Here is a 352,105-nt window from a genome sequence, read left to right on the forward strand (position 1 = left end):
CTTGCATGTGAATGCCATGCGCGTGTATTCCAGTGACGATGTAGTCGGTGTTGAAGTGGGAGGTGCAGTAAAAAATATCCTGGCGATTGCGACTGGCGTGGCCGATGGCCTGGGCTTGGGTCTGAATGCACGGGCCGCCCTGATCACCCGTGGCCTGGCAGAAATCAGCCGTTTGGGCGTCGCTCTTGGTGGCCGCTCAGAAACCTTGATGGGGCTGACTGGCGTAGGTGATTTGATTTTGACCTGTACTGGTGATTTATCCCGTAACCGCAAGGTGGGCCTGGCGCTGGCCCAGGGTAAATCCCTTGATATCATCGTGCAGGAACTGGGTCATGTTGCTGAAGGCGTACGTTGTGCGCAGGCAGTACGGGCACTGGCAAAAAGCCTGGGAATACAAATGCCAATTACAGATGCGGTAGCGGGTGTTTTGTTTGACGGGATATCTTTGCAAGAGATGATCAGCCGCTTGCTGGCCAGGGATGCCAAGCAGGAAACCCATTAAGAGACACGTACTAATCCGGTTTTAGTACTTTCGGCGATACTCGGGAAAGCGCAAGACGCGCTGGATGACCGGATCGGGCACATGGTTTCTTCGCAAAAAGTGCATGGCTTTGTCCAGACCCAACAGCTCCAGATAATGGATGCCCAGATCGACCATAAAGCGTGTTAACACGTCACGCCTGCGTAAAGGCAGCTTGAGCTTGCGTTGCACCTTCCGGCGTCTGCACCCCGCCATGATGCCATCTCCCTAAGTCTGCTAAGTTTTGCCAAATTCGGACAACTCAGTGTAGAGCGACAAAGAACGGGATTGCGCAGTTTTGACATAGCTTAACAAAAAAGACCATGGCTATCACGGTCTTTGTCTGCCCCTTGCCACATTTTGGCTGACTCCATAGGGCACTGGTATTGCTATTATTTTAAATCTGTTGCTGCCGTAAAGATGGCGAGCAAGTTCTCCAGACCCAACTGGTCTACTGCGTCGAAGCGTTGCAAGCGCGGACTGTCGATATCAAACACGCCGTAAATCTCACCATCCTTGATTAAAGGGATGACTATTTCAGAGTTGGATGCTGAATCACAGGCGATGTGTCCCGGGAATGCATGCACGTCTTCCACCAGCACAGTGCGCCGTTCTGCGGCAGCCGTACCGCACACTCCGCGTTTGAATGGGATGCGGGTGCAGGCGACTTTGCCCTGGAAGGGGCCTAACAATAAATCATTGGGGAACTCTGCATCAGGCTTGCTTGCCGGTGCGCACAGGTAGAAACCTGCCCAGTTCAAATCACTGATGCTGCTATAGATGAAGGCAGAAAACTGGGCAGCATTGGTGATCAGATTACGTTCACCTTCCATTACGCTGGCCAACTGGCGCGCCAGCATAGGGTAATCGGGTTTGTCGCTGGCGGCGGCGGTATCAAACATAGGGTGTTCCTGAAGAGTTGTTAATTTTCTTCCCGACTGTCCGGGCTTTTGGCGGCAGTAGCAGGAGGAGATGGAGGCTTGGTATTTTTTCTCGCAGTCAGATAATCAGGCAAGACCTTTCTTGCCTGATTACCCTTGCCTTTGGCCGGGACTTGCGAAGGCTCAATGCGAAACTGCATGCGTTGTCGTGTTGCCAGCGCCTTGTTTGCCATGTCTAGCCCCGGATTTACAATTACAGCACGTAGCGTGACAGATCTTCATTCACCGACAAGGCTTCCAGACGTTCATTGACGTAGGCCGCATCGATAGTGACAGTCTTGCCGGTATTTTGGTGAGCATTGAAAGAAATCTCTTCCAGCAGCTTTTCCATGACGGTATACAAACGGCGGGCACCGATATTTTCTGTCGTTTCATTGACTGAGTAAGCGATACCGGCCAGTCTTTCCACGCCTTCCGGTGTGAAGTCTATCTGTACTTCTTCTGTTGCCAGCAAGGCCTGGTATTGACGTGTCAGGCAGGCATCGGTACCTGTTAAAATCCGTTCAAAATCAGCGATGGACAAAGACTCCAGTTCCACGCGGATAGGAAAACGGCCCTGCAACTCAGGTATCAGGTCAGACGGCTTGGCCAGATGGAAAGCACCGGAAGCAATGAAAAGGATATGGTCAGTCTTGACCATGCCATACTTGGTATTGACGGTCGTACCTTCTACCAGTGGCAGCAAATCTCGTTGTACACCGGCGCGTGACACTTCAGCACCGCCCGTTTCTGAACGTGAAGCGATCTTGTCAATTTCATCGAGGAAGACAATACCGTTTTGCTCTACATTACGTATCGCATCCTGCTTCAGTTCTTCTTCGTTGACAAGCTTGCCGGCTTCTTCTTCTATCAAGAACTTCATTGCTTCCTTGATTTTTAGCTTGCGCGATTTCTTGCGGCCATTGCCCATGCCTGAGAACATGGTCTTGATCTGCTCGGTCATTTCTTCCATGCCTGGCGGTGCCATGATTTCCATATGGGTCACGCCTTCGGCCACTTCGATTTCAACTTCCTTGTCATCCAGTGCGCCCTCACGCAGACGCTTGCGGAAAGTCTGGCGGGTGGTATTGTCGGGCGTTGCTGCTTCGGTTTCGCTAGGCTGGAAACCAAAATCGCGCGCAGGTGGCAGCAGGATGTCAAGTATACGGTCTTCTGCCGCATCTTCAGCACGGGCACGCACCTTGCGTGTAGCAGATTCACGGGTTTGCTTGATGCCAATATCAACGAGGTCGCGGATGATGGTATCGACGTCGCGGCCTACGTAACCAACTTCAGTGAACTTGGTCGCTTCTATTTTGATGAAGGGCGCATCAGCCAGCTTGGCCAGGCGACGCGCGATCTCGGTTTTACCTACGCCAGTTGGTCCTATCATCAGGATATTCTTGGGGGTGATTTCATGGCGCAGCGGTTCGTCCACCTGCTGACGGCGCCAGCGGTTGCGCAAGGCGATGGCAACGGCGCGCTTGGCCTTGGATTGGCCGACGACATGTTTATCGAGTTCAGAGACGATCTCTTGGGGTGTCATGTTCATTGCATATTCCAATTCATTCCAGTGTTTCTATGGTGTGCGACAAGTTGGTATAAATGCACAACTCACCAGCAATAGTCAGGGATTTCTTGACGATCTCGATGGGCGACAAATCAGTATTTTCAAACAGGGCAATCGCGGCGGATTGGGCAAAGGTGCCGCCGGAGCCGATCGCACCTATGCCCTGGTTGGGTTCCAGTACATCGCCATTACCGGTGATCACCAGCGTGCTGTCTTTGTCTGCCACCAGCAACATGGCTTCCAGGCGGCGCAACATGCGGTCGGTGCGCCAGTCCTTGGCCAGTTCTACTGATGCACGCATCAAATGGCCCTGGTGTTTTTCCAGCTTGGATTCAAAACGCTCTATCAGGGTGAACGCGTCTGCCGTGCCGCCAGCAAAACCGGCCAGCACCTTGTTGTGATATAGCTTGCGTACCTTGCGGGCCGTGCCCTTCATGACAATGTTGCCCAGTGTGACCTGACCGTCGCCACCCAGTGCGACCAGATTGCCGCGTCGCACCGTCAAAATGGTGGTGCCGTGAAATTGTTCCATATGAACCTCAAAAAATAGTGCCATTCCTGCACGCGAACATGGATCATGAACAGGCAGTATAAGCAGGCCAAATTGCCTGATTTGTAGAAAATGGGGTGTTTTTTCTGAATTGCAAGCGTGAGCAAACGACGTAACTATATGACCCCAGAAGGGGCGGGCAAAAGCCCACTTTGCTACAGTTTAGTGCTTGCGGGGGATGATGCTGGCGATGTTTTTCAGGCCCATGGCATTGAATAACATCATGACCAGATAATTGACGCCTTCAAAGCGTATATTCATACCAGCTTTGCTGGCGATAGGCGCGAGGCCATTCAACAATTGTGCAGAGGCACCGAATTCCACACGTTCCAGACGGGTGCAATCAAGGATCAGCGGGTTGTGCTGTTCTGCCTGCATGGCAATATTGGAAATCAGGAATTCTGTTTTGCCTTCGACCACTTTTGGCATCATGTAGCGGTCAGACGCTTCTTCCTGTGCCGGGGCTTCAGGCAAGGCGCTGGTAACATTGTTCTTAGGTGCTTCAAATGAAGGGGGGGACACTTCGAACGTAATACAGTAATCCATACTGACTTCTTCGAAGGCTTGCTCAAAATGCAATAATTGCAGGATTTCCAGCAACAACAGCCATGGCGCTTCGGTTTCGTCGCGGCGGCCTACCAGCAAGATATTGCGGATTTTATCTGCCAGATCTTTCGCGCCCACTAATAACAAGTCATGGCCGGATTTTTTCAAACCCTTGAGGGCGCGCAATAACAGGCCGCAGCCTATGGGATCAACTTCCTTGACGCGGGAAAAATCCAGGCGCAGGCTTTTGCTCTTACCTGCCGCTATCTGCAATTTCTCCAATGACTTGATGGTGCCGCTATCAAGCTTGGCCGGGAAGCTGACATTTGCCACCGTGGTGTCGCCTTGAACTTCAGCATCATTGTCGTTGCTGGTCTGGTTTTCTGGCCACAATGGTGGTGAGGTTTCAAACTTGTTCGCGTAATCGAGCGACAGGCTTTCAAATTTGTGCTGGTCATTTGTGATGCGGTACAGGTCAAACAGCATTTGCCAGCCAATTTCCGTGGCACCACCAAGCTCATGGTTATGCACGGCAGATGCCAGCATTTGCTCGGCAACTTCATTTTGGCCACTGGCAAACAGGATCGCTGCTTCTTCCAGTACCGGTACTGTTTCGCTATAGGCGAGGGCAGAGGCCGACATCTCCGAGTTTTGCCCTAACAGATAATCTGTCGGCATCATCATTGGTAATGTGGTCTGGAATTCTACCGGCGGCGCTTTTCTTTCCAGCGGCTGGGTGGGGGCACCCAAATCGGTTTTGGTGATGGTCGGCGGACGGGTCTTGACGATGTCACGCGACATTTCAAATTCTATGGCGTCAATTTTTCTCTCGGTAGCACGGGCGATATGGCGCTGAGCAATAATCGAATTGCTAAAAACCTCACTGTCCTGGAAACCGCCAATGACGGTATTACCATTCTTGGAGCGCGTCTTTCTCGAAGAAGATTTCTCGGTGGAGCGATCTTCTTGCTTGACACCTTTTTTACCGAAAAGAGAAAAAATCCCCACTTTGTTCCCAAATAAGAATAGAAGCGCTGACCACCCGGTAGCGAATTTGACGAGTGCTTAGTATATTCTGATTTCCGTTCCAATGGTTGACTGGGCTCAACTACTCCAGATAGTTTTTCTTGAAATGTTCTTTTAATTGCTATGCAAGATCGGTGAAAACCTTGCAAAAAAGCAGCTTTTTTGCAGGAAATGGGGGCGGATGCCGCCTCCCATACCTACAGCTTATGAATTAATAACCTAAACGTCAATTACATCTGCTTACATTTTTCTTGCAATTCTTAGCTGATTTTTTAACACTAAAAGCTGACACGCAGCCCAGCCATGACATTTCTGCCGGGCTGAGGCAGGGTTTCTTTCAGAACTGAAGTAGAAAGACGGATATCCTGATTCAATAAATTCTTCGCCATCAGGAACCAGGTCAGCTGCATGTTCTGGTAAGGATGGGTATAAGTCAGGCTGGTATCGACCTTGGTATAGGCCGGTGTAACAAAACCTTCAAAACTGGCCAATCTGTCCTGGCGTAGCGCATGCAAGACATCCACACCGGCACGCCAGGCACCTGAGCGGTAGCCGATGTCAAACCCGGTACGTGTGGCAGGTTGCAATGGCAGGCTGCCCTGATTGTCGAGGCTGCCGCGTGAGTAATCGGCAAAGGCACGGCCTGACCATCCTTCGCCCAGCAAGTTGTAACTGATCTCGGCTTCACCGCCACGTATGGTGGCAGACGCCTGCGACCAGTTGCGCAGCGTAAATTCTGCGTCCGCATCAGGAATACCAGCTTCATCTACCTTGATGCCATTGGTGTGGCCGTAGATGTAATTGTTGACCTTGTTCAGGAATGCATTGATTTTCCAGCGCAGCAGGCCATGCGTCTTTTGTACGCTGAGTTCCAGATTGCGCGAGGCTTCTTTTTTCATGTCGGCATTGCCAATGTCAAAAGTGGCAGTTGATTCATGTGGTCCGGCTGAATACAATTCTTCTGTCGCTGGTGCACGTTGCGCCCATGACAGGCTCAGGCCTGCGCCATAAGATTTGTCGAATTGCCACAGACCGCCGACAGAAGCCGAGAATAAATTAAATTCCCGCGCCTTCAGGCCCGTGCTGGCATCCGGCGTGCGCTTCACATTTTCAAAGCGCATACCTGTGCTGGCCATGACATCGGCAATCTGTTTTTGCTCGACAAAGAACAAGGCAACAGAATTGGACTTGGTACTTGGTACCGTATCGGCGCGGCCAGTGGCGGCAGACAAGGCAGAGAATTTCACCTGTTCGGTCTGCAGACCCCAGCTACCTTGCCAGCCCGCCCAGGATGGGTGGGACAACAAAATCCGGCTTTCCAGCATCTCGTTCTTGAAGTCGGTGACGGGCGTACCGTCCTCAGCTTTTTCTGTGTGCTTATAGTCGGTGGCGCTGAATTTGTATTTGAGCGTGTCGAAACCGTTCAATGGCGAATTGAGCAAACCATCAATGTCGAGGCGGTTTTGCTTCAAGTCGATGAAGGAACGTTCTGCCGTTGGTATGCCATAGTGATCATTCAGGGTTTGGACTGCGGCACCAACATAACCCCAGGACTGGATAAGCGACGCGCCCAACGCCAGCGACGATTCGCGGGTAAAGCTGGACGGCACGCGACCACTGCCTGAGCCCGGGTCGCTCAAAGAGATATTGCCTGGTATTTTATAGTTACCCGTTTCGCGGCTGGCACCGTCTGCATGCAGGCCGATGACGCCACTAGAACCATCCAGCGAGAATGACAAACTCTTTTCCGAATTGACACTGCCGAAGCGAACTTCACCTTCACCCGTCATTTTCTTGTTCAGGATAGTCGGTATGCGGTTGTCGATGACATTCACCAGCCCACCGATGGCACCACTGCCATACAGCAAGGCCGCAGGGCCACGCAAGACTTCTATTTGTTGGGCAGTTGCACTTTCACTGGCGACTGCATGATCATTCGACAGGCTTGATACGTCCGCCACACCCATGCCATTTTGCAGGATCTTGACACGCGGACCTTCCAGACCACGGATGATGGGGCGCGAGGCACCTGCACCAAAACCGGATGCCGATACGCCTAGCTCGGCTCCCAGGGTATCGCCCAATGAGGTACCGACCTTGGCTCTGAGTTCTGGTCCTGACAATATCTTGGCTGGAGTGAGCACTTGCATATTCTCGTCCGAACTGATCGGGTTGGAAGTGACGGTAACTGTATTGATGGTGCCAGATGCTGAGTTGCTGGCTGAGCTTGTCTGGGCATATGCCTGAGAGGCGGGTGTCAGTACAGGCGACAAAAGTGCCAGCACTGCGCTGGTGATCAGAGTGCGTTGAAAAACCATGTTATTTCCTGTTTGCAATGTAAACCAAAGGGTGGCGCGCAATGAGCGGCGACCTTCCTGATGCAAAAAATGCATCAGGAAAATTTGATAGCCAGAGCACCACGCAGGGTGTTCTGGCGCTGGTCAGGTAAACAGGGAAGGTGGGGCGCGGGAAGAGAAAGGAACTTGCAGCAGGGCATGCCAGCTCAGCATCGCAGGGCTGGGGCCGACGACCGCCTTGCCAGCCAGCAGTTTTATGGCATCTGGTATATGTTGCAGGAATTCAGCGGCACTGACAGCATCGTACAAGGCGCAGGAGTGCAGGGTATTGCCATTCTCATCCTGGCTGCCAGACTGGAAAAGGAAAGAGCCCAGTTGTGCAGTTTGCGGCAAGCTACCAGTAACTACCTGGCTGCTGGCACCACCCGCATGTGAGATGCGATGTGCCAGCCCCAGCCATTGCGTAAATAACAGCGCAGGCAGCAGAACACAAAGCAACCATCGTTTGCTGTTTTTCATGCTGATCTGGATGGGGCGTAACATCTTGGGATTACATTTCCAGTGAATACCGGGTCAAATTCAAATCAAAAAATTAATCAATATCTGTAGCAAAAAACCGACAATACACCCGCATTATGACAGCCGGATGGCATGGTCTTGCATGACTTGGAAACAATTATCTGATAAAAGTTCAATCGTATGCAACATGGTTGCATTCAATTCCAATAAAAAAGCGCGCAGTTGCCACCGCACGCTTTTGCAAATCAGAAGCGCTGGAGATTGATGCTAAAACTCAGTCACCGTACAGCTTTTGTTTCATTTCACGTCTTTGCTGTGCTTCCAGCGACAGGGTCGCTGTTGGACGCGCCAGCAGGCGTGGTACGCCAATTGGTTCACCTGTTTCTTCGCACCAGCCGTAATCGCCTTCATCAATACTATTGATGGATTGCTGTACTTTTTTCAGCAATTTGCGTTCACGATCGCGGGTGCGCAATTCAAGCGCATGTTCTTCCTCTATCGTGGCACGGTCTGCCGGATCTGGTACTAATACGGTTTCACGAAGATGCTCGGTGGTTTCGTCGGCGTTCTTCAATAAATCCTTCTCAAGCTGCTGCAAACGGGCCTTGAAAAATGCCAGTTGTGCAGCGTTCATATAGTCCTTCTCGCCCATCTTGAGGATTTCTTCCTCTGTGAGCAGAGCTTCAGGTGCGCTGACTGTAGCAGTCGATTTAGGTGATTTAGTTGCCACTTCGCTTACTTTCGATACGACGGGTTAATACATAGAACAAATCTGAAACAACCATTTGTCCCAGACAATTATCCTCCCCTTATTGATAAAGTAAATGACATTTGCATGAATGCCACTTGCACGACAGACAATGTCTGACTTCAATAGCCCGCTAGTTTATACCAAACAATGCTCCAAACCTTCAATAAATATGTCTTTGGGTAGATTTTTGCCAATAAATACCATCTTGCTTTCACGCAATTCATCCTCTCCCCACTTGGCACCAACATCAGTCCCCATAATTTGATGCACACCCTGGAAAATGACCTTGCGGTCCGCACCTTCCATCAGTAATACGCCTTTATAGCGCAACATGCGCGGGCCAAAGACTTGCACCAGGCCGCCCAGGAATTCATCGAGTTGCCCGGTATTGAAGGGGCGCGTACTCTTGAAGACAAAGGCGGCGATATCGTCAGAATGATGGGCGTGATGATGGTTATGTACCTGCGGGGCATGGTCACCGCGCTCGCCATGTTCTTTATGATGGTGATCTTCATGTGTGCAATCTGCATCGCAAGCCTCATGTTCGTGATCGTGCCCATGATCGTGTTCATGTTCATGTTCTGCTTCTTCCGAACGCAGGAAGTCAGGATCAAGATCAAGCTTGGCATTGAGGTTGAAGCCTTTCAGGTCCAGTACTTCGCTGATGGCGATCTTGCCAAAATCCACAGCGCTAATAGGTGCCCGTGGATTCATGCGCGCCAGACGGCCACGCAGAGTGCCAACTACTTCTGCATCGACCAGATCAGTTTTTGACAGCAGTATCTTGTCAGCAAAGCCAACCTGGCGCTGGGCTTCTTCATGCGCGTCGAGTTGTTGCATGCCATGGCGGGCATCAACCACCGTGACCACCGCATCAAGCATGTAATAGGTGCCGACCTCTTCATCGACAAAAAAAGTCTGTGCTACCGGGCCCGGGTTGGCCAGACCTGTGGTTTCGATGATGACGCGGTCAAAGCTGAGTTTGCCTTCATTTTTTTGCTGTATCAGTTTACTCAGGGCAACGATCAGGTCGCCGCGTACCGTGCAACAGACGCAGCCATTATTCATTTCCACAATTTGCTCATTGCTGTCTTGCACCAGGATTTCATTGTCGATGTTTTCCTGGCCAAATTCATTTTCGATGACTGCAATCTTGTGACCGTGATCTTCTTGCAGGATACGGTTCAGCAGCGTGGTTTTACCTGCACCCAAAAAGCCGGTCAGGATAGTGGTAGGGATTAATGCCATGATTTTCTCTAATAAACAGTAAGGTTTGTTTGGGCAGCAAGCCACAATGCTTTGGTGCGGCTTGTCGTCAGGCCGCTTATTTTGCGCAGTCGGCGCACCAGCCCTTGATGGTCAGCTCAATATCGTGACTTTTAAAACCGCGCCCTAATGTAGTCTGCAGCGTAGCCTGCAATTGCTCACGCAAGCCAGGCGGTTGTTTGGCATCATCCAGACAAAATACCCTGGCGCAGCGTGTGCATTTGAAATGTCCGTGCTGATGCTGGGCCGGATGATTCTTGTTGCCCGCAGTCTCACTGCCAGTGCTATAACGGAATATCCTGTCGTCACCAGAAATTTTATGTGCCAGTCCGGCATCGGTCAGGCAATCCAGTGCGCGGTACAAGGTAACTCTGTCCATTTCAGGCAAGGCATCCTGCACTTCCAGATGCGACAGGGCACGCTGGCTGGACAACAGTTCAGACAAGACATTCAGTCGCGCATCAGTCACGCGCACACCAGCTCCCGACAGCAGGATTGAGGCTGCGCCCTGATGATGCGCTGTTGTGGCCGGCTTGGCTCTGGTAGAGGGTGATTTCATAATAAGTCCATCGTTTGCTGGCAGGCACAAGATCATACTGTGCGCTGTCTGTATATGCCTATTATGCCTCAAAAATGCAATTGAGTTGCAAAAGCATTCGCGACATGATTTTTGGGTTTGCTGATAAAAAATCCTGCGTTTCACTTGCCTGTCATATTCACTTCTTATACTCCTGCCCGAACTTGCCCTTACTCGCGGCAAGGTTTTAGTTCGCAAATTCAGGCACGCAATTGGTGACCTTCAGTCTCCGGTTGGCTCATTTTGTCGCAATCAACTTTTGGAATTCGAATCATGTCAGATCAACCTCAAGCCGGTCGCCGTCAGGCACTTAAATTCCTTGCAGGCGCTCCTTTGCTGCCGCTGGGTGCATTTTCCACGGCCTCATTGCTGAGTGCATGTGGCGGTAGCTCGACAGCAGCAACTCCTGCGACGGTTACCCCAATTGCAGCGAATTTTGTCGGTGCAGAATTTACAGCGATGCCAGCGCCATCCCTGGCAAATGCTGCAGCAATGGCGACCACGACCGTGGGTTCTACATTAAGCGTCAATTTCTCTGACAATAGTGCCCAGGCATTTAAATTGGCTTATCAGCCTTTCTTTACGACAGGCGACATGGTCTCGAATGGCAGTGGCGGCACCATCCTGGCTGGTGGATATGTAGATATCAATAACAAGCCGATTATCGACAAGACAGTCGCTGGCAAAGAACGTCAATTTTACTCAGATTCTCCTGACGGCACTTCATTGCTGTCGGTAGCTAATCCTACTGTTACTGGCATCAAAGGCAAGGCTGTTTTCGCCGTCGTGCAATTTGAATATACGACCTGGGCACAGGATGAAAAGACCGATATGTACGGCAAACTGCCTTCGCCTATCGCTATCCTGACGTTGGACCAGGACCAAGCGACTGGTAAATTGAGTCTGGTGAAATACTACAATGTCGATACTTCCAAGGTTAACGGTCTTTGGATTACCTGCGGTGCCAGCCTTTCGCCATGGGGCACGCATCTGTCCAGTGAAGAATATGAGCCAGACGCTTTTACGATTTCCAGCAACACCCAGTTCAAGGCCTATAGCGCTAATCTGTTCGGTGATGAAAACAAGGCCAACCCTTACCACTATGGACATCTGCCGGAAGTGACAGTCAACCCTGACGGTACTGGTACGATCAAGAAGCATTACTGCATGGGTCGTATCTCTCACGAACTGATCCAGGTTATGCCTGACAACCGTACTGCACTGATGGGTGACGATGCAACCAATGGCGGCATCTTTATTTTCGTTGCAGACAAGGAAAAAGACTTGTCCTCCGGTTCGCTGTATGTAGCCAAGATCGGTTCCGGTTTTTCCATCGATCCAGCCGCTGCCGGCGCTGCACTGACCTGGATCAAGCTTGGTTCGGCCACCAGCACAGAAATCGAAGCTATGGCAAACACGTTGAAGCCTGCTGACATCATGGAAGTGGCATCAACTGATCCTAAGGATGCCAGCTTTACCAAGATTTTCTACAGTGGCAAAGTGCAATGGATCAAAATCAAGCCAGGTATGGAAAAAGCAGCGGCCTTCCTGGAAACACATCGTTACGCATCCATGGTTGGTGGCAGCATGGCCTTGACCAAGCTGGAAGGTACGACAGTCAATGCCAAGGACAAGATTGCTTATTCTGCCTTGCAAAACATGCAGGCATCCATGGTGCGTGGCAATGCTGCATGGAACGAAGCTTATGGTGTGACGATAGAAAAAGTCGTGACTGCCGGTGCTGTATTGGCCCACACTCTGACAGGTGGACAGAAAGACACGTCAGGTGCTGCCATCAGTAGTGAATGGGTGCCAACACAGACCAAAGCCTTGCTGGTTGGCGAAGATTATCTGGATGCTGCAGGCAAGCTGGCACCAGATGCCCTCGGTAATACTGCCAATCCTGACAAGGTCGCCAATCCTGATAACCTGAAGTTTTCAGAAAAATTGCGCACCTTGTTCATCGGTGAGGATAGCAGCCAGCATGTGAATAATTTCTTGTGGGCCTATAACGTCGACACGAAAAAACTGTCACGCCTGGCGTCCATGCCTTCTGGTGCAGAATCGACAGGGCTTTCCGTTGTCGATGACCTCAACGGCTGGACTTACATCACAAGTAATTTCCAGCATGCAGGTGACTGGCTGTCACCTCTGCACAGCAATGTGCAGTCTACTCTGGACCCATTGGTACGCGCAAATTACAAAAATCGTTTTGCAGCTGCCGTTGGTTATCTGACTGCTGATGTCACCAGCTTGAAACTGGCTAAAGCATAGGTAGCTACCTGGTGTTGAATTAATGAAAAAGCAGCGGGGTCGCTGCTTTTTCATTTCAGGAGGTACATTGCCAGCAAGCTTGTAATTGAGCCTGCAACTGAGTTTGTAACTGAATTTGTAACTGAGTATCACTACCCACTTTCCAGAAATATCCTGTGCTACATTAACAAGCTATTGTTGAAAACCTCATTTTCCAGGAGCCTCGGATATCATGTACCTCATGCACAATGCGCTGAAATCATCCCTGCTAATTCTGTCCCTGTGTTTGTTCACATCAATCAGTCCGCTGGCCTTTGCGGCAACAGATCCTGCTCATGAAAAGGTATTTACGACGGATGCGCCAAATGCCAAGGATCACCCTCTGACCGGGCGTTACCAGGGTTCCAGCATCATGTTGCAGACGCGCAAGGCATTCGATGAAATTTCTTTCCCGGCTGGCCCGGCAACTGAGCCGGACTACAGCAGCAATAAAAAATTCTCCAAAATGCTAAAAGCCGAGGGTACAGTGACCCGCACTGTCTATATGGTGCCCAAAGGGCGCTCTTCGCTGGAGGTGTTTCGCAATTTCACTGATAACCTGGCCAGCAAGGGCTTCAAGCCTGTATTTCAGTGCGATAGCGATAGCTGTGGCCCATCCTTCAAGAGCCTGAAATACAACTGGAATGACGTTCGTACTCATGTGCAGGGCGAGGGTTACGACGTTACCCGCAACCGTTTTGTACAGGCCGTATTTGATGGTGCCAAGGATATCCGTTATGCCTTGCTGCAAAAAGGCGCGGGCGCAGCGATGACTTATGTGGGTGTATATGCCGCACTCAATTCTGGTGGCACCATGGGTGATCTTACTGACAGCATGAGCGACCGCGTGTCCGTGCTGGTAGAAGTGCTGGAACCAAAAGCCATGGAACAGAATATTGTCACCGTCGATGCCGACGCCATCAGCAAGGAATTGGCAGCGAATGGCTCCGTCAGCTTTTATGGTCTGTATTTTGATACCGACAAAGCCATCATCAAACCAGAATCCAAACCACAATTGGATCAAATGGCGAAATACCTGAAAGCCAATACTGCTGCTGTCTATATCGTCGGTCATACCGATACCCAGGGTGTGCTGGACTACAATATGACGCTGTCTGGCAAGCGTGCCCAGGCTGTGGTTGATGCACTCAAAGGCTATGGTATTGCCGATGCGCGTCTGATCGCCAAAGGTGTAGGTCCACTGGCACCGCGTGCTTCCAATGCCGCAGATGCTGGCCGTGCCAAAAACAGGCGTGTGGAAATGGTCTTGCGCTAAGAACCTGCTTACGATCTTACTGCGCGTGCGCAATCAGAGTTAATGCAGGCCTCGAGCGTTGCTCTTCAACCCGCTGGCACGCGCTCGCTACAGATCGTAAACAGGTTCTAAACCAGCAGTGACTTATTTTTTTGCGCGTGGATGCGTCTGGTCATATACCTTGGCCAGATGCTGGAAATCCAGAGAAGTGTAAACCTGGGTCGCCGCAATAGAGCTGTGGCCCAGCATTTCCTGCACGGCGCGCAAGTCCCCCGAAGATTGCAAGACATGTGAGGCAAATGAATGCCGCAACATATGCGGATGCACATTGGCCGGTATGTCCAGGCTTTGGGCATGCGCCTTCAGGCGCAGTTGTATCAGGCGAACGGAAATGCGGGTGCCGCGTTCGGTTAAAAACAAGGGGTGTGGGTCAGCCTTGACCAGTGTCGCCCGTATCGCCAACCAGTCGTGTAATGCTTCCAGCGCGGGTTTGCCGACAGGGACGATGCGTTGCTTGCCGCCTTTACCGGTGACACGGACTTCTGCTTCCTGCATATCGACCCAGCCCGCCGAGCTATAGCCTGATTCTGTGACAGCCGCGATATCCAGGCTGGCCAGCTCAGATACCCGTAAACCACTGGAATACAAGAGTTCAAACATTGCACGGTTGGCGCGGGCAGTTGGCTGGTCGCCGCCTTTGTGGGCCACCAGGCGTACTGCATCATCAGCCCCCAAGGCTTTGGGCAAGGGCTTGCTTTTCTTGGGAGCGCGTACACCTTCGACCGGGTTGGCCGGCAGATTGCGTTCTTCTGTCAGCCATCGATAAAAGCCGCGCCAGCTCGACAATTTGCGGGCAATGCTGCGGGCGTTTTGTCCGCCTCCATGCATTTGTGCGGCAAAGCGGCGTATATGATGGGTGCTCAGGCTGGCCAGATCGGTTTGCCCGGCCTGGTCAGCCAGCTTGATGAGTTCGCGTAAATCCAGCAGATAACTGTCCAACGTGTGCTGTGACAATTGCCTCTGACTACGCAAGACTTCCAGATAGCTGGTGAGATACTGGTCTTGCGTATTCATGTAGGGCTTACTTAGATATCCACCAGGCAGCTCAGCGCAGCACTGCTGGTATCGGCAATCTTGCTGAGGAAATCCGTTGCCATGTCCTTGGTGTAGCGATCCGGATCGGGTGAACCGAGTACCAGCAAACCAAAAGTCGGCCCATTGCCAGACAGGCGCAAAGGCAGCATGGCCAATGATTCGACTGCCTGATCAGCTTCTATCCAGCCAGCAGCTTCAAAATCGTGGTTCTTCCCACAATAAGGCGTGGTCAGGCCCTTGGCAAACAATTGTGCATCATCGCTGGTGGCACTGGCAAACCAGGTATGGGCATAGTCATCTGCCACACCCCACAGGCGCAGGGTGGCATGTGGCAGGTTGAAGATATCCTGCAAACCCTGGGTCAGCACATGAGGCAGATCGACATCATTGCGGGCCAGCAGCAGGGCGCGGGTCCACGTTTGGAACTTTTGGCTGATGTCATGGTTTTCTTCTGCTATACGCAGCAAATCTGCCATTCGCAATTCCAGTCCACGATATTTTTCGCGGACGACTTCCATCTGCCTTTCCTGCAAGGAAATGGCACGCCCCATGACAGGGCTGGTCAGCTTGATGGAACCCAGCAATTCTGCATGTTCTTCAAAAAAATGCGGGTGCTGTATCAGGTAGGTGGCGATATCGGTGGAATTCATTATGTTTCTATTAAATTAATTTCGCCTTCAAAGACGGTCACTGCCGGACCGCTGAGGAATACTGGCTGGCCTGCGCCATCCCATGCGATGGAAAGTTCACCACCGCGCATGCTGACACGGACCGGACTATCCAGCAAGCCTCGGCGTATGCCGGTGACGGCGGCTGCGCAGGCACCCGTACCGCAAGCCAGGGTTTCACCGGCACCACGCTCAAACACACGCAGGCGTACATGCTGGCGACCTACAACTTCCATGAAACCGGCATTCACCCGGCGCGGGAAGCGCGGATGATGCTCTATCAGCGGGCCATCAACAGCCACCGGAAAGTCATCTACCGAGGCTACCACTTGCACCGCATGTGGGTTACCCATGGAGACGGCAGAAATCCAGACCTGCTTGCCATTGATTTCCAGCGGCCACAAATCATCATCACCCTGATGCATGGCGGCGAGGTCGTCGGCCAGAAACGGCACCTGGTTGGATTCCAGCACTGGCGCACCCATATTGACGGTGATGTTGCCATCTTCGCCCATGCGCGGCTCTATGACGCCGGACATGGTCTGCACGCGTATGCTGGATTTGCTGGTCAGGCCTTTTTCGATAACAAACTGCACAAAAGCGCGTGAACCATTGCCACATTGTTCAACTTCGCCGCCATCGGCGTTATAGATACGGTAGCGGAAGTCAACATCCTGGCTTTCAGGGCGCTCTACCACCAGGATCTGGTCTGCACCGATGCCAAATCGGCGGTCAGCGATCTGCCGCCACTGCGCAGGCGTGAAATTGATGTGCTGGTTAATGGCATCGATAACGACAAAATCATTACCGGCACCATGCATTTTGGTGAATTTGAGTTTCATGCTGTGATTATAGCCTCAGACGGCACGCGCCACATGCTTCTGCATCTTTAAGGCTTGCCACGACTTTTAATACCGGGTTTGACATTCGGGAGGTGCAACAAGACCGGGTTAATTCTGTAACAGCCTCTCACTCTACCTGATACACGCCGCAACCCAGTACCAGATTATCCTCCATTGCCTCTATATAAGAAGTTTTTGCCTCCGTCTTTTTCGATACCGGGTTGACGATAGTGTAATTGACCCAGCCGCCAGTTTGCGGCAGGGCAAAGGCATCCCGTACCAGCTTGCGGCCATCCAGGCCATCGACATGAAACAGGTTGACCTTGAGCTTGGCGGCATTGCCAGCAAATGCCAGGTATTGGCCATTGCGGTCAAAGGCAAACACATACATGTCGCGGTCGGCATACAGTTTGTCGGCATTGGCAGTAATGATTTGCAGCGCTGGCCTGCCTCTGGAATGGTACAAGGCAACTGCCTTTTTGACCAGCACATGGGCTTCATCCGCCGTCCCTTGCAATAATTTGAAGGCAGATGCCGCCCTGGTCAGGGCATGGGCCTTGTCCTCCAGACTCATAGAAGCATGTTTGGCCTGTTCTGCCATCTGCGCATTGCTTTGGGTGATTTCATCCAGATGGCGCAAGGCTTCCGAGATTTGTGACAGGCCATTGCTTTGCTCACTGGAGGCAACGGAAATCGCATTGATATTATTTGCCAAGTCGCGGATGCCACCGACGATGTCAGTCAGTGTCATGTTGACATTGCTGATCTGATTGACGCCCTGATCCACCCTTTGTACAGAGTCATCAATCAGGCGTCTGATCTGGCGGGCAGAATCGGCACTACGCTGCGCCAGGCTGCGTACTTCACTGGCGACAACGGCAAAACCACGGCCATGTTCACCCGCGCGTGAAGCTTCGACTGCGGCATTCAGGGCCAGGATATCGGTCTGAAAAGAAATGCCATCGATGAGGCTGACAATCTCCTGCACCTTGCGGGCACTCTGGTGTATTCCGTTCATGGAATCGACTGCAGCACGCATGTCGTCGCCTGTCGATTCGGTAATCAGGCGCAAATTCGCTGCCAGGTTATCAACCGCCCTGGCACTCTCGGCATTCTTTTTTACCGTGTCAGCCAGGTCATCGACACTGGCCGATGTCTGTTCCAGACTGGATGCCTGTTGCTCAGTCCTGACGGTCAGGTCACTGATGTTGGTGGCCAGGCCCTCGCCCAGTTGCGCCACCATGCTGGCATTGCTACGTACATTCGCTACCAATTTCGACAAATTGCTATTCATGGCTTCCAGTAAATTACCGGTTTTTGCCAGCTCATCCTTGCCGGTGATGCGTATATGGTTGGTCAGGTCACCAGTGGCAACAGAATGGGCCGCACGTCCTACCTGATTCAGTGCAGACATGAAGCCACGATAAAAGCCGAGCGCCAGATAACAACTCAGGATGACGATAAAAACTGTCGCCAGACCTAGCAGGTTTTGATAAAAATCCATCTGGCTTCTTCTGTCTTTCAATAGATCAGCCAGCTTGTCCTGCATCTGGGTTTGCAGTGCCAGTGCTTTTTCTATGGCTTGTGTGCCTTGCGCAAAGTAGGCATTGGCGTCGCCACTGATACTTTCTGCCAGCAGGTTTTTTCTGGCCAGCGCGGCGAAAGCCTGTGATGCCTCGAAAGCTGCCTGCTCTGCCGTGTTGACGTTCACGCCAGCGCGCTTCATTGCTTCATCCAGATCGGCAACACCATTCATGGCTGCCTGCAAGGCATCCAGCTGGGAGACTATGCCTGCTTTTTCCGGGAATTCCATAGCCCCGGTTTTGATATAGCTGGCACCCAGCCCGCGTAATAGCGCCAGATGCTCTATCCAGACTGGCATTTTACGCATGGAGATATCCAGCAAAAGAAAGTTGGCGCTTTGGGTATCTGTCAGCAAACCGGTTTTCTCGCTGAGCAAGGCAGAAAATTGCAGGCTCTGCCTGATCAGGCGGCTGTGCTGGGCGACATTGTCTTTGACATTGGCAGCAACCTGGCCCGCGGTCAGTTGCTGCAATTCTTCGGTACTGGCTTTCCATGGACTTTGCAGGGCCAGCTCTGCATTATTGAGCAAGAATTGATCAAGCTGGTTCAGACTGTTTTTTAACTCAGTTCTGGTTTTTGCCAAATCCTCATCCAGATTTTCGCCAGAGAGTGTGAGATTGACCTGGCCGCGATGTTTTTGGGTCTGGATCACCACCTTCATGAGCAAGGTATTTGCTTCCACTCCCAACAAACCCTTGTGGGCATTGAGCGTATCTGTCCGTATCTGGGTCAATGCCAGACTGGCAAAAAACAACAGAGGCAGCAACAAAAGCATGAAGATGCCCAACAGTTTTGTACTCAAACTGAGTTTGCCCATCAATACTGTACAGGGGTGCATGATCCTGTTTATCAGTGTAGCCTCGTTTCCAGACATGATTTTCCTTGTCTACAAAGTGCCTGTGCCAGAAGGTGATCCGGAGCGTGATCCAGACTGTCATCTATTGTCCCAGAATCCCACCCTCCTTACGATACAAATTAAATGCATAAAGAGCAAATACTTGCCTAGGAAAAATTAACCAGTACACTTTGCGAAAGTGTCAGTCATACTGTACTGGTCTTATTGTGCTGTACTGTCCATTGGGACGTACAATACAGCGTGTTAATGTGCGATCCGTATCATGGTAGTTTGAACTTGCTTGTCCTTCGCAAAGTCAAACTACATTAAGCTACATTAAAAAGTATATGATTCACTCACAAGGTGATTCTGTTTTGTTGCGCACACCATTGCCCAAACGATAAAAAGCACGGAGACCCCATGAACGCACCCTTAAAAGTCGAGCAAGCAGAGCAGCTCGCGCTGATCGACAACCATATTTCCCTGGACGATAAATTCACGCTGGAGCGCGGCCGCGCTTTCATGACTGGTACCCAGGCCCTGATACGTCTGATGATGTTGCAACGCCAGGCCGATGAAAAAGCAGGCCTCAATACTGCCGGTTATATCAGCGGCTATCGCGGCTCTCCCTTGGGTAATGTCGATCTGACCGCAGCCAAGGCGAAAAAACATCTGGGCAAGCATCATGTGAAATTTCACCCAGGCGTGAATGAAGATCTGGCCGCTACGTCTGTGTGGGGTACGCAACAGGTGAATATGTTCCCTGGTGCAAAATATGATGGTGTGTTTGCCATGTGGTATGGCAAGGGCCCTGGTGTAGATCGTTGTGGTGACGTGTTCAAGCATGCGAATCTGGCAGGTACATCCAAACATGGTGGTGTACTGGTCGTGGCGGGTGATGACCATGCCGCCAAGTCTTCCACAGCAGCGCATCAGAGTGAACATATCCTTAAAGCCTGCGGTATTCCCGTGTTGTATCCATCTACCGTGCAAGAGTATCTGGACTATGGCCTGCATGGCATCGCCATGTCACGGTATACCGGTCTGTGGGTGTCGATGAAATGCGTGACTGACATCGTGGAATCCGGCGCCGTCGTTGATATTGATCCGGATCGCGTAAAACCGGTTATTCCTGAAGATTTTGTCTTGCCTGCCGATGGCGTGAACATCCGCACACCAGACCCGGTGCTGGCGCAAGAAATCCGCATGAATAACTACAAATGGTATGCGGCGCTGGCTTATGCGCGTGCCAACAAGCTCAATAAAATCATCTGGGACAGCCCGGTTGCCAAGATAGGCATCATCACTGCCGGTAAATCCTACCTTGATACCCGTCAGGCACTGGCCGACCTGGGTATCGATGAACAAGTCGCCAAGGACATAGGCATACGTCTGTACAAGATAGGCCTGACCTGGCCACTGGAATCAGAAGGCGTGCGTGAATTTGCTACTGGTCTCGAAGAAATCCTGGTGGTGGAAGAAAAACGCCAGATCCTCGAATACGCTTTAAAAGAAGAACTGTATAACTGGGAAGACAAAGTCCGCCCGCGCGTGGTCGGCAAGTTCGATGACAGTGGTGAGTGGAGTAACCTGCATGGTTCCGGCCATGGTGAATGGCTGCTGCCAGCGACCTATGAACTCAGCCCAGCACAGATCGCCAGGGCAATTGCTTCGCGCATCAGCCGCTATTTCGCCGGTCACCCGGTAGAACAACGCGTTAAAGAACGTGTGGCCTATCTGGAAGCCAAGGAAGCCATGCTGAATGTGGTCTCCAAGCCTGATCCAAATAAGGACCGCGTTCCGCATTTCTGTTCTGGCTGCCCGCACAACACTTCCACCAAAGTACCAGAGGGCAGCCGTGCCCTGGCCGGTATTGGTTGCCATTACATGGTGACCTGGATGGACCGCGAAACCTCTACCTTTACCCACATGGGCGCAGAAGGCGTGACCTGGGTAGGTCAGGCACCGTTCACGACAGAAGACCATGTATTCTGTAATCTGGGTGACGGTACTTACTATCACTCGGGTTTGCTGGCGATACGCGCTGCGGTATCCGGTGAAGTCAATATCACTTATAAAATCCTGTTCAATGATGCGGTTGCCATGACCGGCGGCCAGGAATTTGATGGCCCGCTGGACCCTGGCATGATCTCGCGCCAGATCGCTGCGGAAGGCGTAGGCCCGATTATTGTCGTCACTGACGAACCAGAAAAATATGGCGCCAATTATCCATGGGCTGCCGGTGTGACGGTGCGCCACCGTAGCGAGCTTGATGCCGTGCAACGTGAACTCCGCGTGGCCAAGGGCGTCTCTGCGATGATTTACGACCAGACCTGCGCGTCTGAAAAACGCCGCCGCAGGAAAAAAATCGACAAAGACGGCAAACCTGGCTTCCCTGACCCTGCCAAACGTGCAGTCATCAATGAAGCTGTGTGTGAAGGCTGTGGCGATTGCTCCGTGCAATCCAACTGCCTGTCAGTCGAGCCGCTGGAAACCGAATTCGGTCGCAAGCGCCAGATCAACCAGTCTTCCTGCAACAAGGATTTCTCCTGCGTCACAGGTTTTTGCCCCAGCTTTGTCACCGTAGAAGGCGGCAAACTCAAGAAACCGGCAAAAACGAAAATTGAACCAGGCAATGCACTCGACGTGAATACACTGCCTTATCCAGCCCTGCCGGATACCAAGACACCTTTCGGTGTACTGGTTACCGGCGTCGGTGGTACCGGCGTCATTACCATAGGCCAGATCATGGCGATGGCGGCGCATTTGCAGGGCAAAGCCTGTTCCGTGCTTGACATGACAGGTCTGGCGCAAAAAGGTGGCGCGGTGATGTCACATGTGCGCCTGGCCGACCATGCCGACGACATACAGTCCACCCGTGTAGGCACAGGCATGGCTGATCTGGTGATAGGCTGTGACCTGATCGTAACGGCAGGCAAGGATGCGCTGTCACGCATGGGTGAAGGCCGTACCCATGCTGCCATCAATGCGAATGGCTCGCCAACCTCGACTTTCATCAAGAACCCGAACTGGCAATTCCCGGCAGAATCAGCAGAGAACGATATCCGTAAAGCTTGTGGCGCTGACCGTGTCGATCTGATTGATGCAGCGTCAATTGCGACTGCGCTGATGGGTGACAATATTGCGACGAATATGTTCATCCTCGGCTATTCCTGGCAAAAAGGCTGGGTACCGCTGGAAGAAGTTGCCCTGATGCGCGCGATTGAACTCAATGGCGTATCGATAGACTTCAACAAACAGGCATTCAACTGGGGCCGCCTGGCAGCGCATGATCTGCCAGCCGTACAGCGCCTGGTCACGCCTGCTCAAGTCATAGAACTGAAACGTGCACCAACACTGGATGACACCATCAACAAGCGCGTGGCTTTCCTGACCGATTACCAGGATGCCGCTTACGCCAGCCAGTACAGTGACTTTGTTGCCCAGGTCAAAGCCGCAGAAAGCAAACTCGTCGATGGCAACAAGCCTTTGCGCCTGACAGAAGCGGTAGCCAAATACCTGTTCAAACTGATGGCTTATAAAGATGAATATGAAGTCGCACGTTTGTACACTGACGGCAAATTCCAACAGAAAATTGCCGACATGTTTGAAGGTGACTACGCCATCAACTTCCACCTCGCACCGCCACTGCTGGCCAAGCGCGATGACAAGGGTCATTTGATCAAGCAGCAGTTTGGTCCATGGATGATGAAAGCTTTTGGTGTACTGGCCAAGTTCAAGTCCCTGCGTGGCGGTACCTTTGATATCTTTGGCTACACCGAAGAACGCAAGATGGAACGTGCCTTGCCAGTCGAGTACAAGCAGACCTTGAACACCTTACTGCCTTTGCTCAATGCAGATAATTTGTCCAAGGCAGTCGCAATCGCCAGCATCCCAGAAGACATACGCGGTTATGGTCATGTCAAGGAAAGGCATTTCAAGGCTGCCAAGGCCAAGGAAGCAACGCTGATTGCTGAATTCAATACGGCACAGTCTGCGCAGAAAGCTGCGTAATCGAGTTCTTATCAGTTCCTGAAACCGCCGTGTTTTGCATGGCGGTTTTTTTATGCTTACTCTGCGCTTAACGGATAAAGCCACAAGGCTTTAAAATAGCGGTTCTCTTTTAGCCTGGAACCCATCATGCAAGCACGTTCTTTCATCGCCATTGCTGCCGTCCTCATGTTCATAGGAGTTGCTGCCGGTGCCTTCGGTGCACATGGGCTGAAGCAAATGCTGAGTGCCGACATGCTGGCTATATGGCAAACAGCAGTGACCTACCAGATGGTGCATGGCCTGGGCATGCTGGGGCTGGGCATCATGTTGCAGCAACAGGACAATGCTTTGTTGCGCAAGGCGGCCTGGGCAATGTTGATAGGCGTGATGATTTTCAGTGGCAGCCTGTATGCACTGGCGCTGACTGGTGTACGCATACTGGGTGCGATGACACCTCTAGGTGGCGTGGCCTTCCTGGCGGGTTGGGCGATGCTGGCCTGGGCGGCAATCCGTCGCTAAGCCAAAGTCAATTCATCACTGGTTCGTCAGACCAGTTTATCTGCTCAAACAGAGCTTGCAGTTTCGTCGTGCGTACCGGATTGATCATCCGCATATAGGCCAGCTTGCCTGCAAGGTGAGCACGAAAATCTGCATGTCCTTCGCGGTTTTGTGATGCCGGATTGTGACGCAGGCAGTTGGTCAAAATGGCTTTCAGGGTATCGTAATCAGCGCGCTTGACATTGCAATGGCTGTTGACGACGATACCTGTAACTTGCTGTCTGGTTGAGGCCCGCATGATGCGGGTTTTTTTATAATTCAGTACAAAGCCTTCTTCTATTGCGATGGCAGCTACCAACGGGATAAAGCGCCGCAGGCCCTGCTCAAATTCTTCATCACCAGAAAATGTCAGGTCATCTGCATAACGGCTGTAACGCGCCTGCATGTTGTCTGTCAAGGCCTGCAGGCGCATATCGAGCCGGTGAGCACACAAATTGGCGAGGGCAGGGGAAGTTGGCGCACCTTGTGGCAGATGTGGACTGCGCAATAGATGAGCAGAGCTGACTGGAGCAAATGGGTAGCGGGTTTTGTCTTTGACGATAGCTGTGGGTGTGCGGTTGCTGCATAGCCGTGCCAGCGTGCCCGCCACTTTTTCTGGATAGCCCAGTTTGGCGAACAGGGCATGCAGACGTGAACCTGGGATGCTCGTAAAAAAATCTTTCAAATCGAGCCTGACCACGACACGTTTCCCCGTGTGTTGTGCCGCATGGCTGATGCTCGAACGACCTTGTTGAAATGCCTGTGCCGCAGCATGCGGCGGTACGCGGTTCAATAGCTGTTGCAGGATTTTGCTTTGTATATTGCGCAGGCGTGACTTGGGTATTTCCAGCAAACGCCAGCCGCCCTTTGCTTTTTCCAGCCAGCGGTAATGATAGTGTCCGAGTCGCGGTGAGGCTTGCGCATCCTGCCGCCATTGATCAGCAAACCAGGCCAGTTCATTGACAGTCAGGTTAAGGTGTCTGGCCAGATCAGCGGAGTTATTAAATTCGGGCAAAGCCAGGGCTTGCAGCCATACAGGTTTTTCAGGGGCGATCGCTGGCTGCAGGCAATATTGTTTGATTTGCGGTTTTTCTTTACCGCGCCAAGCATCGTCATAGCCATGATCATCCTGTATCAATGCAGCCATTTCATCACGGCTGTAGTGATAAAAATGCGGGCCGGCATGTTGTTCAATTTTTTGACATAGCGATGGTATCCACGGCCATTTCCTGCCCAATATCCAGCTCATGTTTTTCATCAGGGCGATATGGCTGCATTCACCTGCCAGTAAGGCGTCGGCGATGGCGACCTGTTTGGGAATGTCCATGAGTGAAGGCAGTGGCGTAGGATCGTCGGCAGCGGGGCGGCGGAGAGCCTGCAACCAGTCTCGTGTAGTGTGAGCCTGTCTGCATGGAATGCAGGGTGGCTCACGCGATGAAATACCAGGTAAATTTATCCCGCGGGGTAACCCCGCAGAGGCACTATGGACTTGCGTCTGAGCGCCAGCTTGCAGGGTCCGCCGCAATGCGAAGATAGAGCATGCAATCGTAGCTGTCAATCCACGAATTGCATCTAAACCGATTACTCGCTGTATTTTTCTACTGCTCTTTGATAAGCGGGACGCGCCGCAACCATATCGACAAAGCGCGTCAGGTTGGGGAAGGCTTCACGGCCAGCACCGCGCACGGCTGACTGTACGGCGAAAGACAATTGTATGTCTGCGCCCGTCAGGCTGTCGCCAACGAAGTAATCACGGCCTTCCAATTCCAGGTTCAGGTAGCTGAAATGGTTTGCCACTTCGCTGCTGATACGTGGATGCAGCGGTGCACCGGCGTCACCCAGGCGACCTACATACAGCTTCAGCAACAGCGGCAACATGGCTGAACCCTCGGCATAGTGCAGGAACTGCACGTAGCGGTTGTAGTCAGTCGTGCCCACGGCAGGGGCCAGGCGGCCATCGCCATAAGTACGTATCAGGTAGTCGATGATGGCACCGGATTCTATCAGGGTTTGGTCTTTGTCACGGATGACAGGGGCTTTACCCAGCGGGTGTATCTTTTGCAGCTCAGGCGGTGCCAGACGTGTCTTTGGATCACGGTCGTAAGAGATGACGGTGTAATCCAGCCCGAGTTCTTCGAGCAACCAGGTAATGCGGCGTGAGCGTGATTCTTTTAAGTGATGGACTTCTATCATGGCAGCCTCGCGGTGTGGGAAAATGAGAAAACCGGAAAATCCCATTATGCCCAGTTTTTACAAAGCCTGCGCCGACACTTTTTAATTCGCTAGAGTGCTTGCTCTAGACTTTCTTCAGAGAATCGTCGCCAGCGTCATATCCCTGACATAAGGCCGCCCTACTATCTCTCATTTTCCAGGGGAGTAGCCAGATGCAAAACGATCAGAAGAAAAATTCAAAAGCGCCAGCAAATATTGCCAGACGCGGCTTTGTCATCAAGATGTCTTCCGTTGCTGCTGTCATGGCATCTGGCGGTGTTTTGACTGCCTGCGGTGGCTCCTCTCCAGAGCTGAATGGCGAAATGGCTGCCTTTAATTATGGCGTTGCCAGCGGCGACCCTCTGGCAGACCGCGTGATCTTGTGGACGCATGCAAAGATATCGACAGATGCCAGCGTTGACCTGACCTGGCAAATGGCAGCGGATGCCAGTTTTTCCAGTGTGCTGTTCTCTGGCAGGACGACAGCAAGTGCGGCCACGGGCTTTACTGCCAAGGTCGATGCGACAGGTCTGGCTGCGAATACAGAATATTACTATCGCTTCGTCGCACCAAATAATAGCGTGTCAGCCGTAGGCCGCACCCGCACGCTGCCAGTTGGCAATGTCGATCAGGTCAAGCTGGCGGTGTTCTCTTGCAGTGATTATCCTGCCGGTTATTTCAATGCTTATGACAGCGCAATCTCTTCAGGTGCGCAGTTTGCCCTGCATCTGGGTGACTACATTTATGAATACAAGGACGGTGTTTACCCTCCAGTTGCTTCTCAAGTCGCAGGCCGTATTTCTACGCCTGCCAGCGAGATCGTCACCGTCGCTGATTACCGTGCCCGCCACGCCCTGCACAAGGCTGATCCTTACCTCAAAGCCCTGCATGCACGCATGCCGATGATCGCTATCTGGGATGATCATGAGTTTGCCAATAATGCCTGGATGGATAGCGCAGAAAATCATAATCCAGCAACGCAAGGTACATGGGCCGCACGCAAGGCAGCGGCCAGCCAGGTCTATCATGAATGGATGCCGATACGCTCGCCAGATACCGCCAATCTGCTGAAGATTTATCGCTCGTTTGATTTTGGCAATCTGCTGTCGTTGCACATGCTTGATACTCGCATGATAGGCCGTGAACAGGCACCAGACCGCATGCTGGATGCGCAAGGCCGTGATGTGGCTGATCCCAAGTTCCTGCCTTACGCCTTCAACAAAAACAAGCAATTGCTGGGCACTACCCAGCAAGCCTGGCTTGACACGCAAATGACGTCATCCAAAGCGACCTGGCAGGTACTGGGTAACCAGACTGTCATGGGCCGCGTGCAGTTGCCGGCATCGACACTGGTTTCCAATCTGAGCGCAGACTCAGTGACTGCTTACCTGACTGCCAAGGCAACGCCGGCAGCGGTACAGACACAGGCGCAAAAAGATTTGCTGGACCCGTTGAAAAATCCCAAAATTTCCTACAACTTCGATAACTGGGAAGGTTATCCAAACGCCCGCGATACCGTATTCAATTCAGCAGCGAAATTGAAAACAGCAGGCAAGAAGTTCCTGGTCTTGTCCGGTGACAGTCATAATGCCTGGTTCAATAAACTGACGCTGCCTGATGGTACCCAAGTAGGTGCAGAGTTTGCAGGCATGTCGGTGACTTCATCCGGCTTTGAAGGCGTGTTCCCGCCATCTGTAGTACCACCCGCCACACTGGCAGGCACCATCAAGGCACTGGTGGATGACATCAATTACATCGACACTTACCGTCGTGGCTATATGCTGATCACCGTCACGCCTAGCCAGGCCAAGGGCGAGTATGTGTATGTCAGTACTGTCACCAGTTCCAGCTACAGCACTAGCGTGGATACTTTTACTTATGCTGGCTAAGACAGCTCAGGCAGAAGCAAGGGGCCAGTGATTGCTGGCTCTCTGTTTTACTCTTCAGACCTGGTATTCCATCGCCAGCACTTCTTCACTGGAATCATTCTCTACCGCTATAAATCCTAACTGGCGGTACAAATGCAGCGCTCCTTCATTATCTCGGTAGACACGCAAGCTGAGTGCAGGCAAGCCAGTCTCCGCAACGGCATGCCGCATCAATTGTTCGCACAATAATCTGCCATAACCCAGACTGCGTGCTGCGGGCGAAACGATGATGCGGCCAAGGTGCGTACGGCGCTCATCCCGTTGCCAAAATTGGGCAAACCCAACCACATCCTCTTTCGCGTCAATCAGAACCAGGTCATGCGCCTGTGGCTTTGCCAGCAAGGCTGGTAAGTCAGCACTGGCGAATGGATAGGGCAACTGCGGGCCAGCCCAGCGGGCACAGGCCTGTGCATTGTTTATCCAGGTGGCGATAACTGCGTAGTCAGTTGACAGGGTGGCGCGTAATATGGGCGGCCTGGTTTCAGGGGGCATGGGTGTATTTTTTTAACAGCTACGATCAAATAAACGGTATTTTTTTTGCCATTTAACCGTGGACGAAGCGCAACGGCATAAAGATAATTCGCACGTAGTTTGTAATGATATGTCCGGCCATGATAAATGTGTTGATTAAGCAACTGAAAATTATCTATGCCAAACGCGCACGCTGGTAACAACGGACAAATCAATCCCGCTCAATTTCAAAAACTAAAAACTGTGGGACGCTGGGCGCTGAAAATTGTCCTGGCTATTTTATCGATTATTTTACTGTTGATCATAACTTTTGCCGCCATCAACTGGAAAGACGAAGCGCTGACACCAGAAGCGCAAGTCTTTCTGCGGGACCAGCAATACCAGGTGCCTGATGCGCAGAATGGGTTTTATATCATGGAAGCGATGCGTGCTCCGCTGGGTAGCGATCTGTTAAAAACCGGTATAGAGAATGTCAAGGCTGAACATGCCCTGTACCAGAAAGATAAAGCGGCTTATGAAAGCCTGCCTCATCCACAATTCAAAGGGGAATATGTCTCGTTTAGCTGGAACAATAACCGTTGCGAGAAAACCATACAAAACTGCGTGAAGCTGGATTTGGCGAAACGTGTTGAATTATCTCCACAAATCGCGGCCAATCAGGTATTGACAGAACGCTATACCCTGATGCGGACTATGGGTAATTATGAAGAGCATCTGATACCGTCTTTCGCCGCAAGAATACCTGCTTATATTAGTGTAACTCATGCAATAGATTTGCTGTTGACACAGGCAAGTTTTGATATCGCAGATGGCAAAGCAGATACCGGTTTGCAACTGTTGGAAAGCAATAACGCTTATCTCAGGCTGATACTGAAAAACAGTTCCAGCCTGATTTCTAAAATGGTGTTGCAGGCAGCGATACGCAAGCAGGCACGCACTGTCAGTGAACTGGTGGTGGTATATCCGGCGCTGCTGGAACAATATGCAGAACGCATCAGCAGCCTGGTGCGCCCTATGGCGGAGGAAGAAAAGACTTTGAAGCGCGCTTTCTTATATGAAGCACGCGTGCAGGCGAATTTCTCACAAAATCTGCTCGCTTCATTTGCGCTCATCAAAGATAATCCTGGCAACGCTCCATGGCCCCTGAATTTGCTGGGTGAGCAAACTTTTCAGCCCAATGCAACATCCAATATGGCGGCCAAGAACGGGTCATTGATCATCGCAGCCGCAGAAAATCCTTCCGTTGATGCCAGTTACACGAAAAATCGTTTAATAAGTCTGCATCAAGAGTTAAGCGGCAACGGGATTTCTTACTATCTCAATTCTGCCTATAACCCGGTCGGGAAAATACTGATGCAAATAGCTGTGCCTGATGATGCCCGCATTGGAAGTTATATCGACAAGAGCAGGGATACTGACGCCTATCTGCGCCTGGTCAGTTTGCAAGTCGATATCTTGCGCAAAAAAATTGCGAATGCAGATAGACCCGCTTATCTGGCCAGCGCACCGCCTGCATTGCGTAACCCCTATGATGGCTCAGCCATGTCATGGGATGGTAAAACAGGACAATTGAAATTTACTGGATATGAAAATTCCGGCAACAATCTGGATAGAGGCAAGCTAAATATTGTCGTTTTGGATTGAGTGCAGGAAATTCTTTACAAGCAATGTTAAAGTGGGTAAGTGATTGTTAACACAAACGCTGCTCACGATGTTTGAATTGGTATGTCTAGCTTAGTCCTCTCTATTGTTTTGTTTGCTGCCTTCCTGCATGCCGTCTGGAATGCGGTGATCAAGGTGGGTGCCAACAAATACTTTAATACGGTATTGGTGACTTCTGGTGCCGGTCTGGTTTGTGCATTGGTTTTGCCTTTTGTTAGTCAGCCAGCATTTGAAAGCTGGTTGTTCATGCTGGCTTCAGTCGCTTTGCAAGTGGTGTACTTCTATTTATTGGCAGCAGCCTACCGTCATGGCGACATGAGCCAGGCTTACCCTATCATGCGTGGCACAGCGCCCTTGCTGGTGGCACTGGTCAGTGGCAGTGTCATCGGCGAGGCTGTGCCCGCATTACGCTGGCTGGGGTTGGGTATGCTGGTGCTTGGCATACTCGGTTTAAGCCTCTCCGGTCAGACAAAGGCCGGAGACGAATCTCAGGCAATAGCTAGCCGTGGTTTCGCTTTGCTAAATGCCTGTTTCATCGCAGCCTACACGGTGGTGGACGGTATAGGCGTACGCAAGTCGGGTGCGCCTGCTGCGTATACCATGTGGATTTTTTTGCTGACTGCACTGGTGTTATTGACTGTCGTCATACTCAGGGGCAGGCAGGTATTTTTCGCTTATATCAGAGGGAAATATTTCCTGGGCATAGCCGGCGGTACAGCTTCAGTTGCCTCTTACGGACTGGCATTGTGGGCCATGACCCTGGCCCCGGTGGCCGCCATTGCTGCCTTGCGTGAAACTTCGATATTGTTTGCCACGGCGATTGCGGCCTGGGTCCTGCATGAGAAAATTTCTGCCAGACGACTCGCCGCGATCATGCTGGCAGTAGCTGGTGCAATTGTGATCCGGTATACGTAATAGTCCCTCCAGAGGCGGTGAGGCTCGGTTGCAGCATGTCTGCCATCATCAAAATATCTCTTTTCCACTATTCTTTAATCGCCTCAACACTGAATGACAAAGTCACTTCATCACTGACAAACGGGACATAGCGGCCCACACCATAATCGCTGCGCAGGATCTTGGTATTACCATTCGCACCGCAGGCACGTTTTAGATACAGGATCATGAAGCGGCATTCAAATTGCGTGATATCCACGGTCACCTTGCGGGTGACATCCTTGATGGTCAAATCACCTTCCACCTGCACCAACTGGTCTTCATTGAAGATCATCTTGTTCGACTGAAAAGAGATCTTTGGATATTTTTCAATATTAAAAAAATTGTCCGAACGCAGGATTTTGTTGAAGGTGTCTGAACCGGTATTGATGGAAGCCGCATCGATGGCAATTTGCAAGCTGCCAGTTTTGTTATCCATATCCAGTTCAATACTGCCGCTGTTTTTATCGAAACGGCCGCGCTGTAAGGACAAGCCCCAGTGCTTGTATTCAAAATTGCTGAAAGTGTGTTCCTGGTCGACCACGTATTTGTCAGCGCCATATGCAGCCATGCTGGCACAGGACACTATCAGCAACAGGTATTGTTTGAACATGGTCGTTCCAAAAAGGAAAAGGCGGTAACAACCATCATAAGCTGTTACCGCCAGACTTACCAGTTACGCTGAGCGTCTTAAGACTTGACGAACTTCAGCGTCATCCTGTCGCTTTCACCGATGGCTTCGTATTGCGCCTTGTCCTTATCCTTGTTGGCAAAGGTGGGTGGCAAAGCCCAGACACCGTTTTCATGATCAGCATTGTCTTTAGGGTTGGCATTGACTTCAGATTTCCCCGCCAGTTTAAAGCCCACGCTTTCAGCCAGTTTGATGACATAGCTTTCATGCACATAGCCAGTGCTGGCTTTTGCATCCTGGGTTTTGCTGGCTGGCAGACGATGTTCTACCACGCCAAATACACCACCTGGTTTCAGACTGTCATAGGCGCTCTGGAACAAGGCTTTCATGGCGGGTTCACCATTGTCTATCCAGTTATGGATGTTCCTGAAAGTCAGCACCATATCAACTGTCCCCTTGTCGGCATAATTAAGCTTGGCTGGTGGAGAGAAAACGCCCATCTGCACCTTGCCATATACTGCTGGTGTAGCATCCAGTTTTTGCTTGAAGCTGGCCGCACCCTTGCTGGCTGCAGGATCATTCAGGGCGACGATCATCTTGCCATTATCGCGCAGGTACTGTGCCAGGATTTCTGTATACCAGCCACCGCCTGGCGACAGTTCCACTACCGTCATCGTTGGTTTGATACCAAAGAAAGTCAGGGTTTCATACGGGTGACGGGCACTGTCACGTATCGCATTGGCAGGCGTTCGTTGTTGTCCGGCAATAGCCGCCTTCAAGGCATCGTCGGCCAGCGCTGCCTGGCTGCATGCCAAACCTGTGATCAGGCCCATGGCGAGCAAAAATTGTTTCATACAGAGTCTCCAGAGGAAAAGAGTTAAGACCGCCAGGCCGGACAAACGTTCCATAGCGAAGTAATTGTTCATCGTGCAGCGCATCATAAATGTTTTTGAGAAATTGCTTCGCCTTACTTGCGGAGCGTTGATTCATGCCCAATTTGCAAATCTGTCACGAAGATGCAAAAAAGAAAACAAAATGCAGGATATAATAATGCGCGCATTCCTCACCTGAGTTTTTATGAAAAAATCTTTCCTCCTGGTATTTTCTCTGTTGTTTCCTATTTTATCTTCAGCACAAACACCGGTATTTCGTTGTGAAGTTGATGGCCGGGTTGTCTGGTCAGACAACCCCTGCAAAAGCAAGGGCAAGGTAGTGACCATCAAGCCCCTGAAAACCCAACCTGCAAAAAACGATAGCGCGCCCAAACCCCAGCCCAAATAAGTCATCCCATTAAGTTATCCCATTAAGTTATTCCATTAAGTCATCCTTTTTACAGGTAGCCAGTGCAATTGCCTGGCAGATAGTTATCTTTTTCAGGAACTTAGCCTGTGCATCATAGTCTTAAGGCAACAATATTAAGGAAACTATGATGAAAACCCCGATTTCCCGCCGCTACGTCCTGGCTGCCTTGCTGGCATTGGTCAGTCTGCCTGCTGCTGCCGGCTGGTCAGATGGCTGGTTCAAAGGAAATACAGTAGAAGGTTCAGGCAATATCCAGAAACAAGACCGCGTCATCAGCGGCTTTTCTGGCATAGACCTGGCTTTGCCCGCCAGACTGGAATTACGCCAGGGCGACAAGGAAGGCGTGCAGATAGAGACTGACGACAACCTGCAGGCCCTGGTTGAAACCGTGGTAGAGAGCGGGCACTTGAAAATCCGCAGCGCAGAAAAAAATACCTATCCCAAAACCAGAACCATGAATATCGTGGTGTATTGCAAAAACCTGGACAAGATCGCCGTCAGTGGTTCTGGAAAAGTCTGGACCGGCAAGCTGGCCACCAAAGAATTGCAAGCCAAAATAGGTGGTTCAGGCGATATACAAATCAAGGACCTTCAGGCAGATAGCCTGAGCGTCACCATCGGCGGCAGTGGCAATTTCGTCGCTGCTGGCAATGTCAATGAAGTGGCTGGCACTATCGGCGGCTCCGGCGATATCAAGCTAGGCACACTGGAAGCGCGCAACATCAAGATAAAAATAGGCGGTTCAGGGGCGGCTCAGGTCTGGGCCAAGGACAGGCTGGATGTCAGCATAGGTGGCTCTGGCGATGTCAGCTATTACGGCGACCCAAAAATCAGTAAATCCATTGGTGGCTCTGGCAAAGTGACGCGCAAGGGTGATATGCCTGGTTAAGTTTTATCGCATCGTCAGATTGGGCAAGCATGATATGGATTGTCAGTGTTTGCCCGCAATTTCATCCTGTTTATGAAATGAGTTCTAACGCAAGGGCATGTAGATATTGCTCAATAAATCTGCGGGTGCTGTGTCGCGCGGGTTGTTAAGGTACTCTTCAAACGGTGGTGCGTCATCGATTTCTTGCCCGGATGCCGGCAGCCATACGCCAAAGAACCAGCGATACACTGGCTGCATGTCAGAGTAAGGCCCTTTGTAAGTCAGCACGGCATATTGACCACCGCGTAGTTCAGTCAAAGACAAAGGCGCTTGCAATGCCTGTTCAGGCAAAGGCTGTGGTGCACTGATGCAGGCTTTGGAGCGCAACTTGTCTTCATCTACCGTCATTGCGTCATCATAGTAAATCCCTATCCAGCGCGTGTCTTCCCTGAACAATTGTCGTGAGGCTGCGCAGCCATTCAGGATGTCGAAAGTCTTGCTGATGCCCATGTAGCTGCCAGTATTGTCTATACTCAGTAATTGCACAGGTGCGATGCTGGTGATGCTGACCGGAAAATGCAGGTCAGCACTGAGTGCATCCGGCAGCGGGATTTGCTGGTGGCTGCCTTCCTTGCGGTAACGTGCTGGAGGTTGCCCATAGACCGACGCAAAAATGCGGGTGAAGGATTGCAGGTTGGGATAGCCAGAAAATTCTGCGATTTTATCTATCGTCATATCGCTGCGCGCCAGCAGGGTGGCCGCTCTTTGCAGGCGCAGGCGCTTGACTGTCGCCACTACACTTTCTCCATGAATGGCGCGATAGATACGGTGCCAGTGATACGGCGACATGCAGGCAATGTCGGCCAGTTTGTTCAAATCCAGGTCTTCATCCAGATGCGCATGCAGGTAATTGGTGACGCGCGAAAGTCGGCGTTCATAACTGACTTGCAGGGCTGGATTGGTGGACAATACGGACATGCTGGCCTCAGGATAATAAAGTGGCGCTTATTTTATACCGATGTAGATGGCGGCTTGTGCAGGACCCTGATATTCTTCAAAGTCAGTCAGATAGCTGCGCTGGTATTCTGTCTCACCCGAAAAATAAGACCAGACCTTGCCCCATCCCTCTATGATGGCAGCAGGCATTTCGCCTTGGCATTCAAATACCATATAACGCCCGGCAGCGATGCTGACATTGGCCAGTTCTGCCGAAGCTGCCATCACGGCGACACCGGCAGTCACGTTGAACAAGCCATTCGCATCGCTTTCATAATTTGAATATACGCCATAGATTTTTCCATCACCGGTTTTTGCTGGCAAAGTTTCTGGTAAATTCTTGGCAAAGAATTGCCCCCACAAAGGGCCTATCTTTCCAGTGACATTATTGGTGTCATTGGCCTCATCAGCATTGCGGGTGCGCACTTGCAAACCGCTGATCTGGAAGTTTTCTATTTCTACGATTTTTGTTTGCATGGTTTCATCCTGTTCTTGGATTGTTGAGCTATCTTGTTTTTTGATGAGTTCCCGTATGATGGTCTTTCAGTTTCCTGATGCTGCCTTGTATATATCATTGAGATAATCAAGCAGGGACTTGCTCAGCAAGGTGCTCACCTTAACATGAAGGCATTTGACAAATCTTGCGGACTTATAGTTCAGTGATGACTGTGGTCCCAGGGATATACACCGCTGAGAGGGAAAGGAAAAAGTGATGGATGAAAATTTGACGATACGCTGCGCTACTGAAGCCGACATCGCCGCCATGCAGGCCTTGATCGCCAGGTCGGCAATACAGTTAAGCACGCCGTTTTATGCGCCAGAGCAGGCGCAAGCCTTGCTCACGCATGTGTTTGGTGTTGACACCCAGCTCATCCATGACCAGACTTATTTTGTCATTGAAGAGCAGGGTAGCATGCTGGCCTGCGGTGGCTGGAGCAAGCGCAAGACGCTGTTCGGTGGCGACCAGGCCAAGCATGGCGTAGATAAGTTGCTTGATCCGGCGACAGATGCAGCCCGCATACGTGCATTTTTTGTAGAACCAAAGGCAGCACGCCGCGGACTGGGCCGTATTTTGCTCGAGCATTGCAGCACCCAGGCGCAGGCGGCGGGATTTACTTCACTGGAGTTGGCAGCCACCATGCCCGGTGAACCGCTTTACCTGGCCTGCGGTTTTACTGTGTTTGAACGCTTTGATCTGGATTTGCCAGAGGGTGTAGTTGCACCATTAAGTCGCATGCGCAAACAGCTCCCTTAGAATGATTGCCAAAAGGAAATAAAGTCAATAAAGGGAGGGTAAAGGCAGAGATATATTATTAAATCACTATTGATTTTTAAGCGTACTCCCACACATGCTGCACTACACGCACAATGGACAGATAATACTGTGTTCTCCCAGAGACAAAAACCGGGTTTACAACTGCTCAATGCATGCAATCAAAGTGGCAATTTATGCCAGCCTGTTGTATCTTGTTGCACACATAGTTTTTTCTGAAGAGGTAATTCGCGTGAAAGGTATCCTGAAGTTTCTGGCTGCTGCCAAGCTGGTCGACCTGTCTGATGAAGAAAAAATGAAGCTGCACGGTGTTGACCCGGTAGAAGAACCGGTAGTAAGCGAATTCGCCACTGAAAATCCGCCGCCTCTGCCAGACACAAGCGATACTGGTACTTCTTTAGCTCCACCCAACGCCCCACCTATAGCATACGCGGCGGCTGACGTTGCCGAGGGCAAGTCTTTTGACGATATCTTCAAAAGCGCCCAAATACCAGATTCTCCTTTTCCGGCTGAACGCCTGCTCAGATTACTTGACGGTTTGCGCGCCATGGACGAAGCCACCCGCAAGGCAGCGGTGCACGCCATGGATGCGGCGGACGATAACTGGACTATCGATGATTCCATCATCGATGCCCAAAGAAAAATCGCTGCACTGGAAGACTATCAAAAAGCATTGGAATCGCAACTTGCTGCCAACCAGCAGCAAGTGATTACCGAAGTCGCTGATTTGAAAGAGGCAGAAGAAAGAGCTGTCACAGAAATCCGCAAGCAGATCGCCGAAATGGAAAGACTACTGGCACGCGAAATACAGAAAACTGCAGAACAGATCACCAATCTGGAAAGTGGTCAACAAGCCGCAATGGAAAGCTGTGAGCGCGAAGTAAAGCGCTTGCAGACAGAAGTAGAAAGATTGCGTGAAATCCCTGCGCAATTTTCACACTGAGTTCTGACCTATCCGGAATGAACTTACACTGAACTCACACTGACTAACAACACATCATCAAGGAATGACCATGGCTACAGCTAGCCCTCTTGCTAAAGGACTTATTGCAGTGATTATCCTCGGAGCCGCAGGCTCTGCGGCCTGGAATCTGGCACTCAAGGACTGGTGGGCCAACCGGGCTGATGCAAAATCCGGCGCGACAGTCTCTGCCAGCGCACCTGCAAGCGGCAAAGCCAATGGCGTGGCGCCTTCTGGCAAGCCTGCTCCTGCGCCAGTGTCTGGCAGCGGGCCACTCGGTTCTAGCGGCAATCCCTTGAAGGTCAGCATCGTTAGCTTCCATGGTTATGCGCCTGCGCTGGTTGCCAATGGTAATAGCCTGACTACCCAGCCCAATTCTGTGTATGCAGCCAAGGGCGTGAATATGCAGTTCGTCATCCAGGATGATATCCCGGCGCTGGCAACCGTGTTTGAATCCGGCGCTGCGCAATGTGCATGGCGTACTTCTGACTCATGGGCGCAGGAGCAACCTAATTTGCGCAATGCCGGTCTGGATGCGCGAGCCGTGATGGTTGTTGATAATACCCAGGGCGCTGATGCCGTCATCGCCAAAGACGGTAGCATACGCACGGTAGAAGACCTGGCTGGACATTCGGTCGCAGTACTGCAGTTCACCCCTTCGCATGGTATGTTGATCGATGCGATAGAAAATTCTTCCATGACGGCACGCAAGAAAGAAAGCGTCAAGTTTGTCTTCATCAATGCCGATGAAGGTACGGCTGGCGTGCGCGCTGCGCTGGAATCCGGCAACGTCGATGCTGCAGCGTTATGGGACCCTGACCTGTCGCTGGCCTTGCGCAATGTCAAAGGTGGTCATGTCGTGTATTCCACCAAGACCGCCACCAACCTGATTTTTGACATCATGGTGTGTGACAGCCGCGTACTGGCAAAAGAAGAGAATATCCCTGTCATCCAGAAATTTGTTGAAGGCTGGATGGAAGGCGTGACACAGGCCAGAGCAAAACCTGACAATGCAGTTGATGCCCTGGTCAATACCGAAGAATTCTTTAAACTGCTGGCCAAGCAGGAAGGCAAGCCTTTCATCAAGTCCCTGTTCAGTAATCTGGTATGGACAGGTCTGGAAGACAATGCCCGTATTCTGGGTCTGGTTGGTGGCACCAATCACTATGATCGTGTGTACCGTCGTTTTGATGCCATCTACCGTGCGGCGGGTGCATTGGCGAATCCAAAATCGCCAGTCGTTAATCCGCAAGAGAGTTTTGACTACCGCTTCATCAAGGCCATGCTGGCCAAGAATACGGCAGTGGAAACAGCCGCAGCCAAACCGCAATATCAGTTTACTGAAACTGCACAAAAGGCAGCCACCCAACAGGCAGCCAGCGTCACCAAGCCAGTCACCGTCGGTTTTGCTACCGGCAGTGCTGAGTTGACCAAGAAAGCCCAGCGCGTGGTGGATACAGAAATGGTGCCCTTCATAGAAAATAATGGCAGCGCTTATTTCGAAGTCAGCGGCAATAGTGACGGTGTCGGTGCGCGGGACTCCAACCTGCGCCTGTCGCAGGCCCGTGCTGCGGCGGTGGTGAAGTATCTGAATGAGCAATGGGAATTCCCTAAAGCACGTTTCAAAATCGTTGGTAACGGCCCTGACAAACCTTTGTGTAATGAAGCTAATCCGGCAGCAGATGGCCTGGCACTGGAGGATTGTCGTGGTCTGAACCGTACTACCCGCATCGGCGTTTTTGCACGTTAAGCATCATGACGACATTCTGGAATCCGTATTCCCCTATGGCAGCAGGCTTGCGACGCCAGTTGGGTATCGCATCTGTGGCCACGGTGCTGGTGTTGTGGGCTGCGCTTGCGGCATCAGGCGCGGTGAGTGCGACAAGATTGCCATCGCCGTGGGCGGTGGCACAAGCCATGCTCTACCTCTCATGGAATGAGGGTAACAGCATGTTGTTCAATGCCACCCTGTGGTCGGCGGGCCGGGTATTTGCGGCTGGCCTGCTGGTGATCGCTATCGGCATACCTGTCGGTGTCATGATGGGCGCAGCACCGCGTTTGAATGCCTTGCTGTCGCCACTGATTGACCCTTTCCGTTCAGCACCGGTAGTCGCCTTGTTGCCCATCCTGGTCATGTGGCTGGGTATAGGCGAGGTCATGAAGATCGCCTTCTTGTTTATCGGTGCCGTAGTGTATCTGGTGCCCATGGTGCGCGATGCCATACAGGCCGTACCACAAAGCTATTACATCAGCGCTCGTGACCTGGGTGCCACACCCTGGGAATGCATCACAAAAGCCGTGCTGCCCATGGCCATGCCGCGTATTGCTGACGCTGTTGTCGTCAGTATCTCGGTCATGTGGACGTATATTACGGTGGCTGAATACGTCAATGCCCGTGAAGGCCTGGGCCAACTGATACAGAATGCCCGCCGCTTCAGCGCCATGGACCAGGTATTTGCGGGCATCATCGTCATCATTGCGCTGGCACTGGTGACTTACCAGTTAATGCGTTTGTTGAAAAGAAAACTCTATCCTTGGGAAACCTCACAGTGAGCCAGGATACTATGACGAACACCATGACTGACAACGGCGCTACCAACACCATGACGACGACCACCGACATCAGCCTGCAACTCAATGAAATCGTGCAGGAATATGCCAATGCAGACGGCCCTGTCACCCGCGTCATTGATGGTATCAGTCTGTCTTTCGACAAGCCCACCATCAATATGCTGCTGGGTCCTTCCGGTTGCGGCAAAAGCACCTTGCTGCACATGATGGGGGGCGTGCGTCCTTTTGGCGTGCAGTCACCCACCTCCGGTTCTGTGCACATCAATGGCGAAGCATGTGATGGCCCGCATGATGATGCCGTCATGGTGTTCCAGCGCTACGCCAACCGGCCTGACCTGACCGTCTATGAAAATGTTGCTTTCCCGTTTCGCCTGGATTTGTGGAAGAAAAAATTCCCTGAAGCTGAATGGAAAAAACGTGTAGATGACATGCTGGAAGCAGTAGGGCTGACAGATAAAAAAAATCTCTCGTCTGCACAATTATCAGGCGGGCAAAATCAGCGGGTGGCTTTGGCGCGGGCACTGGTGTTGCGCCCACGTATCTTGCTCATGGATGAACCCTTCGGCGCATTGGATGCACAAACCCGTGAAGAAATGCAGCAACTGCTGATTACCCTGCACAAGACCAGCCCCTGCCTGATCGTCTTCGTCACGCATGACGTGACTGAGGCCTTGCTGCTGGGTGACCGTGTCATCGTGCTTTCTACCCAGCCTGCCAAGATCGCGGACGACTTTGAAATTACCGAGAGCCGCCCGCGTTCGGCCGTATGGCAGCGTTCTACCGAGGCAGTCACCATGCAGGAAAGAGTGCTGTCCCAATTACACAAATTCAGCGCCGGACGCGGTACCCTCAGAGTCACCATTTGAAATAACGAATTGAAATAACGAACGTGCAGATCAAACAAGTTTCATATGTGAAGGAAATGCTGTACAGCCAGGGCAATATCTTTGCCGTGCTGGGCACGGTTGCCGCCAGCGTATTGCTGTCCATACCCTATGGCTTCAATGCTGCGCTGATTCCGTTGATAGGCCTGGTGGCCGGGGAGACCATAGCCGCCATGTTCATACCGTACTCAGAAAATTTTCGGGCTACTGTCGACAAGAAATACAGGGAGCAAGAGAGAGCTGCTTCCAGACAGCACTTCCTGGAAGAAATCCACAAACGCGAAGGCATTGCTTTCAAAGTATTTGGCTCCATGGATGCCTATCAACGCATGTTGCAGCATGTCGCTTCCCTTTACCAATATGCCAGTGACAGCCGCACCAGTTTGTCCATGAACGATGTCGAAAAACTTGATGATGCGACCCTCGATTACCTGAGTATGTGGCTGGCCCTGACGGTCATAGAAGAGCGGGCCAATTCCGTCAATATGAAAGAAGTGGAAACACGCCTGGAGCGCATCGATCAGGATTTACAGGATATCAAACCAGGCATGGATCAGTTGCAATTGCAAAAGGCGCGCAATGATTATCTTTCCCTGATCACGCGCCAGCGCCGCATGCTCAGTCGCAAGGCGGCGATAGAGGCAGCCATCATTTCCATGCCCGACCAGATGGATGAAATTTACCAGACCATCATGACTGCACCAACGTCATCCGATGATGATTCCAAACTGGCAGAATCGATCGCCAAGCTGGGGTTGGAAGAAGACCTGGAAGCTGAACTCGAAGGGGCCTTGCGCGATACCATGCCGGTGATTTCGCAAGAGCTGGAAAACCGCAAGCAAAGCCGTGTTGCAACCGGTATAAAAGTACAGCCGCAGGCACAAAAAAATACGCAGTAAAAAATACGTAGTAAATACGGGAAAGCGAACATCATGGAATACAGCATCATCACGCAGGAAGATTTACAGGGGCTGGCAGACTTTGATCTGGCACAGTCAAGGGTAAAAAATGCGCTGAATCTCGCTGGTGAAGAGGGTGCGGTGGGCTTGTTGCGCTTCTTTGCCCGCTATACCAGCTGGAATGGTTTTTTCGGTTCTGGCGTGGCTTCACTATCCGGCAAGATAGGCCGCTCGCGTACCATGTTTGTCGATCAGACCGTGCCAGAACGCTTGCTCAACGACCGTAGTGTCTTTATCGCGAGCTTTTTCTTTGATGCCGCGCGTGACGAATTCGATGACCGCGATACTGAATACCGCGATACCCACCGCTGCCTGGCGCAGGCAACTCTGGCTGGCATATTGCTTTACGCACGTCAGCAGGGTTATGCAGCTTCCACTGCCGAGCTGAATAAAATGCTCAATGAACCCGCCTGGCTAAAGACCCTGAATGCCAAGGTCGCTCAGGGTTATGGCAATGGCAGTGAAGACAACAGGGATGCCATCATGGCAGCCATAGGCTATCATCTTGGGTCCGAAATCCTGGCTGACCGCGAGTTTTCGATGATCGATGAATACCTGCGCAAAGAACAAAAAGAAGTGACTCGTTTCCTGAAAAAATCCAAGCAGGAAATTGCGGGTCAAAGTCATCCATGCTATCAATGGTTGCAGATACATAGTGGCCATGGCGGTGCAGCCGAGGCTGACCATTTTGAATGGGCTACCAAAGGTGCTGAACTGGCCTTTACTTATAGTCCCAAAAAAGAACATGCAGCCATGCGTGCCAGCCTGGATCATGGCTTCCAGACTTTTGCCAGGCATCACAAAACTTTTTTCGAAGCGATAGTTCGATAACACGATCAACTCATGATCAACTCATGATCAATTTATAGTCAATTCACGCTCAGTTCACGCTTAGTTATTTACCTAAAAGAGGATCAATATGTCTGACAGCAATTTCATCGCCCGCTTATCCAATCTTTGGTCAGGCTTCGTCTCATTGTGGATTACCGATGTGGAAAAACGCCACCCGGAAATCGCCTATCAGAATTCCATCGATTCCATGATCAGCAAGTACACCAAGCTCAAGGCCGCCACTGCCGCCATCATACGCCGCCGCCAGGACGTGGAAGCGCGCCTGAAGTCTGAACAAACCGAACTGGCATCCATTACTGCTGATCTTGAAGGCGCTATTGCGACCAATCAGGATGATCTGGCAGTCGTGCTGATACAAAAGAAAAATGCCCTGGATGCCAGTGTCGCTGCTTTGCAGGATGATATGAAAGTCGCCCAGACCGATGCCGACGATGCCAAGGATTCACTGCTGCAAGTCAAAGGCGAGATCGACAAACTGAAGGCAGAAAAAGACCGCATGCTGGCGCAGATGCACAGCGCACAAGCACGGGTGTCGATACAGAACCAGCTCGAAGGCTTGTCTGTCGATGCCGAAGTCAAGGCGCTCAGCAATGTGCGTGACCATATCAAGAACACCGTGGCCGAAGCTAACCTGGGCCAGGAATTGCGTAGTTCAGACCTTGATGTGCGTCTGGCAAAACTCCGCCAGGGCAGTGGTGCAGTGACAGCCAAGCAGCAACTGGAAGACATGAAAAGAGCCAGGGCTGGCCAGGCAGAAGCGAACAATGCTGGCGGCAAGACCATGTAACTGGTTGTACATTTAGTGTCAACAGTGAATAATTCAAGCAAAGAGACAGAGCAGACATCCATGATCGAACCTGGCACTAGCAAGCGCATACTGCCCGCATGGGCAGAACAGCTGAGACAAAAATATCTGGCGGGCGAGGCTTCTGTCTTCGTCTTGTATGGCAATGTATTTGACCGCTATCTCGTCGATGGCATCGCCCATGGCATGTCTGAATTCTTGTCCCAGGTTCTGCTGAAGGAAAACAAAAACCGCATCATGGAAATCAGCCTTGACCGCGGTGTACGTTTCTTACAGGGCGCAATGACAGAAGAGAAAGAAGTTTTGTACGGCTATCTGGCTGACAAGGGTTTGCCGGGCATCTTTGAATCGGTAGAACGCCGCATGCGTGAACATGCGTCGAATGCCGTGATCTTTCCTTATGCAGGCACGATCTTTCCGAATGGCGACCCGCAAATGATGTCCCTGGAAGACCGCATTGCTTTTACCACCCTGCATCGCTGGTCACTCGATGATGCGCTGGCGCAAAAAGACAATGTCGTTATCCTGCTGTGTGAATCGCTGGCCGAGATCAATCAGGCGATCATGTCCAATCCCAAGGTGGCGGCAGTAGAAGTGCCTATCCCGCAAGAAGCGGAACGCGAAATAGCAGTCAGGCATTACGCCCCCAAGATGGAAGAGCAGCAAGTCAAATTGCTGGCCAAGCAAACTGCCGGTTTGCGCGTGATACAACTGAGCAGCATCGTCGCGGCTGAAGGCCCGCAAGGTTTGCGTGAAGCAGAACGCACCAAGCTCATCGCCAGCCTTTTGCAAGGGCAGGCCAATGCTGAAGACCGGGCGGCAAAATTATCTGCCATTACCGCAGGTATGACACCGGAAGAAATTGCCCACCTGATAGACCCGGGCAAGACCCTGGTTGTGGATATCGATGTCGATCCCTATTCCGAGATGATGGAAATAGTGCGCAAGCGCAAGCGCGAACTGATAGAAAAAGAATGCGCTGGCCTGATCGAGTTTATCGAACCCAAGCATGATCTCAGCGCTGTCGGTGGCAATGAGAACATCAAGACAGAATTGATGGAAATTGCCAAGGCCATCAAGTCCGGCGACAAGGCACGCTCACCCATGGGTTTGCTGGCAGTGGGTGCGATGGGCGCGGGCAAGACCTTTGTCATCAAGGCTTTCTTGAAAGAGGCTGGATTGTCGGGCGTGAGCCTGAAGAATTTCCGCTCGAAATGGGTGGGTTCGACGGAAGCCAATCTGGAGCGTGTGCTGAACGCAGTCAAGGCCATGGGCCCTATCGCCGTGGTCATTGATGAAGGTGACCGCAGCTTTGGCAAGCAGGGCGATGATTCTGACGGCGGCACCAGCTCACGCGTGATTGCCCGTCTCAAAGAGTTCATGTCTGATACCGAGAACCGTGGCAAGGTTTTGTTCATCCTCATGACCAATCGTCCTGACAAGCTCGATACCGATATCAAACGCCCAGGCCGCCTGGACAGGAAAATCCCTTTCTTTTATGCCGATACCGCGACTGAACGCGCTGACATCGTCAAAGCCATACTCAGCCGTTATGATGTCAAATGCTCGATAGACTGGGCCAATACTTTGCCAGTGTTTGATGTCTTGCGTGGTTATTCGAATGCGGATCTGGAAGCTGTGGCACTGCTGGCGCTGGAGTTTGCCAAGCGTGGTGATGGTGAAATTACTTCTGCAATTTTCGAGATGGCCGTGGCTGACTTCATGCCACCACAAGAAACCCAAATGATTGCCTTCATGGAAATGCTGGCCGTGTTTGAAACTTCACGTCGCTCCATGTTGCCGGACCGCTTCAAGAATATGACGCCGCAAGAAGTGCAGCAGCAATTGCAAGTCTTGCGCAGCGCTATTTAAATTCAATCTATATCCAGGAGAAAACCATGTTTCCATTTTTCGCACCGCAATCCCTGAGTGATAGTGCCATCACCGCCGCCAGCAAAATCATGTTGCAGGTAGCAAAAACAGACGGCATCCACCCTGCGGAAGTTGCCTTGATCAAGAGTTTTTATGACGGCAGCATCAGCACGGCTAGCCATGCATCCTTTGATGAGTTGCTAGCCGCTTCCGACGCCTACACACTGGCAGCAAGCGACTTTGTGACCGAGCAGGAGCGCGAAATGGTCGTCGCACTCAGCGTCATGACAGGTTTTGCCGATGGTACATTCAGCGATGCTGAAACCCAGGCCGTACGCGATATCGCCACCGCTTTGAATCTGGCGCCAGCGCGTTTTGATGAAATCAATGAAACCATCAAAGACCACATGCTGGCACAACTCTCACATCTGCCGGATGCGGGATCGGTGGCTGTGGTGGCAAAAGAACTGGGCTGAGAATCTTTTAATATTCAATGCCGGACGTCAGATTCTGTAGGTAAAGCCGCCTCCACTTCAAAGGGAGATTTGTGGAAATTTGCAAAGCATGCTTTGCGCCATACATCTCTGGGCCGCTTGCAGGTAGCGCAGCGTAATGGTTGGAATGGGGATGGGTTTCAGTGGTAATTTTATTGCCCTCAATCGACCAAAGCTCATCTCCTTGCACAACTTGACTGTCTGGATAGATGAGTTGCACCCGGAGTCCACCCTCGTAATTAACCTGTAGCCGTAAACGCAAAAAGCCCACCAGGGGTGGGCATTCCATTCATTCCGGCAAACTGACAATCACCTATGCTATCTGCATAGTGCCACTGTTTGGTGCATCACCCGTGCTATCTGCGCGGTGCAATGTGGGAGTGTTTGCCTGTTCCTGCTGGTCCGCTATAGTTCGGTCCACGACAGGAGGTACCACGAATGAGATCCTTCAACACTTCACTACACCATTTCCCGGTTCGCATATATACACATATACATGCAAATCCAGCCGGTGAGAATGAAGGCGCTTTGGAGTAGGCTGAGCTTACTCTGCGGTCTTGTTCACAGGATGCACTATGCATCCTTTAACGACAATACCATTTTCTCTCAATCCATGCTATCTGCGTGGTACCAAGAGCCGGTAAGTATCATTCTGCGCATCAGTATTTTGTACTAGACGAAAACACTGACAGATGAAGGGTGTCGCTATACGGTTGACTAATCCCCAGCAACCCATGCTATCTGCATGGTGCCACTGGCCGGTAATACTGAATTAGTCAAAAGCGCCGCGACCGGGCAAATTTGATTTGCCCAACAAGGTCAATAAAGACCTTGGTCTGATATTAGGACAGAACTTGGATGTTGCTGGCTTTGTCGCCTTTAGGACCGGCTGTGCGCTCGAAAGACACACGCTGGTTTTCGCTCAGGCTTTTGAAACCGCTGGACTGTATGTCCTGGAAGTGGGCGAACAAATCTGCACCACCTGCATCAGGAGCGATAAAGCCGAAGCCCTTAGCATCGTTGAACCATTTAACTATACCTGTTTGAGTACTCATGTTTTTTTCCTTTTGATAAAACCATGGGCAAAATCGCCCAAAATGGACTTGTAAGCAAGTGATAAAACCAGTGGAAAAAAGACAGAACAGCCAAAGAGATAAAGCTATGCGGAATTGGGACCAACAAATTAAGGACTTGATGCAAGTACAGGACGAAATATACACGTTTACTTTGAAAGTACCTAATTTTCATTAAAAATATGTTGAACGACGATGAGAAGCACAGAGCAGCGGATCTAATTACTTTGCCGCAACAGTCAGAAGAAAAAAGTATTTCCAGGCAAATGTGTCTGAGAAATTGATACTTCTTCATAGGAAAATAAATAGTAAAACGGTGCTATGTAACAATTGATTTTCTTGCTTGACAAGGTGCATAGTGAAACCGATTATCTAGCATGAAAGACAAGATATTTTTGCAGTTCCTAATACGAAAAATGATTTGTTGATCATTCTTTCGCGAGACCAACCGCACATTTTAGAGGTGCCACGCAATGAAACATTATTTTGAATATCAGGATTCCAAGTCTTACAAATTTTGGCAAGTTGAAATAGAAGCGAATACCTTGAATGTGAAGTACGGCAAGATAGGTACCGCAGGCCAGGAAAAAATCAGCAGCTTTGATACCCCAGAAAAAGCACAAAAAGAAATGGAAAAGCTGATGAGTGAAAAAACCAAGAAAGGCTATGTAGAAAAAACCGATGCAAGTGCAAAAAAAATAGCGCGCCGCATTGGAGTGAGCTATGACGAAGCAGAAGAAGGCAAGACATTGCTGGAAAAAGTGACAGCTTTTCTCGAAACGACACAGGCAACGGAAGTAGAGTCTCTGGTCATCGCCGCCTGGGAAGAACCGCATGAAACCAGTCCGCAAGAAGCACTGGACCTGCTGATTGCAAATCCAGCCAAATTGCCGCAGCTAAAAGAATTGTTTGTCGGTGACATGGACTCTGAAGAATGCGAGATATCCTGGATTATCCAGGCTGACTACACCCAATTATTTACTGCCTTTCCTGCACTTGAACGCTTGCATATTAAAGGATCTACCGATCTGACTTTGTCGACGTTACCTTTGAAGCATGAACACCTGAAAGCATTAACTATAGAATGTGGTGGCTTACCCAATAAAATCATTGAGACGATAGTTACAGCACAGTTACCTAATCTCGAATACTTGCAACTCTATATCGGTGTTGAAGATTATGGCTTTGACGGCAAGCTTGATGATCTGCGCCCTTTCATGCAAAAGGATTTGTTCCCAAAACTGACACATCTGGGCTTGGTAGATAGTGAAATTGCCAATGAGATTGCAACGGAAATAGCACAGGCATCCGTGCTGGAACAGCTGGAAACCTTGGACTTGTCCATGGGCACACTCAGTGATGATGGTGGGCGTGCTTTACTCGACAGCGACAAGATAGCAGGGCTTAAGAAACTGGATTTGCATTACCACTATCTATCAAACGACATGATCAAAGAATTCAAAAAAATGCCTATCCTGGTTGATGTCACTGACCAGCAAGATACAGAAGAAGAATGGCGTTATCCCGCGGTCACTGAATAAGACAGATGCAACAGAAATTCCGTTTTGTACTGGTAGGCAACCCTGAAAACAGGCGTGTGCTTTTTTTTCAGGAAGCATTGCAGCAAGCAGGGCAGGATGCTGCCCTGGTCATCCCTTATCTGAGTATCTTGAATGGTGGCTGCCAACTTGCTGACATATTCAGGGATGGCGACACTGTCAGGGTTGAGTCCCCCGGTGAAAACTTTGCCGTAGAAAAGAAAATACTCACCCTTGGTGGTTTGGAAAATGCCAGCGCACTGGAAGATGAACGCGGCAGGATATATCACCCTCGACTATGGTTCCAGGGTTTTTCCACATTGATGGAATCCATAGCGCAGCAAGCCGGAAATGTGAGCTGGTTCAATCACCCTGATGATATTGTCAGCATGTTTAACAAACCCTTGTGCAAGCAACTATTGCCAGCGCTTACGCTGCCCAGCTTGCCTGTCTTTTCCAGTTATGACGAATTTTTTGCTTACGCAGAAAAGCAGGCCTACAGCCGCTTCTTCATCAAGCTGAATTCCAGTTCATCTGCATCAGGCATCGTTGCCTATGAACATAATAAAAGAAATGGCAAAGAACAGGCTTACTCTACTGTCGAAATCGTGCATGGTCTAGATGGTGAACGTTATTACAATTCACTGAAAATAAAAAAATATACCGCGCGAGAAGAAATAAGAAATATGTTGAATTTTTTATTTACGCAAGGTGCTATGGTGGAAAACTGGATACCCAAGGCCAGGCATGAAGACAGCTCTTATGATCTGCGGGTAATGGGTATTGCTGGCCAACGGAGACATGTAATTGCCAGACTTAGTCGTGGGCCCATGACGAATCTGCATCTGGGTAACCAGCGCTGTGCAGTGGATGAACTGGAATTGCCCTCATCGACCTGGCTAGAGATTGATACCCTGGTAGAAAAAACCATGCAGGCTTTCCCGCGTTCACTATACGCCGGGCTGGATATTTTGTTACCCAGAAATGCTAAATCACCTGTGCTGCTGGAAGCCAATGCCTTTGGCGATTTGCTGCCTAACTTGCTGCACAATGGTGAGAATACCTATCTGGCAGAAATCAATGCAGTCCTGGAAAGACAGAGGCTGCTCCATGACTAGCAAAAAGAAATCCAGCCTGGTTTTTGATATCGATAATACCCTGATAGACAGGGATGCAGCCTTTCATGCTTACATGCTGGATTTCATCAGCAGGAATCAGGCAGCATTTGCCGAAGAAGACATGTCACAGGTACATGCAAAAATTGCAGAGCTTGACTGCCATGGCAGAAAAGACCGCAAGCTCTTTTGTCATGAATTATTATTGCGTTTCCCAAAACTTTCTTATACCGCAGAAAGCTTTTGGGAAGATCACATGTCACTGCCAGATTTCGTGAAGCCAGATAGCTTGCTTAATGCGATGCTGGAACGCTTATCTGTTGATGACCAGCTCATCATTATTTCCAACGGTTCTGCAAGCATGCAGCGTCGCAAACTGCATCGGGCAGGTCTTGAGGATTATTTTGAACATGTCTTTATTTCTGCTGAAGTCGGTTTTGCCAAGCCTGATCATCGCTTGTTTTTTCATGCCTTAAGTCACTGTCGACATAGCGGTGTAGTCATGATAGGCGATGACTACATCAATGATATGCAGCCAGCCATGTCCTTGCAGCTAAGTACAGTTTTCATCAATCCTGGCAATGAAGCGGTCGCTATCAAGCCAGACCATGAGTTATCGGGTATCCATGATCTCGAGGAGGTTTTGGCATGCATGACATGAACCAGATCGTTGGTAAGAGCAATGTCCTCTTCATTACTCTCGATACCCTGCGCCATGACATTGCTGAGCAAGAGTTTGCTGCGGGGCGCACGCCTTTTCTTGCCAGTATATTGCCATCAGGCTGGGAAGAACGCCATGCTCCCGGTTCTTTTACCTATGCATCGCATTGTGCTTTCTTTGCTGGTTTTCTTCCTACGCCAGCCAAACCCGGCGTGTATGAACGCCTGTTCTCATTGAAGTTCGCAGGCAGTGAAACTACGGGTACGAACAGCTACAGTTTTGATACGCCAGACATCGTCAGCGGCTTTTCTGAGATTGGCTACCGCACTATCTGCATAGGTGGAGTGGGGTTTTTCAAGAAGCAAAATCCACTGTCTTGTGTTTTGCCCGATCTGTTCCAGGAAAGTTACTGGCAACAAGAATTTGGCGTGACCGATCCTGACTCAACCAGACATCAAGTTGAATTTGCCATAGAGTTGTTGCAACAAAAACTTGATCAAAAAGTTTTTTTATTTATGAATTTATCTGCACTACATCAACCCAATTGTCATTACCTGCCTGATGCAGTTGGTGACAGTGTAGCCAGTCATGCTGCGGCATTGCGTTATATCGACAGTCAGTTGCCACCCTTGTTTCAGGCGCTTAATCAAATGCGCGATACCTTCGTGATTATCAGTTCTGACCACGGCACTACCTATGGTGAAGATGGTTATACAGGACATAGACTGGGACATGAAAAGGTCTGGACTATCCCTTATGCTAATTTTCATATGCGCAAAGGGAGTCTGGCATGACAGAGATAGCTCTTGCATTTCGCCGTTACCTGGAAGAGACCAATCGTTTTCAAAGTTATCTGTATTCATACCCGCATAAAACAGCGTACAGGACTTTTGAAGAAAAGATGGATTTAAAACAGTTATGGGCAACCGAGAAAAAGCATGCGCTGTACCTTTACACGCATATTCCTTTTTGCCGCATGAAATGTTCGTTCTGTAATTTGTTTACCGTGTCGCATCCCAAGGAAGACCTGGTCAGTCTGTATCTGAAAAAAATCCAGTTGGAGGCTGAAGTAGTAAGGGGTAGCCTGGGTGATTTCAATTTTGCCGGTTATGCCATTGGCGGTGGTACGCCCAGTCATCTGGATGTCAAGCAACTGGAACAATTATTCTCGGTGTACACCAATACGCTTGGTGTGGATCTGAAAAGCACGCCAGGTTCTTTCGAGATTTCACCTGACACCATCAATGATGAAAAGCTGACTTTTCTGTCGCAACATGGCGTACAGCGTCTCAGCATAGGCATACAAAGCTTTATCGAATCCGAGGCACGTTCGGTAGGGCGGGTACAGCCAGAGACCATGATGGAGCCACTGCTCGAAAAAATAAGCAGCTATCAATTCCCGATTTTTAATCTGGATTTGATTTATGGCATTCCTGGGCAAACGCCGGAAACTTGGCTGGCATCGCTGCAAAAAGCGGTGCAGTGTCAGCCAACTGAAATTTTCCTGTATCCCTTGTATGTGCGCCCGCTGACTTCGCTATTCAAGAAACATGGCAGCATACAAATTGCGCAGAGCGGGGACATACGCAGCATGCTTTACCGTATCGGTCGAGACTTCTTGCAGGCAAACGGCTATATGCAAGACTCCATGCGCCTGTTCCGCAAGCCGGTAGCTGGTTTGCGTGAGAGTTCAGAATATTCATGTCAGGAAGATGGCATGATAGGCTTGGGGACCAATGCAAGGTCTTACACGACAGATGTGCATTACTCGACGGAATATGCGGTCTCCAAACCGAATGTGGCAGCGATCATCGACAACTATGTAGCCAAAGAACGTGCTGACTTCATGGTGGCGAATTATGGGATACGTCTGTCAGAAGATGATAGGAAACGGCGTTATCTGATCAAGTCTTTGTTGAAGGCGCAAGGGATGGATGGTGCGCATTACCAAAGCATTTACGGGAAAGATGTCTATGCAGATTTTCCTGAATTGCAAACCCTGCTGGAAATGAATCTGGCGCAAGAGAACGCCGGACGCTTGCAGTTGCAGGGTGAGGGTATGGCTTATTCTGATCTTATTGGTCACTGGTTTATTTCGCCAGCAGTCAAACAAAAGATGCAGGAGTATGTCACCAAATGAGCCTGAAAGTCATATACCGTGGCCATCTGACAGATTGCAATTACAGTTGCGAATACTGCCCGTTTGCCAAAGAAAAAAACAGCCGCGAACTGCAGGCGCTGGATAAAAAAGACCTGGACAGATTCGTCGCCTGGGTAGAACAAAACAGCAGCGCAGACCAGCCCATGGAAGTGTTTATTACACCCTATGGTGAAGCCCTGGTGCGCAAATGGTATCAGGAGGCAGTGATACGTTTGTCGCATCTGCCGCATGTGAGCAAGGTCGCGGCGCAAACCAATCTGGCCTGGAATACACAATGGCTGTCGCGTTGCCATACCCAGACGACAGCTTTGTGGACTACCTATCATCCTGACTTTGTGACGGAGGAAAAATTCCTCAGTAAATGCAATGAACTAGCCGCATTACAAATACGCCATAGCGTAGGTGTAGTGGGGTTAAAGCAACATTTCCCGCAAATTACTTCTCTGCGTCAGCGCCTGCCACAGCATGTGTATATGTGGATCAATGCCTACAAGCGTGAAGTTGATTATTACTCGGAAGAAGAAATCGCTTTCCTGGAAGATATCGATTACCTCTTCAGGTTGAACCTGCCATGGTATGAAAGCATGGGTAAAGATTGCAAGGCGGGCAGTGAGGTGGTGTCTATCGAAGGTAATGGTGACCTGTTCCGCTGTCACTTCATCAAGACCCGTAAAGGCAATATCTTTACAGACCCGCTGGCCAGCATGCTCAAGAAAGAAACCTGTAGCAAAGCGACTTGCCACTGCCACATAGGCTATATCCATCTGGATGCCATGCAATCGCAAGAAGTGTACGGCAGCGGCTTGCTGGAAAGGATACCCGTGCGTTTTGCCTGATAAACGGCGATGAGATAAACGTTTTTTCCTTATATGTTTTTTTCATGCTTTAAGCTGAAAACAATCGTTTGTCGTCTATGCACAAGGAAGTAATATCGGTTCAACCAAAGTTCATTAGCATAGAAAGAGACCGCGCATGAGTACCGCATCATATTCCACATTGCATTCGACATTACTTTCCTCACCATCTTCATTGTTGCCAAAAAGGCGTAATGCATTACTGGTTACAGCATTGATGTCTGCCTTATCTGCGATGTCTGCACAGGCACAAGAAATTATCCCGCCACAATCAGACACCGTGATTGTGACTGGTACTCGCAGCATCAAACGTACTGTGTCTGATTCTGAAGCGCCGGTTGATATATTAACTTCCAAAGATTTGCAGTCCACAGGTTCTGGTGAGCTCGCTACGGTATTAAGCCGTTTGTTGCCTTCCTTGAATTTCCCTCGTCCTGCCGTGGCAGATGGCACTTCCGCCAGCCGCCCGGCACAATTGCGCGGCCTGTCGCCTGACCAGACCCTGGTGCTGGTGAATGGCAAGCGCTGGCATACTTCGGCTGTTGTGAATGTGAATGGTACAGCAGGGCGCGGTTCTTCACCGGCTGATTTGAATACCATCCCTATCAGTTCGATTGAAAAGATAGAAGTCTTGCGTGATGGTGCAGCAGCGCAATATGGTTCAGATGCGATTGCCGGTGTCATCAACATCATCCTCAAAAAAGGTGCAAATGGCGGTGAAGTGCAACTAAGTGGCGGTCAATACAGCAAGCGTGATGGTACTCAGGGAAGTGTTACGGCCAATTTTGGTACGGCACTGGGCGACAAGGGCTGGGCACGTTTTACCGCAGAACAGCGCAATCAGAATGAAACCAACCGCGCCGGTGCTGATTTACGTAATCCGCTAGAACCCTTGTATGGCAGGGTCAACCAGGTACAGGGTGACCCTAAGCTGCAACAGACCAATCTGGGTGCCAATGCCTCGCTGGCACTTGCGACAGACTTGGAATTGTATGGCTTTACCAATTACAGCCGCCGCAGTACCGATGCTGCTGCGACCTGGCGCACTGCCTACACCACAGGCACGACTTTGCGTACATCTCTGTACCCAAATGGCTTCCTGCCGAATGAAGCGGGGACAAATACGGATGTGTCCGTCGTCGGCGGCATCAAAGGCCGTACCGACGGCTGGCGTTGGGATGCCAGTGTCAATTATGGTTCCAGTGAATTCAGCCTTGATGTCAACAACACTGTCAACCTGAGTCTGGGTGCCACCAGCCCGACGAAGTTTTATGCTGGCAAGCTGAAAAATACCCAGACCCTGGCAAACTTTGATGCAGCCAAGGAATTTGAATTTGCCGGACTGGCAAACCCGCTGACGTTGGCTGTTGGTGCAGAATACCGTCGCGATCAATATGAAATCGGGGCGGGTGAAGCGAATTCTTATTTTGGCAGTGGTGCACAGGGTTTCTCTGGTTTCCAGCCTTCGAATGCAGGCAGTTTCAGCCGTCACAGCGCATCTATTTATGCGAGTATCGAAGCTGAATTGAGCAAACAACTGAGTGCTTCGCTGGCCTTAAGACATGAGAACTACAGCGATTTTGGCAGTGTCACTTCCGGTAAATTGTCGAGCCGTTTTGAATTCACCAAAGAATTTGCCTTGCGTGCTGCGGCATCGAATGGCTTCCGTGCTCCTTCACTGGCGCAGCAGAATTACACCATTTCCACAACTAACCTGATCACCATAAACGGTACATCGCAGCTGGTGGATACTGGCACTTTTGGTGTCGCCACGGCTGCTGCCAAAGCCTTGGGCGCTGTACCGCTGCAAGCAGAAAAATCACGTAACTATAGCTTGGGTGCAGTCGTGCAGCCAAGCAAGAATGCCACCCTGAGTATTGATGCTTATCAGATCGATATTGATAACCGTATTCTGTATTCTGGCAATCTGGTCTTGCCTGCGGCTTTGCAAAGTGTACTGGCGCAGCAGGGTGTACTGGTGGGTGCAGCGCGTTATTTCACCAATGCGCTGGATACCAAAACCCGTGGTGTTGATGTTGTCGGCTCTTACCAGATCCCGTTGTCTGGCACAGACAAGCTGGGCTTTACCTTGGCTTACAATCACAACGACACGACAGTTAAAAATGTCGCCGCCAATCCAGCGATTCTGACGCAAAACAATCTCTTGCTGATAGACAGGCAAACCATTAACCGCGCGACAGAGGCAACACCAAAAGACAAATTCAGCATCGCTGCTGACTATGCCTTTGCTAACTGGAATATCCACGGCCTGGCAACCCGCTACGGTAGTTTTGTCTCGCCACAAAATAACGTCACTCTGGATCAGACTTATAGCGCCAACGTCGTACTTGACCTGGCGGCCAGCGTCAAACTGGGTAAATGGACTATCAGCGCCGGTGTCGATAACCTGACAGACAAATATCCTGATCTGGTGACATCGGCAGGCAACTTGAATTCTGGCGGAACTCTGCCTTACAGCACGTTTTCACCTTATGGTTTCAATGGCCGTTACTACTATGCGAAGGCTGCTTACGCCTGGTAATGATGTGATTTGACCTTGCTTTTTGTTAAGGGCTGCTTTATGCAGCCCTTTTTTATGCAGCTCTTTTTATTTGCCAGTTTGCTTAAGATCGTTAAATTAATTTTGGCTTAAACAGGAAGTTCGACCAGATTCGCCTGGTACACAAACCTGATTCAATCTGACACAGTGTCAGGGAATTTGCCCACATACCTGGCACGCGGCCGGATGAGCTGGCCGGTTTCTACCTGTTCCATGGCATGGGCTATCCAGCCTGCCGTGCGGCCCAGTGCAAACAGGATTTGCGCTGCCCCCAATGGCAATTGGCAGGCAATTTCCACGGCGACCAGACCATAGTCTATGTTCAGCTTTTGTCCTGTCAGTTCTTTTGCCATGTCGGCCACGGCAAACAAGCCTGCGTGCTTATTCCTGTCCAGCATGTTCATCAGGAGTGCACTACGCGGGTCGCCATCAGGGTAGAGTGGATGACCAAAGCCTGGCAGTCTTTGTGAAAAATGGTGGCTGGCATCATGGCTGCGCAGGCGTTTTGTCAAAAAGCTCGAGATGTCACTTGGTGGTGTGACCATTGCAGCACGCAACATGCGGCTGACGCGCAGGCTCTCACCGCCGTGTTTGGGGCCGGAGAGTGCCGCCAGCCCTGCCACTAATGCCATACCCATGTTCGCACCCGCAGACGCGACGCAGCGTACGGTAAAAGTTGATACATTCAATTCATGATCTGCACTGACGACCAGCGCCGCGCGTATAAGCGCTACCTGCTTTGCATTTAATTGCCATGCTACCGCAAGTTTTTGGTGAAAAGGCTGGTAGTCAGGTGCTATACCCAATAGTGCCGCTGCCGTCAGGTGCATCCATAGCATGGCTTTTTGGTGAATATGGATGTCTTGCATTTCCTCAACGGTTGTAGCCAGTATGGGTAATATGCTGATCGCCCTTTCGTAAGGTGGAAGATGCGCCGTCAAGTCCAACATTTTTGGCCATAGCGTAATCAAAGCAGTCAGACAAGTTGCGGGGAGAGCGGGGCTGATCTCGCTATTCCATAAAATCGATGCAATCTGTTCCAGTGTATGTGTAGCTGCGAGTTCAGCTACCGCGTGACCACGGTAATACAGTTTGCCATTCGCCACCTGCGTGATCCTGGATTCAAGGACAGGCACGCCCCAGTCTATTGCTGATTCCGCTGCCCCGCCTGCGCGCTTACTATCGCTGGTGCGTGCCAGCAGGCGTAATACTTCTTCCTTCACATACCGTTTGGCTCTCTGCCCTTCGAAATGGTGAGATTGCAGCAAGCCACGGCTGACGTAGGAATACAAGGTAGGCAGGCTGATGCCGAGCAGTTCGGCAGCTTGTCTGGCAGCGAGGGTGTTATCCATGATTAATTTATATTGATAGTCAGAATCAAGATTGACCACAGGGTGATGCAGATTCTAGACTGCAAACATACAAGATCAGATGAGCGCATTGTGCGCTAGTTTGCATTTTTTTGGGAGAGCATGATGTCGGCTGAAACTTTATTGGCGTCTTTATGGCAAATGGGAGGTGGCCAGCCTGAGGCTTTGCAGCAACTGACATTCAGTAGCGACAGCGCACAACTGCCATCTACTTTCCCGGTGGGTGATGCGGCCTCTGCCAGCATTGCAGTGCAAGCCCTGATGGCTGCGCAGTTATGGCAGGATCGTGGTGGGGCTGAACAAAAGATCACGGTGGACAGGCGTCATGCCCTGGCCATGTTCAAGAGTGACCGCTATCTCAGTATCAATGGCAAACCTGCCGATGACCCCTGGAGCAAGATAGCTGGTTATTACCAGGCGGGTGATGGTCGCTGGATACAATTGCATACCAACTTCCCGCATCACCGTGATGGCGTGTTGGCGATCTTGCAATGTGCAGAAGAGCGCACTGCAGTCGCCAAAGCCATCGCTGGATGGCAGGCGGCAGAGCTGGAGCAGGTACTCGCCGATGCAGACATGTGTGCCGCCATGATACGCACAGAGCAGGAATGGCATGCGCATCGGCAGGCACAGGCGATTGCTGAATTGCCCCTGCTTGAAATCAGGAAGATCGCTGACGGCCCTGTCATTCCATTGAGCCGGAATGATAGACAGCGCCCCTTGCGTCCATTAAGTGGCGTGCGTGTGCTGGACTTATCCAGAGTGATTGCGGCACCCGTAGGTGCACGTACCTTGGCACAGCATGGTGCCGATGTGTTGGCTGTCGGTGCCGCGCACCTGCCCAATATCATGCCGCTGGTGGTCGACACTGGCCGCGGCAAACGTTCAACACAACTGGATTTACGTGATGCTGAGGGAAGGAAGCAATTGCATGAACTGATATGTGGTGCTGATGTCTTCATGCAAGCATACCGCCCCGGCGCTATCGCTGAGCTTGGATTTTCGGTAGAAGAACTGTGTGCATTGAATCCCGGCCTGATACACGTCAGCCTGTCCGCTTATGGACATGTCGGCCCTTGGGCATACCGCCGTGGCTTTGACAGCCTGGTACAATCTGCCAGTGGCATTGCGGATACAGAGGGCAGAGCGGCAGGCAATGCTGCGCCAGGCAAGTTGCCTTTCCAGGCACTGGATCATGCAACAGGTTATCTGTTGGCGTATGCGACCATGCTGGCCCTGCAAAAACGTTCAATAGAGGGTGGTAGCTGGCAGGTCAGGGTATCGCTGGCGCAAACTGGCCGCTGGCTGCAAGCCATGTCCAGACGTGGTTTGCATGAAGATGCTGCAGAATTGCGGCCCGATGAAATTGCCAGTTTTTTGCAAAGGTCAAGCTCAGGTTTTGGCGAGATGCAGGCGATTGCGCCGGTAGAAAAAATGAGTCTTACGCCGGCTCGCCTGGATTTGCCTGCACCAATACTTGGTCAGCATGCGCCAATATGGTTGCCAAGAGGCTAGGTTTAAACCCCATTCTGCTGCAGCCAGTCATGCAATGTGGCGATGAGTTCTGGTGCTTTTTCCAGTGGCGACATATGGCCGCAATCTTCGATGATATGCAGTATGGCGTTTGGCAATCCGTGCGCCAGTTTCTCTGATTCTGCAAGGCTGCGCATCTGGTCGTTTCTGCTGGCGACGACCAGGGCAGGGCAAGTAATCTCAGGCAATTCATGATGACCATCTGCACGAGCTATGGACAGTTGCTGCAAAAAGACCTGCTTGCCAAGCGTCAGTGACATTGCCTGCAAATGTGCCAGTATGACAGCATCATCCTGGCGTTGCGGATGCAGGGCGCGGCGCAGGGCAGTCATGGTCTGGCCCTTGTACGGATAGTGTTCCAGTAGTTTGATTTGCTGACGGTTTTTGTTGTCTTCATCTGCTGTGCTGACGCGTGCTGAAGTGTTCAGCAAGACAAGACCATGTAAGACTTTGTTTTGCTGATGCGCCAGCCATGCCATATGGCGTGCCACGTAGCCACCCAGAGAAAAACCGACAATGATGCCATTGTCCGGCAACACCGGAAGCAGGCGTGCAGCCATATCCTCTATGCTGTTTCCCTCATTCAGATCAGCGAAACGCACTTGTCCCAATTGCTCCAGCCGGGGCAACATGAATTTCCATAAACTGGCATCGCACATGAAGCCGGGGATGAGCAGGAACTGCCGTGCTGGTCTTATATCAGGTAGCGTGGATTCTGACATGTAGCTACTATTTCTTTTTGATGTTTTGCAAAAGATTACTCACTTGTTGGCTCACCGGTATGTCGTGCTGGCGCAGTAACTGTACATGCAAGACCAGGTTTTCCAGCACCAGCTTTGCCGCGACTGCCAGCAAAGTGACTTGCCTGTCTTCATTACTGAAGTTTTCCATGGCATCGGCCATGTCGCACAGATGCTGCGCAGTGATGGCGCGCAGCTCATCTTCTTCAAAGGGCAGGTCCGCAAAATCTATCGGGTCTTCCTTTTCCACTTCCCTCATTAAATCCTGTAATTGCTCTGGTGTGATGGACATGCGCACTCTCTCCAAAAATAGCGAGCCGGACTTTATGCCATTTCTCTATCCTCATTCTAGCTTGCTTTTGGGGGCGCTGAATACTGGCCTTATTTTCTGATTTTATTTTTTGATCGATAGTCCAAAGACTGCCAGCCCACCCAGTGCCAGCAATGCACCGAGCCAGCCGGTTGAGGTCCAGCCATATCCCATCGTGATGACCATGCCACCCAGCCATGCGCCGAGTGCGTTTGCGACGTTGAATGAAGAGTGATTCAAAGCTGCAGCCAGGGTCTGCGCTTCACCTGCCACATCCATCAAGCGTATCTGCAAGGCTGGGCCGACAGCGACCAGGGTACCGAGCAAAAATACCCAGATGATTGCTGATATTGTGTAGGTCATCGCGAAAGAAACGCCACCCAGCACAAGCGCATTCCACAGCAGCAGGCCAGCGATAGAGCGTAGCAGATTTTTGTCGGCCAGCCGCGCGCCCAGTATGCTGCCAACCACCATGCCAATGCCAAACAGTGACAGGGTCAAAGGGATGATGCCAGGAGACAGTTTCGTGACTTCAGTAAGTATTGGTTTGATATAACTGAATACGGCAAACATGCCACCAAATCCCACCGCACCTACGCCCAGTGTGAGCCAGACCTGTTTGTTGGCCAGCGCACCCAGCTCATTCCTTGGATTTGCGTTTTTTGTTGCGGCCACACCTAGTACGGCGAAATACACAGCCACACTGCTGAGTACAGCCAGGGCGGCGACAAAAATATAGGCAGCACGCCAGCCCCATGCCTGCCCCAGCCACGTTGCGACAGGTACGCCAAGCAGGGTAGAACTGGTCAGGCCCAAAATGACCAGCCCTACTGCCGTGGCACGCTTTTGTGGTGCCACCATATTGGCTGCGACCAGTGTGGCAACACCAAAGTAAGCACCGTGTGGCAGGCCAGCGATAAAGCGCACAATATTCAGTGACAGGAAATCTGTTGTCAGTGTTCCGGCAAAATTACCGGCTGCGAACAGCAAGATGAGCGCGATCAGCAAAGTTCTGCGCGGCCAACTTGCTGTCAGCACGGCAAACATGGGCGCGCCGATGACCACACCAAAGGCATAGGCACTGACGACATGGCCAGTCTCTGGTATGGAGACTGCCAGGTCTTTAGCCACTTCCGGCAGTAAGCCCATCATGGCAAATTCGCCGGTACCTATGGCAAATGCACCCAGACCCAATGCAGTGACGGCATATAAAAATCTGCGTTGCGTATTTTCAGTTGCACGGGCATTCACTGATGCTGGTGTCGTCGATATGGTATTGGGCATGATGGACAATCAGGGGAAGATTAATTGGCGACGGTGAAGCGTTTTTGTATATGCTTCGGTGTTTCCAGTTCATCCACGATGGCGACCGCCAGATCCTGTACAGAAATGCCTGCCGGTGCATCGGCAATGCCGGGTAGCAGATTGTCGGCACCTACGCGGTATTTGCCACTGCGTTCGCCGGGTGCCAGACCGATAGGCGGTGACAGGAAGCTCCATTCCAGCAAGTCTTCTTTCTTGATGAGATCCAGGGCTTCCCTGGCTGCCAGTGCGCCTTGTTTGTATTGAGCAGGGAATCCTGGTGTATCAACCAGTTGCACGCCAGGTGCCACGAACAGGCTGCCTGCGCCACCCACCACCAGCAGGCGTTTGACACCTGCCTGTTTGATGCCGGTAAAGATGGCTTGCGTGCCCTGCAAGAACAGGTCATGGATTTGCGCTTCGCCCCAGCCTGGGTTGTAGGCGCTGACCACGGCATCTTGCCCCGTTACCGCCTGTGCGACCTGCGCCGCATCGAGTACATCTGCCGTTACCACGGTAAGACCGGCTTGCGCGGCCACTTTGGATGGGGTGCGTGCCAACAGGGTGACTTTATGTCCGCGGCGCAGCAATTCTGCCAAAACGGGTGTGCCAACAAAACCGGTGCCGCCAATTAATGCGATTTTCATTTGAAACTCCTTTGTGTGTATGCTTAGTTTGTGATGCATAGTTTGAATGCTTAATGATTTCTTGAATAGATAACAAAAATCACTAATACTGTGAAGCTGTGCTAACAAATTGATGGTTTATCAGGAGGGGAGATGGAACAGTACAAACGCATGGCCCTGTTTGCCGAAGTGGTTACCGCAGGCTCGCTGACCAGTGCCGCCCGCAAGCTGGGCATGACGCCTTCTGCTGTCAGCCAGCATTTGCGGGCATTGGAATCCGACCTGGGCTTATCGCTACTACATCGCTCGACTCGCAAGCTGACGCTGACAGAGGCAGGGGCGCGTTACTTTGAGGGTTGTGCTGCCATGGTGGCCGCTGCCCGTTCTGCCGAGCAGGCGCTGGCCCGCCACAGGGATGAGCCGCAGGGTGAATTGCGCGTCGCCGCACCGATAGGCTTTGGCGGCATGCTGGCGCAAGCGCTGGCACCACTGCAAAAATATCCAAAGCTGAGTTTGTGCCTGCTGGTGGATGATGCCGTGGTTGATCTCATTGATGAACGTATAGATATCGCGCTGCGGGTAGGTAATTTGCCTGATTCCAGTCTGGTGGCACGCAAGCTGGGCAGCATGTCTGCCCAGTTATGCGCAGCGCCTGCCTATCTGAATGAGCATGGCTGGCCGCAGCATCCTGAGGACCTGGAGCAACATGTCTGGCTCGGTGGCGCGGTTACCCGTCATTTGCAGTTGTCAGGCCCAGACAAAGCCAAAATCGAAATGAAGCTGCCAGTCAGGATCAGGGCGACTCAAGTCACGGCCTTGCATGCGCTATGCGTGGCAGGCTGGGGGATCAGCATTGCGGTCAGTGAAGATGACCACCAGGCTCTGGCGAATGGCAGCCTGGTACCAGTTTTGCCAGACTGGAAATTGCCTGACCTGATCTTGCATGCGATTACGCCACGCCGTGATGAACAGCCAGCCAAAGTACGCCATGCCTTGTCCTTGTTGGCAGAGCACGTCGCCAGATACGCAATGTGAGGAAACAGGCGTGCGTGCTTCAGCCAAATGGATAGCGGGCCAGCAATTCAAAATCTGCCCCTGGCTCAGCTTCCATGAAGAGGGTAATACCATCAATGATCAGAGGTTCTGATAAATTGAAATGCCGGACTGCGGCATCATGCAGACTGTCTGCAACTGCCCCCGCATCCAGCCTGTCAGTCAGCGTCATATGGAAACGGAATTCTTCTGCTGTGTATGGATAGCCCCATTCCAGCAGCAATTCGTTTTGACGGAGACTTAAGGGTACTTTCTGGCGGCGCATCAGTTCAGCTTCGCTCATGGCTGCACGGAAATGATCGAACTGCCTGACGCAGTTAAAGGCAAATTCGTTCAGCACAGCCTGGACAGCGCTTGGGAGCAAGGCCAGGAATTTGCCCATCCATTGCACCTGCGGTGCATGTATCTGGATATTGTTTCGGTGTGCGCAAAATTCTTGCAAGGCCTGACGCAAGTCAGTCTCGGTCAGGCCATCCGCAAGCCGGAAAGGTGCTTTCAGCGTGGCATGAAAACCATAGCGACGCGCATCGCGGGTGAGCTGTTGCTGCAAGCCAGCATCCAGACCGGCGATGGCGGGCTGTGGCAGCAACTGGCCGCTGGCTGCATCGCGCCCCAGCCAGTTACTCCCTTGCTGCCACCAGATACCTTCGGGTGCAAAATACAGGGCGTAGCGTGTCATGCCATTTTCTTGCCCTGGGTCAGTCAGCAACCTGATCGGTAGGGAAGCGTAGAGAATCCCTGAGCAGGAAGCCCATGGACATATTCATGTTTATATTTTTCGGTGGTATCGGTTTGGTAAACCATTTTTCATAGATGCGGTAGATTTCATTCTCATGGATGAGTCTCAGCATTTCGCTATCGACGATCTTCTTGAAGCCGGGATCATCCTTGCGCATCATGATGGAGTAGGGTTCTATCGACAAAGGGTCGCCAACGATGGCGAAGGATGCTGGCGCCTTGGATTCTGCGCGCAGGCTGTAGAGCAATACATCATCCATAGGGAAGGCGTCAGCCTTGCCTTCTTCAACCATCTTGAAAGAATCCTGGTCGCTATTGCCTTCCACCAGTTTGATGTTCAGTGAGCTGGTGTCATTCCTGTCATTCAGCAATTTGACGGTGGTGGTGCTCTTGGTGGTGACAACGGTACGGTTGCGTAATTGCGGCCAGTTCTTGATGCCGCTATCGGCTTTCACCAGTGCGCGTACGCTGGAAAAGAAATGTGGAATGGTGAATGCCACTTTCTTGCGTCGCTCTGCATTATTGGTGGTGCTGCCGCATTCCAGGTCTATCTTGTCTTCCAGCAGGGCGGTGAAGCGGGTGGTGGAATCGACAGAGTAAAACTGTATCTTCATGGCTGGCATTTTGAGCTCTTTTTTGATGGCATCTGCCACCTTCAGGCACAGATCTACCGAATAACCGAGAGGCTGCTTGTTTTCATCCGTATATGAAAATGGTGCAGTTTCACGGATACCTATCACCAGGGTCTGGGTTTTGCGTATTTTGCCTATCGTATCGCCTGCTTGTGCCAGCAGGGGCAGGGTCAGGCACATCATGGCAGTCATGCCACCAATTGCTTTTCGCATCATATTTTCCACCCGTGATTTTGTGATTAACATCGTGAGATCAGGCCTTTTGCTAGTCGACTCTACCAGCCATGGTACAAGACAATGTATGAAATTGAAGCGCATCAGCTAAACAAGATTTAGTAAAAAAGGTAAAATTATATTGCGTGATCGTGATGTTTAAGCTAACAAGATGTTTTCCTGATATGCGTTACTGACAAGCTTGCTTGTGTGTTTTGCCTTGCTGGCTCATTGGCAAAATCATGCTAAGGTAGCGATATCCATACAGTTTTTCATCACCATGAATTTTCCATCTGACTCCAGCTCAAATCTTCAAACGTTGTTAACAATACGCAACGCCCGCATCGTCAGTGCCGACAGTGTGTTTACTGGTTCCATGGTCGTCAGCCAGGGCAAGATCAACGAACTGGCTGGTGGTGATGTTGGTTTGGCAGGTGAAGACTGGCAAGGGGATTATTTATTACCTGGCCTGGTGGAAGTGCATACCGACAACATGGAAAAACACCTCATGCCACGTCCCAAGGTGCACTGGCCCGTCATGCCAGCGATACTTGCGCACGACGCGCAAATCGCTGCAGCTGGCATTACTACCGTGCTCGATGCAATAGCAGTCGGTGATATCGACCCCGACAGTGTGCGCATGCAAACCTTGAAGCCTTGTGCAGATGGCCTGCGTACTGCCAAGCAGGCGGGTTTATTGCGTGCCGAACATTTCCTGCATATGCGACTGGAACTGGCAGAGCCGGATTTGCTACACCTTTTCTCTCCCTTTCTGAAGGACGAAAGACTCAAGCTCGTCTCGCTGATGGACCATACCCCCGGCCAGCGGCAGTGGACAGACTTGGCGCATTACCGCGTCTATGTCACAGGCAAGCGTGGCTGGAGCGAGCAAAAGGTCGACAAGATGCTGGGCATCTTGCTGGAACGCCAGCAACGCCATGTGGCCGAAAACCGCCAGCTCGTCATACAACTATGCCAGCAACATGCACATCCCATCCCGCTGGCTTCGCATGATGATACGACAGCAGAGCATGTACATGAAGGCGTGGCTGACGGCGTCAGTATTTCAGAATTTCCGACCAGCCTGCTGGCGGCGCAGATGGCGCGGCAGCAAGGTTTGGCTATTGTCATGGGCGCACCCAACCGTGTGCGTGGCGGCTCGCATTCAGGCAATGTATCGGCTGGTGAATTGGCCAGGCATGATTTGCTGGATATTTTGTCTTCCGACTATGTGCCCGCCAGCCTGTTGCAGGCCGCCTTCATGCTGCAGGAAGATGGTTATGACCTGCCCAAGGCAATCGCCACCGTCAGCAAGACACCTGCCCGGGCATTGGGTCTGCATGACAGGGGTGAAATTGCAGCGGGGCTGAAGGCAGACTTTATCCGTGTGCGCATGCTGGATAACTTGCCCGTCGTCATCGCAGCATGGCGTGACGGCAGGCAAATAGCCTGAGTTATTGCTGCAGCACTGCCTGTATTGCACTGAGTGCTTCCAGCGCACCCATGGCCAGACCTACATCCTGGGCATACTGCACTTGCGGCTCGCGCAGGTTGATGCGCAGCAGGCGGCAGCCAAAATGGGCTTGCATGCGCTGGCTGAAATTACGTACGCTGGGTACGGCCGTGCCTGCCCCGATTTCTATGATCAGAGGCCGTTTGACCTTGCTCAGCCAGTTTGATTGCCGCTCAGCCTGTTGCTGCTGTCTTTGTGCATTCCAGTCGGCATCGTCAAACATCAGGATATTCGGCCTGGCCATGCCGCCACAATGCGGACAGACCGGTGCAGTATTCATCAGCTGGCAATTGACTTCATCGACTTCTGGCATAAACTGATCTGCTTGCCAGATGCTGTCACGGCAAGGTAACAGACATTGCAGGTAGTGGATGGAACCATGGCATTCATGGATCAGCGCCGTATCCAGGCCCGCTTGCTGGAAATGCCCATCTACATTGCTGGTATACACACTCAGTCCATGGGTTTTGCTGCTGCCCCATTGCTTGAGTAGGTCAAAGCCCATATGAGGACGGATCTGGCGGTAGAGTGACAGCCTGTGTCCATAAAATCCCCAGGCTTGTCGGGGGCGGCGGCGAAAAGCTGCCGGGTTGGCGATTTCATAAAAGGGGATGGCTTGCTGGCCCAGCGCCGGATAGGCTTTCCAGAAGCCTTCGCTGCCACGAAAATCGGGCAGGCCAGAATCGACACCCATGCCTGCACCTGCCGCAATCACCAGGCTGTCTGCCTGGGTGATGAGCTCTGCTGCCTGGTGTATCAGATGAGCTGGATGCATGATGAAGCGCTTAAGTGAGTTTTCGATAGGTCTTAAAAGGATAAATAAACCTGGCCTGCCTGCGTAATGTGCCATTTCTCTTAATTTCAGGCAAGTCTGTCTGAAAATTGTAAGCAAGCATGAAAATCTGATACTTAACAGGCCAAGTTGATGCAAACTGTTGCAAACAGACAATTATTTTGGAGACTCAGGTATGCGAATTACTTCTGCACTCATAGCCGGACTTTTTCTCACACTGGCCCTGCCTGTGACTTCACATGCCGAGGAGGCGCCGATACGCATAGGCATCATAGGTCCGTTTACCGGCAAGTCTTCTACCGATATGGGCGAAAGCATACGCGGCGGTGCCAGGGTATTTCTGCAAGACATCAATCAGATAGGTGGCGTCATGGGGCGGCGTATAGAACTGGTCGAGCGTGATGACCAGGCCAAGCCTGACATTGGTGCTGCCATGGCAAAAGAACTGATAGACAAGGAAAAGGTCGTCGCTGTTGTCGGTTATGCCAATACCGGCGTGGTCTTGCAAGCCGCCAGGGTTTTCCAGGAAAGTAAAAAACCGCTCATCATCAGTGCCGCCACCGGTGCCGCAGTGACCAAGCAATTCATGCCACCTGCGATCCCTGACAGTTATGTATTTCGCCTCGCTGGTAGCGACAATCTGCAGCCATCAGTGATACTGGCAGATGTCATCGACAAGCGCAAGATGACGCAAATTGCCATCCTGCATGACGACAGCCCATACGGTAGCTATGGCAAGGAAAACCTGCTGGCTGAATTGCAGAACCGTAAAATCACGCCTGTCGCGGTCGAGAGCTTCAAGGTTGGTGACCAGGATATGACGACTCAGTTGAGCAAGGCCAAGCAGGCCGGTGCGCAAGTCGTGATCCTGTATTGCCTGAGTTCTGAAGCCGCCATGGTCGCCAATGGCATGGGCAAGGTCAAACTCAATGTGCCACTGACAGGCTCCTGGACCCTGTCGCAGCGCAGCTTTGTGGAGCTTGCTGCGAACAATGCCGAAGGCGCACGCATGCCGGTTACCTTCATAGAAAATGATGCAAGCAGCCGCAGTAATGAATTCGTGCTCAACTACCTCCGCATAAATAATGTTAAATCCATCCCGTCTGCCGTGTCTGCCGCGCAGACTTATGATGCACTGAGAATGCTGACCCTGGCACTGATGCAGGCGAATTCTACTGATGGTGACAAGATCAAATTGGCGCTCGAAGACATGAAGTACGACACTACTTCTACCGTCATCTCACGTTATAAAAAACCGTTCTCGAAAAATGATCATGAAGCAGTTGCCCGTAACATGCTTTTCATAGGAGAAATCCGGCGTGGCAAGGTGACTTATGCGTATAAGGAAGACGCCAATAACAGCCTGATCTTGCGCACCAAATAGGCCAGCGCCCTTCCTTAAAATGTATCAACTTGATTTACCGCACCCCTCTTGCACTGCTAGCGGGGCTGTCGCTGTTCATGGAAAATTTCTTTGTAATTTAATTGCCTTTGGGAAATTAAAACGTAACCAAATTTAACTACGGTTACATGGTCATTCAGCTATGCTGTTAACTTTAAGGCATGCTTGCTGTACGCACTACAAGGCCCTGCCACTGAACTTGCTCAAGCCGCATTTTCCAGTGACTGCCGCTTGCCTTTTACTTTGTACAGTTTGATCCTGAAAAGGATACGCTTTCCAGAAAAGACAAGAAAGGTCACCATGAGCAAAGAACAGATACGTCAGGTATTAAAAGAGCATGGCAAATTTTCCGCCGATATCGATAGCCTGGCAGATGATGCTGACCTGTATGAAGCGGGTATGACTTCACATGCCAGCGTGAATGTCATGCTGGCACTGGAAGATGCTTTTGATCTGGAATTCCCCGACCGCATGCTCAAACGCAGCGTGTTTGAAAGCATCAATGCCATCGATGCAGCGGTACAAGAATTGACGGCATGATATGGATACCCCGGCCACTCCCATGATATTGGCGGCCAGGCTGGTCGCCAAAGAATTTGCCGCCCCTCATGCTCATGCCGTAGATCAGGAAGCACGCTTCCCCATCGAAGCCGTGACTGCTCTCAAGCGTGAGAAATTGCTGAGTGCCTACGTGCCTGCAGAGTTGGGTGGTGCGGGTGTTGGCCTGACTGAACTGGTACAGATCGTTGAAACCCTGGCGCGCGAATGTGCCGCCACCGCCATGATTTATGCCATGCACCAGATCCAGGTGATCAGCATAGTCCGCCATGCAATGGACAACCCCTGGTACCAGAATTATTTGCGCGAACTGGTGCAGCACCAGTATCTGATTGCTTCTGTAACTTCAGAAGTCGGTGTTGGAGGCGAAATGCGCCGCAGTCATTGTGCGGTGGAGGTGGATGGTCAGCGCTTCAAGCTGGTCAAGGATGCGACCACGATTTCTTACGGTGCCCAGGCGGATGATTTACTGGTGACTGCAAGACGCAATCCTGATGCTGCCCACAGTGATCAGTCATTAATTCTGGTACGCAAGGCAGATTACACGCTGGAACAAAAAGGTGGCTGGGACACCATGGGCATGCGTGGCACCTGTAGCCCACCCTTCCTCATGAGCTCTGTTGGCGATGTGGCGCAGATTATCGATGCCCCCTTTGGTGACATGTCAGCACAAACCGTGGTGCCGGTATCGCATCTGCTCTGGGGTGGTTGCTGGATGGGTTGTGCAGCAGCCGCCGTCAATAAAGCCAGGGCCTTTGTGCGTGGTCAGGCCCGTGCCAATCCGGGCACTGTGCCGCCGACAGCATTGCGCCTGGCCGAGCTGGTCAGCATGATGCAAAGCCTGCGCACGTCCGTGCAAGCCTGCCTGACTGAATATGAAGCGCTGGCTGTGGCAGATGATGCTGCAGTTGGTGTGCTGACATCGATGGGATATTCGCTGAAAATGAATAACCTCAAGATAGACGCCACTCAGGCACTGCCCAACATCGTGGCCAAGGCCTTATCCATCTGCGGCATACTCGGCTACAAGAACGATAGTAAATTCAGCATGAGCCGCCACCTGCGCGATGCCCATTCAGCCGCCATCATGGTCGGCAATGACCGCATATTGGCCACCAATGCCAATTTGCTGCTGGTACTTAAAGACGACTAGGAAAGGTTTTTCATGTCTATTGATTTCTCTCCTGAAGGCCTGACCGATGACATGGTCGCTGCCGGGCACATCATCCCCGTAGGCGTACAAGGTATTTTTGGCCGTGGTCCGGTGTTTGAAGATGTGCTGCGCCGTTTTGATGACTATGTCAGCCGGGTGGCAGTGAACGATGGCGCTGTGAAAATGTCTTTTCCCCCCTGCCTCGACCGCAAGGTGCTGGAGCGCAGCGAATACCTGGATTCTTTCCCGCAACTGGCGGGCACGATTTTCAGTTTCACCGGCAATGAAGCCCAGCATAAAGAACTCATGGAAAACGTCCACGAAGGCCGGCCGTGGACGCATCTGCAAACCATGACCGCAGTGTGTTTGACGCCTGCTGCCTGCTACCCGGTGTATCCCAGTTTCACAGGTACCGTTCCTGCCGAGGGGCGCCTGGTGGATATGCAAAACTGGGTGTTCAGGAATGAGCCCTCGCCAGAACCTACCCGCATGCAGTCTTTCCGCGTGCGTGAATTTGTCCGCGTTGGCACACCTGACATGGTAGTGGAGTGGCGGGATATCTGGTTGCAGCGCGGGCTGGATATTTTAAAGTCCCTGGGTTTGCCTGCGCATTCAGATGTCGCCTCTGATCCTTTTTTTGGCCGTGGTGGCCGCATGCTGGCGGCCAACCAGCGTGAACAGCAATTAAAGTTTGAAGTATTGGTGCCAGTGATCTCCGAAGCTAAACCGACGGCGGTATGTTCCTTCAATTATCACCAGGATCATTTCGGCAAACTGTTTGAGATTTATCAGCAAAATGGCGAGCTGGCCCACACAGCCTGCCTCGGCTTTGGCCTGGAGCGCATCGTCATGGCCTTGTTCAAGACGCATGGCATGCAGCCTGAGAACTGGCCTCAGACTGCGCGCGATATATTGTGGTCATGATGTGGTCATGAGCCTGCACGCTTTACATCCGATTATTGCCAGCGCCTATCAGCCACATGCCCTGCATGGTGCTGACCGTGCCTGGGCAGAAACCAATTGCTATATCGATGTCTGGATAGAGGTCTTGCATGCGCAGGAATTGAACCCGCTGGCCTGCCTGCCCATGGTGTTTGCCAATGATTTTGATGGTGACCAGTGGACGTTTTACAAACCACCGCACGAAGACCTGTTTGCCCTTTATGGCATTGATGTGCAGGAGCTCAATGTCTGGCGCGGCTTGTTCAGCAATGCTACAGTCCAGCTAGGCCGTGGCCGCCTGGTGCTGACTGAGACGGACTCCTTTCATTTGCCCGATACTGCCGGCACAGACTACCGCACGAATCACGTCAAGACCACGATAGCGATACAGGAAATTGACTTGGCGCAGCATAAGCTCGGTTATTTTCATAACAGCAGCTATCATGAATTGCAGGGCGAGGATTTCATTGAAACCTTCAGAATAGGCAAGCCGCATGATCCTGCTTTTATGCCGCTGTTTGCCGAGTTCGTGCGCCTTGATCATGTACAGAAAAAAACAGATGCAGAACTGGCCGCAATTTCTCTGTCACTTTTGCGCAAATATCTGGCCAGACGCCCGCGCAATAACCCTGTCAGCCTGTTCCTGCCGGTATTTGTTCGCGATGTAGAGCAATTGAAAGAACAGGGTATGGCTGCCTATCATGCCTATGCGTTTGCATGTCTGCGTCAACTCGGTGCAGGCTTTAGTCTGGGCGCACATTATTTGCGCTGGCTGCAACAACACCAGCCCTTGCAGTTTGATGCCGCAGCCATGGAATTTGATGCCATTTCTGAAATCACAAAGACCTTATTGTTGAAAACCGCCAGAGCCGTCATGGGCAAAAAAGCCGTTGATCTTGCCCCGCTGGTAGAGCAACTGGCGGTGCATTGGCAACAGGGCATGGCAACGCTGGATAGCAGCCTGGCTGGCGGGTGAATGCATACATGACAGACGAAATACTCATTCCGATTTCTGCTGGCTGGCATGCTGTACAAGTTGCTGCCGGTACTCCGATGTCGCCATCCATATTGCATTCTGCATTGCCTGCGAAAATGTCGGTTCAAATACCGGCGCAGGTGCCAGGTACTATCGCCAGCGCACTACGTGTTGCAGGGCAATTTGACTACGGCAAAGACAATTTCGATGAGGTTGATGTCTGGTATTTTTGTGAACTTGATTTGCCTGGCAATGCTGCCTTCCTGCATTTTGATGGCCTCGCTACGCATGTTGAAGTTTACTGGAATGATGATCTCATTTTGCGTAGCGAGAATATGTTCATCGCCCACAGCCTTGATCTGGCTACGCTTGCCATCAGTGGCAAAGGTCGTTTGAGCTTGCGCTTCCTGGCCATGAATACCCAACTGGCACAACGCCGCCCGCGCCCGCGCTGGAAAACCCGGTTGGTCGAACAACAGCAATTGCGCTGGGTGCGTACCAGCCTGCTGGGGCGTATGCCGGGCTGGTCACCACCGGTAGCGCCAGTCGGTCCGTACCGGCCCATTCTGCTGGAATTGCAAAGTCCTGCACGCATCACAGGTAAAAATATCAGCAGCAAGATTGATGGCACTGATGCTGTGCTGGATATTGAATTGACTGTGCAGATCCAGCAGGCCGTGCCTTCCTGTGCCATCAACATTGGTGAACACGAATTTATCCTGGATTGTGAGCATCTGGATAAAAATCTGTACCGCGTCCACGGTCAATGCAAGATAGATGAAGTCAAAAAATGGTGGCCGCATACACATGGTGATGCGGCACTGTATCCATTGGAACTGCATGTTTCATGTACCAGTGACAAGCAAATTAATAAGCAAATCATTGATCTTGGCCGCACTGGTTTTCGCCAGATAGAGGTAGATCAGCGCGATGGCGATTTCAATCTGCATGTGAATAATGTTCCTGTGTTTTGTCGTGGCGCCTGCTGGACGCCTGTCGACATCATCTCCCTGCAAAATGGGAGCAATGATTTACGCCACATGCTGACACTGGCGCGCGATGCGGGTATGAATATGCTGCGCGTGACCGGCACCATGGTGTATGAGACCGCAGAGTTTTATCAGCTATGTGATGAACTAGGCATTCTGGTCTGGCAAGACTGCATGTTTGCGAACATGGATTATCCTGTCATCGACGAAGCTTTTGCTGTCAGCATTACGACGGAAGTGCAGCAATTCCTGCAACGTACGCAAAGCTCACCTTGCATTGCCGTGGTTTGTGGCAATAGCGAAGTGGAGCAACAGGCTGCCATGCTGGGCCAGCCGGCAGAACTTTGGCGTAATGCATTTTTTGCAGAGACCCTGCCTGCGCTGTGTGAGCAATACAGGCCTGATGTGCAGTACTGGCCATCCAGCCCCAGTGGTGGTGTTATGCCCTTCCAGCTTGATACTGGCGTTGCCCATTACTTTGGTGTCGGTGCCTATCTGCGGCCACTCGATGATGCGCGCCGCAGCGTGATACGCTTTACCTCGGAATGCCTGGGATTCTCGAATATGCCCGACGACGATCTGATTGACGGCATGCTCAACAATGGCGAGACACCAGGCTTGCATCCGGCCTGGAAACTGGGCGTACCGCGCGACAATGGCACAGGCTGGGATTTTGAAGACGTGCGCGATCATTACATGGCAGAGCTGTATAAAGTAAATCCAGCTAGCCTGCGCTATGCTGAGCGTGAACGCTATTTGTCACTGGCTCGTACCACGACCGGTGAAGTCATGGCGAAAACCATCGCTGAATGGCGTCGCAGTGGTTCTACCTGCCATGGTGCACTGATCTGGTTTTGGCGTGACCTGAGACCAGGTGCAGGCTGGGGTGTCATTGATGCCCATGGCAAACCCAAGGCGGCCTATTATTATCTGAAGCGCGCCATGGCAGCGTTGACCGTTCTCATCACTGACGAAGGCTTGAATGGGCTGGCTTTGCACGTCATCAATGACGGGCAGCAGGTGTTCGAGGGAGCGCTGGAACTGAATCTCTACCGCCATGCGGAAAGCCGTGTGGCCCATGGCCGTATTGCCGTGCAGGTGGCGGCACACAGTGTAAGCAAAGTACAGGACTATGTTTTATTGCCGCATTTTGTCGACACCAGTTATGCCTATCGCTTCGGGCCTGCCGGGCATGATGTGGTGGAGGCTGTTTTGTATGACCGGGAGCAGATCATCGCCAATGACTTCCACTTCCCGCAGGGGCATCAATTTGCCATGCAGGCCGATGTGGGTTTGCGTGCCCATTGTAGTTTGGATGTGGACGGTAATCATACCCTGCATCTGAGTACGCAAAAGCTAGCACAGGCAGTGTGCATACAAATCCCGGGCATGCTCCCAGAAGATAATTATTTTCATATGGCGCCTGGCAACAGCAGGCAAGTGCGTCTGGCTGTCATTGACGGCAAATCCCCCAAACCGGGGCATGTGCAGGCACAAAATGCGCTGGCTAGTGTCAGGGTGGCTATGGAAAACACGACAGCTAGTGCAGTAAATGGTGTGGTAACTACTACAGTAACTGCTACAGCAACTACTGTAGTAAATTAGCGGGGCAGATTTGGTAACGCAACAGTATCCCAGCAAAGATATTTTATATACACCACTAGCCTTTTGGTTTGGTGATGCAGCTACTCCCATGCTGGGCTGGTACCATCCCGCCCGCATACGCGATGCTGGTGGCAGCCGTCGCTGTGGTGTGGTGCTTTGCCCGCCATTCGGGCATGAGTATATGGTGTCTTATCTGGCGTACAAGCACCTGGCTACGCATCTGGCAAAAGCTGGTTTTGATGTCTGCTTTTTTGACTATAACAATACCGGTGATGCGGCTGATGCAGTGGGTGACCGTATAGAGCTGTGGCAAAACAATATACGCCAGGCCGCGCAACAATTGCGCCAGATGGCGGGTATAGAACATATTGCTCTGTTTGGTTTGCGCCTGGGCGGCTTGCTGGCAGCGACTGTCGCAGCCAGTGTTGATGCCAAGGCGCTCATGCTGATGGCACCGGTCATCTCGGGTCGCGCCTATGCGCGTGAAATGTTGGTATTGCGCAGCATGAGCTCGCTGCAAAAAGACGTGGAAACTGAGCAGACCATAGATCCCAATCATGTGGTGACGGATGATGAACTGACTGGTTATGAATTCAGCGCAGCCACCCGCAGCAGCCTGGGCAAGCTGGACTTGAGCAAGCTGCCAGCGCCAGCCATGCCAGTCTTTTTGCAGCAACGTGATGATATTACAGGTCAGGAGGCCAAGCTGGTACAGGCCTGGCACCATCATGACCATGCCCTGCAATTGTCAGCATTACCGGGCTATGCTGCGATGATGCGCGAAGACGCGCACGACACTGAAGTGCCACATGCGATCTGGCAGGAGATGCAGGCCTGGCTGGCGCGTTACTTTTCCTTGCACGACGTCGGCAGCAGGGATGCCCCAGCGACCAATGATATCGCCAGCCTGCGGATTGCCAATACCATCGTCGAAGAGGAACTGGTCGAGTTTGAAGGCATGACAGGCATAGTCAGCCACCAGACCGGGGCAGATGCGTTTGCCTTGCCAGCCGTGATCCTGTGTAATATCGGCGCCAATCACAGGGTTGGCAATCACCGCCTGTATGTCACACTGGCGCGTAGCCTGGCCGGCCAGGGCTTTTATGTACTGCGTTTTGACAAGTCTGGTATAGGTTACAGCAGGACTACTCCGGACGACCAGGAAAACGACGTCCATGCCGCATCCAGTGTCGATGATCTCAGTAGCGCCATGTATTTTATGCAGGGCAAATACCATAGCCCGTCTTTTGTGCTGACAGGTTTATGCTCCGGTGCCTATATGGCTTATCTGAGTGGACTCAGGGATGAACGTGTCAGCGGTCTGGTGCTCATGAACCAGCTGACCTATCGCTGGCGTGCGGGCGATACCATAGATGCACGCAAGAAAGCTACCATCAAATCTACCCATTATTATGTGCATGCCATGGCCAGGGGTGATACCTGGAAACGCGTACTTAAAGGGCAAGTGGATTTTCGCCAGATCACTGGTAATTTATTGCGCCGCGTAGGCAAGCGTTTGCACACACAATGGCAATCCCTGGGCACCCGTCTGATGCACAGTAATCTCTTTCTTGGTCAGGTGGCGCGTAATTTCAAGAACCTCGAAGCCCGTGGTGCGGAGCTGCTGCTAATTTATGAGGCCAGTGATACGGCAGTTGATGTCATGACCGAACAATGTGGCAGGCATGCAAAATTGCTGGGGCAGAGTGAGCGTATCAGTCTGAAATTCTTTAGCGGGGCTGATCATACCTTCACGCCACGCTGGTCACAACTGGCCCTGGTCGATTTCATCAGCGGGCATTTGCTGCACCGCTTCAGTTGCCGCCCGCAAGCACGGGTTGCTGCCATGCCTGCATCTGCTTCCCCGCATCAGCATGTTGATGCCATTACTGAGTTGGACAATAATGCTAAGCCTGTTTCTGCAGACGTGGCAGAATAAAACGCCAGACCACGATCAGTTCAAATATTTCGACGACGATCAGGGCAACGATTGCCCCTTGTGCCCCCATGCGCGGGATACTGAAGGCGGTGATCAGTAACACCATGCTGAGCGTCACGCTGCCGAGGAAAAACATTTGCTTGTAAGCGCCGCCACTGGATAACCAGGATGTGCCCACCCAGCGTGCTGCATTAATGGCGAAATATGCACCCCACATCATGACCAGGGGATCAAGCCCGCTGTACTTGGCGCTAATGACATGGGTTTCCAGCCAGGGTAATCCGGTCAGGAGCAGGGCAACATAGGCCAGTACCACCAGTTCTATACCGGCGATGGAAAACAGGGTCAGACGCTTTAGGCCATGCCAGTCTTTTTCTGCCATCAGGCGGCTGGCTTCCGGCCTGGCTACCCGCGACCAGGCTGCCACTGCCAGCGGTATGGGCATCAGCATCAGGCGTGATGCATTCAGGTCGGCAATCGCCGCCACCCCCAGCCAGGCACCGGACAGATACACATAGCTGTAATTGGATAGCCAGCCGACGATGACGCCAGACACTGCCCAGCGCCCATGGCCTGAGATGGTCTCCTGATGGTCATTGATGGCCTGACGGATTTCTTCTTCTGCATGGGCTTCGACATCGGTAGAGGTATGTGCCAGAAAGTGTTGGCGGCTGGCCAGCGTGCACAGGAAGGAAGAGGCAGCCAGTAGCGCAAACACCGTGACCAGGTCAAAATGCTTGCTGAAATAGAGGGAAGCCAGGCCTATGCCGACCAGGCCCACATATAAAATATCTTGCCGCAACACAGAAATAATGTCGGATTGAATAAAGCCCACAGTACGGCCATATTCACGTATGCCATTGCCAAACAGGTAAGTGGCAAATACCACGCCCAGCAGCCAGCTTTTGTTGCTGTAATGGGTTGCCGCCGGGACGAATTCCACAATCACAAAGGCCAGTGAGCCTATCGCCAGGGTCCAGAACACCTGTTTATACCAGTAGTGACGCAACAGGGATTTACGAGTGTCACCGTGGACCGATGGTGCAACTGTAGTCAGCGGGCCGGCTATCCAGGAATCGACAATCAGGCCAACCAGCAAACCACCGGCGTACAATTGCCCATACAGGCCATAGTCGTCCTTGGCCACCAGATTCATGAGCAAAATGCCAATGACGAAATTCAAGGCGCTGAGCATGCCCTGATCAATGACAGACAATATGGAAGAAGAAAGAAATTTTTTATAAAAACTCATGAGCTTGCACGAGAGAGTCCTGGCTTATGATGCGGGATTGCAATGCGTGAGCTGACCTCAGCATATTTTGCAACAGAAACATAACATCAAGACTAGTTGATACACAAAGTATTTCATTCTTTTACAATGGCTTAACCTTTATTTTCCCTCATTTATGAATAATTTAACCACTAAAGACAGGGCACTGGTGTTGTTCAGTGGCGGCCAGGATTCTGCTACCTGCCTTGCCTGGGCACTTTCCCGCTATGCCCATGTAGAAACCATAGGTTTTGATTATGGCCAGCGCCATGCCATAGAGCTCAGCGTCAGGCCTGTGCTGATAGAAAAAATGCGCCAGTTTTCACCTGAATGGCAAAGCCGCCTCGGTGAAGATCACATGATAGACCTGGGCTTGATTTCGCAGCTCTCTCATACGGCCATGACAGAAGATATCGCCATAGAAATGCAAGAGAATGGCTTGCCGAATACTTTCGTCCCTGGCCGTAACCTGATGTTCATGATGACGGCAGCCACGCTGGCTTATCGCCGTGGCTTGAATGTGCTGGTCGGCGGCATGTGTGAAACCGATTTTTCCGGTTACCCGGATTGCCGTGACGACACCATGAAAGCCCTGCAAGTGGCGCTGAACCTGGGTATGAATACCCGTCTCAAGCTGGAGACTCCGCTGATGTGGATCAACAAGGCGCAAACCTGGCAACTGGCAGAACAACTGGGCGGCTCCGCCCTGGTTGACCTGATACGTGAAGACACCCATACCTGTTACCTCGGCCAGCGCGGCGATATGCATCCCTGGGGGCATGGTTGTGGTACATGTCCGGCCTGTGCTTTGCGTGCCCGTGGTTATGAGTATTACCGCCGCAGTAATTTCGACCTGTAATTTTGACTTGTAAGCTTGCTGTTAACTTGCTGGCTTAGAATAGCTGCACACACCATGAATGAAATCCATCAATGCTGATTGCCATCATCACCGACCTGCATGCCAACCGCGAAGCCCTTGAGGCTTGCCTGGCGCATGCAGAAAAGTATAAAGTTAACCGTTATGCTTTTCTGGGTGATCTGGTCGGTTATGGCGCTGATCCCCGTTGGGTGCTCGACACCGTCATGGAGTATGTCAGGCAGGGCGCATGGGCACTGGTAGGCAACCATGATGCAGGCGTGTTGCCGGGTGATCGGCAGGGCATGAACCCGATTGCCAGAAAAGTGGTGGACTGGACGCGTGACCAACTGAATGCTGAACAACTGGATTTCATCGCCAAACTGCCTTACCGCATAGAGTGGGAAGACATCTTGTTCGTGCATGCCAATGCCTGGGCACCGGAGAAATGGGAATATATAGACGGTGTCATGGAAGCCACCCGCAGCATGCATGCGACCAAGGCCAGCATTACTTTTTGCGGGCATGTGCACATGCCTTCCCTGTTCCATATCAGCCTGACGGGCAAGACCGGTGAATTTACTCCAGCGCCTGAAGAGGGCATACCGCTGAGCAGGCAAAGGCGCTGGCTGGTTATCCCTGGCTCGGCAGGTCAGCCACGCGATGGCAATCCGGCAGCCTGTTATGCGACTTTCGATACCGAAAGCCAGGTGCTGACTTACTACCGCGTTCCTTACGACACTGAAAAAGCCTGCCAGAAAATCATTGCTGCAGGCTTGCCAGCAGCTCTGGGACACAGGCTCTTACATGGCAATTAGCGGGCACTGTCACGATGACTGAGCACGCGTATCAGCATCAGCGGCTGCAAAGCGGCATGGAATTCGATGGCTATCGCCTCGAAGAAAAATTGCATACCGGTGGCATGGCAGCCCTGTGGCGGGTTACGGATTTGCGTGATCGCCTTGTGTCCGCCCATGAGGAGCAACTGCCTCTGATCATGAAAGTGCCGCTGCTGTACGCAACCGACGACCCTACCGCCATCGTCGCTTTTGAAGTCGAGCAAATGATCATGCCCAAGCTCAAGGGGCGCCATGTGCCACGTTATTTTGGTGCAGGTGATTTTGATGCCCAGCCCTATATCGTCATGGAGCAAATCGCCGGCACATCCTTGCGCAGCCGCTTTGAACAAGCGCCCTTAGCGGTGGCAGAGGTGGTCGATATAGGCATCAAGGTCGCGCATGCCTTGCAGGATCTGCACAAGCAGCATGTTATTCATCTTGATATCAAACCCAGCAATATCATGTTCCGCCCTGAAGGTACGGCGGTGCTCATCGATTTTGGTCTGTCGCGGCATGACAGATTACCCGATCTGCTGGATGAAGAATTCCGCCTGCCTATGGGCACTGGTCCGTATATTTCACCCGAACAGGTATTGGGTGTGCGCAATGAACCGCGCAGTGATCTGTTTTCTCTAGGGGTGTTGCTATACCACCTGGCGACCGGGCAACGGCCTTTTGGGCATCCGACCTCCGTATCCGGTTTGAAGAAGCGCCTGTACCGTGACCCCATACCTCCGCGCAGTCACCGCAGTGATTTACCGCCCTGGTTGCAGGAAATTATCTTGCGTTGTCTGGAGGTAGAGCCGCAGGGCCGCTTTGATACCGCCGCCCAGCTGGCTTTTTTATTGCAAAATCCTGATCAGTTGCAATTGACAGCCCGGGCAGAAAAGCAGGCGCAGGATGGTTATTTGTCGGTACTCAAACGGCGCTTTCACGTTGCCGGGGCAGAGCCTGCTTTATCGCAGAGTGCCGCAGACCAAATATCCCGCGCCCCTTTCATCGTTGCCGCACTGGATTTGACCAGTGGTTCAGAAGCGCTGGCAGAAAGCCTGCGCAACATCACCAGACGTATGTTGCAAACCGAACCTGGCGCACGTCTGGCCTGCCTGACCATACGCAAGGTCAGCCGCATAGGCATGGACGAGAGCCTGATACAGCAGGGCGAAAACATCCACGTCAAACAACTGGTCGAACTCAAGCACTGGGCCAGGCCGCTGAACCTGAATCCGGACAAGATCACCTTCCATGTGCTGGAAGCATCTGACCCGGCAACTGCCATCGTGGATTATGCACGCAGCAACCAGGTTGATCACATCATCATCGGTTCACGCGGTAGCTCAGCCTTGCGCCGCTACCTGGGCAGTGTGTCTTCACAAGTGGTGGCCGAGGCAGAATGCACGGTGACCGTAGTTAAAGCCAGCGACAAGTGAAGATGAATGATGGTGGAATGCATGAACGTGGAATCAGTGGCGCTTATTTTTTCACGCTTTCCAGAACCTGATCAACAAAATCGCCATCAGCATCGCTGAACTTCAGCCGCACAGGGTACCATTCCAGGCTGGGTGCCAGCCATAAGTCCAGTTGCTGGTCTTTAGAGTCAGCAGGCGGTGCCTTGCTGACATGGATAGCGACCATGTCCCCCATAGGCGTTTTGATATTTTCTGAGCCCAGCACTTTAAAGGTCCAGGGATCTGCATCCCTGCGGCCCGCAACCAGCATCTTCCATTCTGAACCTGCCTTGAAAGCCTCACCAGCGGCGCGGGCGATGGCGATCAGTTGCCAACTGGCGCTGGTCCTGTCCTGCTCGCCGCCTTTCAATACATAGGTTTCAGTTGAGGCACTAAAGCGCAGGGTTTTGCTGTCACGCTCAAAGCTGGTGGTGGTCGCGGGTTTGCGAAAGCGTTTTTCCACAAATTTGTCAGGTGCCAGGCCATAGTCATCGATATTGCCCTGGCTGCTGGCATCCAGGATTTTACCCACCAGCATGGCATGGGTTTCTGTAATGATGTTGTACTTGCGGTCGGCAATTTGCCATTTGACCAAGGCTGAACCACTCAGTGGCAAACCGCTTTGTTTGGCCTTGATGCTGTATTGCAGCTCCACCGGGGGTGGCAGTTTTGTCGCATATTTGATGGTAGCGTCCTGGCCTTGCGCCATGGATTGACCACTAAGGCCCAATGTCAGCAACAGCGGGATGAACAAGCTCAATGGTGGGCGACTTGATTTACTAGTTGATATGCGCATGATTATCTTTCCATATTGACGACAGTGACAATTTTGGTAGCGGTCTGTGTCGTCACAGCGCCATTACTTTCGGTATTGCGTATTTGTACCGGGTACCAATTCTGGTCCGGAGAGAGCCAGATTTCGAGCTTGGAGTTGTAAGAACCAGGCAGTGGTGGCCGTACCACATGCCAGGCCATGATCTTGCCTGCCTTGGTGTCTACTTCTTCATAGGCCGTCACGACAAAGACAAAGGTCGAGACATCACGTTCCTCAGCCACTTGCAGCCGGATTTCGCGGCCAGGCTGGAATTTATCAGGATCGGCATAGCCAATACCTGCGAGTTGCATGATGAAACTGGCCTTATCCTGGGCACCATCTTTTATGTCTGCCGTTTTATTCGAAGAAGAAAAACTGACAGATTTCTTTTCATGATCAAAATGCGTTGCGGTCTCACTGCGGTTACGCCGTTTTTCTGAACTGGTCGCGGGTGTGATGCCATACACATCAATCAGGCCTTCACTGCGCATCTGGTAAAGGTTAACCGAAGTCAATAACAAGTCCAGCGAGGCTTGTATGCTCATCTTGTATTTGCCAGTCTTGAATTCCCAGTTAATCTCGCCATCACCATAAACCGGGCTGCGGTTAGGTTCAGTACGCACGATGCGCATGGTGATCGTGCCAGTCTGGGGGGCACGCACAGGATAGGTTTGTGGCCCCTCGGTATTGCTGCTGTCCTGGCCAGGTGTACCGCTGGCCTCCTCTGCCTTGACTTCAGGCTTGGTCTCGGTTGCTGGTACAGGCGTATTATCCTTGACTTCAACAGGTGCTACAGGAGCTGGTTCGGGGGCGGGGGCGGGGGCGGGTTCAGGCTCAGGGATGACCAGAGGCGTCACTGTCTTTTTCACCGCAGCGGGCGGTTTTGCTTCAGGCGCTGCTTGTGGGCCTGATTTCAGGGCGGGACTGACGGTTTTTTGCTCTGTCTGTTCTGGGATGTCCCTGAATTGTACTGCGATGGGGTTTTCCTGCAATCGTGGCTTGTCTGGCATCACGTTCCTGTCCTGGCCATACAAGACAAACAGGTGCAGCAATACTGCCAGCGTCAAAAACAGCATATTCTGGCGGGTCAACAACATGGTATTAAATTGAGGGGCGGTAGCATTCATCCTGCTAGTGTAAACGCAGTAGATAAATTTTGGATGACCTGAGGTATTTTGCCAGGGAGTAAAATGGCATTTTTTGCAGTAATCATGCTGGATATGCCTGGATTAATCTGATGCCGATGACAATAACAAGCTATTTGAAACAATATTCCCCCATGTTGCTGGCGCTGTGCCTGCTACAGAATGTCCGGGCGGCAACCCCGCAAAATCCTGGTAGTTCCAATTCCAGCCCCAGCCCCAGTTTCAGCCTCAGCCCGATACGCATAGGTATGATAGACGGACTCAGTGGCGCTTTCAGCAATGCTGGTGAGGCAGTGCAAAGGAATTTGCAGATCGCTATAGAAAGAATCAATGTCCGTGGTGGTGTGCACCTGCCTGACGGTGCCCATCCCCTGCAATTAAGCAGTTTTGATAACAAACAAGGGGTAGAAGACTCCCTGATTGCGCTTAAACATGTAAGCGACCAGCATATCCCCTTTGTCGTGCAAGGCAATAGCTCTGCCGTTGCCTTGGCACTGGTGGATGCCATCAACAAGCATAATCAGCGCGCTCCGGATAATCGCATACTCTTTCTTAACTATTCTGCAGTCGACCCGGCACTGACCAATGAAAAATGCAGTTACTGGCATTTCCGTTTCGATGCCCATGCCGATATGCGCATGCATGCGCTGACTGAAGTCATCAAGGCTGACAGCCGTGCCAAAAAGATTTACCTGATAGGCCAGGACTATAGCTTTGGCCGTCAGGTCAATAAATCAGCACGCACCATGCTGGCTGAAAAAAGACCGGATATCAGCATCGTCGGTGAAGATCTGCACCCCATAGGCAAGATCAAGGACTTTTCACCGTATATGGCGAAGATCAAGGCCAGCGGTGCCGATGCCGTTATTACCGGCAACTGGGGCAATGACCTGAGCCTGCTGGTCAAGGCTGCCAAAGATGCAGGCATGACGACCAAGTTCTATACCTTCTATGGCAATGGCCTGGGGGCACCTGCCGCATTGGGTGACGCTGGTCTTGGCAGGGTACGCGCCGTGGCTGAATGGCACCCTAACGCTGGTGGTGCGGACAGTGACAGGTTTTACCAGCAATTCCGCCAGCGTTATCCTGATCCGCGCGATGATTATGTACATTTGCGCATGCAAGTCATGATAGAAATGCTGGCCACCGCCATAGAAAAAGCAAAAACGACGGAAGCTGCGGCAGTCGCCCGTGCCATGGAAGGTGCGCAATACAAGAATACCTTCCATGATGCCATCATGCGGGCAGAAGACCATCAACTGATACAGCCGCTGTACGTCTCGGTCATGCAAAAGAAGGGCGAAAGTGACGTGCGTTTTGATAATGAAGGCAGCGGCTATGGTTTTAAAACCGAACGATATTTCGATGCGCGATTGACGGCTTTGCCCAGCTCATGCAAGATGGTCAAAATTAGATAAACTGCAACCCTGAAAAGATAAAGGAAGAATCGTATGAGTAATCCGTTTTCTGGTTCTGAAATTCCCGGCATGAATGCCATGGGCGATACCCTGTCTTTCGTCAAGAAACTCTGGGGCAATATGCAGGTACCTGGTATGGTTGCCCCGCCCATGTCGGTGGATGAACTGGACAAGAAAATTCAGGATTTGAAGACGGTGGAATCCTGGCTGACCGTTAACATGAATATGCTGCGCGGTACCATACAGGCGCTCGAAGTGCAGCGCGCGACGCTGGCTGCGCTGCAATCGATAGGTGAAAGCTTTGCCCAGCACGCGAAGCAGGCCGGTGCGATGGCGGAGCAGGCAACTTCAAGTTCAACGGCTAACAATTCGAGCAACAGCAACAGCAACAGCAACAGCAACAGCAACAGCAACAGCAACAGCAACAGCAACAGCAATAGCAATAGCAATAGCAATGCTGACTGGCCCATGCATCCACATGCTGCCAAGGCAAAAGCCACAGAAGCTGATCCCGATGAAGAAGTGGACGAAGATAGTGCAGACTTGCCGCTGGAAGCCAAAATAAGTCCTGTGCAGGCTGAAGTGCCATTGGCAGAGGATACTCAATCTGGTCGGTCAGCCAAAGCTTCAGTCGCTTCAGAAGCGACAGACACCAATGCACCTTTCGTCAACCCGGCCGCCTGGTGGGGGTTGCTGCAAGAGCAATTCAAGCAAGCGGTCAGCAAGGCAATGGACGGGCAGCAGGTGGAGGTGTCAGAAGCAACAGTCGCAGTGCCAGAAAAGAAGACAGCTATAAAGAAAACGACCAGCAAGCCATCTGCCAAGTCTGCGCCGGGGCCAACAGAGGCGAAATCAGAAAATAAAGCCAAGGCTGCCGTAACCGGCAAGACATTGACCAGGGCAGGCAGCGGGGCTGCCACCAAGCCAGCCGCCAAACCTGCCGCCAGGGCTGCAAAAACAAGCAAACAAAAATAAAATCACCAAGGTGCCGATGCTGAATGATCAGCACCGGCAGCTTAATGAAAAGGGCATTGTTTGATCTGTCCGGTCTAATTGGGGCGAGGGACTGACCCAGGTTTAAGCGGCAGAGCCAGAAATATCCTGGGCCCGGGCGCCTGTCGGCGATCAATAAAACGGGGAAGCGCAGTTGACCTTGTTGATTTGCTTGATTTCCACTACCTTCAAATTATTATCCATCATCCAGGCAGACAGGCGTTTGATGGTCGGATGGCCGGTTTTGTTGATGACGATCACTTTATCGGATTTGCCATAAACGCAATTGCTTTTAAATTCCAAACCCTCTTTGGCACCGATGGTGGGCAGTGGGATGTCTATCAACTGCAAAGGGAATTTTGCCAGCTCTGCTGCTGGCATTTCGTCATAGCGGATATTTGTGTCAATAATGAATGCAGCCCTGGAAAACTGCTCAAGAGCGGTGTCCGCTTTTGTTTCTATATGTTTGACGGCGACAAGTATGTGTTTGTTGCCAATATTATCTGCACTTATTCCAAACCAGTTGTCTTTGAGTTCCTTGCGCGACGGCAAGCCACCTGCTGCGGGGGCAGCAGGTGGAACGGCCGCCACAGGTGCAACTGCGGCAACGGGCGCGACGGCTTTCGTTACAGCAACTGGCGCAGGTGCGGCCTTGACGGGTGCTGCTGCAACTTCTTCACCCTGATATTTGTATTTGCCATCAAACGGCACGTCACCCCATGCGCTGGCGCAAGTTTCGACATGCAATTGCATGCCACCGGCGGCGCGTTTCAATGTCATATTGCAGCGGCCTTCGCTAAAGCTCCAGCCACCCGGCGCATCCGCCAGTTTTCCTTCGCCTGCACCGCTGCGTAAATTACCGGGTTTCCCTTTTTCTGCCACTTCCAGCGTGAATTTGCCGTCAGGCTTGACCGTCAACTGACGTTCAAAGCCATTATCACTGGCGTCATAGACACCGGCTTTGGGAAAAGGACTGTAGTCTGCAGCCATGGCAGGGGCTGCGATACATGCGAGACTGACTGCGAGCAGGCCGAGGGTTTTCAGGGAAGGTGTGCTTTTCATGTGGTCGCTGGATGAAGGTTATTGAAATTGGTCAAGCTATGCCTGTTCCCGAATATCGAGTCGTATCTGGGCGCATGATGCATTAAAGTAAATGGATGGTGCATGACAGGTGTAAGCGTGTCAATCAAGTAATTGTGTGTTTTATATTAAAGCGCAACAATGTGTAAGCAGATTTGCATCGTGGTCAGGATTTTGTTATTAAATTGGCGGTGAAAATATTGCCACATTGTGATAGCACTAAAACGCATTTTTACTCATTTTCTTTACTGAAACATCAGGAGAACCGGTAGTGGCCTTTTTCTACGAGAGAATCCCCGAAGCGGATATTGTGGCTTTTGACTTGCGCGAAATTGACAAGCAGTTTCCCATGGCGACAGCGTCCAGGTGGGTGATAGATCGCGAACGCAATATCTATCTGCGCTATATGACCTATGACCGTGAACAGCCATCACACAAAAATTTCAGCTATTTCTGGAACGGTAATCTGTATAGCTTGCGCCTGCGCAGCGAAGGACAGGACCTGACCGACAATAAGTGGAAAACCATCTGGAGCTGGCTGGGCATGCGTGAACCTGAAGCAAAAGCCAAGGCGGAGGTCGAAGCGAACCGTACTGCTTTCATGGCCGATCTCAAAGATGCCTTGCGGGCCTACCGCGATGGTTCCTTGTCGCCTGCCTATTCTGCCCACATTGCAGAATTCGACTTTTAGACGGAGGGCTTATGTCAGGTCTCAGTCATCAGCAAGCCATGGCGCTACTGCAAGATCATCCCGAAGAGTACCGCACGCCAGATTCATTGAAAGATCTCGCCAACCAGGTGTCCATCTATTCTGATGGACAAGTCACTTTGCTGTATGGTGGCATGGTGCACAAAGATATTTCCAGTAATGACCTGGTCGAACTCATGGTTGCCAATCAAGAGGATATACGGGCGATTAACAAGACACCGGTAGCAGCTTTTCTCCAATCGGAAGACTATCTGGAAGCCGTTGCCAGGGCGCATCACTGCAAGTCAGTCGATGAAGTCCTGAGCAAGAGAGATCATCCAGCCAACCAGTTCATGTTCGCCGCCACCGATGGCCGCTGGGCTGATGCTTCGGCACGTTTTGCTGCGGCCACCAAGGGCGAGGTCATGACACTCAGCGGTTACGCCGGCGCAGATCGTACCCTGGGTCTGGTAGAACTGCCCACCATATTGAAAAACCCTGAGGTTACCCATATCAATGGCAAACCCAAGGCAGTATTTGAGATGATCTATGAAAAAACCGGTTCACTGACCGAGGTATTCAAGGCCGTAGCTGCTTCTTCTCATGACTTGATGCGCAATGTGGAGGTCAAGGCATCTACCCATGTGAATGCCGATGGCAGCGAGAAAAAGATTGCTGAAAAAGTCGGCTCAAAGAGTTTGTTCGAAGGCTGTGTTTACCGTGGCACCAGCCTTGCCAAGGGCGAAGCAAATCTGTCAATTGCCACTGCAACTGATCCAAGATACCAGGTCAATATCAATGAGGGCAAAGTGCATCTGGATCATGCGGAACAAAAAAACAAGGCCGACAAAAAGTCCGGCGACGGTGCAGCAGGTTTGCTGCTTGTGGCCGATACACCTTCATCCAGGCTGGTCGCACTTCCTTCCAGCCCGGCACTGAAAAGGGAATCATTTTCCTGTAAAGTCTGAGCTGTGAACTCAACCAAGGAACGACGGATAGTTCGATGGTTTGTGTGACTATCCGTCGCAATTATGGTGTGGTTATGGCGTGGCTATGGCGTGGGATCCACACGCAGTGTTGCTTGCAATGTTATTTCAGGAACGCTGGCCAGTGCTTTTGACAGGGGACAATCACGTTTTGCGCCCGCCGCAATTTCCTGGAATTGCGCATCGTCTATGCCTGCGACTGTGGCTTCCATCGTCAGCGCAATACGGTCTATCACAAAGCCTTCGCCCTGTTTGGTGAGTCTGACACTGGCCTTGGTATCTACATCAGTCGTTTTCAAACCGGCTTTTTCGCAGGCAAATGAAAACGCCATGGTGAAACAGGCTGCATGGGCTGCACCCAGCAATTCTTCAGGGTTGCTGCCACGCCTGTCATCTTCAAAGCGGCTGGCAAAGCCATAGGGATAATCTTTCAAGGCCCCGGTTTCAGTGCTGATATTGCCGACCGCAGTTTTGCCCGAACCTTCCCAATGTACGCTTGCAGTTTTTTCGCTCATGGTCATTCCTTTTAAGTGATTGCTCAACATGGATCAGGACCAGGCACAATATTGTGCAAAAGCATGGCTTTCGCCTCAGTGTTTCCCGACCTGACTTAACAGAGATTATGCTTCTGTTTTAAACGCATCTGTTCGCTAACACACCGAGGGGTAACGAAAGGATTTGCTATCGTGATGCAATAGCTTTTGCAACGATTGTGGCTGGCTCGCTTGACCGCGTTTACTTCATCAGGAAACCATCATCATGATACAGATACGCTTAGGCCAGGTAAAACCGCAGCTCAGTCGCGAAGAATTTGGGCAACGTTATCGTGCCAGTTTTATTGATCCGGCTTTTCATGCAGAAGAGTCCGCCATAGCCAGGCTGGAAGAAATTGCCTGGCATGCTTATGATGAAGGGCGCAAAGCCCCTTACACGCAAAAAGCTGGCGCTGGCTATGCAGACCCTGAGTATGATCTGTCAGTGGAATGGCAGGCGACCAAAGACTGTCTGGAAGCCGCGCAGGCAAAGTGGAGTCAGGCATCGACACCATCGCGTGTCTTGCTGATCTGCGCTTCTGCACGCAATGACGGCACTTGTCCTGGTGAAATGTCCAAGAGTTTTCGTCTGTTGCAAATCGCCAAAGAAGAACTGGAACAAGCGAATATTCAGCCCGATGTACTAGACCTGAGTTTGCTGACCTCGGAGTATGGCAAGAATATTTTCCCGTGCAAGGGCTGCGCTTCCACTGCCATGCCCTTGTGTCACTGGCCTTGTAGCTGCTACCCCAATCATGCACTGAACCAGACTAATGACTGGATGGCAGAAATCTATGAACGCTGGACTGCCGCCCACGCCGTCATCATCATCACACCTGTCTACTGGTACCAAAGCCCCAGCCCTTTGAAGCTGATGATAGACCGCCTCGTCTGCGCGGATGGTGGCAACCCTGATCCGACTTCTACCTCAGGTAAAAAAGCCGCCAAGGCCAAGGAATTGGAAATGGCGGGCTGGAATTATCCTCAGCATCTGGCAGGTCGCGCTTATGGTTTGATTGTGCATGGTGATGTTGCTGGTGTTGATGACTCGCGCCGCGCACTCTCGGACTGGCTGGACTGGATGGGTTTTATCGATGCGGGTACACAGGCACGCCTGGGCCGTTACATAGGTTATTACGAGCCCTATGCGAATAGCCATGAAACGCTGGATGTAGATCTCGCCATTCAGCAGGAATCACGCAACGTGGCGATTGCAGTCGCCAAGGCTGTCACAGAATTGCGTGCTGGCCGTTTGCAGGCGGTGCAGGCTGATGTGAAACGACCACGCCCAAAATAGTAGGACTTACGCAAAACCGCCCCAGCTGCGTTGTAGCTCCTGCATTTAGCAAGATTCGGTACTAAAGTACTGTTTTCGTCGCTACGGTGTGGTCTGGGTTTCAGGTAACATGTTACCTCCCGACAAAACGCAGCCCCCTTGCAAGGGGGCTTTCTTTAGCAAGGCCTTGCTGGGACAATTTTGCATAAGCCCTAATAGAGACGGAAACTGTGCTTCTTCACTTCGCTTCAGTACCATCCTTCAAGATGCGTAATGCTTCTTTGGTCCACTGCACACGGCTTTCTTCAAAGGTAATGCCTGCTTTTAAAATCAGGTAGCGCAGTTGCTGTTCGTGCGACAGTCTGGCAGCGCTGAAGTCGCGGTTTTCTATCTCTTTGTAGGTCTGTAGTTCTTGTTCATGCATTTGCAAACGACGCTCAAATTCCTCCACCAGGCCGAGTGGGCCTATCGCAGCATCAGCGCGTAGTTTGACCATCATGTCATCGCGCAATCTCATCGGCGCACTGCTTTCACTGGCCCAGCGCCGTAATTCATCCCGGCCTGCGGGCAGGATATCGATAAGCTTTTTACCTGCGCGCCCACCTTCAACTTCGGTCGAGATGACCCAGCCCTGGCTTTCCATGCGCCCCAGTTCCCGGTAGATTTGCTGGTGTGTGGCATGCCAGAAATAGCCTATGGACTTGTCAAAACGTCGCGCAAGGTCATAGCCTGAGCATGGCTTTTCGGCAATCGAGGTCAGCAAGGCGTGGGGCAGGGACATGTTTTAGAGTAAATAGTCGATGTGGTTTTCAGACATTTTATATGCAACTGGTTGCATAAATAAAGCAGTTTCGGTATTCTCTTATGCACTCAGTTGCATACTCAGTTACGTATATGTATTTTCGGCATCTGCGGCTGATTGAACCCCTTTATCTTTAGGAATATGCCATGTCTTTTTATCCTCACCTGACAAAGCCACTCGATTTGGGTTTTACTATTTTGCCCAATCGCCTCTTAATGGGTTCCATGCATGTGGGGCTGGAAGAAGTCGACAATGGCTTTGAGCGCATGGCGGCATTTTATGCAGAGCGTGCCCGCGGCGGCGTTGGCCTGATCGTGACTGGCGGTATCGCCCCGAATGAAAGAGCGCGCCCCATGCATGGCGGTGCCATGCTCACGACTGAGGCAGAAGCAGAACACCACAAGATAGTCACCAAGGCCGTACATGATGCTGGTGGCAAGATCGCCATGCAGATTTTGCATTTTGGCCGTTACTCTTACCAGCCTACCCTGGTGGCACCCAGCGCCATCAAGGCACCGATCAATCCATTCAAACCGCATGCATTGACTACTGAAGAAGTGGAAGAAACCATTTCTGACTTCGTCCGCTGTGCCGCGCTGGCGCAATCAGCGGGCTATGATGGTGTTGAAGTCATGGGCTCAGAAGGTTATCTGCTCAATGAATTCATCGCCGCCTGCACCAACCAGCGTGAGGATGAATGGGGTGGCGCTTATGAAAACCGTATACGCTTTCCTATAGAAATCGTGCGTCGCATACGTGAAAAGGTCGGCACCAATTTCATCATCATTTACCGCCTGTCCATGCTGGATCTGGTCGATGGTGGTTCCACGCTGGAAGAAGTCACGCAACTGGCAAAAGCCATAGAAGCGGCTGGTGCGACGATTATCAATACCGGCATAGGCTGGCATGAGGCACGCATTCCTACCATAGCCACCAAGGTACCGCGCGCCGCTTTTGCCTGGGTAACCAAGAAGCTCAAAGGCCAGGTGAATATCCCGCTGATCGCGACTAACCGTATCAATACTCCCGAGATTGCCGAACAATTGCTGGCAGAAGACTATTGCGACATGGTCTCGATGGCGCGCCCATTGCTGGCAGACCCGTTGTTCATGCGCAAGGCAGAACAGGGCAGGGCAGATGAAATCAATACCTGCATAGGTTGCAACCAGGCTTGTCTGGATCATACTTTTGGCGGCAAGGTCACCTCCTGCCTCGTCAATCCACGCGCCTGCCATGAGACTGAACTGGTCGACGCACCTCTGGAAAAAGCCAAGCGCATCGCGGTAGTTGGTGCTGGCCCCGCCGGTTTGAGCTTTGCGACGACCGCAGCCCATCGTGGCCATGCTGTCACCCTGTTTGATGCCGGTTCTGAAATTGGCGGCCAGTTCAATATCGCCAAGCAAGTGCCGGGCAAGGAGGAGTTTTATGAAACCCTGCGTTATTTCGGCAAGCAAATCGAACTGACTGGGGTCACTCTGAAGCTTAATACCAAGGTTGATGCGTCAGACCTGTCAGACTTTGATGAAGTGGTACTGGCAACCGGCATTACTCCGCGCGTTCCGCCGATTGAAGGTGTTGATCATGCCAAAGTCCTGAGTTATCTCGATGTGTTGCGTGACAAGAAACCTGTGGGTAAATCTGTCGCCATCATAGGCGCGGGTGGCATAGGTTTTGACGTTGCCGAATACCTGAGCCATAGCGGCACCAGTCCTAGTCTTGATCCAGAAAAATTCTATGCAGAATGGGGTATCGATACCGACTATAAAAACGTCGGCGGCTTGCGCACTGCGCATGTGGAAAAATCGGAACGCCTGATTTTCCTCTTACAGCGCAAGACATCCAAGGTAGGTGATGGCCTCGGGAAAACTACGGGCTGGATACACCGCACAGGTCTCAAAAACCGTGAAGTGCAAATGATCGCCGGTGTCAGCTATGACAAGATAGATGATGCGGGTTTGCATGTCACCATCGGTGGCGAACAAAAGCTGCTGCCTGTCGATAATGTCATTCTGTGTGCAGGCCAGGAACCAAGGCGTGATCTGCAAGCCATGCTGGAAGCTGCAGGCAAGCCTGTACATCTGATCGGTGGTGCGGATGTGGCGGCAGAGCTGGATGCCAAACGTGCTATCAACCAGGGCACACGTCTGGCAGCCATAATTTAACAGTGGTATAGCAGATGGCGGTTTTTACTGCCATCTGCTACATTATTTAGTGAACAGTTTTTCGTATTCTGTCCTGTCCTGGTCCGAAATAAACGCATCCAGATACAACGACCATGAATTCTGGTTACGATCAGCCATGTTCTTGTTCAAACCAGGTATCAGTGCCAGTTTGGAGGGTGGCAAAGAGCGCTTGCGTATTGCATCAAACACGATATCGCTAAAATGTTCAGCAAAGCTGACCGGGCTGCCAATTTCTTTCAGCAAGCGGTCTATGATGGCTATTTTATCAATACGTTGCGTGTCGATAAAATAGCGCACCATTTTTGACAATGGTGTTTGCAGGCTGTTTTTCTCCAGCCGCAATTGTTGCCTGAGGATAATCTTTTTCGTATCCGTATTCAGGCGGTTCTCTATCAATTCAAGTACAGCGCCATTTGGCGCTGCCAATGCCACTTCCAGCATGGTCCAGCGTTCACTTTCATTGGCTGCGTACTCAGCAATATTGTCGTAGCTGATATGCGCCTTCAGTTCTTCATCCGAGATCAGGCTGCTGTCTTCTGTCATGACAAAATGGGTTTTGCCCAGGCTGTCGTGCATACTTTCGAGCAAGAGCGCTGTGATGGGCAAATTACCAAAGAAAACAGAAAATCCGAGTATGTCGCCATACAGCCTGATTTTGGAGCGGTCTGAAATCGCAAATGCCCGCAAGAAATCATTGCTGTCGCGCGGCAGGGCGCAACGGCTGAAGTACTGGCGAGGATAGCCCCTGGCCAGATAAGTCTCGACGATACGCAGACCATTTTCTGCCTGCAGGCATTCAGCAACGGTAGGAACTACGCCGTCATTGGCCTCTATGGCATAGCCATCGATAATAATTCGTGCACAGTGCTTTTTAATCTCTGTTTCAGAAAAGATGCTGGCATTCAGATGTTCAGAAAGCACGAATAGTGACCTTTTTAATGAAATGTCTGATCGTTGATAATTTGTAGGTATGCAGAAAGACTCCTCGCATTGTATGCGCAACCCGGGCTCGCTAACAATTAATCAGGTCGATGTATGTGGCTAAGTCGAGCCTAAGTTGGCGCAGCCGGGGGTTTCTTTGCCTGCTCGTCACGCCAGTCCAGATACTCGGGAAAAGTCATTTCACGCATAGCCACGCAGTTACGCAGGCCCTGGGTGACTACCATGTCAAAGTTTTCTGGATTGATTTTCGCTTGCGGATACACTTCGCAGCGGTATAGTATCGGCAAGCCATTGGGGCGCGGCTGATTAGGCGCCAGCATTTCATTGCCTATCATATTGGCCAATAAGGCGACAAGTATGGTGTTCATAATCCCGGATTCTCTGATGCAATACAGTCTGGAGTTCACAAAAAAAACCTGAAACCACGGTTTTTCGACCAGTTTTTGTCAGCTAATGATAACATTGCCTTTATCGTCAATGCTGATGAAATTTTACTTTCATTAGCTAATAAAAGGAAAGACAATTTCATGCGTCTGATCAACAAGTTCGTACTGGTAGCGGTATTGGTAGCGGGTGTTGCCTTGCTTGTTGAATTTTTGGGCAATAAAAATCAGCTTGATGCGGTTGGCAGTTCTCCTCTGAAAGAGACACCGGAATATGCTGCGATGGTGGAAAATGCAGAAAAATTGCCGAATGTGAAAATAATTCCTGGCACTTTCGTCAATGCAGTTGAATCCAGGCAGCAGGTGCTGGAATATAAAATGACTCTGGCCGAGAACCGCAGCTTTCAATTCAGTGTGTCTTCTTATACGGCAAAAAAAGACTGGGCAGCGACCAAGCCAGATGTCAGCAAGCAATTGTCTGGTGTTTACAGGGTCAAAGGCAATGTCATTTACTTCGAGAATTTGCAGGGACACACGGGCCTGATGTCGGACAAGGCACGCAGTGTGATCAGCGCCTGGACGCAGGATGGTATTGAGTTCAAGAATGAAAGCTCTGTCATGCGCATGCGCCTGCTTGCCCCGCCGGCCGTCACTAAATAATAATACCAAGTAACTATAATTAGCAGCAATACTAAAGCCATAGTTGGTGTACCTACCCGCTTGCAAGAATCAATGAATACCTCTGCCAGTCTGCAAAAGCCACCGTATCATCCACAAAGTCGGCAGCCAAATCAGCAACAAAATCAAGATATCCATCAACGTAAAGTTGGCCTGACTCACGAGCTACTGTCTTTCTTCTTTTTGCTGATCCCGTTTGCCGTTGCGAATGGCGTCGTCATCGCCAATGCAGCAGCACTGCCTTTGTATGGCGGCAAGATTATCTTGTTTGTATTGCCGGTTTCCTTTCTGTTTTTCCAGCTATGGAAGAAGCTTCTGGTACTTAGGCTGGTGACAGTCTTGCTGGCCATACTCGCCGGTGCAGAAGCTTATGTCGCCTATGCGTTTGGCGGCGTGTCCGGCTCTAGCCTTTATTCCATACTCACGACCAGCGATAGCAGCGAATCCTTTCATTATTTGCTTCAGCATTTACAGGCTGTCATGCTGTGGCTTTTGCTATGCGCAGTCAGCACAGCGCTGGCAATCAATTTTGCCCGGCGCAGCGCTTATCACCCTGGTAGCTTCATGATTCTTTGCCTGCTCTGCATCGCTGGATATGGCTGGTACATCGGTGCCATGAGTGCCAGTACTTACCTCAAAGAGAAAAATGCCAACCGCTATCCGACCATCAGCGAAGATGGTAAAGAAAAAATGTTTGGTGTTGGTAATCTGCCGCCTTTACTTTCTACCGTGAAGGATACCTATCCTTACGGTTTGCCCGTCAGGTTATGGATGTTCTGGCGTGAAGAAAAAGTCATGCGCGGCATGGAGCAGAAATTGAGCCACTTCCATTTTGGTGCAGCGGTCGCCGCTCCGGTAACTGCAGCAGCAAGTGCAGCGACGCAAGAGACCTATGTGCTGGTATTGGGCGAGACAGCCAGGTTTGACCGTTGGACGGTAAATGGCTATGAACGCGATACCTCTCCCAATCTGCTCAAAGCCAGACAGAACGGCGAACTGGTCAGCATGCGTGACATGATTACCCCACGCACATTTACGATGGGATCGATACCCATCTATTTGAGCGGGCGCGACATCATGCAGGAAGGTGCCAGGCAGAAATCCCTGATTTCGGCTTTCAAGGAAGCCGGTTTCAAGACTTATTTTTTATCGACGCAGGTGAAGAAAAGTTTTCTGAATAATGTCACGACGCTGTTCGCGGCAGAGGCGGATGTGCAGCAATATTTTGAATCAGACGAAACCCTGGGCCTGGTGTATGACGATGCCTTGCTGGGGCCGCTCAAGAATATCCTGCAAGAAAAACCAGCAAAGAAACTCATCGTCTTGCACACGATGGGCAGCCATGCAGTTTATTCTGCCAGGTACCCCAGAGCATTTGAAAAATATCCTGTCAGCAGTGCAGGCAAGGCAGGTGCGGAACAAATTGATGGCATGCAGGCGACATCGAACGCCTACGACAACAGCATACGATATACCGATCATGTGCTCGGTGAAATCATGCAGGCATTAGCTTTGTTGCCGGGTAATGCCGCCATGATCTATGGTTCGGACCATGGCGAATCATTACCCACCAAGGCTTGCAAATTCATAGGTCATGGCGTCCTGAATGAAGAAAATTTACGCGTGCCTTATTTTGTCTGGAGCAATCAGGCCTACCGTGAACAGCATGCCACGAAGTGGCAAAACCTCTTGAAGAATCAGGACAAGGCAAGTATGACCAGCGCCAATTTTGCCACTTTACTGGACATGGCTGGCATCGGTTTTGCAAACTTCCCTGCCGACCATAGCCTGGTCAGGGAATACCAGGCACGGTCAGTAAGAATGGTAATGACCATGCAGAACACAGAGCTGGACTTCAATACTGCCAGGAAAAAAGAGGGGGCCTGCGGCATGCTGCAAGTCAAAGATTAATCAGACTTCAGAAATTGGGTTTCCCCTGTCTTGATATTGCCATAGCCAGCATTGCATTAGTCAGCATTGCCAGTTGCAGGCTTCAGGCGCTTAAATCCATGCCTATTTGCGCCAGTTCTTTTGCACGGGCGGACGCAAACCACTCCTTTTGCGTGGCATCAAATTTTTCCAGAAAACCTTCTTCAGGCAAGTCACCTGGCCTGGGTGTCAGCTTCAGTATGGCTTCTTTCAACACGGCATTGCTGAGCAGGTTTTCGTTTTCAGCAAGCGCATGTCTTGCATGCCTGGTCTGAAAATTACGTGACTCGGCGATCAGTTTTCCATGGTCATATAACTTGAGCTCATAACGCTGCTGCGATTTCGAGATATGTGCCATCAGCCTTGAGCGTAATAAAAAGCCTTGCCTGTCGAGACTGGTAAAGCAGCCATCATTTAGCTGGTAGCGCGGGTGACGCCATAGTTCACCGCCATGGTTGCGGTTAGCGAATTCGATCTTGACGACGTTCTGCATATCCAGTGCCAAAGGCACGGTACTTCTGGCGGTTGCATATAGCAAGGGCACACCATCTTCATCGCGGCTCAGGTAGCCTTCAGGCAGCAGGCTGAATTGCTCTGAATGCGCCAGCCCGGTCAGGTCAGGCAAATCAGGGTCCGTAAAACCTTCTTCCATGCGGAGGCGAAAATTACAATCGCGCACGCTTTCGAGCTTGAGTATCAGCTCATCTGGCATGCTCAGTGTATAGCGTGTCTTTAGCACAGACTTGATCCACAGTTTCTCATCAGTGGCTGTCTCTATCTGTTCAGGCTGTATGGAGGCGATGGTATGCAGCGGGCGGATAATAATTTCACCCGTCTGCTTGCGCTGTATAGCCGCATCAACATAAGGCTCATAGACATTGAGTGCCTTTGCCAGTATTTTTTCTTCAAAGCTGCTCAGTTGCGGTTCTTCTTCCCTTTTTTCCAGAATCTTGGCGAGGATGGCACGTATTCTCTCTTTTTCAGCGGTAAGGTCGGCAAATGCATAACTGCCAAAGCGGGGTAATTCATTGAGGATGCTGTCTATTTTTGATTTAACCGTGTTCGGGGTATTCATTTTTTATTTTTCTGAGGAAATGCGTATTGATTACTTATTGATTGCTAATTGATTGTGCATAGCGTATCTGCCTGCTATATGGCATATAGCAGGCAAAGAAAGATGATACATGCTGTCCCTGGCATTTGCTGTACCAACAAATATAACAAAAGTGACTTATTTCCTTAACTGCAATACTGGCAATGCTTCGCCCTGAGGGATATTCGCCAGACCATGTTTGCAAGCCTTGATCGCACCATCCCTGAATTGATTTTCTCCATACTGACGGAAAGTTTCTACCTGTTGTTGTATGACAGCCTGCTCGGCCAGATATTGGTCACTGACTGTTTGCATGTAAATACGCCGGGTTTGCAGGCGTATATCGGCAGGCAATTCCGGGAAGCGGGTATCGAAAGCGTCGGCAACAGAACGGGCAAAGCTGCGCGTCTTGTAAACATCTACGTTTCTGAGCCGGTTGGACATGGATACCATGATGATGGAAGCCACGTCTTCACAGGCCATTTCCAGTTGCAACAGGTTCAGTGGCACCTTCATGTTGGGCGAGGCTATGCCATCGCTGGCTGCGGGCGCTGAGACTTTCCCGCAGGAGGCCAGCAAGACCGCGGCCGTCAGCGCACATATCAACTTCTTCATCAGGCTACGCCACACAGTCTTGCATACGACATGCCCACTTCATGATGGGTTTTGAGGTGACGCATCCATTCGTCTGTCTTGTGAACAACCTGAACACCATTCACTTTCAGCGTTGCCACCAGTTCCCGCCGCAATTCGGCAAGTTGCGCTGGAGAATTGCTCTGGAAGCCCGGCAATTCCACTTTCCAGGCGATAGTAGGAACCAGCCTGTGATGAACTTGTTTTTTTTGCACGTATTGGGTTTCCAGGCGCAAAAAGATAGTTTTTACGGCCGGATTTTTGTTCAGGGTCTGGAAAAACTCTTTTTTCCATGCGGGTAATACAGAATTTTCGGTTTCATTCTCGTATTTTTCCGCAATATTTGTTAAGCTCATCAAAATACCTTTAGAAAAATGAAGGTAAAAAAACTTTTCTCATCGAATGCTAGCAATTGTGCCCGGAAGTGTCAATTTTGATGCACCATGCAGAATCCTGAAAATTACTCAGATACGATGAAAAACTATTGCTGGGTATGTATTTTTTAAAATTCGGTTAAGTCAATGAATAAACTCGCTCTGTCTTTGTTAGCCACTTTGGTATTTGGAAACGCTTGTAATATTGCCTATGCTCAAGACAAGAAAAAAATTCCAATTCCAGAGATCAGGGAGCCGCTCGACGACAAGCGCTCGCAACGCTTGATTGTACTCGCGACTGACCTGATGTTCGTCAGACATTTTGCCAGTGACAGACAGATCAAGCTCAAGGAGCTGGAGATCAATGTCAGTCTGGAGCCATTTAATGAAAAGCAAAAAGAGCTTTTTGCTATCCGTAAAAAACAAATGGAAGAGTGCGTCAAAGAGGCGACAGTTGTACAGGGTAATTTTCTCACGGCCTATGACCAATTGAACGCGTCCAAATATGAGGTATCTGACTATAAGGCGATTTATACCTATGCCAAGAAGAACATTTTGGAGTTTCAGCGCAAGGATTTACTGCAGCCAGCTGAGCTGAAGTCTTATGAAGACAGCAGGCCGCAGGGCTTTATATTCCGCAGCATTTGCATTGATGACGGGGTAGCGCCGAAGCTGAAAGAAAAGACAGAATTTGTCTCCCCGAATGCATTGCCGAAAAAATGATGCAGGCCACGCTCTGCAAATGCTCTGTGAACCATCAGCAAATAACAGTAAATATAGGCAAATAGGCCATGATGTATCAATCATTCTTGCGCAAGAAATCACGTAGGCTGGCAACGACCCTGTTTTTCCTGGTCTTGTGCATGCTCAGTGCTATTGCTGTTTTCGCCTTGCTGGTAACAGCCCTCAATGCCACCGGTGCGGGTGCCATGGCGATACCAGGTGCTTTTGTCTGCGTCATTTTCTATGAGCTGGGGCGGTATTTTTTCTACCGTAGTTTTTTTATGCAGCAACTGGCCAGGTTTGCGGCCTGGAAACAAGTACTTGATGAAAGTAAAGAATGAGCGCTATGAGTACAATAAGCACATCGAGCACATCAGGCACAATGCGTGCCGACCCAACAATGAGCAAGCCAGCGGTACTGGCTGGCAGTGTCATGCAACTATTGTTCGCTGTCAGTGCCGTGATTTGTCTGTTATTTGGTATTGGCCTTACCCGCATGCTCAGTGTTTATTTTGAACAGCGTGTATTCAGCCTGATTATTTTTTGCGCATTACTTTTATTACCCCTGTGCTTCGCCTTGCGCTTGCCATCGCAGACGACCGGGCGGCTGCATTTGCTACTGGTGAGCGTATATTTTTTGACCGGGCTACTGGCCAATACCCTGTTTCCACAACTGAAGGCTTACCTGGCCTGGTTGTTCTATGGTTTTTGCCTGACCGTGTTTTTACTTGCCCTGGTAACGGCGGGGCAGGCTGTGCGTCAAGGCCTTGCCCGCCTGTTCCGGCGCAATCGCTAAATACGGACAGGAGCGAGCTTTGTTGCGCCTACCTATTCCCTTGGGCATTTGTGCACTTGCACTGATGTGGCCGGTCCTGGCAGCACCGGCTGGCGGAGCTAAGTCTCAGTCTCAGTCTGACTTCAGACCAAGAGCCAGCTTGCCAGGGCAGGTGCCCCAGCACCATAACGAATATGAGCTGACTATTTATCGCCTGCCTGCCGGTAGTGAAGTGGCCCGGCAGGTTTGTGGTGCCGCCCACAAGTGTGAAAAAAAAGTCAGTGGTCCTTATTCTTTCTATGCGTTTTCATCGCAATTTGATGAATTCGACAGTGATATTGCTAGGATGAATGTCAGCCGCTTACAGCAATATGCTGTGTCGGCGAATTACGAATTCATACTGGGGAAATATTTTTCCGTCGCCTTCAAGAAGAGTGGGACTATAGGTGAGCAGGTGCTGTTTGAAGACGTCAGCTTTGTTGTCAGACCCATGCAGCTCGATGCAGGAAAAATGGAGGTGGATGTGTTTGGCATGTTCAAGTACCACCTGTTGGGATCCGGGCAGAAAATCAGCCTGTCTGGTCGCAATATCAAATTCAAGTCATCCATCAGCGAGTCAAAAAACTTTTTCCTGATCGCCGAGGCACAGGCACAAAAAAATGAGCCAGTATATCTGGCAGTGATCAAGCAATGTAGTGAAATCATTGATCCTTCGTATGAAGTCAAAATGTTGGAGAGGGGCTTGTGAAAAATGTATACCTCCTGGTTTGTTTCGCAACTGCCGCGCAATCATGCTTTGCGGGTGGTTCCCTCAGTGAAGAGCTGGCTGCCGAGCGTGGCATCAAGCTGGTCAATGTGGATTTGCTGGGGAAATCCAAATCAGCAACAGTAAAACCGCAAATCATGAGTTGCGATGGCGCACCTGTCAGTAGCAAAACTACGGGTAGTGATGTGCTGCAAAACAAGGATGGAAAGATGGTTATTGGCAGCACTCAGCCCGCACCTGCACGAGAATTTGATGTAGAGAAAATGAAGGAATCACTGATGGATGTATCCAGGCAGGCTGCCAACAGCCGCTATCAGTCAGCCAAGACGCAGGGCGGAAAAAAGAAAACCTGTAATGTGAATCTGACTGAGTAATTTATCTTAGATAAGCTACCCCCAATCAGATCCTGCAAAATATATCACCTGGACTACATGCCATGCCATTGATAGATCAATTAGTCGAAGCTCTGCACAACTTGCACAAACCTCATGTGGAACGTGCCCTGCTGCTATACCAGTCCATACAGGCGCCAGCAGGCCTGGCCGCTGAATACTTTCAACATTTGCAGCAAAACAGCCCCGCCATGGCCGCAGATTTGCCTTCAGATGGCGGTGCAAAGCTGGCGGCAGCGCTGGAAGCCTTGTATGGCGTCATACAGGTATTGAACCGTTGTGCAAGCAATTTTCCTTTCGGGCGGGCTTTGCCGCTGCTGCCGTTCGTCGCGGAAGATAAAGCGGTCAGGGCCGTGCAGGAGACTCTGTTCGACAAGATGAAAGATGAATACTTTGCCCCAGCGGTATCGGATGATTCCAATGGCGAGGCCGTGTATTTGAATCGCCTTGCAATGATCAGGGAAATGCTGCAAGAGTAGCAGCCGACGTTGCCACAGTAGTGACCATGGTCATTGCCGGAGTGGCTGCGCAGGTGTCAATTGTTCCAGAAGGGCAGCTAGTGCCGCGCAACGTGCAATAAGTCTCGCGCAACCATGAGGGCTGGCGAAGATCCCTTCTGTATCCCACCATTATTCCTTAATGCATGGAATTGATGCCCGCCCGCTTCATGTAATTTTTCTGAAATATTTCCCTCCGTAAATGCCTTTTTGGGGTGTCAACAGACAGTATTTCACTGCCTTGTTACAAACAAGATGTTTTTTACCATCATTGTCTTAATAATTTAATTGTAAAGCTGGTAGAATTTGGAATAAATGTCGAAAAAACCTTATCTGGCCTTTGTTTTCATAAATTGACATGATAAGATAATTAAAGAATTCTAAATTTTTCCATGAAAAAAGACCCTGCAACATCCGTACAACCAGCGCCCAAGCCTGTAGTCAAAAAGACCAGGCGTTATGGCTATGAGTTTTATAGGGATAACTTCCGCCGCATGACTGTCCTGGCGATCGGCCTGGTCGGTCTGGATATTGTCCTGGTGGTGGGGATGTTCCTGGTATATAGCAGTTTCCCCCAGCGTGATTTGTATGCCACCACGCGCAATGGTTTATTGGTGAAATTAAGGCAATTTGACAGTGTCGGCCAGGTAAAGTCTGCCAAGGCCGCCAAGGCTGCGAATGCGCCAGCAGGCGCAGCTGCAAATGTTGAATCAGCGTATCCATAACGTGTAAGAGGATCAAGATGTCTGGCTCCATAGCTCAACAACAATTGCCAGCCAAGGCGGAAACCAAACCGCCTGTGCATGCTACTGATACGCCGCATGCAGGCGGCAATACCAGGGAAACCACCGGGCAGCCTGAATTGAACATGGCGCGCGCCGAGTTTTATCTCGACCGCTATCGCTTTATCCAGAAAATTGTGGCAGGCCTGCTGGTGCTGACTATCTTGCTGGCGTATGCCTTGTACGATGTTTACCGCAATCCCCCCAAGCCCTTATACATTGCAGCTGAGAATGACGGGCGCATTATTGAATTACGCCCCATCAGCCGTCCCACGATTTCCAAGAATGCCTTACTGACCTGGGCCGCAGAGTCAGTTACTTCGATTTTTACCTACGACTACGTGAACTACCGCAAGCAGTTCCAGGGTAATGTTGATTATTTCAGTGCTGAGGGCTGGCAGGCTTATATGGAGCAACTGGATAAGTCAGGCACGCTGCAGACCGTCAAGGAGAAATCCATGCTGGTTTCTGCCGTTGTTACCAGTAGCCCCGTCATCACTGGTGAAGCGCCAGTGAATGGTGTCTATATGTGGAAAGTGGAAATGCCGATCGATGTGACCTACACACCTTTCGGACAAAGCCCTATCAAGCAAAAACTGATCATCAAGATGAACCTGCGTGCCATTTCTCCACTGGAGAACCCGCGCGGTGTGGTGATTGATAGCTTCAGTACATTCGAGCGGTGATTTGAGGTCGTTGATGATGAATAAGAATAGAAATATCCGGCTTGCCTGCGCACTCTTCCTGAGTTTGCTTGGGAGTGAAGCTTTGGCAAGGCAGAATGGTGCCAATGCTCCAGCTGCCGCCAAAACGCAAACCAAGCCTGGCGAAATGGCCTTGCCCAGTGCTTTGCCGCCTGCGCCTGTAGATCCGGCGCAGCAGGCCAGCCCCGCCAGGCTGACTGCATCTGAGCTCAATGCGCGTTATAGCGATCCTGCCATGCTGCCTTCGCCAGATGGTTACGCAAGGCCTCGCGCGAAGCTCAAGATGCCACAGTTCCGCGATCCCAAAGAGCAGGCTTTTGATGAGTTGCTGGACGAAACCGTGACCTTCAGCCGTGATGAAATCAATCGTTATTACGACCGTATTGATGATTTCAAACGTTCGGTGCGCACGCCTGACGGGCAGATGCACAGAGCGGTGATTTCTTCTGTCATTGTGAACCTGCAGCCGGGCTCGGTGATACCGGTCATGCGCCTGAACGTCAATGAGAATTCGTCCTTGCTATTCACGGATTCAACCGGCAATCCCTGGCCTGTCGTCAAATTTGCGGCGCCTTCCAGGACCATGTTTGCAGTGGAATTTCATGCAAATAATAATCCGCATGAGATCGCGCTGGAGCCTATCAAAGATTACGCCTACGGCAATTTGAAAGTGTTCCTGGCAGGCATGAGCACACCAGTCTTTGTGCGTCTGGTCACTGGGCAAAAAGAGACCGATGTGCGTCTCGATGCCAGGATGCCTGTACGCGGCCCGAATGCTGCGGCCCTGATAGAAAAGCAAATGCCGCCTGAGGCTTCTTCCTCAATGTTTTCCATGTTGAATGGCGTGGTGCCGGAAAAAGCCCAGGAACTCAAGGTTGAAGGTGCAGATGCCCGAGCCTGGATGCTGGATGGAAAAATGTACTTGCGCCTGACCAACAAGACTTCAGTGCGCTCACCGTCATGGACAGGAACCATGTCCTCAATTGACGGTACCAATGTTTATGAGCTTCCTGCGCGCACGCCAGTTATCTATGCGGCGCAAGAAGGTAAGAGTGTTGAATTACGCGTGTCGGGGTTTTAAATGGCAGAAAAGAAAACAGGTGGAGTGGCTTTCCTGACGAATCCTAAATCCCGCATGATGGTCATTGGTGTTGCCGTTGTTCTGGTTGCAGGTATTGCGCTGGCTGTCAATGGACTGATCAAGAAAAACTCCATGGGCAAGGATCAGATCGAGCCTACCAGCACAGCAGCTTTGCCTGCAAATGCGAATAAAAAAACCGTCATTGACCCTAATAAAGTCGATGCACAGCAGTCCGACTTGCGCAAGGTCGCTAACGAAGACGCCGCTAAGCAGGCAGAGTCAAACGGGCAGACCTTTATTGCAACAATGCGCCCGGACGCCGCTCCTGCTTCTGTTGCAAATGCTGGCAATAGCGTAGATCCCAGCATGTATGCAGCCCGCAATGCAGACAATGGTTATGCCCGGTATGCAGCAGGCCCGCGCGAACCTAGCGAGCAGGATATCCGCGATGCAGAAGCTGCCCAACAGAAAAAAGTGGATGAATGGAAGCGCAAGCTGACTGCCGACAAAGCCAAGATCAATGAGGTATGGGAACCAGGCTCCAGGGTCTTCTACACGGCCTATGTGGGCAATGAGAGCGCTCAGGGCGAGAAGAAAGAAAAAGATGCCCATGAGCAGCCGGTCACCAAAGCTGACGCACAAAAGAAAGGCCAGGTCTTTGCCAGGGCCGGTGATATTTTTTATGGCAGCATCGATATAGGCATGAATACCGATGAGCCTAGTGCCATCACCGCCTACATCCTGAGTGGGCCGTTCAAGGGCGGCAAACTGCTTGGTGCTTTGTCAGGGCAGACTGCGCCTTACTCGGAAAAAGCCGTGATTCAATTTACTTCGCTGAATCATCCCAAGTTTGAGCGTTCCATCCCCGTCAAGATTTTTGCTGTCGATCGTGATACGAAACGTGCAGCGGTTGCCGATAATGTGGACAGGCATTTGCTGACCAAATTCGGTCTGGCTGCTATTGTTGATTTTGCCCAGGGTTATGCCGAGGGCAAGGCGCAAAATAATTCTTCGGTTATTTATGGGCAGAATGGTTCGCCTACCATTGTGACGCAATCTGAGCTTAACAATAAGCAATTAATCGCCCGTGGTGCGGCAAAAACCATGAACCGTGTTGCCAGCACGCTGGCACCATATACCAACAGGCCAAATACCCTGGAAGTGTATTCACAAACCGAGATAGGTTTGCTGGTCGCCGCAGACATCGTCTATGTCGAAGGTGTCAATGCTGACAATAGCGGGCCTGCACCGGGCGCGACGACGGCCAATGGGGCAAGGCAAGCCGCAGCACAGGCCGCAGTGGCAAATGCCTATGCACCTGCGCTTCCTATGCCGCCTGTCCAGCCACCAGCCATGTATGGTCAGCAGCAAGTGTATGTGCCGCAGCCTGCCTATCCTCAGCCAGCCTATGGTGGTCAGCCCGCAGTGTATGGGCAAATCCCTGTATATGGTCAACGCTAGTACCGTTGGTAAAACGCATTTTCATTTTGACCGCAAAGCCAAAAGTAAATTGAAGATAAGGAATAGATGATGGGTATGAATGACTGGGATGGCCTTTCAGGCGAGCATGATGAAAATGCCGAGGCAGCTTCCTCACCGGCTGGCAAGAAAGAGCCAGAAAACAAAGTAGTGCCTGTGTCTGCGGTAGCAGCAAAAAATAATAACAAGACCATGTACCTGGCCATGGGCGGTCTGATGCTGTTCGTCATGGGGGTATATGGTTACTACCAGTACATGCAATTCCAGGCCTCACAAAACGGTGAGCGTATGCGGCAGCAACAGGCATACAAAAATCAAAAAGAAGATGCTGAACGCAAGAAGCGTGAGTCTGAGGCGAAAGACAAGCCAGCTGTGGCTGGGGCAGTTCAACCAGCGGCAGAAGTTGCAGCAGCATCGGCCAGCCAACCCCAGAACGACGATTTGGCTGCATTGGCGCAACTCAAGAACCGTAATGGCAGCAACCCGGCTGCACCTGTTGCAACTGTAGCCGCGACTCCCGTCATGGCTACAGCGCCTGCAGTTGCGTCAGCCGTCCTGCCAGCGGCAGCGCCAGTACAGATAGCAAACACGATGGCACCAAGACCCGCTCTGCAAAGCGCCGCGGTCACCCAGTCTTATGCACCAGCTCAGGATGGGCAAAAGCGCGAACAATATGTCAGCATGCTGGAAGGGCGTGTGAATGACCTCGGCCTGACTAAACTGCGTCTGGAAGCTGAACTCTGCAAATACGAGCCAAGGCGTAATTTCTGCCATGCATCCAATAAATCTGGAGCCTTGCCGGAAGCGCAGCGTGAATCAGTTCAAGCGAATATCAGGTCAGGCCAACAGACTCAGTCTGTTCAGCCAGCTCAGCAAGGTCAGTCAAGCGGCGGTCGTGTCATGTTGTTTGACACCGCCAGGCCAGGAAGCGCTGTCGCAACAGAACTGCCCCGCACTTCCGCAAAAGCCAGTGTCGCACAGGCTCAAAACACGGGCGCCCGTACTCAGATAACGGATGCCACGCCCAAGACCCTGTCCTTGCAGGGCCTGACTATCTTGCGTGACAGAGTGCTTTACCGTGACCGTGATGGCCTGACCCATGAGGTTGAGGTCGGTAATGACATGGAAGGTCTGGGTCGTCTGGAGAGAATCGATTTCGAAAGAAAATCTTTCCAGGCTGGTGGACGCACTTATAACTGATGACGGCTATGGGGACTTTGATGTCAGCATCGCGCTTACGATTTCTTACCGGCATAGCTGCCGGCTTGCTGGCATCGCCGGCCTTTGCTCAAGGCCCAACGGCCTTGTCGATGTTGCTAAAGTTTGGCGAGAGCATTCCCGGATTATGGAACTTTGTACAGGCCATGGCCTTTGTGACGGCAATGTTCCTGTTCGGCTTTTCCATGTTCAAGCTAAAGCGTATCGGCGAAAGAAAATCCGATGAAGGGGCGATGTCAGTGGTCATGACATTGCTGGCCGCAACCGGCATGTTCTATCTGTCTTCTTCGATAGACACTTTCCTGGTATCCACTTTTGGCACTAGCACCATCATGACTTATACCACCTCCAGCATCCTGGATGCAGATGGTATCAAGGCGGCGCGGGTAGTGATCGGTTTCGTGAACCTGATAGGTCTGATTGCGTTTGTCCGTGGCTGGTATGCCCTCAAGATGCTAGGGTCTGGTGGCGGCCATAAGGAAGACACCGCCAAGCGCGCTATCGTATTACTGGTAGGGGGAACTTTTTGCCTGAATATCGTTGCACTTTCAGAAGTTTTGCAAAGAACATTGGGTATCAGCAACATTATCATCTCTCCTTGAAGCAGGCTTTTGCAGATTGTCTTAAAAAGGAAAATATTTTTACTTTTGTTTGTATAAAAACTTGAAAGCATTTTTGGTCTAAGGTATTCTTGTTGACGTTGTTACCGGATTTTGTTGCATCTATTTCTAAAGCTTAGGAGTGTTTCCATGATTAAACTTAACAAAAGTATGAAGAGCAAGCTTGGTCTTGCGTTGGGCGTGGCAGCAGGCATGGCCGTTTTGTTCGTGCCAGAACTGGCTTTTGCACAGACTGCACCTGCTGGTGACGCTAAGTCGATTGGTGACGTCGCAATGAATGCGTCGAAGAGTATTAATGGCGTACAGGTCATGATACAAGGTGCTTGCTACATGGCGGGCGTAGCACTGGCAGGCGGCTCCATGTTCAAATTCAAGGCGCATAAAGACAATCCTCAGCAAACGCCTCTGTCTACGCCTATCGTTATGCTGGCTGTTGCTGCAGGCTTGCTGTATTTACCATCCTTGATGTCCACCGCTGGTCAGTCTCTGTGGGGCGGTGCGCAAAAGAGTGATAAGGTTTCTTACGATTACAGCACCTACACTTCTTAATATTTTATGCCGTTTCTGTCGGAAGCTGGAGTAAGCAAAGCCGGGAAGCAAAACTAGTCATTTTCATGAAGCTGGGGCTGGTGTGCAAGGTGCATTGCATTCAGACCTTTTCTTGAGCAGAGACATGTTAAATGTCTGGCTTTGGCTAAATACAGCCTGGCTTAATGCGAGTTGGCATGGCTGGATTATTGATGTCATTGCAGGCGGAACGGCAGTGATTTGCAAAAGTCACAAAAAGCCTCGCAGGCCATGTCTGCGGGGCTTTGTTTTTCTGATATTCATCTCGTGTCCATGTAACGTGCATGTTGTACCGGGGTATAGGCAGAGAAACATCACTTGATGTTTCCAGATGATAGGGTTGGTGTACCGATTATCTGGAGTACCGCTATTTGATCGGGGAAACTATGTCGGTTGTAAATTCTGTTCTTGAAGGTGTTGATGAATTCGTCTATTGGGCCGGCTCCATGTTCAGGAGCTCTGCTTCTGTCTACTGTGAACTGGAAACCACAGACGATGAGAGCACCCTGGTCGCCAAAGATGGCTCTCTGATCAGTTTTATACGCATAGATGGGGCAAGGTTTCTGGTTGGCGTGGAAGAATTTGCTTCCATTCACCGTTCACTGATGCAGGGAATAGAAGCTTTCTTCGGCAATCCCGGGCATCATATGCAAATCGTCTTTGGCTGCGACAAAGATTTTGTCGTGCGTGACATCACTTATGCCCTCGATGGCTCCAGGGAAACAGCCAGGAACCTGCAAATGGATGTGCAGGACATGTTCGATGCAAAAGTGGCGCACATGTCGCAATATACCTCGCATGAAGAATGCTACCTGGTGTTGTGGACTCATGGATCATCCATGACTAAGGCCGAATCCGCTTCAGCGAACAAAGAAAAAGTCCAGTTCAACAAAGAACATAGTGTGCCCATCATGAAGCACAGCCAGTATCTGTTCGCCGCGATCCGTGAATTGCGCGACAGGCACAGTTCTTTCAAGCGTTCCGTCAAACTGGAGCTGGAGACGGCGGGTCTGGATTGTGAAATCCTTGATGCGCATAGTGCCTTGCGTGTAGCGCGCATGTCCTATGACGCTGATTACACCGACGAATTGTGGAAACCAAGATTGTTGGGTGATAAATTATCCCCCCGTGCTTTTGAAAATCCACATCCGCGCGATATTTCAGACATCCTGTATCCGCGCATAGAACATCAGATCATGCCGCGTGATGCTGAAGAATTGAATGGCAAGTGGTTGCGCATCGGTGACCGCATTATTGCGCCTGTGCATGTCTATCTTTTTCCCAAAGATATCAATACTTTCCAAAGGCTGTTTGCGCGCCTCAGGGAGGCGGATTTGCCGTGGCGTTATTCGATGATGATGGAAGGCGGAGGAGTGCGCGGATTCGGTATGAAATCCATGATCGCTGCGCTGATTTCGTTTGCCTCGTCAAATAACAAGCTCGCCAATAATGCGGTGCAGGCATTACAGAACTATCAGGACATGGAAGGCGGCACCGTTGTGAAAGTGTCGATGTCGTTTGCTACCTGGGCACCAGTCGGTGAAGAAAAACTCTTGCGCAGCCGTGAACAAAGGCTGGCGCGTGCCATCGAAGGCTGGGGTGGTATAGAGGTGTTCGACAAGAGTGGCGACCCGTTCGAAGGAGTTGCGTCCACTCTGGTCGGTTTTTCGACAAAGAATATGGGCACGCCAGCGATTGCTCCCTTGCCGGACATCGTCTATATGATGCCTTTGCAGCGCCCGGCATCGTCGTGGAAAGAGGGTGCAGTATTATTCCGCTCGCCGGATGGCAAACTGTGGCCTTATCAGCCTGGTTCCAGCAAGCAGACGACCTGGATTGATATCATTTTTGCGAAGCCAGGTTCCGGTAAGTCAGTCTTGTCGAATATGTTGAACTGGGCGATTTGCGTGATGCCCGGCCTCAAGCGCCTGCCGCGCATTTCCGTCATTGATATCGGCCCTTCATCAAGCGGTTTGATTTCCCTGGTCAAGGATGCCCTGCCGCCGAATCTCAAACATCTGGCCAATTATTTCCGTCTGCGCATGACGCCGGAATATGCAGTTAATCCTTTTGATACCCAGCTTGGCTATCACTACCCTATCCCGCAAGAGCGCGCATTCCTGGTGAACTTGTTGACGCTGTTGACCATGCCCATGGGTAAGACCGAGCCCTATGATGGTATGCCGGATATTTGCGGCATGGTGGTGGATGAAGCTTACCGCCTGTATTCACCAGAGAAAAGTCCCAAGCGTTACTCTGAACACCAGGATGAAAAAGTCGATGCCGCTGTCAGGTCACTGGGCCTGCATACCGATGAAATTACTACCTGGTGGGACATCACCGACGAATTGTTCAGGCACGGCATGGTGCATGAAGCCATCCTGGCCCAGCGCTTTGCCGTACCTAACATGAATGATCTGACATCGGTTGTGCAGGATCAGTCTTTCAGGGACGTATATACCAAACCAAAAACAGCAACTTCCGAAACCATCGTCGATGCGTTTTCGCGCATGATACAGTCCGTCTTGCGTGAGTATCCGGTACTGACATCAACCACCAGGTTCGATATCGGTGATACACGTATCGTCGCCATCGATCTGGATGAAGTGGCTAAATCAGGCGGTGCTGCGGCCGACCGCCGCACCGGTATCATGTACATGCTGGGCCAGTTCATCGGCACCCGCAACTTTTTCTTTAATGAAGAGAATTTGCAGGAATGCCGTTCTCTGTACAAGGCCTACCACAAAGGCCGCGTGGATGAAATCAAGGAAGATCCGAAACGCGTGGTCTTCGATGAGTTCCATAGGACAGAAAATTCGCCCGTGGTGCGTGACCAGGTGCTGGTTTATATGCGAGAGGGGCGTAAATGGGGTGTACAAGTTTGCCTGCTGTCGCAATCCATGAATGACTTTGATAAAGAAATGGTGGAGTTTGCGACGTCCATCTTTGTACTCGATGGTGGTGATGCTGCCCAGGTCAAGGAAATTGGCGACCGTTTTGGTTTGTCGAAAACCGCACGTCATGCGCTGGAGTCTGGCCGGGTTCACCCGCCGCGCTCGGGCGGTTCGACTTTCCTGGCAATTTTCTCGACCAAGAAACACAGGAACGAGCAATTGCTGACCAACACTGTCGGCCCCATGGAATTATGGGCATTCTCAACCACGCGTAAAGACACCATCCTCAGGGACAAGCTCTACCGCGCCATAGGATCTTCCAAAGCCAGAAGGGTATTGGCAGAAAATTTCCCTGACGGATCAGCTATGGATGAAATAGAGCGCAGGGAATTGGCCAGAAAATCCGCTACCGGCATGATAGGCGAGGATGATGATACCAATATCATTGAAGCCATGGCGGAGGAGTTACTGAAGTATTCCCATAAAAAAGACCACGAAGAGAAAAAGCGCGCAGCAGCACTGGTATAGGGTAGCTCAGGTATGAGGATCTGAACCGGAACGGACCGCAATCGCTGTCCGTTCCAGTGTGAACATGCTGATGAGCGTTGGTACAGCACGCATCATGCTTGTTGTTGCTAATGCTGGTAACGCCTGCTTACTCAGCTTGTTCAGCCATCTTTCGATGGCACTGTATGCCACCAGCAAATCCAGCAATGCTTTGCTCTCAATTTCCCTTAAGCAATGCATGCCTGCGCCCGTCTGAATGTTGTCGCCGCGGGTGATTGCGCGCTCTGTTGCAAGAAAATCAGAATCTGCTGCGCCTTGGAAAATACTCTGTTTCAGCGCTGTAATTTCAACAAAATCTGCAAATATTTTATGCTATCATTGTCTTAAAGTTTTCGTATTATTTTGATTTTCATTCTTAGAAATGGAAATAAACAGGTTTTTTCAATAGTTTGCCAGATTGATGCTGATGAAAATCCTGCACCGACAGGGCTTTAAACGATGCGCGTTTGATGCGCGCTTGCAACTCAGAGACTTCATCCATGAACCAGATCAAATTCGCTGTTAGCTTGTTAGTTGTTTCTGCAACCCTGGCTGGCTGCCAGACGAGAAACCCCAGGGTGGCAGAAGACCAGAAATCGCGTTTGTCAGAGACAGTGACATTGCAACAGCAATTGTTATCGACCGCAGACTCTATAGAGCGCAATTCGCAATTGCTGGCAGAGGCGAGCAATACCCGCGCTGCGGTTGAAAAAGCCCAGCTCTCGCCCGCACAACAAGTGAAGATGGATAAGGCGGCGAATACCAAAGAACCGTATGGCATGACGTCGAAAATCAGCTTTGTCTGGGAAGCTGGCCCGATACAGGAAGTGGCACGTCAGATGGCAATACGTTCTGGCTATGAATACATGCAACCTGAAGGCAGTGTGCCTGCCATACCTGTCATGGTGAAAATCAATGCCAGGGAGCAGTCCATCGCTTCCATTTTGCGCGATGCTGGTTTGCAGGCAGGTTCACGCGCGGACATCGTGGTTGATGAAGCAAGAAGAAAAGTGTTGGTTCGTTTCTTTGACTAATATTGATATGGGTCTTGTATGTTCAAATTAAGTCAAATTGCCGTTGCATCCCTGATTGTATTGTGCGCCACCACTGCTTTTGCTTACGATAGCAAAAGCGAGCCCGTCACACTGAATCTGAATGCCAGCAACACGGTCAGAGAGTCTGCTGCGCCGACCTTGGATGATTTTTCTGCAGAAAATATTGCCAAGGCCAAACGCAGTGAAGATGATCCATTCAAGGGGAGCGATATCCGCGACCTGCGTGTAGCAGCCGTGCGCGAAGCTGCCTATGCCTTGGGCATACGCAATGGTCTGGTTGCCAGGTCTATTCTGATCAAGGAATTCCTGTACCGTCACCGTTCTGAGATGGACAGGATATTCAACTTTGCACCATTGATGCTGGATTGCGGCAAGGAAGAAAAAAACCGCTATTCGCAAAAATTGATTGCTGAACGTCCAAATGAAAACTGTGTCATGCAGCCGCCAGTCATACTGGGTGCAAAAAATCTGTTGAGCGACAAAGATGGCCAGGGTGATGTGCTGCGTTATTCCAAGGCCAGCTTCCGCATCAAAAAGCAGGCACGCCTAATTACCACCATTCCTATCTGGGAAAATTACCTGGTGTTTGATGCAGGTACGCCGGGCAATGATGTACACCCCAGCCTGTTCCCTAAAAGTGATGAAGAAAAGCGTGTCTGGAACCAGGCGCTGGCAGAGGGCTGGGACAAAGGTGTCGATCAGGCGAATGCGATTTACCGTCAAAACCTGGCGATGCTGAATGAAGACTTTTCCGGCATGCAGCGCTATCAATATCTGTTGCTGCAAAACCTGGTGACCAAGCCCTTTGTCTCGCGCAATCGCCTTGGCGTCACTGGCAATGGCAAGACCGGCATATCGATTGATGATATTACGCTGACGATTACCGAGCGCCCTGAATTCAATCTGAATTCTAACGACTGGATGCTGTTCCCCAGCTTTTGATAGCGAGTTAATTATGTCAGCGCTTGTACAGCCCATTTCACTTGCTCCCAAGCCAGCAAAAAACCACGACGTCAATTTCGACCGCGAGGCGGTCGAAGCACGTTATGCGTTCAAGGATGTACCTAATACCTTTGAGCAAAACTCTTTTCGCAGATTATTGCAGCATTGTCTCGACATAGGCGTATCAGATATTTACCTGAAGACCGGTGACCCGGTCAAGGTCAGGGTAGGCAAGCCTATCTTCAAGCTTACCAAGCGCAGCCTGGAAACCAGTGAACTCAATACCATCGTCACTGAGGTCTATGGCACCAATGGTCCGTCCAAACTCGGTAGTGGCGAAGCAATTGACTATGCCTATGAATTGAAGCTCGAAGGGCAGCGTGGCGTATCCGTGCGTTTTCGTATGAATGCTACCGGCTGTCTTTCGCCTTCAGGGCCAGGCGTAGAAATCGTTATGCGTCCTTTGCAGGAAAATCCGCCAGAAATTTCTACCATGAAGTTGCCTCCCGAGCTGATGGAGCAACTGTTCCCCGAAATTGGCCTGGTGCTGGTGACGGGTGAAACCGGGTCAGGCAAGACGACCTTGCTGGCGGCGGTCATTCGCTACATTCTTGAGCAGCCTGAGTCGAATAAACGCATATTGACCGGTGAAGACCCTATCGAATTTGTTTTTGACAAGTGCAAGCGCTATTCATCGATGGTGGCGCAGCACGAGATAGGCCGTCATCTGAAGTCATTTTCAGAATTTATCCGCAATGCAGTGCGACGTGACCCGAATATCCTCATGGTCGGCGAAATGCGTGACCATGAAACCATTAATGCCGGGATTATGGCCGCGCAGGTGGGTAAGGCGGTGTATTCCACCCTGCATACCAATTCGGTAGGCCAGACCTGGAAGCGTATGGTGAATGTGTTCCCGCATGAAGAGCGGGTATCCAAGATGGTCGATCTGATCGATACCACCAAGGTGATTCTTACCCAGCGCTTGGTTGCTTCGACTGAGAAAAATGATGACGGTAACTTCAAACGCATCGCGTTGCGTGAGTATCTGGTATTTGACGATGACGTGAAAACCCGTCTGATAGAACAGGTAGGTGCTGACGTGAATATGCTGCCTTTCCTGACGCACTCCATCGTCAAGGAAAGAAAGCAGTTGCTGGTGGATGAGGCCAGGCGGTACTACCGTGAAGGCATGATTTCCGAGATCGAATACAAAAAATATGAAGTCAGTGCCAGCCAGGCAGAGCGTATGCTGGGCAGTGAATGAACCTGATAAGGAGTTGAGATGGCAAATAATATAGATGACGGCACTTCGAAAGTAATCTGGCGTGACTCAGCCAGGGAGTTACGCTTTCTGGGCATTAACTATGTTGCGGTATTCCCGCTCGTATTCTGGTTATTGCACGCCAATATGTTCACCTTTGTGGTGGCTATCACCGTGATTGTGGCATTGACGATACTGGAGCGTTTCAAGTATTCGCCCATGGTGGTATTTCGCCTGGTTCGTTGCTTTATCGGCGGTAAAGTCCGCTATGCAAAAAACTGGAACGAGATGAAACGTTACCGTAGTTAGTGGTGCTCACCAGCATCGCCTGCGCCGATCGACATCGTGGCGATAGCAAGGCGTTAGCACCAAATAAGAATTCAATTTTTTGTAGCGTCGCGCTACCGGAGTAATTACTGATGAAATATCCACGCAATTTATTGAGCATCCTGGTTTCCAGTATTTTTGCCACTGGATTTGCGGCCTACGCGCCTGTTGCCGTGGCAGGCTTTGAAGTTGTCAGCAATTCCAATACACCCTATGTCTATCAGATATCTGGTGCGCAGAGAAAAGTCGTTGATGTCCGTGAAGAGCGGGTAATAGGTGCTACCGCCAATACCTTGCACCATGGCCACATTGATATGGAGATGGTCATGATACCGGTGGCTGCCAACAAGGGCGTGGATATGCTCACAGGCTTGCGCGGCATCGTACCGGAAAGCCAGGGCTGGCGCGTGTTCGCGCTGAAAGGCGTGAATCTCAGGAATAAAATAGAGTGGAACAGCGCTCAGGCCTGGGTGATTGCGCTCGATGGTGTGCTACTCAAGCACAAGCTGATTGCCGATATCAACTGGGAAAGCCGTGAAATCACTTTGGCCCCTATGTCCAACCGCAGCTATGCATCACAGTTGCTCAGCCAGGGCAAGGACAAGAGCATATTGCGCCATGTAACAGTCAGGCAGCAATTTGAGACCCCAGAGCCTCTGATCGCCCTGCGCCTGCAACCGGCACAAGCTGCGATTACGGAAGCGCGCGCAGTACCAATTGCGAGTGTGGATGTGCCCGTGCGTGCACTGGGTGAAGTCGGTGACAATCGCGGCAATACCAATGTTGGTGTCAAAGTGTCTGATGATACGATAGACAGCATGATCAGCCAGCGCGTGGAGCAGGCGACCAGGGCAAAAATGGCGCAGCTTGAAGTTCTGGAGGCACAGTACCGCGAAAAGCTCGAACAGTTGAATGCCCGGAGCAAGCAGGTCAAGCCAGAACCTTCATCTGTCCCACAGGATGCGACTACCGTCAAGCCAGTGGCACAACCTATCAGCTTTGAAGAAGGTGATGTCAAACCTGCCTCTGCTGGCAGAATGATACGCGCTGACTACCGCTTCCCGCGGCCTGCTGCAGGCGGCTATAGGATGAGCAAGATGGATCTGTCTGCGGCAGTTGCAGGTGGGGATGAGATCAGGCCCACTATTACCAAGGCCAGGTTTGCTGTTGCAGAGGCGCAAGCTACTTCATCAGTAGTCGATAATAATGTCATCACAGAAGTAGCGACGACATCGGCAAATAGCAGTGTAGTCTCTTTCCCTGTGCAGGCGAATGTGGAAGTACAGGAAGCACCCCTCACCAAATGGGAAATTTCATTGAATGACAAAACCTTGCGCAACGCACTGTTACGCCTGGCATCAAAGAATGGTTACTCGCTGTCTTACCAGACCAAGGATCAGGATATCAAGATGGGTGGAACCTTCTTTGGTACTTTTGATGGTGCCTTGCGTGAAATTGAAATTGCCACCGGCAAGCGTATCCGTCAGGTGGAATCAAGGTTGCTGGGGCGCTTGATTATCGTTACCGACTAAGCAGGACATCGACCAACAAAAAAGCACCGCAAATGACAATAAAGCGGTGCTTTTTTTATGTGCATTTTTTATGCATTTCAGATGGCAGAGCGACGCGCAAAGCTACGCCATAAATTACTGCGAGAGGCTTCAATTTCCCTGCGCTCTTCATGCAATTGGGCGACCAGACCCCGTATGCCGTTCAAGTCGCTCAAAGCCAGTGCTTGCTGACGTATTTGCTGCACCAGTTGCAGGGATTCCAGGGTATCGAGTTCCAGGCCATCATTGACGAGTATGCTCAATACTTTTGCCGAGAATTCGTCGTCCCAGATTTCGGTGGCATTCCCTATGCGTTTAATGATAGTGGATGTGGCCGGGTCAAAAGACTCTTCCAGGCCAGCGCTCATATGCTCGATAAAGCACAATCTGTCCTTGACACCATCTGCCAGCGTGAACACGATTTTTTCACTACCCTTGTCCTTGATCAGGTAAAAGCACGCATTTTCAATTTCCATTTCTGATTCCTGTATTGGACTGTTTTGCTTCCTCTGTTTCCAGTGTCAAGTCATGATGGATGGGCGAGAGGGTATTCAGTATTTCCCTGGCTTTGACACCGATTTGCTGTATGTTCTTTTGTAGATGCTCTGAACGTTCCTGGCGTGAAATATCAAAGGCCAGCAAACCGGCGATATTGATACTCAATTTGCGGAAGGTCTCCAGTTCCTTGAGCAACATCTGATTCTCTGGTAATTGCAGTGACTCAGCCTTGATGTTTTTGGTATCAAGCCCTGTCAACCTGGCGGCCATATCGACGCGGGCAGCCTGGGTATTGAGGCTGGTCAATTGTTTTTGTATGAGGAAAAGATTGCAGCGTTCCACTGCCCCGGCATACTTGACGTCAAACGATTGCGGACTACAGGCCGCGTCTGAAGCCGAGAAATCAGGTTTGCCGCCTGATTGCAAAAGTTGGTTCAATTCTTCCAGCCGGTTCTTCGCCATTGTGCCTTCCTTCCTGATATCCATGCCCCGTTCTTTGTGCAACATGGATGAGATATCATCCTGTGCCAATGCCCTGATGGCATCGTCCCTGTAGCAGCCTGCGTGGCCATCGTCGTCACGCTTTTGTTCCAGCGTGTGTAGCAAAAGTGTGTAGCTCAAATTGCTTCTCCTTCTTCCCTTGCCTGGTGTGTTGCCGGTGCATTCGCTATCCATGCATCCAGGCTCAGTTCATAGGCCACAAATAAATCTGCCTGTTGAATAATTTTTGATGACCATGCGGCTGGAAATACCAGCCATACACCAAAGATCCGCAGTAAACTCATGCATTGCAAATCTATAAACCAGCCCTGTTTATTCTTGAGACTGGCACCGTATGCTTCATTGACTTGCGTAGTCAGGCGTAAATCCAGGCCACCGCCCAGCATGAAACTCCTGATCACGAAAGCAAAGAAGAGCAAGATGTAAAAGCCAGCCAGTATTTCAAAGCGATAAGCGATGTTTTTTACCATCAGCAATAAGACCGGCAGTGCCAACAATACTCCACCGAGTAAAAGATAGCTCAGCAATACCAGGCTGACCCGTGCTTTTGAAGCCATCAGATTCCCCAGTTAACCGCGATGGCAAGTAAAACCAGGGCACTGCAACTACACAGCTTGACACGCAGATTCCACACCACTTCGCGAAAGTTTTTCTCAGGTCCCTCGCCCTTCACATACACCCGGTAATGCTGGGTTACATGCGTGATCACGTAGATCATCAGTGGAATGATGGCCAGCGAGGCACGCCCCATCCTGCTGGCTTGTTCTATCAGGTGATATGCCATGGTCAGAGCAAAGGTGGCCCCGCTCAAGCCCAGCAGATAAGCCATCAGGTGGCGATCATAAATGCCGCCTGCCATCATGTAGCTATGGTCTTCATTGGTAATGGTGGAGACTTCCAGCATCGAGGTCAGCCTTACTGCATACACCATCACGCCAAACATATAGACCAGCACGATCTGCGTTGCAAACAGGGGTAGCATGGTGTCCAGCGTGCCGGCAACGGCAGGGATCAGATAAAACAACGGGAAGCTCAGTACATCGACCAGCCAGACCTGGCGCAATACCAGACCATACAACAGCGCGAGGACAGCCATGGCCATCACGAACCAGCTGCTATGTATGCCCTTGGTATATAAGCTGGACAGGATGGTGGCCGTGACAAATAGCACGACAGCCAGGCTCGCAATGACTTTCCAGTCAAAGCGCCGGGACAATCGTCTTTCGGTATCGGACAACAGGCGGACATTTTTTTTCAGACTGATGGCAGTGACAAGTAATTCTGAAGCGATGCCAGCCAGCAGAAAAGGAAAAAAGAACCAGAAAGAAATGGCGAGATAATTGGTCTCAAACAGTTTTCTTGCATAGAAAATACCCATCAGGGCGAAAAAGCCTGAAGCCCAATGCGGCCATCGGGCCAGTTTCCAATACTCCATTCGCGACCTCGTTTGTTCTTTTACATAGTTCAGCCAGGTGGCTCACCGGCGTGATGTATTGTGTGCCGGTGTCGGCATGGGCACGCTGAGTGCGCAATCCTGGCTGACAGTTGCGCATACAAAATACTCACATCAACTCACCCAAATGATTATATTCGTTTAATCATCAGAGTTTAACTCAATATAAATACAAAATAAATCGCTATTGGAAAAGAATGACAAACCAGAAAATGTATTACTATTTCATTTATTGATCAAATTTGTATTGACGCGCAATGCAATATTGAAACTACAGTGAAATTTGGACTCGCAGATGCAAAACAAAACTATGTGGAAGATTTTTCTTAAAATTACTGGAATTTTTCTGAGTGCAGGCCTGATGTTTGCCTGTACAGATACGGGTAAATCCAAAGAATTGGTGCAGGCTGCGATGGCAGCCCAGCCTGAAGATAAAAAGATTCTTGAATTCTTTATGTATACCTGCCCACATTGCCGCGCTGTTGAGCCCAGTGTCAATAGTTGGCAGGCCAAGCAATCTGTGCTGTTTCAGCAAGGCATTTATGCGTTTGAGCAGATACCGGCAGTTTTTTCTGCCAACTGGCGTAGTGACAGCAAGGTAGGTGAAAGAGAGGCCGCGATCTTTTACACACTGCGCAGAATGGGGCTGGAGCATCAGTTGCGTGCCAAACTGTTTATTGCCATCCAGGACAAGAGCCTGAATGCGGGAGACCCTGACTCCATCCAGAGTTTTTTGCAAAAAGAGGCTGTCCCGGTGGCAGAATTCGTCACGACCATCAAGAGTGCTGAAATAAAGGCAGACGTGAACCGTGCTGAAATGCTGACCAGGCAATACGGTATTTACTCCGTGCCCGTGTTCATTCTGTTCAACCGAGCCCTGATCCTGCCGCAAGAGTATGCCGACAACCAGGCGGTTGAAGCCGCCTTGCTGAGTCAGGTGAAAGAGTTTTATACCAAAAATGCCGGTAAGCCCTCAGCATTTTGAGCAGGTATCAGGTCTGGATGATGGAGGTAATCTTGCGCCTGCTGCGTTCCCGCAAAGAGCATTCACGCAATTGATCGGCCAGGTTTTCCAGGTCATCAATGCCATAGATGCTGATGACCGGCGAGCTGGCATCGGATGACCTGAGTCTGATACTGCTATAACCCGCCAGACGCATGCCCAGAGGTTTATAGACATCAAAATGTTCTATCGTGAACAGCTCCACGCTTTCCATCAATTTGGACAATACGCCGTGCTCTATCTTGATACGCTGGGTAGTGATCTGATAGGTGACTGAGATACTCTCCATCCAATAATAAATAAAGGCAATACCAAGGGTGCAGATCACGACCAGCCATTGCCAGGCGCTATAGATGATTGCCGGGTGTCCTGAATACAGAATATGTTCTGTCTCTGCCTCTTGATCGACCGCAGCCGTTTTGAGATTGGAATTGCAAAAGCGGCATTTTAAGGCGCCAACTTTAATCGTTTCGCGGCATACCGGGCATGGCATGCTCTCTTCATTGTATTGCTCGCTCATTCATATCCTTATTTATAGGGCGCAATTGCAGGGGAAGTAGTAGATGCAGCAGGCGAAAGCTTATTCTATTGCTTCAGGCCTATTCATGCCGGATGTGAATGCAAAAAAAAGCCATTTATTCTTCATCTTCAAAGGGAGTTGGCGCGCACGTATCCTTATATGTCGTTGGCATAGGTGTGGGCATAGCGGGAATATTGGTGCTTGGCAGCAATTCAGGTAGCGCCAACACGCAATTCTGCGTGGGTTGGGTGACCTGTCCATTCACCAAGGCGTCGCCATGCCGCAAATGCCACAAAGCGTGCAGGCTCATTTCCTTGGTGTCGCGTCGCCCGTCCGCATCCATGTCGAGTATGCTGCCTGGTGTGATATTCGGGTCCTTGAGATCGGGTGCTCGCTCCGTGTCGTCAGGTTTGACTAAGTTCGTACTTGCTCTTGCTTGGATGGAATTTTTCATTGTCTGCGGCGGGCTTGGTCTTGAGGGGCGCAGACTGCCTGTTCAGCATTTGCGCTGCGTTTTCTTGCTTGGGGCTGATTGTCGCTGTGCTTCAGCAATCAGCATTTACTTGGATTTATTGACTATTATTTAGTAATACTCTGCATATTTCAAGCAAGTTTTTAATTTCCATTTTTTCTTTTCCTTGCTATTGACTGATTATCTGTCTCTTACAGGCAGTAATAATTAGAATTGTTTGCAAATATATTATTCTTGATTTTGTTACTTTTATTTGTATAATCAATGGCTTGATATGATGTTGCTGTGCTGAATGACTGTCTGATGCAGGCAAAAATGCGCAAACTTCATGCAGCTACTGATGATTGATGAAGCGCTAACTGTTTTTGTTGCGGTGTTTTTTAATTGACTGATAAGGTTGAAACTGATGTGGCGGCATGAACTTGATATGGTTTCTTCCCTTGCCACTGAAAGTGCGCTTGCTGCACTCAGTGATGTGGGAAAGATCATTTCAAATAATGGCGGCATGCCAGACCCCTTGGTGTATTCAGGGTTGGCTTATGCGACAGATATGCTGCGGGTTGCCGGATTTGTTGCACCTACGGTATTTGCCAAAGAAATCCAGCACACATTTTCACAGGCCATATTAGGGACACGGGAAGTGCGGGCGTTCAAGCGCGCGATGACAATTCTGAGCTCGTACCTGAAGGATGCCATTCGCTTTGGTGCCGGGCCTACCCTGTATTTTTACGAAGAGGTGTTGTTGCTGTCGGATGTCTCAGGCCGTTTGCCACCTGCTTGCGGCAATTTCTTTGCCCCCTTTGTATTCTGGGATATTGAAGATGACCTGTACAAGAGCGTGCAGAGTCTCAGTCATGGTTTATCGCGTGAAGCCTACCAGGCTGCTTTGCTGGCTTTTTTGCGCAATAAGGATGTTGCAGGCCTCAAGGCCTTTGCCCAACTGTTTGTCAAAGTCGCAGAAGCGAATGAGAATACTTGCAGCTACTCGATGTGCAGAACCATGGCAGCTTTTTTTGCAGTGATCACCAGCAGCGATGCGTTTCTTAACCAGGATGAAATGCAATTGTTTTCCATCGTGGATGGTGTGTTTTTCAAACAGTCAGATACCGGGCATTTGCCTGAGCCTGCTTTCATATCGCGCCTTTTGCATGTGATTGCCAAGTCAACGGCAGATACATCCATGGTGCGCGAGACCCAGACTTATTTCAAGCTGGAAGGTTTGTTGTACGGGGCTGCACTCGGCCGACGCGAATCGATCCGCGCCTGAGGCTATCTTTTCTGCATGCAACGGATTCGGAATTCATTTTTGGCGCTAATACTTAGCTTTTTTAGGCGCTTTTTTAAGGGGGATGTATGGCATTGCCAATTCTGGCCAGCATGGCCGCAAAATATGTCGGTCAAAAAGTAATGGAAAAAGGGGTGGAGAAATTGGCAGAGTCTGTCATGTCCTCCGGGGTCTTGAAAGAAGGCTTGGGCAAACTCGACAAGGGCGGCAAGATGGATATGCCGTTTACGCCCTCAAAAATGTTGATGTCTTCAGTCACTGAACCACCAGTCAAATCACTGGCAAAAGATGCTGCGCTCTCGCTGAAATAAGTAGGGCTCTGGCGGGAACCATATTACTGTGGCCTGATGTTGTATCAGGGTAGCAGTCTGCTTGTAAGGAAAATGGGGAAGGCAGATAATCTGTTTTATCTAGAACTCATTTCATAAATAAGATGAGTGCGAACAAGACGATGTGGGATGCAATGCAAGGCCTGAGATGTGTACCCTGTGCAGCTAAGGCTCCTGCCTTAGTAAAGGGGAGGGCATACTACGCGCAGCAATGTGTCCAAATCGTCAGTTCCTGAAGGGTTTGCCTAATAGCGCGTGCTGGACTGCAGATGTTGGTCATTCGACTTGTTGTCAATGGCTTCCGCTATTGACTGCCGCGTCCATAGTCATACCATTGGCCAACCCACGTTATGGGGCAAACTTATCTCACCCCATTTATGAAATGAGTTCTGGATTAGTTGTGTGCGATCAATCCTGGGTCGCGCTCCATGCCACATTTATCTGCTAACCTGCCATGAAAATTTCGGATCTTGTTCTATTTGTCAGAATCTGGTTGTTGATGGCAACGCTTTGGTTCTTTGCCGCAGCTATTGAACGATTTACCTATCCCTTCCGATATGAGGGTGAGATCGCGGCTGCCGAGGTATTGAATCCGGTCGGTGATTGCAGAGGCTTGTCAGCAAAGACCAGGATTGCCTGGCGTCTGGCTGAAGATAAGAAAACGATAGAATATAAATGCCCTGCGTCGCGACCATGGCCATTTTATGCCACCAGTTCAAGCACAGAAATACCCAAGTCAATAGCGCAGGCCATTGCCGATAGCAAGAAGAGTGCAGCAAAGGTGAAAGAGGTCAAGCAATAGTAAATAGTAAGTGGCAGCAAGATAAATGCCGACATTTTCGCATTACATTGTTGGGGCGCTTCTGGCGGTGGCAGTGTGTTCAAGCTTTTGAGTGATTAACTCAAACAGTTCAGGCTCCACCTTGGTCCAGTTATCACCATTGAGTGTGCTGACAGCCGCATTTTCCTTTTCGCTGGCAGTCTGATAGGGGCCGATCACGCTGAATTGTGAATAGCCACCTGCTTCGCGGCGCAGTGTGAAAAAATCACCCTCTACGTCTTTGTAAGTACGTTCGGCAAATTTCTCATCGCCTTCACTGCCGTAACCAAAGTCGATGACTTCCAGTTTGGCTGGCATGATGCCGCTGTCAATATTACGTTGGTGAGTTGCCGTGTCTTCACGCTGTTCAATGAAATTGACTTGAAAGCTACCGCCCAGCATGGCACGCTTGGAAATTTCTGAGAGAGCATCGGTGATCAAAGACGCAGCATTGACGTTTTCCAATGCGACTTCATGAATATCTACACTGATCTGATGGGCGGATTTATCACCATCCACACCAGGATTGATCGTGATCGCAACATTGCCGAATTTTTCCAGCTTTTCGACTTCGGCGCGAATTTTATTATAGCGTTCGAAAATATCAGTACTGATCAGGCAGGCACCAGTGACTGTGACGGCGAGTTCGGGCTTGATTTCAAGTATGCCCTTTTCGCGCAAGATATTGGCGATTTCGACACGCGCATACATTTGAATTTGCTTGGGGTCCTCAAAGTAAAGTACCCCCGAAAGAACGCGGTCTTCTTCCGATTCAACATATTCAAAAATGCGGTCTAGTTGCTCTGGAGCGACAAATTCAGGATCAACTCCATTACGGCGAAGTACATCAAGAATATCTTCCTCCGTAAGATCGATAGTTGAGCCACTCATCTTTGTCCTCTTGCTTTCTTCAAGCAATTTTTTATTTTTAGCACGCGAGATATTACGAAATTAAAGTAGGAAAGTCAAACGCTGACCTTCCGGCTGCGGCACTACAGTATTTCAATTCCTGCCTCATTGCAGCCCGCAGTAACAGGTGATGTCAACACCTTGAACCACCTTGATTTCGTTGAGCAAATGCCTCTTATATCAAGCCTGATGAGTACAACATATTTCTTTGACATGTCGTGCGCAAATGAGGGCACTTTTCAGATTTTCAACTGGTAAAAGCACAAGTTTATTATTTCCAAATTGAATTCAGGAGCAAGCGCGATTGTCCATCAAAACGCTTGCTGAGCAGATTCGTTGACATTGCTAAATGTATAGGGCACGCTCGCGACTTTTTATAAGGCCTATTGTCGGGCATATGTGTGGACTTGGCATAAACCTTGTGATGGTCTTACAAAATGTAACACAATGACGTCTGATATTTGCCGCAAAGGCCATAACATGGCTCAAAAGTGCATCGAGCAATGCATGCTTGGCTACTTTTATCTACCTGTCAAAGTCAAAAATACAAATGCCCTGGATTGTGGCCAAAATGCGTGGCTGGATATTTAAAAAGTCACGTTGTTGTTAAGTGTATATGTGAGTCGCGGAACAGGGCTTAATTCAGAATATACTAGAACTCATTTCGCCAAAACGCATGAAAATGAGTTTCGGTTTGTAATCAATGTTTTTGTCGAGGAAGCCTGTAATTGAAATCAAGTAAAACCGTGCCAGAGAAAGTAGCGAAAGTGACAGCGCGACGCAAGTCACCTGCCAAAGAGGTAGTGGTGGATGAAGTGTTTCCTGAGCTAATGATAGTGGGGACCAATATCGCGAAAAATAAAAGTTACTACCTGGCACAAAAAGCGCTGATACAACGTGTAGCTCACGGCGTATACATACCCACTGACAAGATGGCAGATGGCAAGGCCATCCTGATGCGGCATGCGATACGCCTGGCCAGCCTGCATTTCAAGAATGCGACAGGCTTATGTTATTCGAGTGCATTCACATTGGAAGCAATCAAGTCTGAGTCCGGGCCGCCCCTGGTGTTTGTTGCAGGTGAGTATTCTTATGGCCTGGAGTTGGGTGAGGGCGACATCAAGCTGATGCTGGTGCAATCCCTTCATCCACCTTATGAAATGCTCAAGACCAATGGAGAACATGAATTTTATGAAGACAAAATATGTTCCGACCCTATCGGTGAATTTGTCGTCAAAGTACCGCGCCCCGAACTTTTGGTATTGCATAATTTCGAACGTGTCAAAGAGTGGTCAGAAAAAAAGATTGCCAGTGGGAACTTAAAGAAGTTTGTCAACTGGATAGTCGATTCCAGATATGGTGGTTCCATTCCTGCTTTCTCAGCAAATTTTGCTGAGCTGGCGATCAAATGCAATCGTTTGGAAGAGCATGATCACGCCGTCACGGCCTTGCTTGCAGAAGGTTTTCCCATGTCCGAAAGGTACTTGCGGAAAATCGTTTGACTTTTGATTTTCATTCGCCTAAACTTTGCCTCATATATGGGGGTGGTGCTGCTGCCTGCGCCACAAAATGCGAATTTAAAGTTGATGATTGCTTTGTGCTGCTTTTGCGTGGAATGCTGGCGCGATTGAATAGCTGGCAATCAACTGGACAGGGACGTTTTACAGATAGCCTGCCCGGTGTGGCAGGTTGTATGAAAAGATCCTGAGTCTGCATTCTTCCGGCTTGCTGCCAGTCTGATCTGGTCATGCAAAAAAAGCCGGTGCGCATACACCAATCACATATATCTGTATTGAACAGTAAAGCAGCCAATGGCTGCTTTTTTATTGACTTGCATAGAGTGTTTGTTGTGAACCTGGAATCGAATCTGCACGCTGGTGAAGTGGCTGTGGCTATAAAGCCTGCAGAAGAAATTGCCCTGCAAAAAGCAGTGCAACTCTGTGTGCAATATTTGCTGGATATGCAAATGGTGTTGGATGCAGGAGTGATTGCACCATTTTGTTTTCACAACTGCATGATTTTTTTATCGAGACCAGCTGGGCAATTGCAGGTAGATGTCGCCGTGTCTGAAGCAGTTGAGCTGGACTATGACATCAAATCCCTGCATTTGAACACCCGCTATGTCATGAATGAAATGATCGCCCGGGCAGTCAGCATGTATGGTTCGGATGGGCAGCAGGCATTTGCCATGTCTTTCCTGTTTCGCGATGGCTGCGGTCTGGTGAAGCTGGAGGAGGCTGGTGGCTACGCTGTGAATTTATTAGAACGCGCGCCGGTATCGCTGGATTATCAAGTCGGATTCGCTGTATAGAGGAGTGACAGGTGAAAGTTTTTTCTATGGTAGTAGTGATGGCAGCGCTCTCTGTATCGGGCTGTGCCACGCGGCAAACAACAGCGCAGTATCGTGAAGTTATTCCAGAAAACAATTTCAGGGGCATAGTCGACTTACCGGCAAAATCGCCTTCACCTTTCATGCGTAACATGAAGCTGGAACCTGCGCAGGCTGCTGATTATGCCAAAGCAGATCCCGTGACCATGAATTACACCTGGTTTTATGAACGTGGACACACCCTGGGGCAACATGTGGATGCGTGGGCGCATCGTTATGCTTTTCGCTTTGAATCCCGCATTCCGCTGGGCTGGGACCCGTATGTACAGTCTGACGGCAGCTTTGTTGGCAACCTGTATGCCGCCATGGAAGACCTGGCTTATTTTTCCGATGAAGGAAGAAATAGTTTCCACCAATATCAAGAGACCAAACGCTTGCGTACAAAAAGCGTGCAGATCACGGTTTTTGAAAAAGAGCGTTATATCCGTATAGAACTCAGAGATGCGATGGCCGAAGCTGCCGAAGCACAGCGTGATGAGCAAGAGCGTGCCGCGGCAGAAAAAGCGGCAGGCAAGACCGCTTTCGCTGACTACTTCCGTTCAGGTAAATAAAGTTCATGGTTTACGCAGCTACTTCTTTCTTTATCCTGGGCTTGTTGTTACTGGGAACGCGCATGTACATGCCTGCGGGTGATGGCAAGCCTCAGGTTTTGCAATATGCGGGTGTTGCGGCTTTGTTGCTGATCGCGCTTTCTTGCGCTTTGGCGGCCTATACCGGCATGGCTGGTAATGGCGTCAAAGGTGGGGAAACTGCGGCAACGGTAAGTGGTGATTTTGGTTTGTCCGGCAACGCCCGAGGCAATGCTGTAGCACCGGCTTTGGATATGTCCAAGCCTTTAAATACTCCCCAGGACCAGTCGGGTGTCGACACTGCGGTTGCGCCAGCGGCTAATGCGCAAAATTCTTTTGGCCAGAAAGAGGCGGGTAGTGGGCTTCCCTCCGTGTTTTCGATGGCACAGGCCAGTCAAATCTGTGCCGGGTTTTCTGAAGTCGCCATGGGCGCATTGCTGGCAGGATCACGCGGCGAGGCCTTTCCGCCTTATGAAGAAAAAGCCAGGCAGTTGAGCGAGCAGGTCATGCGCCTGCCCTTTGTGCGTGAGGCCGGTAGCAAACCCATGCAGTACATCAGCACTTTGTTTGGCACCCTGATTGAAGAGCAGTATTACATTTCTCCGCAAAACCGTGCAGTGCAGTTGGGTCTGATAGGCAAGGTTGATAAAAAACTGGCGCTGGATGCCATGAATCAAGTATGCGAATTGAAAATCCTGGAGATACGTGCCAAATGAATGCCGTAGCCATCAGCGCCGCAGTCAACATAAATGCCCTGCCTGTACTGCGTCAGACCATGGAGTCTCTGCTCGCACCGCAATACATTTTCTTTGCCAATAATGCCGATGGCCGTGTCCATGATGGCATCGTCTATGGTGATAGTGAAAATGACTGGGTATATGGTGAGGAGGGCTTGTTTCCAGCCATGTTGTACCTGGCAGAGCGGCACTATAAAGATACTTTTTTTGAAGGCGATTATGCTGTGGCGCCTGTACAGGGTACGCTGGCCCCGGGTTTTGGTATTGACTGGATTCCTGATCCCAGTTTCCAGAGCCGCACTGGCTATCGTGCACAGATTTCAGATGCAGGTTTGCAGGTTTCACCGTCGGTCATTTTATTGTTTGTGCATGACGCCATCGAACGCATGCACCAGTACAGTTACCGTAAGGTGAAAGACTGGCGTTTTGAGATAGATGATGGACGCCTGTTGGAAGAGCTGGAAGAAAAAAAAATCGTCAATGCCAACGGCTTGCTGGACTTATTCCAGATGGTGCTTACCCCCATGCCTGAGCCTGACAATACTTAATCGCTGCTGCTTGTGGAGTTCCAATGACGGAAAAAAAAGAAGCATCGCCACTCAGGCGCAAACTTGTTCCTTCTGGAGATGCGCAGAAAGCGGTCGGTATTACCCGTAGTGCGTTCAAACGCTTGTTTACCAGCGCGCGTTCGGAGAGGGAAGAAAGTTTTAATGAAGCCCAGGAGCGTCTGGGTTGGAGTGAGGATGATATTGCCGAATTCCTGGCTTACAGGAAAAAAGAAACGACTATTTACGCATTGCTGACAGCAGTCGCTTTCCTGTTTGCCTGCGGCTCTCCATATTCGCAAAATCCGCTGACGCATCTGGTGACTTCTCTGGCTGTCATGCTGATGATAGGCACGCGATGGCTGGTTGCCCATTTTCGCCTCACCCAGATACGGTACCGGGCGCTGTTTTCATTTGCTGAGTACCTGGGAATATTGTTTCCCTTCCTTTCTGAAAGTGTCAAGGATATCAGTGCGGGCTTGAGTGAAAAAACAGAAGAAGATGCAGGCAGACGTACCGAAGAGTCTTCCAAGATCATCGATCTGAACAAGAACCACAATAATCATTGAGGACAGGTTCGTGGATGCCTATATTGCGCCCGTGGATATCAGCTCGGAACCAGCCTTTTATTCCTGTATTAAAGGTGCCTCTGAGTATTACAAGGTGCCATCCATGGCATTGCTGGCAATATATGCGCAGGAACGTGGCTCGTCGGGACAGACCTCAGCAAATGCAAACCGCACTAAGGATTATGGCCGTTTCCAGATTAATGATGCGAGCTGGAGGGAGTACCTGGCGGAGCATCGCATTCCCTTGAACCGGGTGCTGAAAGATAACTGCCTGAACGCCTATGTAGGGGCGAATATTTTCAAGCTCAGATATCTCGCCTGCAAATCGGATGTGTGGTGTGCAATAGGTTTATATCATTCGGCGAATGAGCCTTACCGGTCAGTTTATGTAGGTAATGTGTATAAAAAATATCAGGCAATTCAACGAGACATAGAATTTTTGAACTGGTTCCGGTCACTGGCTGTGTACGATGCCAGCAAAGGCAGATGGGAATATTTAATCGCAGGAGCAGGGCATGCCGCCACCACAAGCAGGTAATTCCGGTAACGATACTTCCAACGAAGGCCTGTGGGCCATGTTGTTGTTTGCCGCAGGTGTGTTGATACTCTGGTTTGTTGGCAAGGGTTTTATTGTCGGCGCAGTTTTCCTGTTCCGTTCTTACGTGACCGGACCATTGATAGGCTTGTTCGATGCCGATGTGCGTGCGGCTATCGAATGGATGCGTAGCGTCCCTTATGGCAATGTGGAATACAGCGAGTTTGCTGCCAATGGCGAACTGATAGGAAAATACACGAAGATACCCGCCATGTTGTTGTGCATTGCCATGGGCGTCTATATTTTCTTCAAACATCCATCGCAAAAATTCAAACGCCGCTGGGACATGTTCAGCCTGGCAAAAAAAGAAGTGGCTTTGTGGCCTTGCATTACACCGGTGCTGGACGCCAATCTCCTGAAGGTGCCAGTCGATAGCGGCCGCTGGGCCTGGAGCACGACTCCCAAGGAGTGGGTGGAAAAAAACCAGTTATGGGAAATTTACCAGGAGACTTCGCCTGTCAGCGGCTTGGCCGTTGATAAACGCCGTCTCGACCGCGCCAGCGCAGAGGTTGCATTGATCAGGCAACTCGGTCCAAAGTTTGTATCGTTCAATGATTTGCCGCCGTATCTTAAAGCTTTGTTGGGTTCTTTCATGACCAAGATCAGTGGCGACAAAAAAACTGCGCTGAAGATATTGAATCAATTATCAGCATCCAGCACAGCAGCCGGTGTCGCCAGCAATGATCTGTCAGCCAAGCTGGCAATGGAGAAATTCGATACTGAACTAGGTCTGGCCTGCTTCGAGAAATATAAAAATACCGATGCCATTGTAAAAATTCTTTCGCGCCATGCCTATATGGCGACAGCCATGCTGGCCTTGCTGGACAAGGCGCGTACCAGTGGCGTGGTGGCCTCTGCCGAATTCTTATGGCTCAAGCCGGTCAACCGTACGCTGTTCTATATGTTCAACGCCTTGGGACGCAGAACCTGCTGGATGGAATCCGCCGGCATATTTGCCCATTACCAGGCGGAACTGCAGTCAGGTAGCAAAGTAATGCGGCCCTATGTCAAGACAGCACTGGATGGCCTGGAGTCTTATCTGGATGAATACCTCGATACCTACGGCAGCCAGCTGTGATGGCTTTTGAATTCAATATGATTTTATTTAGGAAAACGCAATGTTACAGAATCTGATCAATCGCTTTGAAAGCTATCAGGCTATCCAGGTCAACAAAAACTTTAATTCCCATGAATTGACTGTGCTTGGGAAAATTTTGCTCGAAGGTGCACGCGAAGTTGAAGTGGCCAATGTCATACGCTTTCCCTCCATAGAACAGGGTTTTTCGATATTTTCGATAGAAAGTGGCTCTACCCTGTCGCCGCAACCAGCGCTGGGAGTTGCCAGTGAATCCGATGCGACACCAGCTCCAGCGCCTGCGGCACAACCTGACCGCGTCCTGCCCAGACTGGCAAGTGGCCTGGTCAGTGATTTGAAGAATGATGCCTACCACCTCATCGTCAGGCAAGGTAATGGCCTGGAGCATGGCATGGTGCTGGCTTCTTTCACGAACATGCAAAGTGCCGGTCTTGCCTTGCGTAAACTGGCAAAACTGAATGCCAGGAAAACCCGGTTCTGGAAAATTCTCGGCGTCCTTATCGTCTTGTATTTGCTGCTGACCATTCCCATGATCAAGCGCCCACCGCAAAAATCCCTGGATGAAATCGCCTCCAGCATGGAAATGCGCAATCCGGAAGTCGCACGACAGATGGAAAACATCAACCGTAGCCGTACTGTCGGTAGTGAGCTCATGGCCCAGCCGCAGCAAACCATGCCGGCACAGCCAGATCCATCCTTGATGCTCGGTAGCCCTGGCGCAGCGATGGAGCCTGCACCAACTGCGCCAGCGCAAGGTACAGCAGCCAGGCCCGAACAGAGCCAGGGTAATTTCGGCTTTTAATGGCAGCCCTGGTGCAGGGATAAAACGGATTGGTGCATGACAGATGCACGGCTCCAGATGTGATTGACATCAGTTTTTGACATAATCGAGTATTGAGGGAAGTATGGCCCAACCACAACAGGCAGGTCTTGAGCCGGAAAATGAGGTCAAGGCCCATCACAGACGTCGTGATACGCGTCCGCAGTTACAAAGAATAAAAGAAGACATTCTTTTCAAGCCGGAAGCTGCCAGCATATTGATGTTTGTGATTGGCGCAGCCGCCATGATCTCGCCTACCTGGCATGAATACATTCTTGTGTTCGGCATCCTGCTGTTCCTGTACATACGCTCCAGCTTCAAGCATTACAGCCTGCCTTTCCGCATGCCCATGTCCACGGCCTATGATGCTTCTGCGAATGAGGGCAAAGGCCGCTCGGGCATTATCGATCCTGAAGAAATTAACCCTGCAACCGACAAGCCAACCTGGGCCAAAGGCATCTCGCATTTTGGCAACCGCAAAAAAGACGATGCTGAACTCTGGTTCAATAATGATGACCTGCGCACCCACATACTGATCTTTGGTTCTACCGGTAGCGGTAAAACTGTCGCCCTGGTATCCATGGCTTATAACGCCCTGATGCAGGGGTCAGGCTTTATCTTCGTCGATGGTAAAGGCGATGCCAGCCTGTTTGCCACGATCTTTTCCATGAGCCGTGCGATGGGCAGAGAGGATGATTTCCTCATCATCAATTTTGGTACCGGCTCACGCGATATTGAAGGCCCGCAACTGACAAAGTTATCAAATACCATCAATCCCTTTGCATTTGGTGCATCTGATGCACTGACACAATTGTTGGTCGGCTTGATGGGCGATTCTGGTGGCAGCGGCGATATGTGGAAGGGCCGTGCGATTTCCTTGCTGACTGGTTTGATGATTGCGCTGGTATCCCTGCGCGATGCAGGCCGTATCTTGCTGGACGTGGAAGTCATACGTGACTTCATGCAATTGAAGTACATCGTCGCCTTATCGAATGGCAAAAATCCTATCGATGGCACACCCATCAAATTGTCTGACCGTGCCCAGGCTGCCATCAAGGCTTACTTGAGTTCCCTGCCTGGCTTTGTAGAAAAGAAAGGCGCCGACCAGTCCGCCACGACGCTGGAACAGCATGGTTATCTGCAAATGCAATTTACCCGCGTGCTGGGGTCATTGTCAGATACGCTGGGCCATATCTTTAAAACCAATCTTGGTGAAGTGGATCTGTACGACGTTGTCGTCAATCGGCGTATTTTGGTCGTCTTGCTGCCCGCACTGGAAAAATCTCAGGACGAGCTGGCCAATTTGGGTAAAGTCGTCATCATGAGTTTGAAAAACATGATGGCTGCAACGCTTGGTGCGCAGATGGAAGGCAGCAAGATGGAAGTACTGGACAACCGACCTACCAATGCGCCGTCGCCGTTCGTGACGATACTTGATGAATATGGTGCCTATGCCGTGCCAGGTGTTGCCGTCATGCCTGCACAGGCGCGTAGCCTGGGTTTCAGCATGGTCTTCGCCAGCCAGGATATGCCAGGTTTTGAGAAAGCTTCCAAGGAAGATGCCGCCTCTATCGCGGCCAATTGCAATATCAAAATCTTCATGAAGCTCGAAGATGCCGAGCGCACCTATGAAATTTTCGAAAAATCAGTAGGCATGGCGGACGTCATGGTCATGGGCGGCATGCAGGCCAGCACCAACGGTATGTCCACCAACTACATGGACAATATGAACGCCACCATGGAACAGCGTTCACGCGGTTCCCTGCAAGACTTGAAAGAGCAAACGCCGGGTGAAGCACATATCCTGTTCAAGTCCAGAATTATCCGTGCCAGGATGTTCTCATGCGGGATGGTGGATGAACGTAATTTGCTGGGCAAATACAGGTTAAATCATTTTATCAAAGTCAAGCCGCCTGCCTATGGCGAAATGGCGGAATGGGACTTGTCGCCGGAAGCATTGAAAAAGAAAGCTGATGCAGCTAAGGCGCAAGCAGAGAAAGACCAGGCGGCTGCGAAAGAAGCGGTAGTTGCAGAAGCAGCTCCTGTCATCGCCAAGGCTACGCCCGCCGCTGACAGTGCATCCGCTGCCGTCCAGTCCACCAGCAATGCCGCTCCGGTAAAAACAGAAAGTCAGGCCGCGTCAGCAACACAGGAAACAGGTGTCAGGGAGCGCACCGCACGTACCCTGTTTGGCAAACGATCCGGCCAGAAAAAAGCGGCGGAACAGGAATTTGATGGTGCCGTGATCAGCATCTTTGGCCGCAGCAATGATAGTCTGGATGACGCCAGCAAGGCAGTGGTCGCCCCGTGGGCCGCAGATATACAGGCCAGCATGCACGAACAACTGGCACCTGCAAATGCGTATGAAACAGGCTGGCAAACGGCAACTACCCTGAGTGATTTGTATGCCATGGAAGAGAAATATGGCAAGGCCAGGCAGACACAGATACTGATAGACCAACAGCATACCCATGCTGCTCTGGTCGCTATGGACAGGCTTCTGGGTGTGGACGCGGCGAAGGCGCAAAATGATGCCAGGCATGTGATCGATGCCATTGTTGCCAATGCTTCTTATGCCTGCCAGCCTACGCCAGCGAAGCGCAGCGGCAAAAGCAGCCTGCTAGAAGCGTTCAGCAAGAAATACGCTGCCAGGTAATCATGCACATGCACAAGTCGCCAGCCAAACTGGAAACCAGTACAGCGCAATCACCCAGACGTGATTTCCTGGCGAAATCCTTTGCTGTTGCGGCGGGGCTGATCTTGCCTGCCACAGTGGGTGCCGCCAATGTGGCAGCTGGACAGTTATTCAGGCCGGATTACTATTATCCAGAGAAGCCTGGCGAAGGGGGCATTTTGCGCCGTATCTATCTGACGCGCGAAGCTTCGAAGTGGCATCCAGCGGAGCGCGCTGACTTCTTGCTCTGGGGTAAAGATGGCCGTATCGATGCCGAGGGCTACAAGCGCCTGTGCTGGTTTTTACGGGATGTCAGAAGCAGCAGGGTAGTTCAGGTGGATATGCGTCTGGCAGCGCTGATTACGGCGGTGCAGAGCCATTTCTGGTTTCACCAGGGCATACATGGTTATTATCACCTGACCTCTGGCTATCGCTCCTGGGTCACTAATGACCAGACCGAAGGCGCAGCAGCAGATTCTGGCCATGTGTATGCCGGCGCTGCAGATGGCTGGCTCGATGGTGTCAGTGTGGAAGATCTCGCCGGTGCTGCTCTCAGTCTCAGGGCTGGTGGCGTTGGCTTATATAAAAAACGCGGGTTTGTTCACACTGATGTAGTGGGAAAGCCGAATTTATGGAAGGCATGATGTAATGCAAAAGAAACACATGGTAAAAAGTATACTCATGGCGCTGGGCGTGTCGCTTTCTCTGTCTGCAATGGCAGCGACTGACTGGAAGAAAATCATGACGGCGCGTGGCAACAAGGTCGTCAAGGAATTTTCTTCACCTTCCGGGTTTCGCGGCCTGGTCGTAGAAGCTGCCGGTGCAGAGAAAACATTCTATGTGACTGAAAACGGTGATTATCTTTTTTCAGGCGAGCTGTTTGGTGAAGACGGCTTGCCCTTGTCACAGAAGAGTGTTGCGCCAAAGTCAGCGCCAGACTGGAACCGCATCATGCAGGGCAAGGGCAATAATATCGTCAAAGAATTCCGTTCCTCTTCCGGCTTCAAGGGCTTGGTGGTAGAGCGCAATGGCAGCAAGAAAATATTCTACATCACTGCCAATGGCAAATTCCTGGCGGCTGGCGAGGTATTTAACTCTTCTGGTGGTTCCATCACCAAAATCGAGCTGGCTGAACAGGCAGGCATCGCCCAGGCCGTGCCTGCTGCTGCCCCAGGATTGTCACCAACGCTGGCGAGCGAAGTCGATAAAACCGTCTCTGAGCAAAGCAAGATGCTGACCACCATTCGTGAGTTGGAAACTGTTCCTACCGAATTCAAGAACAAGGTCTTTGCCGCAGCAGAAAAATCTACCGCATGGGTAGAAGAGGGCAGTGGCAACAATATTGTGTATGTGATCTTTGACCCTATCTGCCCGCATTGCCATAAAACCTGGGAAATGCTGCGGCCCTATGTACAGCGCGGCCTCTTGCGGGTGCGCTGGATACCCGTCATTTCATTGAGCGGTAATAATATGCAAAGCCCCTCCGCGCAAATGGCCGCCTACTTCTTGTTGAACCGCGGTGAAACCGATATCGTCGAAAAGATGTTCAGGAAAACCATCAAGTCGGTCGCCCCGGACGACAGGATGGCGCGTTCCTTGTCACAAAATCTGTTGTTCTTACGCGATACCAAATTTAGAGGAACTCCTCTGCTGATTTATCAACGTGGCGGCGAACGTAACGCTTTCATTGTCCCGGAGCAACCTGAAGTTGATCAAATAGAACGCATGATCAGAAAAAATTGAAACCAAATGTTTCCTGACGCTGTCGTTGATGGAAATTTGAGGAGGTAATCCACCTACTTGAGTAGGTATTCAATGTCAAAATCAGTGAAAAACAGGTTGGCAGGGATATCATGCAACAAGCAGCGATTGCGGCCTGAGTTCTCTTGAAACGATGGTTAAAATTGCTGCTTCTTCATAGCAGTATTCCAAGCGCAATATCAGGCATCGCCGGAGAGGGCGGCGCATTGATCAAGTGGTATCGAGCCTTGTTATCTGAATATTTTATTTTTTGTCAAGGGTGCTTGCAAATAGAAACAAAAGCAAAACCAGTTTGAACCTCGTACTATAGGCTGAACATGGCCGCTAGGTTAAGATATACAGCTTAAACGCTTGCCAAGATTCATGAATAGTTATTATTAATCTACGGCAACTTCTGTCTTTTTAAGCTAAATTTAAACAAGCAAGTCGGCATTTTTCATCGTGTGGACATTCTTCTCTGCAACAATGAAAGCTGCAAGCAAAAAGACGGTGTGAGGTAGAAATGGTTTACTTTTGGATTTTGGTGGTCGTATTGCTTTGTCTTGTTGTATATGCCTTTGATCAGCAATCTGAACTTGATCCTGAGACGGTCGGGCCGCGCAAATTGTTCGTACGCATGGTGATCTGGTGCTTGCGTTCCTTGCGCCAGCTGGGTCGGAACATCGTACATGGATTCAAGACGGATGTAGCAGGTTGGCGCTCTGGTGCCCAGTTGAAGAAACGGACTCGGCAAAACCCGGAACATAAAGATTGATAAGTGCGTTTTAGTTTGGAGCATTCAGTGAACGAAATCATGAATGAGGACTTGAAATCTTCAGAACCCTTAGCCCAGCCACTGACCAGATGGGCGGACCTGACGATGCACACCTTGCGGATGGTGGTTGCCTATGATCCTGATACGCAAAGCAAGCGCTTGTGCCTGCTCGGCCCCTTGTCGCTGGCGCAGCGCCGTGTACTGGCCCGTGAAGATTTCTATGAAGAGCGCGGACTGCTGTTCAGGGACGAATTGAACTTTGGTCTGACGCAACTGACCGCTATATTTCCATATGTCCGCGCAGTCAACAAGCATGCCAGTGACATAGGCGTGCTTGCGGCTGAATTGCCTGCCCTGCAGCAGGAATTGAAAAAAATGGCGGCTCTGCGTCCGACGATCGTCACTACGGCCTCAAGCGCAGAAAATCTGTTGCAGGTGCCGTTGAGCCGACCAGTACTGTCAATAGAGCCTGTCCCGTTTTCCAGCCGCTTTTCCAGTGTCCGCAGCTATCTTGGTCATGCTGAATTCAACCGCCTCAAAAAAGCGGTTTTCATACGTGCCGGTTATCGTTGCGAAATCTGCCTGGAAAATGGCTTTGAACAAGGACATCAGCATCCCGTTGAGTGTCATGAAGTGTTTGAATATGATGAGCTCAAGGGCACGCAAAAAATCACGGCGCTGATGAGCCTGTGCCCACGTTGCCACTCGGTTAAAAATATAGAGCTCAGCCGGGCAAAAAGTGATGATGAGTTTGAAGCCGCCATGGCGCAATTAGCCAGGATTAATGGCTGGAGCAAGCCGCAGGCGCAGACGTATTACCAGCATGCCTTGCATGTGTGGAAAGAGCGGTCTAAGAAATCGTGGGAATTGAATCTGGATATGCTTGATGGAACAGGCTTGCAGTTTCCCGGGGAGGATAACCAGACGGTAAAGCGCCCAAAGCGTGGCCGTGAAATCGGGGCCAAACTACCTTTCCTGTCTCAATTGCCATTGAATAGCATGAAGCTGTTTTCAACGGCCGGTATGCCGGGTGAGGCTTGAACTAAAAGATAGTTGTGAATCGATATAATGAAAAAAATGGCCTGTCTGAAAAGACAGGCCATTTTTTTGACTCCAGCAATTAGTTGCATCATGTTGTCGATATAATTCAAACGGCGAACCATAGCTGAAAAAAACTGAACTCTGTTCCCTGATGCTTTGCAAGTTCAGGTTATTCGATTTGGTCACTGGGTTCGCGACACTACAGTTGATCAGGTCTCAAGTGCAGGCAAGATAGTGAAACTTGGTGCGTCATCCACACCGCCAGCTGGCGGCAGAATGGATGGCGCATTCATGATTAAAGATCAAGGCTATTTTTTCTTTGACGCCGCAACTACTTTACCGCGTTGCGAACCGATACCTGTTCCAATTTCGCTTGTTTTTGTACTTGCAGCTTCTGCACCTTGATGGATGCTGTTCGCAGTATTATGGGCCTGAGATCCAACTGAATCACTGCCACCTATCCAGCGCATGATATTGTCAGGGCCAGTATTGATGATACCAAACACGGTCATAATCATTTTGGTGGTTATGCCTGAATACAATATCAAGGTGCCCAGCAAAGTCATGATACCTACCATGGATCCTTCCGTCATATTCGAGATGGATTGGAAGAAACCCTGATTGATGAAATTCATGATGGGTTTGATCAGCAGCATGGCGGCGAACAGGAAAATCACCATCAAAGCCGGACGTATCAATATGGATAAGACGAACATATAGCCTGGCGAGCCACGGCCAGCAATATCATGTCCTTCCGGGTGCATGTGGGCAATCGCCCAGATCGGTGCAGCAATAACCGCTTCGACAAAAGAGATAAGCCACCAGGCAACGCCAGAAACCCAGAACACATAAGGAAGCATGGGCAGGATAATACCAAGAAACATGCCCATGCTCAGCATGAGTCCGCTCAGAGCGGCCAGGATGATGGACAAGGTGCTGGTCTCTTCCAGTTTCTTGTTCAAGAAAGCACCGGATCCTTCCACCAGCATAGCCTCCCCTGCAAGAATCGTGGTGTCTCCAATGGCCTTTAATTGTACGAGCGGGTCCATGCCATTTTTTCCGATTTCACCTACCATGGCAAATTTCAGGACGCCGGTCGAAATGCCATCGGTCAAGGCGTTCCAGGTCTTCCTGATATCCTTGTAATCAAATTTGGCTGGTGTATCGCTCTCTATCTTGGTGGCGAGGCTATTCGTGCCAATAATGGTTTGCTGCAAATTGTTCAGGAAAACTGAAAAAGCAGAGTTTTGACCGTCATTCTGCATGCCTGAAATATTGGGAATCGTATAGGCGGTGGATATTGCACCGTTGATGACATTTTGCGCTGCATTGTTCAGGTTGCCTATCTTCATGTAGAAAGAACCTGCGTGCAACCAGCCGCCATTTTTCATCTGCTCACCCATTTTCAACATCCACAATTGTTCAGGCGTACTCCCTTCGAAAAGGGTGGCCTTCATATTCTCCCTTATTTTTGTTATCAAGTCCTTTTCATATTGGAGCTGTATGTTTGCCAGCGTATTTTCATATATGCCCCCTGGCAGCATCAATTTCTTGGATGCATCGGTTGCCTGCAATAAATCAGTCGCCATATCTTTCAGGACCTGGCTGTTGAGCATATCGGTAATAATTTTCCCGTGCTCCTTGCGCATAATTTTTTCAAAATTATTCTTATGATCAGAATCGAAAAGTTCTACGCCATCGACCCCGGAAAAATTGAATGATGAAAACGGTTGGGCCGTTGTATCCGCGAGTATCTTGGTACAGCCTTCTTCTGTAGAAAACAGGTTGTCACAGCCAACCAGGTTGGTAGAGGCGTTTTTTAACTTGCTCCAAGTGCTGGAAGCACTCCATTGTATAGAGCCACAAAAACCGGCACTACCAGCATCTTGAGATCCGGCGGCGGCGTAAATTATCTTACCATCAGATGCCGATGGTGTAATTTCCATGCCGTACATATTGCCAGCCTCTCTGCATGCCACCATCAGGAACGCTTGTTTCGCGGTTTTGTTAGGGGCAAGAAACGGCTGTGTAATAAAAACCTGCTTGGCGATGGTGGAGTATGCCGTGGTCCAGATGCTGCTGCCCAGGCCGACTGCCTGTATGCCAGACCAGATCAGTACAACTTGCAAAAAGGAGTAGCCGGCAACTGTTGGCAACAACATGGCCATACCCGCTGCGGTGCGCAAGGGGACCATCATGGTGTCCCATTTCTTGCCCAGCCATTCGCCATCCTTGGCGGTATGGACCGCGCCACCTATGTAAGTGTAAGCCATGATTATCATACCGATGACCAGGACACCTGCATTCATCTTGCTTAACAGGTTTGAAAGAATATGATTGTCATTATCGGCAATGGTGCCTTCATAAATTCTCAGAACGACATCACCAAAGACAACCCGCAGTATTTGTACTGAATAGTCGTTTTGTTGGCCCTCGGGCACCCAGAAATTTCCCGCATGCGCTCCAGTAGCCACCAGGGCAGCGGCCAGGGCCAGCAAGATGTAGATATTGAGTTTTTTGCTTGTACGCATGGGTATCTCTTTAATGGCTGAATGCTGTTTGGTAAAGTCCGCTGCCTGCTGTCACTGTGTTGTGATTCAATCCGGTTTTGCTGACACTGATCAAATCGGTGTAATACGTTTCTTCTTGCGCGCCGTGCCGGTCGCCAGATCCGGTCGTCCGGTAGGCAGGGTGATGGCGGGTGTCAGATCCATGCCCTGGCTGAAGGCCCTCTCGTGATAGCGTTTTTCGTTTTCGTTGACTACTTTTTCACTTGGCTTCTTGTGCAGCTTCTTGCCTGGATTTCTGGGGTCATCATTCGCATCAAGTACTAATACCGGTTTTGCTGTCGGCACACCATTGAGTGTCAGATGCGGCTGGTTTAATGGAATGGCATTTGCATTGTTCGTATTTGGCTGGTTGTACAACTCCGCAGCCATATCTGCGGCATGCAGGGCGTGCGCCACCAGTACACCGCCTACCGGGCCCAGCATGATGTCGGCAACATGATGGGCTGCCTCTATCATTTTATGTTTTTGCAAATGATCGCCAAATTCATCCGTGGCCTCAGCATCGGATGTTGTTGAATTTGCATTTCTTAATGTTGACTTATTATCCAAATTTACCACCATTAAGTTTTTTACTTTCACTTTTTCAATTATTAATGATAACCTGATGGTAAAAACTCGACAAGTAAAATAATATTTTTAAAAAACTTATTACTTGTAAAGGTTTTTTGAAATAAAGTAAAAAGTACAAGGGTATTTTCTTTAAATAATTCTGTAGTTATAATGCGTCAGTGTTGTATTTTCTGGCATGGATAATATATGGTTGATTTAACAAGTGAAGGCTTGCAAACGTACTGGAGCGACGTGTCGCCCGGTGCGCCGTATATTATTGGCGCGATGGATGCGACCGAGGATTGGGTGCTGAGTAGCGAAGCACCCTTGGATGATGAGTTGGCTGCACTGGTGGCATCAATGCCAGCCATGCTGGCTCAGGCAGTGCAGTCTGGACAAAAGACCACCTTCATTAATGACTTGCTGGTTGTGCTGGCGTATCTGCATTCATCACGGGCCTTGCGCCTGGTGTATTGGTTGGAAACTGGGTTTCCTGAAATTGAATTTAATTTCCTGCATGAGGCGCAGAATCTGTACGAACGAGGTGGCGTGACAGCTATCGACCGGGTTGCTTTCAAGCTCATGATGGATAGATTGCGTTTCGCCAGAAAGACAGCCTTGTTGCAAACTGTATTTGCACCGGAACGGCTGGCTGCGGTAAAGGCTGCCATTGAACAGGGCGCGCGGGTGGCTTGATGAAATTGATTCCTGAAAAATTACTGCCGTTGATCTGGTTGGCAATGATGGCATTGCTGGCATTGTTGACGCTGATGCCAGGTATCAGTGCTGCTGATAGCATGTCCGGCATCGGTGACCTGACCATTACCACGCTGGATGCAGGCGCACAAAAAACCTTGGAACTGAGCGGCGCAGTGGGGGCAAATCAGACAGATCTGGCGGCGATTGATCCCTGTGCCACCAAAGCAAAAGATTCCCTGACAGAAGGGCAGCAACACATGGCGCGTGCCATGACATACAGTGATCCGGTCAAAAAACTGAATGACAGTGTGAATACCTGTCTTGACAATATACAGACAATTTCTGCGGTGTTTAACTTGCCAACCAGTTTCAGTTTCACGCAAATGTTTGAAACAATACTGAAACAGTTGATGGAAAAGTTGGTGAATGAAGTCATTATGAAAATATGCGCCGCCGCAACGGGAGCATGGAATTCTGCCGTTGGTAATGCGATAGATACGCTTAATTCAGGCATCAATCAATCCGGCATCAATACTTTTGGAAATGTCGTCGTTGTCGGGCCTGCACCGCCCGGACCTGCGCCTGTAGCACCTGCACCACCTAGTCCTCCTTCCGCCATACCAGGGTTTTAATCTGAGTGGAAAGTCTGCTGGCCGGGATAGAAATGACAGGAAAGTAACTGAATACAAGTAGAGTAAATAAGCGAATTAAATGGGCAGAATAAATAAAATGTATGCGCTTGAGTAGCTCAGACAATGATATGAAAGCAAGGAGCTTAGTGATGCGGGAAATTGTGAAAAATATGATGTGCCGTTTGTTGATAGTCTCTGTCGCCCTCATGCCAGCGATGGTCAGGGCAGACAGTGTCTCGACTGTTGGTGCCGTGGGCTCAGTAGATTCTAGTATTGTGATACTGGATGCGAATACGCAAAAAAACATGCGCGCGACAAATGCCCTGGGCACGAGCGAAACAAATGCCAGATCGCAAAAAAATTGTGGCAACCAGTTTGATACTGCGATCAATAATTCTGCAAAGAATGTGGCAACTGCCGCAGCGCCTGGTGATCCGGTCAAGCGCTTTAATGATTCCATTAATTCTTGCCTCGAAAATATTCAGTTGATTTCTGTTGCTTTCAATTTGCCAACCAGTTTCAGCTTCACTGCTGCTTTCGAAGCGATCCTGAACCAGTTGATTGACAAACTCATTAATGAAATCATCATGAAGATATGTGCTGCTGCCACTGGTGCATGGAATAGTGCTGTCAACAACGCAGTTAATACGGTTAATTCAGGTATTAATCAGTCTGGTGTGAATACCTTCGGCAATTTTGTTAATGTCGGCACTGCGCCGGCAAATCCTCCCCCGGTATACTCGCCGGCGCCGCCACCTGCTGCGCCTGCCCGGTCGCAATCGACTATCCCTGGCTTATGAGTGAAGGTTAAGCGATGAAAAATCTGAATAAAAAATTCGTGGCGATTGCAGTTTCATGTGCCCTTGCCGTGCCTGTCACATTAATTCCCTTGCGTGCTGACGCCTGTTGCGGCGATGGCGCATTGGCGGCAGCTGGCGCAATATCTGCTGGTGGAGAAGTGGCTGCTGCGGTTACGGCTGCTGCTGCTGCGATTATTGCGGCCATGACGGAAATCGTCGAACTGCAAATCTTGCCTGAAATCTGGGGGGCTGGTGCCAAGGTCAAGGCTGCAGTTGAAATGAATGGTGCCAGGGCCAAGGTACTGGCAGAAGGCAAGATCGCCGTTGATGGCGACATCAAGATCAATGAAGCTGCTGCCATCGCCTTGCTGAATATCAAAGACCCCATGCTGAACGGTCAGCGCAATTGTTATGATCTGGCGTCCTCGACCACCCTGGGTTCGGCGGTAGGTGGTGTTACGCCTGACTCCCAAAGTGTGCAGGAAAAGGTCAACTACTTCCGCAATGGTTCACCGGATATCCGCTCAGAGATGGCCAAACGCTATCAGGACGATATGATTTATATGGACAGCAGCGCAGAAGGCAAACGTTATTACCAGGCACCGGTCAATGTTTCCAAGACAGTTCTCGCCTCTGCTGATAAACCTCTGGATGATGCTGGTCTGATTGCGGCATCACGTTTTGCGGTCAATGTGGTGGGTGAACCACCGAATACCCCCAAAAATGTCGATGAAATCTCCAAGACTGCCGCTGGCAAGCAATGGCTGTCGGCCAATAATACCTATGCCGCGCGGGCATCCGTACCATTGGCGACGATGGAGAATGGCGCCCTGATGCGCAAGGTTGATCCCAGCCTGACACCTGATTCCATGGGGTTGGTTGCGCCTGGTATTACGGCCTTGTCCCCTTTGCAGGCAATGAAGCTGTTCGTCGAAAATCGTTTTGTGGATCAGTCCTGGTACCTTACCTTGTCTCAGTACAATACCAATGGCTTGTTGCGTGAATTGAACAAGATGATGGCTTTCAAAAGTTGGATGGATTATCAATCCTATGTACAACAGGAAAGGGTGGAGCAAAATCTGGCAACGCAAGTAGCGATCCTGAATGAAATTGCCGTGAGCATGAATCCGAATTACGCGAAGAATCGTGAAATGGCTCTGCGTGCCATTGGCACAAATCCTTAATCGCATGCTCAGAGCGATGACATTCATGCGAATTTATTTCAACAGGCAAAAGCCGCAGAAAAACACCGTCACCAGGAAAAGTGGTTTGCGGCGGTATGCGCCGGCTTACCTGAGTTTTTTGCTATTGTCTCTGTTCTTTATTTCCTTGTCGGCCAGGGCTGGTGTCTGTATTTATGAGGGCTACATCATTTGCGAGATCTGGTCGCCGGACATGTTGATTGCCATAGCGGAGGCATCAACAGGGATCCTCGCGGCGATTTCTGCCGCCGTTTCTGCTGTGACCCTCGCTGCTACTTCGCTGGTTAATTACCAGCTGTTGCCTGAGACCTGGGGTGCAGGCGCAAAAGTAGCTGCTGCTTTTGAACTCAGTGGGGCACGTAATAAGGTAGAGAAGGATGGCGAAGCCGCCATGTTGCAGGGTAAGTCGTTTCTGTACGGAACGCAGGTTGGCCTGCCCGGCAGTACTCCACGCGGCCCGGAAGAAGCAGCGGCTGCTACCCTGATCAAGGGAGTCGGTGCCAATATGCCTACCAAGGTCTGTAATGAACTGGTTTCGCAAACACAGGTCACCCCCCTGATTTCTTCTGGAACGGCGATAGCTGCCGATGCCATGAATACCCGCCTGATCAATAGCATGCGTACTTCAAGGATGGCAGATGCAGAGGCAAGTTATCTGCGCCATTCCACGACTTATTGCAGCATGTCTGATGTTTTTAATGGCATTTGCGAAGCCGCAGCAGCCGATCATTTACAAAATCTTGATGTCATGCCGCCAGGTTATACCAGGACTGGTGAGGCAAAGACTACCCAACTGTCAGAAGAAGAAAAGCGGGCGGCCATGGTATGGTCAGAGAATGTCATGGGTATGGGTAATTACCCAGCTACTGACTACAATGAGGACACCTATAATTCCGACGCAAGAAAGGCATTTTCAGGTAGTAATGACGTCATACAGGCGCGTATGAGTACCGTGGCTCACTCGTTTAATTCGCAAATTGCCCGCCGCAGTAAGGTAGTGGTGGCATTCAATGCGGATAACTCTGCACGGGCCGACGTGGCCAACCAGATTGCCGATGCCAATCCTAATCTTGACCCGTCTTCAACCACGACGGGTTCACCGGAGACGCAGGCACGCTGCGCTGCCAGTGCAGACTTTGCCAAATATGAAGCCATGGGCAAGGCAGATGTGAACGCCGCCATCAATAGTTCCTTTGCCAACGGTGACTCTGGTACTCCGTTGCTCAATTTTGGTATTTCCCGGTCTGCCTGGCATTACTATGCCTATGTAGAATCGACCAAGAATCCGCGCGCGGTGAGCCCGGCTCACTATTATGGCTTGTATCAGATGGGTGCCGGTGCACTGGCTGACGTTGGCATGAGCGGGCTTTTGCCAGAGCAGGTGTTTGATCCCTATCAGAATGGTATCGCGGCGAAAAAATACGCGATCGCCAACATAGCTGCTTTTAGCAGTACTTTCCCGCAGGGCGTGAAGGGGGTACCGCCTGTGTTTGTCCTGTACGGCATGCACAATATGGGCGCTGCCGGCTTCAAGCAGATTTACGACAATATTACGACAGGTGCGCCCTTATCTGCCGCCAGGAAAAAAGCCATACAGGGCAATATGAGCCCGCGTGTACCGCTGGAACAGATCAATGGCCAGATGTATTGGGAGTTCTGGCGCAAGAAATTTGGCATCAATGCTTGCTGATGCAGGCCATGATAAAAAGAAATAAAGAAATAGAGAATATCTGGTGAAACCATGAAAAAAAGTATGCTCGCCATTATCCTGGCTGCAGTGGCTGTAGCAGGTCATGCCGCAGATGCAGTCAGATTGGGGCAAGAATTGAAGTCAGCTGCAGGTGTCGAAAAAATCATTGCGCTTGCAGAGGGCGGCAAGGACACCTACTGGATTTCGACCTTTGTCCGTGACGGTAATTGCCCCGAGAAATCAGGCAAATGCAGCAATGATGCGATGACTGTGCGTGGCCCTGGCGGTGTGACCAGTGTCTCTGTTGAAGATGCCAGCGGGGCTGGCGGATACCTGTCACAGACAAAAAACCAGGTCGCCGTAGTTCTACTGCCCGCCAACAAAGGTGGTTATGTCTATGCCTCTGCGGAGGTGTATATATTCGGTGCAGACAAAAAGCCTCAAAGCGCACTCAAGACTGCAGAAGTGTTGTTGAATAATCTGGAAGGTGCTGCATGCCAGGGTAAGAAGCTTTGTGCCGACAGCAAGTTCGCTGTCAGTTTCCCGGGGGCAGTGACGTCAGATTATCCAGATGTGGTCTTGCATCAGACCGGGACCGCACTGAACCAGGCTGGCACGGCGCTGGAAAAACTGGACAGGAATTTTTCATTTACTTTTGATGCCAAGACCAGGCAATACATTGCTAAACGATGATGCGGGTGTTTTTTAATCATTGCTTGTTTGTCCTGCTGATTGGTTTAGCTGCTGGCATGGTGCAGGCGCAAACCACCCTTGGGAGTGAACCGGCAGAAGACAATCCCTGGTTTTCGTTTTACATGATAGAAAAATCGGCCAAGAATCAAGCCGAAGTGAGCAAGACATTCTCCTTGAAGGAGCCGGATGCTGTAAAGAAAATCGATACTTCGCTGGCTTATGCTTATCCCAAGCTGGCGGTGTTGCGTCCTGGTGGCATTATTGCTACGGAGCCAGATAAACGTTATGCGATGATTTACAGAAAGATGGCGTGGTATGCAGCAAATGACCAGGTAGTGTCGGCACAAATTTTATTTTATACCGCAGTCCGCCTTAAAATGGCTGACCAGAATAAAGGTGTAGCACTCGATTTACCCTATCTGACTTTGCATCATTTTATTTACAACAGTATCTGTGTCGATACGATGCATAACAGTGAATACGACAAGACGGTATGCAAGGCAGTGCAGACGGCGGCGACACGGGCGCAGGGTGAATTGCGCAATGAAAAACTCAGGCAATACCTGAACTGGGCGACTCTGGGACTGGGATTTGACGACAAGATCGCTTATGAAGCTGGCGTGTCGCTGATGGAGCGTGAGAATCCCACGCGCAATGAGAAAGACACGATCAAGTCCATACTAAAACCATTGTTGAAAAAAAATGCAGGCTAAATTCAAACTCCGACCCTTTCTGCTGGCAACGGCAGTATGTGCAAGCTTAATGACGCAGAGTCTGGCGTCGGCAAGTACCTGCCTGCAAACTGTCATCAAATCTGGATCTTTGGTTGTCAGCAGCCCTTTCGGCTGGCGCTTCGATGCCAATCCTAATGGCCGTGGCAAATGGCAATTTCACTATGGTACAGATTTCTCAAAAATAGCATTGACTGATCCCATGGTGATATCGCCGGTAGCTGGTATCTATCATTCCTACCCTGCTACTCCAGGTTGCGGCAATATGGTGGTGATTACACAGCCAGACGGTTTTGCAGCTAAATTTTGTCACCTGAGAAATTTTGAGCCTGATGCCAATGGCAAGGCAAGGCTGAATGGCTCTTCCATCAACATCGGCGACAAATTGGGGGTGCCCTCGAATACCGGCATCTTGCCTGCTCCCGAGCATATCCATCTGGAAGTGATTACCAAGGGCGATGCAAAGACGACCAATGCGTGGCGTATACCTCCTCCATTTTGCGGTGGCGTTTCATTTAGTTATCAGCATGCCGTCGATAAGCCAGAGAGAAAACCACCATTAAGCCTGGTGCGTCCTCCTGGTGTGGTCGATAAGGATGTCTATGATGGACTAACTCCCCATTTCGATAAAGAATTTTACGACAAATATATGGCACAGAATGCCACTACGGGCACGATACCCAGTTCATCCGTTGCGGTTGCCAATCCGGTCGCGGTTGTAGATGCTGGCAAAATTGCCAAGTCTGGTGAGAATGCTTCACAACAACCACCGTTGCCTGCGCCTGTGCTTGCTGAGGAAATGTCATTTTCTGAAATGATAGTCGGTGAAGCGAAAAAACGTTTTGGTTCAGAGCAATGGTATTCTGAACTCTCACTCAAGGGTGAACTGCCTTTGTACTATGAGCTTGCCGTCATGACCGCTTACCAGATTTATATGCAATACCAAAAACAGGAAGTGGCTGAAAATATAGTGCAATTGTCGGCTACCAGGACCGCATTGCTCAATGAAGTCGCTATCCAGATAAAAACCAAGAAATTGCGTGAACCTGCATTGCGCAGTATTTCACCTTAGCGCCAGATACTTTTTGTGAAGCCAGTATCAATGAATTTGAACTCGTATCCTCATCAGCCAGAGCAAAGAAAAAACTGCGCATATCAGGTGGCAGTCCTGTCTTTGTTGCTTGGCATGGCGCTGCCTGTTTGCCTTCAGGCCCGGCAAGTCAATGATCTGACACAGATGGATAGCCAGGGTGCGAGAGCCGGTACTGAACAGAAAAAACCAGAGAGTGGTTTAGGTAGCATGCCAAAATTACGCGCCGAGGACAGCAAAAAGTATCAGGCTGCCGTCGCCAGTATGAAGGGTAAGAATGGCGATGAGATACTGAAGGCCATGCAGGCGGCGAATGCCGAAAAACTGGCGAAAATGCCTCCTGAAAGACGTAAGCAGATTGAGGGTTATCAAAAAAAATACCAGTCCGAACTGAAAGCTGGTGACGCTAACCCTCAATACAACTCGCTCGATACGACGATGCAGAAACTGCAAATGCACTTGCTGGGACTGGATCGTGGTGATGGTAGACAAATGACTGTGCAGCAAAAAACATATTTCAAGCACAGGGAAGCGCAGATACTGCAAAAATACTTTGATCCGGCTCGTCTCGAAAAAAGCCGGCGCATGCAGGCTGAGTCAGCAGCCTACCTCAAAGCCAATCTGGACAGGCAGGCAGACTACGCCAAGAATTTTGAGTCAGCCGGACTCAAGACTGATCAGACCAGAGCAGCGCCATTGCCGGATGTCTTGAGGTCAAACTGGCTGGTGCGCAAGATGGCGACACAAGACCCGGCAGCAATGATGCCGAAGGCTTCTACTTTGCCAGAGGCAAATGCAGTCTTGGCCAAAGCACAGATGGATGACTTGTCGTTGCAACTGAGGTCAAACAAGAGCATGACAGTATCCCAGCGCTATGGTCCGAACGCCCACATCATCAGCGAGGCAGAGGGCAAGAGCAAGTTGCAAGAACTGGCACGCAATGGAAATGCAGTTGTGCCGGTTGCTCCTGTTTTGGCTACACCTTTGCCTGGCCTCAATGCACTAGATAAAAACAAAGCGCAGCCAGAAGAACCGGTGCGCAAAGCCTCACCCATCCCCGGCCTTTAATACTTCGCCCCCATGGGCGGCGCAAGTGCATCTATTTCCCTCGCAAGTCACTTTCCTGCTTACAACTGAGCAGCGATTTTTGCAGACTGCTGCCCGCCGACCCAGCGTGCAGTGCATTTTGCTACCCGCCCGGCCCGCTTTGACTTTCAATTTATGAAGGCATATGATAGCTTTTTAGAAAATCGGCAGTTTTGACTGCAAACCAGGCAGTTGATCACTGTTATAAGAAAGCTTTCATAGAAAATGACAAAACACGACATCGTCGAGCGTATTTACAGTAAATATCAAGGTGATTTGACCAGAAATGTAGTAAAAGACATCGTTAGCTTCGTTTTTGACGAGATAGTTCGCGAAATGGTAGAAGACGGCGAAGCCAAAATCAGCCGTTTTGGTACCTTCAAGGTGGCAGAAAGAAATGCCAAACAAGCCAGAAACCCGCGCACAGGTGAGCCTGTCATGATAGAAGACCGCAAGGTTCCCAAATTTAAGCCCAGCCGTTATCTGCAGAACAGAGTCAATAATTTGCCCGTGGAAGACATGAAGGAAGACGACGATTGAGCCAGGAACAGGTCTGGTGACACTCGCTGGCTGTACAAAACGGTTGCTGCGGCATCCGTTTTTTTTCGTCTTTCATACTGGAACCCGGCAAAATAGCATTGCCATAAAAAGCGGTCGTAGTCCGTCATTCAAGTGATGTTTCCACGTTCTTAATTCTCAAAACGTTTTTTACTTTTATTCGTATATTTATTTGTAAAATAAAAAGCATGGACGTATAATTATTGCCATCAAGTCTGTCATGAGTGCTTTTACTTTCCATGCTTCCGGCAATAAAAATCAAGTGAACCATGCATGGTGCGGACTTTCTGGATTTATAGGCAAGTCAGAGCGATGTTTATTTTTGTTTATTTGCGATGTGCACAGTAGTCTGGATTATTTTTGAAATTCTGATAATAATCTGCATGCAGCACTATCAATCAAAGCCATGCTGTAACGCGTTCTGGTCGCTTCAAGACATGCGTTCCATGCAAATCGGGTAAGACATGAAATTCTCGAAACGAAGATTTACAGGATTTTTGATGGCAATCGCCTTACAAACACAATTGGGATCCAGCGCAATGGCAAATGAAGAAGAATTGAAATTTACGACACACGATATTGATATCAAGGTGTTCAGTGCCAGTGATGTGTATATCGTCTATGCAGGCTCACCGCACAGACTCAGCTTTGGCAAGACATTCAGGGCAAAGACGCCAGAAGACGTCAGTCGTTTCAGGTGGGGTACCTCGGGTAGTTACCATGCCTTTTCAGGCCCGGTAGAAATGGAATGGCGCTCTCAGGATGGTACGCCGTTCAAATATTCACTTGATCTTGATGAGATATTCAAAGACAGAAAAATACTGCATACAGAAGAATTGTCCAAACTGTATAAATCCGAGCCTGTGTATGGTGGCAAACCAAACATCATCATTGAAGTGAACGACCGTACCGTGAATGTATATATGTTCGTGACGATGCGCCTGGAAAAAGATGAGCAGACGCGTGAGCACCGTGATCATCTGACACTGGCCTTTTCCAAGACCTTTTGACCTTGATTTCCTATGACCGATAAATCTGACGGCGTTGATGTTAAACAGGCTACTCCTGAGCAACTGGCCACCTATACCAAGGCAGAGGCACAGATCAATGCCTTCGAGGTTCCGCAACTCTATGATGCCAAGAACCCGGATGCACGCGTATTCGTCGCCTTGTTTGACGGTACAGGAAACGATGCCATCAAAGATCCAAAGCACATCACTAATGTGGGGCTGTTGAAAGAGCAGGTCGAAAACGCCAGGATGGACAACCCCAACATCGCCTTTTACTATAAGGAAGGGCCGGGTACTCAGGGTGGGCTGAAGGGAGTGATAGATGGCGCGACAGGCGGCACTTACCAGGAGCGCCTGGAAGAGATGTATCAAAAATTTGATGTACAGTCTGCCGCCTGGTTGCAAGAAAATCCCCATGCCAGGATCAGCGTAATCTCTGTCGGTTTTAGCCGTGGTGCCGAACAGGCAGCAGGTTTTACCCGCATGGTGGATGAAAGAGGTGTTCAGAATCCGGATGCCAGAAAAGTGGAAAATTATCCACTGGCACTGGGCCTGAAAGAGGACAAGGTCACATTCACCGCGCCACCCTTGCAGGAACCCGGCAAGCAGGCCCAGGCCCTGGCCATGTATGACCCGGTTGCGACTGGCGCGCCGGAGCACAAGGACAGGCGGCCAGCCGATTCCGTCATCAGCGGTTTGCAAATCAAGGCGGGTGACGAGCACCGCTCCCTGTTCCCGGCTGATAACATCATTCCCCAGGGCTTGTCGGCTGACAAGCGCTTCCTGGGCGTGACGACTGCTGGCTGCCATAGTGACATTGGTGGCGGTTATGAACTCAATGGCCTGTCCACGCGCAACTTTAATCTGATGAGTGGCTTTCTGAATGCCAGCCTGGGCTCTACATTGATTGCGAAGCGCGAAGTGCCGGTAGAGCCAGAGAAGAGCGTTATCCATGATTCTACTCAACACAAATTCTTTTACCGCAGGGTAGAGGAGCGCGGGATCACGGCTAAACAAGACCCGGATGGCAAACCGGTTGAAGCTGTGGACAAGAAACTGGCTGAACAGTTCAGTGGCACTATTAAACCTATTACTGCCACCAGACCCGGCGCTGATTTGAATGTCATGATGAGTGCCGATGATAGTCCGTCGAATCGCCTGTTATCGCGTACACCTGAAGTCGCCAAGTCCATACAACCAAAATTGTAGATGGATTTAAAAAAACTGCAAAAATACCCGTGGGCAGAATTTTAGTCTAAGATTATCCTTTGCTGATTGAGCCTGGAGCATGTCAGGCTGACGATAACTATCAAGGATGACGATGAATAAGCTGCCCGCAGCCGTTGCTGCTTCCCTGCAAACCTGGCATGACATGATTGCCAGTAAAGACCTGAGTGCCTTGCCGTCCATCGTTCATGCCGATGCAGTCTTTCGTTCTCCTATGGCGTATCAGCCTTATGCCAGTGCGCAGGCGGTGGTATTGATACTGGGCACCGTCGTCAAGGTATTTGAAAATTTCACTTACCACCGCGAATTGTCTTCTGATGATGGCTTGAACATCGTGCTGGAATTCAGTGCCAGCGTCGGCGACAAGCAACTCAAGGGCATAGACATGATACGCTTTGATGCTGATGGCAAGATCGTTGACTTTGAAGTCATGGTCAGGCCCATGAGTGGCTTGCAAGCGCTGGGTCAGGAAATGGGCGCGAGGCTGGCGCAATATCTGCCAGCGTATAAGGCAGGCAAATAAACTATTTGCACACTACTTGCGCGCCTGGCTTTTCAAAAAGCGCATGAAGCCGCCCAGCAGGGGCAGCTTTTCATACAATTCTTCTGCCGCATCCCAATAATCACGGTGAAAGCTCACCCGGCCATCTTCCGCAAAACGTATATGCGTGGTACCCCGTATGCATTGCGGTGCTGCATTGAAGTTTTTCATCGAAAATAAAAAATCCCAGACCAGAAAAGCGGTGTCACCTTGTAACACCGTAGAAGTAACGCGAAAGCGCGGCTCATGAACTTGCACAAACATGTGCTGGAAAACCTGGTTGATGGCTGGCAGGCCGCGCAGCTCATTGAAGGGGTCTTTGAAATAGGCATCTTCAGTATAGACACCAGACAAGTCCTGGCAGGCCGCCAGTGTGATGGATTCAAAGAAGCTGACGAGCTTATCCAGGCTGGCCTGATGCGCTGCCTGGACTGGTACATGAGTAGTAGACATTTATAAACCTGTTACTTTATGAACCAGATAAAAATAACTGCGATAAGGCAGCAGTCGCGCCAGCCTTAACCAGTTCGTAAAACGTCTTGGGAAGTGAATATGAAAGTCTCCTTTTTGCATACCTTTGACGATGGCAACTGCCGCTTCCGGCGCACTGATCAATGCGGGCATCTTGAAGTCATTTCCTTCAGTCATCGGGGTTTCTACAAAACCGGGATTAATCATATATACCGCTATATTTTTGGGACGCACATCCAGGTACAGGGATTCGCACAAATTGATGATGGCAGCCTTGGTCGGCCCATACACCAGCGCCTTGGGCAAACCCGAGAGGCCCGCAACTGAACCGACGATACCTATGCCGCCACTTCCCTGCTGCAGTATGTCTGGCAAGATCACGTCCAGGCATTGATAGACACCGCGCAAATTAATGTCTATCAGCCGGTTGACTGCGGCCATATCAAAACTGTCCGCCCGCATTTCATTGTAGCTACCAGCAACAATGAGTACCAGATCTATGCTGCCCCATTTTTGCATCAAACCTGCATGACAAGACATGATGCTGGCATGATCGCAGATATCCACCGCCATGGCTTCGGCCATTGGGTAGTCAGCTGCAATTTTTTCCAGCTGCGCCAGTTTGCGGGCTGACAGGGCTACCCTGGCACCCAGCGTGAGCAACAGCCTGGCAGTTTCTTCACCTATGCCACTGGACGCACCAATGATCCAGATGCGTTTGCCACGCCAGTCGTGGATGACGGGATTCATGGCGAGGTGTTACTACGTTTGGTGAAGGAGAGTGTCACGCTGCCAAGTTCAACGCCGAATTTGCGCATGATGGCGCGGTTGAGCATCACCTTGTCGTCCATCAGCACCATGGTGTCGTCAAAATCGACGTTATAAACACTGCCGTCGACAGGTAATGCCAATACATAATTCCAGTGCAGGGTATTGCCTGATACCTGTCCCCTGGCTTCGCCTATCACGTCAGCAGCAGTGCCGGTAAATTGATCATCGCCCACTTTTTTCAAAGTCCAGATACGCTTTTGCTTGCTGCCATCGGAATAACTAAAGTCTTCATTGAGTGTGCCAATATCGCCTGACCACTGACAATCCATGATCACGGTAAAGCGTTTCACGATGGCACCTGACCTGTCCTGGAACATGCCCCAGGCATCAAGCTTGCCATTGAAATAGCTTTGCATGTCCAGCTTGGGGGTTTCATTGTGGTAGCGACCAGGGTCATATTGACTGGCACAGGATGTCAGCAACAGTATCAGGCTGCAGAAAAATAATCGGTAACTTTGCTTGAACATATGATTTCCTGATGTGAGTGTTTGGTGTGGCGTGCTGGTCTGGTAAAACTTTGCTGACATCTGCTCAGTTTGCGTTGGCTTTACTACCTAACAGCTTGGTGCGTAAACTCTGCGCTGTGGTTTTCTTGTCCAGCCATATCGCAAAGAAAGCCTGGGCAAATTCTGCATCGTGTATCTCGCCCAGCAATTTTCCATTCAGGTAAAACCTGGCTGCTTCATTTGGTATATAAATGCCTGTAATATGTGTGCCTTGTTTTACATCGGGAAAAATTTTTTTCATCTGCGCCAGCCAGCGCTCCCGTTTTTCTGCCGTACCCAGTTTGAGTTTTTCAATCTCTTCTATGCTGGCATCGGCGATCTTGCCACCATATAAATTACGGGCATAGGCCAGATCCAGCGCAAACTTTTGCTGCTTGTCGCTATCCGGCTTGTAGCCTTCAGCTGAAGACCACAAGCTCGCATCATAAATATGCAAGCCAAACCAGCGAAAACTACCGCTGCCTTGCAAACTGGCTTGCGGGATTTCTTCGCTGATATGTGCTGGTGGCGTGCCTGCTGGTTTATCCTCGGCATGCACAGTCATCGAAGTCACTGCAAGCAGCAGCGACAAGCATGATGGCAGACACAGCGCACGCATGGAGAATGAGGAAATCATTTTTTTCTCAAGGTGAATTGCGTTACATTGATACTCTCAGCACGGAAACCGGCTTCGCAATACGCCAGATAAAATTCCCAGGTACGCAAGAATTCATCATCAAAACCCTGGGTCTTTACCTGCGCCAGTTTCTCCATGAAAGCATGGCGCCAATGCAGCAGCGTACGTGCATAGTCGAGCCCAAAGTTATAGGTATCCAGTACTTCCATACCATATGCTTCAGCCATGGCATGGAATTTTTCTATGGATGGCAACATACCGCCAGGGAAGATGTATTGTTGTATAAAGTCGGTACCCTTGCGGTAACGATCGAACAGCTCATCTGCAATGACGATGCTTTGCACGCAGGCACGGCCACCCTGTTTCAGATTGCGTTGCAAGCATTCAAAATAACCAGGCCAATACGCTTCACCAACCGCCTCAAACATTTCTATGGAGGCGATGGCGTCATAACTACCGTTTGCATCACGATAATCTTCTATCCTCAAATCGCTTTTTGCATGCAGACCAGCATTGTGCAGACGTGCATGGGCATATTGTAATTGTTCGGTAGAGAGCGTCAGTCCAGTGACGTGAGCGCCAGCATCGCGTATCGACATCTCGGCAAATCCACCCCAGCCACACCCTATTTCCAGCACCTTGGCATTTTCTGGTAAGGCCAGCTGGTGCAAGATGCGACGGTATTTTGCTTGCTGCGCTTCTTCCAGCGATTGTTCTTGTTCACCCGAGTAAATCGCGCTGGAGTAAGTCATCGATGGGTCCAGCCACAGTTTGTAGAATTCGTTGCCTATATCGTAGTGGGCATGGATATTTTTTTTGCTGCCTGTGCGCGAATTGCGGTTCAGCACATGCTTGAGTCTGTAGATAAGATTGCCCCACCAACTTCCATAAATCACGCTTTCCAGTTGCTGGCGATTGTGTGAAATGAGTTCTATCAAACCAGTCAGGCTGCTGGTAGTCCAGTGGCCAGCGATATAACTTTCGGCAAAGCCGATATCACCAGACTTGAGCACAGCGCGATATAACTCCCAGTTTTTCAAATGGAGGCTGACATGTTGCCAGCCTTCATAGGCATGTCCAAAGCTGGCAGTTTGCCCATCAGGGAATTGTATCGTCAGGCAACCATGTTCAAGTCTGTTCAGCAGGCTCAACACAAACCTGGCTTGCGCCGGAAAGTGTTTGCTATTCAATGGCGCGTTTTGTGCGGCATGCTTATCAGCATCTGCAGAGGTGCTGGCTTCACGATTGGCAAAAGTAGGATGTAGGCTGCTCATCTGCTTAACTCTTCAGTAGGAGGAATAGGTTTGGAAATAAAAGGCACTCGCTTGATCCACAGGCGCAGTGCTTGCAAATGGATGCGCAGTACGACTCCGATAGTCATGAAGGGATAGCGCAACATGACCCGGGCTATGTGCATATTGCTCATTGTCTGTTCACGGCCAGAAACACTGGTCAGCAGTAGCGGACCTTCGGCGTCGGCATAGTCAATCCGGGCAAGGTGTTTTTTGTGCAGAGATTCTTGTCCGAGAATATCCTGTTGTGCCTGCATGAAGCGAAAACGGTAACTGCCTTCTACTTTGCAAAATGGCGAGACGTGGAATATTTTCTTGGCCTGCAATTCTTCGCCATTGGCCAGCTGGCCGCCTTTTTCCAACAGGTATAAATGCTTTTCACCGAAGGTATTGCGTACTTCGCATACCACGGCGCGCAGGCTGCCATCCTGGCGATGACAAAACCAGAAAGACACCGGATTAAATACATAGCCAAACACACGGGGGAAACACTGCAGCCAAATCTCGCCGTCAGCATCAGTGATGCCCTCGCTTTGCAGCAAGGCATCTATCCATTGCACCAGCGGCTGGCTTGCATCGCCATGATCACGTTCATAGAATGCCAGGGCATTGAAGCGGTTCACAGAAAATAGGGCAGGCGTGTTCATGCGCTTGATGTCACGCACCGGAACCCGGATAAAAAACACGCCATAGCGAAAAGCATTTTTTGCCGGACGCAAGCGCTTGTGCATCACTTCGCCGGTGCATAAAATAACAGTTGATGTGGAAGCGGGTTCATGCATTTTCAGGCCGCACGTATCACGCGTTCGTAGGCAGCTTCTGCGCGGGCGAGTATGCATTCCGCTACACGCAAGCCAGATTTCAATCCGTCTTCATGGAAACCATACCCTGTCCAGGCACCAGCAAACCAGATGTTTCTCCTGCCCTGGATATTGACTAGCTGGTTTTGTGCATTGATGGCCATTGCATCAAATACCGGGTGAGAATAATCAAAGCGATCGATGCTGCTGGCTGCTGCAGGCTCTACAATTGGATTCAGTGTGACGATCACGGGTGTCTTGAAAGGCAGTGGCTGTAATTGATTGATCAGGTAATGGACGCAGACGCGTGGCTCACTGCTACTTTCACTTTGATAATTCCAGGCCGACCAGGCTTTTTTATTTTGCGGCAGCACACTGGCATCGGTATGCAGCACGGCACGATTGGACTGGTACTTGACAGACGATAGAATCTGACGCTCTGCCAGATCAGCATCGGCCAGCAACTTCAGGCTTTGATCACTATGGCTGGCGAACACGACATGCTCAAACACCTGGATGCCGTGTTCAGTCTGGACAGCAATTGCACCCGGCGCTTTTTCGCGCACGCTTAATACCGGGGTTTTTAAATGCGTGTGTGCAATCCGTGGCAAGATTTTTTCTACATACTGCCTCGCGCCCCCTTTTACGGTTTGCCATTGCGGTCTGTCATTCACTTGCAGCAATCCGTGGTTGTGGCAAAAATTGACGAATGATGACAGCGGAAAAGCCATCATGGTTTCGGTAGGGCAGGACCAGATACAGGCTGCCATTGGCAATAAGTACCAGGCGCGGAATTCTTTACTATAGTTGTGCTGGTTGAGAAAGTTGCCCAGCGGCTGTCGGAAGTCTGGATGATCTTGTGTCGTTGCCAGCGCAGTCGTTTGTTTATTGAAACGCAGGATATCGCGCAACATACGTATAAAAGCGGGGCTTAGCAGATTGCTGCGCTGGGAAAATACGGTGTCCAGATTGGCACCTGCCCATTCTAGTATGCGTGTGCCGTTCTTCCCTACTGGCATCTTGACCGAGAAAGACATATCCGTCGCGACGGTCGCAATGTCCAGCTCCTGAAACAAACGCACCAGATTTGGATAAGTCTTATGGTTAAACACCAGGAAGCCAGTATCCACGCCATAAGTTTTGCCTTCAAGGCTGATATCAACGGTATGGGTATGCCCGCCAAAATAGTCATTGGCTTCAAACAGGCTGATTTCATGTCCTGCTTTAGAAAGCTCGTATGCGCAAGACAGGCCGGAGATGCCGGAACCGATGACAGCGATTTTCATAATCTGATTATGCTAAAGAATTATGGTTAAAAATACATTTGTTGTAAAAATGGTACGTAAGTGCGGCTTGAATGTTGAGCTTCGCCTGTATCAACTATCTATTCATACGCAAAACCTGCACTTTTGGATTCAGGCTTGCGTCAGACTGATACTCAACTCATTTCATAGCGCAAACATCACAAATTCGCTGGTAAACAAAATATTGTGGGTTAGAATATGACTATGAATTTCATTTTGTGACTGGTCAGTCACAAAATATACTACAAAGTTTTTATTTGTGCAGAAAAAATAATGGAAATCCGTATTCCCTTTAAAAAACAACAGTTTGATGCGCGGGAAGAAGCCATCATCGATGCCGTCAATCGCCTTTTGTCAGAAAAAGGCTATGACTTGATGACCATGGATGATGTCGCTGATGCGGTGGGCATAGCCAAAGGCAGCCTGTACAAGCATTTTTCTTCCAAGGAAAAGTTGGCAGGGGCAGCCATGACGCGGCTCTTGAAGGCAACGCAGAAAGAACTGGATACATTAGCCGCAGATATGCAGGCGATAGACAAGATCAGGCATATCCTGGCCTGGTCTTTGCGGTTGCGCCTGCAAGGTGGGGTGCCACATCTGCCGTCAACCAGCCTGGCCTTGCAGCGCAGCCTGATGTTGAATCTCGATTATGTGATCGTGGCCTTGCGCGTGAACAAGCGTTTTTATGCCCTGGTAGCGCAAGCACGGGAGCAGGGCGCTTTGACGCCACTGGTGCCCGATGATGTACTTGTCTACACCCTGTATTCACGCGCCTGTGATCCGACCATGGAGTTTTTATTGCGCGACAAGCGCCTGACGCATGAGCAAATCGTGGATGCCATGGTGCATGCGACCATAGGCGGTTTTTTGTCGAATGAGGCGAGAAAAACTTAACGCGTTGAAGTTGACTTGTTGTTGTCGGCTGCCAGGCGCAGGGCTTCTTGCAAGATGCTGATATCACCGATGTGATTAGCCAGCAGCAAGATCAAGCGTGCATTCAACGCGGCGCTGGCTTCATCGCTGAGGTCTCGATGGGTGTCTATCAGTAGTTGATAAAAGTCATCGCCCGCACTGTAATCACGTTGCGCCGATTTGTCAGGGTAATGGAAATTTGCTTGCAGGTTCAAAGGCATCATGTCACTCCTGATGAATTGCCGCTGGCAGTTTGTACTGCCTGGCGTACCTGGTTAAGTTCAAACTGCTGCCAGCGAGCAGCCAGGTGCTGATCTGGCCTGAGCAAGTGATAGCTGCCCTTGCCTGCACCATAACGTTGGTGCAGCAGACCCTTTATATCAGTCAGGACCAGGAAACCCTCAAGTGAACTTTCCTGTTTGCTGATGATGATCGTGGCTACTGGAATTGCCTCCTGTTCCAAAGCCTTGATCGCGGCCAGATAGGCATCAGAAATATCGGATACAGCATCGCAAAAATACAGACCATGAAAAACTGGTCGCAAATAATCGATCAGGAAACCGGATTTATTTTTATCAGTGACTGGCCCATCTTCAAACGGTGCCCCCGTTTGTAGAGTTGTATCAAATCCTTCGCTGTCCTCTGTATTCAAATTCGATTCCGACAAGATTGTGGGTACAGACAATCTTCCGGAATTGACCAGTTTGCGCGCAAATGCATGTTCCTGTGCCATACTTAATACGGCATTGCGAAAGCATTTGCTGACAGCATTTTTGGGCGTGATGAAATCAGTAGAACGTGTCGAATTCAGTAAATTTTCATCGGCTGCAAAGACACGTTCATCCGAATAAGTGGCGAGCAGGCTGTCTGGTGCCTTGCCATCAACGACCAGCTTCAATTTCCACACCAGATTATCTGCATCCTGCATGCCGGAATTTGCACCGCGTGCACCAAAGGGGGAAACCTGATGTGCAGCATCGCCAGCAAACAGCACACGGCCATGGCTGAATTTTTCCATGCGTCTGCACTGGAAGGTATACACGCTAACCCATTCGAGTTCAAATTCCCTGTCATCACCGAGCATTGCCTTGATGCGTGGGATCACGTTTTCGGGTTTGCGTTCTTCCACCGGGTCGGCATCCCAGCCCAACTGAAAGTCTATGCGCCAGACGTTGTCGGCTTCGCGGTGCAGCAGCACTGATTGATTGGGGTGAAAAGGAGGATCAAACCAGAACCAGCGCTCTGCCGGAAAGTCAGCTTTCATGACGACATCGGCAATCAAAAATCTATCCATGAAAACCTTGCCTTCTACTTCCAGTCCCAGCATCTGGCGCAAGGGGCTGCGCGCGCCATCGCAGGCGATCAACCAGTCTGCTTGCAGGCTGTAATCACCTTCCGGGGTAGCTATCTGCAAGGTAGAAAATTCTTCATCTTTCTTGATCGCAGTGACACGGCTTTTCCAGCGCAACTCGACTCCAAGTTCCATCGCCCGCTGCACCAGAAAATCTTCCAGATAATATTGCTGCAAATTCACCATGCCAGGGTGTTTGTGATCAGGCGCAGGCAAGAGATTAAAATTAAATACTTCATCCTTGCGAAAGAAAGTACGCCCTACATTCCACTCCACACCCTTGTCACGCACTGCCGCTGCTACGCCCAGCCTGTCGAGTATTTCCAGCGTCCGCTTGGCATAGCACAAGCCGCGTGAACCTACTGACACCGTATCATCATCATCCAGCACCAGCACATCCAGCCCCTGCAATTGGCAATCTATCGCTGCCGCCAGCCCCACAGGGCCAGCGCCGACGATAATAACTTTGCGACGTGTGATTTCCTTGGTCTGCAACTCCGCTGGAGTCACGAAAGAAAATTTTTGATATTGATAAGTGCTAAGCAAAATGCGACTCCTGCGGCGCGATTAGAGCGAAAGCAAAAGGCACAGAGTTATATGATTAGTTATAACAACAAAAGAATTTCTCTTGTTTTTCTCTGCGGTGTAGCAGGGAATTCGAGCGGCATGCCGCTCGCCTGCGTAACGAAGACTTCCTGCAAGCAGTCTTTCCTCCCTATGTGCCTACCTGTTGAGAGGTCTGGGCCTTACCCTTCTAAACTCTTCCACATCTCCACGTCCCGTTCCGCCGTCCACACCCGTGGATCAACATGTCCCGACGCTTCATCAAAAGCACGCGTCACATCAAACGGCAGGCAATGGTCGAATATTACCCAATGGCCATACTTGGGCTTCAACGCAGTGTAAGTATTTTTGTAGATGGTATTGAGGTCATGCTGCTGTTGCTGCCCCGCTTTGACGCTGGCAAACAAGTCGCTGATGAAAGAACGGGTTTCACTGAGTCCAGCAGCCACCAGTTCTGGCGTGGTCAGGGCAGCACCGCGCCCTGGCACCAGTTTTTCGGCTTTCATCGCTTCCAGATTGGAGAGGGTTTGTGGCCAGTCTGAATAATAGGCATCTCCCGCATACGGTGTCGCGCCAAATTCAACCAGATCACCGGAGAACAAGACTTTTTCCTGTGGCAGCCAGACGATGGTGTCGCCCTTGGTATGGCCACGGCCCACCTGCATGAGCTTTACTTCCAGCTTGCCCAGCCAGATCGACATTTCACCCTTGAAGGTAATCGTCGGCCAGGTCAGGCCGGGTACGCTTTCAACATTACGGAACAGTCGCGGGAAGCGGCCTATTTCGCTCTTCATGTCAGCGTCGCCACGTTCGACGATCAAGTCATAGGTGTCGCGGCTGGCGATGATGTGCTCCAGCCCTTCGGCGACATAGCCGCTGGCGCCGAGTACACGCACCGCATGGTAATGCGACATCACGACATATTTAATCGGCTTGTCAGTGACTTCACGGATACGGCGCACCACATCTTGCGCCATGATGGGCGTCGCCTGGGTATCGATCACCATGACGGCATCATCACCGATGATGATGCCGGTATTCGGGTCACCCTCCGCCGTATAGGCATAAGCATGTTCGGATAATTGCTGGAAGCTGACTTTCTTTTCTTCCAGGTCAGCGTGGGAGGCAAATTGCTTGGTGCTCATGGGGTAACCTCTGAGATGTTTGTTGTGCTGAATTGTTGTGCTCAGTTGTTTTGCTTCATAGTGAGCAGATGACAGACGCTAAGAATAATCATTAATTCGTTATTTGTAAATGCATTTGTTAATAGTAAAATAGATGGGAATGAAAGAAGGAGCTGGCATGCCAGAAAAAAACAAGGAAAGGCGCGGTATAGGCGCGATAGAAGTTGGCGGCCTGATCCTGAATGCCCTGGTCAGCTCTGGCCGTGCCATGTCCCTGGGTGACCTGGCGCGTGAGAGTGGCATGCCTGCTTCGAAGGCACATGCCTATCTGGTCAGCTTTGGTAAACTGGGTCTGGTCGAGCAGGATGCTGCCACCGGCGCTTACCAGCTCGGCCCCTTTGCCTTGCAAATGGGACTGGTCAGCCTGCAGCAAATGTCACCCGTCAAACTGGCAATACCTGAAGTCACCCGCCTCGCAGCCATTACGGATCACACCGTGGCGCTGGCGGTGTGGGGCAGCCATGGTCCCACCGTAGTGTATATCGCTGAGTCCAGCCGCCCCATCCATGTGAATATGCATGCGGGTTCGCTCATGTCCATGCTGGGCACGGCGACGGGATTGGTATTTTCTGCCTTCTTGCCACAAGCACTGGTCGACAAAGTGATTGCCAGGGAGCTCAAGGATGAACTGGTGATAGGGCAAGCGGGTGTGCAGATGACTGCCTCTGATATCGCCAGCATACTGGCAGAAGTAAGAGAGAAGGGCTTGGCAAGGGCACAGGGCCTGCCCATACCGGGCATCAATGCCCTCAGTTCGCCGGTCTTCAATCATGCCCAGGCATTGAGTCTGGTGATCACCGCTACTGGGCCCAAGGGCAGTTTTGATACGGACTGGAATGGCGAACTGGCAGGAGCTTTGCGCGCCAGTGCCAGTGCCTTATCGCATCAGTTGGGTTATGCGCCCAAGTCCGTAACCAATACTTAGAACAAGAATTACTGCGCTGCCAGCGCTTTCTCTACGTCGGCGACCAGCTTCTTGTCATCGGGTGTGGTCACACTGGAGTAGGCCGCGACGACATTGCCTTTGCGGTCTATCAGGTACTTATAAAAATTCCATTTCGGTGTCGTGCCCGTTGCCTTGATCAACTGCGCATACATGGGATTGACATCCTTGCCCATGACAGAAGATTTGCTGAACATAGGGAATTTCACACCATAGGTATTGAAGCAAAAGTCAGCAATTTGCTTGTCATTGCCGGGTTCTTGCTTGCCAAAATCATTGGAGGGAAAGCCCAGCACCACCAAACCCTTGTCGTTATATTTGGCAGACATGGCTTCCAGACCTTCATACTGCTTGGTAAAACCGCAATAACTGGCAGTGTTCACAATCAGCGCAACCTTGCCCTTGTACTGGCAAAGGTCTTGTGGCGCTTCATCTTGCAGACGCTTGAATTTATGGTTCAGCACCGCCGGGCAGGCATCACTGGTATCCGCCCACGCTCCCAGTGAGCAAGTAATCAAACCCAGAAAAACAGCAACTTGAATTGGTGTGCGTCGCAACATGGCTAACTCCTGTAGAAGAGAATGTCATCTTAGCGCAGTCTTGAGCAAATATGTAGATCGAAGACTAATGTTTGAGAATACCCATGGGCTGCTCAAATAGCGTAATAAAGATACAGGATACTGAAACAGTATCATATGTATATCGAATTTCCCTGTGCAACTCTGTGCCGCTCGTTTGCGTAACGAAGGTATCTTGCAAGATAGCTTTCTTTCCTCTGAGTTGAGATTTTATTTTTTAACAATGGATGTCGGCATATGCCAAAAACATATATAAAACATCGAAACACTTCGTTTTAATTTATATAGGACCGTTTTATCCTGTACTCCTCATAAAAATTATTATTTACCCGGACTTAGAGATGACGATCAAAAAGATAATCTTCGCAACGACAATCGTAGCAAGCCTCGCTACCGTATTGTCATCTGTCGCAGTAGCAGCAGATGTCAGCTTGCTTAATGTTTCCTATGACCCAACCCGTGAGTTATATCAGGAAGTCAACCAGGCTTTCGCCAAACAATGGAAAACCAAAACCGGTGACAATGTCACCATCAAACAATCGCATGGTGGTTCTGGCAAGCAGGCGCGTGCTGTTATCGATGGCTTGGATGCTGACGTAGTGACACTGGCGCTGGCTTATGACACTGATGCGCTGGCAGAAAAAGGCTTGCTCGACAAAGCCTGGCAAAAACGTCTCCCTCACAATGCTTCACCTTATTCTTCTACCATTGTGTTTTTGGTGCGTAAGGGTAATCCCAAGGGTATCAAGGACTGGGCTGACATTGTCAAGCCAGGTGTTTCAGTGATCACACCTAATCCAAAAACTTCTGGCGGCGCACGCTGGAACCATCTGGCTGCCTGGGGCTATGCTTTGAAATTGCCGGGCGGTAGCGAAGCTACGGCAAAAGAGTTTTTGGCCAAGTTGTATAAAAATGTACCGGTACTTGATTCCGGCGCGCGCGGTGCAACCACTACTTTTGTTGAGCGTGGCATAGGCGATGTCTTGCTAGCCTGGGAAAACGAAGCTCTGCTGGCCATCAAGGAACTGGGCCCGGACAAGGTTGAAATCGTTGCCCCATCGACCAGTATCCTGGCTGAGCCTTCTGTCGCCGTGGTTGACAAAGTAGCCGACCGCCGTGGCACCCGCAAAGTGGCCGAAGCCTACCTGAACTATTTGTATACTGATGAGGGCCAGGACATCATCGCTAAAAACTACTACCGTCCGACGACTGAAAAAGCCTCGAAAAAATATGCAGCACAATTCCCTAAAGTGAAACTGTTCACCATCGACGACACTTTCGGTGGCTGGACCAAGGCACAAAAAGAGCATTTTGCTGATGGTGGCATTTTCGATCAAATCTACCAGCCAAATAAAAAATAAATTTCCTGATCCAGGAAAACAGGAGGCAAGAAAATGCGCATCTTACTGCTATCGGGAAGTCCTTCTTCTCCCTCACGTTCAGCCCGTTTGTTGAATCATGTGGGTATCAAGCTCAACGAACAAGGGCAGCGTACCAGTAGTCTGCATGTCAGGGACTTGCCTGCTCAGGCTTTAATGCATGCCGACTTTTCTGATCCGGAATTGTCCGCAGCTAAAAGCTTGCTGGCGAAGGCCGATGCCATCGTCATTGCAACGCCCATCTACAAAGCGGCTTATAGCGGTTTGTTGAAAAGTTTTTTGGATATCCTGCCGCAAGATGGTTTAAGCGGCAAGCTGGTCTTGCCGCTGGCAACTGGCGGCAGCCAGTCACACATGTTGGCACTTGATTATGGTCTGCGACCCGTGTTGGCATCTTTGTCGGCACGCCATGTCCTGCCCAGTATTTATGCGACAGATGCGCAAGTCACCTGGTCAGATCTGCATGGCCTGCAACTTGATGCAGCGATACAAAACCGCGTAGAAGATGGTGTACAACTCTTGCTCGATAGCCTGAGTATTTTGCGTCCACCGGTGCATGCAGAGGCAGAAGTGGTTTTACCATGTTGACCCTGGCAAAACAGTCCCGATAGCATTACTGCGCAAGGACGTGCTCTAACATCATTTACTAAAAACCTTTCTTTCATGCTGGCACCCCGGCAGGGGGAAGTCTTGTCCAAAATATGAAAGCAGAACATGAGTCGCAAAATTCAAATCACCAGCAAGCAAAAACGTCTTACCCTGAGCCGCCTGTCGGCGTTGACAGCGACCGCTTTGAGCGTGGTCTTGCCCAAGGCATTTGCCCAGAACAAGATAGTTGGCAGTCTGCGCATCGGTTATCAGAAGTATGGAACACTGACGGTGCTCAAGGGGACAGGGGCGCTGGATAAACGTCTGGCTGCATTGGGCGTGGATGTCAAATGGACAGAGTTCCCCGCTGGTCCGCAATTGCTGGAAGGTTTGAATGTAGGCAGCATCGATTTTGGTACGACAGGTGAAGCACCGCCGATTTTTGCCCAAGCTGCAGGTGCAGATTTGCTGTATGTCGGTAATGAGCCACCAGCTCCCGGTGGTGAAGCTGTCATCGTACCCAAGAATTCTCCTTTGAAATCAGCAGCAGACCTCAAGGGTAAAAAGATAGTCTTGAACAAGGGTTCGAATGTGCATTACCTGCTGGTCAAGGTACTCGAAAAAGCAGGTCTGAATTACAAGGATGTCGAAGTCATCTTCTTGCCGCCTGCGGATGCTCGTGCAGCATTCGAGCGTGGCAGCGTTGATGCCTGGGCGATCTGGGACCCTTTCTTGGCCGCGGCTGAAAAACAACTGGGTGCAAGAATACTGGTGGATGGTAAAGGCGCGGTCAGCAACCATCAGTTTTACCTGGCAGCACGGCCTTATGCGCAAAAAAGCCCAGAAGTCTTGCGCATCGTTCTGGAAGAGTTGGCCAGGGTCGATGAGTGGAGTGCAAAAAACCAGAAAGAAGTTGCCAGCATACTGGCCACGCAAACCGGGCTGGAAACCAGCATCGTGGAATTGTCGACTTCCCGTTTTGGTTTTGGCGTCAAACCACTGACCGAACAAGTCATCAAGGAACAGCAAAGCATCGCCGACACCTTTACTGACTTGAAGCTGATACCCAGGCGCATCAATATCCGCGATGCCGTATTTGCGGTCAAGGGCTGAGACAGAAAATGAGATTGTCTTCCATCCGCCGTCTGTTACTGGCATTTTCTATCAGCAGCATACTACCTGTTGCCAGCTTTGCGGCAGCCCATGATTTGCCCAAAGAGTTACCCAAAGAATTACGCATAGGTTTTCAAAAAAGCTCAGTTAACCTGACCTTGCTGAAGCACAGGCAGGCGCTGGAACAACAATTGAAAGGTGTCAAAGTCACCTGGTTTGAATTTACTGCAGGCCCGCAAATGCTGGAAGCCTTGTCAGTAGGCAGCATAGATTTTGCCACGACGGGTGAGCCGCCACCTATCTTTGCCCAGGCGGCAGGCAGTAATCTGGTGTATGTCGGTGCTGAACCGGCCAAGCCTGGTGTCAGTGCCATTCTGGTCAAACAGGATTCACCTATCCGTACGCTGGCAGATTTAAAAGGCAAGAAAATCGCCTTTCAAAAAGGATCAAGTGCGCACTACCACGTCTTGCGCGCCGTGCAGCAAGCGGGTTTGCAATGGTCAGATATTACGCCAGTCTATCTCGCACCTGCGGATGCACGCGCTGCTTTCGAGCGCGGCAGTGTCGATGTGTGGGCGATATGGGACCCGTACTGGGCAGCGATTGAACAAAGTGCAGCACCAAGAGTGCTGGCGACTGGCAAGGGCCTGGTGAACAACCTGTCGCATTATTTATCGGCGCGTAGCTTTGCTGACAAATATCCCAAGGCCATACAAGTGCTGTTTGAAGAACTGACACGTAGCGACTCCTTCGTGCAAAAGAACCGTGATGAAGCCGTCGCCATTATTGCTGCCAGCACAGGGCTGGACAAACCGACCATCGCCAGCTTTCTGGAACGCAGGCCACGCTCACCCGTTGTCTATCTGACCCAAAACATTATTGATGAACAGCAAAGAGTTGCTGACAATTTTTTTCAACAGAAATTGATACCCAAAGCAGTCAATGTGCGCGATGCCGTGTGGTTGCCGCCTGGCACCAAACCATAAAACGCAGAGTAAAAATATACAGGAGAGAATAATGAGTTTGAATGTATTCTGGTTTATACCCACCCATGGTGATAGCCGTTATCTTGGTACCAGCCAGGGCGCACGTCAGGTCAGCTTCGACTACTTGAAGCAGATTGCCGTCGCCGCTGACACCCAGGGTTATGACGGCGTGCTATTGCCCACTGGCCGCTCTTGCGAAGATGCCTGGGTGGTTGCCTCCAGTTTGATAGGCGCGACCAGCAAGTTGAAATTCCTGGTGGCGATACGTCCTGGGTTGAGTAGCCCAGGTTTGGCAGTGCGCATGGCTGCCACCTTTGACCGTTTATCCAAGGGACGCTTGCTGATCAATATCGTCACTGGTGGTGACCAAGGCGAGCTGGAAGCTGATGGCGTATTTGCCGATCATGAAAAGCGTTACGAAATCACCGACGAATTCTTGCGCGTCTGGCGTGCGTCACTGGCTGGAGAAGGTGGTGACGCCGGTTATGATTTCGAAGGCGAGCACATTACCGTCAAGGGCGCAAAAACCTTGTACCCGGCGATACAGAAACCTTACCCGCCGCTGTATTTTGGTGGTTCTTCTGAACCGGCACATGAACTGGCGGCAGAACAGGTAGATGTCTATCTGACCTGGGGTGAACCACCCGCAGCAGTGGCCGCCAAGATTGCCGACATGCGTGAACGCGCAGCCAAACATGGCAGGACATTGCGCTTTGGTATACGCCTGCATGTGATCGTGCGCGAAACCAGCGATGAAGCCTGGAAAGCCGCAGACGACCTGATTCGCTATGTCGATGACGAAGTCATCGCCCGTGCGCAGAAAGCATTCGCCAAAATGGATTCAGTCGGCCAGCAACGCATGATCGCCCTGCATGGTGGCAAGCGCGACAAACTGGAAGTGTCGCCTAACTTGTGGGCGGGCGTAGGCCTGGTGCGCGGTGGTGCTGGCACGGCCCTGGTGGGTGACCCTGAAACTGTCGCCGCGCGCATCAAGGAATATCAGGCGCTTGGCATCGACACCTTTATTTTCTCGGGTTACCCGCATCTGGAAGAATCTTACCGTTTTTCAGAACTGGTATTCCCCCTGATAGGCAAGGAAGTACCCGGCGTTGCTAATAGCCTGACAGGCCCGTTTGGTGAGGTCATGGCCAATGGCATCGTCCCCAAGGTATCGCAAAGCTAGGGAGGCAATATGGGACCAATGATTACTGAAGTGAGCGAATTTGCTGCCACCTATGCGCAGGGTAGCTCTACCCATAACGCACAGTTTGCCGCAAAAAAGCCGGATGTCTTTCGCCAGGCCAGCGTGCGTCTGCTGAAGCGAGGTTTGCCATGGCTGGTGCCAGTAACATTGATCCTGATCTGGCAACTGGCGGCGCAGACTGGCTGGTTGTCCAGCCGTATCTTGCCTGAACCACTGGCAGTGGTAAAAGCATTCTGGACACTGGCTGTTTCTGGCGAAATCTGGGTGCATGCCAAGACCAGTTTATGGCGGGCGATATCCGGCTTTGCGGTTGGCGGCGGGTTGGGTCTCTTGCTGGGTTTGCTGACAGGCAGTTTTCGTTTTGCAGAAACCTTGCTAGACACAACGCTGCAAATGGTCAGGAATATTCCTGCCCTGGCTTTGATACCACTGGTGATCTTATGGTTTGGTATCGATGAAATGGCCAAGCTGTTCCTGGTGTCGGTGGGCGTGTTCTTTCCCGTTTATCTGAATACTTTTCATGGCATACGCACCGTCGATAAAGGCTTGATAGAAATGGCGCAAAGCTATGGTTTGTCTGGCTGGGCTTTATACCGTGATGTGATCTTGCCGGGCGCTTTGCCTTCGATACTGGTCGGTGTGCGTTTTTCCCTTGGCCTGGTGTGGGTCTTGTTGATTGTCGCAGAAACCATTTCTGCCCAGGCTGGCATAGGTTATATGACCATGAATGCGCGTGAATTTTTACAAACCGATGTCGTGCTGGTCGGGATACTTTTATATGCATTGCTGGGCAAACTGGCAGATGTACTCTCGCGTGCATTGGAGCAATATTGCCTGCGCTGGCATCCGGGATATCAGGGGAGGGCAGCATGATGCGTCAATTGACAGAGTTTCCCATCAACGCCGTTGCAGAAATCGTCGCTTTGCGTGAAGAGCTGGATGGTGGCTGGGAACAGACTGCCAAAGGTGAATGGGCAGCTGCATCTGATGATGTGGGGAGTGATGTGGGCAGCAGTGGCACTGCACTTAATCTGCGTCTCATACAAAAATCTTATCAGGGGCGTCAGGTATTAAAGTCACTGAACTTGCAAATAGAGGCGGGTGAGTTTGTCGCTGTCATAGGCCGCAGTGGTTGTGGCAAGAGTACTTTGCTACGCCTGATTGCAGGACTGGAACAAGCGGATAGCGGTAGCCTGGAATTTGGAGCAGAACAATCGCAAAAGAAACCAGATACCAGGGTGATGTTCCAGGATTCTCGCCTGTTGCCGTGGAAATCTGTTATTGCTAACGTGGCACTGGGTCTGGGCAGTGACAAGACCAGGGCCCGTCAGGCTCTGGAAAAGGTCGCGCTGGCAGAGCGCGCTGACGAGTGGCCATCGGTATTGTCCGGTGGACAGCGTCAGCGTGTTGCGCTGGCAAGGGCACTGGTGCATGAACCGGCCCTGTTATTACTTGATGAACCTTTGGGCGCACTTGATGCGCTGACCCGCATTGAAATGCAAAACCTGATTGAAAACCTGTGGCAGCAGCGTGGTTTCACTGCTGTACTGGTGACCCACGATGTACAGGAAGCCATCGCCCTGGCAGACCGTGTGATCCTGATAGAAGATGGCCAGATCACACTCGATACCAGAATCGACTTACCCCGCCCACGCGCGCGTGGCAATCCAACATTTGCCGAGCTGGAAGAACGTATCTTGCAGCGCGTATTACAAAAACCTTCGGTAACACCCGACACAGAACTCGGCGATCTTTCCTTGCACAGAACAGTGCATCAGGTTGCCTGGGCTATTTAACTTTAAGGAATCATCATGAGCATACAAGCTATCAATGTACGTAATCAATTTCGCGGCAAGATCAAAGCCATCATCGAGGGATCTGTTGTGTCCGAGGTCGATGTCGAGACACCCGCAGGCATCGTTACTTCTGTCATTACTACACGCTCCATCAAAGACTTGAACCTGGTCATCGGTTCAGAAGTCGTGGCGCTGGTAAAAGCGACAGAAGTTTCTATCGCCAAGTTATAGATAGAATTTTTAAGCTGAGGCAGGCATGCATTATCCCGCATTGCAAAACTACCTGAGTCGTCTGCAAAGTACGCTGGCAACCACCAACTTGTGGCTGGATGAGCAAGGGCGTGCACGCGGACGCTATTTTAACTCCACTCTGACCAGCGCCTTCCAGGCCATACGTGCTGGTGATGATGGCCGTATTGTTGCCTATGAGGCCTATGCACGAAGCTATGCCAGCGATGACCAGGGCCTGAATATCTGGAAATTGCTGGAAAACGCCGCCAATGATGATGAGTCGGTAGAGTTGGACAGACTGTGCCGGCTCTTGCATACCCTGAATTTTTACCGACAGCCAGAAAGTGTCAATCTGGATCTGTATCTGAGTGTGCATAGCCGCTTGCTGGCCGCAGTGGAGGGCAATCATGGCATGGCATTTCGCCGCATCCTTGATGTGCTGGAATTGCCACACCCTGATATCGTCTTGCAACTGCCTTTGATCACGCCCAGCCAGCGCTGGGTGTTGACCCATGTTGCAGAGAACTACCGGCGCAATGGCTTCCGCATAGGTTTGCATGCTGCCAGCCTGGAGCAGGCATCAGACTTGCTGGAACGCGTACGGCCCGCTTCCATCAAGGTTGATATCAGCCTCGCCAATGACGCGGAGGCCCAGGTGTGTTTGCTGGAGCAGGCCGACCGGGCCCAATGTCACATTATCTTCCGCCGTATAGAAAACCAGAAACGTCTGCAAGCATTGCGAGACGCCAACCAGACGGCCAGCCCTTATCTGTTACAGGGTTTCTTGTTTGATTTACCCAAAGCGGCGCTACTAAGCCGTGATGAAAGCAAACTCAGCTTCCATTACGAAGAAGAATTCAAACTGGCCTGAGTTTTTCAATCTCAACATAAAGCGCAGGATCACCAATGCAGATGCATGCAGAGGTGTCTCTGCGTTTTTTTGCTTTTCGCATAAGCAAAACAGGAAAATGCCTGCTTCAACGCCAATTCAATGACTTATAAATAAATTTTGGCATTTTTTCTCGTTAGCGACTAATCTATATGCGAAAAACGTATTTAAGCATAAGAAAAAATTCGTTTTCTATATAACGAAATACTGGGAAGATTGCTCATCGATAGTCATATCTGTAATAAAGGCTAAGCATGGCGCAGTTTCTAGGATCAAATAAAAAGGCGAGACGGGTCATGCCCGGTTTTCACCTTTCTCTGGGTTTTACCCTGTTTTATCTAGGCTTGATCGTCCTGATACCGCTTTCTGCCGTGTTCCTGAAAACCTTTACCATGACTTGGGAAGCTTTCTGGAACACCGTCACTTCTGACCGTGTGATGGCTTCTTACCGTCTGACTTTTGGTGCTTCTCTGCTCGGTGCGTTGATTAATGTCTTTTTCGGCGGCATCGTTGCCTGGGTGCTGGTGCGCTACAAGTTTCCTGGCAAGCGCCTCATCGATGCACTGGTGGATTTGCCGTTTGCCCTCCCTACCGCTGTTGCAGGCATTACCCTGGCAACCCTGTACGCACCAAATGGCTGGATAGGTAAGTTGCTGACCCCACTGGGCATCAAGGTCGCTTACACCCCTTTGGGTATTTTGATTGCGCTGACTTTCATCGGCCTGCCCTTCGTTGTGCGTACCGTACAACCTGTGCTGGAAGAAGCAGAAAAAGAACTGGAAGAAGCTGCCGTCAGTCTGGGTGCCAGCCATTTGCAAACTTTCTTGCGCGTGATTTTGCCCAGCATCTTGCCTGCCTTGTTGACAGGCTTTGCGCTGGCCTTTGCCCGTGCCACCGGCGAATACGGCTCAGTGATTTTTATTGCCGGCAATATGCCCATGATTTCTGAAATTACACCGCTGTTCATGATTACCAAACTCGAACAATATGACTATGCTGGCGCAACGGCGATTGCCGTAGTCATGCTCTTGCTGTCATTCAGCCTGTTGCTGGCGATTAATGCCCTGCAAGCATGGACACGCAGTCGACAACATGCAGGAAGAGACTGACCATGACTACAGCAACTATCCTTGCCCCTGTAGCACCGCGCCGCTATGAGCCTGTAATTACACCCGCAGCAACGCTGGAGCCATTCTGGGTGCGTGTCGTTTTGACGCTGACAGCGCTGGCTTTTCTCACCCTGTTTTTATTCGTGCCACTGGCCGCCGTTTTTGCCGAAGCCCTGAAAAAAGGCTGGCAAGTTTACCTGGCTGCCATCATCGAGCCAGACGCCTTGTCAGCCATCAAACTGACCTTGATTGCCGCAGGCATAGCAGTGCCTTTGAACCTGGTATTTGGTGTGGCGGCAGCATGGACTATCGCCAAGTTTGAATTCCGTGGCAAAAATGTCTTGCTGACGCTGATTGACCTGCCATTCTCGGTATCACCGGTTATTTCTGGTCTGATCTACGTTTTGTTGTTTGGTGCGCAGGGCTGGTTTGGTGAATGGTTGCGCGATCATGAAATCAAGATTTTGTTTGCTGTACCTGGCATCGTATTGGCAACTATCTTTGTGACTTTCCCATTCGTGGCGCGTGAACTGATCCCGTTGATGCAAGCGCAGGGTAGTGAAGAAGAAGAGGCTGCACTGGTGCTCGGCGCATCTGGCTGGAAGACTTTCTGGTACGTGACTTTACCAAATATCAAATGGGGTTTGTTGTATGGCGTGATCTTGTGTAATGCGCGTGCCATGGGCGAATTTGGTGCGGTATCCGTAGTGTCCGGCCATATCCGTGGTGAGACCAATACCATGCCACTGCAAGTCGAGATTTTATATAACGAGTACAACTTCACTGCCGCATTTGCTGTTGCATCATTGCTGACCTTGCTGGCCTTGTTCACACTCGCTCTGAAAACATTAGTCGAATGGCGTACCAATGAAAATCGCCAGTTGCCACAAGAATAAAGAGAATAAGGGAGTTCACCGTGAGTATCGCTGTTAATCAATTACAAAAACGCTTTGGTAGTTTTACCGCACTGGACAATGTCTCACTGGATTTCCCGAATGGTGAACTGACCGCCTTGCTGGGACCATCGGGTTGCGGCAAGACCACGCTGTTGCGCATCATCGCCGGCCTGGAATATGCGGACAGTGGTCAGGTTTTGCTCGACGGACAAGATGCCTCTGCCCAGCATGTACGTGAACGCCAGGTTGGCTTTGTATTCCAGCACTATGCCTTGTTCAAGCACATGACGATTTTTGAAAACATCGCTTTTGGCTTGCGCGTCAAACCGCGCCATCTGCGCCCATCCGAAAGTGAAATCAAGGAGAAAGTCACCAAGTTGCTGGAGCTGGTGCAGCTCGACTGGCTGGCTGACCGTTATCCACCGCAATTGTCGGGTGGCCAGCGTCAGCGCATTGCGCTGGCACGCGCTTTGGCGGTAGAACCGCGCGTGCTCTTGCTCGATGAGCCTTTCGGTGCGCTGGATGCCAAGGTACGCAAGGAATTGCGCCGCTGGTTGCGCCGTCTACATGATGAATTGCATGTCACCAGTATTTTTGTCACGCATGACCAGGAAGAAGCGCTGGAAGTGGCTGACAAGATCGTGCTTATGAACCATGGCAAGGTTGAGCAAGTTGGTGCACCTGCCGAGGTCTACCATCATCCAGCCACGCCTTTTGTGTATGGCTTTCTGGGTAATGTGAACCTGTTCCGTGGCCGTATCCATGAAGGCATACTTGATGCTGGCGGTGTGCCTTTTGAAGCACCAGGCCATGCCGAAACCCGCGATGCTTTTGGTACCGGCTATGTGCGCCCGCATGAGCTGGAAATCGACCGTTATTCCCCCGGCGCCGCAGGTCTCAACGTGCAATTACGCCGCGTCCACAGCATAGGCCCGCTGGCCCAGCTGGAACTTGAAAGAGATGACAACGGCGAGCTGGTCGAAGCCATGATTTCTACAGAACGCTATGAACAATTGAAACTTAAAGTCGGTGAAGCCCTGGTTGTAAGACCTAAGCGTCTCCACGTCTTCGTTGACACTCAATAATAAAGAATAAGGTGCCCCATGAATTTTCAACAATTACGCTCTATCCGTGAAGCTTCACGCCGCGGTTATAACCTGACTGAAGTGGCAAATGTGCTGTTCACGTCCCAGCCCGGCGTCAGCCGCCAGATCCGTGAACTGGAAGAAGAACTCGGCGTCGATATTTTCGAACGCAATGGCAAACGCCTGACCGGCCTGACCGAACCGGGCAAGGATATTTTGCCCATCATAGAAAGATTATTGCTGGAGGCAGAAAACCTGCGCCAGGCTGGCGAAGACTATTCTGACCAGTCCAAGGGCACGCTGACGATAGCCACTACCCATACCCAGGCACGTTATGTCTTGCCCAAGGTGGTACAAGGCTTCCGTCAGGCTTTCCCGGACGTGCGCATCGCCTTGCAACAAAGTTCACCAGAACATATTGCCGAATGGGTATTGTCTGGCAAGGCTGACATTGGTATTGCGACAGAAGGCCTGTCTCAATTCAAGGACCTGGCCTCTTTTGCCTGCTATGAATGGAATCACGTTGTCGTCGTACCGGAAGGCCATCCTTTGCTGGAGAAGGGTGAACTGACACTGGAAGATCTGGCGAACTATCCACTGATCACCTATGACGTTGGTTTCACTGGCCGTGGCCATATCGATGATGCCTTCCGTCTGGCTGGTTTGCGTACCGATATCGTCCTGACCGCCATGGATTCTGACGTTATCCAGCAATATGTGGCACTGGGTCTGGGTGTGGGTCTGGTGGCATCGATGGCAATAGAAGTGCAACGTGCACATGGTTTGAAGACGATTGCAGCCAGCCATTTGTTTGCATCAAATGTCACCCGACTGGCGGTACGCCGTGGCGCCTATCTGCGCGCTTATACCTATGAATTTATACAACAGTTTGCACCTAATCTGGACAGGGATGAGGTAAGGCAGGCTGTTAGTGAAAATGAAATAGTGTAGACTTGCGCAAAACTGTTCCAGCTGCGTTGCAGCTCCGGCAGTTAATAAATTTGGTACTAAAGTACTGGCTTCGTCGCTACGGTGCAATCGGGGTTTCGGACAACATGTTGTCCGCCGATGAAACGAAGCTCCCTTGCAAGGGAGCTTTCCCAGGCAAGGCCTTGCTGGGACAATGTTGCGCAAGTCTCATCTTTCTGTTGTGTTGCAGCCTACATTTTAAGCAATTCAGGCACTGTCGTGAAGGCGTCATATCTCTCTGGTAAAATCAGGAAAATTATTCTAATTTCCGCAATTTTTATCAGAGGTTGACCATGCTTTACCCTGAATTGTTTAAGTCTTTGGAGCAAGTACGCTGGAATATGGAGTCAGACATCCCTTGGGATAAATATGACGCCAGCAAATTGACGCCTGAGCAGGCGCAAACCATCAAGATGAATGCCATTACTGAATGGTCTGCCCTGCCTGCCACAGAAATGTTCTTGCGTGATAACCGTGGCGACAGTGACTTTTGCGCTTTCATGTCCATTTGGTTTTTTGAAGAGCAAAAGCATTCCCTGGTCCTGATGGAATACCTGCGCCGCTTCCATCCTGAACTGGTACCGACTGAAAAGGAACTCGACAACGTACGTTTCGAGTTTGATCCTGCCCCACCGCTGGAAACCCTGATGCTGCATTTCTGCGGTGAGATACGCCTGAACCACTGGTACCGCTGTGCATCTGACTGGCATACCGAACCTGTCATCAAGCATATCTACAAAATCATCAGCCAGGATGAAGCACGTCATGGCGGTGCTTATCTGCGCTATATGAAAAAATCCCTGGCAGAAATGGGTGATGTGGCACGCGCTGCGTTTTCCAAAATTGGTGTCTTGATGGCATCTGCCCGACGGACAGAAAAACCTCTGCACCCGACTAATCTGCATGTCAACCAGGCATTGTTCCCCCACGACACCATACAGTCGCGCTTGCCTGACCCTGACTGGCTGGAACGCTGGCTCGATGGGCAAATCAAGTTCGATGGCGTATGGGAAAAGAAAGTTGTCGATCGCATCTTGCACAATATGTCGCTGCTGTTCGAGCGTACTTTCGAAACTGTCCAAGACTTGAACCGCTATCGCAAGGAAGTTGCACAAAGGCTGGTTATTTTGCCTGGCAGCTTGCCTAGTGCTGCATAAACCTGGTTTGAAGCTGTACAATCGCCGCTATTCATTAGCGGCTTTTTTTATAAATTCAAGACCGTTCAACACAGAGACACAGAGGTAGCACAGAGGGGCACAGAGAAATTCAAGAGAGAAAATAAATGCGAATGTTTGCAATTCGTAGGTTGGGCTACGCTCTATCAGCCCAACACTCAGCATATAAATCACGTATACGTTTATTAAAGGCACAGTGTTGGGCTGATGAAACGTAGCCCAACCTACAACAGAATACGATTTTGCTTTTCTCTATGCTTTTCTCTGTGTCTCCGTGCCTCTGTGGTGAGTGGTTTTTCAAAAATTTACCGAATTATCCCTATGCCAGAATTCGAAAAAAAACTCACCACCCGCGAGCAATTGGCGGCTCGTGTACGCGAGCTACCAAAACCCGTGGTCATGACCAACGGCGTATTCGATATCCTGCACCGCGGTCATGTCAGCTATCTCGCTGATGCGCGTGAATTTGGTGCTTCGCTGGTGGTGGCGGTCAATACTGATGCCTCGGTCAAGCGACTGGGCAAGGGTGATGACAGGCCGGTTAATTCCTGTGGAGACCGCATGGCGGTACTGGCAGCGTTGGAGTCTGTGAGCCTGGTGGTGGAATTTGATGAGGATACCGCGTTGCAGGCAGTACTGGCAGCGCATCCTGATGTGTATGTCAAAGGTGGCGATTACGACATGACAGCCATACCAGAAGGTCAGGCTGTGCTGGCCTATGGTGGTACGGTGGCAGCCATCGATTTTGAGCATGACCGTTCGACCAGCAAATTGCTGGCCAAAGTGCGATCTGGCGCTTAAGTTTTTTCTTGCTGGAGCAAAAGCTCAAATTCTTCTGGCGGTACAGGTGTCGAGAATAGATAGCCTTGCGCAAAATCGCAACCAGCCTGTTTGAGCAAGTCATGCTGCTGTTGCGTCTCTACCCCTTCGGCGATGACCTTCAAGTCCAGCTTGTGCGCCATCATGATGATGGCTTCAGACAAGGCAATATCACTGGCATCTGTTGCCAGGTTACGGATGAAGGACTGGTCTATCTTGAGATAGTCGATATCGAATTTCTTCAGGTAGGACAGTGAAGAATAGCCAGTCCCAAAATCATCCAGCGCTACCTGTATCCCGGCATCGCGGAACTGCAAGAGTTTGCTGGTGATTTTCTGGCTGGCATCGAGCAATAAGCCTTCGGTAATTTCTACGCTGATAGCCTGACCAGGCAGGTTTTGTAGCGCCAGCTCATGTATCCAGTTGATATAACGTTCCTGGTCACCCTGGAATTCCATCGGCGACTGGTTGATGCTGATCTGGAAGTCGGCGCGATACAGCGCGCGCCACTTTTTGACCCAGCGCAACGCCTCGCGGAATACCAGATCACCGATAGCGATAATCAGGCCGCTGGTTTCTGCAATGGGGATGAATTCCATGGGGCTGATGAAGCCTTGCTGCGCATGCGGCCAGCGCACCAGGGCTTCGGCTTTTTGTATTTTCCCGCTATGGATATCGACGATGGGCTGGAAATACACGCGCAAACTGTTGTCTGCAATTGCAGCACGCAAATCATTGGTCATGCGCAAGCGTGCCAGCGCGGCAGTTTGCAGGCCGGGAGTGAAATAACTGAAGCGATTCCTGCCCTGTGCTTTTGCTGCGTACATGGCTTGATCGGCATGCTTGATGAGGTCATCCAGGTTGTCAGCATCACGCGGATACATGGTGATGCCCACGCTGGCAGCCAAATAGATTTCTTCACCTGCCAGCTGGAAAGGCGTAGACATGCTACGTATGATATTTTGCGCGATGGTCTCGGCGCGGTTTTGTTCATGCATTTCTGGTAGCGAGACGGTGAATTCGTCGCCACCGAGGCGGGCCACGGTATCGCTCTCCCTGACGCATTGACGCAGGCGGTATGCCGCTTCTATCAGCAAGGCGTCACCTGTTGCATGGCCGAGAGTATCATTGACTTCCTTGAAAAAATCCAGGTCGATGAACAGCACCGCCAGCGCCAGGTCACGGCGTTTGCTAAGCTTGATGTCGTGGTCCAGCCTGTCATAAAACATGCGCCGGTTCGGCAGGCCCGTCAGGGTATCGATATTCGCCTGCTGCCATATCAGGGCTTCGGTTTTTTTCTTTTCCGTGATATCTAGCACCGTGCCGAGCATGCGTTGCGCCCGGCCATCCCTGTTCCATTCCACGACGGCACCGACCGACAATATCCAGCCCCATTCGCCGCTGGCTTTCTTTTGCCGGAATTCGACGCGGTATTCATCGCTCTTGCCTTCCAGGTGTTCACGGAAAGCGCGTGCCGCTGCAGGAAGATCGTCAGGATGTACCCTGGCGATCCAGTTCTTTTTATTTTCTTGAAAGTCGTCATGAGCATAACCCAGCATGAGCGCATATTCCGGGCTGACTATGGCATCGCCAGTCGGTACATTCAAATCATACAAGCCCTGATGCGTGGCCGATAAAGCCATGCGTAGGCGTTCTTCGCTTTCACGTAAAGCGACTTCGGCCTGTTTTCTCTCGGAAATGTCGGTGTGGGTGCCGACCACCCGGGTTGGCCTGCCCTGTGCATCGCGCTGTATGACGGTACCGCGTGTCAGTATCCATTTCCACCGGCCATCCTTGCATTGAACGCGGTGCTCATTGATATAAATCGCTGTCTTGCCATCAAAGTGAGCCTGTCTGTCCAGGTACATTTGCTTCAGGTCGTCAGGATGGGTGCGTCTGTCCAGTTCTTCAGACAAATCTTCTATTTCGTCTTTTTCATAGCCGTAGATTTCGCGCAGGCGGTCCGACAATATTTCTATCCCCGTTTGTGGGTACCAGTCCCAGACACCATCGCCTGAACCTTCCAACGCCAGTTGCCAGCGCTCTTCGTGCAAATGCAATTGCTCTTCGCTTTGCTTGCGCTGGCTGATATCAATAATCATGGCATAGCAGCCCTTGACCCTGCCATCATGGTCAAATACAGGAAAGACTTGGGCTGAGATATTGCGGGCACCACCGTGCAGATAGGGCACGGTGGTTTCGTAGGCAACGCTTTCTCCTGACAGTGCAAGCTTTACCTGAGGCAGTACATGCTGAAAAGCTTCTTCGCCTATGACTTCTGCCATATGCTTGTTGATGACTGCAGAGCGGGGTACGCCAAACCAGTCTATATATACCTGATTAATGAATTGATAGTGGTAATTGGCATCAACATAAGAAATGCAGACGGGCAGGGCATCAATCAAGTGCCGCAGTTGCTGAAGATTGTCTTCAAATTGCTCAATTCCCGAATTTTGCACGATCTTGTCCTGGCCTTGGGTCCACGCCCTGTGTTGGGTGCCCAATTATCATTGTCTGGAATCTGCTTTCCTGCAAGCATGCTAAAGGATTCCGTGGAAAATGCAGTAAATTTCAAGATGGGTGTGGTAATTTGGATAATTGACCTGCGGCAATAAAGCAGCAATAGAAATGCTGGACTGGTATCAACTGCCGCCTGCAAAACCATTCTGACGCCAGGCCTCATACACCACGACTGCCACCGTATTGGATAAATTCAGGCTGCGGTTGTCTGGCCGCATAGGCAGACGTATGCGTTGGCCGGCCGGGAAGGATTCGCGCAATTCAGGAGCGAGTCCGCGGGTTTCTGCACCAAACACAAAATAATCACCTGGCTGGAAGGCGAGATTCGCAAAAGCTGTGGAACCATGGGTGGTCATGGCAAACATCCGGCTTTTGTCAGGCTGCTCGCTGGCACAGAATTCTGCCCAGTTCTTATGCACTTTCATGGTCGCATAGTCATGATAATCGAGACCCGCGCGTTTCATTTTGCTATCGTCCAGAGGAAAGCCTAACGGCTCTATCAAATGCAGTTGTACACCTGTGTTGGCGCACAGGCGGATGATGTTGCCAGTATTTGGCGGTATTTCTGGTTCGACCAGGACGACATGAAACAAGGTGATTCCTTAGTGAATATGGGGAAGGGTGCGGGCAAAAACATACGCTGTTACTTTGGCTGCACCGTAACGTTTCAGCATTGTAGCGATTTCATGCAGGGTCATGCCAGTAGTCATGACATCATCAACGATACCCACATGCATACCGCGCAGGCTTTCTTGCAGGCTGTCATCGACACAGAAGGCATTTTTGACATTGCGTGCCCTGGCGGCATTTGGCAAGCTGCTTTGCATTACAGTGTTCCTGCTGCGTTGCAGGAGATGCATATTGGCCGCTATGCCCAGATGCTTCGCCAGCGGCCGGGTAATTTCCCAAGCCTGGTTGAAACCGCGCTCCGCCAGCCTGTCTTTACCAAGGGGCACGGCACACAGCAGATCCGGCAATTCATGGCCTTGTTGCTGCAATATGCTGTCTCTCAGCATGCGGGCAAACCAGGGCGCCAGCGCCAGTTGATGGGCAAACTTCAAAGACAGTATCAACTGATCTTGAGGGGCGGCATAGTCGCAGACGCTCACTGTCCGGTCAAAAGCCGGTGGATTACTGAGGCAATCTCCACAGCGTGGGCTGGCACTGGCGGGCGGCAGGGGCAAGGCACATTGCAGGCAACGCAGCTGTTTAACTTTGAAGTAGCTGGCATGGCATGCGCTGCAAACCACATCGCTGCTGTCCAGGCGGCACAGGGCGCAGGAATTTGGTATCAGGGCAGCGATGCCTTTTTTCCAGCTCAGTTTCCAGCTCATTTGCCAGCTTATTTTGAGTTTGTTTGTGATCATGGGCACATCAGTATACAAGCGTGTAAACTGCCAGCTTGAAGAAAAACGTAATTCATTATCATTTTGCCTATGTTGAGTGCTCCTATCAATCTGCAACTGGTGCGCCGCCTGTTTGCCGATGCGACAAAAATCCGCCCTTCCGACTTTTTGCGTCGCGAAATAGCCACGCGCATGCGTGAAAAACTGGAATTGGTCAAAATCCAGCCTGCCGCCCTGCTGGATGCCGGTTGTGGCGAGTCCGATGATATCGCTGAATTGCAAAAATACTATCCAACTGCACTGGCTTATGGTATTGATGCATCGTTGTCCATGCTGGAGGCCGGCAGGGACAAGCATCTGGCTGCCAAGAGCGCTGTCGGACGTTTATTATCAAAATGGACGCCTGCGGCCTTGCGCCAGGACGCTAGCCAGTATTTGCTGTGTGCAGACTTTGCCCGCTTGCCTATGGCAAATACCAGCGTCGATCTGATCTGGTCGAATCTGGCGTTGCACTGGCATCCCCAGCCCGATCTGGTGTTCGCCGAATGGCGCAGGGTCTTGCGCACTGATGGCCTGCTGATGTTTTCCTGCTTTGGCCCGGACACTTTGATGGAATTGCGCCAGGCCTTTGCCGAAGTGGACGATTTGCCACACATTCTACCCTTTGTAGATATGCATGATTTTGGCGATATGCTGGTCAATGCAGGTTTCTCCACTCCGGTCATGGATATGGAAAAAATCACGCTGACCTATGGCCGTGCCGATAAATTGTTGGAAGACGTGCGTGCCCTTGGCGGCAATCCGTTGATGACACGTAGACAAGCCTTGCTGGGCCGCAAAGCCCATACACGCTTGCTGGCAGCGCTGGATAAGCGCAAAGATGCCGATGGGCGCATAGCCCTGACGCTGGAAGTGGTGTACGGCCATGCTTTCCGGCCTGTGAACCGTAAAACTGCCGCCGGTGAATCCATAGTCCGTTTTGACTTGCCTAAAAAACCAACTTAATCCAGATCAATAAATCAAGAAAAACTGTAAAATTTCTTCATAAATCGTTGTTACATTTGAGCGAAATCATAGATGGCGCGCATGTATTCTGCTTGATATCACCCTGCTTTACGCCTTATACTCTCGCAGTTGTGGAAGTTGCCGGTACGCATTTGAAAATATTTTGAATTTGTGTCCCTGGCGCTCTGTTAAAAGAATTCTAATCGGGTTTTGGGGAAATTCATGAAACATGCTAAGCGATTAAAGTCGTTCATGCTGGGTGCCTCGCTCTTGGCGGCAAGTCTGCCAACGTGGGCGGTGGTCAATGGTCCAGTAGTGGATATGAAGGGCGGGCCAGCAGTCAAGCAGTTAAACCTGCAGCAACCAGTTACAAAAATTGCCCAAGATATTTATGACATCCATAACCTGATGCTGTATATCTGTCTGGCCATTTTTGTGGCGGTTTTCGGGGTGATGTTTTACTCCATAGTGAAACACCGTAAATCTGTTGGTCATAAGCCTGCCACTTTCCATGAAAGTACAACAGTAGAAATACTCTGGACCATCGTCCCTTTCATCATCGTTATCGGCATGGCTTTGCCAGCAACAAAAACTGTTGTTGCAATGAAAGATACCTCGAACGCCGACATCACCATTAAAGCTACTGGCATGCAATGGAAATGGGGCTATGACTACCTGAAGGGCGAAGGCGAAGGCATTTCCTTCCTATCGACACTGGCTACTCCCCGTACCCAGGTTGGCGCACCTGGTGTTGAGCCGACAGAAAAACGTGGCGACAATTACCTCATCGAAGTCGATAATGAAGTCGTGGTACCGGTCAACAAGAAAGTCCGCATTATTACTACCGCCAATGACGTTATCCATGCCTGGACTATTCCCGCCTTCGGCGTGAAACAGGATGCGATTCCTGGTTTCGTCCGTGACACCTGGTTCAAAGCTGAAAAAATCGGTACTTACCGTGGTCAGTGCGTAGAGCTGTGCGGTAAAGAACATGCTTTCATGCCTATCGTTGTCAATGTCGTTTCTGACGATGACTACAAAAAATGGGTAGATACCAAGAAAAAAGAAATGGCCGCCAAGGCCGATGATCCCAGCAAGGTCTGGACTGTTGATGAGCTAAAACAACGTGGTGAAAAAGTCTACACCGCAAATTGTGCAGTTTGCCATCAGGCTACAGGTAAAGGTGTTCCGGGCCAATTCCCTGCCCTTGATGGTTCTGCTGTTGTGACAGGTCCAAAAGCAGCGCAAATCGGTATTTTGCTGAATGGTAAAAATGCTATGCCGGCCTGGAAAGCTTCTTTGTCTGACACGGAAATTGCTGCTGTGATCACTTACACTCGCAATAACTGGTCTAACAAGGCTACTGAAAACATCGTCCAACCAGCTGAAGTTTTGGCTGCGCGTAAGTAATAACAGGAAGAACAGGAGAAAAGATGAGCACTACTACAGCTGATCACGCTCACGACCACGCGCATGACCACCCACATGGTTGGCAGCGTTGGTTGTTTGCAACCAACCATAAAGATATCGGTAGCCTGTATCTGTGGTTCGCCTTCACGATGTTGCTGGCCGGTGGCGTCATGGCCCTCGGTATCCGCAGTGAATTGTTCCAGCCCGGCCTGCAACTCATGCAACCTGAGTTCTTTAACCAGTTGACCACCATGCATGGTCTGGTCATGGTTTTCGGCGCGATCATGCCAGCTTTCGTTGGTTTCGCTAACTGGATGATCCCTCTGCAAATCGGCGCGTCTGATATGGCATTTGCCCGCATGAACAACTTTTCGTTCTGGCTCATGCCTCCGGCAGCCTTGTTGCTGATGGGTTCCTTCCTGGCACCTGGCGGCGCTACTGCTGCTGGCTGGACACTGTATGCACCATTGTCCACACAAATGGGCCCAGGCATGGACATGGCGATTTTCGCTGTCCACATCATGGGTGCGTCTTCCATCATGGGTTCCATCAACATCATCACCACCATCCTGAACATGCGCGCTCCTGGCATGACGTTAATGAAGATGCCGATGTTCTGCTGGACCTGGTTGATTACCGCTTATCTGCTGATCGCTGTAATGCCAGTTCTGGCCGGTGCGATCACGATGACGCTGACTGACCGTCATTTTGGTACCTCCTTCTTTAATGCAGCTGGTGGCGGCGACCCTGTCATGTACCAACACATTTTCTGGTTCTTCGGACATCCAGAGGTGTACATCATGATTTTGCCAGCCTTCGGTATCGTTTCCCAGATCGTTCCTGCATTTGCCCGCAAACCTTTGTTTGGTTATGCATCGATGGTGTATGCAACAGCATCCATCGCGATCCTGTCCTTCATCGTCTGGGCGCATCACATGTTTACAACCGGTATGCCAGTGACGGCACAGTTGTTCTTCATGTATGCCACCATGCTGATCTCGGTACCTACCGGCGTGAAAGTGTTTAACTGGGTTGCGACGATGTGGAAAGGCTCGATGACTTTCGAGACACCTATGTTGTTTGCAGTCGGCTTTATCTTCGTGTTCACCATGGGCGGCTTTACTGGCCTGATCCTGGCGGTAACACCGATTGATATCCAGTTGCAGGATACTTATTACGTGGTTGCCCATTTCCACTATGTGTTGGTGGCGGGCTCCCTGTTTGCTCTGTTCGCTGGTTACTACTACTGGAGTCCAAAGTGGACAGGTTTCATGTACAACGAACTGCGCGGCAAGATCCACTTCTGGGGTTCGCTGGTTTGGTTCAACGTGACCTTCTTCCCTATGCACTTCCTGGGCCTGGCCGGTATGCCACGTCGCTATGCCGACTACCCTGCGCAATTCACTGATTTCAATCAGGTTGCTACTGTCGGTGCGTTTGGTTTCGGTTTGATGCAGGTGTACTTCATCCTGGCAGTGGTCATCCCGTCCATCAAAGGCGGGATACCAGCAGCAGCGAAACCATGGGATGGTGCTGAAGGTCTGGAATGGACAGTGCCTAGCCCTGCGCCTTTCCATACTTTTGAAGAACCACCAGAATTCAAATAATGTTTGTTGCTGAGGCTTGCTCCGGTTTTGCTGGAGCAAGAAAAAAATGAGTAACAAGAAAAAACCGAATAACTTGCGAACTGCCATCATTCTGTTTTCTGTGGCACTGGTGTTCTTTGCTGGTGTCTTCATCAAGCAGATCTGGTTACGCTGATAGGATAGCTTCATGTCGCAAGAGGAATCCAGTGTCGTTGGCAAGAACAAACTGAATGCGAAAATGCTGGGCAAGTTGCTGGTAATCGCCTTGATGATGTTTGGATTTGGTTATGCTTTGGTACCCATCTACAAGCAGATTTGTGAATTGACGGGCGTGAATATACTGACGCCCAAGGATATCTCGGTCAAAGAAATATCCAATTCGCAGATCGACAGAAGCCGTGAAGTAACGGTGGAGTTTGATGCAAATACGCAAGGCCCGTGGCGTTTTCGTCCTACCGTGGCGAGCATGAAAGTGCACCCCGGTGAAATGACACAAATCGTTTATGAAGTAGTCAACAAGCAGTCTTACAAGATGGATGCGCAGGCCATACCTAGCTACGCACCACAACAGGCTGGCAATTACTTCAAGAAAATGGAATGCTTTTGTTTCAAGCAGCAGACTCTGGGACCAAATGAAGCAAGGCAAATGCCGGTGGTGTTTTATCTGGACCCGGCCTTGCCCAAAGATGTGAAGACGATTACCTTGTCTTATACTTTCTTTGAAGTAGGCGTCAAGCCACAGGCAGCATCTGCTGCATCTGGTGAGGGACAGGGTAAGTCATGACAGATTTAAAAGACGCAAGCAAGCGCAAGGCTTCGTTTTTGGCGACGATGAAAGCCGTATTCTGGTCGTTTTTGGGAATACGCAAGAAAACTGATTATGAGCAGGATGCAGCGCAGTTGAATCCTGTTCATGTGATTATTGCTGGCATCATAGGTGCGTTGATTTTCATATCAGTGTTGATCATGATAGTCAGACATGTAGTCGCAAAATAACAATTCAAGTAGTACATTAAATTGCATCGGGAGATGGAAATGAGTTCTCAACACGCTAATGCGCCATACTATTTTGTGCCTGGCCCATCCAAATGGCCAGTACTGGGTGGCACCACTTTATTGCTGACGATGATCGGTGCTTCTGCCTGGGTCAACGGTCTGGCCTGGGGTTCTTATCTGAACTTCGCCGGTATTATCCTGACACTGGTGGTCTTGTATAACTGGTTTGGTGATGCGATTGCTGAATCTGAAGGCGGCAAATACAGTGCCCGTATTGATGTCTCCTTCCGCTGGAGCATGAGTTGGTTCATCTTCTCTGAAGTGATGTTCTTTGCGGCCTTCTTTGGCGCATTGTTCTATGCACGTACTATATCCATGCCTTGGCTGGCTGATCTGGATCACAAAGTCTTGTGGCCTGATTTTGCTGCCAACTGGGGTAATGTTGGCCCGGCTGGTACCGTCGAAGCCTTCAAGACCATGGGCCCTTTCCCTATTCCTACGATCAATACAGCTTTGTTGCTGACTTCTGGGGTGACGCTGACGATTTCTCACCACGCCCTGCGTGAAGGTCACCGTGCCAAGACTGCCATCTGGTTGTTTGCCACAGTCTTGCTGGGTGCAGTGTTCATGGGCTTCCAGGCTTACGAATACATGCACGCTTATAGCGAACTGAACCTGAAACTGACTTCTGGTATCTATGGTTCCACTTTCTTCATGTTGACCGGTTTCCACGGTTTCCATGTGACCATGGGTGCGATCATGTTGTCGGTGGTCTTGTACCGTGTCATGAAAGGCCATTTCACGCCTGAACACCATTTCGCTTTCGAAGGCGCTGCCTGGTACTGGCACTTTGTTGACGTGGTCTGGCTGGGTTTGTACGTTGTGGTCTACTGGCTGTAACAGCAAACTTTAGTAGCGTTAAAAGATAGCGTAAAAAAGCCGCACAGTTAGTGCGGCTTTTTTATATAGATGAAATCGTGTAGGTGGTTTTAGCAGGATGAGTGCAGTGGATGTTGACTGTAAGCGCAACGGATGCTGAAAGTGCTTACCTGATTCCGGTTGGCTGTATCAGGCCAAAATGATTGGCCAGCAAGATCAGCAAAAACAGGGTGATGGAAAACCCGACCCTGAAGGCCAGTGCTTTGACCGTGCGATTGCTTTTTCCCTTGTCTTTCATCAGGTAAACCAAGGCAGACCCCAGGCTGAACAGGATAAGGAAAAAAGCGATGGCGACAAGAATTTTCATACTCGGTTATTGTTGGTGCTTTTGATTGATCGACTCCTGTATTGTAATGCCTTAATACCTGAATGCCTATTTCCTTCCGTTTCCGCCTGATTCCGTTTATTGCCTGCCTGCTGCTGGCTAGTCTGGGCATCGCCTTGGCGCAATGGCAGACCCACAGGGCAGAAGAAAAAGAAACGCTGGCAGCGCAAATGGCCGAGCGCCAGCATTTGCCTGCGCTGGTGTTGAATGCGCAAACGCCGCCCGAGCAGTTGCAGGCGTTTCGCAAGCTGCAGGTCAGCGGACAATTCATACGCGAATGGCCCTTGTATCTGGATAACCGCCCCCTGCAGGGGAAAGCCGGTTTGTATGTACTGATGCCTTTCAAGCTCGCCAATAGCAGCAAATACGTCTTGATAGCCCGCGGCTGGCACCCGCGTGATGCGCGTGACAGGATGCATATGCCGGATATTCCCGCAGCAGGTGGGCAGGTCGTGCTGGAAGGCATGCTCAGGGACAGGCTGGAGCGGGTCATGCAACTCGGTCAGGCCGAGGTGGTCAAACCGGGCAGCCTTTTGCAAAATATCGATGTGGAAGCTTTGGCAAAGCAGACGCGCTGGGATTTCTATCCCTTTGTGCTGGAACAAACTTCTTTGGAAAACGATGGCCTCTCGCGCGAATGGCCCATGCCATCGGCAGGCGCTGTCAAGCACAGGGGCTATGCCTTTCAATGGTACGCGCTGGCTTTGATGGCCTTATTATTTTTTGTTGTGACTGGATTTCGTCGTGGAAAAAACTGAAAAGCAAAAGTTGAATGGTCGCTGGAAATTATTGATGGTGCTGGCAGTCTGTGCCGCCCCCATGGTTTTTTCCTATCTGGCTTATTACGTCATCAAGCCCGCGGGCCGCACTAATTACGGCACTATTCTTGACCCACGCAACTACCCCATGCCCAAACTGGCCGGCCATCTGCTGGGTGCTGCGGCGACTGATCCCGTGATTGGCCTGGAAGCCTATAAAGGCAAATGGCTGATGCTGCAGGTAGATAGCGGTGCCTGTGCCGAGGCTTGCCAGAAAAGAATGTATGATATCCGCCAGTTGCGCACTGCCCAGGGCAAGGAAATGGACAGGATAGAACGCGTCTGGCTGATTACCGACGATGCGCCTATCGATACCATGCTGATACGCCAGCACGACGGTGCCCGCATGCTCAAGGTCGATGCTGCCGCCCTCAAAGCCTGGTTGCCGACCGAAAGCGACACCCAGATCAGCGACCATATTTACTTGATAGATCCGCGTGGTAATCTGATGATGCGCTATCAAAAAAATGCAGATGCCAACAAGATCAAAAAAGACCTCAGCAAATTATTGCGTGCGTCAGCGATAGGTTAAACAATAGGTTAACAATAATCATGTGGTTGCAGATTGCATTGACAGCATTGATGGTCGCGGTAATACCGGCGAGTATGGTGTTCTTGTCCAAAGAAAAGAACAAATACCGCAAGCTCATCGCGGTCACGGTCACACTGACTTTTGAGCTTATCATGTTTGGCGCATTTACCCGCCTGACAGACTCTGGCCTGGGTTGCCCGGATTGGCCAGGTTGCTATGGCCAGTCCAACCCCTTGCAATCCCATGCTGCGATCAAGGCGGCAGAAATTGCCATGCCCACTGGCCCCGTGACTTTGCAAAAAGCCTGGATAGAAATGGTGCATCGCTATCTGGCCATGAGTGTGGGCATACTGATTATTGTGCAGATGATTATCGCCTGGGTACGCCGCCGGCAACTTGAAACCAGCCCCTGGCTGGCGACTTTTCTCTTGTTCTTTGTTTGCCTGCAAGGCGCTTTTGGTGCCTGGACTGTCACCCTGAAGCTGCAACCCGTTATAGTGACCACTCACCTCATCCTGGGTATGGGTTTGCTTGCCCTGCTCAGTGCCAGTCTTGAACAGCAAAGCAGCTCGCTGGCGGGCCGCAGCATTGCCGCCGCCGATGGCAGGCGCATGCTATGGCCAGCAAGCCTGGCTTTATTGCTGGTGTTTATGCAAATCACTCTGGGCGGGTGGGTGAGCACTAATTATGCAGCTTTGGCTTGCCAGGATTACCCTATGTGCAATGGTCAGGTAATACCGGCGATGGATTTTGAACATGGTTTCAGCCTCTGGCGCCAGCTAGGGCAGACCGTGAATGGTGATTATTTGCCTTTTAATGCCCTGGTTGCCATTCACTGGGTGCACAGGAACTTTGCCTTACTGGTAGTTGCAGTCTGTCTCTGGGCAGCGCTTAGGGCGCGCAGGATTGCCGGGCTGGAAAAGCTCGGCCGCCACATCTTACTCGCCATTCTTGCTCAATCCATCATAGGCATTTCTACCGTCTTTTTTTCCTGGCCTTTGCTGCTGGCAGTTTTGCATAATGGGATGGCTGCCATGCTCGTGCTCTTGCTGACCATGTTAAACTACCGCATAAGGCATGTGAGCCTTGCCGCTGCCAAAGATAGATCATGACCACTTTAAGTTTGCCTTCCAACCGACTGGCTCAGTACTGGGCTTTGACCAAGCCTCGTGTGACCCAGCTTGCGGTATTTTGCGCCGTCATCGGCATGTTCCTGGCAACGCCAGACTTGCCTGACTGGCGCGTGGTTGTTTCCGCCACCATCGGTATCTGGCTGCTGGCGGGTGCGGCTTTTGCCGTAAATTGCCTGGTGGAAAAAGAAATTGATTCTCGCATGGCAAGAACTGCGCGCCGCGCAACTGCCCAGGGGGAAATCACTGTGCCGCAAACCCTGGTGTTCTCTGGTGTTATCGGTGGCATGGGGATGTGGGTTTTGTATACCATGGTCAATCCCCTGACCATGTGGCTGACTTTTGCTACCTTTGTCGGCTATGCTGTCATTTACACCATCATCCTGAAACCCGCAACACCGCAGAACATCGTCATTGGTGGTTTGTCAGGGGCCATGCCGCCGGCGCTGGGTTGGGCGGCGGTGGCAAACGATGTGCCCATGCAGGCCTGGTTGCTGGTGTTGATCATCTTTGTCTGGACGCCACCGCATTTCTGGGCGCTGGCCATGTACAGGCGCGATGATTATGCACGTTCCGGCCTGCCGATGTTGCCGATTACGCATGGCCTGGAATTTACCCGCTTCCACATCTGGCTGTATACGATAGCGCTGTTTGCCACCACCATGCTGCCCTATGCGGTGCATATGAGCGGTCTGATTTACCTGGTCAGCGCGATCATCCTGGGGCTGATTTTCCTCTGGTATGCATGGCGTATTTACAAACACTATGACGATATACTGGCACGCAAGACTTTTGCCTATTCCATTATCTACCTGTCCCTGCTGTTTGCAGCCTTGTTGATTGATCACTATATCAAGCTATGAAAATTCTGAATCATCTGGCCTGCATGCTGATGGCGCTGAGTTTGCTGGGCTTATCTGGCTGCATGCCTGCGCAGGAAAAATTCAATAACACTGACCTGACCGGCCTCGATTATGCCAAAGATTTTGCGCTGACAGATCACAATGGCAAGGCACGCAGCCTGGCAGACTTCAAGGGTAAGGCGGTAGTCATCTTTTTTGGCTACACCCAATGCCCGGATGTTTGCCCGACGACGATGGCAGAAATGGCGAGTGTCATGAAATTGCTGGGTCCTGATGCTGACAAGGTGCAGGTTCTGTTTGTGACCCTGGATCCTGAACGTGATACCCAGGCTTTGCTGGCCAGCTATGTACCCAATTTCGATAAGCGCTTCCTGGGTTTGTATGGCGATGCCGCAGCAACTGCCAAAGTCGCCAAAGAATTCAAGGTGTTTTATCAAAAGGTAGAAGGCAAGACTGCCAGCAGCTATACCATGGACCATACTGCGGGTAGTTATGTATTTGATCCTCAGGGGCGCATACGTTTATTCTTGCGCCATGGACAGGGGGCAGAACCTGTTGCCCATGATTTGAACATCCTGCTGAAATAAGGCGGCAGACAACACAAAGCAGGTGGCATTCATGTCACGAAACCCGCCAAGAAACCGGCCGCACGATCAACCACAAAACTGGCCACAAAGCCGCTGGATAAAACAAAAGGCACTCTCGCGAGTGCCTTTTTCTTTTGCTACAGTATGTGTTGATTATGCAAAACTGCTGAGGCTACCCTTCATTTTCTTCAGGGCTGCGCTTTCGATCTGGCGTATGCGTTCGGCAGATACACCGTATTCATCGGCCAGTTCGTGCAGGGTAGAGCCTGTACCATCATCATTTTTCAACCAGCGTGATTCTATGATGTGGCGTGAGCGTGCATCCAGCTTGGACAATGCAGATTCCAGGCCTTCGCTTTGCAGACGGTCATACTGGCGTGTTTCCAGAACACGGGTAGGCTCGTCGGACTCAGTTTTCAGATAAGCGATAGGAGCAAATTTCTCATCGTCATCATCCGTCGGTGCATCCAGGGCAATATCATGACCGGACAAACGCATTTCCATTTCGATGACTTCTTCGCGTTTGACATCCAGCGTTGATGCCAGGGCATCAATTTGCTTGGGTGTCATCGCGTCCAGGCCCTCTTTATGGCTGCGCAGGTTAAAGAACAATTTGCGCTGTGCTTTGGTTGTTGCTACCTTGACCAAACGCCAATTTTTCAAAATGTACTCATGCATTTCAGCTTTGATCCAGTGCATGGCATAGGACACCAGACGTACACCCTGGTCAGGGTCAAAACGCTTGACGGCTTTCATCAGGCCGATATTGCCTTCCTGGATCAAGTCAGCATGGGGCAAGCCATAGCCGAGATAACCACGGGCGATAGACACAACCAGGCGCAGATGCGACATAACCAGTTGCTGCGCAGCAGCCAGGTCATTGTCATGACGCAATTTGTTTGCAAAGTCAATCTCTTCCTGATGCGTAAGCATAGGCAGACGGTTGACTGCAGAGATATAGGCATCAATATTCCCCAGCGTACCACTAAAGCCAAGGGCCAGAGCAGTGCTGTCAGTTGCAGGGATCAATTGTGTCGATGTAGTTGCCATTTTTCCTCCTTATTGCTGCCTTAAGAGTATCAATTACTCCTTTTGGCACTTTCAAGCTTCTATATTAGCACTCTCTTGAGAAGAGTGCTAATACTCAGATTCTATGAAGTTCATCAAATAAATCTATTGAAAAACAAGCATTCATTTACAGCATGTATAGTACTTAGATAGATGCCTGGATGGAAAGTTGCAATCAATTCGATGCAAATTGTAAAAGCCTGTTGCAAAATCACGATGCTCAGATTGCTGCAAGTGTGAGAGATCACTAGCGACCCCTCGCGATCACTAAGTATCAGCAAGCAGTCAGCAGTATGAAGACGAAGCAAGAGCAGAATTATTGTGCGATTATTGAGCAAACAGCGCCAAGAATTTAGCTTGCGCGCGCCAATTGCCTTCTTACCGAGAGAAAAACACCAACCAGCCCAAGCAACATGCTAACAGCCAGTAGTATGGCGCTCTGTACGATACCCAACGGAGCAAGGTGAAATTCCGATGCATATAATTTAGCAAATTCTGCAATTGCCTTGTTCAACGGTTGCAGAGACGCCGCGATCAGGCCCAGTGCGAGGCCACCTGCCAGCAAGCCCAGCAAGGCACCGGTATAGTAATAAGGTTTGTGGATGAAACTGTTGGTCGCCCCCAGCAGGCGCGATACGGCAATTTCTGCCCTATGCGAAATCACCTGCAGGCGGGTGGCATTAAATACCACCACCACCACCACCACACCCAGTGTGGCAGCCAGGAACAACAAACCAAGCTGCATGATTTGTACCAGTGCGGCCAAGCGTTTGACCCAGGCAGAATCCAGCTGCACGACATCTACATCCGGCATTTGCCTGATTTCTTCTACCAGTGCTTCTATTTTGCCAGCATCATTATTCGACATGGACAATATATATGCGTCCGGTAAAGGATTGCCACCCAGGGTGGACAAGACTTCTGCCAGGTTGGATGATTGCTCAAGGCTGGCGAGTGCCTTGTCCTTGGGAATGAAATTCACGTTCGCTGTGATATTTTTTTCTTTCAGCAATTTCTTCAGCGGTATCGACAAGGCAGTGGCAGTTGCTCTTGGCGTGTCCGGGCTGACAAAGATGCTGATTTCTGGCTCGATAGACAGTTGTGAAGAGATAGGGCGTATATTTTCTATCAGGGTCAGTCCAGCGATGGGCAAGGCCAGCGCAATCGCCACCACCAGGACATTGAACGAGAAATTGCCAGGGCTGCTACGCAAATGGGCAAATGCACTCTTGATGGCAAACAAGTGCTGACGGAACCAGTTGGTCATGAATTTATCCTTGTTATTCTGTCATGCAGGATCAGGCGGCGAGTGAGGATTTCCAGGTACTGACTACCTGGCCCTGGCTTAGGTAAATCACGCGGCTGGCCTGATCGAGAAATTGTTCATCATGGCTGGAGATAATGCAGGTCACACCGGCGCTCTGGAAAGCCTTGAGCGCGCCCAATACCTTGTTGGCATTGTCACGGTCCAGAAAGGCAGTAGGTTCATCCGCCAGGATAATTTGTGGCCGGTTGACGATGGCACGGGCTATCGCCACCCGCTGTTGCTCACCACCAGATAATGCCAGTGGCAACGAATACGCTTTGTCTGGCAGGCCGACTTTTTCCAGTGCAATGCGGGCACGGGTCTCAGCTTCAGCATGGGAGGCGCCAGTGACAATGATGGGCAACATGACATTTGCCAATACGTGGCGGTCAGTCAATAATTTTTGGTCTTGCAAAATCAGGCCTAGTTTGCGGCGCAGATAAGGCAGGCTGCTGCTTTTGAGCTTGCCTATGTCCTGACCATTGACCTTGACCTGGCCTGCGGTGGGTTTTTCTATGCCTGCAATCATCTTCAACAAAGTAGATTTACCCGCACCAGATGGGCCAGCCAGGAAAATCAATTCACCGGCAGCAATTGATAATGAAACATCCTTGAGTGCATAAACATTTTGCGAATACTGTTTGCTGACGTGTTCAAATTCAATCATGATCGCGTTTGGCCTTTTTTTATGCAATTAACTGAGCAGGGCGTCAACAAATTCCTGGGCGTTAAATGGTTGCAAATCTTCAATCTGCTCGCCTATACCGATGAAATACACAGGCACAGGGCGGTTCTTGGCGATTGCTGCCAGCACGCCACCTTTGGCAGTGCCATCGAGCTTGGTGATGACCAATCCTGTCAATTGCAGGGCATCGTCAAAGGCCTTGACCTGGGCCAGTGCATTCTGACCAGTATTGCCGTCGATGATGAGCAAGACTTCTTGCGGTGCGCCATCCATGCCCTTGGCAATAACACGTTTGATCTTCTTCAATTCTTCCATCAGATGCAACTGGGTAGGCAGGCGGCCAGCTGTATCTACCATCACCACATCCGTGCCACGGGCACGGGCAGATGCTACTGCGTCAAAGGCTACCGCCGCCGGGTCGCCCGATTCTTGCGAGATCACAGTCACATTATTGCGCTCTCCCCAGATCGTCAGTTGCTCACGCGCCGCCGCACGGAAGGTGTCGCCCGCTGCCAGCAAAACCGATTGCTGGTGGGTTTGCATATGTTTCGCCAGCTTGCCTATGGTGGTGGTCTTGCCTGCACCATTCACGCCAGTGATCATCATGACCAGGGGTTGATAACGGCCGAGTTCCAGCGGTTTTTGCAAAGGCGTCAACATTTCCAGCAACAAGACTTTCAGGGCCGCCTTGACTTGTTCGGCATCCGTTAGCTTGTCTTCCTTGACCTTTTTCTTCAATCCATCGAGCAGGAACTGGGTAGCTTCCACACCCGCATCCGAGGTCAGTAGGGCAGCTTCGAGCTCTTCATACAAATCATCATCGATGCGGGCACCGACGAAGAGGGTGGTAAGATTCGAGGATGTTTTGGCCAGCCCAGCTTTCAGGCGGCTTAACCATGAGCGTTTTTGTTCAGGTTCAGGAGCGTGAGGGGCTATAAGCTCTGCTAATGCTGGTTTGACTTCAGCCACGGGCGCAGGAGCGGTAACAGTGGTAACAATGGCAGGCGTAGCAACAAAAGGTGCAGGACTGGCTGGCGTCGTAATAACGGGCGCGGGCTCAGCCACAACAACTGGTGCCTCTTCTTTGGGCTTCTTTTTGAAAAAACTAAACATCGGGATATTTGGGAGTGCGGGCGGCATATAGCCAGCCCTGATATTAGAATGCTGCCATTTTAACAGACAGCGCAAGATAAACAGATTTAGCCGTAGCAAGCATGCAATGAAAACAAATAGTAATAAAAAAACAAAAAATACGGCTGCAAAAGCAGTACCGGTAAAACGTCAACACCATCAAGTCCGCATCATAGGCGGCGTGTGGAAGCGCAGCCTGCTCAGCGTAGTAGATGCCGAGGGTTTGCGCCCTACGCCAGACCGCGTCAGGGAAACCCTGTTCAACTGGCTCAACCATTTGCTGCACAATAACTGGACCAGTGTACATTGCCTGGACCTGTTTGCAGGCAGTGGCGCGCTGGGTTTTGAAGCTGCCAGCCGTGGTGCAGCGCAAGTCATCATGGTTGAAGCGCATACGCCAGCCTACAAGCAACTGGAGCAAGTCAGGGATAAATTGCAAGCCAGCCAATGCAAATTGCTGAGGGCAGATGCATACAAGGCAGTCGAGGGCATGGCAAACCAGCCTCAGAAAATGGATGTAATCTTTCTTGATCCTCCTTTTGAGCAGGATTGGCTGGAGCGAATCCTGCCAGCCTGCGCACCATTATTGAGCGCTAAAGGCTATATTTATGTCGAATCAGAATTTTCGCTGGAGGTATCTTCTGGCGATGTAGCGATAGATGAAAAATTAGTTAAATTATTAAGCGGATGGCAAGTTATCTGCGCAGATAAAGCCGGTAGTGTGTACTTCCATATACTGCAACGCAACATTTTGCCGCATGAGGCGCACGAAAATCAGGCATAATGCCTGCTCAACTTGGTGCATGTCCTTATGCAGATTGCGAAAAAGGGAGTGAAGATGGTCACAGCCGTTTATCCGGGAACATTTGATCCGCTGACACGCGGTCATGAAGATCTGGTGCGTCGCGCATCCGGTCTTTTTGATACTTTGGTGGTGGGTGTGGCGGATAGCAAAAGCAAGAATCCATTTTTCTCCCTCGATGAACGTCTGGACATTGCCAATGAGGTGCTGGGACATTATCCGAACGTGAAGGTAGAGAGTTTCTCTGGTTTGCTAAAAGACTTTGTGCGCAAGAATGATGCACGCGTCATCGTGCGTGGCTTGCGCGCCGTATCTGACTTTGAATATGAATTCCAGATGGCGGGCATGAACCGTTATCTGCTGCCTGATGTAGAGACCCTGTTTCTGACACCCTCTGATCAGTATCAATTTATTTCAGGTACCATAGTGCGTGAGATCGCCATGTTCGGTGGTGACGTATCAAAATTTGTGTTCCCTTCAGTAGACCGCTGGCTGAAGAAGAAGGTCGCATTGCTGGCTGAGAGCAAGCCTTAAAGCAAGTACTGAATCAAGCAGTACATTCAAGTAGTACATGAAAGTGAAGTGACAACATGGCCCTGATGATTACAGACGATTGCATCAATTGTGATGTCTGCGAACCCGAATGCCCTAATGACGCCATTTACATGGGGCCGGAAATTTATGAGATTGACCCGCATAAATGTACCGAGTGTGTGGGCCATTACACTGAGCCACAATGTCAGCAGGTTTGCCCTGTCAGTTGCATCCCCTTCAATCCAGACTGGCGCGAAACGCCTGAGCAGTTGCAGGCGAAATACGAACAACTGCAGGTACTGCAAAAACCGCAACCAGCATAAACGGCTCATGAGTCGTTTATGCCGCGCCGCAGCTTTGATTATTTATTCCTTGCCAGATTTAATTGAACGAATCAAGGGCGCAAGGTTCCATGCTCACCTATGTTTTTCGGCTGCTCGCCAGTAATGGCTGCCTTGGCCATCGCAAACAATTGCGTCATCTTGCTTGAGCCACTATCCCAATATTCTGCTGCATGTATCTGCACTTTCAATAACATGAGATGGGGGTCATCCACACCTTCAGGAAACCATGGCTTGACCATGATGTTCCACAATTCTTCTGCTTTCTGACGGTCACGCAAGATTTCGGCACGGCCAGAGATGGAGATGTACAGGCTGTCATCGACATCAGCAAAACTCACATTGACTTCGGGGTGTTGGCGCACAGCATCGAGGTAGTTTGCTTCATCAGAAATAAAGAACCACATATTGCCAGCATCATCCACTTGCTGACTAGTCAGCGGACGGCTGCTCAGGCGATTGTTTTCATCTACTGTAGTGAACATGCCAAATTTAACATCTTTGGTCATGTCGCGGATTTTTACCAATGGATCGTTTTGAGTAGTCATGCTGGCCTCGTCATTTATAGGGTTTGATAACGAGGTAACAATAAACCGTATAGGCGCGTAACTCTGTACGGTATCGAACGTGAACAGTCTGAGCAAAGAAGTCTGCACAAATTTGCAGGGTGTGCTGTGCGCACGGCACAACCAGCAAGGTATGGACGGTCCTTTTTTTGCACCAGATTAAGTACTTTAAAAGCAGCGAACCTGGTTACGGCCACCGTTCTTGGCCTGGTATAAAGCCCGGTCAGCACGCAGCACCAGATCGCGGGCGATGCTGGTGGCATCGTCGTAATTGGTATTTTCATCGATGGTGGTCAGGCCTATGGATATCGTGGCCTGGCAAGTGCCAGCGTCACTCAATACAAAATCCTGACCAGCGATACTCTTGCGTATACGCTCTGCCACCTGTATCGCATCATGCAAATTAGTATTGACCAGCACGACTACAAATTCTTCACCACCAAAACGCCCCAGGGTGTCACTGAGCCGCAATTCATTCTTGATCCTTTTTGCCACTTCCTTCAATACATCATCACCACCCTGATGGCCATAACGGTCATTGATTTGTTTGAAAAAATCAATGTCCAGATACATGCAGGCAATGCTGTATCTTTGTCTGCGTGCACGGGCAATTTCTTCCAGCATGCGCTGTTCCACATAACGGCGGTTGCTGACATTCGTCAAAGGGTCGGTCAGGCCTATATAAGTCAGGCGCTCGTTGTTGATGACGTTTTCCAGGCAGATCGCAATGATGGAACCCAAGCGCTCGATAAAATCTGTCGCCATATTAGGCTGGAAACGGTCGGCCTTGAAACTGCCAAGATTAAGGCAACCGATGAGGCGGCCCTGCCGGCGCATTGGGATGATGGCGATACTGGCCGGTTTTTTATTGAAGCTGCTGAAGTAGCTTGAGTAAGCCAGGCTCTGGTACAGGCCCAACTGCGGTTTGCGCAGGGCAGTTTCTGGCTGGCTCAGTTCTACCTCATGCCGCAAGAAAACCAGGTGTGGGAATTCATTCAAGTCTATCTTCAGGTCGCACAGCATTTGCTGCAAGTCGCCCAATTTGTCGAACAATACGAGAGAGACCACATCGAGCTCTGAAGTGATGGCCAGTGCGCTGAAAATATTTGTGATCAGTTCACGAAAACTGTTAGCGCCAATAATCTTCAAATCAAAACTCTGGTGCCGTGCCATGATGCTTTGATTGCGGTGGGCAAGCGCAAGCAAACTGTCCAGCCGTGCGCGCAGCACCTGATTTTCATGCTGCAATTCCAGCAGCGCAGATGGTGTTTCATCTGGCTCTGTATCGGTATGCGCTGGCATCATGCTTTCCATGTTAGTCTGTAATTAGAATGCGATATTCATATTGATAGCATCACCAACACGCAGCAATTGCCCTACGCCCTGTTCGACAATGACATTCATGCCAAAGATGATGCCGCCATCGACCAGGGGATTGGCGCGGTAAGTCTGCAAGATATCCAGCGGGTCAGGACCAAACTCACCCGTACTCTGGTCTATTGATGGCATGGGGCAGCGCGGACAAGGCTTTACCGGGCGCAGTTGTATCAGGCTGCCAACTTCAAAATTCTCTGCATAATCTTCTTCAAAAGCTTCTATGCCATCCAGCACGATATTCGCTCGAAATCGGTTCATGGGCAGCGCACTGCGCCCCTGCTTTTCAAGTTTCTGATTGAGGTCATCCAGAGAAGCAGATGCCGTCAGCAAGATGGGATAGCCATCAGAGAAGCGGGTAGCGACCAGTTTGTCGCCTGTCCATTTCTGACTCGCATAACGCTGCGTCTGCGGCGTGCTGCGTACCAGCCTGCAGGGCGTATCCAGCGCCTTGCTGAACCAGTCTGCCATGGCCTGCCCGCAATCGAGGGCGGGGAAATTTTCTTCCCAGATCGTGACTGAAGTAATGCTGGTATCTTCTTGCGGGTTTAGTGACAGCACAGGCATACCGGGCGCGTGGATGTAAAGCCCGTCACTACGGATTTCTGGCCGTATCAAGGCCATCTTCGGGAATTCTCTTTGCGTCAGAAATTGCCCTTGCTGGTTCACCAGCATCCATTCGCGGTCATGTATGCCTTCAAAACTGAGGCCGGTTTCAGTCAGCGTGGCCGCTTCCAGTGTGATACCGGCGCAGGACTTGATGGGGTAAATGCTAAGTGACAATATGCTGGGCATGATCTTGATGCAATTAGTAGGCAGGAAAGTATGTCGACTATTTTAATGGCTAAGCTATATTCATGCTGGTGTTTAAGGCATATACCATGCCAGATTCCTGATTTGATGATGTTTGGCAATCAATCATTTCCCTGAAAAGCACGTCGGTAAGCCGAAGGTGACAGACCAAATTCACGCGCAAAATAACGGCGCAGTAATAATCCGGTACCAAAACCTGTATCCGCTGCGATGTCATCAATCGCCCGCTTGCTGGTTTCGAGCTGGCGCTGGGCTTGTGCCAGCCTTTGGTTCAATAACCATTTACCCACGGTCGTGCCGGTTTGCTGCTGGAAGTGGCGGGTAAAGCTGCGTCTGCTCATCAGGGCTCTTTGCGCCAGTTGATCAAGCTGTTGAGGTTCTGCCAGATTTGCCAGCATCCATTCCAGCACTTTGGCCAGGCGGTTATCGGCTGCCAGCACGGGCACGGGCTGTTCTATGTATTGCGCCTGCCCACCCTGCCTGTGCGGTGCTACCACAAGACGCCGGGCAACATGGGCCGCCACATCAGCACCATAGGTACTGCGCAGCACATGCAGGCAGCAATCTATGCCCGCAGCAGTGCCAGCTGAAGTGACAACATCACCATGATCCACATACAGCACATTTGGGTCCAGGCTGATTTGGGGATAGCGTTCAGAAAAAGCCTTGCTCAAAGCCCAATGCGTGGTGGCGCTGCGCTTGTCGAGTAAACCTGCTTCTGCCAGCACAAAAGCACCCAGACACAAACCTATGATGCGCGCACCCCGTGCATGTGCCTGACGCAGTGTCTGCAGCAGTGCAGGCGGGGCAGGGCGCAAGTCATCATGCCAGGAGGGGATGACTACCATGTCAGCCTTGCCCAGCGCAGGTAAGCCATGTCGCACATGAATACCAAAGCCAGCGCTGGTGCGCACTTCAGCCTGTGCCTTGCCGGGCAGGGCCAGACAGACCTTGAGATCGAACAAGGGCATGTCCAGACCGCCATGATGCTCGCCAAATACCATGCAGGGGACAGACAAATGGAAAGGGCTGATGCCATCAAAGGCCAGCACGGCGATATTGATCTTATTGTCAGGGGTAGATGTGAGCATGGCCTGATTGTATCGAATATTGGCAATCGGGTCACTTATATTCTGAGCCTGCATGGCTGAAAATGCATCCCATGAACAGCGCTGCTGTTTTATTCAATCCATCTTGAATTTACCTCAAAAGGAAATGCCATGACTGCCAGCAACTCTGTAAAACGCGCCCTGATCGTTATTGATGTACAAAATGAATACTTCACCGGCAATATGCAAATCAGCTACCCTGATCCACAAGTATCCCTGCAAAACATAGGCAGGGCGATGGATGTGGCCAAGGCTGCTGGTATTCCTGTCTTGGTGGTACAGCACTCCGCGCCAGAAACTTCACCTATCTTTGCGCGTGGTTCCAAAACCTGGGAGTTGCATGACGTGGTTGCCAGCCGTCATGCCGATCACCGCATAGAAAAAAACATGGCCAGTGTATTTGCTGGCACTGATGTGGCAGCATGGCTCAAAAAGAATGAGATCAATACCCTGAGCATAGTCGGTTACATGACGCACAACTGCAATGCCAGCAGCATACTTGAAGCGGCGCACCTGGGTTATCAGCTTGAAATGCTGAACGATGCAACAGGCTCACTGCCCTATGAAAATGCGGCTGGTTATGCAACTGCGGAAGAAATTCACCGTGTCTTCAGTGTCGTCTTCCATTCCAATTTTGCTGCAGTCGTCAGTACCGATAGCTGGGTGGCTGCCGTGAAGGCGGGCGAACTGCTAAGTCCGGCCAATGTGTATAGCTCACATATGGCAGGCCGCCAGCGTGCGGCGACTTAAGTTCACGATTTCTTTTACGGCTTCTTTTGCGACTTCTGTTCAGGACTTTTGATTAGAACTTTCGCTTAGGGCGTCTCGTGTTATTGAACCAAAGCCCGGCTCGCAAGCAGCCGGGCTTTTATTTTTTCTTGGCTTTACAGAATTGGGTTTCTGAAAAAAGCATTGACTTCCAAAAATGGTACCGCTACCATAATCAACAATAATCGTCATTAACAATAATCGTCATTAACAGTATTCATCATCAATATTCAAGCATACTCACAAGAGCAGCGACTAGGCAAAATAATAAGGGGCATGAGATGCAGGGTTTAAGAACATGGCTGGGCAACGCAGTCTGCTATGTCGTATTGGCAGTGTTGAGTCATATGGCAGCCAGTGGTGTCGCATTTGCGCAAAGCAGGCCAGCCGCTACAGCAGAGGCACCACCGGCCTCGCCAGCGCTGCTCCAAAACATCTATGGCCGTGCTCATACCAGTCTCAATGGCCGCTGGAATTACATCATTGATCCCTATGAGATGGGCTATTACGATTATCGCCGCATGCCGTTTGATGAGTCAGCAACTGGCAAGGGCGGCTTTTATGATGACCGCGCGCCCAAGGATAAAAACGACTGGGTCGAATACAATTTCGACTTGTCACCAACAATGAAAATACCAGGTGACTGGAATTCACAGGCAGAAAAATTGCAACTGTACGAAGGCACGATCTGGCTGCGCCAGGTGTTTGATGCCGAGCCCAAAGCGGGCAAGAATTACTTCCTCTACTTTGGCGCGGTCAATTACGAGGCGCATGTCTATTTGAATGGTAAAAAACTGGGTAGTCATAAAGGGGGCTTCACGCCATTTCAGTTTGATGTGACAGGTAAGCTCAACAAGGGTAAAAACTTTGTCATCGTCAAGGCCGATAACACACGACACCAGCATGAAATACCTACCGTCAATACCGACTGGTGGAATTACGGCGGCATCACCCGCGACGTCTTGCTGGCGGAATTGCCATCAACCTACATCAATGATTATAAAATCCAGCTCGCCAAGGGCAACCTCAAGCGCATAGAGGGTTTTGTGCAATTGGCAGGCGTGCACAAGTTAGAGGATATCAAGATCAATATTGCCGAGGCGGGTATCAGCGCTATGGTAAAGACTGACGCCAATGGCCGTGCCGCCATCAGCATCCCGGTGGAAAAAATGACGTACTGGTCGCCAGAAAATCCCAAGCTGTACAAAGTAGATATTGCCGCTGCCGGTGATACCGTCAGCGACCACATCGGTTTTCGTACCATAGAAACAAGGGGCCAGGACATCCTGTTGAATGGCAAGTCCATATTCTTGCGCGGCATCTCCCTGCATGATGAAAACCCACTCATCGTCGGTCGCCTGCGCGGCCAGGCAGATATGCGCATGATGCTGCAATGGGCCAAGGAATTGAATTCGAATTACGTGCGCCTCGCACATTATCCGCATAGTGAAGAAATGCTGCGTCTGGCAGATGAAATGGGTTTGCTGGTCTGGGCAGAAGTACCGGTGTACTGGACTATCTCCTGGACTAACCCCGACACTTATCAGAACGCCAGCCAGCAACTCACAGACCTGATGCTCAGGGACAAAAACCGTGCCAGCGTGATTATCTGGTCGATAGGTAATGAAACCCCGGTCAGCGATGTGCGTAATGTCTTTATGAGCAAACTGGCAGCAACTGCACGCGCCAACGACGATAGCCGTTTGGTCGCCGCCGCACTCGAAGTGCACCGCGAAGGCCATGATGTGATAGTTGAAGACCCGCTGGCAGACAAACTTGATCTGGTCAGTTTCAATGAATATGCCGGCTGGTATTGGAGTAATACCAAAGGGATGCTGGATTACCGCTTCAAGATCAAATACAACAAGCCGGTAGTCATTACAGAATTTGGTGCCGATGCCCTGGCGGGCTTTCATGCAGAGTCTGACACGCGCTGGAGTGAAGAGTATCAGGATGTGCTCTATCAAAAGCAGTTCAAGATGCTGACCGCTATGCCGGGTCTGCGTGGCATGACGCCATGGATACTGGCGGATTTCCGCTCGCCACGCCGCCAGCATCCTTACTACCAGGACTTCTGGAACCGCAAGGGATTGATCTCTGACAGCGGTAAAAAGAAGAAGGCATTTTTCACCTTGAAAAACTTCTATGACGATGTGCAAAAGAAGTATCAATAAAAAATGGCAAAACACGATATGCATGGCAATAAATCCAGAGCGCTGGCAGCATTTTTTGCTGCCCTGATCCTGACTACAAATGCGTCAGCACAAGACAGGCAGATAGAGCAAAAAGTCGATGCGTTGCTAAAGCAGATGACGCTGGAAGAAAAGGTCGGCCAGCTACACCAGCTATCAGGACGTGACCTGACCGGCCCTGCCAATAATAGAAATACCAATATCCTCGCAGAAATCCGCAAGGGAAAAATAGGTTCCATGCTGAACGTCAGAGGCGTCGCAGAAACCCGCGAAGTGCAGGCGGCAGCCTTGCAATCGCGACTGAAGATACCACTGCTGTTCAGCCTCGACGTGATACATGGTTACAAGACCATCTTCCCCATTCCTTTGGCTGAGGCTGCCTCCTGGGATTTGCCAGCGATAGAGCAATCTGCCCAAGTCGCCGCCAAGGAAGCGGCAGCGTCCGGCATACACTGGACCTTTGCACCCATGGTTGATATCAGCCGTGACCCGCGCTGGGGCCGGGTGATGGAGGGGGCCGGTGAAGATACTTATCTTGGTAGCCAGATAGCCAGAGCAAGGGTGCTGGGTTTTCAAGGAAAAAAGCTCGGTGGCACAGATGCCGTCATGGCCACCGCCAAGCATTTTGCCGCCTACGGCGCTGCAATAGCCGGGCGTGATTACAATGCCGTGGATATGAGTGAACATCAGTTATGGGAAATTTATCTGCCACCATTCAAGGCAGCGGTAGATGCGGGTGTTGCCACGTTCATGAATTCCTTCAATACCCTGAATGGCATCCCGGCAACCGGTAGTGCTTATTTACAGCGTGACATACTCAAGGGCGTATGGAAGTATCAGGGTTTCATCGTCAGTGACTGGGCATCGATTGCGGAAATGGTCAAGCACGGCTATGCCGCAGATATTTCTGACGCTGCGCAAAAAGCGATCAACGCAGGTAGCGATATGGACATGGAAGGCTTTGCTTATTCCAGTTCGCTGGTGCAGTTGGTCAAGAGCGGTAAAGTAAAAACAGCATTGCTGGATGATGCAGTCAGGCGCATCCTTTACAAAAAATTTGAATTGGGTCTGTTCGATGACCCATATCGTTTTTCTGATGCGAAGCGTGAACAGGACGCATTGAATGATCCTAGCCATAGACTCATTGCCCGCGATGTAGCGCGTAAATCCCTGGTGCTGCTCAAGAATGACAAGCAGACCTTGCCCTTGAATAAGGCTGTCAAATCGATCGCCGTGATAGGCCCATTGGCAAATGCGCGCCGTGACCTGGAAGGTGGCTGGATCGTCAAATCAGACGCAGCCCAGGTGGTCAGTTTGCTGGATGGCATACGCAGCCATGTGGCGAAAGACACTGAAGTGATTTTTTCGCCGGGTTGTGATGTTGCCTGCACCACGACCGATGGTTTTGCCGCAGCAATGGCAGCGGCAGACAAGGCAGATACGGTCTTGCTGGTGCTCGGTGAAAGCTGGGATATGAGTGGCGAGGCGAAATCACGCACGGACCTGGGCTTGCCGGGTTTGCAGACACAATTATTCGAAGCAGTGCGACTGAAAGGTAAACCAGTCACAGTCGTGATCATGGCCGGAAGGCCGCTGGTGTTTAATACCGTAGCTGATCAGGCTACTGCGGTTTTATATACATGGTTTGCGGGCAGTGAAGGTGGTAATGCCATTGCCGATGTCTTGTTTGGTGATTACAACCCTTCGGGCAAGTTGCCAATGACTTTTCCGCGTAGTGTGGGCCAGATACCCATTTCATACGATACTTATGAAACCGGCAGGCCTGTGCAGGACGTGAAAAATGTCGTCTATAAATCGGCCTATATTGATACTCCGAATACCCCGCGTTACGCCTTCGGACATGGTTTGAGTTATACCGATTTCAGTTATAGCAATCTGAGCTTCAGTCATAAAAACATGCAGCCCGGCTCTACCGTGACGGTCTCGTTTGATTTGCGCAATACTGGCAAACGTGATGGTGAAGAAGTGGTGCAATTGTATTTGCGTGACCCGGTAGCCTCAATAGTACGTCCGGTCAAACAACTGAAAGGCTTCCACAAAATCAAACTGGTGGCCGGTGAGCAAAAGCGTGTGTCTTTCACAATAGACCAGGCCATGCTATCGTTTTATGACAGTAAATTGACATGGATCGCGGAACCGGGCAAATTCATCATCATGCTGGGCAGCGCATCAGACGATATCCGGCTTAGTGGAGAACTGCAGCTTCTGGACAAGCAGAAGTAGGATTGACAATAGAATGATCAGTAGTGACCTCACTGTTGGCAAATGGCTATGGGCGAATTTGCAATGCTATAATTTATGGATGAAAAACAAGTCATCCTCTATAGCGGCAGTCAAAGCCGATCTTGCAAGTGCAGCGACTGAAACACCTGTTACTGACGTGTCTGCGACTGATCCTGTGCGGCGCAGCCGTCGCTCCAGTGGTGGCTTTACTTTACGTGACGTGGCAAAGCTGGCCAATGTCGCGCCTATCACTGCTTCGCGGGCTTTGAATACTCCTGACGCGGTATCCCCAGCCATACTGGCAAGGGTGCGCGAAGCGGTAGAGCGTACCGGCTATGTGCCCAATCTGCTGGCAGGTGGCCTGGCGTCGAAAAAGAGCCGTCTTGTGGCTGCGGTGGTGCCTACCATCACTGGTTCGGTATTTTTAGAGATGGTGCAATCCCTCACCAAGTCTTTGGCAGATGAAGGTTACCAATTGATGTTGGGTCAGGCTGGCTATGAAAACTCGCGCGAAGATGCCTTGCTGGAAGCCATCATAGGGCGCCGTCCAGATGGTGTCGTGCTGACTGGTATCATGCGTTCGGTGCTTGGTCGCAAGCGCCTGCTCGCCAGTGGTATCCCGGTGGTGGAAACCTGGGATCTGACGCCGACACCAATTGATATGCTGGTTGGTTTTTCGCATGAAAAAATCGGTGAGGCAGTGGCAAAATATCTGCATGGCCGTGGACGCAAGCGCGTGGCCACCATCAGCGCCAATGATGAGCGCGCAGTACGCCGCAACAAGGCATTTTCTGATGCAGCGCTGACCCTTGGCATGGGGCAGGCAGGCGCGAAAGAAGTCGCTACCTGCATAGTCAAGGCACCAACGACACTCGGCAGCGGCCGTAGTGGCCTGCGCAGCTTGCTGGAGAATGATCCTGCCATTGATGCGATCTTTTGCAGCTCAGACATGATGGCCCTGGGCGTCATCACCGAGGCGCATGCCATGGGTATTGCCATACCTGCGCAACTGGCTGTAGTAGGCCTGGGTGACCAGGAATTTTCAAAAGACCTCAATCCACCATTGACCAGTGTACGCATAGATGGCACGGCCATAGGCACCCAGGCAGCGCGTTTCATTATTGAGCGCGTGGATGGCAAGCCAGTGACAGACAAGGTCAGGGACATAGGTTTTTCCATTGTCGAACGTGGCAGTACATAATTTTTTTAAGGCTGTTGTCTTAACCGTTTTCTCCTCAAGGGTGGGGAATTGCTGGTCATGTCGTCCGGCGCATTACTGTGGCCGAGGGTATGCTGCCTTCAGTTGCGGTATTAATCCTGATTCAATTCCTGTTGTAAATCACACTGGCAGTGAAAAGAATATTCAAACTCCCACAATTCGCTCGAGAAAGTGATTGACTTTCAAAATAGGTACCGCTACCATTAATTCATATTTGGTAGCGGTACCATTGTGCGGTAAGAAAAAAAGAAAATGAAGTTAGCAAGCTTTGTCGGCCGGTAATCGGAACTCCCATCAATTTAGCCCACCGGTGAAATGGGCAGGCCTTCATGAGCAATGCCAGTAAAAGAATAATCCAGACCAATAGCTGTATTAATTAATCCCAATCATTTATGCAAACACCCGTTTTTTCCAATGTTAGCAATCCCCGTTTTCAAGTGCAGGCCACACCCTTTGTGACCAGGTTGCAAGTGATACCGGTGGCTGGTTACGACAGCATGCTGCTCAATCTGAGTGGTGCCCATGGTCCTTATTTCACCCGCAATATCGTGATCCTGACAGACAGTGCTGGCAACCAGGGTGTGGGTGAAGTACCAGGAGGTGCAGAGATAGAAAAAACCCTGAATGACGCGCGGCCCCTCATCATTGGTCAGCCTGTCGGAGCCTTTAACAGCATGCTTAATCAAGTCCGCACCGCCTTTGCGCAGCGTGATGCAAAAGGACGCGGGCACCAGACCTTTGACTTGCGTATTACCGTACATGCGGTGACCGCACTTGAATCTGCCTTGCTGGATTTGCTAGGCAAATTCCTGGGTGTGTCAGTGGCGGCCCTGCTTGGTGAAGGCCAGCAGCGCACCCAGGTCGATGTGCTGGGTTATTTGTTCTACATCGGCAACCGCCATGACACCAGCTTGCCTTATCCTGATCTCGGTACAGTTGCGGGGCCAGACGATGACTGGGCCATGTTGCGTTGTCAGCCTGCGCTCGATACCAAATCCGTTCTTGCTCTGGCCAGGGCAGCCCATCAACGCTATGGCTTCCGTGACTTCAAACTCAAGGGTGGCGTGTTACGTGGTGAAGATGAAATTGAAACCGTCACCGCGCTGGCAGAAGCATTTCCTGATGCGCGTATCACCCTTGATCCAAATGGCGCATGGTCATTGAAAGACGCCATACGCCTGTGCCGTGACCGTGCTGATGTGCTGGCCTATGCAGAAGACCCATGCGGTGCAGAAGATGGCTTTTCTGGCCGTGAAGTGATGGCAGAATTTCGCCGCGAAACCGGCTTGCCAACCGCCACCAATATGGTAGCCACCGACTGGCGCGAGCTCGGCCATGCCGTGCAATTACAGGCTGTTGATATCCCCTTGGCAGACCCGCATTTCTGGACCATGCAAGGCTCCGTCCGCGTTGCACAGATGTGCAAGGAGAGGGGGTTGACCTGGGGCTCGCATTCCAACAATCATTTCGATATCTCACTGGCGATGTTCACCCATGTGGCCGCCGCCGCGCCAGGAAAAGTTACCGCTATCGATACCCACTGGATCTGGCAGGACGGCCAGCGCCTGACCAAGACTCCCCTGAACATCAGCAATGGCGTGATAGGCGTACCTGACAAACCTGGTCTGGGTGTAGAACTTGATATGGCCGCAGTAGAAGCGGCACACCAGCTGTATCTGAACATGGGATTGGGCGCACGCAATGACGCGATCGCCATGCAATTCCTGATCCCGGGATGGGCATTCGACAATAAAAAACCTTGTCTGGTGCGCTAGATAAAGCGGAGCAGTAACAGTAAACCTATCGACGCAATCGGTGTCATAAGGACGGGCAGCAACATAGTAATAAAACTCGCAGTTATAAAATAAAACAGCAAGGAGACAAAAAATGTTCCGCAGTACTACAAAAAATAAGCATGCAAACAAACACAAAAATTCTGGTCGCAATAACAGCAGGCAGCAATATCAGTTAGCCCCGGTCACTGCCGCCGTCGCAGTGGCTATCCTGAGTTGCATGAACACCGCACAGGCGCAGCAAGCCGCTACAACAACGCCGACAGCATCAACGGCAAATAAGGCGACAGCGGCGACCGCAGAGGTAGATGAAAAAGGCCTGGCTAAAGTAGTTATCTCTGCCAACAAACGCGTAGAGAAGCTGGAGAATGTACCAATGTCGATATCCGTCATTGGTGAAGAGCAATTGCAGCGCAATAATGTGCGCGACCTCGATGACATCATCGACCTGTCACCCGCATTGACCAAGACCCAGAGTGACAACCCGGCAAATACGGGTTTGAACATGCGCGGCATAGGCACGCAGTCTATAGGCATAGGTGTGGAGTCTGATGTTGCCGTGATCGTTGATGATATTCCTATCGGTATGCAGGTGCAGGCTTTCTGCGATCTGGCAGATGTCTCCCGTGTTGAAATCCTCAAAGGCCCGCAGAGTACCTTGTTCGGCAAATCGGCGATTGCCGGTGCTATCAATATTGTTACCAAACCTATTTCTGGCCCCATCGTATCGCGCGCCAGCATCTTGCTTTCCAGCGACAGGGAGTGGCGTCTGGGTGCATCCATAGGCGGTGAAGTATCTGAGAAATTCGGTTTTCGTATCGCGGCCAGCAATAATGATTTTCCTGGTAACGTCAATAATCTGACCACCGGTAAAATGACCAATGGCTCTGCCGGAAAAACCTTTCTGGCTAAATTGAACTGGCGTTTGACAGACGATCTCGATATTGATTTCTCACCTCGCTATAACTATACAAAAACAGATTGCTGCGCACTGGTCGTCACCAGCCTGACGGGCACTAATATACAAAACGGCTTACTGAACAATTCCCCAGCGATGCCTATCACGCAAGTGCTGGCAGGGATTACACCTGGGCCCGATAACCGCACCATCCGCAATGACACGTTCACCGGACAAGAATCGACGACGCGTGGCTTTGGTCTCAGAGTGAATTATCAGTTGTCGAATGGCGCGACTCTGACGTCAATCACCTCTGGTGACCGCTATCATGCCTACGATTCACGAGACCAGGACTTTACCGATGCACCTGTCATGTTGTACTACCCGGTCACAGGTTCGACCAAGTCATCGGGCCTGAACCAGGGGGCAGAGCAGCATGGCCGTTTTGATGTCATCTCACGCACGCAGGAGATACGTGTGGTATCGGCAGATACAGGCAACTTTCGCTATGTTGCTGGCCTTTGGTATGGCAAGAATGAACTGGCGCGTTACTTCAAGCGCGGTGAAAATGGCCTGGTCGCTACCAGCCCTACCGAGTTTTATGGCGACACCTACAATATCAATAAAGCCGTATTTGGCCAGGCAAGTTGGGAATTTATTCCTACTTATACTTTGACGACCGGTATACGTTTTAACAGGCAAGAATCCGGCTATCATTTTTCCGGAACTGGAAACCCTTCCAAATTGCTATTTGGCAGCCCTTATGTCGCTGTCAATAATTTTTCCAGCGTGGGCAATGTAGAAAATGCCACCACCGGCAAGCTCAGTTTGCAAAAACAATTCACCCCTACATTGATGGGCTATGTTTCGGTATCCACTGGCTATAAAGGGCAGGCTTACGATATCACCAGCAGCCTGTCTGCCTTGACCGCATCCCAGCAACCTGTCAAATCAGAAACCGCAAAAAGCTTTGAAATCGGCATGAAGGGCAATTTCCTCGATAACCGTCTGACTGTGGCAGCGACACTGTTCAGCAGCAAGTTCAAAGACTATCAGCAAAATTCAGGCAGCTATATCCCCGATACCTTGATTTACCAGACCCGCCTGAATAGCCTGGAAGGCGTGCAGACCAAGGGCGCAGAACTTGACATCAATGCCCTGGCCAGCGGGGACTTGCTCATCAATGCTAATGTCGCCTACACCGATGCGACCATCACCTCATTCAAGAACTCTACTTGCTATCAGGTGACTGGCAGTCCCAATGGCGGTTTCAACGATACCTGCATGTTGAAAAACCCCTTGTATGGCGATCAAAATACCACTGATGTATCGGGCGGACGTATGCCGTTTTCACCCAAGCGTAAAGCCAGCGTTGGTTTTAAATATGATTTGAAATTACCTGAGATGAGTTTTGATGCCTACGTCACAGGCAATGTGGTTTACGCCAGCGACATGATCTCCAATCTCGATCAAAACCCGCTGAACTTTGTACCGGCCACTACCTATGTGCATGGCGGTTTTGGCTTCCGTGAAAAATCTGGCCGCGCTACCTTGAGCTTCAGGGTCAATAATCTGTTTGACCGCCAATACCGCGCCAACCGTTCTTTCCCATTGGCCAGCTTCAATGCAACAGCACCTAATCCGGTGGCGAATGTCACCACCACAACCTGGACACCGACACGTAATGCATTCCGTTATATTTCTGTGCGTCTGGATGTGAAGTTTTAAATGGCACTAACCGGGAATGATTGATCAAGATTTAGCAGACATCGAACAAGCAAAATCCTATGCTTATGCTACAGGCAGGCCGTTTTCTGAATGCAATACTATACAGTTACGGCCCGCTTTTTTTGCCCGGTACAATGCCTGGTCTGCAGCCTCGACCAATGCGCTCAGGTTCATGCCCCGGTTCGAAGAATCTGCTACGCCTGCGCTCAGAGTGCTTTGCAATACTTCATTCTTCCAGTTTATCTGTAATTCAGAATACAGCAGGCGCACGCGTTCAGCCAATTGTGCTGCACCTTGTTCGCCAGTACCAGTCAGCAAAATGCAAAACTCTTCGCCGCCATAGCGCGCCAGGCAATCTTCACTGCGGACGATGGTCTGCAACAGCGCTGCCAGACGGCGCAGCACTTCGTCACCTGCCTGGTGTCCATGAACATCATTAACGCGCTTGAAAAAATCCACGTCTATCATGATCACAGACAGCGGTTCGCCAGTCCGGGTGGCACGCGCCAGCAAGCGTCTTGATTCATCTTCAAAACTCCGGCGGTTCAACAAACCCGTAAGGCTGTCGTGCGAAGCTTTTTCGCGTAACTCGCTAACGAGGCGAAAGGTGATCAACATGACCAGCGATAGAGAAATAGAAAGTTGGGACAGACCGCCAAGCACCAGAAAAACCGGATTGACATCCCCTTGTGCAAAGAGTGAGATTTCTTGCGCTGGCTTGCTCATCATATTCAAGGCCCTGAGCAGACTCATCAGGGCAATAAAGGCAAAAGAAACGGTGGCCAGATTGTAGGCAGTTTTCAGCGGTTGTGTGGCTTTGACCATCAAGTTCAGTGCACAGGCACCGAATACGCAACTGAACAGGATAGAGTTGGCAATCACCAGCATGCGTATGTCATCACGCCATATGCCCAGCCACAGGCTCTGCACCATCATTTGCCCGCCCACCCACACCGTGAACCAGTAATGGCAACGTTTGCCATTGAAGGCTTCAATGCCATTGTAGATCAGCCCATAACCACAACCGGTGATCAAAGGTACGCTGGCAATAATCCATAAAGGCCAATCAGGCGACATCTGGGTGCTGGTAAAAATCCCTATGCACATGCAGCAATGCCCCGCGGCCCACTGACGCGCGCCCTTGATATTGTCCGCATGAAAACTGATCAGTGCCATCATGCCCGCACCCAGCAGATTAATCCCGCTCAGCATCAGCATGATGGTGCGGACATCAAGTTTCATGAGACGCTCGCACCGGTGGTGACGCTGGGGCTCTTGTCAGGCAAATTGACTCCGCGAAGTGGACTTGGTTAAATAATGATGCGCCTAAAATATGACATCTGAAGCACAAGGGCAATGCAGGAAATAAAAAAGCCGCGAATGTCGCGGCTTTTGTTGGGTTTTATGGCCTTGTTCAGTCCTGATCAGACGTTAAACAAGAAATTCAACACATCCCCATCCTTGACCACATATTCCTTACCCTCGGCGCGCATCTTGCCTGCTTCCTTGGCACCGGATTCGCCCTTGAAATTGATGTAGTCATCAAATGCAATGGTCTGGGCGCGGATGAAGCCGCGTTCGAAGTCGGTGTGGATCACGCCTGCTGCTTGCGGGGCGGTGTCGCCTACGTGGATGGTCCAGGCGCGTACTTCCTTCACACCGGCGGTAAAGTAGGTTTGCAGGCCCAGCAATTTGAATGCAGCGCGTATCAGGCGGTCAAGGCCAGGTTCTTGCATGCCCATGTCGGCCAGGAAATCCGCTTTATCGGCGTCGTCCAGATCAGCGATTTCAGATTCTATGGAAGCACAAATTGCCACGATAGGGGCATTTTGTGAATTTGCATAGGCTGTCAGTTGATCCAGCAGTGGGTTATTGGTGAAGCCGCTGTCAGAAACGTTGGCAACATACATGGCTGGCTTGGCCGTGATCAGGCACAGTGGTTTGATCAGCAGCATTTCTTCTGCGTCCAGACCCAGTGCGCGCACAGGCTTGGCATCGTTCAGGGCTGGCATGATGCGTTCCAGCACGGCGACCAGCTTGACGGCATCTTTGTCGCCAGAACGGGCTTTCTTGTTTTCGCGGTGGATGGCTTTTTCTACTGTGCCCATGTCGGCCAGTGCCAGTTCTGTCTGGATGACTTCGATATCATCCAGCGGGCTGACTTTGCCAGCCACATGAATCACATTGTCATCTTCAAAGCAACGCACGACGTTGACGATGGCGTCAGTTTCGCGGATGTGCGCGAGGAACTGGTTGCCCAGGCCTTCACCTTTGGAAGCACCTGCCACCAGACCGGCGATGTCGACAAATTCAACGATGGCGTTCTGGACGCGTTCAGGCTTGACGATGTCGGACAGTTGTTTGAGACGTGGATCAGGCACTTCAACGACACCCACATTTGGCTCTATCGTACAGAAAGGATAATTTTCTGCCGGTATGCCTGCTTTGGTCAGCGCATTGAACAGGGTGGATTTGCCGACGTTAGGCAGGCCGACGATGCCGCATTGGAGACTCATGATGTTTTGCCAGTTGGATTTGATTAACCCGCTATTTTACCGGAAAGCCTGCCCTTCAGACCGTTTCTGGCCTGAATTGCCAACAATCTTGCTGATAAATACAGCAGTTATCCGCTTAATAGCGGGTCTTAAGTAGTCAATTTGATAGCTACGCCTCGATTTGATGACATTTCCCCATACACCGTGATGTCAGGCGACTGCATTGGACAAGCCAGCCGCTTGCCTGATCCTGTGCTTACTGAGTTGATGCAACAAGCCTGTCAGCATGATCCCGGCAATAGTCAGGCCTAGTACCAGGCCTATCCAGAAACCGCGTGCGGCCATTGGCTGTTCAGGCTGCCAAGGCAGCCACGCCGGTGCCAGGCCGAGCACACAACCTATTGGCAGGGCAAAGCCATAAAAGGCCATCAGGTGTATCAGCATTGGCGTGCGCGTGACTTTATAGCCGCGTATGGCACAGGATGCGGTGACCTGTGCCGCATCCGACAACTGAAAGATGGCCGCATACAGCAGCAACTCGGATGCCATGCCTTGCACTGCCGGATCAGAAGTATAAGCAGCTGCCACCAGATCGCGGAAGATCATGATGCCCAGTGCCGATATGACGGCGAAGCTGGTTGATAGTGCATACCCTGTCCAGGAGATAAAGCGCGCCCGTTCCGGGTCACCTTCACCCAGGGTTTGCCCGACCCGCGTGGTAAGGGCGATGCCCAGGCTCAATGGCACCATGAACACCAGTGATGAAAAATTCAAGGCAATCTGGTTGGCCGATACCGGCACCACGCCAAAGCGCGCGATCAACAAACCAACTGCACCAAAGGCGGATACTTCAGCAAAATAAGTAACACCTATAGGCAGTCCCAGGCGCAGGGTAGAGCGTATCTCTGCCCAGTTCGGTGCCTCATAATGGCTGAATGGGAAAGTTTCCTTATAGGCTGCGGCACGGCGCATCCAGAATAGCATTGCGCCCAGCATCAGCCACAGGCCCATGCCGGTTGCCAAGGCACAGCCGGTAGAACCCAGCTTGGGGAAGCCAAGGTGACCATAAATGAACAGCCAGTTGATGATGATATTAAAAGCCAGGCCACCCAGTGCAATCACCATCACAGGTTTTGTCTGGTTCAGGCTGGTGGTGTAACCATACAGCGCACGGTACATGGCAAAGGCGGGCATACCAAGGCTGATGACATGCACAAACTGCGAAGCCTTGGCATTGATGGCAGGGTCCAGTTGCAGGTAATTGAAGACCAACGTGGCGACATTCAACAACACACAGCCAACCAGGCCCACACCCAGACCCAGCCATAAAGCCTGGCGCACCATGTGCGGTACGCGCTCATGGTTTTCTGCGCCGACTTCATGGGCGATGACGGTGTTCACCGCCATCATGATGCCCATCACACTGACCAGGATAATTACCCAGACGTTCGCACCCAGTGACACTGCAGCGAGGTCGTTCGCGCTGAGGTGGCCCGTCATGGCAACGTCGGCCACGCTCATGCCTACGGTGGCGAGTTGTCCTATCAGGACAGGCCAGGCAATGGTCCAGAGGGCGGCGGCTTCAGTGCGTATACGGGTTTTCATGCAGGGCAAACAAAGAGGGATTGGATCAGCATCTTACCGTAGAAAGCAAATTATATGATGTCTTCAGAAAGGATCAATGCGAATGCTAATGCTTTAGCCATAGTTCATTAAATGACACAAAGCCAAACGGCGTCATCCTCACACCTGCCACATGCGGGGCGATGCTGACTTGCTGGTTTTCATGTGAGACCGGTATCATCCAGCCTTCTTTGACGAGGCGTCTGCCTATCCGCGCATAAGCCAGCATGCGGCGTTTGCTGTCTGCCAGTTCCTTTATTTTCATCAGCTCAGAATCCAGTGGTTTCAGCGCACTGGCTGGCATCCAGCGACGGAATACGCTGTCGGCAACAAACCATTCATAGCAACCAAAATCCTGATCATCGTGCATGATTTCACGGGTCACGACTACATCTGCATCTTTCATCCAGTCGCGTGCCAGCAATTGATCATAGGGCAGGCTGGTCCAGTTGACGGTGACGCCACCAGCCTCTAGTCTTTGCTTTACCGCTTGCGCCAGACACAACATTTCAGGGGTCTGGCCACTGACCATGCGTAATTTGCTGCCAGCCTTAAAGCTGCTGCACTTTGGTTTTTTGGCGACGCGGTGCTTCCAGATTGCCAACAAGCCTGATGCTGGTTTCCTGCTGCGCTCTTCCGGATCGAACAGGGTTTCAGGTGCGAGCCAGTCTGCCAGTGCCAGTCTTTGTTCAGTAGTTTTAAAAAAACTGCGTGAAGAATTGCAGATGATGTAAGTGCAACCGGATTCTGCGCCAGCGATGGTTTGTTTTTTTGAACAATCCTGGTTGGCATAACCAAACTGCAAATCAAATCCAGACGGGCCGGATGGTGGCGGTAGCATCCACAAATCTATTTCATCAAGCAAAGGGCGTTCACGATAATAATCCTTGAAAGCCTGCAAGGTCAGTTGATAGGTATTGTTGCGTATTACGCGAAATGCACCGCTGCCAACCGGGAAACGTGCAAAGTCAGCCGCACGCTGGCGCGGCACGATGGACGAATTGGCCGTGGCCAGGCAATTTGGCCACAACTGATCAGGATGATCGAGATAAAAACTCACGCGCTGGCTGGCCCCAGTTTCTACATGCTGCAAGTGATGGTACAGCCGCTGATAAATCGCCGACTCATCACGCAGGCGCAAGAAGCTGGCTTTGACATCTTCAGTGCCCAGTTCAGCACCATCATGAAAGCTCAATCCAGGCCGCAACCAGAAATGCCAGACGCTGCCATTTTTTTCACTTTCCCAATGATGGGCGATAGCCGGGCGCAAGGCATTTTGCTCATGATCAAACGTCGTCAGGCGCGAGAAGATTTGCCGCACCAGATGCGCTTCCAGACGGCCATATACTTTTAAAGGGTCCAGGCTTTCTACCGTGCGGAACAAGGGCATGCGCAGGCTGCGGCAGGCACTGTCCGGCATGCCCAGATAATCAGGCAGGCGCGATGCCAGTTGCTGGCGCTGGTTATCATCCAGGCTGGCAAAGGCTTGTTCCAGATCACCGCGTGCCAGATATTGAGACAGATGATCCAGCGCGAGGCTATCCGGGGTTTGCAAAAATTCAAGCTGCGAATGATTGCCCCGCCCGCGCCCCGCCTGCCAGTCCAGCCAGCCACGCTGCTGCATTTTCGCCAACAGGTTGCGCATATTGCGCTCACTGCAATGCATGGCCAGTGCTAGCGCTGGCAGGCCAGGCTGTTGTTCATGATGCTGCAAAAAGACATGCAGTTTGCGGTATTGATCGAGCAGTTTCATGGCGAATAGTCTATCCCGATAACGAAGACATAAAAGAGGAAAAAATTTTTTAAATTATATCCATTTTTTGTTTCTGCTTTTTTGTAGATACTCATCAACATCAACAAGCGCTTGCTGTTTGAATGACCAAAAAAAAGGAAGATGATGTCCCGCTTTCCCGCAACCGTGATACGGCTTTTATTCAGTTCCTTTGTCTTTGTCATGGGGCGCGCAGTGGCCCTGCCTTTCATGGCGCTGTATCTGAATGAGCATCTTGGCCTCAACCCGCAAGTCATAGGCTGGGTGCTGGGCGGCAGTATTTTCTTTTCTACTTTGTTCAGCCTGTATGCCGGTTATCTGGCAGACCGCGTCAGCAAGAATTTACTGATGAAACTGGCGGGTGTGGTGGTCGCCATGTGTACTGCGTCGCTGACGATAGCACCGAATGCATTTACCGCCTTGCTGGCATTGATGTGCATAGAGTCTGCACTGACCTTGCGCGGCATTTCCCTGAAAGCCATGCTGGCTGATTTATTGCCGCCAGATCAAAGGCCAAAAGCATTCGCCCTCAACTACACACTTATCAATGTCGCTTTTGCCCTCGGCCCAGTGCTGGGTGCCTGGCTGTTTGCCATCAAGATATCAGCGCCATTATGGCTGGCTGCAGGTTTCTCTCTGCTGGCATCGCAGGTGCTGGGCAGGCAGGTTGCGACAGCCAGGACAGGTTCTGACGTCAAAGCAAGCCCGGCAGGCTTCAAGGCGACCATGCGTGTGTTGAGAAGCGACAGCCGTCTGGTTCTGTTCACTACGGGTAGTGTACTGACTTCCTTTGTATTTGGCCGTTTTGTCTCCGGCTACTTGTCGCAATACCTGATCGTCAGCCAAGGGGTGCAGGCGACAGCGCAATTGCTGCCATTCATCCTCATCACCAATGCGGTGACGGTGGTGGTATTGCAATATCCGGTGGGTAAACTCATGCAGCAAAAATACTTGTTCCGCTGGGTCAGCCTGGGTGCCATGTTGTATGCGGTGGGTTTGCTGGGTTTCATGCATGCCAGCAGTTCGTTAAGCTGGGTGGTGGCAACACTGGCTTTCACCGTCGGCGAAGTCATTGTCATCCCTTGCGAATATATGTTCATCGACATGATTGCGCCTGCCGACAGGCGTGGCAGTTACTATGGCGCGCAAAGCCTGGCCATGTTTGGTGCTGCACTTAATCCGGTTATATGCGGTTTTTTGCTGGCGCATTTCCATAGCGATGTCATGTTCTGGGTATTGATCTCGGCAGCCTTGCTGGGCGTACTCTTGTATTTCGCTGGTACCCGTAGCAAACCTGTAACACCGCATGCTATTGAGCCAGAATCCATGCCCAAAGTTTGCCAGCCACGACCCTGTCTTTCCGTGCTGGCGGCGAGCAAACAGCTGGCCGGCAACCGGGTGAAGAATTTGTTTCCCTTGTCCTGACCCTAAGCATTTTTTTACTACATCTTTAAAGGGCTCACCCGTAATGAAGTGAGCCCATAAGTGTGGCCTTTTTGTTATTCCTGGTCGCTGTCATACATTTTTATTCCCGTCTTGACATTTCCATGCTTGCGCCCTAAAGTGATATCACTTTGATTTCAAAGTGCCATCAATCAGGAGAAAGTATGAGTACCACCTCAGTGCCAGCGACTGCTAAAAAATTAATACAAGAGCGCTCCCGCCCATCGCTTGACGGTTATTTCATGATTATTGTCGGCCTGCTGTTTGTGGCAGGCGGTGTCTACAGTTTTATCGATCTTGTTGGTGCAGATCAGCCAAGTTTGCCAGGTGTAATGGCGCGCCTTGCTGTGGTGGTCGTCGGCATTTTCACCCTGACGGGTCTGTACATGCTGCAACCGAACGAAGCTGCCTTGCTGTCGCTGTTTGGTCAATACAAGGGCACAGACCGCAGCGAAGGCCTGCGCTGGGTCAATCCTTTCTACTCCAAACGCAAGCTCAGCCTGCGTGCCCGTACCTTGAACACTGCACCCCTGAAAGTGAATGACAAGCGCGGCAATCCCGTAGAAATTGGTGCTGCCATTATCTGGCGTGTGCAGGACACAGCGCTGGCGATTTACAATGTCGATGATTTTGAACGTTTTGTGAACATCCAGGCTGAAGCTGCAATACGCCACCTGGCAACCCAATACGCCTATGACGATGGTGAAGACCTTGCCGATGGCGAGACTACATTGCGTGCAGGCATGGATGTGGTGGCCGGTGCCATGCGTGATGAATTGCACAAGCGCTTCACTGCAGCCGGCATTGATGTCGAAGACGCCAAGCTCACCCATCTGGCTTATGCCGCAGAAATTGCCCAGGTCATGTTGCGCCGCCAGCAGGCAGAAGCCATCATCAGCGCCCGCAAAAAAATCGTGCATGGTGCAGTCAGCATGGTGGAAGCTGCGTTGCAAGGACTGTCAGAGCGCAAGATATGTGAGCTCGATGATGAAAGAAAAGCTGCCATGGTCAGCAATCTGCTGGTAGTGCTGTGTTCAGATAAAGAGACCCAGCCTGTCATCAATACCGGCACTTTGTACAATTAAAAACTTGGACCAAGTATATGCAACACCCTATTTATGTGGAAAGACAATTATTCAAATTTCTGTGGATATTCATGCCATTGATGGGCCTGTTTAACATCGGCATACACATGGTCGCTGGCGCCCCCCGTGCAGCATGGGCTCCATTTATCGTGTTGCTGGTTAATTTGCTGGTATTGCTGATACTGGGCAACCTGACCATACGGGTGGATGCAACGCATCTGTCATGGCGTTTTGGCTGGCTGGGCTGGCCAGTGTGGACGGTCGCATTGGCAGATATCCGTCTGGCAGAGCCGGCAAGTACCAGTTTTCTTGACGGCTGGGGTATACGCAGGACCAGGCAGGGCATGCTGTATAACGCCCATGGCAAGCAGGCGATACGTCTGAGCATGCGCAATGGCAAAAGCATACGTCTTGGTACGCAAGACCCGCAACGCCTGCTCAGTTATCTGACGCCTCGATTGAATGTCAGCTAATGGCAAGCCCAGGGAAAAAATCCTTCCCCCTGCGTATCGATCCCCTGTTGTGGAACGAGATCGAACGCATGGCGGCACAAGAGCTGCGCAGTGCCAATGCCCAGGTTGAGTATTTGCTCAGGCAGGCGCTGAAACAGCAGGGGCGGCATGTGCCTACTGCCAGGGCAGTTACTGATGTCGCAGACAAAGATAGTGAGCAGTCAGAAGAGTAAAGCTAAAGAACTGGACGCGGCAGCAGGCAAGCACAAAGACCGATATACTTGGCCCACGTATGAATTATCTCGCCCACATTTACCTGGCCCAGCATAGCGATCACGCCATGCTGGGAGCCTTGCTCGGTGACTTTGTCAAACTGAAAGACACCGCACTTTATCATCCTGAAATCCAGGCTGATATCCAGATGCACAGACTGGTTGATAGCTATACCGACAGCCACCCCATCGTGCTACAAGCGAAAGCTTTATTCCAGGATCGGCACCGCCGTTACGCCGGTATTTTGCTGGATATTTTTTATGATCATGTTCTGAGCCAGCATTGGCCGCAGGACAGCCCGGCTCCGCGTGCGGAATTGATACAGCGTTTTTATCGCGCTCTGCAAGAGCAATCAAAGATAGTCTTGCCTGATAATCTGCAAGCAGCCCTGCCGCGCATGTTGAGCCAGGACTGGCTGGGCTCTTACCATGCATTTGATGGCGTCAGAATTGCCGTCGAGCGTACTTCGCAAAGGCTGTCGAGGAACGGTGATTTGCTGCGCGCAGGTCTGGGTGATTTGCAGAGCAACTACGATGCATTGAGCAAAGGCTTTCAGGAATTTTTTCCTGAACTTATACAGTATGTGGAAGGGCGTCGCCTGCAATTGCCATCATAGTCAAGGCGGTTTCAAAAATTCAAGGCCTGCACCAGATCAAGATTTGGCTTTTCAACAAATGCCGCAAAGTCATCCCGCATACGTCCGCTTTCGCTGATCGCCAGCTTCCAGTTCTGGATGCGGAAATCGTGATTCAATCCATAGTAAAAAAAATCTTTTCTATCCGGTAGCTTGCCGCGTGTCAGCGTCTTCAGGAAAGAGGGTGATGGTGATACCATGATCACATTATCCAGCCATTGCCGGTTGACACCCGTACCAGCCCTACGCCAGGGCATGGGTTTGTCCAGCCAGCCGGGCACGATGTGATCTGTAAAATGCGGGTAGAGTACCAGGTCGCCATCCTTGCTGCCGGCCACACGAGAGTAGGGTAGGGCCAGGTGGTAATCAATGATGCCGCCATCCCAGTAAGTACCCGCTGGCGTATGCGGGATATTCCTTACCGGTTCCATGATCAGCGGCAGCGTGCCAGATGCCAGCAGCGACCAACCCAGGTTATCCGTCTTCAGCGGACAAAAGTGGGTATCAAACCCATCGAATTTGGCTTTTAGCCAGAATAGCGGGTCACGCGTATCGCCAACAATCACACGGTCCATGTGTCTGGCCAGACGCGAACGCGAAGCCAGGTTGGCAAAGGTCGCTGCCACAAAACCGGCCTTGGCCTTGTGCACAGATTTAGGGGCGCTCAACAAGCCACGCCCGCGTACTGCCAGCAAATGCAGTCTGTGCAAAGGCTGGTTGACAACTTCTGCCTCATGCCCGCCAATAAAGTCATGCAAGAGATTCTGTATTTCCCGCGTCACATATTGGGCTGAAGGTTTTTCAGGATAACGCTGTTCGCAATACAAATCACCCAGACGCTGGAACGCTGCTACCGGGTCAGTATGGCTGGCCGCGGCCATGCGCCATGCGCCGATAGAGGCGCCAATCAGTGTGCGTTCACGCGGCGCAGTCGGCAGCCATTCACCAAATATCCATTGATCCAAAGCCTGCAATATCAAACCCTTGGGGCCGCCAGCCGCTGCCGGAATAATGGCAACGTCCTGCGCGCGCAAGCCGTGCTCACGCAAGTGAGCGTAGGCTTTGCGGCCTGCGTGGATTTGTATCGCTGAACTCATTTTGTCGTGTGGAGCTGCATCATCGCTTCAGGGAATTTACCTTCAACCAGCAAGGGTAGCACAGCCAGGCTATTGGCGATCGCTTCGTCTATCGGGCCCTGTTCTTCCTTGCGTGGCCTGTGCAAGACAAAGTCGGCCACACCTTGCGTTAAATTCAGGCTGCGCGGGTGGCCTATGCCTATGCGCAAACGCCAGTAATCCTGGGTGCCAAGAGCTGCCGTAATATCCTTGAGGCCATTATGCCCGCCGGATGAGCCACCGAGTTTGAGCTTGGCAATGCCAGGCATGATATCCAGTTCATCATGCACGACCAGTACCTGGTCTGGCGTGATTTTATAGAAGCGACAGATCGCTCCGACTGATTGCCCTGACCGGTTCATGAAGGTTTGCGGCTCCACCAGCCACACTTCCTGATTGGCGATGCGGGTCTTGCCCACCAGGGCATTGAAATTCTTGTCCCTTTGCAGGCTGGCTGGCAATTGATCTACCAGCCAGAAACCGGCATTGTGACGGGTTTGTTCATATTCAGGGCCGGGGTTACCCAGGCCAACGATCAGGCGTATGGTCATTGCTAAGCAGGTATCTTGTATAGGACTTACGCAAAACCGCCCCAGCTGCGTACTAAGACTGTCTTCGTCGCTACGGTGTAGTTGGGGTTTCAGACAACATGTTGTCTGCCAACATAACGAGCCTCCCTTGCTAGGGAGGCTACCTTAGCGATAGCCTTGCTGGGACAATTTTGCGTAAGTCCTGTTTTAGTGATTGCAGAACTGATGTGCTGCGGATTGGAGACTATTATAACCAAGCCTAAAGTGTCGTCATTAAAATGAGTGCCGCCTAACGCAACATCAATAAAAAGGCGCTATTCCCTGTTCAGGAACAGCGCCTCACATCAACGCATTACTTTATTTGGATTTCTTCAGCAGCGGTGCAAGATATTTGCCAGTCACACTCTCAGGATTAGCCGCTACTTCTTCCGGTGTACCTGTCGCAATAATCTTGCCGCCGCCAGCACCGCCTTCAGGACCAAGATCGATGAGCCAGTCAGCCGTCTTGATGACATCCAGATTATGCTCGATGATGACCACAGTATTGCCCTGGTCACGCAGCCTGTGTATCACCTTCAGCAGCAGGGCGATATCATGGAAGTGCAAGCCTGTGGTCGGTTCATCCAGGATGTACAACGTGCGGCCAGTATCACGTTTGGATAATTCCAGCGACAGCTTCACGCGTTGTGCCTCACCGCCCGACAGGGTAGTAGCACTCTGCCCCAGGCGTATATAACCCAGGCCCACATCCAGCAGGGTTTGCAGTTTGCGCGCAATGATAGGAACAACCTTGAAGAATTCAAATGCATCTTCCACGGTCATGCCCAGCACTTCATTGATGTTCTTGCCCTTGTAATGCACTTCCAGGGTTTCGCGGTTATAACGCTTGCCGTGGCAAACATCGCAAGGCACGTACACGTCCGGCAAGAAATGCATCTCTACCTTGATCACGCCATCACCCTGGCAGGCTTCACAACGGCCACCCTTGACGTTGAATGAGAAACGGCCAGCGCTGTAGCCACGTTCTTTTGCCGTTGGCACGGTAGCGAACAGGTCACGTATAGGCGTGAACAAACCGGTGTACGTCGCAGGGTTGGAACGTGGGGTACGACCGATAGGTGCCTGATCGACAGAAATGACTTTATCAAAATGCTCAAGGCCGCTGACATGGTCAAATGTTGCTGGTTCAGTCTGTGAACCATAAAGGTGACGCGCCGCGACGTGGTAAAGCGTGTCATTCACCAGCGTCGATTTGCCTGAACCAGAAACACCGGTCACGCAAGTCAGCAAACCCACTGGCAATTTCATTGAGACTTTTTTGAGGTTATTACCGCGTGCACCGGCAATCAGCAATTGCTTGGCCGGGTCTGCTTTCGTGCGCTTTTTAGGCACAGCAATTTCCAGCGCGCCACTCAAATATTGTGCAGTCAGCGAACGCGTATTGCTCATGATGTCTTCCAGCGTACCCTGGGCAATAATTTCACCACCATGTACGCCCGCGCCTATCCCCATATCGACTACAAAGTCGGCGCAGCGTATGGCGTCTTCATCATGCTCGACCACCAGCACGCTATTGCCGATATCGCGCAAATGCTTGAGCGTATCGATGAGCCTGTCATTGTCGCGCTGATGCAGGCCGATAGAGGGTTCATCCAGTACATACATGACACCAGTGAGGCCAGAACCAATTTGCGATGCCAGGCGTATGCGCTGGGCTTCGCCGCCAGAGAGAGTATCGGCACTGCGTTCCAGTGACAGATAATCCAGGCCGACATTGTTCAGGAAAGTCAGGCGTGCCGTGATTTCCTTGATGATGCGGTCAGCAATATCTCGCTTGGAACCTGTGAGTTTCAGATGCTCAAAGAAGTGCAGGGTCTCGCGCAAAGGCATGGCGCTGATATCGTAAATCGCTTTCTCTTGCTTGCCTGTTCCCACCTTGACAAAACGCGCTTCTATGCGCAGGCGTGCGCCATCGCAAGACGGGCATTGTTTTTCATTGATGAACTTGGCCAGCTCTTCCTTGACGGCCATGGAATCAGTTTCGCGATAACGGCGTTGCAAGTTCGTGACCACGCCTTCAAAGCTGTGTTCCTTGATGACGGTACGGCCTTTTTCATTGATATAGGTAAACGGTATTTGCTGTTTTCCTGAACCATACAATATCGTTTGCTGTGCCGATTCCGGCAACTGTTCATAAGGCGTATCAATATCAAATTCATAGTAAGCCGCCAGGTTGGACAGCATCTGGAAGTAGAACTGATTACGCCTGTCCCAGCCCTTGACTGCACCACTGGCCAATGACAAGTTAGGGAAGGCGACGATACGCTTAGGATCAAAAAATTCTATATGCCCGAGACCATCACATTCAGGGCAGGCACCCATGGGATTATTGAAAGAGAACAGGCGCGGTTCCAGTTCCTGCAATGAATAACCGCAAATAGGGCAGGCAAATTTGTTCGAGAATAATTGCTCATGATTGCTATCCATATCCACAATCAGGGCGCGGCCATTGGCCAGGCGCAAACAAGTCTCAAATGATTCTGCCAGTCGCTGTTTGATATCTGCCTTGACCTTGACGCGGTCTATGACCACATCTATCGTATGCTTCTCGGTCTTCTTCAGTTTCGGCAGATTATCGACTTCATAAATCTTCGCTTCATGCGTGCCGCTCTGCACGCGAAAACGTATAAAGCCCTGTGCCTGCATCTGCTCAAACAAATCCATGTGCTCACCCTTGCGGTTGGCAACCACAGGCGCAAGTATCATCAGCTTGGTGTCGTCAGGCATGGCCAGCACGGCATCCACCATTTGCGACACTGATTGCGCGGCCAGCGGGTTTTCCGGGTGATCAGGGCAATATGGTGTACCCACGCGCGCATACAGCAGACGCAAGTAATCATGGATCTCGGTGACCGTGCCAACAGTAGAACGCGGGTTATGCGAAGTGGCTTTTTGCTCGATAGAGATGGCTGGTGACAAACCCTCGATCAAGTCCACATCCGGTTTTTCCATCAACTGCAAAAACTGGCGCGCATAGGCCGACAACGATTCTACATAGCGACGCTGACCTTCTGCATACAGGGTATCAAAAGCCAGTGAAGACTTGCCAGAACCAGACAAGCCGGTGATGACCACGAGCTTATTGCGTGGCAAGTCTATGCTGATATTTTTCAGGTTATGTGTGCGTGCACCGCGTACGCGTATCAAATCACGTTTTTGTGCCAATTGAACATCACTGGCATCAAAGTCGATTTCTGCCGGTTTGGGCGCTTTTACTGCTTTTGTGCGTGTCGTCATAATCTCTGTGCTGAATTTGGGCCGAATTGGGGGAAGTAGGCGTGCAACCTGATACTATAACGGGTTTTGAAAATTACCGCGGGCTCGTCTTTGCTTTGCGCAAACTAAACACACTAGACGAGCTTTTTGAATATGACTATTGCAACATCTTCCGACGCTTCCGCCCTGAATGAGCAAGAGCCTGCTGGCATGAGCCGTGAGGAGATCAGCTCCAGTGCTTCCCTCGCGTCCATCTTTGCCTTGCGCATGCTGGGCCTGTTCCTCATCCTGCCCGTGTTCGCGATTCATGCCAAGACCCTGCCTGATGGTGACAATGCCAGCCTGGTTGGCCTCGCCATGGGCATGTATGGCCTGAGCCAGGCATTTGGGCAAATCCCGTTTGGAATAGCTTCAGACAAGTTTGGCCGCAAGCGCATCATCGTCATTGGCCTGTTGCTGTTCGCGATGGGTGCATTTGTTGCCGCATCTGCAACGACGGTAGTTGGTGTCATCATCGGTCGTGGCATACAGGGCGCAGGTGCGATCTCCGCCGCCATCACCGCCCTCATAGCCGATACCACCAGAGAAGAACATCGCACCAAGGCCATGGCCATGGTGGGCGGCTCCATAGGCCTGACTTTTGCGTTTTCACTGGTTGCCGCGCCCTTGCTGTACCAAAGCATAGGCATGAGTGGCATTTTTGCCATGACCGGCGTCTTGTCACTGGTCGGTATCGCGGTTGTCTTATTCATCACGCCAGAAGCACCCGCCATACGCCATAAACCCGTACCCCTGTCCGTGGTCTTGAAAAATACTGAACTCATGCGCCTCAATTACGGTGTGTTTGCCCTGCACCTGACGCAGATGGCCATGTTCGTCGTCGTGCCAGCGGCACTGGTGCAATATGCGGATTTGCCGGTGGCTGCACACTGGAAAGTCTACCTGCCAGTCATGTTCGCCTCTTTCATCGCCATGTTGCCAGCGATTTTCATCGGTGAAAAATTTGGCAAAATGAAACAAGTCTTTGTTGCCGCAATCGCCCTCTTGCTGGTGGTTGAGCTTGGTTTGTGGCAATACTTGCAATCTCCAGCCATGCTGGTAGGCTTGCTGTTTGCATTTTTTATTGCCTTCAACATCCTGGAGGCATGCCAGCCATCCCTGGTATCGCGTATTGCCCCACCAGCCGCCAAAGGTGCGGCACTGGGCGTATATAACACCTTACAGGCCCTGGGCCTGTTCTGTGGCGGTTTGCTGGGGGGCTGGATTAAACAGAATATGGCATCGAACTCGGTTTTCATCGTAAGTGCAGTGCTGACAGCGGTCTGGCTTATAATCGCTATCAATATGCCTAACATCCCCAAGCGCAGCAAAACTGTGCCTGCGGTCAAGGCATAAATTAATTTGTATCAGGAAAAATGAGGAGAAATACATGGCATCAGTGAACAAGGTCATTATCGTTGGCAACCTTGGGAGAGACCCGGAAACCCGTTACATGCCATCAGGCGATGCAATGACCAGCATCACCGTGGCAACCACCGATAGCTGGAAAGACAAATCCAGCGGTGAAAAGAAAGAACAGACAGAATGGCACCGCATTACCTTCTTCGGCAAACTGGCAGAAATCGCCGGTCAATATCTGAAAAAAGGTTCGCAAGTCTACGTTGAAGGCAGCCTGCGCACCCGCAAGTACACCGACAAAGACGGCGTAGAAAAATACGCAACCGACATCAAGGCCGACAGCATGCAAATGCTGGGCAGCCGCCAGGGCATGGGCGGCGGCGCAGGCATGGATGATGGTGGTGGTTACGGCGGCGGCGGTGGAGGTGCACCAGCACCACGCCCACAGGCAGCCCCACAACAACGCCAGGCCCCAGCCTCACGCCCGGCACCGAATTTCTCGGATATGGATGATGATATTCCGTTTTAACCCCGAACTTTTTTAAGATGTAAACAAGAACCCACTTCCTCTACGAGGGGTGGGTTTTTGCTTACATGCGATCCGAAATAATTTCTAATGATTCCATTTATTCATTAACTTTTTTGGATGGAAACAAGGGGGAGTTCTCATGCACTTGTAGTTCGCAACCTTCTTTTATCGTCAGGTGAGAGATTCCCAAGTTTAGTTGATCGGATTAGTGGCATAAACACCTCTGCCACTCAGTATTCGATCTGATACTGAGAAGCAGCGGTTGAAGGTGAGTTGGACCATTTCAGAATCCCGCAATCGAAGGAGTGTAGTGAGCGTATGCAAGATGTGGAAATGGCTCACAGGTCAGGGATATCCTTCCATGGCATAGCAGGATCATGCTAACTCTTTAACGATTTGCCAGGCTGCTGCGGCAGTAAACGATTAATCACAGGCACAGGATTCGATTAATACTTGTCGACTCTCTTCCATGTGCTTACCAAAGGGAGATCAAATGAAGACGCAAGCTGAAACCTCCGGCTTAAAAAATTTCTTGTGTACGCCAGCGCACGTCAGCGATCGAATTTCGATGCTACATTGGTTATCCATACAAGCCCTGTATCATCATGCCTATTACCTTACATTGCGATTTAAATGCTACACCGACGAGCCTGCGTCATCCGTGGCGGAAATGCGTTGGTAGTGGCCATGCGACACTTGCACTGCGCGCTGACTGGCAGGCACAGCTAAGGCAGGCTCATGACGATCTTGGTTTTCAATATATCCGTTTCCATGGTTTGCTTGATGACGATATGGGTACGCTGATTTGCCAGAGCAATCAATTCGTTTATTCTTTTTTCAATGCAGATCAGATTTTTGATTTTCTTGTTTCCATAGGTATGCGGCCTGTTGTTGAAATGTCGTTCATGCCGTCGACGTTGTCCTCGGGTGGCGATATTGTTTTTCATTACAAGGGTAATATCACGCCACCACGTCACCCTGAAGAATGGGGTGAACTCATGCGCCGTCTGGCCGCCCATTGGGTAGATAGATACGGTATCGATGAAGTCGCGCAATGGTATTTCGAAGTGTGGAACGAACCTAATCTGCCCGCTTTCTGGACGGGAGGGCAGCTAGCTTATTTTGATCTGTATGAAACCACGGTCAGGTCGATCAAGGGAGTGGATACCCGTTTACGGGTTGGCGGCCCCGCCTCTGCTGGCAATGCGTGGATACCTGAGTTCCAGGAATTTTGCAAATCCCGTGATTTGCCTGCTGACTTCATCAGCACGCATTATTATCCGACCGATGCCTTTGGTGAGATCGGTGCTGATACGGTGACCCAACTGGAACATGCGCCGCTGGATGTCATGCGTGAACACGCGTTGAGCGCAAGAGCCCAGGCTGAAGGAAAACCTTTGTTGTACACGGAATGGAATATCACGTCCAATCCGCGTGACCCACAGCATGATGGCTCTTTTGCCGCTGCGCTGGCGACCCGCATTGTCATGGGCGTTGATGATGTGGTCGATGCCTATAGCTATTGGACATTTTCCGATATATTTGAAGAAAATTACTTTCCCAGCCAGCCTTTTCACGGTGGCTTTGGTCTGATGACCTTGCATGGCATAAAGAAGCCCATTTATCAGGCGCTGGCAATGGTCGCCAAACTGGGCGAACGCCATTATCCCGTGCCACAATCGCATCCCACCGTCATGCTGTGGATAGGCGATGCGCATGTACTGTGCATCAACCAGGCAATGCCACGTCACGACATCAGAGAAGAAGCGATCACGCTGACACTCCAGCTGCAGCCGGGCCAGCGGGCGCGCAAGGTGGACATTCACCGCATTGATGCAGAAAATGCCAATCCTGCTACCCTCTGGCAGCAATGGGGCGAACCAGGTTATCTGTCGGCAGAACAGGTCAGCAGCCTGAAGCTGGCTTCCGAGCCACAACCCAACGACATCGAATTTACCGGCACGGCAAAGACGTTGAGCATGTCATTTACTGTTGCTGCACAGTCCGTCAATTTAATCGCCATTGAATGGGAGGTCACCTGATCATGGACGATGCGCATTTACTGACATCCCTGCAAAAAGATTCCTTCGATTATTTCATCCACGAAGTCAATCCTGCCAATGGCCTGATACGTGACAAGACCGCCGAAAACTGGCCAGCCAGCATTGCCGCAGTAGGGATGGCGCTGACTGTTTATACGATAGGCGTGGAACGCGGTTTCATGTCGCGTGCACATGCCGCGCAACGCACCCTTACCACCTTACAATTTTTTGCTGAAAGTGAGCAGGGTACCGGTATAAATGCGACCGGCTATAAAGGTTTTTATTATCACTTCCTGGATATGGAAACCGGACGCCGCGCCTGGGATTGCGAATTGTCCAGCATTGATACCGGCCTGTTGCTGACCGGCGTGCTGACATCCGCGCAATATTTTACGCAGGACAATGCGGTCGAGCAGAAAATCCGTGAATTTGCTGACCTACTTTATCAACGGGCAGACTGGCAATGGATGCTAGCTGGATCGCAACTGATCTGTCATGGATGGAAGCCGGAAACCGGCTTCCTGCAATGGCACTGGGAAGGGTACGACGAGGCACTGATCCTGTATTTGCTGGCACTGGGTTCCCCCACATTTCCTATCGGACCGGAAAGTTATGCTGCCTGGACCACCAGTTATGAATGGAAATGTATTTACGATATTGAGTACCTGTATGCCGGACCGCTTTTCATACACCAGATGTCCCATCTATGGGTAGATTTTCGCAATATCCGTGATGATTTCATGCGCACACATGACGCTGATTATTTTGAAAACAGCCGTCGTGCAACGTTGATACAACAGCAGTATGCGATCAAAAATCCCATGGGTTTCGAGCAATATAATGCACTGTGCTGGGGGGTGACCGCCAGTGACGGCCCTGGCAACCTGGTCAAGAAAATCCGTGGCGTTGAACGTCTTTTCTTTGATTATGTTGCGCGTGGCGCACCTTTTGGCCCGGATGATGGCACGCTGGCACCATGGGCAGTGGCTGCCTGCCTGCCATTTGCGCCAGAAGTCGTTTTGCCAAGCATTTCCCACTTCCAGCATCTGCGCCTGCGAGAAGTGAATCCTTATGGTTTCAAGGCTTCGTTCTCACCCACTTTCCAGGCAGAAGAACCACATAAGGCTGGTTGGGTATCGCCCTACCATTTCGGCATCAATGAAGGCCCTACGGTCATCATGATAGAAAACCACCTGCATGATTTTCCGTGGAAAATGATGCGAGAAAATCCTTACATTCAAGCAGGCCTGATCAGCGCCGGTTTTGACGGTGGCTGGCTCGCCGCCGCGAGAAAAATATCTGTGCAGAATGAAAATACTGCAAATACTCGACAAACTTCAAACAATATAGAAAAGGCAAATCCATCAGCCTTATCTGAGGGTGAAAAAATATGAATATACGGCTTGATGGAAAAGTAGCCCTGGTCACCGGCGGCAGTGGCGGCATAGGCCAGGCAATTGCCCGCTCACTGGCGGCATCGGGCGCGTCGGTGGCCGTTAACTATATCGGTAATCGCGCATCTGCTGATGCAACAGTGAGTGGGATTACTGATGAGGGAGGCAAGGCAATTGCATTGGAGGCCGATATTGCTGATATGACCGCAGTCCAGGCTATGTTCGCACAGCTTGATGCCACACTGGGGGCACCTGACATACTCATCAATTGCGCTGGTATTGATGGCCACGGTGCGCTGAGCTGGGATATTGACCCTGCCGCATGGCGGCGCGTCATCGAGGTCAATCTGTTTGGCAGTTTCTACTGCTCCCGGCAGGCGCTGCAACGCATGGTACCGCGCAAGAGCGGCGTCATACTGAATATCAGTTCAGTGCATGAAACCATCGCCTGGACAGGGTATAGCGCTTATACCTCGAGCAAGGCGGCACTGTCGATGCTGACCAAGACCATGGCACAGGAAGCGGCCCCTTTCGGCATCCGCGTGCTGGCAGTAGCGCCTGGCGCCATACAGACGGATATCAACAAAAGCGTATGGAGTGACCCTGAACAAATGCGTGATCTTGCCGAAAAAATTCCTCTGGGCCGCATGGGCCAGGTACAGGAAATTGCTGGTCTTATCACTTTCCTGGTATCCGATGGTGGCTCATACGTTACTGGCACAACCGTATTTGCTGATGGCGGCATGACTGACTATCCTGATTTCTCGCATGGTGGATAATTTATAAAGCACCTACCCAATCCAGTGCATCATCAGCAAACTAGCGCAGGGCGCACGTCAAACCGCGCACGTCGCGTCATGCTGGCTAATGTGATGAGATTTGGATGAGTTCTAACCGGTCTCCGACTATGAACGCAGCAGATATTATCCGCAAGCATTGGCCTTTATACCTGATTGAAGCTGGTGGCCTTGGCGTATTCATGCTGGCGGCCGGGCTCGCCTGCTCCGCGCTGGAAGCACCTGCATCACCACTTCATCTCATGTTGACATCCGCCTTGTTGCGGCGCTTTCTGATGGGGTTGGCGATGGGCGGCACTGCTGTGGCATTAATCTATTCTCCCTGGGGTGCTCGATCAGGGGCGCATTTCAATCCCGCGTTGACGCTGAGCTTTGCCATGATGGGCAAGATAAGCCGCATTGACGCTGTAGGGTATGTCGTCGCGCAATTCCTTGGTGGCTTAAGCGGGGTGCTGCTGACCCTGGCACTGGTTGGCGCGCCGTTTGCCCGGCCACCTGTGTCGTTCGTGGTCACCACACCTGGGCAATATGGAGTAGCCATCGCCTTCATGCTGGAAGTGCTAATTTCGGCAATGTTAATGGGCGTAAGCTTATACGCAAGCAACAAGGCCAGTTTGATGAGATACACGGGCCTGCTATGCGGCGTGCTGATCGTTCTGTTCGTGACCTTTGAGTCACCGTATTCAGGGATGAGCATGAATCCTGCGCGTACGGCAGCATCAGCCATCCCCAGCGGGATATGGACTGCGGGATGGCTTTATTTCATCGCGCCACCCGGCGGCATGTGCATTGCGGCGTGGATTTACCGCCGTTGCCATCCACTTCACCTGATCGCCTGCGCCAAACTCAATCATGATACTGAATCTTCTTGCCACTTCGATTGCTGTTTTGCTGCACAGGGCATCCATATGCCGAGCCTGATTCGCGGTGCGCGCTTTTGCAATACCCATCGCGATACCCTTTAGGAGCTATCTTCAATATGGTCAAGCACTACGACATTATCATCATCGGTACCGGTGCCGGCGGGGGAACGCTCGCCCATAGCCTGGCACCTACAGGTAAACGCATCCTGCTGATCGAGCGTGGTGATTTTCTCAAACGGGAACAGGACAACTGGAGCCCCGACGCTGTTTTCGTCAAGGCCAAATACCAGGCGAAGGAAATCTGGCATGATCAGCATGGCAAGGCATTTCATCCTGGCATCCATTATTTCGTGGGTGGCAATACCAAATTCTATGGTGCTGCCTTATTCCGGTTGCGGGAATCCGATTTCGGTGAAATAAAACACCACGGCGGCATCTCACCAGCCTGGCCGATTTCTTATGCAGATCTGGAACCTTATTATTGTGCCGCAGAAAAACTGTATCAGGTACATGGGACCCGTGGGCTGGACCCGACAGATCCGCCCGCCTCTGAACCATATCCTTATATTGCGGTAAGCCATGAGCCAAGAGTCGCGCAGTTATCTGAAGCGCTCAAGGCACAGGGGCTACATCCTTTTCCTTTGCCGCTTGGTATCTTGCTGGACCAGGATGCTCATGGTCAACCGACAAGGCATAGCAAGTGCATACGATGCAGTGCTTTCGACGGCTTCCCTTGTATGCTTGATGCCAAGGCAGATGCGCATATCATCTGTGTTGAGCCTGCATTAAAATACCCCAATGTCACCTTGCTGACCAATGCCTATGCAGAAAAACTCGGCACGGATGCCAGCGGACGTATCGTCGATAGCGTCCATGTACGGCACGATGGCAAGGATGAAGTGTATAGCGCCGACATCGTCGTCGTGTCATGTGGCGCAATCAATTCTGCGGCCCTGCTGTTGCGCTCTGCTTCACCGCAACATCCAAATGGCCTGGCGAATGGCTCAGACGTCGTGGGGCGTCATTACATGCGGCATAATAATTCTGCCCTGATGGCGGTCAGCCTGAAACGTAATGAAACGGTATTCCAGAAGACCCTGGCAATCAATGATTTTTACGCCGGTGCACCTGACTGGGATTATCCGCTTGGACATATTCAAATGCTGGGGAAGTCACATGGCGATACCATCAAAGGCGAATTACCGACCTGGCTGCCGTTCAAGCCGCATTTTGCGCTCGAAGAAATCGCTGAACATTCTGTCGATTTCTGGCTGACCTCAGAAGACTTGCCAGACCCTGGCAACCGCGTGACGCTTGATGAAAACGGTGGCATCGTATTGTCGCTGAATCCAAATAACATGGAAGCGCATCACAGGCTCAAGATCAAGCTGAAGGAAATGTTGATCCACATGGACTTGCACCCGCATTTATGGGAGCGCAGTTTATATCTGGGCCAGGATATTCCTATCGGTGGCACCGCGCATCAGAACGGCACGATACGCTTTGGCCATGATCCTGCAACATCAGCACTGGATGTCAATTGCAAGGCGCATGAGGTGGATAACCTGTATGTCGTCGATGCCAGTTTCTTTGTATCCTGCGGCGCAGTCAATCCTTCATTGACGATTATTGCCAACGCACTGCGTGTTGCGGACCATCTTCGACATCGCCTGGGTTGATCGTAATTAATTTCCTGGTCCGTAATAAGGATAAGGTACGTGACAGAGTGAGCAGCGGATTCATGTAATGCCGCAATGCTGCTATAAAGCTGTTCGAGAACTTTTCCAACTTGCAGACGATGAATAGATTTATAGGATGAGAAGGCATGCCCAGACAATATCAGACGAGAACAATTTTTAAAAAGGAGACTTGCTATCAAGGGCAACAAAAGGCCAGGCTGGGTAAATGAGCCTTATGTGAAGTGTTTTGCGCGATCTTGTTCTTGTTCAAAAGCAGCTGTCAGCGCATCAGCATTCGCAGTGATTTTTAGCGAAGAGTACAGTGTACATGTGGTTCAAGCAATTGAAGGAAAGCCGTATCAGCAGTTGCCTTGCGCTGCCTGTATACGACAGGTTGTGCCGTTCGATAGCATGCCGGCGTTGACACGCGTCAGAAGGCTAGTGTGTTCAGTTGGGACAACAAAAATTTGCAGATGAGAGAGTTGCACTCACAAAGTTGCAATGCGACTGATTTACGTCAGTGATTTTTGAGGTCAATATTAGCCCGGAATTTCTTTTCATTTTGAATTCCTTATTTTCCTGATGCCCATTTGAAAACACCTTATTTAGGTATTTTCGACAAAACCAAATCCACAATCTCCTGCGCCTCCGCCACAATCTCGTTCAAATGCTGCTCACCCTTGAAACTCTCTGCATAGATCTTGTAGATTTCCTCGGTCCCTGACGGGCGGGCGGCAAACCAGCCGTTGTTGGTGATGACTTTCACGCCGCCTATGGCGGTCATGTTGCCGGGGGCGGTGGTGAGGATGTCTGTAATGTTGTCGCCTGCCAGCAATGTGCTGGTGATCTGTTGTGGGGACAGGTTGGACAACGCTTTTTTCTGTGCCGGGGTGGCGGCGGCTTCTACGCGTATGCTGACGGGCTTGCCAAATTCTTGCGTGAGCTGTTCATATAACTGGCCGGGGTCGCGCCCGGTCTTTGCTTTTATTTCACCTGCTAGCAGGGCGGCGACGATGCCGTCCTTGTCGGTTGTCCATGCGCTGCCGTCCAGGCGTACAAAGCTGGCCCCTGCACTTTCTTCGCCGCCAAAACCCAAGCTGCCATCAAACAGGCCGGGGGCGAACCATTTGAAGCCGACGGGCATATCGTATAGCTTGCGTCCCAACCGTTTGCTTACATGTTCTATCATGCGGCTGCTGACGACGGTTTTTCCTATGCCGGGTTTGCTGCCCCAGTCTGGGCGGTGCTGGAAGAGGTAATCAATGGCGACGGCCAGATAGTGGTCCGGCGTCATCAGGCCAGCGCCAGGTGTGACGATGCCATGGCGGTCATGGTCGGTGTCGCAGGCAAAGGCGATATCAAAATCTGATTGTATATCCAGCAGGCGGCGCATGGCGTAGGGTGATGAGGGATCCATGCGTATCTTGCCGTCCCAGTCCAGCGGCATGAAGCGGAAAGTCGGATCGACGACATCGCTGACTACGGTCAGGTCTATCTGATATTTTTCGGCAATGCGGCCCCAGTAATGCACACCAGCCCCACCTAGCGGGTCAACACCCAGACGTATGCCAGATTGGCGTATCGCGGCAAGATCAATGATCTGTTCAAGCTCGCTGACATAGGCGTTCATGAAGTCATAACGGTGTATCGTATCAGCATGTATGGCCCGCTCAAAGGGCATGCGTTTTACGTCCTTCACATTCGCTACCATGAGTTCATTGGCGCGCTTGCCTATCCAGTCGGTGGTTGCCGTATCTGCGGGGCCGCCATTGACTGCATTGTATTTAAAGCCGCCGTTGTCAGGAGGGTTGTGGGACGGCGTGATGACGATACCATCGGCCAGTCCAGTGTTTTGATCCAAGCCACTACCGTTACCAGCATTGCGGCTCCGGTTATGCATCAGGATAGCCAGCGATACAGAGGGCGTAGGCGTGTATTCATCACCGCTTGACAGCATGACGCTGACGCCATTGGCCGCAAGCACTTCTATCGCGCTGATGCGTGCCGGTTCTGACAATGCATGGGTATCAATGCCGAGAAATAAGGGACCGCTGATACCCTGCTGTTCGCGATATTCGCAGATCGCCTGGGTGATGGCGAGAACGTGATGTTCGTTGAAGCTGGTCTGAAATGATGAACCACGATGGCCAGAGGTGCCAAATGCTACCCGTTGCGCAGCGATTTGTGCATCAGGGATTTGTTTGTAATAGGCGGCGATGAGTTGGCTCACGTCGACCAGTGCAGAATCTGGTGCCAGTTGGCCCGCAAGCGGATGGATATGCATGGGGTTCTTTCTAAGATATTAGCAAGTGCATGGTTCTGAGACGTTCCAAGGATTATCGCTTTTGACTCAGGCCTGATCTGTTCGTTGACGAACAAAGTTTTTGGGCAAGCAGTCTTGCCTGCTGCCGCGATAGACAATTCAATTGTCTTCGTTTTTCATGACACCACGGATATTCATGGCCGCCAGACAAAATTGCAGGCATATCAGAGCGTAAGCATGGGCTGTCCAGCCCCAGATAATCCAGAGCAGGTTACTCACCAGGAAAATCCAGAAACCTGCCTTGCGTTTATTGACAATGCGAGAGGCAACACACCACGAGGCAATAACGGTTACTACCATGGCGGGCCATTGCAATAAATCGAAGATGTCTGGCCAGTGCATGTGCATAGATGTCCCTGATTCCCTTGGCTGGCTCAGACGTATGTGGTAAAGCTATACAATCACAGGCATGCCTGGCAGCAATTTATCCAATGTGATTGGGTAGTCGCGCACGCGCACGCCCGTGGCGTTGTAAACGGCATTGGCAATAGCCGCAGCAACGCCGCAGATACCCAATTCGCCGACGCCCTTGGCTTTCATGGGGGAAGAGATGGGATCGGTTTCGTCAAGGAAGATCACTTCCTGATGTGGAATGTCAGCGTGGATGGGCACTTCATAACCTGCCAGGTCATGATTGACAAAAAATCCTGCGCGCTTGTCTACCACCAATTCTTCCATCAATGCTGCACCAACACCCATGGTCATGGCACCAATGACCTGGCTGCGTGCCGCTTTGGGATTGAGTATGCGTCCCGCGGCACAGACGGCCAGCATGCGCCTTACCCGTATTTCACCGGTGTACATATCAACACCGACTTCAACAAAGTGGGCACCGAAGGTTGATTGCTGGTATTTTTTATCCAGGTCGCCGTATTCCATCGCCTCTTCTGCGGTGATCTCACCCGCTTCCGCGGCCTGGCGCAGTGGCAGGGACTTTCCGCCAGCGCGCACCATGCCATCCTCGAACTCAGCGTCAGTGCCTTCTAGTTGCAGCTTCTGCATGATAGCTTCGCGCAACTTGACGCAAGCGGCGTAGACGCCCGCTGTCGAACTATTGCCGCCCCACTGACCACCTGAACCGGCAGAAACCGGGAAGCTGGAGTCACCCAGTTTGACGACTACCTTGTCCAGAGAAACACCCATCATTTCTGCGGCAGTCTGGGCAATGATGGTGTAACTGCCAGTGCCTATATCCGTCATGTCGGTTTCGACGGTGATGATGCCACTGCGGTCCAGCCTGACCCTGGCGGCGGATTTCATGACGAGATTATTACGAAAAGCAGCTGCCACGCCCATGCCTATGCGCCACTGGCCGACAGCGGTTTTTGCAGGCTGCGGGTTGCGTTTGTTCCAGCCAAAGCGTTCTGCACCTGTACGCAGGCAATCAATGAGGCGGCGCTGTGAAAATGGCCGGTCTGGTTTTTCCGGGTCAACTTTGGTGTCATTGAGAATACGGAACATGACAGGATCAAGCTGCAGTTTTTCTGCCATTTCATCCATGGCGATTTCCAGCGCCATCAGGCCGGGTGCTTCGCCCGGTGCACGCATGGCATTACCTTCTGGCAGGTCCAGCACAGCGAGCCGGGTCGTGGTCATGCGGTTGGCACCTGCGTACAGCAAACGTGTTTGCTGGATTGCGGTTTCGGGTTTGCCACCAGGCAGGTCACCAGACCAGGTTTCATGGCCTATGGCCGTGATCTTGCCATCCCTGCCCGCACCGATTCGTACACGCTGCATGGTTGCGGGCCTGTGTGTGGTGTTGTTAAACATCATCGGGCGGGTGAGGGTGACCTTGACTGGCCGCCTGGCTGCGCGAGCACCCAGGGCAGCAAGGAGTGCATCCGCACGCACGAATAGTTTGCCGCCAAAACCGCCACCTATGTAAGGTGAAATCAGCCTGACATTTTCTTTAGGTATGCCCAGTGTTTTGGCGACATCGCCCTTACCCCAGTCTATCATCTGGTTGGCTGTCCACAGTGTCAGCTTGTCGCCTTCCCATGAGGCCAGCGTGGCATGTGGTTCCATCATTGCATGTGCCTGGTCGGGCGTGCTATAGCTGGCATCCAGCCGCACCGCTGCATTTGCATAAGCACCGGCAAAATCCCCGAATTTTGAGTCAGGTTTGTCGTCCTTGGGCACGGTGGCAGTATCCTTCGCCGCCGCCAGATCGTAAGCACCTTTTTCTTTGGCGTACTTGACGTGTATCAATTGCGCGGCCGAGCGTGCCTGTTCAAAAGTTTCGGCCACCACGACGGCAATCGCCTGGTGATAATGCTGTATCTCCGGCCCGGCCAGCAGTTTGGCCGTGTTCATCTTGCCCTTGCCGAGTTTGCCTGCGGTGTCAGCAGTAACAATGGTGATCACTCCGGGAGAGCGTTTTGCTTCTTTCAGATCGATAGCGCTGATGCGGCCCTTGGCGATAGCAGCGCCTACGACATAGCCGTAGGCCGCATTTGGTGCGGCTTCATGTTGTTCATAGGCGTAGGGTGCTGCACCCGTGGTTTTCAAGGGGCCGTCAATGCGGTCGGTAGGGCGGCCAATGACTTTCAACCGGTCAATGGGATTTGTGGTGGCTGGCGTAATGAATTTCATGATTTCAAGCCCTCTTCGCTTCTGCCATCACCGCTTGCAGCGTGCGCTGAACCAGGGCGATCTTGTACGCATTGCCTGGAGTGGGTTTGGCGCTTGCCAGTAACTTGTCAGCAATGGATTTGGCATCGGCAGGCAGCTTTTGCTCTACCGCTTCCATCCTCCAGGGCTTGTGCGCCACCCCGCCCAGTGCCAGTCTGGCCTTACCGTCTGGCTGTATGATGGCAGCGACAGACACCAGCGCAAAGGCATATGATGAGCGGTCACGTACCTTGCGGTAGATGTGCAGGCCGCCAACTGGTTTGGGCAGCGTGACTGAGGTAATCAGTTCGCCAGGCCGCAAAATAGTTTCTATATGCGGTGTTTGTCCTGGTAGCCTGTGCAAATCAGCAATCGGGATAATGCGGGTCTTGCCATCTGGCTGTACGGTTTCCACAGTGGCATCCAGCACGCGCATGCCCACGGCCATATCGCTGGGATGAGTAGCAATGCAGGCTTCACTGCCGCCTACGATAGCCAGTTGGCGGCTGAAGCCACCTATGGCAGAGCAGCCACTGCCAGGGCTGCGCTTATTGCAAGCTTGATTGGTATCGTAGAAATAAGGGCAGCGTGTACGCTGTAGCAAATTACCCGCCGTGCTGGCTTTATTGCGAAGTTGCCCGGATGCACCCGCGAGCAAGGCGCGCGACAAAACGCCATAGTGGCGGCGTATCCTTTCGTCGGTAGCCAAATCTGTGTTACGCACCAGTGCGCCAATGCGCAATCCACCTTCTGGTGTTGACTCTATCTTGTCCAGCCCCAGCCCATTGACATCGATCAGGTGGGCTGGTGTTTCTATCTCCAGTTTCATCAGGTCCAGTAGATTGGTGCCACCAGCAATGAACTTGGCACCAGGGACGTTGAATGCGGCAGCAGCAGCCTCTGCAGGTGTTCGCGCACGCTGATAAGAGAAGACTTTCATGCTGGCCTCCCGGCGACTTCAGCAATCGCATCGACGATATTGGAATACGCACCGCAACGACAGATATTGCCACTCATGCGTTCGCGTATTTCTTCCGGCGTTATAGCAGTACGGGCTGTCAGGCCAGCAGTAACATGGCTGGGTTGTCCTTGGCGAATTTCTTCCAGCACCGCGACAGCAGAACAGATTTGCCCCGGCGTACAGTAGCCGCATTGGTAACCATCGTGCTTGATGAATGCTGCCTGCATGGGATGTAAGTTATCTTTATTGCCCAGGCCTTCTATTGTCGTGACTTGTGCACCTTCATGCATGACAGCCAGAGTCAGGCAAGAATTGATACGACGGCCATCGACAATGACAGTACAGGCACCGCACTGGCCGTGGTCACAACCTTTCTTCGTACCAGTCAGATGCAGATGCTCTCGCAGTGCATCAAGCAAAGTAGTCCTGAGATCAAGATTCAGCGACTGGGATTTGCCATTGACATGGAAATTGATGGTAGAAGTGACGGGCGGCAAATTCCTGCTCACAGGCACAGTGTCTTGCACGGCTGCCATTGCGGGTACGCTGGCAGCAGTCACGCTAAGAGCACCTGTGATGAGCAAATCGCGCCGGGATATTTTGATGTCATGACATTCATCCATCTTATGCTACCTCCGAAACCTAAGGTTCTGATCTTTTGCACATGCGAGCGACCTATGGCGGAAGCTAATGTGCTCTTTTTTTGACAGGTAAATTTTTGGTGGCTTCTTGCTGGTCGCTCGTTGGAAAATTGATCTGTTGGTCAGCCATGATAAATCGGTCTTACAGCCACTAAGGTAAGTGCTTATTACCTGCGTTTGTAGGAGATCGCCCCGGCAAGAGAGCAATAAAAATGTGACTAGTGAGAAATGGTTGACCAGAAATTTGACCAGAAGAAATGATGAGAAAGATTCTGAGTTGCCTCCATTTTCAAAACTGCATGTTCGCCTACAAGGCAAGCGCATATTTTCCGACTTTCGATCGCCGGCTTTACCTTTATTATTGCTTCACCTGACAAGGTAATTCGTCAAGATGAATGACGATCATTTCTTTATTAGCTTTACTTTTTTGTAGACAGGAAAAACCATGCACACCGATCATTCAGTCAACATTAAAAAACTCCGTCGCCATGCAAAGGCAGTATTGAGAGAAGCTATTCTTGAACCTGTCATGATACTTGACGACGAGATTCCTGCTGCTTATCTCGTGTCTGCTGAAAAGTACGATACGATGAATAAAAAACTGTATGACATCCATGGTCTGGAACGGGTAGGTAAACTGTCTTCACGCAAACCGGCAAAAGCTTTTGCAGATGAACTGTAAGCTGTCTTTTGCCATACGGGAAATTGCTTGCAGCGATGGAAGAAAATCAAAGTCGAAGAAGATCAAAGCCTTAATGTCATGTTGATTTTCTTTTGCTTTTTGCAATTGATGGCCTGTTTACTAAGCTAGGGATTTTTTTTTGCGCTATCTTGCTTTGTAACTCTTCGGCCATTCTCCAATGATGTTCAAGCGAAGGCAGGGTTTTCAAGGCAAAGGCTTTGACATCAGGGTCTTGTGCAGAGTTGGATGCGTTCTTGACCAGATTAACTGCCTCCCTGTGTGCTGTTACGACTATGTCATTTGATGGGCAAATTCCGGCACTGACGTAATCGCGGGTGTCGTCGCCACTGACATCGGAATACAGTCTGAGGTGTTGCCAGCGCGTTCTTTTTTAAAGGCAATCAGGCGTGCAATGCGGGAACGGGCGATGATCACCAAAGAGATGCGTTGCGCGACATCTGCTGCTTGGCCATTTCAGGCCGACAGTAAAGAGGTGCACATGGGGCAAGGCCGTTCACGTTTCGGGCCAAACATGTCAAACATGTAATTGTAAATCGCCAGAATTTGCTTGTTGCCAAACAAGGCCGGTGAAGTCGGCAGGGCCATCTTCACCGTCAAAGTGATATTGCCTGGATACTTCACCACCTCCTGGTAACGCGCGGCGTTGTTCTGCCACGCGTTCTATCTGACGCCTTAGCTCAATTTCCTCCGAGAGTGAAGCATTCCGGGCCAGCCTGTATTCTTTGCACTCGTTAGGGAAATGCACAGTGTTCTTGCTTGCCAATTCGATGGCTGACTTGCGTTGCGGTATACCATGTGAAAGTCTCCTTAGCTTGCATATTCTACTTATGGCGGTTGGTTCTAGTTTGTCTGCGAAGCGACGTTCACCATCCATGACACACCGAAACGGTCGATGACCATGCCAGACAAGGATGTCCAGAACGCCTTTGCCAAAGGCATCTGTACCTTGCCGCCATCGCTGAGTGCGGCAAATAACTTTTGCGCCTCGGCATCGTCTTTGGCTTCCAGGTTCAGGGTGACGCCCTTGATGTCCGGATGAACCAGGGTTTCAATACCATCGCTTGCCATCAGCGTAGTGTTGCCTATGCGAAACGATGCATGCATGATCTTGTCAGGGTCTGACGATACTGTGCGCAGGCCTGGATCAGGGCTGTCTTTCCAGCGTATCATGACGAGCACTTCTGCACCCAGTGCTTTTTCATAAAACTTGATAGCTGCTTCGCTGTGGCCACCAAAGGCCAGGATAGTGTCAACTTGCATGAGAATTCCCTTCATCAGTGATTGAGATGGCTCCACTTTGCCACAGTAGCTGGCAAAATCAAAAGCATGATCCCGTTCACGATTGCGTATGCAACAGAGGCGGCAGATGTAGCAGATGTAGCGGCAAGCTGCAGCAAGTGTGCTTGTTTGCCTGTTTGGCATCTCACATAGTTCAGGGTTTTGCCAGAAAGAATTGCCTGGCGTCTTTGCTAAAAGCGCAATTCCATGAATCGCCAGCCTGCATGCAGGACAGCAGGCACTTCGGCAGCTTCATAGGGTGGGCAATCCGTAAACCCTGCCGTCTCATAGAGACGGTGAGCCGCGTGCATGAAGGGTGCACTGTCGAGGCGCACTTGCTGGTAACCCAGCTTGCGTGCATCATCGAGCAAGCGCTGTAGCAGCATGTCACCAAGCCGTAAACCACGAAAGGCCGGTAATACATACAGCCGTTTGATTTCTGCAACGCCTGCCCCTATACCCCGTATGCCGCCCATGGCGGCATACTGCTCATCGACCTTCAGCAGATAAAACATGCCGTCAGGTGTGTTTGTGCCGCAGATTTTATCCAGCGCGCCGGGTACGTATTCCCCCAGTGACATGCCTAGTAAGGTGTCGGTCGCTATGCCAAATTCCTGGGTAATTTTTGTCGCTACCCAACGCATATATTCAATATTCATGTCTATGAGCACATCTTTATGCTGGGCAATGTCTGCCTTGATCAAGGTAATGATTGTCAAAATATTCGCTCCTTAATGAGTCGCCACAGAGATTGCCTGACCTGGTTTATGCTGGATGATGCGGCTGAGTTAAAGCGGTTTTGCACTACAATGCGCAAGTGACGTAGTGAGGTAGTAACATTGCGGCATTAGCCATGTTCTGAAGAGCGTTAATATCAATAGTGTAACGCCCTGCATGAAATTTCTTTCCCCTTCTTGAAATTAACCATGAATTTTGACACGCTCGGCCTGATCCCGGAACTTTTGCAAGCGGTTGCTGCACGCCAGTATGCGACTCCGACTGCTGTGCAGGCAGAAGCGATTCCAGCAGTGCTGGCTGGCGAAGATGTCATGGCTCTGGCACAGACCGGTTCTGGCAAGACAGCTGCCTTTGCTTTGCCGCTGTTGCAACGTGTGCAAGAAGAAATGGAAGAGGGTAGCAAACAGCGTAAAGTCAGGATCCTGGTACTGGTACCTACCCGTGAATTATCCGGCCAGGTAGGGCAAACAATCGAGGCTTTGGCAGAGCATTTACCAAAGAAGCTGAAGGTGGCCGTCATTTATGGCGGTGCGTCCATCAACCCGCAAATGATGCATTTGCGTGGCGGGGCTGATATCGTCATCAGTACGCCGGGCCGCTTGCTGGATTTGCTCGATAACAATGCCCTGTCTTTAAAAGACGTGGCGACACTGGTGCTGGATGAGGCAGACCGCCTGCTGGATCTGGGCTTTGCCGATGAAATCAAACGCATACTTGAGCAATTACCTGACAAACGGCAAAACCTGTTTTTCTCGGCGACCTTTTCGCCAGCAGTCAAAAAGCTGGCGCTAGGCATGCTGCATGAGCCAGTGCGCATCGCGATTGCCGACTTGATTGAGAACCTGCCTGATATCGCACAAAGAGCGATAGCAGTGGATGGTGACAAGCGTACCCGCTTGCTGGTGTACCTGATCAAAGAGCAGCAATGGGAACGCGTGCTGGTGTTTGTCGCCACCAAATATGCGAGCGACACTGTCAGCAATAAATTAAAAAAAGCAGGTATCAAGGCAGAGGCATTTAATGGCGATGCCAGCCAGGGTGCGCGTCAGCACATGCTGACTGACTTCAAGGCGAACCGCATACAGGTGCTGGTTGCGACCGACCTGGCGGCCCGTGGTATTGATGTGGCTGGCCTGCCTGCGGTTGTCAATTATGATTTGCCGCGCTCGGCAGACGACTACATCCACCGCATAGGCCGCACTGGCCGTGCCGGTGCGAGTGGTACCGCAATCAGCTTTATTCTGGCTGAGCATGAAATGCATTTCCGCCTGATAGAAAAACGCCAGGACAAACGTGTGCCACGCGAAACCTTGCCCGGTTTTGAACCTGCGGCAATTGCAGCAAACCAGACAGATTCTGAAGCCAGCCCTGATGCGCCGACTGGCGGCATCAAGGGCAAGCGTAAAAGCAAGAAAGACAAGCTGCGCGAACAGGCAGCCAAAGACGGGCAGCCAGGCTAAAGCCCCATGCTTATTACTGGCAATGGCTCAGTGCGACATTGGCGACACCGCCTGTCGTATTTGTTACCGAGTTATTGTCACAGACGATATTGCCCGTCAGGCCTGACTGCACATTGAGGCCATATCCCTTGGTATTGAGGTTGAAGCGGTTGCTGCTGAATTTATTGTTCTTGCCCCAGCCGGTATAAGCCTGGTGCACCTGAAAACCATCAAGCAGGTTTTTATCGCCGGAAGTTGGGTGGTTATTGACGGTATTGCCGGTGATGGCGTAATTATTGCCTTTGACATCAATCACGCTGTCGGCATAGTTTTCACCACTGATGCCGCTGCCGTCAAAGGTATTGCCCTGTATCAGACCATCGGACGAACCTTCCTTGATGTCTATGCCCTCTGCATTCACATTCGGGCCTATGCTGTTGGTCAGCACCTTGTTGCGGTCACTCTTGTCCGGGTTGCATGAAGTATAGGTGCACCAATTGGAATTGGCTGATCCTATATATACACCTTCACCAAAGCCGGCCTGTTTCTTGCCAGTGTTATAGATGTGGCTGTTCTTCAATACATTGTCGGTGCTGAAGGCGCGAAAGTGTATGCCTTCATCATCGACATCATGCACGGTCAGGTTTTGCAGTACGTTGTTGCTGGAAGTATCAAGGATGATGCCCTTGCCGGAATTATTGACGGTGATGCCATCAATGATCCAGTAGTTCGCGTGATCGAGATACAGGCCATAACCACCACTATTCACCAGCACGGCGGCAGATGATCCGGCGGGGCCAGCCAATTGTATCGGTTGGTCAGCCTTGCCATTTTTGTTCTTGATGACGAACTTGTCTTTGTAAGTGCCTGCCGCCAGTTGTATCACATCACCGGCTTTTACCTTGCTGATGGCGTCCTGCAATTCCTTGGCCGTTGTTACCTTGTAAGTCGTCGCCATTGCTGGCAATGCTGCTACGAGTAGCGTAATGAATGTCAAAGCCGGTTTCAGGATCACTGTTTTGCTATTTGGTCTTGCAGATAACATGATGTACTCCTTGCTTGTTTGGATGGGATTAATTTCTCGTTATAAAAACAGACAGCAGAAAGCCATCCGGCAGGAATGCCGTAATTTGAAAAGGGGGAAAACGTATGAAATTCAGAGGCGTGATGAACGGCGCTGGCTATTCATCACGCAGCTTATTACGCTACTTTAGTCGCTGAAGATATTCAGAATTTAGCGTCCAGCCTGACCCCGAAATAACGGAAGGCGTCACGGGCAGGTGTCCAGGTCGTGTTGGTCACCGTCAGCACAGGATTCGGTGCTTTTGAACTCCAGCTACCGACACCAGTGAAACCGGTATTGGCATAGTGACGGTCAAACAGGTTATTGACAAAGAAGCTCAGTTTGTACTTGTTCACCTTATCCCTGATACCAAAACCGATATTTGTCACACTGATGGCAGATACGGCCAGTGTAGGATCTTGGTTCAAATTGGTGATGACATCGCTTTGATAGCGTACACTGCCGGTGATGAAAGCATCGAAAGGCAGGTTGCTGAAACGCAGGTCATACTGGCCACCAATATTGGCCTTGATCTTGGGCGCATTCGGCATCCTTGCTCCCGCCAGGTCTTGCACGTTTTGGCCGCCATATTGCACGGACTTCAACTGACATTCAGCATTGAAGCCACCATTCGGGCTGCCAGCAACGTTATAGCAAGGGGCATTTGGGAACTCTGTAATGGTGGCATCGGTGTAGGCTATGCTGCCATTCAGTATCAAGTCCCTGGTGACCAGTGCGGAGACATCCATCTCCACGCCGCGTGTCTGCACGCCACCTACGCTATTGAGGCGGGTAACATAAGTCGTGGTACCCGGCAGATAGCCGCCAGAATTTTGCTGGTAGTCGCTGAACTTGCTGTTGAAGGCGGCGACATTTAGCGTCAGGCGATTGTCGAAGAAATTACCTTTCAGGCCGATTTCAAAGGTCTTGGCAGTTTCTGACTTGACTGGCTGCTGGGCAGCGGTGGCAGCAGTCAAACCACTGGTTAAGTCATACGCCAGGCCTTTGTAACCGGTAGAACCCATGGCATACACCATCAGGTTATTGTTGACCTGGTGTTGCAGGCTGAGTTTGCCTGTCGTGGCATTTTCAGTATTGTCGAGGCTGGAAAAATAATCAGTCTGTAGAAACGCGCCTGGTGGCGGCGCACCTACAGAGAAACGGTTGCCTGAGGTTTCACGGTTATAGCGCAAGCCTGCAAGCAGGCTGAAATTCTTGGCAAAGTCCCAGGTCGCCTGGCCAAACACGGCGCTGTTGACGTTATACGTGTCCGTGAAATACTGGATGGGTGTGGTCAGAGCAATACCGTTATAACCGCGTATGAAATGACGTTCTATGGAATTTTTTCCATACCAGTAACCGATCACATAACGCAGTGAATTCTTGTCATTCGAGGTATAGCGCAATTCCTGGGTTTGTGATTTGACGTCGAAGGTGCCGTACTGGGTATAGCCAGCATTGACGCCGGCGGGTTTCCCATTCGCCAGCGGATAATAAAGCAGGGTGGGTACATCGACAAAATCCTGGTCGCGTGTGTCATTGGCATAATAACGATCAAGTGAAGAAATCGAGGTCAGCGAAGAACCATCGGCAAAGTTGTAAGTGAATTTCAAGCCTGCGCCACGACTGGTGGAGGTCTGGCCTGTCATGGTGTCATTGCGTACATCAGTGTTGTCCGGGCCTATACGTATGCCATTCAATAAAGTTGTGGCTGGCAGTTGCGCGATATTCGACAACAGGCCGCCTTGCGCCGGTGTCAGGCTGGTCAATGCCAACACGCAGCAGGATGTGACCGTGCTGTTATAGCGTGGCGAAAAATCGACATCGATATTGTCGGTAGGATGCCAGCTGAGTTTGGCCATGAAGGTCTTGCCACCAGAGCCGTTGACCTTGCTGCCATCAGTCAGATTATTCACATTGCCGGGGAAGCGGTTATCGCTGGCACTGAGCCTGAAGCCGAATTTCTCGGATACTTCCCCACCATAAGTCAGGCCAAAGCGCCATTCGCCATCACTGGTATATAAGGTGCTGGCGCTGCCTGCCAGCGGGCCGGAAATGGGCTTGGTGACAATATTGACCGCACCGGCAATCGCGCTTTTACCAAACAGTGTGCTCTGCGGGCCTTTCAAAATTTCTATGCGCGAGATATCAGTCAAATCCTGGAAGGCCTTGACCTGCATGCCCATGGGAATATCATCGATGATGACTGCCACGTCAGCTTCTACACCTATGCCTATCGATGTCGTGCCTATACCGCGCATATTGATGCCATTATTGGCTGGTGTCGAACCATAGGTGATTGACAATGCGGGTGACAGGTTGATGACGTCCGCGATTTCCCTGACATTATTGCGCTGTAAGGTGGCATCACCCAAGACCGAAATCGCCATCGGTACATGCTCAAGTTTTTCTATGCGCTTGTTGGCGGATACCACGACTTCATTGAGTTTTCCATCAGAAGTTTCTGCGGTAGTTGCCTGTTGCGCCTGGGCTGTTTGTGCCAGACCGAGCATGGCCAGGCTGATGGCAAAGCTCAGGGGTTTGAGTTGCATGGGATGTTGCTTGTTACGGAATTGTGCCGACATTCTTGTCTCCGGATATTGTAGTTTTGTACTATTTTTTACTGCTGGTTTTTTGCTGAATGTTCACTGCTAAGTCTTCGTTACCAAGTTTTCTTTGTTAAATTTTCGCTGTGAAATTCTATTGATACCGTATCGTCCATTTGATTTTCAGTGGCTGCCCAGGTTTTAACTGTTGCGTACTGCAACTGATATGGTTGATGAAGCGGCCTGCCGGGGTCTGGAAATAAGCGTCGCCCACTACCCGTTTGACTGCGCATTTCTCCAGGCCTTCGACAATGAATTCTGTGACACCACCTTTGCTGAAATAAATGTGATTTCCATTTTGTCTGACATCATCAGAAAAACTGCTGAACTCCAGGCTGGCTTGCTGTATCTGTGTACTGCCGGTCGCTGTAAATTCATCGCTTCTGCTGATGCTGCCCGGTTCAAACAGGTAGCGACTATTGAGCTTTATGCGTTCATCTTTTTGCGGCGGTTTACCATCACCTGTCATGCGTGTCAGCCCGCTTTGCTGATAGCTGATGAATGCAGTTTTTTCTGTTTTGCCAGTCTGGATATTGCTCATGAAAGCGGTGGCTAGCAGTTTGCTACCATCTGCCAGTGTCAGACTGGGGATAAGCTGGGGATGGGCAAAGCCGCTGTCTGGTATGCCAACGATGAGATCATTTGAAAACGGTAGCGGGTAGTAGGGACTATTCGCATGCTGGCCTGCACCGCCATTAGTCAGCAACAAACTGAAGACATGCTGGCGGTCGCGGTAGATCGCCAGTGCCCTGTCATACTCACCCCTGGCAAACCAGTTGAAGCTAAATCTTGGCTGGGTTTTATCTGCCCATGCCTGCAGGTCAGCGAGCGGTATACGCTGGTCATAGCCTAATTTTTGCCAGATTTCATTGGTGGTCAGTAACTGATGCAAGAGCGAGAAATTTTCACCTAGCACTCTGTGCGCGCCACGGTAAGCATCTGTCTTCCTGCCCTTGCCCCACAGATCGACGGAGTGCAGTTGCGGGTCATACCAGAAGCTCAAAAACTTGTTGAATATGCGAGTAGAGTAGGCATAGGCATAATCTTTTTCAATAGGTGTCAATACATCCAGATAAGCGGATGCCGACAGAATTTCGAGTATGGCAGTATCACCATAAGCACCTATGCTGCGGCCAAAGCTGAAGCCATCGCCTTTGTCATTTGCCATATTCAGGGCAATGTCTGCGGCTTTCCTGAGTTTCAGTTTCAAATCAGGCCGGACTTCCTTGCCTGTTTCTATGAGCCTGTGGCAAATCTCGGCAATCAATAAAATGCTGTAACGGTCAAAGCGACCTTCACCATCGGTTTCATCAGAAAAGCCATACTCGCCCGAGTGGGCATCGTAGTGTGCAAGCAGGGTATTCAAGAGTTTTTCACTGCCACTGGCATCTTCCCAACCGAGCAACATGCGCAAGCGTGCCACACCAAATGCCACGCCATAATAATTGGTGGGCAGGTTGATGAGTTTCAGGTCAGCTTCATTGACAAAGCTGCGCCAGTCCAGTTGCTTCTTCAGCGTAGCCAGGGTGGCCGGGCTGACTGCCTGCTCCAGCAAACCCGCTTGCTGTATCTGTTGCAGCGCCAGCAAATAATAGTAAATGCCCCAGGTATGGTTTTCCATATCGACGGTCATGTCGGCACTGGTGCGGAAATTTTCTGCCGCCTTGCGCCTTGCCTCTGGAGTCACAGCAGGGTTCAGCATTAAATGGGCGAGGCCGGTGGCGATTTTACCGGGCAAGAATTTATCCTTGCCATTGAAGGCAGGGTAGCCTGCCAGCGTGGTTTGCAATCTCTCAGTTAACAGCTTTTGCGACAGGTAATCAAGCTGGGGATAGATTGATTGCTGCACCAGCGTGTTCATGGACAGTTGCGCCTGTGTTACAGGTACAGGCAGGTCAGCATTGCTTGCCGCAGCCATGTTCAGCGTCAGTACCGATGCTGCGATGCAGAGCTGGCACAGCTTATTGAGGATGGGATTGCGGTACGGCATACATCTCCTGGTTTGTTATGTTTCCCCTGGACATATTGTTCCAAATACAGCTTTGAAATAAATTAGGAAAACGTTTAACTAAATAGTAGATGAATTCAAATTGAAGGTAAACCTGATTTTTGTTTTTTTAATTTCTGCGAGAATTATTGCAGGTGGTTTGCGATGAAACGACAAGGCGAAGAGTTTGCGCATGCTAAGGCATGCACTGCATTCTTTTAAAGAAAACGTTGTCTAAGAATGTCGCTTTTTTGCACAAAGGGGGTTTGTGTTGTCAATGTTGTTCAGCGCAAGAGCGGGATCATTTTCTGTTCATGACAGAAGAACGCAAAATCAATTGCGGCTCTATGGTGGTCAGGGCTTTGGCGGTCTCGCCATTGATGATGCTGATCAGCGTGCGCATGGCTGCGACACCCATTTCTTCACTCTGCAAATCCACCGATGTCAGCGCGGGTGAGGTGTAGCGGCCATACTGGATATTGTCAAAGCCAGCGATAGAGACATCCCTGGGAATATCAAAGCCCAGGTTTTGTGCTTCTTTCATGAAGCCCAGTGCCATTAAATCGTTATAGCAAACCACCGCATCGGGACGCTGCTTGCCCAGCATGATGGATGAGCAAAGACGCTCGCCTTCTTGTGCGGAAGGCGAATTAACATTATAAATTTCTGTCGTCAATTGATGCTCGCTCAGGCATTCCTGCAGGCCGTCAAAGCGTTCTTCATCGCGGCGGGATTTATTGAAACCCATATAGGCAATGCGCTTATGACCCAGAGTCAGCAGGTGTTGCGCCAGCATGTAGGCACCCTTGTGGTCGTCACTGCTGACACAGGGGGAACTGAGCTGGCTCAGGCGGCCAAAGAATACCAGTGGTTTTTCCAGTTGTTCAGTCCAGCTCAGGTCGGCTTCACTCATGCGTGAAAAAAGTATCATGCCATCGACACGGCGGCTCAATGCTTCTATCAGCGGTTTTTCACGACCCAGGTTTTCTTCGGTATCGACCAGCAGCAGCGTGTAGCCATGTTCGATGGCAATGCGGTTGGCCCCTTTGACGATGCTGGTGAAATGAGGATTGCTGACATCCAGTATCGACAGGCCTATGGACTTGGTACGCCCTGTGATCATGGATTGCGCCAGTGGGTTGGAACGGTAGCCCAGACTGTCAATGACCGCTGTGATCCTGGCTTCTACGGTAGAAGAAAAACGCTGGGTGCCATTGATGAATTTGGAAATAGTCGCAGTGGAGACGCCTGCTTCAGCGGCGACATCACGTATGGTCGGTGGTTTTTTCTTCATCGCGTATAAAAATATTCCAGACGGTGTGTGACTGTAAGCGTTTAACCGCCAGCTCAATTCAGCGTGCATCTTACCGTACAAACTGGCAGGCAGGCATCAATGCCATTGTCGACTAGTCTGCCAGACGCATCAATCTTCAAAATAGGTGGTGGATTTTCTTTAACATGCAAAGGAAATATTTGACCCCGGCAAAAAATTCTATATACTTAGTTAAACGTTTAACTAAGTCTGATTTGCCCTTTTTGAGCAAGTTGAGCGAATCAGGGCCGACACCAAACTACAATCGAAAATGATGATGAGTAATCAATTCAACGAGCAATCCAGTGAAAAACCTTTTAATCGCCTGCTATTGACCGGTGCCGCCGGTGGCTTGGGGCGGGTTTTGCGGGAACGCCTGAAGCCATGGACGAAAATACTCAGGCTCAGCGATATCGTCGATATAGAAAACCTGGTACCTGGCGAAGAGGCGCAGACTTGTGACCTGGCCGACAGGGCAGGGGTATTTGACTTGCTGAAAGATGTCGATGCCGTGCTGCATTTTGGTGGTATCTCTGTCGAAGACAAGTTTGAACCTATCATGCAGGCCAATATCCTGGGCATGTACCATTTGTATGAAGCGGTACACAAGCAGGGCATCAAGCGCGTTATTTATGCCAGTTCCAGCCATGTCGTTGGTTTTTACCCTACGACAGAGAAAGTGAATGCGGACAGCCCGCTACGGCCAGACGGTTTTTATGGCCTCAGCAAATCTTATGGCGAAGCGCTGTCACGTTATTACTATGACCGTTTTGGCATAGAGACGGTATGCCTGCGCATAGGCTCCTCTTTTCCTGAGCCCAGAAATACCCGCATGATGGTGACTTATCTTAGTTACGATGATTTGCTGGGCCTGATCAAGGCGGCATTGTTCACGCCCAAGGTGGGTCATAGCATCGTCTTTGGCGTCTCGGACAATCCGGCGAAATGGTGGGACAACAGCAAGGCAGCCCACCTCGGGTTTACTCCCAAGGATAGCTCTAGCGAGTTCGCAGGTCGCTTCCCTCTGACCGCCAGTTGGCCTGATGCTGACGATAAGACCAGCACCTATCAGGGCGGGCCATTTGTCGTGGCCGGGCCGCAATACCAGGACTGAGGCAGCTTCATGCGTTCACTTATCTTGTCTGGCAGTTTGCTTGTCGGTTCTGCCATCTCTTCTATTAGCGCTTTTGCCGCTGATGCGACTTCCGGCGTAACCGGCAATACCTTGTGCCTGAATGCGCAAAAGCCGGGTGGCACGGATACTTATACGCGTATAGAAAATGTTTTTGGCAGGGGTGCGGTGGAGGCGCCAAGTGATACGCACTACGCGCCAGCCAGGCCGCATATTATTGAAGGGGGCGACGATGTGGTGCCAGCCTATTTTGCAGTGGTGGCGATAGATCCGACGGATGTCAACCTGGATGACAAGACCATGACTGAGGGTAGCGACCGTTCTCGCACCGAGATCAAGATTGCCCCCAGTCTGATGGGTATGCACCAGGCCTTCAAGGCGCGCGAAAATGACAGCTTTTTGTATAGCTGGCGTTTCAAGATTGATGCAGGCATGAAGTTTTCACCCTCATTTACGCATATCCATCAAATCAAGGCCTATGGAGGCCGCTTCGCTGAGCCACCGCTGATCACTTTTACACCATTGTCCGGCGGACGTATGGAGGTGCGGCAAATCGATGACCTGAAAAACGAAGGCGTTGTTTATCATGTACTCGGCACAGTGGCTTTGTCGCAGATACAGGGACAATGGATAGACGTGCGTGAGCAGATCACATTCTCAAATTCTGCCGGGCGTTATCAGTTGAGTATGCGCGGGCAGGACGATAAGCCCGTATTGGAAATCGACAGCGCAGGCTTGCAATTATGGCGCACAGGGGCAGACCACATGCGCCCGAAATGGGGTATCTACCGCAAGCACCATGGGATGTTGAATCAGGACAAGGATGATTACGTCTATTTTGCCAATCTTGGTATCACGCGTGGCGGCCAGCCGGATTCCAGTTGCCGTTAGCTCACGTAGTAAGGCTCGTCATTCTGGCGTGTATGGCATGTACTAACGTGGACGCACTCGCAGCCCACAGTCAAGGTAGTGACTGGGGCAAGACAGCTTCTGGCCAGGCGGTGCAGGAACATTGCCTGCAAAACGACACGCAGATGCGGGTTTGCTACCTGAATTATGGCGTGACAATGACCACTATCGACGTGCCAGACCGCGATGGCAAGCTGGCCAATATTGTACTCAGGCTACCCGACCTGCCAGCTTATTTAACTACCAGGCACAGGCATGCGTCCATCATCGGGCGTTATGCAGGACGCATAGGCAAAGCAGAATTTGTATTGAGCGGACAAACTTATCATTTGCCTGCCAACGAAAAAGGCGTTGCCCTGCATGGTGATCCGCAAGGTTTTGACAAGCGAGTGTGGTCACGCCAGGATTTTGATGAGAACGACAGTTTGGGCTCGCATTTCAATTTGCTCAGCCCCGACGGTGACCAGGGCTTTCCGGGTGAAATGCAGGTGGCCGTCACTTACCGCTTGTACAAGGTGCGCAATGAATTCAATATTGAATATCGTGCGCTCAGCAATAAAGCGACGGTCATCAACCTGACCAATCACGCCTACTTCAATCTGGCAGGTGCAGGCAGCAGGGGTTTGGGTACGCACCTGTTTCAAATCCATGCTGATCGTTACACTGAGACCGACAATAAACACATACCCACAGGACGTATTTTGCCGGTAGATGGCAGCGTGCTGGATTTGCGCAAACCTACCACCATCACTCGTCGCCTTGAACACGGCGATACCTTGCTTGGACAGCCAGCTGCTTATGATCACAGCCTGCTGTTTACCAATTGGGATCAGTCCTTGCGGGCTGTTGCGCGCATCACTGAAACGGTATCTGGCCGGCAAATGGATATCTACACCACAGAACCTTCTGTACAGTTCAATAGCGGTAATGGCTTTGACGGCACTGAAGCCTCAGCCTATCAGCGCCATGATGGCTTTGCCTTTGAAACCCAGCACTTACCGGATAGCCCGAATCATGCGAAATTCCCCTCGACTACCCTTAATCCGGGGCAAGTGTTTAACACTGTCACCAGTTTTCGTTTTTCTGTCACACGGCTGCCGAAAAGCGACTAGGGCAGGCTAAGGATAGTGGGTAAAACGCAGGACGTCATAATCGAATTTCATCGCTAAGTGTCTGGTGAATAAACTCTAAAAAATTTCTTGCTTTAGGGGAATTGATTGCCTAAATTCATCTAATGCTATAATAGCAGGCAGTGGATGTACAAAAATTAATTATTGTGCTTCCAATCACCATCCCCCATTCCTGTCCCAAAGCACGTTACTGACGTCGCTTGTTTGTCTGCTACCGCATACATGTTTGACCGGTCACAAGCATTGCCGTGCTTTGGGTATTTGCATTTTCTATTGAGGTTTTATGCTTAAAAAGAGTTTTTTCCTGATACTGCTGGTCTGCAGTATGTTGACGTCCCTTGCACAAGCCGCAGAAAAAATCACTGTTGGACTGATCGCGACCACCAGCATAGAAGACACCCGCAAACGCTGGCAGCCTTTGCTCGATGATCTGGCAAAAAGCACAGGCACAGAAGTGACTGCCGCTATTTCTTCCAATTACAGCGACATCGTTGCCGGTTTGAAAGAGAACAAGATACAGATCGCCTGGCTGAGTAGCAAGGTTGCGCTGGATGCGGTGGAAGATGGCAAAGCTACTGTCTTCGCACAAATGGTCAAAAGCGATGGCTCACGGGGCTATAACTCTGTTCTGATTGCTTCCAGCAAAAGTGCACTGACCAGCTTTGACCAGGTTTCTGCCAAACCTGGCGTGTACATCTTCGCTGATGGCGATAAAAAATCGACATCTGGCTATCTTGTTCCTGCTTACTACCTGTTTTCCAAGAACAAGATAGATCCGGCAAAATTGTTCAAGAAAGTCATCGTTGGCAATCACCAGGCGAATTTTTCTTCTATTTTGCGTGGCGAAGCTGATGTCGCCACTTTCAATAGTGAAGAGATGGACAGGCTCAAAAAAGAAGCGCCAGACCAAGTCAGCAAGGTCCGTGTCATCTGGACTTCGCCCTTGATACCAAATGACCCGATTTTGTACCGCAAGGACATGTCGCCCGCCTTGAAAACCCGTGTAGAAGATTTCTTTGTCAATTATGGCAAGCAAAAACAGGCGCAGGTAGTATTGAAAGACATTTTGAATTTGTCCGGTTTCCAGCGTTCTACCGATGCACAGTTGAAACCCATCGCAGATTTAACATTGTTTAGCCTTTTGCGCGATAATTTGAACAACCCCAGCCTCACTGATGTGCAAAAACAAAAGAAATTTGATGAAGTTAGTGCACGTTTTGGCAAGCTGAGCTTCGTTCTTGAAGCTTCACGGATCAAATAAGCCTGAAAAGTTCCAGTTGATTTGTAACAAAAGCTGAAATAAATACAATAAACAGTGCATTTTTGCTCAAATTTTGCCCAATTTATTGTGTTTCTATTAAATTCATAAAAAAATTTCTGACTTTTGTAACCTATCGTGTCAACTGAATCGCGAACCGGTGCGTTTTTGGACTAAAGAATCTTTGCTGACACCTTCCTTTAAGCAAAGTTTCCCTTTAAGGAGTCAGAAAATGATTTACGAAATACTGGTTCGCCCCTCGGACAACAGCAAGAAAATCACCGCCGATCATCTGATCTGGATAGAAAGCAACATGACTACCCGTTCTTTCGAGAACTGGCTGCGTGAAAAATCCTTGCTGGATGGTAGCGGCCATGCGCCTGTAGCGCGTTGGAGTATCGTGCAGACTCAGCGTCCTGCCCATTTCAATCTGGCAACACAGGCCAAAGCCCTGAAGAGCCGTATTTCTGAATTGATGACTGGTACACCAGAAATCGTCGCAGTGCCTGATGCATCCCGTGCACTCAAAGCTTTCCGCTTGAAAAGCCCGGTTCAAGAACTCATCGCAGCCTGAGCGCTGTATGATTGCCAGCATTCCGGCCCAGCCGGAAAGCTGGCGGCGGCAAAAGCCCCCTTAAAAAGTTCATTGCTGATCCATGCTCCCGCAAGGCGGGCATGGTGGTAGCGCTCGTGGCGAATGCAAATGCCAGTATCAGTTCGCTGTTACCATGCTGTCCTCGCATTGTAGTGCATGCGTGAGCAGATAAGTTTTGACAAGACAGACTGATGCCAAGCACAATCCAGACTCTTTTGGATTGCCCGCATACCCATGGCCAGACTAGCCCGACTCGTTATCCCGCATCAGCAACATCATGTTATCCAGCGCGGCAATGCTGGTGCCGTGATTTTCCAGGATGCTGAGGATTACAGTAGTTTTCTGGACTGGCTTAAACAAGCTGCCAAGCTGTTTGATGTCGCCATCCATGCCTATGTGCTGATGCCTGACCATCTACATTTACTACTCACTCCCGGTGATGAGCCGGGCCTTGGGAAGATGATGCAATGGTTGGGCCGCCACTATGTCCCTTATTTCAACCGTAAATACCAGCGCACCGGCACTTTGTGGCAGGGGCGTTACCGTGCGACCGTCATTGAGTCAGCCAATTACTTCATCCCTTGCAGCATTTATATGGAAAGCAATCCTCTGCGTGCCGGTCTGGTGCAGGATTTGCTCGATTACACCTGGTCCAGTTACCGGCATCATGTCGGCCTGCATATTGACCCCCTGATCACCGATCATAGTTGTTACTGGGCATTGGGCAATACGCCTTTCCAGCGCGAGGCTGCCTACAAGCAAAGTCTGGAGCTAGGTTTGTCCAACACACAAATCAGCGAAATTACCCAGGCAACTACCAAGGCCTGGATGCTGGGATCGGCCAGATTCAAGATAGAAATGAGCAAGCTGACCGAGAGACGGGTAGAGCCTGTGAAACGTGGTCGTCCCCGCAAGGCCTAGGAAAGCGCCTTATTTTTCTTTTAGATGAGCGGGCCTGCAGGCTACTTACATGCCTGGAAATCTTGAGTGAGTGCTGAAACTCAGCAAACACAACCATATTTACTATGTCCCTATTTAAATATTCATAAGAATATGATTATTTTAAATTGACACTGACCCCAATTAAAGCAGTTGCGCAATATTTTGCAGTGCACTATCCTCTGTCTTGTCCTGACAGGATTTACGCCAAACTGTCGTGCCGCGCATACACCATCAATGAATGCCTGACACATTTGTCCAGCGTAGCGCCATGCCCTTACCCGGAAGCCTGGCCCACAGTTTGATCACCCTTCAAACTAACGTCATCAAGCTGCCATCCGCAGCCAGCAAAATTGCTGAATAACTACGCTAGCTATTCATGCCGACAGCTGTTTCACGTAAGTCCTGATATTGAAATTGTCCTCCGGAGATCCACTATGCACGCGCAAGGTTTATACGACCCATCCAATGAACATGACGCCTGTGGCGTAGGTTTTGTTGCCCATATCAAAGGCAAGAAGACGCATGCCATCGTCGATCAGGGGTTGTTGATTTTGAAAAATCTTGATCACAGGGGCGCGGTCGGCGCCGATGCCCTGATGGGCGATGGTGCCGGTATCCTGATCCAGATTCCTGACCAGTATTACCGTGAAGAGATGGCCAAGCAGGGTATCAACCTGCCACCACCTGGTGAATATGGCGTAGGCATGATTTTCCTGCCGAAGGAACATGCATCCCGCCTGGCTTGTGAACAAGAGATAGAACGTGCTGTACGTGCGGAAGGTCAGGTCGTACTGGGCTGGCGCGACGTGCCAGTGGATCGCGATATGCCGATGTCGCCTACCGTGCGTGAAAAAGAACCGGTCATACGCCAGATTTTCATCGGTCGTGGCCCAGACATCATGGTGACGGACGCGCTGGAACGCAAACTGTATGTAATCCGCAAATCGGCAGTGCATGCGATTGAAGCCCTGCATCTTTTGCATGGTAAAGAGTACTTTGTGCCATCCATGTCTGCCCGCACCATTGTCTATAAAGGCTTGCTGCTGGCTGACCAGGTTGGTGTTTATTACAAGGACTTGCAGGACGAGCGCTGCGTTTCTGCGCTGGCCCTGGTGCATCAGCGCTTCTCGACCAATACCTTCCCTGAATGGCCACTGGCTCACCCTTACCGCATGATTGCGCATAATGGTGAAATCAACACCGTCAAAGGTAATTTCAACTGGATGCGCGCCCGTGAAGGTGTCATGAAATCTGCCGTACTCGGCGATGATTTGCAAAAACTGTATCCGCTGATATTTGAAGGCCAGTCAGATACCGCAAGTTTCGACAATGCGCTGGAATTGCTGGTCATGGCCGGTTACCCAATCGCGCAAGCCATGATGATGATGATCCCGGAAGCCTGGGAAAACCACACCATGATGGATGAAAACCGCCGCGCCTTCTATGAATACCATGCAGCGATGATGGAACCATGGGACGGCCCGGCCGCCATGGCCTTTACCGATGGCCGCCAGATCGGTGGTACGCTGGACCGCAATGGCTTGCGTCCTGCCCGTTATATCGTCACCGATGATGACCTGGTCGTCATGGCATCTGAATCCGGCGTCTTACCTATCCCTGAATCCAAGATCATCAAGAAATGGCGTCTGCAACCAGGCAAGATGTTCCTCATCGATCTGGAAGCTGGCCGCATCATTGATGACAAGGAAATCAAGGACACCTATGCCAATGCCAAGCCTTACAAGCAGTGGATCAAATCTGTCCGTATCAAACTTAATGAGTTGAAGGCGGCAGAAGACAAGACAGAATACTCCGCCACTTTGCTGGACAGACAGCAAGCGTTTGGTTACACCCAGGAAGATTTGAAGTTCCTGATGGCACCGATGGCACTGGCAGGTGAAGAAGCCATCGGCTCCATGGGCAATGATTCTTCACTGGCTGTCATGTCGAACAAGCTCAAGCCTCTGTATAACTACTTCAAGCAATTGTTTGCGCAGGTCACCAATCCGCCTATCGATCCTATCCGCGAAGCGATGGTGATGTCGCTGGTATCCTTCATCGGCCCAAAGCCGAATTTGCTCGACACCAATAACATCAACCCACCGATGCGTCTGGAAGTAGCGCAACCGATACTGGATTTTGCTGACATCGCCAAGTTGCGCAATATCAGCGCCAATACCGGCGGCAAGTTCAAGTCTTACGAGCTGGATATCTGCTACCCCATCGCCTGGGGTAAGGATGGTATCGAGGCGCGTCTGGCCTCCATCTGTGCAGAAGTCGTCGATGCGGTCAAGTCTGGTCACAACATCATGATCATCACTGACCGCAAGATGGATGAATACTATGTGGCGATCCCGGCATTGCTGGCAACGTCGACTGTGCATCAGCATCTGGTCAGCAAGGGTTTGCGTACCACTACTGGCCTGGTGGTGGAAACCGGTTCTGCCCGTGAAACCCATCACTTTGCCTTGCTGGCAGGGTATGGCGCAGAAGCTGTCCATCCTTACCTGGCGATGCAAACCCTGGCCGATATGGCCAAGGATTTGTCGGGTGAATTGTCGGCAGAAAAAGCTGTTTATAACTACACCAAGGCAGTGGGCAAGGGCTTGATGAAAGTCATGTCCAAAATGGGCATCTCTACCTATATGTCTTACTGCGGTGCGCAGATTTTTGAAGCTGTGGGCCTCAACAAATCCCTGGTCGACAAATACTTCAAGGGCACGGCTTCGAATGTAGAAGGCATAGGCGTATTTGAAGTTGCTGAGGAAGCTCTGCGTTTGCACAAGGCTGCTTTTGGTGCCGATCCCGTACTGGAAAACTCCCTGGATGCCGGTGGTGAATATGCCTTCCGTGTGCGTGGTGAAGACCATATGTGGACACCGGATGCAATCGCCAAGCTGCAACATTCCACCCGTGCCAACAACTACAATTCTTATAAAGAATACGCACAGATCATCAATGACCAGAGCAAGCGTCATATGACTTTGCGTGGGCTGTTTGAATTCAAGATAGACCCAAGCAAAGCTATCCCGCTGGATCAGGTAGAACCCGCCAAGGAAATCGTCAAGCGTTTCGCGACTGGCGCGATGTCGCTCGGTTCCATCAGTACCGAAGCACATGCAACGCTGGCGATCGCAATGAACCGCATAGGCGGTAAATCAAACACAGGTGAGGGCGGCGAAGACCCGGCACGTTATCAGCAAGAATTGAAGGGCATCCCTATCAAAGTGGGTCAAACCCTGGCTTCTGTCATCGGCAAGGACCAGATTGAAGTGGATATTCCTTTGCAGGATGGCGATTCCCTGCGCTCGAAAATCAAGCAAGTGGCGTCTGGCCGCTTTGGTGTCACCGCTGAATATCTGAGTTCTGCTGATCAAATACAGATCAAGATGGCGCAAGGTGCCAAGCCGGGCGAGGGTGGCCAGTTGCCAGGCCACAAGGTATCTGAATACATCGCCAAACTGCGTTTCTCTGTGCCTGGCGTAGGTTTGATTTCTCCACCACCACATCATGATATTTATTCGATTGAAGATCTGGCGCAGTTGATCCATGACTTGAAAAACGCCAATCCAAAAGCCTCGATCTCGGTCAAGCTGGTATCTGAAGTAGGGGTTGGTACGGTGGCTGCCGGTGTGTCCAAAGCCAAGGCTGACCACGTCGTTATCGCTGGTCATGACGGTGGTACGGGTGCTTCACCTTTGTCTTCCATCAAGCATGCCGGTACACCGTGGGAACTGGGCCTGTCTGAAACCCAGCAGACCCTGGTCTTGAATGGCTTGCGTGGCCGCGTCCGCGTACAGGCGGATGGTCAGATGAAGACTGGCCGTGACGTGGCGATTGCCGCCATGCTGGGTGCCGATGAAATCGGCTTTGCAACAGCACCGCTGGTGGTTGAAGGCTGCATCATGATGCGCAAATGCCATCTGAATACTTGCCCGGTAGGCGTGGCAACACAAGACCCGGTCTTGCGTGCGAAGTTCTCTGGCAAGCCTGAATATGTCGTTAATTACTTCTTCTTCGTTGCCGAAGAATTGCGTCAGATCATGGCACAGCTGGGCATACGCACTTATGACGATTTGATAGGCCGCGTAGATTTGCTCGATAAGTCCAAGGCCGTATCGCACTGGAAGGCCAAGGGGCTGGATTTCAGCCGCATCTTCTATCAGCCAGAATTGGCTGAAGGTGCAGCGATACGTCATGTCGATGTACAGGATCATGGTCTGGAAAAAGCGCTCGACAACAAACTGATCGCCCAGGCAAAAATCGCTTTGGAAACTGGTGAAAAAGTCTCCTTCATATCACCGATTAAAAATCTGAACCGCACCGTAGGGACAATGCTGTCTGGTGAAGTGGCGAAAAAATACGGCCACGCCGGTTTACCGGATGACACCATCCATATCCAGTTGCAGGGTACGGCTGGTCAGTCTGCCGGTGCCTTCCTGGCGCACGGCGTGACATTGGACCTGGTGGGTGAAGGCAATGACTATGTCGGCAAGGGTTTGTCCGGTGGCCGCATCATCATCCGCCCGAATACAGAATTCCGCGGCTGGGCAGTGGACAACATCATCTGCGGTAACACTGTCCTGTACGGTGCGATCTCTGGTGAAGCCTTTATCAATGGTGTTGCTGGCGAACGTTTCGCTGTACGTAATTCTGGTGCAGTGACTGTCGTTGAAGGCACCGGTGATCATGGCTGCGAATACATGACAGGCGGTACTGTTATCGTTCTTGGTAATACGGGCCGTAACTTTGCTGCCGGCATGTCAGGCGGTATCGCTTATGTGTATGATCCTGAAGGCGAATTCGAAGCCAAGTGCAATATGTCCATGGTGACACTGGAGCCTGTGTTGGCTGGTGACGTACAAGTGGCAACCCTGGATAAATCGATCTGGCATAGCCGTCTGCGTGGTGGTGATGGCGAGACGGATGAAGCCATCTTGCGTAATCTGATAGAGCGCCATTTCAAGCACACAGGCAGTACCCGCGCCCGCAATTTGCTGGACGACTGGGCCCGTAGCCGTGCCAAGTTCGTCAAGGTATTCCCTACCGAATACAAGCGCGCTTTGGGTGAAATGCATGCGGTCAAGCAAGCCGCAGCCAAAAAGGAAAAAGTCCCCGCATAAGCTGGATGTTCGCGCCGCAGCCTGGCTGTGGAGACGACTTCTTGTGCGTTACAGACTATTGAGCTTATTCAGATTAAGACAGGGCAAAGGCCCGCAACGATATTGAGGTTAGAAAATGGGTAAAATCACCGGCTTCATGGAATACCAGCGCTTGCAGGAAGCAAGCGAAGCACCGCAGTCGCGCAAAAAGCATTACAAGGAATTTCTGGTTCATCTGGATGATGGTCAGGCCAAGGTGCAGGCAGCACGCTGCATGGATTGTGGCATCCCTTTTTGTAATAACGGCTGCCCAGTAAACAACATTATTCCTGACTGGAATGATCTGGTCTTCAACGGCAATTACAAACTGGCGCTCGATACTCTCCATTCCACCAATAACTTCCCTGAATTCACAGGCCGCATTTGTCCTGCACCTTGTGAATCTGCCTGTACCCTCGGCATCAACAGTGATGCAGTAGGCATCAAGTCGATAGAACATTTCATCATCGATAAAGGTTGGGAAAATGGCTGGGTCGTGCCGCAAGTTCCTTCCGTCAAGACAGGCAAGAAAATTGCCGTGGTTGGCTCCGGCCCCGCAGGCATGGCAGCAGCACAGCAACTGGCGCGTGTCGGTCATGATGTGACCGTGTTTGAAAAAAATGACCGCGTTGGTGGCTTGTTGCGTTATGGCATCCCTGATTTCAAGATGGAAAAATCACACATCGACCGTCGCGTCGATCAGATGGTGGCAGAGGGCGTAACTTTCCGTACCGGCGTATTCGTCGGCAAGGATTTCCCGGCAACGGTCACCAACTGGGCGAAAGAAACCATCTCGCCTCAGCAACTGCAAAAAGACTTTGATGCCGTCATCATTGCGGGTGGGGCAGAAACCCCGCGTGACCTGCCCGTCCCTGGTCGTGAACTCAAGGGAGTGCATTTTGCCATGGACTTTTTGCCTTTGCAAAACAAGGTCAATGCCGGGGACAAGGTCAAGGACCAGATCATGGCCAGTGGCAAGCATGTTGTCGTGATCGGTGGCGGTGATACTGGTTCTGATTGTGTAGGGACTTCCAACCGTCACGGTGCCAAATCGGTGGCGCAGTTTGAACTCATGCCACAGCCGCCTGAACAAGAAAACAAACCCATGGTCTGGCCTTACTGGCCAACCAAACTGCGTACCTCTTCTTCACATGAAGAAGGTTGCGACCGTGACTGGGCAGTGGCGACCAAGCGCCTCGAAGGCAAGGCTGGCAAAGTAGAAAAGCTGATCGCCTGCCGTGTGGAATGGAAAGACGGCAAAATGCAGGAAGTGCCGGATTCTGAATTTGAAATGAAAGCCGACCTGGTCTTGCTCGCCATGGGTTTTGTCTCGCCAGTACAACAGGTGCTGGATGCTTTTGGTGTTGATCAAGATGCTCGCGGTAACGCCAGGGCAACGACAGACGGTGCTGGTTGCTACAAGACCAATGTCGACAAGGTGTATGCTGCAGGTGACATGCGTCGCGGCCAATCGCTGGTGGTATGGGCGATACGCGAAGGGCGCCAATGTGCGCGTGAAGTAGATGCCTTTCTTATGGGTGACTCAGTATTGCCGCGCTGATTTGCCTTACTGAATCCGGCGGGATTAAGGCCCATTTCATCTGTATTAATGAAATGGGCCTTAATCATTGACCGGCATTTCTCACAGCAAGGAGCTGTTTGTTTTGCGGGGGAAATGACAGGCATTCTGTTCAAGCAGTGCAGATTTGGACAGATATTTGCAAATAACTGACTCTTCGTTCATTTATAAAATATATTTTCGCTCCCGTCATTCGAATTAAATTTGGAAAAATCTGCATTTATCAGGTTTTGCGTGAAATAGGCGCAATATTCTGAATATTCATCAATTAGTTGTTTTTTTAATATAGTTGTCTGTACAACCCTCTTTGCCGTTCTGCATTACAATCTAGTTTTTATAAACTATCTCTCCCATTGCTGTGCCAAATCTTGTAGAAATTCGCGATATCCAGTTTGGGTATGGAGACCGGACCATCCTGTCTGAACTCCGTATGGATTTCCCACGCGGTAAACTGATTGCCGTCATGGGGGGGTCAGGATCAGGCAAGACCACGATCTTGCGTTTGATAGGCGGACAAATCCGCGCGCAGCGAGGCAGTATCAAGGTCAATGGTCAAGAGGTGAGTGAGCTTGATACCACGGGTTTATATGCCATCCGCAGGAAAATGGGCATGCTGTTTCAGCATGGTGCTCTGTTCACGGACTTGAATGTGTTTGATAACGTGGCTTTTCCGATGCGTGAACATACTGATCTGAGCGAAGCCATGATACGTGACCTGGTCTTGCTGAAATTGCAGGCAGTAGGTTTGCGCAATGCAGCCAGTTTGATGCCAGCTGAAATATCTGGTGGCATGGCCAGGCGCGTTGCGCTGGCACGCGCTGTGGCACTGGACCCTGAATTGATCATGTATGACGAGCCCTTTGCCGGGCTGGATCCGATTTCCATGGGCGTTGCGGCCAATTTGATACGGAACTTGAATAATGCTTTAGGGTCTACGTCAATACTGGTGTCGCATGATGTGCATGAAACCTTTGCGATAGCTGACTATGTCTACTTCCTGTCCAAGGGCAAAATTGTTGCACAAGGTACGCCGGAAGAGATGCAGGTGTCAGAAGACCCATACGTAAAACAGTTTGTGCATGCAGAGGCAGATGGACCCGTGCCTTTCCATTATCCTGGTGCATCCCTGCAGGCGGACCTGGGTTTGGAGAAGCGCCCATGATAGAAAAAATTGGTGGTGTTGTCAGATCAACCTTGGATGATGTGGGCTATGCGGCCCGCAGTTTTTTTTCTATTCTGTTGAATTGTGGTGGTTTGTGGCGCAGGCCGCGGCTAGTTACAGACCAGATCCATTTCATCGGCAATTATTCGATGTTGATTATTGCCGTGTCGGGACTGTTTGTCGGTTTCGTGCTGGCCTATCAGGGTTATTACACTCTGAACCGCTATGGTTCTGAAGAGGCGCTGGGTCTGTTGGTCGCCCTCTCATTGGTGCGCGAACTTGGTCCCGTAGTAACAGCCCTTTTATTTGCTGGCCGTGCCGGTACATCGCTAACCGCAGAGATAGGCCTGATGAAAGCGGGCGAACAACTTGCCGCAATGGAAATGATGGCAGTCAACCCTATACAAAGGGTGCTGGCACCGCGTTTTCTGGCTGGCATCATCGCCTTGCCGATACTGACTTCCATCTTTAATGCCATGGGCATTATTGGTGGTTATATTGTTGGTGTGAAACTGATTGGTGTCGATAATGGTGCCTTTTGGTCGCAAATGCAGGCGGGCGTTGCAGTATTCCAGGATATAGGTAACGGCGTAGTCAAAAGCATCGTCTTTGGTTTTGCAGTAAGCTTTGTTGCATTATTCCAGGGCTATGAAGCGCAACCTACGCCTGAAGGCGTAGCGCGCGCCACTACCAGGACTGTGGTCATATCTTCATTGCTGGTGTTGTGGCTGGATTTCCTGTTGACTGCATTGATGTTCCAGTAGCCCGCCCCGATCTGCATATTTCACTGTGCGGGTAGAGCAAAATGAATTATTTGCCTGGCCTGCAAAGTGGTTGTGTGTTTGGCAAAACTGTAAGAAATCGCAAGAAATAGGTGGAAAAGAAAAATGCAAAAAAAATCTCTCGACTTCTGGGTAGGCCTGTTCGTCTTGCTGGGTGCGGCTGCGCTGTTGTTTCTGGCACTCAAGGCGGGCAATTTAAGCTCTCTGTCCTTTGAGCAGACGTATACTGTTACCGGGCGCTTTGACAATATCGGCGGGCTCAAGCCTAGGGCCGCAGTGAAAAGTGCAGGCGTGGTAGTGGGCCGCATCAGTGAAATCAAGTTTGACGATAAAACTTATCAGGCAACTGTCGTCATGGAATTGGAAAAGCGTTACAAATTCCCAAAAAATTCGTCCATCAAGATCCTGACCGCGGGTTTGCTTGGTGAGCAATATATAGGTTTGACTGCGGGCAGCGATGAAAAATTGCTGGCTGCAGGTGACAGAATTACATTTACACAGGATGCCATCGTGCTGGAAAGCCTGATCAGTCAGTTCCTGTTCAGCAAAGCGGCAGACGGTAATACGGAAGAAAAAAATGACAAGAACAAATAAGTTTCCTGCAAGCAGCAGGATGTTAGGCATGTTGCTACTACTGGTCAGCGTGTTTCTGACCGGTTGCAGCACGGTTTCGGTAGAAAAAATCAAGGACAAGGCTGACCAGACCCTTGATGTATTGAGTACCAAGACCAATATAGGTAAGAATCCGCGTGATCCGCTGGAAGGTTTCAACCGTGCCATGTTCAGCTTTAACGATACTGTCGATACGGCAGTCGTCAAACCGGTGGCACAGGCTTACCGCGCTGCTACGCCAAGTTTTGTACAGGCTGGTATAGGTAATTTCTTCAGCAATATTGGTGATGTCTGGAATGCGGTTAACAATTTGCTGCAAGGACGTGTCAATGACGGTGTCACGGATGTCATGCGTTTTGCTGTCAACACCACCATAGGTATAGGTGGTCTGATCGACATAGGTTCGGCGGCTGGCATGCCCAAGCATAATGAAGATTTTGGTCAGACACTGGGGCGCTGGGGTGTCAAGTCCGGTCCTTATCTGGTCTTGCCGGTACTGGGACCATCGACAGTACGTGATGCACTGGCGACGCCTGTCGATATGCGCGGGGATCTGTGGTATTACAAGCGGCCCATGTATATCAAGAACATCGGTTCGGTGGTGCGCCTGGTTGACAAGCGTGCATCGGTACTGGATGCCGGTAGCTTGCTGGAAGAAGCGGCACTTGATAAATATGTCTTCTTCCGTGACGCCTATTTGCAGCGCCGGGCAGGGCAGGTTAATGCGGATGATGCAGACTGATTAGTGTCTAAAATCATAGTCTGCAAATGTAAGAATTGGTGTAGGTGTAGTGAACTGAGTCAACCGCCGAGGCTGCTGACAAGTTAACTGCTCATGTGCGGTAGTTGCCGCAAAATCAGGAACAGGAATAATAAAATGAAACGAACTCTGACAAAATTTTTTAATCTGGTATTTGCCAGCTTACTCATCACTGGTCTGGCCAGCGGCGCAGCACAAGCACAGGAAGGACCTGATGCACTGGTCAAGCGCCTGAGCCAGGAAATCCTGGATACGGCAAAGAATGACAAGGATATCCAGGCCGGGAATCAAAAGAAAGTGTATGACATGGTGGAAAGCAAAATCCTGCCATACATAGACTTTCCCCGCATGACTTCGCTGGCTGCCGGTAAAAGCTGGAAAGACGCGACACCAGCTCAGCAAAAACAACTGACCAATGAATTCCGCACTTTGCTGGTGTTCACTTATTCTGGCGCGATTTCTCAGGTCAAGGATCAACGTGTCGAATTCAAGCCTATGCGCGCCGATCCAACTGATACTGAAGTTGAGGTACGTACCCAGGTTATACAGTCACGCGGTGAACCAGTTGTCTTGAATTATCGCCTCGAAAAATTGCCAGCTGGCTGGAAGATTTTTGATATCAATGTACTCGGTGCTTGGCTGGTGGAAACTTATAAAGGCAGTTTCGCTGCTGAAATCAGTAAATCCGGCATTGACGGCCTGATCCAGACCTTGGCTGAAAAGAATAAAAAACTGGCAGCAGCCAGTGCGGCCAAAAACGGAAAATAAACCGCAAAATACGACGCAAAATAAATCCGGGAACGTATTGTGTATACAGTAACAGGTGAGCTTAGCCATGATAATGCCAATGCAGTAGTTGCTGCGGGATTGTCTGCCATAGCTGCAGGTCAGTCAGCGTTCGACTTGTCGGCGCTGACTAAAATCGACTCCAGCGCTGTGGCTGTCATGATCGCCTGGCAACGTCAGGCGATCCAGAAAGGCGTGCAACTGCAGTTCAGTGGTTATTCTGCCAGCTTGCTGAGTTTATTGGCACTATACGGTCTCAACGAGCAATTCCAGCTTCATACACCAGAGCGACATTGATCGCTTCCTGAGTTGTTTCTCCCTTGAAAAGGCATGTTCAGCAGTAAAGCAGGCATGCCATTTCAAATCAAATCCCGAAAATCCCCTATAATCAAAGGTTTCGTCACTCTAGTGGACTGTAATAGTGAACTAGTGACAAGAAACCGGGTTTTCCGGTTCTTAATTCCCTGATGAGCACTTAGTGCAAACACGCCAGATGGCAGCCATACAAATTAGCAACATACAAAAACGCTACCAGTCGCTACAGGCACTGGGTGGTGTCTCCCTCACGATAGAAGAGGGTGAATTTTTCGGTTTGCTGGGGCCAAATGGTGCTGGCAAGACCACCCTGATTTCCATTTTGGCAGGCCTGAATCGTGCTGACGCTGGTAATATCACCGTGCAAGGTCATGATGTGGTCACAGATTACCGCAATGCCCGCAAGAAGCTGGGCGTGGTGCCGCAAGAGCTGGTATTCGACCCTTTCTTCACAGTGCGCGAGACCCTGCGCATGCAGTCTGGCTATTTTGGCCTGAAGAATAATGACAAATGGATAGACGAGGTCATGGAAAACCTCGATCTGACCAATAAGGCCGACGTCAATATGCGTGCCCTGTCTGGCGGGATGAAGCGCAGGGTACTGGTCGCGCAAGCGCTGGTACACAAACCACCCGTCATTGTGCTGGATGAACCGACTGCTGGTGTCGATGTGGAACTGCGCCAGACCCTGTGGCAATTTATCGCCCGCCTGAATCGCGAAGGCCATACTGTCGTCCTGACCACGCATTACCTGGAAGAGGCCCAGGCCTTGTGTAACCGCATCGCCATGCTGAAGCTCGGTAAGGTCGTGGCCCTCGACAGCACCGCCAATTTGATTAAGCGCATCTCTGGTTCACAATTACGCATCACCCTGGCAGCCAGTGGTGTGGTGACTTTGCCTGCCAGCTTGCGCGATAAAGTAATTACCCATGAAACCCCGTCAGACCCACGCCAGTTTGCCCTGCGTGTGACTGATTACAATCAGGTCGAAAGCATGCTCGCCGCTTTCCGTGCTGATGGTTGTGTTATCGAAGATATGCATTTATTGCAAGCTGATCTGGAAGATGTCTTCCTGCAAATTATGGAGGGCAGCAAATGAGTAGCTTGACCGGTTTCAATACCCTGTTCTACAAAGAAGTTTTGCGTTTCTGGAAAGTGGCGACACAAACCATTACTGCGCCCATCATGACAGCCATCCTGTATTTGCTGATTTTCGGCCATGTGCTGGAAGATCATGTACAGGTTTATCCTGGCGTCAAATACACGGCTTTTCTGGTGCCAGGTCTGGTCATGATGAGTGTCTTGCAAAATGCGTTTGCGAATTCTTCTTCTTCACTGATCCAATCCAAGATTACTGGCAACCTGGTCTTTATCCTGTTGCCACCGCTGTCCCATTGGGAGATTTTTAGTGCCTACGTATTGGCAGCGATTTTGCGCGGTGTTGCCGTTGGTGCTGGTGTCTTTATCGTGACTGCCTGGTTTGCTGACCTGCATTTCGTTGCGCCATGGTGGATAGTGATTTTTGCTTTCCTTGGTGCCGCCATGCTGGGCACTATGGGTTTGATCGCCGGTATCTGGGCAGAAAAGTTTGACCAGCTTGCGGCGTTCCAGAACTTTTTGATCATGCCTGCGACTTTCCTGTCAGGTGTGTTTTATTCCATTCATTCCCTGCCTGGCATCTGGCAAAGTATTTCGCGTTTCAACCCGTTTTTCTACATGATTGATGGCTTCCGCTTTGGTTTCTTCGGCAAGTCCGATGTTGATCCCTTGCATAGCCTGATGATCGTTACTGTGTTTTCATTATTGCTGGCGACGATTGCTATCCAGATGCTGAAACGTGGATATAAATTACGACACTGAGTACGACACTGAGTACGCCACTGAGTACGCCACTGAGTGAGAGACTAAGTGCGACACTAAGTAAGACACTGAATAAGCATTAAGTAAAAAACAATATGCAGTACAACAATTGCTTCACCATTTTGATCAAGAGAGTTAGCCGTGTTTCCTACGCCCGAACAAATTAAAAATTACATTGCAGCCGGTCTGGAATGTACGCATCTGGAAGTCGAAGGCGACGGCCAGCATTTCACCGCAGTGATCGTATCTGCCGCCTTTGCTGGTAAGCGCCCTATACAGCGCCACCAGATCGTCTATGCCGTTCTCGGTGACCGCATGCGCGAAGAAATACATGCCCTTTCCATGAAAACCCTGACGCCTGAAGAGTACGCTGCATAATGGATAAATTATTGATCACAGGCGGCAATCGCCTGAATGGCGACATCACGATTTCTGGGGCAAAAAACGCCGCACTGCCTATCCTGTGCGCAGGCTTGCTGACTTCCGGTAACGTCGAATTACATAACGTGCCTTCGCTGCAAGATGTCAGCACCATGCTGAAATTGTTGCGTCAAATGGGTCTGCAAGTCACGCAGGAAAACGGTGTGACCGTACTCAATGGCGCAGCCATAGACAAACTTGAAGCTCCGTATGACATGGTGAAAACCATGCGCGCATCGATACTGGTGCTCGGCCCCTTGCTGGCACGTTTTGGTGAAGCCAAGGTCTCCCTGCCAGGTGGTTGTGCGATAGGTTCGCGCCCTGTTGATCAGCACATCAAAGGCTTGCAGGCCATGGGTGCCGAGATCAATATCGAAGCCGGTTACATCCACGCCAAGGCCAAGAAGCTCAAAGGCACACGCATCGTCACCGACATGATTACCGTGACCGGTACAGAAAACCTGTTGATGGCAGCGACGCTTGCCGAAGGTGAAACCGTGCTCGAAAATGCTGCGCGTGAACCAGAAGTCACTGACCTGGCCAACCTGCTGGTGGCCATGGGTGCGAAGATAGAAGGCATAGGCACAGACCGCTTGGTGATACAGGGTGTAGAGAGTTTGCACGGCGCTAAGCATACCGTGATTGCCGATCGCATAGAAACCGCAACCTTCCTGTGTGCAGTAGCTGCTACCGGTGGTGACATCACTTTGAAAAATACGCGCAGTGACATCCTTGATGTCGCGCTTGATAAATTACGTGACGCCGGTGTGATACTGACGACAGGCCCAGACTGGATACGCGCTCAAATGAGTAGCCGTCCCAAGGCTGTCGGTTTCCGTACTACCGAATATCCAGGTTTTCCGACGGATATGCAGGCGCAATTCATGGCATTGAACTGTATCGCGCAAGGCACCAGCCGTGTCACAGAAACGATATTCGAAAACCGTTTCATGCATGTGCAGGAAATGAACCGCCTGGGCGCAAAAATAGAAATCGATGGTCACACGGCCATCGTCAATGGTGTTGATAAACTCATCGGCGCACCTGTCATGGCAACGGACTTGCGCGCATCTGCCTCGTTGGTGATTGCCGCCATGGTAGCCGAGGGTGACACCCTGATAGACCGTATCTACCATCTGGACCGCGGCTATGACCGTATGGAAGTCAAACTCTCCGCAGTCGGTGCACAAATACAGCGAGTCAAATAATGTCTGCTCCTACACGCACTTCTGTCACCTCGCAACTGACACTGGCCTTGTCCAAGGGCCGCATCTTTGAAGAGACCCTGCCCTTGCTGGAAGCAGCAGGCATACGTGTGACCGAGGATCCAGAAAAATCGCGCAAGCTGATACTGGCGACCAATGATCCTGATGTGCGCGTCATCATCGTGCGCGCGTCTGACGTGCCTACTTATGTGCAATATGGTGCGGCTGATTTTGGGGTGGCCGGCAAGGATGTCCTGCATGAGCATGGTGGTGCAGGCCTGTACCAGCCCATTGATCTGAATATTGCCAAATGCCGCATGTCAGTTGCTGTGTCTGTGGGTTTTGATTATGAAAACGCTGTGCGCCAGGGAGCGCGCCTGCGCGTTGCTACCAAGTACACCGAAACGGCGCGCCAGCATTTTGCTGCCAAGGGTGTGCACGTTGATCTGATCAAGCTATATGGCTCGATGGAACTGGCACCACTGGTCGGTTTGTCAGATGCAATCGTCGATCTGGTCAGTACCGGCAGCACCCTGCGTGCGAATAATCTGGTTGAGGTTGAACACATCATGGAAATTTCTTCGCGCCTCGTGGTTAACCAGGCTGCGCTGAAATTGAAACGTGAACGCTTGCAACCAATACTGGAAGCATTTGATCGCGCCTCCAAGGCCAACACATAGGCCAACGCATAATTAATGAAGAGAAAAGCATGGCATCCCTGATTACCCGGCTTGACACGACTGAGGCAGATTTTTCCAGGAAACTGACTTCACTGCTGGCATTTGAAGCCAGTGAAGATGAGGCCATAGACCGTGCTGCTGCGCAAATACTGGCCAGCGTCAAAACCAGTGGCGATACTGCCGTGCTGGAAGCCACCAATCGTTTTGACCGCCTGAGCGCCAGCAGCGTTGCCGCGCTGGAGTTGACGCAGGAAGAGATGCAGGCAGCATTGGCATCCCTGAATGCTGAACGCCGCAGCGCACTGGAAACCGCAGCAGCGCGCGTACGCGCCTATCACGAAATTCAAAAAGCAGAATGTGGCTCTGCCGGTTTCAGTTATACCGAAGCAGACGGCACCGTACTCGGCCAAAAAGTCACGCCCCTGGACCGCGTTGGTATCTATGTACCGGGTGGCAAGGCTGCTTATCCATCTTCGGTATTGATGAATGCGATACCCGCCAAGGTGGCAGGTGTCAAAGAAATCATCATGGTGGTGCCTACGCCAGACGGTGTAAAAAATCCTTTGGTATTGGCGGCTGCCGCGATTGCAGGTGTGGACCGCGTGTTTACCATTGGCGGTGCCCAGGCAGTTGGTGCCTTGGCCTATGGTACGGCGACGATACCTGCTGTCGATAAAATCGTTGGCCCAGGCAATGCCTATGTGGCTGCTGCCAAGCGTCGTGTGTTTGGTGTGGTTGGCATAGACATGATTGCCGGTCCGTCCGAGATTTTGGTCTTGTGCGATGGCACCACTGACCCTGACTGGGTTGCCATGGATTTGTTTTCGCAAGCTGAACATGATGAACTGGCACAGTCCATATTATTGTGCCCGGATGAAGCGTATATCGAAGCCGTGCAAGCCAGTATAGTTAAACTGTTGCCTGCCATGCCCAGGCATGAAGTGATACGCACTTCACTGGCTAATCGCGGCGCCCTGATCAAAGTGCGCGATATGGATGAGGCCTGTGAAATTGCGAACAGTATCGCTGCCGAGCATCTGGAAATTTCCGCAGAAAATCCTCAGCAGTGGGCAGACAAGATACGTCATGCCGGTGCCATGTTCCTCGGTCGCTATTCATCTGAATCCCTGGGTGATTATTGCGCTGGCCCTAACCATGTCTTGCCAACTTCACGCACGGCACGTTTTTCTTCACCGTTAGGTGTCTACGATTTCCAGAAGCGCTCATCGATGATTTTCGTCAGTGAGCAGGGTGCACAAACCCTCGGTAAAGTAGCCGCTGAACTGGCCTATGGCGAAGGCCTGCAAGCTCACGCGCGCAGTGCAGAGTTGCGGCTCAAGTCATGAAAGCGAAATCGCTGGCTGCCATGAATACCTATACCTGCATATGATGGCCGAATGGCGTAACCAGGTTTTTTGTGAAGATGCGCTACAAGGTCTGGCGCGTCTGCCTGATGCCAGCATCGATTTATTGTTGGCTGATCCACCATATGGCCTGGGCAAGGATTATGGCAATGAATCCGACAAGATGGCGTCGGCTGACTATCTGGAATGGATGGCGCAGTGGATAGACCTGGCCCTGCCCAAGTTGAAAGCGAATGGCAGCCTGTATATTTTCCTGACATGGCGTTATTCACCTGAAGTCTTTGTCATGCTCAAGCAGCGCATGAGTATGATGAATGAAATCATCTGGGACAGGCGCGTACCATCCATGGGAGGTACCGTACGGAAGTATTCATCTGTGCATGACACCATAGGCTTTTTTGTCAAAGCCAAGGATTATTATTTTGACCTGGATGCAATACGCATCCCGTACGATGCAGCCACCAAGAAAGCCCGCAGCCGCAAGATTTTTGAGGGTGCGAAGTGGCTGGAAATGGGATTCAATCCCAAGGATGTCTGGAGTGTGTCGCGCCTGCACAGAGAGCATGCCGAACGCGAAGAACATCCTACCCAAAAACCGCTTGAAATCATCGAGCGCATGATCAAGGCTTCCTGCCCACCCGGCGGTGTTGTACTCGATCCCTTCATGGGCAGTGGCACTACCGCCGTAGCTGCCAAACGTTGCGGGCGTGATTTTGTCGGATTTGAATTAAATCCTGATTATTGCGCAATGATAGAAAATCGTCTGACCTCCATCGACACGGAAGCACTTTCTGCCTGATTTGTGTTGAACGGTGTTGAGCGGTGTTGAGACTTGGTCTGCGCGATTTTCAAAATACAAAAGCCTGAACATGGAGCAAAGAATTGAGCATCACCAAATTGATACGCCCTGAAATCGCCAGCCTGTCTGCTTATCATGTGCCGGACGCCAGCGGTTTTGTGAAGCTGGATGCGATGGAAAACCCTTATCTGCTGCCGCCCGATATGCAGCAGGAGCTGGCCCAGCATCTGGCAGGCGTGGCACTGAATCGTTATCCACAACCAGCCTATGCTAGTCTCAAGCAATTGATTGCTGACAAACTCGGTGTGCCTATCGGGCATGACATCGTCCTTGGCAATGGCTCGGATGAACTCATCAGCATGGTGTCCATTGCCTGCGCCAAACCGGGTGCCAAGGTGTTGGCACCGATGCCCGGCTTTGTCATGTATGCCATGTCAGCCCTGTTTGCCGGGCTGGAATTCGTGGGCGTGGACTTGAACCCGGATTTCACGCTGAACAAAGCGGCGATGCTGGCAGCCATAGTCGAGCATCAACCGGTCATCACTTATCTGGCTTATCCCAACAATCCTACCGGCACGCTGTATGACGCTGAGGATATGGTCGCTATTCTGAAGGCCGTTGTGGGAAATGGCATCGTCATTGTTGATGAAGCCTATCAGCCTTTTGCCCAAGCCAGCTTCATGTCACGTCTCGCAGAGTTTGATAATCTGGTCGTCATGCGCACAGTCTCCAAGCTGGGCCTTGCAGGCATACGGCTGGGTTATATGGCTGGCAATAATGCCCTCATGCATGAATTTGAAAAAGTGCGCCCGCCTTATAACATCAATGTCTTGACGCAAGCGGCAGCAGAGTTTGTGCTGGAAAGGGTAGAAATACTTGATGCGCAGGCCGCAGAATTGCGCCAGCAACGAACGGAATTAATGGCTGCTCTTGCGAGCTTGCCAGAGGTGCAAGTCTTCCCCTCGGCTGCCAATTTTGTGTTGATACGTGTTGCGAATGCCGAACAAGTCTTTGTGAAATTACGCGAACAAAAAATTTTAGTCAAAAATGTAGGTAAAATGCATAATCTGCTGGGTAACTGTCTACGTATTACAGTCAGCACCCGTGAAGAGAATGCTCTTTTTCTTGCTGCCCTGGCAGCATCTTTATCATCAAAATGAATAAGCCCATAGAACGCATTGCGGCGGTTACCCGCAATACCAATGAAACACAAATCCGTGTTGCCATTAATCTTGATGGCACAGGCCAGCAAAAACTCAATACTGGCGTCCCTTTTCTGGATCATATGCTGGATCAGATTGCCCGTCATGGTCTGATTGATCTGGACATAGAAGCCGTCGGTGACTTGCATATCGATGCCCATCACACGGTAGAAGACGTTGGTATTACCCTGGGCCAGGCTTTTGCCAAGGCGATTGGTGATAAAAAAGGCATACGCCGTTATGGCCATGCTTATGTGCCTCTGGACGAGGCATTGTCACGCGTGGTCATCGACTTTTCTGGTCGCCCAGGCCTGGAATACCATATCCCGTTCACCCGCGCCATGATCGGCAATTTTGATGTCGACCTGACCCGTGAATTTTTCCAGGGTTTCGTCAATCATGCTTTAGTCAGCTTGCATATCGACAACTTGCGCGGCGACAACTCTCATCATCAATGCGAAACTGTGTTCAAAGCCTTTGGCCGCGCCCTGCGCATGGCAACCGAGTTGGATGCGCGTGCCGCAGGCACCATACCCTCGACCAAAGGCAGCCTTTGACCGTAATGCAAATACCGATACAGATACAAATCGCAGACACGAGATACCAGCTTGCTGGTGATTCATTATGAATAAAATTGTAGTAGTAGATTACGGCATGGGTAATTTGCGCTCGGTAGCGCAGGCACTGCGTGCCGTGGCTCCTGAAGCGAATGTGCTGATTTCTGGCGAAGTAGCCGATATCCGCAGCGCGGATCGTATCGTTTTACCAGGACAGGGGGCCATGCCGGATTGCATGAGTTGCCTGCGTGACTCCGGCCTGCAAGATGCCTTGCTGGAGGCCGCCCGCAACAAACCCCTGTTTGGTGTTTGTGTAGGCGAGCAAATGCTGTTTGATGTCAGTGAAGAGGGTAATACACCTGGCCTGGGTCTCTTGCCCGGTAAAGTGGTACGCTTTGAACTGGATGGTCAATTGCAGGCAGATGGCTCGCGTTACAAAGTGCCACAAATGGGCTGGAACCGTGTGCAGCAATCGCAGTCACATGCCTTATGGCAAGATATTGCTGATGATGCCTATTTTTATTTTGTGCACAGCTATTATGCCCAGCCTGCAGATGCAGAGCATGCAGTAGGCATGACGGATTACGGTAGCCTGTTTGCCTGTGCAGTAGCGCGTGACAATATCTTCGCTACCCAGTTTCACCCTGAAAAGAGCGCGACGGCTGGCTTGCAACTGTATAAGAATTTTGTACACTGGAAACCATAAGTGGCCATGTAGTGTCTGACTAGTGTCTGATGTAAATTGTTTACTCTGATTTTTAACTGGTATTGTCTTTTTTTATTGTCTCATTGACGTTCCTACTTTTTCTCATATCATGCTGCTCATCCCTGCTATAGACCTGAAAGATGGCCACTGCGTACGCCTTAAACAAGGCGACATGGACCAGGCCACCGTATTTTCTGAAGACCCTGCCGAAATGGCGCGCCATTGGCTGCGTCAGGGTGCGCGTCGTCTGCATCTGGTGGATTTGAACGGCGCTTTTGCCGGCAAGCCCAAGAACGAGGCGGCGGTCAAAGCCATCATACAAGCGGTGCGTGACTACGCTGAAGACACCGATACCGAAGAAATCCCGGTGCAACTCGGTGGCGGCATCCGTGACCTCGATACCATAGAACGCTATCTTGATGGTGGCCTGTCCTACATCATCATCGGTACCGCTGCGGTCAAGAACCCTGGTTTCCTGGCGGATGCCTGTAGTGCCTTTCCTGGCCAGATCATCGTCGGCATAGATGCCAAGGATGGTAAGGTAGCTACCGATGGCTGGAGCAAATTGTCTGGCCATGAAGTCATCGACCTCGCCAAGAAATTTGAAGGCTATGGCGTTGAGGCCATTGTCTATACCGACATAGGCCGTGACGGCATGATGGGGGGTGTAAATATAGAAGCCACCGTCAAACTGGCACAAGCTGTCAGCATCCCCGTGATTGCTTCTGGCGGCGTGCATGTACTGGCCGACGTTGAAGCCCTGTGCGCTGTACAGGACGAGGGTATAGAAGGTGTGATTTGTGGCCGTTCGATTTACGAAGGCACGCTGGATTTGTTGTCTGCACAAGACCGTGCCGATGAACTCAGCGGTGAATTCGATGATGAAGAAGAGACTGAATGAGCTTAGCCAAACGTATTATCCCTTGTCTTGATGTGACAGCTGGCCGCGTCGTCAAGGGCATTAATTTCCAGGAACTGCGCGACGCCGGTGACCCGGTAGAAATCGCCCGCCGTTATGACGGGCAGGGCGCGGATGAGATTACTTTTCTCGATATCACGGCATCCTCTGATGGGCGCGACCTGATCTTGCCGATTATTGAAGCGGTGGCTTCACAAGTGTTCATTCCACTGACTGTCGGTGGCGGCGTGCGTACGGTGGCTGATGTACGTCGCTTACTGAATGCCGGTGCTGACAAGGTAGGTATCAATACTTCTGCGGTGACCAACCCACAACTGGTGGCCGATGCTGCACAAAAGTACGGTTCACAATGCATAGTCGTGGCGATTGATGCTAAAAATGTGGGCCCAGGCAAATGGGAAGTGTTCACCCACGGTGGCCGCAATGCCACTGGTCTGGATGCGGTTGAATGGGCCATGCACATGGCCAAATTGGGCGCGGGTGAAATCCTGCTGACCAGCATGGACAAGGACGGTACACGTTCCGGTTTTGATCTGGGTTTGACGCGCGCAGTGTCTGACGCGATATCCGTACCCGTGATTGCCTCAGGCGGCGTTGGTGGTTTGCAAGACCTGGCCGATGGTATCAAGGTAGGTGGGGCAGATGCGGTACTGGCTGCCAGCATCTTCCATTATGGACAACATACAGTAGGCGAAGCAAAACAATTTATGGCTGCACAACATATACCGATGAGGTTGTCATGAGCGCGGCAAAATGGTTGAACAAGGTCAAATGGGATGAAAACGGCCTAGTGCCTGTCATCGCACAAGAAGCCAGCAGCAACGACATCCTGATGTTTGCCTGGATGAACCGCGATGCGCTGGCCAAGACCGTGGAACTGGGTGAGGCTGTTTACTGGAGCCGCTCGCGCAAGAAACTCTGGCATAAAGGTGAAGAATCAGGTCACATCCAGAAGGTCAAGGAAATCCGCATCGATTGTGACGAAGACGTGGTCTTGCTGAAGATAGAACAGACCGACAGCATCGCCTGCCATACTGGCCGCCATTCCTGCTTCTTCCAGAAGTTTGAGGGTAGTCTTAATGATGGTGACTGGCTGGCAGTTGATCCGGTCTTGAAAGATCCGGAAAGCATCTACAAATGAGTAACACGCAAAATAATACACAACAGCAGACTTTGCAACGTCTGGCAGAAATTATTGAGAGCCGCAAACTGGTCAATGGTGGCGACCCGGATAAGTCTTATGTGGCGCGCCTGTTTTCCAAGGGTGACGACGCTATCTTGAAGAAGATAGGCGAAGAAGCAACAGAAACCGTCATGGCTGCCAAGGATGCGCGGGTGTCAGGTGATGCGACCAAGCTTTTATATGAGTGTGCCGACCTCTGGTTTCATTCGCTTGTCATGTTAGCGCAGTATGATCTCAGCCCTCAGCAGGTGCTGGATGAGCTGGCAAGGCGCGAAGGTATTTCAGGTATTGAAGAAAAGGCAGCACGCAAGGATGCGTGAAGCAATCATCGAAGATCATGCGTCTTGTTGAAAAGAACGGATAAAACGTGGATAACTGTATTTTTTGTAAGATTGCCGCAAAACAAATTCCCTCTGCCAGCGTCTATGAAGATGAAGAATTGCTGGCCTTTAAAGATATCAACCCTGCTGCCCCTGTGCACCTGTTGATCATCCCCAAAGTACATATCGATACCTTGTCTTCAGTGCAAGTTGAGCATACGGTTTTGCTGGGAAAAATGCTGGCTTTGGCACCAAAATTGGCACAGGAGCAAGGATGCGCACCAGTGCAAGAGGCTGATGGCAGCTTAACGGGTGGTTACAAAACCCTGATCAACACCGGACCGGACGGTGGGCAAGAGGTGTATCATCTACATATGCATGTGATAGGTGGCCCCAAGCCTTGGCGAGGACAACGCTGATCTACCAGATGACCGGCAGTAAACAGACGCTGAGCTGACACTGTGAGATGGCTGGGTTTGATAATCGCGGGTTTCTATTCATATTTTTCGAGAGCACGACTCTCATAAGGAGTACATCATGGGTTCATTCAGTATTTGGCATTGGCTGGTGGTGCTGGCTATCGTTGTCGTTGTGTTTGGTACAAAAAAGATCGCCAATATCGGTCCTGATCTCGGCAAAGCCGTTAAGGGGTTTAAAGATGGCCTGAAGGGTGAAGAAGACAAACCTGCTGGCTCACAGCAAGTTGCCGACAAAAGCACGATAGATGTAGAAGCCAAAGAAAAATCCAAACTGTGATTGCATTCTTTTTTGGTAATCTGGATTCTTTATGTAGGTTTTGCCCATGATAGACTTGGGAATCAGCAAACTCGCCTTGATAGGCGTAGTTGCTTTGATCGTGATCGGCCCTGAAAAATTGCCCAAGGTGGCAAGAATGGCCGGTACCCTGCTGGGGCGTGCGCAACGGTACATCAATGAAGTCAAGTCTGAAGTCAGCCGCGAAATTGAGCTGGAAGAATTTCGCAAGATGCATAAGGACGTGCAAGATGCAGCACAAAATGTAGAGCAGTCCATCCATAAAACCTGGTCAGAAACCGAGCAGGAATTACGCAATCTGGGTCAGGAAACTGATACCGCCATGTTGCATACGGCCTCGCCAGAGCAACTGGCGATCAAGGCAAAAAACTTCCGCCGCAAAAAACTCGCCCGTACATCAGCTCTGCCTGCCTGGTATAAAAACCGCCACGGTCAGCGCCAGCATATTATCTCTGGATCGGCAAGAATGGCGCGTCACCGTGCCTATCCCCGTTCTGGCGGCAGCTTCTTTTAATTTTCGCTTATGTCTTTGCGTTTTTATAATCTGGTGGTACTCGCATGAGCGATCAAACGGAACAGGCTCCTGAAGAAAGCTTCATCTCGCATCTGGTAGAGTTGCGTGACAGACTGGTCAAGTCCATGTATGGCCTGGCCATTGCCTGTGGTGCTTTGATGTTATGGCCAGGGCCTTCAGCGATTTATGATTTCCTTGCGCAACCCATGCTGGCGTCGTTGCCTGCTGGGTCAAAAATGATTGCGACTGGCGTTATCTCACCTTTTCTGGTGCCGATGAAGGTGACCTTGCTGCTGGCATTCATGCTGGCCTTGCCCTGGATTTTGTATCAGGTGTGGGCCTTTGTTGCACCTGGCCTGTATACCCATGAAAAACGCCTGGTAGCACCGCTGGTGATTTCTTCGTCCGTACTGTTTCTGAGTGGCGTGGCGTTTTGTTATTTCCTGGTATTTGGCCGTGTTTTCAAATTCATCAATGAATTCGCCCCGACATCCATCAACGTTTCACCCGATATAGAGAATTATCTGGATTTCATCATGTCCATGTGTCTCGCTTTTGGCGTGACTTTTGAAGTGCCGGTAGTTGTGGTGGTGCTGGTACGGATGGGCCTGGTGCCGCTGGATAAGCTCAAGGCCATACGTCCTTATGTCATCGTTGGTGCCTTTGTGATTGCGGCTATCGTTACGCCACCAGACATCGTCAGCCAGTTTTCTCTGGCTGTGCCCATGTGGATATTGTATGAACTGGGTTTGCTGATTGCCCCCATGTTTGTGAGAGCAACCCAGGCACCAGAATCAACAGAATCAAACGGGAGCTGACCTGAGCCAGCTTACCAATGGCATCGCGCTCTTGTAAGCTGTCAGCAAGGTGGTTTTCAATTCATCTGTATCCATGCCCTTGAGCGGACATTCAGTCCACACCATGAAGTTCTTCAGCTTGATCTGCTCTATATGTGGCAGATCGGCATCAAAGCCCTTGGGGGGGCGTTGCAGCTTGCCTTCTTCCTGCAAAGTACCAAACTGTGCTTTCAGTTTCTTGTCCTTCAAGACCTTGGCAAAACCATCCGGGTCAGCCACGATGTGACTGCGTATCGCCTTCAAACGGTCTGACGGTGGCATATATTCACCGACCGCATAGAACAGCCGGCCAGTGCCATCCATCTGGAAATAATACGCAGGTCCGCCCCCTTCGCTGGGCTTCTTGCGTCCGCTAGGGAGGATGGAAGAAGAGAAGGTAGTCTTGTACGGCGATTTGTCATGCGCAAAACGCACATCGCGGTTGATGCGGAACAGCGCTTTTTTCGGTTCCAGTCCTATGATCGCAGGATCAAACTTGCTGATCTCGGTGATCAGCTCAGTCACCAGTTGTAAAAATTCTGCCCGCAAAATGTCGTAGCGCGGTTTGTTCATGACAAACCAGGCGCGGTTATTGTTGTCGCCCAGTTCGGGCAAATAAGCTTGCAAGTCAATCAAATGCATGGATTTCTATTCCCGGTTTTCTTCTTTACGCGCTGACGGGCGCTTTCCTATCAGGATTTCCAGTGTCGGCTCCTTGGTGTCGCGCAAAACCGTGACCTTGGCTTTGTTGCCGGGCTTGAGTTGTGCCACCAGGTTCAACATCTGGGTGGTGTCACCGACGGGCTTGCCTTCGATAGCAATCAGGATGTCGCCAGGCTTCATACCTGCCTTGTCAGCCGGGCCTCCGCGTATCACGCCAGCGATAATGGTACCGGATTTTTGTTTCAGGCCAAAGCTGTCTGCCAGTTCCGGCGTGATGTCCTGAGGTTCCACACCTATCCAGCCGCGTACTACGTGGCCATTGGTGATGATGGATTCCATGACCTGCTTGACGGTGCTGGCGGGGATGGCAAACCCTATGCCTACCGAACCACCTGTCTGTGAATAAATCGCTGTATTAACGCCCAGCAGATTACCATTTACATCCACCAATGCACCGCCGGAGTTGCCGGGATTGACGGCTGCATCGGTCTGGATGAAGTTTTCAAAGGCATTGTCAGTGAGGTTATTGCGCCCCAGCGCAGAGATAATGCCCATGGTCACCGTCTGGCCGACGCCAAAAGGGTTGCCGATGGCGAGCACCACATCGCCTACACTGGCCGTGTCAGAACGGCCCAGGGTAATCGCTGGCAAATCCGGCAAATCGATCTTGATCACAGCGAGGTCAGTTTCCGGGTCAGTGCCGACTATCTTGGCACTGGCCTTGCGGCCATCTGCCAGGGCAACTTCGATATCGTCGGCAGCTTCTACCACATGGTTATTCGTCAGGATATAACCTTCAGGGCTGACAATGACGCCTGAGCCCAGGCTGGACAGGCGTTCGGCCTGCGGGTTTTGCTGGTCGCCAAAAAAACGTCTGAGGAAAGGATCATTCAACAGTGGGTTGCGTCGCTGGCGTACTTCTTTCGACGTGAAGATATTTACCACCGAGGGCATGGCCCGCTTGGCCGCGGCGCCATACGAGCTTTGCGCAGGTACACTATTGGCCGGCGCTTCCTTGACGATCGCTCCGGCGTTCAGGGTCTGGGTTTGCCTGCTGTTATAACCAGCTTTTACCCAGTCTGGTTTCAAGGTGGTTACAATAAACCAGAGCGCCAGACCGACAGTGACAGTTTGGGCAAACAATAACCAAAGACGACGCATAGTGAGAATTAGTATGAAATCAGTGAATCGGGACGAATTAGCGCAATTCCTGGCAAAAGAATTGCAAGTAAATTATTTTCGTGATTATTGCCCAAACGGCGTACAGGTGGAAGGGCGCAACACCATTAAACGTATCGTCAGCGGCGTGACTGCCAGTTTAGCATTATTGGAAAAAGCTGTGGAACTGCAGGCAGATGCCATTCTTGTGCACCATGGTTATTTCTGGCGGGGTGAAGATATGCGCGTTATAGGGCAAAAACAGCGCCGCCTGAAACTCTTGCTGGAAAATGATATTTCCCTGTTCGCTTATCACCTGCCACTGGATAATCATGCCGAACTGGGCAATAACATAGGCTTGGCACGGTGCCTTGGGCTGACAGCAGACGGGCGCTTTGGCGAAAATGATCTTGCCTGGCTGGGCACGGTAGATGACAAAGCCATTGCTACGCTGGCGGACCTGGCCTTGCATATAGAACTGAAGCTCGGGCGCAAGCCCTTGCTGATCGGTGATCCAGCGGCACCTGTGGGCAGGGTAGCTTGGTGCACCGGGGCCGCACAGAACATGCTGGACCAGGCAATTAACGCTGGGGCCTCGGTTTACCTGAGTGGAGAAATAGCTGAGCCCACAGTGCACCTGGCTCGCGAATCAGGCGTCGCCTACATTGCTTGCGGTCACCATGCGACTGAGCGCTTTGGGGTGCAGAACCTGGGCGCGTTTATTGCAGGCACTTTTGGGATACAGCACAGCTTTGTTGATATTGATAACCCGGTGTGAGTAGAGGTGATCTTACGCTCCCTCCCACGGAGGGGGAGGAGGCGTAAGGCTTTGTTTTTTGAATACTAGAATCTTTTTCCTCTTACTTCTTCAGAGCATCCCTGATCTCACGCAGCAACAATACATCTTCAGGCGTGACTTCTGGCGCAGGTTCTGGCGCTGGCTCTGCCTTTTTAAGCGCATTGACCAGTTTCACCATCTGGAAAATCACAAAAGCCAGGATAATGAAACCTACGCTGACAGTGACAAAATTACCGTAAGCGATAACGCCGCCTGCTTTTTTGGCTTCCGCCAGAACGAGGTGCGTGCCTTGCCCATTTAGCGGGATGTAGTAATTAGAAAAATCCAGCCCACCTACGATGCGGCCGATGACAGGCATAACGATATCGCCCACCAGTGAATCAACGATTTTACCAAAGGCAGCACCGATGATGACACCGACGGCCAGATCAACGACGTTGCCGCGGCTGATAAATGTCTTAAATTCATGCAACATACCCATAGAAATTCTCCGGTTGAAAGATGGTAATAAGATACTAAAAAGTAGCAAAGGACAGATTTTGGGGCAAAACAAGCAAAAAAATGCATGTCCAAAATATAAGTAACAAGATTCTAATGCGCAAAACAAAAGAAAAGCGCACAGTTTTTTGTCAATTTTCTTTTCTCTTGGTGCTGAAATACTTATTATTGCCTGTGATTTTGTGCTCAAAGTACAAAATCAGCCAGCCTGCACATGCCATTCGGGCTTGAATTGTTGAAAAATGCCAGCAAGTTGGCGTTTCGGATATCTTTTTCTTTAAAACCATATCCGGGTCATTTATAATTTAAGGTTGCTAGAAGCTGGGTTTTGCTTCATCAAGTTTTGATTATTGACAGATTGGGGTTGGTATGAGTATCGAAAAGCAGGTCGATTCCGGCCGTCGCGGTTTGCTCGTCGCCACTTGCGCGGCGGGCGGTGTGGCAGGCTTGGCAACGGCAGGTGCGCTGGTAAGCACTTTCCAGCCATCCGAGCGTGCCAAGGCTGCAGGTGCACCGGTGGAAGTGGACATCTCGTCCTTGAAACCAGGCGAAATGCAAACCACTGAATGGCGTGGTAAGCCAGTATGGATTCTGAAGCGCACACCAGAAATGATGGCGAGTCTGGCCAAGACTGAAGACAAGGTTGCCGATCCAAAATCGGAAAAGCCTTACACCATGGACATGCCAGAGTACTGCGATAAGCAAAGCCGCTCACGCAAAGAACATAGCGACATCCTGATTGCGGTGGGTATTTGCTCGCACCTGGGTTGCTCACCAAGCTCCAAATTTCAGGAAGGTGCTCAGCCATCTCTGCCAGATGACTGGAAAGGCGGCTTCCTGTGCCCATGCCACGGTTCGACCTTCGATCTGGCTGGCCGTGTATATAAAAACAAACCAGCTCCGCAAAACCTGGATGTGCCTCGTCACATGTTTTTATCAGATACTAAAATCATCATCGGTAAAGATGAGAAAGGCGAGGCCTGATCATGGCATTTGTTGAGAAAAAACTTCCCGCAGATGCTCCTGTCGTGGACAAGGCCTTGAACTGGGTTGATTCCCGTTTTCCGCTGACCAAGCTGTGGAATGATCAATGGGGCAAGTATTACGCGCCAAAGAACTTCAATTTCTGGTACATCTTTGGCTCCCTCGCCATGCTGGTGCTAGTGATACAGATCGTTACCGGTATTTTCCTGGTCATGCATTACAAACCAGATGCGAATCTGGCGTTTGCTTCTGTTGAATACATCATGCGCGATGTGCCATGGGGCTGGCTGGTGCGTTACATGCACTCGACAGGCGCTTCAGCATTCTTCATCGTCGTGTATTTGCACATGACCCGCGCCTTCCTGTACGGCTCTTACCGCAAGCCACGCGAGCTGATCTGGTTGTTTGGTTTTGCGATTTTCCTGTGCCTGATGGCCGAAGCTTTCTTCGGTTACCTGCTGCCATGGGGCCAGATGTCTTATTGGGGTGCTCAGGTTATTGTTAACCTGTTTGGTGCGATTCCTTTCATCGGCCCTGATCTGTCCTTGTGGATCCGTGGTGACTATGTGGTGTCTGATGCGACTCTGAACCGCTTTTTCTCTTTCCATGTCATCGCCATTCCTCTGGTCTTGCTGGGTCTGGTAGCCGCTCACTTGATCGCCTTGCATGAAGTCGGTTCCAATAATCCTGATGGTATTGAAATCAAGGACAACATTGGTCCTGATGGTCACCCTGTTGATGGTGTGCCTTCTCATCCTTATTACACTTTCCACGATATCTTTGGTGTGACTGTGTTCCTGACTATTTTCAGTGCAGTTGTGTTCTTTGCGCCGGAAATGGGTGGTTACTTCCTTGAGTACAATAACTTTATCCCGGCTGATTCACTGAAAACGCCGTCACACATCGCGCCAACCTGGTATTTCACACCTTTCTACTCGATCTTGCGTGCGACTACTTCCGAGTTCCTGTTCGTGGTGCAGGCTGGTGCTGCTGCTTACGTTGCCCTGATCTGGCTGACCACCAAGTTGCCACAATTGCTGAAGATAGCCATTGCAGCAATTGCACTGGTCGCGATTGCCGGCATGATGCCTGGTGCTCTCGATGCAAAATTCTGGGGTGTGGTATTGTTCGGCGGTTCAGTCGTAATCCTGGCATTCCTGCCTTGGCTCGATGTTTCCCCGGTTAAATCAATACGTTATCGTCCAGACTGGCACAAATATGTGTACATCGTCTTCGGTATTGTTTTCGTTACCTTGGGTTACCTCGGTGTGGAGCCACCTTCACCAGTTCGTGAACGTATCTCCCAAGTTTGCGCGATCATTTACTTCGGCTTCTTCATGCTGATGCCATGGTGGAGTGCAATGGGCACATTCAAGCCCGTGCCAAAGCGCGTTACATTTGCAGCGCACTGAGAAAAAGCGAGGAAGAATAAGCATGAAATTACTTAAAAAACTGATCGCTGTGCTGGCATTTGCTCCTGCAATGGTACTGGCAAATAGTGGGTCCTTCCCACTGGACCACGCACCGGATCGCTCTACTGACCTGCCAGCATTGCAAAACGGTGCCAAGCTGTTCGTCAACTACTGCCTGAATTGCCATTCTGCTTCAGCCATGCGTTACAACCGTTTGAAAGATATCGGTTTGACAGATGAGCAGATCAAGCAAAACTTGCTGTTCACTGGCGAAAAAGTCGGCGACCTGATGAAAACCACCATGTCAGCCAAGGATGCCAAGGAATGGTTTGGCGCAGTGCCACCTGATTTGTCCGTGATTGCCCGTGCCAAAGCTTCTGGTGATGGCACTGGCGCTGACTGGATATATACTTATCTGCGTAGTTACTACCGTGATCAAACAAGACCGAATGGCTGGAATAATGCGGTGTTTGAAAACGTTGGCATGCCTCATGTATTATGGGAATTACAGGGCATGAAGCGTGGCGCAGTTAGTGTCGAAGTCAAAGAAACAAAAGCAGCTGGAGATGGTAAAGCCAAGGGCTTTTCTGAAACCACTATCACATTTGACGAGCAAGGCAATCGCACTGAGCACACTGAAGCACTCGAAGGCGAGCATCACCATGTCGGTAAAGAACCTATTAAATTGGGCCTTGCCAGTGGTGGAACGATGAGCCGCCTTGAATATGACAATGCGGTTGGCGATGTGGTTGCTTACTTGCAGTGGATGGGTGAGCCAGCACAAAACACACGCAGACGCCTGGGCGTTTGGGTCTTGCTGTTCCTAGCAACGCTGGCAACGCTGGCATGGCGCTTGAATGCATCGTACTGGAAAGAAGTAAAATAAATGTAAGGTTCCTGGCTTGTGCTGCTAACGGCATGAGCCCGGAATTTTTTGAGATCGTCCGTTTTTCTCCGTCGTAAGCGGACGTGTAATCCCTGGGGTGAGGTGCGCAAAACTGGCTCCTCGCCCTGATCGTTTCTAAGGAACTATAAAAATGATGGTTCTCTATTCGGGTACAACCTGCCCATTTTCTCAACGTTGCCGCCTGGTTCTGTTCGAAAAAGGCATGGATTTTGAAATCCGCGATGTTGATCTGTTTAACAAGCCTGAAGATATCTCGACCATGAATCCTTATGGTCAGGTGCCTATCCTGGTTGAACGTGAATTGATATTGTATGAATCCAATATCATCAACGAATACATCGATGAGCGCTTCCCGCATCCGCAATTGATGCCGGCAGACCCGCTGCAACGCGCCCGCGCCCGTTTGATGTTGTTCAATTTTGAAAAAGAATTGTTCATCCACGTCCACACTCTGGAAAACGACAAGAACACCGCGTCGGCCAAAGTGCAGGACAAAGCACGCGCAGAAATTCGCGACCGCCTGACCCAGCTTGCCCCTTTGTTCGTCAAGAACAAATACATGCTCGGCGATGAGTTCTCCATGCTTGACGTGGCGGTTGCCCCGTTGCTATGGCGTCTTGATCACTACGGTATAGAATTGTCGAAGACAGCAGCACCTTTGATGAAATATGCAGAACGTATTTTCTCCCGTCCTGCCTATATCGAAGCACTGACACCATCTGAAAAAGTCATGCGCAGATAAGCAAGGCGATTTCAGGATAAGATAACAAGGCTGATGCATATCAGCCTTGTTGTTTTTGGGCACTACGCCTATGCTTGAGTAAGTCTTACAGTATTCATAAGTACATCCCAAAGTACATTTTCATCTATCGCATTTATCGTATACACATGCAAGAAATATCCACCAAACCTTATTTTATGCGTGCCATCTATGAATGGTGCACCGACAATGGCTTTACCCCCTACATGGCGGTCAAGGTCAATCATGCTGCGCGTGTCCCCATGGAATTCGTCAGGAACGGTGAAATTGTACTCAATATCAGTTTTGGCGCGACCAGTGGCCTGAAGATGGATAACGATGCAGTTGCCTTCAAGGCCCGCTTTGGCGGCGTGTCCCGCGAAATCTATGTGCCGGTAGAAAATGTGCTGGCAGTGTATGCCAGCGAAAACGGCCAGGGCATGGCATTTGAAGTTGATCTCAGCGAAACGTCAGAAGAAGGCGAAGAAACTGCCGCAGAAATGGAAGAAATCAGCAAGCCCGTGCTGGGTCTGGCATCGGTAAAAAGCGCCCCTGCGCCAGTAGAAAACCAGCTTTCTGAAGAAGAACCAAAAAAATCAGAAAAAAAATCAGAAAAGCCCTCGCTAAAAATAATAAAGTAGCCTATAATCTTGGTCTTCGGGAATGCAACGGCAACGTAGCAAAAACGAAAAAAGTTTCGCCGACTTAGCTCATTTGGTAGAGCAGTTGACTTGTAATCATCAGGTGGCCAGTTCGATTCCGGCAGTCGGCACCAAATTAAAACCCCATCGTTAGTAATAACGGTGGGGTTTTTCTTTATACCTCCTTCCTGCTTTTCTGCAGATATCCTTTTTCCAGACCCTCAATCACTTTCTTCTGCTCGTGTGAAGCGGCACTGTCATTTATCCGGATAGATTTTTTAAAAATCTGGCAAGACCAGATTACTCAGGTCATGCTGTTGATGGATAATTGTGCCTTATGCTGATGGCTGCTAAGTCCGGGATGTATCATCCCTGCATGGCGATTTGCCTGGTGGCATCGATAAGTTATCCGTGCAATAGCAAGGGAATAATGAGTGTGTGGGTTAGCCATTATCAGTGCATAGCTGAACGATGTGACGCTTTCCCGGCCACCGTTTGCTGGCCGGGCAGAAAATAAACAGAATTATTGAAAGAACTTGCATGAAACAATCACATTACATCTGCCGTCTTTTAAGAAATTGCCTCGCTATCATCCTGTTCCTGTCAGCACCATGCTCTTATGCAGATAATCAGCCTGTTCCAACAGAATTGCTGCGCAAGTTTATCAATATTTACGGCTTCATACATGCAGACTATGTGAATGAAGTTGATGACAAGAAATTGTTCGAGGCTTGCTATGGCAGTATGTTGAAAAACCTTGATGGTCGCTCGGCTTATATTGATGCTGAGTTATTCAACGAGCTCCAAACGAGGGAGCATAGCGTCGATGCTTCGATAGGTATCAATATCCATTCCAGGGCAGGTCTGCCATACATCATTGGCATCTTTGACGATTCGCCAGCGAGCCGGGCTGGCCTTAAAATCAAGGACTATATCCTCGCGATAGACGATGAAAGTACAGAAGAAATGGATTTATCCCAGGTTGGAAAAAAACTGCGCGGCCCAAATGGCAGTACGATACGTCTGAAAGTCAGACACTATGGGGAAATCGAAGAGCGCTCACTGGGCTTGATACGCGAAAAGGCAGATACGCGTGGCGCCAAGTCAGCCCTGCTGGCAAAGGACATTGCCTATATTCGCATCAACGAATTTTCCAGCAAGATTGTCGTGGATACAGTCTCTGCCTTTAAGGACCTGAGTGTCAGGAACAATAGTGCGCTCAAAGGACTGATACTGGATTTGCGCGATTCGCCTGGTGGCATTTTGTCCGCATCGGCAGAAATTGCGGCCTTGTTCTTGCAGAATGAAAAACTCGTCTATTCTTCAAAGGGGCGCATGCCGGAAGCTAATACAGAAGTCTATGCAAAACGCGGTGATTTCAAGGGCGACTATCAGGGCAGCTACAACGGTGAATGGCCGCGGGCACTGGCGACGATCCCGGTTGTAGTAATGGTGAATGAAGGAACGGCATCCGGTGCAGAGATCGTTGCAGCTGCCTTGAAAGAATATCGTCGCGGCCTGCTGATAGGGCGAAAGACCTTAGGTCTGGGTTCCATACAGACAATACGCAGAGTCAGTCCCGATACAGCGGCCAAGTTGACGACAGCATATTTCACGACGCCTGAAGGTAACAGGATACAGGGAAATGGCGTCATGCCAGACCGGCTCATCGCTGGGGAAAATAATGACGCGTGGATAAGTGCAGCCATGGATGCCTTAAAAACAGGCAAGTGATCACTGCGATTGCGGACAAGCTGCCCAGGCGCTATGTGTCAGACTGTTTGCAACATGCATAGACATTGAAAGGCTGAAGTAGAGGCTTGCCAGCAGGCAGCTAAAATTTTCCTGAAAAATCATTAATTTTCTGATATTCTCAATCAATAGATTGTTGAAATGCTATTTGTCCCCATCTGCATCAAGCCAGAACGATTGGGAAAATCTGTATTTCGGATTGCAAGCATAGTTAGATGTACCGGCAGTGAAACTTGCTGATGAATTTGTATTCATCCACACAGGCAACTGATGGGAGTCGGAAAATGATGCGTCTCAAATCGGTAGGTTTAATTGGTCTGTGCTTAATGCTGATAGGTGCGGTAACCATGGGGGCCTGGCTTAGCCAGAATACTTATCTGGTCAAGGTGTTTTACAGCAGCACGGTCATGGTTTTTTCTACGGCCTTTTGTTTTTTCCTGGCTGGGCTGGCTTTTTTGTTGCCAGTTTATTTCCCCAGGCCGGCACCTCTGGTCCGAAATCTTGTCGGTGCCGTGATTGCCCTCATCGCCGTGCTGATGCTGATAGAAAATCTTTTCACTGTCAGCCTCGGTATAGACCTGGCCTACATTCATCAGTGGTATGGCGACGCCAATCCCTATCCTGGCCGCATGGCACCCAATACCTCGGTAGCCTTTTTATTCGGTGGAGCCGCTCTGCTGCGCAGCGGGAACAGTTTTTTGATGAAACCGCGCACCGCTGCAGGCGTGATGCTGACCATCAGTGTGCTGGGCATGGTTGGTTATATGCTGTTGCTGGATCTCGCCTATAGCTGGTATGGTTTCCCCCGCATGGCCTTTATGACGGGCTTTTCCATGAGCCTGTTCGCCGGTGCGCTGATGTTGGAGCGTACTGAGCAAGACGTGCTAGCCAAAAGTGAATCGAATCTCTATGTTTTCCTGGGCGTGGCTGTGACGGTGCTCGCTACCACCATGATCGTTTCTTATGGCAGCCTGCGTGCGCTGGATGCGCGCAATACCTGGGTAGAACATACTTATGAAGTCAAGATTTTGTCGGATGAGGTGGCTACTTACCTGACGCTGGCAGCAACCGCAAATGAGCGGCAAGAATTAAATAATATGGGCAGCAATATACAATTCAGGCTCAATGAGTTGAAGAAACTGTCCAAGGATAACCCGGCACAGTATGCCAGATTGCAGGAGCTGGAAGCTAGGCTGGCGCCAACCATAGACGCTGCGAGCAAGATTTTGGCAACTGGCGCCAATGCCGCCCTGGCAAAAGGCCGCACACCACTGGAATTCCAGTCCTTGATACAGTTGATGCAGCAATTCAGGAGTGCTGAAAATCAATTGCTGCTACAAAGAAAACAGGAATCAGAGCAAAGTACCTCCAGTACTGTCGTTATCATCATCTTGGGGAATATGACAGGCTTTGCGATGTTGCTGTATGCATTCTGGTTATTGAAAAAACTCAATGTGCACAGGTCTGAGCTGGAGCTGGCTCTGCATCAGTCAAACCTGGACCTGGAAATGAAAGTGGAAGAAAGAACACATGAGCTGGCCAGGCTCAATCAGGATTTGAGTGGGTTCAATGCCACCCTGGAGCAACGTGTCGCTGAGCGGACTACCGATCTCGAAAGCTTCAGCTATTCTGTTTCTCACGATTTGCGCGCCCCCTTGCGGGCGATAGATGGCTTTGGCCGCATGCTGGAAGAAGATTACGCTGCTCAGCTCGATAGCAGTGCACTGCGCTACCTGTCTGTCATACGCAAGAACAGCCAGCGCATGGGCATGCTGATTGATGATCTGCTGGCATTTTCACGTCTCGGACGGCAAGACGTACACAAGTTTGACCTGGACATGACCGCGCTGGTCAGGGAAGCCATCCACGAGTCTTTGCAGCAGACAGAAAACGCGCCGGAAATAATACTCGACAAACTGCCTGCTGCCCTGGCTGACCGCGCCTTGTTGAAGCAAGCCTGGCTCAACCTGTTGTCTAACGCCATCAAATACAGCAGCAAGGCTGAGAAACCGGCAGTGCAAATCAGCGGCGTGATTGAGGGTGACGAGATAGTGTATGCCGTCAAGGACAATGGTGTGGGCTTTAACATGGAATACTATGACAAACTGTTTGGTGTGTTCCAGCGCCTGCATCACAGTAGCGAATTCAGTGGTACGGGTGTCGGACTGGCGATAGTCCAAAGAGTCCTGAAGCGGCATGGTGGTCGCATCTGGGCTGAGTCGAGCTTGAACCAGGGTGCCACTTTCTTTTTTTCATTACCAATAGGAGCACAGAATGGATGATATCGATGCTGCAGAAATTTTATTGGTAGAAGATAGTGAAGACGACGCAGAAATGACCATGCGGGCGCTCAAAAAGCACAATTTTGGCAATAAGCTGACCTGGGTGAAAGATGGTGCCGAGGCATTGGAATTTCTCTTCTGTACAGGCGCTTATGCCAGGCGCAAGACTGGCAATCCCAAGCTGGTTTTGCTGGATGTCAAAATGCCCAAGATGGATGGAATAGAGGTATTGAAATACCTGAAGGCAGATGACAAGACCAAGTCGATCCCGGTGGTGATACTGACCTCGTCAGCAGAATGCAGTGATGTGACCGAGAGTTATAAGCTCGGCGTTAATAGTTACCTCGTCAAGCCTGTCGATTTTGATGCCTTCATAAATGTCGTGGCCCAGGTCGGCCTGTACTGGACCGTCACCAACAAGGCACCATTCTGAGTGAGGGCTGGGAGTTGCGGCCTGGGTATTCACTGGCGATTGGCAAATGTGACGAATGCCTTATCTGCTCGTCCTTTCTGTCCACGCAGGCCTTATTTTTCCGCCGTTGTCAGCCCTATGCGTATCGCATAGCGTACCAGGCCGGGCACGTCATGGATATCCAGGCGGTCCATCAACTGCGCCCTGTGGGTTTCGACCGTCTTGCCGCTTAGGCTGAGGCGATAGGCAATTTCCTTGGTGTTGTCACCTTCGGCAATCAGTTGCAGTATCTGCCTTTGTCTTGGCGTCAAAACTTCTATGTTGCTTCCCTTTTCTGCTACGCGGCGCATGTATTGCTCCAGAGCCTCGGGTGACAGGAAAGAGTCGAGATAGCGTTGCCCCTGCGTGATCTGGCGTATGGCTTTTTCCAGCTCATGGCTTGCTGAGTCTTTCAGCAGATAACCACTGGCACCGGCATTCAGTGCCTGCATCACATATTCTTCGCTGCTGTACATCGACAGCATGAGCAGTCTGACCTCAGGGCAGCGGGCGCGGAAATGGCGTACTGCCTCTATGCCATTCATGCCCTTCATGGCGATGTCGAGGATAGCCAGATCCGGCTTATGGGTTTCTGCTTCCATCAGGGCTGTGGCGCCATCTGCCGCCTCAGCCACGACCTGTATGCCCGGCATGGTCCTGAGCAGTGAATGTATGCCACTGCGTACCAGCGCATGATCGTCCGCCAGCAAAACACGTATGTTCATCATGTGAGTCCCCTGATGTGAGGTGTGAAGGGGAGCAATACATCGATGGTCACCCCTGCACCGGGGGATGAAATGAAGTCCATCGTGCCGCCCACCAGCAATGCGCGTTCTTCCATGTTCAGCAAACCAAAGCTATTGCCCAGTACGGCATTCTCGCGGGCCTGATCGACATCAAAGCCCTTGCCATCATCGCGTATGCGCAAAATCAGATTGCTTTCATTCTTGTCCAGCCTGACCCAGATATTACTTGCCTGCGCATGCCGTAAGATATTGGTGATGGCCTCCTGCACAATTCGGAAGCAGGTATTTTCTATATCAGGATGCAGCTTGCTGATCTGGCCTTCGTATTCAAACCAGCCGCGCAGGCCATCACTGGAAGTCTTGCTTTCCACATACCAGCGCAATGCTGATACCAGGCCCAGGTTGTCCAGCTGGGGTGGGCGCAGCTCCAGCGACAGGGTGCGTACCTGCGACAAGATGCTGGCGACCAGTTCCACACCCTCCTGCAGCCGGGCATGCCGGACTTCGTCATCGGCTTTTTGCGCGGCCTGCAGCATGATCTTCAGGGCAGTCAGTGATTGCCCTACATCGTCATGCAGGCCACGCGCCAGGTGCTGCCGCTCTCTTTCCTGGACTTCGATGATGCTGCCGGACAGCAGTTGCAAGCGTTGATTGGCAGCTTTCAGGTGTTCCTGGTTGTGTACTTCGGCGGTCACGTCCATTGCCAGTCCTGCCACCATAGGCAGGCCTTCTTCCATGCCCAGCGGGAAGCGGGTGATATTCAGTATCCGGGCAGTCAGGCCTTCATCAGCGATGGTTTCCTGCGTGCTGACGCTGGCACTGCTGGCCAGTACCTGCTCATCATGATGGCGTGAGGTCTGTGCCGCGCCTATCGACATCAGGTCAAAATCGTCGCAGCCTATCATCTCAGCGGGTGCCATGCCGAAAAATCTGGCCTGGGCGGCGTTGACATACACATAACGCAAATCCTTGTCCTTGATCCAGGCAGGCATGGGGGCATTATTCATGAAGGCATGAAAGCGCACCTGCATTTCGCGCAAAGCAGTTTCACTGGCCATTTTCTTGCGCCTCAAGGCAGAGTCACGCAATTCCCTTTCTATTGCCAGTGGCAGGCGCGTGATATTTTGCTTGAGGAAAAAATCATCAGCGCCCGCCCGCATCACTTCGAGAGCCGTGTTCTCACCTATGGTGCCCGATGTGATGAAGAAGGGAATATGTAGCTTCAGGCTCTTGAGCAGCTCCAATGCTTTCAGACCGCTGAAAGAGGGCATGGAATAGTCGCAGATGACGATGTCCCACTTGGCCTGCTTCAAGGCGTCTTGCATGGCCCTGGCATTGTCTACCCGCAGCCAGTCGGGTGCGAACCCGCCGCGTTTGAGTTCGCGAACGATCAGCTCTGCATCTTCGCTGACATCTTCTACCAGTAAAACACGTAGAGGTATGCTCATGAGGTGCTTGCCTTCCAGCATAGTTTGAGAAGGAAAAATATTGTTTAATAAAGCGATTTTGCATGCAGATAACGGATAATGGCGCTATCCGCGCATGTCTTGGAGAATTTGCTTTGTGCCAATGCAAACAAGACAATGCGTTGCTTAAAAAGCTTTATTGTTAATTAGATATTAGCAATAATTATAGAATTATTTGTAATTTTTTGTCAAAATAGATCCTTATTTGACGGTGAATGCAAAATTTACCGGCAATCGGTATGTTTTTACCTGTTCATTTCAAGGATCTGGCGTTTTCAACTTCATACCAGGATATGTGTATTTTTTTCAACAAATATAAAATATTGCTAAATTCAATAATTAAATTGGCAATATCTGCCAGCATGCTTGCTATACTTGCACCAGCGCTGGCAGAAAATCGTACTGCCAGCCTGGCAGTATCTGCAGTGGTTGTGCCAACTTGCACTGTGAATGGTTCGGCAACTTCTTCCGCGAGACGTGAAGTCGTGCCTGTAGAGCAGGCAGGTAATATCGGCGTCAATTGTTCGCAAGGCACAGCCTATGTGCTGAGCCTGGGAAATGGAACCGATGCCACGCAAATGTCGGGCACCGTGAGTACGGCACTGGACTATGCCTTTTCCCAGAGCCGTGCGCATGGCAAGCAGTCGCTACCCGCCGTTGACAACCATGCCATAAGCTCTACCGGTGATGGCAATCTGCAAAATCTGCCTGTATATGGTCGTATCCCGGCTGGTCAGGTAGCTGCACCTCTTCATCAAAATGAGGTAGTGAGCATTACCCTGACCTATTGATGTAAAACCTCGCTATGGAGGAGACGTCATGTTTCCTTATGCATGTGTTTTAATTTTAGGCCTAGGGTTTTTTGCAGGCAGTTTGTCTGCCCAGGCTTCCAACTTTGAGATAGCTCCCGTTGTGCTCGACCTGAGCATGAACCGCAGCGCCGGGGTGATACGCATCGTCAACAAGGACGATCATCCTGTCTCTCTCCAGGTGCGTGCTTATGAATGGACGCAACTGGACAATGATGACCAGCTCAACAGTAGCGAAGCTCTGCTCATCAGCCCCCCCATGTTTGTGATAGAGCCAGGTGCCGCGCAAGTCATACGTGTGATATCGCGCAAGCCACTGGCCAGCAATGTGGAGCTCGCCTATCGTTTGCTGATAGATGAAATTCCTGACGCTGAGCAATCTGCAGTGAAATTCAAATTCCGCATTTCCATGCCGGTGTTCATACAGCCGGAAAAAATGCAGCCCCCCCAAATTAGCTGGCGCGTCGAAGCTGGTGGCAAGCAAGCCATCGTGGTAGAAAATCTCGGCGGGCAACGCGCCAAATTGCTCAACATCAGCCTGGGTTTGCCAGATGGAAAGCGGCTATCTCCCAAAGCTGCGGCTAATCCCTATGCATTGGCTGGAGCCAGGCGGCGCTACGAATTTGAAACCAGTGCCGAGCTCAAGGCAGGGCAGCCAGTGAAAATTTATGCGACATCCGATACCGGACCAGTCGAAATGGAAACTACTGTCTTGCCATGAGATTATTGGCCGGGAGTGCCATGCTGTTCTGTCTGACTGCCGCACTGCATGCGGCTCCAGCAGATGAGATATTGTTACTGGAGGTCAGCGTGAATGGGCGTCAAACGCAAAGCGTCATGCAATTTACAAGGCGCGCTGGCAAACTGTTTGCCAGCGTGGAGGAATTGCAGGCTGCCGGAATACGCTTGAACGCTGCGCCAAAACAACTGATAGACCTGTCCAGTTTTGCAGCAGATGTGCAACTGGACATGGGAGCCCAGACGATCAACATCAAGGTCCGGCCAGACCTGTTGAGCACCACGCAATTGCAGGCTGCGGTAGCAGATGCTGATGCCCTGGCACTGGCAGAAAAACACCCTGGTGCCTTGCTAAATTATGATGTGCTGGCAACCCAGACTGGCAGTAACAGAGGTCTCAGTGCTCTCACAGAAGCACGCAGCTTTTATGGCCCACACCTACTCAGCAGCACTGGTCTGGTCTATGCGCATGAGGGCAACGCAAGTTCCCGGCGGCTTGACACCACCTACACTTATTCCAGCCCAGGCAGCTTGCAACGTTTCCGGGCCGGTGACTTCATCAGCAATGGCCTGGCCTGGTCCAGACCGGTACGGATAGGCGGGCTGCAACTTTCTACCGACTTCAGCTTGCGGCCAGACCTGGTGACGTTCCCCACGCCTGATTTGCGTGGGGAAGCCGTGGTCGCATCGAATGTCGATCTTTTCCTCAATGGCATACGGCAGTTATCCGAGACCGTACCACCGGGGCCGTTTGAAATACGGCGCCCACCCATTGCCACCGGTGCTAGCACCATGTCACTGGCAGTGACAGATGCGCTGGGCCGCCAGACCTTCAGGAATATCTCTTTCTATGCCAGCGAAAAACTGTTGCGCGATGGCTTGCTGTCGTATTCTGTTGAAGCAGGCTCTTTGCGCAAGAACTATGGCGTCCAAAGCAGTGATTATGGCAGCCTGGTAGCGTCAGGTTCAGTACGTTATGGCTGGTCACCCACGCTGACACTGGAAGGGCATGCAGAGGCAACTGCTGGCCTGCGGCAGGCAGGAGTGGGCCTGGCATCTACGGTGCGCGACTGGGGCGTGCTCAGCGCTGCCGCCAGTGGCAGCAGCAATGCTGGCAAGCAGGGCATGCAATATCTACTCGGTTTTGAAAGGCGTGCTGAGGCTGCCAGTTTTTCTGTATCGAAGATGCAGGCCGACCGTTTTTATCGCGACATTGGGGCCATCTATGGTTCCCCCGTGCCACGCTCCTTGCTGACGGCCAGTGTGGGTTTGTATTCGCAGCAATATGGCTCGCTGAACCTGGCTTATACGTCAGCGAAAACCACATTGCCCGGTACAGAAAGCATGCCCGAGATCAGGCAGCTTGATGCCGACATATTGTCCTTCTCGTATTTCAAATCGGTCTTCAGCCGTGCCAATTTTTTCCTGACTGGTTTCAAGAACCGCACCGACCAGAGTTATGGGTTGACGGTAGGCCTGCTGATGGCCCTGGGTACCAAAGACACTATCAGCACCGGCTACACCACTGGCGGAGGTTTGCGTAATTTTTTTGTGCAGGCTTCCCGTCCGGCGATACAGGTGGGTGACATAGGCTGGCAACTGCAAGACAATGAAGGTGACTATACCCAGCGACTGGCAGAGTTCAGTTACAGGGCAAATGCCGCGCGCGCCAGCTTTGCGGTATCGCAATCCGGCAATCTGTTGAGCGAGCGTGCCAACCTGCGTGGCTCACTGGTATGGGCAGACAATTCATTGTTTTTGTCTAACTGGATTGATGACAGCTTTGCCGTGGTGAATGCCAGCGGCATCAGCAATGTCGGCGTGTTTGCAGAAAACCGCATGGTAGGCCGCACAGATGCGCGCGGCAAATTGCTGATACCTGATCTGCGTTCTTACGAAGCCAATAAAATATCTCTTGATCTGCGCGATTTGCCGATGGACGTGCAAATCGGCGTCTCCGAATATACCGTCAAGCCACAAGACCGCAACGGCGTTATCGTCCATTTCAAACTCGCCAGAACGCTGGGCGTGCGCATCATTCTGCGAGACAGCGAAGGCAACTTTCTCCCTGTAGGCAGCTCTGTACAAGTTAAAAAAGGGGGCAACAAGGCGATCGTCGGCTATGACGGCGAAACCTATTTTCCTGAATTGCAAGTTGAAGATACATTGGAAATCATCACCGCCAGCGGGTCGACATGCCGCCTTGGTGCGGACAGCGTCCCCAAAAAAGAAACCATACCTGTCGTGGGCCCACTTACCTGTAAATGATCATGCGCTATTTTTGCAAAATACTTTTTATGCTGCTGCTGAGCATCAGTCACCAGGCGCAAGCACAGACTTGTACGGTGTCCACGCTGCCAGTGACTTTCAGCACCTATGACCCATTGTCGAACACGCCTTCTGACATCACCGGGACGCTGACGGTGACCTGTAATGCCCTGGTGTCATTACTGGTCAGTTATAACGTCAAGCTCAATGGAGGCCTGACAGGCAGTGTCGCATCGCGGATCATGACCAGTGGCATTTCACAGATGACGTATCAGCTTTACAGTGATTCAGGGCGCACCACTATCATGGGGGATGGTACTGCAGGTTCGACCATCATCAATGATGGTTACCTGCTGAGTGTGGTGGCGCCCGTGATACGTAATTATTCTATTTATGGGCGTATCGCTGCCAAACAGAACGTCAAGGCTGGGGCATATCTGGATACGGTCACGATTTTGCTGACATATTGACCAAGGAATGAGTGGAATATGAATGAGGTGTGAATCGAGCTGTGGATGAAAGTGGTGTTGAAAAGGACAATTAATTGTATTCCCTCCATCAGGAAAACCCTGAGCCATAATAGGGGAAACTCAGGCTTATCCTGATACCGTAAAGAGCTGGCCGGATATAAAGTTGCATCAAAGCACCGTTATTCAGAAATATGAAAACCGCGCTTTCAACAGTGTCCGATAATCCAGCCTGAGGAAATCATCATGTCCGCCGCAACCCGCAATCGCCTTATCCGTCCCATTCACCTGTTCTTGCCCGCAGTCTGTCTGTGCATTTCTGCCAGCAGCTTTGCAACTACCTCGAACAGCAACTTGTCAGTGTCATCCACCGTTTTGTCGGCCTGTTCTGTGACGGGATCGTCGCTGGCCTTTGGCAGCTATACCAATACCCAGATTGACAACAGTGCTGCCGTCAGCATTACTTGCACCAATGGCACGGCTTACAACGTTGGCCTGGATGCCGGTGGCGGCTCAGGTGCAAGCACTGCAGTCCGCAAGATGACCGGCTCTGTCAGTGGCACCCTGAGTTATTCTCTTTATAAGGACTCTGGCCGGAGTACCGTATGGGGCAATACTGTAGGCTCCGATACGGCGATTGGTACAGGTACAGGCTCTGCGCAATCCATTTCAGTCTATGGGCGGGTACCAGGCGGGCAGAATGCCGATGTTGGCATATATAGCGATACTGTTACCGTCACACTGACTTACTGATTGATTTACTACTGCACTGGGGCGATTAGCTTTCCAGGTGTGCGCAGGCAATCAAGTCTGTCAATATGTTGAGGTTGTTGATGTTCGGTGATGACTGACCTTGTTTGTTTTTGTTCGATTGCTGTTTGACAGCAGGTCAATTTTCCGGGGCGGGCTGACCAGGGCGAGGGTCAGCCACATCCATGTCCGATTAAATTTGTCGACACTACCTTGGTATTGATATACGACCAGGCAATACCCAAACTGCTACTGCCGCAGGGTAGTCAGCATTTCTATTCACTTGTTTTGTTGTTTTATTTTTTGTCGATTTTTACCCATATCAGGAAAACCCTGAGTTGTATAAGCCAAAACTCAGGTTTACCCCGATATCACAGCAGGCTAGCCTGGCATAAAGTTCTATCACAGGGCAGTTATTCAGAAATACGAAAAACCTGACTTCCAACTGAACCTGAACCAGATCATTTAGCCTAAGGAAAATATCATGTCCAACGCAAACCGCAACCGCCTGATCACAACATTATTCTCTACAATCTGCCTGTGCGCCTCTGCCAGCAGCTTTGCTGCCACCTCCACTGGTAGCTTGGCAGTGTCTGCTACCGTTCTGTCGGCATGTTCCGTCACAGGTGGCTCCCTGGCTTTTGGTACCTACGCCAGCAGCCAGATTGACAACAGTGCCGCCGTTAGCGTCACTTGCACTAATGGCACATCTTATAACGTTGGCCTGGATGTTGGTGGTGGTTCAGGCGCAACTACCGCCGTCCGCAAGATGACAGGCTCGGTCAGCGGCACGTTGAATTATTCTCTCTACAAGGATTCTGGCCGTAGCACTGTCTGGGGTAACACTGTGGGTACTGATACCTCCATAGGCACAGGTACAGGTTCTGCCCAATCCATCTCCGTCTATGGCCGTGTACCTGCCGGACAAAGTGTCACCGCAGGCGTGTATAGCGATACCGTGACTGTTACCCTGACTTATTGATCGCTGATTCATCACGACCTTAAACCAGAGAATGATGGGCTAGACACTAATTTTTCAGTTTGATGATGTTTTCCAAAGGCAGATTTTTCAGGACAGACTGACCCGGGGCGCCGGGTCAGTCAAACGCTTGCCGGGATACGCTGTTTTAGCATTAATCCTGTACTACTCCTGCTTTTCACCGTAATTCCCCCTTTCCCCGCGCTTTTCCCCCATTTTGATCCCCAATACTTGAACTGCTCCCTTGCATAGCGGTCATAATCCCTTTACGTAAAAAACTGATCACGCATGCCTGTTCAAAAACCTGGCCAGCATGATTCAAATGAAAAAAGTAGGAGTCTTATGAAACTTAGCAAGGCGTCGCAGTTGTTGTTCCTGTTCCCGCTACTGGTAGTCACTGCTGCCCAGGCACAAGAGGGCATGCTCAGCCTGGAAATGCTGTATCACCCGACAAAAAAAGAAAAATTCGATACCACGCCACTAACTCCCCTGACCTGGGATGCACAGAACCGTCTGATAGAAACCCAAAGCAAGGATGGCGTAGTCCAGCAATTTGTGGTGAATCCTGCTACCTGGGATAAACAGGTGTTAAGCCTGGATGGCAATATCCTGGCGATGATGACAGCCGCAGGCATACCTGAAAAAGAAGCCAGGGCCCAGATTGACAAGCTGACACCGCACATCAAGCCTGATCTGAAGTCGTATTTATTCACTTATAAAAATGATTTGTGGCTACTTGACCTGCAACAGGGCAAGGTAAAAGAGCTTACCCATACCCCAGACCAGGCTGAAGATGAGGCCATTCTGTCGCCTGACCTGCAATCGGTTGCCTATCTGAAGGGTAATGATATTTACCTGACCGATATCGCCACTGCTACAGAAAAACGCCTGACCACCGGTGGCAATGAAACCACCTTCAATGGCCGCCTGGACTGGGTCTATATGGAAGAAATTTATGGCCGTGGCAAATTGCGTGCATTCTGGTGGGCACCTGATTCCAAAAAAATTGCTTACCTGAGTTTTGACGAGAGCAAGGTGCCGGTATATACCTTGAGCGGTGATCATGTGCAGCCTATCAAGAGCGAGCACACACGTTATCCCAAGGCGGGTGACCCCAATCCTGAAGTCAAACTAGGTGTTGTTGATATGAGTGGCCAAACCAGTTGGACTGAAAACCCTTATGCGGGCAAGGAAACTCTGATAGTCCAGGTAGGCTGGACGCCGGATGGCAAGTTGCTGGCATCCTGGCAAGACCGTGTGCAGACCTGGCTGGATTTGCGCCTGTATGATGCACAATACCGCAGCAGGCAATTATTGCGCGAGAGCAGCCCGGCCTGGGTGGAGCGCTTGCCTTTGCCACAATTCTTGAAAGATGGCAGCTTTGTCTGGGAATCTGATCGTACCGGCCACCATCACCTGTATCGCTATGACCAGCATTATCAGCTCAAAGGTGCAATCACCAAAGGCGACTGGGATATCCGCAGTGTCTATGGTGTCGATGAAGCCAAAGGCAAAGTCTTTTTTGCAGCCAATGAACGTAATCCCATAGGCAATGATGTGTATGCTGTCAGCCTGGATGGCAGCAAGCTGCATAGGCTGACGACAGAATCCGGCACCCATAATGCTCGCTGGAATAGAGCATATACCCATTTCATCGATAGCTGGAGCAGTCTCAAGCAGCCACCAAGGCAGGCACTATTCAATGCAGACGGGGCATCGTTAAAGCTGGTCGATGATGTTGGTGTGCCCGAGAAAATGCAGGGTTTGAAACTGGCCAAAGTCACGCAACAACAAGTCAAATCGCGTGATGGCTTCCTGATGGAAAGCCTGTTGTTCCTGCCGCCGGATTTTGATCCTAAAAAGAAATATCCGGTTTATCAGCACCTGTATTCCGGCCCTATGGCATCGCAAGTAGTTGATCGCTGGAATAATAATCTCTTGTACCACTTCCTGGCGCAGCAAGGTTATATCGTCTGGATAATGGATAACCGCAGTGCCAGCAACAAGGGCCTGGTCAGTGCCTGGCCTATCCACAAAAAACTCGGTCAACTGGAATTACAGGACCAGCTTGATGGGCTTGACTGGTTGCGCAAGCAGGGCTGGGCAGATATGGACAGGATAGCCCTGAATGGCTGGAGTTATGGCGGCTATATGACTTCGTATGCGATGACGCATAGCAAAGCCTGGAAGATAGGTTTCGTCGGCGCGCCAGTCACGGATTACCGTCTGTACGACAGCGTGTATACCGAGCGCTACATGGGTCTGCCTAAAGACAATGCCGAAGGTTATGACAAGGGCAGCGTGCTGAAAGCTGTCAAGGATTTGAGTGGCAAAATCATGATCATGCATGGCACCATGGATGACAATGTCCATCCGCAAAATACCATTATGTTCATTGATGAACTCATCAAGAATGGCAAGGACTATAGCCTGCAATTGTATCCGGGGGCAGGCCATGGCCCGCGCGGTGACTGGGTGGTCTGGTCGCAGCAAAAGGCCAAGTGGGAATTCTTGAGAAACAATCTCTGATTTTTAATGGCGAAAAAAAAGGTGCAGTTAAATCTGCACCTTTTTTTATTGCATCAGGGCTGACAAGGCAGAACGGCGTGCATGCAAAAAAGCAGTCAATAAAGCAGGGTAGTCTTCACTGACAGCAGCCTGCACCGAAGCCCGCACCTGCAAGGCTTGCCGCCATGCTGTTAGTTTGGGAAGGTCAGTAAAAAATCCAAAATCTACTATCTGCTCAAACACATCAAAATAGCGGAACACTGGTGCAAATGCCGCATCTACCAGACTGAAATTTTCGCCTGAAAAATAAAGTCCATCGCCTAGCTGCTTTTCCAGTTGTGCAAACTTCGTTTTTAGTTCTATGGCTTTGGCATTCAGGATCTGCGCATCTGCGGCATTGTAAAAACCGCCTATGCTATTCAAGCTTGCCGAGGCAAATTCTATCCAGGCACGATGCTGTGCTCTTGCCAGTGCAGCTTCTGGATGCATGCGGTGTGGCGTAGTTTCATCCAGGTATTCGCAAATCACTGCCGATTCAAAGATGGGCTGTCCATCCACCAGCAAGACGGGTGTTTTGCCTAATGGCGACACTTGCAGGAACCAGTCAGGCTTGTTCGCCAGGTCTATGTCTATGCGTTCAAACTCCAGACCTTTCTCGGCGAGGGTAATTGCCGCGCGTTGCACATAAGGGCAGAGCTTGTGGCTGATCAGGGTATATTGATTGCTCATGATTTCCCCCTTATGCCAGTGAAAAGCGTGAGCTGCGGCGCAGGGCAAAGGCACCATCACCGAGTAACCAGAGCGCGATTGAAGTCACAATCAGAAACACTGGATATTCCCAGCCACCGTGAGGGCTGGTATGCACCCAGCCATTGCCAAAATGCACAGTCGCAGCAACCGCCATGATGGGTACCAGCGCCAGCGCAACCTGGCGGCTGTAGATGCCGAGCACCAGAGCCAGGCCGCCGAGTAATTCCAGCGCAAACACGGGGTAAGCGAGAAAGCCCGGATACCCTATGCTGGTAAAAAACTGCGCCGTACCGGGCAGGGTAAACACCAACAGTTTCAGCAGGGCATGGGCTATCCACATGATGCCCAGGCTGATGCGTAACAGGGTGATGCCGTAGGCATTGCTGCCTTGGTCTGTAGAGGTAATTGAATGCGTCATTTTGTTCTCCAAAAAAGTGGTTTATGGAGCTACTATATGATTTCTAATTTGCAATGAAAATAGGCGATGGAGCAAACTATGAATGCAAAAACGCAATATAGATTAAATTACAGATTAACTGCGGCTGACCTTGAAGTGGTGCTGGCGCTGGTACGCACCGGCAAGCTGGCTGAGGCAGGAGAACGTCTGGCACTAGATGCTTCCACCGTATTTCGCAGCATACAAAAACTGGAAAAAGGCTTGGGGCAACGCCTGTTTGAACGCTCGCGGACAGGTTATCAAGCCAATGAGTTGGCGCAGGAACTGGCTATGCATGCAGAGCAAATGGAAGCGCAACTGGAGGCTGCCCGTTCAGCCATGCAAATGCAGCCAGACCAGGTAGCAGGGGCCGTGCGCATCACAACCACAGACACCATATTGCATGGCTTGCTGGCACCTGTTCTGAAGCCCTTGCAACTACTGCATCCCTTATTGAGCCTGGACCTGCATGCGGGCAATGAACTGGCCAGCCTGACCAGGCGCGATGCCGACATTGCGATACGGGCCAGCAAGCGGCCACCCCAGCATTTGATAGGCAAGCACCTGGGGCCGATACGGGTGGCTTTATATGCAGGCAAGAGCAGCAAGATCAGGCACTTTGATGCTGACATTGCCCAGCGTCATCACTGGATAGCCCCTGACGATGCCTTGCCAGAACATCCGTCTGTCGTGTGGCGCAGGAAGCATTTCCCAAAGCTGCAGGCGACCTACAAGGTCAATAGTATACTCACAGTAGCAGAACTGGTAGGGCAGGGTTTGGGGCTGGGTATCTTGCCGCTATTCCTCGCTCAGGGGCGCAAAGATGTGGTGCAACTGAGTGATGTGCTGGACGAATGCCAGACCGAGTTATGGCTTCTGACGCATACAGAGGCCAGGCATTTGCGTAGGGTGTCGGCAGTCTATTCTTATCTGTCGCAAGAGATGGTATTGAATTGAAAAAGCCGCTGTGAATTCTATCATTCACAGCGGCTTTCTGTTGGTAAGACAGTATCAGGAAGGGATATTGAAGTCGGACAGTTTCTTGCTGAATTTGAACAGCCAGATGCGGTTAGGGCGTTCAGTATCTGCACCACGCGCTACGCGCATAGTATTGCCTGCAGTACAGCCCAGGGCACCAGTGGTCGTCGTCATGGCACCATTGGCATCAACCGTGCACTTGGTAACGTCAGCACCAACCACGATGGCGCCGCTAGGATCGACGATGACAGTCTTCATGCCAAAGTCATCATCATTCGTCAGTGCCAGGGTGTTTTCATCGACCAGGGCCAGACCTTCGGCTTTTTCTGCCAGCCAGCCAGCACTGTTCAAATCAAACAATTGTGTTTTCTTGAGCAAGACCACATCGGCATAATTCACACCATTGACTGCTGCACCTGTCATGCTGCTTTTTTCCAGGTCCGTGCCCATGTTGGCGATATCCGTCGCATTACTCGGCACCTGAACCAGCATCAGTTTGTTAAAGGCCTTGCCATTCGGGTCCGTGCCTTGTTCTATGACGATGAATTTGCCATTGCCCAGCGATACCATATCACCCAGTTTGGCATTGCCGGTTTTGCCTGACGTGTATTGCGTGCTGTCGATAGGGTAGGCATACAGTTTGGTTTTTTCTGTGACTGGGTCAAACTCTACCCAGCGGTTGAATTTGGCATAATCCTTGATGCTTTCACTGGTCGCTGCTGTCGCGCCTGGTGTGATGTAATTGGCCTTGCCATCGTCCAGCGGGCTTTGGATGAAACCATTCAATTTGCCGGTGGTTACTTCCAGCGACAGACCTTCCATACCGCGATTGGCACGGCGCTTCAACAAGACGGCAGGCAGATCGGCAGCACCAGTGCCTGGCTGGTATTTTTTCAGGATGATGCCGGTGGCAACATCAATCTTCAAAATGAAAGGACCGTATTCATCAGATACCCAAACTACACCGCGTGCTGCATCATAGACGATGGATTCAGTATCGAGGCCATAGTCGCTGAACGTGGTCTTGCTACTGGCATCAAATTTGGCGGCATCATTCAAAGGTACTTCGGCCGAAGAGCCCAACTTGCCCGGAGCGATAGACAGGCCGGATGCATTGATGGTACTGCTGAACTTGATCGGCGTGCTGGATTTCAGCACAGCGCCATCCTTGCCTATGCTGATCAGGCCAAAGGATGGCGTGAAGCTGGGGGACGGGAAGAATTTGGCGTCACTCGTGCCAGTAGCGCCAGGTGTTACTACTGAGTTAGGTACTTTGGGGCCATCGCCGTTAGGACCACGGTCGGTAATGCCATAAAATTCCAGTGAGCCATCAGCGGACTTGCCCTTGAAGGTCAGACCAGAACCATAGGATGGCAAAAAGCCCTTGGGGAAATCTGCCTTGACTGCGGCATTCGTGCCTTCATACGGTACAAAGAAATTATCCGCAGCCTGCACCTGATACCGTGTGATGCTGGCGCTGACCGTGCCCAGGGCATTGGTCTGGCTGACAGTATCGACGACAGGTGTACCGAGTTTGGATGCCATGGTATCTTCAAAATGTTCTCGTACCAGGGTGCGGCGGTCTGCATCCACGGTGAGTTTCTGGTAATTCGCTGGCAGCTTGGCCAAAGTTGCAGTCAGTGCCGTGTTGAAGTTGGCAGCAGTGGCATTGAAGTCCAGCGTCTGACCAGCGAGCGCAGTCTTTACTGTAGCAGGTATTTTGATACCTGTAGCAACATCATTGTCTTCATCCAGCAATTGCAGGAACAGTAGGCGGTTGACGACGCTGTCATCCTTGATGTTGCTGGAATTAGCCAGTGTCAATGGCGTGATTGTCGTTGCGCAAGAGGCCGAGCCCAGACCTATGCTGCCAACGGAAAACGCAACTGTGTCACCAGCATTGCAGCTAAAGCCGCCAGTGGCAGATGTGTTTTGCTTGGTGCCGCCAGCAACAGAATATTCAAGGCCATCAACTGCGGCATCCAGGAATATGCCATTGACCGGTGTAGGTGTGGCAGGGGTGGTGACGACAGAATTATTGCTGCTACCACCGCAGGCGCTCAGTAGCATGGCGGCAACCAGGCTACTGAGTATCAGGTTCTTGTTACTTTGCATCATTTGACAGGACCTCTTGAATAGATAAATTTGCGTGAAAATTCTTGCCCGCGAATTTACTATTGGCATGTGACGCACCAATGACACTATCGACAATGTCTGTCGTAATGCGAAGGTCACAATTGGCTTTTATAGTGTGCCCACCAAAATCCATGGAGCGCATATCATGATCAAGTCTGTCGTTCGTAACAGCATATTCAGTCTCGCTTTCAGCGTGCTGCTACCGCTGGGTCAGGCAGTCGCTGCCAGCAATATGGTGCCTGACTATGAAGTGAAGTTGCTGATGAACCCGAATGTGGTTCTGGATGCTGATCACAAACTCAAGAGCACAGTACTGAACACTTTCAATATGCCGATTTCTGTGACGAAGATGAATGTCGTGTTCTTGGACACTAATGCCAAAGATATTTATGGCAATACCTGGATAGCCCGCATACGCAAGACCGAAGGTGAAAGTGATTTTGAGCTGACTTACAAAAAGCGCTATGCCATCGACAATGGCAATATCACCGAGGCCCTGTATAAAGCCAATGCGGAAGGTTTTGATTCCACGGAAAAGAATGATGAAGCCCAGGTTGAATGGGGTTATCAAAAGAAAACCCTGAGTATTTCCAACAGCAAGACAGACAGCAAATCCGGTTATAGCGGCATGGACCTGCCATCGGCCAGTGACTCTCGCAGCCTGCTCAAAAAGAATATCCCTGGCAAGCTGAATAACTGGCTGTATAGCGGCTGGGGCAAATCCATGCTCGACAGTTCGCGCAAGTATGGCCCCATCCTTGCCAAGCGCTCAGTCGGCACCTGGAGCGGCTTGAAGCTGTATATCGAAGTCTGGCCTATCCTGAACCAGGCTGGTACAGGTACTGAGTACATCGTCGAAGCTTCTTTCAAGACCACGAGCGAAGCAACAGCTTCGGCCAAGCATGATGAATTGCAGGCTTATCTGATTTCGCGCGGATGGTTTGTGGCAGAAGATTCGCTGAAGACTCAACTCATCATGGATCGCTATTAAAAATCCCTAATTTAAGAATTCCTAATGCCTTGCCAGCGTGGCGTTAATGCATGTGGCAAGGCAAACATGTCGAGTACACGGCCAAGAGTATGATCGACCATCTCTTCTATGCTTTGCGGTCGGTGGTAAAAACCAGGCAGGGGTGGGAAGATGATGCCACCCATTTCTGTGACGGCTGTCATATTGCGCAAGTGCGCCAGGTTGAAGGGGGTTTCTCGCACCATTAAAATCAGGCGGCGGCGCTCTTTCAAGACTACGTCGGCAGCGCGGGTGATCAGGTTGTCGGACAAACCATGGGCCACGGCGGCCAGGGTTTTCATCGAGCAGGGCGCGATGACCATGCCATCAGACAAAAATGAGCCGCTGGCGATGCTGGCACCGACATCGCGCACATTATGGACGACATCAGCCAGAGCGTCGACATCCTTGCGCTTCAAGTTCATTTCCTGATGCAAGTTCAATACACCTGCCTCTGAAATCAGCAAATGACTTTCTACGCCAGAAATATTACGCAAGACTTGCAGCAGCCGCACACCATAGATGGCACCTGTTGCACCAGTAATGGCAACAATCAGGCGCTTGGGGGCTGCGACTTCAGTCATGCCTTGCTTAGTCTTTCAGCAAAGTCTGCAATTCGCCGCTGTCAAACATTTCATTCATGATGTCAGAACCACCAATGAATTCCCCTTTGACATACAACTGCGGTACGGTAGGCCAGTTGGAGAAGTCCTTGATGCCCTGGCGCACTTCCGGGTCTTCCAGCACATTCACGGTGACCATGTTTTGTACGCCGCAGGTCTTCAACAATTGAATCGCACGGCCAGAAAAGCCGCATTGCGGAAATTGGGCAGTACCCTTCATGAATAACACTACAGGGTTTGCAGTAACGGTTTCTTTGATCCAGCTTTGTACGTCGCTCATGGCTATCTTCCTAAATCAGTAATTATGACTAATACCAGCATTATAGTAGAAAGCCCCGTCCAGTGTCGCTTGGCTCTGCGGAGGTAAGCGCAGGTAAATTAATTTGCAGTTTCTGGCGCGATAATCTATTAGTGTTACATTAAGACCTTAGAGCCAAACAAATTGGCCATGTCTCTGGAGACCCGTATGCAAATGCGTGACACTGGAATTTCCTCTGGGCAAACGCCGCATGGTTCTGGCATAAGTCCTGCTTCATCTGCCCGCATGATGATAGAACAGGCACATGAACGCTCCGCCGCCTATGGCTTACCGCGCACGGCTACGCCTGACTATGGCCCGCTGGGCAAGACTGATCTCAAGACCTTGCTCGAGCAAAACCGGGTCTTGCATCAGCATGCCTTGCCCGTGATGGAAAATTTGTATGAGCAAATAATTAACACACACAATATGGTCATCCTGACCGATGTGAATGGGCTCATCATTCATACCCTGGGCGATGCGGATTTTCTGGAAAAAGCGGACAGGGTGGCTCTTAGCCCCGGCGTTGCCTGGTCAGAGCGCAGCAAGGGCACGAATGCCATAGGCACGGCCATTGCCGAAAAAACACCCACCATCGTCCATGCAGACCAGCATTATCTCGAAGCCAACAATTTTCTGACTTGCTCGGCCGCACCTATCTTTGATGTCATGGGCAATGTCATCGGTGTGCTGGATGTCACTGGTGACCAGCATAATTTCCACAAGCACACCATGGCACTGGTGCGCATGTCGGCGCAGATGATAGAAAACCAGTTATTTGCTTCTTCTTTTCAAGATGCCATCAAACTCAGCTTTCATAGCCGCCCGGAATTCCTGGGCACCCTGATGGAAGGCATCGCCTGTTTCGACAATGATGGCCGCTTTTTATCTGCCAGCCGCAGTGGCCTGTTCCAGCTGGGTTTGCCACTATCTGCCTTGCAGACGCATACCTTCAGCTCCCTGTTTGGTTTGCCTGTGTCAGCTTTGCATGAACACTATCGCACAGCGACACCGGGTTTGCTGACGTTGTGCCTGCATAATGGTGTGCGGGTGTATGCCAAAAGCCAGAGCCTCAAGCGCCCCTCAGCCTCCGCCAGGCATATACTGGACAATGCGCGTGAACCGCAGGCGGCAGAAATCAAATCCAAGCTATCGAGCCTGCATTATCTCGATACTGGCGATGAGCAACTTGCCCGCGCCATCGATAAACTCAAACGCGTCATAGGCCGTGATATTTCGATACTGGTGACGGGCGAGACTGGCACCGGCAAGGAATTGCTAGCCCAGGCGGTTCATAATGATTCACCGCGTAAATCAGGCCCTTTCGTCGCCGTGAATTGTGCGTCCATACCAGAAACCCTGATTGAATCAGAGTTATTCGGTTATGAAGACGGTGCATTCACCGGCGCACGCAAGAAGGGCAATATAGGCAAGATCTTGCAGGCGAATGGCGGCACGCTATTCCTCGATGAAATCGGTGACATGCCTTTGAATCTGCAAGCCCGCTTGCTGCGGGTTTTGCAGGAGCGTATGGTGACACCGTTGGGCAGCAGCAAATCCATCCCCGTCAATCTTGCCTTGATCTGCGCCACCAACCGCAACTTGCGCGAGATGATAGGTAAAGGCGAATTCCGCGATGACTTGTATTACCGCCTGAATGGTCTGGTAGTACGCCTGCCCCCTTTGCGTGAACGCACAGACCTCGATGTCGTCATCGCCAAAGTCTTGACGACTGAGAGCGAAGGCAGGCAATACAGGATAGCGCCTGGAGTTATGCAGTTGTTTCATGCCCATGGCTGGCCGGGGAACTTCCGCCAACTGACGAATCTCTTGCGCACAGCCATCGTCATGACGGATGCCGATATGGAAATCCGTCTCGAACATTTGCCTGAGGATTTTCTGGAAGACATGGACATGGCACTCGCGCCAACTGCAATGCCTTTGACTCAAACACCATTCAGCCTGGATGCATTGGAAATGGATGCCATACAACAGGCCCTGCAACAGTACCAAGGCAATGTATCTGCTGCTGCCAAGGCGCTGGGCGTGTCGCGCAATACGATATACCGCAAGCTGGCGGCTTTGAAGAGCGATTGATCAAGCCTGCGGGCCGTGCAACACGGTCGTCCCCAACAAATTATTTTCTTCATCCGTGAACAGGCGCGAGCGTGTCAGGAAGCGCTTACCCGTGCCATTGTCGAGGGAAAACATACCGCCCATGCCCGCCACCACATCAATGATCAACTGTGTGTGCCGCCAATATTCAAACTGATCACTGCCCATATAAAACGGTGTGCCATCCAGGTCACCCAGATATACGTCAGCATCGCCTATGCCATATTCATTCCTCGCGTAACACAGTGGTGAACTGCCATCACAGCAACCGCCGGACTGAAAAAATAATAGCGGGCCGTATTTTATTTGCAGTGCACTGATAAATTCCAGCGCAGCAGGTGTGGCGGTGACGCGAGCGGGTGCTTGGTTCATGTTTTTGTATAAGTCGTTTTACGTTAGGACCAAAAAGCTCACCACAGAGACACAGAGGCACAGATAAGTACAAGAGAAAACCTGAAAGAATGTATTTTCAATTTCGTCTCTGAGCTTCATTCTCAATTGAAACACAGGCAAATGATAGAAGAATTTCTCCAGTTTTTCTCTGTGGCGCAGCAGGGAATTCAAGTAGCATGCTACTTGCCTGCGGAACGAAGGCGGCATGCAGGCCGCCTTTCCTTCCTCCGTGTCTCTGTGTTGAGAGGTCTTGAACTTAATGATTACTAAAAGAACCCCATCGCGTTCGGGTTATAGCTCACCAACAGGTTTTTAGTCTGCTGATAGTGATCCAGCATCATCTTGTGATTTTCACGCCCTATACCGGATTGTTTATAACCGCCAAATGCCGCATGTGCCGGATACAGATGGTAGCAATTGGTCCAGACACGGCCCGCTTCGATGGCGCGGCCAACGCGGAAGGCGCGGGAGCCGTCACGGGTCCACAGGCCAGAACCCAGACCGTACAAGGTGTCGTTGGCAATTGATATCGCCTCTTCTTCATCCTTGAAGGTAGTGACGGAAACGACAGGTCCAAAGATTTCTTCCTGGAAGATGCGCATCTTGTTGTGACCCTGGAAGATAGTCGGCTTTACGTAATAACCCTTGGCCAGGTCACCATCCAGCATATTCCTTTCGCCACCTATCAAGAGCTGCGCGCCTTCTTGTTTGCCTATGTCCAGGTAAGACAGGATTTTTTCCAGTTGTTCCTGTGAAGCCTGCGCACCTATCATGGTGGTGCTGTCGAGCGGGTTACCCTGCTTGATGGCGGCAACGCGCTTGATGGCCCTCGCCATGAACTGGTCGTAGATAGATTCCTGTATCAGCACGCGCGAAGGGCAGGTGCAGACTTCGCCCTGGTTCAGCGCAAACATGGCAAAGCCTTCCAGGCATTTGTCGAAGAAGGCATCGTCCTGATCCATGACGTCGGCAAAGAAAATATTCGGTGATTTCCCACCCAGTTCCAGCGTGACAGGGATGATGTTTTGCGATGCATACTGCATGATCAGGCGGCCAGTGCCGGTTTCACCAGTGAAGGCAATTTTGGCAATGCGCTTGCTCGATGCCAGTGGCTTACCTGCTTCCAGGCCAAAGCCATTGACGATATTCAAGACGCCGGGTGGTAGCAGGTCCTTGATCAGATTGATCAACACCATGATGGATGCTGGGGTTTGCTCTGCCGGTTTCAGGACGATGCAATTGCCTGCTGCCAGTGCTGGTGCCATCTTCCATACTGCCATCAGAATAGGGAAATTCCATGGGATGATCTGGCCGACCACGCCCAGCGGTTCATGGAAGTGATAGGCATAAGTCTGGTCATCGATTTGCGCGACAGTGCCTTCCTGCGCCCGTATGCAACCGGCGAAATAGCGGAAGTGATCAATCGCCAGAGGAATATCCGCCGCCATGGTTTCTCGTATGGGCTTGCCGTTGTCTATGGTTTCTGCGGTGGCCAACAGGCTGAGATTGGCCTCCATGCGGTCTGCAATTTTATTCAGGATGTTCGAGCGCTCGGCAAGCGAGGTCTTGCCCCAGGCCTTCTTGGCGGCATGGGCAGCATCGAGCGCCAGTTCCACGTCTTCTGCGGTGGAACGCGCGACTTCGCAAAAAGCCTGGCCGATGACAGGGCTGATATTTTCGAAATATTCACCCTTGACCGGAGCCACAAATTTACCGCCTATGAAATTGTCGTAGCGTTTTGCGAAAGGATTGCTGATACCGAGTTTGCTGATGTCTGCCATGTTCATGATGGTCGTCTCCGTTGTTTATTAGATGGTGCGCATAAGCTGCGACACGGGGATCACAACGCAAACGGCGTGCCATGCTGGGAATGCTTTCCTGGTGGAAAAATAAAACAAACGCGGATTAGCTATAGAAAGAGTGCAGAGGGGAATTTATTGCTGGTACTGGTGATGGACTTGCTGGGAAGGGGGATATAGAAAATCCGGGTGTCACAATATTTCGCAACTCTGATCAGACTGTCACAATTTGGAACAGTCTGATAACTCCTTCCCCTTCAAGGGGAAGGCCGGGATGGGGATGGGTTTCTTTAGAAAAAAATTACTCACTGATCAATCGGACCCCATCCCCATCCTAGCCCATCCACCGCGCAGCTTGCAAGCTACTTAGATGTTATCGGCGCAAAGCATGCTTTGCGAAACCCCGATAACATCTCTTAGAAAGGGAGAGAATTAAAAATCACTTAGCCACGCAACTTCGCAAATGCCGCTGCCATCGCATTACCAGCAGGTGCCGGTGCCGGTGCCTGGGTTTGTGAGCGGTGTTGATTGAGGCGCTTGGCATCGTTACGGTCACCTCGCTGTTCAGGCTTGCTGCCAGCTACCGGCGCAGCATCCGTCAGGCGCATGGTCAGGGCGATACGCTGGCGTTTGACATCAACTTCCAGCACTTTCACCTTGACGACCTGGCCAGCCTTGACGACAGTATGCGGGTCCTTGACGAAGGTGTTGGACAGGGCAGAGATATGTACCAGGCCATCCTGATGCACACCAATATCAACGAAAGCGCCAAAGGCGGCAACGTTGGTGACTACGCCTTCCAAAATCATGTCTGGGCGCAAATCCTTGATTTCTTCCACGCCATCCTTGAAGGTGGCGGTAGTGAATTCTGGACGTGGGTCACGGCCTGGTTTTTCCAGCTCACCAATGATGTCGGTGATGGTCGGTACACCAAATTTTTCATCGGCGTATTTAGCTGGATTCAAAGATTTCAGCAAGCCAGAGTCGCCAATGACGCCCTTGACGTCCTTTTTGATGTCCGCCAGGATTTTTTCTACCAGCGGATAAGACTCAGGGTGGACTGCGGATGCATCAAGCGGGTTGCTGCCATTCATGATGCGCAAGAAACCGGCGGCTTGTTCGAATGTCTTGTCACCCAGGCGCGGTACTGCACGCAAGTCTGAACGCGAGTTGAACATGCCCTTGGCATCGCGGAAATTGACGATGCTTTGTGCCACGCTGGACGACAGTCCAGAGACACGCGCCAGCAAAGGTGCAGAAGCCGTATTCACATCGACACCAACCGCATTCACGCAATCTTCAACCACTGCATCGAGTGAGCGCGCCAGTTGTGACTGGCTGACGTCATGCTGGTACTGGCCTACACCGATGGACTTGGGATCAATTTTCACCAGCTCAGCCAGTGGGTCTTGCAGGCGGCGTGCAATTGACACTGCGCCACGGATGGACACATCCAGGTCAGGCAATTCTTTGGAAGCAAATTCAGAAGCGGAATACACCGATGCACCCGCTTCAGAGACAACGATCTTGGTCAGCTTGAGTTCAGGCTTGAGCTTGATCAAATCGCCTGCCAACTTGTCGGTTTCACGCGAAGCCGTGCCATTGCCGATGGAGATTAGCGAGACATTGTGTTTGGCCGCCAGTTGCGCCAATACATGCAGGGAACCGTCCCAGTCATTGCGGGGCTGATGCGGGTAGATCGTCGCGTATTCAACTACTTTACCTGTCGCATCAACGATCGCTACCTTGACGCCGGTGCGCAGGCCAGGATCGAGACCCATGGTGGCGCGTGGGCCAGCAGGGGCTGCAAGCAGCAGGGCTTTGAGGTTACGGGCAAATACATTGATGGCTTCGATTTCTGCGGTTTCGCGCAGCTTGCCCATCAACTCAGTATCGAGATGCATGAAGACTTTTACGCGCCAGGCCCAGCGCACAGTATCGACCAGCCATTTATCGGCAGGGCGGTCTTTCTGGCTGACGCCAAAGCGGGCAGCGATGCGGCTTTCGCAGGGGTTCAGCGGTGCATCCCATTTTGGTTTTTCTTCTTCGCTATCCAGACGCAGCGTCACAGTCAGCATTTCTTCACGGCGGCCACGGAACAAAGCCAGGGCGCGGTGAGAAGGGATGGTGCCCAGAGTTTCTGAATAGTCGAAATAATCGGCGAATTTTTCACCGGCTTCTTCTTTGCCGGCAACGACCTTGGATTCCACGATGCCGTGGTCATTCAGGTATTCACGCAGGGCTTGCAACAGGGTCGCGTCTTCAGCAAAACGTTCCATCAGAATCTGGCGTGCACCATCAAGTGCCGCTTTGGCATCCGGCACACCGGGGTTGTCGCCATTGTCGGTAGTGAACGCTGGTTTCAGGTAATTCGCGGCTTCGGTATCTGGGTTCAGCATAGGGTCGGCCAGCAAGGCATCGGCCAGCGGCAGCAAACCAGCTTCAACGGCGATCTGGGCCTTGGTGCGGCGCTTGGGTTTGTAGGGCAGATACAAATCTTCGAGACGGGTCTTGTCTTCGGCGTGGGTGATGGCGTCCAGCAGTACTGGCGTCATCTTGCCCTGTTCTTCTATCGAGGCGATGATGGCGGTGCGGCGGTCTTCCAGTTCGCGCAGGTAGCGCAGGCGCTCTTCCAGCAGGCGCAACTGGATATCATCCAGGCCACCGGTCACTTCTTTACGGTAACGGGCGATAAACGGGACGGTTGCGCCTTCGTCCAGCAAGGCAACAGCAGCAGCAACCTGAACTGGCTTGGCAACCAGTTCTACGGCAAGTCTTTGTTCAATCGAAGGCAACATAAATCCAGAATCCAGACATAAAAAAAGCAATCAAGGCGCAGATGATACGCAATTTGTGACTTTGCGCCAGTCTTGACAGCAGGCGCAGACTAGGCTTAGTTCCGACCAATTTTCATTTTTGCCAGTCAGAAATTGAAATCGCGGGCAAGAAAATAACAAAGCTGCCCCGTATTCACGGGGCAGCTTACCCGGCTCGTGACTACCAAGCTTATATTTTCAACAAGCCATGGACCAGATATCAGCGCTTGCAGCATGTAAAGCAGGTGCTGCAGTTGCGATTACCTGTACCTGTGCTGGTTCTACGCCCGTCAAGCCTGTAATGCCAGCGGCTGTCAGCACGAAGGCATGTGATTCATAGGTGTTGGTATTCATGGCAGATCCAACTATCCAGCCCTTGTCATTGATGTCCGTCGCATTCGCCAGTGTCCATCCGGCGTCTCGTTGAGACTGGTCGAGAAATTGATTCAAATCGACGGGGGCACTGTCAGGTGCATTCCAGAGCAGGGCGTGGAATTGACCATTGGCGCTGATTTCTGAACCGACTATCTGGTTTTTATTATTGATGGCACTTGCATAACAAAAAGATCCCGCGGCGCTTTGCATGATCGTTTCTTTTTGATTGTTCCACAGCACAGGATGTGCGTACATCTCGTCGTCAAAGATATATCCTACGACCATGCCACTATCATTGATGCTGTCGGCTGCGCCGTGATGCGTTGGCGATAAATTGATGATATTGCCATCTTTCCAGATGACAGGATGGGTATAGTCGCCGGGCTCAACTCCAGAAGCCCAGCCAGCTATCACGCCATCATTATTGATGGCTAACGCATTACTGTCCGTGCCGCCCAGGGTGCCGAGATCAATCACTCCTTTGTCATTCCATAAGGTGGCGTGATGTGTATCCCATGAATTGCCGGTAAAGCTGTTGCCAACGACCACACCTTTGTCATTGATGGCATTGGCACTACTCTTGTACAGGCCATCGCTCAATGATGCCAGGTAGTTTGTCTTGCCGTCTTGCCAGATGGTGGCGGTTACCTGGAAATTGCCATTCACTTCTTTCAGCGAAGAGCCCACGATGGCGGACAAGTTGTTGATCCCGTAGGCATGGCTCTCAACATCTGCCAGCAAGCTGGTTTTGGGGACGTAATATGAATTGTCCCAAAGTACTGCATAGGTAGTCTGGACACCATATTTAGATGAGCTATGTGAGTTGCCAGATTCATTTTTTGTATCACTGCCTATCATCTGGCCAGCATCGTTGATGGCGTTGGCAACACTATACTGGCCGCCAAAAGTGCTCAGGTCTGCATAAGTGTAGATGGGTTTTTGAAAACTTATTTCGTGTAAACTTATTTCGTTTAAGGACATGCAACAGGCTCCAATGTTGTTGTAATCAATCTAGGCTTTTTCAGGGTGATGCACGAAAACTTAACCAAGCAATACGATATCAAGGTAGCAGTTTTCGCAAGTCTTGTTGGTTAATTGGTATGATGGGAGAAACTTTGCACCATCCCCAAATAACTGATTGCTTTGACAATGTTGCTATTGTATTAGTTCTTGCTTTTAAACATTATTTTTATTTTAAGATGACTATTTCTACCAAATTCGTTTTGCGGTGCCTGTTCCCCGTCTTTGCTATTAGCGCGTTGTGCATGTCGAATGCCATGGCTATCGAAGATTGCGAAATGAACAAAGAGAGCGTCAATTCCGCCAACGGCAGTACGACGGCAGGCAAGACTGGCATCATGAAATGTGTGGACAGGAATACTGGCAAGCTGGTGCGCGAGCAGGAATTGCGTGCGGGTGTTTTCATGGGGTTGGTACGTTATTACAAGGACGGTGTTTTGTTCAAGGAACGCAATGTCAATGAGCACGGCAATACCGATGGACAGTCGCGCGAATTTGCGCCGAATGGACAAGTGCTGCGTGAAGAAAACTATGTCAATGGCAGCACCCGCGGCCTGGTGCGCGAATGGTATCCCAATGGCGCAGCGAAGCGAATTTCTTTTATTGGTGAAAATCCCAAAGAAAAAGCCACTGTTAAATATACACAGGACAAGCAATTGAGTGCAATTGAATGCGCCGACAAACCTTTGCTGGCACCGCATGCAAATGATGCAGCCCTGTGCGGTTTTAATGGCAAACCGTCCAAGGTGCAACTGTATGCAGAAGGCGGGCGATTGCGTAGTCAGTTCACCTTGCTGGCGGGTGAGATTCAGCAAGCCAGCTATTTTCACGACAATGGCAAGCCTGAAACGGTAGATGAAGTTGGCACTAAACAAAAGACGCGCAAACTATATTCTGACACCGGTATATTACTCAAAGAAACAGCGTGGAATGTCACAGAAAAACCTGCTGCGATTGAGCGTGAAGTTGAATATCATGAGACTGGCCCGAAAGTGCGTGAGCAGTTGTATGCATTCCTTGAAAAAGATGGACGTCGCCAGAATCGTTTGATATCCGACGCCAGTTTTTACCTGAATGGACAGCCGAAGCGTAGCGAAAAATTTACGCTTGAAAGCAAAGGTGATATCAAGGAAGTTCGCAATTATTTTGATAGCGGAAAAATGTCTAGTCTTGAGCGTTATGTCTATGAAGGCCGCTACCGTGAACGCCCGGTTGGTGTTCATCAGAGTTTTGCGCAAAACGGCACCTTGGTGCGAGAATCTTATTACGATGAGCGTGGCCGCATACAGCGCGAACGTAGCTGGGATGAAAACGGTATGTTACTTGCCGATGACCAAGTCTATGAAGATGGATCGCGCAAGGCATTTTCAAAATAATGCTTTCGAATTGCCATTGATAAATCCTCTGTCATGTTGAATTTTTTTGCGAGGTATTGGCGCGCAGTTTATGCGCCGGAACATTTCATTGCATTGGCTGTCATCGCGCTCTGCTTTCTGTTGTCTGCCTGCAGCGTTGCCGACTTGCAGCGTGAGCGGGTGGCAGTCAATTCACATGAATTTAAATTCAGCGATGGCGGCAAGTCGATTTATTTTGACATGGAGAGAAAGCCCTGGCAGCAAAGGAATGAAGAGCAGCCGCTGGCGAATGTGATCTTTGTGATTTCCGGTTCAGATTGTGTCAGCATGGGGCCTTTTTTACCCCAGTATTTTTCTGGCCTTGAAGGCGAGAGTGGCCGCACGCGGATTTTCATCATGCACAAGCGTCATATCTTGCCGGGCTCGAATGGTGTCGCTTGCGGTGAAGCCTATAAGCGTGCTGACTATCCTTCACACTGGCAAGTTGATCAACTCGAATTCATCCGTGCGCAAATGACGACCTTGCAAGCGCAAGGAAATATGCCGCAACGCCTGATCATCATGGGTATTTCCGAAGGTGCCGAGCTGGCACCCGTACTGGCGCAGCAATTACCTGCGACGCATCTGGTTTTACTCTCGCATGCAGGTATGAATGCGCTGGATGTGTATGCGTCACTGGCGAAGAAAAATCCTTCGATGCTCCCTGCCTGGCAGCAATTGCAGAGGGGCTTAAGTGCTACGCCCGCTGATCCAGATACAGCGCGCCTACATGGCCGCAGCTGGCGTTACTGGTCAGAGATAGCTGCCATTCCACAGACGGCTAACCTGCTGGCTCTGAACATTCCGATACTGCTGGCCGTCGGAGATGCTGACCCGGTTATTCCTGACGATGCAATCGCCCGTTTACGGCAGCAGTTTCAAGCGGCAGGACAAGTCATTGACATACGACATTTCCCGGGCGCTGGCCACAGTCTCAGCACAAAGGACAAAAACTATTTGCCTGATTTCATGCATCAGATTGATCTGTGGTTGTTGGAACATAAACCGGAAAATAAGCAGTGAGATGAATTACTGTTAATGTACGGCAATTCATATCGAAACAGTATTCTATTTCCTCTATTTCATTACAACTAGTTACAAGAACTTCGGTTTCGTAGCAGTTAAAGCTATGACAAAAATGCAAAGCCTTACTATACTTATCGTCTATGCGTACGTGTGGATATTTCCATGCGTGCGTTTTGCATTTCACCCTACACTAGCTTTTTATAATGATAACTATACGCCTCTCCTCGCTCACCCTGACACCTATCGTTGCGGCACTTGTGCTCACGGGTTGCGTGACTACACCAACGCATGATAGCAAGGTTGCTGCTTCACTCTCAGTGGCAAAATCCGGTCAGATTGACGAAGCGATCAGACAGGTAGAGGCGCAAACACAGGGTGCGAATAAAGCCGATTTGTTGTTGAATCTGGAAAAAGGCGAATTGATGCGCGTAGGCAAGCGCTATAAAGACAGTCTGGACGCTTTTGACGTGGCCGATGCCAAGGTAAAAATCTGGGAAGAAACTGCCAAATCATCACCGCAAAAACTGATGAGTCAGATCGGTGCCACCATCATGGGTGATGCCAGCCGTGACTATGAAGGTCAGGACTATGAAAAAGTTATGCTGACGACGCGCATGGCCATGGACAGGCTGAACCTGGGCGACCTCGATACTGCCCGTGTTGATATCAAACGTACGCATGAGCGTGAAGCGGTTATTGCGGAGTTCCGTTCCAAGGAAACAGCGGAAGCAGAAAAAGAGGCCAAGGACAAGGGTGTGAGTTCTACTGGCAAGGAACTCAATGGCTACCCGGTGGAAACCCTGAATGATCCTGAAGTGCTGAAACTGAAGAACGGCTATCAGAATGCACTCAGTCACTATCTGGCAGGTTTTGTCTATGAAGCCCTGAATGAACCTGGCCTGGCTGCACCTGGCTATCGCAAGGCAATTGAGTTGCGCCCAGATTTGCCAGTGCTGGAAGATGGTTTGAAAGGCCTGGATCAACGTACCAGCTTCCGCCGTAAGAAAGGCGTGACTGATGTACTGTTCATTATCGAGGCCGGGAATTCACCTGCACGTCAGTCCAAGAAAATTGCCTTTCCTGTGCCAACTGGCCGTGGCCTGGTGACGATCTCTTTTGCTTTCCCTGTTATTTATGCTGATCCGAATGCACCAGTGATCAATAATATTCGGGTCGGAAATCAGGTGCTGCCAACTGCGCTGGTGACGGATTTTAACGTGATGGCGCGCAAGGCTTTGAAAGACGAATTGCCAGGCATTTACACCCGCGCCGCTGTACGTGCTGTGACCAAAGGAGTAGTGCAGGATCAAGTCAATAAAAACTTTGGTGCGCTGGCCGGCCTGGCAGCCAATATTGCTGTTGCTGCCACGGAAAGCCCGGCAGATGACCGCATGTGGCGCAGCCTGCCATCGCGTGTATTTGTGGCGCGTGCGTTTTTGCCACCCGGCGACTATGATTTGAATTTCGGCAATCGCGGTGATGCGGGCAAGATCACTGTAGATGGCCGTTACATGGTCGTGCCTGTGCGTATATATCAGGACAAGACTTATATGGGCGACCTGGCAAAATTTGGCAACGTGGCACCTGTGGCGCAAGTGCAGGATGAGCCAGAAGGCAAAGCAGCAGAAACCAAGCCTGCAACAAAGGGCAAGCCAGCAGTAAAAGCAAAACCTGTGGCAAAGGCCAGTGCGGCAACCAATACTAACACCAGTACCAATAATACTGCTGGTAGCAAATCCAACTGATAGAAGAGGATCGAAGAGGATATATGAAACTGATTTCCAAACAATTTGCTGCATGCTCCGTTTTGCTTGCTGCCTGCTTTGCCACCCCCGTTTTTGCTCAGGACATTCCTAACGCATCTTCTCCTGGTATTGCTGCCAAATTGATGGTGCGCGGCACGCTTGAAGGTGTGCAGGTAACTGATCTGCGCTCACAACGCAAGAACGATGTCATGGTAGTGCAGGCCGAGATGGTCAACCTGACCAACCGCGATGTCCGTGTGTATTACCGTTTCCGCTGGACTGATGCGGCAGGCATGCAGGTAGGTGACGGTGAAGTCTGGAAACCATTGATGATACTGGGCCAGCAAAGCCAGTTCGTCAAAGGCACGGCTTATGGTCCGCAAGCGACAGATTTCAGGATAGAACTCAGCGCAGAACCACGCTAGTCACCTATGGGTGAAAGAGTTAACAGTAAGTAACAAGATTATTTTTACGGAGTACATATGAAACGCATTTCCTCACTGTCCAAAAGCTGCGCGCTCGTCGTCTTGCTTGGCCTCTCACTGACTGCCTGCCAGACCAGGCTGTCTCAGCCTACTGTCAGCCTGGCCCGCCAGGTTACGTATGGCGATAACAAGGCGGTAGAAACTGTCACCAACGAGTTTGGTTCTACCGACCTGCAAATGATTGCAGAAAAAATGGTTGGTTCCTTGCTGGAAGACCCGGTACTGGCAAATCGCCCGACCATGACTTTGGCTGGCGTACGCAACAAGACCAGCGAATACATCGATACCAAATCCATCATGAACAGTATTCAGACTGCATTGGTGAAAAGCCGCAAGGTGAAATTCACCCGTAGCGCTGATGAAATGCAGCAAGGCGTCGATGAGTTGCAACGTCAAAATCAAAGCGGTTTGTATAAAGCCCAGGGCAAGGCAAAAATCGGCAATATGGCTGCTGCCAAATATTCCCTGGAAGGCGAGATCGTTTCCATCGTCAAGCAAAATGCCAATACCAAAGACGTGTTCTACAAAATGACTTTGAAATTGTATGACGTCGAAGAAGGTTCCATCGAATGGCAAGACGAAAAAGAAATTCGTAAAACTTCCAAGCGTTAATCTCAGGCTTTACTCTGAAGCGCAATTCTGAAGCGCTATTCATTCAAAGAGGCAATACGATGTTGAATCTGAAAAAACTGATGGCAGGCTTGTTCTGCTCTGTAGCGGCATTTTCTGCCGTTGCGGCCGAACAAAAAATCACCATCCCCAAAATTGCGGTGACTGATCTGACGTATGAAGAAAAAGTCAGCGAATACTTCCGTGTGGTTTCTGCCTCAAGCAAGAGCAGTGTCAAGGGTAGCTATAGTGAACGTGAAACCGATCACAGCTATTCCCAGCGCGGCAATGTGAACGCCAAGAGCGAAAGCAATTACTACGAAGCTGAAGGTTTCTACACCTATATTGACCGTGGTGAATTGAAGACCTATACCGCTGATCTCAAAGGCGCCCTGATCAAAGGTGGAGGTGTTTCTTTGGTGCAGGCTCGTCCCTATGTTGGTAAGCCTATGGAAAAAATCTACGACATCATAGGCCGTATCAAGCAGGGTATGTACCCAGGTGCTGATTATGTCTTGTTTGGCACTGTCAGTAACATCCAGTTCCGCCAGGAGAGTAATCAACTGCAATACGGTAATTCCATGACAGCCAGCCTGTCGCTGGATCTGGTTGCTGACTTTAGTCTGATCAATACCAAGACTTATGAAGTCAAGGCAGCTTTCAGCGCCAGCGGTTCTGGCGTCGATACCAAGATCATCAGCCGTGCCGGTGACCGTGTCGTGTTTAGCCGTGGCAAGGTCATGCAAGAGACTTCCCGTAGCCTGGCTGATGCAGCTTATGATGAGTTGCTGGTACAGTTCGGCGCACCACGCGGCGCTAACCGTGGCCAGTATGGCCGCGTGCAAAATGGGCAGCCTGTGGTGCCTGTGCAAAATACTGAACCGGTGACTGTGTACAAGTAAGCGACTAGCAGTAATCTAAGGCAAAAAAGCCTGGTGTGTTCACCAGGCTTTTTTTGCATTCTGGAATACAGAGTGCTCGCAGGCATACAAAATCAGGCTTCTGGATTGATATCGACTTTATACAAGCTCTTGCCATCGATGTCGTGGATGGACACGGTCATTGCCCTGGTCTTGGCATCAATTTTCGCAATGCCAAAAAATTGCAGCAATTCTGCCGGTGAACGGTTTTGTTTCATGCCCTGTGGAACGCTGACGTATTTCACATCGGGTCCAAAGGTTTGATCGACTTCATTCGGGCCAAAGGTGCCCGCATTCAAGGGGCCGCCGACAAATTCCCAGAAGGGTTTGAAGTCGGTAAATTTCGCTTTCTCCGGCGTGTAATAAGTCGCCGCTGCATAGTGGACATCGGCGGTGACCCAGACCACGTTCTTGATATTGTGTTGCTTGATGAATTTGAGTATATCGGCAATTTCCAGTTCACGTCCCAGCGGTTTGCCATTTTCACCATTCGCCCAGGCTTCATAAGTGCCTTTGGGGACATCCGGGTTCAGGTCGGGTACCACGATGGAAATTGGCATGTCGCTGGCAATGATTTTCCAGGTTGAGCGTGAACGTAGCAGTGCCTGCTTCAGCCACTGTAATTGCGGCTTGCCCAGGAAGGCGGCATCTTCATTCAATGTCGTTTGCAGATTCGGTGAATTCTTGCCACGGTAGCTGCGCTCATCGAGCATGAACACTTCCAGCAAGGGGCCATAACTGAACATGCGGTAGATACGGTCTGGATCATGCTGGTCTATGCGGTAGGGATTGTATTCAAACATTGCCCGGCGCGCATTGGCTGCCAGGGTATTCAGATCGCGCTGCTGGTAACGTTTTTCTGCTTCGCCTATTTGCTGGCCGGGGTACCAGTTATTGCGTACTTCATGGTCATCCCATTGCACCAGGAAGGGTACTTCCGCAGCAAAGCGACGCTTGTTTGCGTCCAAGAAGTTATAGGCAAAATTGCCGCGATAATCTTCAAGGGTTTCTGCCACTTTGGACTTGGCTGGCGTAGTGATGTTATTCCACAGGCTGCCATCGTCCAGTTTGACTTGCGCCTGTATAGGGCCATCAGCATAAATCTGGTCACCTGAGTGGATAAAGAAATCGGGCTGAAAGCGGCGCATGCTTTCATAAATGCGATAGCCGCCAAAACCTTCATTGATACCCCATCCCTGGCCAGCTTCATCGCCAGAAAATGCAAAGGTAATGTCGCGCTCTTTGCCGCCTGGCAGCAGCAAACTGCCTTGTACGGCTTCACTAATAGCAGAGGGGTTTTGCAGATCCTGGAAACGCACGCGGTAATAAGTGCGCTGGCCTGCGGGCAAACCACTCAAGTCGATGCGTGCTGTGTAATCTGTGCTGGGCAATGCCAATGGGCCATTGAGGCTGGCAGCATTTTTGAATGCGTCGTTATTCGCGTACTCAAGCAGCATGCGCGCGGGCCTGTCGGTGCGGCTCCAGATGATGGCTTTGTCGCGTGTGATATCGCCGCTCATGACGCCACACGGCAATTGTGGGCGTAGCTTGTCTGCGGTGATGAGTACGGGTGCTGTTTGTGCGCGCACGATTTTGGGCAGGCTGGTCGCTGCGATGATGGCAGCAGCGCCTGCGCTGGCATTGCACAGGAACTGGCGGCGTTGCAGTTCACTCTTGCCTGGCTTGCGATCCTTGGACATGGCTATTCCTTACGGAGACTGTAGATAGCCTTTATTCTAAAGTGCCAGTATGACCAAGACATGTCAATGCAGATGTAGATTTCATTTAGTGTGCTGCCAGAGCCGCAGTAAATAATTCATCGTCCCGCCTGCGTTTGCGAAATTCAAACACGGTGGCAAGCGTACGACCAGCATGCCTGCCGGCAGCAGCCAGGCGCATATCAGGATAAGCCAGCCCAGATAAGGTGAACGTTCGATGGCGCCGTGATAGGGTGTAAACGCAGGGACACTTGCTGTAGTTGAGGCGACCGCATGATCCTGAATATTGACCATGAGTACAGGTAAGTCCTCTTCGCTATTGATCGCGGGAGGCAAAGTAGCCGTTGCGTAAGAGGTCAGCATCATGCCGACAAAAAAGCAGAGAGCGCGAAGGTAGCTGAAGTGACTGTATTTGCAGTGCATGGTTTGCTCGTCATTCGTAAGGTGTCAGTTCAGATTTAAAAAAACTGCCTTGCCTGTCGCAGGTACCGGACGACAGGCAGGCAGTAAAACGGGAAAGCGGGAAAAACATCGGGAAAGGACATGCCTTGTTATTTCCCTTCCTGATTAATCTATCCTCCAGACGTACTGCACCTTGGTCCAGCTTTGCTGTGCTACGCCATCAATGGTGCCGGGTGTGAAGCGACACAGTGACAGGGCCTGGCTGGCTGCTTTGTCGAGATTGCGAAAGCCGCTGCTGCCTTCCGTCCTGGTTTCAAGCACACGGCCATCAGTACCTATCAACATGGCGAGGGTGACTGTTCCTGCATCACCACTGCGCAAGGCGCTGGCAGGATAGACAGGTTTTTCGCAACGGCTCATATCAACGACGGCTGCGACATGGACGGGGTTCTTTACAGCTTGAATGCCTGTTCCGGTACCTCCACCTGGCACGCCTGTGCCTTCAATGACTTTTCCTGTATTGCCTTCGTCTGTTTTGCCACCACGCACTAGAGGAGGGGTAACGGACGGCGGATCATCCGGTACCACTGTCGGAAGCGCGATAGGCGGATTTATGGGTGGGGCCAAAGTTGGGAGCGTAGTTGACGGATGATCGGGTTCTACAGGTTTGATTTTTTCAATTTCGTGAACAGACTCGGGTTTAAAAAAAACTGGCTGGCTGATCTTGATCTTCATACTGTTTAGCAAAGCGGCCAACAAGGCCACATGCAGCACGGCGACGACACCCAAACGTGACATGCGCTTGAAGGAATGTTGCTGGTTTTGTGTCAATTCCATTTTGTTCTCCAGGTTTGGGATCTGGTCCGGCGTGGCGCAAGCACATGCCGGGGCTGGCTTGGAGATGCAATTGTTTTGCCGCTTCTTAACTGTGGAAGTAGTTTTAAATGGCATTAATATGCAATCCATGTGCTTTAAGATAGCAATAAAAATGTCACTTGAAAAGCGTATATTTTATTTATTTTGTGATTTACAGATTCTCAGGCGATGTATTTATTGTTAATTTAATCATTTCGGCACCGCCTGAAAAAAGATATACCTACTTCATTTCTGCTTGCAGCGCTGGTTAGCGCTGTAGCCGAATTGAAAAAACCTGTCAACAATCGCCTTTATCAATATGGCCCATGCTTTATGCGCTGCTGCTAATGCAATTGCTAGTAAAAAGCATTACTATTGCGTTTGATGAGTAAATAACTCTGCTAATTTATAAGGTGTTGTAATTATGCAAAATGGCATACGGGTATTGCTGGCGGATGATCATCCCATCGTGATGACGGGTTTTGCCATGTCACTGGGCAGTTTGGGGATTACTGTGCTGGGGCAGGCCAGGACGCCGCAAGAGGCATTTGAGCAATATGCCGCTTTGAAGCCGGATGTAGTGATACTGGACATACGCTTTGGTGCCGACCTGACGGGCCTCGATGCAGCGCGCGATATCCTCGCGCAATTTGCCGATGCAAAGATTGTCTTCCTGAGCCAGTTTGACCAGGATGCGCTGATCAAGGAGGCTTATCGCCTCGGTGCCAAGGCTTTTGTCACCAAGGACTGTGATCCGGCTGATCTGGCAACCGCTGTGCAGCGTGCCCATCAGGGTGAATTGTATTTCCTGCCGCAGATTGCAGAGCGTCTGGCGAATCTGTCAGTGCGTGGTGATGAGTCACCACAATCGTTATTGAATGAGCGTGACCTTGAAATTTTCAAACTCATGGCAGAAGGCTTGACCAATGCCGAGATCGCCGAGAGACTGGACCTGTCATTAAAAACCATCAGCAATGTCAGCCAGGCTATCAAGGAAAAACTAGGCGTACACCGGCCTGCCTATATCACCAAGCTGGCGGTCAAACATGGGTTGATCGCACCGTGATGCTGTTGCAGACAACGTTACATGCATTGATATCGGCCTTGATCAAGGCAGTGCGGCAATGAATTTTGCCGCGCTCCTTTGGCGCAACTGGGATTTGCGCTCGCGCCTGTTTCTCATCATCTTTGTGCCTGTGATCTACATGTTCTGCTCGGTAGTCTGGTATTCCTATCAGTCGCGCCTGCAAGAGGGCAAGGCAGAATTGCTGGAACGTGCCTATGTGATCTCCACTGCCCTGGCCGAGAGTGTGGAATACAATCTGCTGACCAAGAACCTGTCCGGCCTGAAAAGCACCATGACGGATGTCATGCTGTCAGACCGCAGCATTGCCAGAATAGATGTGCTTGATACTAACAAGAAAGACATCTTGCACATTATTTCTACAGAAAAAGTTCAGCAAGCGGAACATTCGGTAGAAGTACCAGTCAGACGTCAACTGGTATGGGTAAATTTGCTGAAAGAATCCCGGACTACAAAATCAGGCGTCCTGCCGCTGACGACGGCCAGTACCGAAAGCAAGGACGCAGACATACTGGGCTATATCAGGGTCACCATGTCGGCGACGCGCATGCTGGCCAAACATAGCCAGCGCTTCATGTTTGAACTGGCAATGAGCGGGCTGGCGTTGTTTGTCAGTGCTGTGCTGGCGGTTTATCTGGCCTTGAGCCTGACGCGGCCCTTGCAAAAATCCATAGAAACCCTGCGTGAAATTCGTGAAGGTGATTATTCGAATACGCTGGAAGTGACTACCGGGGGCGAGATAGGTGATTTGCAGATTTCCATCAATGCCATGTCGATCAGCCTTCAGCAAGCCAAACAGGATCTGGAAAACAAGGTGCAGGAAAGAACACGGGATTTGATGGAGTCACGCAACGAGGCTTTGAAAGCCAATGCAGAAAAACGCAAGCTGATACAAAAGGTGCACAGCATAGTAGAAGATGAGCGCAAGAGCATCGCCATAGAAATACATGATGAACTGAATGCGTCATTGATTGCAGCGAGGCTGGAAGCGCAACGTATACAGCATCTTGCCGCACAGATGGTCGCTGGTGACGACAGTGAAGAAATTCAGGCGCGCGCCAAAGCCATCACCAAACTGACGCTGGATCTCTATGCCAATGGCCGCAACCTGGTGCGTCGCTTGCGGCCTGAAGTTTTGGACATGCTGGGTTTGCAAGGTGCGGTCGAAGACATGCTCAGGCATTACAACAGCAATGTGCCGGGTTGCCAGTTTCATTTTGATACTGATGGAGATTTTGCAGGGCTTGACAGCGGGCTGGCAATTTCAGTTTATCGCATCATACAAGAAGCCTTGTCTAATGTCATGAAGCATGCCGGGGCGACACAAGTGGAAGTGGCCTTGACCATGCTGGAAGAGCAAAAGAGTTTGCAGATAGAGGTCAGCGACAATGGTGTGGGTTTTGACATGCACCACAGCTCGGTTGGCATAGGCATCACCGGTATGCGCGAGCGTGTGGTGGCTTTCAATGGTGAGATTGAATTGCAGTCCTCGCCCGCAGCCGGGACGCAATTGCTCATACGCTTTCCGTTCGCATGAGCCTGAAATAAGGGATAAGGAATAAGTAATATATAGGGACACTCAAGATGAAATTTTTGTTCAGAATATCAGTTGTCAGCGTCGTGCTGTTGCTGTTGATTGCTCTGGCGGTACAGCAGGACTGGATATCTGCTTCTGCGGCTGTGTATCTGGTTTTCTTCGTGGGATTTGCTGCCCTGGCTGTATGGATATTTTTCAGGGTATTTTCAAACACTTCAGCACAAAAAGAAAACCTGGTCGCATGCCCGACATGCAGCATGCGTACCGATAGTCAGCGTGAGGCATGCATGTGGTGTGACCAGGGTTTGCCCGAAAGTTAAAAAAGCGGAGCACAACATTTTGCTTGCCTGATGTTGTGCTCCGCCGGGAATGACTTACTGCTGGTCAGGCGAATTAATTCAGACCAAGAAAATGATTTAAATCTACCATTTCCTGATGCCAGTTTGTCTGTAGTTGCGGCTTTTGATGTTTGGGTTTGCGCGCCAGATCAGTTTGTAATAATTCCTCCAGTTCACATAGTCTTTGCAAAGCCAGCTCTGTATCACTAAGCACTGTCTCGCCAACTTTGTTATTCGCTGTATCAGGTGTAGTGGACATTGCTCGCCCCGTTTCAGATGCAGGCTGTTTTTGCCGCAGGCATTGATAGGCACTTTCTGCATCCAGCCATCTTTCCAGACGACCATCCTGTACCACCCAGAATTCCTGGCAACTTTGCTCTATCAAATCCCGGTCATGGGAAACCAGCAAAAAACCACCGGCAAAGCCTGCCAGTGCTTCTGTCAATTCCTGTTTGCCCTGCATGTCCAGATGATTGGTCGGTTCATCGAGAAACAGCAAATGGTAGCTTGCCAGCGAGAGTGCCAAAAATAGCAGGCGCGCTCTTTCACCGCCGCTCAGCGATGCCACTTTTTGCTGATGACGGTGATAAGGAAATCCTGCCGAAATCAGCGCCTGCTTGCGCGCCAACTCTGTCCTGCCAGTGTCCGCGCCAGCGACAAAGGGATACAGCGCATCAGGCAGGCTGGCATCGCTGTTCAGTTGTTGCAAAGATTGGTCGTAATAACCTATCTGTGCTGCCGGATGCCAGCGTATGTGTTCAGAAATTTGTCCTGATAATATCGCTTGCCAGCATTGCCTGAGCAGGGACGATTTGCCCGTGCCATTTGCGCCCAGCAAAGCGATCTTGTCACCAGGGCGTACACCGAATTGCTCCAGCTTGAACAGACCTGGCAAACCAGGGGCGGCCCTGACGGTCAAGGCGTCAAGTTGCAACAAATGATTGGCAGCCGATTCCTTGCCATGCAATTGCAAAGTCCAGGGCTGGCCTACGGTGATTGTGGTTTGTTCTTCCTTCAGCCGATCTGCCCGTTTTTGCATGGTCTTGGCTTTGCGTGCCAGTTTTTCATTGTCATAGACGCTGCCCCAGATGGCCAGACGCTTGCTACTGGCCGCCAGCCTGTCAATTTCGCATTGCTCTGCATTACGCCTGGCTTGAGCTGCTTCGTCCATTAGTGCCAGGGATTGCAGTGCGTCAGAGCAGGGCTGATCGAAGCAAGTGATTTGCCTGTCACGCAAGATCCAGCTTTGACGCGTCACACGGTTCAACAGGCGCTGGTCATGCGATACCAGTACGAATGCGCCTTTCCAGTTCAGCAAGAATTCTTCCAGCCATAATAGAGATGGCAAGTCGAGATGATTGCTTGGCTCGTCCAGCAGCAAGAGATTGGGGTCGCGTAATAATGCGCGGCCTAATAGCAGGCGGGTATGCTGGCCACCGGATAAGGATTGCACCGGTACCCCAGCAGTGGCTGCATCTATGCCAAGTTCGTGCAAGAGACTGTCAACACGCCAGTGCAGTTCGGGTACGTCATTGATGGCATCGATCATGGCGTCACACAGGCTCAGCGAATGCAGGGTGGGTGGCAAGTGTTGCTCGACATATTGCAGGCGACACAGGCGTGCCATCTGTATGCTGCCGCTATTGGCGTGGCGTTGTCCTGCCAGCAGGGAGAATAATGTCGATTTGCCACTGCCATTATGACCTATCAAACCTATGCGCTGGCCAACTTGCAGTGTGAAGTTAAGGTTCTGGAATAAAACACCGTGGTTGGTGTCGAGTTGTAATGCTTGTGCGGATAATAAGGTAGTCATGCTCTTGTCTTTGTTTTGGGATGCAAGCATCCACGTCAACAGGAGCGCTAACGATAATGAGCCGAGAACTGGCTCGTAGGGGTAGTAAGTTGATGAGCTCTCGTCTGCTTATCGCTGCGCGATGGATTCAGGACAAGAGCTTGCAAAGGTACCAAAGTTGCGTATGCCGCTGATGGCATACTTTAGAACTTCCATGTTTCCTCCTTTCTGTAAAAAGAGTTGAGGAGTTGCGCAAAAGCCTGATTCTATTGAAATACCGATAGCAAGGCAAGATTGCCGCGCTACTGGCGTAGTCAAAATTATACGGATATGCCTACCGTCAACGTTACCACATAGTCCAGGCTTGCACTGCCAGTCACGCTGACCATTTGCAGGCTGGTACCATCGCTGAAAACATTGTCAGTTGCATACGTGATCTGCGACAGGTTGCGCACGCTGGTGGCGTAGCCAGTGGCTTGGTAGGCTTCATTCAGGGTTACCATGGGGAAGGTGAATTGTGAAGTCTTGACCTTGTTATTGGCGCTGCTGATTTTGCTCACGTTAGGGTAAACCTCGAAATGCACATGCGGGATACGCCCTGAATAGCAACCAGGGAAGATCGTCGTGAAACTGACACTGCCGTTGCTGTCTGTCTCCTGCACGCCGCGCAGGTAGTTCTCGGCAGTGATGCCGGATGAATACATGGAGTAATTGCCATCCCTGTCACAATGCCAGAGATAGATTGCATAGCCAGCCAGCGAAGCGCAACTGGTTTTGGTATTCACGAGTTGCAGCTTGATAGTCAGGGGCACACCTGCCGCCACACCGCTGGCACCGGCAATACTGGAACGTATATCGCTGCGTACGATGCCGGACAGCGCCAGCGCATTGGCAATACTGACACCATTGCTGTTACTGCCATCACCGGGATAAGGCCCGGCTGTTTCCTCAGGGATGATGCCGCAGGATGCAGGAGTGGTGACCGTCGTTGTTGCTGTAGTTGAGCCAGTGCTGGTGCCGGTCGCAGTTGAGGTCGATGAGGTTGATGTTGCTGTTGCTGTTGAGGCGTCACTGCCTCCGCCACAACCCAGCAAGGTCGCAGCGCCACCAACTGATATCCAGCGCAGCATTTGCCTGCGTGAGGCGGCTGTTTGCATCAGGGTTTGAAGATCGGTTTCCAGTTGATTGCCATGCTTTTCCATGATGTTTTTTCCTTACTGTTGGGCGTGCTGCATTGTGTCGCCATGACTTGTTAAATGCAGTAAAGCAAAGGTAAAGTTAGGTAAGGATTTTGTGTCATCAAAAAAGTGCGACTGTAAAAGCAGGTAAATTTGCACGCATACCTAGATGGCTTTGCTATCATCAGTACGTAGAATTTATATCCCCACACTTTATGACCAAGGTATTGCTCGCAGACGATGACGTGGAACTGGTAGGCATGCTCAAGGAATATCTTGAGCGTGAGGGCTTTGCCATTACTACCGTATATGATGGCGAGCAGGCCGTGACAGAGGCTTTGTCTGGTCAGCATGCGATTGCAGTACTAGATGTCATGATGCCGCGCATGAATGGTATTGATGCCCTGCGCCGCATACGTGAGCACAGCCGCATGCCTGTGCTGATGTTGACAGCGCGCGGGGATGATGTAGACCGCATCATCGGTCTTGAACTTGGGGCGGATGACTATGTGCCTAAACCATGTACCCCACGCGAATTGCTGGCCAGACTCAGGGCTATCTTGCGCCGCACCGAGATTGGCATGAATAATGAACAGGACAGACTATGCCTGGTCGTGGGCGCCCTGCAAATATGGCCAGGGCAGCGCCGCGCTGAATGGAATAATAAAATGCTGGACCTGACCAGCACTGAATTCACCTTGCTGGAGCTGTTGGCAAGGAATGCCGGGCAAACCGTCAGCAAGAATGAATTGTCCGAGCTGGGCCTGGGACGCCCTCTGGCCAGGTTCGACAGGAATATCGATGTCCACCTGAGCAGCATACGACAAAAGATCAGCGCCTTTGCCGATGGCCGTACTGTCATACAGACGGTATATCGCCAGGGTTATATGCTGACGCGCGAGTAAGTGAATAAGCGAGTAATGATGCCTAAACTCAGTATGCTGAAACTCGGTCGATTGTTTTGGAAATTCTTTTTCTTCATCTGGCTGGCGCAATTGACGGCCATCGCCGGTATCAGCATCACTTTCTGGATCAAGCGCAGCAATGAAGAGATAGCCAGGGCTGCGGCAATCGCTGTACAGCCCGACAAACTCCAGCATGAAGACAGGCGCGGTCCTGGCTCCGGCTCCGGCCCTGTTGCTGAATTCAGACATGGTCCCGGTCCGGATTTTCGTGATGCAGCCAGACCTGGTGGTCTGCCTGGTGAGCCTGGGCCTGCGCCTATGGGTATGCGCAAGCCACCGCATGATGGCGGCGATTCGCGTGCCTTTATTCCCATGGTAGTTGCCTTGTTTGCCAGCCTGCTGTTTGCGGCCCTGATGGCCTGGTATATGTCCAAGCCCATACGCAGGCTCAGCGAGGCTTTTCATGAGCTGGCAGGCGGCAAACTACAGACGCGCATAGGAGACAGCATGGGTAAGCGCAAGGACGAATTGACAGAGCTGGGCCGTGATTTTGACCGCATGGCAGAGCAGTTGACAGGTTCCTTGCACAACCAGCGTCGCCTGTTGCATGATGTTTCACATGAATTGCGTTCACCACTGGCACGTCTGCAGGCAGCGATAGGTCTGGCACGCCAGCAACCAGACAAGGCAGAAGAATACATGGTGCGCATGGACAGGGAAGCCGTGCGCATGGACAAGCTGGTCGGTGAAATCCTGACACTGTCGCGTCTCGAAGCCGGCGCCCATGCAGGGCAAGACCTGATACACATGGATGAATTATTTGCTGATCTGACGGACAATGCCCACTTTGAAGCGAAGACCGCAGGCAAGGCGTTCAAGACAGAATATTCTGCCGATGCCATCAGCAAGGTGTGCGTGCTGGGGCGCTATGAATTGCTGCACCGGGCGATGGAAAATGTCTTACGCAATGCGATACGGCATACCCGTCCCGATACTGCCGTGACCCTTCACGCAGAAGTACTGGGCACGCAATTGCATGTGTCCATCCTGGACGAAGGCGAAGGCGTGCCGGAAGCTGAATTGCAGAGCATCTTCCAGCCTTTCTACCGTAGTGTACTGGCAGAACAAAGCAGCGAAGGCTATGGCCTGGGACTGGCGATTACCCAGCGCGTGATACAGGCACATGGCGGCAGTATCACTGCCACCAACCGCCGCGCTGCCGGCCTGTGCATGTTGATGATGTTGCCAATGGCATTTGCTTAGGGTGATACAGGCAGGAACAGGCTGACGTTCAAGCCGCCGCCTTCACGGTTTTGCAGGCTGATCCTGCCGCCATGTGCTTCTATGATCTCCCGCACCAGTGCCAGGCCCAGACCTGTACCACTGCGCTTGGTGGAATAAAAAGGAATCAGGGCATTCGACATCACCGTATCTGTCATACCACTGCCCCTGTCCATGACTTCTATGCGGATGACGCCTTGCAAATTGCGTATGCCGAGAAATACTTCATCTTCTCTTGAGCCAGACTCATGGGCATTCTTCAGGAGATTCAGCAAGGCATGCTCCATCTGCGCACGGTCGAGGTTGATGGCTTCTTCTGGCAAACTGTCAATGACGGTGAAGATGACTTGCGACTTCAGGCCAGCGATAAAATTATCCCAGTGTGTACTCTCCAGCCTGGGTGTCGGCAGTTTGGCAAAGCGTGCATAGCCATCGATAAAGCTTTCCAGGTGGCGGGTGCGTTCTTCTATGGTTTGCAAAATACTGGGCAGACGCTCGGTCTGGCCACGGCCTACCAGTACCGCAGCAGAATTCGCCAGTGAGGCTATCGGTGCCAGGGAATTATTCAATTCATGGCTGATCACGCGTATGACCTTTTTCCAGGTCTGCACTTCCTGGCGGCGTAATTCCACCGTCAGATGGCGCAGCAAGAATAATTCATGATGGCGGCCATTCAGGCTGAAGTGGCGGCGTGCCAGATGGTAAACCTCTTCCTCTTCTTCGGCATCTTTCGCTGCTACTGTGAACAAACCGTCGCCACCGCGCTGTATGGCTTCACGTAACGAGGCGGAGACTTGCGTCATCACTTCATTAAAACTGAAACCTTCGAGCTTGCGGCCCTGATTCAGCAATTGCCTGGCTGCGATATTGGCGAATACAATGGGGCCGTGGTCGGCCACCAGCATCATTGCTACTGGTGTATTTTGCACCATGGTATCGAGCAGCAATTCACGCTGTACCAGATTTAATCTTTGCTTGCGTAAGACATCGCCCAGCGCATTGTGGGCATCTACCAGTTCACCCAGTTCATCTTGCAATGGCCAGTGCACACCGATGGAAAAATCATTGTCTTGATAACTGATGACCGTGCCAGCCAGAGTATGGAACAAACGTATCATGGCTTTTAACTGGCTGCGCAACAGACTCACGCCTATCGGCAAGATAATCAGCAGGCTGAGGCCTGTTGCCAGCCAGAGTTGGTCTGGCAATAAATGCAGCATGAGCATGCTGACAGCGACGGCCAGTAATAATATTGCCACCATCAACAGGCTTAGCCGGGTGAGCATGGAGAACAGCGGGCGCTTGCCAGGAACGCTGCCGCTTGCTGATGGCGCTTTCTGGTCTGTCATGCGCTACGGCTGATGCCCAGCCTGTCCATACGCCGATACAAAGCCTGGCGGCTCAGCCCCAGCTCGGCGGCAGCTTGCGCCACCACGCCATGCGCTTTTTGCAGGGAGCGTTCTATTGCTTCCTTGTCAGGCTCTTGCTCATTGAGCCAGCTATTCGCCAATGGTAAGCCAAGATCAGCAGGCATGATTTCAGTTTTGGCTGCCAGTAGGCAGGCACGCTGCATGACATTTTTAAGTTCCCTGACATTGCCTGGCCAGGCATATTGCACCAGTGCAGATGCCGTAGTGGGATGCAGGGTCTTGCCGTTACTGAGAAAGTATTCTGCCAGCGGCAAGATGTCGCCAGTGCGTTCTGCCAGTGTGGGTAAATGCAATTCAATGACGTTCAAGCGGTACAATAAATCCTGACGGAAGCTGCCAGCCCTGATCATGGCTGGCAAGTCAGCATTGGTGGCGCTGAGTACCCTGACCTTGACCTGTCTTTCCTTGTTCGAGCCCAGTCTTTCAAAGCGCCCGGTTTCCAGCACACGCAATAATTTCATTTGCCCGGCGAGTGGCAGGTTACCAATTTCATCGAGGAACAGGGTGCCACCATCGGCTGCTTCAAATTTGCCTTCGCGTGCCTTGCTGGCTCCGGTATAGGCACCAGCCTCGGCACCAAACAGTTCTGCTTCTATCAGTTCTGCTGGCAGGGCACCACAATTGAGTACCACAAAAGGGCCGTCCTTGACGCTGGAATTGGCCTGTATGATTTCGGCGATTCTTTCCTTGCCTGCACCATTCGGCCCGGTGATCAGCACTGGTACATCGGCGCGGGCTACCTGACAGGCCATGCCGAGCACCCGCTCTGTGGCAGCATCATTCCAAACCAGATTGCAGAGATTGAACTTTTGCTCCAGCTCGCGTTTTTGCTTGCGTTCGCGTTGTAGCCTTTGTTGCAGGGCGCGGTTGCTTTGCCCCAGCTCAATCAGGTTCCTGACCGTGGTCAGCAGTTTTTGGTCATTCCAGGGTTTGCCAAGGTAATCGGCAGCGCCTGACCTGATCAGTTCTACTGCCGCATCCAGATGTGTCCAGGCTGTCAGCAAGATAACGGGCAGGTCAGGGTAGCGTTTGCGTATTTCAGTGAACAGTGCACGGCCTTCATCACCCGAGGTGGTATCGGCTGTGAAGTTCATGTCCTGTATCACCAGATCGACAGCCTGATGCTCCAGTATCGCCAGACCCTGTTCTGGCGACGTGGCGCACACCGCATCAATATCATGCAGGGAAAACAGCACTTCCAGTGCCACCGCGACGGTGGCGTTGTCATCAATAATTAATACGGTAGGCATTGTCAGTGTTTGAGTTTTCAGGGCTTCAGGTTCAGTACTTCAGGTACTGCGGGTAGCAGTGGCTGGTGAAATCGAGGCAGCACGAGCCGCCGGTCCCACCACTGCGATGATACCAAGTATCCAGAAAATTACACTGCCTCCTAGCAAATAAGGTACTGGCAATTTCGTTAATTCCAGCTTGCTGACCAATAACTGGTTGAGACCTATGGCCAGGGCAAGGCCGCAGGCGATACCAAAAGTGGTGATCATGAAGTTCTCCGTGACGAAGTAGCGCAACACGTCTATCTTGCGCGCACCCAGTGCACGGCGCACACCGATATGCTTGCGGCGTTGCGTGACCCACAGGCTGGAAATGCCGACGATGCCGCTGGCAGTGACCAGCAAGAGCAGCACACAGACTGCAATCAGCATCCACGCCAGGCCATTGTCAGCGCGGTAGCGCCTGGAACGGTCTTCCTGAAAGCTGCGCAAATTGACGATGATAGGTGTGGCAGATGCTTTTCTCAGTGCCATCTCAACATCTTTCATTACCCGTTCACGCTGGCCGGGTTCGGCACGTACCGAATACTTGGAGTAGGGGTCATTTGACATGCGTACCGGCAAGACAACCGAGATTTCACCTTTTTCGCCAATCTGGGCAGCATGGGTTTGCAAACGCTCAAGTACACCGACTATCCTTGTTTCATACGCATCGTCACCTGTACCAAAATAAATGGTTTTGCCAACGACACTGGCCTGACCAGGAAAAAGTTTTTCTGCAAGTGCCTTGGTAATGATGACGACATTGGGAAATTCCTTGCTGGTACTGGTATCAATTTCGCGGAATTCACCCTGATTGAAGTCTCGCCCATCGGCCAGCTTCAGGCCCCAGAGTTTCATCACGGATTCCGATGCAATATACATTGATACATTGGCACTGGTGGCAGCCTGCTTCCTGTCCAGCGAAACACCAGTGGTACTGCCGGACCAGGACAATGGTGTCTGGCTGACCCTTGTCACGCCCTGCACGCCAGAGACCCCGCGTATGGTTACTTCTTCCTGTTTTTGCGTGGCGATCTGTTCTGTATGATCAGCGACTTTGCGGTTACTGATATTGATGGAAAACAGGTCGTTTTCTTCTGCGACACCGCTGGGGCGTGCTACCACTTCCATACGCAATTGAACAATGTAGACAGCATTGCTTAAAATTGCCAGGCTGATGGCAACCTGCAGGGCGACCAGAATGGCACCGGTCTTGCTGCGCAGTAGCGCAGATAAAATGGGGCGAATTTCGAGATTGAGTTTCATGATAGCCTCATTGTGATTTGAGTTGTATGGCAGGCGTCACCTGGCATGCGCGCCAGGTCGGGAACAAACCCGCCAATATGGCAGCGGTGACTGACATCACAAAGGTAATGCTCAGCATTTGCCAGTCCATATGTGCCACCACAGTCAGTTGTTTTGATTGCTTGGCGATCAGGGCAAGTGCACCAAATGCCAGCAGCAGTCCTGCAACACCACCAGCCAGGCCGATGACACTGCTCTCGATGAGGAATTGATTGAATATCTCTTTGCGGGATGCGCCCAGTGCACGCCGTACACCGACTTCCGAGGACCGTACAGAAAATTTCGCCAGTAACAGTCCTACGGTGTTCACCAGACACAGCATCAGGAAGCCAAATGCCAGCCAGGCAGAAAGCTTGTTATCGTTGCCGACTACTTTGGATTCTTCCAGCCATTCCATGACATTGAATAGTTTGTTTTTTGCTTGACGCATGTAACGTCCAAGCTTGCGCTGCTCGGATGCATAATTGTCGAGGTAGCTTTGCAGTTCCTGGCGCTGGCCTTCTGACTTCATTTCAAACCAGAAGCTCAGCCATGTGCATTCTGAATCCAGTCGTCCCTGCCAGCCAGGCGCAGTATCGCCAGTGCAGCCCATGCCGCCTGCATGGGTAATTTCATGCCGGATGGCGCTGGCCAGAGGAATGAAGAAATCTTCCTGCACGCCAAAGGTGGCATTACGGTAAAAGCGCGGGCTTGGTTCCCAGGTATCGAGTACGCCGACTATCTGGAACTGATGACCTATCATGGTCAGGTACTGACCAACAGGATTGGTATTGCCGTATAGCTTGTCTGCCATTTTTTTTCCAAGTACGACAACGTCTGCGGCTTTTGCATCGTCATTTTCAGTCCATCCCTGGCCATGTAAAAATGGCGTGTCAAACATGGCGAAAAAATCCTTGGTGACGGCGGCGCCTTCGGGCTCTATCGCTGGCAAGTCTTTGCGTGCCGGTTCTATGGCCATCAATATGCCGTACATCGCTGTACGTCTCTCGCCTATCTTGGCAGGCAAATGATTCATGACATCCCGGTAACTCATCTGGGTATCATTCGGTTTATCATCGGGCGTATAGCCTTTCAATGGGCCGTTATCCATCCAGGGTGTGAACAGACGGTTGCTCTTGTGTGGTATCGGGTCACCCGACATCACATGCAAGATCGTCAGGGTGGAGATACTGGCGGCGACGCCAACTGCCAGGGTCAGTACCATCAGGGCAGTCAGGGCCGGGTTGCGGCGCAGGCTGCGTATGCCAAGTAAAAAATAATAACGAAACATCATGCGGCTCCTCAGGCGACTGCCGAACTATCAACTTCATTGGCAGAGGCAGCGTCGGCCTTGGCATCGTAAAGTGACGGTACCTTACGTACCAGGTCGCTGACCTGTCCATCGATAATATGCACATTGCGCTGTGCACGAACGGCCAGTTCAGGGTCATGCGTTACCATCAAAATGGTCGTGCCCTTGGCATTGATCTCTTCCAGTAATTCCATGACGCTGCGTGCCATTTGGGTATCGAGGTTACCGGTAGGTTCATCTGCCAGCAAGAGTTTGGGCGAACCAGCCAGGGCACGGGCAATTGCCACACGCTGTTGCTGACCACCAGACAATTCAGCCGGATAATGTTTCATGCGTGAGGCCAGGCCAACCTGTGCCAGTGCTGCCTCTATGCGCTCCTTGCGTTCCGCCGTATTGAAGCCGCGATAGCGCAGTGGTACATCAACATTGTCAAACAGATTCAGGTCGGGTATCAGGTTGAATCCCTGGAAAATGAAACCCAGTTTTTCATTGCGCAGACGCGTACGGGCATTGTCATTCATGCCCTTGACATTGATGCCATCGAGCAGATAATCACCGTCATTGAATTCTTCCAGCAAACCGGCGATGTTCAAGAAAGTGGTTTTGCCAGAACCGGATGGTCCGGTCACGGTGACGAATTCACCTTCCTTGACATGGATGTCAAAGCCGCGCAGGGCATGGGTTTCGATCAAATGCGTACGATAAACTTTGCTGAGGTTTTTCATGCGTAACATGGGATATTCCTTCTTAAATTAATTGTTGATATTAGTTATTAATCAGTTGTTAATCAGTTATTAATGGAAACGCTGTTCGCGCCTTCAAATGTATCGGTACCTGATATCACGACTTTGTCGCCGTCTTTCAAACCACTGAGAATTTCTACTGCTGAGATACTGGTTGCGCCCATTTTGATGGGGCGGCGCTGGGCAACACCGTTTTCAACGACATAGGCAAAGCGTCCACCGTCCGCTTCGACAAAGGGGCCGCGTGGCAAGACCATGACATTGGCTTTTTCTTCCATCAGCAATCTGGCAGAAACGCGCTGGCTTTGACGCAGGCCTTCAGGCTGTTTGCCGCTGAACCGTACTCTGGCGAGTATCTGGTTTTTCACCACTTCTGGCGAGATGGCGGTCAGGGTGCCCATGACCTTGTTATTGTTGATCACGATTTCTGCCTTCATGCCCAAGCCCAAATCTGTCATATACGATTCCGGGATTTCGACTTCCACTTCAAGCTGCGACAGATCAACCAGTGTCATCAATGCTGTATTGGCCGCCACCACACTGCGGTTGGAAATTGCAAGACTGCCGATGATGCCATCGACTGGTGCACGCAGTTTCAATTCATCGACACGGCGTTTGGCAAAGTCCAGCGAGAGGCGCTGGCGTTGCAACTGGCTCATCTTGGTTTTTAATTCCAGCGTGACATCTTCATTTTCCAGGTCTGCTGCCTGGGCAGCATGCTTGGAGCGAATTTCCGTGGAATGCATGGCATCCTGGGCTTTCAGGAAATCATTCTTGGCAACCACGCCAACAACGCCGGCCGCTTCTATGCGCTGGAAGGCGCGCTGGGCTGCTACACGGTCTATCTCGGCCTGGTCGGCATCGCGTCTGGCGATCAGTTTTTGCTTCTTTGCGAGGATTTGCTGGCGTGCGACTTCGGCCTCCAGCTGTTCGGTATTTGATTGTTCGCGTTTGAGCTGATCGTTCAGGTCAGGAGATTCTATCTCGGCGACGATATCACCTTTCTTGACGGTATCACCCGCATTGGCTTTCAGCGTTACCGTACCACCAGCGCTGGAGTACAACGTCGGGCTGATGGCTGCAACAATACGGCCATTGACTGAAGCGTCCCTGACCAAAGTACCGTGGCTGACGGTGGCGATGCGCAAGCGCGATGCATTCACCGACTGGCTGCTGCCACGCCATGCCGACATCAGCAATACCAGGCTGGTGACGCCCACCACCGTGGCGACGCCTGCAATGATGATGCGTTTGCGTTGTTGTCCCTTATTGGCGGCCAATACCGTATCTTGGCCTGACGTGTCTCTTATCATGATGTTTCCATTAAACAGTTTGCATCCTGTTTAGCAGAAACTGTGCCAGTTTTAAGTCATTGATTTATATGAATATTTTATTGGCGCCTGATTGTCCACACTGTCCGCAGCCTTGTCCGTACAGGTAAGCGTACACAATAAAAAAATCCCGTCTGCCTGGACGGGATTCTTGCCTCGGTAATGGAACAGATTTATTGCAGGGCCTGTTGATGTCGCATAACCTGATGCCTGTGCCAGTAATGGCCGGAGACATTCTTGAATTCTTCGCGCACTTTCTTGATACCGGCGAGTTTCACCTTGGTCGACTTGGCACCCAGCATGCCTTTTTCTGGGTGCTTGATGGTCAAAGTGTCTGACATCATGCCATCTTCATATTCATAGGTATCCACCCTATCCCAGGACAGCGGTTCAGTTTCATCAGGCAAGATCCAGCCTGCATAGGTTACTTGTATGGCTTTGCCCTCGCTCAAGGAAAATTCAACAGGCGGGAAGTAGCGCAGCACCAGTGCCTGTTCTTCTTCATTGCCTGGTTCATAGCGATAGGCCAGACTGTGTTCATGCGCTTGTGAAAAATCTTCTTCATAGCTAGTCCACAAACGCGCTTCAATTTCATCGGCAACTTGTATATCAGTGGCCCAGGTTTGTGCGGGCACACTGGTGACAATGGCGCCGTAATCAGCTTCGGCTATGACATGACCTACATTTTTCATACGCTCAGTCATCTTGGGATGGCTGTCATAGGGATGTGGCACACTCGTATGTTTCATGATGTCGATGAAGGCAGACGAACGCGCATATGGATGCAGGCCGGATGCGACAAATTGCGCTATCCCCAAACTGGCACCATGTCTTTCATTACGCGAAAACAGCTGGTTCTCGATTTCATTCCTGTAATTGGCATAAGCCGCAATCTTGATCAGTGAATAAGTGACTGCTGCAGGTGCAATTACTTTGGCGGCGATGCGGTCTGCCAAAAATTCACGGTCACGGCTATTGCGTGCAGAGGCAATTTCAAAAATCATGCGGTACAGACACATCAGATAAAACACGGTAGGCACATGCGCGCTACGCATCTCAAAACAGTATTGATCATATTGCGCCAGCTTGGGTCCAAGCGCAGCACTATTCGCTGTATCGCCACCACGGAAGTGTGCCAGTTCATGCGCCAGCACGGCATCCGCCTCAGACTGGCTCAGCAGGCGCAACAGCGGAATACTGATAAACAGGCTGCGACCGCGCAAGCTTCTGCCGCTGACATTCAAGGGGGATTCAGTGACAAAGAAATTGGCATCGATACCTGCGACGATATTATCTGGCGCGGCGGTTTTCAAACGTGCAGCCAAGTCACGTATGCGCTGCCACAAACCGGGTGCTGCCTGTTCAGAAATCAGCTCACCCTGGATCTGGTGATTGCTTTTAGCGCGCTTGAAGATGCTGACAATGACATAGAACACCGCGATCGCCACAAAGATGACGGCCACGCCTATCAGCTTGATGGAGTAACGGTTCATGAAATAAGCCGTGACCCAGAACGACAGCCACATCAGCATCGCGCCCTGTGCAATTGTTCCGGCAGTGCAACTCAATGTCAGCACACGCCAGCCTGTGACAAAACTCAGGTACTGGGCTTTCTCATTGAGGAAGGCGAAAGCACCGAGCAAGAGCACACTGATCAGCAAGACCACGCCACCGACCATGGTCCAGGCTGAAACTTTTTTGGCCATGATGAATTGCCAGTTATCTGAATAGCGCGCACATACACGTTCTCTGTAACTGGCGGCTTCGGTGATGTTGCTGTCGCAGATTTTAGAAGGTGGATACTGGCGAAAAAATTCTTGCTGCTGAAATTTCTCATCAGCTGTCAACTTGCTGTCGATATCAATTTGCTGTGATACAAAACTCAGGAATTTTTCATCCTGTTTGTTTTCTACATGTTGGGAAAACCAGTAAGTAAACGCAGGGATCAAGAACAGTGAGAGCAGCGAATACAACAGTATTTTTGCTAAATCTTTTTTTATGGAGAGTCCGGCAGACATAAGCGTAATTTTTCCTGTTCATCAACATGCGGGGGAACGATGCTGATGAACAGGCCATAATAAAATGGCGGCAGCTAGCTCAGCAGACAGGATTCCGGTCGGATCTGGAAACTTGGTCGTCATCAGATCAACAAAAGTATAGGGACATAAATTTGCTAAAACAATCAAACTAAAGTCTGCTTACAATTAATACAATTTGTGCTTTGCTGAAAAGAAATAAAACCTGCTTCTCACTTTCTGCATCTTGTTGCAAGACTCAACAACTGTTGGTGTTTCATGTAGCAGCGCGGCGGTTGTAAACATAGCCGGCACTGATAGCCGTTATGCCTAGTACGAGTTGCCATGTGATGGAATGGCTGTTTGCAACACCATTGAAACCAAACACATCAACCGACGGTACCTTGACTGCATGGACTGCAACATAGAGACCAAACAGAAAAAGTGACGAGAAAGTGCGTGGCGTTTTGGATAAACGCCCCAGCAAGCTGGCGAGAGCACTCATGCTGAAAATGCCGGTCAATAATGCCATTGCCCGGGTCGGCTCATGCATGGCCCAACGCAGGGTGATGACACCCGTCAGCATCAAGGCGAGCAAGGCACTTGCCGCAAACTGACGCACATATCGCTGTGTAATGCCGCCTGACAATGCACCTGTCATGTCGCTTGCGGCAGCCTGGTGGTCCCGGCAACTCAGGTCGCTGATCAATATTCCCCAGATGGCGACACTCGCCGTCAACATCCCCGGCAAACCAGCATTCGGTAAGAATACGGACAGCAGGGGTATCAGCACCAGCGCCAGGCCAGCCACAGGTGTCGTGACGATCGTCAGGGCAACGTCAGCACATATTTGCCCGGCCAGCCCTGGCAGAGCTTGTGCCAGGTGAAACAGGGGTTGGGCAATACGGGCGAAAGGACGCAATAGTTGATTCAATAAACCCAGGGGCGAGCGGCGTTTGCGGGTTTGGCCGACTTTTACACGGTCTGGTGAAAACCGGTGGAACAAGGCGATGGCCGGTAATAATGGCAGCAAGGCCAGCATGGCTGAGGCACAGCGTATGGCCAGCAATTTGCCTGACCACAGAATGGATGGCAGTAAAATGGGGGTAAGCTTCGCATCAAAAGTTGCAGTACCCAATGAGAAGCTGTTGGTATGCATCAGCAATTTCAGATTCACCATGGAAGTGGCTGCGCCCATGAAATCAATAAACATATAGGGATTGATTTGACCAGTTATCCCATCTTCTATTTTGCTCAGCAGGGAGATTTGCGCCATCCAGATAAAAAAGAAAATCACATCGCCCAGCTTGCCCAGCAGAGGAGAATAGCTGTCAAACAAAATGGCGCAACTGACCGCAAAAAATACCATGGGTAGCAGGAGGACTATATAGGTTTGCAGATATACCGGTAACGCTATCGGCCCTTCGCCACGCACAAGATGGCAGACCAGCATGGCCACCAGGAAAGAAGTGATCAGTGCCAGCAAATACACGACGCCACCGATCCAGCGCGCCAGCAGGAAAATGCCATTTCCTATCGGTGTGGTAGCAATGACGCTACCACAACCACTGCGCATATCTTCTGCAATGCGGCCGCGTACCAGATAAAATCCCGCCAGACCAAATAACAGGCTGGCCAGCGCCGCGCTACCGTAGGCGAGTGTTGTGCTGGTGTATAAAACACGGATGTTGCGTATGGTCATCAACGTGGTACCTGATTGTGGATCAGGAATCATCACCCACGCCAGCGCAATCACTGCCAGTACCGTCACCACGCTGCTCAGGCGGCGCAAGCGCAGGCGGGCTTCATTCAAGACCAGGATAGTCAGTGTATTCAGCAGAGAAGGGCTCATGCTGCCAGCTCCTGCACTGCATAGCGTTGCGCCATTAAGGCTTCTTCCAGACTGGGCGTAGCATGGCGCGCGCCTGCACATGGCTGGTGTGGATGGGCAATACGCAAGCTCATGTGATTGCCTTGTTTTTGGGTTTGCAATACATGTACCTTGTTGCGCAAGGCATCATACTCATGGCTGGCAATGTCAGCTGTCCAGATTTGTCCATGCGCCTGCGCCAGGATGTCGTCTGGCGTTGCATAGGCAATCAATCTCCCCTGACGCATGATGGCCAGTTGGCTGGCGATGCTTTCTACGTCAGAGACGATATGGGTGGACATGATGACCAGTTTCTTGAAGCCCAGCTCGCTTAATAAATGGCGAAAGCGCAGGCGTTCTTCCGGATCCAGTCCCGCGGTAGGTTCATCGACGATGAGTATGTCAGGATCATTCAACAGGGCCTGGGCAATGCCCAGACGTCGCCGCATGCCGCCAGAAAACGTCGATGCCTGACGTTTGGCCTGCTCATGCAGGTTCACCATTTCCAGCAAGTGTCTGACCCTGGCCGGATCGCGTACACCCTTGAGAGCAGCAAAATACTGCATGAATTCCAGCGCTGTCAGGTTTGGGTAAATACCAAATTCCTGCGGCAGGAATCCCAGGCGCTGGCGTATGGCCTGGGGCTTTTTAACGATGTCCTGGCCCTGAAAAAATATGCTGCCACTACTGGGACGTGTCAGTGTTGCCACCATTTGCATGAGTGTAGTTTTACCTGCGCCATTGTGCCCTACCAGGCCGACTACGCCAGGACCGAGATTGAGCGACATGTCATGCACTGCTGTCAGTTTTTTGCCAAAGGTTTTTGTGATATTCCTGATTTCCAGCATTTCGCTCCCCCGTCATTATTTTATTTGCATGGGCTAACTGTAAAGAAAAGTTGTTTGATTTGCCTTGGCATTGAGACAGATTGCGTAAATCGCGGTATGAAATGGCTTTTAAATGATATGTAATCCGTGCAGACTATATTTTCTGGAAAACGGTTGATGAGGCAATACAAGCCTATACTGACTTGTCACCAAGGCCTTGGTGTTCCCAGGAGTAAATCATGAGTAAAGTTCAGCAAAGTAATAAAGAAACCAAGAAGCAGGCGGCCAGTACGCCTAAAGAAAAGAAAGCCGCCAAGCAAGCCAAGAAGGAAGCTGGAACGGCAATTCCATGGACACAGCGCACAGGCGCATAGATTTGATCTGCACCAGGCTGGATATGTCGCTTGGTGAGAGTGGATGTATCAAATTTAGACTATGTGCGGAGATCTTTTGAGAGAAACTCCGCACATCAACAACGCACTTCAGTAACGCATATCCGTAAATCAAACAGGCATGAAGCGCGCCAGATACTCAGGCGAATTGATAAACTGCCCGATCAGCGTGACTACATCCGTGCCAGACTGTGCCAGCAATGCCTCAAAGGTCGCCTGATCAGGTGCATGACCCAGCAAGCCTATG

The 352,105-nt window shown here is 50.9% G+C and carries 336 protein-coding genes, 1 tRNA gene and 1 pseudogene (1 of these 338 cut by a window edge); 214 read left to right on the forward strand and 124 right to left on the reverse strand.

Annotated elements, in window-relative coordinates; genetic code table 11:
- A protein-coding gene (locus ACO0LG_RS14210; RefSeq protein ID WP_423027375.1) for an NAD(P)H-dependent glycerol-3-phosphate dehydrogenase crosses the window boundary here: on the forward strand, positions 1–502 show its 3' portion. Its footprint begins 497 nt before the window's first position; 502 of the gene's 999 nt are visible here — the last part of the coding sequence; its start codon lies off the left edge, out of view; it ends in the stop codon at positions 500–502.
- A 21-nt stretch (positions 503–523) separates the two neighbouring features.
- Here the strand turns inward: ACO0LG_RS14210 and ACO0LG_RS14215 are convergent, their stop codons facing one another.
- The 11 genes from ACO0LG_RS14215 to ACO0LG_RS14265 all read right to left on the reverse strand — a co-directional run bounded on the left by ACO0LG_RS14215 (position 524) and on the right by ACO0LG_RS14265 (position 10,524).
- Positions 524–736, reverse strand: a complete 213-nt coding sequence (locus tag ACO0LG_RS14215) for a hypothetical protein (RefSeq protein ID WP_423027377.1) — start codon at positions 734–736, stop codon at positions 524–526.
- 176 nt (positions 737–912) lie between these two features.
- On the reverse strand, positions 913–1,422 hold the full coding sequence (locus tag ACO0LG_RS14220) for a GAF domain-containing protein (protein WP_423027379.1): 510 nt from the start codon (positions 1,420–1,422) through the stop codon (positions 913–915).
- A 20-nt stretch (positions 1,423–1,442) separates the two neighbouring features.
- Positions 1,443–1,634, reverse strand: coding sequence for a hypothetical protein (locus ACO0LG_RS14225; RefSeq protein ID WP_423027381.1), 192 nt, complete (start codon positions 1,632–1,634; stop codon positions 1,443–1,445).
- Positions 1,635–1,654: 20 nt separating this feature from the next.
- The gene (gene hslU / locus ACO0LG_RS14230; protein ID WP_423027382.1) at positions 1,655–2,992 is read right to left on the reverse strand and encodes an ATP-dependent protease ATPase subunit HslU; all 1,338 of its coding nucleotides are present in this window, start codon (positions 2,990–2,992) and stop codon (positions 1,655–1,657) included.
- Positions 2,993–3,005: 13 nt separating this feature from the next.
- Complete coding sequence (gene hslV, locus ACO0LG_RS14235) at positions 3,006–3,542, reverse strand: ATP-dependent protease subunit HslV (RefSeq protein ID WP_423027384.1); 537 nt, start codon at positions 3,540–3,542, stop codon at positions 3,006–3,008.
- A 180-nt stretch (positions 3,543–3,722) separates the two neighbouring features.
- Positions 3,723–5,114: a hypothetical protein gene (locus ACO0LG_RS14240; protein ID WP_423027386.1), complete on the reverse strand. Its 1,392-nt coding sequence runs from the start codon at positions 5,112–5,114 to the stop codon at positions 3,723–3,725.
- Positions 5,115–5,410: 296 nt separating this feature from the next.
- Positions 5,411–7,450, reverse strand: coding sequence for a TonB-dependent receptor (locus ACO0LG_RS14245; RefSeq protein WP_423027388.1), 2,040 nt, complete (start codon positions 7,448–7,450; stop codon positions 5,411–5,413).
- 123 nt (positions 7,451–7,573) lie between these two features.
- Positions 7,574–7,948, reverse strand: coding sequence for a hypothetical protein (locus ACO0LG_RS14250; protein ID WP_423027390.1), 375 nt, complete (start codon positions 7,946–7,948; stop codon positions 7,574–7,576).
- A gap of 274 nt (positions 7,949–8,222) precedes the next feature.
- Complete coding sequence (dksA, locus tag ACO0LG_RS14255) at positions 8,223–8,627, reverse strand: RNA polymerase-binding protein DksA (protein WP_110256573.1); 405 nt, start codon at positions 8,625–8,627, stop codon at positions 8,223–8,225.
- 207 nt (positions 8,628–8,834) lie between these two features.
- Positions 8,835–9,947 (reverse strand): CobW family GTP-binding protein, encoded by a 1,113-nt coding sequence (locus tag ACO0LG_RS14260; RefSeq protein WP_423027392.1) that lies wholly within the window; start codon positions 9,945–9,947, stop codon positions 8,835–8,837.
- A gap of 76 nt (positions 9,948–10,023) precedes the next feature.
- Positions 10,024–10,524 (reverse strand): Fur family transcriptional regulator, encoded by a 501-nt coding sequence (locus ACO0LG_RS14265; RefSeq protein ID WP_423027394.1) that lies wholly within the window; start codon positions 10,522–10,524, stop codon positions 10,024–10,026.
- A gap of 291 nt (positions 10,525–10,815) precedes the next feature.
- Here ACO0LG_RS14265 and ACO0LG_RS14270 point away from each other — a divergent pair, with 291 nt between their 5' ends.
- Positions 10,816–12,816, forward strand: a complete 2,001-nt coding sequence (locus tag ACO0LG_RS14270) for a PhoX family protein (RefSeq protein WP_423027396.1) — start codon at positions 10,816–10,818, stop codon at positions 12,814–12,816.
- 211 nt (positions 12,817–13,027) lie between these two features.
- A complete protein-coding gene (locus tag ACO0LG_RS14275) occupies positions 13,028–14,110 on the forward strand; it encodes an OmpA family protein (RefSeq protein WP_423027398.1) in 1,083 nt (360 codons plus the stop codon).
- Between the two features lie 123 nt (positions 14,111–14,233).
- On the opposite strand, the gene xerC is transcribed toward ACO0LG_RS14275, so the two are convergent.
- The 4 genes from xerC to ACO0LG_RS14295 form a co-directional block, all read right to left on the reverse strand.
- Positions 14,234–15,163, reverse strand: coding sequence for a tyrosine recombinase XerC (gene xerC, locus ACO0LG_RS14280; RefSeq protein WP_423027400.1), 930 nt, complete (start codon positions 15,161–15,163; stop codon positions 14,234–14,236).
- An 11-nt stretch (positions 15,164–15,174) separates the two neighbouring features.
- Positions 15,175–15,834 carry a DUF484 family protein gene (locus tag ACO0LG_RS14285; RefSeq protein WP_423027402.1) on the reverse strand — a complete coding sequence of 220 codons (660 nt, stop codon included), beginning with the start codon at positions 15,832–15,834 and terminating at the stop codon, positions 15,175–15,177.
- Entirely contained in the window at positions 15,834–16,694 is an 861-nt protein-coding gene (dapF, locus tag ACO0LG_RS14290) for a diaminopimelate epimerase (RefSeq protein WP_423027404.1), read from the reverse strand. The genes ACO0LG_RS14285 and dapF overlap by 1 nt, the downstream gene beginning before the upstream one ends.
- 127 nt (positions 16,695–16,821) lie before the next feature.
- Positions 16,822–19,152: a methyl-accepting chemotaxis protein gene (locus tag ACO0LG_RS14295; protein WP_423027406.1), complete on the reverse strand. Its 2,331-nt coding sequence runs from the start codon at positions 19,150–19,152 to the stop codon at positions 16,822–16,824.
- A gap of 381 nt (positions 19,153–19,533) precedes the next feature.
- On the opposite strand from ACO0LG_RS14295, the gene ACO0LG_RS14300 reads away from it, so the two are divergent.
- Together ACO0LG_RS14300 and ACO0LG_RS14305 are read left to right on the forward strand one after the other, a co-directional pair.
- Positions 19,534–23,127 carry an indolepyruvate ferredoxin oxidoreductase family protein gene (locus tag ACO0LG_RS14300; protein WP_423027408.1) on the forward strand — a complete coding sequence of 1,198 codons (3,594 nt, stop codon included), beginning with the start codon at positions 19,534–19,536 and terminating at the stop codon, positions 23,125–23,127.
- 126 nt (positions 23,128–23,253) lie between these two features.
- Positions 23,254–23,625, forward strand: a complete 372-nt coding sequence (locus tag ACO0LG_RS14305; protein WP_423027410.1) for a DUF423 domain-containing protein — start codon at positions 23,254–23,256, stop codon at positions 23,623–23,625.
- A 7-nt stretch (positions 23,626–23,632) separates the two neighbouring features.
- Here ACO0LG_RS14305 and ACO0LG_RS14310 read toward each other — a convergent pair whose 3' ends face one another.
- Positions 23,633–25,024: a reverse transcriptase family protein gene (locus ACO0LG_RS14310; RefSeq protein ID WP_423027412.1), complete on the reverse strand. Its 1,392-nt coding sequence runs from the start codon at positions 25,022–25,024 to the stop codon at positions 23,633–23,635.
- 200 nt (positions 25,025–25,224) lie between these two features.
- Positions 25,225–25,881, reverse strand: coding sequence for a glutathione S-transferase family protein (locus tag ACO0LG_RS14315; protein WP_423027414.1), 657 nt, complete (start codon positions 25,879–25,881; stop codon positions 25,225–25,227).
- A gap of 146 nt (positions 25,882–26,027) precedes the next feature.
- Between ACO0LG_RS14315 and ACO0LG_RS14320 the strand changes: the two genes are divergently transcribed.
- The gene (locus tag ACO0LG_RS14320) at positions 26,028–27,743 is read left to right on the forward strand and encodes an alkaline phosphatase D family protein (protein ID WP_423027415.1); all 1,716 of its coding nucleotides are present in this window, start codon (positions 26,028–26,030) and stop codon (positions 27,741–27,743) included.
- 54 nt (positions 27,744–27,797) lie between these two features.
- Here the strand turns inward: ACO0LG_RS14320 and ACO0LG_RS14325 are convergent, their stop codons facing one another.
- On the reverse strand, positions 27,798–28,274 hold the full coding sequence (locus tag ACO0LG_RS14325; RefSeq protein ID WP_423027417.1) for a GNAT family N-acetyltransferase: 477 nt from the start codon (positions 28,272–28,274) through the stop codon (positions 27,798–27,800).
- 156 nt (positions 28,275–28,430) lie between these two features.
- Here ACO0LG_RS14325 and ACO0LG_RS14330 point away from each other — a divergent pair, with 156 nt between their 5' ends.
- Together ACO0LG_RS14330 and ACO0LG_RS14335 are read left to right on the forward strand one after the other, a co-directional pair.
- Positions 28,431–29,897, forward strand: coding sequence for a hypothetical protein (locus tag ACO0LG_RS14330; protein ID WP_423027419.1), 1,467 nt, complete (start codon positions 28,431–28,433; stop codon positions 29,895–29,897).
- An 81-nt stretch (positions 29,898–29,978) separates the two neighbouring features.
- A complete protein-coding gene (locus tag ACO0LG_RS14335) occupies positions 29,979–30,830 on the forward strand; it encodes an EamA family transporter (RefSeq protein ID WP_423027421.1) in 852 nt (283 codons plus the stop codon).
- A gap of 67 nt (positions 30,831–30,897) precedes the next feature.
- On the opposite strand, the gene ACO0LG_RS14340 is transcribed toward ACO0LG_RS14335, so the two are convergent.
- Both ACO0LG_RS14340 and ACO0LG_RS14345 read right to left on the reverse strand, forming a co-directional pair.
- Positions 30,898–31,461 carry a YceI family protein gene (locus ACO0LG_RS14340; RefSeq protein WP_423027423.1) on the reverse strand — a complete coding sequence of 188 codons (564 nt, stop codon included), beginning with the start codon at positions 31,459–31,461 and terminating at the stop codon, positions 30,898–30,900.
- A 77-nt stretch (positions 31,462–31,538) separates the two neighbouring features.
- The gene (locus tag ACO0LG_RS14345) at positions 31,539–32,333 is read right to left on the reverse strand and encodes a class I SAM-dependent methyltransferase (RefSeq protein WP_423027425.1); all 795 of its coding nucleotides are present in this window, start codon (positions 32,331–32,333) and stop codon (positions 31,539–31,541) included.
- A 223-nt stretch (positions 32,334–32,556) separates the two neighbouring features.
- Between ACO0LG_RS14345 and ACO0LG_RS14350 the strand changes: the two genes are divergently transcribed.
- Positions 32,557–32,760, forward strand: a complete 204-nt coding sequence (locus ACO0LG_RS14350; protein ID WP_423027427.1) for a DUF4124 domain-containing protein — start codon at positions 32,557–32,559, stop codon at positions 32,758–32,760.
- A gap of 148 nt (positions 32,761–32,908) precedes the next feature.
- The gene (locus ACO0LG_RS14355; RefSeq protein WP_423027429.1) at positions 32,909–33,670 is read left to right on the forward strand and encodes a head GIN domain-containing protein; all 762 of its coding nucleotides are present in this window, start codon (positions 32,909–32,911) and stop codon (positions 33,668–33,670) included.
- Between the two features lie 84 nt (positions 33,671–33,754).
- Here ACO0LG_RS14355 and ACO0LG_RS14360 read toward each other — a convergent pair whose 3' ends face one another.
- Together ACO0LG_RS14360 and ACO0LG_RS14365 are read right to left on the reverse strand one after the other, a co-directional pair.
- Positions 33,755–34,627 (reverse strand): AraC family transcriptional regulator, encoded by an 873-nt coding sequence (locus tag ACO0LG_RS14360; RefSeq protein ID WP_423027431.1) that lies wholly within the window; start codon positions 34,625–34,627, stop codon positions 33,755–33,757.
- 27 nt (positions 34,628–34,654) lie between these two features.
- The gene (locus ACO0LG_RS14365; RefSeq protein ID WP_423027433.1) at positions 34,655–35,122 is read right to left on the reverse strand and encodes a GyrI-like domain-containing protein; all 468 of its coding nucleotides are present in this window, start codon (positions 35,120–35,122) and stop codon (positions 34,655–34,657) included.
- A 235-nt stretch (positions 35,123–35,357) separates the two neighbouring features.
- Between ACO0LG_RS14365 and ACO0LG_RS14370 the strand changes: the two genes are divergently transcribed.
- The 10 genes from ACO0LG_RS14370 to ACO0LG_RS14415 all read left to right on the forward strand — a co-directional run bounded on the left by ACO0LG_RS14370 (position 35,358) and on the right by ACO0LG_RS14415 (position 45,298).
- Positions 35,358–35,900 carry a GNAT family N-acetyltransferase gene (locus ACO0LG_RS14370; RefSeq protein ID WP_423027435.1) on the forward strand — a complete coding sequence of 181 codons (543 nt, stop codon included), beginning with the start codon at positions 35,358–35,360 and terminating at the stop codon, positions 35,898–35,900.
- Between the two features lie 250 nt (positions 35,901–36,150).
- Positions 36,151–36,861, forward strand: a complete 711-nt coding sequence (locus ACO0LG_RS14375; RefSeq protein WP_423027437.1) for a hypothetical protein — start codon at positions 36,151–36,153, stop codon at positions 36,859–36,861.
- A 70-nt stretch (positions 36,862–36,931) separates the two neighbouring features.
- Positions 36,932–38,629, forward strand: a complete 1,698-nt coding sequence (locus tag ACO0LG_RS14380) for an OmpA family protein (RefSeq protein ID WP_423027439.1) — start codon at positions 36,932–36,934, stop codon at positions 38,627–38,629.
- 5 nt (positions 38,630–38,634) lie between these two features.
- Positions 38,635–39,432 carry an ABC transporter permease gene (locus ACO0LG_RS14385; protein WP_423027441.1) on the forward strand — a complete coding sequence of 266 codons (798 nt, stop codon included), beginning with the start codon at positions 38,635–38,637 and terminating at the stop codon, positions 39,430–39,432.
- A gap of 11 nt (positions 39,433–39,443) precedes the next feature.
- Positions 39,444–40,316 (forward strand): ABC transporter ATP-binding protein, encoded by an 873-nt coding sequence (locus ACO0LG_RS14390; RefSeq protein ID WP_423027443.1) that lies wholly within the window; start codon positions 39,444–39,446, stop codon positions 40,314–40,316.
- Positions 40,317–40,339: 23 nt separating this feature from the next.
- Entirely contained in the window at positions 40,340–41,233 is an 894-nt protein-coding gene (locus tag ACO0LG_RS14395; RefSeq protein WP_423027445.1) for a hypothetical protein, read from the forward strand.
- A gap of 33 nt (positions 41,234–41,266) precedes the next feature.
- Entirely contained in the window at positions 41,267–42,124 is an 858-nt protein-coding gene (locus ACO0LG_RS14400; RefSeq protein WP_423027447.1) for a hypothetical protein, read from the forward strand.
- Between the two features lie 88 nt (positions 42,125–42,212).
- Positions 42,213–42,932 carry a PspA/IM30 family protein gene (locus tag ACO0LG_RS14405; RefSeq protein WP_423027449.1) on the forward strand — a complete coding sequence of 240 codons (720 nt, stop codon included), beginning with the start codon at positions 42,213–42,215 and terminating at the stop codon, positions 42,930–42,932.
- Positions 42,933–42,992: 60 nt separating this feature from the next.
- Positions 42,993–44,822, forward strand: a complete 1,830-nt coding sequence (locus ACO0LG_RS14410) for an ATP-binding protein (protein ID WP_423027451.1) — start codon at positions 42,993–42,995, stop codon at positions 44,820–44,822.
- 26 nt (positions 44,823–44,848) lie between these two features.
- Positions 44,849–45,298, forward strand: a complete 450-nt coding sequence (locus ACO0LG_RS14415; protein WP_423027453.1) for a TerB family tellurite resistance protein — start codon at positions 44,849–44,851, stop codon at positions 45,296–45,298.
- Between the two features lie 860 nt (positions 45,299–46,158).
- Here the strand turns inward: ACO0LG_RS14415 and ACO0LG_RS14420 are convergent.
- Positions 46,159–46,371, reverse strand: coding sequence for a cold-shock protein (locus tag ACO0LG_RS14420; RefSeq protein ID WP_162043691.1), 213 nt, complete (start codon positions 46,369–46,371; stop codon positions 46,159–46,161).
- A 491-nt stretch (positions 46,372–46,862) separates the two neighbouring features.
- Here ACO0LG_RS14420 and ACO0LG_RS14425 point away from each other — a divergent pair, with 491 nt between their 5' ends.
- The 7 genes from ACO0LG_RS14425 (at position 46,863) to ACO0LG_RS14455 (ending at position 55,260) form a co-directional block, all read left to right on the forward strand.
- A complete protein-coding gene (locus ACO0LG_RS14425; RefSeq protein WP_423027455.1) occupies positions 46,863–47,930 on the forward strand; it encodes an STM4015 family protein in 1,068 nt (355 codons plus the stop codon).
- A gap of 5 nt (positions 47,931–47,935) precedes the next feature.
- Complete coding sequence (locus ACO0LG_RS14430; RefSeq protein ID WP_423027457.1) at positions 47,936–49,045, forward strand: STM4014 family protein; 1,110 nt, start codon at positions 47,936–47,938, stop codon at positions 49,043–49,045.
- Positions 49,038–49,703 carry an HAD family hydrolase gene (locus tag ACO0LG_RS14435; protein WP_423027459.1) on the forward strand — a complete coding sequence of 222 codons (666 nt, stop codon included), beginning with the start codon at positions 49,038–49,040 and terminating at the stop codon, positions 49,701–49,703. Before ACO0LG_RS14430 ends, ACO0LG_RS14435 begins: the two co-directional genes overlap by 8 nt.
- Positions 49,691–50,497 carry an STM4013/SEN3800 family hydrolase gene (locus tag ACO0LG_RS14440; protein ID WP_423027461.1) on the forward strand — a complete coding sequence of 269 codons (807 nt, stop codon included), beginning with the start codon at positions 49,691–49,693 and terminating at the stop codon, positions 50,495–50,497. The genes ACO0LG_RS14435 and ACO0LG_RS14440 overlap by 13 nt, the downstream gene beginning before the upstream one ends.
- A complete protein-coding gene (locus tag ACO0LG_RS14445) occupies positions 50,494–51,843 on the forward strand; it encodes an STM4012 family radical SAM protein (RefSeq protein WP_423027463.1) in 1,350 nt (449 codons plus the stop codon). The genes ACO0LG_RS14440 and ACO0LG_RS14445 overlap by 4 nt, the downstream gene beginning before the upstream one ends.
- Positions 51,840–52,700, forward strand: a complete 861-nt coding sequence (locus tag ACO0LG_RS14450; protein WP_423027465.1) for an STM4011 family radical SAM protein — start codon at positions 51,840–51,842, stop codon at positions 52,698–52,700. The genes ACO0LG_RS14445 and ACO0LG_RS14450 overlap by 4 nt, the downstream gene beginning before the upstream one ends.
- A 235-nt stretch (positions 52,701–52,935) precedes the next feature.
- A complete protein-coding gene (locus tag ACO0LG_RS14455; protein WP_423027467.1) occupies positions 52,936–55,260 on the forward strand; it encodes a TonB-dependent receptor plug domain-containing protein in 2,325 nt (774 codons plus the stop codon).
- 152 nt (positions 55,261–55,412) lie between these two features.
- Here ACO0LG_RS14455 and ACO0LG_RS14460 read toward each other — a convergent pair whose 3' ends face one another.
- Positions 55,413–56,630 carry a citrate synthase family protein gene (locus ACO0LG_RS14460; protein ID WP_423027469.1) on the reverse strand — a complete coding sequence of 406 codons (1,218 nt, stop codon included), beginning with the start codon at positions 56,628–56,630 and terminating at the stop codon, positions 55,413–55,415.
- Positions 56,631–56,753: 123 nt separating this feature from the next.
- Here ACO0LG_RS14460 and ACO0LG_RS14465 point away from each other — a divergent pair, with 123 nt between their 5' ends.
- Positions 56,754–58,163, forward strand: a complete 1,410-nt coding sequence (locus tag ACO0LG_RS14465; RefSeq protein WP_423027471.1) for a CoA transferase — start codon at positions 56,754–56,756, stop codon at positions 58,161–58,163.
- Between the two features lie 2 nt (positions 58,164–58,165).
- On the opposite strand, the gene ACO0LG_RS14470 is transcribed toward ACO0LG_RS14465, so the two are convergent.
- From ACO0LG_RS14470 to ACO0LG_RS14485, 4 genes are all read right to left on the reverse strand, one after another.
- On the reverse strand, positions 58,166–58,903 hold the full coding sequence (locus ACO0LG_RS14470) for an alpha/beta fold hydrolase (RefSeq protein ID WP_423027473.1): 738 nt from the start codon (positions 58,901–58,903) through the stop codon (positions 58,166–58,168).
- Positions 58,904–58,910: 7 nt separating this feature from the next.
- Positions 58,911–59,213, reverse strand: a complete 303-nt coding sequence (locus tag ACO0LG_RS14475) for a hypothetical protein (protein ID WP_423027475.1) — start codon at positions 59,211–59,213, stop codon at positions 58,911–58,913.
- A 102-nt stretch (positions 59,214–59,315) separates the two neighbouring features.
- Positions 59,316–60,515 carry an MFS transporter gene (locus ACO0LG_RS14480; RefSeq protein ID WP_423027477.1) on the reverse strand — a complete coding sequence of 400 codons (1,200 nt, stop codon included), beginning with the start codon at positions 60,513–60,515 and terminating at the stop codon, positions 59,316–59,318.
- A 20-nt stretch (positions 60,516–60,535) separates the two neighbouring features.
- Positions 60,536–61,180, reverse strand: a complete 645-nt coding sequence (locus tag ACO0LG_RS14485) for an NAD(P)-dependent oxidoreductase (protein WP_423027479.1) — start codon at positions 61,178–61,180, stop codon at positions 60,536–60,538.
- Positions 61,181–61,312: 132 nt separating this feature from the next.
- On the opposite strand from ACO0LG_RS14485, the gene ACO0LG_RS14490 reads away from it, so the two are divergent.
- Positions 61,313–62,194: a LysR family transcriptional regulator gene (locus tag ACO0LG_RS14490; RefSeq protein WP_423027481.1), complete on the forward strand. Its 882-nt coding sequence runs from the start codon at positions 61,313–61,315 to the stop codon at positions 62,192–62,194.
- A 19-nt stretch (positions 62,195–62,213) separates the two neighbouring features.
- Here the strand turns inward: ACO0LG_RS14490 and ACO0LG_RS14495 are convergent, their stop codons facing one another.
- Positions 62,214–62,891, reverse strand: coding sequence for a DUF1045 domain-containing protein (locus tag ACO0LG_RS14495; RefSeq protein WP_423027483.1), 678 nt, complete (start codon positions 62,889–62,891; stop codon positions 62,214–62,216).
- Positions 62,892–62,910: 19 nt separating this feature from the next.
- Positions 62,911–63,795, reverse strand: a complete 885-nt coding sequence (locus ACO0LG_RS14500; protein ID WP_423027485.1) for an amino acid ABC transporter substrate-binding protein — start codon at positions 63,793–63,795, stop codon at positions 62,911–62,913.
- A gap of 280 nt (positions 63,796–64,075) precedes the next feature.
- Between ACO0LG_RS14500 and ACO0LG_RS14505 the strand changes: the two genes are divergently transcribed.
- Positions 64,076–65,248: an alpha-D-ribose 1-methylphosphonate 5-triphosphate diphosphatase gene (locus tag ACO0LG_RS14505; protein ID WP_423027487.1), complete on the forward strand. Its 1,173-nt coding sequence runs from the start codon at positions 64,076–64,078 to the stop codon at positions 65,246–65,248.
- Between the two features lies 1 nt (position 65,249).
- Here the strand turns inward: ACO0LG_RS14505 and ACO0LG_RS14510 are convergent, their stop codons facing one another.
- Positions 65,250–66,083 carry an SIR2 family NAD-dependent protein deacylase gene (locus ACO0LG_RS14510; protein WP_423027489.1) on the reverse strand — a complete coding sequence of 278 codons (834 nt, stop codon included), beginning with the start codon at positions 66,081–66,083 and terminating at the stop codon, positions 65,250–65,252.
- A 193-nt stretch (positions 66,084–66,276) separates the two neighbouring features.
- On the opposite strand from ACO0LG_RS14510, the gene ACO0LG_RS14515 reads away from it, so the two are divergent.
- The 7 genes from ACO0LG_RS14515 (at position 66,277) to ACO0LG_RS14545 (ending at position 75,665) form a co-directional block, all read left to right on the forward strand.
- A complete protein-coding gene (locus ACO0LG_RS14515) occupies positions 66,277–67,485 on the forward strand; it encodes an ABC transporter substrate-binding protein (protein ID WP_423027491.1) in 1,209 nt (402 codons plus the stop codon).
- A 318-nt stretch (positions 67,486–67,803) separates the two neighbouring features.
- The gene (locus ACO0LG_RS14520; RefSeq protein ID WP_423027493.1) at positions 67,804–68,043 is read left to right on the forward strand and encodes an acyl carrier protein; all 240 of its coding nucleotides are present in this window, start codon (positions 67,804–67,806) and stop codon (positions 68,041–68,043) included.
- 1 nt (position 68,044) lies between these two features.
- Positions 68,045–69,214: an acyl-CoA dehydrogenase family protein gene (locus ACO0LG_RS14525; protein WP_423027495.1), complete on the forward strand. Its 1,170-nt coding sequence runs from the start codon at positions 68,045–68,047 to the stop codon at positions 69,212–69,214.
- Positions 69,215–69,226: 12 nt separating this feature from the next.
- Positions 69,227–70,138, forward strand: a complete 912-nt coding sequence (locus ACO0LG_RS14530) for an amino acid--[acyl-carrier-protein] ligase (protein WP_423027497.1) — start codon at positions 69,227–69,229, stop codon at positions 70,136–70,138.
- A 7-nt stretch (positions 70,139–70,145) separates the two neighbouring features.
- Positions 70,146–71,132: a DUF1839 family protein gene (locus tag ACO0LG_RS14535; RefSeq protein ID WP_423027499.1), complete on the forward strand. Its 987-nt coding sequence runs from the start codon at positions 70,146–70,148 to the stop codon at positions 71,130–71,132.
- Positions 71,133–71,140: 8 nt separating this feature from the next.
- Positions 71,141–73,726, forward strand: a complete 2,586-nt coding sequence (locus tag ACO0LG_RS14540; protein WP_423027501.1) for a glycosyl hydrolase 2 galactose-binding domain-containing protein — start codon at positions 71,141–71,143, stop codon at positions 73,724–73,726.
- A 10-nt stretch (positions 73,727–73,736) separates the two neighbouring features.
- Positions 73,737–75,665: a serine aminopeptidase domain-containing protein gene (locus ACO0LG_RS14545; protein ID WP_423027503.1), complete on the forward strand. Its 1,929-nt coding sequence runs from the start codon at positions 73,737–73,739 to the stop codon at positions 75,663–75,665.
- Here ACO0LG_RS14545 and ACO0LG_RS14550 read toward each other — a convergent pair.
- Positions 75,634–76,917, reverse strand: coding sequence for a lipopolysaccharide biosynthesis protein (locus ACO0LG_RS14550; protein WP_423027505.1), 1,284 nt, complete (start codon positions 76,915–76,917; stop codon positions 75,634–75,636). The two genes, ACO0LG_RS14545 and ACO0LG_RS14550, sit on opposite strands and share 32 nt — an antisense overlap.
- A 154-nt stretch (positions 76,918–77,071) precedes the next feature.
- On the opposite strand from ACO0LG_RS14550, the gene queC reads away from it, so the two are divergent.
- From queC to ACO0LG_RS14565, 3 genes are all read left to right on the forward strand, one after another.
- Complete coding sequence (gene queC / locus ACO0LG_RS14555) at positions 77,072–77,794, forward strand: 7-cyano-7-deazaguanine synthase QueC (protein WP_423027507.1); 723 nt, start codon at positions 77,072–77,074, stop codon at positions 77,792–77,794.
- A gap of 71 nt (positions 77,795–77,865) precedes the next feature.
- Positions 77,866–78,609 (forward strand): metallophosphoesterase family protein, encoded by a 744-nt coding sequence (locus tag ACO0LG_RS14560; RefSeq protein WP_423027509.1) that lies wholly within the window; start codon positions 77,866–77,868, stop codon positions 78,607–78,609.
- Between the two features lie 14 nt (positions 78,610–78,623).
- Positions 78,624–80,060: a protein kinase domain-containing protein gene (locus ACO0LG_RS14565; protein ID WP_423027511.1), complete on the forward strand. Its 1,437-nt coding sequence runs from the start codon at positions 78,624–78,626 to the stop codon at positions 80,058–80,060.
- Positions 80,061–80,103: 43 nt separating this feature from the next.
- On the opposite strand, the gene ACO0LG_RS14570 is transcribed toward ACO0LG_RS14565, so the two are convergent.
- Both ACO0LG_RS14570 and ACO0LG_RS14575 read right to left on the reverse strand, forming a co-directional pair.
- Positions 80,104–80,874, reverse strand: a complete 771-nt coding sequence (locus tag ACO0LG_RS14570) for a DUF3108 domain-containing protein (RefSeq protein ID WP_423027513.1) — start codon at positions 80,872–80,874, stop codon at positions 80,104–80,106.
- 2 nt (positions 80,875–80,876) lie between these two features.
- Positions 80,877–82,019, reverse strand: a complete 1,143-nt coding sequence (locus tag ACO0LG_RS14575) for a DUF3108 domain-containing protein (RefSeq protein WP_423027515.1) — start codon at positions 82,017–82,019, stop codon at positions 80,877–80,879.
- Positions 82,020–82,129: 110 nt separating this feature from the next.
- Here ACO0LG_RS14575 and ACO0LG_RS14580 point away from each other — a divergent pair, with 110 nt between their 5' ends.
- Positions 82,130–83,455 carry a branched-chain amino acid ABC transporter substrate-binding protein gene (locus ACO0LG_RS14580; protein WP_423027517.1) on the forward strand — a complete coding sequence of 442 codons (1,326 nt, stop codon included), beginning with the start codon at positions 82,130–82,132 and terminating at the stop codon, positions 83,453–83,455.
- A gap of 33 nt (positions 83,456–83,488) precedes the next feature.
- Positions 83,489–84,430: a PhaM family polyhydroxyalkanoate granule multifunctional regulatory protein gene (locus ACO0LG_RS14585; protein ID WP_423027519.1), complete on the forward strand. Its 942-nt coding sequence runs from the start codon at positions 83,489–83,491 to the stop codon at positions 84,428–84,430.
- A gap of 150 nt (positions 84,431–84,580) precedes the next feature.
- Here ACO0LG_RS14585 and ACO0LG_RS14590 read toward each other — a convergent pair whose 3' ends face one another.
- Complete coding sequence (locus tag ACO0LG_RS14590; protein ID WP_423027521.1) at positions 84,581–85,510, reverse strand: hypothetical protein; 930 nt, start codon at positions 85,508–85,510, stop codon at positions 84,581–84,583.
- Positions 85,511–85,799: 289 nt separating this feature from the next.
- Here ACO0LG_RS14590 and ACO0LG_RS14595 point away from each other — a divergent pair, with 289 nt between their 5' ends.
- Positions 85,800–86,219: a hypothetical protein gene (locus ACO0LG_RS14595; RefSeq protein ID WP_423027523.1), complete on the forward strand. Its 420-nt coding sequence runs from the start codon at positions 85,800–85,802 to the stop codon at positions 86,217–86,219.
- 11 nt (positions 86,220–86,230) lie between these two features.
- Complete coding sequence (locus ACO0LG_RS14600) at positions 86,231–87,184, forward strand: hypothetical protein (protein WP_423027525.1); 954 nt, start codon at positions 86,231–86,233, stop codon at positions 87,182–87,184.
- A gap of 83 nt (positions 87,185–87,267) precedes the next feature.
- Here the strand turns inward: ACO0LG_RS14600 and ACO0LG_RS14605 are convergent, their stop codons facing one another.
- Positions 87,268–87,717: an OsmC family protein gene (locus ACO0LG_RS14605; protein WP_423027527.1), complete on the reverse strand. Its 450-nt coding sequence runs from the start codon at positions 87,715–87,717 to the stop codon at positions 87,268–87,270.
- A 244-nt stretch (positions 87,718–87,961) separates the two neighbouring features.
- Here ACO0LG_RS14605 and ACO0LG_RS14610 point away from each other — a divergent pair, with 244 nt between their 5' ends.
- Positions 87,962–89,032, forward strand: coding sequence for a flavodoxin family protein (locus ACO0LG_RS14610; protein WP_423027529.1), 1,071 nt, complete (start codon positions 87,962–87,964; stop codon positions 89,030–89,032).
- Positions 89,033–89,249: 217 nt separating this feature from the next.
- On the opposite strand, the gene ACO0LG_RS14615 is transcribed toward ACO0LG_RS14610, so the two are convergent.
- Entirely contained in the window at positions 89,250–89,792 is a 543-nt protein-coding gene (locus tag ACO0LG_RS14615) for a PadR family transcriptional regulator (protein ID WP_423027531.1), read from the reverse strand.
- A gap of 167 nt (positions 89,793–89,959) precedes the next feature.
- Between ACO0LG_RS14615 and ACO0LG_RS14620 the strand changes: the two genes are divergently transcribed.
- Positions 89,960–91,975: an FAD-dependent oxidoreductase gene (locus tag ACO0LG_RS14620; protein ID WP_423027533.1), complete on the forward strand. Its 2,016-nt coding sequence runs from the start codon at positions 89,960–89,962 to the stop codon at positions 91,973–91,975.
- 42 nt (positions 91,976–92,017) lie between these two features.
- Here the strand turns inward: ACO0LG_RS14620 and ACO0LG_RS14625 are convergent, their stop codons facing one another.
- Together ACO0LG_RS14625 and ACO0LG_RS14630 are read right to left on the reverse strand one after the other, a co-directional pair.
- Positions 92,018–92,917: a hypothetical protein gene (locus tag ACO0LG_RS14625; RefSeq protein WP_423027535.1), complete on the reverse strand. Its 900-nt coding sequence runs from the start codon at positions 92,915–92,917 to the stop codon at positions 92,018–92,020.
- Positions 92,918–93,048: 131 nt separating this feature from the next.
- On the reverse strand, positions 93,049–93,306 hold the full coding sequence (locus ACO0LG_RS14630) for a hypothetical protein (protein WP_423027537.1): 258 nt from the start codon (positions 93,304–93,306) through the stop codon (positions 93,049–93,051).
- Positions 93,307–93,465: 159 nt separating this feature from the next.
- Here ACO0LG_RS14630 and ACO0LG_RS14635 point away from each other — a divergent pair, with 159 nt between their 5' ends.
- Positions 93,466–93,981, forward strand: a complete 516-nt coding sequence (locus ACO0LG_RS14635; RefSeq protein WP_423027539.1) for a hypothetical protein — start codon at positions 93,466–93,468, stop codon at positions 93,979–93,981.
- 72 nt (positions 93,982–94,053) lie between these two features.
- Positions 94,054–95,910: a phosphoethanolamine transferase gene (locus ACO0LG_RS14640; protein ID WP_423027541.1), complete on the forward strand. Its 1,857-nt coding sequence runs from the start codon at positions 94,054–94,056 to the stop codon at positions 95,908–95,910.
- An 82-nt stretch (positions 95,911–95,992) separates the two neighbouring features.
- Here the strand turns inward: ACO0LG_RS14640 and ACO0LG_RS14645 are convergent, their stop codons facing one another.
- The 3 genes from ACO0LG_RS14645 to ACO0LG_RS14655 form a co-directional block, all read right to left on the reverse strand.
- Positions 95,993–97,003: a hypothetical protein gene (locus ACO0LG_RS14645; protein ID WP_423027543.1), complete on the reverse strand. Its 1,011-nt coding sequence runs from the start codon at positions 97,001–97,003 to the stop codon at positions 95,993–95,995.
- 156 nt (positions 97,004–97,159) lie between these two features.
- Positions 97,160–97,636 carry a hypothetical protein gene (locus ACO0LG_RS14650; RefSeq protein ID WP_423027544.1) on the reverse strand — a complete coding sequence of 159 codons (477 nt, stop codon included), beginning with the start codon at positions 97,634–97,636 and terminating at the stop codon, positions 97,160–97,162.
- Positions 97,636–98,010, reverse strand: a complete 375-nt coding sequence (locus tag ACO0LG_RS14655; protein ID WP_423027546.1) for a hypothetical protein — start codon at positions 98,008–98,010, stop codon at positions 97,636–97,638. The genes ACO0LG_RS14650 and ACO0LG_RS14655 overlap by 1 nt, the downstream gene beginning before the upstream one ends.
- A gap of 165 nt (positions 98,011–98,175) precedes the next feature.
- Between ACO0LG_RS14655 and ACO0LG_RS14660 the strand changes: the two genes are divergently transcribed.
- From ACO0LG_RS14660 to ACO0LG_RS14725, 14 genes are all read left to right on the forward strand, one after another.
- The gene (locus ACO0LG_RS14660; RefSeq protein WP_423027548.1) at positions 98,176–98,751 is read left to right on the forward strand and encodes a hypothetical protein; all 576 of its coding nucleotides are present in this window, start codon (positions 98,176–98,178) and stop codon (positions 98,749–98,751) included.
- Positions 98,752–98,819: 68 nt separating this feature from the next.
- Positions 98,820–99,092, forward strand: coding sequence for a hypothetical protein (locus tag ACO0LG_RS14665; protein WP_423027550.1), 273 nt, complete (start codon positions 98,820–98,822; stop codon positions 99,090–99,092).
- Between the two features lie 5 nt (positions 99,093–99,097).
- Positions 99,098–99,547 (forward strand): hypothetical protein, encoded by a 450-nt coding sequence (locus tag ACO0LG_RS14670; protein WP_423027552.1) that lies wholly within the window; start codon positions 99,098–99,100, stop codon positions 99,545–99,547.
- Positions 99,548–99,566: 19 nt separating this feature from the next.
- Positions 99,567–100,274 carry a hypothetical protein gene (locus ACO0LG_RS14675; RefSeq protein ID WP_423027554.1) on the forward strand — a complete coding sequence of 236 codons (708 nt, stop codon included), beginning with the start codon at positions 99,567–99,569 and terminating at the stop codon, positions 100,272–100,274.
- Positions 100,271–100,666 carry a hypothetical protein gene (locus ACO0LG_RS14680; protein WP_423027556.1) on the forward strand — a complete coding sequence of 132 codons (396 nt, stop codon included), beginning with the start codon at positions 100,271–100,273 and terminating at the stop codon, positions 100,664–100,666. The genes ACO0LG_RS14675 and ACO0LG_RS14680 overlap by 4 nt, the downstream gene beginning before the upstream one ends.
- A 62-nt stretch (positions 100,667–100,728) precedes the next feature.
- Positions 100,729–101,163, forward strand: a complete 435-nt coding sequence (locus tag ACO0LG_RS14685; RefSeq protein ID WP_423027558.1) for a hypothetical protein — start codon at positions 100,729–100,731, stop codon at positions 101,161–101,163.
- A gap of 410 nt (positions 101,164–101,573) precedes the next feature.
- Positions 101,574–101,906 carry a hypothetical protein gene (locus ACO0LG_RS14690; protein WP_422950165.1) on the forward strand — a complete coding sequence of 111 codons (333 nt, stop codon included), beginning with the start codon at positions 101,574–101,576 and terminating at the stop codon, positions 101,904–101,906.
- A gap of 17 nt (positions 101,907–101,923) precedes the next feature.
- Complete coding sequence (locus ACO0LG_RS14695) at positions 101,924–102,649, forward strand: DotI/IcmL/TraM family protein (RefSeq protein ID WP_423027560.1); 726 nt, start codon at positions 101,924–101,926, stop codon at positions 102,647–102,649.
- A gap of 16 nt (positions 102,650–102,665) precedes the next feature.
- Positions 102,666–103,748, forward strand: coding sequence for a DotH/IcmK family type IV secretion protein (locus tag ACO0LG_RS14700; RefSeq protein ID WP_423027562.1), 1,083 nt, complete (start codon positions 102,666–102,668; stop codon positions 103,746–103,748).
- Complete coding sequence (locus ACO0LG_RS14705) at positions 103,749–105,209, forward strand: DotG/IcmE/VirB10 family protein (RefSeq protein ID WP_423027564.1); 1,461 nt, start codon at positions 103,749–103,751, stop codon at positions 105,207–105,209.
- A 69-nt stretch (positions 105,210–105,278) separates the two neighbouring features.
- Positions 105,279–106,427, forward strand: coding sequence for a hypothetical protein (locus ACO0LG_RS14710; RefSeq protein ID WP_423027566.1), 1,149 nt, complete (start codon positions 105,279–105,281; stop codon positions 106,425–106,427).
- Between the two features lie 20 nt (positions 106,428–106,447).
- Positions 106,448–107,047, forward strand: a complete 600-nt coding sequence (locus ACO0LG_RS14715) for a hypothetical protein (RefSeq protein WP_423027568.1) — start codon at positions 106,448–106,450, stop codon at positions 107,045–107,047.
- Between the two features lie 147 nt (positions 107,048–107,194).
- Positions 107,195–107,614, forward strand: coding sequence for a hypothetical protein (locus ACO0LG_RS14720; RefSeq protein WP_423027570.1), 420 nt, complete (start codon positions 107,195–107,197; stop codon positions 107,612–107,614).
- A 404-nt stretch (positions 107,615–108,018) separates the two neighbouring features.
- Entirely contained in the window at positions 108,019–111,054 is a 3,036-nt protein-coding gene (locus ACO0LG_RS14725) for a hypothetical protein (RefSeq protein ID WP_423027572.1), read from the forward strand.
- Positions 111,055–111,060: 6 nt separating this feature from the next.
- On the opposite strand, the gene ACO0LG_RS14730 is transcribed toward ACO0LG_RS14725, so the two are convergent.
- Both ACO0LG_RS14730 and ACO0LG_RS14735 read right to left on the reverse strand, forming a co-directional pair.
- On the reverse strand, positions 111,061–111,273 hold the full coding sequence (locus ACO0LG_RS14730; RefSeq protein ID WP_423027574.1) for a hypothetical protein: 213 nt from the start codon (positions 111,271–111,273) through the stop codon (positions 111,061–111,063).
- 175 nt (positions 111,274–111,448) lie between these two features.
- On the reverse strand, positions 111,449–111,574 hold the full coding sequence (locus tag ACO0LG_RS14735; RefSeq protein ID WP_423027576.1) for a hypothetical protein: 126 nt from the start codon (positions 111,572–111,574) through the stop codon (positions 111,449–111,451).
- Between ACO0LG_RS14735 and ACO0LG_RS14740 the strand changes: the two genes are divergently transcribed.
- From ACO0LG_RS14740 to ACO0LG_RS14760, 5 genes are all read left to right on the forward strand, one after another.
- Entirely contained in the window at positions 111,573–112,106 is a 534-nt protein-coding gene (locus ACO0LG_RS14740; protein WP_423027578.1) for a DotD/TraH family lipoprotein, read from the forward strand. The two genes, ACO0LG_RS14735 and ACO0LG_RS14740, sit on opposite strands and share 2 nt — an antisense overlap.
- A gap of 18 nt (positions 112,107–112,124) precedes the next feature.
- Positions 112,125–113,069 carry a type IV secretory system conjugative DNA transfer family protein gene (locus ACO0LG_RS14745; RefSeq protein ID WP_423027580.1) on the forward strand — a complete coding sequence of 315 codons (945 nt, stop codon included), beginning with the start codon at positions 112,125–112,127 and terminating at the stop codon, positions 113,067–113,069.
- Positions 113,070–113,082: 13 nt separating this feature from the next.
- Positions 113,083–114,336, forward strand: a complete 1,254-nt coding sequence (locus ACO0LG_RS14750; RefSeq protein ID WP_423027582.1) for a type IV pilus twitching motility protein PilT — start codon at positions 113,083–113,085, stop codon at positions 114,334–114,336.
- Positions 114,337–114,354: 18 nt separating this feature from the next.
- Positions 114,355–114,642: an IcmT/TraK family protein gene (gene icmT / locus ACO0LG_RS14755; RefSeq protein WP_423027584.1), complete on the forward strand. Its 288-nt coding sequence runs from the start codon at positions 114,355–114,357 to the stop codon at positions 114,640–114,642.
- A 110-nt stretch (positions 114,643–114,752) separates the two neighbouring features.
- The gene (locus ACO0LG_RS14760; protein ID WP_423027586.1) at positions 114,753–116,192 is read left to right on the forward strand and encodes a hypothetical protein; all 1,440 of its coding nucleotides are present in this window, start codon (positions 114,753–114,755) and stop codon (positions 116,190–116,192) included.
- 77 nt (positions 116,193–116,269) lie between these two features.
- Here ACO0LG_RS14760 and ACO0LG_RS14765 read toward each other — a convergent pair whose 3' ends face one another.
- Genes ACO0LG_RS14765 through ACO0LG_RS14780 form a run of 4 tightly spaced genes read right to left on the reverse strand, consistent with a single transcriptional unit; the run spans position 116,270 to position 118,644 of the window.
- The gene (locus ACO0LG_RS14765; protein WP_423027588.1) at positions 116,270–116,686 is read right to left on the reverse strand and encodes a hypothetical protein; all 417 of its coding nucleotides are present in this window, start codon (positions 116,684–116,686) and stop codon (positions 116,270–116,272) included.
- Positions 116,676–117,329, reverse strand: a complete 654-nt coding sequence (locus ACO0LG_RS14770) for a hypothetical protein (RefSeq protein ID WP_423027590.1) — start codon at positions 117,327–117,329, stop codon at positions 116,676–116,678. The genes ACO0LG_RS14765 and ACO0LG_RS14770 overlap by 11 nt, the downstream gene beginning before the upstream one ends.
- Positions 117,326–117,766, reverse strand: a complete 441-nt coding sequence (locus tag ACO0LG_RS14775; protein WP_423027592.1) for a hypothetical protein — start codon at positions 117,764–117,766, stop codon at positions 117,326–117,328. Before ACO0LG_RS14775 ends, ACO0LG_RS14770 begins: the two co-directional genes overlap by 4 nt.
- Positions 117,766–118,644, reverse strand: a complete 879-nt coding sequence (locus ACO0LG_RS14780) for a hypothetical protein (RefSeq protein WP_423027593.1) — start codon at positions 118,642–118,644, stop codon at positions 117,766–117,768. The genes ACO0LG_RS14775 and ACO0LG_RS14780 overlap by 1 nt, the downstream gene beginning before the upstream one ends.
- Before the next feature lie 313 nt (positions 118,645–118,957).
- Here ACO0LG_RS14780 and ACO0LG_RS14785 point away from each other — a divergent pair, with 313 nt between their 5' ends.
- Positions 118,958–119,647 carry a thiol:disulfide interchange protein DsbA/DsbL gene (locus tag ACO0LG_RS14785; RefSeq protein WP_423027595.1) on the forward strand — a complete coding sequence of 230 codons (690 nt, stop codon included), beginning with the start codon at positions 118,958–118,960 and terminating at the stop codon, positions 119,645–119,647.
- A gap of 7 nt (positions 119,648–119,654) precedes the next feature.
- Here the strand turns inward: ACO0LG_RS14785 and ACO0LG_RS14790 are convergent, their stop codons facing one another.
- Both ACO0LG_RS14790 and ACO0LG_RS14795 read right to left on the reverse strand, forming a co-directional pair.
- Positions 119,655–120,185: a PH domain-containing protein gene (locus ACO0LG_RS14790; RefSeq protein ID WP_423027597.1), complete on the reverse strand. Its 531-nt coding sequence runs from the start codon at positions 120,183–120,185 to the stop codon at positions 119,655–119,657.
- A gap of 115 nt (positions 120,186–120,300) precedes the next feature.
- Positions 120,301–120,639 carry a hypothetical protein gene (locus ACO0LG_RS14795; RefSeq protein ID WP_423027599.1) on the reverse strand — a complete coding sequence of 113 codons (339 nt, stop codon included), beginning with the start codon at positions 120,637–120,639 and terminating at the stop codon, positions 120,301–120,303.
- Between the two features lie 445 nt (positions 120,640–121,084).
- Here ACO0LG_RS14795 and ACO0LG_RS14800 point away from each other — a divergent pair, with 445 nt between their 5' ends.
- The 3 genes from ACO0LG_RS14800 (at position 121,085) to ACO0LG_RS14810 (ending at position 123,073) form a co-directional block, all read left to right on the forward strand.
- Positions 121,085–121,924, forward strand: a complete 840-nt coding sequence (locus ACO0LG_RS14800) for a hypothetical protein (RefSeq protein WP_423027601.1) — start codon at positions 121,085–121,087, stop codon at positions 121,922–121,924.
- An 86-nt stretch (positions 121,925–122,010) separates the two neighbouring features.
- Positions 122,011–122,253, forward strand: coding sequence for a hypothetical protein (locus ACO0LG_RS14805; protein WP_423027603.1), 243 nt, complete (start codon positions 122,011–122,013; stop codon positions 122,251–122,253).
- A 472-nt stretch (positions 122,254–122,725) separates the two neighbouring features.
- On the forward strand, positions 122,726–123,073 hold the full coding sequence (locus ACO0LG_RS14810) for a hypothetical protein (RefSeq protein ID WP_423027605.1): 348 nt from the start codon (positions 122,726–122,728) through the stop codon (positions 123,071–123,073).
- Positions 123,074–123,115: 42 nt separating this feature from the next.
- Here the strand turns inward: ACO0LG_RS14810 and ACO0LG_RS14815 are convergent, their stop codons facing one another.
- Positions 123,116–124,009, reverse strand: a complete 894-nt coding sequence (locus ACO0LG_RS14815; protein WP_423027607.1) for a hypothetical protein — start codon at positions 124,007–124,009, stop codon at positions 123,116–123,118.
- 719 nt (positions 124,010–124,728) lie between these two features.
- Between ACO0LG_RS14815 and ACO0LG_RS14820 the strand changes: the two genes are divergently transcribed.
- From ACO0LG_RS14820 to ACO0LG_RS14885, 14 genes are all read left to right on the forward strand, one after another.
- Complete coding sequence (locus ACO0LG_RS14820; RefSeq protein ID WP_423027609.1) at positions 124,729–125,502, forward strand: hypothetical protein; 774 nt, start codon at positions 124,729–124,731, stop codon at positions 125,500–125,502.
- Between the two features lie 290 nt (positions 125,503–125,792).
- Positions 125,793–126,311 (forward strand): hypothetical protein, encoded by a 519-nt coding sequence (locus ACO0LG_RS14825; protein WP_423027611.1) that lies wholly within the window; start codon positions 125,793–125,795, stop codon positions 126,309–126,311.
- A gap of 11 nt (positions 126,312–126,322) precedes the next feature.
- Complete coding sequence (locus ACO0LG_RS14830) at positions 126,323–126,940, forward strand: hypothetical protein (protein ID WP_423027613.1); 618 nt, start codon at positions 126,323–126,325, stop codon at positions 126,938–126,940.
- 5 nt (positions 126,941–126,945) lie between these two features.
- Positions 126,946–127,674: a hypothetical protein gene (locus ACO0LG_RS14835; RefSeq protein ID WP_423027615.1), complete on the forward strand. Its 729-nt coding sequence runs from the start codon at positions 126,946–126,948 to the stop codon at positions 127,672–127,674.
- Positions 127,671–128,243 (forward strand): hypothetical protein, encoded by a 573-nt coding sequence (locus tag ACO0LG_RS14840; RefSeq protein WP_423027617.1) that lies wholly within the window; start codon positions 127,671–127,673, stop codon positions 128,241–128,243. The genes ACO0LG_RS14835 and ACO0LG_RS14840 overlap by 4 nt, the downstream gene beginning before the upstream one ends.
- 23 nt (positions 128,244–128,266) lie before the next feature.
- The gene (locus tag ACO0LG_RS14845) at positions 128,267–128,809 is read left to right on the forward strand and encodes a hypothetical protein (protein WP_423027619.1); all 543 of its coding nucleotides are present in this window, start codon (positions 128,267–128,269) and stop codon (positions 128,807–128,809) included.
- Positions 128,810–128,840: 31 nt separating this feature from the next.
- Positions 128,841–129,347, forward strand: a complete 507-nt coding sequence (locus ACO0LG_RS14850) for a lytic transglycosylase domain-containing protein (RefSeq protein WP_423027991.1) — start codon at positions 128,841–128,843, stop codon at positions 129,345–129,347.
- Positions 129,325–130,482: a type IVB secretion system coupling complex protein DotM/IcmP gene (gene icmP, locus ACO0LG_RS14855; RefSeq protein ID WP_423027621.1), complete on the forward strand. Its 1,158-nt coding sequence runs from the start codon at positions 129,325–129,327 to the stop codon at positions 130,480–130,482. The genes ACO0LG_RS14850 and icmP overlap by 23 nt, the downstream gene beginning before the upstream one ends.
- 40 nt (positions 130,483–130,522) lie before the next feature.
- Positions 130,523–131,302 carry a hypothetical protein gene (locus ACO0LG_RS14860; RefSeq protein ID WP_423027623.1) on the forward strand — a complete coding sequence of 260 codons (780 nt, stop codon included), beginning with the start codon at positions 130,523–130,525 and terminating at the stop codon, positions 131,300–131,302.
- Positions 131,303–131,405: 103 nt separating this feature from the next.
- A complete protein-coding gene (locus tag ACO0LG_RS14865; RefSeq protein ID WP_423027625.1) occupies positions 131,406–133,976 on the forward strand; it encodes a type IV secretory system conjugative DNA transfer family protein in 2,571 nt (856 codons plus the stop codon).
- Positions 133,977–133,978: 2 nt separating this feature from the next.
- The gene (locus ACO0LG_RS14870) at positions 133,979–134,638 is read left to right on the forward strand and encodes a YcbK family protein (protein WP_423027627.1); all 660 of its coding nucleotides are present in this window, start codon (positions 133,979–133,981) and stop codon (positions 134,636–134,638) included.
- A gap of 19 nt (positions 134,639–134,657) precedes the next feature.
- Positions 134,658–135,737 carry a hypothetical protein gene (locus tag ACO0LG_RS14875; protein WP_423027629.1) on the forward strand — a complete coding sequence of 360 codons (1,080 nt, stop codon included), beginning with the start codon at positions 134,658–134,660 and terminating at the stop codon, positions 135,735–135,737.
- Positions 135,738–136,257: 520 nt separating this feature from the next.
- On the forward strand, positions 136,258–136,509 hold the full coding sequence (locus ACO0LG_RS14880; RefSeq protein WP_423027631.1) for a hypothetical protein: 252 nt from the start codon (positions 136,258–136,260) through the stop codon (positions 136,507–136,509).
- A gap of 27 nt (positions 136,510–136,536) precedes the next feature.
- Positions 136,537–137,550: an HNH endonuclease gene (locus tag ACO0LG_RS14885; protein ID WP_423027633.1), complete on the forward strand. Its 1,014-nt coding sequence runs from the start codon at positions 136,537–136,539 to the stop codon at positions 137,548–137,550.
- A 308-nt stretch (positions 137,551–137,858) separates the two neighbouring features.
- Here ACO0LG_RS14885 and ACO0LG_RS14890 read toward each other — a convergent pair whose 3' ends face one another.
- Together ACO0LG_RS14890 and ACO0LG_RS14895 are read right to left on the reverse strand one after the other, a co-directional pair.
- The gene (locus ACO0LG_RS14890) at positions 137,859–140,081 is read right to left on the reverse strand and encodes a DotA/TraY family protein (protein WP_423027635.1); all 2,223 of its coding nucleotides are present in this window, start codon (positions 140,079–140,081) and stop codon (positions 137,859–137,861) included.
- 90 nt (positions 140,082–140,171) lie between these two features.
- On the reverse strand, positions 140,172–140,591 hold the full coding sequence (locus ACO0LG_RS14895; RefSeq protein WP_423027636.1) for a hypothetical protein: 420 nt from the start codon (positions 140,589–140,591) through the stop codon (positions 140,172–140,174).
- A 285-nt stretch (positions 140,592–140,876) separates the two neighbouring features.
- On the opposite strand from ACO0LG_RS14895, the gene ACO0LG_RS14900 reads away from it, so the two are divergent.
- The 13 genes from ACO0LG_RS14900 (at position 140,877) to ACO0LG_RS14960 (ending at position 152,610) form a co-directional block, all read left to right on the forward strand.
- Positions 140,877–141,365, forward strand: coding sequence for a hypothetical protein (locus ACO0LG_RS14900; RefSeq protein ID WP_423027638.1), 489 nt, complete (start codon positions 140,877–140,879; stop codon positions 141,363–141,365).
- On the forward strand, positions 141,365–142,000 hold the full coding sequence (locus ACO0LG_RS14905; RefSeq protein ID WP_423027640.1) for a hypothetical protein: 636 nt from the start codon (positions 141,365–141,367) through the stop codon (positions 141,998–142,000). Before ACO0LG_RS14900 ends, ACO0LG_RS14905 begins: the two co-directional genes overlap by 1 nt.
- 149 nt (positions 142,001–142,149) lie before the next feature.
- Positions 142,150–142,800, forward strand: coding sequence for a hypothetical protein (locus ACO0LG_RS14910; RefSeq protein ID WP_423027642.1), 651 nt, complete (start codon positions 142,150–142,152; stop codon positions 142,798–142,800).
- A gap of 14 nt (positions 142,801–142,814) precedes the next feature.
- Entirely contained in the window at positions 142,815–143,984 is a 1,170-nt protein-coding gene (locus ACO0LG_RS14915) for a hypothetical protein (protein ID WP_423027644.1), read from the forward strand.
- 25 nt (positions 143,985–144,009) lie between these two features.
- Positions 144,010–145,692 carry a hypothetical protein gene (locus ACO0LG_RS14920; protein WP_423027646.1) on the forward strand — a complete coding sequence of 561 codons (1,683 nt, stop codon included), beginning with the start codon at positions 144,010–144,012 and terminating at the stop codon, positions 145,690–145,692.
- A 51-nt stretch (positions 145,693–145,743) separates the two neighbouring features.
- A complete protein-coding gene (locus ACO0LG_RS14925; RefSeq protein ID WP_423027648.1) occupies positions 145,744–146,385 on the forward strand; it encodes a hypothetical protein in 642 nt (213 codons plus the stop codon).
- Positions 146,386–146,408: 23 nt separating this feature from the next.
- Entirely contained in the window at positions 146,409–147,098 is a 690-nt protein-coding gene (locus tag ACO0LG_RS14930; protein ID WP_423027650.1) for a hypothetical protein, read from the forward strand.
- Positions 147,099–147,147: 49 nt separating this feature from the next.
- Positions 147,148–148,188, forward strand: coding sequence for a M23 family metallopeptidase (locus tag ACO0LG_RS14935; RefSeq protein ID WP_423027652.1), 1,041 nt, complete (start codon positions 147,148–147,150; stop codon positions 148,186–148,188).
- 87 nt (positions 148,189–148,275) lie between these two features.
- A complete protein-coding gene (locus tag ACO0LG_RS14940; RefSeq protein WP_423027654.1) occupies positions 148,276–149,274 on the forward strand; it encodes a hypothetical protein in 999 nt (332 codons plus the stop codon).
- A gap of 243 nt (positions 149,275–149,517) precedes the next feature.
- Entirely contained in the window at positions 149,518–149,832 is a 315-nt protein-coding gene (locus ACO0LG_RS14945) for an HU family DNA-binding protein (protein ID WP_423027656.1), read from the forward strand.
- Between the two features lie 518 nt (positions 149,833–150,350).
- On the forward strand, positions 150,351–150,860 hold the full coding sequence (locus tag ACO0LG_RS14950) for a hypothetical protein (protein ID WP_423027658.1): 510 nt from the start codon (positions 150,351–150,353) through the stop codon (positions 150,858–150,860).
- 12 nt (positions 150,861–150,872) lie between these two features.
- Positions 150,873–152,069, forward strand: a complete 1,197-nt coding sequence (locus ACO0LG_RS14955) for a phospholipase effector Tle1 domain-containing protein (protein WP_423027660.1) — start codon at positions 150,873–150,875, stop codon at positions 152,067–152,069.
- A gap of 112 nt (positions 152,070–152,181) precedes the next feature.
- Positions 152,182–152,610 (forward strand): nuclear transport factor 2 family protein, encoded by a 429-nt coding sequence (locus tag ACO0LG_RS14960; protein ID WP_423027662.1) that lies wholly within the window; start codon positions 152,182–152,184, stop codon positions 152,608–152,610.
- A gap of 12 nt (positions 152,611–152,622) precedes the next feature.
- On the opposite strand, the gene ACO0LG_RS14965 is transcribed toward ACO0LG_RS14960, so the two are convergent.
- The 7 genes from ACO0LG_RS14965 to ACO0LG_RS14995 all read right to left on the reverse strand — a co-directional run bounded on the left by ACO0LG_RS14965 (position 152,623) and on the right by ACO0LG_RS14995 (position 158,430).
- On the reverse strand, positions 152,623–153,081 hold the full coding sequence (locus ACO0LG_RS14965; RefSeq protein WP_423027664.1) for a nuclear transport factor 2 family protein: 459 nt from the start codon (positions 153,079–153,081) through the stop codon (positions 152,623–152,625).
- On the reverse strand, positions 153,082–153,849 hold the full coding sequence (locus ACO0LG_RS14970; protein WP_423027666.1) for an SDR family NAD(P)-dependent oxidoreductase: 768 nt from the start codon (positions 153,847–153,849) through the stop codon (positions 153,082–153,084).
- On the reverse strand, positions 153,846–154,397 hold the full coding sequence (locus ACO0LG_RS14975; protein WP_423027668.1) for a DUF3833 domain-containing protein: 552 nt from the start codon (positions 154,395–154,397) through the stop codon (positions 153,846–153,848). Before ACO0LG_RS14975 ends, ACO0LG_RS14970 begins: the two co-directional genes overlap by 4 nt.
- 64 nt (positions 154,398–154,461) lie before the next feature.
- A complete protein-coding gene (locus tag ACO0LG_RS14980) occupies positions 154,462–155,052 on the reverse strand; it encodes a chalcone isomerase family protein (protein WP_423027670.1) in 591 nt (196 codons plus the stop codon).
- A complete protein-coding gene (locus ACO0LG_RS14985; RefSeq protein WP_423027672.1) occupies positions 155,049–156,326 on the reverse strand; it encodes a class I SAM-dependent methyltransferase in 1,278 nt (425 codons plus the stop codon). The genes ACO0LG_RS14980 and ACO0LG_RS14985 overlap by 4 nt, the downstream gene beginning before the upstream one ends.
- Positions 156,323–157,126, reverse strand: coding sequence for a DUF1365 domain-containing protein (locus ACO0LG_RS14990; RefSeq protein ID WP_423027674.1), 804 nt, complete (start codon positions 157,124–157,126; stop codon positions 156,323–156,325). Before ACO0LG_RS14990 ends, ACO0LG_RS14985 begins: the two co-directional genes overlap by 4 nt.
- 2 nt (positions 157,127–157,128) lie before the next feature.
- Positions 157,129–158,430: an NAD(P)/FAD-dependent oxidoreductase gene (locus ACO0LG_RS14995; protein ID WP_423027676.1), complete on the reverse strand. Its 1,302-nt coding sequence runs from the start codon at positions 158,428–158,430 to the stop codon at positions 157,129–157,131.
- Between the two features lie 291 nt (positions 158,431–158,721).
- Between ACO0LG_RS14995 and ACO0LG_RS15000 the strand changes: the two genes are divergently transcribed.
- Positions 158,722–159,342, forward strand: coding sequence for a TetR/AcrR family transcriptional regulator (locus ACO0LG_RS15000; protein WP_423027678.1), 621 nt, complete (start codon positions 158,722–158,724; stop codon positions 159,340–159,342).
- Here the strand turns inward: ACO0LG_RS15000 and ACO0LG_RS15005 are convergent.
- The 3 genes from ACO0LG_RS15005 to ACO0LG_RS15015 form a co-directional block, all read right to left on the reverse strand.
- Positions 159,339–159,581 carry a DUF2783 domain-containing protein gene (locus tag ACO0LG_RS15005; RefSeq protein WP_423027680.1) on the reverse strand — a complete coding sequence of 81 codons (243 nt, stop codon included), beginning with the start codon at positions 159,579–159,581 and terminating at the stop codon, positions 159,339–159,341. The genes ACO0LG_RS15000 and ACO0LG_RS15005 overlap by 4 nt on opposite strands.
- Positions 159,581–161,257 (reverse strand): FAD-dependent oxidoreductase, encoded by a 1,677-nt coding sequence (locus ACO0LG_RS15010; protein WP_423027682.1) that lies wholly within the window; start codon positions 161,255–161,257, stop codon positions 159,581–159,583. The genes ACO0LG_RS15005 and ACO0LG_RS15010 overlap by 1 nt, the downstream gene beginning before the upstream one ends.
- 200 nt (positions 161,258–161,457) lie before the next feature.
- Positions 161,458–162,420, reverse strand: a complete 963-nt coding sequence (locus ACO0LG_RS15015) for an MBL fold metallo-hydrolase (RefSeq protein WP_423027684.1) — start codon at positions 162,418–162,420, stop codon at positions 161,458–161,460.
- Positions 162,421–162,577: 157 nt separating this feature from the next.
- On the opposite strand from ACO0LG_RS15015, the gene ACO0LG_RS15020 reads away from it, so the two are divergent.
- Positions 162,578–163,384 carry an IclR family transcriptional regulator gene (locus ACO0LG_RS15020; RefSeq protein ID WP_423027686.1) on the forward strand — a complete coding sequence of 269 codons (807 nt, stop codon included), beginning with the start codon at positions 162,578–162,580 and terminating at the stop codon, positions 163,382–163,384.
- Positions 163,385–163,392: 8 nt separating this feature from the next.
- On the opposite strand, the gene ACO0LG_RS15025 is transcribed toward ACO0LG_RS15020, so the two are convergent.
- Positions 163,393–163,962, reverse strand: coding sequence for a glutathione peroxidase (locus ACO0LG_RS15025; RefSeq protein WP_423027688.1), 570 nt, complete (start codon positions 163,960–163,962; stop codon positions 163,393–163,395).
- A 359-nt stretch (positions 163,963–164,321) separates the two neighbouring features.
- Between ACO0LG_RS15025 and ACO0LG_RS15030 the strand changes: the two genes are divergently transcribed.
- The 15 genes from ACO0LG_RS15030 (at position 164,322) to rfaE2 (ending at position 178,201) form a co-directional block, all read left to right on the forward strand.
- Complete coding sequence (locus ACO0LG_RS15030) at positions 164,322–165,341, forward strand: sulfate ABC transporter substrate-binding protein (RefSeq protein WP_423027690.1); 1,020 nt, start codon at positions 164,322–164,324, stop codon at positions 165,339–165,341.
- 33 nt (positions 165,342–165,374) lie between these two features.
- Positions 165,375–165,947: an NADPH-dependent FMN reductase gene (ssuE, locus tag ACO0LG_RS15035; RefSeq protein WP_423027692.1), complete on the forward strand. Its 573-nt coding sequence runs from the start codon at positions 165,375–165,377 to the stop codon at positions 165,945–165,947.
- Positions 165,948–166,073: 126 nt separating this feature from the next.
- The gene (locus ACO0LG_RS15040; RefSeq protein WP_423027694.1) at positions 166,074–167,060 is read left to right on the forward strand and encodes a sulfonate ABC transporter substrate-binding protein; all 987 of its coding nucleotides are present in this window, start codon (positions 166,074–166,076) and stop codon (positions 167,058–167,060) included.
- An 8-nt stretch (positions 167,061–167,068) separates the two neighbouring features.
- Positions 167,069–168,046, forward strand: a complete 978-nt coding sequence (locus ACO0LG_RS15045) for a sulfonate ABC transporter substrate-binding protein (protein ID WP_423027696.1) — start codon at positions 167,069–167,071, stop codon at positions 168,044–168,046.
- Positions 168,047–168,083: 37 nt separating this feature from the next.
- Entirely contained in the window at positions 168,084–169,229 is a 1,146-nt protein-coding gene (gene ssuD, locus ACO0LG_RS15050; protein ID WP_423027993.1) for an FMNH2-dependent alkanesulfonate monooxygenase, read from the forward strand.
- A gap of 18 nt (positions 169,230–169,247) precedes the next feature.
- Positions 169,248–170,123 carry an aliphatic sulfonate ABC transporter permease SsuC gene (gene ssuC / locus ACO0LG_RS15055; protein WP_423027995.1) on the forward strand — a complete coding sequence of 292 codons (876 nt, stop codon included), beginning with the start codon at positions 169,248–169,250 and terminating at the stop codon, positions 170,121–170,123.
- Positions 170,123–171,046, forward strand: coding sequence for an ATP-binding cassette domain-containing protein (locus tag ACO0LG_RS15060; RefSeq protein WP_423027997.1), 924 nt, complete (start codon positions 170,123–170,125; stop codon positions 171,044–171,046). Before ssuC ends, ACO0LG_RS15060 begins: the two co-directional genes overlap by 1 nt.
- A 15-nt stretch (positions 171,047–171,061) precedes the next feature.
- Complete coding sequence (locus tag ACO0LG_RS15065) at positions 171,062–171,277, forward strand: TOBE domain-containing protein (RefSeq protein WP_110256421.1); 216 nt, start codon at positions 171,062–171,064, stop codon at positions 171,275–171,277.
- Positions 171,278–171,302: 25 nt separating this feature from the next.
- Positions 171,303–172,148, forward strand: a complete 846-nt coding sequence (locus ACO0LG_RS15070; protein ID WP_423027698.1) for an EAL domain-containing protein — start codon at positions 171,303–171,305, stop codon at positions 172,146–172,148.
- Positions 172,149–172,420: 272 nt separating this feature from the next.
- The gene (cysT, locus tag ACO0LG_RS15075) at positions 172,421–173,275 is read left to right on the forward strand and encodes a sulfate ABC transporter permease subunit CysT (protein WP_423027700.1); all 855 of its coding nucleotides are present in this window, start codon (positions 172,421–172,423) and stop codon (positions 173,273–173,275) included.
- 2 nt (positions 173,276–173,277) lie between these two features.
- Positions 173,278–174,171: a sulfate ABC transporter permease subunit CysW gene (gene cysW / locus ACO0LG_RS15080; protein ID WP_423027702.1), complete on the forward strand. Its 894-nt coding sequence runs from the start codon at positions 173,278–173,280 to the stop codon at positions 174,169–174,171.
- 20 nt (positions 174,172–174,191) lie between these two features.
- Positions 174,192–175,256, forward strand: a complete 1,065-nt coding sequence (locus tag ACO0LG_RS15085) for a sulfate/molybdate ABC transporter ATP-binding protein (protein ID WP_422950239.1) — start codon at positions 174,192–174,194, stop codon at positions 175,254–175,256.
- A gap of 18 nt (positions 175,257–175,274) precedes the next feature.
- Positions 175,275–176,207, forward strand: coding sequence for a CysB family HTH-type transcriptional regulator (locus ACO0LG_RS15090; protein ID WP_423027704.1), 933 nt, complete (start codon positions 175,275–175,277; stop codon positions 176,205–176,207).
- Positions 176,208–176,518: 311 nt separating this feature from the next.
- Positions 176,519–177,382 carry a ferritin-like domain-containing protein gene (locus tag ACO0LG_RS15095; RefSeq protein WP_423027706.1) on the forward strand — a complete coding sequence of 288 codons (864 nt, stop codon included), beginning with the start codon at positions 176,519–176,521 and terminating at the stop codon, positions 177,380–177,382.
- A 339-nt stretch (positions 177,383–177,721) separates the two neighbouring features.
- On the forward strand, positions 177,722–178,201 hold the full coding sequence (rfaE2, locus tag ACO0LG_RS15100; protein ID WP_423027708.1) for a D-glycero-beta-D-manno-heptose 1-phosphate adenylyltransferase: 480 nt from the start codon (positions 177,722–177,724) through the stop codon (positions 178,199–178,201).
- Here rfaE2 and ACO0LG_RS15105 read toward each other — a convergent pair.
- The 3 genes from ACO0LG_RS15105 to ACO0LG_RS15115 form a co-directional block, all read right to left on the reverse strand.
- Positions 178,198–180,678: a sensor domain-containing protein gene (locus tag ACO0LG_RS15105; protein WP_423027710.1), complete on the reverse strand. Its 2,481-nt coding sequence runs from the start codon at positions 180,676–180,678 to the stop codon at positions 178,198–178,200. The genes rfaE2 and ACO0LG_RS15105 overlap by 4 nt on opposite strands.
- 183 nt (positions 180,679–180,861) lie before the next feature.
- Positions 180,862–181,332, reverse strand: a complete 471-nt coding sequence (trmL, locus tag ACO0LG_RS15110) for a tRNA (uridine(34)/cytosine(34)/5-carboxymethylaminomethyluridine(34)-2'-O)-methyltransferase TrmL (RefSeq protein ID WP_423027712.1) — start codon at positions 181,330–181,332, stop codon at positions 180,862–180,864.
- Positions 181,333–181,341: 9 nt separating this feature from the next.
- Positions 181,342–182,106 carry a phosphoribosyltransferase family protein gene (locus ACO0LG_RS15115; RefSeq protein WP_423027714.1) on the reverse strand — a complete coding sequence of 255 codons (765 nt, stop codon included), beginning with the start codon at positions 182,104–182,106 and terminating at the stop codon, positions 181,342–181,344.
- A gap of 69 nt (positions 182,107–182,175) precedes the next feature.
- Between ACO0LG_RS15115 and ACO0LG_RS15120 the strand changes: the two genes are divergently transcribed.
- From ACO0LG_RS15120 to ACO0LG_RS15150, 7 genes are all read left to right on the forward strand, one after another.
- Positions 182,176–183,090, forward strand: coding sequence for a methyltransferase domain-containing protein (locus ACO0LG_RS15120; RefSeq protein ID WP_423027716.1), 915 nt, complete (start codon positions 182,176–182,178; stop codon positions 183,088–183,090).
- A 222-nt stretch (positions 183,091–183,312) separates the two neighbouring features.
- Positions 183,313–184,500: a cytochrome c oxidase subunit II gene (gene coxB, locus ACO0LG_RS15125; RefSeq protein ID WP_423027718.1), complete on the forward strand. Its 1,188-nt coding sequence runs from the start codon at positions 183,313–183,315 to the stop codon at positions 184,498–184,500.
- A 23-nt stretch (positions 184,501–184,523) separates the two neighbouring features.
- Positions 184,524–186,107 carry a cytochrome c oxidase subunit I gene (gene ctaD, locus ACO0LG_RS15130; protein ID WP_423027720.1) on the forward strand — a complete coding sequence of 528 codons (1,584 nt, stop codon included), beginning with the start codon at positions 184,524–184,526 and terminating at the stop codon, positions 186,105–186,107.
- Positions 186,108–186,153: 46 nt separating this feature from the next.
- Positions 186,154–186,261: a cytochrome oxidase small assembly protein gene (locus ACO0LG_RS15135; RefSeq protein WP_423027722.1), complete on the forward strand. Its 108-nt coding sequence runs from the start codon at positions 186,154–186,156 to the stop codon at positions 186,259–186,261.
- Between the two features lie 12 nt (positions 186,262–186,273).
- Entirely contained in the window at positions 186,274–186,870 is a 597-nt protein-coding gene (locus ACO0LG_RS15140; RefSeq protein ID WP_423027726.1) for a cytochrome c oxidase assembly protein, read from the forward strand.
- Complete coding sequence (locus ACO0LG_RS15145) at positions 186,867–187,082, forward strand: DUF2970 domain-containing protein (RefSeq protein ID WP_422950249.1); 216 nt, start codon at positions 186,867–186,869, stop codon at positions 187,080–187,082. The genes ACO0LG_RS15140 and ACO0LG_RS15145 overlap by 4 nt, the downstream gene beginning before the upstream one ends.
- 39 nt (positions 187,083–187,121) lie before the next feature.
- Positions 187,122–187,982 carry a cytochrome c oxidase subunit 3 gene (locus ACO0LG_RS15150; RefSeq protein ID WP_423027734.1) on the forward strand — a complete coding sequence of 287 codons (861 nt, stop codon included), beginning with the start codon at positions 187,122–187,124 and terminating at the stop codon, positions 187,980–187,982.
- A 145-nt stretch (positions 187,983–188,127) separates the two neighbouring features.
- Here ACO0LG_RS15150 and ACO0LG_RS15155 read toward each other — a convergent pair whose 3' ends face one another.
- On the reverse strand, positions 188,128–188,328 hold the full coding sequence (locus ACO0LG_RS15155) for a twin transmembrane helix small protein (protein ID WP_110256438.1): 201 nt from the start codon (positions 188,326–188,328) through the stop codon (positions 188,128–188,130).
- Positions 188,329–188,390: 62 nt separating this feature from the next.
- On the opposite strand from ACO0LG_RS15155, the gene ACO0LG_RS15160 reads away from it, so the two are divergent.
- Genes ACO0LG_RS15160 through ACO0LG_RS15180 form a run of 5 tightly spaced genes read left to right on the forward strand, consistent with a single transcriptional unit; the run spans position 188,391 to position 192,276 of the window.
- Positions 188,391–189,104 (forward strand): SURF1 family protein, encoded by a 714-nt coding sequence (locus ACO0LG_RS15160; RefSeq protein ID WP_423027736.1) that lies wholly within the window; start codon positions 188,391–188,393, stop codon positions 189,102–189,104.
- On the forward strand, positions 189,091–189,696 hold the full coding sequence (locus ACO0LG_RS15165; RefSeq protein ID WP_423027738.1) for an SCO family protein: 606 nt from the start codon (positions 189,091–189,093) through the stop codon (positions 189,694–189,696). The genes ACO0LG_RS15160 and ACO0LG_RS15165 overlap by 14 nt, the downstream gene beginning before the upstream one ends.
- Positions 189,697–189,716: 20 nt before the next feature.
- The gene (locus tag ACO0LG_RS15170) at positions 189,717–190,808 is read left to right on the forward strand and encodes a COX15/CtaA family protein (RefSeq protein ID WP_423027740.1); all 1,092 of its coding nucleotides are present in this window, start codon (positions 189,717–189,719) and stop codon (positions 190,806–190,808) included.
- Positions 190,805–191,689 (forward strand): heme o synthase, encoded by an 885-nt coding sequence (gene cyoE, locus ACO0LG_RS15175; protein WP_423027742.1) that lies wholly within the window; start codon positions 190,805–190,807, stop codon positions 191,687–191,689. The genes ACO0LG_RS15170 and cyoE overlap by 4 nt, the downstream gene beginning before the upstream one ends.
- A gap of 23 nt (positions 191,690–191,712) precedes the next feature.
- Complete coding sequence (locus tag ACO0LG_RS15180; protein WP_423027999.1) at positions 191,713–192,276, forward strand: SCO family protein; 564 nt, start codon at positions 191,713–191,715, stop codon at positions 192,274–192,276.
- A 153-nt stretch (positions 192,277–192,429) separates the two neighbouring features.
- Here ACO0LG_RS15180 and rpoH read toward each other — a convergent pair whose 3' ends face one another.
- From rpoH to ftsY, 4 genes are all read right to left on the reverse strand, one after another.
- The gene (gene rpoH, locus ACO0LG_RS15185) at positions 192,430–193,326 is read right to left on the reverse strand and encodes an RNA polymerase sigma factor RpoH (protein ID WP_423027744.1); all 897 of its coding nucleotides are present in this window, start codon (positions 193,324–193,326) and stop codon (positions 192,430–192,432) included.
- Between the two features lie 370 nt (positions 193,327–193,696).
- Positions 193,697–194,611, reverse strand: coding sequence for a cell division protein FtsX (locus ACO0LG_RS15190; RefSeq protein WP_423027746.1), 915 nt, complete (start codon positions 194,609–194,611; stop codon positions 193,697–193,699).
- Between the two features lie 31 nt (positions 194,612–194,642).
- A complete protein-coding gene (locus tag ACO0LG_RS15195) occupies positions 194,643–195,317 on the reverse strand; it encodes a cell division ATP-binding protein FtsE (RefSeq protein ID WP_423027748.1) in 675 nt (224 codons plus the stop codon).
- A 27-nt stretch (positions 195,318–195,344) separates the two neighbouring features.
- Positions 195,345–196,448, reverse strand: coding sequence for a signal recognition particle-docking protein FtsY (gene ftsY, locus ACO0LG_RS15200; RefSeq protein WP_423028001.1), 1,104 nt, complete (start codon positions 196,446–196,448; stop codon positions 195,345–195,347).
- A 106-nt stretch (positions 196,449–196,554) separates the two neighbouring features.
- Between ftsY and rsmD the strand changes: the two genes are divergently transcribed.
- Genes rsmD through ACO0LG_RS15215 form a run of 3 tightly spaced genes read left to right on the forward strand, consistent with a single transcriptional unit; the run spans position 196,555 to position 198,125 of the window.
- On the forward strand, positions 196,555–197,250 hold the full coding sequence (gene rsmD, locus ACO0LG_RS15205; protein ID WP_423027750.1) for a 16S rRNA (guanine(966)-N(2))-methyltransferase RsmD: 696 nt from the start codon (positions 196,555–196,557) through the stop codon (positions 197,248–197,250).
- A 54-nt stretch (positions 197,251–197,304) separates the two neighbouring features.
- Positions 197,305–197,802, forward strand: coding sequence for a pantetheine-phosphate adenylyltransferase (coaD, locus tag ACO0LG_RS15210; protein ID WP_423027752.1), 498 nt, complete (start codon positions 197,305–197,307; stop codon positions 197,800–197,802).
- Between the two features lie 56 nt (positions 197,803–197,858).
- Complete coding sequence (locus ACO0LG_RS15215; protein WP_423027754.1) at positions 197,859–198,125, forward strand: YfhL family 4Fe-4S dicluster ferredoxin; 267 nt, start codon at positions 197,859–197,861, stop codon at positions 198,123–198,125.
- Between the two features lie 71 nt (positions 198,126–198,196).
- Here ACO0LG_RS15215 and ACO0LG_RS15220 read toward each other — a convergent pair whose 3' ends face one another.
- The 4 genes from ACO0LG_RS15220 to ACO0LG_RS15235 all read right to left on the reverse strand — a co-directional run bounded on the left by ACO0LG_RS15220 (position 198,197) and on the right by ACO0LG_RS15235 (position 201,987).
- Positions 198,197–198,691 carry a pyridoxamine 5'-phosphate oxidase family protein gene (locus tag ACO0LG_RS15220; RefSeq protein WP_423027756.1) on the reverse strand — a complete coding sequence of 165 codons (495 nt, stop codon included), beginning with the start codon at positions 198,689–198,691 and terminating at the stop codon, positions 198,197–198,199.
- A 186-nt stretch (positions 198,692–198,877) separates the two neighbouring features.
- Positions 198,878–200,011: a DUF484 family protein gene (locus tag ACO0LG_RS15225; protein ID WP_423027758.1), complete on the reverse strand. Its 1,134-nt coding sequence runs from the start codon at positions 200,009–200,011 to the stop codon at positions 198,878–198,880.
- Positions 200,012–200,035: 24 nt separating this feature from the next.
- Complete coding sequence (locus tag ACO0LG_RS15230) at positions 200,036–200,878, reverse strand: MOSC domain-containing protein (protein ID WP_423027760.1); 843 nt, start codon at positions 200,876–200,878, stop codon at positions 200,036–200,038.
- Between the two features lie 119 nt (positions 200,879–200,997).
- Complete coding sequence (locus ACO0LG_RS15235; protein ID WP_423027762.1) at positions 200,998–201,987, reverse strand: GlxA family transcriptional regulator; 990 nt, start codon at positions 201,985–201,987, stop codon at positions 200,998–201,000.
- A 129-nt stretch (positions 201,988–202,116) separates the two neighbouring features.
- Between ACO0LG_RS15235 and ACO0LG_RS15240 the strand changes: the two genes are divergently transcribed.
- From ACO0LG_RS15240 to ACO0LG_RS15265, 6 genes are all read left to right on the forward strand, one after another.
- Positions 202,117–202,755: a cysteine hydrolase family protein gene (locus ACO0LG_RS15240; protein WP_423027764.1), complete on the forward strand. Its 639-nt coding sequence runs from the start codon at positions 202,117–202,119 to the stop codon at positions 202,753–202,755.
- Between the two features lie 299 nt (positions 202,756–203,054).
- Positions 203,055–204,947 (forward strand): glycoside hydrolase family 2 protein, encoded by a 1,893-nt coding sequence (locus ACO0LG_RS15245; protein WP_423027766.1) that lies wholly within the window; start codon positions 203,055–203,057, stop codon positions 204,945–204,947.
- Between the two features lie 3 nt (positions 204,948–204,950).
- A complete protein-coding gene (locus ACO0LG_RS15250; RefSeq protein ID WP_423027768.1) occupies positions 204,951–207,209 on the forward strand; it encodes a glycoside hydrolase family 3 N-terminal domain-containing protein in 2,259 nt (752 codons plus the stop codon).
- Positions 207,210–207,288: 79 nt separating this feature from the next.
- A complete protein-coding gene (locus ACO0LG_RS15255; RefSeq protein ID WP_423027770.1) occupies positions 207,289–208,410 on the forward strand; it encodes a LacI family DNA-binding transcriptional regulator in 1,122 nt (373 codons plus the stop codon).
- A 410-nt stretch (positions 208,411–208,820) separates the two neighbouring features.
- Positions 208,821–210,203: an enolase C-terminal domain-like protein gene (locus ACO0LG_RS15260; RefSeq protein WP_423027772.1), complete on the forward strand. Its 1,383-nt coding sequence runs from the start codon at positions 208,821–208,823 to the stop codon at positions 210,201–210,203.
- Positions 210,204–210,315: 112 nt separating this feature from the next.
- Positions 210,316–212,847, forward strand: coding sequence for a TonB-dependent receptor (locus ACO0LG_RS15265; protein WP_423027774.1), 2,532 nt, complete (start codon positions 210,316–210,318; stop codon positions 212,845–212,847).
- A gap of 63 nt (positions 212,848–212,910) precedes the next feature.
- On the opposite strand, the gene ACO0LG_RS15270 is transcribed toward ACO0LG_RS15265, so the two are convergent.
- The 4 genes from ACO0LG_RS15270 to ACO0LG_RS15285 all read right to left on the reverse strand — a co-directional run bounded on the left by ACO0LG_RS15270 (position 212,911) and on the right by ACO0LG_RS15285 (position 218,718).
- Complete coding sequence (locus ACO0LG_RS15270) at positions 212,911–214,089, reverse strand: GGDEF domain-containing protein (RefSeq protein ID WP_423027776.1); 1,179 nt, start codon at positions 214,087–214,089, stop codon at positions 212,911–212,913.
- 182 nt (positions 214,090–214,271) lie between these two features.
- A complete protein-coding gene (ychF, locus tag ACO0LG_RS15275; protein ID WP_423027778.1) occupies positions 214,272–215,363 on the reverse strand; it encodes a redox-regulated ATPase YchF in 1,092 nt (363 codons plus the stop codon).
- A 189-nt stretch (positions 215,364–215,552) separates the two neighbouring features.
- The gene (locus ACO0LG_RS15280; RefSeq protein WP_423027780.1) at positions 215,553–216,947 is read right to left on the reverse strand and encodes an MATE family efflux transporter; all 1,395 of its coding nucleotides are present in this window, start codon (positions 216,945–216,947) and stop codon (positions 215,553–215,555) included.
- 85 nt (positions 216,948–217,032) lie between these two features.
- Positions 217,033–218,718 (reverse strand): SgrR family transcriptional regulator, encoded by a 1,686-nt coding sequence (locus tag ACO0LG_RS15285; RefSeq protein WP_423027782.1) that lies wholly within the window; start codon positions 218,716–218,718, stop codon positions 217,033–217,035.
- Positions 218,719–218,862: 144 nt separating this feature from the next.
- On the opposite strand from ACO0LG_RS15285, the gene ACO0LG_RS15290 reads away from it, so the two are divergent.
- From ACO0LG_RS15290 to ACO0LG_RS15310, 5 genes are all read left to right on the forward strand, one after another.
- Positions 218,863–220,161: an MFS transporter gene (locus ACO0LG_RS15290; RefSeq protein ID WP_423027784.1), complete on the forward strand. Its 1,299-nt coding sequence runs from the start codon at positions 218,863–218,865 to the stop codon at positions 220,159–220,161.
- 182 nt (positions 220,162–220,343) lie between these two features.
- On the forward strand, positions 220,344–221,264 hold the full coding sequence (locus ACO0LG_RS15295; protein WP_423027786.1) for an SPFH domain-containing protein: 921 nt from the start codon (positions 220,344–220,346) through the stop codon (positions 221,262–221,264).
- A 17-nt stretch (positions 221,265–221,281) separates the two neighbouring features.
- Entirely contained in the window at positions 221,282–221,737 is a 456-nt protein-coding gene (locus tag ACO0LG_RS15300; RefSeq protein ID WP_423027788.1) for a hypothetical protein, read from the forward strand.
- Entirely contained in the window at positions 221,737–221,949 is a 213-nt protein-coding gene (locus ACO0LG_RS15305) for a hypothetical protein (RefSeq protein WP_423027789.1), read from the forward strand. Before ACO0LG_RS15300 ends, ACO0LG_RS15305 begins: the two co-directional genes overlap by 1 nt.
- 59 nt (positions 221,950–222,008) lie before the next feature.
- Complete coding sequence (locus tag ACO0LG_RS15310; protein WP_423027791.1) at positions 222,009–222,605, forward strand: ACP phosphodiesterase; 597 nt, start codon at positions 222,009–222,011, stop codon at positions 222,603–222,605.
- A gap of 11 nt (positions 222,606–222,616) precedes the next feature.
- Here ACO0LG_RS15310 and ACO0LG_RS15315 read toward each other — a convergent pair whose 3' ends face one another.
- The 3 genes from ACO0LG_RS15315 to uvrA form a co-directional block, all read right to left on the reverse strand.
- The gene (locus ACO0LG_RS15315; protein ID WP_423027793.1) at positions 222,617–223,720 is read right to left on the reverse strand and encodes a patatin-like phospholipase family protein; all 1,104 of its coding nucleotides are present in this window, start codon (positions 223,718–223,720) and stop codon (positions 222,617–222,619) included.
- Entirely contained in the window at positions 223,717–224,289 is a 573-nt protein-coding gene (gene pth / locus ACO0LG_RS15320) for an aminoacyl-tRNA hydrolase (protein ID WP_423027795.1), read from the reverse strand. The genes ACO0LG_RS15315 and pth overlap by 4 nt, the downstream gene beginning before the upstream one ends.
- 336 nt (positions 224,290–224,625) lie before the next feature.
- Positions 224,626–227,565, reverse strand: coding sequence for an excinuclease ABC subunit UvrA (gene uvrA / locus ACO0LG_RS15325; protein WP_423027797.1), 2,940 nt, complete (start codon positions 227,563–227,565; stop codon positions 224,626–224,628).
- A gap of 189 nt (positions 227,566–227,754) precedes the next feature.
- Here uvrA and ACO0LG_RS15330 point away from each other — a divergent pair, with 189 nt between their 5' ends.
- The 7 genes from ACO0LG_RS15330 to ACO0LG_RS15360 all read left to right on the forward strand — a co-directional run bounded on the left by ACO0LG_RS15330 (position 227,755) and on the right by ACO0LG_RS15360 (position 236,246).
- Entirely contained in the window at positions 227,755–228,939 is a 1,185-nt protein-coding gene (locus ACO0LG_RS15330) for an MFS transporter (protein WP_423028003.1), read from the forward strand.
- Between the two features lie 34 nt (positions 228,940–228,973).
- Entirely contained in the window at positions 228,974–229,471 is a 498-nt protein-coding gene (ssb, locus tag ACO0LG_RS15335) for a single-stranded DNA-binding protein (protein WP_162043522.1), read from the forward strand.
- 605 nt (positions 229,472–230,076) lie between these two features.
- Positions 230,077–231,513 carry a GH39 family glycosyl hydrolase gene (locus ACO0LG_RS15340; RefSeq protein ID WP_423027799.1) on the forward strand — a complete coding sequence of 479 codons (1,437 nt, stop codon included), beginning with the start codon at positions 230,077–230,079 and terminating at the stop codon, positions 231,511–231,513.
- The gene (locus ACO0LG_RS15345; RefSeq protein WP_423027801.1) at positions 231,498–232,907 is read left to right on the forward strand and encodes a glucoamylase family protein; all 1,410 of its coding nucleotides are present in this window, start codon (positions 231,498–231,500) and stop codon (positions 232,905–232,907) included. The genes ACO0LG_RS15340 and ACO0LG_RS15345 overlap by 16 nt, the downstream gene beginning before the upstream one ends.
- Entirely contained in the window at positions 232,904–233,686 is a 783-nt protein-coding gene (locus tag ACO0LG_RS15350; protein ID WP_423027803.1) for a glucose 1-dehydrogenase, read from the forward strand. The genes ACO0LG_RS15345 and ACO0LG_RS15350 overlap by 4 nt, the downstream gene beginning before the upstream one ends.
- A 128-nt stretch (positions 233,687–233,814) precedes the next feature.
- A complete protein-coding gene (locus tag ACO0LG_RS15355; RefSeq protein WP_423027805.1) occupies positions 233,815–234,669 on the forward strand; it encodes an MIP/aquaporin family protein in 855 nt (284 codons plus the stop codon).
- Positions 234,670–234,683: 14 nt separating this feature from the next.
- Positions 234,684–236,246: a GMC oxidoreductase gene (locus ACO0LG_RS15360; RefSeq protein ID WP_423027807.1), complete on the forward strand. Its 1,563-nt coding sequence runs from the start codon at positions 234,684–234,686 to the stop codon at positions 236,244–236,246.
- A gap of 601 nt (positions 236,247–236,847) precedes the next feature.
- On the opposite strand, the gene pgm is transcribed toward ACO0LG_RS15360, so the two are convergent.
- From pgm to paoA, 5 genes are all read right to left on the reverse strand, one after another.
- Positions 236,848–238,530: a phosphoglucomutase (alpha-D-glucose-1,6-bisphosphate-dependent) gene (gene pgm / locus ACO0LG_RS15365; protein ID WP_423027809.1), complete on the reverse strand. Its 1,683-nt coding sequence runs from the start codon at positions 238,528–238,530 to the stop codon at positions 236,848–236,850.
- A 138-nt stretch (positions 238,531–238,668) separates the two neighbouring features.
- Complete coding sequence (locus ACO0LG_RS15370) at positions 238,669–238,917, reverse strand: hypothetical protein (protein ID WP_423027811.1); 249 nt, start codon at positions 238,915–238,917, stop codon at positions 238,669–238,671.
- Between the two features lie 45 nt (positions 238,918–238,962).
- Positions 238,963–241,161, reverse strand: coding sequence for an aldehyde oxidoreductase molybdenum-binding subunit PaoC (paoC, locus tag ACO0LG_RS15375; protein ID WP_423027812.1), 2,199 nt, complete (start codon positions 241,159–241,161; stop codon positions 238,963–238,965).
- 4 nt (positions 241,162–241,165) lie between these two features.
- The gene (locus ACO0LG_RS15380; RefSeq protein WP_423027814.1) at positions 241,166–242,119 is read right to left on the reverse strand and encodes an FAD binding domain-containing protein; all 954 of its coding nucleotides are present in this window, start codon (positions 242,117–242,119) and stop codon (positions 241,166–241,168) included.
- Positions 242,116–242,763 (reverse strand): aldehyde dehydrogenase iron-sulfur subunit PaoA, encoded by a 648-nt coding sequence (paoA, locus tag ACO0LG_RS15385; protein ID WP_423027816.1) that lies wholly within the window; start codon positions 242,761–242,763, stop codon positions 242,116–242,118. The genes ACO0LG_RS15380 and paoA overlap by 4 nt, the downstream gene beginning before the upstream one ends.
- A gap of 463 nt (positions 242,764–243,226) precedes the next feature.
- Between paoA and ACO0LG_RS15390 the strand changes: the two genes are divergently transcribed.
- Positions 243,227–243,463 carry a hypothetical protein gene (locus tag ACO0LG_RS15390; RefSeq protein WP_423027818.1) on the forward strand — a complete coding sequence of 79 codons (237 nt, stop codon included), beginning with the start codon at positions 243,227–243,229 and terminating at the stop codon, positions 243,461–243,463.
- Between the two features lie 76 nt (positions 243,464–243,539).
- On the opposite strand, the gene ACO0LG_RS15395 is transcribed toward ACO0LG_RS15390, so the two are convergent.
- The 4 genes and pseudogenes from ACO0LG_RS15395 to ACO0LG_RS15410 all read right to left on the reverse strand — a co-directional run bounded on the left by ACO0LG_RS15395 (position 243,540) and on the right by ACO0LG_RS15410 (position 245,481).
- Positions 243,540–243,776: a DUF4142 domain-containing protein gene (locus tag ACO0LG_RS15395; RefSeq protein WP_423028005.1), complete on the reverse strand. Its 237-nt coding sequence runs from the start codon at positions 243,774–243,776 to the stop codon at positions 243,540–243,542.
- Between the two features lie 12 nt (positions 243,777–243,788).
- Positions 243,789–244,274 (reverse strand): annotated as a pseudogene (locus ACO0LG_RS15400) (DUF899 family protein); the annotation flags it as partial.
- 50 nt (positions 244,275–244,324) lie between these two features.
- Positions 244,325–244,744, reverse strand: coding sequence for a VOC family protein (locus ACO0LG_RS15405; RefSeq protein ID WP_423027820.1), 420 nt, complete (start codon positions 244,742–244,744; stop codon positions 244,325–244,327).
- A gap of 209 nt (positions 244,745–244,953) precedes the next feature.
- Complete coding sequence (locus tag ACO0LG_RS15410; RefSeq protein WP_423027822.1) at positions 244,954–245,481, reverse strand: GNAT family N-acetyltransferase; 528 nt, start codon at positions 245,479–245,481, stop codon at positions 244,954–244,956.
- A gap of 207 nt (positions 245,482–245,688) precedes the next feature.
- Here ACO0LG_RS15410 and ACO0LG_RS15415 point away from each other — a divergent pair, with 207 nt between their 5' ends.
- Entirely contained in the window at positions 245,689–246,960 is a 1,272-nt protein-coding gene (locus ACO0LG_RS15415) for a DEAD/DEAH box helicase (protein ID WP_423027824.1), read from the forward strand.
- Between the two features lie 13 nt (positions 246,961–246,973).
- Here ACO0LG_RS15415 and ACO0LG_RS15420 read toward each other — a convergent pair whose 3' ends face one another.
- The 4 genes from ACO0LG_RS15420 to ACO0LG_RS15435 all read right to left on the reverse strand — a co-directional run bounded on the left by ACO0LG_RS15420 (position 246,974) and on the right by ACO0LG_RS15435 (position 253,889).
- Complete coding sequence (locus ACO0LG_RS15420) at positions 246,974–247,984, reverse strand: right-handed parallel beta-helix repeat-containing protein (protein WP_423027826.1); 1,011 nt, start codon at positions 247,982–247,984, stop codon at positions 246,974–246,976.
- A 182-nt stretch (positions 247,985–248,166) separates the two neighbouring features.
- Entirely contained in the window at positions 248,167–250,587 is a 2,421-nt protein-coding gene (locus ACO0LG_RS15425) for a TonB-dependent receptor (protein ID WP_423027828.1), read from the reverse strand.
- A 115-nt stretch (positions 250,588–250,702) separates the two neighbouring features.
- Positions 250,703–252,598, reverse strand: a complete 1,896-nt coding sequence (locus tag ACO0LG_RS15430; protein WP_423027830.1) for a hypothetical protein — start codon at positions 252,596–252,598, stop codon at positions 250,703–250,705.
- A 298-nt stretch (positions 252,599–252,896) separates the two neighbouring features.
- Entirely contained in the window at positions 252,897–253,889 is a 993-nt protein-coding gene (locus ACO0LG_RS15435; RefSeq protein ID WP_423027832.1) for a LacI family DNA-binding transcriptional regulator, read from the reverse strand.
- Between the two features lie 292 nt (positions 253,890–254,181).
- Between ACO0LG_RS15435 and ACO0LG_RS15440 the strand changes: the two genes are divergently transcribed.
- The 32 genes from ACO0LG_RS15440 to tatC all read left to right on the forward strand — a co-directional run bounded on the left by ACO0LG_RS15440 (position 254,182) and on the right by tatC (position 284,331).
- Entirely contained in the window at positions 254,182–255,021 is an 840-nt protein-coding gene (locus tag ACO0LG_RS15440) for an NAD-dependent epimerase/dehydratase family protein (RefSeq protein ID WP_423027834.1), read from the forward strand.
- Between the two features lie 9 nt (positions 255,022–255,030).
- Complete coding sequence (locus tag ACO0LG_RS15445) at positions 255,031–255,930, forward strand: heparin lyase I family protein (RefSeq protein WP_423027836.1); 900 nt, start codon at positions 255,031–255,033, stop codon at positions 255,928–255,930.
- A 47-nt stretch (positions 255,931–255,977) separates the two neighbouring features.
- A complete protein-coding gene (locus ACO0LG_RS15450; RefSeq protein ID WP_423027838.1) occupies positions 255,978–257,060 on the forward strand; it encodes an aldose epimerase family protein in 1,083 nt (360 codons plus the stop codon).
- A 301-nt stretch (positions 257,061–257,361) separates the two neighbouring features.
- Positions 257,362–258,339 (forward strand): phosphate/phosphite/phosphonate ABC transporter substrate-binding protein, encoded by a 978-nt coding sequence (gene phnD, locus ACO0LG_RS15455; RefSeq protein ID WP_423027840.1) that lies wholly within the window; start codon positions 257,362–257,364, stop codon positions 258,337–258,339.
- Positions 258,340–258,568: 229 nt separating this feature from the next.
- The gene (locus ACO0LG_RS15460; RefSeq protein ID WP_422950303.1) at positions 258,569–258,910 is read left to right on the forward strand and encodes a hypothetical protein; all 342 of its coding nucleotides are present in this window, start codon (positions 258,569–258,571) and stop codon (positions 258,908–258,910) included.
- A 255-nt stretch (positions 258,911–259,165) separates the two neighbouring features.
- Positions 259,166–259,852: a transposase gene (locus tag ACO0LG_RS15465; RefSeq protein WP_423027842.1), complete on the forward strand. Its 687-nt coding sequence runs from the start codon at positions 259,166–259,168 to the stop codon at positions 259,850–259,852.
- Between the two features lie 455 nt (positions 259,853–260,307).
- Complete coding sequence (locus ACO0LG_RS15470; RefSeq protein WP_423027844.1) at positions 260,308–264,996, forward strand: glutamate synthase-related protein; 4,689 nt, start codon at positions 260,308–260,310, stop codon at positions 264,994–264,996.
- Between the two features lie 115 nt (positions 264,997–265,111).
- Positions 265,112–266,575 carry a glutamate synthase subunit beta gene (locus ACO0LG_RS15475; protein ID WP_423027846.1) on the forward strand — a complete coding sequence of 488 codons (1,464 nt, stop codon included), beginning with the start codon at positions 265,112–265,114 and terminating at the stop codon, positions 266,573–266,575.
- Between the two features lie 376 nt (positions 266,576–266,951).
- Positions 266,952–267,755, forward strand: a complete 804-nt coding sequence (locus tag ACO0LG_RS15480; RefSeq protein ID WP_423027848.1) for an ABC transporter ATP-binding protein — start codon at positions 266,952–266,954, stop codon at positions 267,753–267,755.
- Positions 267,752–268,519, forward strand: coding sequence for a lipid asymmetry maintenance ABC transporter permease subunit MlaE (gene mlaE, locus ACO0LG_RS15485; RefSeq protein WP_423027850.1), 768 nt, complete (start codon positions 267,752–267,754; stop codon positions 268,517–268,519). Before ACO0LG_RS15480 ends, mlaE begins: the two co-directional genes overlap by 4 nt.
- 123 nt (positions 268,520–268,642) lie before the next feature.
- Positions 268,643–269,131, forward strand: coding sequence for an outer membrane lipid asymmetry maintenance protein MlaD (mlaD, locus tag ACO0LG_RS15490; protein ID WP_422950310.1), 489 nt, complete (start codon positions 268,643–268,645; stop codon positions 269,129–269,131).
- Positions 269,115–269,891 carry an MlaA family lipoprotein gene (locus ACO0LG_RS15495; protein WP_423027852.1) on the forward strand — a complete coding sequence of 259 codons (777 nt, stop codon included), beginning with the start codon at positions 269,115–269,117 and terminating at the stop codon, positions 269,889–269,891. Before mlaD ends, ACO0LG_RS15495 begins: the two co-directional genes overlap by 17 nt.
- Before the next feature lie 135 nt (positions 269,892–270,026).
- Positions 270,027–270,677, forward strand: a complete 651-nt coding sequence (locus ACO0LG_RS15500) for an MlaC/ttg2D family ABC transporter substrate-binding protein (protein ID WP_423027854.1) — start codon at positions 270,027–270,029, stop codon at positions 270,675–270,677.
- A gap of 39 nt (positions 270,678–270,716) precedes the next feature.
- Complete coding sequence (locus ACO0LG_RS15505) at positions 270,717–270,992, forward strand: STAS domain-containing protein (protein WP_110256492.1); 276 nt, start codon at positions 270,717–270,719, stop codon at positions 270,990–270,992.
- Positions 270,993–271,188: 196 nt separating this feature from the next.
- Entirely contained in the window at positions 271,189–272,109 is a 921-nt protein-coding gene (locus ACO0LG_RS15510) for an ABC transporter ATP-binding protein (protein ID WP_423028007.1), read from the forward strand.
- Between the two features lie 5 nt (positions 272,110–272,114).
- Positions 272,115–272,870 (forward strand): ABC transporter permease, encoded by a 756-nt coding sequence (locus tag ACO0LG_RS15515; protein WP_423028009.1) that lies wholly within the window; start codon positions 272,115–272,117, stop codon positions 272,868–272,870.
- Positions 272,871–273,011: 141 nt separating this feature from the next.
- Positions 273,012–273,248 carry a BolA family protein gene (locus ACO0LG_RS15520; RefSeq protein WP_110256495.1) on the forward strand — a complete coding sequence of 79 codons (237 nt, stop codon included), beginning with the start codon at positions 273,012–273,014 and terminating at the stop codon, positions 273,246–273,248.
- Positions 273,248–274,498 carry a UDP-N-acetylglucosamine 1-carboxyvinyltransferase gene (gene murA, locus ACO0LG_RS15525; RefSeq protein WP_423027856.1) on the forward strand — a complete coding sequence of 417 codons (1,251 nt, stop codon included), beginning with the start codon at positions 273,248–273,250 and terminating at the stop codon, positions 274,496–274,498. Before ACO0LG_RS15520 ends, murA begins: the two co-directional genes overlap by 1 nt.
- Positions 274,498–275,175, forward strand: a complete 678-nt coding sequence (gene hisG / locus ACO0LG_RS15530) for an ATP phosphoribosyltransferase (protein WP_423027858.1) — start codon at positions 274,498–274,500, stop codon at positions 275,173–275,175. The genes murA and hisG overlap by 1 nt, the downstream gene beginning before the upstream one ends.
- A gap of 29 nt (positions 275,176–275,204) precedes the next feature.
- Positions 275,205–276,521 carry a histidinol dehydrogenase gene (gene hisD, locus ACO0LG_RS15535; protein ID WP_423027860.1) on the forward strand — a complete coding sequence of 439 codons (1,317 nt, stop codon included), beginning with the start codon at positions 275,205–275,207 and terminating at the stop codon, positions 276,519–276,521.
- Between the two features lie 43 nt (positions 276,522–276,564).
- Complete coding sequence (locus ACO0LG_RS15540; RefSeq protein WP_423028011.1) at positions 276,565–277,338, forward strand: DNA-methyltransferase; 774 nt, start codon at positions 276,565–276,567, stop codon at positions 277,336–277,338.
- Between the two features lie 83 nt (positions 277,339–277,421).
- The gene (gene hisC / locus ACO0LG_RS15545) at positions 277,422–278,498 is read left to right on the forward strand and encodes a histidinol-phosphate transaminase (protein ID WP_423027862.1); all 1,077 of its coding nucleotides are present in this window, start codon (positions 277,422–277,424) and stop codon (positions 278,496–278,498) included.
- Positions 278,495–279,097 carry an imidazoleglycerol-phosphate dehydratase HisB gene (gene hisB, locus ACO0LG_RS15550; RefSeq protein WP_110256500.1) on the forward strand — a complete coding sequence of 201 codons (603 nt, stop codon included), beginning with the start codon at positions 278,495–278,497 and terminating at the stop codon, positions 279,095–279,097. The genes hisC and hisB overlap by 4 nt, the downstream gene beginning before the upstream one ends.
- Before the next feature lie 67 nt (positions 279,098–279,164).
- Positions 279,165–279,803 carry an imidazole glycerol phosphate synthase subunit HisH gene (hisH, locus tag ACO0LG_RS15555; protein ID WP_423027864.1) on the forward strand — a complete coding sequence of 213 codons (639 nt, stop codon included), beginning with the start codon at positions 279,165–279,167 and terminating at the stop codon, positions 279,801–279,803.
- A 109-nt stretch (positions 279,804–279,912) separates the two neighbouring features.
- Positions 279,913–280,704: a 1-(5-phosphoribosyl)-5-[(5-phosphoribosylamino)methylideneamino]imidazole-4-carboxamide isomerase gene (hisA, locus tag ACO0LG_RS15560; RefSeq protein ID WP_423027866.1), complete on the forward strand. Its 792-nt coding sequence runs from the start codon at positions 279,913–279,915 to the stop codon at positions 280,702–280,704.
- Positions 280,701–281,465, forward strand: a complete 765-nt coding sequence (gene hisF, locus ACO0LG_RS15565; RefSeq protein WP_423027868.1) for an imidazole glycerol phosphate synthase subunit HisF — start codon at positions 280,701–280,703, stop codon at positions 281,463–281,465. Before hisA ends, hisF begins: the two co-directional genes overlap by 4 nt.
- Complete coding sequence (gene hisI, locus ACO0LG_RS15570; protein ID WP_423027870.1) at positions 281,462–281,863, forward strand: phosphoribosyl-AMP cyclohydrolase; 402 nt, start codon at positions 281,462–281,464, stop codon at positions 281,861–281,863. The genes hisF and hisI overlap by 4 nt, the downstream gene beginning before the upstream one ends.
- Positions 281,860–282,225 carry a phosphoribosyl-ATP diphosphatase gene (locus tag ACO0LG_RS15575; RefSeq protein WP_423027872.1) on the forward strand — a complete coding sequence of 122 codons (366 nt, stop codon included), beginning with the start codon at positions 281,860–281,862 and terminating at the stop codon, positions 282,223–282,225. Before hisI ends, ACO0LG_RS15575 begins: the two co-directional genes overlap by 4 nt.
- Before the next feature lie 47 nt (positions 282,226–282,272).
- Entirely contained in the window at positions 282,273–282,644 is a 372-nt protein-coding gene (locus tag ACO0LG_RS15580; protein ID WP_423027874.1) for a histidine triad nucleotide-binding protein, read from the forward strand.
- 118 nt (positions 282,645–282,762) lie between these two features.
- Positions 282,763–282,981 carry a Sec-independent protein translocase subunit TatA gene (gene tatA / locus ACO0LG_RS15585; protein WP_423027876.1) on the forward strand — a complete coding sequence of 73 codons (219 nt, stop codon included), beginning with the start codon at positions 282,763–282,765 and terminating at the stop codon, positions 282,979–282,981.
- A 46-nt stretch (positions 282,982–283,027) separates the two neighbouring features.
- On the forward strand, positions 283,028–283,513 hold the full coding sequence (gene tatB / locus ACO0LG_RS15590; RefSeq protein ID WP_423027878.1) for a Sec-independent protein translocase protein TatB: 486 nt from the start codon (positions 283,028–283,030) through the stop codon (positions 283,511–283,513).
- Positions 283,514–283,557: 44 nt separating this feature from the next.
- Positions 283,558–284,331, forward strand: coding sequence for a twin-arginine translocase subunit TatC (gene tatC / locus ACO0LG_RS15595; RefSeq protein WP_423027880.1), 774 nt, complete (start codon positions 283,558–283,560; stop codon positions 284,329–284,331).
- Here tatC and ACO0LG_RS15600 read toward each other — a convergent pair.
- On the reverse strand, positions 284,317–284,991 hold the full coding sequence (locus tag ACO0LG_RS15600) for a DUF2461 domain-containing protein (protein ID WP_423027882.1): 675 nt from the start codon (positions 284,989–284,991) through the stop codon (positions 284,317–284,319). The genes tatC and ACO0LG_RS15600 overlap by 15 nt on opposite strands.
- A 6-nt stretch (positions 284,992–284,997) precedes the next feature.
- Positions 284,998–286,173 (reverse strand): Do family serine endopeptidase, encoded by a 1,176-nt coding sequence (locus ACO0LG_RS15605; RefSeq protein ID WP_423027884.1) that lies wholly within the window; start codon positions 286,171–286,173, stop codon positions 284,998–285,000.
- 13 nt (positions 286,174–286,186) lie between these two features.
- Between ACO0LG_RS15605 and ACO0LG_RS15610 the strand changes: the two genes are divergently transcribed.
- On the forward strand, positions 286,187–286,948 hold the full coding sequence (locus ACO0LG_RS15610; RefSeq protein ID WP_423027886.1) for a Nif3-like dinuclear metal center hexameric protein: 762 nt from the start codon (positions 286,187–286,189) through the stop codon (positions 286,946–286,948).
- A gap of 82 nt (positions 286,949–287,030) precedes the next feature.
- Here ACO0LG_RS15610 and mscL read toward each other — a convergent pair whose 3' ends face one another.
- Complete coding sequence (gene mscL, locus ACO0LG_RS15615; protein WP_423027888.1) at positions 287,031–287,450, reverse strand: large conductance mechanosensitive channel protein MscL; 420 nt, start codon at positions 287,448–287,450, stop codon at positions 287,031–287,033.
- 386 nt (positions 287,451–287,836) lie between these two features.
- On the opposite strand from mscL, the gene petA reads away from it, so the two are divergent.
- The 9 genes from petA (at position 287,837) to ACO0LG_RS15660 (ending at position 296,617) form a co-directional block, all read left to right on the forward strand.
- A complete protein-coding gene (petA, locus tag ACO0LG_RS15620) occupies positions 287,837–288,451 on the forward strand; it encodes a ubiquinol-cytochrome c reductase iron-sulfur subunit (RefSeq protein ID WP_422950328.1) in 615 nt (204 codons plus the stop codon).
- Positions 288,451–289,863: a cytochrome b gene (locus tag ACO0LG_RS15625; RefSeq protein WP_423028013.1), complete on the forward strand. Its 1,413-nt coding sequence runs from the start codon at positions 288,451–288,453 to the stop codon at positions 289,861–289,863. The genes petA and ACO0LG_RS15625 overlap by 1 nt, the downstream gene beginning before the upstream one ends.
- A gap of 22 nt (positions 289,864–289,885) precedes the next feature.
- A complete protein-coding gene (locus ACO0LG_RS15630) occupies positions 289,886–290,749 on the forward strand; it encodes a cytochrome c1 (RefSeq protein ID WP_423027891.1) in 864 nt (287 codons plus the stop codon).
- A gap of 151 nt (positions 290,750–290,900) precedes the next feature.
- On the forward strand, positions 290,901–291,512 hold the full coding sequence (locus ACO0LG_RS15635) for a glutathione S-transferase N-terminal domain-containing protein (RefSeq protein ID WP_110256517.1): 612 nt from the start codon (positions 290,901–290,903) through the stop codon (positions 291,510–291,512).
- Between the two features lie 146 nt (positions 291,513–291,658).
- Positions 291,659–292,150 (forward strand): ClpXP protease specificity-enhancing factor, encoded by a 492-nt coding sequence (locus ACO0LG_RS15640; RefSeq protein WP_423027893.1) that lies wholly within the window; start codon positions 291,659–291,661, stop codon positions 292,148–292,150.
- Positions 292,151–292,208: 58 nt separating this feature from the next.
- Positions 292,209–292,284: transfer RNA gene (locus ACO0LG_RS15645), tRNA-Thr, on the forward strand.
- A gap of 406 nt (positions 292,285–292,690) precedes the next feature.
- Positions 292,691–293,884 carry a S41 family peptidase gene (locus tag ACO0LG_RS15650; protein WP_423027895.1) on the forward strand — a complete coding sequence of 398 codons (1,194 nt, stop codon included), beginning with the start codon at positions 292,691–292,693 and terminating at the stop codon, positions 293,882–293,884.
- Between the two features lie 302 nt (positions 293,885–294,186).
- Positions 294,187–296,184 (forward strand): sensor histidine kinase, encoded by a 1,998-nt coding sequence (locus ACO0LG_RS15655; protein ID WP_423027897.1) that lies wholly within the window; start codon positions 294,187–294,189, stop codon positions 296,182–296,184.
- Positions 296,177–296,617, forward strand: a complete 441-nt coding sequence (locus ACO0LG_RS15660; RefSeq protein WP_423027899.1) for a response regulator — start codon at positions 296,177–296,179, stop codon at positions 296,615–296,617. The genes ACO0LG_RS15655 and ACO0LG_RS15660 overlap by 8 nt, the downstream gene beginning before the upstream one ends.
- A gap of 92 nt (positions 296,618–296,709) precedes the next feature.
- On the opposite strand, the gene ACO0LG_RS15665 is transcribed toward ACO0LG_RS15660, so the two are convergent.
- Positions 296,710–297,360 (reverse strand): response regulator, encoded by a 651-nt coding sequence (locus ACO0LG_RS15665; protein ID WP_423028015.1) that lies wholly within the window; start codon positions 297,358–297,360, stop codon positions 296,710–296,712.
- Positions 297,360–298,829 carry a response regulator gene (locus tag ACO0LG_RS15670; RefSeq protein WP_423027901.1) on the reverse strand — a complete coding sequence of 490 codons (1,470 nt, stop codon included), beginning with the start codon at positions 298,827–298,829 and terminating at the stop codon, positions 297,360–297,362. The genes ACO0LG_RS15665 and ACO0LG_RS15670 overlap by 1 nt, the downstream gene beginning before the upstream one ends.
- 380 nt (positions 298,830–299,209) lie before the next feature.
- Here ACO0LG_RS15670 and ACO0LG_RS15675 point away from each other — a divergent pair, with 380 nt between their 5' ends.
- The 7 genes from ACO0LG_RS15675 (at position 299,210) to ACO0LG_RS15705 (ending at position 307,387) form a co-directional block, all read left to right on the forward strand.
- A complete protein-coding gene (locus tag ACO0LG_RS15675) occupies positions 299,210–299,638 on the forward strand; it encodes a Csu type fimbrial protein (RefSeq protein ID WP_423027903.1) in 429 nt (142 codons plus the stop codon).
- Between the two features lie 28 nt (positions 299,639–299,666).
- On the forward strand, positions 299,667–300,377 hold the full coding sequence (locus ACO0LG_RS15680; protein ID WP_423027905.1) for a fimbrial biogenesis chaperone: 711 nt from the start codon (positions 299,667–299,669) through the stop codon (positions 300,375–300,377).
- Complete coding sequence (locus ACO0LG_RS15685) at positions 300,374–302,662, forward strand: fimbria/pilus outer membrane usher protein (protein WP_423027907.1); 2,289 nt, start codon at positions 300,374–300,376, stop codon at positions 302,660–302,662. The genes ACO0LG_RS15680 and ACO0LG_RS15685 overlap by 4 nt, the downstream gene beginning before the upstream one ends.
- A gap of 29 nt (positions 302,663–302,691) precedes the next feature.
- Positions 302,692–303,132, forward strand: a complete 441-nt coding sequence (locus tag ACO0LG_RS15690; RefSeq protein WP_423027909.1) for a Csu type fimbrial protein — start codon at positions 302,692–302,694, stop codon at positions 303,130–303,132.
- 243 nt (positions 303,133–303,375) lie between these two features.
- The gene (locus ACO0LG_RS15695) at positions 303,376–303,882 is read left to right on the forward strand and encodes a Csu type fimbrial protein (protein ID WP_423027911.1); all 507 of its coding nucleotides are present in this window, start codon (positions 303,376–303,378) and stop codon (positions 303,880–303,882) included.
- Positions 303,883–304,363: 481 nt separating this feature from the next.
- Complete coding sequence (locus tag ACO0LG_RS15700; protein WP_423027913.1) at positions 304,364–304,861, forward strand: Csu type fimbrial protein; 498 nt, start codon at positions 304,364–304,366, stop codon at positions 304,859–304,861.
- 339 nt (positions 304,862–305,200) lie between these two features.
- Positions 305,201–307,387 (forward strand): S9 family peptidase, encoded by a 2,187-nt coding sequence (locus ACO0LG_RS15705; RefSeq protein ID WP_423027915.1) that lies wholly within the window; start codon positions 305,201–305,203, stop codon positions 307,385–307,387.
- A 45-nt stretch (positions 307,388–307,432) separates the two neighbouring features.
- Here the strand turns inward: ACO0LG_RS15705 and ACO0LG_RS15710 are convergent, their stop codons facing one another.
- The gene (locus ACO0LG_RS15710) at positions 307,433–308,095 is read right to left on the reverse strand and encodes a glutathione S-transferase family protein (RefSeq protein ID WP_423027917.1); all 663 of its coding nucleotides are present in this window, start codon (positions 308,093–308,095) and stop codon (positions 307,433–307,435) included.
- 10 nt (positions 308,096–308,105) lie between these two features.
- The gene (locus tag ACO0LG_RS15715; RefSeq protein WP_423027919.1) at positions 308,106–308,534 is read right to left on the reverse strand and encodes a DoxX family protein; all 429 of its coding nucleotides are present in this window, start codon (positions 308,532–308,534) and stop codon (positions 308,106–308,108) included.
- A gap of 78 nt (positions 308,535–308,612) precedes the next feature.
- Here ACO0LG_RS15715 and ACO0LG_RS15720 point away from each other — a divergent pair, with 78 nt between their 5' ends.
- Positions 308,613–309,509: a LysR family transcriptional regulator gene (locus ACO0LG_RS15720; RefSeq protein WP_423027921.1), complete on the forward strand. Its 897-nt coding sequence runs from the start codon at positions 308,613–308,615 to the stop codon at positions 309,507–309,509.
- A gap of 54 nt (positions 309,510–309,563) precedes the next feature.
- Here the strand turns inward: ACO0LG_RS15720 and ACO0LG_RS15725 are convergent, their stop codons facing one another.
- Positions 309,564–311,648, reverse strand: coding sequence for an esterase-like activity of phytase family protein (locus ACO0LG_RS15725; protein WP_423027923.1), 2,085 nt, complete (start codon positions 311,646–311,648; stop codon positions 309,564–309,566).
- A gap of 163 nt (positions 311,649–311,811) precedes the next feature.
- Here ACO0LG_RS15725 and ACO0LG_RS15730 point away from each other — a divergent pair, with 163 nt between their 5' ends.
- A complete protein-coding gene (locus ACO0LG_RS15730; RefSeq protein ID WP_423027925.1) occupies positions 311,812–312,657 on the forward strand; it encodes a hypothetical protein in 846 nt (281 codons plus the stop codon).
- An 11-nt stretch (positions 312,658–312,668) separates the two neighbouring features.
- Here the strand turns inward: ACO0LG_RS15730 and ACO0LG_RS15735 are convergent, their stop codons facing one another.
- Together ACO0LG_RS15735 and grxD are read right to left on the reverse strand one after the other, a co-directional pair.
- Positions 312,669–313,259 (reverse strand): UbiX family flavin prenyltransferase, encoded by a 591-nt coding sequence (locus tag ACO0LG_RS15735; protein ID WP_423027927.1) that lies wholly within the window; start codon positions 313,257–313,259, stop codon positions 312,669–312,671.
- A 7-nt stretch (positions 313,260–313,266) separates the two neighbouring features.
- Entirely contained in the window at positions 313,267–313,578 is a 312-nt protein-coding gene (gene grxD / locus ACO0LG_RS15740; protein ID WP_186955623.1) for a Grx4 family monothiol glutaredoxin, read from the reverse strand.
- 267 nt (positions 313,579–313,845) lie between these two features.
- Between grxD and ACO0LG_RS15745 the strand changes: the two genes are divergently transcribed.
- Positions 313,846–315,693, forward strand: a complete 1,848-nt coding sequence (locus tag ACO0LG_RS15745) for a sigma-54-dependent Fis family transcriptional regulator (RefSeq protein ID WP_423028017.1) — start codon at positions 313,846–313,848, stop codon at positions 315,691–315,693.
- Here ACO0LG_RS15745 and ACO0LG_RS15750 read toward each other — a convergent pair whose 3' ends face one another.
- The 4 genes from ACO0LG_RS15750 to ACO0LG_RS15765 all read right to left on the reverse strand — a co-directional run bounded on the left by ACO0LG_RS15750 (position 315,694) and on the right by ACO0LG_RS15765 (position 322,075).
- The gene (locus ACO0LG_RS15750; protein WP_423027929.1) at positions 315,694–316,083 is read right to left on the reverse strand and encodes a DUF779 domain-containing protein; all 390 of its coding nucleotides are present in this window, start codon (positions 316,081–316,083) and stop codon (positions 315,694–315,696) included.
- Between the two features lie 287 nt (positions 316,084–316,370).
- Entirely contained in the window at positions 316,371–317,891 is a 1,521-nt protein-coding gene (gene adh / locus ACO0LG_RS15755) for an aldehyde dehydrogenase (protein ID WP_423027931.1), read from the reverse strand.
- Positions 317,892–318,346: 455 nt separating this feature from the next.
- The gene (locus tag ACO0LG_RS15760; RefSeq protein ID WP_423027933.1) at positions 318,347–320,701 is read right to left on the reverse strand and encodes a Tex family protein; all 2,355 of its coding nucleotides are present in this window, start codon (positions 320,699–320,701) and stop codon (positions 318,347–318,349) included.
- Between the two features lie 216 nt (positions 320,702–320,917).
- Positions 320,918–322,075, reverse strand: a complete 1,158-nt coding sequence (locus ACO0LG_RS15765; RefSeq protein WP_423027935.1) for a hypothetical protein — start codon at positions 322,073–322,075, stop codon at positions 320,918–320,920.
- A gap of 218 nt (positions 322,076–322,293) precedes the next feature.
- Between ACO0LG_RS15765 and ACO0LG_RS15770 the strand changes: the two genes are divergently transcribed.
- The 6 genes from ACO0LG_RS15770 (at position 322,294) to ACO0LG_RS15795 (ending at position 328,275) form a co-directional block, all read left to right on the forward strand.
- Positions 322,294–323,490, forward strand: a complete 1,197-nt coding sequence (locus tag ACO0LG_RS15770; RefSeq protein WP_423027937.1) for a hypothetical protein — start codon at positions 322,294–322,296, stop codon at positions 323,488–323,490.
- A gap of 33 nt (positions 323,491–323,523) precedes the next feature.
- The gene (locus ACO0LG_RS15775) at positions 323,524–324,531 is read left to right on the forward strand and encodes an alpha/beta hydrolase family protein (RefSeq protein ID WP_423027939.1); all 1,008 of its coding nucleotides are present in this window, start codon (positions 323,524–323,526) and stop codon (positions 324,529–324,531) included.
- Between the two features lie 206 nt (positions 324,532–324,737).
- Positions 324,738–326,279 (forward strand): COG3014 family protein, encoded by a 1,542-nt coding sequence (locus ACO0LG_RS15780; RefSeq protein ID WP_423027941.1) that lies wholly within the window; start codon positions 324,738–324,740, stop codon positions 326,277–326,279.
- 23 nt (positions 326,280–326,302) lie between these two features.
- Positions 326,303–326,704, forward strand: coding sequence for a YcfL family protein (locus ACO0LG_RS15785; RefSeq protein WP_423027943.1), 402 nt, complete (start codon positions 326,303–326,305; stop codon positions 326,702–326,704).
- A gap of 57 nt (positions 326,705–326,761) precedes the next feature.
- Positions 326,762–327,376 carry a penicillin-binding protein activator LpoB gene (gene lpoB, locus ACO0LG_RS15790; RefSeq protein ID WP_423027945.1) on the forward strand — a complete coding sequence of 205 codons (615 nt, stop codon included), beginning with the start codon at positions 326,762–326,764 and terminating at the stop codon, positions 327,374–327,376.
- 59 nt (positions 327,377–327,435) lie between these two features.
- Entirely contained in the window at positions 327,436–328,275 is an 840-nt protein-coding gene (locus tag ACO0LG_RS15795; RefSeq protein WP_423027947.1) for a hypothetical protein, read from the forward strand.
- A gap of 92 nt (positions 328,276–328,367) precedes the next feature.
- Here the strand turns inward: ACO0LG_RS15795 and ACO0LG_RS15800 are convergent, their stop codons facing one another.
- The 3 genes from ACO0LG_RS15800 to ACO0LG_RS15810 all read right to left on the reverse strand — a co-directional run bounded on the left by ACO0LG_RS15800 (position 328,368) and on the right by ACO0LG_RS15810 (position 331,250).
- Complete coding sequence (locus ACO0LG_RS15800) at positions 328,368–329,993, reverse strand: alkaline phosphatase D family protein (protein WP_423027949.1); 1,626 nt, start codon at positions 329,991–329,993, stop codon at positions 328,368–328,370.
- Positions 329,994–330,074: 81 nt separating this feature from the next.
- Positions 330,075–330,434 (reverse strand): hypothetical protein, encoded by a 360-nt coding sequence (locus ACO0LG_RS15805; RefSeq protein WP_423027951.1) that lies wholly within the window; start codon positions 330,432–330,434, stop codon positions 330,075–330,077.
- Between the two features lie 144 nt (positions 330,435–330,578).
- Positions 330,579–331,250 carry an energy transducer TonB gene (locus tag ACO0LG_RS15810; RefSeq protein ID WP_423027953.1) on the reverse strand — a complete coding sequence of 224 codons (672 nt, stop codon included), beginning with the start codon at positions 331,248–331,250 and terminating at the stop codon, positions 330,579–330,581.
- A gap of 442 nt (positions 331,251–331,692) precedes the next feature.
- Here ACO0LG_RS15810 and ACO0LG_RS15815 point away from each other — a divergent pair, with 442 nt between their 5' ends.
- The 3 genes from ACO0LG_RS15815 to ACO0LG_RS15825 are packed head-to-tail and all read left to right on the forward strand — an operon-like array spanning position 331,693 to position 334,209.
- On the forward strand, positions 331,693–332,334 hold the full coding sequence (locus tag ACO0LG_RS15815) for a response regulator (RefSeq protein ID WP_162060898.1): 642 nt from the start codon (positions 331,693–331,695) through the stop codon (positions 332,332–332,334).
- Between the two features lie 58 nt (positions 332,335–332,392).
- Positions 332,393–333,889 carry an ATP-binding protein gene (locus ACO0LG_RS15820; protein ID WP_423027955.1) on the forward strand — a complete coding sequence of 499 codons (1,497 nt, stop codon included), beginning with the start codon at positions 332,393–332,395 and terminating at the stop codon, positions 333,887–333,889.
- A gap of 47 nt (positions 333,890–333,936) precedes the next feature.
- Positions 333,937–334,209, forward strand: coding sequence for a hypothetical protein (locus tag ACO0LG_RS15825; RefSeq protein ID WP_423027957.1), 273 nt, complete (start codon positions 333,937–333,939; stop codon positions 334,207–334,209).
- Between the two features lie 73 nt (positions 334,210–334,282).
- On the opposite strand, the gene ACO0LG_RS15830 is transcribed toward ACO0LG_RS15825, so the two are convergent.
- Both ACO0LG_RS15830 and ACO0LG_RS15835 read right to left on the reverse strand, forming a co-directional pair.
- Complete coding sequence (locus tag ACO0LG_RS15830; RefSeq protein WP_423027959.1) at positions 334,283–336,040, reverse strand: ABC-F family ATP-binding cassette domain-containing protein; 1,758 nt, start codon at positions 336,038–336,040, stop codon at positions 334,283–334,285.
- 299 nt (positions 336,041–336,339) lie between these two features.
- Entirely contained in the window at positions 336,340–337,221 is an 882-nt protein-coding gene (locus ACO0LG_RS15835; protein ID WP_423027961.1) for an intradiol ring-cleavage dioxygenase, read from the reverse strand.
- A 191-nt stretch (positions 337,222–337,412) separates the two neighbouring features.
- Here ACO0LG_RS15835 and ACO0LG_RS15840 point away from each other — a divergent pair, with 191 nt between their 5' ends.
- On the forward strand, positions 337,413–338,102 hold the full coding sequence (locus ACO0LG_RS15840) for a response regulator (RefSeq protein ID WP_423027963.1): 690 nt from the start codon (positions 337,413–337,415) through the stop codon (positions 338,100–338,102).
- An 18-nt stretch (positions 338,103–338,120) separates the two neighbouring features.
- Complete coding sequence (locus ACO0LG_RS15845) at positions 338,121–339,365, forward strand: ATP-binding protein (RefSeq protein WP_423027965.1); 1,245 nt, start codon at positions 338,121–338,123, stop codon at positions 339,363–339,365.
- Here ACO0LG_RS15845 and ACO0LG_RS15850 read toward each other — a convergent pair.
- The 9 genes from ACO0LG_RS15850 to ACO0LG_RS15890 all read right to left on the reverse strand — a co-directional run bounded on the left by ACO0LG_RS15850 (position 339,362) and on the right by ACO0LG_RS15890 (position 351,487).
- Positions 339,362–340,732, reverse strand: a complete 1,371-nt coding sequence (locus ACO0LG_RS15850; protein WP_423027967.1) for a sensor histidine kinase — start codon at positions 340,730–340,732, stop codon at positions 339,362–339,364. The two genes, ACO0LG_RS15845 and ACO0LG_RS15850, sit on opposite strands and share 4 nt — an antisense overlap.
- Entirely contained in the window at positions 340,729–342,063 is a 1,335-nt protein-coding gene (locus ACO0LG_RS15855; RefSeq protein WP_423027969.1) for a sigma-54-dependent transcriptional regulator, read from the reverse strand. The genes ACO0LG_RS15850 and ACO0LG_RS15855 overlap by 4 nt, the downstream gene beginning before the upstream one ends.
- A 39-nt stretch (positions 342,064–342,102) precedes the next feature.
- Positions 342,103–343,350, reverse strand: a complete 1,248-nt coding sequence (locus tag ACO0LG_RS15860; protein ID WP_423027971.1) for an ABC transporter permease — start codon at positions 343,348–343,350, stop codon at positions 342,103–342,105.
- Positions 343,351–343,357: 7 nt separating this feature from the next.
- On the reverse strand, positions 343,358–344,662 hold the full coding sequence (locus tag ACO0LG_RS15865; protein ID WP_423027973.1) for an ABC transporter permease: 1,305 nt from the start codon (positions 344,660–344,662) through the stop codon (positions 343,358–343,360).
- Between the two features lie 8 nt (positions 344,663–344,670).
- Complete coding sequence (locus ACO0LG_RS15870) at positions 344,671–345,414, reverse strand: ABC transporter ATP-binding protein (RefSeq protein ID WP_423027975.1); 744 nt, start codon at positions 345,412–345,414, stop codon at positions 344,671–344,673.
- Between the two features lie 53 nt (positions 345,415–345,467).
- Positions 345,468–346,736: an efflux RND transporter periplasmic adaptor subunit gene (locus ACO0LG_RS15875; protein ID WP_423027977.1), complete on the reverse strand. Its 1,269-nt coding sequence runs from the start codon at positions 346,734–346,736 to the stop codon at positions 345,468–345,470.
- A gap of 191 nt (positions 346,737–346,927) precedes the next feature.
- Positions 346,928–348,772: a M48 family metallopeptidase gene (locus tag ACO0LG_RS15880; RefSeq protein ID WP_423027979.1), complete on the reverse strand. Its 1,845-nt coding sequence runs from the start codon at positions 348,770–348,772 to the stop codon at positions 346,928–346,930.
- Positions 348,773–349,046: 274 nt separating this feature from the next.
- Positions 349,047–350,621, reverse strand: a complete 1,575-nt coding sequence (locus tag ACO0LG_RS15885) for a hypothetical protein (protein ID WP_423027981.1) — start codon at positions 350,619–350,621, stop codon at positions 349,047–349,049.
- A complete protein-coding gene (locus ACO0LG_RS15890; protein WP_423027983.1) occupies positions 350,618–351,487 on the reverse strand; it encodes an ABC transporter ATP-binding protein in 870 nt (289 codons plus the stop codon). The genes ACO0LG_RS15885 and ACO0LG_RS15890 overlap by 4 nt, the downstream gene beginning before the upstream one ends.
- Positions 351,488–351,705: 218 nt before the next feature.
- Here ACO0LG_RS15890 and ACO0LG_RS15895 point away from each other — a divergent pair, with 218 nt between their 5' ends.
- Positions 351,706–351,840, forward strand: a complete 135-nt coding sequence (locus tag ACO0LG_RS15895; RefSeq protein ID WP_255431525.1) for a hypothetical protein — start codon at positions 351,706–351,708, stop codon at positions 351,838–351,840.
- Positions 351,841–352,105: the final 265 nt, after the last annotated feature.

This window comes from Undibacterium sp. Ji42W (genome assembly GCF_049340405.1).
Classification (GTDB): Bacteria; Pseudomonadota; Gammaproteobacteria; order Burkholderiales; family Burkholderiaceae_D; genus Undibacterium.

Coding starts and splice junctions, on each gene's coding strand:
- ACO0LG_RS15270 (WP_423027776.1), bottom strand. CDS start 214,089: ATGAAACTTGATGTCCGCACCATCATGCTGATGCTGAGCGGGATTAAT.
- ACO0LG_RS14745 (WP_423027580.1), top strand. CDS start 112,125: ATGTTCAAATTAAGTCAAATTGCCGTTGCATCCCTGATTGTATTGTGC.
- ACO0LG_RS14910 (WP_423027642.1), top strand. CDS start 142,150: ATGCGGGAAATTGTGAAAAATATGATGTGCCGTTTGTTGATAGTCTCT.
- ACO0LG_RS15680 (WP_423027905.1), top strand. CDS start 299,667: ATGTTTCCTTATGCATGTGTTTTAATTTTAGGCCTAGGGTTTTTTGCA.
- ACO0LG_RS15670 (WP_423027901.1), bottom strand. CDS start 298,829: ATGAGCATACCTCTACGTGTTTTACTGGTAGAAGATGTCAGCGAAGAT.
- ACO0LG_RS15890 (WP_423027983.1), bottom strand. CDS start 351,487: ATGCTGGAAATCAGGAATATCACAAAAACCTTTGGCAAAAAACTGACA.
- ACO0LG_RS14790 (WP_423027597.1), bottom strand. CDS start 120,185: ATGAGCGAGCAATACAATGAAGAGAGCATGCCATGCCCGGTATGCCGC.
- pgm (WP_423027809.1), bottom strand. CDS start 238,530: ATGCATATCCATCCGCTTGCGGGCCAACTGGCACCAGATTCTGCACTG.
- ACO0LG_RS14890 (WP_423027635.1), bottom strand. CDS start 140,081: ATGCGTACAAGCAAAAAACTCAATATCTACATCTTGCTGGCCCTGGCC.
- ACO0LG_RS15160 (WP_423027736.1), top strand. CDS start 188,391: ATGCCTATTTCCTTCCGTTTCCGCCTGATTCCGTTTATTGCCTGCCTG.
- pth (WP_423027795.1), bottom strand. CDS start 224,289: ATGACCATACGCCTGATCGTTGGCCTGGGTAACCCCGGCCCTGAATAT.
- ACO0LG_RS15750 (WP_423027929.1), bottom strand. CDS start 316,083: ATGAACCAAGCACCCGCTCGCGTCACCGCCACACCTGCTGCGCTGGAA.
- ACO0LG_RS14505 (WP_423027487.1), top strand. CDS start 64,076: ATGAATTTTCCATCTGACTCCAGCTCAAATCTTCAAACGTTGTTAACA.
- ACO0LG_RS15810 (WP_423027953.1), bottom strand. CDS start 331,250: ATGGAATTGACACAAAACCAGCAACATTCCTTCAAGCGCATGTCACGT.
- ACO0LG_RS15235 (WP_423027762.1), bottom strand. CDS start 201,987: ATGCTCACATCTACCCCTGACAATAAGATCAATATCGCCGTGCTGGCC.
- ACO0LG_RS14935 (WP_423027652.1), top strand. CDS start 147,148: ATGACGCAGAGTCTGGCGTCGGCAAGTACCTGCCTGCAAACTGTCATC.
- ACO0LG_RS15765 (WP_423027935.1), bottom strand. CDS start 322,075: ATGTCCTTAAACGAAATAAGTTTACACGAAATAAGTTTTCAAAAACCC.
- ACO0LG_RS15370 (WP_423027811.1), bottom strand. CDS start 238,917: ATGCACATGCACTGGCCAGACATCTTCGATTTATTGCAATGGCCCGCC.
- ACO0LG_RS14360 (WP_423027431.1), bottom strand. CDS start 34,627: ATGTCCGTATTGTCCACCAATCCAGCCCTGCAAGTCAGTTATGAACGC.
- ACO0LG_RS14610 (WP_423027529.1), top strand. CDS start 87,962: ATGATACAGATACGCTTAGGCCAGGTAAAACCGCAGCTCAGTCGCGAA.
- ACO0LG_RS14530 (WP_423027497.1), top strand. CDS start 69,227: ATGTCTATTGATTTCTCTCCTGAAGGCCTGACCGATGACATGGTCGCT.
- ACO0LG_RS14945 (WP_423027656.1), top strand. CDS start 149,518: ATGACAAAACACGACATCGTCGAGCGTATTTACAGTAAATATCAAGGT.
- ACO0LG_RS14805 (WP_423027603.1), top strand. CDS start 122,011: ATGGCATTGCCAATTCTGGCCAGCATGGCCGCAAAATATGTCGGTCAA.
- ACO0LG_RS15660 (WP_423027899.1), top strand. CDS start 296,177: ATGGATGATATCGATGCTGCAGAAATTTTATTGGTAGAAGATAGTGAA.
- ACO0LG_RS15600 (WP_423027882.1), bottom strand. CDS start 284,991: ATGCATTTGATTGACTTGCAAGCTTATTTGCCCGAACTGGGCGACAAC.
- ACO0LG_RS14380 (WP_423027439.1), top strand. CDS start 36,932: ATGGCTACAGCTAGCCCTCTTGCTAAAGGACTTATTGCAGTGATTATC.
- ACO0LG_RS15020 (WP_423027686.1), top strand. CDS start 162,578: ATGCCAGAAAAAAACAAGGAAAGGCGCGGTATAGGCGCGATAGAAGTT.
- ACO0LG_RS15805 (WP_423027951.1), bottom strand. CDS start 330,434: ATGCACTGCAAATACAGTCACTTCAGCTACCTTCGCGCTCTCTGCTTT.
- ACO0LG_RS14585 (WP_423027519.1), top strand. CDS start 83,489: ATGAGTAATCCGTTTTCTGGTTCTGAAATTCCCGGCATGAATGCCATG.
- hisH (WP_423027864.1), top strand. CDS start 279,165: ATGAATAAAATTGTAGTAGTAGATTACGGCATGGGTAATTTGCGCTCG.
- ACO0LG_RS14490 (WP_423027481.1), top strand. CDS start 61,313: ATGGAACAGTACAAACGCATGGCCCTGTTTGCCGAAGTGGTTACCGCA.
- ACO0LG_RS15815 (WP_162060898.1), top strand. CDS start 331,693: ATGCAAAATGGCATACGGGTATTGCTGGCGGATGATCATCCCATCGTG.
- ACO0LG_RS14840 (WP_423027617.1), top strand. CDS start 127,671: ATGAATGCCGTAGCCATCAGCGCCGCAGTCAACATAAATGCCCTGCCT.
- ACO0LG_RS14495 (WP_423027483.1), bottom strand. CDS start 62,891: ATGACACGCTACGCCCTGTATTTTGCACCCGAAGGTATCTGGTGGCAG.
- ACO0LG_RS14350 (WP_423027427.1), top strand. CDS start 32,557: ATGAAAAAATCTTTCCTCCTGGTATTTTCTCTGTTGTTTCCTATTTTA.
- ACO0LG_RS15215 (WP_423027754.1), top strand. CDS start 197,859: ATGGCCCTGATGATTACAGACGATTGCATCAATTGTGATGTCTGCGAA.
- ACO0LG_RS14980 (WP_423027670.1), bottom strand. CDS start 155,052: ATGATTTCCTCATTCTCCATGCGTGCGCTGTGTCTGCCATCATGCTTG.
- ACO0LG_RS15720 (WP_423027921.1), top strand. CDS start 308,613: ATGAATGCAAAAACGCAATATAGATTAAATTACAGATTAACTGCGGCT.
- ACO0LG_RS14260 (WP_423027392.1), bottom strand. CDS start 9,947: ATGGCATTAATCCCTACCACTATCCTGACCGGCTTTTTGGGTGCAGGT.
- ACO0LG_RS15840 (WP_423027963.1), top strand. CDS start 337,413: ATGACCAAGGTATTGCTCGCAGACGATGACGTGGAACTGGTAGGCATG.
- ACO0LG_RS15290 (WP_423027784.1), top strand. CDS start 218,863: ATGTCCCGCTTTCCCGCAACCGTGATACGGCTTTTATTCAGTTCCTTT.
- hisG (WP_423027858.1), top strand. CDS start 274,498: ATGTCTGCTCCTACACGCACTTCTGTCACCTCGCAACTGACACTGGCC.
- hisB (WP_110256500.1), top strand. CDS start 278,495: ATGAATAAGCCCATAGAACGCATTGCGGCGGTTACCCGCAATACCAAT.
- ACO0LG_RS15860 (WP_423027971.1), bottom strand. CDS start 343,350: ATGAAACTCAATCTCGAAATTCGCCCCATTTTATCTGCGCTACTGCGC.
- ACO0LG_RS15640 (WP_423027893.1), top strand. CDS start 291,659: ATGCAAGAAATATCCACCAAACCTTATTTTATGCGTGCCATCTATGAA.
- ssb (WP_162043522.1), top strand. CDS start 228,974: ATGGCATCAGTGAACAAGGTCATTATCGTTGGCAACCTTGGGAGAGAC.
- ACO0LG_RS15030 (WP_423027690.1), top strand. CDS start 164,322: ATGACGATCAAAAAGATAATCTTCGCAACGACAATCGTAGCAAGCCTC.
- ACO0LG_RS15880 (WP_423027979.1), bottom strand. CDS start 348,772: ATGTCTGCCGGACTCTCCATAAAAAAAGATTTAGCAAAAATACTGTTG.
- ACO0LG_RS15785 (WP_423027943.1), top strand. CDS start 326,303: ATGAAACTGATTTCCAAACAATTTGCTGCATGCTCCGTTTTGCTTGCT.
- coxB (WP_423027718.1), top strand. CDS start 183,313: ATGAAACATGCTAAGCGATTAAAGTCGTTCATGCTGGGTGCCTCGCTC.
- xerC (WP_423027400.1), bottom strand. CDS start 15,163: ATGAATACGCAAGACCAGTATCTCACCAGCTATCTGGAAGTCTTGCGT.
- ACO0LG_RS14325 (WP_423027417.1), bottom strand. CDS start 28,274: ATGCCCCCTGAAACCAGGCCGCCCATATTACGCGCCACCCTGTCAACT.
- ACO0LG_RS14725 (WP_423027572.1), top strand. CDS start 108,019: ATGTCGGTTGTAAATTCTGTTCTTGAAGGTGTTGATGAATTCGTCTAT.
- paoC (WP_423027812.1), bottom strand. CDS start 241,161: ATGAAATTCATTACGCCAGCCACCACAAATCCCATTGACCGGTTGAAA.
- ACO0LG_RS15495 (WP_423027852.1), top strand. CDS start 269,115: ATGACAAGAACAAATAAGTTTCCTGCAAGCAGCAGGATGTTAGGCATG.
- ACO0LG_RS14950 (WP_423027658.1), top strand. CDS start 150,351: ATGGCAATCGCCTTACAAACACAATTGGGATCCAGCGCAATGGCAAAT.
- ACO0LG_RS14750 (WP_423027582.1), top strand. CDS start 113,083: ATGTCAGCGCTTGTACAGCCCATTTCACTTGCTCCCAAGCCAGCAAAA.
- ACO0LG_RS14985 (WP_423027672.1), bottom strand. CDS start 156,326: ATGAGCAGCCTACATCCTACTTTTGCCAATCGTGAAGCCAGCACCTCT.
- hisA (WP_423027866.1), top strand. CDS start 279,913: ATGCTGCTCATCCCTGCTATAGACCTGAAAGATGGCCACTGCGTACGC.
- ACO0LG_RS15700 (WP_423027913.1), top strand. CDS start 304,364: ATGTCCAACGCAAACCGCAACCGCCTGATCACAACATTATTCTCTACA.
- lpoB (WP_423027945.1), top strand. CDS start 326,762: ATGAAACGCATTTCCTCACTGTCCAAAAGCTGCGCGCTCGTCGTCTTG.
- ACO0LG_RS15230 (WP_423027760.1), bottom strand. CDS start 200,878: ATGCCCAGCATATTGTCACTTAGCATTTACCCCATCAAGTCCTGCGCC.
- ACO0LG_RS15850 (WP_423027967.1), bottom strand. CDS start 340,732: ATGACAGACCAGAAAGCGCCATCAGCAAGCGGCAGCGTTCCTGGCAAG.
- uvrA (WP_423027797.1), bottom strand. CDS start 227,565: ATGACGACACGCACAAAAGCAGTAAAAGCGCCCAAACCGGCAGAAATC.
- ACO0LG_RS15305 (WP_423027789.1), top strand. CDS start 221,737: ATGGCAAGCCCAGGGAAAAAATCCTTCCCCCTGCGTATCGATCCCCTG.
- ACO0LG_RS14270 (WP_423027396.1), top strand. CDS start 10,816: ATGTCAGATCAACCTCAAGCCGGTCGCCGTCAGGCACTTAAATTCCTT.
- ACO0LG_RS15630 (WP_423027891.1), top strand. CDS start 289,886: ATGAAATTACTTAAAAAACTGATCGCTGTGCTGGCATTTGCTCCTGCA.
- ACO0LG_RS14335 (WP_423027421.1), top strand. CDS start 29,979: ATGTCTAGCTTAGTCCTCTCTATTGTTTTGTTTGCTGCCTTCCTGCAT.
- ACO0LG_RS14465 (WP_423027471.1), top strand. CDS start 56,754: ATGTCGGCTGAAACTTTATTGGCGTCTTTATGGCAAATGGGAGGTGGC.
- ACO0LG_RS14430 (WP_423027457.1), top strand. CDS start 47,936: ATGCAACAGAAATTCCGTTTTGTACTGGTAGGCAACCCTGAAAACAGG.
- ACO0LG_RS14685 (WP_423027558.1), top strand. CDS start 100,729: ATGCCATTGATAGATCAATTAGTCGAAGCTCTGCACAACTTGCACAAA.
- ACO0LG_RS14705 (WP_423027564.1), top strand. CDS start 103,749: ATGGCAGAAAAGAAAACAGGTGGAGTGGCTTTCCTGACGAATCCTAAA.
- ACO0LG_RS15155 (WP_110256438.1), bottom strand. CDS start 188,328: ATGAAAATTCTTGTCGCCATCGCTTTTTTCCTTATCCTGTTCAGCCTG.
- ACO0LG_RS14510 (WP_423027489.1), bottom strand. CDS start 66,083: ATGCATCCAGCTCATCTGATACACCAGGCAGCAGAGCTCATCACCCAG.
- ACO0LG_RS15470 (WP_423027844.1), top strand. CDS start 260,308: ATGCACGCGCAAGGTTTATACGACCCATCCAATGAACATGACGCCTGT.
- ACO0LG_RS15835 (WP_423027961.1), bottom strand. CDS start 337,221: ATGGAAAAGCATGGCAATCAACTGGAAACCGATCTTCAAACCCTGATG.
- ACO0LG_RS14320 (WP_423027415.1), top strand. CDS start 26,028: ATGCAAAACGATCAGAAGAAAAATTCAAAAGCGCCAGCAAATATTGCC.
- ACO0LG_RS15005 (WP_423027680.1), bottom strand. CDS start 159,581: ATGCCTTTGAACCTGCAAGCAAATTTCCATTACCCTGACAAATCGGCG.
- ACO0LG_RS14665 (WP_423027550.1), top strand. CDS start 98,820: ATGATGTATCAATCATTCTTGCGCAAGAAATCACGTAGGCTGGCAACG.
- ACO0LG_RS15635 (WP_110256517.1), top strand. CDS start 290,901: ATGATGGTTCTCTATTCGGGTACAACCTGCCCATTTTCTCAACGTTGC.
- ACO0LG_RS15355 (WP_423027805.1), top strand. CDS start 233,815: ATGAACGCAGCAGATATTATCCGCAAGCATTGGCCTTTATACCTGATT.
- ACO0LG_RS14775 (WP_423027592.1), bottom strand. CDS start 117,766: ATGGCTTCAAAAGCACGGGTCAGCCTGGTATTGCTGAGCTATCTTTTA.
- ACO0LG_RS14970 (WP_423027666.1), bottom strand. CDS start 153,849: ATGAATCCCGTCATCCACGACTGGCGTGGCAAACGCATCTGGATCATT.
- ACO0LG_RS14220 (WP_423027379.1), bottom strand. CDS start 1,422: ATGTTTGATACCGCCGCCGCCAGCGACAAACCCGATTACCCTATGCTG.
- ACO0LG_RS14385 (WP_423027441.1), top strand. CDS start 38,635: ATGACGACATTCTGGAATCCGTATTCCCCTATGGCAGCAGGCTTGCGA.
- ACO0LG_RS14635 (WP_423027539.1), top strand. CDS start 93,466: ATGCGTCTGATCAACAAGTTCGTACTGGTAGCGGTATTGGTAGCGGGT.
- ACO0LG_RS15425 (WP_423027828.1), bottom strand. CDS start 250,587: ATGTCGGCACAATTCCGTAACAAGCAACATCCCATGCAACTCAAACCC.
- grxD (WP_186955623.1), bottom strand. CDS start 313,578: ATGAGCGACGTACAAAGCTGGATCAAAGAAACCGTTACTGCAAACCCT.
- ACO0LG_RS15760 (WP_423027933.1), bottom strand. CDS start 320,701: ATGTTGCCTTCGATTGAACAAAGACTTGCCGTAGAACTGGTTGCCAAG.
- ACO0LG_RS15885 (WP_423027981.1), bottom strand. CDS start 350,621: ATGAGCCCTTCTCTGCTGAATACACTGACTATCCTGGTCTTGAATGAA.
- ACO0LG_RS15855 (WP_423027969.1), bottom strand. CDS start 342,063: ATGCCTACCGTATTAATTATTGATGACAACGCCACCGTCGCGGTGGCA.
- ACO0LG_RS14810 (WP_423027605.1), top strand. CDS start 122,726: ATGAAAATTTCGGATCTTGTTCTATTTGTCAGAATCTGGTTGTTGATG.
- cysT (WP_423027700.1), top strand. CDS start 172,421: ATGGCGCAGTTTCTAGGATCAAATAAAAAGGCGAGACGGGTCATGCCC.
- ACO0LG_RS14975 (WP_423027668.1), bottom strand. CDS start 154,397: ATGTTCAAGCAAAGTTACCGATTATTTTTCTGCAGCCTGATACTGTTG.
- ACO0LG_RS15830 (WP_423027959.1), bottom strand. CDS start 336,040: ATGACTACCTTATTATCCGCACAAGCATTACAACTCGACACCAACCAC.
- ychF (WP_423027778.1), bottom strand. CDS start 215,363: ATGAGTCTCCAATGCGGCATCGTCGGCCTGCCTAACGTCGGCAAATCC.
- ACO0LG_RS14525 (WP_423027495.1), top strand. CDS start 68,045: ATGGATACCCCGGCCACTCCCATGATATTGGCGGCCAGGCTGGTCGCC.
- ACO0LG_RS14420 (WP_162043691.1), bottom strand. CDS start 46,371: ATGAGTACTCAAACAGGTATAGTTAAATGGTTCAACGATGCTAAGGGC.
- ACO0LG_RS15730 (WP_423027925.1), top strand. CDS start 311,812: ATGATCAAGTCTGTCGTTCGTAACAGCATATTCAGTCTCGCTTTCAGC.
- ACO0LG_RS14700 (WP_423027562.1), top strand. CDS start 102,666: ATGAATAAGAATAGAAATATCCGGCTTGCCTGCGCACTCTTCCTGAGT.
- ssuE (WP_423027692.1), top strand. CDS start 165,375: ATGCGCATCTTACTGCTATCGGGAAGTCCTTCTTCTCCCTCACGTTCA.
- ACO0LG_RS14445 (WP_423027463.1), top strand. CDS start 50,494: ATGACAGAGATAGCTCTTGCATTTCGCCGTTACCTGGAAGAGACCAAT.
- ACO0LG_RS15255 (WP_423027770.1), top strand. CDS start 207,289: ATGAAAAACAAGTCATCCTCTATAGCGGCAGTCAAAGCCGATCTTGCA.
- ACO0LG_RS14990 (WP_423027674.1), bottom strand. CDS start 157,126: ATGCATGAACCCGCTTCCACATCAACTGTTATTTTATGCACCGGCGAA.
- ACO0LG_RS14995 (WP_423027676.1), bottom strand. CDS start 158,430: ATGAAAATCGCTGTCATCGGTTCCGGCATCTCCGGCCTGTCTTGCGCA.
- ACO0LG_RS14645 (WP_423027543.1), bottom strand. CDS start 97,003: ATGAATACCCCGAACACGGTTAAATCAAAAATAGACAGCATCCTCAAT.
- ACO0LG_RS15745 (WP_423028017.1), top strand. CDS start 313,846: ATGATAGAACAGGCACATGAACGCTCCGCCGCCTATGGCTTACCGCGC.
- ACO0LG_RS14785 (WP_423027595.1), top strand. CDS start 118,958: ATGCAAAACAAAACTATGTGGAAGATTTTTCTTAAAATTACTGGAATT.
- ACO0LG_RS14535 (WP_423027499.1), top strand. CDS start 70,146: ATGAGCCTGCACGCTTTACATCCGATTATTGCCAGCGCCTATCAGCCA.
- ACO0LG_RS15510 (WP_423028007.1), top strand. CDS start 271,189: ATGGCAGCCATACAAATTAGCAACATACAAAAACGCTACCAGTCGCTA.
- icmT (WP_423027584.1), top strand. CDS start 114,355: ATGGCAAATAATATAGATGACGGCACTTCGAAAGTAATCTGGCGTGAC.
- ACO0LG_RS15665 (WP_423028015.1), bottom strand. CDS start 297,360: ATGAACATACGTGTTTTGCTGGCGGACGATCATGCGCTGGTACGCAGT.
- rfaE2 (WP_423027708.1), top strand. CDS start 177,722: ATGCCAGAATTCGAAAAAAAACTCACCACCCGCGAGCAATTGGCGGCT.
- ACO0LG_RS15845 (WP_423027965.1), top strand. CDS start 338,121: ATGCCTAAACTCAGTATGCTGAAACTCGGTCGATTGTTTTGGAAATTC.
- icmP (WP_423027621.1), top strand. CDS start 129,325: ATGCCGCCACCACAAGCAGGTAATTCCGGTAACGATACTTCCAACGAA.
- ACO0LG_RS15250 (WP_423027768.1), top strand. CDS start 204,951: ATGGCAAAACACGATATGCATGGCAATAAATCCAGAGCGCTGGCAGCA.
- ACO0LG_RS15435 (WP_423027832.1), bottom strand. CDS start 253,889: ATGAAGAAAAAACCACCGACCATACGTGATGTCGCCGCTGAAGCAGGC.
- ACO0LG_RS14875 (WP_423027629.1), top strand. CDS start 134,658: ATGGTAAAAAGTATACTCATGGCGCTGGGCGTGTCGCTTTCTCTGTCT.
- rpoH (WP_423027744.1), bottom strand. CDS start 193,326: ATGGCAACTACATCGACACAATTGATCCCTGCAACTGACAGCACTGCT.
- ACO0LG_RS15605 (WP_423027884.1), bottom strand. CDS start 286,173: ATGCGTCGTCTTTGGTTATTGTTTGCCCAAACTGTCACTGTCGGTCTG.
- ACO0LG_RS15770 (WP_423027937.1), top strand. CDS start 322,294: ATGACTATTTCTACCAAATTCGTTTTGCGGTGCCTGTTCCCCGTCTTT.
- ACO0LG_RS15875 (WP_423027977.1), bottom strand. CDS start 346,736: ATGATAAGAGACACGTCAGGCCAAGATACGGTATTGGCCGCCAATAAG.
- ACO0LG_RS14795 (WP_423027599.1), bottom strand. CDS start 120,639: ATGAAAAATTCCATCCAAGCAAGAGCAAGTACGAACTTAGTCAAACCT.
- ACO0LG_RS14575 (WP_423027515.1), bottom strand. CDS start 82,019: ATGAATGCTACCGCCCCTCAATTTAATACCATGTTGTTGACCCGCCAG.
- ACO0LG_RS15780 (WP_423027941.1), top strand. CDS start 324,738: ATGATAACTATACGCCTCTCCTCGCTCACCCTGACACCTATCGTTGCG.
- ACO0LG_RS14560 (WP_423027509.1), top strand. CDS start 77,866: ATGCTGATTGCCATCATCACCGACCTGCATGCCAACCGCGAAGCCCTT.
- ACO0LG_RS15715 (WP_423027919.1), bottom strand. CDS start 308,534: ATGACGCATTCAATTACCTCTACAGACCAAGGCAGCAATGCCTACGGC.
- ACO0LG_RS14590 (WP_423027521.1), bottom strand. CDS start 85,510: ATGAAAAGCACACCTTCCCTGAAAACCCTCGGCCTGCTCGCAGTCAGT.
- ACO0LG_RS14730 (WP_423027574.1), bottom strand. CDS start 111,273: ATGCATTGCTTAAGGGAAATTGAGAGCAAAGCATTGCTGGATTTGCTG.
- ACO0LG_RS14305 (WP_423027410.1), top strand. CDS start 23,254: ATGCAAGCACGTTCTTTCATCGCCATTGCTGCCGTCCTCATGTTCATA.
- ACO0LG_RS14480 (WP_423027477.1), bottom strand. CDS start 60,515: ATGCCCAATACCATATCGACGACACCAGCATCAGTGAATGCCCGTGCA.
- ACO0LG_RS14340 (WP_423027423.1), bottom strand. CDS start 31,461: ATGTTCAAACAATACCTGTTGCTGATAGTGTCCTGTGCCAGCATGGCT.
- tatB (WP_423027878.1), top strand. CDS start 283,028: ATGATAGACTTGGGAATCAGCAAACTCGCCTTGATAGGCGTAGTTGCT.
- ACO0LG_RS15310 (WP_423027791.1), top strand. CDS start 222,009: ATGAATTATCTCGCCCACATTTACCTGGCCCAGCATAGCGATCACGCC.
- ACO0LG_RS14620 (WP_423027533.1), top strand. CDS start 89,960: ATGTCTTTTTATCCTCACCTGACAAAGCCACTCGATTTGGGTTTTACT.
- ACO0LG_RS14330 (WP_423027419.1), top strand. CDS start 28,431: ATGCCAAACGCGCACGCTGGTAACAACGGACAAATCAATCCCGCTCAA.
- dapF (WP_423027404.1), bottom strand. CDS start 16,694: ATGAAACTCAAATTCACCAAAATGCATGGTGCCGGTAATGATTTTGTC.
- ACO0LG_RS15150 (WP_423027734.1), top strand. CDS start 187,122: ATGAGTTCTCAACACGCTAATGCGCCATACTATTTTGTGCCTGGCCCA.
- ACO0LG_RS14580 (WP_423027517.1), top strand. CDS start 82,130: ATGCCGATGACAATAACAAGCTATTTGAAACAATATTCCCCCATGTTG.
- ACO0LG_RS14520 (WP_423027493.1), top strand. CDS start 67,804: ATGAGCAAAGAACAGATACGTCAGGTATTAAAAGAGCATGGCAAATTT.
- ACO0LG_RS15145 (WP_422950249.1), top strand. CDS start 186,867: ATGACAGATTTAAAAGACGCAAGCAAGCGCAAGGCTTCGTTTTTGGCG.
- ACO0LG_RS15825 (WP_423027957.1), top strand. CDS start 333,937: ATGAAATTTTTGTTCAGAATATCAGTTGTCAGCGTCGTGCTGTTGCTG.
- cyoE (WP_423027742.1), top strand. CDS start 190,805: ATGACCACTTTAAGTTTGCCTTCCAACCGACTGGCTCAGTACTGGGCT.
- ACO0LG_RS15685 (WP_423027907.1), top strand. CDS start 300,374: ATGAGATTATTGGCCGGGAGTGCCATGCTGTTCTGTCTGACTGCCGCA.
- ACO0LG_RS15285 (WP_423027782.1), bottom strand. CDS start 218,718: ATGAAACTGCTCGATCAATACCGCAAACTGCATGTCTTTTTGCAGCAT.
- ACO0LG_RS14440 (WP_423027461.1), top strand. CDS start 49,691: ATGCATGACATGAACCAGATCGTTGGTAAGAGCAATGTCCTCTTCATT.
- ACO0LG_RS14905 (WP_423027640.1), top strand. CDS start 141,365: ATGAAATTGATTCCTGAAAAATTACTGCCGTTGATCTGGTTGGCAATG.
- ACO0LG_RS14550 (WP_423027505.1), bottom strand. CDS start 76,917: ATGAGTTTTTATAAAAAATTTCTTTCTTCTTCCATATTGTCTGTCATT.
- ACO0LG_RS15445 (WP_423027836.1), top strand. CDS start 255,031: ATGCGTTCACTTATCTTGTCTGGCAGTTTGCTTGTCGGTTCTGCCATC.
- ACO0LG_RS15705 (WP_423027915.1), top strand. CDS start 305,201: ATGAAACTTAGCAAGGCGTCGCAGTTGTTGTTCCTGTTCCCGCTACTG.
- hslU (WP_423027382.1), bottom strand. CDS start 2,992: ATGAACATGACACCCCAAGAGATCGTCTCTGAACTCGATAAACATGTC.
- mlaD (WP_422950310.1), top strand. CDS start 268,643: ATGCAAAAAAAATCTCTCGACTTCTGGGTAGGCCTGTTCGTCTTGCTG.
- ACO0LG_RS14955 (WP_423027660.1), top strand. CDS start 150,873: ATGACCGATAAATCTGACGGCGTTGATGTTAAACAGGCTACTCCTGAG.
- ACO0LG_RS14485 (WP_423027479.1), bottom strand. CDS start 61,180: ATGAAAATCGCATTAATTGGCGGCACCGGTTTTGTTGGCACACCCGTT.
- ACO0LG_RS14860 (WP_423027623.1), top strand. CDS start 130,523: ATGTTACAGAATCTGATCAATCGCTTTGAAAGCTATCAGGCTATCCAG.
- ftsY (WP_423028001.1), bottom strand. CDS start 196,448: ATGTTTAGTTTTTTCAAAAAGAAGCCCAAAGAAGAGGCACCAGTTGTT.
- ACO0LG_RS14400 (WP_423027447.1), top strand. CDS start 41,267: ATGGAATACAGCATCATCACGCAGGAAGATTTACAGGGGCTGGCAGAC.
- ACO0LG_RS14965 (WP_423027664.1), bottom strand. CDS start 153,081: ATGTCTACTACTCATGTACCAGTCCAGGCAGCGCATCAGGCCAGCCTG.
- ACO0LG_RS14925 (WP_423027648.1), top strand. CDS start 145,744: ATGAAAAAAAGTATGCTCGCCATTATCCTGGCTGCAGTGGCTGTAGCA.
- ACO0LG_RS14740 (WP_423027578.1), top strand. CDS start 111,573: ATGAACCAGATCAAATTCGCTGTTAGCTTGTTAGTTGTTTCTGCAACC.
- ACO0LG_RS14655 (WP_423027546.1), bottom strand. CDS start 98,010: ATGAGCTTAACAAATATTGCGGAAAAATACGAGAATGAAACCGAAAAT.
- ACO0LG_RS14450 (WP_423027465.1), top strand. CDS start 51,840: ATGAGCCTGAAAGTCATATACCGTGGCCATCTGACAGATTGCAATTAC.
- ACO0LG_RS15060 (WP_423027997.1), top strand. CDS start 170,123: ATGCGTCAATTGACAGAGTTTCCCATCAACGCCGTTGCAGAAATCGTC.
- ACO0LG_RS14355 (WP_423027429.1), top strand. CDS start 32,909: ATGAAAACCCCGATTTCCCGCCGCTACGTCCTGGCTGCCTTGCTGGCA.
- ACO0LG_RS15070 (WP_423027698.1), top strand. CDS start 171,303: ATGCATTATCCCGCATTGCAAAACTACCTGAGTCGTCTGCAAAGTACG.
- ACO0LG_RS14315 (WP_423027414.1), bottom strand. CDS start 25,881: ATGGGATTTTCCGGTTTTCTCATTTTCCCACACCGCGAGGCTGCCATG.
- ACO0LG_RS15180 (WP_423027999.1), top strand. CDS start 191,713: ATGCTGATGGCGCTGAGTTTGCTGGGCTTATCTGGCTGCATGCCTGCG.
- tatC (WP_423027880.1), top strand. CDS start 283,558: ATGAGCGATCAAACGGAACAGGCTCCTGAAGAAAGCTTCATCTCGCAT.
- ACO0LG_RS14670 (WP_423027552.1), top strand. CDS start 99,098: ATGAGTACAATAAGCACATCGAGCACATCAGGCACAATGCGTGCCGAC.
- ACO0LG_RS15220 (WP_423027756.1), bottom strand. CDS start 198,691: ATGACTACTCAAAACGATCCATTGGTAAAAATCCGCGACATGACCAAA.
- cysW (WP_423027702.1), top strand. CDS start 173,278: ATGACTACAGCAACTATCCTTGCCCCTGTAGCACCGCGCCGCTATGAG.
- ACO0LG_RS14710 (WP_423027566.1), top strand. CDS start 105,279: ATGGGTATGAATGACTGGGATGGCCTTTCAGGCGAGCATGATGAAAAT.
- ACO0LG_RS15195 (WP_423027748.1), bottom strand. CDS start 195,317: ATGATTGAATTTGAACACGTCAGCAAACAGTATTCGCAAAATGTTTAT.
- ACO0LG_RS14410 (WP_423027451.1), top strand. CDS start 42,993: ATGATCGAACCTGGCACTAGCAAGCGCATACTGCCCGCATGGGCAGAA.
- ACO0LG_RS15865 (WP_423027973.1), bottom strand. CDS start 344,662: ATGATGTTTCGTTATTATTTTTTACTTGGCATACGCAGCCTGCGCCGC.
- ACO0LG_RS14225 (WP_423027381.1), bottom strand. CDS start 1,634: ATGGCAAACAAGGCGCTGGCAACACGACAACGCATGCAGTTTCGCATT.
- ACO0LG_RS14215 (WP_423027377.1), bottom strand. CDS start 736: ATGGCGGGGTGCAGACGCCGGAAGGTGCAACGCAAGCTCAAGCTGCCT.
- ACO0LG_RS14690 (WP_422950165.1), top strand. CDS start 101,574: ATGAAAAAAGACCCTGCAACATCCGTACAACCAGCGCCCAAGCCTGTA.
- ACO0LG_RS15295 (WP_423027786.1), top strand. CDS start 220,344: ATGAGTACCACCTCAGTGCCAGCGACTGCTAAAAAATTAATACAAGAG.
- ACO0LG_RS14615 (WP_423027531.1), bottom strand. CDS start 89,792: ATGTCCCTGCCCCACGCCTTGCTGACCTCGATTGCCGAAAAGCCATGC.
- ACO0LG_RS15710 (WP_423027917.1), bottom strand. CDS start 308,095: ATGAGCAATCAATATACCCTGATCAGCCACAAGCTCTGCCCTTATGTG.
- ACO0LG_RS15380 (WP_423027814.1), bottom strand. CDS start 242,119: ATGAAAGTCTTCTCTTATCAGCGTGCGCGAACACCTGCAGAGGCTGCT.
- ACO0LG_RS14475 (WP_423027475.1), bottom strand. CDS start 59,213: ATGTCCATCACACCAGAGCAATTACAGGATTTAATGAGGGAAGTGGAA.
- ACO0LG_RS15540 (WP_423028011.1), top strand. CDS start 276,565: ATGGCCGAATGGCGTAACCAGGTTTTTTGTGAAGATGCGCTACAAGGT.
- hslV (WP_423027384.1), bottom strand. CDS start 3,542: ATGGAACAATTTCACGGCACCACCATTTTGACGGTGCGACGCGGCAAT.
- ACO0LG_RS15135 (WP_423027722.1), top strand. CDS start 186,154: ATGAGTAACAAGAAAAAACCGAATAACTTGCGAACTGCCATCATTCTG.
- ACO0LG_RS15225 (WP_423027758.1), bottom strand. CDS start 200,011: ATGCCAGCGCATACCGATACAGAGCCAGATGAAACACCATCTGCGCTG.
- ACO0LG_RS14415 (WP_423027453.1), top strand. CDS start 44,849: ATGTTTCCATTTTTCGCACCGCAATCCCTGAGTGATAGTGCCATCACC.
- ACO0LG_RS14515 (WP_423027491.1), top strand. CDS start 66,277: ATGCGAATTACTTCTGCACTCATAGCCGGACTTTTTCTCACACTGGCC.
- ACO0LG_RS15245 (WP_423027766.1), top strand. CDS start 203,055: ATGCAGGGTTTAAGAACATGGCTGGGCAACGCAGTCTGCTATGTCGTA.
- ACO0LG_RS15610 (WP_423027886.1), top strand. CDS start 286,187: ATGAAATCAGTGAATCGGGACGAATTAGCGCAATTCCTGGCAAAAGAA.
- ACO0LG_RS15095 (WP_423027706.1), top strand. CDS start 176,519: ATGCTTTACCCTGAATTGTTTAAGTCTTTGGAGCAAGTACGCTGGAAT.
- ACO0LG_RS15475 (WP_423027846.1), top strand. CDS start 265,112: ATGGGTAAAATCACCGGCTTCATGGAATACCAGCGCTTGCAGGAAGCA.
- ACO0LG_RS15000 (WP_423027678.1), top strand. CDS start 158,722: ATGGAAATCCGTATTCCCTTTAAAAAACAACAGTTTGATGCGCGGGAA.
- ACO0LG_RS14760 (WP_423027586.1), top strand. CDS start 114,753: ATGAAATATCCACGCAATTTATTGAGCATCCTGGTTTCCAGTATTTTT.
- ACO0LG_RS15390 (WP_423027818.1), top strand. CDS start 243,227: ATGCACACCGATCATTCAGTCAACATTAAAAAACTCCGTCGCCATGCA.
- ACO0LG_RS14295 (WP_423027406.1), bottom strand. CDS start 19,152: ATGTCTGGAAACGAGGCTACACTGATAAACAGGATCATGCACCCCTGT.
- ACO0LG_RS14300 (WP_423027408.1), top strand. CDS start 19,534: ATGAACGCACCCTTAAAAGTCGAGCAAGCAGAGCAGCTCGCGCTGATC.
- ACO0LG_RS15430 (WP_423027830.1), bottom strand. CDS start 252,598: ATGCCGTACCGCAATCCCATCCTCAATAAGCTGTGCCAGCTCTGCATC.
- ACO0LG_RS14880 (WP_423027631.1), top strand. CDS start 136,258: ATGGTTTACTTTTGGATTTTGGTGGTCGTATTGCTTTGTCTTGTTGTA.
- ACO0LG_RS14565 (WP_423027511.1), top strand. CDS start 78,624: ATGACTGAGCACGCGTATCAGCATCAGCGGCTGCAAAGCGGCATGGAA.
- ACO0LG_RS14540 (WP_423027501.1), top strand. CDS start 71,141: ATGACAGACGAAATACTCATTCCGATTTCTGCTGGCTGGCATGCTGTA.
- ACO0LG_RS14715 (WP_423027568.1), top strand. CDS start 106,448: ATGTCAGCATCGCGCTTACGATTTCTTACCGGCATAGCTGCCGGCTTG.
- ACO0LG_RS14345 (WP_423027425.1), bottom strand. CDS start 32,333: ATGAAACAATTTTTGCTCGCCATGGGCCTGATCACAGGTTTGGCATGC.
- ACO0LG_RS14405 (WP_423027449.1), top strand. CDS start 42,213: ATGTCTGACAGCAATTTCATCGCCCGCTTATCCAATCTTTGGTCAGGC.
- ACO0LG_RS15360 (WP_423027807.1), top strand. CDS start 234,684: ATGGTCAAGCACTACGACATTATCATCATCGGTACCGGTGCCGGCGGG.
- paoA (WP_423027816.1), bottom strand. CDS start 242,763: ATGGATGAATGTCATGACATCAAAATATCCCGGCGCGATTTGCTCATC.
- ACO0LG_RS15260 (WP_423027772.1), top strand. CDS start 208,821: ATGCAAACACCCGTTTTTTCCAATGTTAGCAATCCCCGTTTTCAAGTG.
- ACO0LG_RS15800 (WP_423027949.1), bottom strand. CDS start 329,993: ATGTCCAAGGATCGCAAGCCAGGCAAGAGTGAACTGCAACGCCGCCAG.
- ACO0LG_RS15725 (WP_423027923.1), bottom strand. CDS start 311,648: ATGATGCAAAGTAACAAGAACCTGATACTCAGTAGCCTGGTTGCCGCC.
- ACO0LG_RS14765 (WP_423027588.1), bottom strand. CDS start 116,686: ATGGAAATTGAAAATGCGTGCTTTTACCTGATCAAGGACAAGGGTAGT.
- ACO0LG_RS14720 (WP_423027570.1), top strand. CDS start 107,195: ATGATTAAACTTAACAAAAGTATGAAGAGCAAGCTTGGTCTTGCGTTG.
- ACO0LG_RS15735 (WP_423027927.1), bottom strand. CDS start 313,259: ATGACTGAAGTCGCAGCCCCCAAGCGCCTGATTGTTGCCATTACTGGT.
- ACO0LG_RS14960 (WP_423027662.1), top strand. CDS start 152,182: ATGAATAAGCTGCCCGCAGCCGTTGCTGCTTCCCTGCAAACCTGGCAT.
- ssuC (WP_423027995.1), top strand. CDS start 169,248: ATGATTACTGAAGTGAGCGAATTTGCTGCCACCTATGCGCAGGGTAGC.
- ACO0LG_RS15690 (WP_423027909.1), top strand. CDS start 302,692: ATGCTGCTGCTGAGCATCAGTCACCAGGCGCAAGCACAGACTTGTACG.
- ACO0LG_RS14660 (WP_423027548.1), top strand. CDS start 98,176: ATGAATAAACTCGCTCTGTCTTTGTTAGCCACTTTGGTATTTGGAAAC.
- mscL (WP_423027888.1), bottom strand. CDS start 287,450: ATGGGTATGTTGCATGAATTTAAGACATTTATCAGCCGCGGCAACGTC.
- ACO0LG_RS15065 (WP_110256421.1), top strand. CDS start 171,062: ATGAGCATACAAGCTATCAATGTACGTAATCAATTTCGCGGCAAGATC.
- ctaD (WP_423027720.1), top strand. CDS start 184,524: ATGAGCACTACTACAGCTGATCACGCTCACGACCACGCGCATGACCAC.
- ACO0LG_RS15190 (WP_423027746.1), bottom strand. CDS start 194,611: ATGACCAACTGGTTCCGTCAGCACTTGTTTGCCATCAAGAGTGCATTT.
- rsmD (WP_423027750.1), top strand. CDS start 196,555: ATGAAAACAAATAGTAATAAAAAAACAAAAAATACGGCTGCAAAAGCA.
- ACO0LG_RS14460 (WP_423027469.1), bottom strand. CDS start 56,630: ATGGATAACACCCTCGCTGCCAGACAAGCTGCCGAACTGCTCGGCATC.
- ACO0LG_RS15265 (WP_423027774.1), top strand. CDS start 210,316: ATGTTCCGCAGTACTACAAAAAATAAGCATGCAAACAAACACAAAAAT.
- ACO0LG_RS14425 (WP_423027455.1), top strand. CDS start 46,863: ATGAAACATTATTTTGAATATCAGGATTCCAAGTCTTACAAATTTTGG.
- ACO0LG_RS15115 (WP_423027714.1), bottom strand. CDS start 182,106: ATGATCACAAACAAACTCAAAATAAGCTGGCAAATGAGCTGGAAACTG.
- ACO0LG_RS14845 (WP_423027619.1), top strand. CDS start 128,267: ATGACGGAAAAAAAAGAAGCATCGCCACTCAGGCGCAAACTTGTTCCT.
- ACO0LG_RS15420 (WP_423027826.1), bottom strand. CDS start 247,984: ATGTTATCTGCAAGACCAAATAGCAAAACAGTGATCCTGAAACCGGCT.
- ACO0LG_RS15315 (WP_423027793.1), bottom strand. CDS start 223,720: ATGAGTTCAGCGATACAAATCCACGCAGGCCGCAAAGCCTACGCTCAC.
- ACO0LG_RS15775 (WP_423027939.1), top strand. CDS start 323,524: ATGTTGAATTTTTTTGCGAGGTATTGGCGCGCAGTTTATGCGCCGGAA.
- ACO0LG_RS15120 (WP_423027716.1), top strand. CDS start 182,176: ATGTTGAGTGCTCCTATCAATCTGCAACTGGTGCGCCGCCTGTTTGCC.
- ACO0LG_RS14920 (WP_423027646.1), top strand. CDS start 144,010: ATGCGAATTTATTTCAACAGGCAAAAGCCGCAGAAAAACACCGTCACC.
- ACO0LG_RS15650 (WP_423027895.1), top strand. CDS start 292,691: ATGAAACAATCACATTACATCTGCCGTCTTTTAAGAAATTGCCTCGCT.
- hisF (WP_423027868.1), top strand. CDS start 280,701: ATGAGCTTAGCCAAACGTATTATCCCTTGTCTTGATGTGACAGCTGGC.
- coaD (WP_423027752.1), top strand. CDS start 197,305: ATGGTCACAGCCGTTTATCCGGGAACATTTGATCCGCTGACACGCGGT.
- ACO0LG_RS14630 (WP_423027537.1), bottom strand. CDS start 93,306: ATGAACACCATACTTGTCGCCTTATTGGCCAATATGATAGGCAATGAA.
- ACO0LG_RS14500 (WP_423027485.1), bottom strand. CDS start 63,795: ATGCGAAAAGCAATTGGTGGCATGACTGCCATGATGTGCCTGACCCTG.
- ACO0LG_RS15015 (WP_423027684.1), bottom strand. CDS start 162,420: ATGAGCACCAAGCAATTTGCCTCCCACGCTGACCTGGAAGAAAAGAAA.
- ACO0LG_RS15140 (WP_423027726.1), top strand. CDS start 186,274: ATGTCGCAAGAGGAATCCAGTGTCGTTGGCAAGAACAAACTGAATGCG.
- ACO0LG_RS14455 (WP_423027467.1), top strand. CDS start 52,936: ATGTCTGCCTTATCTGCGATGTCTGCACAGGCACAAGAAATTATCCCG.
- ACO0LG_RS14365 (WP_423027433.1), bottom strand. CDS start 35,122: ATGCAAACAAAAATCGTAGAAATAGAAAACTTCCAGATCAGCGGTTTG.
- ACO0LG_RS14650 (WP_423027544.1), bottom strand. CDS start 97,636: ATGAAGAAGTTGATATGTGCGCTGACGGCCGCGGTCTTGCTGGCCTCC.
- ACO0LG_RS14605 (WP_423027527.1), bottom strand. CDS start 87,717: ATGAGCGAAAAAACTGCAAGCGTACATTGGGAAGGTTCGGGCAAAACT.
- ACO0LG_RS15350 (WP_423027803.1), top strand. CDS start 232,904: ATGAATATACGGCTTGATGGAAAAGTAGCCCTGGTCACCGGCGGCAGT.
- ACO0LG_RS15280 (WP_423027780.1), bottom strand. CDS start 216,947: ATGAAAACCCGTATACGCACTGAAGCCGCCGCCCTCTGGACCATTGCC.
- ACO0LG_RS15045 (WP_423027696.1), top strand. CDS start 167,069: ATGAGATTGTCTTCCATCCGCCGTCTGTTACTGGCATTTTCTATCAGC.
- ACO0LG_RS14800 (WP_423027601.1), top strand. CDS start 121,085: ATGGTTTCTTCCCTTGCCACTGAAAGTGCGCTTGCTGCACTCAGTGAT.
- ACO0LG_RS15655 (WP_423027897.1), top strand. CDS start 294,187: ATGATGCGTCTCAAATCGGTAGGTTTAATTGGTCTGTGCTTAATGCTG.
- ACO0LG_RS15040 (WP_423027694.1), top strand. CDS start 166,074: ATGAGTCGCAAAATTCAAATCACCAGCAAGCAAAAACGTCTTACCCTG.
- ACO0LG_RS15500 (WP_423027854.1), top strand. CDS start 270,027: ATGAAACGAACTCTGACAAAATTTTTTAATCTGGTATTTGCCAGCTTA.
- ACO0LG_RS14390 (WP_423027443.1), top strand. CDS start 39,444: ATGACGAACACCATGACTGACAACGGCGCTACCAACACCATGACGACG.
- ACO0LG_RS15820 (WP_423027955.1), top strand. CDS start 332,393: ATGAATTTTGCCGCGCTCCTTTGGCGCAACTGGGATTTGCGCTCGCGC.
- hisI (WP_423027870.1), top strand. CDS start 281,462: ATGAGCGCGGCAAAATGGTTGAACAAGGTCAAATGGGATGAAAACGGC.
- ACO0LG_RS14265 (WP_423027394.1), bottom strand. CDS start 10,524: ATGAAATCACCCTCTACCAGAGCCAAGCCGGCCACAACAGCGCATCAT.
- ACO0LG_RS15170 (WP_423027740.1), top strand. CDS start 189,717: ATGTGGTTGCAGATTGCATTGACAGCATTGATGGTCGCGGTAATACCG.
- phnD (WP_423027840.1), top strand. CDS start 257,362: ATGCTTAAAAAGAGTTTTTTCCTGATACTGCTGGTCTGCAGTATGTTG.
- ACO0LG_RS14835 (WP_423027615.1), top strand. CDS start 126,946: ATGGTTTACGCAGCTACTTCTTTCTTTATCCTGGGCTTGTTGTTACTG.
- ACO0LG_RS15895 (WP_255431525.1), top strand. CDS start 351,706: ATGAGTAAAGTTCAGCAAAGTAATAAAGAAACCAAGAAGCAGGCGGCC.
- ACO0LG_RS15575 (WP_423027872.1), top strand. CDS start 281,860: ATGAGTAACACGCAAAATAATACACAACAGCAGACTTTGCAACGTCTG.
- tatA (WP_423027876.1), top strand. CDS start 282,763: ATGGGTTCATTCAGTATTTGGCATTGGCTGGTGGTGCTGGCTATCGTT.
- ACO0LG_RS14870 (WP_423027627.1), top strand. CDS start 133,979: ATGCACATGCACAAGTCGCCAGCCAAACTGGAAACCAGTACAGCGCAA.
- ACO0LG_RS15405 (WP_423027820.1), bottom strand. CDS start 244,744: ATGCAAGTTGACACTATCCTGGCCTTTGGTGGCCACAGCGAAGCAGCT.
- ACO0LG_RS14695 (WP_423027560.1), top strand. CDS start 101,924: ATGTCTGGCTCCATAGCTCAACAACAATTGCCAGCCAAGGCGGAAACC.
- ACO0LG_RS14370 (WP_423027435.1), top strand. CDS start 35,358: ATGGATGAAAATTTGACGATACGCTGCGCTACTGAAGCCGACATCGCC.
- ACO0LG_RS15795 (WP_423027947.1), top strand. CDS start 327,436: ATGTTGAATCTGAAAAAACTGATGGCAGGCTTGTTCTGCTCTGTAGCG.
- ACO0LG_RS14915 (WP_423027644.1), top strand. CDS start 142,815: ATGAAAAATCTGAATAAAAAATTCGTGGCGATTGCAGTTTCATGTGCC.
- ACO0LG_RS14470 (WP_423027473.1), bottom strand. CDS start 58,903: ATGTCAGAATCCACGCTACCTGATATAAGACCAGCACGGCAGTTCCTG.
- ACO0LG_RS15345 (WP_423027801.1), top strand. CDS start 231,498: ATGGGAGGTCACCTGATCATGGACGATGCGCATTTACTGACATCCCTG.
- ACO0LG_RS15300 (WP_423027788.1), top strand. CDS start 221,282: ATGCAACACCCTATTTATGTGGAAAGACAATTATTCAAATTTCTGTGG.
- ACO0LG_RS14435 (WP_423027459.1), top strand. CDS start 49,038: ATGACTAGCAAAAAGAAATCCAGCCTGGTTTTTGATATCGATAATACC.
- adh (WP_423027931.1), bottom strand. CDS start 317,891: ATGAACATGGCAGACATCAGCAAACTCGGTATCAGCAATCCTTTCGCA.
- ACO0LG_RS14570 (WP_423027513.1), bottom strand. CDS start 80,874: ATGCGCATATCAACTAGTAAATCAAGTCGCCCACCATTGAGCTTGTTC.
- ACO0LG_RS15340 (WP_423027799.1), top strand. CDS start 230,077: ATGCCTATTACCTTACATTGCGATTTAAATGCTACACCGACGAGCCTG.
- ACO0LG_RS15675 (WP_423027903.1), top strand. CDS start 299,210: ATGCTTGCTATACTTGCACCAGCGCTGGCAGAAAATCGTACTGCCAGC.
- ACO0LG_RS14600 (WP_423027525.1), top strand. CDS start 86,231: ATGTCAGGTCTCAGTCATCAGCAAGCCATGGCGCTACTGCAAGATCAT.
- ACO0LG_RS15460 (WP_422950303.1), top strand. CDS start 258,569: ATGATTTACGAAATACTGGTTCGCCCCTCGGACAACAGCAAGAAAATC.
- ACO0LG_RS15330 (WP_423028003.1), top strand. CDS start 227,755: ATGAGCCGTGAGGAGATCAGCTCCAGTGCTTCCCTCGCGTCCATCTTT.
- ACO0LG_RS14865 (WP_423027625.1), top strand. CDS start 131,406: ATGGCCCAACCACAACAGGCAGGTCTTGAGCCGGAAAATGAGGTCAAG.
- ACO0LG_RS14640 (WP_423027541.1), top strand. CDS start 94,054: ATGAATACCTCTGCCAGTCTGCAAAAGCCACCGTATCATCCACAAAGT.
- ACO0LG_RS14285 (WP_423027402.1), bottom strand. CDS start 15,834: ATGAATTCCACCGATATCGCCACCTACCTGATACAGCACCCGCATTTT.
- murA (WP_423027856.1), top strand. CDS start 273,248: ATGGATAAATTATTGATCACAGGCGGCAATCGCCTGAATGGCGACATC.
- ACO0LG_RS15695 (WP_423027911.1), top strand. CDS start 303,376: ATGTCCGCCGCAACCCGCAATCGCCTTATCCGTCCCATTCACCTGTTC.
- ACO0LG_RS14780 (WP_423027593.1), bottom strand. CDS start 118,644: ATGGAGTATTGGAAACTGGCCCGATGGCCGCATTGGGCTTCAGGCTTT.
- ACO0LG_RS15415 (WP_423027824.1), top strand. CDS start 245,689: ATGAATTTTGACACGCTCGGCCTGATCCCGGAACTTTTGCAAGCGGTT.
- ACO0LG_RS14735 (WP_423027576.1), bottom strand. CDS start 111,574: ATGGATGAAGTCTCTGAGTTGCAAGCGCGCATCAAACGCGCATCGTTT.
- ACO0LG_RS14245 (WP_423027388.1), bottom strand. CDS start 7,450: ATGGTTTTTCAACGCACTCTGATCACCAGCGCAGTGCTGGCACTTTTG.
- ACO0LG_RS14250 (WP_423027390.1), bottom strand. CDS start 7,948: ATGAAAAACAGCAAACGATGGTTGCTTTGTGTTCTGCTGCCTGCGCTG.
- hisD (WP_423027860.1), top strand. CDS start 275,205: ATGGCATCCCTGATTACCCGGCTTGACACGACTGAGGCAGATTTTTCC.
- mlaE (WP_423027850.1), top strand. CDS start 267,752: ATGATAGAAAAAATTGGTGGTGTTGTCAGATCAACCTTGGATGATGTG.
- ACO0LG_RS15025 (WP_423027688.1), bottom strand. CDS start 163,962: ATGTTGCGACGCACACCAATTCAAGTTGCTGTTTTTCTGGGTTTGATT.
- ACO0LG_RS15440 (WP_423027834.1), top strand. CDS start 254,182: ATGATGAGTAATCAATTCAACGAGCAATCCAGTGAAAAACCTTTTAAT.
- queC (WP_423027507.1), top strand. CDS start 77,072: ATGAATAATTTAACCACTAAAGACAGGGCACTGGTGTTGTTCAGTGGC.
- ACO0LG_RS15090 (WP_423027704.1), top strand. CDS start 175,275: ATGAATTTTCAACAATTACGCTCTATCCGTGAAGCTTCACGCCGCGGT.
- petA (WP_422950328.1), top strand. CDS start 287,837: ATGAGTATCGAAAAGCAGGTCGATTCCGGCCGTCGCGGTTTGCTCGTC.
- ACO0LG_RS14275 (WP_423027398.1), top strand. CDS start 13,028: ATGTACCTCATGCACAATGCGCTGAAATCATCCCTGCTAATTCTGTCC.
- ACO0LG_RS15870 (WP_423027975.1), bottom strand. CDS start 345,414: ATGTTACGCATGAAAAACCTCAGCAAAGTTTATCGTACGCATTTGATC.
- ACO0LG_RS15240 (WP_423027764.1), top strand. CDS start 202,117: ATGACTGCCAGCAACTCTGTAAAACGCGCCCTGATCGTTATTGATGTA.
- ACO0LG_RS14900 (WP_423027638.1), top strand. CDS start 140,877: ATGGTTGATTTAACAAGTGAAGGCTTGCAAACGTACTGGAGCGACGTG.
- ACO0LG_RS15465 (WP_423027842.1), top strand. CDS start 259,166: ATGGCCAGACTAGCCCGACTCGTTATCCCGCATCAGCAACATCATGTT.